This is a genomic window from Burkholderia sp. AU27893 (assembly GCF_002223205.1).
Lineage (GTDB): Bacteria > Pseudomonadota > Gammaproteobacteria > Burkholderiales > Burkholderiaceae > Burkholderia.
This window is the reverse complement of the sequence record NZ_NKFD01000004.1, coordinates 626,954-1,088,326: the sequence shown is the minus strand read 5'-3', so window position 1 is coordinate 1,088,326 and position 461,373 is coordinate 626,954. Positions and strand designations below refer to the sequence as shown.

Annotated in this window: 407 protein-coding genes, 2 pseudogenes and 1 riboswitch (2 of these 410 only partly in view); of the genes and pseudogenes, 194 read left to right on the top strand and 215 right to left on the bottom strand. The window is 67.1% G+C overall.

Annotation, left to right across the window (positions count from 1 at the left end):
- From CFB47_RS24835 to CFB47_RS24785, 11 genes are all read left to right on the top strand, one after another.
- Positions 1-1,529, top strand: partial view of a sensor domain-containing diguanylate cyclase gene (locus tag CFB47_RS24835; protein WP_089462604.1) — the 3' portion only. Its footprint begins 22 nt before the window's first position; only the last 1,529 of its 1,551 coding nucleotides appear in the window; its start codon lies beyond the left edge, outside the window; it ends in the stop codon at positions 1,527-1,529.
- A 251-nt stretch (positions 1,530-1,780) separates the two neighbouring features.
- A complete protein-coding gene (locus CFB47_RS24830) occupies positions 1,781-2,056 on the top strand; it encodes a hypothetical protein (RefSeq protein WP_089458264.1) in 276 nt (91 codons plus the stop codon).
- A 258-nt stretch (positions 2,057-2,314) separates the two neighbouring features.
- Positions 2,315-3,358: a succinylglutamate desuccinylase/aspartoacylase family protein gene (locus CFB47_RS24825; RefSeq protein WP_089462603.1), complete on the top strand. Its 1,044-nt coding sequence runs from the start codon at positions 2,315-2,317 to the stop codon at positions 3,356-3,358.
- Positions 3,359-3,461: 103 nt separating this feature from the next.
- Complete coding sequence (locus tag CFB47_RS24820; protein WP_373453156.1) at positions 3,462-3,704, top strand: type II toxin-antitoxin system MqsR family toxin; 243 nt, start codon at positions 3,462-3,464, stop codon at positions 3,702-3,704.
- 52 nt (positions 3,705-3,756) lie between these two features.
- Positions 3,757-4,158 (top strand): type II TA system antitoxin MqsA family protein, encoded by a 402-nt coding sequence (locus CFB47_RS24815; RefSeq protein ID WP_089442431.1) that lies wholly within the window; start codon positions 3,757-3,759, stop codon positions 4,156-4,158.
- Between the two features lie 319 nt (positions 4,159-4,477).
- The gene (locus CFB47_RS24810; RefSeq protein WP_089442430.1) at positions 4,478-5,038 is read left to right on the top strand and encodes a GNAT family N-acetyltransferase; all 561 of its coding nucleotides are present in this window, start codon (positions 4,478-4,480) and stop codon (positions 5,036-5,038) included.
- Between the two features lie 53 nt (positions 5,039-5,091).
- Positions 5,092-6,039, top strand: coding sequence for an ABC transporter substrate-binding protein (locus CFB47_RS24805; protein ID WP_071332567.1), 948 nt, complete (start codon positions 5,092-5,094; stop codon positions 6,037-6,039).
- 63 nt (positions 6,040-6,102) lie between these two features.
- Positions 6,103-7,152 carry an LLM class flavin-dependent oxidoreductase gene (locus CFB47_RS24800; RefSeq protein WP_089462602.1) on the top strand — a complete coding sequence of 350 codons (1,050 nt, stop codon included), beginning with the start codon at positions 6,103-6,105 and terminating at the stop codon, positions 7,150-7,152.
- 7 nt (positions 7,153-7,159) lie between these two features.
- Complete coding sequence (locus CFB47_RS24795; protein ID WP_089462601.1) at positions 7,160-8,512, top strand: LLM class flavin-dependent oxidoreductase; 1,353 nt, start codon at positions 7,160-7,162, stop codon at positions 8,510-8,512.
- A gap of 66 nt (positions 8,513-8,578) precedes the next feature.
- Positions 8,579-10,369 (top strand): amino acid ABC transporter permease/ATP-binding protein, encoded by a 1,791-nt coding sequence (locus CFB47_RS42070; RefSeq protein WP_089462600.1) that lies wholly within the window; start codon positions 8,579-8,581, stop codon positions 10,367-10,369.
- A 34-nt stretch (positions 10,370-10,403) separates the two neighbouring features.
- Positions 10,404-11,339: an ABC transporter substrate-binding protein gene (locus CFB47_RS24785; RefSeq protein ID WP_089462599.1), complete on the top strand. Its 936-nt coding sequence runs from the start codon at positions 10,404-10,406 to the stop codon at positions 11,337-11,339.
- 96 nt (positions 11,340-11,435) lie between these two features.
- Here the strand turns inward: CFB47_RS24785 and CFB47_RS24780 are convergent, their stop codons facing one another.
- Together CFB47_RS24780 and CFB47_RS24775 are read right to left on the bottom strand one after the other, a co-directional pair.
- Positions 11,436-12,530 carry an LLM class flavin-dependent oxidoreductase gene (locus tag CFB47_RS24780; protein WP_089462598.1) on the bottom strand — a complete coding sequence of 365 codons (1,095 nt, stop codon included), beginning with the start codon at positions 12,528-12,530 and terminating at the stop codon, positions 11,436-11,438.
- A gap of 53 nt (positions 12,531-12,583) precedes the next feature.
- Positions 12,584-13,549 (bottom strand): ABC transporter substrate-binding protein, encoded by a 966-nt coding sequence (locus tag CFB47_RS24775; RefSeq protein WP_179258978.1) that lies wholly within the window; start codon positions 13,547-13,549, stop codon positions 12,584-12,586.
- 301 nt (positions 13,550-13,850) lie between these two features.
- On the opposite strand from CFB47_RS24775, the gene CFB47_RS24770 reads away from it, so the two are divergent.
- Both CFB47_RS24770 and CFB47_RS24765 read left to right on the top strand, forming a co-directional pair.
- Complete coding sequence (locus tag CFB47_RS24770; protein ID WP_089462597.1) at positions 13,851-14,768, top strand: serine aminopeptidase domain-containing protein; 918 nt, start codon at positions 13,851-13,853, stop codon at positions 14,766-14,768.
- On the top strand, positions 14,765-15,196 hold the full coding sequence (locus CFB47_RS24765; protein ID WP_059240503.1) for a MarR family winged helix-turn-helix transcriptional regulator: 432 nt from the start codon (positions 14,765-14,767) through the stop codon (positions 15,194-15,196). Before CFB47_RS24770 ends, CFB47_RS24765 begins: the two co-directional genes overlap by 4 nt.
- A 51-nt stretch (positions 15,197-15,247) precedes the next feature.
- Here CFB47_RS24765 and adhP read toward each other — a convergent pair whose 3' ends face one another.
- Complete coding sequence (gene adhP, locus CFB47_RS24760) at positions 15,248-16,276, bottom strand: alcohol dehydrogenase AdhP (protein WP_047849938.1); 1,029 nt, start codon at positions 16,274-16,276, stop codon at positions 15,248-15,250.
- Between the two features lie 579 nt (positions 16,277-16,855).
- Here adhP and CFB47_RS24755 point away from each other — a divergent pair.
- The 3 genes from CFB47_RS24755 (at position 16,856) to otsA (ending at position 23,118) form a co-directional block, all read left to right on the top strand.
- Positions 16,856-18,934, top strand: coding sequence for a TonB-dependent receptor (locus CFB47_RS24755; protein ID WP_256946748.1), 2,079 nt, complete (start codon positions 16,856-16,858; stop codon positions 18,932-18,934).
- A gap of 465 nt (positions 18,935-19,399) precedes the next feature.
- Positions 19,400-21,019 (top strand): methyl-accepting chemotaxis protein, encoded by a 1,620-nt coding sequence (locus CFB47_RS24750; RefSeq protein ID WP_089462595.1) that lies wholly within the window; start codon positions 19,400-19,402, stop codon positions 21,017-21,019.
- 692 nt (positions 21,020-21,711) lie between these two features.
- Positions 21,712-23,118, top strand: a complete 1,407-nt coding sequence (otsA, locus tag CFB47_RS24745) for an alpha,alpha-trehalose-phosphate synthase (UDP-forming) (RefSeq protein ID WP_089462594.1) — start codon at positions 21,712-21,714, stop codon at positions 23,116-23,118.
- 16 nt (positions 23,119-23,134) lie between these two features.
- Here otsA and CFB47_RS24740 read toward each other — a convergent pair whose 3' ends face one another.
- Entirely contained in the window at positions 23,135-23,602 is a 468-nt protein-coding gene (locus tag CFB47_RS24740) for an OsmC family protein (RefSeq protein ID WP_089462593.1), read from the bottom strand.
- Positions 23,603-23,685: 83 nt separating this feature from the next.
- A complete protein-coding gene (gene ftsH / locus CFB47_RS24735) occupies positions 23,686-25,662 on the bottom strand; it encodes an ATP-dependent zinc metalloprotease FtsH (RefSeq protein ID WP_089462592.1) in 1,977 nt (658 codons plus the stop codon).
- 481 nt (positions 25,663-26,143) lie between these two features.
- Here ftsH and CFB47_RS24725 point away from each other — a divergent pair, with 481 nt between their 5' ends.
- On the top strand, positions 26,144-27,808 hold the full coding sequence (locus tag CFB47_RS24725) for an acid phosphatase (protein ID WP_089462591.1): 1,665 nt from the start codon (positions 26,144-26,146) through the stop codon (positions 27,806-27,808).
- 109 nt (positions 27,809-27,917) lie between these two features.
- Here the strand turns inward: CFB47_RS24725 and CFB47_RS24720 are convergent, their stop codons facing one another.
- Both CFB47_RS24720 and CFB47_RS24715 read right to left on the bottom strand, forming a co-directional pair.
- Complete coding sequence (locus CFB47_RS24720) at positions 27,918-29,414, bottom strand: FAD-dependent oxidoreductase (RefSeq protein WP_089462590.1); 1,497 nt, start codon at positions 29,412-29,414, stop codon at positions 27,918-27,920.
- Positions 29,415-29,678: 264 nt separating this feature from the next.
- Positions 29,679-29,888 (bottom strand): hypothetical protein, encoded by a 210-nt coding sequence (locus CFB47_RS24715; RefSeq protein ID WP_089427420.1) that lies wholly within the window; start codon positions 29,886-29,888, stop codon positions 29,679-29,681.
- Positions 29,889-30,349: 461 nt separating this feature from the next.
- On the opposite strand from CFB47_RS24715, the gene CFB47_RS24710 reads away from it, so the two are divergent.
- The 5 genes from CFB47_RS24710 to CFB47_RS24690 are packed head-to-tail and all read left to right on the top strand — an operon-like array spanning position 30,350 to position 34,265.
- The gene (locus tag CFB47_RS24710) at positions 30,350-30,766 is read left to right on the top strand and encodes a nuclear transport factor 2 family protein (protein WP_089463535.1); all 417 of its coding nucleotides are present in this window, start codon (positions 30,350-30,352) and stop codon (positions 30,764-30,766) included.
- Positions 30,767-30,769: 3 nt separating this feature from the next.
- Positions 30,770-31,627: an SDR family NAD(P)-dependent oxidoreductase gene (locus CFB47_RS24705; RefSeq protein ID WP_089462589.1), complete on the top strand. Its 858-nt coding sequence runs from the start codon at positions 30,770-30,772 to the stop codon at positions 31,625-31,627.
- A 38-nt stretch (positions 31,628-31,665) separates the two neighbouring features.
- Entirely contained in the window at positions 31,666-32,424 is a 759-nt protein-coding gene (locus CFB47_RS24700; protein ID WP_089462588.1) for an SDR family oxidoreductase, read from the top strand.
- A gap of 40 nt (positions 32,425-32,464) precedes the next feature.
- Complete coding sequence (locus tag CFB47_RS24695; protein WP_218829433.1) at positions 32,465-33,298, top strand: SDR family NAD(P)-dependent oxidoreductase; 834 nt, start codon at positions 32,465-32,467, stop codon at positions 33,296-33,298.
- A gap of 58 nt (positions 33,299-33,356) precedes the next feature.
- Positions 33,357-34,265 (top strand): NAD(P)-dependent oxidoreductase, encoded by a 909-nt coding sequence (locus CFB47_RS24690; protein ID WP_089462586.1) that lies wholly within the window; start codon positions 33,357-33,359, stop codon positions 34,263-34,265.
- A gap of 97 nt (positions 34,266-34,362) precedes the next feature.
- Here CFB47_RS24690 and CFB47_RS24685 read toward each other — a convergent pair whose 3' ends face one another.
- The 5 genes from CFB47_RS24685 to CFB47_RS24660 form a co-directional block, all read right to left on the bottom strand.
- On the bottom strand, positions 34,363-36,228 hold the full coding sequence (locus CFB47_RS24685) for a phosphoenolpyruvate carboxykinase (GTP) (RefSeq protein WP_089462585.1): 1,866 nt from the start codon (positions 36,226-36,228) through the stop codon (positions 34,363-34,365).
- 524 nt (positions 36,229-36,752) lie between these two features.
- Positions 36,753-37,529 carry a glucose 1-dehydrogenase gene (locus CFB47_RS24675; protein ID WP_089458285.1) on the bottom strand — a complete coding sequence of 259 codons (777 nt, stop codon included), beginning with the start codon at positions 37,527-37,529 and terminating at the stop codon, positions 36,753-36,755.
- Positions 37,530-37,641: 112 nt separating this feature from the next.
- Positions 37,642-38,397: an SDR family NAD(P)-dependent oxidoreductase gene (locus tag CFB47_RS24670; protein WP_089462584.1), complete on the bottom strand. Its 756-nt coding sequence runs from the start codon at positions 38,395-38,397 to the stop codon at positions 37,642-37,644.
- Positions 38,398-38,406: 9 nt separating this feature from the next.
- On the bottom strand, positions 38,407-39,273 hold the full coding sequence (locus tag CFB47_RS24665; RefSeq protein WP_089462583.1) for an SDR family NAD(P)-dependent oxidoreductase: 867 nt from the start codon (positions 39,271-39,273) through the stop codon (positions 38,407-38,409).
- 55 nt (positions 39,274-39,328) lie between these two features.
- Positions 39,329-39,829, bottom strand: a complete 501-nt coding sequence (locus CFB47_RS24660) for a nuclear transport factor 2 family protein (protein ID WP_089463534.1) — start codon at positions 39,827-39,829, stop codon at positions 39,329-39,331.
- On the opposite strand from CFB47_RS24660, the gene CFB47_RS41275 reads away from it, so the two are divergent.
- From CFB47_RS41275 to CFB47_RS24650, 3 genes are read left to right on the top strand one after another with little or no spacing between them, the layout of a single operon-like run.
- Positions 39,819-39,989 carry a hypothetical protein gene (locus CFB47_RS41275; protein WP_179258977.1) on the top strand — a complete coding sequence of 57 codons (171 nt, stop codon included), beginning with the start codon at positions 39,819-39,821 and terminating at the stop codon, positions 39,987-39,989. The genes CFB47_RS24660 and CFB47_RS41275 overlap by 11 nt on opposite strands.
- 51 nt (positions 39,990-40,040) lie before the next feature.
- Complete coding sequence (locus CFB47_RS24655; protein WP_089462582.1) at positions 40,041-40,553, top strand: nuclear transport factor 2 family protein; 513 nt, start codon at positions 40,041-40,043, stop codon at positions 40,551-40,553.
- 51 nt (positions 40,554-40,604) lie between these two features.
- Positions 40,605-41,321: an EthD domain-containing protein gene (locus tag CFB47_RS24650; protein WP_046547904.1), complete on the top strand. Its 717-nt coding sequence runs from the start codon at positions 40,605-40,607 to the stop codon at positions 41,319-41,321.
- Between the two features lie 210 nt (positions 41,322-41,531).
- On the opposite strand, the gene CFB47_RS24645 is transcribed toward CFB47_RS24650, so the two are convergent.
- On the bottom strand, positions 41,532-41,897 hold the full coding sequence (locus CFB47_RS24645) for a hypothetical protein (protein WP_089462581.1): 366 nt from the start codon (positions 41,895-41,897) through the stop codon (positions 41,532-41,534).
- Between the two features lie 233 nt (positions 41,898-42,130).
- Between CFB47_RS24645 and CFB47_RS24640 the strand changes: the two genes are divergently transcribed.
- The gene (locus CFB47_RS24640; protein WP_089462580.1) at positions 42,131-42,550 is read left to right on the top strand and encodes an NUDIX hydrolase; all 420 of its coding nucleotides are present in this window, start codon (positions 42,131-42,133) and stop codon (positions 42,548-42,550) included.
- A gap of 189 nt (positions 42,551-42,739) precedes the next feature.
- Here CFB47_RS24640 and CFB47_RS24635 read toward each other — a convergent pair whose 3' ends face one another.
- On the bottom strand, positions 42,740-43,657 hold the full coding sequence (locus tag CFB47_RS24635) for an alpha/beta hydrolase (protein ID WP_089462579.1): 918 nt from the start codon (positions 43,655-43,657) through the stop codon (positions 42,740-42,742).
- A 47-nt stretch (positions 43,658-43,704) separates the two neighbouring features.
- Entirely contained in the window at positions 43,705-44,418 is a 714-nt protein-coding gene (locus CFB47_RS24630) for a TetR/AcrR family transcriptional regulator (RefSeq protein ID WP_179258976.1), read from the bottom strand.
- A gap of 389 nt (positions 44,419-44,807) precedes the next feature.
- On the opposite strand from CFB47_RS24630, the gene CFB47_RS24625 reads away from it, so the two are divergent.
- From CFB47_RS24625 to CFB47_RS24610, 4 genes are all read left to right on the top strand, one after another.
- Positions 44,808-45,311: a YbaK/prolyl-tRNA synthetase associated domain-containing protein gene (locus CFB47_RS24625; protein WP_089442400.1), complete on the top strand. Its 504-nt coding sequence runs from the start codon at positions 44,808-44,810 to the stop codon at positions 45,309-45,311.
- A 63-nt stretch (positions 45,312-45,374) separates the two neighbouring features.
- Entirely contained in the window at positions 45,375-46,013 is a 639-nt protein-coding gene (locus CFB47_RS24620; protein WP_089458293.1) for a transcriptional regulator, read from the top strand.
- A gap of 61 nt (positions 46,014-46,074) precedes the next feature.
- Positions 46,075-47,049, top strand: coding sequence for a threo-3-hydroxy-L-aspartate ammonia-lyase (locus CFB47_RS24615; RefSeq protein ID WP_089462577.1), 975 nt, complete (start codon positions 46,075-46,077; stop codon positions 47,047-47,049).
- Between the two features lie 129 nt (positions 47,050-47,178).
- Positions 47,179-47,427 (top strand): hypothetical protein, encoded by a 249-nt coding sequence (locus CFB47_RS24610; RefSeq protein WP_089427404.1) that lies wholly within the window; start codon positions 47,179-47,181, stop codon positions 47,425-47,427.
- 34 nt (positions 47,428-47,461) lie between these two features.
- On the opposite strand, the gene CFB47_RS24605 is transcribed toward CFB47_RS24610, so the two are convergent.
- From CFB47_RS24605 to CFB47_RS24585, 5 genes are read right to left on the bottom strand one after another with little or no spacing between them, the layout of a single operon-like run.
- The gene (locus CFB47_RS24605) at positions 47,462-48,286 is read right to left on the bottom strand and encodes an SDR family NAD(P)-dependent oxidoreductase (RefSeq protein ID WP_089442396.1); all 825 of its coding nucleotides are present in this window, start codon (positions 48,284-48,286) and stop codon (positions 47,462-47,464) included.
- 5 nt (positions 48,287-48,291) lie between these two features.
- Positions 48,292-49,167, bottom strand: a complete 876-nt coding sequence (locus CFB47_RS24600; protein WP_089462576.1) for an SDR family NAD(P)-dependent oxidoreductase — start codon at positions 49,165-49,167, stop codon at positions 48,292-48,294.
- A 31-nt stretch (positions 49,168-49,198) separates the two neighbouring features.
- Positions 49,199-50,191: an NADP-dependent oxidoreductase gene (locus CFB47_RS24595; RefSeq protein WP_089462575.1), complete on the bottom strand. Its 993-nt coding sequence runs from the start codon at positions 50,189-50,191 to the stop codon at positions 49,199-49,201.
- A 49-nt stretch (positions 50,192-50,240) separates the two neighbouring features.
- A complete protein-coding gene (locus CFB47_RS24590) occupies positions 50,241-50,873 on the bottom strand; it encodes a Dabb family protein (RefSeq protein WP_089462574.1) in 633 nt (210 codons plus the stop codon).
- Positions 50,863-51,207 (bottom strand): hypothetical protein, encoded by a 345-nt coding sequence (locus CFB47_RS24585; RefSeq protein ID WP_089462573.1) that lies wholly within the window; start codon positions 51,205-51,207, stop codon positions 50,863-50,865. The genes CFB47_RS24590 and CFB47_RS24585 overlap by 11 nt, the downstream gene beginning before the upstream one ends.
- A 177-nt stretch (positions 51,208-51,384) precedes the next feature.
- Here CFB47_RS24585 and CFB47_RS24580 point away from each other — a divergent pair, with 177 nt between their 5' ends.
- From CFB47_RS24580 to CFB47_RS24555, 6 genes are all read left to right on the top strand, one after another.
- Entirely contained in the window at positions 51,385-52,443 is a 1,059-nt protein-coding gene (locus CFB47_RS24580) for an AraC family transcriptional regulator (RefSeq protein WP_089462572.1), read from the top strand.
- An 89-nt stretch (positions 52,444-52,532) separates the two neighbouring features.
- Positions 52,533-52,726, top strand: a riboswitch (cobalamin riboswitch).
- Between the two features lie 338 nt (positions 52,727-53,064).
- Positions 53,065-54,993 carry a TonB-dependent receptor domain-containing protein gene (locus CFB47_RS24575; protein ID WP_089462571.1) on the top strand — a complete coding sequence of 643 codons (1,929 nt, stop codon included), beginning with the start codon at positions 53,065-53,067 and terminating at the stop codon, positions 54,991-54,993.
- A gap of 237 nt (positions 54,994-55,230) precedes the next feature.
- Positions 55,231-55,800, top strand: a complete 570-nt coding sequence (locus CFB47_RS24570) for a YdeI family protein (protein ID WP_089463533.1) — start codon at positions 55,231-55,233, stop codon at positions 55,798-55,800.
- A 114-nt stretch (positions 55,801-55,914) separates the two neighbouring features.
- Entirely contained in the window at positions 55,915-56,760 is an 846-nt protein-coding gene (locus CFB47_RS24565) for a GNAT family N-acetyltransferase (RefSeq protein WP_089462570.1), read from the top strand.
- A gap of 95 nt (positions 56,761-56,855) precedes the next feature.
- A complete protein-coding gene (locus CFB47_RS24560; RefSeq protein ID WP_089462569.1) occupies positions 56,856-57,428 on the top strand; it encodes a TetR/AcrR family transcriptional regulator in 573 nt (190 codons plus the stop codon).
- 29 nt (positions 57,429-57,457) lie between these two features.
- The gene (locus tag CFB47_RS24555) at positions 57,458-58,483 is read left to right on the top strand and encodes an alpha/beta hydrolase (RefSeq protein WP_089462568.1); all 1,026 of its coding nucleotides are present in this window, start codon (positions 57,458-57,460) and stop codon (positions 58,481-58,483) included.
- 31 nt (positions 58,484-58,514) lie between these two features.
- Here CFB47_RS24555 and CFB47_RS24550 read toward each other — a convergent pair whose 3' ends face one another.
- Positions 58,515-59,147, bottom strand: coding sequence for a LysE family translocator (locus CFB47_RS24550; RefSeq protein WP_089462567.1), 633 nt, complete (start codon positions 59,145-59,147; stop codon positions 58,515-58,517).
- A gap of 116 nt (positions 59,148-59,263) precedes the next feature.
- Between CFB47_RS24550 and CFB47_RS24545 the strand changes: the two genes are divergently transcribed.
- Entirely contained in the window at positions 59,264-59,725 is a 462-nt protein-coding gene (locus CFB47_RS24545) for an Lrp/AsnC family transcriptional regulator (RefSeq protein WP_089442386.1), read from the top strand.
- Positions 59,726-59,847: 122 nt separating this feature from the next.
- On the opposite strand, the gene CFB47_RS24540 is transcribed toward CFB47_RS24545, so the two are convergent.
- Positions 59,848-61,203, bottom strand: a complete 1,356-nt coding sequence (locus CFB47_RS24540) for a collagen-like triple helix repeat-containing protein (RefSeq protein ID WP_089462566.1) — start codon at positions 61,201-61,203, stop codon at positions 59,848-59,850.
- 353 nt (positions 61,204-61,556) lie between these two features.
- On the opposite strand from CFB47_RS24540, the gene CFB47_RS24530 reads away from it, so the two are divergent.
- Positions 61,557-62,021 carry a cupin domain-containing protein gene (locus CFB47_RS24530; protein WP_089462564.1) on the top strand — a complete coding sequence of 155 codons (465 nt, stop codon included), beginning with the start codon at positions 61,557-61,559 and terminating at the stop codon, positions 62,019-62,021.
- 22 nt (positions 62,022-62,043) lie between these two features.
- On the opposite strand, the gene CFB47_RS24525 is transcribed toward CFB47_RS24530, so the two are convergent.
- From CFB47_RS24525 to CFB47_RS24495, 7 genes are all read right to left on the bottom strand, one after another.
- Positions 62,044-62,343 (bottom strand): hypothetical protein, encoded by a 300-nt coding sequence (locus CFB47_RS24525; RefSeq protein WP_039350755.1) that lies wholly within the window; start codon positions 62,341-62,343, stop codon positions 62,044-62,046.
- A 267-nt stretch (positions 62,344-62,610) separates the two neighbouring features.
- Positions 62,611-62,859, bottom strand: coding sequence for a hypothetical protein (locus tag CFB47_RS24520; protein ID WP_046547929.1), 249 nt, complete (start codon positions 62,857-62,859; stop codon positions 62,611-62,613).
- A gap of 98 nt (positions 62,860-62,957) precedes the next feature.
- Positions 62,958-63,485, bottom strand: a complete 528-nt coding sequence (locus CFB47_RS24515) for a transferase hexapeptide repeat family protein (protein WP_089462563.1) — start codon at positions 63,483-63,485, stop codon at positions 62,958-62,960.
- 3 nt (positions 63,486-63,488) lie between these two features.
- Positions 63,489-64,433 (bottom strand): electron transfer flavoprotein subunit alpha/FixB family protein, encoded by a 945-nt coding sequence (locus tag CFB47_RS24510; RefSeq protein WP_089462562.1) that lies wholly within the window; start codon positions 64,431-64,433, stop codon positions 63,489-63,491.
- Between the two features lie 16 nt (positions 64,434-64,449).
- Positions 64,450-65,199, bottom strand: coding sequence for an electron transfer flavoprotein subunit beta/FixA family protein (locus CFB47_RS24505; RefSeq protein WP_089462561.1), 750 nt, complete (start codon positions 65,197-65,199; stop codon positions 64,450-64,452).
- Between the two features lie 38 nt (positions 65,200-65,237).
- Positions 65,238-66,026 carry an SDR family NAD(P)-dependent oxidoreductase gene (locus tag CFB47_RS24500; RefSeq protein ID WP_089427384.1) on the bottom strand — a complete coding sequence of 263 codons (789 nt, stop codon included), beginning with the start codon at positions 66,024-66,026 and terminating at the stop codon, positions 65,238-65,240.
- A 66-nt stretch (positions 66,027-66,092) separates the two neighbouring features.
- Entirely contained in the window at positions 66,093-66,929 is an 837-nt protein-coding gene (locus tag CFB47_RS24495) for an alpha/beta fold hydrolase (protein ID WP_089462560.1), read from the bottom strand.
- Positions 66,930-67,066: 137 nt separating this feature from the next.
- Here CFB47_RS24495 and CFB47_RS24490 point away from each other — a divergent pair, with 137 nt between their 5' ends.
- From CFB47_RS24490 to CFB47_RS24455, 8 genes are all read left to right on the top strand, one after another.
- Positions 67,067-67,846, top strand: coding sequence for an SDR family oxidoreductase (locus CFB47_RS24490; RefSeq protein WP_089463532.1), 780 nt, complete (start codon positions 67,067-67,069; stop codon positions 67,844-67,846).
- A gap of 156 nt (positions 67,847-68,002) precedes the next feature.
- Positions 68,003-69,568 (top strand): DUF1302 domain-containing protein, encoded by a 1,566-nt coding sequence (locus CFB47_RS24485; RefSeq protein WP_089458313.1) that lies wholly within the window; start codon positions 68,003-68,005, stop codon positions 69,566-69,568.
- 40 nt (positions 69,569-69,608) lie between these two features.
- Positions 69,609-70,991, top strand: a complete 1,383-nt coding sequence (locus tag CFB47_RS24480; protein ID WP_089462559.1) for a DUF1329 domain-containing protein — start codon at positions 69,609-69,611, stop codon at positions 70,989-70,991.
- Between the two features lie 118 nt (positions 70,992-71,109).
- Positions 71,110-71,892 (top strand): 2-oxopent-4-enoate hydratase, encoded by a 783-nt coding sequence (gene dmpE / locus CFB47_RS24475; RefSeq protein ID WP_089462558.1) that lies wholly within the window; start codon positions 71,110-71,112, stop codon positions 71,890-71,892.
- A 13-nt stretch (positions 71,893-71,905) separates the two neighbouring features.
- Positions 71,906-72,805 (top strand): acetaldehyde dehydrogenase (acetylating), encoded by a 900-nt coding sequence (locus CFB47_RS24470; RefSeq protein WP_089462557.1) that lies wholly within the window; start codon positions 71,906-71,908, stop codon positions 72,803-72,805.
- Between the two features lie 16 nt (positions 72,806-72,821).
- Positions 72,822-73,853 carry a 4-hydroxy-2-oxovalerate aldolase gene (gene dmpG, locus CFB47_RS24465; protein ID WP_089462556.1) on the top strand — a complete coding sequence of 344 codons (1,032 nt, stop codon included), beginning with the start codon at positions 72,822-72,824 and terminating at the stop codon, positions 73,851-73,853.
- 179 nt (positions 73,854-74,032) lie between these two features.
- Positions 74,033-75,655 carry an AAA family ATPase gene (locus CFB47_RS24460; RefSeq protein WP_179258975.1) on the top strand — a complete coding sequence of 541 codons (1,623 nt, stop codon included), beginning with the start codon at positions 74,033-74,035 and terminating at the stop codon, positions 75,653-75,655.
- Positions 75,656-75,836: 181 nt separating this feature from the next.
- Complete coding sequence (locus CFB47_RS24455; protein WP_089462554.1) at positions 75,837-77,168, top strand: MFS transporter; 1,332 nt, start codon at positions 75,837-75,839, stop codon at positions 77,166-77,168.
- Positions 77,169-77,212: 44 nt separating this feature from the next.
- On the opposite strand, the gene CFB47_RS24450 is transcribed toward CFB47_RS24455, so the two are convergent.
- A complete protein-coding gene (locus CFB47_RS24450) occupies positions 77,213-77,461 on the bottom strand; it encodes a hypothetical protein (protein WP_089442371.1) in 249 nt (82 codons plus the stop codon).
- On the bottom strand, positions 77,458-78,705 hold the full coding sequence (locus CFB47_RS24445) for an alkaline phosphatase family protein (RefSeq protein ID WP_089462553.1): 1,248 nt from the start codon (positions 78,703-78,705) through the stop codon (positions 77,458-77,460). Before CFB47_RS24445 ends, CFB47_RS24450 begins: the two co-directional genes overlap by 4 nt.
- Positions 78,706-78,931: 226 nt before the next feature.
- Here CFB47_RS24445 and CFB47_RS24440 point away from each other — a divergent pair, with 226 nt between their 5' ends.
- Positions 78,932-79,261: an alpha/beta fold hydrolase gene (locus tag CFB47_RS24440; protein ID WP_256946747.1), complete on the top strand. Its 330-nt coding sequence runs from the start codon at positions 78,932-78,934 to the stop codon at positions 79,259-79,261.
- Between the two features lie 176 nt (positions 79,262-79,437).
- Here the strand turns inward: CFB47_RS24440 and infA are convergent, their stop codons facing one another.
- The 21 genes from infA to CFB47_RS24330 form a co-directional block, all read right to left on the bottom strand.
- On the bottom strand, positions 79,438-79,701 hold the full coding sequence (gene infA, locus CFB47_RS24435; RefSeq protein ID WP_011355053.1) for a translation initiation factor IF-1: 264 nt from the start codon (positions 79,699-79,701) through the stop codon (positions 79,438-79,440).
- 469 nt (positions 79,702-80,170) lie between these two features.
- Positions 80,171-80,374: a cold-shock protein gene (locus CFB47_RS24425; protein WP_006483056.1), complete on the bottom strand. Its 204-nt coding sequence runs from the start codon at positions 80,372-80,374 to the stop codon at positions 80,171-80,173.
- Positions 80,375-80,663: 289 nt separating this feature from the next.
- Positions 80,664-81,743 carry a Rieske 2Fe-2S domain-containing protein gene (locus CFB47_RS24420; protein WP_089462551.1) on the bottom strand — a complete coding sequence of 360 codons (1,080 nt, stop codon included), beginning with the start codon at positions 81,741-81,743 and terminating at the stop codon, positions 80,664-80,666.
- 67 nt (positions 81,744-81,810) lie between these two features.
- Positions 81,811-84,273 (bottom strand): RND family transporter, encoded by a 2,463-nt coding sequence (locus tag CFB47_RS24415; RefSeq protein ID WP_089462550.1) that lies wholly within the window; start codon positions 84,271-84,273, stop codon positions 81,811-81,813.
- A 55-nt stretch (positions 84,274-84,328) separates the two neighbouring features.
- Positions 84,329-85,300 carry a sialidase gene (locus CFB47_RS24410; RefSeq protein WP_089462549.1) on the bottom strand — a complete coding sequence of 324 codons (972 nt, stop codon included), beginning with the start codon at positions 85,298-85,300 and terminating at the stop codon, positions 84,329-84,331.
- A 150-nt stretch (positions 85,301-85,450) separates the two neighbouring features.
- Positions 85,451-86,656, bottom strand: a complete 1,206-nt coding sequence (locus tag CFB47_RS24405; protein WP_089462548.1) for an acetyl-CoA C-acyltransferase — start codon at positions 86,654-86,656, stop codon at positions 85,451-85,453.
- A 17-nt stretch (positions 86,657-86,673) separates the two neighbouring features.
- Positions 86,674-87,159 (bottom strand): MaoC family dehydratase, encoded by a 486-nt coding sequence (locus CFB47_RS24400; protein ID WP_089463531.1) that lies wholly within the window; start codon positions 87,157-87,159, stop codon positions 86,674-86,676.
- The gene (locus tag CFB47_RS24395) at positions 87,159-87,959 is read right to left on the bottom strand and encodes an SDR family oxidoreductase (RefSeq protein WP_089462547.1); all 801 of its coding nucleotides are present in this window, start codon (positions 87,957-87,959) and stop codon (positions 87,159-87,161) included. The genes CFB47_RS24400 and CFB47_RS24395 overlap by 1 nt, the downstream gene beginning before the upstream one ends.
- On the bottom strand, positions 87,956-89,152 hold the full coding sequence (locus tag CFB47_RS24390; RefSeq protein ID WP_089462546.1) for an acyl-CoA dehydrogenase family protein: 1,197 nt from the start codon (positions 89,150-89,152) through the stop codon (positions 87,956-87,958). The genes CFB47_RS24395 and CFB47_RS24390 overlap by 4 nt, the downstream gene beginning before the upstream one ends.
- Positions 89,149-90,387 (bottom strand): acyl-CoA dehydrogenase family protein, encoded by a 1,239-nt coding sequence (locus tag CFB47_RS24385; RefSeq protein ID WP_089462545.1) that lies wholly within the window; start codon positions 90,385-90,387, stop codon positions 89,149-89,151. Before CFB47_RS24385 ends, CFB47_RS24390 begins: the two co-directional genes overlap by 4 nt.
- Before the next feature lie 3 nt (positions 90,388-90,390).
- Complete coding sequence (locus tag CFB47_RS24380) at positions 90,391-91,281, bottom strand: SDR family oxidoreductase (RefSeq protein ID WP_089462544.1); 891 nt, start codon at positions 91,279-91,281, stop codon at positions 90,391-90,393.
- Positions 91,282-91,314: 33 nt separating this feature from the next.
- Positions 91,315-92,466 carry an acetyl-CoA C-acetyltransferase gene (locus CFB47_RS24375; protein ID WP_089462543.1) on the bottom strand — a complete coding sequence of 384 codons (1,152 nt, stop codon included), beginning with the start codon at positions 92,464-92,466 and terminating at the stop codon, positions 91,315-91,317.
- Positions 92,466-93,533 (bottom strand): acyl-CoA dehydrogenase family protein, encoded by a 1,068-nt coding sequence (locus CFB47_RS24370; RefSeq protein WP_089462542.1) that lies wholly within the window; start codon positions 93,531-93,533, stop codon positions 92,466-92,468. Before CFB47_RS24370 ends, CFB47_RS24375 begins: the two co-directional genes overlap by 1 nt.
- A 35-nt stretch (positions 93,534-93,568) precedes the next feature.
- Positions 93,569-94,738, bottom strand: coding sequence for an acyl-CoA dehydrogenase family protein (locus CFB47_RS24365; protein WP_089462541.1), 1,170 nt, complete (start codon positions 94,736-94,738; stop codon positions 93,569-93,571).
- Positions 94,735-95,544 (bottom strand): enoyl-CoA hydratase family protein, encoded by an 810-nt coding sequence (locus tag CFB47_RS24360; RefSeq protein WP_089462540.1) that lies wholly within the window; start codon positions 95,542-95,544, stop codon positions 94,735-94,737. Before CFB47_RS24360 ends, CFB47_RS24365 begins: the two co-directional genes overlap by 4 nt.
- A gap of 25 nt (positions 95,545-95,569) precedes the next feature.
- A complete protein-coding gene (locus tag CFB47_RS24355) occupies positions 95,570-96,658 on the bottom strand; it encodes a nitronate monooxygenase family protein (RefSeq protein WP_089462539.1) in 1,089 nt (362 codons plus the stop codon).
- On the bottom strand, positions 96,655-97,587 hold the full coding sequence (locus tag CFB47_RS24350; protein WP_089462538.1) for an enoyl-CoA hydratase: 933 nt from the start codon (positions 97,585-97,587) through the stop codon (positions 96,655-96,657). Before CFB47_RS24350 ends, CFB47_RS24355 begins: the two co-directional genes overlap by 4 nt.
- Before the next feature lie 8 nt (positions 97,588-97,595).
- Complete coding sequence (locus tag CFB47_RS24345) at positions 97,596-98,393, bottom strand: CoA-transferase subunit beta (protein ID WP_089462537.1); 798 nt, start codon at positions 98,391-98,393, stop codon at positions 97,596-97,598.
- Between the two features lie 10 nt (positions 98,394-98,403).
- Positions 98,404-99,297 carry a CoA transferase subunit A gene (locus CFB47_RS24340; protein WP_089462536.1) on the bottom strand — a complete coding sequence of 298 codons (894 nt, stop codon included), beginning with the start codon at positions 99,295-99,297 and terminating at the stop codon, positions 98,404-98,406.
- A gap of 9 nt (positions 99,298-99,306) precedes the next feature.
- Complete coding sequence (locus CFB47_RS24335) at positions 99,307-100,203, bottom strand: VOC family protein (RefSeq protein WP_089462535.1); 897 nt, start codon at positions 100,201-100,203, stop codon at positions 99,307-99,309.
- Positions 100,204-100,402: 199 nt separating this feature from the next.
- The gene (locus CFB47_RS24330) at positions 100,403-100,864 is read right to left on the bottom strand and encodes a type II toxin-antitoxin system VapC family toxin (protein ID WP_179259022.1); all 462 of its coding nucleotides are present in this window, start codon (positions 100,862-100,864) and stop codon (positions 100,403-100,405) included.
- A 329-nt stretch (positions 100,865-101,193) separates the two neighbouring features.
- Between CFB47_RS24330 and CFB47_RS24325 the strand changes: the two genes are divergently transcribed.
- Positions 101,194-101,412 carry a DUF2188 domain-containing protein gene (locus CFB47_RS24325; RefSeq protein ID WP_089462534.1) on the top strand — a complete coding sequence of 73 codons (219 nt, stop codon included), beginning with the start codon at positions 101,194-101,196 and terminating at the stop codon, positions 101,410-101,412.
- A 240-nt stretch (positions 101,413-101,652) separates the two neighbouring features.
- Here the strand turns inward: CFB47_RS24325 and CFB47_RS40655 are convergent, their stop codons facing one another.
- Entirely contained in the window at positions 101,653-102,633 is a 981-nt protein-coding gene (locus CFB47_RS40655) for a hypothetical protein (protein WP_143330862.1), read from the bottom strand.
- Between the two features lie 11 nt (positions 102,634-102,644).
- On the bottom strand, positions 102,645-103,247 hold the full coding sequence (locus tag CFB47_RS24315) for a hypothetical protein (protein ID WP_218829430.1): 603 nt from the start codon (positions 103,245-103,247) through the stop codon (positions 102,645-102,647).
- A gap of 893 nt (positions 103,248-104,140) precedes the next feature.
- Here CFB47_RS24315 and CFB47_RS24300 point away from each other — a divergent pair.
- The 3 genes and pseudogenes from CFB47_RS24300 to CFB47_RS24295 form a co-directional block, all read left to right on the top strand.
- Positions 104,141-104,431, top strand: coding sequence for a hypothetical protein (locus tag CFB47_RS24300; protein WP_256946746.1), 291 nt, complete (start codon positions 104,141-104,143; stop codon positions 104,429-104,431).
- Positions 104,432-104,613: 182 nt separating this feature from the next.
- Positions 104,614-105,945: a HEPN domain-containing protein gene (locus CFB47_RS40650; protein ID WP_143330861.1), complete on the top strand. Its 1,332-nt coding sequence runs from the start codon at positions 104,614-104,616 to the stop codon at positions 105,943-105,945.
- Between the two features lie 266 nt (positions 105,946-106,211).
- Positions 106,212-106,541: pseudogene (locus CFB47_RS24295) on the top strand (hypothetical protein); the annotation flags it as partial.
- Positions 106,542-107,196: 655 nt separating this feature from the next.
- On the opposite strand, the gene CFB47_RS24290 reads toward CFB47_RS24295, so the two are convergent.
- On the bottom strand, positions 107,197-107,433 hold the full coding sequence (locus CFB47_RS24290; protein WP_039351245.1) for a DNA-binding protein: 237 nt from the start codon (positions 107,431-107,433) through the stop codon (positions 107,197-107,199).
- Between the two features lie 391 nt (positions 107,434-107,824).
- Between CFB47_RS24290 and CFB47_RS24285 the strand changes: the two genes are divergently transcribed.
- Entirely contained in the window at positions 107,825-109,051 is a 1,227-nt protein-coding gene (locus CFB47_RS24285; RefSeq protein WP_089462530.1) for an acyltransferase, read from the top strand.
- Positions 109,052-109,063: 12 nt separating this feature from the next.
- On the opposite strand, the gene CFB47_RS24280 is transcribed toward CFB47_RS24285, so the two are convergent.
- Complete coding sequence (locus CFB47_RS24280; RefSeq protein WP_089458339.1) at positions 109,064-109,747, bottom strand: hypothetical protein; 684 nt, start codon at positions 109,745-109,747, stop codon at positions 109,064-109,066.
- 82 nt (positions 109,748-109,829) lie between these two features.
- On the opposite strand from CFB47_RS24280, the gene CFB47_RS40645 reads away from it, so the two are divergent.
- The 3 genes from CFB47_RS40645 to CFB47_RS24270 all read left to right on the top strand — a co-directional run bounded on the left by CFB47_RS40645 (position 109,830) and on the right by CFB47_RS24270 (position 112,683).
- Positions 109,830-110,261: a hypothetical protein gene (locus CFB47_RS40645; protein WP_143330860.1), complete on the top strand. Its 432-nt coding sequence runs from the start codon at positions 109,830-109,832 to the stop codon at positions 110,259-110,261.
- A 219-nt stretch (positions 110,262-110,480) separates the two neighbouring features.
- On the top strand, positions 110,481-111,146 hold the full coding sequence (locus CFB47_RS24275) for a class I SAM-dependent methyltransferase (protein ID WP_179243736.1): 666 nt from the start codon (positions 110,481-110,483) through the stop codon (positions 111,144-111,146).
- 301 nt (positions 111,147-111,447) lie between these two features.
- Positions 111,448-112,683 carry an acyltransferase gene (locus CFB47_RS24270; RefSeq protein WP_089462529.1) on the top strand — a complete coding sequence of 412 codons (1,236 nt, stop codon included), beginning with the start codon at positions 111,448-111,450 and terminating at the stop codon, positions 112,681-112,683.
- 76 nt (positions 112,684-112,759) lie between these two features.
- Here CFB47_RS24270 and CFB47_RS24265 read toward each other — a convergent pair whose 3' ends face one another.
- From CFB47_RS24265 to CFB47_RS24230, 7 genes are all read right to left on the bottom strand, one after another.
- Positions 112,760-113,533, bottom strand: a complete 774-nt coding sequence (locus CFB47_RS24265; RefSeq protein ID WP_089462528.1) for an SDR family NAD(P)-dependent oxidoreductase — start codon at positions 113,531-113,533, stop codon at positions 112,760-112,762.
- A 32-nt stretch (positions 113,534-113,565) separates the two neighbouring features.
- Positions 113,566-115,152, bottom strand: a complete 1,587-nt coding sequence (locus CFB47_RS24260) for a FadD3 family acyl-CoA ligase (RefSeq protein ID WP_089462527.1) — start codon at positions 115,150-115,152, stop codon at positions 113,566-113,568.
- A gap of 39 nt (positions 115,153-115,191) precedes the next feature.
- A complete protein-coding gene (locus CFB47_RS24255; RefSeq protein WP_089462526.1) occupies positions 115,192-116,253 on the bottom strand; it encodes a ferredoxin--NADP reductase in 1,062 nt (353 codons plus the stop codon).
- 15 nt (positions 116,254-116,268) lie between these two features.
- Entirely contained in the window at positions 116,269-116,787 is a 519-nt protein-coding gene (locus CFB47_RS24250) for a flavin reductase family protein (RefSeq protein ID WP_081421049.1), read from the bottom strand.
- Entirely contained in the window at positions 116,787-118,544 is a 1,758-nt protein-coding gene (locus CFB47_RS24245) for an FAD-dependent oxidoreductase (protein ID WP_089462525.1), read from the bottom strand. The genes CFB47_RS24250 and CFB47_RS24245 overlap by 1 nt, the downstream gene beginning before the upstream one ends.
- Before the next feature lie 10 nt (positions 118,545-118,554).
- Positions 118,555-119,748, bottom strand: a complete 1,194-nt coding sequence (locus CFB47_RS24240) for an acyl-CoA dehydrogenase family protein (protein ID WP_089442342.1) — start codon at positions 119,746-119,748, stop codon at positions 118,555-118,557.
- A 163-nt stretch (positions 119,749-119,911) separates the two neighbouring features.
- Positions 119,912-121,051, bottom strand: coding sequence for an LLM class flavin-dependent oxidoreductase (locus tag CFB47_RS24230; RefSeq protein WP_089458988.1), 1,140 nt, complete (start codon positions 121,049-121,051; stop codon positions 119,912-119,914).
- 259 nt (positions 121,052-121,310) lie between these two features.
- Here CFB47_RS24230 and CFB47_RS24225 point away from each other — a divergent pair, with 259 nt between their 5' ends.
- Entirely contained in the window at positions 121,311-121,661 is a 351-nt protein-coding gene (locus CFB47_RS24225) for a VOC family protein (protein ID WP_011355015.1), read from the top strand.
- A gap of 51 nt (positions 121,662-121,712) precedes the next feature.
- Here the strand turns inward: CFB47_RS24225 and CFB47_RS24220 are convergent, their stop codons facing one another.
- Positions 121,713-122,573 (bottom strand): LysR family transcriptional regulator, encoded by an 861-nt coding sequence (locus tag CFB47_RS24220; protein ID WP_089462524.1) that lies wholly within the window; start codon positions 122,571-122,573, stop codon positions 121,713-121,715.
- A gap of 158 nt (positions 122,574-122,731) precedes the next feature.
- Between CFB47_RS24220 and CFB47_RS24215 the strand changes: the two genes are divergently transcribed.
- Positions 122,732-124,120: a DHA2 family efflux MFS transporter permease subunit gene (locus CFB47_RS24215; RefSeq protein ID WP_089462523.1), complete on the top strand. Its 1,389-nt coding sequence runs from the start codon at positions 122,732-122,734 to the stop codon at positions 124,118-124,120.
- A 9-nt stretch (positions 124,121-124,129) separates the two neighbouring features.
- Here the strand turns inward: CFB47_RS24215 and CFB47_RS24210 are convergent, their stop codons facing one another.
- Positions 124,130-124,510, bottom strand: coding sequence for a DUF4377 domain-containing protein (locus CFB47_RS24210; RefSeq protein WP_089458347.1), 381 nt, complete (start codon positions 124,508-124,510; stop codon positions 124,130-124,132).
- 357 nt (positions 124,511-124,867) lie between these two features.
- On the opposite strand from CFB47_RS24210, the gene CFB47_RS24205 reads away from it, so the two are divergent.
- Positions 124,868-126,061 (top strand): tyrosine-type recombinase/integrase, encoded by a 1,194-nt coding sequence (locus tag CFB47_RS24205; protein ID WP_089462522.1) that lies wholly within the window; start codon positions 124,868-124,870, stop codon positions 126,059-126,061.
- 46 nt (positions 126,062-126,107) lie between these two features.
- Here the strand turns inward: CFB47_RS24205 and CFB47_RS24200 are convergent, their stop codons facing one another.
- The 5 genes from CFB47_RS24200 to CFB47_RS40640 form a co-directional block, all read right to left on the bottom strand.
- Positions 126,108-126,506, bottom strand: a complete 399-nt coding sequence (locus CFB47_RS24200) for a lysozyme inhibitor LprI family protein (RefSeq protein ID WP_089462521.1) — start codon at positions 126,504-126,506, stop codon at positions 126,108-126,110.
- Positions 126,507-126,666: 160 nt separating this feature from the next.
- Positions 126,667-126,885 carry a YXWGXW repeat-containing protein gene (locus tag CFB47_RS24195; RefSeq protein WP_089462520.1) on the bottom strand — a complete coding sequence of 73 codons (219 nt, stop codon included), beginning with the start codon at positions 126,883-126,885 and terminating at the stop codon, positions 126,667-126,669.
- A 62-nt stretch (positions 126,886-126,947) separates the two neighbouring features.
- A complete protein-coding gene (locus CFB47_RS24190) occupies positions 126,948-128,105 on the bottom strand; it encodes a DUF1501 domain-containing protein (RefSeq protein WP_089458351.1) in 1,158 nt (385 codons plus the stop codon).
- A gap of 2 nt (positions 128,106-128,107) precedes the next feature.
- A complete protein-coding gene (locus tag CFB47_RS24185; protein WP_089462519.1) occupies positions 128,108-129,502 on the bottom strand; it encodes a DUF1800 family protein in 1,395 nt (464 codons plus the stop codon).
- A 146-nt stretch (positions 129,503-129,648) separates the two neighbouring features.
- Positions 129,649-130,443 carry a hypothetical protein gene (locus CFB47_RS40640; protein ID WP_143330858.1) on the bottom strand — a complete coding sequence of 265 codons (795 nt, stop codon included), beginning with the start codon at positions 130,441-130,443 and terminating at the stop codon, positions 129,649-129,651.
- A gap of 304 nt (positions 130,444-130,747) precedes the next feature.
- On the opposite strand from CFB47_RS40640, the gene CFB47_RS24175 reads away from it, so the two are divergent.
- Entirely contained in the window at positions 130,748-133,711 is a 2,964-nt protein-coding gene (locus CFB47_RS24175) for a M48 family metallopeptidase (RefSeq protein WP_179258973.1), read from the top strand.
- Between the two features lie 48 nt (positions 133,712-133,759).
- On the opposite strand, the gene CFB47_RS24170 is transcribed toward CFB47_RS24175, so the two are convergent.
- The 4 genes from CFB47_RS24170 to CFB47_RS24155 form a co-directional block, all read right to left on the bottom strand.
- Positions 133,760-134,263: a periplasmic heavy metal sensor gene (locus tag CFB47_RS24170; RefSeq protein ID WP_089462516.1), complete on the bottom strand. Its 504-nt coding sequence runs from the start codon at positions 134,261-134,263 to the stop codon at positions 133,760-133,762.
- On the bottom strand, positions 134,260-134,679 hold the full coding sequence (locus tag CFB47_RS24165) for a hypothetical protein (RefSeq protein ID WP_089462515.1): 420 nt from the start codon (positions 134,677-134,679) through the stop codon (positions 134,260-134,262). The genes CFB47_RS24170 and CFB47_RS24165 overlap by 4 nt, the downstream gene beginning before the upstream one ends.
- On the bottom strand, positions 134,676-135,440 hold the full coding sequence (locus CFB47_RS24160) for an RNA polymerase sigma factor (protein ID WP_089462514.1): 765 nt from the start codon (positions 135,438-135,440) through the stop codon (positions 134,676-134,678). Before CFB47_RS24160 ends, CFB47_RS24165 begins: the two co-directional genes overlap by 4 nt.
- A 241-nt stretch (positions 135,441-135,681) precedes the next feature.
- Positions 135,682-135,981, bottom strand: a complete 300-nt coding sequence (locus tag CFB47_RS24155) for a YXWGXW repeat-containing protein (RefSeq protein ID WP_089462513.1) — start codon at positions 135,979-135,981, stop codon at positions 135,682-135,684.
- 324 nt (positions 135,982-136,305) lie between these two features.
- Between CFB47_RS24155 and CFB47_RS24150 the strand changes: the two genes are divergently transcribed.
- The 3 genes from CFB47_RS24150 (at position 136,306) to yddG (ending at position 139,528) form a co-directional block, all read left to right on the top strand.
- On the top strand, positions 136,306-137,991 hold the full coding sequence (locus CFB47_RS24150) for a metallophosphoesterase family protein (protein ID WP_089462512.1): 1,686 nt from the start codon (positions 136,306-136,308) through the stop codon (positions 137,989-137,991).
- A gap of 97 nt (positions 137,992-138,088) precedes the next feature.
- Positions 138,089-138,376, top strand: coding sequence for a hypothetical protein (locus tag CFB47_RS24145; protein WP_089462511.1), 288 nt, complete (start codon positions 138,089-138,091; stop codon positions 138,374-138,376).
- A 207-nt stretch (positions 138,377-138,583) separates the two neighbouring features.
- The gene (yddG, locus tag CFB47_RS24140; RefSeq protein WP_143330857.1) at positions 138,584-139,528 is read left to right on the top strand and encodes an aromatic amino acid DMT transporter YddG; all 945 of its coding nucleotides are present in this window, start codon (positions 138,584-138,586) and stop codon (positions 139,526-139,528) included.
- A gap of 73 nt (positions 139,529-139,601) precedes the next feature.
- Here yddG and CFB47_RS24135 read toward each other — a convergent pair whose 3' ends face one another.
- Positions 139,602-140,231: a LysE family translocator gene (locus CFB47_RS24135; RefSeq protein ID WP_089458989.1), complete on the bottom strand. Its 630-nt coding sequence runs from the start codon at positions 140,229-140,231 to the stop codon at positions 139,602-139,604.
- A 123-nt stretch (positions 140,232-140,354) separates the two neighbouring features.
- The gene (locus CFB47_RS24130; protein WP_089462509.1) at positions 140,355-141,251 is read right to left on the bottom strand and encodes a LysR family transcriptional regulator; all 897 of its coding nucleotides are present in this window, start codon (positions 141,249-141,251) and stop codon (positions 140,355-140,357) included.
- Between the two features lie 320 nt (positions 141,252-141,571).
- Between CFB47_RS24130 and CFB47_RS24125 the strand changes: the two genes are divergently transcribed.
- Entirely contained in the window at positions 141,572-142,474 is a 903-nt protein-coding gene (locus tag CFB47_RS24125) for a sulfite exporter TauE/SafE family protein (RefSeq protein WP_089462508.1), read from the top strand.
- Positions 142,475-142,789: 315 nt separating this feature from the next.
- On the opposite strand, the gene CFB47_RS24120 is transcribed toward CFB47_RS24125, so the two are convergent.
- Positions 142,790-143,746, bottom strand: a complete 957-nt coding sequence (locus CFB47_RS24120; RefSeq protein WP_179259020.1) for a LysR substrate-binding domain-containing protein — start codon at positions 143,744-143,746, stop codon at positions 142,790-142,792.
- 70 nt (positions 143,747-143,816) lie between these two features.
- Here CFB47_RS24120 and CFB47_RS24115 point away from each other — a divergent pair, with 70 nt between their 5' ends.
- The 3 genes from CFB47_RS24115 (at position 143,817) to CFB47_RS24105 (ending at position 146,052) form a co-directional block, all read left to right on the top strand.
- Entirely contained in the window at positions 143,817-145,175 is a 1,359-nt protein-coding gene (locus tag CFB47_RS24115; protein WP_373453165.1) for a D-serine ammonia-lyase, read from the top strand.
- 53 nt (positions 145,176-145,228) lie between these two features.
- Positions 145,229-145,483, top strand: coding sequence for a hypothetical protein (locus CFB47_RS24110; protein ID WP_027791787.1), 255 nt, complete (start codon positions 145,229-145,231; stop codon positions 145,481-145,483).
- Between the two features lie 269 nt (positions 145,484-145,752).
- Positions 145,753-146,052, top strand: a complete 300-nt coding sequence (locus CFB47_RS24105; RefSeq protein ID WP_089458362.1) for a DUF4148 domain-containing protein — start codon at positions 145,753-145,755, stop codon at positions 146,050-146,052.
- A gap of 110 nt (positions 146,053-146,162) precedes the next feature.
- Here CFB47_RS24105 and CFB47_RS24100 read toward each other — a convergent pair whose 3' ends face one another.
- The 3 genes from CFB47_RS24100 to CFB47_RS24090 form a co-directional block, all read right to left on the bottom strand.
- Positions 146,163-147,953, bottom strand: a complete 1,791-nt coding sequence (locus CFB47_RS24100) for a GGDEF domain-containing protein (protein WP_089462505.1) — start codon at positions 147,951-147,953, stop codon at positions 146,163-146,165.
- On the bottom strand, positions 147,950-149,083 hold the full coding sequence (locus CFB47_RS24095) for a PotD/PotF family extracellular solute-binding protein (RefSeq protein ID WP_089462504.1): 1,134 nt from the start codon (positions 149,081-149,083) through the stop codon (positions 147,950-147,952). Before CFB47_RS24095 ends, CFB47_RS24100 begins: the two co-directional genes overlap by 4 nt.
- A gap of 161 nt (positions 149,084-149,244) precedes the next feature.
- A complete protein-coding gene (locus CFB47_RS24090) occupies positions 149,245-149,967 on the bottom strand; it encodes a FadR/GntR family transcriptional regulator (protein ID WP_089463529.1) in 723 nt (240 codons plus the stop codon).
- 270 nt (positions 149,968-150,237) lie between these two features.
- Between CFB47_RS24090 and uxuA the strand changes: the two genes are divergently transcribed.
- The 6 genes from uxuA to CFB47_RS24060 all read left to right on the top strand — a co-directional run bounded on the left by uxuA (position 150,238) and on the right by CFB47_RS24060 (position 157,168).
- Complete coding sequence (gene uxuA / locus CFB47_RS24085) at positions 150,238-151,302, top strand: mannonate dehydratase (protein WP_179258972.1); 1,065 nt, start codon at positions 150,238-150,240, stop codon at positions 151,300-151,302.
- A gap of 71 nt (positions 151,303-151,373) precedes the next feature.
- The gene (locus tag CFB47_RS24080) at positions 151,374-152,684 is read left to right on the top strand and encodes an MFS transporter (RefSeq protein ID WP_089442320.1); all 1,311 of its coding nucleotides are present in this window, start codon (positions 151,374-151,376) and stop codon (positions 152,682-152,684) included.
- A 141-nt stretch (positions 152,685-152,825) separates the two neighbouring features.
- Positions 152,826-154,259 (top strand): PLP-dependent aminotransferase family protein, encoded by a 1,434-nt coding sequence (locus tag CFB47_RS24075; RefSeq protein WP_089458366.1) that lies wholly within the window; start codon positions 152,826-152,828, stop codon positions 154,257-154,259.
- A 92-nt stretch (positions 154,260-154,351) separates the two neighbouring features.
- Entirely contained in the window at positions 154,352-154,747 is a 396-nt protein-coding gene (locus tag CFB47_RS24070) for a hypothetical protein (RefSeq protein ID WP_089462503.1), read from the top strand.
- Between the two features lie 205 nt (positions 154,748-154,952).
- Positions 154,953-156,737 (top strand): nitrite/sulfite reductase, encoded by a 1,785-nt coding sequence (locus tag CFB47_RS24065; protein WP_089462502.1) that lies wholly within the window; start codon positions 154,953-154,955, stop codon positions 156,735-156,737.
- A complete protein-coding gene (locus tag CFB47_RS24060) occupies positions 156,734-157,168 on the top strand; it encodes a DUF934 domain-containing protein (RefSeq protein WP_089462501.1) in 435 nt (144 codons plus the stop codon). Before CFB47_RS24065 ends, CFB47_RS24060 begins: the two co-directional genes overlap by 4 nt.
- Before the next feature lie 50 nt (positions 157,169-157,218).
- Here the strand turns inward: CFB47_RS24060 and CFB47_RS24055 are convergent, their stop codons facing one another.
- The 3 genes from CFB47_RS24055 to CFB47_RS24045 form a co-directional block, all read right to left on the bottom strand.
- Positions 157,219-158,499, bottom strand: a complete 1,281-nt coding sequence (locus CFB47_RS24055) for a virulence factor family protein (protein WP_089462500.1) — start codon at positions 158,497-158,499, stop codon at positions 157,219-157,221.
- Positions 158,496-161,090, bottom strand: coding sequence for a bifunctional lysylphosphatidylglycerol flippase/synthetase MprF (mprF, locus tag CFB47_RS24050; RefSeq protein ID WP_089458371.1), 2,595 nt, complete (start codon positions 161,088-161,090; stop codon positions 158,496-158,498). The genes CFB47_RS24055 and mprF overlap by 4 nt, the downstream gene beginning before the upstream one ends.
- A 403-nt stretch (positions 161,091-161,493) precedes the next feature.
- Complete coding sequence (locus CFB47_RS24045; RefSeq protein ID WP_256941279.1) at positions 161,494-161,874, bottom strand: hypothetical protein; 381 nt, start codon at positions 161,872-161,874, stop codon at positions 161,494-161,496.
- A 52-nt stretch (positions 161,875-161,926) separates the two neighbouring features.
- Between CFB47_RS24045 and CFB47_RS24040 the strand changes: the two genes are divergently transcribed.
- On the top strand, positions 161,927-162,550 hold the full coding sequence (locus CFB47_RS24040; RefSeq protein ID WP_143330856.1) for a hypothetical protein: 624 nt from the start codon (positions 161,927-161,929) through the stop codon (positions 162,548-162,550).
- A 25-nt stretch (positions 162,551-162,575) separates the two neighbouring features.
- Here the strand turns inward: CFB47_RS24040 and CFB47_RS24035 are convergent, their stop codons facing one another.
- Genes CFB47_RS24035 through CFB47_RS24020 form a run of 4 tightly spaced genes read right to left on the bottom strand, consistent with a single transcriptional unit; the run spans position 162,576 to position 171,116 of the window.
- On the bottom strand, positions 162,576-166,769 hold the full coding sequence (locus CFB47_RS24035; protein WP_089462499.1) for a bifunctional nitrate reductase/sulfite reductase flavoprotein subunit alpha: 4,194 nt from the start codon (positions 166,767-166,769) through the stop codon (positions 162,576-162,578).
- 16 nt (positions 166,770-166,785) lie between these two features.
- The gene (gene nirD / locus CFB47_RS24030; RefSeq protein ID WP_089432814.1) at positions 166,786-167,133 is read right to left on the bottom strand and encodes a nitrite reductase small subunit NirD; all 348 of its coding nucleotides are present in this window, start codon (positions 167,131-167,133) and stop codon (positions 166,786-166,788) included.
- Positions 167,134-167,171: 38 nt separating this feature from the next.
- The gene (gene nirB, locus CFB47_RS24025) at positions 167,172-169,769 is read right to left on the bottom strand and encodes a nitrite reductase large subunit NirB (protein WP_089462498.1); all 2,598 of its coding nucleotides are present in this window, start codon (positions 169,767-169,769) and stop codon (positions 167,172-167,174) included.
- Positions 169,770-169,790: 21 nt separating this feature from the next.
- Complete coding sequence (locus CFB47_RS24020) at positions 169,791-171,116, bottom strand: MFS transporter (protein WP_089462497.1); 1,326 nt, start codon at positions 171,114-171,116, stop codon at positions 169,791-169,793.
- 664 nt (positions 171,117-171,780) lie between these two features.
- Here CFB47_RS24020 and cobA point away from each other — a divergent pair.
- From cobA to CFB47_RS23965, 9 genes are all read left to right on the top strand, one after another.
- Positions 171,781-172,551 (top strand): uroporphyrinogen-III C-methyltransferase, encoded by a 771-nt coding sequence (gene cobA, locus CFB47_RS24010; protein ID WP_089462496.1) that lies wholly within the window; start codon positions 171,781-171,783, stop codon positions 172,549-172,551.
- 156 nt (positions 172,552-172,707) lie between these two features.
- On the top strand, positions 172,708-173,304 hold the full coding sequence (locus CFB47_RS24005; RefSeq protein WP_089462495.1) for an ANTAR domain-containing response regulator: 597 nt from the start codon (positions 172,708-172,710) through the stop codon (positions 173,302-173,304).
- 5 nt (positions 173,305-173,309) lie between these two features.
- Positions 173,310-174,362: a CmpA/NrtA family ABC transporter substrate-binding protein gene (locus CFB47_RS24000; protein WP_089462494.1), complete on the top strand. Its 1,053-nt coding sequence runs from the start codon at positions 173,310-173,312 to the stop codon at positions 174,360-174,362.
- Positions 174,363-174,483: 121 nt separating this feature from the next.
- Complete coding sequence (locus CFB47_RS23995) at positions 174,484-175,083, top strand: uracil-DNA glycosylase family protein (RefSeq protein WP_089462493.1); 600 nt, start codon at positions 174,484-174,486, stop codon at positions 175,081-175,083.
- Positions 175,084-175,142: 59 nt separating this feature from the next.
- Positions 175,143-175,928 (top strand): YkgJ family cysteine cluster protein, encoded by a 786-nt coding sequence (locus tag CFB47_RS23990; RefSeq protein WP_089462492.1) that lies wholly within the window; start codon positions 175,143-175,145, stop codon positions 175,926-175,928.
- Positions 175,929-176,444: 516 nt separating this feature from the next.
- Entirely contained in the window at positions 176,445-176,999 is a 555-nt protein-coding gene (locus CFB47_RS23985) for a PAAR domain-containing protein (protein WP_089462491.1), read from the top strand.
- A 3-nt stretch (positions 177,000-177,002) separates the two neighbouring features.
- On the top strand, positions 177,003-177,635 hold the full coding sequence (locus CFB47_RS23980) for a type VI secretion system amidase effector protein Tae4 (RefSeq protein WP_089462490.1): 633 nt from the start codon (positions 177,003-177,005) through the stop codon (positions 177,633-177,635).
- A 610-nt stretch (positions 177,636-178,245) separates the two neighbouring features.
- Positions 178,246-179,187 carry a helix-turn-helix transcriptional regulator gene (locus CFB47_RS23970; protein ID WP_089462488.1) on the top strand — a complete coding sequence of 314 codons (942 nt, stop codon included), beginning with the start codon at positions 178,246-178,248 and terminating at the stop codon, positions 179,185-179,187.
- A 125-nt stretch (positions 179,188-179,312) separates the two neighbouring features.
- Entirely contained in the window at positions 179,313-180,011 is a 699-nt protein-coding gene (locus CFB47_RS23965; RefSeq protein ID WP_089462487.1) for a fumarylacetoacetate hydrolase family protein, read from the top strand.
- 77 nt (positions 180,012-180,088) lie between these two features.
- On the opposite strand, the gene CFB47_RS23960 is transcribed toward CFB47_RS23965, so the two are convergent.
- The 5 genes from CFB47_RS23960 to CFB47_RS41795 form a co-directional block, all read right to left on the bottom strand.
- Positions 180,089-180,628: a DUF4303 domain-containing protein gene (locus CFB47_RS23960; protein ID WP_089462486.1), complete on the bottom strand. Its 540-nt coding sequence runs from the start codon at positions 180,626-180,628 to the stop codon at positions 180,089-180,091.
- Positions 180,629-180,776: 148 nt separating this feature from the next.
- Positions 180,777-181,988, bottom strand: a complete 1,212-nt coding sequence (locus CFB47_RS23955) for an MFS transporter (protein ID WP_089463527.1) — start codon at positions 181,986-181,988, stop codon at positions 180,777-180,779.
- Between the two features lie 227 nt (positions 181,989-182,215).
- Entirely contained in the window at positions 182,216-183,793 is a 1,578-nt protein-coding gene (locus tag CFB47_RS23950) for a trypsin-like peptidase domain-containing protein (protein WP_089462485.1), read from the bottom strand.
- A gap of 375 nt (positions 183,794-184,168) precedes the next feature.
- Positions 184,169-185,071, bottom strand: coding sequence for a hypothetical protein (locus CFB47_RS23945; protein WP_089458384.1), 903 nt, complete (start codon positions 185,069-185,071; stop codon positions 184,169-184,171).
- Positions 185,072-185,158: 87 nt separating this feature from the next.
- Positions 185,159-185,425 (bottom strand): hypothetical protein, encoded by a 267-nt coding sequence (locus CFB47_RS41795; protein WP_256946745.1) that lies wholly within the window; start codon positions 185,423-185,425, stop codon positions 185,159-185,161.
- Here CFB47_RS41795 and CFB47_RS41790 point away from each other — a divergent pair.
- Complete coding sequence (locus CFB47_RS41790; RefSeq protein WP_256941192.1) at positions 185,424-185,642, top strand: hypothetical protein; 219 nt, start codon at positions 185,424-185,426, stop codon at positions 185,640-185,642. The genes CFB47_RS41795 and CFB47_RS41790 overlap by 2 nt on opposite strands.
- Before the next feature lie 406 nt (positions 185,643-186,048).
- Here CFB47_RS41790 and CFB47_RS23935 read toward each other — a convergent pair whose 3' ends face one another.
- Positions 186,049-187,521 carry a PLP-dependent aminotransferase family protein gene (locus tag CFB47_RS23935; RefSeq protein WP_089458385.1) on the bottom strand — a complete coding sequence of 491 codons (1,473 nt, stop codon included), beginning with the start codon at positions 187,519-187,521 and terminating at the stop codon, positions 186,049-186,051.
- A 231-nt stretch (positions 187,522-187,752) separates the two neighbouring features.
- Between CFB47_RS23935 and CFB47_RS23930 the strand changes: the two genes are divergently transcribed.
- Entirely contained in the window at positions 187,753-188,955 is a 1,203-nt protein-coding gene (locus tag CFB47_RS23930; RefSeq protein WP_089458386.1) for a GNAT family N-acetyltransferase, read from the top strand.
- A gap of 24 nt (positions 188,956-188,979) precedes the next feature.
- Here the strand turns inward: CFB47_RS23930 and CFB47_RS23925 are convergent, their stop codons facing one another.
- Both CFB47_RS23925 and CFB47_RS23920 read right to left on the bottom strand, forming a co-directional pair.
- The gene (locus tag CFB47_RS23925) at positions 188,980-189,459 is read right to left on the bottom strand and encodes a DUF3331 domain-containing protein (protein ID WP_089462484.1); all 480 of its coding nucleotides are present in this window, start codon (positions 189,457-189,459) and stop codon (positions 188,980-188,982) included.
- 38 nt (positions 189,460-189,497) lie between these two features.
- Complete coding sequence (locus tag CFB47_RS23920) at positions 189,498-190,709, bottom strand: CynX/NimT family MFS transporter (protein WP_089462483.1); 1,212 nt, start codon at positions 190,707-190,709, stop codon at positions 189,498-189,500.
- A gap of 475 nt (positions 190,710-191,184) precedes the next feature.
- Here CFB47_RS23920 and CFB47_RS23915 point away from each other — a divergent pair, with 475 nt between their 5' ends.
- The 4 genes from CFB47_RS23915 to CFB47_RS23900 all read left to right on the top strand — a co-directional run bounded on the left by CFB47_RS23915 (position 191,185) and on the right by CFB47_RS23900 (position 196,380).
- Complete coding sequence (locus CFB47_RS23915; protein WP_069251765.1) at positions 191,185-192,249, top strand: 2,3-butanediol dehydrogenase; 1,065 nt, start codon at positions 191,185-191,187, stop codon at positions 192,247-192,249.
- 444 nt (positions 192,250-192,693) lie between these two features.
- A complete protein-coding gene (locus CFB47_RS23910; protein ID WP_089462482.1) occupies positions 192,694-194,631 on the top strand; it encodes a HAMP domain-containing sensor histidine kinase in 1,938 nt (645 codons plus the stop codon).
- Between the two features lie 151 nt (positions 194,632-194,782).
- The gene (locus CFB47_RS23905; RefSeq protein WP_089442451.1) at positions 194,783-195,439 is read left to right on the top strand and encodes a VC0807 family protein; all 657 of its coding nucleotides are present in this window, start codon (positions 194,783-194,785) and stop codon (positions 195,437-195,439) included.
- Between the two features lie 74 nt (positions 195,440-195,513).
- The gene (locus tag CFB47_RS23900) at positions 195,514-196,380 is read left to right on the top strand and encodes a CPBP family intramembrane glutamic endopeptidase (RefSeq protein ID WP_089458390.1); all 867 of its coding nucleotides are present in this window, start codon (positions 195,514-195,516) and stop codon (positions 196,378-196,380) included.
- Positions 196,381-196,400: 20 nt separating this feature from the next.
- On the opposite strand, the gene CFB47_RS23895 is transcribed toward CFB47_RS23900, so the two are convergent.
- The 5 genes from CFB47_RS23895 to CFB47_RS23875 all read right to left on the bottom strand — a co-directional run bounded on the left by CFB47_RS23895 (position 196,401) and on the right by CFB47_RS23875 (position 202,141).
- Positions 196,401-197,381 (bottom strand): aldo/keto reductase, encoded by a 981-nt coding sequence (locus CFB47_RS23895; RefSeq protein WP_089442292.1) that lies wholly within the window; start codon positions 197,379-197,381, stop codon positions 196,401-196,403.
- Between the two features lie 161 nt (positions 197,382-197,542).
- Positions 197,543-198,214: a MarC family protein gene (locus tag CFB47_RS23890; protein ID WP_069251769.1), complete on the bottom strand. Its 672-nt coding sequence runs from the start codon at positions 198,212-198,214 to the stop codon at positions 197,543-197,545.
- Between the two features lie 149 nt (positions 198,215-198,363).
- A complete protein-coding gene (locus tag CFB47_RS23885; RefSeq protein ID WP_089462481.1) occupies positions 198,364-199,164 on the bottom strand; it encodes an enoyl-CoA hydratase-related protein in 801 nt (266 codons plus the stop codon).
- A 38-nt stretch (positions 199,165-199,202) separates the two neighbouring features.
- Positions 199,203-200,525 carry a phenylacetate--CoA ligase PaaK gene (paaK, locus tag CFB47_RS23880; RefSeq protein ID WP_089462480.1) on the bottom strand — a complete coding sequence of 441 codons (1,323 nt, stop codon included), beginning with the start codon at positions 200,523-200,525 and terminating at the stop codon, positions 199,203-199,205.
- Positions 200,526-200,584: 59 nt separating this feature from the next.
- The gene (locus tag CFB47_RS23875) at positions 200,585-202,141 is read right to left on the bottom strand and encodes a 3-hydroxyacyl-CoA dehydrogenase (protein WP_089458394.1); all 1,557 of its coding nucleotides are present in this window, start codon (positions 202,139-202,141) and stop codon (positions 200,585-200,587) included.
- Positions 202,142-202,690: 549 nt separating this feature from the next.
- Between CFB47_RS23875 and CFB47_RS23870 the strand changes: the two genes are divergently transcribed.
- A complete protein-coding gene (locus tag CFB47_RS23870; RefSeq protein WP_089458395.1) occupies positions 202,691-203,779 on the top strand; it encodes a calcium:proton antiporter in 1,089 nt (362 codons plus the stop codon).
- A 94-nt stretch (positions 203,780-203,873) separates the two neighbouring features.
- Here CFB47_RS23870 and CFB47_RS23865 read toward each other — a convergent pair whose 3' ends face one another.
- The 8 genes from CFB47_RS23865 to CFB47_RS23830 all read right to left on the bottom strand — a co-directional run bounded on the left by CFB47_RS23865 (position 203,874) and on the right by CFB47_RS23830 (position 213,513).
- Positions 203,874-205,007: a transporter substrate-binding domain-containing protein gene (locus CFB47_RS23865; RefSeq protein WP_089462479.1), complete on the bottom strand. Its 1,134-nt coding sequence runs from the start codon at positions 205,005-205,007 to the stop codon at positions 203,874-203,876.
- Positions 205,008-205,027: 20 nt separating this feature from the next.
- The gene (locus tag CFB47_RS23860; protein WP_046548017.1) at positions 205,028-205,801 is read right to left on the bottom strand and encodes a hypothetical protein; all 774 of its coding nucleotides are present in this window, start codon (positions 205,799-205,801) and stop codon (positions 205,028-205,030) included.
- Positions 205,802-206,467: 666 nt separating this feature from the next.
- Complete coding sequence (locus CFB47_RS23855) at positions 206,468-207,292, bottom strand: amidohydrolase family protein (protein ID WP_089462478.1); 825 nt, start codon at positions 207,290-207,292, stop codon at positions 206,468-206,470.
- Positions 207,289-208,311: a hydroxyacid dehydrogenase gene (locus CFB47_RS23850; protein ID WP_089462477.1), complete on the bottom strand. Its 1,023-nt coding sequence runs from the start codon at positions 208,309-208,311 to the stop codon at positions 207,289-207,291. Before CFB47_RS23850 ends, CFB47_RS23855 begins: the two co-directional genes overlap by 4 nt.
- Positions 208,308-209,378, bottom strand: a complete 1,071-nt coding sequence (locus CFB47_RS23845; protein ID WP_089458399.1) for a LacI family DNA-binding transcriptional regulator — start codon at positions 209,376-209,378, stop codon at positions 208,308-208,310. Before CFB47_RS23845 ends, CFB47_RS23850 begins: the two co-directional genes overlap by 4 nt.
- A gap of 22 nt (positions 209,379-209,400) precedes the next feature.
- Complete coding sequence (locus tag CFB47_RS23840) at positions 209,401-211,287, bottom strand: TRAP transporter large permease subunit (protein WP_089462476.1); 1,887 nt, start codon at positions 211,285-211,287, stop codon at positions 209,401-209,403.
- A gap of 3 nt (positions 211,288-211,290) precedes the next feature.
- Positions 211,291-212,319 (bottom strand): TRAP transporter substrate-binding protein, encoded by a 1,029-nt coding sequence (locus tag CFB47_RS23835; protein WP_089462475.1) that lies wholly within the window; start codon positions 212,317-212,319, stop codon positions 211,291-211,293.
- Positions 212,320-212,604: 285 nt separating this feature from the next.
- The gene (locus CFB47_RS23830; protein WP_089427287.1) at positions 212,605-213,513 is read right to left on the bottom strand and encodes a LysR substrate-binding domain-containing protein; all 909 of its coding nucleotides are present in this window, start codon (positions 213,511-213,513) and stop codon (positions 212,605-212,607) included.
- A 119-nt stretch (positions 213,514-213,632) separates the two neighbouring features.
- Between CFB47_RS23830 and CFB47_RS23825 the strand changes: the two genes are divergently transcribed.
- Positions 213,633-214,571, top strand: coding sequence for a 2-hydroxyacid dehydrogenase (locus tag CFB47_RS23825; protein WP_089463526.1), 939 nt, complete (start codon positions 213,633-213,635; stop codon positions 214,569-214,571).
- Positions 214,572-214,644: 73 nt separating this feature from the next.
- A complete protein-coding gene (locus CFB47_RS23820; protein ID WP_089462474.1) occupies positions 214,645-216,009 on the top strand; it encodes an MFS transporter in 1,365 nt (454 codons plus the stop codon).
- 49 nt (positions 216,010-216,058) lie between these two features.
- Here CFB47_RS23820 and CFB47_RS23815 read toward each other — a convergent pair whose 3' ends face one another.
- Entirely contained in the window at positions 216,059-217,027 is a 969-nt protein-coding gene (locus CFB47_RS23815; RefSeq protein WP_089427284.1) for a LysR family transcriptional regulator, read from the bottom strand.
- A 362-nt stretch (positions 217,028-217,389) separates the two neighbouring features.
- On the opposite strand from CFB47_RS23815, the gene CFB47_RS23810 reads away from it, so the two are divergent.
- The 4 genes from CFB47_RS23810 (at position 217,390) to CFB47_RS23795 (ending at position 221,729) form a co-directional block, all read left to right on the top strand.
- The gene (locus CFB47_RS23810; RefSeq protein WP_089462473.1) at positions 217,390-218,565 is read left to right on the top strand and encodes an HPP family protein; all 1,176 of its coding nucleotides are present in this window, start codon (positions 217,390-217,392) and stop codon (positions 218,563-218,565) included.
- 122 nt (positions 218,566-218,687) lie between these two features.
- Positions 218,688-219,101 carry a MarR family winged helix-turn-helix transcriptional regulator gene (locus CFB47_RS23805; protein ID WP_089458406.1) on the top strand — a complete coding sequence of 138 codons (414 nt, stop codon included), beginning with the start codon at positions 218,688-218,690 and terminating at the stop codon, positions 219,099-219,101.
- A gap of 20 nt (positions 219,102-219,121) precedes the next feature.
- Entirely contained in the window at positions 219,122-220,909 is a 1,788-nt protein-coding gene (locus CFB47_RS23800) for a chloride channel protein (protein WP_089458407.1), read from the top strand.
- A gap of 484 nt (positions 220,910-221,393) precedes the next feature.
- Positions 221,394-221,729, top strand: a complete 336-nt coding sequence (locus tag CFB47_RS23795; RefSeq protein WP_046196524.1) for a hypothetical protein — start codon at positions 221,394-221,396, stop codon at positions 221,727-221,729.
- A 90-nt stretch (positions 221,730-221,819) separates the two neighbouring features.
- Here CFB47_RS23795 and CFB47_RS23790 read toward each other — a convergent pair whose 3' ends face one another.
- Entirely contained in the window at positions 221,820-222,140 is a 321-nt protein-coding gene (locus CFB47_RS23790) for a pyrimidine/purine nucleoside phosphorylase (protein ID WP_089462472.1), read from the bottom strand.
- A 209-nt stretch (positions 222,141-222,349) separates the two neighbouring features.
- Entirely contained in the window at positions 222,350-223,252 is a 903-nt protein-coding gene (locus tag CFB47_RS23785) for a LysR substrate-binding domain-containing protein (protein WP_046548027.1), read from the bottom strand.
- 182 nt (positions 223,253-223,434) lie between these two features.
- Between CFB47_RS23785 and CFB47_RS23780 the strand changes: the two genes are divergently transcribed.
- The 3 genes from CFB47_RS23780 to CFB47_RS23770 all read left to right on the top strand — a co-directional run bounded on the left by CFB47_RS23780 (position 223,435) and on the right by CFB47_RS23770 (position 226,747).
- On the top strand, positions 223,435-224,619 hold the full coding sequence (locus tag CFB47_RS23780; RefSeq protein ID WP_089462471.1) for a M20 aminoacylase family protein: 1,185 nt from the start codon (positions 223,435-223,437) through the stop codon (positions 224,617-224,619).
- 43 nt (positions 224,620-224,662) lie between these two features.
- Positions 224,663-225,982 (top strand): MFS transporter, encoded by a 1,320-nt coding sequence (locus CFB47_RS23775; RefSeq protein WP_089462470.1) that lies wholly within the window; start codon positions 224,663-224,665, stop codon positions 225,980-225,982.
- A gap of 222 nt (positions 225,983-226,204) precedes the next feature.
- On the top strand, positions 226,205-226,747 hold the full coding sequence (locus CFB47_RS23770; protein WP_089462469.1) for a cysteine hydrolase family protein: 543 nt from the start codon (positions 226,205-226,207) through the stop codon (positions 226,745-226,747).
- A gap of 84 nt (positions 226,748-226,831) precedes the next feature.
- Here the strand turns inward: CFB47_RS23770 and CFB47_RS23765 are convergent, their stop codons facing one another.
- From CFB47_RS23765 to CFB47_RS23745, 5 genes are all read right to left on the bottom strand, one after another.
- Positions 226,832-227,938: a porin gene (locus tag CFB47_RS23765; protein WP_089462468.1), complete on the bottom strand. Its 1,107-nt coding sequence runs from the start codon at positions 227,936-227,938 to the stop codon at positions 226,832-226,834.
- 63 nt (positions 227,939-228,001) lie between these two features.
- Positions 228,002-228,421, bottom strand: coding sequence for a DoxX family protein (locus CFB47_RS23760; protein ID WP_089463525.1), 420 nt, complete (start codon positions 228,419-228,421; stop codon positions 228,002-228,004).
- Positions 228,422-228,606: 185 nt separating this feature from the next.
- The gene (locus tag CFB47_RS23755; RefSeq protein ID WP_089462467.1) at positions 228,607-229,884 is read right to left on the bottom strand and encodes a cytochrome c; all 1,278 of its coding nucleotides are present in this window, start codon (positions 229,882-229,884) and stop codon (positions 228,607-228,609) included.
- 2 nt (positions 229,885-229,886) lie between these two features.
- The gene (locus tag CFB47_RS23750; RefSeq protein WP_089442268.1) at positions 229,887-231,506 is read right to left on the bottom strand and encodes a GMC family oxidoreductase; all 1,620 of its coding nucleotides are present in this window, start codon (positions 231,504-231,506) and stop codon (positions 229,887-229,889) included.
- The gene (locus CFB47_RS23745) at positions 231,506-232,012 is read right to left on the bottom strand and encodes a sugar dehydrogenase complex small subunit (protein ID WP_089462466.1); all 507 of its coding nucleotides are present in this window, start codon (positions 232,010-232,012) and stop codon (positions 231,506-231,508) included. Before CFB47_RS23745 ends, CFB47_RS23750 begins: the two co-directional genes overlap by 1 nt.
- Positions 232,013-232,316: 304 nt before the next feature.
- Between CFB47_RS23745 and CFB47_RS23740 the strand changes: the two genes are divergently transcribed.
- Positions 232,317-238,370: an alpha-2-macroglobulin gene (locus tag CFB47_RS23740; RefSeq protein WP_089462465.1), complete on the top strand. Its 6,054-nt coding sequence runs from the start codon at positions 232,317-232,319 to the stop codon at positions 238,368-238,370.
- Between the two features lie 10 nt (positions 238,371-238,380).
- The gene (gene pbpC, locus CFB47_RS23735; protein WP_089462464.1) at positions 238,381-240,636 is read left to right on the top strand and encodes a penicillin-binding protein 1C; all 2,256 of its coding nucleotides are present in this window, start codon (positions 238,381-238,383) and stop codon (positions 240,634-240,636) included.
- Positions 240,637-240,667: 31 nt separating this feature from the next.
- Here the strand turns inward: pbpC and CFB47_RS23730 are convergent, their stop codons facing one another.
- On the bottom strand, positions 240,668-241,300 hold the full coding sequence (locus CFB47_RS23730) for a LemA family protein (protein WP_089458415.1): 633 nt from the start codon (positions 241,298-241,300) through the stop codon (positions 240,668-240,670).
- Positions 241,301-241,379: 79 nt separating this feature from the next.
- Positions 241,380-242,744, bottom strand: a complete 1,365-nt coding sequence (locus CFB47_RS23725; RefSeq protein ID WP_179258971.1) for a YgcG family protein — start codon at positions 242,742-242,744, stop codon at positions 241,380-241,382.
- A 214-nt stretch (positions 242,745-242,958) separates the two neighbouring features.
- On the opposite strand from CFB47_RS23725, the gene CFB47_RS23720 reads away from it, so the two are divergent.
- On the top strand, positions 242,959-243,648 hold the full coding sequence (locus tag CFB47_RS23720) for a hypothetical protein (RefSeq protein ID WP_089458417.1): 690 nt from the start codon (positions 242,959-242,961) through the stop codon (positions 243,646-243,648).
- 46 nt (positions 243,649-243,694) lie between these two features.
- Here CFB47_RS23720 and CFB47_RS23715 read toward each other — a convergent pair whose 3' ends face one another.
- Both CFB47_RS23715 and CFB47_RS23710 read right to left on the bottom strand, forming a co-directional pair.
- The gene (locus CFB47_RS23715) at positions 243,695-244,216 is read right to left on the bottom strand and encodes a GNAT family N-acetyltransferase (RefSeq protein WP_089462462.1); all 522 of its coding nucleotides are present in this window, start codon (positions 244,214-244,216) and stop codon (positions 243,695-243,697) included.
- 21 nt (positions 244,217-244,237) lie between these two features.
- Entirely contained in the window at positions 244,238-245,491 is a 1,254-nt protein-coding gene (locus CFB47_RS23710; RefSeq protein ID WP_089442260.1) for a multidrug effflux MFS transporter, read from the bottom strand.
- Between the two features lie 297 nt (positions 245,492-245,788).
- Here CFB47_RS23710 and CFB47_RS23705 point away from each other — a divergent pair, with 297 nt between their 5' ends.
- Positions 245,789-246,319, top strand: coding sequence for a hypothetical protein (locus CFB47_RS23705; RefSeq protein ID WP_089462461.1), 531 nt, complete (start codon positions 245,789-245,791; stop codon positions 246,317-246,319).
- Between the two features lie 75 nt (positions 246,320-246,394).
- Here CFB47_RS23705 and CFB47_RS23700 read toward each other — a convergent pair whose 3' ends face one another.
- Positions 246,395-247,291, bottom strand: coding sequence for a glutamate/aspartate ABC transporter substrate-binding protein (locus CFB47_RS23700; protein ID WP_089458420.1), 897 nt, complete (start codon positions 247,289-247,291; stop codon positions 246,395-246,397).
- A gap of 422 nt (positions 247,292-247,713) precedes the next feature.
- Between CFB47_RS23700 and CFB47_RS23695 the strand changes: the two genes are divergently transcribed.
- From CFB47_RS23695 to CFB47_RS23675, 3 genes are all read left to right on the top strand, one after another.
- The gene (locus CFB47_RS23695) at positions 247,714-249,366 is read left to right on the top strand and encodes a S8 family peptidase (RefSeq protein ID WP_089462460.1); all 1,653 of its coding nucleotides are present in this window, start codon (positions 247,714-247,716) and stop codon (positions 249,364-249,366) included.
- A gap of 720 nt (positions 249,367-250,086) precedes the next feature.
- A complete protein-coding gene (mgtA, locus tag CFB47_RS23680; RefSeq protein WP_089463524.1) occupies positions 250,087-252,852 on the top strand; it encodes a magnesium-translocating P-type ATPase in 2,766 nt (921 codons plus the stop codon).
- Positions 252,853-252,932: 80 nt separating this feature from the next.
- Positions 252,933-253,676, top strand: coding sequence for a transporter (locus tag CFB47_RS23675; RefSeq protein WP_089462458.1), 744 nt, complete (start codon positions 252,933-252,935; stop codon positions 253,674-253,676).
- Between the two features lie 58 nt (positions 253,677-253,734).
- Here the strand turns inward: CFB47_RS23675 and CFB47_RS23670 are convergent, their stop codons facing one another.
- A complete protein-coding gene (locus tag CFB47_RS23670; RefSeq protein ID WP_069251804.1) occupies positions 253,735-254,019 on the bottom strand; it encodes a transcriptional regulator in 285 nt (94 codons plus the stop codon).
- A gap of 79 nt (positions 254,020-254,098) precedes the next feature.
- Entirely contained in the window at positions 254,099-254,974 is an 876-nt protein-coding gene (locus tag CFB47_RS23665) for a LysR family transcriptional regulator (RefSeq protein WP_089442252.1), read from the bottom strand.
- 51 nt (positions 254,975-255,025) lie between these two features.
- On the opposite strand from CFB47_RS23665, the gene CFB47_RS23660 reads away from it, so the two are divergent.
- The 6 genes from CFB47_RS23660 (at position 255,026) to CFB47_RS23635 (ending at position 259,557) form a co-directional block, all read left to right on the top strand.
- Positions 255,026-255,325 (top strand): hypothetical protein, encoded by a 300-nt coding sequence (locus CFB47_RS23660; protein WP_089462457.1) that lies wholly within the window; start codon positions 255,026-255,028, stop codon positions 255,323-255,325.
- Between the two features lie 242 nt (positions 255,326-255,567).
- Positions 255,568-256,668: a serine hydrolase gene (locus CFB47_RS23655; RefSeq protein WP_089462456.1), complete on the top strand. Its 1,101-nt coding sequence runs from the start codon at positions 255,568-255,570 to the stop codon at positions 256,666-256,668.
- A gap of 44 nt (positions 256,669-256,712) precedes the next feature.
- Positions 256,713-256,946: a hypothetical protein gene (locus CFB47_RS23650; protein WP_089462455.1), complete on the top strand. Its 234-nt coding sequence runs from the start codon at positions 256,713-256,715 to the stop codon at positions 256,944-256,946.
- A gap of 73 nt (positions 256,947-257,019) precedes the next feature.
- Positions 257,020-257,475: a MarR family winged helix-turn-helix transcriptional regulator gene (locus tag CFB47_RS23645; RefSeq protein WP_089442248.1), complete on the top strand. Its 456-nt coding sequence runs from the start codon at positions 257,020-257,022 to the stop codon at positions 257,473-257,475.
- Positions 257,476-257,542: 67 nt separating this feature from the next.
- Positions 257,543-258,106 (top strand): isochorismatase family protein, encoded by a 564-nt coding sequence (locus CFB47_RS23640; protein ID WP_089458429.1) that lies wholly within the window; start codon positions 257,543-257,545, stop codon positions 258,104-258,106.
- A complete protein-coding gene (locus tag CFB47_RS23635; RefSeq protein ID WP_089462454.1) occupies positions 258,103-259,557 on the top strand; it encodes a DHA2 family efflux MFS transporter permease subunit in 1,455 nt (484 codons plus the stop codon). The genes CFB47_RS23640 and CFB47_RS23635 overlap by 4 nt, the downstream gene beginning before the upstream one ends.
- A gap of 130 nt (positions 259,558-259,687) precedes the next feature.
- On the opposite strand, the gene CFB47_RS23630 is transcribed toward CFB47_RS23635, so the two are convergent.
- Positions 259,688-261,406, bottom strand: coding sequence for a SulP family inorganic anion transporter (locus CFB47_RS23630; protein ID WP_089462453.1), 1,719 nt, complete (start codon positions 261,404-261,406; stop codon positions 259,688-259,690).
- Positions 261,407-261,899: 493 nt separating this feature from the next.
- Here CFB47_RS23630 and CFB47_RS23625 point away from each other — a divergent pair, with 493 nt between their 5' ends.
- A complete protein-coding gene (locus CFB47_RS23625) occupies positions 261,900-263,150 on the top strand; it encodes a mechanosensitive ion channel family protein (protein ID WP_089462452.1) in 1,251 nt (416 codons plus the stop codon).
- 54 nt (positions 263,151-263,204) lie between these two features.
- Here CFB47_RS23625 and CFB47_RS23620 read toward each other — a convergent pair whose 3' ends face one another.
- A complete protein-coding gene (locus tag CFB47_RS23620; RefSeq protein WP_089462451.1) occupies positions 263,205-264,626 on the bottom strand; it encodes a PLP-dependent aminotransferase family protein in 1,422 nt (473 codons plus the stop codon).
- Between the two features lie 155 nt (positions 264,627-264,781).
- Between CFB47_RS23620 and CFB47_RS23610 the strand changes: the two genes are divergently transcribed.
- Together CFB47_RS23610 and CFB47_RS23605 are read left to right on the top strand one after the other, a co-directional pair.
- Positions 264,782-267,106, top strand: a complete 2,325-nt coding sequence (locus tag CFB47_RS23610) for an FdhF/YdeP family oxidoreductase (RefSeq protein ID WP_089462449.1) — start codon at positions 264,782-264,784, stop codon at positions 267,104-267,106.
- Positions 267,107-267,118: 12 nt separating this feature from the next.
- On the top strand, positions 267,119-268,039 hold the full coding sequence (locus CFB47_RS23605; protein WP_089462448.1) for a bestrophin family protein: 921 nt from the start codon (positions 267,119-267,121) through the stop codon (positions 268,037-268,039).
- A 220-nt stretch (positions 268,040-268,259) separates the two neighbouring features.
- On the opposite strand, the gene CFB47_RS23600 is transcribed toward CFB47_RS23605, so the two are convergent.
- Both CFB47_RS23600 and CFB47_RS23595 read right to left on the bottom strand, forming a co-directional pair.
- Positions 268,260-269,111 carry a hypothetical protein gene (locus CFB47_RS23600; protein ID WP_089458436.1) on the bottom strand — a complete coding sequence of 284 codons (852 nt, stop codon included), beginning with the start codon at positions 269,109-269,111 and terminating at the stop codon, positions 268,260-268,262.
- 312 nt (positions 269,112-269,423) lie between these two features.
- Positions 269,424-271,454 (bottom strand): FUSC family protein, encoded by a 2,031-nt coding sequence (locus CFB47_RS23595; protein WP_089462447.1) that lies wholly within the window; start codon positions 271,452-271,454, stop codon positions 269,424-269,426.
- Positions 271,455-271,599: 145 nt separating this feature from the next.
- On the opposite strand from CFB47_RS23595, the gene CFB47_RS23590 reads away from it, so the two are divergent.
- The 6 genes from CFB47_RS23590 to CFB47_RS23565 all read left to right on the top strand — a co-directional run bounded on the left by CFB47_RS23590 (position 271,600) and on the right by CFB47_RS23565 (position 278,826).
- Positions 271,600-272,502, top strand: a complete 903-nt coding sequence (locus CFB47_RS23590) for a LysR family transcriptional regulator (RefSeq protein WP_089427243.1) — start codon at positions 271,600-271,602, stop codon at positions 272,500-272,502.
- A gap of 412 nt (positions 272,503-272,914) precedes the next feature.
- Entirely contained in the window at positions 272,915-274,474 is a 1,560-nt protein-coding gene (locus tag CFB47_RS23585; RefSeq protein ID WP_089458438.1) for a DHA2 family efflux MFS transporter permease subunit, read from the top strand.
- A 175-nt stretch (positions 274,475-274,649) separates the two neighbouring features.
- Positions 274,650-274,979 carry a hypothetical protein gene (locus tag CFB47_RS23580; RefSeq protein ID WP_089462446.1) on the top strand — a complete coding sequence of 110 codons (330 nt, stop codon included), beginning with the start codon at positions 274,650-274,652 and terminating at the stop codon, positions 274,977-274,979.
- A gap of 257 nt (positions 274,980-275,236) precedes the next feature.
- Positions 275,237-275,578, top strand: a complete 342-nt coding sequence (locus CFB47_RS23575; RefSeq protein ID WP_089442212.1) for a sugar ABC transporter ATPase — start codon at positions 275,237-275,239, stop codon at positions 275,576-275,578.
- A 136-nt stretch (positions 275,579-275,714) separates the two neighbouring features.
- Complete coding sequence (locus tag CFB47_RS23570; protein WP_089462445.1) at positions 275,715-277,304, top strand: ABC transporter substrate-binding protein; 1,590 nt, start codon at positions 275,715-275,717, stop codon at positions 277,302-277,304.
- A gap of 268 nt (positions 277,305-277,572) precedes the next feature.
- The gene (locus tag CFB47_RS23565; RefSeq protein ID WP_089462444.1) at positions 277,573-278,826 is read left to right on the top strand and encodes a hypothetical protein; all 1,254 of its coding nucleotides are present in this window, start codon (positions 277,573-277,575) and stop codon (positions 278,824-278,826) included.
- Positions 278,827-278,845: 19 nt separating this feature from the next.
- Here CFB47_RS23565 and CFB47_RS23560 read toward each other — a convergent pair whose 3' ends face one another.
- Both CFB47_RS23560 and CFB47_RS23555 read right to left on the bottom strand, forming a co-directional pair.
- The gene (locus tag CFB47_RS23560; protein WP_089462443.1) at positions 278,846-280,153 is read right to left on the bottom strand and encodes an Nramp family divalent metal transporter; all 1,308 of its coding nucleotides are present in this window, start codon (positions 280,151-280,153) and stop codon (positions 278,846-278,848) included.
- Positions 280,154-280,237: 84 nt separating this feature from the next.
- Entirely contained in the window at positions 280,238-281,494 is a 1,257-nt protein-coding gene (locus CFB47_RS23555) for an oxalate decarboxylase family bicupin (protein WP_089462442.1), read from the bottom strand.
- Between the two features lie 453 nt (positions 281,495-281,947).
- Here CFB47_RS23555 and sapR point away from each other — a divergent pair, with 453 nt between their 5' ends.
- The 9 genes from sapR (at position 281,948) to CFB47_RS23510 (ending at position 289,920) form a co-directional block, all read left to right on the top strand.
- Complete coding sequence (gene sapR, locus CFB47_RS23550) at positions 281,948-282,829, top strand: sap1 transcriptional regulator SapR (RefSeq protein ID WP_089462441.1); 882 nt, start codon at positions 281,948-281,950, stop codon at positions 282,827-282,829.
- A 24-nt stretch (positions 282,830-282,853) separates the two neighbouring features.
- Positions 282,854-283,417, top strand: coding sequence for a D-alanyl-D-alanine dipeptidase (gene ddpX, locus CFB47_RS23545; RefSeq protein WP_089462440.1), 564 nt, complete (start codon positions 282,854-282,856; stop codon positions 283,415-283,417).
- A 46-nt stretch (positions 283,418-283,463) separates the two neighbouring features.
- Positions 283,464-285,065, top strand: coding sequence for an ABC transporter substrate-binding protein (locus tag CFB47_RS23540; RefSeq protein WP_089462439.1), 1,602 nt, complete (start codon positions 283,464-283,466; stop codon positions 285,063-285,065).
- Positions 285,066-285,075: 10 nt separating this feature from the next.
- Positions 285,076-286,146: an ABC transporter permease gene (locus CFB47_RS23535; RefSeq protein WP_089432870.1), complete on the top strand. Its 1,071-nt coding sequence runs from the start codon at positions 285,076-285,078 to the stop codon at positions 286,144-286,146.
- 66 nt (positions 286,147-286,212) lie between these two features.
- On the top strand, positions 286,213-287,127 hold the full coding sequence (nikC, locus tag CFB47_RS23530; RefSeq protein ID WP_089462438.1) for a nickel transporter permease: 915 nt from the start codon (positions 286,213-286,215) through the stop codon (positions 287,125-287,127).
- Positions 287,117-288,049, top strand: coding sequence for an ABC transporter ATP-binding protein (locus tag CFB47_RS23525; RefSeq protein ID WP_373453155.1), 933 nt, complete (start codon positions 287,117-287,119; stop codon positions 288,047-288,049). The genes nikC and CFB47_RS23525 overlap by 11 nt, the downstream gene beginning before the upstream one ends.
- Complete coding sequence (locus CFB47_RS23520; RefSeq protein ID WP_089442201.1) at positions 288,046-288,822, top strand: ABC transporter ATP-binding protein; 777 nt, start codon at positions 288,046-288,048, stop codon at positions 288,820-288,822. The genes CFB47_RS23525 and CFB47_RS23520 overlap by 4 nt, the downstream gene beginning before the upstream one ends.
- 128 nt (positions 288,823-288,950) lie before the next feature.
- Positions 288,951-289,205, top strand: coding sequence for a GlsB/YeaQ/YmgE family stress response membrane protein (locus CFB47_RS23515; protein WP_089442200.1), 255 nt, complete (start codon positions 288,951-288,953; stop codon positions 289,203-289,205).
- Positions 289,206-289,584: 379 nt separating this feature from the next.
- Positions 289,585-289,920, top strand: a complete 336-nt coding sequence (locus tag CFB47_RS23510) for a type 1 fimbrial protein (RefSeq protein WP_089458446.1) — start codon at positions 289,585-289,587, stop codon at positions 289,918-289,920.
- Positions 289,921-289,987: 67 nt separating this feature from the next.
- On the opposite strand, the gene CFB47_RS23505 is transcribed toward CFB47_RS23510, so the two are convergent.
- From CFB47_RS23505 to CFB47_RS23495, 3 genes are all read right to left on the bottom strand, one after another.
- Positions 289,988-290,860 carry a LysR substrate-binding domain-containing protein gene (locus CFB47_RS23505; RefSeq protein WP_089463522.1) on the bottom strand — a complete coding sequence of 291 codons (873 nt, stop codon included), beginning with the start codon at positions 290,858-290,860 and terminating at the stop codon, positions 289,988-289,990.
- Positions 290,861-290,966: 106 nt separating this feature from the next.
- The gene (bla, locus tag CFB47_RS23500; protein ID WP_089462437.1) at positions 290,967-291,866 is read right to left on the bottom strand and encodes a class A beta-lactamase; all 900 of its coding nucleotides are present in this window, start codon (positions 291,864-291,866) and stop codon (positions 290,967-290,969) included.
- A 210-nt stretch (positions 291,867-292,076) separates the two neighbouring features.
- Entirely contained in the window at positions 292,077-292,937 is an 861-nt protein-coding gene (locus CFB47_RS23495; protein ID WP_089462436.1) for a peptidoglycan DD-metalloendopeptidase family protein, read from the bottom strand.
- A 511-nt stretch (positions 292,938-293,448) separates the two neighbouring features.
- Here CFB47_RS23495 and CFB47_RS23490 point away from each other — a divergent pair.
- From CFB47_RS23490 to CFB47_RS23480, 3 genes are all read left to right on the top strand, one after another.
- On the top strand, positions 293,449-294,345 hold the full coding sequence (locus CFB47_RS23490) for a LysR substrate-binding domain-containing protein (protein ID WP_089462435.1): 897 nt from the start codon (positions 293,449-293,451) through the stop codon (positions 294,343-294,345).
- Positions 294,346-294,391: 46 nt separating this feature from the next.
- Positions 294,392-294,778: an ester cyclase gene (locus tag CFB47_RS23485; protein ID WP_089462434.1), complete on the top strand. Its 387-nt coding sequence runs from the start codon at positions 294,392-294,394 to the stop codon at positions 294,776-294,778.
- 495 nt (positions 294,779-295,273) lie between these two features.
- Entirely contained in the window at positions 295,274-297,448 is a 2,175-nt protein-coding gene (locus CFB47_RS23480) for a hypothetical protein (RefSeq protein WP_089462433.1), read from the top strand.
- Between the two features lie 112 nt (positions 297,449-297,560).
- Here the strand turns inward: CFB47_RS23480 and CFB47_RS23475 are convergent, their stop codons facing one another.
- Entirely contained in the window at positions 297,561-298,301 is a 741-nt protein-coding gene (locus CFB47_RS23475) for a sulfite exporter TauE/SafE family protein (protein WP_179258970.1), read from the bottom strand.
- A 167-nt stretch (positions 298,302-298,468) separates the two neighbouring features.
- On the bottom strand, positions 298,469-299,485 hold the full coding sequence (locus tag CFB47_RS23470; RefSeq protein ID WP_089458453.1) for an aldo/keto reductase: 1,017 nt from the start codon (positions 299,483-299,485) through the stop codon (positions 298,469-298,471).
- Positions 299,486-299,622: 137 nt separating this feature from the next.
- Between CFB47_RS23470 and CFB47_RS23465 the strand changes: the two genes are divergently transcribed.
- Positions 299,623-300,534, top strand: a complete 912-nt coding sequence (locus CFB47_RS23465; protein ID WP_089462431.1) for a LysR family transcriptional regulator — start codon at positions 299,623-299,625, stop codon at positions 300,532-300,534.
- Positions 300,535-300,583: 49 nt separating this feature from the next.
- Here CFB47_RS23465 and CFB47_RS23460 read toward each other — a convergent pair whose 3' ends face one another.
- The gene (locus CFB47_RS23460; protein ID WP_089458455.1) at positions 300,584-301,738 is read right to left on the bottom strand and encodes a porin; all 1,155 of its coding nucleotides are present in this window, start codon (positions 301,736-301,738) and stop codon (positions 300,584-300,586) included.
- A gap of 382 nt (positions 301,739-302,120) precedes the next feature.
- Between CFB47_RS23460 and CFB47_RS23455 the strand changes: the two genes are divergently transcribed.
- Entirely contained in the window at positions 302,121-303,218 is a 1,098-nt protein-coding gene (locus CFB47_RS23455; RefSeq protein WP_046548090.1) for an OpgC domain-containing protein, read from the top strand.
- Positions 303,219-303,279: 61 nt separating this feature from the next.
- Complete coding sequence (locus CFB47_RS23450) at positions 303,280-304,215, top strand: esterase family protein (protein WP_089462430.1); 936 nt, start codon at positions 303,280-303,282, stop codon at positions 304,213-304,215.
- Positions 304,216-304,382: 167 nt separating this feature from the next.
- Here the strand turns inward: CFB47_RS23450 and CFB47_RS23445 are convergent, their stop codons facing one another.
- Positions 304,383-305,597 carry an FAD-dependent monooxygenase gene (locus CFB47_RS23445; protein ID WP_089463521.1) on the bottom strand — a complete coding sequence of 405 codons (1,215 nt, stop codon included), beginning with the start codon at positions 305,595-305,597 and terminating at the stop codon, positions 304,383-304,385.
- Between the two features lie 166 nt (positions 305,598-305,763).
- Between CFB47_RS23445 and CFB47_RS23440 the strand changes: the two genes are divergently transcribed.
- Positions 305,764-306,708: a LysR family transcriptional regulator gene (locus tag CFB47_RS23440; protein ID WP_089462429.1), complete on the top strand. Its 945-nt coding sequence runs from the start codon at positions 305,764-305,766 to the stop codon at positions 306,706-306,708.
- Positions 306,709-306,848: 140 nt separating this feature from the next.
- On the top strand, positions 306,849-307,607 hold the full coding sequence (locus tag CFB47_RS23435) for an SDR family oxidoreductase (protein WP_089462428.1): 759 nt from the start codon (positions 306,849-306,851) through the stop codon (positions 307,605-307,607).
- 75 nt (positions 307,608-307,682) lie between these two features.
- On the opposite strand, the gene CFB47_RS41270 is transcribed toward CFB47_RS23435, so the two are convergent.
- The 4 genes from CFB47_RS41270 to CFB47_RS23420 all read right to left on the bottom strand — a co-directional run bounded on the left by CFB47_RS41270 (position 307,683) and on the right by CFB47_RS23420 (position 311,687).
- Complete coding sequence (locus CFB47_RS41270) at positions 307,683-307,853, bottom strand: hypothetical protein (RefSeq protein WP_179258969.1); 171 nt, start codon at positions 307,851-307,853, stop codon at positions 307,683-307,685.
- A gap of 16 nt (positions 307,854-307,869) precedes the next feature.
- Entirely contained in the window at positions 307,870-308,958 is a 1,089-nt protein-coding gene (locus CFB47_RS23430; protein WP_179258968.1) for a retropepsin-like aspartic protease, read from the bottom strand.
- A gap of 217 nt (positions 308,959-309,175) precedes the next feature.
- The gene (locus CFB47_RS23425) at positions 309,176-310,270 is read right to left on the bottom strand and encodes a TrkA family potassium uptake protein (RefSeq protein WP_089442183.1); all 1,095 of its coding nucleotides are present in this window, start codon (positions 310,268-310,270) and stop codon (positions 309,176-309,178) included.
- Positions 310,271-310,352: 82 nt separating this feature from the next.
- Complete coding sequence (locus tag CFB47_RS23420) at positions 310,353-311,687, bottom strand: FAD-binding oxidoreductase (RefSeq protein WP_089458463.1); 1,335 nt, start codon at positions 311,685-311,687, stop codon at positions 310,353-310,355.
- 224 nt (positions 311,688-311,911) lie between these two features.
- Between CFB47_RS23420 and CFB47_RS23415 the strand changes: the two genes are divergently transcribed.
- Both CFB47_RS23415 and CFB47_RS23410 read left to right on the top strand, forming a co-directional pair.
- Positions 311,912-312,766: a helix-turn-helix domain-containing protein gene (locus CFB47_RS23415; RefSeq protein ID WP_006485970.1), complete on the top strand. Its 855-nt coding sequence runs from the start codon at positions 311,912-311,914 to the stop codon at positions 312,764-312,766.
- Positions 312,767-312,892: 126 nt separating this feature from the next.
- The gene (locus tag CFB47_RS23410; protein ID WP_089462426.1) at positions 312,893-314,560 is read left to right on the top strand and encodes an ATP-dependent helicase; all 1,668 of its coding nucleotides are present in this window, start codon (positions 312,893-312,895) and stop codon (positions 314,558-314,560) included.
- Between the two features lie 55 nt (positions 314,561-314,615).
- Here the strand turns inward: CFB47_RS23410 and CFB47_RS23405 are convergent, their stop codons facing one another.
- On the bottom strand, positions 314,616-316,175 hold the full coding sequence (locus CFB47_RS23405; RefSeq protein ID WP_089427209.1) for a methyl-accepting chemotaxis protein: 1,560 nt from the start codon (positions 316,173-316,175) through the stop codon (positions 314,616-314,618).
- A 230-nt stretch (positions 316,176-316,405) separates the two neighbouring features.
- Here CFB47_RS23405 and CFB47_RS23400 point away from each other — a divergent pair, with 230 nt between their 5' ends.
- Positions 316,406-317,920, top strand: a complete 1,515-nt coding sequence (locus tag CFB47_RS23400; protein ID WP_089462425.1) for an MDR family MFS transporter — start codon at positions 316,406-316,408, stop codon at positions 317,918-317,920.
- A 58-nt stretch (positions 317,921-317,978) separates the two neighbouring features.
- Here the strand turns inward: CFB47_RS23400 and CFB47_RS23395 are convergent, their stop codons facing one another.
- Positions 317,979-318,977, bottom strand: coding sequence for a quinone oxidoreductase (locus tag CFB47_RS23395; protein ID WP_089462424.1), 999 nt, complete (start codon positions 318,975-318,977; stop codon positions 317,979-317,981).
- A 131-nt stretch (positions 318,978-319,108) separates the two neighbouring features.
- Between CFB47_RS23395 and CFB47_RS23390 the strand changes: the two genes are divergently transcribed.
- The 6 genes from CFB47_RS23390 to CFB47_RS23365 all read left to right on the top strand — a co-directional run bounded on the left by CFB47_RS23390 (position 319,109) and on the right by CFB47_RS23365 (position 323,696).
- On the top strand, positions 319,109-319,981 hold the full coding sequence (locus CFB47_RS23390) for a LysR family transcriptional regulator (RefSeq protein ID WP_089463520.1): 873 nt from the start codon (positions 319,109-319,111) through the stop codon (positions 319,979-319,981).
- Positions 319,982-320,060: 79 nt separating this feature from the next.
- A complete protein-coding gene (locus tag CFB47_RS23385; protein ID WP_089458469.1) occupies positions 320,061-320,621 on the top strand; it encodes a GNAT family N-acetyltransferase in 561 nt (186 codons plus the stop codon).
- Positions 320,622-320,630: 9 nt separating this feature from the next.
- Complete coding sequence (locus CFB47_RS23380) at positions 320,631-321,470, top strand: MerR family transcriptional regulator (RefSeq protein ID WP_089442177.1); 840 nt, start codon at positions 320,631-320,633, stop codon at positions 321,468-321,470.
- A 123-nt stretch (positions 321,471-321,593) separates the two neighbouring features.
- Positions 321,594-322,577 carry a sulfonate ABC transporter substrate-binding protein gene (locus tag CFB47_RS23375; RefSeq protein ID WP_089462423.1) on the top strand — a complete coding sequence of 328 codons (984 nt, stop codon included), beginning with the start codon at positions 321,594-321,596 and terminating at the stop codon, positions 322,575-322,577.
- A gap of 414 nt (positions 322,578-322,991) precedes the next feature.
- Complete coding sequence (locus CFB47_RS23370) at positions 322,992-323,195, top strand: cold-shock protein (protein ID WP_006485974.1); 204 nt, start codon at positions 322,992-322,994, stop codon at positions 323,193-323,195.
- Between the two features lie 276 nt (positions 323,196-323,471).
- Positions 323,472-323,696 (top strand): hypothetical protein, encoded by a 225-nt coding sequence (locus tag CFB47_RS23365; RefSeq protein WP_089427204.1) that lies wholly within the window; start codon positions 323,472-323,474, stop codon positions 323,694-323,696.
- A 311-nt stretch (positions 323,697-324,007) separates the two neighbouring features.
- On the opposite strand, the gene CFB47_RS23360 is transcribed toward CFB47_RS23365, so the two are convergent.
- Complete coding sequence (locus tag CFB47_RS23360; protein WP_089462422.1) at positions 324,008-325,441, bottom strand: CoA transferase; 1,434 nt, start codon at positions 325,439-325,441, stop codon at positions 324,008-324,010.
- 103 nt (positions 325,442-325,544) lie between these two features.
- Between CFB47_RS23360 and CFB47_RS23355 the strand changes: the two genes are divergently transcribed.
- On the top strand, positions 325,545-326,840 hold the full coding sequence (locus CFB47_RS23355) for a citrate synthase family protein (RefSeq protein WP_089463519.1): 1,296 nt from the start codon (positions 325,545-325,547) through the stop codon (positions 326,838-326,840).
- A 227-nt stretch (positions 326,841-327,067) separates the two neighbouring features.
- Here CFB47_RS23355 and speB read toward each other — a convergent pair whose 3' ends face one another.
- Entirely contained in the window at positions 327,068-328,036 is a 969-nt protein-coding gene (speB, locus tag CFB47_RS23350; protein ID WP_089462421.1) for an agmatinase, read from the bottom strand.
- A 435-nt stretch (positions 328,037-328,471) separates the two neighbouring features.
- Between speB and CFB47_RS23340 the strand changes: the two genes are divergently transcribed.
- From CFB47_RS23340 to CFB47_RS23320, 5 genes are all read left to right on the top strand, one after another.
- On the top strand, positions 328,472-329,143 hold the full coding sequence (locus CFB47_RS23340; RefSeq protein WP_089462419.1) for a lysoplasmalogenase: 672 nt from the start codon (positions 328,472-328,474) through the stop codon (positions 329,141-329,143).
- A 246-nt stretch (positions 329,144-329,389) separates the two neighbouring features.
- Positions 329,390-330,979, top strand: a complete 1,590-nt coding sequence (locus CFB47_RS23335) for an NAD(P)/FAD-dependent oxidoreductase (RefSeq protein ID WP_089462418.1) — start codon at positions 329,390-329,392, stop codon at positions 330,977-330,979.
- A gap of 21 nt (positions 330,980-331,000) precedes the next feature.
- Positions 331,001-331,933 carry an SDR family oxidoreductase gene (locus tag CFB47_RS23330; RefSeq protein ID WP_089462417.1) on the top strand — a complete coding sequence of 311 codons (933 nt, stop codon included), beginning with the start codon at positions 331,001-331,003 and terminating at the stop codon, positions 331,931-331,933.
- Positions 331,930-332,835, top strand: coding sequence for a metal-dependent hydrolase (locus tag CFB47_RS23325; RefSeq protein WP_039344147.1), 906 nt, complete (start codon positions 331,930-331,932; stop codon positions 332,833-332,835). The genes CFB47_RS23330 and CFB47_RS23325 overlap by 4 nt, the downstream gene beginning before the upstream one ends.
- Positions 332,836-332,839: 4 nt before the next feature.
- The gene (locus tag CFB47_RS23320; RefSeq protein WP_089462416.1) at positions 332,840-333,763 is read left to right on the top strand and encodes an alpha/beta fold hydrolase; all 924 of its coding nucleotides are present in this window, start codon (positions 332,840-332,842) and stop codon (positions 333,761-333,763) included.
- Here the strand turns inward: CFB47_RS23320 and CFB47_RS23315 are convergent.
- Positions 333,712-334,278, bottom strand: a complete 567-nt coding sequence (locus tag CFB47_RS23315; protein WP_089458479.1) for a putative glycolipid-binding domain-containing protein — start codon at positions 334,276-334,278, stop codon at positions 333,712-333,714. The two genes, CFB47_RS23320 and CFB47_RS23315, sit on opposite strands and share 52 nt — an antisense overlap.
- 255 nt (positions 334,279-334,533) lie before the next feature.
- Between CFB47_RS23315 and CFB47_RS23310 the strand changes: the two genes are divergently transcribed.
- From CFB47_RS23310 to CFB47_RS23295, 4 genes are all read left to right on the top strand, one after another.
- The gene (locus CFB47_RS23310; protein WP_089462415.1) at positions 334,534-335,427 is read left to right on the top strand and encodes an urea transporter; all 894 of its coding nucleotides are present in this window, start codon (positions 334,534-334,536) and stop codon (positions 335,425-335,427) included.
- Positions 335,402-336,178, top strand: coding sequence for a class II aldolase/adducin family protein (locus CFB47_RS23305; RefSeq protein WP_089462414.1), 777 nt, complete (start codon positions 335,402-335,404; stop codon positions 336,176-336,178). The genes CFB47_RS23310 and CFB47_RS23305 overlap by 26 nt, the downstream gene beginning before the upstream one ends.
- Positions 336,179-336,230: 52 nt before the next feature.
- Complete coding sequence (locus CFB47_RS23300) at positions 336,231-336,419, top strand: 4-oxalocrotonate tautomerase (RefSeq protein WP_039344138.1); 189 nt, start codon at positions 336,231-336,233, stop codon at positions 336,417-336,419.
- A gap of 192 nt (positions 336,420-336,611) precedes the next feature.
- Complete coding sequence (locus CFB47_RS23295; RefSeq protein WP_089462413.1) at positions 336,612-341,453, top strand: NAD-glutamate dehydrogenase; 4,842 nt, start codon at positions 336,612-336,614, stop codon at positions 341,451-341,453.
- Between the two features lie 49 nt (positions 341,454-341,502).
- Here the strand turns inward: CFB47_RS23295 and CFB47_RS23290 are convergent, their stop codons facing one another.
- The 6 genes from CFB47_RS23290 to CFB47_RS23265 form a co-directional block, all read right to left on the bottom strand.
- Complete coding sequence (locus tag CFB47_RS23290) at positions 341,503-342,363, bottom strand: class I SAM-dependent methyltransferase (RefSeq protein WP_089462412.1); 861 nt, start codon at positions 342,361-342,363, stop codon at positions 341,503-341,505.
- A 7-nt stretch (positions 342,364-342,370) separates the two neighbouring features.
- Positions 342,371-342,721: a glyoxalase/bleomycin resistance/extradiol dioxygenase family protein gene (locus tag CFB47_RS23285; RefSeq protein ID WP_089458485.1), complete on the bottom strand. Its 351-nt coding sequence runs from the start codon at positions 342,719-342,721 to the stop codon at positions 342,371-342,373.
- A 1-nt stretch (position 342,722) separates the two neighbouring features.
- Positions 342,723-342,899 carry a ribbon-helix-helix domain-containing protein gene (locus CFB47_RS23280; RefSeq protein ID WP_089458486.1) on the bottom strand — a complete coding sequence of 59 codons (177 nt, stop codon included), beginning with the start codon at positions 342,897-342,899 and terminating at the stop codon, positions 342,723-342,725.
- 90 nt (positions 342,900-342,989) lie between these two features.
- Positions 342,990-343,820 (bottom strand): arylamine N-acetyltransferase, encoded by an 831-nt coding sequence (locus tag CFB47_RS23275; RefSeq protein WP_089462411.1) that lies wholly within the window; start codon positions 343,818-343,820, stop codon positions 342,990-342,992.
- Between the two features lie 130 nt (positions 343,821-343,950).
- Positions 343,951-344,637, bottom strand: a complete 687-nt coding sequence (locus CFB47_RS23270) for a hypothetical protein (protein WP_089442160.1) — start codon at positions 344,635-344,637, stop codon at positions 343,951-343,953.
- A 287-nt stretch (positions 344,638-344,924) separates the two neighbouring features.
- Positions 344,925-346,409 (bottom strand): amidase, encoded by a 1,485-nt coding sequence (locus tag CFB47_RS23265; RefSeq protein ID WP_089462410.1) that lies wholly within the window; start codon positions 346,407-346,409, stop codon positions 344,925-344,927.
- A gap of 367 nt (positions 346,410-346,776) precedes the next feature.
- Between CFB47_RS23265 and CFB47_RS23260 the strand changes: the two genes are divergently transcribed.
- Positions 346,777-347,211, top strand: coding sequence for a universal stress protein (locus CFB47_RS23260; protein ID WP_089442158.1), 435 nt, complete (start codon positions 346,777-346,779; stop codon positions 347,209-347,211).
- Positions 347,212-347,849: 638 nt separating this feature from the next.
- Positions 347,850-348,098, top strand: a complete 249-nt coding sequence (locus CFB47_RS23255; protein WP_039344123.1) for a hypothetical protein — start codon at positions 347,850-347,852, stop codon at positions 348,096-348,098.
- Positions 348,099-348,166: 68 nt separating this feature from the next.
- Here CFB47_RS23255 and CFB47_RS23250 read toward each other — a convergent pair whose 3' ends face one another.
- Positions 348,167-349,549 carry a lysozyme inhibitor LprI family protein gene (locus CFB47_RS23250; RefSeq protein ID WP_089462409.1) on the bottom strand — a complete coding sequence of 461 codons (1,383 nt, stop codon included), beginning with the start codon at positions 349,547-349,549 and terminating at the stop codon, positions 348,167-348,169.
- 224 nt (positions 349,550-349,773) lie between these two features.
- On the opposite strand from CFB47_RS23250, the gene CFB47_RS23245 reads away from it, so the two are divergent.
- Positions 349,774-350,247 (top strand): nuclear transport factor 2 family protein, encoded by a 474-nt coding sequence (locus CFB47_RS23245; RefSeq protein ID WP_089462408.1) that lies wholly within the window; start codon positions 349,774-349,776, stop codon positions 350,245-350,247.
- Between the two features lie 545 nt (positions 350,248-350,792).
- On the top strand, positions 350,793-353,378 hold the full coding sequence (gene acnB / locus CFB47_RS23240; protein ID WP_069251885.1) for a bifunctional aconitate hydratase 2/2-methylisocitrate dehydratase: 2,586 nt from the start codon (positions 350,793-350,795) through the stop codon (positions 353,376-353,378).
- A gap of 167 nt (positions 353,379-353,545) precedes the next feature.
- On the opposite strand, the gene CFB47_RS23235 is transcribed toward acnB, so the two are convergent.
- The 16 genes from CFB47_RS23235 to CFB47_RS23160 all read right to left on the bottom strand — a co-directional run bounded on the left by CFB47_RS23235 (position 353,546) and on the right by CFB47_RS23160 (position 368,102).
- On the bottom strand, positions 353,546-353,959 hold the full coding sequence (locus tag CFB47_RS23235; protein WP_089462407.1) for a PPC domain-containing DNA-binding protein: 414 nt from the start codon (positions 353,957-353,959) through the stop codon (positions 353,546-353,548).
- 66 nt (positions 353,960-354,025) lie between these two features.
- On the bottom strand, positions 354,026-354,577 hold the full coding sequence (locus CFB47_RS23230) for a GNAT family N-acetyltransferase (protein WP_089462406.1): 552 nt from the start codon (positions 354,575-354,577) through the stop codon (positions 354,026-354,028).
- Between the two features lie 179 nt (positions 354,578-354,756).
- Positions 354,757-356,157, bottom strand: coding sequence for an MFS transporter (locus CFB47_RS23225; RefSeq protein ID WP_089442151.1), 1,401 nt, complete (start codon positions 356,155-356,157; stop codon positions 354,757-354,759).
- Positions 356,158-356,186: 29 nt separating this feature from the next.
- Entirely contained in the window at positions 356,187-357,431 is a 1,245-nt protein-coding gene (locus tag CFB47_RS23220) for an NAD(P)/FAD-dependent oxidoreductase (protein WP_089462405.1), read from the bottom strand.
- Positions 357,428-358,390 (bottom strand): VOC family protein, encoded by a 963-nt coding sequence (locus tag CFB47_RS23215; RefSeq protein ID WP_089458496.1) that lies wholly within the window; start codon positions 358,388-358,390, stop codon positions 357,428-357,430. Before CFB47_RS23215 ends, CFB47_RS23220 begins: the two co-directional genes overlap by 4 nt.
- Positions 358,391-358,408: 18 nt before the next feature.
- Positions 358,409-359,899 (bottom strand): aldehyde dehydrogenase, encoded by a 1,491-nt coding sequence (locus CFB47_RS23210; RefSeq protein WP_089458497.1) that lies wholly within the window; start codon positions 359,897-359,899, stop codon positions 358,409-358,411.
- Between the two features lie 72 nt (positions 359,900-359,971).
- On the bottom strand, positions 359,972-360,799 hold the full coding sequence (locus tag CFB47_RS23205; protein WP_089462404.1) for an aspartate dehydrogenase: 828 nt from the start codon (positions 360,797-360,799) through the stop codon (positions 359,972-359,974).
- Positions 360,792-362,459 carry a thiamine pyrophosphate-binding protein gene (locus CFB47_RS23200; protein WP_089462403.1) on the bottom strand — a complete coding sequence of 556 codons (1,668 nt, stop codon included), beginning with the start codon at positions 362,457-362,459 and terminating at the stop codon, positions 360,792-360,794. The genes CFB47_RS23205 and CFB47_RS23200 overlap by 8 nt, the downstream gene beginning before the upstream one ends.
- Positions 362,452-363,249, bottom strand: coding sequence for an SDR family oxidoreductase (locus tag CFB47_RS23195; protein WP_089462402.1), 798 nt, complete (start codon positions 363,247-363,249; stop codon positions 362,452-362,454). The genes CFB47_RS23200 and CFB47_RS23195 overlap by 8 nt, the downstream gene beginning before the upstream one ends.
- Positions 363,246-364,103, bottom strand: a complete 858-nt coding sequence (locus tag CFB47_RS23190) for an IclR family transcriptional regulator (protein WP_089458501.1) — start codon at positions 364,101-364,103, stop codon at positions 363,246-363,248. The genes CFB47_RS23195 and CFB47_RS23190 overlap by 4 nt, the downstream gene beginning before the upstream one ends.
- Positions 364,100-364,996: an alpha/beta fold hydrolase gene (locus CFB47_RS23185; protein ID WP_089462401.1), complete on the bottom strand. Its 897-nt coding sequence runs from the start codon at positions 364,994-364,996 to the stop codon at positions 364,100-364,102. Before CFB47_RS23185 ends, CFB47_RS23190 begins: the two co-directional genes overlap by 4 nt.
- An 18-nt stretch (positions 364,997-365,014) precedes the next feature.
- Positions 365,015-365,542, bottom strand: a complete 528-nt coding sequence (locus CFB47_RS23180) for a cupin domain-containing protein (RefSeq protein ID WP_069260265.1) — start codon at positions 365,540-365,542, stop codon at positions 365,015-365,017.
- A 37-nt stretch (positions 365,543-365,579) separates the two neighbouring features.
- Positions 365,580-366,350 (bottom strand): SDR family oxidoreductase, encoded by a 771-nt coding sequence (locus tag CFB47_RS23175; RefSeq protein WP_089458503.1) that lies wholly within the window; start codon positions 366,348-366,350, stop codon positions 365,580-365,582.
- The gene (locus CFB47_RS23170; protein ID WP_089458504.1) at positions 366,343-367,419 is read right to left on the bottom strand and encodes an aromatic ring-hydroxylating dioxygenase subunit alpha; all 1,077 of its coding nucleotides are present in this window, start codon (positions 367,417-367,419) and stop codon (positions 366,343-366,345) included. Before CFB47_RS23170 ends, CFB47_RS23175 begins: the two co-directional genes overlap by 8 nt.
- Before the next feature lie 52 nt (positions 367,420-367,471).
- On the bottom strand, positions 367,472-367,783 hold the full coding sequence (locus tag CFB47_RS23165) for a recombinase-like helix-turn-helix domain-containing protein (protein WP_089427169.1): 312 nt from the start codon (positions 367,781-367,783) through the stop codon (positions 367,472-367,474).
- A gap of 1 nt (position 367,784) precedes the next feature.
- On the bottom strand, positions 367,785-368,102 hold the full coding sequence (locus tag CFB47_RS23160; RefSeq protein WP_011354710.1) for a non-heme iron oxygenase ferredoxin subunit: 318 nt from the start codon (positions 368,100-368,102) through the stop codon (positions 367,785-367,787).
- A gap of 444 nt (positions 368,103-368,546) precedes the next feature.
- Here CFB47_RS23160 and CFB47_RS23155 point away from each other — a divergent pair, with 444 nt between their 5' ends.
- Positions 368,547-369,626: a porin gene (locus tag CFB47_RS23155; RefSeq protein WP_089427168.1), complete on the top strand. Its 1,080-nt coding sequence runs from the start codon at positions 368,547-368,549 to the stop codon at positions 369,624-369,626.
- 105 nt (positions 369,627-369,731) lie between these two features.
- Here the strand turns inward: CFB47_RS23155 and CFB47_RS23150 are convergent, their stop codons facing one another.
- The 5 genes from CFB47_RS23150 to CFB47_RS23130 form a co-directional block, all read right to left on the bottom strand.
- On the bottom strand, positions 369,732-370,625 hold the full coding sequence (locus tag CFB47_RS23150; protein ID WP_089442139.1) for an IclR family transcriptional regulator: 894 nt from the start codon (positions 370,623-370,625) through the stop codon (positions 369,732-369,734).
- Between the two features lie 277 nt (positions 370,626-370,902).
- On the bottom strand, positions 370,903-371,439 hold the full coding sequence (gene tecA, locus CFB47_RS23145) for a type 6 secretion system effector deamidase TecA (RefSeq protein WP_256941199.1): 537 nt from the start codon (positions 371,437-371,439) through the stop codon (positions 370,903-370,905).
- Positions 371,440-371,445: 6 nt separating this feature from the next.
- On the bottom strand, positions 371,446-371,781 hold the full coding sequence (locus CFB47_RS42145; protein WP_373453164.1) for a type II secretion system protein: 336 nt from the start codon (positions 371,779-371,781) through the stop codon (positions 371,446-371,448).
- A 305-nt stretch (positions 371,782-372,086) separates the two neighbouring features.
- The gene (locus CFB47_RS23135; protein WP_089429068.1) at positions 372,087-372,293 is read right to left on the bottom strand and encodes a hypothetical protein; all 207 of its coding nucleotides are present in this window, start codon (positions 372,291-372,293) and stop codon (positions 372,087-372,089) included.
- A gap of 339 nt (positions 372,294-372,632) precedes the next feature.
- Positions 372,633-373,238, bottom strand: coding sequence for an alpha-ketoglutarate-dependent dioxygenase AlkB (locus tag CFB47_RS23130; RefSeq protein ID WP_256946744.1), 606 nt, complete (start codon positions 373,236-373,238; stop codon positions 372,633-372,635).
- Between the two features lie 105 nt (positions 373,239-373,343).
- Here CFB47_RS23130 and CFB47_RS23125 point away from each other — a divergent pair.
- Positions 373,344-373,526 (top strand): annotated as a pseudogene (locus CFB47_RS23125) (nitroreductase family protein); the annotation flags it as partial.
- A gap of 72 nt (positions 373,527-373,598) precedes the next feature.
- On the opposite strand, the gene CFB47_RS23120 reads toward CFB47_RS23125, so the two are convergent.
- Positions 373,599-374,747: a metallophosphoesterase gene (locus tag CFB47_RS23120; RefSeq protein WP_089462399.1), complete on the bottom strand. Its 1,149-nt coding sequence runs from the start codon at positions 374,745-374,747 to the stop codon at positions 373,599-373,601.
- 841 nt (positions 374,748-375,588) lie between these two features.
- Here CFB47_RS23120 and CFB47_RS23115 point away from each other — a divergent pair.
- The 5 genes from CFB47_RS23115 (at position 375,589) to CFB47_RS23090 (ending at position 381,555) form a co-directional block, all read left to right on the top strand.
- A complete protein-coding gene (locus tag CFB47_RS23115) occupies positions 375,589-375,882 on the top strand; it encodes a hypothetical protein (protein WP_011354664.1) in 294 nt (97 codons plus the stop codon).
- Positions 375,879-376,928, top strand: a complete 1,050-nt coding sequence (gene mdtN / locus CFB47_RS23110) for a multidrug transporter subunit MdtN (protein WP_089462398.1) — start codon at positions 375,879-375,881, stop codon at positions 376,926-376,928. The genes CFB47_RS23115 and mdtN overlap by 4 nt, the downstream gene beginning before the upstream one ends.
- Positions 376,909-379,011: an FUSC family protein gene (locus CFB47_RS23105; RefSeq protein WP_089462397.1), complete on the top strand. Its 2,103-nt coding sequence runs from the start codon at positions 376,909-376,911 to the stop codon at positions 379,009-379,011. Before mdtN ends, CFB47_RS23105 begins: the two co-directional genes overlap by 20 nt.
- Positions 378,998-380,542 (top strand): TolC family protein, encoded by a 1,545-nt coding sequence (locus CFB47_RS23100; protein WP_089458508.1) that lies wholly within the window; start codon positions 378,998-379,000, stop codon positions 380,540-380,542. Before CFB47_RS23105 ends, CFB47_RS23100 begins: the two co-directional genes overlap by 14 nt.
- A 305-nt stretch (positions 380,543-380,847) precedes the next feature.
- Positions 380,848-381,555, top strand: coding sequence for an MgtC/SapB family protein (locus CFB47_RS23090; protein ID WP_011354660.1), 708 nt, complete (start codon positions 380,848-380,850; stop codon positions 381,553-381,555).
- Positions 381,556-381,601: 46 nt separating this feature from the next.
- Here CFB47_RS23090 and CFB47_RS23085 read toward each other — a convergent pair whose 3' ends face one another.
- Positions 381,602-382,321, bottom strand: coding sequence for an autoinducer binding domain-containing protein (locus tag CFB47_RS23085; RefSeq protein WP_089442103.1), 720 nt, complete (start codon positions 382,319-382,321; stop codon positions 381,602-381,604).
- 72 nt (positions 382,322-382,393) lie between these two features.
- Here CFB47_RS23085 and CFB47_RS23080 point away from each other — a divergent pair, with 72 nt between their 5' ends.
- The 3 genes from CFB47_RS23080 (at position 382,394) to CFB47_RS23070 (ending at position 384,476) form a co-directional block, all read left to right on the top strand.
- Entirely contained in the window at positions 382,394-382,837 is a 444-nt protein-coding gene (locus CFB47_RS23080) for a DUF4902 domain-containing protein (RefSeq protein ID WP_089462396.1), read from the top strand.
- A gap of 214 nt (positions 382,838-383,051) precedes the next feature.
- On the top strand, positions 383,052-383,660 hold the full coding sequence (locus CFB47_RS23075; RefSeq protein WP_089462395.1) for an acyl-homoserine-lactone synthase: 609 nt from the start codon (positions 383,052-383,054) through the stop codon (positions 383,658-383,660).
- A 51-nt stretch (positions 383,661-383,711) separates the two neighbouring features.
- On the top strand, positions 383,712-384,476 hold the full coding sequence (locus tag CFB47_RS23070) for a hypothetical protein (protein WP_089458510.1): 765 nt from the start codon (positions 383,712-383,714) through the stop codon (positions 384,474-384,476).
- Positions 384,477-384,648: 172 nt separating this feature from the next.
- On the opposite strand, the gene CFB47_RS23065 is transcribed toward CFB47_RS23070, so the two are convergent.
- Entirely contained in the window at positions 384,649-384,939 is a 291-nt protein-coding gene (locus tag CFB47_RS23065; protein WP_089462394.1) for a hypothetical protein, read from the bottom strand.
- 296 nt (positions 384,940-385,235) lie between these two features.
- Here CFB47_RS23065 and CFB47_RS23060 point away from each other — a divergent pair, with 296 nt between their 5' ends.
- The gene (locus CFB47_RS23060; protein WP_089427154.1) at positions 385,236-385,622 is read left to right on the top strand and encodes a VOC family protein; all 387 of its coding nucleotides are present in this window, start codon (positions 385,236-385,238) and stop codon (positions 385,620-385,622) included.
- Between the two features lie 21 nt (positions 385,623-385,643).
- Here the strand turns inward: CFB47_RS23060 and CFB47_RS23055 are convergent, their stop codons facing one another.
- Complete coding sequence (locus CFB47_RS23055; RefSeq protein WP_089462393.1) at positions 385,644-386,210, bottom strand: GNAT family N-acetyltransferase; 567 nt, start codon at positions 386,208-386,210, stop codon at positions 385,644-385,646.
- Between the two features lie 161 nt (positions 386,211-386,371).
- Complete coding sequence (ribA, locus tag CFB47_RS23050; protein WP_071332315.1) at positions 386,372-387,022, bottom strand: GTP cyclohydrolase II; 651 nt, start codon at positions 387,020-387,022, stop codon at positions 386,372-386,374.
- 177 nt (positions 387,023-387,199) lie between these two features.
- Between ribA and CFB47_RS23045 the strand changes: the two genes are divergently transcribed.
- The gene (locus tag CFB47_RS23045; RefSeq protein ID WP_069252006.1) at positions 387,200-387,661 is read left to right on the top strand and encodes a CBS domain-containing protein; all 462 of its coding nucleotides are present in this window, start codon (positions 387,200-387,202) and stop codon (positions 387,659-387,661) included.
- A 153-nt stretch (positions 387,662-387,814) separates the two neighbouring features.
- Here CFB47_RS23045 and CFB47_RS23040 read toward each other — a convergent pair whose 3' ends face one another.
- Entirely contained in the window at positions 387,815-388,144 is a 330-nt protein-coding gene (locus tag CFB47_RS23040; protein ID WP_089442096.1) for a DUF4148 domain-containing protein, read from the bottom strand.
- Between the two features lie 512 nt (positions 388,145-388,656).
- On the opposite strand from CFB47_RS23040, the gene CFB47_RS23035 reads away from it, so the two are divergent.
- Positions 388,657-389,055 carry a GreA/GreB family elongation factor gene (locus tag CFB47_RS23035; RefSeq protein ID WP_069252008.1) on the top strand — a complete coding sequence of 133 codons (399 nt, stop codon included), beginning with the start codon at positions 388,657-388,659 and terminating at the stop codon, positions 389,053-389,055.
- A 174-nt stretch (positions 389,056-389,229) separates the two neighbouring features.
- Here the strand turns inward: CFB47_RS23035 and CFB47_RS23030 are convergent, their stop codons facing one another.
- Positions 389,230-390,348, bottom strand: a complete 1,119-nt coding sequence (locus CFB47_RS23030) for a porin (protein ID WP_089442094.1) — start codon at positions 390,346-390,348, stop codon at positions 389,230-389,232.
- 608 nt (positions 390,349-390,956) lie between these two features.
- On the opposite strand from CFB47_RS23030, the gene CFB47_RS23025 reads away from it, so the two are divergent.
- Positions 390,957-391,331 (top strand): YXWGXW repeat-containing protein, encoded by a 375-nt coding sequence (locus CFB47_RS23025; protein ID WP_089442093.1) that lies wholly within the window; start codon positions 390,957-390,959, stop codon positions 391,329-391,331.
- Positions 391,332-391,793: 462 nt separating this feature from the next.
- Here CFB47_RS23025 and CFB47_RS23020 read toward each other — a convergent pair whose 3' ends face one another.
- Positions 391,794-392,180 (bottom strand): helix-turn-helix domain-containing protein, encoded by a 387-nt coding sequence (locus tag CFB47_RS23020; protein WP_089458514.1) that lies wholly within the window; start codon positions 392,178-392,180, stop codon positions 391,794-391,796.
- A 329-nt stretch (positions 392,181-392,509) separates the two neighbouring features.
- Between CFB47_RS23020 and CFB47_RS23015 the strand changes: the two genes are divergently transcribed.
- The 3 genes from CFB47_RS23015 to CFB47_RS23005 all read left to right on the top strand — a co-directional run bounded on the left by CFB47_RS23015 (position 392,510) and on the right by CFB47_RS23005 (position 396,080).
- A complete protein-coding gene (locus CFB47_RS23015) occupies positions 392,510-392,986 on the top strand; it encodes a nuclear transport factor 2 family protein (RefSeq protein ID WP_089462392.1) in 477 nt (158 codons plus the stop codon).
- A 233-nt stretch (positions 392,987-393,219) separates the two neighbouring features.
- The gene (locus CFB47_RS23010; protein WP_089462391.1) at positions 393,220-394,035 is read left to right on the top strand and encodes a helix-turn-helix transcriptional regulator; all 816 of its coding nucleotides are present in this window, start codon (positions 393,220-393,222) and stop codon (positions 394,033-394,035) included.
- Positions 394,036-394,454: 419 nt separating this feature from the next.
- The gene (locus CFB47_RS23005) at positions 394,455-396,080 is read left to right on the top strand and encodes an amidohydrolase (RefSeq protein WP_089462390.1); all 1,626 of its coding nucleotides are present in this window, start codon (positions 394,455-394,457) and stop codon (positions 396,078-396,080) included.
- A gap of 24 nt (positions 396,081-396,104) precedes the next feature.
- On the opposite strand, the gene CFB47_RS23000 is transcribed toward CFB47_RS23005, so the two are convergent.
- The 4 genes from CFB47_RS23000 to CFB47_RS22985 all read right to left on the bottom strand — a co-directional run bounded on the left by CFB47_RS23000 (position 396,105) and on the right by CFB47_RS22985 (position 400,661).
- Positions 396,105-396,716 carry a cysteine hydrolase family protein gene (locus CFB47_RS23000; protein ID WP_089462389.1) on the bottom strand — a complete coding sequence of 204 codons (612 nt, stop codon included), beginning with the start codon at positions 396,714-396,716 and terminating at the stop codon, positions 396,105-396,107.
- 173 nt (positions 396,717-396,889) lie between these two features.
- The gene (locus tag CFB47_RS22995; RefSeq protein WP_089458519.1) at positions 396,890-398,140 is read right to left on the bottom strand and encodes an MFS transporter; all 1,251 of its coding nucleotides are present in this window, start codon (positions 398,138-398,140) and stop codon (positions 396,890-396,892) included.
- Positions 398,141-398,357: 217 nt separating this feature from the next.
- Positions 398,358-399,182 (bottom strand): hypothetical protein, encoded by an 825-nt coding sequence (locus CFB47_RS22990; RefSeq protein WP_218829429.1) that lies wholly within the window; start codon positions 399,180-399,182, stop codon positions 398,358-398,360.
- 162 nt (positions 399,183-399,344) lie between these two features.
- Positions 399,345-400,661, bottom strand: coding sequence for an MFS transporter (locus CFB47_RS22985; protein ID WP_089462388.1), 1,317 nt, complete (start codon positions 400,659-400,661; stop codon positions 399,345-399,347).
- Between the two features lie 331 nt (positions 400,662-400,992).
- Here CFB47_RS22985 and CFB47_RS22980 point away from each other — a divergent pair, with 331 nt between their 5' ends.
- From CFB47_RS22980 to CFB47_RS22970, 3 genes are all read left to right on the top strand, one after another.
- Positions 400,993-401,910 carry a LysR family transcriptional regulator gene (locus CFB47_RS22980; RefSeq protein WP_089462387.1) on the top strand — a complete coding sequence of 306 codons (918 nt, stop codon included), beginning with the start codon at positions 400,993-400,995 and terminating at the stop codon, positions 401,908-401,910.
- Positions 401,911-402,116: 206 nt separating this feature from the next.
- Positions 402,117-402,653 (top strand): VOC family protein, encoded by a 537-nt coding sequence (locus tag CFB47_RS22975; protein ID WP_089462386.1) that lies wholly within the window; start codon positions 402,117-402,119, stop codon positions 402,651-402,653.
- Positions 402,654-402,693: 40 nt separating this feature from the next.
- A complete protein-coding gene (locus CFB47_RS22970) occupies positions 402,694-403,449 on the top strand; it encodes a glucose 1-dehydrogenase (RefSeq protein ID WP_089462385.1) in 756 nt (251 codons plus the stop codon).
- A 177-nt stretch (positions 403,450-403,626) separates the two neighbouring features.
- Here the strand turns inward: CFB47_RS22970 and CFB47_RS22965 are convergent, their stop codons facing one another.
- Positions 403,627-405,144, bottom strand: a complete 1,518-nt coding sequence (locus CFB47_RS22965; RefSeq protein ID WP_089458524.1) for a cytosine permease — start codon at positions 405,142-405,144, stop codon at positions 403,627-403,629.
- Positions 405,145-405,342: 198 nt separating this feature from the next.
- Positions 405,343-405,990, bottom strand: coding sequence for a glutathione S-transferase family protein (locus tag CFB47_RS22960; RefSeq protein WP_089458525.1), 648 nt, complete (start codon positions 405,988-405,990; stop codon positions 405,343-405,345).
- A 105-nt stretch (positions 405,991-406,095) separates the two neighbouring features.
- On the opposite strand from CFB47_RS22960, the gene CFB47_RS22955 reads away from it, so the two are divergent.
- Positions 406,096-407,214, top strand: coding sequence for a pyruvate dehydrogenase (locus CFB47_RS22955; RefSeq protein WP_089462384.1), 1,119 nt, complete (start codon positions 406,096-406,098; stop codon positions 407,212-407,214).
- 2 nt (positions 407,215-407,216) lie between these two features.
- Here CFB47_RS22955 and CFB47_RS22950 read toward each other — a convergent pair whose 3' ends face one another.
- Complete coding sequence (locus CFB47_RS22950) at positions 407,217-407,672, bottom strand: MarR family winged helix-turn-helix transcriptional regulator (protein WP_089458527.1); 456 nt, start codon at positions 407,670-407,672, stop codon at positions 407,217-407,219.
- A 173-nt stretch (positions 407,673-407,845) separates the two neighbouring features.
- Between CFB47_RS22950 and aceE the strand changes: the two genes are divergently transcribed.
- Positions 407,846-410,530 (top strand): pyruvate dehydrogenase (acetyl-transferring), homodimeric type, encoded by a 2,685-nt coding sequence (gene aceE, locus CFB47_RS22945; protein ID WP_089462383.1) that lies wholly within the window; start codon positions 407,846-407,848, stop codon positions 410,528-410,530.
- A gap of 57 nt (positions 410,531-410,587) precedes the next feature.
- Here aceE and CFB47_RS22940 read toward each other — a convergent pair whose 3' ends face one another.
- Genes CFB47_RS22940 through CFB47_RS22930 form a run of 3 tightly spaced genes read right to left on the bottom strand, consistent with a single transcriptional unit; the run spans position 410,588 to position 416,512 of the window.
- The gene (locus CFB47_RS22940) at positions 410,588-412,102 is read right to left on the bottom strand and encodes an efflux transporter outer membrane subunit (RefSeq protein WP_089462382.1); all 1,515 of its coding nucleotides are present in this window, start codon (positions 412,100-412,102) and stop codon (positions 410,588-410,590) included.
- Complete coding sequence (locus CFB47_RS22935; protein ID WP_089462381.1) at positions 412,099-415,272, bottom strand: efflux RND transporter permease subunit; 3,174 nt, start codon at positions 415,270-415,272, stop codon at positions 412,099-412,101. The genes CFB47_RS22940 and CFB47_RS22935 overlap by 4 nt, the downstream gene beginning before the upstream one ends.
- Positions 415,273-415,285: 13 nt before the next feature.
- Complete coding sequence (locus CFB47_RS22930; RefSeq protein ID WP_089462380.1) at positions 415,286-416,512, bottom strand: efflux RND transporter periplasmic adaptor subunit; 1,227 nt, start codon at positions 416,510-416,512, stop codon at positions 415,286-415,288.
- 80 nt (positions 416,513-416,592) lie between these two features.
- Here CFB47_RS22930 and soxR point away from each other — a divergent pair, with 80 nt between their 5' ends.
- Complete coding sequence (gene soxR, locus CFB47_RS22925; protein WP_089442076.1) at positions 416,593-417,072, top strand: redox-sensitive transcriptional activator SoxR; 480 nt, start codon at positions 416,593-416,595, stop codon at positions 417,070-417,072.
- Positions 417,073-417,130: 58 nt separating this feature from the next.
- Here soxR and CFB47_RS22920 read toward each other — a convergent pair whose 3' ends face one another.
- Positions 417,131-417,892, bottom strand: a complete 762-nt coding sequence (locus CFB47_RS22920; RefSeq protein ID WP_089458532.1) for an SDR family NAD(P)-dependent oxidoreductase — start codon at positions 417,890-417,892, stop codon at positions 417,131-417,133.
- A 108-nt stretch (positions 417,893-418,000) separates the two neighbouring features.
- Between CFB47_RS22920 and CFB47_RS22915 the strand changes: the two genes are divergently transcribed.
- The gene (locus tag CFB47_RS22915; RefSeq protein WP_089462379.1) at positions 418,001-418,912 is read left to right on the top strand and encodes a LysR family transcriptional regulator; all 912 of its coding nucleotides are present in this window, start codon (positions 418,001-418,003) and stop codon (positions 418,910-418,912) included.
- 22 nt (positions 418,913-418,934) lie between these two features.
- On the opposite strand, the gene CFB47_RS22910 is transcribed toward CFB47_RS22915, so the two are convergent.
- A complete protein-coding gene (locus tag CFB47_RS22910; protein WP_089442075.1) occupies positions 418,935-419,588 on the bottom strand; it encodes a TetR/AcrR family transcriptional regulator in 654 nt (217 codons plus the stop codon).
- 149 nt (positions 419,589-419,737) lie between these two features.
- Here CFB47_RS22910 and CFB47_RS22905 point away from each other — a divergent pair, with 149 nt between their 5' ends.
- Entirely contained in the window at positions 419,738-421,030 is a 1,293-nt protein-coding gene (locus CFB47_RS22905) for an NAD(P)/FAD-dependent oxidoreductase (protein ID WP_089462378.1), read from the top strand.
- A 44-nt stretch (positions 421,031-421,074) separates the two neighbouring features.
- Entirely contained in the window at positions 421,075-421,473 is a 399-nt protein-coding gene (locus CFB47_RS22900; protein WP_089442073.1) for a DUF3331 domain-containing protein, read from the top strand.
- Between the two features lie 29 nt (positions 421,474-421,502).
- Here CFB47_RS22900 and CFB47_RS22895 read toward each other — a convergent pair whose 3' ends face one another.
- Both CFB47_RS22895 and ggt read right to left on the bottom strand, forming a co-directional pair.
- A complete protein-coding gene (locus CFB47_RS22895; RefSeq protein ID WP_089462377.1) occupies positions 421,503-422,831 on the bottom strand; it encodes a dicarboxylate/amino acid:cation symporter in 1,329 nt (442 codons plus the stop codon).
- Between the two features lie 234 nt (positions 422,832-423,065).
- The gene (gene ggt / locus CFB47_RS22890) at positions 423,066-424,817 is read right to left on the bottom strand and encodes a gamma-glutamyltransferase (RefSeq protein WP_089462376.1); all 1,752 of its coding nucleotides are present in this window, start codon (positions 424,815-424,817) and stop codon (positions 423,066-423,068) included.
- A 363-nt stretch (positions 424,818-425,180) separates the two neighbouring features.
- On the opposite strand from ggt, the gene CFB47_RS22885 reads away from it, so the two are divergent.
- Positions 425,181-426,059 carry a MurR/RpiR family transcriptional regulator gene (locus CFB47_RS22885; RefSeq protein ID WP_089462375.1) on the top strand — a complete coding sequence of 293 codons (879 nt, stop codon included), beginning with the start codon at positions 425,181-425,183 and terminating at the stop codon, positions 426,057-426,059.
- A gap of 27 nt (positions 426,060-426,086) precedes the next feature.
- On the opposite strand, the gene CFB47_RS22880 is transcribed toward CFB47_RS22885, so the two are convergent.
- From CFB47_RS22880 to CFB47_RS40615, 17 genes are all read right to left on the bottom strand, one after another.
- Positions 426,087-426,968 carry a DUF6708 domain-containing protein gene (locus tag CFB47_RS22880; RefSeq protein ID WP_089462374.1) on the bottom strand — a complete coding sequence of 294 codons (882 nt, stop codon included), beginning with the start codon at positions 426,966-426,968 and terminating at the stop codon, positions 426,087-426,089.
- A gap of 49 nt (positions 426,969-427,017) precedes the next feature.
- The gene (gene icmH, locus CFB47_RS22875; RefSeq protein ID WP_089462373.1) at positions 427,018-428,232 is read right to left on the bottom strand and encodes a type IVB secretion system protein IcmH/DotU; all 1,215 of its coding nucleotides are present in this window, start codon (positions 428,230-428,232) and stop codon (positions 427,018-427,020) included.
- Positions 428,233-428,251: 19 nt separating this feature from the next.
- On the bottom strand, positions 428,252-432,349 hold the full coding sequence (gene tssM, locus CFB47_RS22870) for a type VI secretion system membrane subunit TssM (protein ID WP_089462372.1): 4,098 nt from the start codon (positions 432,347-432,349) through the stop codon (positions 428,252-428,254).
- Between the two features lie 25 nt (positions 432,350-432,374).
- The gene (gene tssL, locus CFB47_RS22865; RefSeq protein WP_373453154.1) at positions 432,375-433,700 is read right to left on the bottom strand and encodes a type VI secretion system protein TssL, long form; all 1,326 of its coding nucleotides are present in this window, start codon (positions 433,698-433,700) and stop codon (positions 432,375-432,377) included.
- A gap of 3 nt (positions 433,701-433,703) precedes the next feature.
- On the bottom strand, positions 433,704-433,985 hold the full coding sequence (locus CFB47_RS22860; protein ID WP_089462371.1) for a PAAR domain-containing protein: 282 nt from the start codon (positions 433,983-433,985) through the stop codon (positions 433,704-433,706).
- Positions 433,986-433,996: 11 nt separating this feature from the next.
- The gene (locus tag CFB47_RS22855; protein ID WP_089462370.1) at positions 433,997-434,881 is read right to left on the bottom strand and encodes a DUF4123 domain-containing protein; all 885 of its coding nucleotides are present in this window, start codon (positions 434,879-434,881) and stop codon (positions 433,997-433,999) included.
- 66 nt (positions 434,882-434,947) lie between these two features.
- Positions 434,948-437,188 carry a DUF2235 domain-containing protein gene (locus tag CFB47_RS22850; protein WP_089462369.1) on the bottom strand — a complete coding sequence of 747 codons (2,241 nt, stop codon included), beginning with the start codon at positions 437,186-437,188 and terminating at the stop codon, positions 434,948-434,950.
- Positions 437,189-437,203: 15 nt separating this feature from the next.
- On the bottom strand, positions 437,204-437,773 hold the full coding sequence (locus CFB47_RS22845) for a DUF3304 domain-containing protein (RefSeq protein WP_256946742.1): 570 nt from the start codon (positions 437,771-437,773) through the stop codon (positions 437,204-437,206).
- A gap of 181 nt (positions 437,774-437,954) precedes the next feature.
- Positions 437,955-438,410: a DUF3304 domain-containing protein gene (locus CFB47_RS22840; protein ID WP_256946794.1), complete on the bottom strand. Its 456-nt coding sequence runs from the start codon at positions 438,408-438,410 to the stop codon at positions 437,955-437,957.
- Positions 438,411-438,662: 252 nt separating this feature from the next.
- Positions 438,663-441,185, bottom strand: coding sequence for a type VI secretion system Vgr family protein (locus CFB47_RS22835; RefSeq protein ID WP_089462366.1), 2,523 nt, complete (start codon positions 441,183-441,185; stop codon positions 438,663-438,665).
- A 181-nt stretch (positions 441,186-441,366) separates the two neighbouring features.
- Positions 441,367-442,713, bottom strand: a complete 1,347-nt coding sequence (gene tssK, locus CFB47_RS22830) for a type VI secretion system baseplate subunit TssK (protein ID WP_089442062.1) — start codon at positions 442,711-442,713, stop codon at positions 441,367-441,369.
- A gap of 31 nt (positions 442,714-442,744) precedes the next feature.
- Positions 442,745-443,248, bottom strand: a complete 504-nt coding sequence (gene tssJ, locus CFB47_RS22825; RefSeq protein ID WP_089462365.1) for a type VI secretion system lipoprotein TssJ — start codon at positions 443,246-443,248, stop codon at positions 442,745-442,747.
- Between the two features lie 79 nt (positions 443,249-443,327).
- A complete protein-coding gene (locus CFB47_RS22820; protein ID WP_089442060.1) occupies positions 443,328-443,813 on the bottom strand; it encodes an Hcp family type VI secretion system effector in 486 nt (161 codons plus the stop codon).
- Positions 443,814-443,906: 93 nt separating this feature from the next.
- A complete protein-coding gene (gene tssC / locus CFB47_RS22815) occupies positions 443,907-445,400 on the bottom strand; it encodes a type VI secretion system contractile sheath large subunit (protein ID WP_089442059.1) in 1,494 nt (497 codons plus the stop codon).
- A gap of 27 nt (positions 445,401-445,427) precedes the next feature.
- A complete protein-coding gene (gene tssB, locus CFB47_RS22810; protein WP_089442058.1) occupies positions 445,428-445,967 on the bottom strand; it encodes a type VI secretion system contractile sheath small subunit in 540 nt (179 codons plus the stop codon).
- A gap of 36 nt (positions 445,968-446,003) precedes the next feature.
- Positions 446,004-448,685, bottom strand: a complete 2,682-nt coding sequence (tssH, locus tag CFB47_RS22805; protein WP_089462364.1) for a type VI secretion system ATPase TssH — start codon at positions 448,683-448,685, stop codon at positions 446,004-446,006.
- A 174-nt stretch (positions 448,686-448,859) separates the two neighbouring features.
- Positions 448,860-449,141: a hypothetical protein gene (locus tag CFB47_RS40615; RefSeq protein ID WP_143330853.1), complete on the bottom strand. Its 282-nt coding sequence runs from the start codon at positions 449,139-449,141 to the stop codon at positions 448,860-448,862.
- Positions 449,142-449,224: 83 nt separating this feature from the next.
- Between CFB47_RS40615 and CFB47_RS22800 the strand changes: the two genes are divergently transcribed.
- Genes CFB47_RS22800 through CFB47_RS22775 form a run of 6 tightly spaced genes read left to right on the top strand, consistent with a single transcriptional unit; the run spans position 449,225 to position 455,382 of the window.
- Positions 449,225-449,875, top strand: coding sequence for a TagK domain-containing protein (locus tag CFB47_RS22800; RefSeq protein ID WP_089462363.1), 651 nt, complete (start codon positions 449,225-449,227; stop codon positions 449,873-449,875).
- The gene (locus tag CFB47_RS22795; RefSeq protein WP_089462362.1) at positions 449,872-450,726 is read left to right on the top strand and encodes a type VI secretion system accessory protein TagJ; all 855 of its coding nucleotides are present in this window, start codon (positions 449,872-449,874) and stop codon (positions 450,724-450,726) included. The genes CFB47_RS22800 and CFB47_RS22795 overlap by 4 nt, the downstream gene beginning before the upstream one ends.
- Positions 450,719-451,285, top strand: a complete 567-nt coding sequence (tssE, locus tag CFB47_RS22790; protein ID WP_089462361.1) for a type VI secretion system baseplate subunit TssE — start codon at positions 450,719-450,721, stop codon at positions 451,283-451,285. Before CFB47_RS22795 ends, tssE begins: the two co-directional genes overlap by 8 nt.
- A 37-nt stretch (positions 451,286-451,322) precedes the next feature.
- Positions 451,323-453,212 (top strand): type VI secretion system baseplate subunit TssF, encoded by a 1,890-nt coding sequence (gene tssF / locus CFB47_RS22785; RefSeq protein ID WP_089442053.1) that lies wholly within the window; start codon positions 451,323-451,325, stop codon positions 453,210-453,212.
- Complete coding sequence (gene tssG, locus CFB47_RS22780) at positions 453,212-454,267, top strand: type VI secretion system baseplate subunit TssG (RefSeq protein ID WP_089463516.1); 1,056 nt, start codon at positions 453,212-453,214, stop codon at positions 454,265-454,267. The genes tssF and tssG overlap by 1 nt, the downstream gene beginning before the upstream one ends.
- Complete coding sequence (locus CFB47_RS22775) at positions 454,264-455,382, top strand: ImpA family type VI secretion system protein (RefSeq protein WP_089462360.1); 1,119 nt, start codon at positions 454,264-454,266, stop codon at positions 455,380-455,382. The genes tssG and CFB47_RS22775 overlap by 4 nt, the downstream gene beginning before the upstream one ends.
- A gap of 47 nt (positions 455,383-455,429) precedes the next feature.
- Here CFB47_RS22775 and CFB47_RS22770 read toward each other — a convergent pair whose 3' ends face one another.
- From CFB47_RS22770 to CFB47_RS22760, 3 genes are all read right to left on the bottom strand, one after another.
- A complete protein-coding gene (locus CFB47_RS22770) occupies positions 455,430-456,776 on the bottom strand; it encodes an AAA-associated domain-containing protein (protein ID WP_089462359.1) in 1,347 nt (448 codons plus the stop codon).
- Positions 456,777-456,787: 11 nt separating this feature from the next.
- Positions 456,788-458,542, bottom strand: a complete 1,755-nt coding sequence (locus CFB47_RS22765; protein ID WP_089462358.1) for an ABC transporter permease subunit — start codon at positions 458,540-458,542, stop codon at positions 456,788-456,790.
- An 81-nt stretch (positions 458,543-458,623) separates the two neighbouring features.
- Entirely contained in the window at positions 458,624-460,213 is a 1,590-nt protein-coding gene (locus CFB47_RS22760) for an inorganic phosphate transporter (protein WP_089462357.1), read from the bottom strand.
- A 255-nt stretch (positions 460,214-460,468) separates the two neighbouring features.
- Here CFB47_RS22760 and CFB47_RS22755 point away from each other — a divergent pair, with 255 nt between their 5' ends.
- On the top strand, positions 460,469-461,373 hold the 5' portion of the coding sequence (locus tag CFB47_RS22755) for a metallophosphoesterase (protein ID WP_089462356.1). It continues 40 nt past the right edge of the window; only the first 905 of its 945 coding nucleotides appear in the window; it begins with the start codon at positions 460,469-460,471; its stop codon lies beyond the right edge, outside the window.

Genomic DNA, 461,373 nt, shown 5'->3' with positions numbered 1-461,373 from the left:
TGCACTCCGTTCTCGCCACTCCCCCCTCCGGCAACCACCGTGTGACGGCCGCGCTGCGCCCGTCGATGCTCGTTACGCTGTTCGAAGACGTCCGACCGATGGCGCTCTCCGGGCTCGCGAGCGGCTTCGTCGCGGCCGTCGCGCTGATCCGGCTGCAGCAGCTGTGGTGCCTCGCGTGGCTGATCGCCGACGTCGGCCTCCTCATCGCGCGGCTCTCGATCGCGCGCGCGTACACCGTTCAACGCAACGCCGGCGCCGACCGCGCCGAATACTGGGCGTTGCGCTATGCACCCGTGTCGCTCGTCGCGTGCTTCGTGCTCGGCCTCGGCGTGATGGGCTGCGTGCAGGCCGTCGACGTCGAGCTCGGCACGCTGTCGGTGATGGTCGCGGGCGGCGTGTTCGGCGGAATCGCGTCGCGCAATTCGGCGCTGCCGCGGCTCGCGATGATGCAGGTCACGCTCGGCGTGCTGCCGATCGGCGTCGGTGCGCTGCTGGCCCACCGGTCGGGCGCGTGGCTGCTGCTGCCGCCGCTCGCGATCTATCTCGCCGCGATGCGCACGGTCGTCCAGCGTCACTATCGCGTGCTCGTCGCGCTGATCGCCGCGCGCCAGCGCAACGCCGAACTCGTCGCGCGCTTCGACGCCGCGCTCACCTACATGCCGCACGGCCTGTGCATGATCGACGGCGAGCGCCGCGTGATCGTCGCGAACCGACGCACCGCGCAACTGTTCGGCTCGCCGCGCGAGATCATGCTCGATACGCCGTTGCCCGCCGTCGTCGCGGCGCTCGGCGCGAACGACGCGACCGATCCCGGCGGCGCCGGTCTCGCCGCGCAGTGCGAACTCTGGCTGGGCTGCGACGAACCCGCGCCGCTCGACGTCGTGCTCGCCGACGGACGCCAGCTCGAACTGACGCGCCACCGCGTGCCCGACGGCAACGCGGTGATCATCGTCGAGGATGTGACCGCGCGCCGCCGGACGGAGCAGCACATCCGGCATCTCGCGCGGCACGATGCGCTGACGGGCTTGCCGAACCGTCATGAACTGCATGCCGAGCTCAAGCGGATGCTCGCGCGCCGGCCGCGCGCGCCAGGGCCCGTGCTCGCCGTCATGTATCTCGACCTCGACGGCTTCAAGGCGATCAACGACCGGTTCGGCCACCAGGCCGGCGACGACGTGCTCACGCAGGTCGCCGTGCGGCTCGGCAAGACGCTGTCGTCCGGCGAACTGGCGGCCCGCATCGGCGGCGACGAATTCGTCGTCGCGATCGACGACACGACGATGCACACGTGCTCGCTCCTCGCCGCGCGCATCATCCGGCAGATCTCGGCGCCGTACACGCTGTCGATCGGCGAGACGGTGAGCCTCGGGATCAGCATCGGCATCGCGCTCGACGACGGGCACGGCTCCCCCGACGAGCTGATCCGGCAGGCCGACAGCGCGCTGTACGAAGCGAAGTCCGCCGGCAAGGGCATCTACCGCTTCTATTCGAGCGGCAGCAGCCGGGTCACGCCGGTGACCGCGAGTTGACCCGGCGGCACACACCCGCCTTCCCCCGCCTCCGTCTCCGTCTCCTTCCGACGATTCAATTCCGAAACGCTTTGCGTGGCCGCACGTGACGTCGCGCGTTCGCGTGTCACGTGACGTGTTCCGTAACATCGCCGCCCGCCACCCGTCACGTTGGCTGCAGAAGCCGGCACGATCGAGGCAAAGCCAGGCTTTTCGAACCTGGCACTCTTATTGCTCCCTGTCAGGGAAACAGGTTGTCAGGGAGACCCAACATGAATACCGTCGAAGTCCTCAGCCGCAGCGAAACCGTCGACGCACTGGACGTGATCGACGGCGAATCGCTGATCCGCCGGCTCGTGTCCGAACGCCGCATGCCGGCCGCACGCGAGGCCCGATGCGTCGACAATCCGCCGCTGACGCTGTACGGCGCATTTCGCCAGGGCATCGCCGATCACGGCGCACGCCGCGGGAATCCGTATCGCGCCGGCAGCCGTTTCTGGGCGCTGTGGGAAGAAGGCCGTCTCGAAGCCGAAACATCGGGCCGGTAAGGCGGCCGCACGCGCCGGCCCTGTCGCGGCAAGGGGCGGCGCGAAACATCCCGCCGAATGCAGCCGGCCGACCGGCCGGCATGCGTTCATCGCTGCAACATCGCACGGGGTCTCGCGTATCGGCTGCCGTGCAACTGGCCGTACCCAAGATCCATGCGTGTGCCGATTGATGGCGTTCGGCGTTGCGCGCATCGGGCACGGCGCGCGGCAGTCGTTTCCCGATAAGATGGCGAATTCCGTTCATCGAACGATGCCGCCATGACCGCCTCTTCTTCCTCGCACCGCAATCCCATCCACTGCGAAATCGATCTCGACGCACCCGGCAAGCACGCGGGCTACCTGCGGCTGCCGCATTCCGTCCACCGCTCGGCGTACGGCTGGCTGCCGATCCCGATCGTGTCGATCCGCAACGGCGACGGCCCGGTCGCGCTCGTGATGGCCGGCAATCACGGCGATGAGTACGAAGGCCAGATCATCGTGTCGCAACTGATGCGCGAGATCGAGCCCGAGATGGTCAGCGGCCAGCTGATCCTGCTGCCGATGGCGAATTTCCCGGCGGCGGATGCCGGCCTGCGCGTGTCGCCGCTCGACGGAGGCAACCTGAACCGCAGCTTTCCCGGCGATCCGACCGGCACGCCGACGCAGATGATCGCCCACTACATCGAGCACGCGCTGCTGTCGCGCGCGCAGTATCTGGTCGACCTGCACTCGGGCGGCAGCTCGCTGCTGTACCAGGGCGGCAACATGCTCGCGATCGATCCGCTCGACGCCGACGAAGCCGCGAAGCTCAACGGGCTGCTGGTCGCGTTCGGGCTGCACAATGCGTTGCTGCACGCGCCGAATCCCGTGCATTCGGCGTCGGCCGCGCGCCGCCAGGGCGCGATCTCGATCGTGACCGAACTGGGTGGCGCGGGCATGGCCGATCCGTCGCTGATCCGCATGGGCCGCCACGGGCTGCTGCACTACCTCGGCCATATCGGGCTGCTGCACGGCGCGCTCGTGCCCGATGCGCCGCCCACCGTCACGCGCTTCATGCGGGTCGACGGCGAGCGCCACTTCGTCTACGCGTACGAGCGCGGGCTGGTCGAGCCGCTCGTCGAACTCGGCGACCAGGTGAAGGCCGGGCAGCCGGCCGCGTGGGTGCATTTCCCCGATACGCCGCTGCGCGAGCCGGTGCTGCACCGCTTCAAGGGTGACGGCGAAGTGGTGTGCAAGCGCGTGCCCGCGCAGGTGCAGCGCGGCGATTGCCTGTTCCAGCTGGCGGAGTTGTCGGCGCCGCCGAGCATCGGCCAGACGGCCTAAATCCGGACCTCTCTCCTTTCCTTGCTGTCTGCCAGTCATGGCGGACGGCATGCGTTCGTCATTAACCAACTTGACAAATTAACTTACTTGGTTATGATCGCAGATGGAAAAGAGAACGCCTCATTGCAAGCTGCTGCGCGTGAAAGCGCTCGTCGAAACCGGCCAGGTCCGGCTAACGGCGAGCGCGGTACTCGGCGCCCGGCTATTGGGTTTCACGGAACGGGAGGCGCTCGGTGTCGTGCTGTCGCTGACCGATCTCGACTTCCACAAGAGCATGACGACGTACGCCGACCACACGATCCGGCAGGACACCGATCTTTCACGGTGCGCGGCGACGTGTACCTGAAACTGACGGTGATCGACGATGTGCTGATCGTGTCTTTCAAGGAGCGTTGAACATGAAGTGCCCTGCCTGCGGTGCCGCCAAGCTGGTCCGCGACACGCGAGACATCCCCTATACCTACAAGGGCCGGTCGACTGTCGTTCGCGATATCACCGGCGATTTCTGCCCGGCCTGCGGGGAGTCGGTGCTGGATCTCGACGAGGCCACCCGTCTCGGCGAAGCGATCACCGAATTCAACAAGCAGGTGAACGCCACCCTCGTCGACCCGAAGTACATCGCGAAGGTGCGCAAGAAGCTGAAGCTGGATCAGCGCGAGGCGGCCGAACTCTTCGGCGGCGGCGTCAACGCCTTCTCCCGTTACGAAACGGGCAAGACGAATCCGCCGCTTGCCCTCGTGAAATTGCTGAAGCTGCTGGATCGTCACCCCGATCTGCTCGCCGAAGTGCGAGCGGCATAAGCGCTCGCCTGTCGTCACCGCGCATGCGTCAAGCACCGGCTTCGACGCATGCGCACTCCCCCCGCCACACCCCACCCCATTCCCGCTGCAAGCCTTCTGACGTCCGTCGCGAAATCCTTATCGAAATTGCTTCGTTCGCCTTTGCCGGCCGCGCCGCTAACGTGTTCAAAACGGCGGCGGCCCGCCATCCGCATCCCGGCAGGATACGCACCGGCCGCCGCCATCACGACAACCGCGCCGCGATAACGGAACAGACCGGACGGGCCGCGTGCCCGCACCCCGCCAGGAACGTCCGCATCGCGCGCCCTTCGCGATGCCCATGGCCACAACCGACCGCATCATCGACACGACGCCGCTCGACGTCCGCGCGCAACCGCTGATCGACGCGTTGATCGACGAGTATTCGACCCGTTACCACGCGTATCGGCCCGACAGCCAAGCGTCCGCCCGCGAAGAACTCGCACGCTACCCGGCCGAAGTGTTCGCGCCGCCCGAAGGCGCGTTCGTGCTGCTGCTGCGCGACGGCGAAACGATCGGCGGCGGCGCGTTCAAGCGCTACGACGCGCAGACCGCCGAGCTCAAACGGATCTGGACCCGCTCGGACCTGCGCCGCCAGGGCCTCGCCCGCGTCATCGTCGAGGCGCTCGAACTGCGTGCCGCGCAGCAAGGCTATCGCCGCATCTACCTGACCACCGGTTTCCGCCAGCCCGAAGCATGGGCGCTGTACGACCGCACCGGCTACACGCGGCTGTTCGATTCGTCGATCGACCCCGAAGCGTATTTCCACCTGCGGTTCGGCAAGGATCTCGCCGATCCGTCGCGCACGTCGACGCTGGCCGACCTGTGGGCGCCCGTGCCCGAACCGGTGCTGTCGCGCTGACCGCGACGGTCCCGCTTCCCTCCGATTTCCGCTTGCCACTTCAGGACGCTTTCATGCAACGAGCCGTACCGCTTTCCTCCCGTGCCGCGCGCACGCTGGCCGCCGCGCTGATCGGCCTGACCGCATTCGCCGCAGCCGCAGCCGCCGCCACGTTCGACCTGAGCCCCGAGCAGCGCGGCCGCCCGCGCGGCGTGGCCGATGCAGCCGTCGAGCGCGCGGTGCCCGCGTCGTTCAAGTTCGCCGAACCCGGCACGCTGACGATCGGCGTTGCGCCGAGCCTGCCGCCGATCAGCTCGTATGCGACCGACGCGCGCACGGTGATCGGCTTCGACGCCGACGTCGGCCAGCTCGTGTCCGACAGCCTCGGCCGCAAGCTGAAGATCGTCGCGCTCGCGTGGGCCGACTGGCCGCTCGCGCTCGAATCCGGGAAAGTCGACGCGGTGATCTCCAACGTCACCGTCACCGAGGAGCGCAAGCAGAAGTTCGATTTCTCGACCTATCGCAAGGACCAGGTCGGCTTCTACGTGCGCAACGACAGCAAGATCCAGGCGATCCGCGAGCCGAAGGACGTCGCGGGGCTGCGCATCGTGACCGACGCCGGCACCAACCAGGAAAAAATCCTGCTCGCGTGGGATCGCGAGAACGTCGCGCACGGGCTGAAACCCGTGCAGATCCAGTATTACGACGACCAGGCGATGCGCATCGTCGCCGTGCAGTCGGGCCGCGCCGATGCGGTGTTCAGCGTGAACTCGGTGCTCGCGTACCAGAGCGCGCAGCAAGGCAAGACGCGCCTCGTCGGCGCGATCAGCGGCGGTTGGCCGCGTACCGCCGACATCGCGATCGCGACACGTCGCGGCAGCGGGCTCGCCGATCCGCTCACCGTCGCGCTGAACGGGCTGATCAAGAACGGCCGCTACCAGCAGGTGCTCGACCGCTGGAACCTCGCATCGGAAGCGATCGACCAGTCGCGCACGAATCCGCCGGGGCTGCCGAAGAGCTGAACGCCGCGCACGCTCGCCGTCCCTTCACGCCCACGCCACGCTCACGCAGGAACGCCGCTCACCATGTCTTATTCGCTTTCGTTGCTGGACAAGAGTCCGATCGCCGACGGCGCGAACGCCGCCGACGCGCTGCGCTTCACCACGACGCTCGCGCAACGCGCCGAACAGCTCGGCTACGAGCGCTTCTGGGTGGCCGAACATCACGGCACGCCGGCCTTCGCGAGCTCGGCGCCGGAGATCGTCGTCGCGCACCTGCTCGCGCACACGTCGCGCATCCGCGTCGGTTCGGGCGGCGTGATGCTGCAGCACTACAGCCCGTTCAAGGTCGCCGAAACCTTCAAGGTGCTGGCCGCGCTCGCGCCGGGCCGCGTCGATCTCGGCATCGGCAAGGCGCCCGGCGGGTTGCCGCTGACCACGCGCGCGCTGCAGTGGTTTCACGACAAGGCGCGCAAGCCGGACTTCGCGGGCCAGCTCGCGGAGCTCGACGCGTTTCTCGGCTGGGGCGTCGCCGAGGATCATGCGCTCGCCGGTGCCGTCGCGCTGCCCGTGCCGCCGCAGGCGCCCGAACGCATCCTGCTCGGCGGCTCGCCGGACAGCGGCGCGCTCGCCGCGCGCAACGGCTGGCGCTTCTGCTACGCGGGGCATTTCAACGGCGACGACGCGAACCTCGAACGCTCGCTGGACGCGTACCGCAGCGCGGGCGGCACCCGGCCGCTGGTCGCGCTGTACGCGGTGGCCGCGCCGACGCGCGACGCGGCCGAGCAGCTGATCGGGCCGCTGAAGATCTTCAAGCTGCAGTTCGCGGGCGGCCAGAGCTTCAATCTCGCCAGTGCGCAGGCGGCCGCCGAATTCGCGCGGCAGAGCGGCGCGTCCGACTACCGGATCGACGAGTTGCGCCCGACGGTGCTGGCCGATACGCCCGAGCGCATCCACCGCGCGCTCGATGCACTGAGCCGGCGGCTCGACGTCGATGCGTTCGTGATCGATTCGCCGGTGACCGACTACGCGGCGCGGCTCGCATCGGTCGAATGGCTCGGCGGCGCGCTGTCGGCCACGCCGGTGCAGACGGCCCTCGCGGCCGACCGCTCCCTCTCCCCTGACCAGAACATGTGACGCTCCCATGACGACCCGACGATCGATTCCCTTCGGCCTGATGCTGCAAGGCGCAGGCAGCCACATGAATGCATGGCGGCACCCGAGCAACCCGCCGGACGCGAGCATCAACCTCGATTTCGCGATCGGCATCGCGCGCAAGGCGGAAGCCGCCGGCATCGCGTTCGCGTTCGTCGCGGACGGCCTCTACATCAACGAGAAGTCGATCCCGCACTTCCTGAACCGCTTCGAGCCGCTGACCGTGCTGTCGGCGCTCGCGGTCGCGACGAACAAGATCGGGCTCGCGGGCACGATCTCGACGTCGTACAGCGAGCCGTTCACGGTCGCGCGCCAGCTCGCGTCGCTCGATGCGATCAGCGGCGGGCGCGCGGGCTGGAACGTCGTGACGACACCGCTCGAAGGCACCGCGAAGAATTTCGGCAAGGCGCATCCCGATCATGAACTGCGCTACGAGATCGCCGACGAATACCTCGACGTCGTGCAGGGCTTGTGGGACAGCTGGGACGACGACGCCTTCGTGCGCGACCGCGCGACCGGCCGCTTCTTCGACCGCGACAAGCTCCACACGCTCGACCACCACGGCCGCTTCTTCCAGGTCGCGGGGCCGCTCAACATCCAGCGCTCGCCGCAGGGGCAGCCGGTGATCTTCCAGGCCGGTTCGTCGGACACCGGCGTCGCGCTCGCGGGCAAGTATGCGGATGCGGTGTTCACGCATTCGCCGTCGCTCGACGAAACGGCCGCGTTCACGCGGCGCGTGAAGCAGAGCGCGATCGAGCACGGCCGGCAAGGCAGCGACGTGAAGATCTTCCCCGGCATCGGGCCGATCGTCGGCCGCACGGCGGCCGAGGCCGAGGACAAATACCAGGCGATCCGCAACCTGCTGACGATCGACGAGGCCCTCGCGTATCTCGGCCGCTATTTCGATCACCACGATTTCACGCAGTACGCGCTCGATGCGCCGTTCCCGGAACTCGGCGAGCTCGGCCGCAACAGCTTCCGATCAACCACCGACCGGATCAAGGCCGAAGCGAAACAGAAAGGCCTGTCGCTGCGCGAGACGGCGCTCGCGGTCGCCACGCCGCGCCCGAACTTCATCGGCACGGCCGAGCACGTCGCCGACGAGCTGATCCGCTGGCACGACGCCGGCGCCGGCGACGGTTTCATCCTCGGCTTCGCGGTGCAGGCGCAGGGCGTCGAGGATTTCATCGAGCTCGTGATTCCGGTGCTCGAGGCGCGCGGGCGCTACAGCCGCGACCTGCCCGGTGCGACGCTGCGCGACCACCTCGGGCTGCCGCGCAAGGCCAGCCGCTACGCGGCGCCTGGCGCGCCGCACGAAACGGCCGCCGAAGCGCACGCCTGACACCCGCCGCCGCGCCGCCCGTGCGCGGCGCCCGCCCGACCGACCGATTCGAGGATTTCCACCGACATGAGCGACACGACCCACCTCGGCGGCGCGCTGCCGCCGCTCTCTCCCCCTGGCGCGCGCGACGCCGGCACGCGTTTCCGGATCGTGCCCGCGCGCCACCGGTCGCGCACGGCCGGCACCGTGCTCGCCATCGCGCTGATCGCGATCGTCCTGCACTCGATTCTCGGCAACCCGCAATGGGGCTGGCCGGTGTTCGCCGAATGGTTCCTGTCGCCGCCGGTGCTGTCGGGGCTCGCGCGCACGCTGGTGCTGACGCTGCTCGGCGCGGTGTTCGGCCTCGTGCTCGGCGCGTTCGTCGCGCTGGCCCGGCTGTCGCGTTCGCGGCTGCTGTCGGCGAGCGCGTGGGCCTTCGTGTGGCTGTTCCGCTCGATTCCGCTGATCGTGCTGCTGCTGATCCTGAACAACCTCGGCTACCTGTACGAGCACGTGCGGCTCGGCGTGCCCTTCACGGACATCGTCTGGTTCGACACGCCGACGACCGACCTGATCAGCCCGTTCCTCGCGGCCGTGCTCGGCCTCACGCTGAACCACGCGGCGTTTTCCGCGGAGGTGATTCGCGGCGGTATTCTCGCGGTCGACCAGGGCCAGCTCGAAGCAGCCGCCGCACTCGGGCTGCCGCGCGGCCGCCAGACCACGCGAATCGTGCTGCCGCAGGCGATGCGCGCGATCCTGCCCACCGCGTTCAACGACCTGATCTCGCTCGCAAAAGGCACGTCGATGGTGTACGTGCTCGCGATGCCCGAGCTGTTCTATACGGTGCAGGTGATCTATCGCCGCAATCTCGAAGTGATTCCGCTGCTGATGGTCGCCACCGTCTGGTACCTGATCATCCTGACCGTGCTGTCGGCCATCCAGGTGCAGGTCGAGCGGCACTATGCGCGCGGGGCGCTGCGCAATCCGCCGCCGTCCGTCATCACGTTCGCGCTTGCGCGTATCGGCGGGCTGTGGCGGCGTGTCACGTCCCGTCGCGCGGCCTCGGTCGCGCAGGCTCACGGCGATGGCGACGCGGCGACCGCCGTCGCACCGCGCGCCGGCGGCGAAGTGGCCGTGCATGGCGTGTCGAAGCAGTTCGGCATGCAGCGCGTGCTCGACAACGTGTCGTTCGTCGCGCCGCGCGGCAGCGTGACCGCGATCGTCGGGCCGTCGGGCTCGGGCAAGTCGACGCTGCTGCGCACGATCAACCATCTCGAACGCGTCGACGACGGCTACATCGACATCGACGGCGAACTGATCGGCTATCGCCGCGACGGCGACGTGCTCTACGAGCTGAAGGAGCGCGACGTGCTGACGCGGCGCACGGCCGTCGGGATGGTGTTCCAGAACTTCAACCTGTTCCCGCACCTGACCGTGCTCGAGAACCTCGTCGAAGCGCCGGTCGTCGTCGGCGGCATCACGCGCGACGCCGCCGAACGCATCGCCCGCACGCTGCTCGCGCGCGTCGGCCTCGCGGACAAGGCCGATGCGTATCCGCGCCAGTTGTCCGGCGGCCAGCAGCAGCGCGTCGCGATCGCGCGGGCGCTCGCACTGCGCCCGAAGGTGCTGCTGTTCGACGAGCCGACGTCGGCGCTCGATCCCGAGCTCGTCAACGAGGTGCTCGACGTGATCAAGGAACTCGCGCGCTCGGGCACGACGCTCGTGATCGTCACGCACGAGATCGGCTTCGCGCGCGAAGTCGCGGACAACGTGCTGTTCATGGAGCGCGGACGCATCGTCGAAGCCGGGCCGCCGGCCGTCGTGCTCGACGCGCCATCGCATCCGCGCACGCGTGCGTTCCTGTCGCGGGTGCTGTGATGCGCACGGCTACCAACCTGCGAGAGGCCGCACGATGACCGACCGACGCCAGTTCATGACCGCCGCGCTGATCGCGGCAGCGGGCAGCCTTCCATGGCATGCGGTGCACGCAGCCACCGCGACCGCCGACCTCGATCCGCGCCAGGCCGGCCGCCCGCGCGCGCAACCCGACGACGCGGCGATCCGTGCGGCAGCCGGCTACCGCTGGGTACGCGACGGTGCGTTCACGGTCGCGATTTCACCGCACGCGCCGCCCGTATCGACCTACGCGACCGACGCGCGCACCGTGGTCGGCGCCGATCCCGACTATGCGCAGCTCGTCGCCGACGCACTCGGCCGCACGCTCGTGCTGCTGCCGATCGCGTGGGCCGACTGGCCGCTCGGGCTCACGTCCGGCAAGTACGACGCGGTGATCTCGAACGTCGGCGTGACCGAGAAGCGCAAGGAGAAATACGATTTCACGACCTACCGGCTCGGGCTGCACGGCTTCTACGTGCGCACCGGCAGCCCGATCGCGAAGCTCGCCGAGCCGCGGGATATCGCCGGCCTGCGCATCATCACCGGCGCGGGGACGAGCCAGGAGCGCATCCTGCTCGAGTGGAACAAGCGCAACGTGGCGCAGGGGCTGAAGCCGGCCGAGCTGCTCTATTTCGACGACGATGCGGCGGCGCGCGTCGCGCTGCTGTCGGGTCGCGCCGATGCGGAGCTGAACCCGAACGCGTCGCTCGCGTACGAGGCCGCGCGCACGGGCAAGATCCGCCGCGTCGGCGTCGTCAATGCGGGCTGGCCGGCCAACGCCGACGTGGCGATCGCGACGCGACGCGGCAGCGGGCTCGCGCCCGCGCTGACGCTCGCGACGAACGCGCTGATCGGCAACGGCCGTTACGGGCAGGCGCTCGCGCGCTGGGGTTTGCAGAGTGAAGCGATTGCACGTGCGGAGACCAATCCGCCGGGGTTGCCGTCGTTTTGACAACGTCGATCGGGCGATGCCCGACCTGACATCGCCCCGGCATTGCACGATGGCCATGCCGGGGCGCGTCGAAGCAACATCGTGGGCTGCAGGAGCCTACGCCGTCACCGCCGCGTGATGCCGGTCGAGTTCCGCGACGTGCGCATGAATCGCCGGAATCAGCTCGCGCCCGTAATCGAGCGCATCGTCCAGCGGATCGAACCCGCGAATCAGGAACGTCGACACGCCCAGCCGGTAATACGCACCGAGCGCCCGCGCGACCTGTTCCGGCGTGCCGACCAGCGCGGTCGAATTCCAGCGCGCGCCGGTCAGGTTCGCGACGCCCATCCACAGCCGCTCGTCGAGCACGTCGCCCTGCGCGGCCGCCGCCATCAGCCGTTGCGAACCCGCATTCTGCGGCGCATGGCCGGCGATCGGCTGGCCGTTCGCGAGCCGCGCCGCGCGCACGCGCTCGCGGATCGCCTCGGCCTTTTCCCACGCCGCCGCCTCGGTATCGGCGACGATCGGCCGGAACGACACGCTGATGCGCGGCGCCCGCCCGAACGGCGCGGCGGCTTCACGCACGCGCGCGATCTGCTCGCGCACCGATGCGAGCGGCTCACCCCACGTCATGTAGACGTCGGCATGCTCGCCCGCGACCGCCAGCGCGGCCGGCGACGAGCCGCCGAAATAGATCGGCACGTGCGGCCGCTGGGCGCTCTTGACGACCGGCGACGCGCCGCGCAGCCGATAGAACGCACCGTCATGGTCGACCGGCGCGTCGGCCTGCCAGATCCGTTTCAGCACGTCGAGATATTCGCCGGTACGGCGGTAGCGCGCATCGTGCGGCACGAAATCGCCGTCGCGCTGCAGGTCGGCATCGTCGCCGCCCGACACGACGTTCAGCGCCAGCCGGCCGCCGCTGAATACGTCGAGCGTCGCGATCTGCCGCGCGGCGGCCGACGGCACGATCACGCCCGGCCGGTGCGCGAGCAGGAGGCGGATGCGTGCGGTCGCGGCGGCCGCGAACGACGCGACGATGAAGCCGTCCGCCGCGTTGCTGAAATGGCCGACCAGGATCTGGTCGAAGCCGGCGGCCTCGTGCGCCTGCGCGAAGCGGCGCACGTAGTCGGGCTGGACGGCCGCGCCGCCCGGTACGTCGACCTCCGCGCCGGGTGTCGCGGTGATCATGCCGATGATGTCGACTGGCATGTCGGAATGTCCTTGGGGTACTTGATCGAAAATCGCGACGGAGGCGGCGCGCGTTACTGCGCGGCAGCCGTCTTCTGCGCGGGCGCCGTGAACGCGCCCGCATAGGAGCGGTCGAGCAGCTTCGACGTGTCGTACGCGACCGGAATCACGCCGGCCTTGTGCAGGAAATCGGCCGTGTTCTGCGCGTCCTTCGCGGCCGTCTCGTCGACTGGGCCGACGCGCTGCTTCGCATTGTTGAGCCAGCGGTACGCGACGTCGGGTTCGAGCTTCGCGCGCTTCGCCCACAGGTCCGCATACTCGCGCGGATGGTTGTCGACCCACTGGCGCGCGGCAACGACGCGCCGCAGGAAATCGGTGATCTCGGCGCGCTTGCCGGAGACGGCCTGCTCGTTCGCGGCGACGAAGCTCAGCGCCGGCATCAGCCCCTGCGCGGTCGTCACGGGCCGCGCGCCTTGCCGCAGCGCAAGCGTGCTGACGAACGGCTCCCACAGCGACACGGCGTCGACCGAGCCATTCGCGAGCGCGTTGGTCGCATCGATCGGCATCAGGTACGCGTACTTGACCGAATCGGCGCGCAAGCCCGCGTGTTCGAGCGCGCGCAGCACGAGCTGCTGGCTCCACGCGCCGCGCCAGACGGCGATGGTCTTGCCCTGCAGGTCGGCCACGGTGCGCACCGGCGAATCCTTCGGCACGAGAATCGCGACGCCGTCGAGGCTCTGCCGCGACACCGCGACGACCTTCACCGGCGCGCCGCGCGCGGCCAGCGTGAGCAGCGCGGAATCGCCGAGAAAGCCGACGTCGATCGCATTGCCGTTCAGCGATTCGGCGACGGGCGCCGCGGCCTGGAAATGCTTCCACTCGATCGTGTAAGGCAGGTCCTTCAGCACGCCGGACGCCTCCATCGACGCCTGGATGTTGAAGTAGTTCTGTTCACCGACGCGCAGCGTGACGGTGTCCTTGGCCATGCCGGGCTGCGCGGCAAGCGCCAGCAAGAGTGCCGTGACGATTCGACTCAACAACGTGATCTCCCGGAGGGTTGGCGGGCGGCCGCGCGCGGGCGGCGCCCGGTGGTCCGCCGTGCACGGTGGCCGGCGGAACGGATGGAACCGCTGAAGATACGTCGATCTTCATCATGAAACAAACGCAATATTCTTCTATGGAAAGATGCAAATGTTTTATGACATGGCAGACGTCGCCGGATGCCGCCGGCCGCGCACGCGGGAACCCGGTTCGAGTGAATCCTCGACAGATATTTCGTGCGCGAAATAAATCACGGACTATATTTCGCATACGAAATAACTACCCGTCACGAGGACAGCCATGACCTCCGAGCCCATCGAGTTTTCCGCCGCCGACGGCTACGCGCTGCACGGCACGCTGTGGTCGCCGGACGCGCCGCCGCGCGCGCTGGTGCTGATCCATCCGGCAACGGCCGTGCCGGAGCGGCTGTATGCGGGCTTCGCGCGCTTCCTGACCGAACGCGGCTTTGCGGCGCTCACCTACAACTATCGCGGCATCGGCGCGTCTCGCCCCGCGCGCCTGGGTGCGTTGCAGGCCCGCATGCGCGACTGGATGGAACTCGACGTGGGCGCCGCGACCGCGTGGGCGCGGCAGGCGTATGAAGGCTTGCCGCTGCTGGCGGTCGGGCATAGCGTCGGCGGGCACGCGATCGGGCTGTCCGCCGCGACGCCGCACCTGCGCGCGGCCGTGCTGGTCGCCGCGCATGCGGGCAGCACGCGGCTGATCACGCAGGCGGCCGAACGCCTGAAGGTGCGGCTGATCCTGCGCGTGCTCGGCCCGCTGATGTCGGCGCTGCTCGGCTACGTGCCCGGCAAGCGGCTCGGGCTCGGCGAGGACATGCCGGCCGGCGTGTTCCGCGAATGGAGCCGCTGGACCACGCTGCCGCACTATTTCTTCGACGATCCGACGCTCGGCGCGGCCGAGCGTTACGCGAAACAGCAGTTGCCGATCCTCGCGCTCGGCTTCGACGACGACCCGTGGGCGAACCCGCCTGCGATCGGGCTGCTGGTAAGCTATCTGACCCGCGCGACGGTCGAACGCCGCCAGATCGATCCGCACGCGGCGGGCAGCGGCCCGGTCGGGCACATGGGCTTCTTCCGCAGCCGCCCCGGCACCGTGCTGTGGCCCGACGTGGCCGACTGGCTCGCGCAGGCGCTCGACACGACGCGAACCGCGGGCCGCCCCTCCCTTTCCATTGCAGCCGGGAACCCAGCTTGAGCGAAGACCGACGACTGTTTTTCATGTTGAACATCGGCCAGCGGCGCGTGCAGCGCTGGATCGACCGCAAGGCGGAGACCGAGACGCGTGCGAGCGCCGCGCAGGCCGGCGCATTGTTCTGTCTCGCGAAACAGGATGGCGCGCTGATCGGTGAAGTCGGCGCCGCGCTGCAGCTTGCGCCGTCCGCGATGACGGGGCTCGCCGACCGGATGGCGAAAGCCGGCCTCATTACGCGTCACGCCGATTCGGACGACGGCCGCGCGACGCGCCTGTACCTCACCGATGAAGGCCACGCCGCGCTCAAGCGCGCGCGCGTGCTGCTGCGCGAACTCAACGGCAAGCTGTGCGACGGGTTTTCCGACGACGAACTCGATGTCGTCGCGCGCTGGCTGCATGCATTGCAGGAGCGGTTTCCGGCAGAGCGTTGAGCAGCGTGGTGCCGTCGCTCCATTGACGGCACGTGCGCGGCGCGCATCACGTCAATGCATGTCCGTCAGCACGATGCGTCCATCGACCTTGCCTTCGCGCAGCTTTGCGAACACGTCGTTGATGTTGCCGAGCCGGTCGCGATGGATATGCGCGCGCACCAGGCCGTCGGCCGCGAAGTCGAGCGATTCCTGCAGGTCGCGCCGCGTACCGACGATCGACCCGCGCACGGTGATGCCGTTCAGCACGGTCGAGAAGATCGGCAACGGGAAATCGCCGGGCGGCAAGCCGTTGAGTGCCACCGTGCCGCCGCGCCGCACCATCCCGAGCGCCTGCGCGAATGCACTGCGCGACACGGCCGTGACGAGCACGCCATGCGCACCGCCGATCTCCTTCTGGATCACCTTGGCCGGATCGTCGATCGACGCGTCGATCGTCAGTTCCGCGCCGAGCTGCCGCGCCAGCGCGAGCTTGTCGGGTGAAATGTCGATGGCCGCGACGTGCAGGCCCATCGCCCGCGCATACTGCACGGCCACGTGGCCGAGGCCGCCGATGCCGGAGATCGCGAGCCACTGGCCCGGGCGCGTATCGGTGACGCGAATGCCCTTGTAGACGGTGACACCCGCGCACAGGATCGGCGCGATCTCGTCGAACGCAACCTGCGCGGGCAAATGACCGACGTAGTCGGGATCGGCCAGCACGTATTCCGCGTAGCTGCCGTTCACCGAATAACCGGTGTTCTGCTGGCCGTGGCACAGCGTTTCCCAGCCCGTGTGGCAGTACTCGCAATGGCCGCAGGCCGTGTAGAGCCACGGCACGCCCACGCGATCCCCCTCGCGCACGTGCGTGACGCCCGCACCGACCGCCGCGACGATGCCCACGCCTTCATGCCCCGGAATGAACGGCAACGTCGGCTTGACCGGCCAGTCGCCATCGGCCGCGTGCAGGTCGGTATGGCACACACCCGACGCCTTGATGTTGACGAGGATCTGGCCGGGCCCCGGCGTCGGCACGGGCACTTCCTCGATGCGCAGCGGTTCGCCGAATGCGTGCACGACGGCCGCTTTCATGGTTTGGGTCATGGGTCGCTCCTGCCTGGTCAATGAGCGATCCAGTATCCGGTTTCGGAATCGAACGACGTTGATACGCATCAACACGCGGGCAATGCACGGCGATGGCCACCGCTACAAGACGTCGCACCGTCGCGCGACGCAGCATCGCGCTGGCTCCCGACCCAGGAGCGGAGGGCCGCGCCCGCTGCATCGATCAGCGCAGGGCTGCTTCCGGCGGGCCGCTTCGACGGACACCAAACGCAGGCAACACGCACCTGGCCCGCGTATCGGCAACGCGTCGGCGTGCGCATCGCGTCGTCGGGTTCAGGCGGGCGTTCCGAACACCGCGCAGACGATTTCCACTCCCGCCGCCATTTCACCCATCCGACAGAAACCCGACAGGATCCCGCCATCCGGCTTGGATTTTGACATGATATAACATATCATTTCGCGTGCTCGTCCGCCTGACGCCGTTCCACTGTGGGTGGCCGAGCCTCGCCGAGCCATGTTCCAACGGGTCACTGCGCGCCACTGACGCAACAATATATCGTATCCAGCCGTGACCTGCATCGCTCGTTATCCGATCCGATTCCAACCGATTCACCGACCATGCGCGACCTCCCTCGTCTACCGCTTCGCCCGCTCTCGTCCCTTTCGCTGATGCTGTTCGCCGCCGTCGCGCACGCGCAGACCGAACCGCCCGCCGTGTCCGGCACGCCGCCGACCACCACGCTCGCCCCGATCTTCGTGACCGCGAACCCGCTCGGCGACAACGAACTGATCGCGCCGACCGCCCAGCTTTCCGGCGATGCGCTGACGCGCCGCCAGGCCGATTCGCTCGGCGAAACGCTGAACGGGCTGCCCGGCGTGTCGACCACCACCTACGGGCCGATGGTCGGCCGCCCGATCATCCGCGGGATGGATGGCGACCGGATCCGGCTGCTGCAGAACGGCGTCGCGGCGTACGACGCGTCGTCGCTGTCGTACGACCATGCGGTGCCGCAGGACCCGCTGTCGATCGAACGCGTCGAGATCGTGCGCGGCCCGGCCGCGCTGCTGTACGGCGGCAATGCGGTGGGCGGCGTCGTCAACACGATCGACAACCGGATTCCGCGCGAAGCGATCGAGGGCGTGACGGGCGCGCTCGACGCGCGCTACGGCGGCGCGAACTCGGTGCGCGCGGGCGCCGCGCAGGTCGAAGGCGGCAACGGCCGCTTCGCGTTCCACGTCGATGCGTTCGACCGCGAGACGAGCAAGCTGCGGATTCCCGGCTACGCGCGCAGCAGCGCGCAACGCGCGATCGACGGCCCCGATGCGCCGCAGCCGTACGGCAACGTGCCGAACAGCGACGGCCGCGTGCACGGCGGCGCGGTGGGCGCGTCGTACACGTGGGCGGACGGTTTCGCGGGCCTGTCCTACAGCGGCTACGAATCGAACTACGGCTCCGTCGCGGAAAGCGACGTGCGGCTGCGGATGCGCCAGGAGCGCCTCGCGCTCGCGTCCGAGGTGCGCAACCTGAGCGGGCCGTTCACGAAGCTGAAATTCGACTTCGCGTACACCGACTACCGTCACAAGGAAGTCAACAACGGCGAAACCGCGACCACCTTCCGCAATCGCGGCTACGAGGCCCGCATCGAGGCAACGCATCGCAAGATCGGCCCGTTCGAAGGCGCGATCGGCGTGCAGTTCGGCCAGAACACGTTCTCCGCGCTCGGCGACGAATTGCTCGTGCCGTCCACGCGCACCAACAGCGTCGCGCTGTTCGGCCTCGAGGAATGGCAGGTCGTCCCCGCGCTGAAGCTGAGCCTCGGCGGCCGCTTCGAACACGTGAAGGTCGATCCCGATCCGGCCGGCGTCGAGAAATTCGCGGGGGCGCAGCCGCGCGAATTCAACGCGGGCAGCCTGTCGGCCGGCGCACTGTTCTCGCTGACGCCCGTCTGGTCGGTGGCGGCCAACGTCGCGTACACCGAACGCGCGCCGACCTTCTACGAGCTGTATTCGAACGGCCCGCACGATGCGACCGGGCAGTTCCTGATCGGCAACCCGAACGCGTCGAAGGAAAAGGCGGTGTCGACCGACCTGTCGCTGCGCTACGCGAGCGGCCCGAATCGCGGCAGCGTCGGCCTGTTCTACAACCGCTTCTCGAACTACCTGACCGAGTACAACACCGGCCGCGTCGTGGACGGCGACGACGAGCCCGTCGCGCCCGGCACCGACGGCGCGCTGAACGAAGCGATCTATCGCGGCGTGCGCGCCGAGTTCTACGGCATCGAGCTGGACGGCAAGTGGCGCGCGTTCGCGCGGCGCGGCCACACGGTCGATCTGGAACTGACGGCCGACTACACGCATGCGCGCAACGTCGACACGGGCCAGCCGCTGCCGCGCATCGCGCCGCTGCGCGCGACGCTCGCGGCCGACTACGGTTACGGCCCGTTCGGTGCGCGGGCGCAGGTCACGCATGCGTGGTCGCAGCATCGCGTGCCCGACAACGATTTCTCGACGGACGGCTACACGTCGCTCGGCGTGATGCTGACGTACAAGTTCCGCGTCGGCCCGACGCACTGGCTCGCGTACCTCCGCGGCGACAACCTGACGAACCAGGAAATCCGCTATTCGACCTCGGTCGTGCGCGGCTTCGCGCCGCAAGGCGGCCGCAGCGTGATGGCCGGGCTGCGCACCACGTTCTGACCGTTTCATGGTCCGCGGCGCCCGCCGCGGGCCTCGCTCCGGCGCCCCTTGCGCCGCGAGTTTCCGTTGATCCGCGATAACCGCCAATCGTGCGGCATTCGCCAGCGACGCTCACCGGTTCCCTCCCCAATTAAATCGAAACCCAATCCCGGTATTCATCCATAAATCGAAACCGATTCATCAGACAATTATTAGCAAAACGAGTGCTTTTGTTTCACCCACGAAAACCGGTTTCAAATTCCACGTATAAACCTTTTAATCACGGGCACTCCGCCGATTTTTGATCAAAATCAGGAGAGCCCTACTGGCAACGATTCCAGCGCGAAAAAAACTAATATCAGGGTTTTCGAAGGGTAAAGAATCATCCCGGATACCCGTTAATGCCGACACGAGCCCGTATCTGGTCGAACAATAAATTCAATTCGTCAACCACACGCACAGAGGCACACTGTGAAAATCGCCAGAATGAGCATCAAAACAAAACTCCTTGGCGGCTTCGGCCTGCTCGCCGCGGTCGTCGTGATCGTGTCGGGCATGGCACTCAAGGCGCTATCCGATACGAACGCCGAATTTTCCCGCTACATGAACGGCATCAATGCGCGGGCGAGCGTTTCCGCGCAAATCCGCACCGCGGTCGACCGGCGCGCGATCGCCGCGCGCAACCTCGTGCTCACGACCAAACCGTCAGACCTCGAGCTTGAACTGGCCGAGGTGAACCAGGCGCACAAGGACGTGCAGGATCGCCTCGCGAAGCTCAAGGACCTGATGGCGAACGCCACGGACACCTCCGATCGCGCGCGCGAACTGGTCGCCGACATCGTGCGCATCGAAGCCAGCTACGGGCCCGTCGCCCTGCGCATCGTCGGGCTCGCGCAGGCCGGCAAGAAGGACGAGGCGATCGCCGACATCGACGACAACTGCCGGCCGTTGCTCGCGCAACTGGTGCGCGCAACCGATGCATACGCAACCTATACGCATGAACGCGAGCTCGCGATCGCGCAGCAGTTCGCGGATCGCTATGCGATGGAACGCAACCTGCTGGCCGGCATCTGCCTGATCGCGGTCGTGGTCGCGGCATCCGGCGGCCTGTGGCTGACGCGCAAGATCACGGTGCCGATCGGCTCGGCCGTGGACGTCGCGCGCACGGTCGCGAACGGCGACCTCGGCAGCCGCATCGACGTGAGCGGCAACGACGAGACGCGCGATCTGCTCGACGCGCTGCGAACGATGAACGAGCGGCTGATCGGCATCGTCGGCCGCGTGCGCGATTCGTCGAACAGCATCGCGCATGCGGTGAGCGAGATCGCATCGGGCAACCTCGACCTGAGCCAGCGCACCGAGGAACAGGCCGCGTCGCTGCAGGAAACCGCCGCGACGATGGAAGAATTCACGTCGACGGTGCGCCTGAACGCGGAGAACGCGCAACAGGCCAGTTCGCTCGCCGCGAACGCATCGGACGTCGCGCAGCGCGGCAGCGCGGTGGTCGGCCGCGTGGTCGACACGATGACGGAGATCGGCCAAAGCTCGTCGAAGATCGCGGACATCACGGGCATCATCGAAGGCATCGCGTTCCAGACCAACATCCTGGCGCTGAACGCGGCCGTCGAAGCCGCGCGTGCGGGCGAACAGGGGCGCGGCTTCGCGGTGGTCGCAAGCGAGGTGCGCAGCCTCGCGCAACGTTCGTCGACGGCGGCAAAGGAGATCAAGGAACTGATCTCCGCGTCGGTGCAGACGATCCGCGACGGTTCCGAACTCGCGGGCGAAGCCGGCAAGACGATGTCGGACGTCACGCAGGCCGTCGCGCGCGTGACGGACATCATGGGCGAGATCGCGGCCGCGTCGGCCGAGCAGAGCCGCGGCATCGACCAGGTGAACCTGACGATCACGCAGATGGACGAGACGACCCAGCAGAACGCGGCGCTCGTCGAGCAGGCCGCGGCCGCATCGAAGTCGCTCGAGGCGCAAGGCCGTGAGCTGTCCGAAACGGTGGCCGCGTTCCGGATGCCGTCCGGCACGCACGGGGCGTCGCCGGGCGCGTACGCGCAAGCGCCCGCCGCGCATCACTGGCAACCGGCCACGGCGTAACCGCGGAACTGCGGAACTGCGGAACTGCGGAACTGCGGAACTGCATAATCGATACCGCACCGGGACGACGATGCGCCCGCTGTTCCGCCGATCCGCCTGCGTCACGCTTGCGCGCACTGCGCGATGCGCGGCCGCACGCGGCACGCGGTGCAGTTGCGTATCGTCACCGTCCGACGCGGCCGGTTCTCATGCGCGACGTCGCGCTGCGCCGATTCGCATCACGCGTGCGCAGCACGCATAAGTGTCGCTCGGTGCCGCTCCCACGTCGGCACCGCCACGGCATCGCCGGTCGCTTCCACTGACCGGCGCGGGCCGCGTGCGCACGTCATGAAACGCACATCGTCACGCTCGATTGCGCGTGACGTGCCCGCCTCCTCATCACACGATGCACGCTGAATGGGCAGCGCTGCGCAAGATTCGGTCCCGCCCATGTTTCTCACGTCGCCACACCGGCGTCATGGAGATCGCGCTGGATTCCCACGCGCGTCGCGCGCCGATGCAGACTTTTAAAACAGCCGAATGACGAGTATGCTTAAAAAAGCACTCCGCAATCGGACGGCGAGTCGCGTGCCCTGACTCCCGTCCGATCGCATTGCGGCCCTGTCGCTGCGCGCACCGCGCATCGATGGCGGCGTCTGCTTCTCGCGCCACGGCCGCACGAACCTTTCCCTCAACAATCGTCAGGAGAGCTGGTGAGCCGACTCGTCGTCGTATCCAATCGCATTGCAGATCCCCGTAAAGCCGCGGCCGGCGGGCTCGCCGTCGCCGTGAAGGACAGCCTGCAGGAATCCGGCGGCGTCTGGTTCGGCTGGAGCGGGAGGTTACGCGGTGGCGACGACCAGCCTGCGCACGGCGACGAGGTGCAGATCCAGAACGTCGGCGGCATCCAGCTCGCGACGATCGATCTCGATCCGCAGGATTACGACGCGTACTACCTCGGCTATTCGAACAACGTGCTGTGGCCGGTGTTTCACTACCGCCTCGATCTCGCGCAGTTCGACCGCCGCTTCGCCGACGGCTACCGGCGCGTGAACCAGCTGTTCGCGCGCAAGCTGCGCACGCTGCTGCGCCCCGACGACACCATCTGGGTCCACGACTACCAGCTGATTCCGCTCGCCGCCGAGTTGCGTGCGATGGGCTGCACGAACCCGATCGGCTTCTTCCTGCACATTCCGATGCCGCCGCCGCCGATCATGGCCGCGATCCCGGAGCACGAATGGCTGATGCGGTCGCTGTTCGCCTACGATCTCGTCGGCTTCCAGACCGAGTCGGACCTGCTTCACTTCGAGCATTACGTCGAAGCGGAAGCCGGCGCCGCGCGGCTGCCCGACGGCCGCCTGCGCGCGTTCGGCCGCACGCTGTCGGCCGGCGCATTCCCGATCGGCATCAACGTCGACGAGTTCGAATCGCTCGCCCGCGATCGCGACGGCCTCGACATGTTCGAGCGGATGCGCGATGAATACTCGCGCCGCCAGTTGCTGGTCGGCGTCGACCGCCTCGACTACACGAAGGGGCTGCCGCAGCGCGTGAATGCATTCCGCCAGTTGCTCGAGCAATATCCGGAGAACCGCAACCGCGCGACGCTGATCCAGATCGCCGCGCCGAGCCGCGAGGATCTCGGCGCGTACGACGACCTGCGGCGCGAGATGGACAGCCTGTGCGGCGCGATCAACGGCGACTACGGCGAACTCGAATGGATGCCGATGCGCTACATTCACCGCACCGTCGCGCGCAAGCGCTTGCCGGGCCTGTACCGCGCGAGCCGCGTCGCGCTCGTCACGCCGCTGCGCGACGGGATGAACCTCGTCGCGAAGGAATTTCTCGCCGCGCAGGATGCCGCCGATCCGGGCGTGCTCGTGCTGTCGCGTTTCGCCGGCGCGGCCGAGCAGTTGAAGTCGGCACTGCTCGTCAATCCGTACGACACGCAAGGCACCGCGCAGGCGATCCAGCGCGCGCTCACGATGCCGCTCGAAGAGCGCTGCCAGCGTCACGCGGCGCTGATGGCGATCGTGCGCAAGACCGACGTGCACTGGTGGCGCACGCGCTTTCTCAACGCGCTCGCCGAGGCAGCCGAAGTCGCGGCCGCGGCCGAATCCTGACCCGCCTGACGCGCGCTCACGCGTGCGTCGCCGCGTGTTCGAGCGCCGCGCCGTTCACGTCACAGAGGTCGACCGACACCGGAATGCCTTCGCGCAGGCTCTCCGTCAGTACGCAGTACGCATCGAACTGATCGAGCACGCGCTGCGCGGCTGCGAGATCGGCCCACGTCTTGCCGATCGACAGCCGTACCGACATCGCGCCCACGCGCACCCGGCCCGCTTCGTTCTGCACCATGTCGACGTCGATATGCGCGGCAATCGGCTGCGGATCGACCTGCTGCTTTTCCAGCGCGAACTGCAGGCTCGCTGCGAGACAGGTCGCGACGGCCGCGGCCAATAACCGGATCGGGTTCGGCCCGCGTCCGTCGCCGTGCGGCGGCGGTTCGTCGGTGAGCACCGGCGCCAGCGTCGTGCCGGCGAATACCACTTCGAAACAGAAACGCGCCTGCTGCGCGACATCGACCGATACGTGCGCCTCGCTCATGGCGACTCCGTGGAGATCAACGGGGAAAGGAATGACGGCACGCAGTCGCTTCGACGCGCGCCGCTCGCAGGTTCATGGGATCTTCAGCGCTCGGGTTCGCGTGGCGGCCCGTACGCGACGAAATCGCGCTCGACCGCGGACGCCTGCTCCGTGTCAACTGCGCCGCCGCGTGCGCCGGCTGCGTCGTCCGGCGCCGGCGTCGTGGCGGACGGCGGTTCGACGCGCCCGTCGATCAGCGCCTGCAGCGCGTCGCGTTCGAGCACCTCGCATTGCAGCAGCCGGCGCGCGATGCGTTCGAGCGCATCGCGGCGTTCGCCGAGCGTCGTCGCGACGCGCGCGTGCGCGTCGGCCAGCAGCGTGCGCACCTCGTCGTCGATCATCCGTGCGGTGTGCTCGCTGCAGCGCCCGTCGCCCGCATGCCACGCGCCCGGTATGCCCTGGCGCGCATCGCCGTCGTCGAACGTCGCGAGCCCGATCTTCTCGCTCATCCCGTACTGCATGACCATGTGGCGCGCCATCGCGGTCGCGCGCTCGAGATCGTTCTGCGCGCCCGTCGACACGTCGCCGAACACGAGCTCTTCGGCCACGCGGCCGCCAAGCAGCGCATCGATCCGGTCGAGCAGCTCGCTTCGGCGCAACACATAGCGATCCTCGGTCGGCACCTGCTGCGTATAGCCGAGCGCCGCGACACCGCGCGGAATGATCGACACCTTCTTCACCGGATCGCAATGCGTGCGGCTTTCCGCGACGAGCGCGTGGCCGGCCTCGTGATACGCGATGGTCAGCTTCTCCTGCGCGTTCATCACGCGGCTCTTGCGCTCGAGGCCCGTCAACGCGCGGTCGATCGCCTCGTCGAAATCGGCCATGCCGATCGCCGGCTTGCCGAGTTCGGCCGCATGCAGCGCGGCCTCGTTGACGACGTTCGCGAGATCCGCGCCGACGAAGCCCGGCGTGCGCGACGCGAGTTCGCCGAGATCGACGTCGGCCGCGAGCTTCACGCGCTTCACGTGCACGCCGAGGATCTGCCTTCGGCCATTCACGTCGGGCCGGTCGATCGCGATGTGGCGATCGAAGCGGCCCGGCCGCAGCAGCGCGGGATCGAGGATCTCCGGCCGGTTCGTCGCGGCCATGATGATCACGCCGGAGCCGGCCTGGAAGCCGTCCATCTCGACGAGCAACTGATTGAGCGTCTGCTCGCGTTCGTCGTTGCCCGACATCGGGCCGACGCCGCGCACCTTGCCGAGCGCATCGAGCTCGTCGACGAACACGATGCACGGCGCCTTCTGCTGCGCCTGCTCGAACAGGTCGCGCACGCGCGCCGCGCCCACGCCGACGAACATCTCGACGAACGCCGAGCCGCTGATCGAGAAGAACGGCACGGCCGCCTCGCCGGCCACCGCGCGCGCAAGCAGCGTCTTGCCGGTGCCCGGCGCGCCGACCACGAGCACGCCCTTCGGAATCTTGCCGCCGAGCCGCTGGTAACGGTCGGGGTTGCGCAGGAATGCGACGAGCTGCTGCAGCTCGGCCTTCGCTTCGTCGATGCCCGCAATATCGTCGAACGTGATGCCGGTTTCCTGCTGCACGTACACCCGCGCCCGGCTCTTGCCCATCCCGGTGAAATCCTGCAGCCCGCCGCGCCGGCGCACCATCATGTTCCAGATGAACACGAACAGCACGAGCGGCAGCAGCCACGACGCCAGCGATGCGATCCAGCTCGTGTCGGACGCACCGTGATAGCGGATGCCGGCGGTGGTCAGCGTGTCGGTCAGGTGCTCGTCGGTCACGCGGTTGGTCGTGAAGCGCCACGGCGCGCCGGCCTGCCGCACGGCCGCGGCTTCGGACGCCGGCAGCAGCGTGCCGGCCTGCGGCATCTTCAGCGTGCCGGAGATCGATACGGGGCCGACTTCGAGATCGTCGACGAGCCGGGCAGCGACGAGCTGGTGGAAATCGCTGTACGCGATCGGCGCCGACGTCGGGCGCAGCATCAACAACTGCGCGGCGAACAGCACGAAGAAGCCCGCCGCGATCAGCAATCCCGGGTAGTCGAATTTCCTGTCCATGGCAGCGGGCCGGACGTGCGCGCTACGCTTGCGTTGCGCGGCACGGCGGACGGGTGCGGGCACGCGCGCAGCCGGCGCGCGCCATCGGCGGCCATGCGGAAGCGGCATTCATGCGCGCCATCGTCGCCTCGCTTCATCGCCTCGTTCGTCGCATCAATGGCTCCGCGGCGACGCCGTGAGCCGGCGCCGCCGGGCAACCCTCGCCCGGGCGGCACGCTGCGACGCGCCGCCCCTGAATCCAGTCTAGTTCTCGCGCGGGCGTCGCGCATGACGCGAGGCGCACGTCGAATCGTCCGACAAACACCTTTCACCCGCCCCCGTTGCCGCGTTATAGTCGCGTTCGTGACATTTTTGTGACAGATGGATCGCGCCGGTCCAGCCGTAACCGGGGCCGTTGCTTTCCATCCCGCCGCGCGGCAGCCTGTGCGACGCCGCCGCGCATCACGCCCCCGTCCACCCGCCCATTCGAGGAACCCACGACGTGAACGACACCCCCGATCGCCCCGACGCCCTTCCCGCCGATCCCGACCGCCGCCGCGTGCTCGGCGGCCTCGCCGCGCTCGGTGCGGGTGTCGCGCTCAGCGGCTGTGAAACCACGGCGGGCAGCGCGCCGCGTTCGGCCGCCGACCTGCGCATCGACGAAGCGTTGCGCCAGCGCGTGCGGCACATCGTCGTGATCTATGCGGAAAACCGCAGCTTCGCGAACCTGTACGGCGATTTCCCGGGCGTGCGCCATCCGCTGAGCGAGGTGCGGTCCGAACACGCGCAGCAGCTCGATCGCGACGGCAAGACGCCGCTGCCCGTGCTGCCGAAGATCTGGGGCGGGCTCGTGCCGCAGGCACAGGAAGTGGACGGCAAGCGCTACGCGATCGCCGAGCGCGACATCGACAAGCTGCCGAACGCACCGTTCCTGATCAAGGACGCACAGGGCAACGCGCTGCCGAACGGCGTGATCACGCGCGACCTGTGGCACCGCTTCTACCAGAACCAGATGCAGATCGCCGGTGGCCGCAACAACCAGTTCGCCGCGTGGGCCGATTCGGGCGGCCTCGTGATGGGCCACTACCGCAATTCGGCCGACACGCTGCGGCTGTGGAATCTCGCGCGGCAATACACGCTGTGCGACAACTTCTTCATGGCGGCCTTCGGCGGGTCGTGGATGAACCACATGTTCCTGATCTCCGCGCAGCCGCCGCTGTATCCGGACGCGCACAAGCATCCGCATGCGGCGAAACTGCTGTCGAAGGTCGAAGGCGACGATCCAGCCGGTACGCGCCTGAAGCTCGCCGACAATTCGCCCGCGTCCGCGCTCGACGGCCCGCCGAAGTTCGTGGCCGACGGCCCGCTGACGCCGGACGGCTACGGCGTGAACACGATGGCGCCGCCGTACCAGCCGAGCTACGTGCCGCCGCCCGATCCGGGCAACGCCGCGTATGCGGATCCCGCCGACCATCGCGTGATGCCGCCGCAGGGCTATGCGACGATCGGCGATCGCCTGTCGGAAAAGAACGTCGACTGGGCGTGGTACAGCGGCGCCTGGCAATACGCACTCGAGCATCGCGACACGGGCACCGTGCCCGATTTCCAGTACCACCACCAGCCGTTCAACTATTTCGCGAACTACGCGCCGGGCACCGACGCGCGCCGCAAGCACCTGCGCGACGCGGGGCTCGGCGACGAGCCGTCGACCAACCACTTCATCGCCGACATCGACGCGGGCCGCCTGCCGGCCGTCACGTTCTACAAGCCGCAGGGCAACCTGAACATGCATGCAGGCTACGCGGACATCGAATCGGGCGACCGTCACATCGCGACCGTGATCGACCATATCCGGCGCGGGCCGCAATGGGACCACACCGTGATCGTGATGACGCACGACGAGAACGGCGGCTGGTGGGATCACGTCGCGCCGCCGGAAGGCGACCGCTGGGGGCCGGGTTCGCGGATTCCGGCGCTTGTGATCTCGCCGTTCGCGAAGAAGGGCTTCGTCGATCACACGCTTTACGACACGAACTCGATCCTGCGCTTCATCAGCCGCGTGCACGGGCTCGCGCCGCTCGACGGCGTGGTCGCGCGCGACAAGGCGTTCGCCGCGCGCGGCGCGACGCCGCCGGGTGATCTGACGAATGCGCTCGATCTCGGCTAAGGGCCGCCCAATCTGAGAGGTTGGCTGCCTGGCCGCCTGGCTGCTTGAAACGACGGCGCCCCGGGCAATGCGATGGCCTGGGGCGTCGTTCATTTCCGGCCTGAAAACGCTAAGCGGCGCGGCGCACCGCGTCGCACTCCACCTGCGCGGCGTGGCGCCCGGCCTGCCGGCCGAAGAACGTCGCGTCGGCCAGCGACAGCCCCGAGCTGTACCCGGCGCCCCAGCGCGGCAGCCCGCAGGTCGTGCGGCCCGCCGCATAGAGCCCCGGCACCGGCGCGCGTGTTGCATCGACCACCTGCCCGGTCGGCAGCGTATCGAGCCCGCCGAGCGTGAAGTGCGGATAGAACGCATAGTCGATCCGGCAATCGAGCGCGACGAACGGCGGCTCGATCAGCGGCTGCAGCCACTTCTTCGCCTTGTGGAACAGCGGATCGGTGCCGTCGGCCGCATGGCGGTTGTAGACGTCGACGGTCGCCGTCAGCGTGCCGGCCGGCATCTGCAGGTCGCGTTCGACTTCCTCCCACGTTTCGCCGGCCGCCGCGATGCCGATTCGCGCGATCGCGGGCGGCTCCTGGTAGGTGGCCTGATCGACGAGCAGGTAGATCCGGTCGTCGGCCTGATGGAACGCGTGATGGCCCGTGCGACCGTGATAGCCATCCTCGTTGATGAAACGCTGGCCGCGCGCGTTCACGAAGATCCCCTTGATCAGCGATTCGGGCGCGTAGAACGGCAGGCTGACGAAGCCTTGATCCATGTGAATCGCCGCGCCGCCCGCGCTCTGGCCGAGCAGGATGCCCGAGCCGTCGTCGCCGGGGCTGCCGATCGGTTCGTCCGAGCGCAGGAACTGCGGCGCATGCCGGCGCACCATGTCGCGGTTCATCGCGAAGCCGCCCGCGCACAGGATCACCGCGCGACGCGCCCGGACGAATGCCGTCTCGCCATAGGCGCGCAGCACGACGCCGCGCACCGCGCCGCCGTCGTCGACGATCAACGCGAGCGCGCGCGTGTCGTAGCGCGTCGCGACGCCGAGCGCCGCCACACGTTCGGCCAGCACGCGCATCAGCATCTGTCCGCCGCCCCAGCCCGGCCATTGCGGCGTGTGCCCGCGCGGGCACGGCTTTGCGGCCTCGCTGAACGGCCAGGCTTCCTCGCTGCCCGACCAGATCAGGCAATCGTCGGTTTCCGGTTCGACGATCCGCTCGGCGATGAACGTGTTCTTGTAGGTCAGGCCCTGCGCGACGAGCCAGTCGTGGTGCGCCAGGCTGTCGTTCGCGTAGAGGCGCACCTTCGCCTCGTCGGCGTCGCGGCCGCCGGCCAGCATCAGGTAGCGGTACAGATCCTCGGTGTCGTCGGTAAAGCCGGCCTGCCGCTGCGCGGGCGTGCCGCCGCTGCCGCCGAGGTAGATCTCGCCGCCCGACAGCGCGCTCGTGCCGCCGTAGCTCGACGCACGTTCGACGATCAGCGTGTCGGCGCCGGCGCTCGCGGCTTCGATCGCCGCGCACGCGCCGGCCGCGCCGAAGCCGACGATCACGACGTCGTGTTCGGCATCCCAGCGAGGCACGTCGCGGATATTCAGGGGGTGAGTCAGGGAATAGTCGGATGACATGACGAATGGGTCAGCGTTTGGAAATGTGCGGAAAACGACGGAAGTGGCGAAGGTCTGACGCGGACGTCACCGCGTTGCCTCGTTGCCGAGACGGACGTGCAACGGGGCGCGTGCAAGACGCCCACCGTCTCACGCCCGGTTGAAGTCGAATCACGTGAAGCGCGATCGGCGCGCGGTGATTCCACCGTGGTCGTAGCGAAAGGCATCCGTACGCCATCGCGCCGCCATGCCTTCCGCGCTGCGCGGCGCGCGGCCGCGCCGGTGTCACATGCCGCGCATCGCGGCGAAACCGAAGTGCGACGGATCGATCGGCACGCACCCGGTCGGCAAACCGTTCGCGTCGACCGAGCGGCATTGCAGGATGCCGGCCGCATACGGCGGCGACGGGACCTGATCGGCGCCGTATCGCGCCATCGCCATGGCAGCGAACGTGCCTATCGCCAATACGCACAGCTTGCGAGTCGTCAGTCTCATGATCGTCGTCCCCTCCGGTTGTCCGCTGGTGCGGTTCGTGTCCGGCGTGCATCACATGCGGCGCCAGATGACTGCACGGTAACCAGCGCCCGGCCGCCGGCCATCGTCCATTTCGACTAGGGGCAAACGCTGAGCGGACGATGCGCGGCCTGACGCATCGCAACATCACGCGCCACGGCTTCGCCCACGCGGAGCAAACTCGGCACGTCGCGCGCCTGCCGCAGCCGGCCGCACGAATCGTCAGACGCATCTCGCGCATGGGTCGCTGCGCCGCACCATCCCTGCGCCCTCACGTGATGCGTAGCGGCCTGCCCCGGTGTTTTCCCCGACCCGCGCCCTGCTCCGTATGGACGATGAATCCCGGCCTGCGCGATGCGAACCTGCGCGTCGACGTCGCACTGCCGTCGCGTCGGCCCGCCTTGCGCGGCCCACGCGTTCCGTTCTTCCACGGGAGCCCACGCATGACCGATTCCAATCCCCGCCACGCGCTGTACGAACTGGCGTGCCGCTACGCGCAAGCCGTCGACCGGCGCGACTGGCCACGCCTCACCACGCTCTTCACTCCCGATGCCACGCTGGCCGGCCCCGGCTTCCGCTTCGACGACCGCGACGCGATCGTCTCCGGCATGCGCGTGATCGAGCGCTACGAAGCGACCCAGCATCACGTGCACAACCAGCTCGTCACGCTCGACGGCGACGAGGCCGATGTCGAAACCTACGGCGTCGCCTGCCACGTCTACGTGCGCGATGGCGTGAAGCGCAAGCTCGACTGGGGGCTGCGCTATCGCGACCGCTGTGTGCTCGACGGCGGCACGTGGCGCTTCGCCGCGCGCACGCTGCACGTCGACTGGGCGCAAGACCTGCCGCTGGAGGGCTGAACGATGCGCACCTCCGCTCCCCTCGACGGCCGCACCGCGCTCGTGACGGGCGGCGCCGGCGGCATCGGCGCGGCCTGCGCGCACGCGCTCGTCGCCGACGGCGCGGCCGTCGTGCTGATGGGCCGCCGCCGCGACGCGCTCGCACGCACGCGCCGGCACCTGACCGACGCCGTGCCCGGCAGCCGCGTCGCGATCCATGCGGGCGACGCCTGCGACGAAGGCGACCTGCAGGCCGCGCTCGACTGCGCGTGGGCGCTCGACCAGCGCCTCGACATCGTCGTGCCGACGGTCGGCGGCGCGGGCTTCCGGCCGCTGCTGCTGCACGACGCCGACACTTTCCGCGCCGAAATCGACCTGAACCTGCACAGCGCGTTCGCCGCGATCCGTCATGCCGCGCCGCGGCTCGCCGACAGCGGCGGCGGCGCGATCGTCTGCATTTCGTCGACGGCCGCGCGGATCAATTTCCGCTGGCTGTCCGCGTACTGCACCGCGAAGGCCGCGCTCGAAGCGCTCGTGCGCGGCGCGGCCGAGGAACTGGCCGGCGCGAAGATCCGCGTGAACGCGGTGCGCCCCGGTCTCACGCGCTCGGAAGCCACCGCGCCGATGTTCGACGACCGCGCGCTCGTCGACAGTTTTCTCGAACAGATCCCGCTCGGCACGCTCGGCGAACCCGAAGCGATCGCGCACGCGGTGCGCTATCTCGCCGGCCCCGAGTCGGGCTGGGTGACCGGCCAGAGCTTCGCGGTCGACGGCGGCCACGAGCTGCGCACCAACCCGCGCGTGGACGACACGATCGCGCAGATCTACGGCACGGCCGCGCTCGACGCGATCAAGGCCGGTCGCGTACCGGGCGCCGCATGAGCGCGCCTTCTTTCAACATCAAGGGAATCCGACCGACCATGAATCGAGTCGCAAACAAGATCGCGCTGATCACCGGCGCGGCAAGCGGCGTCGGCCGCGCGGATGCGCTGCGGCTCGCCGCCGAAGGTGCGCGTGTCGTGCTGACCGACATCGACGAGGACGCGGGCCGTGCGCTCGCCCGCGAGATCGGCGATGCGGCGCTGTTCGTCCGCCACGACATCGCCGACGAAGCCGGTTGGCAGCAGGCGATCGCATCGACGCTCGAGCGCTTCGGCCGCCTCGACGTGCTCGTCAACAACGCGGCGATCTGCCCGGTCGGTTCGATCGAGGACACGAGCCTCGACACGTGGCGGCGCGTGATGCGGACCAACGCCGATGGCTATTTCCTCGGCTGCAAGTACGCGATCGGCGCGATGAAGGGCAACGACACGCCGGGCTCGATCGTGATGATGTCGTCGGTCGCCGCGCTCGGCGGGTTGCCGATGATGTGCGCGTACACCGGGTCGAAAGGCGCGGTGACGGCGCTCGCGCGCAGCGTCGCCGTGCACTGCAAGCGCAGCGGCTACCGGATCCGCTGCAACTCGATCCATCCGGACGGCATCTGGACGCCGATGACGCAGGCGCTGATGCCCGATCTCGACCCCGCCGCGCTCGGCATCGGCAGCGATCCGATGGCGCGCATGTGCGACCCGCAGGACGTCGCGAATCTCGTGCTGTTCCTCGCGTCCGACGAATCGCGTTTCGTGAACGGTGCGGAGCTGCGGATCGACAACGCGCAACTGGTGTCGTCGCTGTGACGCGGCCCACTGCCTTCCCGTTCAAAGGAGTCCATCGATGATTTCATTCACCGGCAAGACCGTGCTGGTCACCGGCGGCGGCGCGGGAATCGGTCGCGCATGCGCGGAAGCGTTCGGCGCGGCCGGTGCGCGCGTCGCGGTAGCCGAGATCGACCCGGCCCGCGCGCAGGACGTGCGCCACGCACTCGAAGCGGCAGGCGTCGACGCGCTCGTCGGCACCGTGGACGTCACGCGCCGCGACGAGGTCGAAGCATTCGCGCGAAGCGTCGACGCACGCTTCGGCGGCCTCGACGTGCTCGTCAACAACGTGGGCGATTTCCTGCGGATCGCGAAACCGTTCGACGACTGCACCGACGACGACATCGCACGGCTGTTCGACGTGAACCTGCGCCAGGTCTTCCTCGTCACGCGCGCGATGCTGCCGCTGCTGCGCAAGCGCGGCGCGGGCAGCAGCATCGTCGGCGTGTCGTCGATCGAAGGCTTTCGCGCGATTCCGAACTGCACCGTGTACGCGTCGTTCAAGGCCGCATTGACCGGCTTCACGAAGAGCCTTTCGCTCGAACTCGGGCCGGCCGGCATTCGCGTGAACCAGATCGCCCCCGAAACCACCGAGACGCCGCAGGTGCCCGTCAGTGCGATGGTCGCGGCCGAGCATCACGGGCACATCCCGCGCTGGATCCCGCTCGGGCGCTTCGGCGCGGCCGGCGATATCGCGGGCGCCGCGCTGTTCCTCGCGAGCCCGCTCGCCGCGTGGGTCACCGGCACGACGCTGCATGTCGACGGCGGCGCGCTCGCGGCGGCCGGCTGGTATCGCGACCCGAACGGCTTCTGGACCAACCTGCCCGTCGTCACGGGCAACGGTTTCAATTTCTGAGCGGCACCGCTTGCCTGTTCATTTCACGCGGCGACATTGCGCCGCTTTCGGAGACATCATGAAGATCCTGATCGTCGGCGGCACCGGCCTCATCGGCGGCCATGCCGCGCTGCACCTGCATGCGCAGGGCAACCTCGTCACGCTCGCCGCGCGCAAGCCGCCCGCACCCGGCAGCGCGCTCGCGCAGTTCGACGTGCTGCTGCGCGACTACGTGGCCGGCAACTTCACACGCGACGACCTCGCACCGTTCGACGCCGTGGTGTTCGCGGCCGGCAACGACATCCGCCACCTGCCGCCCGGCACCGACGAAGCCGCGCACTGGGAACGCGCGAACGTCGACGCGGTGCCGCGCTTCTTCGCGCTGGCGCGCGAGGCAGGCGTGAAGCGTGCGGTGCTGGTCGGCAGCTTCTATCCGCAGGTCGCGCCGGCGCTGGTCGACACGGTGCCGTACGTGCGCTCGCGCCATCTCGCCGACGAACGCGTACGCGCGCTCGCGACGCCGTCGTTCGCCGTGTGCAGCGTCAACGCGCCGTTCGTCGTCGGGTCGGTGCCGGGGCTGCGCAACGAGATGTTCGCGGCGTACACGGGCTACGCGCAGGGCCAGCTCGCGGGGTTGCCCGTGTTCGGGCCGGCCGGCGGCAGCAACTTCATCTCGACGCAATCGCTGTCGGAAGCGATCTGGGGGGCGCTGCAGCGTGGCGAAGCGGGCAAGGCCTACCTCGTCGGCGACGAGAATCTCAGCTTCGCCGATTACTTCGCGGCGTTCTTCCGCGCGGCCGGCAATCCGCAGGACGTGCCGTCGCTCGACCGGGAGCATCCGCTGTTGCCCGACATCGCGATCTACACGGGGCGCGGCAACGTCGTGTCGTACGAGCCCGATCCGGCCGACAGCGCGCTGCTGCGCTACCGGCGCGGCGACGTGCAGCGCGCGGTGGACGAAGTCGTCGCGCATTGCCGCGCGCAGTAGGCGAACGGCGCGTGTGGAGCGCCGATGCAAAAACGTCCCGCCGCCGGCGATGCAGGCCGGCGGCGGGACGTCGGGTACGACGTGTCGATGCGGGCCGTCAGGCGCCGATGCGCTGCTCGATCTTCTTCATCGTGTCGGTCATTTCGGCCGGCAGGCGCAGCTTCAGCATATCGAACAGCGCCGCGTGCAGCTTCAGCTCCTCGCGCCATTCATCCGCGTTCATCGACGTCACCGCATCGAACTGATCGCGCGTGAAATCGAGGCCGTCCCAGTGCAGGTCCTCATACGCGGGCGATACGCCGAACGCATGCTCGCCGCCGCCACCGGTGCCTTCGAGACGATCGAGCATCCACTTCAGCACGCGCATGTTCTCGCCGAAGCCCGGCCACACGAACTTGCCGTTCGCATCCTTGCGGAACCAGTTCACGCAGTAGATTTTCGGCAGTTTCGCGCCCGCGCCTTCGAGCTGCTTGCCGAGCTTGAGCCAGTGCGCGAAATAATCGCTGACGTTGTAGCCGCAGAACGGCAGCATCGCGAACGGATCGCGGCGCACGATGCCCTGCTGGCCGACCGCGGCGGCGGTCGTCTCCGAGCCCATCGTCGCGGCCATGTACACGCCTTCGACCCAGTCGCGCGCCTCGGTCACGAGCGGCACGGTCGTCGAACGGCGGCCGCCGAAGATGAACGCATCGATCGGCACGCCGGCCGGATTCTCCCAGTCGTCGTCGATCGAAGGACACTGCGCGGCCGGCGCCGTGAAGCGCGAATTCGGATGCGCGGCCTTGCGACCGGTTTCCTTGGCCGTTTCCGGCGTCCACGGGTTGCCCTGCCAATCCGTCAGCTTCGCGGGCGGCGTGTCGGTCAGCCCTTCCCACCACACGTCGCCGTCTTCCGTCAGCGCGACGTTCGTGAAGATCACGTTCTCGGTGAGCGTCGAGATCGCGTTCGGGTTGGTCTTCACGCCGGTGCCCGGCGCGACGCCGAAGAAGCCGGCTTCCGGGTTGATCGCATACAACCGGCCGTCGCGACCCGGCTTCAGCCACGCGATGTCGTCGCCGATCGTCGTGACCTTCCAGCCTTTGAAGCCCTGCGGCGGAATCAGCATCGCGAAGTTGGTCTTGCCGCACGCGGACGGGAACGCCGCCGCGACGTGATACTTCTTGCCGGCCGGCGACGTCACGCCGAGGATCAGCATGTGTTCGGCGAGCCAGCCCTGGTCGCGGCCCATCGTCGACGCGATACGCAGCGCGAAACACTTCTTGCCAAGCAGCGCGTTGCCGCCGTAGCCCGAACCGAAGCTCCAGATCTCGCGCGTTTCGGGGAAATGCACGATGTACTTGAGCGGGTTGCACGGCCACGGCACATCCTGCTGCCCGGCTTCGAGCGGATGGCCGACGCTGTGCACGCACGGCACGAACTCGCCGTCCTCGCCCAGTACGTCGTACACCTCACGACCCATGCGGGTCATGATCCGCATGTTCACGACGACATACGGGCTGTCGGACAGTTCGACGCCGACGTGCGCGATCGGCGAGCCGAGCGGGCCCATCGAAAACGGCACGACGTACAGCGTGCGGCCGCGCATCGAGCCGCGGAACAGGCCGTTGAGCGTCTCGCGCATTTCGGCGGGTTCGATCCAGTTGTTGGTCGGGCCGACGTCGTCGCGCGAGGCCGCGCAGATGAACGTGCGATCCTCGACGCGCGCAACGTCGGACGGATCGGATTGCGCGAGATACGAGTTCGGGCGCTTCGCCGGGTTCAGGCGCGTGAGTGTGCCCTGATCGACCATCGCCTGGCACAGCGCGTCGTTTTCTTCCTGCGAACCGTCACACCACACGACGCGCTCGGGCTCCGTCAGCGCCGCGATGCGCGACACCCAGTCGATCAGCTTGCGATGTTTGACGAAAGCCGGCGGAGCGATCAGCGGGCCGTGTGTTGCTTCGGCCAGATTGTTGTGCGACATGAAGTGTCTCCAGATTATTGGGCGAGGATGGGGGTTGCGGGGCGAGCCCGCGAGATGGGGGATGCGATTGGAGCGCAGGGTGCGGCGGCGCGCAGGACGGGACGCGCGAGCGGAGCGCGCGTCGATGCCGCGATGCGTGCGAGAGAAGGTGATGTCTCTTTAGTAATTGCGAACGCGAGTTTCGCCATACAAGCAACCTGCCGTACAACTCCATGACGGCCAGCATACCATCGCCGTTATTCGGCAAACGTTGCGTTGCAACAAGAAACAACTATGTCGGCGCGCCGGCACGCCGGTTGCATGTGCGTGCTTTTTACCGCGCCATGGCGCGCGCTTTGGGGACGAAACGGCCAGGACGGCCGTCCGGCAAGGGTTTCGCGGAAGCGGCAAATTTGGCGCGGCGCTCCCGCGCGAGGCCCACGCGAGCGCGGGCCGGGCGAATTCAGGTTTTCGCTACTCAGGCAAACCCTGAATTAGGTTGCGTACACAAACATCTGACGTGAGCGTGTCGCAGGCGCCCCTGCTCAAAACGGCGCGCCGGGCAATCCGGGGTAATACGCGCCTGCGGCCATCCCGCCGTCGACGGCCAGTTCGGCGCCGTTGCAGTACGACGCTTCGTCGCTCGCGAGGAACAGCGTCGCGCGCGCGATTTCCTCGGGCAGGCCGACGCGTTGCAGCGGCACGTTCGCATAGTGCTGGTTGATTTCCTCGAGCGGCGCGCCGGTCGGGTTCGACATCACGGTGTTCACGCCGCCCGGATGAATCGAATTCACGCGCACGCCCTGATGGCCGAGTTCGAGCGCCGCGACCTTCGTCAGCCCGCGCACGCCCCACTTGCTCGACACGTACGCGGCCAGCGCGTTCACGCCGCGCAGCCCGTCCACCGACGAGATGTTGACGATCGACCCGCTCTTCTGCGCGATCATGCACGGCGCGATGGTCCGGATGCCGACGAACGTTCCGACGAGGTTGATCGACACCGCACGCTCGAAATCGCGTTTCGACAACTCGGTGATGCCGCCGAACGTCAGCACGGCGGCATTGTTGACCAGTACGTCGATCCGGCCGAACTGCGCCATCGTCGCTTCGGTCACGCGCACCCAGCTCGCTTCGTCGGCGACGTCGAGCCGCATGAAGCGCGCCGCGTCGCCGAGCGCGCGCGCGAGCGCTTCGCCCTCCGCCTCGAGCACGTCGCCGATCACGACGCGCGCGCCTTCCTCGACGAACAGCCTGCACGTTGCCGCGCCCATGCCACGCGCACCGCCCGTGACGATCGCTACCTTTCCTTCCAGTCGACCCATGTCGTCCTCGCTTCGATTCCGGTTTGCCGGCTGCCGCGCTACGCCCATGCGCGGATTTGCCGTCCCATGATTCGCGCGCGGCTCCCGTGCCGCGCGCCTTCGATTCCCGCCTTCAACCCCAGTAAGCCTGGCCACCGTCGAGCGGCAGCGTCGCGCCCGTCAGGTATGCCGCGTCGCGGCTCGCCAGAAACACGATCGCGCGCCCGATGTCCTGCTCGCAGTCGCCGACGCGGCCGAGTGGAATCGTGCGGAAAAACGCCTCAGCTTCCTGCGGATTCGCGTCGACCCAGCCTTTCAGGCCCGGCGACAACGCGTGCGGCGCGACCGCGTTCACGCGGATGCCGTCCACGCCCCATTCGCAAGCCGCCGCGCGCGTCAGCGCACGAATCGCCTCCTTGGTCGCCGCATACGCGCCGTAGCCGGACGCATCCCAGCGCACCGCGGCCGACGACGCGAAATTGACGATCACGCCGTCACCCTTCAGATGCGGATGGCACGCGCGCATCATGCGCAGCGTCGCGATCGGCCCCGATTCGAGCCCCGCCAGGAAGCTCGCGTCGGTCACGTCGAGCAAACGGCCGAGCGGCACGACCTGCGCGTTGTTGATCAGGATCTGCACGCCACCGAACCGCGCGACGATGCTGTCGACGCATTGCGCGATCTGCTCCGCGTCCATCACGTCGCACACGAACGGCTCGGCCACGCCGCCGCGCGCGCGGATCGTCTCGCAGGTCGCGAGCAGTTTGTCGAGGGTGCGGCCGACCACCGCGACGTGCGCCCCTTCCGCCGCGAGCGCCTGCGCGACGCCCTGGCCGACGCCCTGCCCCGCGCCCGTCACGAGCGCGACCTTGCCTGTCAGGATGCCCATGCGTGCTCCTCAGGCGACGATCGCCGGATGCGCCTGCACGGGGCCGCCGAGCAGTTCGCGGTAGGAAGGCGGCTGCTTGCCGTCGAGATCGGCGATGCCGTAGCGCAGCGCGGCTTCCGCGCCGACGAGCACCTGCCCCGACAACGCCATGCGCTGCGGATCGCCGTGAATCGCGTGAATCACGCGGCCCGTGAATTCGGGGCTTTCCGCGACGAGCGAGAATTCCTTGTAGAGATCCGGGTGTTCCTCCCACACGCGCGTCGTGCGCTCGGTGCGCAGCGGGCCCATCCAGATCGACACGGCCGCGACGTCGAACGGCTTCAGGTCGACGGCCATGTCCTTCGCGAACTTGTCGACGCCGGACTTCTGCGCGCCGTACGCCGCGCCGTGCATGTAGCAGCTCGCGCCGAACGACGACGTGAACGCGATCAGCCCGCTGCGACGCTGCGCCATCAGCCGCGCCGCGTGCCAGCTCGCGACATAGGCCGAGCGCAGCCCGACGTCGAGGATGTTGACGAGATCGAGCGACTTCTCCCAGAACGGGCCCGGCAGGATCAACTGATCGTGCAGGTAGGTCGCGTTGTTGACGAGGATGTCGAGCCGCCCGCTTTCGCGTTCGACACGCTCGAACAGCGCCTGCACCTGTGCGTCGTCCGCGTGGTCGCAGGCCACCGCGATCCCGCGCCCGCCGAGCGCATCGATCTCGCGTGCGGTCTCGTGGATCGTGCCGGGCAGCGGCGCATCGCCTTCGTTCTGCGAGCGGCCCGTCACATACACGGTCATGCCGGCCGCGCCGAGCGCGCGCGCGATGCCCTTGCCCGCGCCGCGCGAGGCGCCCGTCACGACGGCGACCGGCGCCTCGTGGTTCTGTGTCATGTTCGATGTCTCCTGTGGAATGGGCTGAGCGCCACGTGGATGGCGTTCGCGTGCGTCACGCGCCCGGCGGCTGCGTGCCGGCGAACAGCACGCCCGGCGCATCGCCTTCGTAGCGGGCCGACAGCGTCGACGTGACGACGCAGCGCGTGCCCACGATCTTCCATTCGCCGTCGACCTTCCGGTATGCGTCGTCGTAGTACGCGCCGAGCTGCGTGAGCGTGCGCGCATTCGTGTCGATCATCTGGTAGTGCAAGCCCCACGTGCCGCGGGCATGCGTCGCGTCGAGCACGTCGATCTCGGGATTCACGCCGTGGTGCATCTCGACGATGTGCGGATGGCAGCCGAGTTGCGCGAAGACGTCGACGAGCGCGTCGCGTGTATCGAACCTGCCGATCCGGCCGTAGTCGATCTGCACGGGGCCGGGCGCGAAGCAGTCACGCATCCCTTCCGGATCCTTGCGGTCGCAGCAGGTGAAGTAGCGCGCCTTCAGCCGGCGGATCGCGTCGGCGTCCTCGAGCCGGCGCACGCGCGCTTCCAGCGATTCGATGAGGGTCATCCTGTCTCCTTGTTCGGTACCGGCGCGGTTCGAACGCCGCGTCGATGCCACGTTACCGCCGCGCGATGCGTCGGCCATCACCCGTTCGGATGAAACCGCGAATCGTTTCGGCACCGGTGTTGACGAGTGTCTGCCGCGTTCGTCCGAACAGACGATGTGATGCAGGCGGCTTCGTTCCTACCATCGAACGACACCACCACGAGACCCGGCGATGGACGACACGACCCGCACGCTCCACGAGTACGAGCAGATCCGACAGCTGAAGTACCGGTATTTCCGCGCGGTCGACACGCACGACTGGGCGCTGCTCGCCGAGTGCCTGACGGAAGACTGCGAAGCGCGGCTGTATGGCGGCCGCTATGCGTACGACGGCCGCGACGCGTTCGTGTCGAGCCTGCGCGCGCTGATCGGCAAGCCGACCTTCCTGACGATGCATCACGGCCATCACCCGGAGCTCACGCTGGTGTCGGCCGATCACGCGTGCGGTGTGTGGTTTCTCGAGGATCACGCGATCAATCTTGAGGATAACTACCTGCTGCACGGCACCGCGTTCTACGACGACCAGTACGTGAAACGCGATGGCGTGTGGCGCATTCACGCGACGCGCCACGAGCGGCTGTTCGAAACCGTCACGTCGCCGATTCCGCCGTCGTTCACGCTGACCGCGAACCGGTTCGCGCCGGATGCGCATCAGACGGCCGGATCGACTGAAGCCGCTTCCTGAATCCCGGCGGCAATGCCGCCGATCCTGTCATACCCCTCTGGAGCCGGAGCAATGGAGAAAGTCATTTATGTGTTGTGGCGCGATACGCAGGCCGCGCCCGATCAGTGGAGCCGCACGGTGCGCGCGCAGCTCGCCGACAAGCTGCTGTCGCTCGGTGCGCACGGCGTGCAGGTGAACGTCGCCGATGCGGATGTCGCGCCGGCCGCCGGCCTGAAGCAGACCAACACGCATCCTGGCATCGACGGGATCGTCGCGGTGTGGGTCGATAGCGCGAATGCGATGTTCCGTCAGCCGTTCGACGACGCGGTGCGCGCCGTGGTCCCGCACATGGCGGCGTATCTCGTTACCGAGTCGCAGCCGATTCCGAATACGCGCTTTCCGGCGCGGCCGGGCGAGCGCACTACCGGATTTTCTCAGCTCGCATTTTTGAAGCGGCCGCCGAGGCTGACGCACGAAGCGTGGCTCGATGTGTGGCACGGGCATCACACGCGCGTCGCGATCGATACGCAGGATAACTTCCTGTATGTGCAGAACGTCGTCGTGCGGGCGCTCACGCATGCGGCGCCGGGGTACGACGCGATCGTCGAGGAATGCTTCCCCGCTGCCGCGATGACCGATCCGCATGCGTTCTTCGATGCAGTCGGCGATGACGAGAAATTCCAGCGGAATGTAGCCGAGATGATGGACAGCTGCGGGCGCTTCATCGATTTCGACAAGATCGATGTGGTGCCGACGAGTCAGTATGTGGTGAAGGCTGTGCGGGGGTGAGGTCGGGCGATCGCCTTGTGCGGTCGCCTACGTCTGGATTGATTGCGGTTTTACGTTGCGGGCCGGTGGAGCGCTTGTGCGCATCGCCGGCTTGATTTTTGCTGCTTTCCGAATTTCCGCGCTTGGCGCTGATCGACCTGGAACGTTCCCTGTTGGCCACGGGGAGCCGCCGTTCGTCGTGGTTACACGAGTTTTAGCGGCCTCTTCAACTCACTCGAACCTGCTGAAATCCACGTCTTCCTTGACGAACTTTCGCGTCGACAGGAGTGCGCTTTCGACGTCCGCGACGACGCGCGCGTTGTCGAACGTCGCCGTGACGAACAATCCCCAGATATCGTCGTCTATTTCGTAGTGGCCGCGGGCATATGTCCAGTAGCTGAAGTAACGGTCCTGAGACAAGGCGACCTCGGGTTCATCAAGGCCATCCGGATGCGGAACCTGGACCGAATGCAGCGCGTCTTGCAGGATCGCGGCGACGTCTGGAAAATCCGCCGTGCGATGGTCGTCGAGTACCTCGACCAGCAGATCGCTGCCGTGAAATACCGGTCGAACGCGGAATCGAATCAGGTTTGTCATGGTTCATTTTTCTGTTGCCGTCCACCGATCGACACCCATTGGCCGCTTTTTATAGAAAGAGTCTTCATAACAGGCGGATCCATCGCTGGATGGTTTCAAGCTGACGAGCGGTAGCAGCCGTTGCGCGCTCTGTCATCGTTGTCGTGCCAGACGGATGCTTATATTAAATCGAGCGAACGCGTGGATGCCGAGAATCTACAATGACAACACCGCTTCCACGATATGGATCATGCATGGGATCGCTCGCCCCCTTCAGTGGTTCGAAAATCGCACTCTTCAAGGACCGGGAAATCCTCGTCTATCGACGCGACGACAAACCCGACATACCGTTTCCCGGTTTGTGGGACCTGCCGGGCGGAGGCCGGGAAGGGAACGAGACGCCCGAAGCTTGCGTGCTGCGTGAACTCCATGAGGAATTCGGCGTGACGATACCGGGCAGCCGGATCAGTTGGTCGCGGGTCTATCCGTCGAGTCGACCGGATCGCCTGCCACACTGGTTCTTCGCCAGTTGGTTGAGCGGAGCGGAAATCGCCGCGATCCGTTTCGGCAACGAAGGCCAGGAATGGACACTGATGGATGTCGATGCGTATCTGCGGCTCACCGACGCAATCCCGCACCTGCAGGCGCGGGTAACAGATTATCTGAGTCGCTGACGCGGCACGATTTCCGGCGATTTCGTTTGCCCGTCGAATCTCCCCTGCCGCCGACTCCCGCTCAATGCGTTCGGCCCGGGCCGGTTGATGCGGTCCCGCCCGCTTGCGGACGGCCGACGCTCGACGTCATCCAGCGCTTACTCGCCGTCGCACGAGCCGCCACGAAAGACGAACCGGATTCGGCCGGGACTAGGCCCGATTCAATGCCGATGCGTGCACGAACGCTGAAATAGCCTCCACGACACCGTCCGCGAGTGGCAGATCCGGGTTCGAATAAGCAGCGAGGTTTTCTTGCAGATCCGCCGTGCGGACGGCCTTGAGAACGTGATTGGCGTCGGCGATCAGCGCCATTTCGGCCTGCGGATTTGCTCGCTGTAACAGTTCCGCGTCCTGCACGGCAACCTGGATATCCCGCGCGCCCTGCACGATGAGCACGGGTTTCGTGTAACCGGCCAGCAGCGCTGCCGGGTCGATGGTCAATTCGCTCATCAGGAAGCGCTGGACTTGCGGCCTGAACGCCGGCATGAGCGCCGGATCGATGCCGGTCGCGTCTACCCCGTTCCCCGCTTCCAGGGCGTCGAGGATCGACATCGCATTTTCCAGGATCGGCGCATTGGCAGGGTTCGACCGCAGTTGCTGCCTCAATACGGGCCCGAGCGGACGCCCCGCCGCGGCAACCAGGATCAGGCCGGCAATGTCGGTCGATTGCCGCGCCGCCAGCAACGCCACCAAACCGCCCTCGCTGTGCCCCAACACCCATACGCTGGAAGCACCTGTCCGCGCGCGGATGGCGGCCACCCACGAATGGACGTCCGCCGCGTAGTCGTCGATCACGACATCATTGGCATCCGGTATCGCCGACGCGCTGCCATACATGCCGCGCTTGTCGATTCGAACCGACGCGATACCTTCTTCGCACAATCGTTCCGCGAGCAACCGGTACGTCGACGCCTGAAGCCAGCTCGGCGCGTTGCCATTTCTGTCGGTCGCGCCCGAGCCCGGCACGATCAGCACCACCGGCATGTCGCTGGTGTTCGGGGACAAGAGCGTGCCCTTCAACGGGCCGGCAGGGCCCGGCGCTTCGATTTCCGTCTGCGTGGTGTGCAAAAGCCCCCCTGGTAATGAGCTACCGACAATCGCTCCAACCCTGCCGCTCACGGCGCCTTGGCCAACGCCAGAATGGCCATCACCGCATCGTTCTCGATTCCCTTGATATCCGACGGGAACCGATTCCTTTGCGGTATCAGCACGATGAGCCCCTCGATCTGTGCCGTAACAAGCGCCGCGCGCCGGATGCGTACCGCTTGTGGCAGCGCCGGGTTCACGGCTTCGATGAGGCCGGCGATCACGCCGCGTTGAAATTCATACCCCTCTTCGAGCATTTTCCGCGCGAACTCTTGCGTTTGGGCCAGTGCCCAGAAGTTCACGAACAGGCTTTGGGTCCTGGGCTGCTTGCTGTCTTCGAGCAACAGTCGGACCACTTTCTCCAGACGGCCCTCGGGTGTCAGCGACGTGTCCGCACGCACGCTGTCGTACGTGTTGGCGTACGTCTCCCTCGTCACGGTCAGGATGGCCGCGAAGATGTCCTCGCGCGTCGGAAAGTAGTGCTGCAGGTTCGACAGCGCCAATCCCGCCTTGGCCGCGACCTTTCGCATGGTCAGCCCGCCGTAGCCTTCGTCCACGAAGATCTCGATCGCACTGGCCATAATCTTGTTCACAGCGTGCTTGCCGCGTTCGGTCAAGACGCGTCCGTTATCGAGAGCCGCCCTCTTCAAGAAATCCTCCTGCTGCCCCGCGAGCGCATGCTTGGGGCGATGGTGCTGATGTCGCGCCAGCGCCGCTGATGCCCGGTCGCAGACCACATGCACCGTATCCGCCTCATGCACAGGGAGTGGCGATATAGGTTGGTCGACCGGATTTTGAAAAACTTCGATACCTGACTCAGGGTCGTGTCGGTTCCACTGCAGAGACCGAAAGGCCGAACCTGACGGCGACATTCTACGCAGGATTGGAAATCCGGGGAGAGGCACCGATGTCGATTGACGAGCATACGCATGACTTGTTCGATACCCGTCACAAAATCGGTCGATCGACACATTCTCGTCGATGCGTCCGAACGCCCTTGACTCCCCACTCCCCGCCCCTTTGCCACGCCCATGACAAAACGTCTATACTTGGACAATCCATCGACCGGCACGCCGAAGCATACGAACCCGAGCGCGCCCTCGATTCCCCGGCCCAATTTGCCCGGAGCGACATGAGCGACTACCCCGTTTTCGACACGCTTTGCGATCTGCTGAACACGTCCGGCGCGCGGTTCCGTGTGCTGGAGCATCCGGCCGAAGGGAAATCCGACGCCATCGCCGCGCTGCGCGGCACGCGCCCCGAACAGGGCGCGAAGGCGATGCTCTGCACGTTCAAGGATGGCGGCGACACCACCGCGCTCGCGGTGATTCCCGGCCACCTGAAGATCGATTTCCGCAAGGTCGCCGATGCGCTCGGCCGCCGCAAGGCCACCCTTGCGTCGCCCGACCTCGCGGCCACCGTCACGCGCTGCGTGATGGGCGCCGTGCCGCCGTTCGTGTTCGACGCCAGCGTGACGCTCGTCGTCGATCCCGCCCTGGTCGAACGCAACACCGAAATCGCTTTCAATGCGGGCCGCCTCGACCGCTCCGTTGTGCTCGACGCGGCCGACTACGTACGGATCGCGCAGCCGCTGCTCGCCGACATCACGCGGCCGGAAGCCGCGGACGGCGAGTAATACGCCGGTTGCCCCCCTCCCCGCAGCCGTCGCATCGATCCGAAACCTGACCGCGAAACCATCATGACCTTCACCCGGAAACCCGTGCTGTCCGAACAGGCGTCGCTGATCGAACAGGTGCAGCGCATCGCCGAAGGGCTCGGCGCGATGTTCGCGCCGTTCACCGAGGTCGTGGTTCACGACCTGCGCACGCCGAAGCACGCGATCCTCGCGATCCACAACAACCTGTCGGGGCGAGCAGTCGGCGATCCCGCGACCGAGCTCGGCCTCGCCCGCATCGCGGACGACGATTTCCCGCCCGTGCTCGCGAACTACCCGAATCGTTTCGCCGACGGCCGCACCGCGAAAAGCACGTCGATCGGCATCAAAGATTCGACCGGCCGCTATGTGGCCGCGCTGTGCCTGAATGCCGACGTCACGCTGTTCCGCGGCTTCCAGGGCATGCTGAACCAGTTCTGCAGCACGGACGGCGACGCCGTCGCGGAAACGCTCGATCCGGCCGGCGCGGACGCGATCCGCCAGCGCATCGACGCATTCGCGATGCGCCTCGCGACGACGCCGCGCGAACTGAAGACCGACCAGCGCCGCGAGTTGATGCAGCAGCTGAAGGCCGACGGTTTCCTCGAGGTGCGCCGCGCGATGGAAATCGTGTCGCAACATCTCGGCGTCTCGCGCGCGACCGTCTACAACGATGCGAAATGACGCAGGCGCGCTACCCGCGCCGCTTTCCCGCTGACCGATTCCTACGACCACCGGATAACCCATGAACGCTCCGACTCTCCCCACCTACGACGACGTGGCCGCCGCCGCGGCCCGGCTCGAAGGCCATGCGCACCGCACACCGGTGATGACCTCGCGGACGATCGACGAAGCGCTCGGCGCGCACGTGTTCTTCAAGTGCGAGAACCTGCAGCGCATGGGCGCATTCAAGTTCCGCGGCGCGTTCAACGCGCTGTCGCGCTTCGACGCGACGCAGCGCCGCAACGGCGTCGTCGCGTTCTCGTCCGGCAACCATGCGCAGGCGATCGCGCTGTCGGCGCGCATGCTCGGCATTCCCGCGACGATCGTGATGCCGCAGGACGCGCCGGCCGCGAAGATGGCCGCGACGCGCGGCTACGGCGGCAAGGTCGTGACCTACGACCGCTACACCGAGGATCGCGAGCAGATCGGGCGCGATCTCGCCGCGCAGCACGGCCTCACGCTGATCCCGCCCTACGACCACCCGGACGTGATCGCCGGCCAGGGCACGGCGGCCAAGGAACTGTTCGACGAGGTCGGCCCGCTCGATGCGGTATTCACGCCGCTCGGCGGCGGCGGGCTGCTGTCGGGCACCGCGCTCGCCACGCGCGCGCTGTCGCCGCACGCGACGCTGTACGGCGTCGAGCCGGAAGCCGGCAACGACGGCCAGCAATCGTTCCGCTCCGGCGCGATCGTGCATATCGACACGCCGCGCACGATCGCCGACGGTGCGCAGACGCAGCACCTCGGCAACCTGACGTTCCCGATCATCCGCCGCGACGTCGACGACATCCTGACCGCGACGGACGCGGAACTGATCGACTGCATGCGCTTCTTCGCCACGCGTATGAAGATGGTGGTCGAGCCGACCGGCTGCCTGTCGTTCGCCGCGGTGCGACGGATGAAGGACGCGCTGCAGGGCAAGCGCGTGGGGGTGGTGATCAGCGGCGGCAACGTCGATCTCGAGAACTTCTGCGCACTGGTGTCGGCGCCGGCATGAACGTCGCGGCGCGCATGAACATTCCGTCATCCGCGCCGCATCGCTCCTTCACGTCGCGTTAAGTTTCGCGCCCTAGACTGATGACGTTGTCCCGCAGTCAGTCGCGCAGTCAGTCGTGAAGGAGCCACCATGAAATCGCACGCGATCGTCGCCGCCGCCCTGGCGGCCGCTTCCCTTTCGGCGTTCGCTCAACCGGGCGTGACGTCATCCGGTTTTCCCGCCGCGTCGCCGCACGACGCCGTCGCGCAAGCGACGCACCGCTCGCCCGGCGCGTTGCCGCACGCCGGCTTCGTGCTCGCGAAGATCGATCAGAACAATACGCCGCCCGATCGCGGCGGCGACCCGAGCGGCCGTTCGCACTCCGGCATGCGCATGTGACGGCGCACGCCGGGCGCCGTGCCGCGCCCGGCCGTCAGAACGCAGGCAGCGACGGATCGCGTGAAGCGAGGATGTCGTCGGTGCGCCGCTGCAGCGCGCCGTCGATCGTCTCCGGTTGCGGAATCAGCCAGTAGCGCCCTGCCCGGATGCCGTCGAACACTCGCGCGGCGAACGCGTCGGGCGTCAGCCCGTGCGCGTTCAGCATCGCGCGCATCGTGTCGACGAAGCCGCGCACCTCGGGCCGGTCGTGCACCGCGCCGAACGGGTCGTTGAAGATGCCCGACTGCACAGGGCCCGGCGCAAGCAACGACACGCCGACCGGTGCGCCCAGCATCTTCAGTTCTCCGTACAGCGATTCCGTCAGCGCGACCACCGCGAATTTGGTTGCCGAGTAAGGCGACATCAGCGGGCTCGGCAGGAACCCGCCGACCGACGCGGTATTCACGACGCGCGCCGGCACGTTGCGTTCGAGCATCCGCGGCACGAAGCTGCGGATGCCGTTCAGCACACCGTGCACGTTGATCGCGAAGCTGCGCTCGAAGCGTTCCGGCGTGATTTCCCAGCTGAAGCCGGTCGCCATCACGCCCGCGTTGTTGAACAGCAGGTCGACGCCGCCGAAGCGCTGCCATGCGGCTTCCGCCAGCGCGTCGACGGCTTCCGGCCGGCTGACGTCGGTCGGCACGCACAGGACGTCGGTGTCGAGCGTCGCGGCGAATGCGTCGAGCTTTGCCGGGTCGAGATCGGCCAGCACGACGCGCATGCCGAGCCCGGCGGCGTGGCGTGCGAGCCCGCTGCCGATGCCACTGGCCGCGCCGGTGATCACGGCGGTGCCGCCGTCGAAGCGAATCGAGTTCGTCATGTCAATCAAAGTCCTGTCGGGTCGATGTGGGGATGCGCATACGCGGGAATCACCGGCGGCGGCAGCACCGTGCGGCCGTCGAGCGAGCGCACCGCGAGTTGCTGCGCGAGCGGAAAATGCAGGCTGTGCGTGACGAGGCCCGTGCGTTCGCGCGCCGGCAGGCGGCACAGCGCGAGCGCGGTCTCGGCGAGATACGCGACGTCCTCGGTCGGATAGCCTTCGGGGATGTAGCGCGCGGCGCCCGGCGTGCGGATCGCCGTGCTCGGCGCGACGAGATTCACCGCGATGCCGTCGGCTTCGAGTTCGGCCGCGAGCCCCTGCGTGAAGCGCGACAGCGCCGCCTTCGCCGCCGCATAGACGGTCGCGCCGCCCACACGCGAGAAATCGTCGAACGGCCGCAGCGGCGGCAGCGCCGTCACCGAGCCGACGTTGACGATCCAGCCGGCGCCGCGGGCGCGCATCAGCGGGATCGCGGCCTGCGCCAGCGCGAACGGAATCCGCAGATAGTGTTCGATCGTCGTGTCGAACATCGTCATCGGCATGGCGTCGACGCACGCGTAGTCGGCCACGCCCGCGTTGTTGACGAGGATGTCGAGGCCGCCGGCGGCTTGCGCCGCGCGCCCGACGAGCGCATCGCGCTCGGTTGCGTTCGACAGGTCGGCCGCGAGCGCAATGGCGCGGCCGCCGGCGGCCTCGATCAGCGCAACCGTTTCGGCGAGCGTGCCGGCGGTCGTCGCCGATGGCGTGAGGCTGCGCGCCGTCACGACGACGGTCGCGCCTTCGGATGCGAGGCGCTGCGCGATCGCACGGCCAATGCCGCGGCTGGCGCCCGTCACGAGCGCGCACTTGCCGGCCAGTACGCCGGTTCGGGTATCGGTCATCGTTGTCTCCTGTAATGGGCGTGCGGACCGCTCAGCGGGCGATATCCGCAACATGAAGCACCAGCTTCGTTTTCGCCTCGCCCGTTTGAACGAGATCGAGCGCGCGGGCCGCCTGTTCAAGCGGGAAACGGTCGAAACGCGGCACGCGCAGCGCGCGCGTGTCCAGTTGCGCGGCGATCCGGCCGAGCGTGCCGCCGCTCGGCATCCGGCTGTAGGTCATCGCGGTGCGCAGGCCGCGTCGTGCGGCAATGGCTGCCGTCGCGGCGAGCCGCTCCGCATCGCCGGCCGCGAGCGTCATGATGTTCACCAGCGTGCCGCCCGGCGCCAGCAGGTCGAGCGCATTGGGCAGCGTGGCGCCGCCGACCGTGTCGAGCACGAGGTCGACGCCGCCAGGCGCCCAGGCGCGCAGCGACGCGGCGATGTCCTGCGCGCGATAGTCGATGCTGGCCGCCGCGCCCAGCGATTCGACCGTCTCGCGATTGCGCGCCGAACACGTCGCCACGACGCGCGCGCCGGCCTGCACGGCCAGCTGGATCGCGAACGCGCCGACCGCGCCCGCGCCGCCGTGCACCAGCACGGTCTGGCCCGCCTTCAGCCCGCCGTCGTCGAACAGGCCGGCCCATGCCGCGAGCGCGGGCGTCGGCACCGTGGCGGCTTCCGCCAGGCTCACCGCGTCCGGCACGCGCACGACCGAGTCGTGACGCACCGCGACGTATTCCGCAAACGCACCCCAGCGCCCCGCGCCGACGTCGGTCTGCGCGAACACGCGCATGCCGGGCGCGAACCCGTCGACGCCGTCGCCGACCGCTTCGACCACACCCGCCGCGTCGAAGCCGATCACGAACGGAAACGTGTATTGCATGAACGCGCCGAGGTAGCCTTCGCGGCATTTCCAGTCGGCAGGATTGATGCCCGCGTAGGCCACGCGGATCAGCACGTCGCCGGGGCCCGGTGCCGGGGTCGGCACGTCGGCCATGCGCAAGGTGTCGGAATGACCGACGCGGTCGATCAACAGGGCTCGCATCTTCGTGTCTCCAGGGTTTGTTTAATGTCGGCTTGAGGTGGGCCGCGCGTCACGCCGCCATGTCGGCCAGCAGGCTCGACGCGAGCGGACAGAACGCATGCGAGATCGCATCGACCGTCCAGTCGGGGCTTTCGGCGTCGAACCGGCGGTCGACCCAGCCCCAGTGATACGGATGCATCAGGTATTCGCCGACGAGATCGCCGACGTGCGCGAATTCCTGCTGCCACACGTGCGTCCACGCGCCGGGCGTCTCGATCCGGCTCAGCCGCCAGTTGCGGATGCCGGGCATGAACGCGGGCATCCGCAGCAGTTCGCGTTCGAGCGCGGCGATCTGCGCCGTGCTGGCCTGCGGCCGCACGCGCAGCATCAGCGTGCGCCACACGCCGTCGTGCAGCGTCGGTTCGCGCAGGCCGCCGCCGATCGCACGGCATTCGGCGCCGTCGATGCGCTCGATGCCCGGCAATCGAGCCAGCGCCGCAAACTCCGCCGTGCCGTCGGCCGCCGAATCGTCACGCAGCACGTCGAGCGTGTAGTCGCCCGCACCCCAGCTGCCGTCCAGATTGCGTGCCAATGCCACGCGTGTCGCGCCGGCCAGCGTGTGCGCGGCTTCATGCAACGCACGCTCGATCGCGCCCGCATCGCAATCCGTGGATACGAATACCTGCGCCGTGTCATGCCGCATGATCGGCCTCCGTCAGCGCAGCCAGCGGCGCATCGGCGTCCGTCATCACATGGCGGCGGCGCATGTCGCACAGCTCGTCGACCGCCATCCAGAATCCGACCACGTCGGCATCCGTCAGCGCCCGCATCCGGTAATAGGCCGGCGCGTCGGCCACGTGCCAGGTCAGCCACAGCGTGCTCGGCTGCCCCGGCACCGCGACGGGCGGCGATACCCAGCGGCCGGCCGCCGCCAGCCCGCGCGCCGCGTGGCCCGGCAGGTAACGGTCGCGCAGCAGTGCAAGCACGTCGGGAATGCGCTCGGGCGCGAGCGTGATTTCGTCTACGATCTGGATCATTCGCGTGTCGTCCGGGGTCGGTCGTGGTCGTTCGTGTCGGGGATGCGCAGCCGGCCTACGCCGTTCCGGCGAGGCCGAAGGCGGTCGGCGTGGATAGCATTCTTGCGTGGTGACGATTCGCAGACCCCTACCGGCCCGCTCACCGCCCCCTGTCGCAACGATCAGATCGGGAAACTCATGAAACAGCGCGCCATCCCGGCCCGCGGCCGCGTTCTGCCGGGCCTCGGCGCGCGCCTGCTGAGCGAACTCACGCGCAGCGGCGCGCCGCCGGCCGACCGCGATGCGCAGCCGCCGCCACCGGCAGCGACGCCGGGCGATTTCGTCGCGCTGTACCGCGACGCGATCGAACGCCTCGAGGCGCAGGTCGCGCGCGGCGACGGCCACCCGCCGATGCGCAAGCGCGAGGTCGACCTGATGTGCCGCTGCCTGCTGAGCTGCGCGACGCTGGCCGACGCGATCCGCTGTGCGCGCGAATTCGGCGAGATGCTGACGCCGCGCGCCGGCGCGTTGTCGCTCACCGTGCGCGACGGGCGCGCGACGTTCCGGATGGATTCGCTGCGCCGCACCCGCAGCCCGGCCGCGTGCCTCGTCGACCTGACGGGCTTGTTCTGCTATCTGCAACTGTTCGGCTGGCTGATCGGGCTGCCGCTGCGGCCGACCGCCGTGTGGCTCGGCCATCCGCGCCGCGACGACGCGATGCCGCTGCTCGGCTTGTTCAATGCGCCGGTCGAGGTAGGCCGCAAGACTTACGGCTTCGCATTCGATGCGGCGCGGCTCGCGTGCCGCGTGGTGCGGCAGCCGGCGGAGCTCGACGCGTTTCTCGTCGATTTTCCGTTTCGCCTGATCGATGCGGCGCCGGCCGTCGTGTCGTGGGCGCAGCAGGTGCGCGGTTTTCTCGACGCGGCGCTCGCGCACGAGCAGGCGTTGCCGGCACTCGCCGAACTGGCCGCGTGGCTCGGCGTCAGCGAGGCGACGTTGCGGCGGCGGCTGGTGGCCGAAGGCAGCGGTTATCACGTGCTGCGGGAGCAGTGTCTCGCCGAGGCCGCCCAACGCTGCCTGCGCGAGTCGGACTGGCCGGTCGCGCGGATCGCCGCGCATCTCGGGTTCGGCGGCGAGGAAGCCTTCCGCCGCGCGTTCGTCAGGTGGACGGGCGTCGCCCCGAGCCGGTTTCGGCGCGATTGCATGGCAGCACACCACGCCATTTCGTCAGACATGAAACGCGCCGTCGACGCATGAAAGACAGGATTTCGAAAGTTTTGGCGCGTCGATGACGTTTTTTCGCATCCGGGCGCTGCCCGACAATTGACGCGCCGGCGCGCACGCCATTACCCTTGCGCGCTGATGGTTCCCGGAGACGGGATCAAAAGGGAACGCAGGCGAGGCAGTGCCTCGAATCTGCGGCTGCCCCCGCAACTGTGAGCGGCGAATCCGTGCCACTGCATGCCACTGGGAAACCGGGAAGGCCGGCACGAATCAGGACCCGCGAGCCAGGAGACCTGCCATCGACCCGAGGTCCAAGCAGCCGCACCGGGCGGGGTGTCCCGATGCGCCAGCACCGCCTTTGGCGGTGCCCGTTGCATGGACGGCCCGACCTCAGGATCCGCCCGATGTCCACTGTTACCGCACCCGCTTCCTCACCGGAAGCGTCGCGCCGGCACACCGCCGGCATGCACGGCCCGCCTGCTCGCGCGCGCCGTTCCCTGTCGATCGCGTCCGCCGGCATGTGCCGCGCCGATGCCCGGGTCTGCAGCCCGCTCGGCCCGGTCGCGCGATAACCCAATCACCGATAACAAAACCGGCGCTGCCCGCCGCGCTCCCCGATCGACGCATGCGCAGCCCGACCACAACGACAGCCTCATGAAGATTCGACACCTCCTTGCCACGTCCGCCGCGACTGCGCTCCTCTCGCCGCTCGCCCACGCCGCCGGCGACCCCGCGGTGACGCAACCGGCCCCGGCCGCCGAAGGCGCCGACCTGCCGACGATCAACGTGACCGACACACGCCGGCTGCCCGAGTCGTTCGACCAGCGCTATGCGACGACCCAGGTGCTCACGCGTACCGATCTCGACCGGCTGTCGCCGAGCGACCCGAGCATCACGCAGGCGCTCGCGACGCTGCCCGGCGTGACCGTCTCGCAGAACGGCGGTCCGGGCTCGTCCGCGTCGGTCAGCATCCGCGGCTCGTCGGCCAGCCAGGTCGCCGTGTTCATCGACGGCATCCGGATCGGCTCGCCGACCACCGGCATCGCGCCGTGGGCGGACCTGCCGACCGAATCGTTCAAACGGGTCGAAGTGATCTCGGGGCCGGCCGCCGCGTCGTTCGGCGCCAATGCGATGGGTGGCGTCGTGCAGCTCTTCACGCGCCGCGCGGCCAACCAGCCGAACCAGACCACCGTGTCGTTCGGCGGCGGCTCGAACAAGACGTTCGACACGCAGTTGCGCACGTCGGGCACGGTGCCGTCGACCGGGCCGCTCGCCGCGCTCGGCGGGCTCACCTACTCGCTCGGCCTGCATTCGTACAACACGGCCGGCATCGACGCGACGCGGCCCTTCGCGTATGGGCACGAGGCGGGCCGCAACCCGTACCACGCGCAGGATCTCGATGCGCGCCTCGGCTACGCGCGCGACAACTGGTCGATCTCGACGTTCGCGCTGTATCACCGGTCCGATCTGTCGTACGACAACCGCGGCTATGCGAATCGCCAGCTCGATCATCAGCTGACGACCGGTATCGCGTTCCACCTCGATATCACGCCGGACACGCAGTTCGACCAGTCGTTCGGTTATGCGAACGATCGCGGGTTCATCTACGCGAGCGATCCGACCATCCCGACCGACCAGATCAATTCGCAGCGCATCAGCACGTCGACGTCGTTGACGCACCAGGCGCGCGGATTCCATCTGTTCGGGCTGCCGCTGTCGGGCGAAACCAAGCTCGCCTACGACTTCACGCGAGAGCAGGCATTCCTGCCGGTCGACATTCCGAACGGCGTGCCGACGCGCAACGATTCCGCGTTCTCGCTGCATCAATCGGCGACGCTCGGCAGCGTGACGATGTTCCTCGCGGGGCGTCATGAAATCATCGCCGGGCAGTCGGTGAATACGGGTAACGCGGCGCTGTCGTGGGCGATCACGCCGGTGTACACGGCGCGCGTGTCGTACGGCAATGCGTTCAAGCTGCCGTCGTTCAACGACCTGTACTACCCCGGCTACGGCAATCCGAACCTCAACCCGGAACGCAACACGTCGGTCGAGGCCGCGGTCGATGCGAACACGTCGTACGGTACGTTCACGGCTGCGATCTACGATACGCGCGTCAGCAACCTGATCGCGTACAACCCGGCGACGTTCTCGCCGATGAACATCGGCCGCGCGCATATTCGCGGCATCGACCTGTCGTACAAGGGGACGATCGGCCGCTCGACGCCGGTGAGCGTCGCGGTCGGGATCCTGAATCCGCAGGACGAGACCAATGACTCGTGGCTGAACCGCCGGCCGCGCCAGACGGTCAGCCTCAACATCGATCACACGTGGGATGAACTGCACCTGCATGCGTTGAGCACGGGGGCGTCGCTGCTTTATGGCGGCACGACGTTCGACGATCCGGCGAATTCGATCTATCTGCCTTCGTATCTGACGGTGGGGCTGCGTGCTTCGTACCGGATCAATTCGCATCTGACGGTGTCGGCGACGGTGTCGAACCTGTTCGATCGCCAGTACATGACCGCATATGGGTACAACACGCTCGGGCGGACGGCGTTCGGGAAGGTCAGCTACACGTTCTGACGGGGATGGGGAGGCTTCGGCCGGATCGCTGGCGAAGCCTCCCATTTGAAATCGTGCGTCCGATGCCTGCGCCACCGGATGCTTGAAACGGGTGATGCCGCCCTCAAACCAAGCGACAGACTGACGGCTGACGAGCCGCCGGCCTTTCGTCGCACTGCGCACATTGCTGTCCGTATCAACACTGTTAGACTGCGGACGCCCTCCCCGCACGTGTACCCCACCATTCAGGACAGTGACATGACCGAATGCGCGCTAACCTTTACCAGTCAGGTCGAATGGGAAAACTGGTTAGAGCAAAACGGCACCACTTCGACCGGAGCATGGCTGCGTCTCGCGAAAAAAGGCGCCGGCCCGCGCACCGTCACCTACGAACAGGCGCTGGAAAGCGCCCTCTGCCATGGCTGGATCGATGGTCAAAAGCGGGCCGAGAGCGAGCAATACTGGTTGCAACGCTTCACGCCGCGCTCCGCAAAAAGCATCTGGTCCAAACTCAACACGGACCGGGCTGAAGCGCTGATCGCCGCTGGCAGAATGCGCCCGCCCGGCTTGTGCGAAATCGAGAAGGCAAGAAAGGACGGCCGCTGGCAGGCTGCCTATACGTCGGCAAGCAATTCGACCGTACCGGACGACCTGCAGGCGGCTTTGGACGCCAATCCGGAAGCCCGCACGTTTTTCGCAACACTGAACAGCCGTAACCGTTATGCCATCCTGTATCGGATACAGCATGCCAAGAAGCCGGAAACCCGGGCGCGCAAAATCGGGGAATTCATCGACATGCTGAATCGCGGCGAAACCATCCATCCATAGATTTTTCGCTGACGGGAATAGCGCGAAACGGGGCAACTCGTCCTTCACTGCGGCTTCGGCTCGGCAGCCGGTAACGCAACGCGCAATCGTGAACGCGGCGACTGGGGGTGAACCATGGACCAAGGCGGAGACTTCATCGTGCGCACCATGTCGGCCGACGAGGTCGCCATGGCGGTCGAATGGGCGGCGGCAGAAGGCTGGAACCCCGGCCTGCACGATCCTTCCTGTTTCAGGGCAGCGGACCCCGCCGGGTTCTTCGTCGGCATCTGGCGCGGCGAGCCGGTCGCGTGCATTTCTGCGGTCGCCTACGACGAACGTTTCGGCTTCATCGGCCTCTACATCGTGAAACCCGGGTTTCGCGGCAAAGGCTTCGGTATCCGAACCTGGCAGCACGGCATGCGTTACCTCGGAGACCGCAACATCGGGCTCGATGGTGTCGTGGCCCAGCAGGCGAACTACAGGAAGTCCGGATTCGAGCTTGCTTACCGCAATATCCGCTATGAGGGGCGCGTGGGCGGCATCGGGTGCACGCACGTGGTGGCAGCGGCCGACGTGCCCTTCGAGCAGTTGCTTGCCTACGACCGCGCGTGCTTTCCGTCGGCGCGCGAGCGTTTCGTCTCCACCTGGATCGCGCAGCCGGATGCCGTTGCGCTCGCGACGATCGACGCCGGCCGTGTCGCCGGCTACGGTGTCGTGCGCCGTTGCAGGACGGGCTGCAAGATCGGCCCGCTGTTCGCCGACGACACGGGCGTCGCCACCGGGCTGTTTCGCGCGCTGGCGGCGCGCATGCCTGGCGAGGTCATCGTGCTCGACGTGCCGGAAACGAACCCGGCAGCCGTCGCGCTGGCCGAGCGGCACGGCATGACGAGCGTGTTCGAAACCGCACGGATGTACACGAAAGACCCACCGGCGATAGCGATCGATCGCGTGTTCGGGGTGACGTCGTTCGAGCTGGGGTGATCGTCACGCACATGGCGGTGGGCGAATTCGGGAAATTGACATCGCCACCAAAACTAATAGAATTAGGTTTTTGACTAATTCGAGTAGCATCCACCATGGCACGCGCCGGCATCACCCTGGACAAACTCGTCGAAGCCGGCGCGCAACTCGCCGACGAAACCGGCTTCGAGCACCTGACCGGCGCGGCGCTCGCGCGTCACTTCGACGTCAAACTGGCCAGCCTGTACTCCCACATCCCGAGCTTCGACGACCTCAAGAGCCGCATCGCACTCTTCGCGCTGAAGGAGCTCGCCGATCGCGCGACCGACGCCTTGGCCGGCCGCACCGCCAAGGACGCGCTCACCGCGCTCGCCAACGTCTATCGCGACTACGCCCGCGAGCACCCCGGTCGCTTCGCTGCCGCGCGCCACCCGGTCAGCGCCGAACGCGCCGCCGAAAGCGCGGGTGGCCAGCTCGTCAGGATGACCTCGGCCGTGCTGCGCAGCTATGCCACTCCGGAAGCCGAGCAGGCGCATGCGATCCGTCTGCTCGGCGGCTTTTTCATGGGCTATGTCACGCTCGAAAGCGCGGGCGGTTTCGCGCACAGCGCACCGGCTTCCGACCTGTCGTGGTCGCGCAGTCTCGATGCGCTGGACGTGATGCTGCGCCACTGGCCTGCCGCCACATGACTCGCCCAACATCCAACGGTGCCGAATCGATGAAAGACAAACCCGACGGCGTCGCCGTGCCGAGCCGCGTGGTCCCCTTCCCGACGTCGATCAGCGACGAAGCGCGAACCGCGTTGGAACGACTGGTCGGCAGCGACGGCGTGCCGCTGAACGCGCTGCACGTGATGCCGCCGCCGGACGATTTCGATGCATGGATGCGCGTAAAGGCAGCCGCCGACGCGCACTACGCGGCGGCCATCGAGCAGCTCGGCGGCTATCTGCGTTCGAGCGTGGAGACGATCCGGGCCGGCGCGGCGGACGTGCATGTCGCCACGCCCGAAGCTGCGGCGTCCGACGAATGCGCGTACATCGAGCTGCACGGCGGCGCGCTGGTGCTCGGTGGCGGCGCCGCGTGCCGCGCCGGCGCGCGGATGCAGGCCGACCGGCTCGGCATTCGGTGCTACGGCGTCGACTATCGCATGCCGCCCGAGCATCCGTATCCGGCCGCGCTAGACGATTGCATCGCGACGTATGCGTACGTGCTGGAGCGCTACGCGCCGGAAAACATCGTCATCGGCGGACGCTCGGCGGGCGGCAACCTCGCCGCGGCGATGGTGCTGCGCGCCCGCGACGAAGGCTTGCCGCTGCCGGCCGCGCTGGTGCTGCTGTCGCCGGAAGTCGACCTGACCGAATCCGGCGACAGCTTCGAAACCAATCGCCTCGTCGATGTCGTGCTGCCGGCGTCGCTGATGCCGAACAACCTGCTCTACGCGAACGGCGCGGATCTCGCGCATCCGTATCTGTCGCCGCTGTTCGGCGATTTCTCCGCCGGTTTCCCGCCGACCTTCATCCAGAGCGGCACGCGCGACCTGTTCCTGTCGAACGCGGTGCGCCTGCATCGCGCGTTGCGGCGCGCGCAGGTGCCGACCGAGCTTCACGTATTCGAAGGGATGCCGCATGGCGGCTTCATGGGCGCGCCCGAAGACAGGGAGCTGAGCGAGGAGATCGCGCGTTTCGTGCATGCGCATTTGCCGGCATCGGACGTCGAATTGAATCCGTCGAGCGTCGACCGATGAACGGGCAACGCGAGCCGCACGACGCATCGGCCTAGAGGACCCCGCGCACGCCCGCGACCACCTGAATCACGCCGAATACCGCGATCACCGCGGCCGACACGCGCGACAGCCCGTGCATGAACGCGAACGACATCTTCGTGCGCAGTGCGGCGGTCGTGCCGCTCAGGCATAGCCACCACGTCGCGGAACCGATGAACACACCGGCGACCATCAGCGCCACGGCCGGCCACACCGCCCCTTCCCGCGCCCCCGACAGCGGGCCGAGCGCCGCGAAAATCCCGACGAACGACAGGATCGTCATCGGGTTCGACAGCGTCAGGCCGAACGTCGTCACGAAATCGCGCAGGACGGTCGTGCGCGGCAGGTCGCGCTGCGCCGTCGACGCGGCCGGCGCCTGGCGCGCGATGGTCCACGCCAGCCACACGAGAAACGCGCCGCCGCCGATTTTCAGGCCGACGGTCAGCATCGGGAACGCCGTGACGATACCGGCGATGCCGAGCGCACCGAGCAGGCCGTAGATCGCATCGGCGCACGCGGCGCCGATGCCCGTCGCGAATCCCGCCTGAAAACCGCGACTCAGGCTGCGCTGGATGCACAGCATGCCGATCGGCCCGACCGGCACCGCGATCGATAGCCCCATCACGACGGACTTGATGAACAGCATCGCCTGCTCCTTGCGACATGTAACGTGTTGAACAGGCATCGTAGGGAAAGTCCCGTCATTGCTGAATGCGGTTTTTAAGGAAAAATGGCCGCTCCGCCTTAAAAAATCTCGCCGCAATGGACGATCTGGACTGGAAGGTAGTGACGCTGCTGCAGGCCAACGGCCGCATCAGCTACACGGAGCTGGCGCGCCAGGTGCACCTGTCGGTGCCGGCGGTAACGGAGCGCGTGAAGCGCCTTGAAGCGGCCGGCGTCGTCGAGGGCTACACGGCCCGGATCAATCCTGCCGCGGCCGGCTATCCGGTCAGCGCACTGATCGGCATCACGGTGCCGCAACCGGCAAAAGCAAAATTCCTCCGGTTGCTGGAAACCATTCCCGAAGTCGTCGAATGCCATCACGTGACGGGCGCGGACTCGTACATGATGCGGCTCGCCGCGATCAGCATGACCCATCTCGAACAACTGATCGAACGCATCAACCTGTACGGCGAAACCCGCACGTCGATCGTGATGTCGACGCCGCTGCCCGCACGCGGGCTGGCGCGGCCGCCGTCGCAGCGCGACGTCGTTCGCGATTGACACATCGAGTGGCCCCGTCCGATCCGCTTCCCGCAGGGGATCATCAAGCCATTCTGGTTGGCGGTAACCGGCGGCCGATTGTCGGTTCGCCGGTTACCGCCGTGACGATCTCAATCGATCGGCTACTTGCCCAGGCCACCCAAGCCGCCCAGCAGGCCGCCCACCAGCCCCGTGACGGGTGCGAGCGGGTTGGAGAGACCGCCCAACGGTGAGCCGCCGCCCGTGCCGCCCGTGCCCGTCGTGGAACCGTTGTGGACGATCGCCGTATTACCGCCGACCACGCTCGTCACCAGGCCCGCGACCGGCACCGCGCCGTTCGCACCGCCCGGGTTCACGAGGCCGCCCGCATTGGTCACGGTGTTGCCGACCGCGCGCACGACGTCGCCGACGCCGCCGACCAGCGGCTGGGGCGACGTGGACGTCACCTTCCATCCCGCCGACGTGATCGCGCCGCCGATCTGTCCGAGCAGGCCCGCGACGGGCTGCCCGAGGCCGGTCGCCGTGCCGACCTGTTGCGTGACCTGGCCGACGGTCGTGACGAGCGGCGTGATCGCCGTGCTGATCGCTTGCGTCGTCTGCTGGACCGGGCCCGACGACAGCGCCGCGCCGAGCATGGTGCCGCCCGTCTTGAGGCCACCGGCGACGGTGTCGAGCAGGCCGCCGACCGGTGTCGTGAGCGGCGCCAACGGCGACAGCGGGCCGGTGCCGAGCGCCTTCACCGTGTCGCTGAGGCCAGTGACCGGGTTGCCGGTCGAGCCGACGATGGAGCCCAGCCCGGCGACCGTCGTGCCGACCGGGTTCGTCGTGAAGCCGATCTGACCGATGCCGTTGCTCACGGCGTTCGACGTGTCGCGGATGATCGTGCCCGCGCCCGCGACCGTGTTGCCGAGGCCGGTGGTCACGCCCTTGGTCGGTCCCGGCGGGCTCTCGCCGGAAATCGTGGCGCCGGCGTCGATGACGACCGCGCCGACGGCGCTGACGATGCCGTTCGTGCCCGGGGTGCCGCTTGTGCCGCTTGTGCCACCGATTCCGCTGGTTCCGCTGGTTCCGCTGGTTCCGCTGGTTCCGCTGGTTCCGCTGGTTCCGCTGGTTCCGCTGGTTCCGCTCGTGCCGCTGGTTCCACTCGTCCCGCTGGTTCCACTCGTGCCGCTGGTTCCACTCGTACCGCTGGTGCCGCTCGTGCCGCTGGTTCCACTCGTACCGCTGGTTCCGCTCGTCCCGCTCGTCCCGCTGGTTCCGCTCGTCCCGCTGGTCCCGCTCGTCCCGCTGGTCCCGCTGGTCCCGCTGGTCCCGCTGGTCCCGCTGGTCCCGCTCGTGCCGCTCGTACCGCTGGTTCCGCTCGTCCCACTCGTACTCGTCCCGATGGTGTTACCACCCGGCTTCGGCGCCGTAACATCGCTGCCGCCGCACGCAGCCAGCGCACAAGCCGCGGCAATGGCGGCGAGCGCAACGTTCGCCTTGATGAAATGATTTTGCATGGAAGCCCCCGTTCGCTTTTCAGCTCGATCATCCAGACAAGCACCTATCGTGCCATTGCGATCGGCATCAACGACGACTTCACACACACGCCGGACGGCCGCATCCAGACGGCCTTCCCGGGCGCGATGCAGGGCATCCGGGCCCGACCTCACGGCCGTGACCACGCCTTGCGTCCTGGGTAACGCGTGCGTAACACGAGGCCCGGCGTTACGTAGCATCGCGCGGCGACAGACATCGCCCTGCCCTGTATCGCCATCATCCAGGCACGCGAAACTGCGCTGCCGCCGACACCCGCCCCCATAATTCACACTCGCCGCACGAGTGGCGCCCCGATTCCCGGAGAAGACAAACGATGAACACCCCGCGTGAAGTGCTGAAAGCCGCCGACATCGCGGCAATGGAACCGGAGCATTCCGTCCATCCGTTGAACGAGAATGCCGTCCGCCTGAAGCGCGCGCTTGGGGACGCAACCGGACTGACGCAACTCGGCGTCCATCTGATGACCTTGATGCCCGGACACGAATCCACCGAATACCACCGGCATCTCTACGCGGAGGAATGCGTCTACGTGCTTTCAGGATCGGGCGAAGCAATCGTCGATGGCCGGACCCATGCGATCGGCCCGGGCGACTTCATGGGATTTCCACGCGGCGGCGCCGCACACACGATGCTGAACACCGGCGATCTGCCGCTGGTCTATCTCGTGGCAGGCGACCGGCCCGAACACGACGTGTGCGACTATCCGAAGCTCGGCAAGCGGCTGTACAAGGCGGGCACCCACAAGGTCTTCGTGGATCTCGGCACCACCCCCGAGTGATGCCCGCATCGCCCGACGAAGCTCACACGACCAGCGACGCGACGATCGCACACCACAACGCACTCGCGCCGCACAGAAACACGCGCCGCGCGACGAGCATCCTCGATTCGTCGTCGGGGGTCTTCATCGGCGACGTGGCGAGAAACGGCACGCTGACGAGGCACGCGAACCCGGCCAGCGCCGGCAGGATCACGACGTAGTCGCCGAACCGCCAAGGCAGCGGCTCGTGCCAGCCCCAGTAGCCGAGAAACAGCATGCCCATCGAAAACATCGTCGCGGCAGCCGAGCTGAGCGCGACCACCGATCCCGTCGGAAATTGCATGGCAGCCTCCCCTCGCGCGGCGTGCGCGACGCCGGGTCATTATCCGGGCACGACAGCAAAAAGCACAACGACGGCCGACGGATGGCAACGCTCATCCCGACGTCGACGCCAACCAGCACGTCGAACGAGCGCAGCCCGATCCCGGTGGCCGCTTGCGCCTGCGGCGCGGGGATGCGGAAGAGGCACGGACGATTGCGGCGATGCCGCATGAATGATCGTTGTCACGGATTGACGGCGATCGGCTTCAGGTGAAGGAAGCGCCCGCCTTCAACCCGGCTTCTTCGCGGCCTGCATGACGGAGATCCAGCCCACCACCGCCGCGGCGACCCAGCAGCACGCGATCATCAGGTCGAGATCCATCCAGCCTTCGAAGTTCGTGCTGTTTTCGAAACTGCAGCGCTGATGGCCCCTGACCCACACGCAGCCATTGATGAACTGCTGGATGTGCATATAAACGCTGTAGACGGCAAAGGCCGACGCAATGACTGTGAGCCGCAAACGGACGTGCTTTTTCATGTGACGCGGGTGCCGGTGGGAAAGCCTGTGCCGATCTTACGGCAACGGCAAGCCACCCGGCAATCCGTCACACCCTGGAGCGCCCGGATGCCCGCTGCTCACCCGTCGATCGGCCTGATCGTCCTCAGGCAGTCCGCCGCCAGTTGCTGATAGATGCGCGTGCCGTTCGCCTTCGCGTCGATCTCCGCGTCGCTCAGCCGCCGCACGACGCGCCCCGGCACGCCCGCGAGCAGCACGCCGCGCGGCACGTCGTAGCCGGCCTTCACGAACGCGCACGCGGCGACGATCGTCGTCGCACCGATCGTCGCGCCGTCCATCACGACCGCATTCATGCCGATCATCGTGTCGGGTTCGAGCGTCGCGCCATGCACGATCGCGCCATGGCCGACGTGGCTGTTGACGCCGAGCCGGCACGTCTCGCCGATCCCGACGTGCAGCACGCAGCCGTCCTGCACGTTGCTGCCGTCTGCGACGACGATCGCGCCGAAGTCGCCGCGCAGGCTCGCCTGCGGGCCGATGTAGCAGCGCGCGCCGATCGTCACGTCGCCGATCACGACCGCGCTCGGGTCGACATACGCGGACGGGTCGACGCGCGGGCGCATCCCGTTGAATTCGAACAGCGGCATCGGTCAGAGTGCCGCGGCCGCTTCCGGCACGAGCGTGAACAGGTCGCCGACCACGCCGTAGTCGGCCACGCTGAAGATCGGCGCGTCCGGGTCCTTGTTGATCGCGACGATCACCTTCGAATCCTTCATGCCGGCCAGGTGCTGGATCGCACCCGAGATGCCGACCGCGATGTACAGCTGCGGCGCGACGATCTTGCCGGTCTGGCCGACCTGGTAGTCATTCGGTACGTAGCCCGCGTCGACTGCGGCGCGCGAGGCGCCCAGTGCTGCCGATAGCTTGTCGGCCAGCGGCTCCAGCACCTTCGTGTAGTTCTCGCCGCTGCCCAGACCGCGGCCGCCCGACACGATGATGCTCGCCGACGTGAGTTCCGGCCGGTCCAGCTTCGTCACTTCACGGCTCACGAACTGCGACTTGCCCGCATCGGCTGCTGCTTCGATCTTCTCGACCGTGGCGCTGCCGCCTTCCGTTGCCACCGGATCAAACCCGGTCGCACGCACCGTGATGACCTTGACCGGATCGCCCGACTGCACCGTCGCGATCGCGTTGCCTGCGTAGATCGGGCGCTCGAACGTATCGGCCGACACCACCGCCGTGATCTCGGAGATCTGTGCGACATCCAGCTTCGCGGCAATGCGCGGCGCGATGTTCTTGCCGTAGGCCGTTGCCGGCGCAACGATGTGCGAGTAGCCGTTCGCGACGGTCATCGCCGTCGCTTCGACGTTCTCGGCGAGACCGTCAGCCAGCTGCAGCGCATCGGCCAGCAGCACCTTCGACACACCCGGGATCTTCGCGGCTGCGTCCGCTGCCGCTTGCGCATGGTGTCCGGCAACGAGCACATGAACGTCGCCACCGCCCGCCGCATCGAGCGCCTGTGCGGCCGCGACGGCATTCAGCGTCGCGGCCTTGATCGACGCGTTGTCGTGTTCCGCAATCACCAGAATCGTCATTTCTTTCCGCTCCCTCTTACAGCACCTTGGCTTCGGTCTTCAGCTTCGCGACCAGCGTCTGCACGTCCGGCACCTTCACGCCGGCTGCGCGCTTCGGCGGCTCGTTCACCTCGAGCACTTTCAGGCGTGGCGTCACGTCCACGCCGAGGTCGCCGGGCTTCATGGTGTCGAGCGGCTTCTTCTTCGCCTTCATGATGTTCGGCAGCGTCACGTAGCGCGGCTCGTTCAGGCGCAGATCCGTGGTGATGACGGCGGGCAGTTGAAGCGACAGCGTTTCCGCACCGCCGTCCACTTCGCGTGCGACTGTCGCACGGCCGTCAGCCACCACGACCTTCGATGCAAACGTCGCCTGCGGGAACCCCGCCAGCGCGGCCAGCATCTGGCCGGTCTGGTTCGAATCGTCGTCGATTGCCTGCTTGCCGAGGATCACCAACTGCGGCTGCTCCTTGTCGACCAGCGCCTTCAGCACCTTCGCGACAGCGAGCGGCTCGACGCCTTCATTCGATTCGACGAGGATCGCGCGATCCGCGCCGATCGCGAGCGCCGTGCGCAGCGTTTCCTGCGCCTGCGCCACGCCAACCGATACGGCGACCACCTCGGTCACGACGCCAGCCTCCTTCAACCGCACGGCCTCTTCCACCGCGATCTCGTCGAACGGGTTCATCGACATCTTCACGTTCGCGATGTCGACGCCCGTCCGGTCGGATTTCACGCCGACCTTCACGTTCGCGTCGACCACGCGTTTTACTGCCACGAGCGCTTTCAACTGCCTGTCTCCTGTTCCGTTGCGTACGCCGCGCCGCGTCAGCGCGCGGTAAAGCCGCCGTCGATCACGAGCTCCGCGCCCGTCACGTAACGGCCTGCCGGCGACACGAGATACAGGATGCCGGCCGCGATGTCGCGCGGGCTGCCGATCTTCGCCATCGGCACGTTGGTCTGCATGTACTCGAAAGCGCGATCGGGGTCCTGCCCCATCTGGCGGAACGCGTCCTCGAGCATCGGCGTGCGGATATAGCCCGGATGCACCGAGTTCGCGCGGATGTTCTTCGCCGCGTACAGCATCGCATCGACCTTCGCCATCATCCGCACCGCGGCCTTCGACGCGTGATACGCGGGCACGTCGGGCCCGCCGACGATCCCGTACATCGACGACAGGTTCACGATCGAGCCGCCGCCGGCCGCGTCGATATGCGGAATCGCCGCACGCGTGCACAGGAACACGCCGTTCACGTTGACGTCCTGCACGCGCTGCCACTGCGCGAGCGTGAGCTCGTGCGTCGGCACGTTGTGACCTTCGATGCCCGCGTTGTTCACGAGCACGTCGAGCCGCCCGAAGCGCGCGACGATCTCGCCGAATACGCGCGCCACGTCGGCTTCGTGCGTGACGTCGAGTGACCAGAACGCGGCCTGGCCGCCCTGCGCGCGGATTTCCTCGACCAGCGCTTCCGCCGGTTGCGACAGCACGTCGAGAATCGCGACGCTCGCGCCGGCGGCCGCCAGCGTGCGCGCGGTCTCCGCGCCGATGCCGCGCGCGCCGCCGGTGATCGCGGCCACCTTGCCGCGCAGGTCGAACAGGTCTTCGATGAGCTTCATGTCGTCTCCAGGGTTTTGTTCAGACAGGCCGCCCGCATCGAGGCCGGCCATCAGGTGCATCCGGCGTTATCGCGTATTCCGCGTCGCAAGGAAATCGAGGCATTCCCGATTGAAATAGTCGGCGTGTTCCACCATCACCCAGTGGCCGCACCGGTTCATCAGCACGAAACGCGCATCGCGGCAGCGTTCGAGGAATTTCAGCGCGCCGCCGACCGGATTGAAGCGGTCGTCCGTGCCCCAGAAACCGAGCACCGGGGTACGCAGGTCGCCGAGTGTGTCGGTCAGGTTCGGCACGCTCATCGTCGACAGCACTTCGGTCGGCTGTTCGACGCACACCTTCATCCGCTCGGCGACGAGCGCGTCGGTGACGATCGCCGGATCGTGCACGAGCAGCGTCAGCAGCTCGCGCATCGTGTCGTCATTCATCTGGCGGTGGGTGAACAGCTGCACCATCCGCTGGATGCCTTCCATCCGGAAATAGGTGTCGCGATCCTCGACGCCGCCCGGCGCCATCATGATCAACCCGTCGACTTCGTCCGGGTAGTCGAGCGCGTACTTCAGCGCGATCGCGCCGCCGAGCGAGTTGCCGAGCAGCACGGCCGGGCCGATGCCGAGCGCGGTCAGCTGCGCATGCAGCGCGCCGACGAAGAAATCGAGCGTATAGGCGACGTCGGCGGGCTTCGACGACTGCCCGTAGCCGGGCAGGTCGATGACGATCGCGCGATAGCCGGCCGCCGCGAACGCGGGCACGTTGTGCTTGAAGTTGCTGAAACCGCTGGCGCCCGGGCCGCTGCCGTGGATGAACACCACCGGCCGGCCTTCGCCCGCCTCGTAGTGGTGCAGGCGCAGGCCGCCCGGCACGTCGGTGAAGATGCCGGCCGGCGGCGTCGTGGGGATCGTCATCGCGGGTTGTCTCCTTCGTCGTTCGATGGCTGTCTGCCACGATGATTGCGCCGCCGGCGCCGGCCGGCATCATCCTTTCAGACTACGAAGCCGCGCGCGCTTCTTCCTATCATCGGCCCACCGAAACGGAGGCAACGATGAACGGATTCGACTACAGCGGCAAGACGGTGCTCGTGACGGGCGGCACCAAGGGCATCGGGCGGCGCATCGCCGAACGGTTTCTCGCGGCAGGCGCGCGCGTATTCGTCTGCGGACGCAGCGCGCCCGACACGCCGCCGTCGGCCGGCGGCCGCACGGCGACCTTCGTCGCGGCCGACCTGCGCGACATCGAACAGGTCGACTCGATGCTCGCGACGATCCGCGCGGCGGCCGGCCGCCTCGACGTGCTCGTCAACAACGCGGGCGGCTCACCGTTCGCGCTCGCGGCCGATGCGTCGCCGCGCTTCACCGAATCGATCGTGCGGCTGAACCTGATCGCGCCGCTGCAGCTCGCGCAGCGCGTGAACGCGCTCATGCAGCCGCAGCCCGAAGGCGGCGTGATGCTGTTCATCGCGAGCGTCAGCGCGTCGCGGCCGTCGCCGGGCACGGCCGCGTACGGCGCCGCGAAAGCGGGCCTCGTCAACGCGGTCACGTCGCTCGCGGTCGAGTGGGCGCCGCGCGTGCGCGTGTGCGCGATCAGCCCGAGCCTCGTGCAGACGGAATCGGCCACCGAAGGCCACTACGGCGACGGCGATGCGCTCGACGCCATTCGCGCGACGATTCCCGCCGGCCGGCTCGCGAGCCCCGACGACGTCGCCGCCGCGTGCCTGTTCCTCGCGTCGCCCGAAGCGTCGTACACGTCGGGTGCCAACCTGCGGCTCGACGGCGGCGGCGAGCGGCCCGCGTTCCTGTCGGCCGCGCAGGCGGCCACACGTTGATGCACGCATGGCCAGCCGTCCGGTGCGAATCGTTGCCAGTCCTAGGGAAGTTATCTAGTTCATTTTGACGATTCCCTGCTACCGCGATCTCCCTACTCTGCCTCTCACGACAACACACACAGTCGACCGTCGTCGATACCCCCAAGAGGAGACACCATGCATCAACGGATTTCGCGCCGTACCGACAAGCGGGCAACCGCCACGCTGTCGACGCTGGCCGCCGCGCTGCTCGCGTGTGCCGCTCCCGGCGCACACGCAGGCAGCACGATCGAGCTGGGCGCCGACACGACGCTGGACTACACGTTCACGCTCAGTTACGGCCTCGGCATGCGCACCCGCGCACCGAGCGGCAATCTCCTCACGCCGGCGAACATCAACGGCGACGACGGCGACCGCAACTTCGCGAAGAACAAGCTGATCGAGAACCAGGTCAGCCTGCTCGGCGAAGTGAACCTGAAGCACGACGACTGGGGCGTGTTCGTGCGCGCCGACACGTTCTACGACCAGGCGTATCGCCGCCCGAACTACAACGACGCGCCGGGCACCGTGAACCAGTCGGGCCAGTACAACAACTTCACGAGCGACGCGCGCTACTGGTCGGGCGGCCACACCACGCTGCTGGCCGCGTACGCGTACAACACGTTCAGGATCGGCTCGACGAGCCTGAACGTGAAGGTCGGCGACCAGGTCGTCGCGTGGGGCGAGAGCCTGTTCTTCCCGAACATCGCCGGCGCACAGGGGCCGTCCGACGCGACCAAGTCGTACATGGCCGGCGCCGAAGTGAAGGACATCCTGCTGCCGGTGCCGCAGATCTCGACGCAGTGGCAGATCACGCCGAACTTCAGCCTGCTCGGCTACTACCAGTTCTCGTACCAGCAGAACCGGCTGACCGCACCCGGCACGTACTGGAGCTATTCGGACGTCACGGGCCCCGGCGCGCAGTTCATCATCGGCCCGGGCGGGATGATCATTCCGCGCGGCCCCGACGACAAGCCGAGCGCGCGCAACCAGTGGGGGATCGGCGCGCGCTTTCGCGTGCTCGGCGACACCGAGCTCGGCCTGTACCACCTGCACTACAACGACATGAACCCGAGTGTCGTCACGACCTACTTCCCGACGCTCCAGTACCAGCAGACCTACTTCAGCAACATCAAGCTGACCGGCGCGAGCTTCTCGACGCAGGTCGGCCCGGTGAACGTCGCCGGCGAAGTGTCGTACCGCCAGGGCGCGGCCGTGCTCGTCAACACGCCGACCGGCCCGCAGTCGACCCGCGCGAACGTGCTGCAGACCAACCTGTCCGGCATCTACTCGATCGGGCCGAGCTTCCTCGCGAATTCGCAGTCGTTGATCGGCGAACTCACGTACGTGCATGCCGGCAGCATCTCCGAGCTCGACGGCTCGACCACGCTCGCGAATTCGCGCAATGCGCTCGCGATGGAGATCGCGTGGACGCTCAGCTACAAGAACGTGTTCAACGGCTGGGATCTCGACGTGCCGCTGACCTACACGCACGACCTGACGGGTACGTCGCCGCTCGCCGGTGCGCTCGGCTCGCTGACCGGCCAGGGCGACCACCGCGTGACGGCCGGCGTGACCTTCACGCGCCTGAGCAACCTGCAGCTGTCGCTCGTCTACGCGAAGTTCCTCGGCTCGCCGAACCCGGTCACGCGCCCGCTTGCCGATCGCGACTACGTGCTGGCCACGGCGACCTACCACTTCTGAGCGGCCCGGCCGCTCGTCATTCAGCACTATGAGGATCGATATGAAACGCATTCATTTCCCCCTCCTGCGCGCGTCGGTGATGGCCGCGTGCGCGGTCGTCGCGACGGCGTCGTACCCGAAGGTCACGCCGGACGACCTGAAGGCGCTCGACGGCCCGCTGACGCCGATGGGCGCGGTGCGCGCCGCGAGCAAGGACAGCGGCGTGCCCGAATGGTCGGGCAAATGGCTCGGCACGCCGCCGGACGTGCAGTACAAGCGCGGCAGCCGCTACCCCGATCCGTTCGCGAGCGAGAAGCCGGTCGCGACGATCACCGCGGAAAACATGGCGCAGTATGCGGAGCACCTGACCGACGGCCAGAAGGCGATGTTCAAGCGCTACCCTGCGACGTTCAAGATCAACGTCTATCCGAGCCATCGCGACTTCCGCTACGCGGATGCCGTGTACAAGGACATCCGCACGTACGCACCGGATTCGACGATGACCTCCGACGCGAACGGCCTCACGAACGCGCCGCCGACCGTGCCCTACCCGATCCCGAAAACGGCCGCCGAGCTGCTGTGGAACCAGCGCTTCTCGTCGGCGATCGGTGCCGAGCAGGCGACCTACGACCAGGCGGTCGTGTACTCCGACGGCAACATCGCATGGGGCAAGGTGCGCTACGACATCTACTCGCCGCGCAACGCCGGCAAGTACGACGTGAAGAGCGACCTGAACAACCGCACGTACTACCGCAACGCGACGGAGCTTCCGCTGTCCGACCGCGGCTCGCTGATCGTCGGCTTCACGAACTGGGACAAGGCCGGCGCGGACAACTCGTCGCGCACCTGGATGTACAACCCCGGCACGCGGCGCGTGCGCCAGGCGCCCGAGTACGGCTACGACCAGCCGCAGGGCCCGGGCGGCTTCCGCACCGTCGACGACGACCGCCTGTACAACGGCCCCGGCGACCGCTACGACTGGAAGATCGTCGGCAAGCGCGAGATCTACGTGCCGTACGACAACTACAAGGCGATGGACAGCTCGGTGAAGTACGCGGACCTGCTGACCAAGGGCCACGAGAACCCGTCGTATATCCGCTACGAGCTGCATCGCGTGTGGGTGCTGCAGGCGACGCTGAAGAGCAACTACCGTCACCAGTACGCGAAGCGCGTGCTGTACATCGACGAGGATTCGTGGATGACGCTGCTCGCCGACAACTACGACGCGCGCGGCCAGCTGTGGCGCACCAACGTCGCGACGACGCTGTACGCGTATGACGCGAAGGTGTTCTACCCGGGCGTCGTGTTCTTTCACGACCTGATCTCCGGCGCGTACATGGCCGACCGCCTGACCAACGAAGGCCCGATGCCGAAGCTCGACAACAGCCCGCAGTTCAACGAGGCGTACTTCTCGCCGGACGCGATCCGCAGTTCGGGTAACTAAGCAACCCGCCGACGCGGCACGCCCGCGCCCCACGCGCCGGAGCCTCGCTCCGGCGCCCGGCGCCGCCCGCGACGGCGGCCTGTTCCATTCGATTCATTCGAGATTCGAGGGCTCTTTCATGTCTTCCCGCCTGCATACGACGCTCGGCGACGAGCTGTACGCCGCATGGCACGCGCGTGCGCCGGTCGCGCCGCTGTCGAGCCGCCCGCGCCGCCTGTCGCTCGACGACGCGTACCGCATCCAGCAGCGTTTCATCGAACGCCGCATCGAACACGGCGAGGCCGTGGTCGGCAAGAAGATCGGCGTGACGAGCCAGGCCGTGCAGGACATGCTGAACGTGCGCCAGCCCGATTTCGGCATCCTGCTGTCGGGCATGCACTACGCGGCCGGCGAAGCGATCGCCGCCGATTCGCTGATCGCGCCGCGCGCCGAAGGCGAGATCGCGTTCATTCTCGCGCGCGACCTGCGCGGCCCCGGCATCGACCGCACCGACGTGATCGCCGCGACGGCCGCCGTCGCGCCCTGCTTCGAGATCGTCGATTCGCGCATCCGCGACTGGGCGATCCGCATCGAGGACACCGTCGCCGACAACGCGTCGTGCGGCGTGTACGTGCTCGGCGATGCACGCGTCGATCCGCGCACGCTCGATCTCGCCGCGTGCGAGATGACGATCGAGAAGAACGGCGAGCAAGTCGCGCACGGTCGCGGCGACGCGGCACTCGGCCACCCCGCCGACGCGGTGGCGTGGCTCGCGAACACGCTCGCCGCGTACGACGTGCCGCTGCTCGCCGGCGAGATCGTGCTGTCCGGCTCGCTCGCGAAACTGATTCCGGTCACGGCCGGCGACGCGCTGTCGATGCACATCTCCGGCATCGGCAGCTGCGACGTCCGCTTTATCTAAAGGAACAATCCTGATGAAGAAAATCAAATGCGCACTGATCGGGCCCGGCAACATCGGCACCGACCTGCTCTACAAGCTGCGCCGCTCGCCGGTGCTCGAACCCGTGTGGATGGTCGGTGTCGATCCGGCGTCCGACGGCCTCGCGCGGGCGCGCGAGTTCGGCCTCAAGACCACCGACCAGGGCGTCGATGGGCTGCTGCCGCACGTGGCCGCCGACGACATCCGCATCGCGTTCGACGCGACCTCGGCCTACGTGCACCGCGACAACTCCGACAAGCTCGCCGCGCTCGGCGTGAAGATGATCGACCTGACGCCCGCCGCAATCGGGCCGTACTGTGTGCCGCCGGTGAACCTCGACGCGCATCTCGACAGCGCGCAGGCGAACGTGAACATGGTCACGTGCGGCGGCCAGGCGACGATCCCGATGGTGTACGCGGTATCGCGCGTGCAGCCGGTCGCGTACGGCGAGATCGTCGCGACGGTGTCGTCGCGCTCGGTCGGCCCCGGCACGCGCAAGAACATCGACGAATTCACGCGCACGACCTCCGGTGCGATCGAACAGGTCGGCGGCGCACGCAAGGGCAAGGCGATCATCGTGATCAACCCGGCCGAGCCGCCGCTGATCATGCGCGACACGATCCACTGCCTGACCGACGGCCCGCCCGACGTCGAAGCTATCACCGCGTCCGTGCATGCGATGGTCAAGGAAGTGCAACGCTACGTGCCCGGCTATACGCTGAAGAACGGGCCGGTGTTCGACGGCAATCGCGTGTCCGTCTTCATGGAAGTCGAAGGGCTCGGCGATTACCTGCCGAAATACGCAGGCAACCTCGACATCATGACCGCCGCCGCGGCCGCCACGGCCGAGCGTTTCGCCGAACAGATGCTGGCCGCGACGGCCGCCACCGCTTGAGTCGAGGAGTCACACGATGTCACTTGCAGGCAAGAAGATCACCGTCCACGACATGTCGCTGCGCGACGGGATGCACCCGAAGCGCCACCAGATCACGCTCGACCAGATGCGCAACATCGCGCGCGGGCTCGACGCGGCCGGCGTGCCGCTGATCGAGGTCACGCACGGCGACGGGCTCGGCGGCGCGTCGGTCAACTACGGGTTCCCCGCGCACACCGACGAGGCGTACCTGAGCGCCGTGATTCCGGAGCTGAAACAGGCGAAGGTGTCGGCGCTGCTGCTGCCCGGTATCGGCACCGTCGAGCATCTGCGCATGGCGCACGCACTCGGCGTCGGCACGATCCGCGTCGCGACGCACTGCACCGAGGCGGACGTGTCGGAGCAGCACATCGGCCTCGCGCGCACGCTTGGGCTCGATACGGTCGGCTTTTTGATGATGGCGCACATGTCGTCGCCGGCGCAGCTCGTCGTGCAGGCGAAGCTGATGGAATCGTACGGCGCGAACTGCATCTACATCACCGATTCGGCCGGCCACATGCTGCCCGACGACGTGACCGCGCGCATCGGTCAGGTGCGCGACGCGCTGAAGCCGGAGACCGAACTCGGCTTCCACGGCCACCACAACCTCGCGATGGGCGTCGCGAACTCGGTCGCGGCGGTGGCCGCCGGCGCGAACCGGATCGATGCGGCCGCGGCCGGCCTCGGCGCCGGTGCGGGCAACACGCCGATGGAAGTGTTCGTGGCGGTGTGCGACCGGATAGGGATCGAGACGGGTGTCGACGTGTTCGCGATCTCGGACGTCGCCGAGGATCTCGTCGTGCCGATCATGGACGCGCCGATCCGCCTCGACCGCGATGCGCTGACGCTCGGCTATGCGGGCGTCTACTCGTCGTTCCTGCTGTTCGCGAAGCGCGCGGAAGCGAAGTACGGGATTCCCGCACGCGACATCCTCGTCGAGCTGGGGCGGCAGCGGCTCGTCGGCGGGCAGGAGGACATGATCGAAGATGCGGCGCTGACGATGGTGCGGGCGCGGGAGGTGGCGGCCTGAGCAGACGACACCGCGGGAGGACGCATGGCGAAACGGGGAGCGAGCCCCGTTTCGCATTTCGGGATACCGTCACACCGACGACAATCGTCATACAATTTCGCATCACACGTGGCCGCCGCCTGATGCGGATCTCCAGTGTGGCGCTTTCCCCTGCTCCGTCTTCGATCGATTTCCCTCCCATGGCACATATCACTCGTATCGCGTTTTGCGGCCTGCGCCGGCTCAATGCGTTTCGCGGCTCCGGCAGCGATCCGTTTCTGGACTGGATTCGATCGCGGAAACCCTGCTGCTTTGCCAGCGTCAACATCCTGATCGGCGGCAATGGTGGCGGAAAATCGACACTGATCGATCTCATCGATTCGATCCGCGATCCCGATCGGCTGGTGAGCCTGCCCAGGGAAAACATGTGGGCCAACTCGGTATCTGCGTTCGAGATCGTGTTCGACGACGATGGCGCGTATTACGGCCGCGCCATTTCCAATCGGGTGGCCAACGCGCCGGATGCCGACAATGTTCTCGTCGATGGCCATGAGGGGCTCGATATCCAGCACCTGGAATTGCTTCATTGCGCACCAGACGGGCAGCGCACCCTCTTCCAAAAGAACATCAGTAAGCTCGGTCTGGATGATGCATCACGGAGTCAGATTCGCGCGCTCACGTCGACGATCCCGTGCCACCTCCTCTACTGGCAGGAATCCGTCGAACCCGATCTTGAGTCGGTATGCCGGATCCTCAATCGGGCCGCCGAACATTTGCCCGGCATCCTGTCCGCATCCACCCTCCTCGGCGACGACGACAGGCGTATGTTCGCGTCGACGCTGCCGTACAAGCGTGCCCATCCCTTCGGCCTCCATAGCAAGAACAGGCTGGACATCTGGTTATCGGACGATGTCAGGCAAAGCAACCATGTCCATTTCCATTCGCTTCCGGCTGGTTGGAAACGGCTCGTGTCGATAGTCGACTGGCTGGAACAGGCGGCAGACGGGTCGATCTGCCTGATCGAAGAACCCGAAACGCACCTGCACCCAACGCTCCAGCGACACCTCGCGCATGAGATCGATCGCATCGTGCACGACAGGAACCTGCAACTCTTCATCGCAACTCACTCCCCGGTCTTCCAGCAGGTCAACGTCTGGAAAAATACGGCCAAGGTATTCGCTGCGGTTTCCAACGAGATCGTCGAATACACCGATGCCACCGGCATGCTCGACCAGCTCGGCATCAAGGCGTCGGACATCTCGCAAAGCAACGGCATCGTCTGGGTCGAAGGCCCCTCAGACCGGATCTACATCAAACACTGGCTGGCGCTATGGTGCAAAGCCAACGGCAAGCCGGTGCCGATCGAGAATGTCGACTATTCGTTCTCGCTGTATGGCGGCGCATCGCTCGCTCATTTCAGCGCGCAGGATACGGACGAATTCATCGCCATGCTCGGGATGAACCGTCATTGCGCGATCGTCATCGATCGCGATCGCGATTTCGACGCCGACGCGCAAGGCCGGCTCTGTCGCACCCGCGCCGGCAGCGCGAAAGGTCGCGTGATCGACGAACTCCGCGATCGCCCTGACACCGCCGTATGGATCACCGAAAAGTACACGATCGAAGGCTATCTCCCTCCGCCGTTCTTCAATAGGTGCTTTTCGATCGACGAGCAAGGCGTGATCTCGACCACCCGGCAAAAGGTATCGATCGCACAGCAATACGTTCGAAGCGCCGACACGCTCGACGATTGCGCGTCCGGCACAGACCTGCTGCAGCAACTGGAATGTCTGCATACCGCCATTCACGCCTGGTCGTATTAGGCCTCGGGCCTCCGGATTACTCGCGGTCGAGGGTGTCGTCGCATCGCCCCCTCGTCTGCTGACACGACGCTGTCAGCAGACCGCGCCTAACCTCGACCGATCGCTCGAAACGAGGATCCCACCCGTGGCCCATCCCGGACAACGCGCCGAAGCGGCCTCCCGCATCACCGAACGGCGCGGGATGACCCTCCTGACCCTCTGCCTCGCCGTGCTCGTCGCGCAGGTCGACACGGCCGTCGTCAATCTCGCGACGCGTGCGATCGGCGACTATTTCCATGCGGGCGTCGGCGCATTGCAATGGGTCGTCGACAGTTACAACCTCACTTACGCGGTGCTGCTGCTGACCGGCGGGCTGCTCGCCGACTTGCACGGCCGGCGCCGCGTCTTCATCGCGGGCACGGCCCTCTTCACCGTCGCGTCGCTGCTGTGCGCGCTCGCGCCTTCGGTCGCGGTACTGATCGCCGCCCGTGCACTGGCCGGTGTCGGCGCGGCGCTACTGCTGCCGGCGTCGCTCGCGATCGTGCGCGTGGTGTGGCGCGACCCGGTCGAGCGCGGCCGCGCGCTCGGCATCTGGGCCGCGTGCAACGGCGTGGCGATGGCGATCGGCCCGACGCTCGGTGGCGTGCTGATCCGGCATTTCGGCTGGCGCAGCATCTTTTTCGTGGTCGTGCCGTTGAGCGTCGCCGCGATGCTGCTCGCGGTCCCTGCCGTCCCCGAATCCTCCGACCCGCGCGGGCGGCACTTCGACGGCGCAGCACAACTCGCGGGCGCCCTCTCGCTCGGCGCGCTCGCCTATGCGGCGATCGTGTTCCGCGATTCGCCCGTTGCATGCGCGCTCGCCGGAGGTGTCGCGATCCTGTCGTTCGTCGCCTTTATCGCGATCGAGCGGCGCCACGGTGCAGCGGCGCTGGTGCCGCTCGACCTCTTCCGGGTCGGTGCGTTTCGCGGCGCGATCGCCGCAACCACCGGCATGACGTTCGGGATGTACGGCGTGCTGTTCCTGCTGCCGCTGACATGGCAGAGCATCGGTCGGCTCGATTCGACCGGCGCGGGCCTCGCGCTGCTGCCGATGGCGCTCGTGTTCGTCGTCGTGTCGCCATGCTCGGGGCCGCTGTCGGAACGCGTCGGCACGCGCACGACGACAGCCGGCGGGGTCGCCGTGATCGCGAGCGGGCTCGCCGTCATCGGCGCGTCAGCCGGTTCACCGGGCCTGATCGGCGCCGAAATCGGGCTGGCGTTGACCGGGCTCGGGATGGGTATCGCGACCGGCCCGTTGATGACCGTCGCCGTCGGCGCCGTCGACACCGCGCGTTCGGGTACCGCGAGCGCACTCGTGAACGTCGCGCGGATGACCGGCGCGACGCTCGGCATCGCGGTGCTCGGCACGCTGTTCGCAGCCGCGCACGGCGGCACGGCCGGCTTGCGCACGGCGATGTTCGCCGGCGCAGCGGTTCAGTTGATGGGCGCGACCGCGTCGGCGATCAGCGTGCACCGCGCGCGGCAGGCCGCATGACACGTTGCGTCGCATGCCCCGTACCGGGCACCGCCCGGGATTCGTCAATGATGCTTCCCGCCATGCCGCTTGCGCCGATGCGCTTCACGCGCCTGCAACAGCGACGGCATCAGTTCCTCGATGTATTGCCGCGCCTGCCCGCGCGTCACGATCTCGCTGAAGCGCTGATGGGCCTTGTCATGGCCGACCAGCGCCGCATGCGCTTTCTTCAGGATGTGCAGAAACGCGATCAGGCTCGTGCCGTCGCGCACGGGCAGCGCGTCGCGCGGGTCGAAGGCCGGTGTCGTACTCATGATCCGATCCTTTGCGGGCAGTCGGTGCGGCACGTCGGGGAGACAAGCGCCAGCAGGTCGTTCGCGAGGCGGTCGCGATCCGTCAGCGGCGCGAGGCCGAACAGCCGCTCGAGCGTCGCGGCAACCGATGCGTGATCGTACGGCGTGTGATCGACCTGCCCGGCCGCGACCCACGGCGAGATCACGATCGCCGGCACCCGCACGCCGTACACGTCGAACCCGAAGCCGCTCGCGTTCAACGTCGCCGCCGCGCCATCGTTCGGCGGCGGCGCGGCGCCCGGCCTGACCGAATCGTAGAAGCCGCCGTGCTCGTCGTAGCAGATCACGAGCAGGCTGCTGTTCCACACCGGCGAATTGCGGATCGCGTTGTACACACGCGCGGCGAGCTGGTCGCCACCGGCGAGGCCGTCCATCGGGTGTTGCGAGCTGCCGTTCTGGTAAGTGCCGTGCACGATGTCGCCGTAACCGGGCTCGATGAACGTGTAGCGCGCCGTATAGCCGGCCGCGAGATCGGCCTCGAAATGCGCGAGGTCGTCGATGTCGAAGAAGCTGATGCCCTTCAGCGACGCGACCTGCGGCACGTGGCCGAGCGGGTCGCCGGTCTGGTCCTGGTAGATGCGCCAGTTGCCGTCGCCGAGCGCGGCGAAGATCGAACCCTTCGGATACGGAAAGCCGTCGAACGCGTCCCATCCGGCCATTTCTTCCTTGGTCGGCGAATGGTCGAGCCCGGCCGACGACGCGCCGTGCAGGAAAAAGCGGTTCGGCCAGGTCGGCCCGGGCATCGACGCATGCCACGCGTCGCACAGCACGAACGCGTTCGCGAGCGCGTGCAGCGAAGGCGCCTGCGTCGCGATATCGACGCCCTGCATGATCTTGCCCGCGTCGGCCGGCTGCGGCGGCGTGCCTTCGGAATGCGAGGTCGCGTAGTTCGACACGAACCCGGTGTTGACGACCGGCGGATAAGGCTGCCCTTTCACGAACGGCACGCCCGCGCCGCACAGCTGCTCGAGCACGTCGGTGAATTCGTGGCACGGATCGGTCGGCATCCGGTCGGGCGCGCCGCCGCCGAACGGATAGACCGCATCGCCATACGCGTTGCTGTTGCCGGGCGACGCGGCGACGATGTCGGGATAGCCCGACAGTGCGAACAGGTGATCAAAGGAACGGTTCTCGAGCATTAGCACGAACACGTGCTGGATGCGGTCCTGAACCGACGGGGATGCGGGGGCTGCGTCTGCACTCATGGCGCCTCCTGGCGTCGCGCGACGAAAGTCCTGCTGGCACGGTCGTCGGCCCGCTGAAAGCGGCTGAAGGGATTGAAAGCCGTGGCGCGGGCCGCGAATTGCCGATGAGTGTACGACCGCGCCGGCCCGCGCGTAAAGTCGCACGCGAACCGTGTTGTGACAACGCGCGCGCCTTGTTGCAAGTACGACCGTCAACGACGATGCGTTTCGCCGGCTCGCGCGATTCGTGACGGGGGGATTGTCGGCGCGCTGGGCCGACGTGAAGCTGCGGCAGAACCGCGCGCGCGTGGCGCCGGATTGCCGGCTCGCGTATCTCGACATGCTGACCGGCACGGATTTCGTCGACGACATCCGCGGGCTCGACACGCGCTTCCTGGTGATCGTCGGCGACAAGGATCCGGGGCTCGACGCAGCAGCGATGCTGGCGACCTTCCTCGCGTGGCATCCGAACGCGCGGCTCGTGACGATACCGAATTGCGGGCATGACCCGATGCAGGAATGTCCGCCGTATTTCGCGATGATCGTCGAGGATTTCCTGCGGGACGCGGCCGCCTGAGCGTTGCGCACGCGCGGCGGCCGGTGAAGGCGGGATTGGCCGCCGCGGCATGACGATGCCGCCGGCGACCGGTGAACGGCACGCGATGTGTCGTCCACCCGGTTCGTCCGGCTTCGTCGGCCGGACGGGATTCGATCGGCGAGGCGGTACTGCATGCCCGCGCCGATCGTTGCCGCTTAACGGCGCGGTTGGCCGGTGCGCGGCGGACGCGGGGAGTTCGCGTCCTTGTGACGGAAGTTGATGCGGCCCTTGGTGAGGTCATAGACCGACAGTTCCAGCGTCACGCGATCGCCCGCAAGAATGCGGATGTGGTTCTTGCGCATGCGGCCCGACGCGTACGCGCCGACCACGACGCCGTTTTCCAGCGTGACACGGTATTTGCTGTCCGGCAGCACTTCGTCGACGATTCCGTCCAGTTCCAGCAGTTCTTCTTTTGCCAAACCAATTCCTCCAGACAAGGTAATTGACCGCGGCCGCGGCGATCTGCCCGGCGCCGTGCCCCACAACGGGACGGCGGCCGGCAGGCTGCCGGGGATCGGTTCGTTCAGACGGGCCCAAGGCCTGTCTTGCGATCGGAGCCCGGCGCGTTGCGGCGTTCAGGCGGTCGGTGGCGGCGGCGCATGGAGCGCCGCGCAAGTCGGGACCGCGCCTGCAACGGCATGGCGGCGGTCTGCTCGGGTTGATGCGTTGAAGCGGTGATGCGCTCGCAAAGCGACGGGCGCTTCACGAAGGCGTTGCGTCGCACGCGGGTCGCGCATGCGATGAGGGAGGCGTCACGACCGATGCATCGTGGATGTCGCGATGCATCGGTCGTGCGCATCGGAAACGCGCCGGCTGCCGCCCAAGCGGCGCCCTGCGCGCCAATCCATCCGGCAGCGGCCACCGCATGGCGGCCGTTGCCGATGCGACTTACTGCGGCGTGATGTTCGACGCTTGCAGACCCTTCGGGCCGCGCTTCACTTCGAAGCTGACCTTCTGGCCTTCGGCCAGGGTCTTGAAACCCGTGCCGCGAATTTCCGAGAAATGGGCGAACAGATCGTCGCCGCCGTTGTCCGGGGAAATGAAACCAAAGCCCTTGGTTTCGTTGAACCACTTGACGGTACCGGTATCCACAAATACTTCCTTAATACAAATGACGAATAATTGAACATGCGCCCGCGACGGGCACATAAAGAATCAAAAGAGGGAGAGACCAACGACCGCCGCACGGAGTGCGGCCAATGATGAGCAATCGAACTTCTTGGACACTTCGACCACGGACACTACGCGCGAGTGGCCGTTTCGTCAAGTCTTTTTGATGCGGCGCACAAGCCCCCCGCCGGGTGCGCCTTACGCAGCGGGGGTTGCCGGCCGACGGCAGGTATTTCGATGCGCCCCCTTTTTCGGCCGGCCCGCCGGGTTTTTACTGCGGTTCGAACACGTGATGCAGCGCCGGCGGCGCGTCGCCTTCGCGAATCCGCATTTCGAACGCCTTGCGCGCGACGCTCGTCGGCCGCACGTCCGCCACGTCCAGATAGAACTGCGAATACCAGTCGCGCATCTGGTACAGCGGCCCGTCGCCTTCGCACAGCAGCGGGTTGTCGATCCGCGTCTTGCTGTGCCAGATGTCGACGTCCTCGTAGAACGCGCGCTGCGCTTCCTTCACGTATGCGTTCGCGATCTCCATGTTCTGCGCGTCGGTCAGCCCGGCCACCTTCTTCACGATCACGCCGTAACGCAGCTCGAAGCTGTTCATGTCGATCGGCACGTGGCAGTTCAGCAGCACCGAGTGGATCGGCTGCCCGCCGCTCTGCCCCGTCATCTGCGTGATGTGCACGGCCGGCCCGAAATACGTCGACAGCGCGGTCAGCGCATCGCCGCCGAGCTTCTCGCTGCGGCCGACCATCAGCTGCGTCGCCTTGTGATCCTCGAACAGGTTCGCGAAATAGTCGATCGGCGCGCGGTGCACGGTCGCGAAGTGCGCGACGTCCGAGATGTTGTCGACCAGCTCGCGGCAATTGGCCTGGATCACCATCGTGTCGACGACCCAGTCCGACCATTCGTCGGAGAAGCACACGTCGAGGCGCGGAATCGCGACTTCCGGCGGCGGCGTGTTGCCTTCCGGGTCGTTCCACACGAACAGCAGGTGGTTTTCCTCGCAGGTCGGCCAGGCGCCGATGCGCGCCTTCGGCGGGATCCGCTTGCAGTACGGGATCGATGCGCACTGCCCTTCGCCGCTCCACGCCCAGCCGTGGAACGGGCACACGAGGTGGTCGCCCTGCACCGTGCCGAGGCTCAGGTCGGCGCCCATGTGCGGGCAGTACGCGTCGACGACGTTGACCTTGCCGGTCGAATCGGCGAACACGGCGAGCTTGCGGCCGAACGCGTTCAGCGTGTGCGGCTTGCCGTCCTTGAAATCGCGGGCGAGCCCGAGGCAGTGCCAGCCGCGCGCATAGCGCTGTGCGAGCGGCTGGGCTTCGATCTTGTAGGGGCGTGCGGACATGTGGGTTGACTCCTCTTGTGGAGAGCGCGCGGCGGCCGGCCGCGCGTGGGGGAAATGGGGGCGCCGGTCAGCGCATCGGGTTGCCGGATTCGAGCGCGGGCGACGGCTTCAGCGATGCCGGGGCCGCCGGCGACGGCGGCTGCCGGTGCGCCACGCGGCGCTCGGCCCGCTCGACGCCGAGCCACGCGGCGAGCGCGGGCAGCAGGAACACCGCGCCGAACAGGTTTACGAGGAACATGAACGCGAGCAGCACGCCCATGTCGACCTGGAACTTCAGCGCGGAGAACGCCCACGTGCCGACGCCGATGAACATCGTGACGGCCGTGAACAGCGCCGCCGTGCCGCGCTGGCGCATCGCGTCCGCGAACGCGTCCGGCAGCGTCGCGCCGTGGCGGATGTCGTGCTGCAGGCGCTCGTACAGGTAGATCCCGTAGTCGACGCCCACGCCCACGCCGAGCGTGATCACCGGCAGCGTCGCGACCTTCAGCCCGATGCCGAGGCGCGCCATCACCGCGTTGCACAGGATCGACACGAGCGTGAGCGGCACGATGATGCACAGCACCGCGCGCCACGAGCGGAACGTGACCGCGCAGAGCAGCGCGATCGCGCCGAAGATCGACAGCAGCATCGCGATCTCCGCGTCACCGACGGCCTCGTTGGTCGCGGCCATCACGCCGACGTTGCCGCCCGCGAGCCGGAACGCAACGTTCGGCGTCGGGTTCTCGGCCGCGAAGCGCTTGATCTCGTCGACGATGTGCGCGATGGTCGTGCCTTCGTGGTTCCTGGTGTAGATCAGCACCTGGATCGCCTTGCAGTTCGCGGTGTTCATCCCGTTGTCGGGGTCGAACGCGTTGGAACCCTGCGTGAGCCCGTCGCTGGAGCGCGGCAGCGCGGCCCAGCGCGGATTGCCCTCGTTGAACGCGGCGATGAACACCTTGCCCTGCGACGACACGCTCGTCACCGACTGCACGCCGGCCACGCCGCGCATGTTCATCTCGAACTTCTCGATCGCGCTCATCACCGGGTAATGCAGGCACGCGTCGTCGAAGCCGGTCGTCTCGACGATCACCGACAGCACGTCCACGCCGATGTTGTACTGGTGGGTGATCGCCGCGTTGTCGAGGTTGTAGCGCGAGTTCGCGCGCAGCTCCGGCGCGCCGGTGCCGATGTCGCCGATCTCCAGCTTGCGCGATTCGAGCGTGCCGCAGGCGAGCAGCGCGAGCGCCACCGCGAACACGCCGAGCGCCGGTGCCGGCCGGGCGAACACCGCGAAGCGCGACCACATCCGGCTGCCGCCGGCCGCCGCCGTGCGCTGCGCACGCGCCAGCGTGCCGCGTTCGAGGCGCGTGTACGACAGCAGGATCGGCAGGAACACCTTGTTCGTCACGATCATCAGCAGCACGCCGAGGCACGCGGTGATGCCGAGTTCGCGCACGATGTCGATCCTGATCCGCATGATCACCATGAAGCCGAGCGCGTTGGTCAGCAGCGCGACCGTGCCCGGCACGAACAGCTTGCGGAACGCGTCGCGCGCGGCATCGGCCGACGACGCGCCGCGCACCAGCGCCTGCTTCCACGCGTTCGTCATCTGCACCGCGTGCGACACGCCGATCGAGAAGATCAGGAACGGCACGAGGATCGACATCGGATCGATGCCGAGGCCGAGCAGCGGCAGCGCGCCGAGCAGCCACACGACCGGCAGCAGCGCGACGACGAGCGCCAGCACGGTGGTCTTCAACGAGCGCGTATAGGCGAACAGCAGCGCGGCCGTCACGAGGAACGCGAGCGCGAAGAACGCCATCACGCCCGCGATGCCGTTCTCGACGTCGCCCACCAGCTTCGCGAAGCCGATGATGTTCACGTCGATGCCCTGCTTCGCGTACTTCGCGCGGATCTCCTCCAGCTGGCGCGCGACCGCGCTGTAGTCGAGCCGCTTGCCGGTGGCCGGATCGGTCTCGCGCAGCTCCGCGCGGATCAGCGCCGACTTCAGGTCGTTGCCGACGAGGCGGCCGATCTGCCCGGAACGCGCGACGTTGCGGCGCACCTTCGCGAGATCGTCCGGGCTCGCGCTCGAAAACTGGCCCGGCACGACCACGTCGCCACGAAAGCCCGCCTCGGTCACCTCCGTGTAGTGGACGTTCGGCGTGAACAGCGAGAACACGCGCGAGCGGTTCACGCCGGGGATGAAGAACACGTCGTCGGTCGCGTGGCGCAGCCCGTCCATGAACGTCTGGTTGTAGATGTCGCCGTCGCCCTTCCAGCGCAGGCTCACGAGGATCGTGTTGGCGCCGGGGAACGCGCCCGCATAGCGCTCGAACACCTGCATGTACGGGTGCTGCATCGGGATCATCTTGTTGAAGCCCGGATCGAGCTTCAGCCGCGTCGCGGACAGCCCGAGCGCGAGCGTCACCGCAACGCACAGCAGCATCAGCAGCTTGCGCCGGCGGATGATCGTGTCGGCGCAGCGCTCGACGAACGCGGCGAGGCGCGACGCGGGGACGGCTTCAGGGGGGCGTGACAGGTCGTTCATGGAATTCTCTTGTCGATGCGAAACGAACGGGAGCAGGCAGCACGAGGGCCGCGCGTCAGGACGGCGTTGACGCAACCGCGCCGGCGAGCGGCGCGACACCGGCTTCGCCGCCGAGCAGCAGCGCGCCGTGGCCCATGTCGAGCACGGCCGCGAGGCTCTGCACGCCGCCGAGCTTGCGCACGTCGAAGGTCAACCCGCCGTCGCGCGACGCGACGATCGCGCCGCCCTGGCCCACCAGCACGAGTTCGCCGTCGGCGAGCTGGGTCGCGCCGAAGTACGACACCGGCACGTGGCTGTCGACGTGCGTCCAGGTCGCGCCGCGATCGGTGCTGCGCACCACGTTGCCGCGCATTCCGTATGCAACCCAGTCGCCGTTCGCGAGCATCAGCGCGCCGAACAGCGAACCGGCGTACGGCGACGGCAGCTTGTCCCACGTCGCGCCGTTGTCGGTCGAGCGTAGCAGCGTGCCGCTCTCGCCCGCGACCAGCAGGTTGCCGTGGCCGTCGCCGACGATCGCGTTCAGGTGACGGTCGCCGGCCGGCGTCTTCACGGTCTGCCAGGTGACGCCCGTGTCGTCCGAGCGCAGCAACTGGCCGAAGCTGCCGGCCGCGAACAGCGGGCCGTCGGCCGTGCCCCATACGGACAGCAGCGGATCGGAATGCGCGTGGTCAATGTGTACGTCGCGCCAGTGCAGGCCGGCGTCGTCGCTGCGCACGATCCGGCCGTCGTGGCCGACCGCGATGCCGAGCGTCGGCGTGATGAAGCGCACCTGCGTGAGTGTCGATGCCTGGTCGGGTGTGGTCGAAGCCGGCCGCCAGTGGGCGCCCGCGTCGTCGCTCAGCAGGATCACGCCGCGTTCGCCGACCGCAACGATGCGCGTGCCGGCCCGGGCGAGCCCGTTGATCTGCAGGCGGTCCGCATGGATCGCGGTGACCGGGAACGCCGGCAGCGGGCGCGGCGAAAACGCGAACAGCGCGGCGCCGAGCACCAGCGCCGACATCGCGAGTCCGGGCAAAGTTCGTTTCATCGCTTGTCTCCTGTGTCTGCGTGCGACGACGGTTCGCGCCCTCGCGGCCACCGCCGTCGCCTGCATGTCTCCGGGCCGTCGGTCGTTGCCGCGGCCTCGAATGGTCCTGAATGGCGGGCCGCTCGTACCGCGCGGCCCGTCCGCGCGCCGCTACGCGCCGACTTCGAACAGCGCGGCGGCACCCATCCCGCCGCCGATGCACATCGTCACCACCGCGTGCCGCACGCCGCGCCGCGCGCCTTCGAGCAGCGCGTGCATCGTCATCCGCGTACCCGACATCCCGAACGGATGGCCGAGCGCGATCGCGCCGCCATCGACGTTCAGCCGGTCGTCGGGAATGCCGAGCGTGTCGCGGCAGTACAGCGCCTGGCACGCGAACGCCTCGTTCAGCTCCCACAGCCCGATGTCGCCGACGGTCATCCCGAAGCGCGCCAGCAGCTTAGGAATCGCGAACACCGGGCCGATGCCCATCTCGTCGGGCTCGCAGCCGGCCACCGCGAGGCCGCGGAACGCGCCGAGCGGCGTCAGGCCACGGCGCACCGCCTCGCTGCGCGACATCACGACCACGGCGGCCGCGCCGTCCGACAGTTGCGACGCATTGCCGGCCGTCACGAACTCGCCCTGCTCTACGACCTTGCCGCCGCTCCACGACGGCTTCAGCCCCGCGAGCCGCTCGGCCGTCGTGTCGGCGCGCACGCCTTCGTCGCGCGCGGCGTTTACGTCCTCGAAGCCGGCCGGGTTGCCTTCCTTGTCGAACAGCGCACGCCGCACGTCGAGCGGCGCGATTTCCGCGTCGAAGCGGCCGGCCGCCTGGGCTTCAGCGGTGCGCTGGTGGCTCTGCAGCGCGAATTCATCCTGTGCGGCACGCGAGATCCCGTAGCGGCGCGACACGATCTCGGCCGTCTCCATCATCGCCATGTACGCAGCAGGCTGATGGTCGAGCACGGCCTGCGAGCGCGCGCGATACGCGTTCTTGTGCTTGTTCTGCGTGAGCGAGATCGACTCGACGCCGCCCGCGACGACGATCCGCGCGTCACCCGCGCCGATGCTGCGCGCGGCGCTCGCGATCGACATCAGCCCCGACGAGCACATGCGGTCGATCGCCATGCCGGGCACCGACGCCGGCAGCCCCGCCGCCGCGGCCGACAGGCGGCCGATGTTGTAGCCCTGCGTGCCCTGCTGCGCGGCGCAGCCGATCAGCACGTCGTCGACGTCGGCCGGCGCGACGCCGGCGCGTTCGAGCGCGGCGCGCACGACGTGGCCGCCCAATGCGGGCGCCTCGGTGTCGTTGAACATGCCGCGAAACGCCTTGCCGATCGGCGTGCGTGCGACGGAAACGATGACTGCGTCTTCCATGTCTCTGCTCTCTGAATCTAGAAGTAGTAACGGCTGATCGTGTCGGCCACGCAGCCGGGCTTCGCTTCGCCTTCGATCTCGACGGTCACGCGAATCCAGGCCTGCATACCGCCGTCGAGCGGCTCGACGCGCAGCAGCTCGCCGACGCCGCGCACGCGCGCACCGACCTTCACCGGCGCCGGGAAACGGATCCTGTCGCAGCCGTAGTTGACGCCGAGCCGCGCGCCGTCGATCCGCACGATCTGCGGCAGGAAGTGGTTGACGAGCGACAACGTCAGGTACCCGTGCGCGATGCACACGCCGAACGGGCCGTCCTTCGCGCGCACCGGGTCGACGTGCACCCACTGGTGGTCGCCCGTCGCATCGGCGAAACCGTCGATGCGGAGTTGATCGATCGCGAGCCATGCGCTCGCGCCGAGCGCGTCGCCGACGGCCGCCGCCAGTTCGCCGGGATGCGCGAACACGCGGGGCGCTGCGCGCACGGGGTCGAGGGTCGTGCTCATCATGCGTGCTGGCTGCTGACCGACAGCACTTCGCCGGTCATGTACGACGCGTAATCGCTTGCAAGGAACACCATCACGTTCGCGACCTCCCAGACTTCCGCGGCGCGCCCGAAGGCTTCGCGCGACGCCAGTTGATTCAACAAATCGGCCGGGGCCGACTTCTTCAGAAAATCGTGCATCGCGATGCTCGGCGCGACCGCGTTGATGCGCACGCCGTACGGCGACGCCTCGAGCGCCGCGCAGCGCGTGAGCGCCATCACGCCCGCCTTCGCCGCCGCGTAGTGCGCCTGTTCCGCCTGCGCGCGCCAGCCGAGCACCGATGCGTTGTTGACGATCGCGCCGCGGCCTCGGGCCTGCATGTGCGGCAGCATCGCGCGCGTCATCCGGAACGTCCCGGTCAGGCTAATGTCGATCACGCGCGACCATTCGGCATCGTCCATATCGACGATGCGGGTCGAGCCGCCAAGCCCCGCGTTGTTGATCAGCACGTCGACGCCGTCGAGCTTGTCCTGCGCTTGCGCGACCAGCGCCTGCACGTCGGCCTCGACCGAGACATTGCACAGGCGGCCGTAGACCTGTTGCAGCCCCGTTTCGGCGCGCAGCGTCTCGACCGCCTGTTCGAGGCGCTTTTCGTGGATGTCGGAGATGAACAGCGCGCGGCAGCCTTCTTCCGCGCAGCGGCGCGCGGCCGCGAAGCCGATGCCGGCGCCGGCGGCGGCCGTGATCAGCACCGATTTGCCGGCGAGCAGCTGGTGGCCCGGCACGTAGGCCGGCGCTTTCTGGATCTGGGGTTCGGTCATGCTGTTCCTCTTGCTTCCCTTGGCATGCCGAGCCCGCGCTCGGCCATGATGTTGAGCTGGATTTCGTTGGTGCCGGCGTAGATCGTGTCCGCGCGGGAGAACAGGAATACGCGCTGCAGATGGGTGAGCTTTTCGTCGGCCGGGTCGATCACGTTCGCGCGCGGGCCGAGGGCATCCATCGCGAGCTGGCCGAGGTCGCGGTGCCAGTTCGACCAGAAGTACTTGTAGATCAGCGCCTCGCGACGCAGCGGCGCGCCGGCATCGGTGTCGTCCGCGCCGGACAGCATCCGCAGCGCGTTGTAGCGCATCACGCGCAGCCCGGCCCACGCGCGGCCGATCCGCTGGCGCAGCACGGGATCGCGGTCCGCGCCCGATTCGCGCGCGGCGTCGATCACCCATTCGAGTTCGCGGACGAACTGCATCTGCTGGCCGAGCGTCGACATCCCGCGCTCGAAGCCGAGCAGCGTCATCGCGATCCGCCAGCCGTCGCCGGGTGCGCCGACGAGGTCGCGGGCTTGAGCGCGTGCGCCGTCGAAAAATACTTCGTTGAATTCGGCACCGCCGTTGAGCTGTTTGATCGGCCGGATCTCGATACCCGGCTGGTCGAGCGGCATCAACAGGAACGACAACCCCTTGTTGCCCTTCGACGCGGGATCGGTGCGCGCCAGCACGAAGATCCAGTCGGAATCGTGTGCGAGCGACGTCCAGACTTTCTGGCCATAGACGCGCCACGTGCCGTCCGCATCCTGTTCGGCGCGCGTGCGTACGTTGGCCAGGTCGGAACCCGCGCCAGGCTCCGAATAGCCCTGGCACCAGAACTGTGTGCCAGCGAGGATGCCGGGCAGGAAGCGCGCACGCTGGTCATCGGTGCCGCACGCAACGAGCGTCGGCCCGAGCAGCCCTTCGCCGATATGGCCCATCCGCCCGGGGCCGCCCGCGCGTGCGTATTCCTCGTGGAAAATCACCTGCTCGGCGACCGAGAAGCCGCGCCCGCCGGCATCCGTTGGCCAGCCGAGGCCGGTCCAGCCGCCCTTCGCCAGTTCCTGCTCCCACGCCTTGCGCAGCTCGGGCCACGCTTCCTCGTCGCCGGGGCCACCGCGGTATTTCAGGCATGCGAAGTCACCGGTCAGGTGCGACTGCACCCAGTCGGCCACTTCGTGCCGCAATTGCTGTTCGCGCGTTTCGCTGTTCATTGCAGGGCTCCTGCGCGTGCGGCCGATGGACGCGATGCCATCGCACTGGCGGGTGCGAATGCGGCGTCGCGATGCGATGCGCCGCCGTCGATCGCATGGGACGCGATCCATTCGAGCAGTTGCGGCGTGCTGCCGAACTGCGCACCCGACGCCTGTGCGCGCTTGAAATAGAGATGCGGGTCGTATTCCCACGTGAAGCCGACGCCGCCGTGCAGCTGGATCGCTTCCTGTGCGCAGAACGCATACGCGTCGTTCGCGGCGGATTTCGCGGCGGCGATATCGGCGCGCAATGCGTCGCTCGGCTGCGTGTTACCGGCTTCGGCATCCCACGCATGTGCAGCCCCGAGCACGGCCGAGCGCGCCGATTCGATCAGCACCATCATCTGCGCGCAGCGGTGCTTGACCGCCTGGAACGATGCGATCGCACGGCCGAACTGCACGCGCTGGCTCGTGTAGTCGAGCGTCAGGTCGAGGCATTGCTGGGCGCCGCCGAGCTGTTCGGCGGCCAGCGCGAGTGCCGCGAACCAAAAGGTGCGCTCCAGCACCTGCACCGCCGCCGTGCCGCACGCCAGCAACGCGTCGCGGCTCATGCGGGCTTCGTCGAACACCACGCGCGCAATCGGCCGTGTTGTGTCGAGCGTATCGAGCGGCGTGACTTTGAGCCCGGATGCCGTTGCGACGTCGATTGCGAACAGGCCGATCGACTGCCCTTCGTTCGCGATCCGCGCGGGCACCAGCAGCAGGTCGGCACGCGCGCCGTCGATCACCTGTTCGATCGTGCCGGACAGCGCGTAGCCGCCCGCCGTCTCTTCCGCGACGACCGGCAACGACCGCACAACGGTCGGGAGATCGAACGGCAGCGCCAGCGTCGCGCTGCACGCGCCTTCTCCGACCCTTGCCAACCAGTCTTTCGCCAGCGGCGTCTCGGCACAGCCCGCGAGCGCGGTCGCCGCGAGGCACGCCGTCGAAAAATACGGCACGCACGCAATGCGCCGGCCGAGCTGTTCCATCAGTACCGTCTGCTCGACTGCACCCAGCCCCAGCCCGCCGGCTACCTCGGGCAATGCGAGCGCATTCCAGCCGAGTTCGCCGGACAGCGCGGCCCACAACGCATCGTCGCGGCCGGCCGACTGCTCGAGCGCGCGGCGCACGTCGGCGGACGCGCTGCGCTCGGCAAGCACGTCGGCCGCCGCGTCGCGGATCATCGCCTGTTCGTCGGTGAGCGCCAGATCCATTTCTCAGCTCCCGTACACGCGCTGCGCGGGGCGCGCGGCGGCGAGCAGCTGTGCCACCGCCGGGCCGACCTCGGCCGCCGCCCAGCGCGCGCCGCGATCGACGCTCGGGCCGGTGCGCCAGCCTTCCGCGACCGCGATCATCCCGCCAGCGACCTCGAACACCTGGCCCGTCACGTCGGCCGACAGCGCGCTGCCGAGCCACACGACCAGCGGCGCGACGTTGGCCGGATCGAAATAGTCGAAGCCGCCGTCCTCGGGCTTCTTCATCATGTCGGCGAACACGCCTTCGGTCATCGACGTGCGCGCGGCCGGCGCCAGCGCATTCACGCGCACGCCGTAACGCTGTAGCTCGGCTGCCTGCATCAGCGTGAGCGCGGCGATGCCAGCCTTTGCCGCGCCGTAGTTCGACTGGCCGATCGAGCCTTGCAGGCCGGCGCCCGAACTCGTGTTGACGATCCGCGCGTCGACCGGGTTGCCGGCCTTCGCCGCGTCGCGCCACACGCGCGCCAGCACGCTCGACAGGCAGAAGTGGCCGCGCAAGTGCACGCGCATCACGTCGTCCCAGTCGGTTTCCGTCATGCTCGTGAACATCTTGTCGCGGCAGATGCCCGCGTTGTTGACGAGCACGTGCACGTCGCCGAATGCTTCGCGTGCCGCGTCGACGATCCGCTGTGCGGTGTCGACCTGCGTGATGTCGTCCGCATTCGCGAGCGCGCGGCCGCCGCCGCTTTTACCTCGACTGGCGATCTCGTCGACGACCGCTTGCGCGGCGTCGTGCCGGATGTCGTTGACGACGACCGCCGCGCCTTCGGCCGCGAACGCCAGCGCGTATTCGCGCCCGAGCCCGCCGCCCGCGCCGGTGATGATGACGGTGCGTCCGTTACAGATTCCCATGCTGGTGCCTCGTGGATCGTGAAGGTGACGCGCTCACAGGCGCTCGATGATCGTGACGTTCGCGAGGCCGCCGCCTTCGCACATCGTCTGCAGCCCGTAGCGGCCGCCCGTGCGTTCCAGTTCGTGCAGCAGCGTCGTCATCAGCCGTGCGCCGGTCGCGCCGAGCGGATGGCCGAGCGCGATGCCGCCGCCGTTCGGGTTGGTCTTTTCGTGCGGGAACCGCGTGTCGGCAAGCCAGGCCTGCGCGACCGATGCGAATGCCTCGTTCATCTCGACGACGTCGATCCGAGACCAGTCAAGGCCGCTCTCCTTCAACGCAGCCTTCGTCGCCGGAATCGGCGCGGTGAGCATCCACAGCGGATCGTCGCCGAGCACGCTCAGGTGATGGATGCGTGCGCGCGGCGTGAGGTTGTAGCGCTTCAACGCCTCCTCCGACACGATCAGCAGCGCGGCGGCCGCGTCGCACGTCTGGCTCGCGACGGCAGCCGTCAGCGAGCCACCCGGCGTCAGCGGTTCGAGCGTCGCCATCTTCTCCAGCGACGTGTCGGGGCGTGGCGTTTCGTCATGCAGCACGCCTTCGAGCGGCACGATTTCCCGCTTGAAATGCCCAGCCTCGATCGCCGCCACCGCGCGGCGGTGGCTTTCGAGCGCATAGCGCTCCATTGCGTCGCGCGACAGGTTCCAGTGATCGGCGATCCGCTGCGCGGCGATGAACTGCGACACCGGCGCGTCGCCGAAGCGCGCGCGCCAGCCGGTGCTGCCCGAGAACGGATTGTTGAAGCCGAGCGGCGCCGCGCAGGTCATCGCGGACGAAATCGGGATCTGCGTCATCGTCTGCACGCCGCCGGCCACCACCACGTCCTGCACGCCGCTCATCACGGCCTGCGCGGCGAAGTGCACGGCCTGCTGCGACGAGCCGCACTGGCGATCGACCGTCACGCCCGGCACCTGCAGCGGCAGCCCGGCCGCGAGCCAGCAGGTGCGCGCGATGTTGCCCGCGAGCGGGCCGATCGTGTCGACGCAGCCGAACACCACGTCGTCGTATTCGTCGGCGGGAATCGCGTTGCGCTCGACCAGCGTCTTCAGCACGAAGCCGCCGAGGTCCGCAGCATGCACGTGCGCGAGCCCGCCCTTGCGACGGCCGGTCGGCGTGCGCAGCGCGTCGACGATATAGGCTTGTCTCATCAGTTCAATTCCTCGAGGTCGAAGGTCTGTGCGGGGCCGATCGGCAATGCGTCGCCGAGGATCGCGTCGGCCACGCGGGCCTTGTGGAACGCGCTGTCGCCCCAGCTGCCGGACAGCGCCCAGATGCGTTTCATGAAGATCTGCAGGTCGAGCTCCCACGTGTAGCCGATCGCGCCGTGCACCTGCATCGAGTGGCGGGCGGCCAGTTGCGCGGCCGACGTCGCCGCGAGCTTCGCGTGCGACACGAACACCGCGCGCTGCGGGTGATCGTCGGCGATCGCCTGCGCGGCGCGTGCGACCACCGGCCGCGCGAACTCGTAGCGGATCGCGACATCGGCGAGCAGGTGCTTGAGCGCCTGGTACGAGCCGATCGCCTTGCCGAACTGCTTGCGCTGCGCGCTGTAGTCGATCGCGACGTCGAGCACGCGCTGCGTGAGGCCGAGCAGTTGCGCGGCCACCGCGAACGCGCCGTGGTCGAGCGCGCGGTTCAGCAGCGGCGCGGCTTCGTCGGCGCTCGCGATGCGCGTGGCCGCCGACGGTTCCCAGTCGAGCGTGAACAGCCGCCGCGACGGGTCGACGCTGTCGACCGCACGCCACGCGCACTGCGCGGGGTCGACGCGGTGCAGCTCGCCGCGGTGCTCGCACAGCAGCGTCTGGGCGACATGCACGTCGGCCGCATACGGGTTCACCGGATGCACGAGCGCGACGCGCGCACGTCCTTCGGCGATGTCGCGCAGCAGCGCATCGCGCCAGTCGATTGCCGGCAGCCGCGCGAGCACGCCGGCCGACACGAGCGCCGTGTCGAGCAGCGGCTCGGGGCTGCCGAAATAGCCGTAGGCCTGCGCGAGGAGCGCCCATTCCGCTTCGGTCAGGCCGAGGCCGCCGTGCGCCTCGGGCACCGACACGGCCGTCAGCCCCTGCGACGCGAACAGCGCCCACAGGTCGTCCGAGCGCCCGGTCGGCGTGGCCCACAGCTCGCGGATCAGCTCGGGCGTCATCTCGGTCATCAGCAGGCGCTTCACGCTGTCCGCGAGCGCTTCCTGGTCTTCATCGAATACGAAATCCATACGATGTCCGTTCTGTAAGAGTGGCGCCGGCGCGCTTACGCGCGCGGCATGCCGAGCATCCGTTCGGCGACGATGTTGCGCTGGATCTCGTTGGTGCCCGCGTAGATCGTGCCGGCCTGCGCGAACAGGAAGCCGTCGAGCCAGTGGCCGAGCGTCGCGTGCTGCGCGGCCGTCTGCGGGACGACCTCGCCGTGCGCGCCGAGGATGTCGAGCGCGGTCTGGTGCATGCGCAGATCGAGTTCCGACCAGAACACCTTGTTGGTACTCGACTCCGCGCCGATATGACCGCCCTTCAGCAGCCGGCTCGCGGTCGCGTAGGTCGACAGCGCATAGGCCTGCGCATCCATCCATGCCTGCACCACGCGTTCGCGCAGCGTCGGATCGCGATCGGCACTGTCACGGTGCGCGAGATACAGGTCGCGCAGCGCCTGCGCGGTGCGCTGGAAGCGTGCCGGCGAACGCAGCATCAGCCCGCGCTCGAACCCGGCCGTCGCCATCGCGACCTGCCAGCCCGCGCCTTCGGCCGCGAGCCGGTTCTCGACTGGCACGCGCACGTCGTCGAAGAAGATTTCCGCGAAGCCGGTCTGCCCGTTCAGTTGGCGGATCGGCCGCACCGTGATGCCCGGCGCGGACAGCGGCACCATCAGGAACGTGAGCCCGTGGTGACGCGACGATTCGGGATCGCTGCGGAACAGGCCAAACAACCAGTCGGCCCACACCGCGCGCGTCGACCAGATTTTCTGGCCGTTCAGCACGTAGTCGTCGCCGATGCGGGCGGCCGTCGTGCGGATCGCGGCCATGTCGGAACCCGCGTTCGGCTCCGACCAGCCCTGCGCCCACACGTGCTCGCCGGCCGCCATCGCGGGCAGGAAGCGCGCCTTTTGCTCCGCCGTGCCGAAATCCATCAGCGTCGGGCCGAGCAGGAAGATGCCGTTCTGGTTCACGCGCATCGGCGCGTCGGCACGCCAGTACTCTTCCTCGAAGATCAGCCACTCGATCAGGTCGCAGCCGCGCCCGCCCAGCTCGCGCGGCCACGTGACCATGCTCCAGCGGCCGGAGTGCAGCGTGCGCTCCCATTCGCGGTGCGCGGCGAAGCCTGCCTCGGTGTCGAAGCTCGGCAAGCGCTCACGCGGCACGTGCGCCGCGAGCCATGCGCGGATCTCCGCGCGAAACGCCTGTTGTTGCGGCGTATAGGTCAGGTTCATGCGCGTGCCTCCCCGGCGGTTGCCTGCGCATCGAAACGCGCATCGCGCTTCTCGACGAACGCGGCGCGCGCTTCCGTCGAGTCGTTCGTCATGTACGCCTGCAGCGTAAAGCCCTGCTCCCAGCGGTACTTGTCCTCGAGATCGCCGTCCTCGACGCCGTTCAGCGCCTCCTTCGCGAGCCGCACCATCGCCGGGCTCTTCTCCGCGATCTTGCGGGCGATCGCGAGCGCGGCGTCGCGCAGCGTGTCGCGCGTCACGACCTGCTCGACCGCGCCGAGCCGGTACGCTTCGGCCGCGTCGATCATGTCGCCGGTGAAGTACATCGCGCGCACCTTCTGCACGCCGAACAGCCGCTGCAGGTGCGCGCCGCCGCCCATCGCGCCGCGGTCGATCTCGGGCACGCCGAAACGCACGCAGTCGGCCGCGACGACGATGTCCGCCGCGCCGCAGATGCCGATCCCGCCGCCGAGCACGAAGCCGTGCACGGCCGCGATCACCGGCTTCGGGTTGCGGTGCACCGCACGGAACGTCTCGTAGTTGCCCGCGTTGACCGCGACGATCCGCTCGGGATGCGCGGCCAGTTCCTTGATGTCGACGCCCGCGCAGAAGCCGCGCCCTTCGCCGCGCACGACGATCACGCGCACGTCGTCGTCCTCGCCGAGCGTGTCGAGCGCGCGCGAGAGCGCATGCCAGCCCTGCGCGTCGAGCGCGTTCACGGGCGGATGGGCGATCACCAGTTCGGCGATGCCGTCGGCGCGATCGATCCGGAACGGCGTTGCGCCGGCCGGTTGGTTGGAAGTTGTCATCTCGTCTGCCTCCCTGTGATGGTGTTCACGCGGCCTGTGCGGCCGGCGCGCCGCGCAGCGCGGCCAGTGCGTCGAGCCGCTCGCCCGCTTCCGCGACGATCCGTGCGATCAACACGTCGCACGATTCGATCGCGCCGATCATCGCGGCCGCCTGGCCGCTCGGCAGCACGCCTTCATCCGGGCGGCCCTCGACGATCGCGCGCTGGATCAGGAACGGCGCGTTCGCGGCCATCAGCATCTGGCTGGCCGTGTAGTCGTGCGAGCGCAACGCCTTGAGCGCGAGGCCGAGCATGTCGCCGGTGCTCAGGCCGTTCTGGCGCCGCCAGGCCTCCGCCGTCTTCAACGCGAACCACGTGCGGCGCAGCGGCCCGAAGCGTTCGAGCTTCAGCAGGTACGGGTTGTCGATCATCCGTTGCGGCAGCCCGTCGAGCGCGTCCGATACGCGGATGCGCGCCGGGTCGCCCACCGCGACGTAGCTTTCGAGCGTCTCGCGCGGCACCGGCGATTCGGCGCTCATCAGGAAGCGCGTGCCCATCGCGATGCCGGCCGCGCCATACGCGAGCGCGGCCGCCAGCCCGCGCCCGTCGAAGAACCCGCCGGCCGCGACCACCGGCACGCGCACCGCGTCGAGCACCTTCGGCAGCAGCAGCGTGGTCGGCACCGAGCCGGTGTGGCCGCCGCCTTCAGCGCCCTGCACGGTGACGATGTCCGCACCGAGTTCGACCGCCTTCGCCGCATGCTTCGGCGCGCCGACGGTCGGCATGCAGACGATGCCGGCCTCCTTGAAGCGGCGGATCGTCTTCGCATCGGGCCCGCGGCCGTAGCTCACCGCGCGCAGCCGGTGCTTGATCGCCAGTTCGACGACCTGCTGCGCGTTCTTCTGGAACATGTGGAAATTGATGCCGAACGGCTGGTCCGTCAGCGACTTCACTTTCAGGATCTCGGCCTCGACCTGGTCGGGTTCGAGCGTCGCTCCAGCGAGGAAGCCGAAGCCGCCGGCGTTGCCGGTGGCCGCGACGAGCCGGGCATCGGCCACCCAGCCCATCGCGGTCTGCACGATCGGATAGCGGCAGCCGAGCAGGTCGCACAAGGGCGTATGCAGCGTCGTGCTCATGCGGCGGCTCCGTTGACGGCAACCGGTGCCTGCGCCTGAGCCTGTGTATCGCCGCGGTCCGCGCCGTTCGGCTGGCGCTGCGAGCTGGCCATGCTGCGCGCGTCGTAGCCGCCGAGGCGATCGCCGCTCACCAGTTCGTTGTGCGCATGTGCGAAGTGATGCCACGCGAACGCCGCGTCCATCGCCGCGCGCTTGCCCTGCAGCTCCTCGACGTGGTTCAGCGCCTGCTTGGTCAGCGTGAGCCCGAGGCGCGGCATCGTCGCGATCTTCGCGGCGATCGCGTAGGTCGCGTCGCGCAGCCGCTCGCGCGGCACCACGCGGTTGACCATCCCCATCTGGTACGCGCGCTCGGCCGGCATCCGCTCGCCGAGGAACAGGAATTCCTTCGCGATGCGCGGGTTCAGCTCGTACGCATGCGCGAAATACTCGACGCCCGGAATCCCCATCCGCACGACCGGATCCGCGAAAAATGCATCCTCGGACGCGACGATCAGGTCGCACACCCACGCGAGCATCAGGCCGCCCGCGATGCACGCGCCCTGCACCATCGCGATCGTCGGCTTCGGCAGGTCGCGCCAGCGCCGGCACATCCCGAGGTACACCTCCTGCTCGCGGGCATAGAGGAATTCGCCGCCCTCCTTGTCGACGTGGTCGTACCACAGCGACGCGCGATCGAACGACTCGTGGATGTCGCGGCCCGGCGTGCCGATGTCGTGGCCCGCCGAGAAATGCTTGCCGGCGCCCGCGAGCACGATCGCCTTCACCGCGTCGTCGTGCGCCGCGCGCCGGAACGCCGCGTCGAGCGCATACGTCATCTTCGAGTTCTGCGCGTTGTGATACTCGGGGCGGTTCATCGTGATCGTCGCGATGCCATCCTCGACCGCGTAGTCGACGACACCGTCGCCGAAGGTCACCTGGGTCGCTTCCATGTCGTGCCTCATCCCCGGCGCGGCGCCGGATTGTTGCGCACGATCGTCGCGCGCAGGTTGTGCGGATCGAGCGCGCGGACGATGCGCAGGTCTTCCGCGTTCGGCGGGACCGTCGTGCCGAGGTCGGGTGCGGCGAGCAGCGGGAAGCCCGTCGCGTCCTGCACCTCGTCGAAGCTCACGCCCGGATGCAGCGAACGCACGCGGATCGCATGGTCGGGCCCGCCGAAATCCATCACGCACAGGTCGGTGACGATGCTGCGCAGGTCGACGAAGGTCTTCATCCCTGGCAGCCGGCGCGCCGGGTTGTAGCCGACCGTGCACACCATGTCGACTTCGTGTTCGACGAACGTGCGCTTGCCGTGGCCGCTGACGAAGAACGAGTTCGCATGGTTCGTCGTGTTGCCGGGGAAGCCGCGCGCGCCGAGCAGCTGGGTTTTCGGGCGCGCGTAGTCGTCGCCGAGCCACGAGATGTTGGCCTGGCCGAAACGGTCGATCTGCGTCGGCATCACGAGTGCGTGGCGGCGGCCGTGCCACAGGCAGTCGAACACGCGCTCGTAGGTCATCCAGCCGCTCGCCTTCACGCGATAGCCGTCCGGACGGGGCCCAAGCGGCACCGGCTCCTCGACGAGATACGCTTCGCCGTCGGTCAGCATCAGCCCGTTGTTGTATGCGAGCCGTGCGAGGCCGGCCGCGAGCCGCGGGCCCGTGCCGATGCCGGTCGCCAGCACTTCGCCGTCGTCGCGCCAGAGTCGCGCGGACGCGACGATCATCAGTTCCGCGAGGGAATGGTCGAGAGATTCGCTCACAGGCGCTCCTTTACAGAATCGGCAACGGCAGCGTCGTCACGTGCGACAGGCCGCCGACGCCTTCGAGGTACTGGCGTTCGTCCTGGCCGACCACGTCGCGCAGGTACGCCGTCGTTTTCGCGTCGTCTTCCGCACTCGCGCAGTACGCACGCAGGTGCGGCAGGTCCCAGCCGTAGGCCGGCCCACACGACGTCGGGTGGGCGCCGCCCGGTGCAGGCACGACGCCGGTGACGAGCGAGCGCTCGAAGGGGTTGCGTTTGGCCGCATCGAGGTCTTCGCTCGCGAGCGATGCGTCGACCGTTTCCGCCGACACGTAGCAGCGCCGTGCGGCCCGCGCCATCCACGCATCGAAGAACGGATCAGGGCCGTCGATGCGCGTGTTGCCCATCCGGTCGGCCGCGTTCACGTGCAGCAGCGCGACGTCGAGTTCGATCGCGGGCATCGCGAGCAGCGTCTCGCCGTCGTCATACGGCGATTGCACGGTGCGCAGTTGCGGCGCGTGATCGAGCAGCGCGGTGCCGAGCCCGGCGCGGGTCGGCAGGAACGGCAGGCGTGCGGCAGCCGCGCGCAGGCCGAGCTGCAGCATCCCTTCGTCGAGTTCGAGCACGTCGACGCGGCCCTGCTCGCGGGCCCGGCGGAAATGCGGTTCGAGCGGAATCACGTCGAGCGACACGAAGCCGAACACCACTTTGCGCACCTTCCCGGCCGCGCACAGCAGGCCGACATCGGCGCCGCCGTACGCGACGATCGTCAGGTCCTTCAGGTTCGAGCGCGCGATCTCGCGCACCAGTGCCATCGGCTTGCGCCGCGGCCCCCATCCGCCGATGCCGATCGTCATGCCGTCGGCGAGTTGCGCGACCACGTCGCGCGCGGACATCGTCTTGTCGAGAGGTTTCATCGTCATCGTGCTGGCTTACCGGTATCCGATGCTGAAATCGTGGCCCCACTGGCTCACCTTCGTGGCCTCGAACACCGCGTGCTTCGACCAGTCGACCGTGAGGCCGCCGAAGCCGTATTCGAGATCGAAGCCGCCGGGGGTCTTCATGTAGAAAGAGATCATCTGGTCGTTGCAGTGACGGCCGAGCGTCGCGGACAGCTTCACGTCGTGCGCGGCCACGCGATCGAGCGCGCGGCCGACTTCGTCCATCGAGTCGACTTCCGCCATCACGTGCACGCAGCCCGACGGCACGGCCATCTCGAACAGCGCGAGGCTGTGATGGCGCGCGTTGCGGCAGTGCATGAAGTGGATGCGCTTCTCCGGTTCCGCCGGATCGGGCGTGAACTTCACGCGAAAGATGTCGGACAGCTCGAAGCCGAGCACGCCGCGCACGAACGCGTCGGTCGCGTCGAACTGCGGCGCGGGCAGCACCGCGTGGCCGAGCCCCATGTCGCCGGTGACGAAGTGCGGGACACCCAGCGGCGACACGAAGCGGCGGAAGTCGCAGCGCGCGCCCCAGTACAGCTCGTGGCGGTTGCCGGACGGGTCGGTGCACCACGCCATCGCCTGCACGCGGCGCAGCGCGGCTTCGTCGCGGGTGGCGCGCACCGGCTCGACGCCCGCGCGCTGCAGGGCCGCCAGCGCGGCGTCGAACGCGGCGCCGTCGGGCAGTTCCCAGCCCGACGCGAAATAGCGGTCGGTCGCGCCGGGCACGATCACGTAGCGGAAATCGCGTTCGTCCATCTTCAGGTACAACGCGCCGTCGGGCGCGTCGAGCGCCTGCATGCCCAGCACGTCTTCGGCGTAGCGGCGCCACGCATCGACGCGCGTCGCCTCGACGACGACATAGCCAAGCGCACGGACATCGATCATGTCGGCCTCCTCCTCGTTCAGAATCCGTTGTTCGTGAAAGGATTCTGGCCGGTCGGGGGTGGTGTTACATCGTCTGTTGGGACGAGAGGCGGCGGGGAACTGGCGTGGCGCAGGTGTGCGCGGAAACCCGGTGGGACGGGCTATGCATGCGGCAGGAGACGGGGAGCGGGTGCGGATTGCCGCGGCGCGGCAATCCGGTTCAGTCGAACGGGTTCAGCAGCCGGACGCCGGTGCGGGCGAAATCCGCGACGTTGCGCGTGACCACCGTGAGATCGTTGATCAGCGCGGTAGCCGCGATCAGCTTGTCGAGTTCGTGCGTCGGATCGGGCACGCGCAAATGCCCCCACATCTGGCTGATCTCGATGTCGACCGGCAGGATGTTCGGCGCATAGCCGGACAGGATGGTCGCCATCCAGGCCTCGAGCGCCGACGCCTGAGGATGATCGCCGCGATGACGAATCAGATCGACGCCGCGGCGAAGTTCAGCAACCGTCACGACGGACAGGTAAAGCGGGCTTGAGTCCGCCGCGGCCTGCCTGAAGAACGCCCGCACGCCTCGGTTGGTTCGCTTGCCCTTCCTGATTTCGCTGATGACGGGCGTGTCAATCAGATAGGCAGGGTGATTCGACGTCTTTTCTTTTGGTTTCAATTGGTTAGGCATGCATTCGGGCGGAAAATCACGTGCCAGAGTGTGCATCTTGCTGCCATAAGAATCAAGCACTTACCTACGTGTTCTGAACAGCCTCTGGCGCGATGCGGCGTTTAGCACTCGCCCCTACTGAAAATACATACGCTGACAGAAAAGCCAAAACCGGTCTCGAATGCAGTCCGATACGGCTCGACTACACGTGAAAGTTTCCTGCCGGCTTCATGCCGCCAGCCAAGACACTACATTTGGCATTTGAATTTCGCATTGGCACCATATATAGTGGTCATGCGCGGGGTTAGATCGCACCGAAAGCGCAATTGAGTTTTTAATAGGAGCTTCAAATGAGCACGAAGAAAGATAGCGACAATCTTTATATCGAGCGCCGCGAGCAAGGCGACTATGCGGTTCGGAAGCCCGGGTCCGAGAGAGCCAGCGCAGTTGAACCAACTCAGGAACGTGCAATCGAGCGCGCTAGGGAACTGAACCGAGATGCAGCGATTCACGTCGAGCGCGTGCGAAATACCACCGGCGGACAGCGCGATAAATGGCGTAAGCCGTAATCCGTGAATCAAAACAGGCGCTCCAGGCGCCCGCTGTTTTTGATGCTTCAGCGCAAGGCGGCTGATGGGACTCGAACCCAATTTGGCGGGGAGTAATGGGGAATGTCGGGGGTATATGTGATTGATTTTAAAATATTTCGCTGAATCCCGATCCGATTGATACCCCGTTACTCCCCATGATTGTCCCCGGAAACAGCAGGGCGCCCACCTCGCGCCTGAAGGCCCCCGCCCGCTACGGGACTAGCCCTCTTCGCCCGGCGGCGCAATTGCTTCGATCAACCGAGCAAGCGAATACGCAGTTCTCGGCGCGCGGCCACGCTCGCGAATCGTCCGGACCTTAAGAAGTACCCGCCATGGCTGACGCGGGATGTCGCGAGGATCAATTGGCGATGTGCCCAACTCCGGCTGCCCTTCCAGTTGGCGCATAACATCTCTAGATACCGGGCCGCTAACTGCAACAGCATGCCCGTCGATCGACGTGTGCATATCGAACCGTCTGGAGTCCGGGAGCAGGAACAAATCCCCTTCGAACTGTTGCCCAGACTCTTCGATTTCCATCGCATCGGTACGCGAGCGCGCGCGACTAATCGAGGCGCGATCCAATAAGAAGTCACGGTCAGACTCGACAATACGAACGGTCGCATCCCCCTCGTCTAATCGACGGAAAAACTTTCGAAGCGAAACAAGAACTCGGCTGTCCAACGCTTCGCTGGCCGCCTCAAAGTCACGCTCATCGACTGACCCGATTTGCCCCAGCAGCTCTGCAACCTCGTCCACTACGTCCTTGAGTACAGTGTCGATAAGTGGAGTTTCGCCACCCGCTTCTTCGAGAACAAAACCAAATGACCCGCGAGCTACGTCAGTAACCAGCATTTGCGCGTTTCCGCGCAGAGGAATTCGACCGCGATCCCGAAGCTGGCCGAGTTCACGGGTAGCAAGACACCTCTTGATCAACTCTTGAACTTCTTCGAGAGCACCTCCGGCAAAATCGGCATCGATTCCGTATGAGCCATGTACCGGACCACCGCCAAAAAATACAGCAAGCGACGCATGTGTATCAGGCACGTCAGATAGACGGGCGAGTTCGTCCTCAATGCCTTGGCGCCGCGACTCGTACTGCAAGAATCCAGTCGGATCCTCATCCAAACTGCGCGCGCCGAGCAGCCCCTGCACCGACGTTAGATCGGCGACTAATGCATCGCGTTTCAGCTTCTTAAGCATGCCTCTCCCTCCTACCCCAATATTCCGGCGACCACGGCATCGTTGTCGTCAGAGTCGAGTGGCACGTTAACCATCCCCTTCCAGAGAAAGGTCTCTCGCTGGTGGGAAAACAGCCCGCTCCAATATCGCACATCGTCCACCAACAGATGCGGCGGCTTGTGAAGATCGATGAAAAATGCTTCGCAGTGAAGCCTCTGCTTCAGGGCATGTGTATCGAACAGTCCCCGATTTTGCATGCACCATTGGCCGAACATCTGCGTATCAAGTAAGTGCGACGGACGGTACGCATACGTGACCACATCGATGTCGCCTGGGGGACGGCCACGGGTCGCCTCAACATTCTCAGAAAAGCTGCCATCGAGCCATTGATAGCCAGCAACAAATCCGTTCGCACGAAGCTCAGCTCGATACGTCCTCAGGCCGCGGAGTATCTCGCGGCGTTCGTCGGAGTGCCCGAAACGCAAAACATATTCGGAAAACGTCGCAACATATGGAGAACATGCGGCGCGCTTTGTCGGCGTTTCGCCCACAAACGGCGGCAACACCATAGACGCGTTGAATGCTGGTATCACAGAACTGTCACCCCGGTATTGGTCTTTATTTTTCGCGCGCACTCTCAGCCTTTCCGCGCGCTGTTTGAGCGTCCGGCGCTCAGGGTACTCTCGCGGCGGATTGTAGCCCATAGAGACCAACATTAGTCATGACAGCAGTACACAGTCACCGCTTCAAACCAATATTACTGTATAAAAACACAGTTGTCATCTCATGGAGACGCCTCTCCCTCCCCAAATTACGACGTCGATGCAAGCGTTGCTGACATATCGTCGGCCGGATATAGCTGCAGCATCGGGCGCCGCATTGACGTTCGATGTCGTCAGCCACTCCTCCCTGTCGTCCGGATGCAGGATCACAACGGCTCGCTTCCGGTCATCCAGCTTGTGCATCCGGAAAAAATTGGGTTTCCCTCTCCGCTCACAGTGATCATCGACATCGTGTGATGCTCGACGCCATCCTGACCGTCAAGCGCCAGTTGATCAACGGTCCGGGTCGATGCGTTCATTCCCGAGAACGCATCGGGCGCGAATGCCGAAGACCGATCCTCGGTGGGTTGAGACGGGCGTGTTCCGGACGTAGGCATACGGCTACCGCAACCAGAAATCGCCCGTGCTGGGGCGTTTCCTTGCGAGCGGCGCACACGTACTAGATTTGAGGGACGACGAATGAGCGCACACGCATCCATTCCCTATTGCGCCGTGCCAGAGCGGCTGGTCATATCTGCGATCCGCGATCGCAACGGGATGACTCGAGCGGATCTCATCGCGTTCGACGAATGCCCGTCTTCTGGGGAGATCACGGAGACGGAGCACGGCACGCAGATCTCGTTCCCGTGGCCGCGCAATCGGACAATGCGCCACGCTGTAGGCGACTGGCTCACACACTCCGGCATCAATTTCACGGTCGTCGTATAACGACGAATGCCCCGTCTATCAAGCAAATCGAAAACAGGATGAACATGACGATCGACGAAAGCAACCAGATCGAAGAACTGCTTTGCGAATGGTACGAATGGCAGAAGACCTATGTGCCACGGCTGGGCCTTCGGGGAACTGATTCGACGTGTCGCGAGTTCAACTCGTCTGATCGTCACGCCCTCGTTGAGGAACGCGAGATTGCGGCAGCACATCGTGCCATGAAACGACGCGTTCAGTTGACCGATGTCTGTGTTGACGATTTTTTTGGGGGGAAGCCCGAGCAGCAATTCAACGCCATTTCAGCGGAGTCCGGGTCAAATCTATGAACGATGAATGCAGTGCTGCCGTCTGGTGTACACCACGACATCGACCAACCGCAGACGCACACGCGCTTTATCAGGCCGCGAAGTCTGAGCTATGCCCATCATTGTAACGTCGAGGGTTGCTACCTGCGACAAAGCGCGGCTAGTCGTTGTATGCTTCGGTTCTCGGGGACTGAGACGTAAAAATGACCACAATTCGAGTTGAGATCGTTAGCATACACGATGCACACAAGTCTCTATGCGCACGTGCAAATACGTTAATTAAGGCGGTGAATGCTGATCCTGAGTTTGTGATTGGCGACGGAAAATTGAAATATAAGGGTGATTTTTCGTGCACTTACAAGGCATCGGATTGGTTTAATAATGAAAATAGAGTTGGGGTGCGGCATCTATTCGAATTTGAATCAGGCAATGATGTATCCCAGGATGATTGTGATCGATTTTCTGAAGCGTTACGGGCGTTTCGAGCTAACCTTCACACACTAGGTGGGGTTAGTGTTGAAACATTGTGGGACGACGTAAGGTTTAGATACGCAAAGCTTGCCTATCCAATTATTTTGGATGTTGAAAATGAAATGCGCAGGCTGATTACGCTCTTTATGTTGAAGACATTAGGTGCGCGATGGGTTGATCAGTCGGCGCCTACTGAAGTTAAGAGTGAAATAACCCGAACGGGGAGGAGTGAGGACGGCGTTGATCCGCTACATAATGTTGATTTTATCACACTGATTGAGTATTTGACGAAATCCTATTCGAGAGATGCTCAGGAGGCAATGCATAAGACTATTCGCGAAATTCCAGCGGATGCAAAACTGGATGACCTTAAGGGGCGAATAGGCAACCTCAAGTCAATGGTTCCGGCATCTAATTGGTCTAGATATTTTTCCGATATCGTTGACTGCCAGGACACGTTTCTGAAAAAACGCTGGTCAGAATTGTACGATCTGCGGTGCAAGGTTGCGCACAATACTTACCTCAGCAAAGAGGAGCACAGTAGCGTGTTAAGTCTCGCGACCGAATTAAAGAAGATCATTTTGGCTGCGATTGGAAAGCTTGAGGAAGTTCGCGTTCCGGATGACGCGGCCGCTGATCTAGAGAGCATGGCAACGGCATTGACATCAGATTCGGACGTGGAGGCACGTGGCGCGGCTGAGGCTTTGATGAGGGCGCATCGAATTTTTCGCAAGCCGCATCGAGCAATGTTGCGTGATACGATTATGCGACTAATGAATCGACTCGATCACTTGTCAATAAGACTCGAAAAGCCCGTAAATCCGGCTGAGATTATTCCAATTCGAGTTAATAATTTCGTTGACAATGGAATTATCAATGCGAGTCAGGCCGGGCAAATTATTGAGGCTTATCGATTTATCGCCAGTGGAGGTGGTGACGACTCCCCAGAATTGCGACATCTGCTTCAAGCCGTTCGAAAAATTAGTTTCATGACAACGGCGAGGATCCGTCAACACGCCGCCGAACATGACGTCGTCGAACTTGGCGTTGCCAAGGGGGCTTGATTTCTGCCCGAGCTGTCGTTAGTCATTTTTGAGCCGATCTTGCGCACTAAAAAAGCCCGCATGGCGCGTTGCCAAGCGGGCTTTTTTGCGTTTGGACCATGAAACGAAAGTTATCAATGCTCGAATCACGTGTATCCGCCATGAATACACTAGTCTCGATAGTGTCGCAGTCTTCACGGCGAACTGGAATATCGAGCATCTCGGCAAGCATCCATATTGCGTCTATTGTTTGCGTGAGATTGGTATGGACGAGGGACCGACGGCGACAAGAGCTGATGCGCGACCAGGCCGCAATTCGTGCGGCATACGATCGTGCCGTGCAGTTGGAAAAGGAGGTGCGCTATCACGAAGCGATCAACAAGCTGAAGGAGCGTAGCGCGCAGATCGATGCGGAGCTGGCCGACTACGCGTCGGAGCGTCAGCGCGAGGTCGAGCGCGAACTGGCGGCGATGCCGATGGGCGACAATGCCCGCGAGCTGAACCAGGCGACGAGTCGCGTCGGTGATGAATTCCGGCGCCGGCGCGACGATTTTACGAAGGGCGCGCGGAAAGACTGCACGCTCGGCTCGCCGGAGTACCTGCCAGAAATCCGGCAGCGCTCACTGAAGGCGTGAAGTTCACGACTAAGCGCAGCCGCCTGACGCTGGAAACCTTCCAGAAGATTTTCGAGCGAGCGCCGAAGATCACGAACTGGTTGGAGAACGCGATGCTCTTGATACTTGTATCTGCTCAAGATCGATCGACCTGCGTTCGCCGGGAGCGATCATGGGGCAAGCAAGGACACGCGCGACACGAGGCAGAAGACTGGGGTCGTCGTCGTGATCCCGACAACGCTCCGGCTCGACGCGATGGGAATGACGCTCGCCGACGTGGTCGCGCGCTGCAAGAAGACCGGCGTCATCAGCCAGTACCTGATTCACTACATGGGGACGAAAAAAAACGGGACGGTGGCGGGTGCGCCTGTTGGGGTGATTTCGGTGGCGTTCGCGCGAGCTCGCAGGCAAGCTGGCATCCCGGATGCGAATGCACCTTCGTTCCATGAGATCCGGAGCCTTTCTAAGCAACTGTATGACAAGCACGGGAAACGTCGATACGAAGGCTTTGCTCGGCCACATGTCGGACACGTCAGCCGAAACCCACGCAGATGCGCGAGGAATCGAACCCATTCGAGTGAAGGTGAGTTCTTAACGAATTCTGAACAGATTCTGAACACGTCCCTGTGCGACAAGGGTTGCCGGCCGATCGAATGCTTCAATCAAATACACGCCTGGCCTCGCCGGAATCCTGAACACGTTGAAAATCCGCGTCGTCGCCAACATCGGGCATGCTCATCAGCACTTGCGCAAATGTCTTTCGCTTCGGCCGGCCGAGCGCATCGGCCAGGATGGCCCGATGTTCGGCCTCGGCACTCCTGCCATTTGCCGCAGCCTGCTCGCGCAGGCTCTGAACGATACTGTCATCCACGTTACGCACCAGTAGATTTGCCATGAATTCCTCTATCCGGATTTGCTATCAATGATAGCGCCAACAGGATGAAGTGCAAGCATTGCTATCATCTTGATCACGGACGGACGACGATGTCGGCGCTGGCCCTCGGCACCGGACGCAATGGATCCGCCCACCGCCCGCCGCTGGCCCGACGCCTCGAACTGCTGTCGCCCAAGGTAAACCGGGACGGAGCGAGGTGAAAGACAGCCGAATGGCCAGTTTCCGACGCGTAGCCGGCCGCCACTCGCCGGCTCTGCGGCCATCGGCGTCGTTTGATACCATCGAAACCATGAGACTGGCGATAGAACGCCGAGCAAAGCGCGCAGAAGACCTTGCATCGACGCGGATCATCCGTGCCTGAAATCCCGATCAAGACACGAGACGCCTTTCAGTGGACTTTGTTACGCCTTCTTTCGACACCCTCCTTTCCCCGACTCCCGACAAACTCTACTTCCCGGCCTGCCTTGCGGCCGTGGCGGTCATCGCGTGGTTCGTCGCGCGACACACGCCGTTCTACCGGTTCGCCGTCGACCAGTCGCTGTCGATGCGCTATCGCAACCTGGACGGATTCCGCGGCATCCTCGCCACCTCCGTCGTCTTTCATCACTTCGCGTGCAACCAGCGTCTGCTCACGACCGGAAGCTGGGGCACGAGCCCCGGCTTCCTGCGCAATCTCGGGACGATTCCCGTCGCGATGTTCTTCATGGTCACCGGGTTCCTGTTCTGGGAACGCGCGTGCAAGGGCACGCTCGACGTGCGGACCTTCTTCGTCGGGCGCGTGCGGCGCGTCGCCCCGCTCTATCTCGCTTGCGCGATCGTCATCGTCGTCTGCACGCTGGTCTGGTTTCCCCGCCACGTCGTGGACGCGCCGACGCAGTTGCTGGCCGACGTGCTCAAGACCGTGTCGCTCGGCTGGTTCGGCGCGTTCCCGATCAACGGCGCCCAACACACCAGCTATCTGAGCGGCGTCTGGTGGACGCTCGGATATGAATGGCGGTTCTATGCCGTCGTTCCGTTTCTCGCGTGGTTCGTCGCGACGCATGCGTGGCGCAAGCTGTTCGCGCTCGCGGTCGTCACGATCTGCGCGACGCTGTTCGGGCAGCCTGGCAGCCTGGCCCTGCTGTTTGCGCTCGGTGCCGTGGCATTCGAGCTGTCGCGGCACCCCGCCATCCGCGCGCGGCTCGACACGAAATCGGCCGCCACTGTCGCGTTGCTGATCCTTGCCGTCGCCCCGAGCCCGGGTGAACGCTATTCGATCGAGGGCGTGTTGCCGCTGCTGCCCGTGTTCGTCTGCGTCGCGTGCGGGAACACGTTCTACGGCCTGCTCAAGACCCGGCCGCTCGCGTTGCTCGGCACGGTCAGCTTCAGCATCTACATGATCCACATGGTGATCGTGTACATGCTGATCCACGCGTTCGACCGGTTCGTTTTCCAGATCGGTTCCGCGGACGACCTGCAACGCTGGATGCTCTCGCTTGGATGCGCGCTGGTCGCGGTACTTTGTGCGTTGCTGACCTATCGCTACATCGAGCATCCATTCATCGCGAAACGCAGCAGCGCGCGTCCGGCACACCGATCGGTACCGCCCGAGCGCGAGCGTCACACGGCCACGCTGTGACCTGCCCACCGCTCAGAACCGATACGAAATCCCGATCTGCAACACCGGGTACCACCGATAGCGCGACATCACCTGCCGCAGCGAATCCAGCCCGCTCGAGGCCAGGATCTGGCTCTTCGCCGGCCCGGCCGCGGCCGCCAGTTCCGGCGACAGCGTGTACGAACATTTCGGTATCCCGTACGCCACGCCGAGGTCCGCAACGAAGCCCAGCCCCTTCGACGCCGGCCGGTGCCCGTAGCCGATCCCGAAGTACGGCATCACGGTCGGATAGCGCGCTTCCGCCACCGCGTTCATCCCCGGCATCGCCGGATAGTGCTTGCCGCCGAACACGTACGTGCCGTTGGTCGGCACCGATACGCCGCGCAGATCGTCGTCGTTGAAGCGCAGACCGAGCGTCGCGCGGAAGCCGCTACCTCGCCACGGAAAGATGTCCGCGTACAGGCCGCCCTGGCGCAGCTTCAGGTCGTCCTGATAGCGATTGCCCGCCACCGTGAAGTCATGCGAAAGATCGATCGCGTTGAAGTCCGCGTGCGCGCCCAGCATCGAATTGAAACTCAAGGCCGCGCCGATGCCGACGCCCTGCGTGCCGCCCTGCAGGTAGATCTCCTGCGCAACGACATGCATGCTCGCAGCGCACGTCACCACGACCGCTGCCCATTGGTTCACCGTCATTTTCACGGGCGCCTCCCCCGACATGTGCCGGGCGCGCCTCGCCAACGCATGCGGCCTGTGCCGCCACGCGTGACGCGAACCCCGGCACGACACCTCGCAAGCACGCTTGCTGTTCGACGAATCGGGAACGCGTTGCCTCTTGCGCACGGCCGATACGACATGCGCGGCGTCCGCGACCCGATCCGATTCCCCGTTTGTTTCGATGTCGTTACATGCCGCCGATGCCCTGATCGTTCTGGCGAGATTCGTCTGCACTGACGGCACCGGGTCCACCGCAAGGCACGTGCCATGCCACGCCAATCGACGCGCAGCAAGCGTCGCAGCCAAACGCTCGCCGTCGTGCAGGGCGGAATCGGGAGAAATGTTTCAGGAACGCATCGATATTCGGCACGAGACACCGCAGCGCGCGATTGTGTGCGCACGCATCGATATCGCGATGCACGCCGAACAAGGCCTGCCGGGCGTCAGCGCACATCCGCCTCCGCTACCGTCGATCGGGTGTGGCCGCATGCTTCGAAGAAACGTTGCAAAGGTGTGACCTCGCACAGGGCGCGTGCGAGGCCGATACACAAGCGTGACCGGCAAGTCAGGGGGAATACGGATGCCGGTTCACGCATGCTGCGCGAAAGGGTCGTCGTGTGAGCAGCGGCCGGTCAGTACACCGCACCGATCCCCGCATCGCCCGAAGTTTCGTCGACCGATGACAGCCTGCCGGCGGATGATAGAATCGACCGTCCATACCCTCTGGACGGACACAATGCAAAAACTGCAGTGGTCTAGCGGAATCGATAACGAAATCGAATTCTGGTCGAAGTGGTTGGATACGAAGGGCGGTCCGTGGCCGGAAGATTTTCAGTTCCGCATCAACCCCGATACCGAAGTACATCCGTGGATAGCCGAGCTGCTGAATGGCATTCCGAATCCGAAGATCCTCGACGTGGGCGCCGGCCCGATGACGGTGCTGGGCAAGAAGATGAACGGCATGCCGCTGGACATCACCGCCGTCGATGCGCTGGGCGATCTGTACAGCCGCCTGGATTTTCCCTCGGGGCTTCCCCTCATCAAAACCCGGCAGTGCGAAAGCGAATGCCTGACCACGATGTTTCCGGCAAACACGTTCGACCTGACCTATGCGAAAAACACGCTTGACCACAGCTACAATCCGGTCGAAGCGTTTCGGCAAATGGTCGCCGTGACGAAACGCGGTGGCTTCATTGCGACCGAGCATGCGGCGAACGAGGCGCTGAACGAGAACTGGGAAGGCTTCCACCAATGGAACTTCCACGTCGACGGGCGCGATTTCCTGATCTCGAATCGAAGCGAGACGTTCAGTATCTGCCGTGAAATCGAGGGCCTGGCGACGATCGAAACGCTCTCCCCTGATCGCGCTGACCATATTGGTTGCGTGATGCGCAAACTCTGATCGGCGACGCGGGTGCGGCTATTCAATTCAGTCGCACCCATCGGAACGATTCACCACTCGCGCATTCCTGCCCCCTGAATTCGACAGTCCGAACCGGTCGGTCGGAATCGCCGCATGGTGACCGCAATCGGACATTGCTACCGCCTCCCGTGCAGATCCGGCAACGTTTTCCGGATGCAGCCATGCGTTCGATCCAGGTGCGAACCCGCATCGTCATGGCATCGCAGTTCCTTCTGGGGACCCAGCGTTTCTGACCGCCAGGTTGATTTACACTTCGGCGTCCAACCCACCTACGTTACCGATGACGAAGTCCGCTCCGCCCCCCAATAGTCAGCGCGTATTCGGGCTAGATATACTGCGCGCGCTCGCGGTCCTCCTCGTTCTGGCCAGCCATACCGTGGCGCACGGGGCGCCGCCGGCGTGGCTGCGATGGTACTTCTCGGCACAGGGAACGATCGGCGTAGAGATCTTTTACGTTCTGAGCGGGTTCCTGATCGGCAGCGTACTGATCCGGTCCCGGAAAGCGGGCAAGCTCAAGGCCCCTGGCGATGTGCTTGATTTCTGGAAGCGCCGCTGGGCACGCACGCTCCCGCTCTATGCCTTCTTCCTGCTCGTCTATCTACGATTCGACTACCACGGCCCGGCATCGCTCGACGTCGCCTGGCCGTTCTTCCTCTTTCTCCAGAATCTGGCGTGGCCGATAGGACCATTCTTCGAGCACTCGTGGAGCCTGGCCGTCGAGGAATGGTTCTACCTGTTGCTCCCGTGCGTATTTCTCGCCGCCGCAGGCATGCTGAAGTCGAACGGACGTGCGATGCTCGCAACGTGCGCCGTGTTCATCGTTGGCCCGCTTGTCGCAAGGATCGTTTTTGGTTGGCATGCCCAGTCGCTATCGGATGTCGATCGTCATGTTCGATCCATCGTCTTGTGCCGGCTGGATTCCCTGTTCATTGGGGTAATCGTTGCGTATATCCGCGTCGAACGACCGAAACAGTTTGCGCGTCTTGCATCGCACTGGAAATTTGCGTTGCCGATTTTTGCCGCCCTGACGCTCTACTTCGCGTGCGGTGCGCCTTATCTCGTCACCAACGCCATCGTCCGCACCATGGCATACCCGATGCTGTCCGTCGTCATCGCAGCGTTGCTTCCCGCAGCGATGACCATTCGCACGTCGGGCAGTCGTCTGCTGGATCGTTTCATCGACTGGACCAGCCGGATTTCGTACTCCCTCTACCTGGGACACATCTGTATGCTGACACTGGTGCTCGGCATGTTTGCAAAATACGGATGGTCAATCGAAAGTCATCGCACGACACTCATCCTGTATGTCACCCTCGCCGGCTTCTATTTCGCATTCGCACATCTGACATACAGGTTCGTCGAACAGCCCTACATCCGGCTTCGCGACAAGGTCATGGGGAACAGCGATGAGCGGAGCGGGTGCAATGCTGTGAGCGCTCCCTCAGTCCGGCCGGAAACCCCGGCAATGCGTTATCCGGAAGTGCTTGCGAAGGTGCAACACATCGAGCATCGGTAGCAGGGCCGTCAGGCGAATCGGAAATGCAAAGGCCGCTCGCAACGAGCGGCCAGCCCGTCACGTTCGGTCGGCCGAATTACAACCCATACCCTCCTGACACATTCAACTGCTGCCCGGTGATGTAATTGGCCCGATCCGACGCCAGAAACACCGCCGCCCGTCCGACATCGTGCGCCTTCCCCCAGCGCTTGAGCGCGAGCATCTTCTGCGTCTCGTCGATCCACGCCTGGTCGAACTGCCCCTGTTCGAGCAGCACCGGAAACATCCCGGCCTCGATCACGCCGACCAGGATCGAATTCGCGCGAATGTCGTAACGCCCTTCCTCGCGCGCCAGCCCTTTCACCAGCGCCTCGTTCGCCGCCTTCGGCGCGACCGACAGCCCGTCGCGATCCGGCCAGCGCAGGTGCCCGGCCGAGCCTAGCGTCACGAACGAGCCGCCGCCCGATGCACGGAAGTGCGGCAACGCAGCTTTCGCCGCCACGAAGAAGCCGACCGTCTCGACGTCGATCGCGCGGCGCCAGTCGTCGTGCGTCATGTCGCCGATGTGACGCTGGTTCACGAACGGCCCGGCCGCCCAGACGACCGTGTGCACGCGGCCATGCGCGCCGATCGCCGCCGCGAGCGCGGCCTCGACCTGGGCGGGATCGGTCACGTCCACGCCGTGCGTGGTGGCCGCGACGCCTTCGCCGCGAATATCGCGCGCGACGCGCTCGGCCACGTCGGCCTTGCTCCGATAGCCCAGCGCGACCGGCACGCCGGCACGCGCAAACTCGAGCGCGACACCCTGCCCGATCCCGCCGCTGCCGCCGAACACCAGCACCGCGCCCTGCGGAAACCCGTTGTCGTTCATGCGTTCATCCCGTTCGTGTGATGCATCGGCACTCAGGCCGCCGCGTCGATCCCTGCCCGCAGGCGGTACTTCAGCACCTTCCCGGCCGCGCTCGTCGGCAGTTGCTCGACGAACGTGAAATGCCGCGGCACCTTGTAGTTCGCCATGTTGCGGCGCGCCCAGTCGTTCAGTTCGTCGGCGTCGGCATGCGCGCCCGGCCGCAGCACGACATACGCATGCCCGACTTCGCCGAGCCGCGTATCGGGCATGCCGACCAGCGCGACCTGCGCGATCGCCGGATGCGCGGCGAGCAAGCGCTCGATCTCGGCCGGATAGCAGTTGAACCCGCCGACGATGAACATGTCCTTGATACGGTCGGTGATCTTCAGGTTGCCGTTCGCATCGACGCAGCCGAGATCGCCCGTATGCAGCCAGCCGTCCGCGTCGACGGTCTCGCGCGTCGCGTCCGGCTGGTTGAAGTAGCCGCGCATCACGTTGTAGCCGCGCACCCATATTTCGCCGGTTTCCTCCGGGCCAAGTGCGTCGCCGCCTGGCCCCGCGATGCGCAGCTCGACATCCGGCATTGGACGCCCCGACGTATAGGCAACCGTCTCCGCATCGTCTCCTTGGCGGCACAGCGTCGCGAAGCCGCACGATTCGGTCAGCCCGTAGCCGGTCAGCACCGTCTCGAAGCCGAGCTCCGCGCGCATCCGCTCGATCAGGCTCGGCGCGATCGCCGCGGCGCCCGTGACCGCGATCCGCAGCGACGACAGGTCGCGCGTCACGCGATCGGGTGCGTCGAGCAGCGCGTAGTACAGCGTCGGCGGGCCGGGCAGCACCGACACGCGATCGTCGGCGACGCGCCGCAGCACGTCGGCCGGCTGGAACACGAGATGCGGCAGCACGGTCGCGCCGCTCGACAGCGCGGCGAGCCAGCCGGCCTTGTAGCCGAACGTGTGGAAGAACGGATTGACGATCAGGTAGCGGTCGTCGGCGCGTACGCCGGCGATCGTCGCCCATGCCTGCGCGGCGCGCAGGTTCTGGCCATGCGCCGTCATCACGCCCTTCGGGCGGCCCGTCGTGCCGGACGTGAACATCAGGTCCATCACGGTGTCGGGCGTGACCTGCGCCTCGCGTTCGCGCACCGCGCCCAGCGGCACCTCGGCACCGCGCGCGAGGAACGCGCTCCAGGTCTCGTCGCGCGCGCCTGAAGGCGGCTCGCCGTCGAACACGACGACGCGCTCGAGCGTCGCGGGCCGGTGCGGCGCGAGCATCGCCGGATAGGATTCGCCGAGGAAGGTGCCGCAGCAGAACAGCAGCCGTGCGCCGCCGTCGTGCAGGATGCCGCCCACCTCCATCCCCTTCATCCGCGTATTGACCGGCACGAGGATCGCGCCGACGGTGTGGATCGCCAGCGCGGCGACGATCCATTCCGGCAGGTTCGGCGCCCACACCGCGACGCGGTCGCCTGTCTCGATACCGCTCGCGAGCAGCGCGCGGGCCGCGGCGACGCGCGCCGCGTCGAGTTCCGCGTAGGTCAGCCGGCCATGCTCCGACTCGATCGCCGGATGCGCGCCGTGGCGCGCGGCTGCCCGGGCGATCAGCGCGGGCGTGGTCAGGATTTCGTTGTCCATCGTCATAGATCAGGGTGGCCGTGCGCGCCGCCGGCGCGCGACAGCTCAGTCGGGAAACACGACGCGCAGCGCGTCGCTCGCGGGCCGTGCGCAACAGGCGAGCGTCCAGCCGGCCGCGATCTCGTCGTCATCGAGCACGTGGTTGCTGTCGAGCGCGACCTCGCCGCGCTCGATCCGGCACATGCACGCGCCGCATTGCCCCATTCGGCAGGAATTCGGCGCCGGCACGCCCGCGCGCAGCATCGCGTCGAGCAGCGTTTCTCCAGGGGCGCTGTCGAACGCGAACGCATCGCCATCGAGCACCGTTTCGATCGACGCGCCATCGCCGGATGCCGAGACCGCCGCTGCGACAGTTGACGCCGTCGTATCAGCCGACGCCGACGCCTGCGCCGGCGCATCGGGCAGCGATGCAAAACGCTCGACATGGACCCGCGAACGCGGCAACCCGAGGCCGAGCATCGCGGCCAGCGCGTTCTCCATGAACAGCGCGGGCCCGCAGATGAACGTCTCCTGCTGGCTGAACGGCCGCGCGAGTTCCTCGAGATGGCGCTGCTGCGGGATGCCCTGCACGCTGTCGAGCCAATGAATCACGCGCACGCGGCCCGGATGACGCTGCGCGAGCTGCTGCAGCTCGGCGCGGAAAATCACCGAGCGTTCGTCGCGGTTCGCGTAGATCAGCGTCAGCATCCCGCGGCCGTGCACGAGCGCCGATTTCAGGATCGACAGCACCGGCGTGATGCCGCTGCCGCCCGCGAACAGCAGCAGGTCGCCATCGAGCGAGCGCGGAGTGAACACGCCGGCCGGCGGCAGCACGTCGAGCGCATCGCCCGCCTTCACGCGGTCGCACAGCCAGTTCGACGCGCGGCCGTCGCGCACGCGCTTGACGGTGATCTTCGGCGCGGCATCGATGCCGGGCGCGCTCGACAGCGAATAACAGCGCGTGACGGTGGCGTCCGCGCACGGCACGTTCAGCGTCAGAAACTGGCCGGGCCGGTACGCGAAGGCGTCGCGCAACGCGGCCGGCACGTCGAACACGAACGAGCACGCGTCGTCGCTTTCGGCAATCACGTCGGCCACGGTCAGCCGATGGAAGCGCGGATCGCTCATGTCCGGCTCCCCACGTCACGCGGCCGCACGGGCCACCGGCGCGCCGGGCGTCGTGTAGGCGCCGTCGAGGTAGACGAGCGGATCGACGTCGCCGCTCATCAGCACCTCGCGAATGCGCCCGATGAACACCGTGTGCGTGCCGTATTCAAAGCGGCCGTCCTGCTCGCACACGAGGCTCGCCTGCGCGTCGCGCAAATACGGCACGCCGAGCGCCGACGTGTGCCAGTCGCCGGTGGTGAAGCGTGCCTCGCCCTTCAGGCGACCGCTGCAGTCGATCGCGATGCCTTCGTGCGCCGCCGACAACACGTTCACGCAGAACCCGGCGCCCGCGTCGAGCGGCGGATACAGCGACGCACTGCGGTTGATGCAGATCAGCAGCGAAGGCGGATCGGTCGACAACGAATCGACCGCCGTCGCGGACATCGAGTAGCGCCGGCCGTCGTGCGCGCTGCTGATGACCGTGACGGAGCGCGCGAGGCGGCGCATCGCGAGCAGCATGTCGGTGCGCAGCGGATGGGGGGTGAGATCGCTCATCATTGGACTCCGTCAAGTTCAGTCGTGGAGGGCCGGGCGGATTGGCCGCCGGCGTCGGCCGCGCGCGCAGCCAGGTGGTCGGCGGCGAGATACCCGAAGGTCATCGCCGGACCGAGCGTCGAGCCCGCGCCGGGGTAGCTCGCGCCCATCATCGAGGCGCTGGTGTTGCCGATCGCGTACAGGCCGTCGATCGGCTCGCCGTCGGCGCGCAGCACGCGGGCATGCACGTCGGTGACGAGCCCGCCCTTCGTGCCGATGTCGCCCGCGTCGATCCGCACCGCGTAGAACGGCGCCTGGTCGACCGGCCCCAGGCACGGGTTCGGTTGGTTCCGCGGATCGCCGTAGTACGTGTCGAACAGGTTGTCGCCCTTGCCGAACGCTTCGTCGATCCCGGTGGCCGCATAGCGCGCCATGTCGCGCAGCGTGTCGTGCAGGCCGGCCGCGTCGACGCCGATGCGCACAGCCAGCGCGTCGATCGTGTCGGCCTTCACGATCACGTCGCGGAATGCGGCCGGAATCCGTGAATCGGGCATCATCGACACCGGCATGATCGGCCCGCACGGATATTTGCGGCGAAACCGCGCGTCGAACACCATCCACGCGGGCACGTTCGCGCCGGTGCGCGCATGGTCGCGATACATCGCCGGCACGAATTCCGAATACGGTGCGGCTTCGTTGACGAAGCGCTTGCCGAGGCGGTTCACGATCACGCAGCCCGGCAGGTTGCGTTCGACGAACAGCGCGCGCTGTTTCTCCTCGCCGGCGACACCGACCGTCGGCGCGCCCCACACGTGCGCCATCAGCGCCAGCGCGCCGCCGAGCCGGTGGCCTTCGGCGATCGCGTCGCCGGTGTTGGCCGGCGGCGTCGCGCTCCACTGCGCCTGCGTCGGCTGCGGCAGGTAGCGCTCGCGCATCGGCTGGTTGCGCTCGAAGCCGCCCGCGCCGAGGATCACGCCATGCCGCGCGACGATCGTCATGAGCTGCCCGAAGCGCTGCGCGCGCACGCCGGTCACGCGGCCGTCGACGTCGAGCAGGTCGCGCATCGGCGTGTCGAGCCACACGGGTACGTTGCGGTCGAGCAGCGCACGGCGCAGGCCGCCGATCAGCGCGTTGCCGAGCGTCAGGCGCCGGTCGCGCCGCGTGCGGCGGCGCATCCCGAGATCGAGCCAGTAACGGCCGAACTGCGCGATCGCGAGCTTCATGAAGCCGGGTCCGCGCGAGAACAGCGTATGTGCCTCCTTCGACGTCACCGCCACGCGCCCGCCGATCAGCGTGCCGGGCGACGCCGGCCGCAGCCGGTCGAGTTCGTCGCCGAGCAGCCCGCCGTCGAACGGCATCGGATCGAGCGCGCGGTAGCCCGGCATCGCGCCCGGCACCTTCTGGAAATAGTCCGCGTATTTCGGCAGCGACTGGTAACGCACCGGCGTTTTCGTTTCCAGGTAGCGCAGCATCTCCGGCGCGCGGTCGAGATAGGTGTCGATCTTCTCGGGCGTCGATTCGCCGGCCACGCAGGCTTCGATGTAGCCGCGCGCGGCCTCGCGCGAATCGGTCACGCCGAGCTCGGCGATGTGGTGGTTGCACGGCACCCAGATGCCGCCGCCGGAGACGGCCGACGTGCCGCCGTACAGCGCCGTCTTCTCGATCACGACGACGGACAGGCCGCGGTCGGCCGCGCGGCACGCCGCGAGCAGCGCGCCCGCGCCCGAACCGACGACCACCACGTCGAACACGTATTGCGGTGCTTGCGGGTCGTTCATCGCGGCCTCGTCAGATGAAGAAGTCGGTGTTCTCGCGGCCGAGCATCACGGCGCCGAGGTTCTGGCCGAAACGGTCCACGTTGTTCGCGTAGTGCGCGCGGGCCGCATGCAGGTCGAGGAAGCGGCGCACCAGCGGATTGCGGTGATAGATGCCGTTGCCGCCCGCGTAGCGCAGCAACGCGTTCGCGGCCTGCGCGCAGCGCTCGGCGACCTGCGCGGACTGGTAGCGGAAATGCACGCGGCGCTCGATCGACACAGCCGGGCCGCCGGTGACGGACGCCATCAGTTCCGCGAAATTGCGCTTGAGCAGCACCTGCATCTCGTCGATCGCGACGGCCGCGTTCGCGCAGGCGTTCTGCGCACCCGGATCGTCGGTCGTCTTCGCGCCGCTGTTGGCCGACACGCGCGTGGCCGCATAGCCGGTGAAATCGTCGAGCGCGCCCTGCAGCGCGCCGATGCACGACGTGCACACCGCACGCACGAAGATCTGCGCGAACGGCAGCTTGAACAGCGGCGCGTCGTTGACGGTGAGGCCCGGGCTCGTGCCCATCATCCCGTCGATCGCCTTGTGCGTGCGGTACGCGGGCACGAACACGTCGTCGACGACGATGTCATGGCTGCCGGTCGCGCGCAGGCCGAGCACGTCCCAGTCCTGCTGGATCCGGTAGTCGGCTTTCGGCAGCAGGAAGGTGCGGTATTCGGGCGGCTGGCCGGCAACGGCTGGCGGCACCAGCGCACCGAGGAACACCCATTCGCACAGTTCGCTGCCGCTCGAGAACTTCCAGTGCCCCGACAGGCGGAAGCCGCCGTCGACCGGCGTCACGCGGCCCACCGGCATGTAGGTCGACGCGATCAGCGTGGACGGATCGTTACCCCACACGTCCTGCTGCGCGCGTTCGTCGAACAGCGCGAGCTGCCAGTTGTGCACGCCGACGACGCCGTACACCCACGCGGTCGACATGCAGCCGCGCGCGAGCGCCATCTGGATGTCGAAGAACGCCTGCGGATCGAGCTCGTAGCCGCCGTAGCGCTTCGGCTGCAGCACCTTGAAGAAGCCGGCGGCCTGCATGTCGGCGATCGTCTCGGCCGGGATGCGGCCCTGCGCGTCCGCCTGCGCGGCGCGGCCGGCCAGCGTCGGCGCCAGTGCCTCGGCCCGGGCGATCAGCGTGGCGGCCAGTGCGTTCGAATCGTTGTCGCGATGCACGAATGTCTCCTGTGAAGCGGGTGATGCGCCGCGGCGCGGGCCCCGCTCTCGTTCAAAGTTGTCCGGCGCGGCCTGGCCGCGGGCGATGCTCGCCACCACCGATGGTCGGCTTCGCGCGAGCGCGCCGCATCGTCCGACCGGACGACGGGCGCGGCCCGGTGCATCACGCGCAGGCGCGCGCCTTCTCGCGGTTGAAGAACGGGATCACGTGCTCGCCGATGTTGCGAATCGTCTCCATCTGCGCGTCGTGCGGCACCGTGCCCATCTGGCACAGGAACAGCACTTCGTCGACGCCGGCTTCCTGCAGGCGGCCGACATAGCCGATGCAGTCGTCCACCGTGCCGTACGCGTGGTTCGGGTTCATCATCGCGAGCGCCGGGTCGGCGAAGTTCACGACGACTTCCTCCGACGCGAAGCGCGAGCGGATCACCATCTCGCCGGTGTCGGCCTGCACGAGGTCGTCGCCCCACTTCGCCGGATCCGGACGCTCGCCGCCCGTGTACCAGTACGCGAGCGATTCCATGAAGTAGCGCTGGCCGCGGATGCCGATCTTGCGGGCGGCCTGGCCGTCGGCCATCACGACCGTCGGGCACAGCGCGGCAAGGTGCTGGGTCGGGCGGAAGCCGACCTGGTCTTCCGGCTTGCGGTTCGCCCACGCTTCGCGATACACGGCGTTCTTCTTCGCGACTTCGTCGGGGCCGCCGAAGCCGAGCACCAGCGCGCCCATCCCGCGCTGGCCGGCGCGCAGCAGCGCGTCGGTGTTGGTACACGCGAGGTACATCGGCGGATGCGGATCCTGGAACGGCTTCGGATGGATCGGACGCTTCGGAATCTTGATGTACTTGCCGTCGTGCTCGATCTCGTCCTGCACGAACATCTTCGGCACGAGGTACATCGATTCGTCGATCATCGGCTGCAGTTCGTCGAGGTCGTAGCCGAACGCGCCGGCTTCCTGCTGGCTGCCGCCCTTGCCGACGCCGAAGTGCACGCGGCCGCCGGACAGGATGTCGAGCAGCGCGACGCGCTCCGCGACCTTGATCGGGTGGTTCATCGCCGGCGGCAGGCACACGACGCCGTGGCCGAGGCCGATGCGCGTCGTGCGGCCAGCCAGGTACGCAAGGAAGGTTTCCGGCGCGCTCATGTGCGCATAGTTGGTCAGCGACGTGTGCTCGACGCACCAGATCGTGTCGAAGCCGACCTGCTCGGCGAGCAGCGCCTGTTCGACCGTCTCCTTGAATACGCGGTGGTCGCCCTCGCGCGATGCGTCGGTGGTCTGGGCTTCGTAGATGAGGGAAAACTTCATTGCGTGCGTCTCCATGGTTGTTGGACGAGTCGGGGTCGTGCAGGCCGCCCGCACGATACGGACGAAGCGCGACGGTCCACGAATGGAAGTGTCGGCGCGCGCACGGACGCGGGCATCGTCTGTTCGGAGTACCGGCGCGCCCGCGGGGACAGAGGGGTTTCACCGTCATCCGATCGGACTGCGTGAGCGCGCGGACGGCGCGCTAGCATCGAACGGCGGGCGCGTGGCGCGCACCGACCAACGACAACGGAGAGAGGGAATGAAGGTATCGATGCTGCTGTATCCGGTCGACGACATCGACACGGCGCTGCCGCTGTTCGTCGACGGACTCGGCCTGAACGTGAAGTTTCGCGACGGCGACCGTTATTGCGCGCTCGACGGCGGCCCGCTGACGATCGCGCTGGTCGCGGGTGACGAGCAGATCGTCGAGCGCGCGGCGCTCACACTGCGCGTCGACGAGGACGACGACCTGTATGCGGCGATGGCGCGGGTCGTGAAGGCCGGCGCGTCGGTGCGCGTGCCCGTGCAGGCCGGGCCGCACGAATACCGCGCGGTGCTGGAGGACAAGAACGGCGCGCTGCTCGTAATTTCGCAGAAACGGGCCGCGTGACCGCACGTCGCACGGGCGCCGGATGCGGGCGCCGCGTGCGCGGCGAGTTGGCTAGGCGTGCGCGCCCGGCGTGCTCAGGTCGCTCGCTTCGAGCAATTCGAGCAGCGTGCGCGCCGGCTGGCTGAGCCGCTTCGCGGCCAGCGCGATGAATTCGATGTCGGGCAGCACCGGTAGCGCGTCGCCGTTGACCAGCGGCGCGAGCCCGCGCGTCGACAGATAGTGCGACGTCGCGGTCAGGCCGAGCCCCGCGCGCGCCGCCGCGATGCAGCCCGGCTGGCTGCTGCTCGAACACACGACTTCCCAGCCGATCCCCTTCTCCGCGAGCGCGTTCAGGACGATCGCGCGCGTCACGCTCGGCTCGGCGACCAGCACGAGCGGCAGCGGCCGTTCCGGATCGACGACGGTGCCGAGCCGCGCGACCCATTCGAGCCGCGTGCGCAAGAGCGGCGTGCCGCGCCGTTCGCCGAGCCGCCGCTTGCCGATCATCAGGTCGAGCGCGCCCGCGTCCAGCCCTTCATAGAGCCGGCTCGTCATGCCGGTGGTGATTTCCAGCGCGACGTCCGGGTGCGCGGCGCGAAACCCGGCGAGCACGTCCGGCAACGCGACGAGCGCGAGGTCGTCCGGCGCGCCCAGCCGCACCCGCCCTTTGAGCCTCGGCTTGCGAAACTGCGATTCCGCGCGGTTCAGCGCCTGCAGGATCACGTTCGCATGCACGAGCAGCGCCTCGCCGTCGGCCGTCATCGCGATCGAATGCGTGTCGCGCACGAACAGCCGCCGGCCGACGCTCTCCTCGAGACGACGGATGTGTTCGCTGACGCTCGACTGGTTGAGCCCGAGCTGCCGGCCCGCTTCGGTGAAGCTGCGGCAGTTCGTGACGGTCGCGAACGTGTTGAGCCAGACGGGATTGAGCATGGCGCATTGTCATCGGCAATACCGATGACAGTCAACGTCTTCAGGCAGCTTCCCGATGACCATCGGAATCGGTACCATCGTGCGCTTGGAGACCGGCAGGTGCCGCGCAACCGCGCACAGGCGCCTCCCGCGCCGGCCTTTGCCCCACCGATTTCGCCATGTCCCGGGAACCCACACACTCCGCGCTGCTCTGGATCGTCGCCGCTGCCTTCTTCATGCAGTCGCTCGACACGACGATCGTCAACACCGCCCTGCCTTCGATCGCCCAAAGCCTGCATGCGTCGCCGCTCGCGATGCAGCCCGTCGTGGTCGTCTATACGCTGACGATGGCGATGCTCACGCCGGCGTCCGGCTGGCTGGCCGACCGGTTCGGCACGCGCCGCGTGTTCTCGCTCGCGATTCTCGTGTTCGTGCTCGCCTCGATCGGCTGCGCGGCGTCGCATACGCTCGGCCAGCTCGTCGCCGCGCGTGCGCTGCAGGGCATCGGCGGCTCGATGCTGCTGCCGATCGGCCGGCTCGCCGTGCTGCGCCGCGTGCCGGGCGAACAGTACGTCGCGGCGATCGCGTTCGTGTCGATCGCCGGCCAGCTCGGCCCGATCGTCGGGCCGACGCTCGGCGGCTGGCTCACGCAGGCGATCTCGTGGCACTGGGTGTTCATCGTCAACGTGCCAGTCGGCGTGGTCGGCTTCGTCGCCGTGCAGCGCTACCTGCCGCACGACCAGGCGCACCAGCCGCCGCCGTTCGACTTCGTCGGCTGTGCGCTGCTGTCGGTCGCGATGATCGCGCTGTCGCTCGCGATCGACCCGCCGATGCCCGCGCATCGAGCCGCCTGGGCGGCCGGGCTCGCCGTGGTCGGGCTGGCGAGCGCGCTTGCGTATCTGCCGCACGCGCGGCGCCGCGCGCAGCCGCTGTTCCGGCTCGGGCTGTTCCGTGAGCCGAACTTCGGCTCGGGGCTGCTCGGCAACCTGCTGTGCCGGATCGGCACGAGCGCCGTGCCGTTCATGCTGCCGCTGCTGATGCAGGTGCAGCTCGGCTATACGCCGCTGCAGTCGGGGCTGATGATGCTGCCGGCTGCGATCGCGGGCGTCATCGCAAAACGCTGGATCGCGCCGCTCGTGAAGCGGTTCGGCTATGCGGCATTTCTGGTCGTGAATACGGGGATCGTCGGGTGCGCGATCGCGGGGTTCGCGCTGGTGTCGGCGCGGCCCGCGCCGCTGCTGGAAGGCGCGCTGCTGATCGTGTTCGGAGCGGCGAATTCGATGCAGTTCGCGGCGATGAACGGCGTGACGTTGAAGGGGCTGTCGCATGCCGACGCCGGCAGCGGCAACAGCCTGTTCACGATGATGCAGATGCTGGCGATGGGGCTCGGCGTGTCGATCGGCGGCGGCCTCGTCAACCTGTTTGCCGCCTATTGGGGCTCGATGGCGCACGGGTTCATGCTGTCGTTCACGTGCATGGGCGTGGTGACGCTGCTGTCGTCCGTCGTGTTCCGGCGGATCGATACGGCCGCGTCGCCGGCCCACGCGGCCGCGCGCCCGTCCGCGTGAGCGCGGCCGTCAGTTCGCCTGGCGGCGCTCGACGACGCGCTTGAGCACCCAGCGGATCGACGAACCGTCGGCCGGCGGCTGCGCGACGCGGTATTCGTCGATTTCGAGGGTGTACAGGTAGCCGGGCTGGTACGCGAAGCCTTCGATACCGGCGTACCACAGGCTCCACGGCTCGTTGGGGCTGTTGCGCACCTGCAGGCACTCCATCGGCGCGACGCCCGTGCAGCGCGCGGATTGCGGCGCGACATACACGGTCCTGGTCACCGGCTTGCTGTCCGCCGGGCGCACCGCGTTCGGCTGCGTGGCGACCGCATCGGTCTGGCATCCGGCGAGGAGCGTGCTGCCGGCAATGACGGCCGCGCCGAGCAGTGTTCTGGATGGGCGAATCATCGGATGTTCCTCTGGAAGCGTTGAAGGGCCGATTAGAGGCCCCCACGACAAGAAAGTTCACAAATAGCTTACAGAAAGCAATCCGCCACGTTCCTTCGACGGATATCGCGCGCAAGTCGACACGTTACCGTGTTCCGGTTCGGCCGCACGTGTCGTCGCCGGCGGGTCGCCCATGCAGCGGTTCTTGCGCTGATCGGCATCACATGACAGGCGATGCTCGTCGGGACGTTGCCGAACGACATCCCGCCGGCTGAGCGAAGCGATCGTGTACCATCGGCGCTTCCCGACATGCCTGATCGCGTTGTGTCCGTCCGCCCTTTCACGTGCGTACGATCCGCGCAGCGCCCCCCGCTTCGCATGACCTCACCCGTTCCGTCCGACACCGCGTTGCGCCCGCTGCCCATCGATGCGCTGACCGTGCCGGCCGCGCTCGACGGACGCTCGGGCACCAACCGCTCGAGCAGCGCGCATCCGCAGATTGCCGCGACCAACGACCTGGACGCGGTGCGCGCGTGGCTCGCCCGCTTCGTCGATACGCCGACCACCTTCCAGAACTACCGCAAGGAAGCCGAACGCCTGCTGCTGTGGGCCGTGATCGCTTGCGGCAAGCCGCTGTCGTCGCTCACGCACGAAGATCTGGTCGTCTACCGCCAGTTCCTGCTCGCACCCGCGCCGGCCGAGCTGTGGTGTGCGAACGGCGGGCGCAAGCATCCGCGCGACGATCCGCGCTGGCGGCCGTTCTACGGGCCGCTGTCGGCGGCCAGCCAGCGGCAGGCGCTGGTGATCCTGAACGTGATGTTTTCGTGGCTCGTGCAGGCCGGCTATCTCGCCGGCAATCCGCTCGCGTTGTCGCGCCAACGGCAGCGCCGGCCCGCGCCGCGCGTCACGCGCCATCTCGGGCAGCCGCTGTGGCAGTCGGTCAAGGACGCGATCGCCGCGATGCCGCGCGACGATGCGCGGGCACGCTTCCATGCCGATCGCGCGCGCTGGCTGTTCACGCTGCTGTATCTCGGCGGGCTGCGCATCACCGAAGCGGCCGACACGACGATGGGCCAGTTCTTCTGCCGACGCGACGCGGACGGGCGCGACCGCTGGTGGCTCGACGTGACGGGCAAAGGCGGCCGGCAGCGGCTCGTGCCGGCCACCGACGAGATGATGGCCGAGCTGTCGCGCTACCGGCGTGCGCACGGCCTGCCCGCGTGGCCGTCCGACGGCGAGGCCACGCCGCTCGTGCTGCCGGTGGGCCGTGCGCGCAAGCCGCTCACGCGCGCCGCGCTGCACCGGATCGTGAAGCAGGTGTTCCGGCACGCGGCCGACCGGCTGCGCGCGAACGGCGAAGCTGGCGAGCAGCAGGCGCGCGTGCTCGAACAGGCATCCGCGCACTGGCTGCGCCACAGCGCGGGCTCGCACATGGCCGACGGCCGCGTCGACCTGCGGCTCGTGCGCGACAACCTCGGCCACGTGTCGCTCACGACCACGAGCCAGTACCTGCACGCGGACGACGACTGGCGGCATCGCGAGACGGAGGAGAAGCACCGGATCGGGTGGTAGGTGTGCGCCGATCCGACGGGGCGCGGCTCGTGCGACGCGTCCGCGTTCAGCGAGCGAGTTCGAGCCCGCCGAGACCGCCGTTGCTACGGCATTTCGCACGATCGCTTTCGGCCGGCACGTCGATCTGCCCGCACAGCACGTCGATGCGCCTGCGGTAGCTGTCGATCAGGCACTGCGTCGTCGTGCAACGGTTGCGCGCCTTCAGCCACGCCTTCTGGCTGGCGATGAACCGGTGATATTCGGGCGGATCCTCGACCGGGTAGTTGGCGAAGTCATCCACGACGTGCTGGTAATCCGCGTTGAGCGCATCGTCGAGACGCGACAACGCCGGATGGGCGCAGATTTCGCGCTCCACGAACGTGGAGGCTTTCGCGCAGTTGAACGACGCGGCGTACGCGCCGGTCATGCCGGCCGCAACCGCCAGCGCAACGAGCCATGCTTTCATGGGGGTGCCGTAACGAGGAAAACGGTGGCCGCGGATCGGCTCGCCGTGACGGGCAAACGGACATGCCCGTGGCCGCGATCCCGAAGCTTAGGTCAACGCATGTCGCATTTCAATACGCTGCCCGGCACCTGCGCCACGCGGCACGTCACACCGCGCGCGATCAGTACACGCCCACCCAGTGCCCGGGCACCCATGCCCAGTGATTGCCGGCCCACCGGTAATGCCCCCTCGTCCAGCGATAGCCCGGCGCCGGCATCGGCGGCGGCACCTCGACGACGGGCGCCGGCTGCGGCGGCCGCACGGGTTCGACCACGCATGCGGACATCAGCGCCGCACTGGCCGCGACCAGCATGGCGAGCGAAACGGATCGGATCTTCATCGTCTTGCATTCTCCCTTTTGTGTAGTGGATGGATTCATTGCCGAAGCGGCAACGTCGCGCGTCACGCGGTTCCGCGAATCAGCCCGCTCATCGGCCGCGTTGCACCGCTTTCCGCAAACAGCGCGGACGCGGTACGGTGCGGATCGAGCCGCAGGCTGTCGGCGGCGGCGCCCGAAATCAGCGCGTCGAGCGACGCGGTCGGTTTCAGGTCGCGCCCTTCGTACAGGTCGCCCGGCCGCAACCCCGGCCAGTCGGCAATCACGCGGCCGCCTGCGACCGCGCCGCCCGCCAGCATCGCAACCGACGCCTGCCCGTGATCGGTGCCGCCCGTGCCGTTCGCGGCCGCCGTGCGACCGAACTCGGTTGCGACCAGCACCGTGGTTTGCTGCCATGCGGGCCCGAGGCCATCGCGCAGCGCGGCGAGCATCGTGTCGAGCGCCTTCAGCTGATTCGCGAGCCGTGCGTTCTGCGCACTGTGCGTGTCCCAGCCGCCCGTCTCGATCATCGCGATGCGCGGGCCGTCGTCGCGCGCGAGGAACGTCGCGGCGAGCTTGCCGACGCCCGCCGGATCCTGCCGCGCATGCGCATCGCCGGCGAGGCCGCGCGCGTCCATCGCCGACTGCCACAACGGGCCGAGCTGCGCGTCGGCTTCGTAGAGCGCCGACACGCGTGCGAGCAGGTCGTCCGGCGCGGCCGGCAAACCGGACGGCGCGTACGACGCGGCCTGCACGGTGCCGCGCAACGCGAGCGGCACGGTCGGCGCGAACGCGATCGCGCTTTCGCGCGTGGCCGGCAGCAGCGCGGCGAGCCGGTTCAGCCAGCCGTCCTTCACCTGGTACGGCGCGCGGCCACCCGTCTCGAGCACGTTCTGCCCGTCGAAATGCGAGCGGTCGCGATACGGCGACGCAATCGCATGAACGAACAGCGCCTGCCCGTCGCGGTACAACTGCGCGGTCTGCACGAGCGACGGATGCAGTGCGAACGTGCCGTCGAGCCGCGTCGCGGCCGACGTGTCGATCGCGAGCGGGCCGCGCAGCGACGCATACGCGGGCTCGGCATAGGGCACGACAATGTTCAGGCCGTCGGCCGCGCCGCGCTGGATCACGAACACGAAGCGGCGATCGGTCTCAACGTTCGCGAACACGATCCGCGGCGCGACGAGGATCGCGCCTGCGCCGGCGGCGGCCACGCTCAGGAATTGTCGGCGGGACAGTGCCATGGTCATCTCCGTTGGAAATCGGGTGAGACGAGCAGCAGCGCGAGCGACGTGGTCGCGCTTTCGGCGCGCGACAGCGCGGCCGCCGTCGGCGCGCTCAAAGAACCGGCGAGCAGCGTGTTGCCGAGCGTGCGCGGGTCGAGCCGGTCGCCCGTGCGGGCGGCCAGCCGCTGCGCAAGCTCGACGCGGCGCACGAGCGCGTCGGGCGCTGCCCAGCTCGCGGCCACGTCGTCGTAACCGGCCGGCGAGCCGGGCCGCCACACCGGCTGGCCGAGCTGCGCGAGCAGCGGCGCGGCCTTCAGGTCGCCCGTGTCGCGCCAGCCGAGCCCGCGCAGCGACGACACGGCCCACTCCCACGGCGTCTTGAACTTGCGGTTGACCGGCGACCACGCTTCGGGTGCATCGACGAGCGCGCGATAGACGGTCGGCAGATCGCCGCCGCTTGCGTCGAACGCGCGCGCCAGCCGGTCGGTCAGCGCCGGCGGCGGATTGTCGGCAACGAAATGACGGGCCAGCTGGAACGCGATGTGCCGGCCGGTCGCCTCCGAGTGCGCGAGGTCGTGCAGGATCGCGCGCGCCTGCGCTTCGCCCGGCTGGTCGTAGCTGCGCCCCATCACGGTCCGCACGCCGGGCTCGTGCAGATTCGGGCGAAACACGAACGCACCGGGCGCCGCATCGCCGGGCTGCGGGCCGCGCCCGCCGGCGATGCTCCAGCCGGTCAGCGCTCGCGCGAATTCCGTCACGTCGGCCTGCGTGTATCCCGTGCGTACGCCGAGCGTGTGCAGCTCCATGATTTCGCGCGCGAGATTCTCGTTGAGCCCGCGTTTGGCCGACGGATTGCGTGCTTCGGCACGCAGCGCGGCCGGGCTGTCGGGGCCGACCGAGCGCGCCTGGTCGAGAAAAAGCTGCATCGCGGGATGCTGTTCGACGGCGACCAGCATGTCCTCGAAACGGCCGAGCACGTGCGGGCGGATCGCGTCGCGTTCGAACGCGCCCGCGTAGGCCGCCACCGGCCCCTTGTCCACCGATACCGCGAAATGGTTCGCCCAGAAATGCACGAGGCGCTCGACGAACGGCGCGGGGGTATTCAGCGCACTGTTCATCCGCGCGACGACGGCGCTGCGATACGTATCGTTGCCGTCGCGCCGGATAGACTGCTCGGTCGCGCGCTTCGTCGCCGGATCGTTGGCCGTCAGCGCATTGCGTGCATCGGCAAAGCGCGTGGCGAGTGTGATTGCATCCGGTTCGCCGGCCCATGCGGCAGGTCGTGCGTCGTAACGGTCGAACTGCGCGACGAGCGCCGCCTTCGGGTCCGCCGGCGGCGCTTCGTCGGCCCGCGCGCCGAGACCGAAACGGTTCAGCGCGATGGCGGCCGGGGTGATGTCGTTCGGGTGGTCCATGACGGGGCTCTCGCGATGCGTACCCACGTTGAACGCGGGAGCACCGGGAAATCCGTCGCGGGACTGCGAAATATTTATGCTTCGCGGCCGAAGAACCAGATGACTTGCTGTTTGCTTTCAATCGCCGTCAGGCGCGTACGGTTACCTCAGCGTGCAGTCCCCGCATCGCCGAGCCCCGCAGCATGCTTGCCGGACAGGCTCGACAGCAACGCCTCGATCGGCAACTTGCGCGCCATCCGCGGCTGCGAAAGACCCAGTTCGCGAAACGCTGAATCGATTTCCTCCCGGGTCGGTTCCAATGGTGCGAGCGCAGACGCGAGGGGCGGGACAATCTGCTTGACCATGTAACGACGCCCCGTCGCCTTGATTTGCCTGACGACGATCAATATGCCGAGCGCGATGAAGAAATAGATGCCGTAGTTCGTCGCGTCCGGTGCGACCATGCCCACCGTCACGGACCCGACGATCGCGACGGCGAACGCGATGAAGATCGCGAGTATGTCTCGCCAATTGATGCGGCTCGATGCGAAATAACGCTCGGCCTTCGTCGATAGCACCACGAACGGATCGCGAATCAGAGCCTGTCGCTCGTCGGGCTGCAGCGACGGGAGAGCGGTGCGCACCCGCTCCTCGAGGACGAGCCGGTCTCTCCAAGCCGATTCCAGATTGGGAAAGGTACGCGCGGTAAGCTCCGGCAGCGGCGCGGGCTTCGGCGACACGCTTGCATAGGTGGACAGCTCGCTCTTGACCGGCGTTCGGCAAGTCTGGCAAGTCCGCTGATATCCGACCAGCCGCCCTTCGCCAACCGAGATGTTGTAGACATGACCGGCAGAGCCGACCCGCTGCAATTCGAATGTACGCGGCGTTCTGCAAATCGGACAGAAGTCCGCTACATAGCCCTGCTTGCGATAGACTAACTTCCGCCCCCAGAAAACGAACATGGCATTCCCCCGAATTCCGGGGATACGCCCCGGCATGTGCATTTCATTGATTATTTGTTTCCCAGTCCGAAACGACACGGCGGCTTATTCTGCCTGAATATTTTTTCCGGCGGGTGGCGTTTTTTCCCGTCGGGGCGGTTCGAATACGCAACGCGACGCAAATGCTTTCACCCGGTTTTCATTTCACCTTCGATGGCATCGCGATGCCGGGATGCGATATGCCGGCACGATCGATCGGCTGTCACATTACGATGTCCTAATCGCGCGACAGACGCGCTGCTTACGCTCATGGGTCGACAACACGATGGTCACCATTTACCCTGCCGGGCCGCGCGAAGTACCGGCCGGACTCGCGCGTGCGAGCACCGCGTATCGCCGCAACGTGTGGCTGGCGGTTGCGAGCCTCGTGCTGTTCATCCTGCTGTATCTCGCGCTGACCGCGTGGTTCGCGTTCTCGGCAATCACCGGTGCATTGCGGCTCGCGCTGGACGGCGGGTCGGCCGGGTTGCCCGAATGGCTCGCGTGCGGCGGCAGCCTGTTCCTGGCGGTATTCCTGGCCAAGGCGCTCTTCTTCGTCCGGAAGGACGAGAGTACGGACCGCGTTGAATTGACGCGCGCGCAGCAGCCGCGGCTGTTCGCGTTCCTCGAACGTATCGCCGAAGACGCCGGCGCGCCGCGCCCGAACAAGGTGTTCGTCAGTGCGCGGGTCAATGCGGCCGTGTTCTACGACCTGTCCCTGCTGAACCTGGTTCGGCCCTCGCTCAAGCATCTCGAGATCGGGCTCGCGCTCGTCAACATGCTCAATCTCACCGAATTCAAGGCGGTGTGCGCGCACGAGTTCGGCCATTTCGGACAGCGGTCGATGGCGGTGGGCCGATGGGTCTACACGGCTCAGCAGATCGCCGTCCATATCGTCGCTCAGCGCGACCTGCTCGACCGCGTCCTGCACCGTCTGTCGAACCTGGACGTGCGCATCTCGTGGATCGGCTGGCTGCTCGGCCTCGCCGTCTGGGCATTGCGATCGATCATCGACATGGCGTTCCGCCTGGTTGTCGTCGCGCAACGAGCGCTGTCGCGTGAAATGGAAATGCAAGCCGACCTGGTCGCCGTCTCGTTGACCGGCAGCGATGCCATCGTGCATGCGTTGCACCGGTTGCAGATTGCAGACGACGCATGGGACCGCACACTGGGCCTGCTGCGCAGCGAAGTCGCCAACGGCCGGCCGCCGCGCGATGCATTCGTCGTGCAGCACGCTTTTGCCGATCGCCTCGGTCGCATCTACAACGATCCGGCTTACGGCCGGCGCCCGCAGGTGCCGGCGGACGCAGCCGACGCGTTCCGCGTGTTCGACCGGGAAATCGCGCAGCCGCCGCGCATGTGGGCCACGCACCCGCAGAATCACGAACGGGAGGAAAACGCGAAGCGCACGTATCTGGCCGCGCCCGTGGACGAACGTAGCGCGTGGGTGTTGTTCGACGACGCGCACAGCCTGCGCGAGCACATGACGGCCGCGCTGACCGGCGACACCGGACACGCGCCGGTGGACTCCGACGTGTCGCTGCGGCAAATGGACGAACATTTCGCGCAGGAACATCTCGGGCCGCAATATCGCGGCATCTACATGGGTTTTCCGGCCACCCGGCACGCGCGGTCCGCGCAGTCATTGACGGAGCCCGTCACGCGCGCCGGTCCGCTCGATACCGACACGCTGTACCCCGCCACCATCGGCCACGACCTCGAGCGGCTGCGCAAGCTCGATCGCGAGCATGCACTGCTTTGCTCGCTGCGCGACGGGCGCTATCAAGCGATCGACGGGGTCATCCGCCACCGCGGCCGGGTACTTCGCCGCACCGAGTTGCCCGGCGCGATCGACGCGGTCGATGCCGAGCGTTCCGCCGCCCGCGGCCACCTCCAAGCGGTGCTGAAGGCGGTACGCAGCGCCCACCTGGCCGCCGCCGACACCCTGTCGCCGGCATGGCGCGCATATCTCGAAGGCTTGCTGCGCTTGCTTCACTATGCGGAGCATGCCGAAGCGAATGTGCGCGACGCTCACGCGCATCTGTCGCTGTGGCGGCAGCGGGCCACGGCTGGCGGAACAATCGCCGAGCACGGCATCGGCCATATCGTCCGTGCGGCCGAGCAGTTGCAGCGTGCATTGGCACAAGTCTTCCACCACGCGGCGGATGTACACCCGAGCGCGCCCGTGCTGGCCGCGCTCGGCATCGGCACCTGGCCCGACGCGCTGGGGCGTTTCGCGCTCGGCGGGCCGGTGCGAAGCAACATACACGACTGGCTGCGTGCTGTCGGCGGTTGGGTCCAGCATGCCGCCGGTCAACTTTCCGCGTTGCGCCGCGCTACGCTCGACGAACTCCTGCGCGCCGAGGCGATCGTCGCCGCCGCCCATGCGGGTTCCGGTGCACCGGCGACGGACGCACCACCGCCGGCGCCGTCCGTTCCAACCGCGTACGACACGCTGGTCGTCGGCACCGAGCGCGTGCTGCACGTCGACCCGCCGACCTTTCGCGAGCGCTTCGGCACGGCCAGCGGCGTGCTTCCCGGTATGGCTCGCGCGGCCGTGGCACTCGGAATCGTGGGGTCCGTGCTCGTATTCGGCTGGATGCAAGGCCGCGTCACCGTCTCGGTGTACAACGGCCTCGCACGCACCGTATCGGCGACGATCGACGGACGGCGCGTCGAACTGCAACCGGGTGCGTCAGCCGACGTGACCGTTCACGGCGGCCGCGATATCCGTATCGTCAGCACGACTTCCGATGGCGAGCCGATCGAATCGTTCGATGCACCGCTCGGTTTTCTGCATGCGCGGTTCGTCTACACCGTCGCCGCCGCCGCGCCGCTGCGCCTGTGGACGGCCGCCTACGGCAGCGCAGCCGCACCGCCGCCACACTGGCTCGCGCCGCTGCGATGGCAGCCCGCTTCGGCCGAGTATGTCTTTTCCCGACCGCCGGCCAGCATTCGCACGAAGGACGGCGGCACGACGCGCACCGTGCTGGACGCAGGCAATGTCGTCACACCCGAGACCCTGGTGCGCGCCGCCGGCGACAACGCGGCGGCGATGGTGCTATCGCACGTGCGATACGATGCGCCGGACTCTCCCTATCTGCGCAATTGGCTGGATCTCGCTAGAACGATACCCGGCTTCGATCGGGCGCTGGCGGCACGACTCACGCATGTTCCCGACGACGCGTCCGCGGTGCGAATCGGCCAGGCGGCAACAGCGAGCCGCCACGATAATAGCGTCGGCAAGTAGGGCCGCGCATTCGGTGACACCCGCCGCCATGCCGATTCGCGACGACGATTACTGACTCTCCGGTACGCCCTGCTTCTTCTGCCACTTCGGCGGCAGCCGCCAGTTCCCGCTACGCCGCAACCCGTCGACGAACTTCGCGCGCTCGTCCGGCGTCAGCGTCGCCGCGAAATCGACGACGCTGCGCTCGACCTGCGCACGCAGCGCCGTATCGGCCGCACGCGTGCGCTCGAGCGCCGCGTCGATCGCCGTGCGATCGAGTTGCGGCGCGGCGAGCAGATCCAGCACGGTGATCCGGTCGTCGCGCCCTTCCCGCGCGAAATCGCGGCCGTCCTTGCGCGCCGCCTTCAGCGCCGCATCGAATTCCTGCTGGCGCGCGTCCGGCAATTCGTCCGCGGCGAAACGCAATGCGGTGTGCGACGCCGGTGCGCCCGCCGCCCGCAGGTCGCGATGCGTCGAAAACCACTGATACGCACCGCCGCCGATCGCGCCGAGCATGAATACGTTCAGCACGACCGAGCCGACGAGGATGAATTTCCAGCCACGTTCAGTCATTCATCACTCCAGTCCACGCTCGGCCCACCGAACGTCGTCGTCAGATAGCCCGGTTCATGCTGCGACGTCGGCACGCCGCCGAGCATCAGCATCGACACGGCCACCGCACCCGCGAGCGCGCCGGCCAGGCCCACGCCCGCGAATGCCGCGCCCGACCACCACACGGCGCCCCGCCGCCGCGCGCGCCGCGAGGCGGGCGCCGTCGCGACGATGCGCTCGACGAGCGCCGGCGCGGGCGGTGCGACCGTATCGTTGGCGAGCCACGCATCGAGTTCGGCGGCATCGTCCAGCGCGGCCAGTGCGTCGCCCGGATGCGCGCGCGCCCATGCCTCGGCGGCCGCGCGCTCGCCGTCCGGCCAGCGCCGCGCATCCGAGCCGTACGCGGCGACGATGGTGCGAAATCGTTCGGGTGTCATCGGATGTCCTCGCTAGGTGAGTCGCCCGCCAGTTGCGCGCGCAAGTTTCGCCGCGCACGTGCAAGCAGGCTTTCCAGCGCGTCGACGGTAATGCCCATCAGGTTGGCCGCCTCCACGTTCGACATTTCCTGATAGTACTGGAGCACGAGCGCTTCGCGCTGCCGCGCCGGCAACGCCGCGAGCGCCTGCCGCACGCGCGCGTCGCGCGAGCGGGTCTCCGCGCGCGTGGCCGGCTCCGGTTGCGGATCGGGCACGTCGGGCAACACGTCGACCGGTTCCTCGCGGCGGCCGCGCAAGCGGTCGTAGCACAGATTCAGCACGACGCGATGCAGCCACGTGTCGAACCGTGCCTCGCCCTCGCGCCAGCCCGGCGCCTGTTTCCAGATCCGCAAGAACGTCTCCTGTGCGACGTCCTCGGCTTCCGTGCGGTCGCCGAGCATGCGCGTCGCGAGTGCGAGCAGCCGCGGCAACTTGCGCGCGACGAGCATGCGCACGGCCGACGCGTCGCGCGCGCCGACCCGTGCGACCAGCGCCGCGTCCGGATCGCCGTCGCTCAACGCGGGGCGCTCCAGCGCATCGCGCGTCTGGGCCGCGGCGCGATCGTTGACGCGCCCGCCTGCAGACTGATGCTCATCGTCGTGCTCTCCTTGCATGCGCTGCGCCATTACCCGGCCCCGCCCCAGTGGCGGTTCAAGATCGCCGCGCGCATCGCGCACGGCCTCGGCAAGGTCCGTTTCATCGGCATCCGTTTCAGGCTGCATGGCGATCGGGTCGATCGGGTGCCGGCCGCCCGTTTGCGCGAGCGGCGGCCGGCGTGCTCAATATACGACGACCGGCGCGGGCCGGTAATAGGCCGGACGCGCCGGCACCACGACACAGCCGGCCAGCACGACAACTGCGGCCGCGAGTATCACCACGGTTCGAACAGGCATGGCTGCGCCTCATGACGTTGCGGGAAAGCGCCACCGCGCCGGCACCGCGTGCCGTGCGGCGGCATGCGCATCAGGCCCAGTGACCCGGCACCCAGCGCCAGGCCGGGCCGCGCGCGACCCAGTGGCCCGGCACCCAGTGATAGCCGACGCGCACCACTTGCCAGTGGCCCGGAATCCACACGTAGCGGCCCTGCTGCCAGTGCCAGTGGCCCTGGTCCCACACGTAGCCCGCGCGCGGCGCCGGCATCACTTCGACGCGAGGCGCCGGCGGCGCGTAAGGCGCGACGATGACGGCCTGCGCGAAGGCGGCGGATGCAGCCAGCGCGGCCACGCATGCCGCTGCGAACCGCAATGGGATGGAAAGCTTCATGTAAGACTCCGAAGTAGCGGATATCGACCGGAAGCGGCCGTTCATGCGTTAAACGGCGCGGGCGGACGGAATCCGTCGCGGTGTCTGCAAATAAATTTCGGCCGAACCTGACGCGCGTCGGCGCTGGCCGGATGCCGCGATCCACGAGTTCGTGGCCTGAGCCCACGCTTACGCGGGGTTGCCCTGCTGTCACAACCCGGCAAAACTGCCCTTCGACAATGTCTCGCACCGGGATCCCGCTCGTTTCCGGCTCACGCACTGGCCGCGCTCGCGCACGGCCAGGCGGTTCCACATCTCGCGTCTCCACCCACGAAAACACCGACCATGTCGAACCAGGACAACTCCCCGATCCAGCCGAACGAGCCGGCCGCGTCCGTCTCGCGTCGCGGCTTCCTCAAACTCGCCGGCGTATCCGGCCTCGCCACCGCCGCCGGTGGCCTCGCGGCAGCCAGGGCCGCCGCGTCGAACCCGGACGGCACGCCCGAACAGGTGCACCTCACGTGGGGCAACGACCCGACGTCGGAAGTCGTGATCTCGTGGGCCTCGCTCGCGTCGGCCGTCAATCCGCGCGCGCGCATCGTCGCCGACGGCGAGCCGGCGCGCACCGTGCACGGCGTCCAGCGCGTGTACACCGACGGCCTGAACGGCGAGACGGTATTCGCATACCACGCACGCGTGCACGGGCTGAAGCCGAATACGCGCTACCGCTACGAGATCACGGCCGACAACGACAGCAACGCCGCGCAGCCGTTCTCCGCGCATTTCTCGACCGCGCCGCGCGGCCGCGCACCGTTCCGCTTCACGAGCTACGGCGATCTCGCGACGCCGAACGGCGCGTGGGTGCTGTCGTCGCCGCAGAGCCGCTTCGCGGTGCAGGCTGTCGAGCAGTTCCAGCCGCTGTTCCACCTGCTGAACGGCGACCTCTGCTACGCGAACCTGAACCCCGCGCACCAGCCCGAGGTGTGGCGCGATTTCGGCAACAACAACCAGACGTCGGCCGCGAATCGTCCGTGGATGCCGTGCCCGGGCAACCACGAGATCGAGTTCAACAACGGCCCACAGGGGCTCGACTCGTATCTCGCGCGCTATACGCTGCCGGAAAACGGCACGCGCTTCCCGGGCCGCTGGTACAGCTTCCGCGTGAGCTCGGTGCTGTTCGTCTCGCTCGATGCGGACGATGTCGTGTACCAGGACGCCGCCGCATTCGTCGGCGGCCCCGCGCCGCTCGTGCCGGCCGCGAGCACCGGCCACCCGCCGATCGAACCGGGCACGTCGTTCTACGTGCGCGGCTACAGCAACGGCGAGCAGACGCGCTGGCTCGAACACACGCTGCGGCATGCCGCGCATGACGGCGACATCGACTGGATCGTCGTGCAGATGCACCAGGACGCGCTCAGCTCGTCGAAGACGGGCAATGGTTCCGACAAGGGCATTCGCGAAGCGTGGCTGCCGCTGTTCGACCGTTACGGCGTCGACCTCGTGCTGTGCGGCCACGATCACGACTACGAGCGCAGCTACCCGGTGCGCGGCTGCAATCACCGCGCGGGGGTCGATGCGACGACCGGCGAAGTCGTCGAGACGCTGCAGCCGCGTCCGGTCGGCTCGAACGACCCGGACCGCACGACGTTCGACACGAGCCACGGCACGATCCACCTGATCCTCGGCGGCGGCGGCACCAGCGCGCCGCTCGACGTGTACGGCGAAAACCCGGCTACCGGCTTTGCGCGGGCGAAGGTGTTCACGAAGCCGAACCGGCCGGTGCCGGGCACGGCGCCGAATACGTTCGTGCGCGCGCCGGCCGATGCGCTCGAGGATGCGATCTGGTCCGCGCGCCGCGATACGGGCACCGGTTACGGGATCGCGGTATTCGACCACGACCCGGGCAAGCCGGGCGGGCACACGACGATCACGATGCGCTACTACCACGCGCCAGGCGCCGACCAGCACCCGACCGCCGATTACGAACTGTTCGAGACGATCGAGCTGAGCAAGAAGCGGCGCGAGCGGTGAGCGGGCGGGCGCCCGTTGCGGCGGGCGCCTGATGCGCTGCCGTCAGGGCGGGTGGCGGCTTGGCACGCGCCAGACTGCCCGCCTCGCCCACCGGCCCATGAAGATGTGTTTCGAATACCGCATCCACACGACGCCGTCGGCCGACGCATTCGATGCCATCGCGAATGCGTTGCGGCAAGCGCATCACGCCATCGACATCGATTCCAACCGACGACACCTTGAAGTCCGCGGCGACGCCGGCGGCTGGCCGCTGATCGCCCTGTCGACCGACGAAGACGGTTTCTTCCCGGTCACGACGCTCGGGCCGACGCGGGACGCGATGCTCGACTCGATTGGCCGCGCGTTGTCGGCAAGCGGCGCGGCCTGGCGCATCGACGACGCGTGACCGGTAGCCGCGTGACGCCCATGCGCCCGGATCAGCCTCAAGCGCCGGGCGAATCACCGCCGACGCCGCTGCCCGTTCTCCGTCTCCCCGTTAAACTACGCGTTTTCGCCGGCAATGGCCGTCCCGCATGCCGAATGCGCGCGCGGTGCATGCAGGCGGAACCGAATCATCCGAATTTGCATTGGCATGTTGAAACAGGCAGGAAGCATGAAGCGCAAGAACAAGGCCACGCTCGCCGGGCTCGGCGCGGTGTTGTTGTGGGCCTCCGTGGTCGCCCTCGTTCGTGGCGTGAGCGAAAGCCTCGGCGCGACCGGCGGCGCCGCGATGATCTATACGGTGGCATCCGCGCTGCTGCTGTTCACGATCGGCTTCCCCGATCTCAGCAAGTTCCCGAAAAAGTATCTACTCTGGGGCGGGCTGCTGTTCGTCGCGTACGAGCTGTGCCTGGCGCTGTCGATCGGCTATGCCAGCAACGGCCAGCAGGCGATCGAAGTCGCGATGGTCAACTATCTGTGGCCGAGCTTCACGCTGGTCGCGGCGATCGTGTTCAACAAGCAGCGCGCCAACCTGCTGGTCGTGCCCGGCGTCCTGCTGTCGATGCTCGGGATCTGCCGGGTGCTCGGCGGCGACCGGGGCCTCGATCCGGCCGGCATGCTGCACAACGTCACGGACAATCCGCTGAGCTACGGCCTCGCGTTCGTCGGCGCGCTGATCTGGGCCGGCTATTGCACGGTGACGGCGCGCCTCGCCGACGGCAAGAACGGCGTCACGCCGTTCTTCATGCTGGTGGCGCTGGCGCTCTGGATCAAGTTCGCGATCGAAGGCGGCGGCGGCATGACGTTCAGCCTGCATGCGGTCGTCTACATCGTGCTGGCGGCATCCGCGCTGGGGTTCGGCTATGCGGCCTGGAACACCGGCATCATGCACGGCAACGTGACCGTCATCGTCGGTGCGTCGTACTTCACGCCGGTGCTCGCCGCCCTGCTCGCCGCGACGCTGCTGCACGCGCCGCTGTCGATCGAATTCTGGCAAGGCGCATCGATGGTGTGCGGCGGGTCGATCCTGTGCTGGCTCGCGACGCGCAGCCGGCGTCGTGAACAAGCCGTGCCCGTCCGGGTCGGCAACGAAGCGCAGGGCAACTGCCAGGGCTGACGATGCCGGGCGCTTGCGTTGCGATGCCGCTGGAAAACCCTCCGGCGGCCCTGCATACCGCCAACCAAGCGCGCTAGCGCGACTCCAGTGCGATACGCACGGCCAGCCCGGCCAGCACCGTACCCATCAACCAGCGCTGGGCCGACGCCCAGACCGGCCGCCCCGCCAGAAAGCCCGCGATGCCGCCTGCCATGCAGGCAATCAGCGCATTCACGCTGACACTCACGGCGATCTGCACGCAGCCGAGCGCCAGCGATTGCGCGAGCACGCTGCCGTGTCCCGGCGAGATGAACTGCGGCAGGAGCGACAGATACATCACCGCGATCTTCGGATTCGCGAGGTTCGTGACGAAGCCCATCGTGAACAGCCTGGCCCGGCTGTCGTGCGGCAACTGCCTGACCTGGAACGCCGAGCGGCCGCCCGGCTTCAGCGCCTGCCACGCCAGGTACGCCAGATAAAGCGCACCGGCGATACGCAGCGCGTCGTACGCATACGGCACGGCCATCACCAGCGCGGTGATGCCGAGCGCTGCGCACACCATGTAGAACACGAACCCCAGCGCGACGCCGCCGAGCGACACCAGCCCGGCACGGCGGCCCTGACAGATCGAGCGCGACACCAGGTAGATCATGTTCGGCCCGGGCGTCAGCACCATGCCGAGCGACACGAGTCCGAAAGCAAGCAAGGTGGGCAAGGCCGGCACGGCAATCTCCTTCGGGACGAAGCGGTCAGGGGCGAGTTCGAACACTGTATTGCATCTCGACTGCCATCGGCTTGAATAAACTTCAAGTCGCCCATGAGCGCTGTTCATCGCTGAAGCAGCTCGTTACCTGGCCTTTCTCGCGCGCGTGTTGACCGCCTTCGCCGCCTTCGCGCGTTGCGCGTCGACGAGCCGCACGAACTCGTCTGCGATCGCGTTGCCGGCCGTATTCCACGACAACCGCACCGAGCGATGCAGCCTCGGCGACAACTCCAGTACGCGGCCGCCGAACGGCGTGTACGTGAGCGTGATGCGCGGCACGATCGACACGCCCATGCCGGCCTCGGCCATCGACAGAATGGTGCGCATCTCGACCACGTTGAACGCGGCCTGCAGCGGCACCCCGCCGCGCGCGAAGTAATCCGCGATCACCGGCCCGCACCCTGCCTTCGAGAAGATGAACGGCGCCGTGGACAACTGCTTCGCCGACACGCGCTTGCGGCCGGCGAACATGCCGTCGGCCGCCACCGCGACAAAATCCTCGTCGAGCAACGGCAGATTGTGTGCAAACGTCTTCGTGCCGGCCACCACGCCGATATCGGCCGTACCGTCGTCGATCCACCCTTCGACTTCGCTGTCCGTGCCTTCGAGCAGCACCGCCGACACGCCCTGGTGCATGTCCTTCAACGCCTCGAGCGCAGGCACGACGAACGCCAGCGACACGCTCGGCAACGACGCGACCACCAGCTTCCCTTCGAGCTTGCCGCGCGACAGGCTGAACTGCTGGCGCAGCAGCTGAGCTTCCCGCACCACGTTCTGCACGTACGGCCACAGGCGTTCGCCCGCCGCCGTCAGGACGACCGGCTGCCGGTCGCGCCACAGCAGCTTGACCTCCGTGAGGTCTTCCAGCTCGGTCAATGCATGACTGATCGCGGACTGGCTGCGGCTCAACCGGTCGGCCGCAGCCGTGAGCGAGCCGAGTTCGACCACGGCCGCCAGGGCCTGCAACTGGGCCAGCGTCATCGACGCCTCCTCGATGAAAGGTATGAAAACTGCACATGAAAGACTAAACCATCATGAATTATATTGAACCGCGAAAATGATCACGTCGACGCGCCCCATGGCGCGCCACGGCCAGTGCCGACTGTCCTTCAACGCTCGGGTAAGATGCACCGTCGAACCGCCTGTCGATTGCCTGCGGCCCCCGGCCGCATAACGGCGCGGCGCCAGGCGATCGACTTCCGGTTCGAGCCAATCCAGAACACATGCGTGCCAGACACACGCGACCGCCACGTGCGCCATCGACAGCGCTCGCTGCCGGATATGCCGCGACATGCCAATCCATGATGCATTTCAATCTGACTGAAGGGGTGCTGGTCTCCAGCCTGCAGACGCTCAGCGCGTTCGAGCTGGCCGGCATCGCCATCGCGCTATTGCTGGGCGGCATGGCCAAGGGGATCACGGGCATCGGCGTGCCGCTGATCGCGATGCCGATACTCAGCCAGTTCCTGCCGATCCGGCATGCGGTGCTGCTGTTGTCGATGCCGATCATCCTCGGCAACATCCCGCAGGCGCTGGAAGGCGGCCAGTTGCTGGCGACGGCACGCAAGATCGCCGCGCCGATCGCGGGCACCGTGATCGGCAATATCGTCGGCGTGGCGATCCTGCTGTCGCTCAATCCGGGGCATGCGCAGGCGGCGTCCGGCGCGCTGTTGATCGTCGCCGCGGCGCTGATGCTCGCCGCGCCGACACTCAACCTGCCGGCAGCATGGCAGAAGCCCGTCGGCTTCGTGCTCGGCTTCGGTGCGGCGCTGATGGAGAGCATCGCGTCGGTTCCCGGCCCGCTGCTCGCCACCTACCTGATTTCGTCCGGCGCGACCGGGCGCGTCTTCACGAAGCAGATCGCGATCATCCTCGTGGTGTCGATCGTCACGCTGATCACGACGTTCAGCGGCGCCGCGCACGCAAGCGGCGCCGACCTCGCGATCTCGGCGGCGGCGAGCCTGCCGGCGATTGCCGGCATGTGGCTCGTTCGCCCGCTGCGGGACAAGATGTCGCCGAAGCGCTTCCGGATGGTCGTGCTGCTGTTCGTGCTCGTCGCGGCATCGCAGATGATCTGGAAATCGGGCGTGTTCCGGCACGGTGCCTCGCACGTTATCCCGACGAACCACGCACACACGGGCGAGAACCAGGAGACGGCGCAAAGCCGTCGATCGCGCATGCGTTCTGAAAGCTGCGAAGCGTAGTATTCGCGGACCCGGCGTATCGCCCCGCCCGACGGGCCGAACGATACGTCACCGACCTGGCTGCTCGCTCGCGGATGCCCGCGTCGGCGCGGCCACGCTTTCAGAGGCATGACATGGAAACCTACGTATTGCTCGGCTGCGGACTCGGCCTTGGCCTGTTGATCGCCGTCTGGGGCATCTGGCAACTCAAGTAACGCTTGCCGGCCCCGTCCACGCGCAAGCCATCCGTATGGAGACGGACGGGAAAATGTAGTTTGCGTTTGTAGTCGTCACCCAACTCCTTCGCACTCCAATTCAACCATCCGACAGCATCGGCTACCCGCGTCCGCTTCCGTTCGAAAGCAAGCGTGAACGCGCCGCATCGAAGCGCGTGCACTCGGCCTTGAGCCAGTCCGAAAACGCCCCGGTACGCGGATCGTCGGGATGGCGTGACAACAGCACGTAGCGCGCCGGCGCACGCACGTGCCTGCCAAAGACATCCACGAGCCGCCCGTTCGCGATCTCGTCATGCACGAGCGCGCCGCGCCCCATCGCGACACCCTGATGGTTCAGCGCGGCCGTGATCGCCAGGCTGGAGAAATTGAACTGCGGGCCGTCAAGATCGGCCGTCCACGCCGGACGGACTTCGTCGAGCCACGTGCGCCACTCCACGAACTCGGGCGCGCCGCCCCACGGCGCGGCGTCGTGCAGCAGGACGACGCCATCCAGCGATTCGCCGCGGGCAAAAGCCGGATGCTGCGCCAGATACGCCGGCGTGGCGACCGGAAACAGGATTTCGTCGAGGATGGCCTCCGCGTGCAGCCGATCGTATTGCACGGGGTCGTAGCGCACCGCGACATCGATGTCGTCGGTCTCCATGGTCTGGCGATCCAGCACCTGAAACTCGGCCTTCACGCGAACCGGCACGTTCGGCCGTTGCCGGTGAAATTCGGACAGGCGCGGCATCAGCCACTGCAGCGCGAGCGACGGCAGGCAGCTGACCTGCAGCGGGGCATCCGACATGCCGAGCGTCTGAAGCGTGCGATTGATGTCGACGAACGCGCTCGACATCGTCCCGAGCAGGATTCCGCCCTTCTCGGTCAGCTTCAGTCCGCGCGCCTGGCGCACGAACAGCGGATAGCCGAGCCGGTCCTCCAGGTTCCGGATCTGCTGGCTCACGGCGCTTTGCGTCAGGTTGAACGCCTGGGCCGTCTTCGTGAAGCTCAGCAACCGGCCGGCCGTTTCAAAGCAGAGCAACGCACCCAGGATCGAACCGTCGAGTCGCATAGATATCAGTCAGGCTAATGGATTCATTAGAAATCGGCGCTTTCGCGCAGGCGTCCCGGATCGTAGCATTCCGGCCATACCTGTCGTTTATCCAGCGCAAGACCGATCCATGACCATCACGCTCCAGCCCGCCGATCTATTAGCTCAACTGCAATCCCACCATCCTCTGCTGTGGCTGAACCCCCACGCGGGCAGCCCGTTACCGCACGACGCGCCGGGGCTCGGCGCCATTGCGATAGCCGAGGCGCGGCTGGCGCGCTGCGAACCGCTGATGGCCGCCTTGTTTCCCGAACTCGCGGCAAGCGCGGGCAAAATCGAATCGCCGCTGATGCCGGCCGACGACCTGCAGCGCATGCTGACGCTCCCGGCAGACACACACGGCGCCTGGTTCATCAAGCGCGACGACGCATTGCCGATCGCCGGTTCGATCAAGGCGCGCGGCGGCTTTCATGAAGTGCTCGCGCTCGCGGAGTCGATCGCGATCGAACACGGATTGCTCGACCCCGCGGGCGACCGGCGGATCCTCGCATCGGCTGCCGCACGCGAACGGTTTGCCGCGCACACGGTCATCGTCGGCAGCACCGGCAATCTCGGCCTGAGCATCGGCGTGATGGCCGCCGCGCTGGGGTTCGAATCGGTCGTGCACATGTCGACCGACGCGAAGCCGTGGAAGAAGGCGCGCCTGAGAAAGCGCGGCGTTCGCGTGATCGAACATGACGGCGACTATGCGCAGGCCGTCGCGGCCGGACGCGCGCAGGCACGCGATCAGCCGCGCAGCCACTTCGTCGACGACGAAGGTTCGCTGATGCTGTTCCTCGGCTACGCGGCCAGCGCCCGGCATCTCGCCGCGCAGCTCGCCGACGCGGGCCGCCGCGTGGACGCGACGCATCCGCTCTTCGTCCATATCCCGTGCGGGGTCGGCGGCGCACCGGGCGGCATCGCGTATGGCCTCAAGGCGCTGTTCGGCGAGCATGTGCATTGCTTCTTTGCCGAACCCGTCGCGTCGCCGTGCATGCTGGTCCAGCTGGCCGCCGGCCCCGGCAAGCCCGTGTCCGTCTACGACGTGGGCCTCGACAACCGGACCGAGGCCGACGGCCTGGCCGTCGCACAGGCATCGCACCTCGTCAGCCCGCTGATGGCTTCGCTGCTGTCGGGCGTGTTCACCGTCAGCGATGCGCAGCTCTACGCGCAGTTGCTCGCAGTTCAGCGCGCGACGGGCGTGGAACTCGAACCGTCGGCCGCTGCTGCCGTCAGTGGCCCCGGCTGGCTGACGGCGTCCCCGGCCGGCCGCGACTACGTGCATCGCCACGCGATCGACCTGCGCCGGTCGACGCACGTCATCTGGGCGACGGGCGGCTCGCTCGTGCCGCCGGAAGAGCACCGACGCTTCCAGTCGCATGCGCAAGCGCTCGCCGGTGCCGCAGCCAACCCGTGACGCAGCGGGGCAAGCGTTCAGCCCCGCTCGCGAAGACGCGTTAGACTGTCTCGATGGAACAATGCCGTTATTGCCAGAGAATCCGCGATGAATGGGATTGCCACGGTGACGAATGCCGCCGGGCAATCGCCAAGGCGCTGCGCCGGCAGCGCGCGGGCCTGCCCATGGTGCCCGATCGCATCCGCAACGAACTGCCGTCCGGCGCGCCGACCCAGCAGGTGATCGCCGTGCTGTCGCGCCAGCGCCTGCGCGCGCGCCGCGGCAACGAGGAACGCCGCGAACGCAAGGAAATCGACGACGACGTCTGATCCGGCAGCGTCGCAGTTCGCCCCACTCTCCGCCCGCGCCTGCGCCGCGCGCGCCCGTCCGTGCATGCGCGCGCGTCCGCCTCCCTTTCCCTTGCAAATCCGACAACGTCGATTAGGGACGGAAGGCATTTATCTCGAAATTATTGTCCCGACTGCAACGATCTTTCGCCAAAACTCACGTTTACCCTAGGTCGACCGGCGCCTACGATGTAATCAACCGCTTACGACATGGTGTCGAACGCGGAAAGCCAAAAACATCGGAGGTCATCATGAAATCGCTCGTTTCCGCAGTCGTTGCCGCTGTCGCCCTGTCCGCCTCGTTCGGCGCCTTCGCCCAAAGCACCGTGACCCGCGCTCAAGTGCGCAATGAACTGGTCCAACTCGAAAGCGCCGGCTACAAGCCGAGCCAGTCGAGCCCGTACTACCCGGCCGACATCCAGGCCGCGCAAGCCCGCGTGCAAGGTGCCGACAACAGCGGCTACGGCGCGCAACCGGCCGCGACCGTCGAAGGTGGCGCACCGGCCGTGAAGATGCAAAATCCGCGCGACTCGGTCTACTTCGGCCACTAAGCAAGCCTGAAGCTGCGCGCCTTCGCTCGCAGTCCGCACCCGCGACGAGCCCGTCTTGCGACGGGCTCGTGGCGTTTGCAACGCGCGGACGGGCGACCGGCCATCACCGGTCACCGGCCGCCGCCCGACGCAACCCGGCCGGCCGCCTCGTCCGTCCCGCTGCCGGCGCCGCTCCCGTTGCCGAGCAGTTCCTGATAGCGCACGAACGCGCGCTGGGCGGACGCCTTCGCCGCGTACATCGCCGCATCGGCCTTGACGAGCAGTTCCTCGGCCGACGCGCCGTCAGCCGGAAACTCGCTAACGCCGATACTCGCGCCGACCGCCACGCGCCGGTCGCCGAACTCCAGTTCCTCGTCCATCACGAGCTGGATGCGCGACGCGACTTCGCCGATCGCCGCCGGTGAGCGCACGTCCGTAATCAGCACGATGAATTCGTCGCCACCGAGCCGCGCGACCATGTCGCCGCGACGCAGCACGAGGCTCAGCCGCTTGGCGACCGCGACGAGTGCGCGGTCGCCGGCCGAGTGTCCGTGCTGGTCGTTGATCTGCTTGAAGCGGTCGAGATCGACGAACATCACGGCCAGCCCTTCGTGCATCGCGGCCGCACGCCGGATCGCGGTATCGAGATGCTCCATGAACAGCAGGCGATTCGGCAGTTCGGTCAGCGCATCGTGTCCGGCGAGGTGCATGAGCTCCAGTTGCTTCGCTCGCAACATCGCGACCTGCGTGCGGATCTCGACGCGCATGCTGTCGAAACAGCGCGCGAGCACGCCGATCTCGTCGGCACGCCCGACCGGCAACTGCTCGGCGGCCGGATCGTCGAACACGTGCGTCGCGGCGCGCGCGAGCGTCTGCAGCGGCCGCGTGATCGCTCGCGCGAACAGGATCGCGAGGATCACCGCCATCAAGCTCGACACCAGCACCATCCGGACGATCCGCTCGCCAAGCATGCCGGCCGGCGACAACACGTCCGCCAGCGGGCGCCCCATCCCGAGCACGACGAAGCGGTTGCCCTCGTCGTGCCCGAACGGCGTGCGCACGAACGCGAACATCTGCCCCGGCGCCGCGGCGGGGTCGGCCAGGCCATCGAGGGTCACGTTCGTGCGCGCGCTGTCGAACAGCGCACGCGTGACGGCGAAGCGGTCCTGCATCAGCACGCGCCGGCCGCGATCGAAGCCGAACGTCTGCGCCGGATCGGGATGCACGAGAAAATCGCCCCACTCGTTCGCGAGGTACACCGCGTAGTCGTCCGGCAGATCGCGTTCGAGCCGGTCGAACACGCGCGACAGCTCGACGTCGACGACGAGCGCCCCCACCGTCTGGCCCGACGCGTCGACGACCGGCGTGCCCACGCGCAGGATCGGCAGCCCTTCGGCCGCGTGCGCTCCCGTCTCGTGGTTGATCACGATCGGCGACAGATAGATATGACCGGGCGCCGTGGCCAGCGTATCGAATACGTAGGAAAACTGTCCTTTTTCCTGCAACGCGCTGTCCGGCAGGACGACGATGCCATGCGCATCGCGATCGACGCGGATGCGTTCGAGGCCGAATTCGCCGCGTGCGATCAGGCGGATCTGCAGGTACTCCGGGTGATTTCTCATGAAGCTGTAGAACACCTGCTCGAGCCGCGCGCGTGGCGCGCCATCCCGGTTGTCGCCGGCCGCGACCCGCGCACACGACGGCAACTGCGCGAGCACGAGCGCATCGTCCGAGACGTCGGACAGCGCCGTGGTGAAGCGCTGCCCGAGCAGTTGCGTCGACATCAGCAGGCTGTGCTGCGCTTCCTGCACGAGCATCGTGCGGTTCGCACGATACGCGTAATAGCCGGTCGTGCCGGAAGCGATCACGCCGATGCAGGCGAACAGCACCGACAGTTTCGACGTAAGCCCGAGCCGGATCATTTTCCGAACCGCTCCGGCCGGTCGCCCGACACGATGCGGCTCCACAGCGATTCGCGCCGCGCGATGTCCTCGACGGGCTGGAGCCAGACGAGATGCGGGTGCCCGGCGTCGAGCCCCGGCGGCGACGCGAGCGTGTTCGCGAGGCCCTGGCGTTCGGTCAGCAGCGCGCCGATCGCCGGTTCGAGCATGTAATTGATCCACGCGAACGCGAGCGCCGGGTGTTGCGCGCCGCGCGTGACGGCCCAGCAGTCGAGCCACGCGAGCGCGCCTTCGTCCGGGATCACGTAGCCGACGTCCGCGCCGGCCCGTCGCAGCAGTTCGACCTGTTGCGTGCCGTAGTTGCCGAACATCAGCGCCGCACGATGCTGGACGAACAACGCGGTCGCCTCTTCAGGGAGCGTGTAGTACGTCAGCAGGTTGCGGCGCAGGTCGATCAGCTTGCGCGCGACGGCGAGCGTCTGCGCGGGCGACAGGCGAAACGGATCGGGATAGCCGAGCGCCAGCGCCGCGAACGAAAAATTGTGCTGCGCGCTGTTGAAGTCGAGCACCTTGCCGCGAAAGCGCGGATTCCACATCTCCCGCATCGAGCGCGGCGCGGCCGGCACCTGCTTGCGGTCGTAGATCAGCCCCATCGACGAATACGTGAACGGAATCGCATACGTGGCGCCCGCTTCAACGAGCCCGTCGATCGCCGCGAGTTGCTGGAAGTTCGGCAACTGCCGCCGCCGGTTCGGGATGCGCGACAGGTCGATCGGCGCGAGCAGGCGTTCGTGCGCATAGCGCTGGATCTCGGCCGTATTCGCGGCCAGTACGTCGTACGGCGGTGGCGCCGCGCTGTGCATGCGCGTCCACAGTGCTTCGTCGGAATCGACGAACGTCACTTCGACGCGCGCGTGAAATTGCGCCTCGAACGCACTGACGACATCGTCGTCCGCATAACCGGGCCATGCGAGCACACGCAGCACGGTGTCGTTGACGGTTTCGGGAGAAGCGGCGAACGCCGGGGGAAGCACGGAGGCAAGTAAGCCCGCCGTCAAAATGACAAGCAGCCGGCGCACGGCGAACCGTACGCGCGTACGTCCGCCGATTCCCCTGATCAATTGGACCCCGTGTGAATCGCCCGGCTGCATTCGACTGTCCTTTTTCGAGTCGATGCGATATCCCGCAACGAGACCATAAAACCTACGGTCGCGCAATCGGAAGAAGCCGTACAACGGGAGCGCGGGCGCCGTTGCTCACCGCCGTATGACGGTAACGTGACGCCGGCCTGTCTGCTCCGACGGAACGCGCGTCAGCGCCACGCCTGCGTGAATTCCGCGATCACGCGCGACAGGTGCGCACGCATCGCGTCGCGTGCCGCAGTGGCGTCGCGCGCCATGATCGCCGCGAAGATCCGCTGGTGATCTTCCTGCGATGCCTCGCGCAGCGCGGTCGAGTGAAAATGCTCCTCGATCTTGTCCCACAGCGGATCGCTGCGCGCGCAGTCCCACATCGCCGTGACCATGTGCAGCAGCACCGTGTTGCCGGTCGATTCCGCGATACGCAGGTGGAACTGGCGATCCGCCGCGTCGTACGCGACCTTGTCGTCCATCTGCTCGCGCATCGTCGTCAGCGAGAAAAACAGCCGGTCGAGATCCGCATCCTTGCGTTCAGTCGCCGCGAGCGCCGCGACTTCCGCCTCGATCAGCCCGCGTGCGCGCAGCGTCTCGATCGGCCCCGGGCCGCGCGGCACCTCGAACGTCACCGGCCGCGCGGCGTCGGCTGCCGATACGTAGATGCCCGAACCGATTCGCACCTCGACGATCCCCTGCACCTCGAGCGCGATGATCGCCTCGCGCACCTGCGTTCGGCTCACGCCGAACTGGTCGGCCAGGCTGCGCTCGGACGGCAGCCGCGCGCCGGCCTCGAACGCACCGGCGGCCACCATCGCGTGAATCTGCCGCGCAAGACCGATATAGGAGCGGTCCGCGACATCGGTATCGCGGCTGGCGGGCAGGCTGGAAAGATCGGTCATCGAAAGGCTCGCAACAGGCTGGCCGGCGCCGTCGCGGCGCCGGATCGCCAAAATGGTACACCAATTCCGGGCCGCCTCCGATTCGGCGTGGCGGCTGGCGTGACGCATGTCTTTCCTGTGACGCGCTCACGCCCCGGTTCCACCTCAATAACTGGTAAACCACTATCCAGCGCAACTGGTATACCAATCATAATCCGCACACCGGAGACGCGGCCGCCACGCTGCCGCCCGTCCGTCCGATGCCTCAACCGCCCGCCAGGAGCCGCTCCAGTGAAGATGTCTTTCCGTTGGTACGGCGAGTCCGATCCGGTCTCGCTGCAATACATCCGCCAGATCCCCGGCGTCACGCATATCGTGTCCGCGATCTACGACGAACCGGTGGGCGCAGTCTGGCCCGCGCACAAGATCGACGCGCTGAAGGCGACGATCGAGCGCGCCGGCCTGCAGTTCGAAGTCGTCGAGTCGGTACCGGTGCACGAGGACATCAAGCTCGGCAAGCCGGGCCGCGACCGCCTGATCGACCACTACCGTCAGACGATTCGCCATCTCGGCGCGGCCGGTGTGCGCGTGATCTGCTACAACTTCATGCCCGTGTTCGACTGGACGCGCACCGAGCTGTCGAAGAAGCTCGACGACGGCTCGACCTGCCTCGCGTTCAGCACCGACGCGGTCGAGCGGATCGATCCGGACGACGGCATCGCGCTGCCGGGCTGGGATTCGAGCTACCGGCCCGAACAGTTGAAGGCGCTGCTCGCCGAGTATCGCGACGTCGACGAAGCCGCGCTGTGGGCGAACCTCGAATACTTCCTGAAGGCGATCATCCCCGTCGCCGAGGAAGCCGGCGTGAAGATGGCGATCCACCCCGACGATCCGCCGCGCCCGATCTTCGGGCTGCCGCGCATCGTGAAGAACCGCGACGATCTCGCGCGGATCGTGCGCATCGTCGACACGCCCGCGAACGGGTTGACGCTGTGCTCGGGCTCGCTCGGCGCGGGCCCGCAGAACGATGTCGAGGCGCTCGTGCGCGAATTCGGCGCGATGGGTCGCATCCACTTCGCGCACATCCGCAACGTGAAGGTCGACGCGAACGGCGATTTCGAGGAAACCGCCCACCTGTCGAGCTGCGGTTCGCTCGACATCGCCGCGATCGTAAAGGCGTACCACGACACCGGCTTCACCGGCTACGTGCGCCCCGACCACGGCCGCATGATCTGGGGCGAGACGGGCAAGCCCGGCTACGGCCTCTACGACCGCGCGCTCGGCGCGGTCTATCTGAACGGCCTGTGGGAAGCGCTCGCGAAGTTCGACCGCACGCCGTCGCACGCCACGCGCTAACCCGCCCATCGAGGCCGCCGGCGCTGCGGATCGCCGGCGGCCCGTCACGACATTCCGCGCGGAGACACCACATGCCACGCATCCGATGGGCCATGATCCTCATGTGCTTCCTCGCCAACGTCATCAACTTCATCGACCGCGCGAACCTCGCGATCGCGGCGCCCAGCATCCGTGCCGACCTCGGCCTCGACGCGGTCGGCATGGGGCTCGTGCTGAGCGCATTCTTCTGGACCTACGCGTTCCTGCAACTGCCGGCCGGCTGGTTCATCGACAAGGTCGGCGTGCGCGTGAGCCTCGCGCTCGCGGTCGGCTGGTGGTCCGTGTTCACCGTCGCGACGGGCGCCGCGCGCGGCCTCGCGCAGCTCGTCGGCGTGCGGCTGATGCTCGGCGTCGGAGAAGCGGCCGCGATCCCGTCGTTCGCGAAGGTCGCGTTCAACTGGTTCCCGCGCAGCGAACGCGGACTCGCGAGCAGCATCTTCGACAGCGGCTCGCGCGTCGGCTCCGCGCTGTCGCTGCCGCTCGTCGCGTGGCTGATCTCGATCGTCGGCTGGCGCGGGTCGTTCGTGATCACGGGCGGCATCGGCATCGTGTGGGCGCTGGCGTGGTGGTTCGTCTATCGCGACCCGGAACGCTATCGCGCGATCGCGCCCGACGCCGTCGATGCCCTCCTCGCGCAGCGCGGCGCCCCAACCGTTGCGGCCGCAACCGATGGCCCGAAGGTGTCGTGGCTCGACCTGTTCCGCTACCGGACCGTGTGGGGCATGATGATCGGGCTGTTCTGCCTGAACTTCGCGATCTACTTCTTCATCACGTGGTTCCCGAGCTATCTGCTGCAGTCGCGCGGCTTCTCGCTCGCGTCGCTCGGCACGTGGGGCATGCTGCCCGCGCTGCTCGCGATTCCCGGCGGCTGGCTCGGCGGCTATGTGTCGGACAGCCTGTTTCGCCGCGGCTGGAGCGCGACTGCCGCGCGCAAGACCTGCCTCGTGCTCGGCATGCTGCTGTCTTCGTCGATCGCGCTGTCGGCCTTCGTCGAGAACGTGTGGGCCTGCCTCGGCTTGTTCGCTCTCGCGTATGCGAGCCTGTCGTTTGCAGGCGCCAACGTGTGGACGCTCGTCGGCGAAGTCGCGCCGACGCCCGCGCATGTCGCATCGCTCGGCGGCATCCAGAACTTCGCCGGCAATCTCGCGGGGATCTTCATCACGACGTTCACGGGCGTGATGCTGTCGATCACGAAGGGCTCGTTCGTCGTGCCGCTCGCGGTGGCCGGTGCGTTGTGCGTGGTCGGCGCGCTGTCGTACCTGTTCATCGTCGGCAAGGTCGAGCCGTTGCCGCCGCTGCGCGGCGCCGCGAACCGGCAGAACGTCGAGCCGAACGCGGCCTGACGCGGCAGGAAAGCGCGGCCCGCCTTGAACTGACCTCGCCTGCGCTTTCCTTTTCGGGCCGCGCATCGGACAATGAGCCGCGCCCGCCGGCGCGGCGCCACTCCGGCCCGCGCGTGGCGGCGGTGCGCTCCGCCCTCGCCGATGAAACGCTACGAAACCCTCGCCCACACGATCGCCGACGACATCCGCAACGGCAACCTCGCCGTCGGCACGCGCCTGCCGTCGCTGCGGCAGATCATCGCGCAGCACGGCGTGAGCCAGTCGACGGTGTTTCGCGCGTATTACCTGCTCGAACAGTGGGGGCTGATCCGCGCGCGCGAACGCTCGGGCTACTACGTCGCGCCGGGCGCCACGCCGCAGGCAAGCCCGGCCGCCAAGCGCCAGGCAAACCGCGCCGGCGTCACGCGCAAGGTCGACATCAGCAGCCTCGTGTTCTCCGTCCTCGACGCGGCCACGCAACCCGGCATCGTGCCGCTCGGCTCCGCGTTCCCGTCGCCGCAACTGTTTCCGCTGCCGCGTCTCGCGAAATCGCTCGCGCAGGCCACGCGGCTCGTCAGCCCGTGGAGCACGGTGGTCGACCTGCCGCCCGGCAACGAGGCGCTGCGCCAGCAGATCGCGCGGCGCTATCTCGCCACCGGCATCTCGCAGCCGATCGACGAGATCGTCGTCACGAACGGCGCGCTCGAAGCGCTGAACCTGTGCCTGATGGCCGTCACGCGGCCCGGCGACGTCGTGGCCGTCGAAGCGCCCGGTTTCTATGCGGCGCTGCAGGCGATCGAGCGGCTCGACCTGCGCGCGGTCGAGATTCCCGTCGATCCGCGCACGGGCCTCGATCTCGATGCGCTCGCGAACGCGCTCGACCGGCACGACATCCGCGCGTGCTGGTTCATGACCAACTTCCAGAATCCGACCGGCGTCACGCTGTCCGTCGAAAAAAAGCGCGCGCTCGTCGAGTTGCTCGCCGCGCGCGACGTGCCGCTGATCGAGGACGACGTGTACGGCGAGCTGCACTTCGGCCCCGACTACCCGCTGCCCGCGCGTGCGTTCGATCGACACGGCCTCGTGATGCATTGCAGCTCGTTCTCGAAGACGCTCGCGCCCGGCTACCGGATCGGCTGGGCCGCCGCCGGCCGATTCGCGGAGAAGGTGCAGCGGCTCAAGCTGATGACGACGCTGTCGGCCAGCATTCCCGCGCAGGTCGGCATCGCGAACTATCTCGAGCACGGCGGCTACGACCGGCACCTGCGCAAGCTGCGCGGTGCGCTGCACACGCAGCTCGACCGGATGGACGACGCGCTGCGGCGCTGGCTGCCGGCCGGCGTCGAATGGGTGCGACCCGAAGGCGGCTATTTTCTGTGGCTCGCGTTTCCCGACGCGATCGACGCGATGGAGCTGCATCGCCAGGCCATCGCACGCGGGATCAGCTTCGCGCCGGGGCCGCTGTTTTCGGCCGCGCACGGCTTCGAGCGTTGCGTACGTGTGAACTTCGGCCATCCGTGGAGCCGCGACATCGAGCGCGCGATCCGCGTGCTCGGCGAGCTCGTCGCGCAGCCTTCCGTCCGCAAGGGCGGTTGAATCTCACCCGGTGCGCACCGCCGGCGTCACGGTGATGCGCGCAAGCCGCACGCGGGTTACAGTGCTGATCCCGCCGCCCTTCACGATTGCCCATGAGTCAACTGCCCTACCTCGATCACGACGCGCTGTTGAAACTGACCGCTGAAGCCGCGCACATCACGCAGTCGTGCATCTGCACGAAAACGCCGCTCGCCGGATGGACGACCCTGCCGCTGTCGCTGCAGGACGCGCAACTGATCGAAGTCGCCACGCTCGCGCCGCCCGGCGACGCGGAGCCGACCTACGCCGAATATCACCCGGCCCGCACACGCTACGCGTCGGACGACGCACCGATCGCACTGCGTCATTTCCCGTACAACCGCTGCACCGTCAACCGCTGCCGCTCGTGCGGCCGCCTGTTCCTGCGCTACCAGGAAGGCGGCGGCTACTTCATCGATCAGCGCATCCGCGCGCTCGATCCGGCGCTCGTCGTCGACGCCGCCGCATAAACGAAACGCCCGCCCCGGGCATGCACGCACGCATGCCCAGCCCCGCCGGGCTCACGCCGGCGATCTGCTGCGCCGTTTTCGTCCCCATCTGCTGCTTGTCCCGCCGCACCGCGTTCCCTACGCTGTCTCCGGTTGCCTGACACCCGTCGCAACGTCTGTCCCGAGCCGCGCGCTTCGCGCCACGGCTCCTCTCGCGTATCACGTCATGTATCGATATACCGCTTTCGACCGGGCGCTCGTGCACAGCCGCGCCGCCCAGTTTCGCGACCAGCTCGAGCGCTGGCAACACGGCACGCTGAGCGAAGACGCGTTCCGGCCGCTGCGCCTGCAAAACGGCTGGTACGTGCAGCGCCACGCGCCGATGCTGCGCGTGGCCGTCCCGTACGGCGAACTGTCGAGCGCGCAGCTGCGCGTGCTCGCGCGGATCGCCCGCGACTACGACGTGCCAGACGACGCCACCTACCGCACCGCATCCGACGCGCAGGCCCTGCTCGGCACGCTGCGCCTGCCGACCCGCAGCGCGCACTTCACGACGCGCACCAACGTGCAGTTCAACTGGATTCCGCTCGACAAGGCCGCCGACGTGATGGACCTGCTCGCGACCGTCGACATGCACGGCATCCAGACGAGCGGCAACTGCATCCGCAATATCTCGTGCGACGAGCGCGCGGGTGTCGCGCCGGACGAGATTGTCGATCCGCGCCCGTTCGCCGAAGTGATGCGCCAGTGGACCACGCTGCACCCCGAGTTCGCATTCCTGCCGCGCAAGTTCAAGATCGCGATCACCGGCGCGACCGAAGACCGCGCGGCCACCGACTGGCACGACGTCGGTCTCAAGCTCGTGCGCAACGATGCAGGCGAGCTCGGCTTTCGTGTGAGCGTCGGCGGCGGAATGGGCCGCACGCCGATGATCGCAACGCTGCTGCGCGCGTTCCTGCCGTGGCAGCACGTGATGAACTACATCGAGGCGATCGTCCGCGTGTACAACCGCTACGGACGGCGCGACAACAAGTACAAGGCGCGCATCAAGATCCTCGTGAAGACCGAGGGGCAGCGCTACATCGACGACGTCGAGGAAGAGTTCCGCCAGATCGTCGATCACGACGGCGGGCTGCACACGATTGCCCAGGTCGAGTTCGACCGCGTCGCCGCATCGTTCGTCCCGCCGCGGCTCAAGCCGCGCACGGTCAGCCTGCGCGACGCGAACCTGCGCGTGTCCGCCCAGGCGGCACGCCATCCGGCCTTCGCGCGCTGGCTCGCACGCAATGTGGCCGACCACCGCGATCCGGCGCTGCGCATCGTCACGCTGTCGTTCAAGCGCCGCCTGCAGGCACCGGGCGACGCGTCGCCGGACCAGCTCGACGCGCTCGCCGATCTCGCCGACCAGTTCTCGGCCGGCGAGGCGCGCGTCACGCACACGCAGAACGTCGTGCTGCCGTGGGTGCATGTCGACGACCTGTTCCTGCTGTGGGAACACGCGCGTGCGGTCGGGCTCGCGAGCGCGAACGTCGGACTCCTGACGGACATGATCGCGTGCCCGGGCGGCGACTTCTGCGCGCTCGCGAATGCACGCTCGATCCCGATCGCCGATGCGATCGCCGAGCGCTTCCAGGATCTCGACATGCTGCACGACGTCGGCGACATCGACCTGCACATCAGCGGCTGCATCAACTCGTGTGGCCATCATCACAGCGGCCACCTCGGCATCCTCGGCGTCGACAAGGACGGCGCCGAGTGGTATCAGGTCACGCTCGGCGGCTCGGACGGCTCGGCCGCGAGCGGCCCCGCGCGGCCGGGCAAGGTGATCGGCCCGTCGTTTTCGGCGGACGAGATCGTCGATGTCGTCGACGCGATCGTCAACGCGTATCTCGACGCGCGCATCGACGACGACGGCCGCAGCGAACGATTCATCGACACCGTCCGCCGCATCGGCACGGAACCCTTCAAGGCGGCCGCGAACGACGCGCGCCATCAGGTGGAGCACGCATGACGCACGACGAGCATCCGACCCCGCGCATCCGGCTGCTGACGCCGGCCGAACACGCCGGCGACACGCAGCAGCACGGCACGGCGACGCTGACGATCGGCAACGACGAGGAACTGCCGCCGCTCGCCGAACGCATCGCGCGGGCCGCGCGCATCGACCTCGCGTTTCCGTCGTTCACCGATGGGCGCGCGTACAGCCAGGCGTACCTGCTGCGCAAGCGCTACGGCTTCGCCGGCGACCTGCGCGCGACCGGCGAGGTGCTGGTCGACCAGTTGCTGTTGATGGAGCGCACGGGGTTTTCGAGCGCGGTGCTTGGCGACGGCACGGACATCGCGGCCGCGCGGCGCCAGCTCGACCGGTTTCCCGGTTTCTACCAGCACGATGCGCGAACGGCGATGCCACAGCCGAACGTGGCAACGCCCGCCGGAAAATGAAACGGGCGGCCCGCAGGCCGCCCGTACGATGAACCGGAAGCTCCCGGCGTTCAGCGCGCCGCGACCGGCTTGCCGAACGCGCCGAGGATCTTCTTCTCGAGCGCGATGTAGTCGCGGCCGAAGTGGTGATCGCCCTGCGTCTTGATCACGTCGACGCCCGTGTTCACGAGTGCCGGACACATCGTGTCCTTCTCTTCCGCGCCATAGAAGCACTGCACGAGCTGCGGCGGCACCTTCGCGATTTCCGGCGCGACCTTCAGCGCCTTGTCGCTTGCGGGCATGCCGAGCCAGCCCGTCACGCGGATCTGGAAATCGGCGGCCGGCGCGAAGCCGAGCAGCGACATCACGGCGACCTTGTCGCGCAGGTCGGCCGGCAGCCGGTTGTACGCGAACGGCATCACGTCGGCGCCGAACGAATAGCCGACCAGCGCCACGCGGTTCGCATGCCAGCGCGCCATGTAGGTGCGCATCACGCGCGCAAGATCGCGGCTCACCTGCGCCGGCGGCTTCTCGCTCCAGAAATAGCGCAGGCTGTCGATGCCGACCACCGACACGCCGTCGCGCTGCAGCGCCTCGGCGATCGTCTTGTCGAGATCGCGCCAGCCGCCGTCACCCGAGATCACGATCGCGAGCTGGCCGTTGCCGCCCTTGGCCGGCAGCTCGATGAGCGGCAGGTCCGACACGTCGAGTTCGTCGCCGCTGGTGGTGTCCCGCAGATGCGACGTGACGAGCGACACGAGCTTCGCGGAATCGCCCGTGGCCGCCGTATCGACGAAGCCGGGCATCGCGCGGCGCACGATCGTCGGATCGGGCGGGCACGGCTTGAAGCGCGGATCGAGCTTGGCAGCGGGATCGACCGATACGACGCCGGCGATCGTGTTCTCCGGCGCCATCGACAGGATCTGCTTCGCGATCGCGCCGCCCTGGCCCACGCCCGCGACGATCGGCGTGAAATAGCGCGACGACTGTGCGAGGCGCTCGAGCTGGTGACTGACCGCTTCGGCATCGCCGTCGAGGTGATGGCAGGTCTCCTGCTTCGCGGCGAGATTCATCGCGTACCGCTCGGAATCGACGCCGACCGTCATCGCACCGGCCTTCGCGAGCGCATCGGCGGCCTGCTGGTCGGCCGCATTCCAGCCGGCCTCGCGCGAGAACAGCACGACGAAGCCGCGCAGCGGCCCGCTGGGTTTGGTCACGGTCACGGGCCCGTAGCGGCCGCCCGATACGGTTTCGGCCTTCATTGCGGCTGGCTGGGTGGCGCACGCGGCGCCGGCCAGCATCATTCCCGCGCAGGCGGCTGCCGCCCGCGCGATTCCCTTCTTCAACATCATGAACGCCGACCTCCAGCCAGCAATGACAGATCCGCCAGCGTGACGAACACGCCGACCGTGCCCGAGGCCGCGAGGTAGCGCGGCTCCCAGTGCGGTTCGAACTTGCTCTTGAATGCGCGCAAGCCGCGGAAGTTGTAGAAGCGGCCGCCGAAGCGCCAGACCATCAGGCCGATCCGGTGCAACGGCGACGGCATCTTCGCCGCCCCCATCCCCGAGAACGGCGCGATGCCCAGGCTCAGCTTGCGGAAACCCGCTTCCTTCAGATGCAGCGCGAGCTGCGTAAACAGATATTCCATCGCGTACGGCGACGCGTCCGGCAGATGGCGCATCACGCCGACCGTCGCCTCGGTGTTGAGGTCGGTCGTCATGAACGTGACGAACGCGATCGGCTTGTCGGCCTGCCGCACCAGCATCACCGACTGCGTCGCCAGATAGCCGTCGTGGAACGCGGCGACCGAGAAGCTCTTCTCGCGCGCGTCGCGGCTGTCGAGCCAACCGTCCGAGATGTCGCGCAGCGCCGGCAGCGCGGCCGGCACGTCGCTCGGCGCGATCACCTCGACCGTCAGCGCGTCCTTGTCGCCGCGGCGCAGCGCGTAGCGCAGGTGCGAGCGGTTCGAACCCTTCAGGTCGAACCGGTCGAGCGCAATATGCGCTTCCTCGCCGAGCTTCATCAGCGTGAGCCCCGCGTCGAGATACAGCGGCAGCGCGTTCGCGCGCACCTGGTAGAACGCCGCACGGCCGCTATGCGCGTGGGCGAGCGCGATGAACTTGCTGATCAGCGCCGGCCATTCCTCGCGCGGCCCGACCGGGTCGTGCAGCGCTGCCCACGTGCGGCCGTTCTTCGCGTACATCAGGAAGGCCCGGCGGGACTCCGAGAACAGGAACGACTTGTCGCCCATCAGCGCGAGGCCCGCATCGCTGCATTCCTGCGCGCGGATGATTCGTTCGGCATCCGACAGGTCCTGCTCCGCAGGCTTCACGAAACGGCCCGGCGCCGGGCGCAGCAGTTGCCACAGCGCGAACAGCGCGACGAATACGCCGGACGCGAGCGTCGCGCGCAGCGCCCGCGGCGCGCGCGCGTCGAACGAGAAATGCGACCACAGCTCGCGCGTGTACGGCACGTCGCGGAACGCGAAGAACAGCACCCACACGGCCAGCATCAGCACCATCGCCACCGACACGAACCAGCTCACCGTGAAGCGCTCGGCCAGCAGCGACGAATGGCGGTTGAAGCGGCGACGGCTGACGAGCAGCAGCACCAGCAGCGTGCCGAGCACGCCGGCCTCGACGAACGCGAGGCCCTTCGCCAGCGACAGCGCGAGGCTGGCGAGCGTCAGCGCGAAGGTCATCCACCAGGCACCGTCGAGGCGGCGCAACAGCCCGCGCGCGACGAACAGCAGCGCCACGCCGAGCACGCTGCAGATCACCTGCGAGCCTTCGAGCACCCACAGCGGCACGAGGTGGCGCAGGATCGCGATCCGGTGCCAGAACGCGGGCGTCGCGCTCGAGATCACCAGCATCCCGCCGACCGCGAACGTCACGAGGCTCAGGAACACCGGCGCGAGCTGCGACACGCGCACGGCCTGCCGCGTCACGAGCCGGCGGCGCAGCGCGCGGCCCTCGAAACCGGCCAGCAGGCCGGCCGACAGCACGAGCGGCACGCCGAAATAGATCGCGCGATACGCGATCAGCGCGGCGACCATCGCGTGCGGCGGCACTTCGCGGCCGAGCGTGAAGACCATCGCCGCTTCGAACACGCCGATCCCGCCCGGCGTATGGCCGATCATCCCGAGCAGCAACGCGGCGGCGTAAACCGTAATGAAGGTCGGGAAGCCGACCGGCGCGGCCGGCAGCAGCACCCACAGCGTCAGGCCCGCCGCGACGACGTCGAGCACCGCATAGACGACCTGCGCGACGAGATCGCGCCGCGCCGGCACGTCGAACGACAGCCACTTGAAGCGCGTGACGACCGGGCGCGCGGTGTTGCCGCACATCACGACCATCGCGGCCAGCACCACCAGCAGCGCAGCGCCGGTCCACGTCAGCACGCCGGGCGCGACGTGCAGCATCGCGGCGAGCGCCTCCGGCATGCAGACCATGCCGACTGCCGTCATCAACACCATCGCGAGCGCCAGCGTGCCGCTCGTGAACACCGTCATCCGGCCGATCTGCGCGGGCGTGACGCCCGACACGCCGTACACGCGTGCGCGCACCGCGCCGCCCGTCAGCGCGCCGAAGCCGGTCGCGTTACCGAGCGCGGACCCGGCGATCGCGCCGATCCACAGCGCGACGCGCGGCACCTTCGCGGCGACGTAGCGCAGGCCGACCGCATCGCGGGCGACGAGCGCGAGATAGCTGAGGGCCGTCGCGGCCAGCGACGCGCCCCACTCGCCGGCGGACATGTGACGCAGTTGGCGGATGACCGACCGGTAGTCGACGGATTCCGACAGGTGCTGGAAAACCACGATCAGCAGCAGGCCGATGCCGAGCGCAAGCAGCGGCGACAGCACGCGCTCGTTGCGGATCAGCGCCCGGGCACGGGCGATCACCGCCGCGGCACGACCAGGCGAACCAGAGTGGCGGGAAGACATAAGTTGTTCAGTGGTGGTGCATAGCGTGTCGCGGCGCGGGTTGGCCGGGCGGCGACGTATCTGTGGTTGTTCTGCGTGGGCGGCCGGCCGAAGACGGGCTCGGAGGCGCCTGGGTCAGAACTTACGAGTATACGGAATTTATATTACAGAATCTTTCACGTCGGCTTTGTGCGTATTTGTGGTATCTCGTCCATCAAAAACGCATAAAGAGACAAGGCGTCCTGCAACGCAAGGTGCGCATCATACCGGGAACCGGCATGGTTTTTTCATCTGATGAATGACTTCTGATGCATTTGGGAAAAAATCGCCGGGCGCGCCCGCGCGGCCGGGGACAAATACGCAATGCCGCGCGGCTTTTCGGGGACGGGACGCGCCGATCCTAGGCAAGCATCCCGCTTCCCCGTCACTTCGCCCGCTCATGCTCCCCCAACCCGATCGCCTTGTAGTCGTAAGTCGGATAGAACTCCGTCCGGTACGCGCCCCACGCCGTATCCTCGAGCACGCGATTGACCTCGCGCAGCCGCGACGCCGGCAGCCGCAACACGACGATCTGCCCGATCCCCATCGTCACGGTCCAGCTCACCACTTCGACACCCGGCGGCGGAAACGCCTTGTAGAACCCCTGCTTCGCGAGCTGCGCATTCAGCTCGGCCAGCGGGCGCGACTGATCGTGTTTCAGGAATACCGTGAGCAGTATTGCGTTATCGGGGGTCGCGGCGGCCGAACCGACGGGCGACGACGTGCCCTGCGCGGCAGCGGGCAGGTGCCATGCCGCTGCCGCCATCAGGATGCCGATGGTCGCGGCCCGGGCCGCCGCCCTGACGAATCTCGTCTTCATGTTTGCTCCGGTCGATCGTGAAGGAAGGTGTGCGCCGGCTGCGGAACGAACCGGCCGTTGCCGGCGCCGACGCCTGTGCTACGCTGCGACGATCGATTCCCGCCTGCGGCCGCGACGCCGCCAGCCGAGCGCAAGCGGCATGCCCGCCGCCGCGAAGGAACCCATCGGAATGAAAATGACTTCGCTGAAGAATATGCCGATTTTCGGCGGAGATACGCCGGAAACGGTCCGGGTGGCCGTCACGCTGCTGGCAGGCGCGTGGTGCATCTTCTCGTACCGCGTTGCCATTTTCGAGTCGGCCATCGTTCCGGCCCTGCTCGACCGCGTCTCGGGCGACGCGTTACGCGTCAGGATCGTCCAGATGCTCGCGGCGGCCTTCATCGCGATCGCCCTCGTCCTCGCGCTGCTCGTCGTGCAGATCGCGCGCCGGAAGAACTGGGCGCGCGTCACGATGATCGGGCTGGTCATCGCCATGCTCGCATTGATGGCCTTTACGGCCGCCCATCGGCCGGCCGATTTCCTGAGCGCCGTCTACTGCCTGTTCACGCTGGCGACCTTGCTGTTGCTGTCGCGCTCGAGCCGGCAGTGGTTCGGCCGGCCGCAACCGGACGATCACGCGTAACCCGCCGGGCCCGCGTCGCCGGCGTTCAGTACACGTCCCGCACGTAGCGCCGCGCCTTCGAAAGCCGCGCGACATAATCGTTCGCGGCTTCATCCGACATCCCGCCGTGCTCCGCGACCACCGCCTTCAGCGCCGTGTCGACATCCTTCGCCATCCGCGCGGCATCGCCGCACACGTAAAAGTGCGCGCCTTCCTCCAGCCACGCGAACAGCTCGGCGCCCTGCTCGCGCATCCGGTCCTGCACGTAGATCTTGTCGGCCTGGTCGCGCGAGAACGCGAGGTCGAGCCGCGTCAGGAAGCCGCTGTCGTGCATCGCACGCAGTTCGTCGCCGTAGTAGAAGTCGGTCTGCGCGTGCTGCTCGCCGAAGAAGAGCCAGTTGCGCCCGCGCGCGCCGCGTGCCTGCCGCTCGTGCAGGAAGCCGCGGAACGGCGCGACGCCGGTGCCGGGGCCGATCATCACGATCGGCACGTCGCCGTTCACCGGCGGCCGGAAATGCGCGGACTTCTGCACGAATATCGGCACGCGGCCGTCGTCCGCGCGGTCGGCGAGGAACGTCGACGCCACGCCTTTGCGCGCACGCCGGCCGTTGTGATAGCGCACGGCCGACACGGTCAGGTGGATCTCGCCCGGGTGCGCGCTCGGGCTCGACGCGATCGAATAGAGGCGCGGCTGCATGCGCTTGAGCATCCCGACCAGCTCCGTGCCAGACAGCTCGACCGGAAACTCGTGCAGCACATCTGCAAGCTGCTGCCCCCACAGCCATTGCTTCAGGTCGCCTTTGCGGTCGTCGGCGAGCAGCGACTTCAGTGCGCCGTTCGCGCTGCGCGATGCGATGAACGCAAGCGTGTCCGGATGCGGGCGCGTGATGTCGAAGTGGCGCGCGAGCGCGTCGCCGAGGCGCACGTCGCCGACGCCCGCCACCGACACCGGCGCATCGGCCTTCAGCGCGGTGACCGACAGCAGCTCGTCGACCAGCTCCGGGCAGTTGGTCGGCCACACGCCGAGCGCGTCGCCGGCTTCGTATTCGAGGTTCGCGCCTTCGGTCGACAGCGACACGTAGCGCGTGTCCTTCGCCGCGCCCGGACGGTTCAGCCGCAGGTTCGCGACGAGCTTCGACGGCGCCGGATGTGCCTTGGTCGGCAGCAGCCCCGACGGGCTGATCCCGCCGCTCGGCACCGCGTGCAGCGCGGCATCGGCGTCCTTGATCCGCGCGACGACGCGTTCGAGCCACTGGTCGGCGTCGCGCTGGAATTCGACGTCGCAATCGACGCGTGCGCAGAGGCGCGCCGCGCCGAGCTCCGCAAGCCGTGCGTCGAGCCGGCGGCCGTGGCCGCAGAACGGGTCGTAGTTGCGATCGCCGAACGCGAGCACCGCGAAGTGCACGCCGTCGAGGCGCGCGGCGCTGCCGGCCCGCAGCGCGTCCCAGAATTCGCTGCCGTTGTCGGGCGCATCGCCGTCGCCGAACGTGCTCGTCATCAGCAGCACGTATTGCGCGCCGGCCAGCGACGCCACCGGATAGTCGGACATGCATGCCGTGCGGATCTCGAAGCCCGCGTTCATCAGTTGCGTCGCGTAATCCTCCGTCAACGATTCGATGTTGCCGGTCTGCGATGCCCACAGCAGCACGACCTTCGGCCGCGTGCGCACGATCCGCACGCCGCCCGACGCAGCGGCATCGGCCGTCGGCGCAGGCGCCGCGGCACCCGGCACACTCGCCGGCAGCGAGCGGCTGAACAGGCCGGCCAGCATGCCGTCGAGCCAGAACCGCACCGGCGGCGTGAGCGGCGCGCCGGCCGGCAGCACGGGCACCCCGCCCTCGCGCCGGCCGGCGCTCGCCTTCAGCCCGCTGACGAGGCCGGCCACGTACAGCCGTTCGGTGTCCGTCAACGGCGGCGGCGCGAGGTCGGCCACGCCGAGCGCGGCCGCGAAAGTGTCGAGGTCTGCCATGTCGGATTCCTGTGAAGCAAGCGCCTGCGCCCTCGCCGACGCGGGCTGCGTGTCGTCGGCGCGTGCATCGGGTTGCGCGGTCGCTTCATCGGCGGACGCGAACGCATCGGTCTCGACGCGCCGCAGCGCGACCGCGCAGTATTTCAGTTCGGGTTGCTGCGATTCGGAATCGATCGCGTCGTTCGTCACCGCGTTGATGCACAGGTCGTCGCCGTACACGTCGTTCCAGTGCATCGGCGCGAAGCAGTTGCCGCGCCGCACGCGCTCGGTCACGACCGCCGGCAGCACCGCGCGGCCGCGTGCCGAACGGATCTCGACGCTGTCTTTCGCGGCGATGCCGAGCGCGCTCGCATCGTCCGGGTGCAGCTCGACGAACGGGCGCGGGTTGAGCTTGTTCAGCATCGCGACCTTGCCCGTCTTCGTCATCGTGTGCCATTGATGCTGCAGCCGCCCGGTGTTCAGCACGATCGGGAACGTGTCGTCGGGCCGCTCGGCCGGCGCGACGTGCGGCCGCGCGAAGAAGCGCGCCTTGCCCGACGGCGTCGGGAACGCGAGGCGCGGCGCGTCCGTCGCGTCACCGTCGCCCGCCGCGCGCAGCATCTGGCTCACGCCGTCGTTCAGGTAGCGGATCGGGTGCCGTTCGCGCGCGGTGCCCGGCGCGACCGGCCACTGCACGGGCCCGTCGCGCAGCACCGCATGGCTCGCGCCGCGCAGGTCGTAGCCGGTCGCCGGATTCGAGAAGCGCACGATCTCGTCGAACACGTCGGCCGCCGACGCATAGTCGAACGCATCGCCGAAGCCCATCGCACGCGCGACCTCCGCGACGATGCGCCAGTCGGGCAGCGCGTCGCCCGGCGGCGCGACCGCCGCGCGCATCAGCGTCATGTTGCGCTCGGAGTTGACCATCACGCCGTCGCCTTCCGCCCACAGCGCGCCGGGCAGCAGGATATCCGCATAGCGGTTGGTCTCGGTGTCGAGGAAGGCATCCTGCGCGATCACGAGCTCGGCGGCCTGCAACCCGGCGATCACGTTCTGCCGGTTCGGCACCGTGGCGACCGGGTTCGTGCAGATGATCCAGCAGGCCTTGATGTCGCCGGCCGCCATCCGCGAGAACATGTCGACCGTGCCTTGCCCCGCTTCCTTGCGCAGCGTGCCGGCCGGCACGCGCCACAGGTTCTCGACGAAACGGCGATCGTCGTCGGACGCCACCGAGCGCTGGCCCGGCAGCCCGGGGCCCATGTAGCCCATCTCGCGCCCGCCCATCGCGTTCGGCTGGCCGGTCAGCGAGAACGGGCCGCTGCCGGTGCGGCAGATCTTGCCCGTCGCGAGATGCAGGTTGCAGATCGCATTGGTGTTCCACACGCCGTGCGTGCTCTGGTTGAGCCCCATCGTCCAGCAGCTCATCCACTCCTGCGCGTCGCCGATCCACTGCGCGGCCGTGCGCAGATCGGCTTCCGCGAGCCCGGTGATGTCGGCGACACGCTCGGGCGTGTAGTCGGCGAGGAACGCGGGCATCGCGTCCCAGCCTTCGGTGTACGCGTCGATGAATGCGGCATCGGTGCGGCCGTTCGCATGCAGCAGATGCAGCAGCCCGTTGGTCAGCGCGAGATCGGTGCCCGGCCGGATCTGCAGGAACAGGTCGGCCTTGTCGGCCGTGCCGGTGCGGCGCGGATCGACGACGATCAGCTTCGCGCCGGCCTTCACGCGATCCATCATCCGCAGGAACAGGATCGGATGACAGTCGGCCATGTTCGCGCCGATCACGAAGAACAGGTTCGCGCGATCGAAATCCTGGTACGACCCGGGCGGGCCGTCCGCGCCGAGCGACTGCTTGTAGCCGGTGCCCGCGCTCGCCATGCACAGGCGCGAATTCGACTCGATGTTGCGGGTGCCGACGAAGCCCTTCGCGAGCTTGTTGACGAGGTATTGCGCCTCGATCGACATCTGCCCCGATACGTAGAACGACAGCGCGTCGGGCCCGTGCGTATCGAGCACCGCGCGCAGGCGGCGCGCGGTATCGGCGATCGCGTCGCGGGCCGGCAGCGGCACCAGGTCGTCCTCGCGCGCCCGCCGCACGAACGCGCGGTCGAGCCGCCCCGAGCGGCGCAGCGCGACGTGCGCCGACGCGCCCTTCGTGCACAGCCGCCCGAAGTTGGTCGGATGGTCGGCGTCGCCGGACACCTTGACGACTTCGCCTTCCTCGACGTGCAGCACCATCCCGCAGCCGACGCCGCAGTACGGGCACACGCTCTTGACGGGGGTGGCGGTCATGCGCGCTCCGGGGCGGTCAGGCCGCGATCCACACGAAACCGTCCTCGACCCGCGACGGATACGCGCTCACCGACTGCTCGGGCGCCTCGAGACATTCGCCGGTGCGCAGGTCGAAGTGCTGCTTGTACAGCGGCGACGCGACGACCACGCGCTCGCCGAGGCTGCCGATCAGCCCGCGCGACATCACGGCCGCCTGCGACACCGGATCGACGTTGTCGATCGCGAACACGCCGCCGGCTTCGGCATGCGCGACATGAAAAACCGCGACCTGCTCGCCGTTGACGAGCGCACACACGCCGGTGTTGGGCACGATGTCGTCGAGCGCGCACACGCGGGTCCAGGACAGCGGAAGACGATCGTTCATGATGGACTCCTTGGGAAAAACGCGGGTGTCGGTCAGGGTCAAACGGTAGCGGGTTCGGTGGCGGCTTGCGTCACGCCTTCAGCGACGACGGGAATCGACACCGGCTTGCCGCCCGCCCGTTCGCCGGGCGTCGCGGGCCGGATCTGGCCGCGCGTCTCGACGAATTCGATGGTCGTGTCGGGCGCGTCGCTGTTCACGAAATGACGGAAGCGCTTGCGCGTGTCGGGATCGGTCACGGCCTTCTTCCATTCGCACTCGTAGGTGTCGACCACATGCTGCATGTCGGCTTCGAGTTCGGCGCCGATCCCGAGCCGGTCGTGCACGACGACGTCGATCAGGTAGTCGAGGCCGCCTTCGAGGTTGTCGCGCCACACGCTGGTGCGCTGCAGCCGGTCGGCGGTGCGCACGTAGAACATCAGGAGACGGTCGATGTAGCGGATCAGCGTCGCGCGGTCGAGATCGGACGCGAGCAGTTCCGCATGACGCGGCTTCATCCCGCCGTTGCCGCACACGTACAGGTTCCAGCCCTTCTCGGTCGCGATGATGCCGACGTCCTTGCCCTGTGCCTCCGCGCACTCGCGCGTGCAGCCGGACACGCCGAACTTGATCTTGTGCGGCGCGCGCAGCCCCTTGTAGCGGTTCTCCAGGTCGATCGCGAGGCCGACCGAATCGCCGACGCCGTAGCGGCACCACGTCGACCCGACGCACGACTTCACGGTGCGCAGCGCCTTGCCGTACGCGTGGCCCGATTCGAAGCCGGCGGCGATCAGTTCTTCCCAGATCGACGGCAGTTGCTCGACGCGCGCGCCGAACAGGTCGACACGCTGGCCGCCGGTGATCTTCGTGTACAGGCCATACTTTTGCGCGACCTGGCCGACCGCAATCAGCCCTTCCGGCGTGACTTCGCCGCCCGGCATGCGCGGCACGACCGAGTACGTGCCGTCGCGCTGGATGTTCGCGAGATAGTAGTCGTTCGAATCCTGCAGCCCCGCGTGTTCCTTCTTCAGCACGAATTCGTTGAAGCACGACGCGAGGATGCCCGCCACCGCCGGCTTGCACACGTCGCAACCGAGGCCGTGGCCGTGCTTCGCGAGCAGTTCGTCGAAGGTCGTGATGCGCTCGACGCGGATCAGGTGGAACAGTTCCTGGCGCGAATGCGGGAAGTGCTCGCACAGATGGTTGTTGACCGCGAGGCCCTGCTTCTTCATCTCGGCCTTCATGATCTGCGTGACGAGCGGCACGCAGCCGCCGCACGACGTGCCGGCGCCCGTGCACGTCTTCAGCGCGCCGAGGCTCGTCGCGCCGTCGGCGACCGCCGCGCAGATCTGCGACTTCGACACGTTGTTGCACGAGCAGATCTGCGCGGCCGCCGGCAGCGCCTCGACACCGATCGCCGGCTTCGCGACACCGTCCGACGACGGCAGGATCAGGAATTCCGGCGATTCGGGCAGCTCGATGCGATTCAGCATCATCTGCAGCAGCGTGCCGTACTCGGCCGCATCGCCGACCATCACCGCGCCGTGCAGGAACTTGCCGCAGTCGGACACCACGAGCTTCTTGTAGACCTGGCGGCGCTCGTCCGCGTACTGGTAGGTGCGGCTGCCGGCGGTCGTGCCGTGCGCGTCGCCGATGCTCGCGACATCCACGCCCATCAGCTTCAGCTTCGTGCTCATGTCGGCGCCGGCGAAGGCGGCTTCCGCTGCCCTGTTCGCATCGCCGCCGAGCTGCTTCGCGACCACGCGCGCCATGTCGTAGCCGGGGGCGACGAGGCCGTACACCATGCCGTTCCAGGCCGCGCATTCGCCGATCGCGTAGATATCGGCATCGCTCGTGCGGCACGCGTCGTCGATCGCGACGCCGCCGCGCGGGCCGATGTCGAGACCGCACGCGCGGGCCAGTTCGTCGCGGGGGCGGATGCCGGCCGAGAACACGATCATGTCGGCGTCGAGGTGCGAGCCGTCGGCGAACGCCATCCGGTGCGTGCCTGCCTCGCCATCGACGATTTCCAGCGTGTTCTTGCCCGTATGCACGGTCACGCCGAGCGCCTCGATCTTCGCGCGCAGCATCCGGCCGCCGCCGTCGTCGACCTGCACGGCCATCAGCCGCGGCGCGAATTCGACGACGTGCGTGTCGAGCCCCATGTCGCGCAGCGCCTTCGCGCATTCGAGGCCGAGCAGCCCGCCGCCGACCACGACACCGCGCTTCGCGTGCGTGCCGCACGCCTGCATCGCTTCGAGATCCTCGATCGTCCGGTACACGAAGCAGCCGTCACGATCGTGCCCCGGCATCGGCGGCACGAACGGGCGCGAGCCCGTCGCGAGCACCAGCTTGTCGTACGCGAGCGTTTCGCCGGACGCGAGCGTGACCGTATGCGCGGCGCGGTCGATCGACGCAACCTGCGCGTTCAGGCGCAGGTCGAATTGCGGATGACGCGCGAAGAAGCCGGGTTCGACGAGCGACAGGTCGTCCGCCGACTTGCCCGCGAAGAATTCCGACAGGTGCACGCGATCGTACGCCGGACGCGGTTCCTCGCCGAGCACCGTGACCTGCAGCGCGCCCGCGGCGCCCGCTTCCGCCGCGACGCATTCGAGGAACTTGTGGCCGACCATGCCGTGGCCGATGACGATGAGTTTCATGGTGACGTTTCCTTCGGTCGATCAGTTCGCGACGCCGCTGGCAGCCAGCGCGCGGTCGCGCAGCTCGGCTTCGCGCGCCTTGTGTTCCGCGCTGAAGCGCACGGCCATCGCGCACAGCGCGGTCGCGGTGACGGCCAGCCCGAGCAGGCTCAGCGTGTGCTGCACATCGCCGACACCCTTCAGCAGGAAGCTCGCGGCCACCGCGCCGACGTTGCCGCCCGCGCCGACGATCCCCGCCACGCCGCCGAGTGCCTTGCGGTCGATGAACGGCACCAGCGCGTAGGTCGCGCCGCAGGCCATGTGCGTGAAGAGGCCGAACGTGAGCATCGCGACGAGGGCGATGCCGACGCTTTGCGCATGCGAGAACCAGATCAGCCCGAGCCCTTCGCCGATGATCAGTGCGCACAGCAGCGTCGCGCGCACGTCGAGGCTGCGGCGCGCGGCGATCTTGTCGGACAGCCAGCCGCCGAGCGCACGGGCAAACAGCGCGAGCAGCCCGAACAGGCCGACCGCGAACCCGGCGTCCTTCAGCGACAGGCTGAAGTGATCGACGTAGTACAGCGCGGCGATGTTGTGGATGAACACCTCGACGCCGAAGCACGCACCGTACGTGACGAACAGCATCCACACGCGATAGTTGCCGCAGGCCGCGAAGAAGCTCGCCCAGCCGCCCTTCTTGCCGCTGTCGACGGTCACGCCTGCCTGGCGCAGCGCGAGGATGTCGCCTTGCGGGCAGTCCTGCGTGAAGCGCCAGTACGCCCAGGCCATCACGAGCATCGCGACGCCCGGCACGACCAGCGCGATGCGCCACGACGAATCCTCGCCGAAGCCGAGCATCAGGCCGGCGGCGACGAGCAGCGGCATCAGCGCCTGCGTGGCGCCTGCGCCGGCGTTACCCCAGCCGGCCGTCGTCGCGTTCGCGGTGCCGACCACGTTCGGCGCGAACATCACCGACGTGTGGTACTGCGTGATCACGAAGCCCGCGCCGATCGCGCCGATGCCGAGCCGGCAGATCAGGAACGACAGGTAATCGTGCGTGAACGACACCGCGAACACGGGGATCGCGCCGAGCAGCAGCAGGCCGACGTACACGCGGCGCGGGCCGAAGCGGTCGCACAGCGGGCCGACCAGCAGCCGCACGGCGATCGTCGCGGCCACCGCCGCGATGTTGATGTTGGCGACCTGCGCGGCCGTCAGGTGGAATTCGCGTGCGATCAGCGGCATCAGCGGCGCGCACGCGAACCACGCGAAGAAACACACGAAGAACGCCATCCACGTCAGGTGGAACGCGCGCATCGGCGCGGTGCGGAAGCTGAAGAGATCGATACGGGTAGCTTTGTCGGTCATGTCATCCGCCAAACGAAAAACGGCGTCCTGCGCACCCGGTCTCGTCGAGACCCGATGCGTAGGACGCCGTTGCCCATGAAGCCCGTTGCCGGGCGCGTCGGTAATCGGTACTGCCGGACGAATCGCCATTGATCCGCCCGATCCTCCCAACGCAAGCGCCGTGCCATGTCGTCGCGAATCGGGCCCACAGCCGCGCCACGCAAGGCTCGTCGGGCGTTGCACGACGCGCGGCTTCGTGCGACCCAGGATGCGTCGTGAGGCAGCGAGGCACAGATGTGGTGCGATGCAGCACTGTCGCCGTGCGACATCGCGGTGCGCGCCGACGGGGCACGATGCACGCCGATGCGGCATGGCGGCTGCTTTGGCGCGACGGCTACATGGGCACGCGCGGCCATCGCGCGGCGCAACGCGCGCCGTTGCCGCCGCCCCGGCGCGATGCGTCATGCCGGTTGGCCCGGATATTGCTGAATCCGCTGATGACACCGGCAACGGCGCCGGTGGGCAGTCCCCGCAACCCATGCCCGTCATTCCGGCGGGCCGATCAGGACAACGGCGTCCCTCCGTGCGCGGCACGGCCGGATGCCGGTGCGTTTCGACCGCCCGCCGCCGCCGCGCAACACAACGCGCTATCGACCGCCGCCTGCCGGCGGCACTGGAACACGACATGACGACAGGCAAAGTCACGCTGCTGGGCGCCGGCCCCGGCGATCCCGATCTCCTCACGCTGAAGGCCGCGAAGGCGCTGGCCGCCGCCGACGTGCTGCTGCTCGACGATCTCGTCGCGCCCGGCATCGTCGAGCTCGCGCCGCAGGCACGCGTGATCCGCGTCGGCAAGCGCGGCGGCTGCCGCTCCACGCCGCAGGCATTCATCGAGAAGCTGATGCGCCGCTGCGCGCTGCGCGGCGCCCACGTGGTGCGCGTGAAAGGCGGCGATGCGCTGCTGTTCGGGCGCGCCGGCGAAGAACTCGCGACGCTGCGCGCCGCCGCGATCCCGGTCGAGATCGTCAACGGCATCTCGTCGGGCTTCGCGGCCGCCGCGAGCCTCGGCATCTCGCTCACGCACCGCGCGCATTGCCACGGCGTCACCTTCGTCACCGCGCACCGTCAGGACCACGGCGAACCCGACTGGGCGCGTCTCGCGTCGAGCGGCACCACGCTCGCGATCTACATGGGCATGAGCCGCGTCAACCGCATTGCCGCCGGCCTGCTCGCCCTGCTGCCGCCCGCGACGCCGGCCGCGGCCGTGCAATGGGCCGGCACGCCCGACGAACGCCGCTGGACCGGCACGCTCGGCGGTCTCGCGCGCGGCATCGACGCCGCGCGGCTCGGCAGCCCGGCCGTGATCCTCGTCGGCGGCGCAATCGGCGAAGCCGCCGTGCAGCACGTGCCGGACGCGGGCGCCGCGATCGAAACGGCCTTGTCCCGGGCCGCGTAGCATGCGCGACGCCACGCGGCACCAGCCGCCCACCTATCATGAAGACAGCGGCGCCGGCCGCCGGGCCATCGCGCGCGGCACCGACCCGATGTCCGCACGGGGCCGCCGCCCCCGATCCGCCCATCGCGCCACGATTTCGCCGCCGCCGTCCGCGTCATGAGTCCGTCTGCTTCTTCCCCCCGCCTGCGCGTGCTGCTCGTCACCGACACCGACAAGCCGATCGGCGAGCTCGGCGAGGCGCTCGCGCACCTCGGCTACGAGATGCTGAACGACGTCGCGACGCCCGCGCGCCTGCCGGCCGCCGTCGAGGAGCAGCATCCCGACGTCGTGATCATCGATACCGATTCCCCGTCGCGCGACACGCTCGAGCAGCTTGCCGTGATGCACGCCACCGCGCCGCGCCCCGTGCTGATGTTCAGTCACGACGCCAACCAGTCGCTGATCCGCGCGGCGGTCGGCGCGGGCGTCAGCGCGTATCTCGTCGAAGGGCTGTCGGCCGAGCGCCTCGCGCCGATTCTCGAAGTCGCGCTCGCCCGCTTCTCGCACGACGACGCGCTGCGCCGCCGGCTGGCCGACGTCGAGCGCGAGCTCGCGGAGCGCAAGCTGATCGACCGCGCGAAGCGCCTGCTGATGGACGAGCGCAAGGTGTCCGAACACGACGCCTACGCGACGCTGCGCAAGCGCGCGATGGATCAGGGCCTGCGCATCGTCGACGTCGCGCGGCAACTGCTCGACGCGTCACCCCAGTCATGAATGCCATGGATACCTCTTCTCCCGCCGCGCCGGAACGCGCACATCTTCGCCTCGGGTTCGTCGCGCTGAGCGACGCGGCCCCGCTGATCGTCGCGCAGCGCCTGAACCTCGGCGAACGGCACGGCCTCACGCTCGAGCTCAGCCGCCAGCCGTCGTGGGCCACCGTGCGCGACAAGCTGCTGAGCGGCGAGCTCGACGCCGCGCATGCGCTGTACGGGCTCGTCTGCGGATTGCAGCTCGGCATCGGCGGCCCGCAGGCCGACATGGCCGCGCTGATGGTGCTGAACCGCAACGGCCAGGCGATCTCGTTGTCGCGCGGCCTCGCCGACGCATATCGCGCCAGCGGCAGCGTGCGCGATGCGTTCGCGACGCTCGGCCGCAAGCCGCTCCTCGCGCAGACGTTCCCGACCGGCACGCACGCGATGTGGCTGAACCACTGGCTCGCGTCGCACGACGTCGATCCGCTGCGCGACGTGCGCAGCGTCGTGATCCCGCCGCCGGAGATGGTGGCCGCGCTCGCCGGCGGCGAACTCGACGGCTTCTGCGCCGGCGAGCCGTGGCATGCGGTGGCCGAGGCCTGCGGCGCGGGGCGGACCGTTGCCGTCACGAGCGAGATCTGGCCCGATCATCCGGAGAAGGTGCTCGCGGCCCGGCGCGATTTCGTCGCGCTGTATCCGGCCACGGCCCGCGCGCTGATCCGCACCCTCGTCGATGCGTGCGCCTGGCTCGACAGCGCCGCGCACCGTCGCGAAGCGGCCGACTGGCTCGCGTCGCCCGATGCGCTGGGTGTGCCCGCCCGGCTGATCGCGCCGCGCCTGCTCGGTGACTACGGCTCCGGCCCGTTCGCCGTGCCGCCGCTGCCGATCCGCTTCCACGACGGCGGCGCCGTGAACCGCCCCGATCCGCGCGAAGGCGAGTGGTTCCTGTCCCAATACCGGCGCTGGGGCATGCTCGACGGCGCGCACGACGACGCGGCGATCGCCCGGGCGATCGCGCAAACCGCGTTGTATGATGCTGCCGTCGCCGAAAGCGGCGCATCGGGCCTGTCGCCGGCGTGATGCGCACCGCGTGATGCAGGCGGCGCGCGCTCCCGCGCCTCGCCTGTCCGGGCCGCCTGCCGGCGTCCGGCACGCGGCCCCGGGTGACGCCGCATGACCCCTCCGTCCCCGATCCGATTCGATGCCGAAACCCACGCGCGCGCCGCTCGACGTGCTGCTCACCGAAATCCGCGCGTGCCGTGCCTGCGAAGCCGACCTGCCGCTCGGCCCGCGCCCCGTCGTGCGGGCCCATCGCGACGCGCGCATCCTGATCGTCGGGCAGGCGCCGGGGGCACGCGTGCATGCAAGCGGCATCCCGTGGGACGACGCGAGCGGCCAGCGGCTGCGCGGCTGGCTCGACGTCGACACCGACACGTTCTACGACGAGACGCGCTTCGCGATCGTGCCGATGGGCTTCTGCTACCCGGGCCGCGGCGCAAGCGGCGACAACCCGCCGCGCCCCGAATGCGCGCCGCTGTGGATCGACCGGTTGCTTGCCGAGCTGCCGTCGATCCGGCTCACGCTGCTGATCGGCCAGTACGCGCAGCGGCATTTCCTGCGCGAGTCGCGCAAGGCCTCGCTGACCGACACCGTGCACGCCTGGCGCGACTATGGCCCCGACGTGTTGCCGCTGCCGCATCCGTCGCCGCGCAACCAGGCGTGGTTCAAGCACCACCCGTGGTTCGACGCCGACGTCGTGCCCGAGCTGCGGCGCCGGGTCGCGCCTTTGCTCACTGGGTAAACGAAACCGCTGCCACTTCGCGACGCTTCACGCCCCCCGTTACCCGTACCGAATCAAGCATGAACGACACCCCCACCGACCTCGACTTTGCCTGCAACGGCTGCGGCGGATGCTGCCACGACCTGCGCATTCCGCTGACGATTGACGAGGCGACAGCATGGCTGCAGCGCGGCGGTCACGTGGAGCTGCTGTGCGATGCGATGCCGTGGCTCGTCGAGCCCGAGCCCGACAACGGGTTCGCCGCGTACAAGCGCGTGCGCTCGAGCGCCGCGCTCAGCGGCTCGCTGCCCGTGCGCATCACGGTCATGCTCACCGCGACCCATGCCGGGCCGTGCCCGAACCTCGGCGATGACATGCGGTGCGCGATCTACGACGCGCGTCCGCTCGTGTGCCGGATCTATCCGGCCGAAGTGAATCCGTTCGTGCCGCTGGTGCCGGACGGCAAGCAATGCACGCCCGATGCGTGGCAGCAGGCGCCGTTCGTCCGCGGCGGCACGATCGTCGACGCGGCCACCCGCGAGAACATCGCGCGCTCGCGTGCGGCGAGCGAAGCCGAGACGCCACTGCGGGCGCGGTTGTGCAAGGTACTGGGGATCGATACGGCGGCGGTGGCCAACGAAGGATTCGCGATCCATGCGCCGCCGGCCGCGACGCTGCTCGCCGCGCTGGCGGCGTTGCACGCGGCGGAGGTAACCGGCGACGTCGAAACCGTACAGTGGACACTGTTGACCAACCGCATCACGACGGTCGATGCGCTCGCATCGGTCAGCGCGTCACCCCAACTCGCGCCCCATAGTGGAGTCGACTCGGCCTATCGTTACCTCGGTTTCTATCCCGACGCATAAATGCAACTCATCGGTCCCGAAGTAACACGGCAGCGGCAACGCACCAAATCATTTCCAGTGTTGCCTGCCTCGGAACCGCCTTCATTACGATAGCGGGGTTGAGGCCGAAAGAAACTGCGGGCCCCTCCTTTCAAGTTCGACAGACACGGACCGCCCCCCGGTTCGGCCGAATTCGTTGCGGTCTTCGGTCCAGAAAAAGCGACAGCCCGCTCAGGCAATCTACCGGAGGTCCCTAATAGCGCTCACGGCGTGCGACATAGTTAGTGGAGACGATTGATAAACTCTCCGGCAGAAGCTGAGCAGCACCCGGGCAAGACAACGTGACGCAGTCCATGAAAAACATGGGACCAAATAACACCTTCCCCGAATAACCATCGGTACAGATCAAAATAATAAATTGATCGTGCTCCGAAACATACTTCCGGTGAAAATATCTATCTGAATCCCTCCGAATAATATCGAGATGGTCTCTTGTGAACCGCAGCTACGATTGGTGCCTTTCCAGAGGGCCAAACAGTGAATAGAAGAATTGCGGTTGTTGGTGACAAGCTTTCAAGCGGCGGGACCATTAGCCCATACGGAGGACCGCAGTTTCTGGTACGCGGCCACCAAGCAGCCCTGATCGGCGGCAGTGCGTTCTGCACCGCATGTCAACGCACCGGTCTCATTGCAAAGGCGGGCGGACCGTATCGCCTGAAGTTTCGGGGCGAGGTCGCGCTAGACGACGATATCGTTCTGTGCGGCTGTTCGATGCCGCCACGTATCACGGCATCGCTTGCCGGCGATGCATGGTGCAGCGACGGACTAAAGGGTCTAGGGGAAGTCGTTTCGAGTCGGACAGCGACAGGCGGCGTTGCCTCGATCACGAAAGGCGCATTCGACGAACAGGTAAGAGCAACCATGAATGCGACGCCAGGGCTGCCCTACTACATCGAGACAACCGACGGTCGTGTGCACTTTGGGCGTCTTGATGCAAGCGGCCAGTTACCGCGCATCCATACCGGCGACGAGGCAACTGACTACATCGTTCATTGGGGCGACGACGCTCTTGCGAAGCAAAACGGAGAATAGTTCATGCCGCACACGGAACCAACAAAAGTCCGCTCGACCAACACACAGGGTTCAGAGAAAGAAGTGCAGCTGGCCGGCATCACATTCAAAGAGCTCTGGGACAATTTTCCATCCGGCAACCCTTACAACGACCCTGCGTACACGAATCAATGCGCCATCCGCCTCAGCGTTACGCTACATCGCGTTGGCGTAGGAATGAAGTCGTTCAACGCAAAGAACGTCAAGCCGATGCCCGGCACGAAGACTATCGGTCGAATTTTTCTTGATGGCAAACCTACCGCAACGCGCGCCGACGAGCTCGGCGCGTGGTTGCAGCTACAACCGTTTGCCGGTCTCCCGAGAGCAGAGGACATCACCGGAGTGGATTGGGAATCGAAGGTCAAGGACCGTACCGGTATCATCCAGTTCTCAAGGTATTGGACGCGTAGCAACGAATCCGCGGAGAACGCAAGCGGCGGGCACATTGATCTATGGAACGGATCGCGCTTGACCGTCAATGGCTTTTGGGGTGGATTCGCAACATGGGGACGTTTTTTGGGAGCCAGATCCGTTCGCCAGGGAGCGACCATATTGCCCGACGCATCGTATTCCGATCTGGGCGGATCGAAGCAAATTCTATTTTGGGAAATCAAGTGAGACGACTTGCGATATCGCTATGCGGCTTGCTGTTTGGATTAGTCGTCACATGGTCATTCATTTATACATTTAGCCACATTCAATCGGTCAAGCCTAACCACATTGCGACAGGCTGCCACGAGCTCGGCAAATGTCCGAGCCCCTGGTGGGTGGCACCGGTAATGATTTCGTATTTCTTCGGCCCCGCGATCGCTTTCTGTATGCTCAACGCGATTGCGTGGAAACGGTGGCCGATTAGAAAGTGGGCACGATGGAGCATAGGTGTTCTCATCGTGACAGCGATCCTTTACCTTGGCGACTACATTCTGAAATAGGCCGTCAGCGTGTCGAAATCACGACGTGGCCCGCACTGCGTTGCCATGCGCGGCCAATCCCCATCACTTTGGGATATAGACGACGGGTATCCCCGTTGCCTTATCTCGCTGCGTGAATGGCCTGCTGAACCAAGTGACATCGTCAGTGCGGCGATGCCGTGTATTTGAACCCAATACGGGTCGGTTTGCCCCAATTGCGCGTTGGTTTGCTCCTCGATTTCCCCCCGCGCATTCCGGCCGCGCCCGGTTCGCTGTACCATCGCGGCTCAACCGCGTCACGAACAGCAGAATCCTTCATGCCCTCCATCGCCCCGCCGCGCCTGTACGGGATGCCCGAACGCAGCGACCGGCTCGACTTCTACATCCGCGACCAGGCGTCGCGCCAGGCGATCACCGAGCCGCACCGGCACGCGTATTTCCAGATCCAGTTCAATCTCGGCGGCGACACCGAGCAGCGGATCGGCGGCGTCACGCGACCGTTTCCGCGCGGCGCGCTCGCATTCGTGCTGCCGCATCGCGAGCACCTGATCCCGCATCCGGAAGGCGCGCACTTCATCGTCATCAACTTCAGCCAGGCGTTCCTGCGCGCCGATCTCGACGTCGACCCGCTCGATCTCGAGGACGTGCCCGCGCACCGCTTTCCCGAGCTGACGCCGTTCCGCTTCCAGGAACACCTCGACTTCATCCTGACCGGCGACACCTACGAAGAAGCGCGCGGCCTCGCGCTGTGCATGCTCGACACCGATCGCGTGCGCACGTTCGGCTCGACCACGCTGCTGCGCGGCTACCTGCTGCAGCTGATCGGGCTCGTCTGCACGCAGTACGCGGGTGCGCTCGACAAGCTCGCGCAGCGCGGCGCCCAGCGCGCGGGCCGGCGCGACGCGCTCGCGCGCGTGCTGCGCCACGTGCGCGCCAACCTGACCCGCGAGGACCTGACGCTCGCCGCGACCGCCGAGGCCGCGTTCCTGTCGCCCAACTACCTCGCGCACCTGGTCCGCAAGGAAACCGGCAGCACCTTCACCGATCTCGTGACCGAACGCCGGATCGCCCTCGCGCAGTCGCTGCTGGCCCATACCAGCCGGCGAATCGCGGATATCGCACGCTCGGTCGGCTTCCGCGACGAAGGGTATTTCGCGCGGCGCTTTCGTGCGCGGGTCGGCGTGTCGCCGAAGGCGTACCGCGACGCGAACGCCGCGCTGCCGGACGGCGACGACGCACCGGCGGCGGCCGACGCGTAGTTTTGTCCCGGTAAAACGCAATTGCGTCGCATCCGGCCACTCGGCTGTCGGGTATCGTTGCACGCATGCCGGCCCGTGCACTGCGCGGACGCGGCATCCGTCTTATCACCGAACGAGGCCATCCGATGTCCGCTTATGTCATCGACGCTGCCGAGCGTCCTTCCGTCGAAGTCGACCAGTCGTCCGCGCGCTTTCCGGTGCGCCGCGTCTTCTGCGTCGGCCGCAACTACGCCGACCACGCGCGCGAAATGGGCGCCGATCCCGACCGCGAACCGCCGTTCTTCTTCACGAAGCCAGCCGACGCGATCGTCCCGGCCAGCGGCACCGTCGCCTATCCGCCGCTGACGAACGACCTTCATCACGAAATCGAGCTGGTCGTCGCGATCGGCAAGGACGGCCGGTCGATCGACCCGGCCGACGCGCTGTCGCACGTGTGGGGCTACGGCGTCGGCGTCGACCTCACGCGCCGCGACCTGCAGGCCGAAGCGAAGAAGCTGAGCCGTCCGTGGGACTGGGCGAAAGGCTTCGACGCATCGGGCCCCGTAACCGCGCTGCGCGCGGCAACGGCCACCGGCCACCCGGCGACGGGCCGCATCTGGCTCGCGGTCAACGGCGAAACACGCCAGCAAGGCGACCTGGCCGACATGATCTGGGCCGTGCCCGACGTCATCGCGTATGTGTCGCGCTCGGTCGAGCTGAAGGCAGGCGATTTGATCTTCACCGGCACGCCGGCGGGTGTCGGCGCGCTGCAGCCTGGCGATCGCGTCACGGGTGGCGTCGACGGCGTCGCGACGTTCGAATTCGTCGTGGGCGCGAAGCCGTAAGCCGTAAGCCGTCACGCAACACGCAGCACGCATGGCGGTCGCCCGTCCGGGGCCGCCGTGCGATATCCCGATTTCGGTCAGCCGTAGCGGCGCAGGAATGCGTCGGCGACGGCCGGCGGATTCAGCGCCTTCGCCGATTCGTTTTCCAGCGTCTCGGCCGCATCGTCGTCGCTGATCGACACGAACAGCGTGATCGCCGCCCTTTCGTCGCCCGTGCCGAACAGGCCTTCGCGGTCGAGCAGGCGCAACGCCGCGATCATGTCGGCGTGCAGTTGCCGCACATGCTCCTGGAATCTCGAGCGGACGAACTGCGGGCTCAGCACGTCATCGGCGAGCTTGCCGCAGATCGCATTGAACGGCGACGCTTCCGCCGCCGCGTATGCCCATTCGGAGAAACCCCACACATACCACGGGTCGTCGTCCGGAACAGCCTGTTGCTCGCGGATCCGGCGCAGCCCTTCGACCGAATTGGCCGCCGGCACCACCGTCATCGCACCGCTGTCGGTATACAGCGCGAACGCATAGAAATGCTCGTCCGAGTGCAGCGCCCGCAGCGCCCTGAATGTCGCTCTCGCGGCGTCGGCAATGTCTCGCTGGAAATCAGAAAAGTCGCTCATCGCATCCTCGTCCAGTCGCCCTGCTCGCGTCGGCGCATGCCCGGCGCGCGGCGGGTTCGTTGTCTCCCGACAATCGATCGATTGTCCGCCAATCGTCCACGGCACGGTAGCCGTGCCAGCCCCCATGCCCGATGCCCCGCGTCCGCCTTCACCGCCCGACGTCGCGCGCATCGAACACCCGCACGCAGACGGCCGCCACCAGTGCGATCGCGGCCGACAGCAGCATCATCGCGAGCGGCGCATAGCCCGCGTTGCCGGCCGTCAGCACCGCCCCCGTCAGCGACGAAAGCGCGGCCCCGCCAGCGATCGTCATCGCGCCGGCCAGCCCCGACGCGCTGCCCGCCAGCGCCGGCCGCACCGACACCGCGCCGGCATGCGCGCCGGGATTGGTCAGCCCGTTGCCGATGCCGACCAGCACGCACGGCCCGAACCACGCGATCGCCTGCGTCACGCCGCCGAACCTCAGCGCGAGCCCGATCAACGGCCCCGCGCACGCGACCACCCGTCCGAACAGGATCGTCGTGGCCAGCGCGTAGCGGCGTGCGTATCGCGCGGCCAGGAAGCTGCCGAACACGAAACCGGCCGTGATGGTCCCCATGTAGAAACCGATCTCCGCCGGCGCGATGCCTAACACCGTTTGCGCGGCGAGCGGCGCGCCGGCCAGGAACGCGTAGAACGAGCCGGTCGAAAACGTCATGCAGAGCGCATAGGCCCAGAAACGGCGCGCGCGGAGTAGCGCCGGATACGCGCGAAGCTGCTGGCTGAGGCTCGACGACCGGTTCGCATGGGTTTCGACGAGATCGAATGCACACCAGACGAACAGCGCGATGCCCACCGCGCCGAGCAGCCAGAAGCTCGCGCGCCAGCCCAACGCCTGGTCGAGCACGCCGCCGAGCGTCGGGCCGAGCATCGGCGCAAACGCGGCCGCCATCGCCGCATAGCCTATCCGGCTCGCCGCGCGCGCACCGCCGCCGGTGTCCCGGATCGTCGCCATCGACACGGGATAGACCGACGTGATCGCCGCCTGCATCAGCCGGCATGCGAGAAACACGCGAATGTCGGTCGCCATCGCACAGCCGAGCGAACCGAGCGCGAACACACCGACGCTCGCCAGCACGACCGGCCGCCGCCCGAACCGGTCCGACAGCGGGCCCATCACGAACTCCAGCGACGCGGCCACCGCCGCGTAACCGCCGAGCGACAGCGTGACGAACGCATAGTCGGCACGCAGGTCGCGCGCGATGGCCGGCAGCGACGGCAGGAACAGGCTCAGCGGCAGTACCGAGCACGCACACAGCAGGATCAGCGTCGCGAGTCTCGGCGACGCTCGTTCGGAAGCGATCGGCAGGTTCGATTGCAAGCGGATGCCCTCCATGCACGTGCCGCACGGCCGTGCGCAATGCAAAAAAAAGCCCCCGAACGAGTCGGGGGCGCATGGGTGCCGGCGCGGTGCCGCTACCGGACCCTGCGCCTGTGGACTACTACGATGATGAATGCTGCTTTCATGCCGGATGGCTCCTGATTGCCTGGCTGACTGCGTGCGATGTCGGACGATGGTAGGCGGACGATACCGCCCGCGTCAACGCCCTAACGCGCACGCACCGACACGAATTTCCGGGCGTTGTTGCGCTGGATCAGCACCGCGATCACGCTGCCGTTCGCTTCGAGCGTCGGTATGTCATCGGGCGTCTCGAGCAGCGTGTCATTGAGCTCCAGCACGACGTCGCCCGGCTGGATGCCGGCCTTGGCTGCCGGGCCGTGCACCGCGTCCACCATCATCCCGACGGCGAGCCCCGTCGAGCGGCGCTCGTCGTCGCTGAGCGCATGCATCGTCAGCCCGAGGCGGTCGCCGCCGTCGGCAGCCGCTGCTCCCGCCGCCGGTCGTGCAGCCGCCTTCGGCGCAGCCATGCCGACGGTCGCGCCCGCGTTGCCGGCGGCCTCGTCGGCGCCCGTGATCGTCAGCATCACCGGCGCGCGGTTGCGGATCAGCCGCAGCGGCGTCTTCTGGCCCGGCGGCAGCGCGGCGGCCAGGTCGTTCAGCTCGGCCGAACGGCCGATCGTCTTGTCGCCCAGCTTCACGATCACGTCGCCGGGCTTCACGCCAGCCGCGGCGGCCGGCGAGCCGGGCGCGACCCCGTTGACGAGCGCGCCCGCCGGACGCGGCAGCCCGAACGCCGCGGCCAGCCCAATGCCGACATCCTGCACATCGACGCCGATCGCGTTGCCGGACGACGCATCCGGCGCCTGGGACTGCTGTGCCTGCGCCTGCATCTGCTTCTGCAGTTGCGCCCGCACCTTTGCGGCGAACGCGATCGGGATCGCGAACGTCGTGCTCGCGTAGCGGTCCGGGCCCGTATAGACCTGCACCGCGATGCCGATCACGTCGCCCGCGCGATTGAAGACGGGGCCGCCCGAGTTGTCGGGGTTCGGCGCGATGTCGGTTTCGAAGAACGGAAACGCGCTGCCGTCCGGCATCCGGTGGGACGTGGCGCTGACGATGCCGGCCGTGACCGTGTTGCCCGATCCGTCCGGCGCGCCGATCGTCATCACCGGCTCGCCCGCGCGCACCTTCGACGAATCGCCGATGCGCACGAACGGCAGCTTCTTCCCGTCGATCCGTAGCACCGCGACGTCGCTTTGCGGGTCGACGGCCAGCACCGTCGCCTTGAATTCGCGGCGGTCGATGAGCCGTACCGTCACGTCGGTCGCTTCGTCGACCACATGCGCCGACGTTAGGATCAGGCCGTCGGCGCTGACGATGAAACCCGAGCCGCTGCCCGATACCGCGCGCGGCAACATCTCGGGTGCCTGTGCTTGTGCGCCTTGTGCCGGTGCGCCTTGTGCCGACGCCGGTACGTCATGCCGGAAGAACGCGGCGAGCGGATCGTCGGGATCGAGGATCGCGAACGACGGGCCGCTCGCCTGCTGGTCGGGTGCGGCGGTCATGACGGTCACGACGGCCGGGCCGTAGCGGTCGACGATCGCCGGAAAATCGACCGGCATCGCGTAAGGCGCGGCAGCCGGCCGTTGCTTCATCAGGTGCGGCGTAACGGGCGGCGAGAGGGTTCCGGCAAGGACGGCCGGCGGGGCCGGCAAACAGCCGGCAAACACGCCCCCGATCAACGCGGTGCGAAGCACGGCGCGAGCAAGCGTCTGGCGAACCACGGTGCACCTCCCCCGGGAGTCACGGCGCCGACATGCGCGAGACGCGCAGACGCTCGACAAGGCCCGGTACACCCATCCATTTATAGTCCACGCGGCCTGTTCGACCATACGAATCGAAACCCGAATGCCGGGCGGCGCGGCAGGCGCGGAGCCGCGACGGTGGCCGTTTCGAACAAAGTGCGCGGTTCGTCAATCCGCACATCCACCACGCATCGACACGTGTACAGGTGGAAAATCGTTGCCGTCCGTGGCAAGTGTCATCATCGCGGTCTGCCGCGGATCGTCCGCCTGTCGCGCGTCACGGGCAGGTAGCACGTTCGCCTCGGCGTGTCCGTTATCGGCCGCCGTCCGTCTGCTCGCCTGCGCCGGCCTTGTTCAGTGGCACGAGAGGATCACCACCCCGCCCACCCCTTGCGTGTTCGGCAACGCAGCCGTGTAACCCACCGCCACCAGCGGTTGTGTTACGTCATGTCCGATGACGATGGACTGAATCGACGCGGGCCCGGTGGTCGTCAACACACCGTTCAACGGCACCTGTGTGTACGTCAGCCCGTATTGAGTAGTCGCCAGCTTGATCGACAGGTTCAGCGTGGTGAGCAGGCGCGTGGCCGGATCCAGCGTGGCCGAACTCGAAACGAGCGTACCGGCGGTGCTGCCGTCGTTGCTCGCCACCGTGTCGGCAATCACCTGGGTACACGCAAGCGGACCGCCCGTTGCGGGTAGCGACAGCGATGTACCAACCGCGTAGTGAACGCCTTGCGTATCGGTATAGGTATTGCCATCGGTATCCATCGCGCGATTCCAGCGGCCGATCGCAACATCGGTGCCGACGCTCTGGATGTCGGTAACGGCGCCGTGGTCGAGCCCAAGACAGTCGGTGGCCGACGACGACGATGCGAGCGTCGTAAACGCGCCGCTTGGCTGCTGAACCAGGCTCGCCGCGGGCACATTAGCCGCCGTCATGTTGCGGTTCTTCGCGTATTCGCTCGGCAGATTCGGTACCACGAGCACCGCCAGTTGGCCGTTGTTCGCCGTGACGGGCGGCGCCGAACCCGAATAGCTGAAGCTGCCGTTCGGGCGGCATGCCGCCTGAACCGACGGTTGCGTCGAAGATCCCGTCGGCGGAGCAGCCGGCGACGTGGCCGTCGGCGTCCCGGCCGTATTGTCGTTCGATGCGCTGCTTCCCGTATTGACGGTACCGTCATCGCCGCCGCCGCATGCCGTCAGCAGCAACGCCGTGCTTGCCACACTTGCCAACCAGACCTGCTTTCCCCACATGACTTACCTCGTTTTCTCGTTTTGGATAATTACCGCGCAACAACAGCATTCAGTGAACTCACCGGAATGCTTGCCAACACAACGTTCTCAATGCGGGCCATTGCTGCCTGACACGCTTGCTTGAGCTCGAAACAGCATTTCCTCAAGTAGCGGCGCAATGATGCGGGTCAACACGATCAGGCCAGGCCCGCCGTTCGTGTACACCTCGCGGGCGTCATATCCGCTTCCGCCCCAAGGGAAAAACTGCCCAACGCCGACTTCGATCACGCTGACAGTCACGATTAATCGCGGAGTCATCAGCAGATGGTGGGAAAAGTCGCCGGAGTGTCGATCGCCAGGAATCGACGCTGGCATGCAGCAGGCTACGGTAGGTCAATTTGCCGTGGTCAAGCAGCACTTTAAATACGAGCCCGTTCGCGAGAACACGGCCGATGCTGGCAATCGCCATAAGTTGAAGCCCCGCGCTTCGGCTGATCGACCGGACGATTGGATCCATCAGGTACTCGACCATAATCAGCGCGACGATAATGAAAAATTCATCCAGCAAATTCGGGAAGCAGTAGCGACTTGAATCGGATCTCATCGATATTGATATAGTTTTACGAACGGCATCCGTGATGACCGCGATCTCGGTTATCTGCCGCCGACCTCGCGACGACCGGTATTATTCATGCTCCGGGCACACCGCCAACCTGGCTCGTCACTACCGCTCAGATCATCGCCCCCCGGAATCCATTGAGTCGACGCGAGCGATCGCTCATTATTCTGCGAAAGTAACCGCTTGTTACAGTAAATTCATCGTCGCTCATCCCAATAGGACTTGCAAGCACCGTTGACCATTCTTGACGATCAAAATCGCCACACATTCAGCTCGGGAAGTGAGGCGGAGAATCGATGAATATCAACGCGATTTTTATAAATTTAATATTTAAAGGGTTCGCGCAATACACTCTAGCGATTGACCGACGAGTCGCCCGTCAATCCCCACCCACCCGCTCCGCGATCGCCGACAGCATCCGCAACATCGGCTCGAACGCGTCGGCCGACGTATTGCCGAACCCGAGCACGAGCCCGTTACCCGCCGATCCCGCATCGATCGAAAAACCCGACAGCGGAAACGGCCCGATGCCATGCGCACGCGCGGCGTCGACGATCGCGCGATCGCAGTAACGCGCCGGCAGCCGCAGCGCGAGATGCAGCCCGCACGGCCCGCCCTCGATCTGATGCGGCACGCTCAGGTTGCCGTCCAGCGCGGCCAGCAGCAACCGCCGCCGGTCGCGGTACAGCCGGCGCATGCGGCCGAGATGGCGGCCGTACTCGCCCGTCTCGATGAAATCGGCCAGCGCGAGCTGCACGTGGCGCGTCCCGCCGCGCAGCATCTCAGGCAGCACCGGCCGCACCGCGGCCAGCAGCGCGTCGGGCAGCACGAGAAAACCGATCCGCAGCGCCGGAAACATCGTCTTGCTGAACGAGCCGAGATAGACGACGGGCGAATCGGGCGCGAGCCCGTGCATCGCGCCGATCGGCTCGCCGGTGTGGCGGAATTCGCTGTCGTAGTCGTCCTCGATGATCCACGCGCGATGCCGGCGCGCGGCGTCGATCAGCGCGAGCCGGCGCGAGATCGACAGCACGGCACCGGTCGGAAACTGGTTCGACGGCGTCGTATAGACGAGGCGCGGCGTCCGCTCGCGCCAGTCATCCTCTTCGGCACGCAGCCCTTCCGCGTCGACCGGCATCGGCACGACGTCGAGGTCGGCGGCCTGCATCGCGGTGCGCGCGCCGCGATAACCGGGCTCCTCGACCCACACCGTATCGCCCGGGTTCGTCAGCAGCTGCGCGCACAGCGCGATCGCGCCCTGTGCGCCTTCCGTGATCACGATCTGCTCGGGATCGCAGCGCACGCCGCGCGTCACGGCCAGGTGGCGCGCGATCGATTCGCGCAACGCGGGCTCGCCGAGCGGGTCGCCATAGCCGAGCAGGTCGCGACCGGCGCGGCGCAGCGCGCGGTCGATCGCGTGGCGCCATGCGTCCGCAGGGAAATGCGTCAGCGCGGGCACGCCCGGCCGGAAGCCCTCCGATTCACCGGTGCCGATGCGGCTCGGTCGAATCCGGCCGAGCCGCTGCGCGACGGCCGGCGGCGCGGCACGCCGGCGCGGCGGCGCCGGCCGTGACAGCCCGACCACACGCGTACCGCGGCGGTCCGACTGCAGGAAGCCTTCGGCGACGAGCTGCTCGTAGACGGCCGCCGTCGTGTTGCGCGACACGCCGAGCGTCTCGGCCAGCGCGCGCGTGCCGGGCAGCCGCGTGCCGGCCGGCATCGCGCCGCCGAGGATCGCGTCGCGCACGCGGCGCAGCAACTGGCGCTGCAGCGAAGGCGCGCCCGGCGTGCGCGCCAGCGGCGCGTCGAGCGGCAGCAACGGCGCATCGCCGGAAGGAAGGACAGTCGTCATCGGAACATCGCAGCGTGAAAATGTCGGGGCGTGGCGCACTGCCAGTGGCGCACGGCTAGTGGCGGACGGCGCGAGGCACTCGGCAGGTGAACGACGGCTCGCCGGTTCAGCCCCTGAAATCCGTGGCACCATAAATTTGCCGATCGCTGGCGCTTCTCATGGTACCTCGTCGCGACTACGATCATCTGCATGCCGGCATGTCGCCGGCCGCCAACCGAAGCGAGATCGACCTTGTCCACGCTCACCAACGCTTTCCAGCAACCCATCGGCCACCCCGTTCCCGACTGGTCCGCGCGCCCGCGCCCGGAGCGCATCGTGCTCGAGGGCCGCTACTGCCGGCTCGAACCGCTCGACGCCGAGCGCCACGCGGCCGACCTGCACGCCGCGTACTCGCAGGCGCCGGACGGCAGCGACTGGACCTATCTCGCACACGGCCCGTACGCCGACGAAGCGAGCTACCGCGAGTACGCGCGTACCGCGCAGGCGAGCCCGGATCCCCTGCACTACACGGTGATCGACCGCGCCACCGGCCGCGCGGTCGGCACGCTCGCGCTGATGCGCATCGATCCGGCCAACGGTGTGATCGAGGTCGGCTCCGTCACGTTCTCGCCGCTGCTCAAGCGCACGCCCGTTTCGACCGAAGCGCAGTTCCTGCTGATGAAGTACGCATTCGACACGCTTGGCTACCGGCGTTACGAATGGAAGTGTGACGACCTGAACCTCCCGTCGCGCAAGGCCGCCGCACGGCTCGGCTTCCGCTACGAAGGCACGTTCCGGCAGGCGATCATCTACCGCGGCCGCAATCGCGACACCGCGTGGTTCTCGATCATCGACGGCGAATGGCCGGATGTGCGCGCCGCGTTCGACGCGTGGCTCGCGCCGGAGAACTTCGACGCTCGGGGCGAGCAGCGCCGGTCGCTCACCGCGATCCGCCACGCGCAGGCCAGCGCGCGCGATGCGGCCAGCCGCGCGAACGATGCCACCCGCGTCACGGTGCGCCCGCTCGTGGCCGCCGACGAAGCCGCGTGGCGCCCGCTGTGGCAGGGTTATCAGAAGTTCTACGACACCGCGCTGAGCGAGGCGGTGTTCGCGACGACGTGGGCCCGCCTGATGGATCCCGCCGAGCCGATGTTCGTGCTCGGCGCATTCGACGCATCGGGGGCGCTGGTCGGGATCGTGCATGCGATCTACCACCGCTCGTGCTGGACCGAAGGGCCGTACTGCTATCTGCAGGACCTGTACACCGCACCCGACGCACGCGGGCAAGGCGCAGGCGGCGCGCTGATCGAGGCCGTGTACGAACATGCGCGTGAAGCCGGTGCGAGCCGTGTGTACTGGCTCACGCACGAAACCAACACGACGGCACGCGCGCTGTACGACAAGCTCGCGAACAACGCCGGGTTCATCCAGTACCGGCACGACGTGAAGAAGTAACGCGGCATCGCAGCCGGCCGGCGTTCAACCGGAAACGTCGGCCGGCTCGCGCGCGTCGTCGCCCTCCGGGGCGGCGTCACGTGCCAGGCCGGCCGCACCCGGCACCGCCGCCGGGCAGATCATCTCGTCGCCGTTGGCCGGCACGGGCCGCCGCACCGGCCGGAACACCGGCTCGCCCGGCTCGATCGGCTGCCCCGAGATCGCGCAGCGGCCCGGCTGCAACGCGACGCGCAAGCGCCAGCGCTGCTCGCCGTAATGGCACCGGCCGCTCTCGACCCAGCGGATCAGCAACGCATGGTCGTCGGCCTCCAGCACCGTGACGAACAGTTGCGGGCGCAACGGCGAAACGGCCGCCGCCGCGTGCTCGGGAACCGACGCCCGGCCGATCGTCCCGAGCGGATGCGCGACGCCGCCACGTTGCGGCATCGCATCGTCTTCGACCCATGCCGGCGCATCGCACGGCGGGTCTGCTTCGCAAATCAGGCTTTCCATGGTGTTGAGCATGCTTGACGGATTTCCGTGCAGATTGAACGGCGCCGCGCTCAGCGCCGGCCCATCGGTTCGCGCAGCAGCGACAGGCCGATCGCCGCCCCGGTGACGGCAGCCGCGAGCATCAGCCCGATGCCGCCCGACCAGCCGAATGCGCCGACGATCGAGCCGATCGCGAGCGGCCCGATCACCTGCCCGAGATAGTTGCCCTGCACGACCCAGCCGATGCTGAGCGGCGCGAGAGACGGCGTCGGTGCGGAGCCCGGTGCGCACGCGAGGATCGTCGCGGGCAGCATCCCCGCGATCGCCGAGAACGCAAAACCCAGCGCGACCGCGAGCGGCGCTGGCGTGGCCGCGCTGAAGAGCCCCGCGCCGGCCGCGCCGATCGCGACCGACGTCGCGGCCATCACGATCCCGGGCCGGGCGCCGCGCGACAACAGCCAGCCGGCCGTCAGGTTGCCGATCACGCATGCGGCGACGATCGCCGCGCTGATCAACCCTGCGGCGTCGACCGCGACACCGAGGCGCTGCATCAGGAACACCGGCAGGAACGTCATCGCCGCGAAGAACTGCACGTTGTAGGTGGCGAACCCCAGCGCCAGCAGCGTGGTCGAGCGCGACGCGAGCACGTCGCGCAGCGCGGGCCCGATGCGCGGCGCGCCGGCCTGCCGCGACGGCGCATCGGCCGACGTCGTGACGGGCACCGCGGCCGCCGCGACGAGCGTCAGCGCCGCGGCCGCGAGCCAGCCGTTGCGCCAGCCGCCGAGCAGCGGCCCGACCAGCATCGACAACGCCATGCCGGCCGGCATGAACGTGCTCCACAGCCCGAATGCGAAATTGCGCCGCTCGGGTGGCGTCACGCGATTCAGCACGGCCGGCGCGGCAACCACCACGATCACGAAACCGAGCCCTTCGACGAAACGCGTGGCCAGCAGCAGCGCGAAGCTGCCGGCCCATGCGCCGGCGACACTCGACAGGCCGAGGACGACGAGGCCCGCGATCAGCAGCAACCGGTCGCCCCAGCGTCGCACCAGCAGGCCGGCTGCCATGCCGCCGAACACGCCGACGAACGGAAACACCGACATGATCCCGCTCAGCGACGCGAGCGAGCCGCCGAATTCGTGCTGGAGCGTCGGCAACGCGATCGTCGCCTTGCCGACGTGCAGCGCCGACACGATGCTCGCCAGCACGACGTTCGCGACGGCGGCCCGATAGCTGCGCGACGGCAGCGTGGCGGCATCGGCCGCGACAGGCGATTCGGTCATCTCCCCCTCCGTTGAAACCGCCGCGTGCAACGGGATGCGTCACGCGTCCGCGATCGGACTGGCGCACATGATACAAATTGAAGTTAACTTCAAGTAAAGGGGTAATGTGCGCAACGATCCGTTCCACCGATCGCGGCAATGGATCGGCGTGGCCGCGCGCGTCTCGCGATTCGTCTCATTGCGCTGAGACGAACGTCCCAGCGTCTCACCCCGCCGGAGCTTTTGCTTTTGCAGCAAATCTCACCCCCCTCCTCCATCAAATCGTTTCCCGTCAAAGAGCCGGCAAATGGTGCATCGCATCGCGCCCATCCCGTCCGATCGCCGTCCGGCGCCCCCACTCGAGCTGGCCCCGTTCCTGCATACCGGTCGTTCGCGCACTCGCGCGACGGGCGCACCGGCAGCCACGCCTCGCGCCCGACGACAACCTGATGGAGACAGCAACGTGAGTACACCGGCAACGACCTCAGCTCCCAGCATGAAAGCCGCCGTCTGGCACGGCCGCCACGACATCCGCGTCGAACAGGTTCCCGTTCCCGAGCGCCCGCCGGCAGGCTGGGTGACGATTCGCGTGCACTGGTGCGGGATCTGCGGCTCCGACCTGCACGAATACGTCGCGGGCCCCGTCTTCATCCCGGTCGATGCGCCGCATCCGCTGACGGGCCTGAAGGGCCAGTGCATCCTCGGCCACGAGTTCAGCGGCGAGATCGCCGAACTCGGCGCGGGCGTGACGGGCTACGCGGTCGGCGATCGCGTGACGGCCGACGCCTGCCAGCATTGCGGCACCTGCTGGTATTGCAAGCACGGGCTGTACAACATCTGCGAGAACCTCGCGTTCACCGGGCTGATGAACAACGGCGCATTCGCCGAATACGTGAACGTGCCGGCCGAGTTGCTGTACAAGCTGCCCGACGACTTCCCGACCGAGGCCGGCGCGCTGATCGAACCGCTCGCGGTCGGCCTGCATGCAGTGAAGAAGGCCGGCAACATCGTCGGGCAGACCGTCGTCGTAGTCGGCGCGGGCACGATCGGCCTGTGCACGATCATGTGCGCGAAGGCCGCGGGCGCCGGGCGCGTGATCGCGCTGGAAATGTCGGCCGCGCGCAAGCAGAAGGCGCTGGAGGTCGGCGCGAGCGTGGTCATCGATCCGAAGACGTCCGACGCGATCGCGGAAGTCAAGGCGCTGACCGGCGGCTACGGCGCCGACGTGTCGTTCGAGTGCATCGGCCACACCACCACCGCGAAGCTCGCGATCGACGTGATCCGCAAGGCCGGCAAGTCGGTGATGGTCGGGATCTTCGAGGAGCCGGCGCCGTTCAACTTCTTCGACATCGTGTCGACCGAGAAGGAAGTGATCGGCTCGCTCGCGTACAACGGCGAATTCGCGGACGTGATCCGCTTCATCGCGGACGGCCGCATCGACGTGCAGCCGCTCATCACCGGACGCATCGCGCTCGGCGACATCGTCTCGCACGGCTTCGAGGAGCTCGTCAACCACAAGGACCGGAACGTGAAGATCATCGTCCAGCCCGCCATCGCCTGACCGCACGCGCGTGCCGCGGCAGCGATTCGCGCCGTGGCACGTGTGCTGCAAGCGTCACCCTGGAGCATCGCCCGTGCACGGGCGGTGCACCTGCCTGTCGCTTCCTTCCAGCACGCCCTCCTTGCCGCCTTCGTCCGTCGCGACCGTCGTGCCTCGCACCGATCGGACACGACGACCAGAAACATTCGCAATCCGAACCATCCGTCGTAACGCGCCACCGGTCCGATGCACACTCAGGGTTTCTCCCGATCAATCGCGACTCGTCCGATGTCGACAGGACACTGACGCAAGGTGATCCTGTGCAAGGCACGATCCGGCCTCCCTGCGAGGATCGTTACCGCCCCCTAGAAGGCGGCCCCGCCCCCCACAAAACCTTACGGTGTCGCGGCGCCGACAGGCCGAGAATACGGGCCCACCCGGGATAGCTTGCAAACATGGTGTGTCATGAATCGTTCATTCTCGTTTAGCCGGGAACGCGCATATAACATTCGATCGCTGACGATCCAGCAGAAGACCCATATCGGCTTCGCACTCGTCACCACGCTGCTGGCCTTGCTGTGCGGCACGATCATCTGGGGGAGTGTCCGGCAATACCGGCAGGAGAACGCCGACCTGCAGAGTTTCGAATTCGTCCGCGGCGCGATAAGCGCCGCCAACGTGATCTCGGCCGAACGCGGCCCGACGAACGACCTGCTGGTGCGCCCGCAGGACGACGGCGCCGCCGAGGCCCGCAACCTGCTCGCCGCGCGCGTGCGTTCCGACCAGGCGCTCGAGCGTTTTCGCGGCGGCATCGCGCAGGCGACCGTGCTCGACGATCGCGAACGTAGCACCCTGCTGCATGCCCTCGACTCGGTCCGGATCACGCTCGCCGATGCGCGTACGGAAGTCGACGCACTCGGCAGGCGGCCGCTCGCGACACGCGGCGTTCACGATATCCAGCACGCGCAGGCGCGCCTGTTCCGGATCGTCGACACGCTGTCGCTGCTGATCGACGGCGCCATGACCGACACCGCGATGGGCGACCCGCGCACATCGGGGGCGATCCTGCTCGCGCGGCTCCTCGGCGAACTCCGCGAATACGCGGGCCGCACGGGCTCGCTGCTGATCGCGCCGATGTTCGCGCGGCAGGCGCTCGACCGCACGCAGTTCGCGGACATCATGCGGATGCGCGGCCGCATCGAGCAATTGCGCGCGCTGATCGACGGCTCGATCGGCGCGCAGCTCGACGACCCTGACGTGGCGCGCGAATACGCGCAGCTCAACGACGCCTTCGACGCCCATATCCTGCCGCTCGTCGACGCGGCCGTCGCCGGCGGCAAGAGCGGTGTCTATGCGATGAGTGCGGCCGACTTTTCCCGCGCGATCGTGCCGCATTTCCGGCCGAGCGAGCGGCTGCGCGACCACGTGATCGACCTGGCCCGGCGTCGCGCGATCGGCGACCGCAACACCGCCCGGCTCAAGGTCGCGTTGTCGGCGTTCGCCACGACACTGTGCATCGCGATCCTGGCCTCGCTCGCGCGCGGCGTGCAGCGACTGCTGTCGAAGCCGCTCGATGCGCTCGGCCGCCGGATCGTCGCGCTCAGCGATGGCGATACGTCGCACGTCGCGATGCCGCGCGGCATCGGGCCCGAGATCACGCAGATCCACCACGCGCTGGAAACCCTGCGCCACGCGACCGTCCGCCGCGACATGCTCGAGCGCCAGCGCAACGACATGCTGACGCTGTTCTCGCACGACATGCGCGCTCCGCTGACGTCGTTGATCATCCTGATCGACACGCAGGCGCGACGGGCGGGCGACGGGCAGATGAAGCAGCAGTTCGAGAGAATCGGCAAGCTGGCGCGGCACACGCTGGCGCTGGCCGACGGCTTCGCGCAGCTCTCGCGTGCGGAGGCCAGCGACTACGAACGCGTGCCGGTCAACCTCGCCGACCTGATGAACGAGGCACGCGACGCGGTGTGGCCGCTCGCGCACCGGAAATCCATGTCGATCGACGACGTGCCGCGGCGCGACGACACGATCGTGCAAGGCGACCCGGCGCTGCTGTCGCGCGCGCTGATCAACCTGCTCGACAACGCCATCAAGTACAGCGCATCGCTGACGAGCGTCGAATGCAGGGTCGAGCCAGGCGCCGACGGCAAGACCGTGCGCTGCACGATCCGCGACAGCGGGTGCGGCATCAGCAGCGCGGACCAGACGCGGCTGTTCGAACGTTACCGGCGCTTTCGCACCGCCGGCCAGCCGGAAACCAGCGGCGTCGGGCTCGGCATGGCGTTCGTCAAGGCCGTCGTCGAACGGCACGAAGGCGCGATCCACGTGCACAGCGTCATGCTGCAGGGCACCACGGTCACGATCACGCTGCCGGCCGCGGCACTTCCATGACGATGGCACCGGCGCCGCCGGCGGCAAGCGGCCGACACGGCACCGCAGCACCGCCCGATTCTTCGATATACTCAATCGAACCCTTTTCGGGGCAACCGCGGGCCACCACGCCCTTCGCAGGTTCGCCCCCACCTGCGTGGAATTGCTCACCGTGAAACCGCGAGCCGGACTGATCCTCGAACTCTTCGTCAACCTCGTGCTGCCCTGGGTTGCCTACCGGGCCGCGCAGCCGTCTTTCGGCGAAACCGGCGCGCTGTACGCGTCCGCGGTGCCGCCGATCATCTGGTCGATCGTCGAATTCATCCGCTCGCGCCGCGTCGATGCGGTGGCGGCCATCGTGCTGCTGGGCATCGCGCTGTCGATCCTCGGGATGGCGCTCGGCGGCAGCGCGCGCACGCTGCTGATGCGCGAATCGCTCGCGTCGGGCACGATCGGCGTCGTGTTCCTGCTGTCGTTGTTCCGCGAACGCCCGCTGATCTTCTATCTCGCACGCGCCACGGTGGCCCGCGAGATGGATGGCGGCGCCGCGCATTTCGAAGCCGTCTGGGAGGCGCAGCCGGGGCTGCGGCAGATGCTCCGGCGGATGACCTTCGTGTGGGGCGCGTTCATGACGCTGGAAATGCTGCTGCGCCTCTGGATGGTCGTGACCTGGCCGGTCGAACGCGTGCTGGTCGTGTCGCCGGTCATGGGCTATACCGTGTTCGGCTGTCTGCTGCTGTGGACGTTCTGGTACCGGCGGCGGATGCGCGAGCGCAACAGCGTCCACGTCCCGGGCCGCGACCGCGCCACCGAAACCGCCGGCCGCTGACCGCTCCCCACCGGCATCGCAAGACGGCTGCTGTATGATGCGCGGCGTCTGGTCCGACGAATGCCGCTCCTGTCATGTCCCTTTCGCTCCTTCCTTCCGCCACGATCTGGCTCGCGCTGTTCGCGGCCGCCGCGTTCGCATGGCATCGCCCGCAGCACGGCCTGAGCGTCGGCCTCGCCGCGCTCGGCTATGCGTGCGCGCTGGCATTCGGCAAGCTCGGGCCGCTCGCGCTGGCCCCGCTCGCATTGCTGGCCGCGGCCGCGTGGGGGGTGATGCCCGAGCGCCCGCGCGCGATGCGCATCGCCGCGCACGTCGTCTTTGCCGCCGTCGCGATCGCGCTCAGCCTGCACCTGATTCCCGGCTTCCACAATCCGCGCGTGATCGGCCCGACGCGCTTCACGCCGGATGCCGCGCCGTTCACGATGTACCTGAATCTCGACAAGCCGCTCGTCGGCTTGTGGCTGGTATGGGTGCTGCCGTGGGTCGCCCCCGACATCCCGCTGTCGCGCGCGCTGCGTACCGGCGCGGTGGCGGCAGTCGCAACGGCGGCCGCGTGCCTGGCCGGCGCGCTCGCGATCGGGATGGTCGGCTGGGCGCCCAAGTGGCCGCCGTCGGGCTGGCTGTGGCTCGCGAACAACCTGCTGCTCGTGACGCTCGCCGAGGAAGCGCTGTTCCGTGGCTACGTGCAGGGCGGACTGACGCGCGCGCTGCGCGCGTTCGCGTGGGGGCCGTGGGCCGCGCTTGCGATCGGCGCGGTGCTGTTCGGCGCCGCGCATGCGGCCGGCGGCTGGCAATGGATCGTGCTCGGCACGGTGGCGGGCATCGGCTACGGCCTCGCCTGGCGGCGCGGCGGGCTGCTCGCGTCCGCGCTCGCGCATGCGGGGCTGAACGTCGTCCACTTCGGCCTGTTCACCTACCCGATGCTCGACGCCGCGCGCTGACGGCCGCGCGGCGCCGCCGCTCAGTTGATCCCGGCGACCGCGTGCGGCACGTACGGGCGTTCGAGCGCGGCGATCTCGTCGTCGGTCAGTTTCAGTTCGAGCGCGGCCAGTGCGTCGTCCAGCTGCTGCGGCTTCGAAATGCCGACGATCGGCGCGGTGACTCCGCGCTTCTGCGCGACCCACGCGAGTGCGACCTGCGCACGCGGCACGTTGCGTGCCGCCGCGATCGTCGCCACGGCATCGACGACCGCTTTATCCGCCTCCGCCGTCGCATCGTAAAGCCGCTGGGCGACCGCGTCGCTCTGCTGCCGCTCGGTCGACTCGTCCCAGTTGCGCGTGAGGCGGCCGCGCGCGAGCGGGCTCCACGGAATCACCGCGATCCCTTCGTCTTCGCACAGCGGCAGCATTTCCCGCTCCTCTTCCCGATACAGCAGGTTCAGGTGGTTCTGCATGCTGACGAAGCGGGTCCAGCCGTGCTGCTTCGACGTGTGCAGCGCCTTCGCGAACTGCCACGCGAACATCGACGACGCGCCGATATAGCGCGCCTTGCCGGCCTTCACGACGTCGTGCAGCGCCTCGAGCGTCTCCTCGAGCGGCGTGCCGTTGTCCCAGCGGTGAATCTGGTAGAGATCGACATAGTCGGTGCCGAGCCGCTTCAGGCTCTGGTCGATGTCGGTCATGATCGCCTTGCGCGACAGCCCGGCGCCGTTCGGCCCAGGCCGCATCCGGTAGAACACCTTGGTCGCGATCACGATGTCGTCGCGTTTCGCGAAATCGCGCAGCGCGCGGCCGACGATCTCCTCCGACGTGCCGTCGGAATACATGTTCGCGGTATCGAAGAAGTTGATGCCGGCTTCGACCGCCCGCTGGATGATCGGACGGCTCTCCGCTTCCGGCAGCGTCCACGGATGCGAGCCGCGTAACGGTTCGCCGAACGTCATGCAACCCAGCACCAGCTTCGACACCTCCAGCCCTGTCGATCCGAATTTCACGTATTCCATTGCACGCCTCGCCATTGAAGTTGAGCTGACGGCCGGATGCGCGCCGCGCATCCGCCGGACCGTCGCATGGTATCCCGGGCGGCAAAAATGCGTGCGGCGTTGCCGCAAGGTGCGAAGGAAGTGCTCGCGAGCGGCGGTCGTGCGGAGCGCCGGCCGCTTGCTTACTTGACCTGGTCGGCGATCGGCTGCAGGAACGCGGAAAAGCCGGTCAGCATGATCTGCACGCCGATGCACAGCAGCAGGAACGCCGACACGCGCTTCGCGACCTTGGTGCCTTCGCTGCCGAGGTAGCGCGACAGCAGCGCGGAGCGGCTGTAGACCTGCCAGATCACGATCGCGACCAGTACCGAGACGGCGATCGACACGATGCTCGACAGTGCGAACTCCGACAGCTTGTGCGTGCGGTTCGCGTTCAGCGCGATCGCGGTCGCGATCGAGCCGGGGCCGACCGTCAGCGGCATGGTCAGCGGGAAGAATGCGCGCGTCATGATCGCGTTCGCGTCGATCGGCTTGACCGGCGTGTCGCCGCCGCCGGGGCCGTCGGGCTCGTTCAGCATCTGCCAGCCGGCCACCGCAACCGCGAAGCCGCCGCCGATCCGCAGCGCTTCCATCGAGATCCCGAAGAAATGCAGCACCGGCGTGCCGGCGAAGAACGCGACCATCAGCACGACGAACGCGTTGAACGCGACCTTCCTCGCAAGCAGATCGCGTTCTTGCTCGGTGAGCGCCTCGGTCCGTTCGAGAAACAGGAACGCGATGCCGATCGGGTTGATGATGCCGATCAGGCCGGTGAAGCCGAACAGGATCTCGGAGATAAGGCGGTTGACGATCATCGGATGAAGAATCGGTCGGGGCTGGGCCGGCAGCGCGCCGGAGGTCACGCATTGTAGAGCAAGCGCCCGCGCCCGAGCCGCAAAATTCGGCCGGGCCCGCCACACCGCCGCGCGCCGCCGTTTCGCCCTGGTTTCCCCTCGGTTTCCCGTTACTCGGCGCCCGCCTCCCAGGCCGGCGGCCGCTTCGCGAAGAACGCGGCGAAGCCTTCCTTCGCTTCCGGCGTCGCCCGCACGCGGGAGATCGTCTGCGCGGTGAACGCCGCGCGCGCGTCCGACGGCGGATACTCGCCGATCGCGTCGAAGAAGCGCTTGATCTCCATCAGCGCGTTCGGGCCGTTGCGGCCGAGTTCGGCGAGCGTCCTGTCGAGTGCTTCGTCGAGCGCATCGAGCGGCACGGCCTGGTGGATCAGGCCGATCGCGACCGCTTCGCCTGCGGCGAGCTGGGTCGCCGTCAGCGCGAGCCGGCGCGCCTGGCGCTGGCCGACCGCCTCGACCAGATACGGGCCGATCACGGCCGGCAGGATCCCGAAGCGCGCCTCGCTGACCGAGAAGCGCGCGTGATCGCTCGCGATCACGATGTCGCAGGCCGCACACAGGCCGACGCCGCCACCGAACGCATGGCCCTGCACGCGCGCCACCGTCGGCTTCGGGCATTGCCGGATCGCGCGCATCATCGCGGCGAACCGCTCCGCGTCGCGCAGGTTCGCGGCCGCGTCGTTCGCGCTCGCGCGCTGCATCCACTGCAGGTCGGCGCCCGCGCAGAACGCGCGGCCCTCCGAACGCAGCACGATCGCGCGCACGTCGTCACGCCGGCCGAGCGCCGTGAACGCGTCGGTGAGTTCGGCGATCATCGTCTCGTCAAATGCGTTGAGCACGTCGCCACGCTGCAGCGCGACGGTTGCGATGCCGCGCGCATCGACCGTGACGGCCAGGGTCTTCAATCCATCCATCGAACAGGTTTCCTCGGGTTGAACGGCAAACAGGAGAATCAGGCGGCCTGGCGGCGGTCGATCACGCGCCGCGCCTTGCCGGTCGCGGTGGCGGGAATGCCGCCCGCGGCCAGCACCGTCACGCCGGACGACACGCCGACCATCGTCTTGATCCGGTGCTGCAGCTCGCGCGCGAGCGCCGCGCGATCGCTTTCGCTGACGGACGCGGCCGCTTCCGAGCGCAGTTCGACCGCGAGGTCGAGGCGGTCCATGTGCCCGTCGCGCGACAGCGTGATCTGGAACTGGCCCGACAGCTGCGGCAGCGCGACGACGATCTCCTCGATCTGGCTCGGAAACACGTTCACGCCGCGCACGATCAGCATGTCGTCGGAGCGGCCCGTGATCTTCGCGAGCCGGCGCATCGCGCGCGCGGTCGGCGGCAGCAGCGCGGTGAGGTCGCGCGTGCGGTAGCGGATCACCGGCATCGCCTCCTTCGTCAGCGACGTGAACACCAGCTCGCCCTGGCTGCCGTCGGGCAGCACTTCGCCCGTGACCGGGTCGATGATTTCCGGGTAGAAATGGTCTTCCCAGATCACCGGGCCGTCCTTCGTCTCGACGCATTCGCACGCGACGCCCGGGCCCATCACCTCCGACAGCCCGTAGATGTCGAGCGCGTCGATGCCCACGCGCGTCTCGACCTCTTCACGCAGCGCCTGCGTCCACGGCTCGGCGCCGAAGATGCCGATCTTCAGCGACGATTCGGCCGGGTCCATCCCCTGCCGCACCATCTCGTCGATCAGGTTCAGCATGTACGACGGCGTGACGAGGATGATCTTCGGCTCGAAATCGCGGATCAGCTGCACCTGCTTCTCGGTCTGCCCGCCCGACATCGGCACGACCATGCAGCCGAGCCGTTCCGCGCCGTAGTGAATCACGAGACCGCCGGTGAAGAGCCCGTAGCCGAATGCGTTGTGCAGCGTGTCGCCCGGACGGCCGCCGGCCGCGCGGATCGAGCGCGCGGTCACGTTCGCCCACGTGTCGATGTCGCGCGCGGTGTAGCCGACCACCGTCGGCTTGCCCGTCGTGCCGCTCGACGCGTGCACGCGCACGACCTGCTCGCGCGGCACCGCGAACAGCCCGAACGGGTAGTTGTCGCGCAAGTCGCTCTTGGTCGAGAACGGGAATTTCGCAAGATCGGCGAGCGACTTCAGGTCGTCCGGATGCACGCCCGCCGCATCGAACGTGCGCCGATAGTGCGGGACGTTGTCGTACGCGTGGCGCAGCGACCACTTGAGGCGCTCGAGCTGCAGCGCCTGCAGTTCGTCGCGGCTGGCGGTCTCGATCGGTTCGAGAACGGCGGCGGGATGCGTCGGGTGAGTCATCGGGGTGCTCCTCCAATGGAGTGATGTCGTTATCGTGTTCGAAGTAACGGGGGCGACGGCTACGACCGGAACGTGCGGCCGGCCGCATGCAGCGCGGCGATGCGCGGCGACACGCGATAGCGGTCCTCGCCGTAGCTCGCCGCCAGGTTCGACAGCACGCGATGCACGCGGCCGATGCCGATCGCATCGGCCCACGCGAGCGGGCCGCACGGGTAGTTCACGCCCTTCTCCATTGCGAGATCGAGATCGGCGGGCGAGCACACGCCCTGATTCACCGTGTCGGCCGCCTCGTTCGCGAGCATCGCGACGGTGCGCATCGCGACCATGCCCGGCACGTCCGCGACACCGACGACGCGAAAACCCGCCTGCTGGAACAGGCCGACCGCATCCGCATAGGCCGCGTCGCTGCACTGGAGCGCGCGCGTCAGCGCAACGAGCCCGGCCTGCGCGTAATCGCGCGCAAGGTCGACCAGCACGAGATCGGCCGCGCCCGTCTGCGCGGCGCGCTCGGTCGCGGTACGGCCATCGGTCAACGCGATCGATGCGCGGCCGGCCGTCGCGAGCAGGTCGTCGGCATGCGCGCCGGCCTGCCGGGCGCCCGGAAGGCGTTCGGCGAAGCGCGCGTGCAGCGCGGCGGCCGGGCCGTCCTGCGCAAACAATGCAACGTCGGCGGGCGCATCGCGCGGGGCTTCGAGATCGGGTGCGGGCGGCGTCGCGCCGTCCGCATACGAATAGAAGCCGCGGCCCGACTTGCGCCCAAGGAAGCCCGCGTTCACGAGTTCCTGCTGGATTAGCGACGGCGTGTAGCGCGGATCGTTGAAATACGCGCGGAACACCGATTCGGTCACCGCGAAGTTCACGTCGTGGCCGATCAGGTCCATCAGCTCGAACGGCCCCATCCGGAAGCCGCCGGCCTCGCGCATCACCGCGTCGATCGATGCCGGCGCGCCGCCCTGCTCGTTCAGCACGCGCAGCGCCTCCGCGTAATACGGCCGCGCGACGCGGTTCACGATGAAGCCCGGCGTCGATTTCGCCATCACGGGCCGCTTGCCCCACGCGGCGGCGGTTGCATACAGCACCTGCGCGACCGCGGGCGCGGTCGCGAGCCCGCTGACCACCTCGACGAGCGCCATCAGCGGCGCCGGGTTGAAGAAATGCAGGCCGGCGACACGCTGCGGCACGCGCAGCCCGGCCGCGATCGACGTGATCGAGATCGATGACGTATTGGTGGCCAGCAGGCACGCGTCGTCGACATGGCGCTCGAGCGTCGCGAAGATCTCACGCTTCACGTCGAGCCGCTCGGCCGCCGCCTCGACGATCAGCGCGGCGCCCGCGAAGTCGGCCAGTTCACGCACCGCGCGAATCCGGGCGCCGGCCGCGTCGGCCTGCGCCGGTTCGAGCCGGCCTTTCTCCGCGAGCCGCGCGAACTGCGCACGGATGCCGGCCAGCGCCTTGTCGCAGGCGGCTTCGTTCAGGTCGTACAGCAGCACCGCATGGCCGGCCGCCGCCGCGACCTGCGCGATGCCCGCGCCCATCGCGCCGGCGCCGATCACGCCGACGACGGCCGACGGCGCCAGCGCGCCCGAGTTCACCGAATGTGCAGAAGAAACAGCCATCGCTTGCGATCCGTCATGAAGTGGAGGTGCGAGCGATTATAAACCGACCGGTCGGTAGATTTATGTCAGGGCGAGCCCGAATGTGTCGTGCAAGAGATCGTTACGGAAACGGCAAAGACAAAAAAATCGACAGGTCGGGCACTTTTTGTAAACCGAAAGGTCTATGAAAGCATTCGAATATGAGATAGTGCCCCCCGAACGCCTGATAAAATTCGACAAACCGCCGGATTTCAGGGGGAAACCGCGTGTCATGTCGCCACCGCCGTCCAATGCCGGCCGCCCTTTCAGGGTCGGAACCGAGCCTCCGGCCCGTGCGTCGTCACACGTGCTCGCCTCGTCGTTCGCGGCCGGCCGCATCGAATCGTTTCATCCCGCGACGGGCTCCGGCCCGCCCGCGCCCCTCGCTGCCTGATGGCGGCGAACCCCGGGCAGCACCGTTGCGTGCCGCCCCCTTCGGTTTCATCATCCTCGTTCGGCGGATAGTACGGCCGGGCTTCGTCAACCCGTGACGGCGCGTCGCGCGCCGCCGCTCGCATAAGGAAACCCTCCATGCCGCTCTCGTCCAACCAGCTCCCGCGCTGGACCCTCGTGGCCCCGCTTGCCGCCTGGCTGGTCCTCGCGCTGTCGCGCGTCGTACCGGCCGAAGGCCTCGTCATCGCGGTGTTCGCCGCCGCCCTCGCCGGCGCCGTGTTCGCCGCCGTCCACCATGCCGAAGTCGTCGCGCACCGCGTCGGCGAACCGTTCGGCACGCTCGTGCTCGCGGTCGCCGTGACCGTCATCGAAGTCGCGCTGATCGTGTCGGTGATGCTCGGCGCGGGCCCCGAGAAATCGGGCCTCGCGCGCGACACCGTGTTCGCCGCCGTGATGATCATCTGCAACGGCATCGTCGGTATCTGCCTGCTGGTCGGCGCGTGGAAGCACGGCGAACAGGACTTCCAGGGGCGTGGCGCCAGCAAGGCGCTCGCGGTGCTGGCGTCGCTGTCGGTGCTGTCGCTCGTGATGCCGAACTACCTGAACGCCGCGCCGGGCCCGTTCTTCTCGAAATCGCAGCTCGCGTTTGCCGGCGTGTCGTCGCTCGTGCTGTACGGCGCGTTCGTGTTCGTGCAGACCGTGCGCCACCGCGACTACTTCCTCGCCGAGCACGACAGCGCGAACGAGGCCGTCCACGCGGCAGCGCCGAGCAACCGCACCGCCGTGATCAGCATGCTGCTGCTGTTCGCGAGCCTCGTCGCGGTCGTGCTGCTCGCGAAGCTGCTGTCGCCGGCCGTCGAGCACGCGGTGATGAAGCTAGGCGCGCCCGAAGCCGCGGTCGGTATCGTGATCGCCGCGCTCGTGCTGCTGCCGGAAGGGCTCGCAGCCGTCACCGCCGCGCGCGCGAACCGCCTGCAGACCAGCATGAATCTCGCGCTCGGTTCGGCGCTCGCGAGTATCGGGTTGACGATCCCGACCGTCGCGGCCGTGTTCATCTGGGTCGGCCAGCCGCTCACGCTCGGCATCGGCCCGATGGAAACCGTGCTGCTGGCGCTCACGCTGCTGGTCAGCACGCTGACGCTCAGCCAGGGGCGTACGACGGTGCTGCACGGCGTCGTGCACCTGTCGCTGTTCGCCGCTTACCTGTTCCTGTCGATCACGCATTGACGCGGAAAAGCGCGCGGCCCGGCGGATCACCTCCGCCGGGCCGCGCGCCATCCTTCACGTCCCTTCAGCTTCCTTCGTTCACGTCACGCCGCCGTTACCGCACCGGAATCACCAGATGCTGGCCCGCCAGGATCAGGTTCGGGTTGGCGAGGTTGTTGCGGCGTTGAATCTCGCGATAGCGCTGGCCGCTGCCGAGCTTGCTCGCGGCGATCATGTTCAGCGTGTCGCCCGCCTTCACCACGTACGTATGCTCGCCCGACGCGGCCGCGGTCGTCACCGCCTGGTCGCTGACGAAGTACTTGCGCAGCAGGTCGAGATACTGCGGCGACTGCTTGAGCTTCGCGATCGCGGCGTTCAGGTAGATCAGCAGATCCTGGTCGTCGGCGCGCACGCCGATCTTGTACGCGATGTTCGAGCCGTCGAGCTTGGTCACCGCGAACTTCAGGTCGGTGTCCTTGATCGAGCTGACCGCGAACGGATAGTCGTAGATGAACGCGTCGACCGTATGGCCGTCGATGCTCTTCGCGATGAAGGCCGGATCGGAATCGTCGACTTCCACGAACTTCACGTTCGGGTACTGGCGTGTGACGAACGCACGCACGTCCGGGTCGCCCTTCAGGATGCCGACCGTCTTGCCCGCGAGATCGTCGGTCGAGCGGATCGCGGAGCCCTGCCGCACGATCAGCGAATAGCCGAAATCGTCGACGTACGGCACCGAATAGACGACGCCCGACGGCGTGTTGTCCGGGAACGTCAGCCCGTCCATCGCCACGTCGACCACGTGGTTCCCCTTCGCATCCGTATCGAGCAACTGCTTCGGCACGCCCGGATACGTGTCGACCTCGTGTCGCGTATCGACGACCACCGGCTTGCCGCCGTGCGAGAACGACGGATCCGCGAACAGCAGCCGCGCGAATTCGACGTTGAAGCCGTGCGGCGTGCCCTTGTCCTCGCCGAAGAACGGTTCGCTCGGGTTCTGCACGGAGATCCGCACGATGCCGTTTTCGGCAATCGATTTCAGCGTGCTGGCCTGCGGCGTGAAGCCGGCCGGCAGCACGTTGGACGACGGCGACGCCTGCGTGGACGGGCCGCTGTCGCCGCCTTGCGCGGACGTCGAGGCCGGGGCCGCGTCATGCGCGGGAATCAGCGTCGACAGGCCGCCCTGATGCACGATCCATACGCCGACGAGCACGACCAGAAATGCGATGGCGCCAAGAAGTTTTTTCATGGTTGCGAGCCTGCAGGAAGTTATTGTTGTTTCGACGGCAGTTGCGCGGGGGTCGTCGCGTCGAGCCCGGGCGCGTGCGGCGCGTTCATCACCGCCTGCTGCTGTGCCTGCTTGACCTCGGGGTTATCCATCAGCGACGTCTCCATTTCGGAGAACGCCTTGTTGACCGAGCGCATCACCGAATCGACGGCCACGTCGGTCTTGATCTGCTCGAACGTGTCGGACGCCTGCCGGCCCGCGAGCTTGTTCATCTGCTGCGCGGCCTGCGACATGTCCCACATCGCCTTCGCGCGGTCGATCGCCGACGCGAAATTCTTCAGTTCGGCCTGCACCTGCTTGTAACGCCCCTCGCGAAACGAGAGCAGCTGCTTCATCGTGTCGAGCTGCTGCCGGAAGCGTGGTGCGTCGTCCGGATACTGCTTCTCGAACAGCTCCGTCTTGTTCTCGAAATTCTTCACCTCGGTGCGGAACGCGGTGATGCTGTCCGCGAACTTCTGGGCCGCCTGGCGCTTCTCCGCGAGCTGGTTGATCAGCGTCTCGATCGGATTCGCCTGCGCCTCCTGGACGATCATCTTCACCTTCTGGTTCGCGAACTTCATCGCGACGACCGGCGCGAAATAGATCGCGCCGAGGCCGATCACGCCCGCCGTGACCAGCGCGATCACCCCCTTCAGGATGAACAACGCCGCCGGTGCCGCGATCGCGACGCCGGCGATGATGATCGCCCACTTGATCAGCTTGACCTTGCCACTCCCCGAACTGCCGTTTGCTTCTTCATTCGAAAGCTGCGACATGAGTTTTTCTCCTTGAACCTCGAACCGAACTGCTTGCGTTTGCTTTTTCAAGCTCAATCGAAATGCTTCGGACTCCGGTGCCGCCGGGCGGTCAGGCAGGCCGGCGGCGCAATACAAGGATGGGCGCGACGGACGTCACGAGACGCCGGTGTAGGCGCCGTTCAGGATGCGATGGTGAGGAGCGGCAGACGACGCTGCGATGCGGCGCGCCCAACGGGCGCCGTTCATCGTCGCGGCTCGCGCGCGGACGGGAAAGTGTACCGAGGCACGGTACGAAACGGGATGACGGATACGTGACGCGACGGGCGTCGGGAGAAGCATGGTTCCGGCGGGCCGACAAACGCGGGGCCGGTATTCCGGTACGAGTGCGTAAAGGCTCATCGTTGTTCTTTTGCGTATCGCGGGTGCAGGAACCGCGCGGCCGGCGCGTCCCGCTCCACATGCACGGACGTATCCTGCGCCGACCGGCATGCAGCGTCAAGCAGTTGTCGCAGTGCAGCGAAGCGCTGCGCGCCGCCGTTGGAACACCGGTAGCGAGATAGCTTTCAGCACGGTAAGGATCGACAGGACTGCGACCTGTCGGGCTCGGTCAGGATTGCTTGGCATCGCTTGCGCAAGCTTCCGGATTGAAAGCTTGTGACGCCCGGCCTCGTCCTGGCGGACGACTCAGAAGCCGTAGAGTACGGTCGGGTTGTCGACCAGAATCGCGCGACTGACCGCGTCGTCCGCCGTGCAGTCGTCCAGCCAGCCGAGCAAGCACAGGTCGTCGGGGACCGGCGACGCGTTCGGGTGCGGCCAATTGCTGCCCCATACGCATCGCGCCGAATGGTGGCGCGCCAGCACGGCGGCGAGACGCGCGACATCGTCATAGCCGGGCGCGCCCGAGCGCGACGTCTCGTACGGCGCGGACAGCTTCACCCAGGCGTGGCCGCGGTCGAGCAGGCGCCGCAGCGCGAGAAACGCAGGCGCGTCCGGTGCGACGGGCGTCAGGAACTTGCCCGTGTGATCGATCACGACCCGGGCCGGTAGCGAGGTCAGCAACGGCACGACCTCGGGCAGCGTCCGGCCGTCGAGCTGCAGGTCGACGTGCCAGCCAAGCGGCGCGATCCGCGCGGCCACGCTCTCCAGTTCGTCCCACCGCGCCAGGCCGCCCGCCAACGTCATGAACCGGACGCCGCGCACGCCTGCCGCGTGCAATCGCGCCAGTTCGGCATCCGGCACGTCGGCCGGCAACGTCGCGACGCCGCGCGCCTGCGGGCCGAATGCGGCCAGCGCGTCGAGCAGGCAACGGTTGTCGACACCATAGCCGGTCGGCTGCACGATCACGACGCGGGCCAGGCTGAGCGTCTGCTGCACCCGGCGATATGCCTCCACCGGCGCGTGCGGCGGACGGAAGGTCGCCGTCGGCGCGAGCGGATACGCGTCGTCATAGATGTGGATGTGGCAATCGCACGCGTCGGCCGGCCGCCCGGTGGGTGTGTCGGGTCTCATCGCGCGCCCGCCCCGGTATCGGCCCCTGCCGTGCGCCAGCGCGCCAGCCGCGACGCGTGCGCCGCGTTGACGGCACCGCGCGGCACGCTTCCGGCGAGCAGCGCGGCAAGCTGATCGACTGTCTCCAGCGCCTGGTGCTCGACCGCGGGCAGCGTCAGGCCGCCGACGTGCGGCGTCGCGATCACGCGTGGATGCGCGGCGAGCGCGGGTGTCGGCATCTGGTCCGGCGCGCGCCCGACGTCGAGTGCACAGCCCGCGAGCCGGCCGGTGTCGAGCACATCTAACAGCGCCTGCTCGTCGACCAGTTCGCCGCGCGACGCATTGATGAAGTACGCGCCCGGCTTCATGGCCGCGAACGCGCCCGCATCGATCAGGTTCGCGGTGGCCGGCGTCGCCGGCGCGAGGCACACGACGAAATCGGCCGCCTGCAACAGCGCCGCGAAGTCGACCTGTTGAAGCGTCGGCGCATCGACGCGCACGTACGGATCGCTGACGAGCACGCGCATCCCGAGCGCCGTCGCGATCGGCGCCAGGTGGCGTGCGATCTGTCCGTAACCGATCAGGCCGAGCGTGCTGCCGCGCAATTCGCGCCCCATCTGCGGCATGGGCGGCATCCGTTGGTGGTAGGCCGACGCATAACGGCCGATACCGCGCGCGAGATCGATCATCGCGCCGATCACCCACTCGGCGACCGCCGGCGCGAAGCCGGGGCTCGCCTGCGTGACCAGCACGCCGAACGTGCTCGCCGCGTCGACGTCGACGGTGCGGATATCGACTGCGCAGCGCAGGAACGCCGCCAGCGCGGGCAGCCCGGCGAACAGCGCACGCGGCGCGGGCGTCTGTCGGTACGCGATCATCGCATCGCAACCCTGCGCGGCCGCGATCAGTTCGTCCGTGCCCATCTCGCGATCGAGCGGATTGCACGTGACGTCCGCGATCGCCTGCAGCGCGCGCATGGCCTTCGCGCCGAAATAACGGTCGAGCATCCCCGACGGATGCGTGACGAAGACGCGCGTCATGCGGCGCCTCCGTGCGAGTGGTCCGCTTGCGGCGGCGGCGCGACCGAGGCGCGCTCGATGAGCGTCACGCCGGAGAATACGTGCGGCTCGCGCGCCAGCGGCATGTCGCCGTCCGCCCGCATCACGCGCCGCACCATGTCCTCGGCCATCGCGGTGACGGGCAATTGCACCGTGGTCAGCGCCGGATTGGAAATCGCCGACAGGAAATGACCGTCCATCCCGACGACCGACACGTCGTCCGGCACGCGCAGGCCGCCATCGCGCAACCCGGCCATCAGGCCGAGCGCGAACAGGTCGTTGACCGCGACGATGCCGGTCGGCCGCGCCGGATCGGCGGCAAGCGCGACACCCAGCGCGCGCCCCACGTCGACGATCACGGCGTCGCCGTATTCATTCGCCGGGCCGCCGTCGAACACCCGCGCGTGTGCGTCGACGCCCGCCTCGCGTGCCGTCTCGAGAAAGCCCCGGATCTTGTCGCTGCGGCTCACCGTCATGCCGGCGACCGTCGCGAACGCGAGCCGCCGGTGTCCCGCATCGACCAGGCAGCGCGTCGCGAGCCGCGCGGCGGCCTCGTTGTCGGCCGTGACGTGTTCGACCTTCGACCGTTCGCCGGGCGTCGCGCGCCGGTCGTAGCTCACCACCGTCATCCCGCGCTCGGCCGCGCGCTCGAGGTGGCTTTCGTCGGCCAGCGACGAAATCACGATCACGCGCCGCACGCCATGCGCGAACAGGTCGTCGAAGAACGATGCTTCCTTCTTCGCATCGCGATACGTATTGCCGATCAGCACGCGATGGCCGTACCGCTCCTGCGCGCAGGCCTCGACCTCGCGCGCGATGTAGCCGTACATCGGGTTCGCCATCGACGGCACCAGCAGCCCGACGAGCGGCGTCTGCCCGGTCTTGAGCTGGCGCGCGAGCGTGCTGGGCCGGTACTGCAGCGCTTCCATCGCGGCCTTCACGCGTTCGAGCGTTTCCTGCTTCATCTGGTCGGTGCGGCCGTTGAGCACGTTCGAAACCGTGCTGACCGAAACGGCCGCATGACGGGCCACGTCCTGAATCGTACTCATGTCGTCTTGCTGTAAAAGGCGGCTACAGGCCGAAATGGGCCGGCAGCCACAACGAAAACGCCGGCACGAGAATCAGCGCCACGAGGGCGGCGACCAGCACCAGCAGATATTTCACCATCGGCCGCGCGACGTGCCGGACTTCGGTGCCCGTGATCGCGCAGGTCGTGAACAGACCGAGTCCGACCGGCGGCGCGAACAGGCCGAGCCCCATCGCCACCACCACGACCGTGCCGAAATGCAACGGGTTGATGCCGAGCTGCAGCGCGATCGGCGCAAGCAGCGGCCCGAAGATGATCAGCGCCGGCGCCCCCTCGAGCACCGCGCCGAACACGATCATGACCAGCGCCGCGAGCAGCAGGAACATCGTCGCACCGTACTGGTGGGCGAACGCGGTCATTGTGCCCGAGACCAGCGCCGGGATTTGCTCGATCGACAGCGCGAACGACACACTCGACGCCGCGGCGACGATGAACAGGATGCCGCCGGCCATCGACGCCGCACGCACGAACACGCGCCCGACCGACCGCCACGTCAGCTCGCCAAACGCGAGCCAGCCCGCCACGAGCGCATAGACCACCGCGAACGCGGACACCTCGGTCGACGTCGCGATCCCCGACGTCACGCCCTTGCCGATCATCGCGACCATCACCAGCGCGACCAGCGCGCCGCCCGCGAGCGGCAGCCACGCGCGGCGTTCCGTGAACACCGCCGCGACGTCGATCCTGCGCCCGGCGATCACCGTGACCACCGCGAGCGACGCGGCCAGCACCGCGGCCGGCACGATGCCCGCGACGAACAGCCCGGCAATCGAGATGTTCGCGACGAAGCCCATGATGATCATGTTCACGCACGGCGGGATGGTCTCGGCCATCACCGCGCTGCACGCGAGCAGCGCGGCCGTTTCGTCGGGATCCTGGCGCGCACGGCGCACCGCCGGCATCACGACGCCGCCGACGGCCGCGACGTCGGCGAGCTTGGAGCCCGACACACCGGAAAAGCAGGCCGTCGCGAGAATCACGATCAGGCCGAGCCCGCCGCGCACGCGCCCGAAGATCCGCAGCAGCAGCTCGACGAGCCGCGCGGACATGCCGTTCGATTCCATCAGCAGCCCGGCCAGCACGAAGAACGGCACGGCGAGCAGCACGAAGTGATCGGCGCCGGCCATGACCTGCTGCGAATAGACGAGCAGCGGCAGGGTCGGGTCGGCGAGGAAATACAGCAGCGCCGAGAACGCGAGCACGAAGCCGATCGGCACGCCCAGCACGAGCCCGCCGACGAAACCAGCTGCCAGCAGCAGGCCCGGCGCGATCGCATGCGCCGGCGCCAGCGCATTCCATCCGTACAGCGCGGCCGCGAACCCCGCGCAGCACGCGAGCGTGCCGAATACCCGGCGGCGCGGCGCGTTAAGCGCGTTCGCCAGCGCGAACACGGTCATGAACAGCGCGCCGAACATCATCGGGTACACGTTGATCCAGCCCGGCAGCCCGCCCGGCGTCAACTGGTCGTACGAATCGGCCAGCAACTGGCACGACGACACCAGCAGGTTCAGCGAGACGGCCGCGACGATCCAGTGGCCGATCTGCACGAGCGCGCCCTGCCAGCGCGCGGGGAACGCGCCGCGAAACAGGTCGATGCCGACGTGCTGGCTGCGCCCGAGCACCGTCGCCGCACCGAAGAACACCAGCACGATCATCAGCGCACTCGCGACTTCTTCGGTCCAGTCGAGCGGGTCGTGCAGGAAATAACGACACACGACCGACACGAACACGACCAGCACATCGACGGCCAGCACGGCCGCGGACACGTATTCGATCGCGCGCAGCATCGCGTCCAGCACCCGCGCGCCGCGTCGTGCCGGGCGGCCGGCGTCAGGCGCCGTCGCGGCGCCCGAAACGGAACAGGTCTCCATCGTTCAGCCCCGCCCGGCGGCGATCGCCGGAAACAGCGGCGCGGTGGCCGGATACTGCGTGGCGAATGCCGTATAGAGCCGGTCGTGCATCGTCTGCCGCAACGCCGCGCGTTCGGCCGGCACCATCGGATGGAAGCGCATGCCGTGCTGCTTCAGCGCCTGTTCGGCCTGGTCGGCCTTCTGCGCGGCAATCGCGCGCTGCTGCGCGGTGGCGTCGGCTACCGCGCGATCGAACGCGGGACGCAGGTTCGCCGGAATCCGGTCGAGCGCACGCCGCCCCATCACGACGGTCATCGCCGCAAACACGTGCTGCGATTGCCAGCACGACTTCACCACTTCGTCGAACTTGCTCGCGAGCACCGTGGCCGGATCGTGCTCGAGCCCGTCGACGACGCCCGTCTGCACGGCCATGTACAGCTCGCCGAACGGAATCGGTGTCGGCACCGCGCCCATCGCCTTGAAGGTATCCATGAACGCGGGCGTCGGCAGCACACGCAGCTTCGTGCCCTTCAGCCCCTGCAGGGCCAGCACGGGCTGCTTCGTGAACACGCAGCGCCCGCCGAAATGCGAGCCCCAGGTCAGCACCGAGCAGCCCGCGCGCTTTTGCAGCAGCGCGTTCAGGCTGGCACCGACCGGGCCGTCGAGCACTTTCGCGACATGCGCATAGCTGTCGAACAGATAGCCGAGATCGAGCATGCCGAGCTCCGGCGCCACCGTCGCCCAGATCGACGAACCCGCGATCATCATGTCGATCGCGCCGATCTTGACCTGCTGCACGACATCGCTCTCCTTGCCGAGCTGGCTGTTCGGAAAGTAGTCGACCCGGATCGCGTCGCCGACACTCGCCTTCAGGTTCGCGGCAAGACGCTCGTACCACACGTAGTGCGCGGCGTTCTGGTCGGCCGGCATCGACGACGAGCAACGCAGCGTCACGACCGGCTGCGCGCGCACGGCTTCCGGCAAGCCGCCTGCGGCCGCGAGCGTCGCGGCGGACACCGTCTGCAGAAAGCGCCGCCGGGTGTAGGTATTCATGGGCCGTCTCCTTTGCGATGGCGTCTCGCGACGCACTGTATCGATTTAGTGTATCGATACAGTAATACGACGACCGATGAGATAAAAATGAGGGTTTTCCCGTGACAAGGGTGGAAATCAGGGATCTCCGGCGTCTATTTCCAATCGATTTCTTTGCAAATCAACGGAATTCACGCTGATTTCGAAATGACCCGGAAATGATTCGAGCGGGCACCTCGAATCGTCAGACGACAGACTTTAAACCCGGCAGACAGGCGAGACGCTCGCGCGAGTCGCCCCTCGCCTCTATGCGCCCGCTTCGTCGGCGCTCTCGGTCAAAAACCGCTCGACCATCGCGTTGAACACCGGCAGCGCCGGGTTGTCGTTGTCCGCGCGCCACGCGAGATACAACTCGGCCGCCACGTCGGCACCCGCCAGCGGCCGGAACACCACGCCGTCCACATGCAGTTCGCGCGCCGATGCCGGCACGAGCGCGGCGCCGAGCCCCGCGCGCACGAGGCCGAGGATCGTATGCGTCTGCCCGACGTAATGCAGGTAGTTCGGCAGCCGCCCCGCGTTCGCGAACAGGCCCGAGATCAGGTCGTGGAAGTATTTCCCCTCGTTCGGCGAATACGCGATGAACGGCTGCCGGTCGAGCTCGTCGGGGCCGATGCGCTCGCACGCGGCGAGCGGCGCGCCCTCCGCGACCGCGACCAGCATCGGCTCGCGCTGCACGAGCCGGTATTCGAGCGGCTGGCGCGCGGCGCGCTGACGCACGAAGCCCGCATCGAGCATCCGCGACGCCAGCGCATCGATCTGTACGGTCGACACCATCTCGCGCAATTCGATGTCGACGTCCGGCAGCGCGTGCGCGGCGTGCGCCAGCAGCATCGGGATCATCCGATACGCGCTGACCGCCGTGAAGCCGAGCGTGATGCGGCCCGCGCCGCCATGTGCGACGCGCTGCGCGGCCTGCTCGGCCCGTGCGGAGAATTCGAGGATGTGCCGCGCGTCGCGCAGAAAGCGCTCGCCGGCCGCGGTCAGGCTGACCTGCCGGCTGCTGCGTTCGAGCAGCGCGATGCCGAGCGCATGCTCGAGCAACTGGATCTGCCGGCTGAGCGGCGGCTGGGTCATGAAGAGCCGCCGCGCCGCGCGACCGAAATGCAGCTCCTCGGCGACCGCGACGAAACAGCGAAGCTGGTGCAGTTCAATCATCCAATTCTTGAATCAATCGATAGTCTTTTGATGTTAGACGCATATCGATGCGATTTCTATACTCGGTTGCACCTGATGCGCGGCACCGGCCCGCGCCGCGCACGACGACCGAGACCTTCATGACCATCGACATCCTCCTCACCCAGCCGCTTCCCGACGCCATCGACGCCGAACTGTCCGCCCGTTACGCCGTGCACCGGCTGTATGCGGCCGAGCAGCCGGACGCGTTGCTCGACCGCGTCGCCGCACGCATTCGCGGTGTCGTGACCGGCGGTGCGAACGGCCTCGCCGCCGCGCTGATGGACCGGCTGCCCGCGCTCGAGATCGTCGCGATCAGCGGCATCGGCACCGACGCCGTCGATCTCGACCGCGCGCGGGCACGCGGCATCCACGTGACGACAACGCCCGACGTGCTGACCGACGACGTCGCCGACATGGCGATGGGGCTGATCCTGATGACACTGCGCGACCTCGGCGCCGGCGAGCGCATCGTGCGCGCCGGCCGCTGGGGCAAGACGGCCCAGCCGCTCGCGACGCAGGTGACCGGCAAGCGGCTCGGCATCGTCGGGCTCGGCCGCGTCGGCCGCGCGATCGCACAGCGCGCGCAGGCGTTCCGGATGCCCGTCGGCTACTTCGGCCCGCACGAGCATCGCGACAGCGGCTATCGCTTCGTGCCCGACCTCGCCGCGCTCGCGCGCGACAGCGACGTGCTCGTGATCGCGGCATCGGCCGATCACGGCAACGTGCTCGTGACCGCCGACGTGCTCGCCGCGCTCGGCCCCAAAGGATTCCTGATCAATATCGCACGCGGCAAGCTGGTCGACGAAGCCGCGCTGATTCGCGCACTCGCCGACGGCACGATCGCCGGCGCCGGCCTCGACGTATTCGCGAACGAGCCGCACGTGCCGGCCGAATTGCTCGAGCTCGACCGCGTCGTCGTGCAACCGCACCGGGCGAGCGCGACCCGCGAAACCCGCGAAGAGATGGGCCGGATCGTGCTGGCCAACCTCGCCGCGTGCTTCGCGGGCCAGCGCCCGCCGACCAGCGTCACACGCTGATCGCAGCCCACCGCACGGCTGCCCCTCGTTACAACACCGGATGCCTCCGCACGACGGAGGCCAGGAGACACGCATGCCCAATCGATCCAGCGGCGCCGCCCTCGCCGCGTCACCCGCCGCCTCGCGCACGATCGGCCGCGTCCGCTATGCGGTCCTCGCGCTGATTTTCATGGTCACCGTCATCAACTATGCGGATCGCGCGACGATGTCGATCGCCGGCACCGGCGTCGCGCACGACCTCGGGCTGACGCCCGTGCAGCTCGGCATCGTCTTTTCCGCGTTCGCGTGGGCCTATGCGATCGGACAGATTCCCGGCGGCTGGCTGCTCGACCGCTTCGGCGCACGGCGCGTGTACGGCCTGAGCCTGCTGCTGTGGTCGGTGTTCACGATGCTGCAGGGCACGGTCGGCTGGCTCGCCGTGCAAGGCGCGTCCGCCACGCTCGCGCTGTTCGTCATGCGCTTCATGCTCGGCCTCGTCGAATCGCCGGCGTTCCCGGCCAATTCGAGAATCGTCGCGTGCTGGTTCCCGACCGCCGAACGCGGCACGGCGTCGGCCCTGTTCAATTCCGCGCAGTACATGGCCGTCGTGCTGTTCACGCCCGCGATGGCATGGCTCACGCATGCGCTCGGCTGGGAGCACGTGTTCCTGTGGATGGGAATGCTCGGCATCGCGCTCGCCGCGCTGTGGTTCGCGTGGTATCGCGAGCCGCACGGCCACCCGCGCGTGAGCGACGCGGAGCGCGACTACCTGCGCACCCACGGCGCGCTCGTCGATCTCGAAGCGAACCGCGTGCGTCATCGGCCGCGCGTGTCGTGGCACGACGTGTCGCAACTGTTCCGCCACCGGAACCTGTGGGCGATCTACATCGGCCAGTACTGCATCACGGCACTCACCTACTTCTTCATCACGTGGTTCCCGATCTACCTGATCAAGGGGCGCGGGATGACGATCATGGAGGCCGGCTGGGTCGCCGCGCTGCCGGCGATCTGCGGCTTCACGGGCGGCGTGCTCGGCGGCGTGCTGTCGGACTGGCTGATCCGGCGCGGCATGCACCCGTCGAAGGCGCGCAAGACGCCGTTCGTCGTGGGGATGGCGATGGCGACGCTGCTCGTGCTTGCGAACGGCGCATCGTCGAATGCGGTCGTGATCGCGCTGATGACGATCGCGTTCTTCGGCAAGGGCCTCGCGGCGGTCGGCTGGGCCGTGCTCGCCGACACCGCGCCGGAAGGTATGGTCGGGCTGAGCGGCGGCGTGTTCAATGGCCTCGGCAACATCGCCGGGATCGTCACGCCGCTCGTGATCGGCTATTTCGTCGCCAGCACCGGCTCGTTCGCCGGCGCATTGTGGTTCGTCGCCGCGCACGGGCTGCTCGGCATTGCCGCCTACGCGTGGCTCGCGGGCCGCTTCGAGCGGATTCGCATCGCGCCGCACGCATGAACCGCGCCGCGTTGCGAGCGGTGCGCGCGGCGCACGACCGTGCCGATCGTCACGCGCGCTTGCGACCGCCCGGCGTCAGTTCGGTCGTCAGCCGGTCGAGTTCGCGCAGGTCGTTCTCCAGCGCGGGCGTGAGCGTCGTGCGAAGGTGGTCGAGGAACGTGCGGATCTTCGCGTCGAGATAGCGGCGCGTCGCGTAGACGGCGTACACGCTCACCGTCTGCAGCCGATACTCGGGCAGCACGCGGATCAGCCGCCCCTCGCGTATGTCGTCGAGAACCGTATACAGCGCGACGCACGCGATCCCGCGCCCGGCGCGCACCGCGACGCACAGCGCGTCCGGCACGTTGACCTGGAACGGCGCGGGCTGCAGTTCGTAGACGGCCTCTTCGCCGTCGCTGCGCTCGAGCCGCCATTCGCCGGCCGGCGACGCAGGCGTGTCGAGCCGCAGGCACACGTGGTTCGGCAACTCGTCGGGCGACTGCGGCGTGCCGTGGCGCGCCAGGTATTCGCGCGACGCGACGAGCACGCTGCAGCTCGTGCCGCAGGTTTGCGCGACATAGCCCGAATCGGGTAGTTGCGACGCCGTCACGATCGATACGTCATAGCCCTCCTCGACGAGATTCGGCATCCGCTGCGCGAGCGTCAGTTCGACCGACACGTCGGGGTTGTCCTCCTGGTAGCGGACGATCGACGACACGACATGACTCTGCCCGAGCCCCGTCATCGCATGGATGCGCATCTTGCCGCTCGGCCGCAGCAGTGCATTGCGCGCCTCCGCGTTCGCGTAGTCGATCTCCGCGAGGATCGATTTCGCGCGCTCGAAATAGCGTTCGCCGCTTTCGGTGAGGCCGAGGTGGCGCGTCGTGCGATGCAGCAGCCGCGTCTGTACGTGCGCTTCGAGGTTCGATACCGCGCGCGACACCTGCGCGGTGGTCGCGTCGATTTCCTTCGCGACCGCAGTAAAACTGCCGGATTCGACAACGCGCACGAACAGGCGCATGTTTTCGAGCATGTCCATTGAATTGGCTTGGGGGAGTCAGTGGGGAGGCGTCGGCAGCGCTCGCGTCAGGTGGGGAACGGAACGCAGCCGCGAACCACGTCGAATCGATCACCGTGCCGGGAGAAAGGCGGGAGAGCGGGCATCGCGTACGGGGTTCTGGCATGACGGGGGATTCAGTGGCCCGAATTGTACGCCGCTGCAGACAAATTTGCGCGGATCTGCGGCCCGCAAACTCTCATCTGATGAAAGGTTCTTGCAAGCAACGCGCGTCGCGCACGTGCAACGGCCTGATGCAGCACGACAATTTGTATCACAACACGATATAATTCGCCGCTTGTCGCTGCGCGCCTCCGCGCCGTCACTCTTACCGCTTACCGTCCATGTCGTCAGGCTCCCCTTCGTCGCGCCGCACGTTGCGGCAATGGCTGCACAGCTTCATTCCCCATCCGATGTCGCTGGGCTGGCGCGAGCGCCTGCGTTCGTGCACGGGCGCGCTCGTCGGCATCGCGACGGTCGGCGTGACGATGCGGCTGCTGCCCGGCGTGCCGGGGCTCGTGCCGTTGCTCGTCGCGCCGATGGGCGCGTCGGCCGTGCTGCTGTTCGCGGTGCCGGCAAGCCCGCTCGCGCAACCGTGGTCGATCATCGGCGGCAATCTCGTCGCGGCGACGGTCGGTGTCGCGTGCGCCCAATGGATCGCCGATCCGATCACGGCCGCCGCGGTCGCGATCGCGTGCGCGATCGGCGGCATGTTCGTGCTGCGCTGCGTGCACCCGCCGTCGGGCGCCGTCGCGCTCACGGCCGTGGTCGGCGGCCCCGCGATCCATTCGCTCGGGTTCAGTTTCGTGCTCGAGCCGATCGCGCTGCAATCGGCCATCCTGCTGTCGGCCGCGCTCGCCTATCACGCGCTGACCGGGCACCGCTACCCGCACGGCGGCGTGCGCCCCGACGCGAAACCGCAGGCAGGCGGCGCCGCACCCGCGCGCGGCGGCTTCACGCGCGGCGACCTCGATGCGGTGCTGAAGCGCCGCGGCGAATGGCTCGACGTCGATCCGGACGACCTCGAAGCGCTGCTGCGCGAAACCGAGATGCAGGCCTATACGCGCACCTTCGGCCAACTCTCGTGCGCCGACCTGATGACGAAGCATGCGATCGAAGTCGCGCCGTCGACGTCGGTGACGGCCACGCTCACGCTGCTCGACCGCCACCGCGTGAAGGCGCTGCCGGTCGTCGACGGCGAAGGCCGCCTGACCGGCATCGTCACGCGCGCCGACCTCACGCGCCAGCTGCGCCGTCCGACCCCGCTGTGGCAGCGCCTGTCGGCACGGCTACCGCAATCGTTCGGCGGCCAGCCGGCGAGCGTCGCCACCGTGATGACGCGCGACGTCGCGTGCGTGCCGGAAACGATGCCGATCACCGCGCTTGTCCCGCTGTTTACGCATTCGGGCCACCACCACATTCCGGTCGTCGATGCATCGCGCCGGCTCGTCGGGATCATTACGCAGACGGATCTCGTCACGGGCCTCTATCGCCAGACGCAAATGCTCGAGGCCGCGTAGCGCATGCGACGCGCGTAACGCGCCGACACAACGCGGAGTGCATTTTATTCGCCCCCATTCGACCATTTATATCATGTTGTGATATATTCATCGCTACCGAAACTGACTGTCCGACCGCCCCGATGAACGATACCCGACGCGCGCTGACGAAAGGCGATTTCCAGCAACTGTCCGAGTTCCGCTACCAGATGCGCCGCTTCGAGCGCTTCTCCGAACGCGCCGCGCAAAGCGAAGGCGTGACGCCGCTGCAATACCTGCTGCTGCTGCACATCAAGGGCTATCCGCATCGCGAATGGGCGACCATCGGCGAACTCGCGGAACGCCTGCAGGCACAGCATCACGGCGTCGTCGCGCTGGTCACGCGCTGCGAAGCGCTCGGCCTCGTGAAGCGCAAGACGAGCGAAGCGGATCGCCGCCAGGTCGAGGTCCACCTCGAGCCAGCCGGCGAAACGCTGCTCGCGCGTCTCGCGGCCATGCATCGCGCCGAGCTGAAGTCGCTCAAGGACGCGTTCCAGGTTCCCCGGATCGATTACTGACCCCTGCTCTTTCCACACCGATGAACGCACCCCACAAACGCGATTTCGCGACCAACGACCGCCTGCCCAGGATCGCGTTGCTCGCCGCCGGGATCGGCCTGCTCAGCACGCTGGCCGCATTCGTGCTGTTGAGCCTGATCCACCTGTTCACGAACCTGTTCTTCTTCCAGCAGTTCTCGTTCGCCGATCGCTCGCCGGCGAACCACGCGCTGGGCGCGTGGGTGATCGTCGTGCCGGTGATCGGCGGGTTGATCGTGGGGTTGATGGCGCGTTTCGGTTCGGAAAAGATCCGCGGCCACGGCATTCCGGAAGCGATCGAGGCGATCCTGTTCGGCAAGAGCCGCATGTCGCCGAAGGTCGCGATCCTCAAGCCGCTGTCGTCGGGCGTCGTGATCGGCAGCGGCGGCCCGTTCGGCGCCGAAGGCCCGATCATCATGACGGGCGGCGCACTCGGCTCGCTGATCGCGCAGTGCGTGCACGTCACCGCCGCCGAGCGCAAGACGCTGCTCGTCGCCGGTGCGGCCGCCGGCATGACGGCCGTGTTCGGCACGCCGGTCGCCGCCGTGCTGCTCGCGGTCGAACTGCTGCTGTTCGAATGGCGCCCGCGCAGTTTCCTGCCGGTCGCGCTCGCCTGCGCAGTGGCCGGTTTCGCCCGCGCCGTGTTCTTCGGCGTCGATCCGCTGTTTCCGTTGACCACGGCCGCACCAACGCCCGTCGCGCTGCTGTCGTGCATCGTCGCGGGCCTGCTGTCGGGCATGCTCGCGTGCGGCCTGTCGGCGGCGCTGTATCGCGTCGAGGACACCTTCGCGAAGCTGCCGGTGCACTGGATGTGGTGGCCCGCGCTCGGCGCGATCGTGATCGGCATCGGCGGCTGGCTCGAGCCGCGCGCGCTCGGTGTCGGCTACGACGTGATCGGCGACCTGCTGCATCAGCACATCGCATTGAAGATCGCGCTCGCGCTGCTGATCGTGAAGGCCGTGATGTGGGTGATCGCGCTCGGCTCGGGCACGTCGGGCGGCGTGCTCGCCCCGCTGCTGATGCTCGGCGCCGGCCTCGGCACCGTGCTGTCGCCGATGCTGCCGGGCGGCGACCCGGCGCTATGGCCGCTGGTGTGCATGGCCGCGACGCTTGGCGCCACGCTCGGCGCCCCGCTGACCGCGATCGTGTTCGCGTTCGGCCTCACGCACGACGCGAATGCGTTGCTGCCGCTGCTCGCGGCGACGCTCGTCGCGCACGGCTTCGCGACCGTCGTGATGAAGCGCTCGATCATGACGGAAAAGATCGCACGTCGCGGTTACCATATCTATCGCGAATACGGCGTCGATCCGCTCGAGCGGCACGACATCGGCGAAGTGATGACGTCGGCCGACCGGCTCGTCGCGATCGACGGCGCAGCAACGCTCGAGGCCGTCGAGTCGCAGTACTTCGGCGCGAAGCAGACGCACCGTGCGTACCCGGTCGTGCAGAACGGCCGCCTGCTCGGTCTCGTCGATCGCGCGACGCTCGACGCGCAACGCGCCCAGGCCGCGGCCAACACGCCGATCGCGGCCGCATTCGCCGAGCGCGCGCCTGCGGTCGCGCAGGCACACGAAACATGCCGCGTCGTCGCGTCGCGACTCGCGATGCTCGGCCTCGAACGCCTGCCGGTCGTCGACGACGAGCAATCGATGCGCATCACGGGCATCGTGTCGCGCAGCGACCTGATCAAGCCCGCACTCCAGCACTTCGACGACGAACAGAAGCGTGAACGCTTCCGCCCGATCGTCCCGGCCAACCTCCGCGACATCGGCACGCGCAAGGCCGGTTGACTCACTGCATTGCGCGGCACTCTCGCCGCGCACGCCCTGCTCGCGTCACCGCTTGCGCTCGATGCGGCACGCCCCGCGCGTGCCGCATCGCATTCCGCCGCTTCCCGTGTTTAAAGTTGGTTAACAATTCGACGGGCGAAAGTTTGTCATCATGGTGTTCATGCGACGGGGCCATCCAACTAGCCATTCCACTTCGCGATCCAATAAAGAGTCGCGGCACGGCATGCACACACATGCCGTTCGCCGCGACCGTCACGTCACCACACGACCGGGCAGCGCGCCGACCATGCAGCGCATGACGTCGTGCCGCACACGATGTATGCCGCGCCGCAGCAACGTGCAGAGCATCGGAGCCGCCATTTGGCAAGCGCGTTAACAACTTGTTTCGGAATAGCCGGAACCGTGCTCCGCCGATGCAATCTCACTTGTACGCAGTCCTGTGCTGCGCATCCCACTCAATCAATCACGACTCGAGGGAGATAACGTGAACGCGAAATACTTACCGCTCATCGCATTGACCGTGGCATTTTCTGCTCATGCAGCCGATTCTGCCCTGCAGAACGTGGGACAAAGCCAGAAACCCGCCGACGAGGTCGCGCAGTGCATCGCGAAGACCTGGGCCGACAAGTCGCAGCAGCAAGTGACGTCGCAGTATGAACTCGCGAACGGCCTCGCCATGGCCGTGTATGCGCCGGGCCAGCAGCCGCCGAATGGCGCTGCCGCCGTCGTGCGCCCGGCCAACGCCGCGAATGCGAAAACCTGGGTGGGTTTCCGCGGCGGCGATGCATCGTCGGCCGGCGACATCAACGCCTGCCTGTAACGAGAACAGGCGCTTCAGATGGCCTGGGCGCCATCCGCTTGCGACACGCCCCGCTTCGGCGGGGCTTTTCTTTTGCAGCGCGGCTGCGTGTTACAGGTAGCTGCAGACGTAATCGAGCGTCTCGAGCACTTCGATGTCGAAGCGGCTCTTGCCCGGCACCGAGAACGATTCGCCCACGCCGTAGGTCTGCCATTCGCTGCTGCCGTCGAGCTTCACGCGGCACTTGCCAGCCTGCACTTCCATCAATTCGGGGGCGTCCGTGCCGAAGTTGAGCGCGCACGGCAGGATCACGCCGAGCGTCTTGCGCGTGCCGTCCGGGAAGAGCACGGTATGCGACACGCACTTGCCGTCGAAATAGACGTTCGCGCGCTTGACGACCGATACGTTGTCGAATTGGGTTGCACTGGTCATGAAATGCCTCTGATTGCTGGATGCCGGATGGCGATGTGGTTGGAGGCCGGCCGGAGCGGCGGGCCGGCCGCTATGATACCGGCTCGCGCGGCATGCGCCGGAATGGCGTGCCCGCTGCGCAAGCCGCGTGTCCGTCAAACGACGGCAACGCCGCACGGATAATCGTCAGGATGACGATGCATTGAAGAGCGCCACCCGCGGGCGCCGGTTCACCGCAGCCCCTTGCGCCGCGCGGAATCACGCAGGCAGTCGAGCAGCATCGCCGCTGCCGGCGTCAGCGGGCTGTCGCGACGCGTGATGACCTGCACCGAGACGCCCGGCAGGCGCTCGCGGATCGGCAGCACCGCGAGCTGGTCGCGCGCCCATTCGGCCTGCAACAATTGCTCGGGCATCGACGCGATCAGGTCGCACTCCATCATCAAACTGCGCGCGAGCCCGAAGCTCGGGCACTCGACGACGCGCGCCGGTACCGGCAGCCCGTAGGCGACGAACGAATTGAACAGTACCTGCGTCGAGCTTTCCGGCGACGGGTTCATCAGCCAGTCGGCTTCGACGAGATCGGCGAGCGACGTGGCCGACGCGAGCGGATGCCCCTTGCGGGCGACGATCAGCGACCGGCTCGCATAGAGTTCCGCGTGATCGAATTCGGCCGCCAGCAGTTCGGGCACGACGACGGCCACCGCGAAATCGAGTGACCCGTCGTGCAGGCGCGGCAGTGCGACGCCCGGAAACCCTTCGATCAGGTTGACGCGCGCCACCGGGAAGCGGCGCCGGAATGCGCGAAACGCGTCGGGCAGGATCGTCACCGCGGCGGCCGGCGTGATCGCCGCCGCGACGGAGCCCGTCATCGCGCCCTGCGCCTGCTCGATGTCGTCGCGGGCGCGCTGCATTTCGGCGACGATCAGCCGCGCGCGCACCTGCAACTGCTGGCCGAACGCGGTGAGCTGCACGCCGCGCGCGGTGCGCACGACGAGCGACACGCCGAGCGCGATCTCCAGTTCCTTGACCGCCTTCGTCAACGCCGCCGGCGACACGTTCAGGCGCCGCGCGGCCGCGCGAATGCTCCCCTCTTCCGCGACGGTGACGAACGCTTTCAGCTGATGGTATTTCATGGCGGCGACGCGTGATCCGTGGAAACCCTGTGCTGCGCGGCACACGCCCGCTCAGGGTATTCCCGAGCGGCAACCGGTGGTGAGCACCAAAGCAATTTATCAGCTTCTGGTACACAAAAGAAATTTATATGCTTGCTCGTCATCGGTGCGTCAACCGCCCCACGTGCCCCACAGGAGACACCATGCTGCAAGCCGTGAACCCCGTCATCCCCGGTATCGCCGCGATCGCACCCGAGCTGGTCGAAGTGCGCCGTCGCATCCACGCTCACCCGGAGCTCGCGTTCGAGGAGACGCTCACGAGCGATCTCGTCGCCGAGTTGCTCGCCGGCTGGGGGTATGAAGTGCATCGCGGCATCGGCAAGACGGGGGTGGTCGGCGTGCTGCGCGAAGGGCAAGGCACGCGCACGGTCGGGCTGCGCGCCGACATGGATGCACTGCCGCTCGCGGAAACCACGGGCCTGCCGTACGCGAGCCGCCATGCGAACAAGATGCATGCGTGCGGCCACGACGGCCACACCGCGATGCTGCTGTGCGCGGCGCGCCACCTCGCGGCCACGCGCCAGTTCTCCGGCACGCTGAACCTGATCTTCCAGCCGGCCGAGGAAAACTTCGGCGGCGCGAAGGCGATGATGGACGATGGCCTGTTCGACCGCTTCCCGTGCGACGCGATCTTCGCAATCCACAACATGCCGGGCCGCGCGGCCGGCGACATGGCCTTCCGCACCGGCGCCGCGATGGCGTCCGCCGATCGCGTGACGATCACGCTGCGCGGTGTCGGCGGCCACGGCGCGATGCCGCATTTCGCGCGCGATCCGATGTCGGCCGCGGGCAGCATCATGGTCGCGCTGCAAACGATCGTCGCACGCGAGGTCGATGCGCAGCATGCGGCCGTGATCACGGTCGGCAGCGTGCAGGCCGGCGAGACGTTCAACATCATTCCCGAAACCGTCACGATGAAGCTGTCGGTGCGCGCGCTGAACGCCGACGTGCGCGCGCTGCTCGCACGCCGCATCGAAGCACTCGCGAAAGGCCAGGCGGAAAGCTTCGGCGTCACGGCGGAAGTCGACTACGACTACGGCTACCCGGTGCTCGTCAATCACGCGGAGCCGACCGCGTTCGCGGCCGACATCGCGCGCCAGATGCTCGGCGCCGAACGCGTCGAAACCGACACCGCGCCTTTGATGGGCAGCGAGGATTTCGCGTTCATGCTCGAAGCGCGCCCCGGCTGCTACGCGTTCATCGGCAACGGGATCGGCAGCAAGGGCGGCTGCATGGTGCACAACCCCGGCTACGACTTCAACGACGACATCCTCGCGATCGGCGCGAGCTACTGGGTTCGCATCGCCGAAGCCTGGCTCGCGGCCTGACGGCCCTTTACCCCATCGTTTCGCGCCCAACGGGGAGCCCCACATGGAAACGTCCGCCCTTTCGTTCGCCGGCACGCCGGTCGATGCACGCGCCGCCGCGAAGAAGCGCCGGCTGATCGCGGCCGCCGCCGTCGGCAACGCGCTCGAGTTCTACGACTTCACGGTCTACAGCTTCTTCGCCATCCTGATCGGCAAGCTGTTCTTTCCCGTGCATTCGCCGTTCGGGCAATTGATGCTCGCGGTCGCAAGCTTCGGCGTCGGCTTCGTCACGCGCCCGCTCGGCGGGCTCGTGATCGGCATGTATGCCGACCGCGCCGGCCGCAAGCAGGCGATGATCCTCACGCTGCTGCTGATGGCGCTCGGCACCGCGACGATCGCGGTCGCGCCGACCTTCGCGCAGATCGGGCTCGCCGCGCCGCTGCTGCTCGTGCTCGCGCGCCTGCTGCAGGGGTTCGCGTCGGGCGGCGAAGTCGGCGCGTCGACGACGCTGCTGCTCGAACAGGCGCCGCAGCATCGTCGCGGCTTCTACGCATCGTTCCAGTTCTCGAGCCAGGGGCTCGCCGCACTCGCCGGCGCGCTGACCGGCGTCGCGCTGACGTCGACGCTGAATGCCGCGCAGCTCGAAAGCTGGGGCTGGCGCGTGCCGTTCATCATCGGCACGCTGTTCGTGCCTCTCGGCTACTGGCTGCGCCGCACCGTCGAGGAAGTGCCGGCCACCGCGCCTGCCGCCGCACACGACGAGCCGGTTGCATCGCTGCCGCTCGCCGACGTGCTGCGCCATCACGGCAAGGCCGTGTTCGCGGGCCTCGGCGTGACGATCGGCGGCACGTCGATCCACTACATCATCGTGTTCTACATGGCGATCTACGGCGTGCAGGTGCTGCACCTGCCGACGTGGTTGTCGATGACGGCCGGCTGCGTCGCGGGCGCGATCCTGATGCTCGTGACGCCGATCGGCGGCTACCTGTCCGACGTCTACGGGCGCAACCGGATCGTCTGGTGGACGCGCATCGTGCTGATGGCCGCGATCTACCCGGCGTTCATCGCACTGAACCGCTGGCCGGGCGCCGCATCGCTGCTGTCGATCATCGCCGCGCTGTCGATCGTGCATGCGATCAACATCGGCGCGACGGGCGCGATGCTCGGCGAACTGTTCCCGCGTGCGGTGCGCGCCACCGGCGGCGCGCTCGTGTACAGCGTCGGCGTCGCGATCTTCGGCGGCTTCGCGCAATTCTTCGTCACGTGGCTGATCGCGGCGACCGGGAATCCGAATGCGCCTGCGTGGTATGCGATCGGGTGCGGCGCGATGACGCTGCTTGCCGTGCGGTGCATGGATGAAAAGGCCGGGAAGGCACTCGACTGACTGGTGGCCGATGCGCGATTGACGTGGCGCACGCGCATCGGGCATGATCGATCCATGCGCCACATCACGACCACCCTCTCGACCACGACGCGCACGACCGCCTTCGGCGGGCTCGTGCGGCGAGTGCGCGCCAGGTCGTAGCGCCATCCCTCACAGGCCCCGCCGGTTCCGGACGGGGTCTTGTCGTTTCTCCGTCCGTATCGGTCACTCAGGAGAAACGCAATGCCAGAAGTCTGTTCCCCGAAACGCGCACTGCTCGTCATCGACATGCAGGTTGGCCTGTTTCACGGCCCCGAGCATCCATACGACGGCGAACGCGTGCTCGCGAACATCAACCGGTTGATCGGTCGCGCGCATGAAGCCGGTGCGCCGGTGTTCGCCGTGCGCCACACCGGGCCCGCCGGTTCGCCGATTGCACCCGGTTCCCCGCTGACCGCGCTGGTGCCGGAGCTCGAGATCGATATGAAGCGTGACATCGTGTTCGACAAGGCGCAGTCGAGCAGCTTCGCCGGTACGCGGCTCGCCGAATGGCTGCGCGAGGCCGGCATCGGCGTGATCGTCATCGCGGGAATGAAGACGCAGTACTGCGTCGACACGGCCTGCCGTGCGGCCGTTGATCACGGCTTTCGCGCGGTGCTCGTGACCGATGCGCACACCTGCATGGACACGCCGGAACTGCCTGCCGAGCGGATCGTCGCGCATCACAACGCGACGCTTGGGGGTCCGTTTGCGACGCTCGTCACGACCGATGTGTGCGCGTTCTGATCGACACCGTTCACACACCGTCAACACAACAACGCACGGGCAGCCATCGCCCGTGCGTTGCGTACCGGTCGCGTAACTGCCCGCTCAGAACGTATGCATCATCCCCACATACGCCCCCGTCTGCGACTCGCCCGTCATCGGGCTCGTCCCCGACGTCGCATCCCGCGGCGTCGCGAGCAGCGAGAAATTCGAATTCCCGCCGTTGCGCACATACGCAACCGTCCCATACAGGAACGTCCGCTTCGAAAGGTTGTACGTCGTGCCGAGCACATACATCATCGCGTGCCCCGACGGATCGTGCGACGCATCGCCGCCGCCGTCGCCCACCTTCACGTAGTAACCGCCGCCCGTCACGGCCCATTGCGGCGTCGCGGTGTAAGTCGCGCCGAGCCAGTAGTGATCGGCGCGGTCGGCCACGCCGGCCGGACTATCCGGCGCCTGGTAATGCGTATACGCGCCCTGGATCTTGAACTTCGACACCTTCACGTTCGCGCCGACGAAATACTCGCGCGACGCGGTGAAGATGTTGCTGAACTTGCCGTTGTTGTCGCGCAGTTCGTCGTAGATGCCGCGCACGTCGAGCAACGGCGAGTGGTACGAGATCATGATCCCGTCCGAGCGGCCAAAATCGTCGGCCGCACCGTAGTTGAAGCCGCGCGACTGGTTGCCGAACGCGTATTGCGCCTGCACGTCGAAGCCGCCGATCACCGGGCTGTGATATTCGATGTTGTTGCTGGTCTGCTGCCAGTTGCGGCCGCGCACGAGCGAGGCCGACGAAAACGCCTGCTGCACGAACGGGTCGAATTCCCACACGCCGTCGCTGTCGATGAACAGGTTGCGGCCGGCCTGCAGCTGGCCCCACGTGTCGCTCTTCAGCCCGACGTACGCGCGCCGCGACCACATGCGGCCGCCGCCCGTCTGGCCGTTCATCACCTGGAACGCGGTTTCGAGGTTGAAGACCGTCGACAGCCCGCCGCCGAGATCCTCGATGCCCTTCAGCCCGAACATGCTGGTGCCCCAGTCGCCGCTTTCGGCGCTCCAGCGCGTCCCGCTGCCGCCATTCGGCTTCGCGATGTGGTTCAGGTATTCGATGCCGCCGTCGACGCGGCCGTACAGCGTGACGCTCGTCTGTGCAAAAGCGGCCGCCGGTGTGGCAGCCGCGATCAGCCATGCGAAATGTTTGAGTCGCAAAATGATGCCCCCTCGGAGTCTCGACCTTCCAGCGCGTGCCCCATGCGCGCGCCCCGGGTCCGTTTATCCGCGATCGATCGAAAAACGACCGGGGCCCGCCGCGCAAAGCGCGAGCAGGCCGCCGGCGATCGCGATGTTCTTGTAGAAATGAATCATGTTGTTGACCTGCTCGCCGCCCGTCATCGTCCAGTAGTGGTGGCCGATGATGCCGGTGCCGATCGTATAGAGCGCCAGCAGCAGCGCGAGCGCCCGCGTCTGGAAACCGACCAGGATCGCGATCCCGACGAACAGCTCCATCACGACGGAAATCGCGGCGGAGATGATCGGCGCGGGCGCGCCTTCTGAACCCATGAACGCGATGGTCCCGGGGAAGTCGACGATCTTCTTCCAGCCGAACATGACGAACAGGATCACGAGCAGGATCCGGGCAAGCAGCAGCAGCACATCGCGCTGGGACGCGAGAAACGGTTGGTTCGGTGTCATGGTGTCGATCAACGAAAGCGATGCGCATGGCGAAAACACGCCCGGCGCACCGGATTGCGAATGAACCAGGACGGGCGGCCGCCTGCGCCGCCCGCCCCGCTCTGCAACAACCGGCATCGGGCAACGACCCGATGTGCTGTGCTCCTCCTCTTGTCAGTTATCGCCCTGCTTCGTCGCGCGCCGCATCAACGCAGCTTCGCGACGTCCTGCTCGGACACCTTCGCGGCCGGATTGCCGAACTGCCCGGTCAGGTAGTTCGTCAGCGCGGCGATCTGCGCATCCGACAGCTCGTGGCGGAACGCCGGCATCCCGACGTCCTCGCTGCCGGCCTTGCGCTGCACGCCGTTCAGGATCACCTGCACGAGGTTGGTCGGATTCGATGCGCCGACCGTCGAGTTGTGGAACAGCGGCGGGTAATAGCCGTCCGGCGTGCCCTTGCCCTGCATCTGGTGACAGGTTGCGCAGTTGCCGAGATAGAGCCGGGCCGGATCGATGCCCGACGACGCGAGCGCGACGCCGCGCAGCGTCAGGCCATCTTCGGCCGGCTTGCCCCACGACGCGCGCGACTGCTTCGCATCGCCGCTGGCGACGGCCGGCACCGTGCGAATGTACGTCGCGATCGCGCCGATGTCGGCTTCCGTCATCTTCGAGAAGCTGTGCTCGATCGCCTCGGCCATCGGGCCGGCCGCCTGCGCGAGGCCCGGCACGCTGCCGGTGCGCAGGTACTGGACGAGCTGCTGCTGGGTCCAGCCGCCGATCCCCGCGTTGGCGTCGGACGTGATGTTGTAGCCGTCCCAGCCCGCGAGCACCGAGCCCGACAGGAAGCTGCCGCCCGTCTCGTCGAGCGACTTCTCCTGCATCGCGATGCCGCGCGGCGTGTGGCACGTGCTGCAGTGCGCCAGCCCCTGGACCAGGTACGCGCCGCGGTTCCACTCGGCGCTCTGCGCCGGCTTCGGTGCGTACGCGCCCTCCTTCAGGAACAGCCAGTTCCAGATCTTCAGCGGCCAGCGCATGCTCAGCAACGCGGGGATCTCGTTCTTCGGCGGCGCCTGCTTGACCGGCTCGACGCCGTGCATGAAGTACGCGTACAGCGCCTGCACGTCGTCGTCGTTGATCTTCGCGTACGACACGTACGGCATCGCCGGATACAGGTTGTCGCCGTTCTTCGACACGCCGTGGCGCACCGCGCGCTCGAAGTCCTCGGCCGACCAGTTGCCGATGCCCGTCTCGGGATCGGGCGTGATGTTGCTCGTGTAGATCTTGCCGAGCATCGGGACCGGCATGCCGAGACCGCCCGCGAACGGCTTGCCGCCCTTCGCGGTGTGGCACGCCATGCAGTCGCCCGCGACCGCGAGATATTCGCCGCGCTTGACCAGCGCCGGATCGGCCGCATCGGCCGCGCGTACGAGACCCGGCAGCGCGAGGCAGCCGGCGAGGAGGAAGGTGAGAGTAGATTTCCGCACGGTCAGACTTCCTTCTTCAGCGTGTCCGACATCCGCAGCGCCAGCGCCGCGATCGTCAGCGTCACGTTCACCGTACCGACGGTCGGCATCGTCGAGCTGCTCGAGATGAACAGGTTCGGATGGTCGAACGTGCGGCAGTCCTTGTCGACGACCGAGTCGCGTGCATCCGCGCCCATGATCGTCGCGCCCGTGATGTGGTTGTTCGGCGCGAACTCGTCGTTGAAGACGACTTCGGTGCCGCCCAGCACCTTCGCGGCGGTCGCATAGACCTCGCGCGTGTGCACGGCGCCGCGCTTCACGTAGTCGTCGATCGCATACGTGATCTCGGGGCGCGGGATGCCGACCGCGTCGGTGGCCGTCTTGCTCGGCACGATGCGGTTCTCGGGTTGCGGCAGGATTTCGTGGAAGCAGTCGAACTGCACGTAGCGCGCTGAACGGTCGCGGATCTGCGCGTCGAGCTCCTCGGGCTTCATCAGCTTGCCGGCCTTGAAGATCTTCTGCGTTTCCTGGTTGATGCGCGACATGTTCGACAGGTGGATCTTCTTCGCGGCTTCGGTCGCGCGGAACGGGCCGTCGCGGAAACCGATCAGCGACGTCATCTCCTGCGGGCCGCGGCCCGGCCACAGCTTCTCGCTCGCGTAGAACGACACGCCGGTGCCCGGGTGGTCCATCAGGTTGCGACCGACCATGTCCGAGCTGTTCGCGACACCGTTCGGGAAATCGCGGTTCGCGGACATCAGCAGGATCTTCGGCGTCTCGATGCCGTTCGCGGCGATCACGAAGTACTTGCCTTCGACGCGATGGTCGGCGCCCGTCTTGTCCTTGTAGACCGCGGCGGTGATGCGCTTGTCCGGCCCCGTCTCGAGCTTGTAGACGACCGCGCTGTCGATCAGCTTCGCGCCGGCCTGCTCGGCCTTCTCGACGTGCACGATGCCGTTGTACATCGCGCCGATCGGGCAGATCGGCATGCAGTTGTTGTTCCCGCAACAAGTCGGCCGGCCGTCGTACGGGCGGCTGTTGCGCGCGACCGGCTCGGTCACCACGTGGAACTTCGGGTCATAGCCGTTGAGCGCGCTCTTGATCGTCTGCTCGTTGAACGACAACGGCAGCGGCGGCATCGGGTACGGCTCCTTGCGCGGCGAGTACAGGTCTTCCTCGGGGCCCGGGCCCCACACGCCGAGTTCCTCTTCGGCGCGCTGGTAGTAATGCTCGAGGTCGTCGTACTGGATCGGCCAGTCGCGGCCGACGCCGTACACCGTCTTCATCTTGAAGTCGTTCGGGATGAAGCGCCACGCCGACGCGGCCCAGTGCCACGTCGTGCCGCCCACCGCGCGGATGTACTGCGAGTTGAACTTGTGCTCGCCCTTCAGGATCAGGTAGTCGTTCGGCGGGCCGTATTCCGGATGCGGCGCCCACGCGCTCGACGGGTACGGCGCCATGAAATCGGTCTTGTCGACCTGGTTGCGGAAGCGCTCGACGATTTCCCAGCGCGGCATGCGCGGGCCGGCTTCCAGCAGGATCACGGACTTGCCCGCCATCGCGAGCTGGTGCGCAACGATCGCGCCTGCGACACCCGAGCCGACGACGACAACGTCGGCCTTTTGCGTATCGGTATCGGCCATCAGGCTTGCCTCTCGATCGGTTTTTCGGCCCAGAAGCCGGGTTTGTTGGGGCAATACGACGGGATCACGAGCGTATCGGATACGACGCTGAACATTAGTGCTTCTTCGTAGGTAATCACGACGTTGTCGACGATGCCGAGATACCACGCTTCAAGAATCTTCAGCGCGAGTGCTTCCTGGTCGGAATTCAGCGAACCGGACGCGAGTGCGCCGGCGAGTTGCGACAGGCTGTCGGCCGTCTTGAACGAACCCTTCTGCAGCGCCTGCAGGAAGCGCTGGCCGAGCACGCGGCTCAACCCCTTCTTGCCTGTCACTGCTTCGGAGAGCGTCATGAACGTATCGAGCGGCGCGGTGCCGGGATCGTCGGCCAGGGCCCGCAACGCCAGCGAGCCCGTGAGGCCCGCCGCCGTCAGCGCCAGTGCGCCCTGCAGCCATTGACGCCGTGTGATGCCTGTTACGGCTGCGTCGCCAGTGCGACGCGAGTGGGGAGTGTTGTCGTTGTGCATGTTTCCTTCTCTCGAACACCGGATTCGGGAAAACCACGCTTGATATTTCTCAAACATTGGCGCGGACCTGAAATGTACGCGCACAAATCGGATCGAACAATCTTTTTATAGTCCATTAAATGTTCCGCAATCCGAGACAATCGACATTTCGCTGCATTTTTGTGTCGTTGACGCGACAGATCTGCGGCACGCATACCAGTGTCGCACGCCGACGACACACTGTGCAGCGCGATGCGCGCGCAGGTCGGTCGGTTAGAATCGCGTGCAATCAAACAGAAAGCTTCCCTCCGAGGGCAATCGAGCGATGAAGCAGCACGACAAACAGAACAACGCAAAACGAACCGACCACACCACCCGGCTGCTCTGGCGCATCGGCGCCATCGCGGCGCTCGGCGGCGCCACGGCGCTGTCGCTGCATGCGGGCGCGGCGCGCACGGTGAGCGTGTCGCCGCAAGGCACCGTCACCGAAGTCCGGCAGACGGTCGTCAAGTTCGACGAACCGATGGTCGCGTTCGGCTCGGCCTCCGCGCCGAATCCGGCACGCGTGACCTGCAACGATTCCACCGCCGCGCGCGGCCAGGGGCACTGGCTCGACGACAAGACCTGGGTTTACGATTTCGAAAACGACCTGCCGCCCGGCGTGCGCTGCTCGGTCGCGCTCAACGACACGTTGCGCTCGGTCGCCGGCAACGCGGCCAGCGGCCCGCGCCGCTTCACGTTCCAGACGGGCGGCCCGTTCCCGGTGAACGTGCGCCCCGGCTCGCGCGAGATCGAGGAACGGCAGATGTTCGTGCTGAAGCTGAACGGCCCGGCCGAACCGCGTTCGGCGCTCGCGAACATCTGGTGCGAAGCCGCCGGCATCGGCAACCGCATTCCCGTCACGGCCGCCGACGACGATGCGCGCAACGCACTGCTCGATCATTTTGGGCTGAAGAAGGATGCCGCGCGCGTGCTGACGCTGTCGTGCGCGCAGGCGCTGCCGGCGAGCGCGAAGATGCAGCTCGTGTACGGCAAGGGCGTCACGAGCCCGAGCGGCATTCCGAACGAAACGGAGCGCCGCTTCGACTTCACCGTGCGGGCCCCGTTCGCCGCGAGCTTCTCGTGCGAACGCGAGAATGCGAAGGCGCCCTGCACGCCGCTGCGCCCGCTCACGCTGTCGTTCAACGCGCCGATCTCGCGCAAGAACGCCGAGGCGATCAAGCTGCGCGGCCCTGACGGAACGCTCGCGCCGACCTTCGCGGCCGACGACAAGAGCGAGGAAGTCACCACCGTCACGTTCAACCCGCCGCTGCCCGAACAGGCCGCCCTCACGATCGAACTGCCGTCGGGCCTGCGCGACGTGACCGACCGGCCGCTGTCGAACGCCGACCTGTTCCCGCTCGCGACGCGCACCGCGCCGATGCCGCCGCTCGCGAAATTCTCGTCGGGCACCTTCGGGATCGTCGAGCGCTTCGCCGAACCCGATTCGCCCGCGCTCGTGCCCGTCACGCTGCGCAACGTCGAGGCCGACCTGCATATCGACGGCCTCAACACCCAGGGCGCGCAGTTCTCGAACCTGAAGGTCGACGACGACACCGCGATCCGCCAGTGGATGCGCACGGTCGACCGCTTCGACAACTGGTCGATGACGGCCGGCTCGATCGACCGCCAGATTCCCGGCCTGCTCGAACGCAAGGGCCAGCATCCCGTGTACGTGCCGCGCGAAGCCGGCGAGAAGGCGCCCGCGCCGAAGGATCGCCGCATCGACGTGCGCTCGCTGACGCTGCTCAAGGGCCAGCCCGGCGTGCAGGCGCTGACGCTGCCGAAGGCGGACCCGAAGGCGCTGCGCCCGTTCGAAGTCGTCGGCGTGCCGATCGACAAGCCCGGCTTCTACGTGCTCGAACTCGCGTCGCCCGCGCTCGGCCGCTCGCTGCTCGCGAAGCCGTCGAGCATGTACGTGCGCACCACGGTGCTCGTCACCAACCTCGGCGTGCACCTGAAACAGGGCCGCGAAAACAACCTCGTGTGGGTCACGACGCTCGACAAGGGCAAGCCCGTGCCGAACGCGCAGATCCGCGTGTCGGACTGCAACGGCGACGAGATCGCGTCCGGCAAGACCGATGCGCAGGGCCTGCTGAAGATCGACGGCGCGTTCGAATCGAAGCGCGCCTGCAGCTCGTCCGACTCGGAACAACGCTTCGACGACTACTTCGTGTCGGCCCGCGTGAACGATCCGAAGACGGGCCCCGACATGGCGTTCGTCAGCTCGGGCTGGAACCGCGGGATCGAATCGTGGCGCTTCAACGTGCCGACCGACACGGACAGCGCACGCACCGTGCGCGCGCATACGGTCTTCGACCGCACGCTGCTGCGCGCCGGCGAAACCGTGTCGATGAAGCATTTCATCCGGGCCGAGACGCTGCAGAGCCTCGCGTTCCCGTCGCAATATCCGACGCGCGTGACGATCCGCCATCTCGGCACGGGTCAGACCTACAAGCTGCCGCTCACGTGGGCAACCGATCACAGCGCGGACACGCAGTTCACGCTGCCGGCCGCCGCGAAGCTCGGCGAATACAGCGTCGAGCTCGAAGGCGGCCCGGAAGACGCACCGACCGCCACCTATTACAGCGGCAGCTTCCGCGTCGAGGCGTTCCGCCTGCCCGTGCTGAAGGGCTCGATCGGCGCGCGCGACGCGCAGAAGAGCCCGCTCGTCGCCGTCAAGGAAGCACCGCTCGCGGTGCAGATCGACTACGTGTCGGGCGGCGGCGCATCGAACCTGCCGGTGCAGGTGTCGGCGCTGATGAAGTGGGCGTCGCCGCCGTTCGCGGATCGCTTCGAGGACTTCAGCTTCACGCCGTATCGCCCCGAAGCGAGCGACGGCAACGCCGACGACGATTCGCAGGACGGCGACAACGCATCGACGTCGAACAACGATCCCGACGCGACGAAGCTGATCGCCGACAAGCTGCCGCTGACGCTCGACCGCAACGGTGCGGGCTCGGTCACGCTCAAGGGTCTGCCCGACGTCGACGCGCCGAAGCGCATCGCGCTCGAAGCGACGTTCGCCGACCCGAACGGCGAAGTGCAGACGATTCGCGGCGACACGATCCTGTGGCCGGCTGCCGTCGTGGCCGGCATCAAGGCGGGCCGCTGGGTATCGGTCGGCCAGCGCGTGCCCGTGCAGGCCCTGGCGGTCGACCTGCAAGGCAAGCCACGTGCGTCCGTGCCGATCGAGATCAAGGGCATCGCGCGCATCACGACGTCGTCGCGCAAGCGGATGGTCGGCGGCTTCTATGCGTACGACAACAAGAGCGACACGCGCGACCTCGGCGTGCTGTGCTCGGGCAAGACCGACGACAAGGGCCGCATGGCCTGCGACGCGACGCTCGAACAGGCCGGCAACGTGCAGCTGATCGCGGTCGCCAAGGACGGCGACGGCCGCACGTCGAACGCGTCGACGTCGGTGTGGGTCACGCGCGAGGACGAACTCTGGTTCGGCGGCGACAACACCGACCGGATCGACGTGATCCCCGAGAAAACCGCGTACGAACCGGGCGAAACCGCCCGCTTCCAGGTACGCATGCCGTTCCGCTACGCGACTGCGCTGGTCGCGGTCGAACGCGGCGGCGTGATGGAAACGCACATCGTCGAGCTGAACGGCAAGAACCCGACGGTCGACCTGAAGGTCGGCGAATCGTGGGGGCCGAACGTCTACGTGTCGGTGCTCGCGCTGCGCGGCCGGATTCGCGAGGTGCCGTGGTACTCGTTTTTCACCTGGGGCTGGAAGGCGCCGGTCGAATGGGCGCGCGCGTTCTGGCGCGAGGGCCGTCACTATGAAGCGCCGACCGCGTTCGTCGACCTGTCGAAGCCGGCGTTCCGCTACGGTCTCGGCGAAATCAAGGTCGGCACCGGCGTGCACCGCCTCGGCGTGACCGTGACGACCGACGCGACGCGCTACACGGTGCGCAGCAAGGCGCAGGCGCACGTGAAGGTCACGCTGCCGAACGGCCAGCCCGCGCCGGCCGGCACGCAGATCGCGGTCGCGGCCGTCGATGAAGCGCTGCTCGAACTGATGCCGAACAACAGCTGGGACCTGCTCGATGCGATGCTGCGGCGACGCGCGTACGGCGTCGAGACATCCACGGCACAGATGGAAATCGTAGGCCGCCGCCACTTCGGCCGCAAGGCCGTGCCCGCGGGCGGCGGTGGCGGCAGCGCGCCGACGCGCGAGCTGTTCGACACGCTGCTGCTGTGGAATCCGCGCGTGACGCTGGATGCCAATGGCAGCGCAACCGTCGAGGTGCCGCTGAACGACGCGCTCACGCGCTTCCGGATCGTCGCGATCGCGGCGGTCGGCCCCGACCGCTTCGGCACCGGCAGCACGTCGATCCGCAGCACGCAGGATCTGCAGCTGATCTCCGGCCTGCCGCCGCTCGTGCGCGAAGGCGACGCGTTCCGCGCGCAGGTGACGCTGCGCAACACGACCGACCGCGCGATGCAGGTCGTCGTGACGCCGCGCGTGACGGGCCTCGACGTCGCGCCGCAAACCGTCTCGCTCGCGGCCAACACGGCCACCGAGGTCGCGTGGACGATCACCGTGCCCGAGCAGGCGCTCGACGCGGCCGGTGCGCTGAACTGGCGCATCGAAGCAGCCGAGCAAGGCGGCAAGCGCGCGTCCGACGCGCTGGCGGTCGCGCAGAAGGTCGTGCCCGCGCTGCCGGTCACGGTCCAGCAGGCGACGCTCGCGCAAGTCGACGGCACGCTGACGGTGCCGATCGCCTCCCCGGCCGGCGCCGCGAACAACGCGCAAGGCCTGCCGCGCGGCGGCATCGCCGTGTCGCTGCAGTCGAAGCTCGCCGACGGGCTGCCCGGCGTGAAACGCTGGTTCGAGCGCTATCCGTACCGCTGCCTCGAACAGCAGACGTCGCGCGCGATCGGCCTGCGCGACCCCGCGCAATGGCAGGCGCTGATCGCACGCATGCCCGTCTATCTCGACAGCGACGGGCTCGCGAGCTACTTCCCGCCGTCGTCCGACGATTCGCATGCCGGCAGCGCGACGCTGTCGTCGTACCTGCTCGTGGTGTCCGACGAGGCGAGCCGTCTCGACCCGCGCTTCGCGCTGCCGGAAGACCTGCGCTCGCAGCTCGAGGCCGGGCTCGCGCGCTTCGTCGACGGCCGCCTCGAGCGCAACCCGTGGGCGCCGCGCCAGGACCGCGACCTGCGCAAGCTGGCCGCGATCGAGGCGCTGTCGCGCTACGGCGCCGCGCAGGGCCGCATGCTCGGCTCGATCGAGATCGCGCCGAACCAGTGGCCGACTTCCGCGGTGATCGACTATCACGCGATCCTGACGCGCGTGAAGGACATCCCGCAACGCGACGAGAAGCGCGCGCAGGTCGAACAGATCCTGCGGGCACGCCTGACGTACCAGGGCACGCAGCTCGTGTTCTCGACCGCCCGCGACGACGACCTGTGGTGGCTGATGACCAGCAACGAGACCAACGCGGCACGGCTCGCGCTGGAATTCGCCGGCGACCCGGCGTGGAAGGACGAGATGCCGCGCGTGACGGCCGGCCTGCTCGCACTGCAGCGCCAGGGCGCATGGCAGACCACGACGTCGAACGCGCTCGGCCTGCTCGCGGTCGAGCGCTTCTCGCGCACCTACGAGAGCACGCCGGTGGCCGGCGCGACGAAGGTCGCGCTCGGCGGCGACGCGCGCACGATCTCGTGGTCGCAGGCGTCGGCCCCCGCGTCCACGCCGGCCGACACGCCGGCATCGGCCACCCCGGCCACCCGCGCCACCGCGGCCCGCAGCGTGATGCTGCCGTGGCCGCGCGCGTCGCAGGCGCCGGCCACGCTGTCGGTCACGCAGGACGGCACGGGCCGCCCGTGGGCCACGATCGAAAGCCTCGCGGCGGTGCCGCTGCGTGCGCCGTTCGCGGCCGGCTACCGGATCACGAAGACCGTCACGCCCGTGTCGCCCGCCGTCAAGGGCGTGCTGACGCGCGGCGACGTCGTGCGCGTGCATCTCGACATCGATGCGCAGAGCGACATGACGTGGGTCGTCGTCAACGATCCGGTGCCGGCCGGTTCGACGATCCTCGGTTCGGGCCTCGGCCGCGACTCCGAAGCCGCGACCCAGGGCGAGAAGACGCCGGACGGCGCGTGGCCGGCGTTCATCGAGCGCGACTTCGACGGCTACCGCGCGTACTACGACTATCTGCCGAAGGGCAAATTCTCGGTCGAGTACACGGTGCGGCTGAACAACGTCGGCACGTTCGGGCTGCCGCCGACGCGTGTCGAGGCGCTGTACGCGCCGTCCGTGTACGGCCTGTGGCCGAACCCGCCGATGACCGTGAAAGCGGCCGAAGCGGGCAAGTAACGAGCAAGCGATGATCGATCAGGGTTTGCCGCGGCCGGCGCGTTTCGCCGGCCGCGTATTCGTTGCCATCGTGCTGGCCGCCCCGCTCGTCGCGCATGCGCTGCCGAGCTACGACGAAGTGCGCCGCAACTGGCGCAGCTCCGACTGGGTGCTGCTCGCACGCGACGGCACGCCGCTGCAGCGTACGCGCGTCGACCTCACCGAACGGCGCGGCGACTGGGTGTCGCTCGCCGACGTGTCGCCCGCGTTTCGCGAAGCGATCGTCGTGTCCGAAGACAAGCGCTTTTATGAACACAGCGGCGTCGACTGGCGCGGCATCGCCGGCGCCGCGTGGGGCAACCTGTGGAACGAGCGCACGCGCGGCGCGTCGACCGTCACGATGCAGCTCGCCGGGCTGCTCAGCGATTCGCCGCGCCGCTCGGGCCAGCGCTCGCTGCCGCAGAAAGCGTCGCAGGCGGTCAACGCGCTGCTGCTCGAACGCGGCTGGCGCAAGGACCAGGTGCTCGAGGCATACCTGAACCTCGTGCCGTTCCGCGGCGAGACGATCGGCCTTGCCGCGCTGTCGCAGGTGCTCTTCGGCAAGGCGCCGTCGGGCCTCGATGCCCGCGAAGCCGCGATCGCCGCCGCGCTCGTGCGCGCCCCCAATGCAACCTCCGCGAAAGTCGCCGAGCGCGCGTGCCGGATCCTGCGCGACATGCATGCCGAGCAGGCCTGCGCGTCGCTCGACGGCTACGTGCAGCTCGTCATCGCGCGCCCGGCCAGCGCCGCGCGCGACGACGGCGCCGCCCTCGCCCCGCACTTCGCGCGACGCATCGCGGCCGAGGTCCGGCCAACGGCCGGCGCGCAGATACGCACGACACTTGACGCGCCGCTGCAGCGCTTCGCGCGCGACACGCTGGTGCGCGCGCTGACCGAACTCAACGCGCCCGCGCACCGGCGCAACGTGCAGGACGGCGCGGTCGTCGTGATCGACAACGCGACCGGCGAGATTCGCGCGTGGGTCGGATCGTCCGGCGCACTGTCGGGCGCACGCGACGTCGATGCCGTGCTCGCGCCGCGCCAGGCCGGCTCGACGCTCAAGCCGTTCCTGTATGCGCAGGCGATCGACGAGAAACGGCTGACGGCTGCGTCGCTGCTCGACGATGCGCCGATCAACCTCGCCGCCGGGGGCGGCCTCTACATTCCGCAGAACTACGACAAGGATTTCAAGGGCTGGGTGAGCGTGCGCAGCGCGCTCGGCGGCTCGCTGAACGTGCCGGCCGTGCGCACGCTCGTGCTCGTCACGCCGCACCGCTTCGCGCGCACGCTGACCGCGCTCGGCCTGCCGCTCGCGCAGGAAGGCGACTACTACGGCTTCAGTCTCGCGCTCGGCAGTGCGGACGTCACGCTGCTGTCGCTGACCAACGCGTATCGCGCGCTCGCGAACGGCGGCGTCGCGCGCAAGGTCATCGACGTGCCGGCGCCGGCATCCGGTGCATCCGGCGCAGCCGGCGCATCGGCCGCGCCACCCGCCCGCGCAGCCGACGGCACGCGCGTGTTCAGCGACGCGGCCAGCTTCGTCGTGACCGACATCCTCGCCGACAACAACGCGCGCGTGCGCACGTTCGGCTTCGACAATCCGCTCGCGACGCGCTTCTTCTCGGCGGTCAAGACCGGCACCAGCAAGGACATGCGCGACAACTGGACCGTCGGCTTCACGTCGCGTTATACGGTCGGCGTGTGGGTCGGCAATGCGGACGGCTCGCCGATGTGGGACGTATCGGGCGTCACGGGTGCGTCGCCGGTGTGGTCGGCCGTCGTCGGCTACCTGCACCGCGTCCAGCCGAGCCGTGCGCCGCGCGCGCCGGCCGGCGTCGAGACGCGCCGCATCACGTTCGAACGCGATATCGAACCGTCGCGCAACGAGTGGTTCGTCGCGGGAACGGCGGTCGACACGATCCGGCTCGCCGCTCCCGTCACGCCGGGCAAGGACGGTGCGCGTGCGCCGCTGACGATCGGCACGCCAACCGACGGCACGATCTTCGCGATCGATCCGGACATTCCGCCGAAGAACCAGCGGATCTGGTTCGAGCGCTCGGCCGGACGCGCGACGAAGTTCGCGTGGCGGCTCGACGACAAGGTGATCGGGCATGCCGATCGCGTCGCGTGGATGCCGTGGCCGGGCCGGCACCGGCTCGAGCTCGTCGATGCGCGCGGCAACGTGGCCGATACGATCAGCTTCGAGGTGCGCGGCGCATTCGCGAAGGCGGCTGCGCGCAAGCCCTGAACACGTGAACACGTGAATACGTGAGCCGGCCTTACTCGCCGGCCACCTTCGCCTTCGGCGACTGCGACTGCGGCTGCGCGGAGAAATCGAGCGCCGGCGCGGTCGAGATCGCCGCTTCGTTCGCGACGCCGAAATTCGGGCGCGGCTGGTAGCCGAAGATCTTCGCGATCACGACGCCCGGGAACTGACGGATCTGCACGTTGTAATGCTGCACGGTCTTGATGTAGCGGCCGCGCGCGACCGCGATGCGGTTTTCCGTACCTTCGAGCTGCGTCTGCAGATCACGAAACGCTTCGTTCGCCTTCAGTTCCGGGTAGCGTTCGGACACCACCATCAACCGGCTCAGCGCCCCCGACAGCTCGCCCTGCCGCTGGTCGAACGCCGCGAGCGCGGCCGGATCCTTCGCCATCTCCGGCGTCATCTGCATGCTACCCACGCGCGCACGGGCCGACGCCACCTCGGTCAGCACGCGCTCCTCGTGCGACGCGTAGCCCTTCACCGACGCGGCGAGGTTCGGCACGAGATCGGCCCGTCGCTGGTACTGGTTCAGCACTTCGGACCACGCGGCATTGATATCCTCGTCAGACGACTGGATCGCGTTGTAGCCGCACCCCGCGAGCGGAGCGAGCACGCAGCATACGAGCAGGATTCGAAACCATTTCATCGTCGGTTGTTTCCGGTTGAACGCTCCGGACGGAGCGAAGGGTAAAGAGAATCATTCGCGCGGATGGGTCGCGTGGCACCTACCAGCGGCCCGATGCGCCACCGCCACCGCTCGAACCGCCGCCGCCGCGGAACGAATCGGAGCTCGAGCTCGAGCGCGAGTTCGACGACGGCCACTTGAAGCCTGACGACGAAGACGAGGAAGACGAGCTGCTCCAGCCGAACAGCTTGTCCAGGATGATGCCGATCACCATCAGCACGCAGAAAACCGTCAGCAGTACTTCACCGGGCGAATAGCCCATCGCATGCCCGATCGCGATCAATACCGCCAACGTCCCGCCGATGATCGCCGTGTATTTGCGGATGCGCGCGGAACGAACGACGCCGATGCCGAGCAGGCACGCCCCTGCGCCGATGCTCGTCGGAACGAGCATCAACGCCCCAAGGATCGCTTCCAGGCTGCCCTCGAAGATCGCCCCTACGGGCAGCATCACGATCGGCACGATCGTCGCAACGAGATAGCTGACCGGGACCGTCACCTGCCAGCGCAGCTTGCGCCACTCGGCCGCGACGCCCAGCGCGAGGTTGGCGAGCGCGAGCAGGAGCCAGAACGTGAAGCTGCCGTGATCGATCGGCTCCTTCTCCAGCAGCCCGTTCGACTGCCGCCTTTCCGCACCGCTCGCGTCGAGGTTACCGGCCACGTCATTCTGCTGCGCGGGCGTCTCCGGCGGCGTCATCTCGCGCACCAGCGCGTCGAGCGCCTCGCTGACGCCGGCCTCGATGCGGTTCTCGCGGAAAGCCGGCACGATACGCTCGCGGATAATCCGCCCCGCCACGATGTCCGGCACCGCGCCTTCCAGGCCGTAGCCGACCTCGATCCGCACGGTGTGGTCGTTCAGCGCGGCGACGAGCAGCATGCCGTTGTCGATCTTGCTCTCGCCGAGACGCCATTTGTCGAACACGTCGGTCGCGAACTGCTCGATCGTCGACTGGCCCGTCGAGCCGACCAGCAGGACCGCCATCTGCACGCCGAGGCGGCGCTTGAGATCGGCGAGGCGGTCGGTCAGTTCCGCGGCGCATGCGGCGCTCAGCGCGCCGGCCGTGTCCGTCACGCGCCCTTGTAGCCGCGGTGGTGATTCGGGTTTGGCGGCAACGGGATAAGTCGTTACGGCGGCCACGTGCCCGCACGCCGACGATACTTCGGCTATCGGCACGCCGGCCGCGTTGGCGGCATCGTCGTCGGTCGGCGCCGCGAAAGCCGCGCCATGGACGAGCGCGATGCCCGCCAGCACGGCGACCACCGCACATTTCGCGTTGCTGCCAAGGCGGGCCGTACCGTGCGCACGTGCGGGCGGTGCATCGTTTCGGGTCGGGCCGGCCGACGATCCCGGATCGCCCTCGCCATCCGGCGGGCACGGCCGGCCCGTCTGTCGTTTCAGGTTCATGTCGGAAACGGCGCACCGGCTCCATCGGGAACGGCGCATTCTCTCGTCGTTTTCAATCGTCCCGCAGCATAACCAATTATGAAAGGAACTGAAAGGTTTCCGGCCGGACCGGCAAACCGGCAAGCAGCGCGCGGATCCGCAATCTAGAATGACGTGACAGCGCCGCTGCCCCGGGCGCGCACCGGCTGCCCCTTTCTTCCGGACACCCGTCACCATGAACGATCGCCTTCCGCGCTCCATCCGCCCCGCGCTCGGCACGCTCTGCCTCGCCACCCTCACGACGCTTCAGGCGTGCAACGGCGATGCGTGCTTCGGTGTGGATGCCTGCTTCAACAACAACACGCAGACGGTCGCGCTTTCCGGCACGGCCGCGACGGGCGGCGCGCTCGCCAGCGCGCAGGTAACGGTCAGTTGCGCGGCAGGGTCGGCAACAACGCTGACGGATGGCGGCGGCAACTACAACGTGACGGTCAATGCGGCGCTGCCGTGCGTGATCACGGTAACGTCGGGCGGCACGAGCCTGCATTCGCTCGCATACGCGGGCGGCACGTTCAACACGACGCCCGAGACCGAACTGCTGCTGGTCTATCTCGCCGCCCAGCTCGGCACGAACACGGCCACGTTGATCGGCAATTTCCAGGGGAATTCGCGCTACCAGCAGGCGATGAACAGCGCGAACACCGTCCAGGCCGCGCAATCGGCCGTGGTAACGAATCTGCAGCAGCGCTATTCGGTGGCGCTCACCGCGCCGGCGTTCCTGACGACATCGTTCACGGTCGGGCAACCGGGTGTCGACAGCGATCTCGCCGCACTCGCGAAAGCCGGCGCAATCGATTCGAACGGGATGCCGGACGCGGCGGCCGTTTCGCTGCTGACGCAGGCCGGCGCGGCGCATCCGCTATAAGCGACCGGTGGCGGGAAGAAGATCGCCCGGTATCGGGTATCGGCCGTCAGGTGCGCGCTTCGGGTTCGCCGTCGGCCAGCAGCGCCCACCGTTCGTGGTCGCGCCATTCGCCGCCGATGCGCAGATAGCGCGGCGAAAACCCCTCTTTCGTGAAACCGAGCCGCCGAACCAGTGCAATCGACGCGTGGTTGCCGGGCTGGATGTTCGCTTCGAGCCGATGCAGCCCGAGTTCGCCGAACGCGATGCCGATCGCCGCGCGCAGGGCTTCGGTCATCAGTCCCGTACGGCTGAATTCCACCATCCCGTAGTACCCGAGGTATGCGCTCTGGAACACGCCGCCGACGATCTCGTTGAGGTTCACCACGCCGACCACCGCCCCGGACGTGCGTTCGCGCGCGACGAGGCCGACGTTCGGCCCCGTCAGGCAGCGGCCGAACCACTGGTCGAAACCCGCCTGGTCGGTGAACGAATCGACCCACGGCAGATGGTGGCTCCGGCTCGCGCGATTGGCGGCGACCAGGTCGGCTGCGTCGGTTCGCGCGACGCGGTTCAGCAGGATCGGGCTCATGGCCCGGTCGACAGGCGGCACTTACGCGGCCTCCCCACGCCCGCACACGACGGGCGCGGCCTGGGCCTGCTGCTGCGACAGGTACCGCAACAGCTTGGTGACCATCCACACGACGATGCACGACAGCACGACGAAGAACACCGCGAGCGGCGTCAGCACGTGAATCGACACGAAGCCGGCCAGCCCCATCATCGCGGACGACACCAGCAGCAGCGCACATCCGAGGATCGCGCTCGTCAGGCCGGCGATATGCGGAAACAGCGAATTGCCCTTGGCCATCAGCGTCGGATACATCGCGCCCGCGCAGAAGCCCATCACGAGCACCGGCGTCGCGAGCGTCCAGACGCGCAGCCCGACGGTCAGCGCCAGCACCAGCATCGCGACCGACGCGCCGGCCATCACGCGCGCGCCGATGCGCAGCCGTTGCTCGGCGCTCGGCAATCCGTGCCCGTGAATCCGGTTCGACAGGCCGCCGAGGAAATACATCAGCCCGATCCCGAGCGCGAGATAGCCGAAGAAGGTCGGCGGCTTGTGCAGCGTGGTCTGCACCATGAACGGCCCGACGATGTTGAACACGAGCAGGATGCTGTAGCACAGCCCCTGTGCGAGGAAGCAGCTCTGGAACACCGGGCTCGCCAGCACCTTGCCCGCGTTCGCCATCAGCGTGCGCGGCTCGAGATGCACGGGCTTCGGCAAGGTTTCGCGGTAACGCCACAGCAGCGCCCACATCACCAGCGAGTACACGAGCAGGAACACGAGGCACGCGCGCCAGCCGAACCATTCCTGCAGGTGCGCGCCGATCACCGGTGCGACGATCGGCGCGAGCCCCCACGCGATCGACATGTATGTGAACGCGTGCATCAGCGCCTGGCCGGAGAACGAATCGGTGATGATCGCCTTCGCGAGCAGGTTGGTGGTCGCGATCCCGAAGCCCTGCAGGCAGCGCGCGAGCACGAACGTCTCCAGGTTCTGCGCGCCGAGCGACAGCAGGCAGCCGATCGTGTAGATCACGAGCCCGAACGCGAGCACGCGCTTGCGCCCGTAGGCATCGGCGACCGGCCCGAAAATCAGCTGGCCGAGCGCGTAGGCCGCCATATAGCCGGACACGCTCGACTGGATCGCCTGCGGCGTGGTGGCGAACGAACGTGCCATGTCGGGCAGCGCGGGCACGTAGATGTCGATTGCGAGCTGGCCGGCGGACGCGAACAGGCAGATCAGGAACAGCAGGAAACGCGGCGAGTTCGACTCGCGCGCCGGAGTGAGCGTGGCGTTCATGACGACGGGGAAGGAGGTCGGGCAGCAGCGGCGCAGCCGTGCGATGTTCGAATGACGAACACGCGTGCGCCGTGGCGAATCCCGTATTGTGCCCGTTGTCGCGCCACGCAGCCGGATTCCCCTGGCGAGGACGAGGTTGAATGCCGATTGCGCAGCGTCCCGACATGCGCTGACCGGGCCGGCCGGCGGCGGTTTTAATGTTGATTTAAGCCGACGGCGGCATTGTCCCGGATGGCTCACTCCGTGAGCCGCACGTCATTGTTGATTCGATCAGTCTCGTTTGATGGAGATACGAAGATGCGATTCCGTTCGTATATGGCGGCGGGCGCGCTGGCGCTGGCGCCCGTGTTCGCCCTGGCCGGGCAGGCCGGCGCGGCGGCCGCCCAACCGATGTTCGTCAACGTCGACGGGCAGGCCGTGCCCGTGAAAGCCGAAACGCGCGTCGTCCAGACGGCCGTCGGCCCGATGAAGGTCAGCACGTGGAGCTGGCACAGCCCGCAAGGCGGCGCGAGCTTCGAGATGCAGACGTCGTCGTCGGACGGCCTGCCGCCCGCCGCAGCGTTGCGGCACATGCAGGCCGTGCAGTACCGGATGCAGGCGGCCCAGGCGCAGATGGTCGCGATGCAGCAGCAGATGATGGCGCTCCAGCACATCGCGCTCGCCAATGCGTTCGCGATGCCGATGCCGCAGCCCGTCGGCTTCGCGATGGCGCCGTGGGCCATGCCCGAGCCGGTGCTCGTCATCGTGCCGGCGCAGCCGTCGGTGCGTTCGACGGCCCCGGCAACGCCGGCCGCCCCGGCCGCGCGCGGCCCGGAAATCAAGGCCTGACACGCTTCGCGCCGCTCGTCGCGGCGCGCTCGAACCGCCGGCATACGCCGGCGGTTTTTCATTGCGACGGCCGAATCAATACTGCGCCTGATCCGTCGGATTCCTGAACAGCTGCTTCATCTCCGCCGACAGCGGATAGTCGAGGCTCACGCCCTTGGGCGGAATCGGCTGCGTGAACCACTGGTTGTAGAGCTTCTCGGCCGCGCCCGACGTCTGCATCTTCGCGATCACGCCGTCGACCACGTGCTTGAACGCCGGATCGTCCCTGCGCATCATGCACGCGTAGTTCTCGTGGACGAGCGGCGTGCCCGTCACCGTGTACGCGCCCGGGTTGCGGTCTTTCGCGATCTCGCCGTACAGCAGCGGCTCGTCCATCACGAACGCCACCGCGCGCCCGGTCGTGACGTTCATGAACGCTTCGGCATGATCCTTCGCGCTGATGATCGTCATGTTCATCGCCTTCTCTTCGTTGAGCTTGCGCAGCAGGCGCTCGTCCGACGTGCCGGCCGTCGTCGCGACCGTCTTGCCGGCCAGGTCCGCGAAGTCCTTCACACCGGAATCCTTGCGCGTGCTGAAGCGGATGCCATACAGAAAGATGCTGTTCGAGAACGCGGCCTGCTTCTGCCGTTCGAGCGTGTTCGTCGTCGATCCGCATTCGAAATCGATCGTCCCGTTCTGCAACAGCGGAATCCGGTTCTGCGACGTGATCGGGATTTCCTTCACGACGAGGTTCGGCGCGTTCAGTTCCGTCTTCAACTGGTCGATGATGCGCGACGCGATGTCCCGCGAATAGCCGATGTTCTTCTGCTGGTTGTCCGAATACGAGAACGGCACCGACGATTCGCGAATGCCCAGCGACACCACGCCCGTGTCCTTGATCTTCTTCAGCGTGCCGGTGAGGGCCTGCGCGTGCGCGGCGCCCGCCAGCGCACAGGACAGCGTAACGGCCAGCCAGCGTAAGCGGCGATCCATGCCTTTCTCCTGACGAAACGTTGATCGAATCGCGATCGTACGCCCGACAAAATTCGCGTCGCATCAGGGAAAGCGTAATCAACCTTCCAGCGCGGCCGCGCCGTGAAAGATGTTTTCCGTACCGCGCAAACGAGCCCGCGCCGCATATGTCGCCCGACCGGCCGCGCACGGACTCGCGCGACCTTCTGTGCCACGCGTTCCAAACACGCGTTCATGCTGCAACGCAGCAACGTAATCGTTTGCGCCCGCCCCGGTTTTTCTCGTGAAACGCACTCAAGAAGCCGCCGCGCTGGCCGTTACCCAGTGCATGGCGCGTCGCAGCAACCTGGCTGCAACCGTCAGACAAAACAAGACAAGGTCCGGGTCAGCCGGACCAGCGCCACCGCCGGCACGACGGTTATCTACGAGGATCGAGTTTCAACATGAGAACCAAGCGTTTCAATCTTGCGCTGGCGCGCTCCGCACATGCGCGCATGCTCGCCGGCATGCTGTCCGCCGCCGCCCTCCTGCCCCTCGCCGGTTGCGGCGGTGGAGGCGGCGGCGACGGCAGCAACCCGTCTTCTTCCAACGCAGCGCCTGCCCCTGCCCCCGCACCCTCGCCCGCGCCCTCCAATCCCACGGCCCCGCCTGCGTCTTCCGGCAGCAATGCGTGCACGACGCAGCAGGCCGCCGTGCAGATGGCCGCGCAAACCGCGCCGACCGAACCGCCGATCGACCACCTGATCGTCAAGCTGAAGACGCTGACGGCCACGCGCGCGATGGCGGCCATCGACAACGGGACGCGGCTCGACGCGGTGATCCAGCGCTCGCTGACGCGCTGGACGGCACCGGTCGCCGGCAGCGCACGTGCGTATGCGAGCACGGTCGGGCAATCGCCGGTGAACGTGCAGGTCGAACGGACGATCTCGAACGGCGCGAGCGTGCTGTCGCTCGGCCAGCGCATGGCCGCCACCGACGCCGCCGCGCTCGCGCAGGCATTCGCAGCCGATTCGGACGTCGACTACGCGGAACCGGATCATCCGATGCAGATCCGCGACACGCCGAGCGACCCGCTCTACAGCCAGCAGTGGTACCTGTCCGACCCGACAGCCGGGATCAACCTGCCGCCCGCGTGGAGCGTGACCAAGGGTTCGCCGACTGTCGTCACGGCCGTGCTCGACACGGGCTACCGGCCACACGCCGACCTCGTCGGCAACCTGCTGTCCGGCTACAGCTTCATCAGCAACGTCAACACGAGCAACAACGGCCTGACCCGCAGCTCTGACGCAACCGACCCGGGTGACTGGGTCACGCAGCAGGAGCTCGACAACGTTAACGGTCCGTACTATCACTGCGCGAGCCAGCCGAGCGACAGCAGCTGGCACGGCACCCGCGTGATGGGCGTGATCGGCGCGACCGCCAACAACGGCACCGGCATCGCCGGCGTGTCGTGGCTCGGCCAGATCCTGCCGGTGCGCGTGCTCGGCAAGTGCGGCGGCACGACGAGCGACATCGCCGACGGGATGCGCTGGGCCGCCGGCATCGCGGTGAACGGCGTGCCGAACAACCCGCGCCCCGCGAAGGTCATCAACCTGAGCCTCGGTGGTATCGGCGCGTGCAGCACGACGTTCCAGCAGGCCATCGACGACGTGACCGCGAAGGGCGTGACCGTCGTCGTCGCGGCCGGCAACGACGGCCTGTCGACCGGGCTCGACCAGCCCGCGAACTGCCGCGGCGTGATCAGCGTCGGCGCCACCGACGCGACCGGCCGCCGCGCGTCGTTCAGCAACTTCGGCCCCGATGTCTCGCTGAGCGCACCGGGCGTCAACATCCTGTCGACGTCGAATACCGGCACGACGACCCCGGGCTCGGACACCTACGGCCTCGCGAACGGCACCAGCCTCGCCACGCCGCAAGTGACGGGGGTTGCCGCGCTGATGTTGTCGGTGAACGGCAACCTCACGCCCGCACAGATCCAGCAGAAGCTGCAGGGCGGCACGCGCACGGCCAAGCTCGCGGCCGGCACGTCGTGCACCGCGATGCCGGCGGGCTCGGGCATCCTCGATGCAGGGGCCGCGGTCGCATCGGCCCACTGATACGCCCCCTCTGCCTCGCCCCGGCCGCGCGCATGCCGATCGTGCATGCGCGCGGCCGTTTCATTGGCGTCGATCCGACGGCGCGCCGCGCACCCATCGCCCCGATTACATTTCTCGAAATAACGACTGACAAAAGGGTTGACGCTTCGCACAGCGACCCATTACCATCGCTCCCGTCTAATTACATGGAGTGTTCTGTGAACACCGATGCGAGTTGTAGTTGGTCCTCGACCAACTTGACTGCTGCCTGAGGAAAACGCGCAGAGCCTCGTCTTCTGCCGCATCCCGGGAAGCAGGATGCGGCGTCCTTCCGGCCTGACTTGACTGGCCAGATCTCCCGCCGAATTTTCATGGTTGTCGAATGCACGCGATGCGCCATCGCGCGCGTGCGTTCGTGTTGCGCGCAGCGTCAGCCGCGTGCGCATTCCGTTCGCGTGCCGTCCGGCCGCGCGCCTTCGCGCGTGCGTCGCCGTCGATCGCCCGTGCCGACTATCCGCAACCGACAGGAGTGCTGATGAACTCAGACGACAGTAGTCGATTACCGCTCGCCGGTGCGACGCTGCACACTGCCCCTCCGGCCGCACCGCCCGCGCCGGCGAGCGTTCCCGCCTTCACCGATCCACAGCCGATCGCGCCTGACGCGACGCGGCGGGGAGCGCTCGTGCGTCGATAACGTCACGGTCGCTCCCCGCCCGCCGCCTCGTGCGCAAGGAGCGACTCATGACGACACGACACAACACATCGCACAAGAAACAGCGCGGCTTCATCAAGGCCGGCGGCGCCCAGCAGAACGATCCGCGCATCATGCGCGCCGCGCAGGAAGCGGCCCGCCCACTCGAAGACACGCTGAAGTCGCTGAACACCAGCACGCGCGGCCTCACCTACGACCAGGCCGCCGACCGCCTGCAGCACTACGGCCCGAACGAAATCGCGCACGACAAGCCGCCGCACTGGACCCGCCAGTTGCTGCTCTCGTTCCACAACCCGTTCGTCTACGTGCTGCTGGTACTCGCCGCCATCAGCTTCTTCACCGACGTCTACTTCGCCGCGCCCGACGATCGCGACTACGTCGGCATGACGATCCTGCTGACGATGGTCACGATCAGCGCGCTGCTGCGCTTCGTGCAGGAATTCCGTTCGCTGCGCGCGGCCGAGAAGCTCAAGGCGATGGTCCGCACGACGGCCACCGTGCAGCGTGCCATGACCGACACGTCCGAGCCGACACGCCGCGAGGTGCCGATGCGCGAAGTCGTGGCCGGCGACATCGTGCACCTGTCGGCGGGCGACATGATCCCGGCGGACGTGCGCCTGCTCGCGTCGCGCGACCTGTTCATCAGCCAGGCCGTGCTGACCGGCGAGGCGCTGCCCGTCGAGAAGTACGACACGCTCGGCGCGGTCGCCGGCAAATCCGCCAGCACGCGCGCGGCCGACTCCGCGACCGATACGTCGGCATCGCTGCTCGATCTCGAGAACGTCTGCTTCATGGGCACCAACGTCGTCAGCGGCACGGCGACGGCCGTCGTCGTCGCGACCGGCGAGGACACCTACTTCGGCTCGCTCGCGCGCAACGTCGTGAGCCACAAGCGCATCGAGACGAGCTTCGACCGCGGCGTCGCGAGCGTGAGCTGGCTGCTGATCAAGTTCATGTTCGTGATGGTGCCGATCGTGTTCATGATCAACGGGCTGACCAAGGGCGACTGGCTGAGCGCGCTCACGTTCGCCCTCGCGGTGGCCGTGGGCCTCACGCCCGAGATGCTGCCGATGATCGTCAGCGCGAACCTCGCGCGCGGCGCGGTTGCGATGGCGCGCCGCAAGGTCGTCGTCAAGCGGCTGAACTCGGTGCAGAACTTCGGCGCGATGGACGTGCTGTGCACCGACAAGACCGGCACGCTCACGCAGGACAAGATCATCCTTGAACATCACCTCGACCTGTCGGGCTACAAGGACGAGGAAATCCTGCGGCTCGGCTGGCTGAACAGCTTCCACCAGAGCGGCCAGAAGAACCTGATCGACATCGCGGTCGTCGCGCGTGCCGACGAGATCGGCGAGCGCGTGAAGCCGCAGGGCTACAAGAAGATCGACGAACTGCCGTTCGACTTCGTGCGGCGCCGCCTGTCGGTCGTCGTCGAGGACACGCGCGGCACGCACCTGCTGATCTGCAAGGGCGCGGTCGAGGAAATGCTGGCCGTCTCCACGCACGTGCAGGATGAGGACGGCGTGCGCCCGCTCGACTTCGTCGCGCGCAAGCGGCTGCTCGAACAGGCCAGCGCCTACAACGAGGACGGCTTCCGCGTGCTCGTGCTCGCCACGCGTGCGATCCCGCGCGGCGACGAGCGCCAGCAGTACCGCACCGCCGACGAACGCGACCTCGTCGTGCGCGGCTTCCTGACCTTCCTCGATCCGCCGAAGGAATCGGCCGCGCCGGCGCTCGCCGCGCTGCGCGAAAACGGCGTCGCGGTGAAGGTGCTGACGGGCGACAACCCGATCGTCACGATGAAGGTGTGCCGCCAGGTCGGCCTCGAACCCGGCAAGCCGATGCTCGGCACGGAAATCGAAGCGCTCGACGATGCGACGCTCGCGGAAGTCGTTGAACGCACGACCGTGTTCGCGAAGCTCACGCCGCTGCAGAAGGCGCGCATCGTCAAGGCGCTGCAGGCGAACGGCCACACGGTCGGCTTCCTCGGCGACGGCATCAACGATGCGCCCGCGCTGCGCGATGCCGACGTCGGCATCTCGGTCGACAGCGGCGCCGACATCGCGAAGGAAACCGCCGACATCATCCTGCTCGAAAAGAGCCTGATGGTGCTCGAGGAAGGCGTGATCAAGGGCCGCGAGACGTTCGGCAACATCCTGAAGTACCTGAACATGACGGCCAGCTCGAACTTCGGCAACGTGTTCTCGGTGCTCGTCGCCAGCGCGTTCCTGCCGTGGGAGCCGATGCTCGCGACGCAGCTGCTCGTGCTGAACCTGATCTACGACACGTCGCAGATGCTGCTGCCGTGGGACAAGATGGATCCCGAGTTCCTGAAGAAGCCGCGCAAGTGGGAAGCCGGCAACATCAGCCGCTTCATGCTGTGGGTCGGGCCGACGTCGTCGGTATTCGACATCACGACGTACATCCTGATGTGGACCGTGTTCGGCGCGGGTGCGATGTATCACCTGAACGGCGGCACCGGCGGCCAGATCGTGATGAACTCGGGCTGGTTCATCGAGAGCCTCGTCTCGCAGACGCTCGTCGTGCACCTGCTGCGCACGCAGAAGATCCCGTTCCTGCAGAGCACGGCCGCGCTGCCGGTGCTGCTGTCGACGTTCACCGCGATCGCGATCGGCTGCTGGCTGCCGTTCTCGCCGTTCGCCGAATCGCTCGGCTTCATGCACCTGCCGGGCACCTTCTGGCTGTGGCTCGCCGCGACGATGGTCGGCTACATCCTGCTCGCGCAGATCGTCAAGACGACCTACGTGCGCCGCTACAAGCAGTGGTTCTGAGCGTCCCCGCTTGAAGGCGTCGTGCCGGCCCGCGCCATCCGCGCGGGCCGGCAGGCACGCCACGCACGACAGGTGATCCCATGAAAAGAATGCTTCCGCTCGCAGCCGCGAGCGCCTTCCTCGCGCCGTTCGACGCGTTCGCCACCCACCCGCTCGTCAGCGACGATACGGGCACGCAGGGCAACGCGAACTGGCAGTTCGAGTTCAACGCCGAGGAAACCTCGAAACAGGAAGAAAACGGCCGCCACCAGCTGTGGAACGCGACACTCACGCGCGGGTTCGGCGAGCACGTCGATCTCTACGTGAACGCGCCTTACACGCATCTGCAAACGCGCACCGACCAGAATGGCGCCGGAATCGGCGATGTCGAGATCGGCATGAAATGGCGGTTCGTCGAGCGCGGCCCGCTGTCGATCGCGCTGAAGCCGAAACTGACCGCGCCGACCGGCAACGACCGGCGCGGCCTCGGCACCGGCCGCGTGGGCGCCGGCGCAACGCTGCTCGCGCAGCTCGACGTCGCACGGTTTTCGTTCCTCGCGAATGCGGGCATGACGTACCAGCCGAATCGCCAGGGCGACCTGACGTCGATCTGGGCCGTGTCGGGCGCGGCGATCTACAAGGCGACCGACACGTTGCAGATCGTGGCCGACATCGGCACGTCGCGCCACACGGAAAGCAGCGCAAGCGCGAATCCCGCCTTCGTGATCGCGGGCGCGATCTATTCACCGAAGCCGTGGCTCGATCTCGACCTCGGCTACCGGCGCGGGCTGAACGACCAGACCTACGATCATTCGGTGATGGGCGGCGTGACGGTGCGGTGGTAGCGCATCGACGCCGCGTGTCGAACCGCAAGACGACGGGCCGCTTCCAGCGGCCCGTTTTTCATTGCGCGTCGTTCGCGCCGAACAGTTGCGCGCACACCGCGCGCCCTTCGTCGGTCAGCGCGGCGCTGCCGGTGCCGTCCTCGTTCAACGTCGTCGCGCTCAGGCCCGCGGCGTCGAGCTGCGTCAGCACGCGGCGCAGCGTGCTCATCGGCAGTTGCGCGCGTTTCGCGATCTTCGGCAACGACCAGGTCTTGCCGGCCGGATCGCTCGCGGCGTCGTTCAGCGTCGCAAGCGTCGCGACGAGTGCGGGATCGAGCGGGGCGTCGTCGGATTCTGAAGTCATGGGTGGCCGTTGTTGAGCGAGACTGGGGCTGGCGATCGGGCGACCGCTGCCGGCTGAGGACACTATACCGCTTCGTCCATCATGCATTCTTGATCGCGGCACGCATGAACGACACGAAGCGTGTGGTGACGGGATCGTCGCGATCCGACAGCCATGCGAGCCCGACACGCCACTTCGCATCCCGGCCGTCGAGCGGCAATACCGTCGCGTCGCGCAGCAGATATTGCGCACGCGACGGAATGAACGCGACGCCCGCGCCGGCCGCGACCGACGCGAGCACCGACTGCACGTCCTCGGCCTGCTGCGTCACGTGCGGCACGAAACGGCGCTCGACGCACCACCGGTCGACCTGCGCGGCCAACCCTTGGCCGCGTGCGCGCTGCAACGCGATGAAGCCGATCTCGTTGAGCGTACCGAGATCGGCCGGCACGCGCTTCAGGCCGAGATGCGGCGGCACCGCCAGCGCCAGCGCCTCGTCGATCACCTTGAACGACGACAGCCCTTCGTCCGACGGCAGACGCAGGAATCCCGCATCGAGCTTGCCCGCGCGGAGCCGACGCGTCTGCTCCGCGGACGACAGGTCGCTCAACGTCACGGCAATGCCGGGATTCCGGCTGCGAAACTCCGCGACGAGCTTCGGGACGAGCGTCAGCACCGACAGGCAGATGCCCAGCCGCAAATGGCCGCGCTGCCCGCTCGACAGTTCGCGCGCGCGGGTGAGAATCTCGTCCGCATCGCGCACCAGCGCCTGCGCATCGGGCAGGAAGCGCTCGCCGAACGCGGTGAGTTCCGCGCCGTGCCGGCCGCGCTCGAACAGCTTGCCGCCGAGGCTCGCCTCGAGCGCGCCGATCTGCTTGCTCAGTGCCGGCTGGCTCATGTGCAGCGCATCGGCCGCGCGGCTGAAATGGCTCAGCTCGGTGACCGTCAGGAAGGTTCGCAGCAGCTTCAATTCCATTCTTAAAAGGAATCGTAACAATCGAAACATTCATTTTACCGATCGAATGCGATGACGTTCAATACGGACATGCCCTTTCAGGAATCGACCGTCATGTCTGTAGATCTCGTCTGTGATTGTCCGCCCGACGACACGTCGTGCGCACCGGCCGCCTTCGATGAGCGCGCCGCAACGGCCGACCCGCGCGCGCCGAAGCGTCGTACCGAACGCGCCGACGGCCGCGGCCGACGTTTTCGTTTCGGTGATGCGGTGGACGCAATGAGCGCGACGAACGACGCACCGCCGCGCCCCGTGACCGGCTCGATCGCGATCAGCTTCGCGGTGGTGTCGCGGCGCAACTGGCCGCGTTGAGCATCGTCGCTATCGACCCACGATCGCGCCGCGTATCGGGTCATATATCGAGCAACCGCAAGCGCGCAGGCCGCTGCACCCTCCTTGAATCACCGATCAGCGTTTGCCAATTTCACCGAATCGCGCATCTTTTCCCGCCTTCAATCGTCATCGCCCCGCGATCGACCGTATAATTTTCCGCATCCCGCTGACCGCCCACGCATTTCACGCAACCTCACCGCGCGTGAAAAGGAGACTTTCGCTTGACCGGCCTCATCGCGCGCCTGCCTCTCGCCCGGACCATCCTGCTCGTCGCCCTGTCGATGCTGATGTTCGCCTTCTCGACGAACGCGTCGTCCGCACAACGTCACGCGCCGCAGCGCGTCGCGCATGGGCAGCCGCATGCGAAAAAGGTCGTCAAGAAAGCCGTCAAGAAAAAGCCCGCGCAGCGTAAGCAGAAGGCCGTCAAGCACCGCCGCCCGCGTGTGAAGCACCAGGCAGTCAAGCGCCAGGCGGCACCGGCCCCGCAGCAGCGCCGCGCCAAGCGCACGACCGCTGTGCGCCCGCGCCCGGCGGCCGCCAGGCCGCGCCTGATGGCAAGCTGCGGCTATAACCCGCGCGCAGTCAACTCGCTCCATTCACGCGCCGCCTACGTGCTCGACGTCGACTCCGGCACGCCGCTGCTGGCCCGCAACGCACGCACCGTGCGGCCGATCGCGTCGATCTCGAAGCTGATGACGGCCGTCGTCGCGCGCGACGCGGATCGCCCGCTGAACGGCGTGCTGCGCGTCACCGCGCACGACCGCGACACGATCAAGTTCACCGGATCGCGCCTGCAGGTCGGCTCGGAACTGTCGCGCCGCGAGATGTTCCATATCGCGCTGATGTCGTCGGAAAACCGCGCGGCCGCCGCGCTGAGCCGCGACTATCCGGGCGGACGTGCCGCGTTCGTCAAGGCAATGAACCGCGAAGCGCGCCGCCTCGGCATGCGCCACACGCACTTCCGCGAGCCCACCGGCCTGTCGCCGCACAACATATCGACGGCCGAGGATCTCGCGAAGCTCGTCGGCGCGGCAGCACAGGATCCGCTGATCCGCTATTTCTCGACGGATACGTCGACCACCGTGCGGCCGGGCGACGGCGAGCTGCTGTACGTGAATTCCGACCCGCTCGTCCGCTATCGCCGCCTGCCGATCCGGCTGCAGAAGACCGGCTTCATCAACGAGTCGGGGCACGGCGTCGTGATGCGCATGCGGGTGAAAGGCCGCCGCGAAACGGTCGTGCTGCTCGGCGCGCCGACGCGCGCGGGTGTCTCGAGCGATGCGATCAAGATCCACCGCTGGCTGTCCTGCTCGATCCAGTAAGCGCGCACGGGCGGCCGGCGCGTTCACCGTCACGGAGCGATGCCATGCAGGACGAATACCGCTTCAACGCATTTGGCCGGTTACTCGCCGTCGTCCGCAAGGACGACCGCTGGATCGTGTTTGCTCTCGGCGCCGAAGGCAAGCGGCGCCCGGCCGACCTGCACATTCCGTCCGCGCTTGCCGCCGACGAACTCGCGCAATACCTCGGCGACCTGCTGCACGAAAGCGCGACCCCGCGATACAGCGAAGTCGTACCGGTCCCGCTCCCCGGCGCGTAACCACCCGCCCGGCTGCACCGCGGTCCGGCGATCAATTCGACAGTTAAACTTGCAAGTTTAACTGTCGTGTCCTATGATCCGCCGCATGAACCCGCCACGCAAATCCGGCGTTTCCGCCGACATCGTCGCCGCCGATCTGACCCTCGCGGTCGGCCAGTTGATCCGCCGGCTCCGCTCCGAAATCGAATCCGGCGGCCTCGGCATGTCCCAGACGAGCGCGCTCGCGCGGCTCCAGCGACACGGGCCGATGACGACCGCCGACCTCGCGCGCGCCGAAGCGATGAAGCCGCAGTCGATGAAGGCGACGCTTGCCAGCCTCGAGGAAGACGGTCTCGTCGAACGCGAACCGCATCCGACCGACGGCCGCCAGATCCTGTTCCGGCTGACCGCGGCCGGCCTCGACGCACGGCTCAAGCGCAACGCCGCGAAACACAAATGGCTCGGCGCCGCGATCGCGCAGCTCGATCCCGAAGACATCGCCACCCTCGCCGCCGCGATCCCGCTGATCCGCCGCATCGGCGAGCAATGAATCCGGCCGGCGCGCCCGGCGGCATTCGCGCGCACGGCTTCCTTCGCCCCTTTCACGGAGTCCCATCATGAGCGCAACCCGTCTCGATACGAACACGGCCCTCGTCGTCATCGACCTGCAGAAAGGCATCGTCGCCCTCCCCACCGCGCACCCGGTCGAACCGGTGATCGCGCACACCCGCACGCTGCTCGACGCATTCCGCAGCCGCGGCCTGCCGGTCGTACTGGTCAACGTCGCGGGCGGCGCGCCGGGTCGCACCGAGCAACCGCCGCGCACGGCACAGCTCCCGGCCGACTGGGCCGAGCTCGTGCCCGAACTGAACCGGCAGCCGGGCGACCACCTCGTCACGAAAAAGACCTGGGGTGCCTTCACCGGCACCGACCTCGACGCGCACCTGAAGGCCGCCGGCGTCACGCAGATCGTGCTGACCGGCGTCGCGACGAGCATCGGCGTCGAATCGACCGCACGGCAGGCGCATGAACTCGGCTACAACGTCACGCTCGCCGTCGATGCGATGACCGACCTCAACGCGGATGCGCATGTGAACAGCATCGAGCGTCTGTTCCCGCGCCTCGGCGAGACGGGCACGACGCAGGACATCGTCGCGTTGCTCGACCGGCGCGGCGCGTGAGCGATCCACGCACTCGGCCGGCGCGGGACCGCGCGGCCGGCCGGCTCGATCCGTCGATCTGGAAGGTCAGCGCAGTCGCGGTGCTGGGCTCGTTGCTGTCGCAACTCGACGCGACGATCGTCAACGTGTCGCTGTCGAGTCTCGCGACCGACCTGCACGCGAATCTCGCGACGATCCAGTGGGTGACGAGCGGCTACCTGCTCGCGCTCACGCTGGTGCTGCCGCTGAACGGCTGGCTCGTCGACCGGATCGGCGCGAAGGCGCTGTACCTGTGGTGCTTCTCGGCGTTCACGCTCACGTCGGCACTGTGCGGGCTCGCGTGGTCCGCGCCCTCGCTGATCGCCTTCCGCGTGCTGCAAGGCATGAGCGGTGGGCTGCTCGCGCCGATGGCGCAGATGATGATCGCGCGTGTCGCCGGCCAGCAGATGGCGCGCGTGATCGGCTACGCGGCCGTGCCCGTGCTGATCGCGCCGATCCTCGGCCCGGTCGTTGCCGGCGCGATCCTGCAGCACACATCGTGGCGCTGGCTGTTTCTCGTGAACCTGCCCGTCGGCGTGCTGGCGCTTGCGCTGGCCGTGCGGTTCCTGCCCGGCGACCGCGACGACACGCAGCCGCGCGAGCTCGACTGGGTCGGCCTCGCGCTGCTGTCGCCGGGGCTCGTGCTGTTCCTCTACGGGATCGAGCGGATCAACGAAGCGCTCGGCATCGCGGCGATCGTCGCGGCGGCGCTGGTGCTCGCGGCGTTCCTGCGGATCGAAACGCGCAAGGGCGACCGCGCGTTGATCGACCTGGCGCTGTTTCGCCGGAAGGTGTTCGGCGCGGCCGCGTCGACGCAGTTCCTGTCGAACGGCGCGCTGTTCGCGGGCCAGATGCTGATCCCGGTGTTCCTGATCCAGGCGTGCGGCCGCACACCCGGCGAAATGGGCTGGCTGCTCGCGCCGATGGGGCTCGGCATGCTGGTCACCTACCCGTCGATGGGCGCGCTCACGAGCCGGTTCGGCGTACGCCGGCTGGCCGCCGCCGGCGCCCTGCTCGCGCTGTTCGCGACGCTGCCGTTCGTGTTGCTCGCGCTGACCGGCTACGATCCGTACTTGCTCGTGCCGGCGCTGTTTCTGCGCGGCATGGGCCAGAGCGCGATCGGCGCGCCGTCGATTTCCGCCGCGTATGCGTCGGTCGAGCGCCTCAACCTGCCGATGGCGACGACCTCGCTCAATATCGTGCAGCGTCTCGGTGGGCCGACGTTCACGACGATCTGCTCGCTGCTCCTCGCGTGGCGGCTGCAGGCCGAATCGGTAGCGAGCGGCGGCACTCAGGCAAACGCGTACGCGTGGGCGTTCGCGCTGCTTTGCGTGCTGCACGCGGCGAGCTTCGTCACGACGCTGCGGCTGCCGTTGTGGTCGGCCGGTGCGGGCGGGAAACCTGCCGGCACCGCGCGCGCCGGTTCGCGCTGACCGTGAGCGCTACGTCACGCGGCACCGTGCCCCGCGCGCGGCGTCGCTATGGCAACCACATCGGCACGATCGACGCCACCCGCACAACGGCTTCGCGCGCGTGCGGGCGGCGGCCTAGCGCCGGCTCCCGCTACACGATGCCCGGTTCCTGCGGCACCGGCGTCGTGCCTGCAGCCTCCAGGGCCTGGTGCAGTGTCGGGAAGATGCACGACGCGCCGACGATCTCCGTGATCCGGTGACGATCCATGTCCGCGCGCAGGTAACGGTTGACGCGCCCGAACAGCACACCGATCCCGCGGGCCTGCAGCATCCTGATGAGATCGGTCAGCGTCCGCGCGGCCGAGTAGTCGATATCGGTGATCGCGCCCGCATCGACGACGAACCAGCGCGTCGGCACCGGCGCCGCATCGACGAGTTCGGTCACTTCGGCGGTGAACAGATGATCGTTCGCGAAGAACAGGTCGGAGCCGAACCGGTAGACGATCAGCCCCGGCGCCGTCATCGCGCCTGGCCGCGTGGGCACCGGCTGCCACCGCCCGTTGCCTTCGACCGGTTCGAGCACCATCGTGTGCGGCTGGTAGCTGTGGCGCACGTGCCGCATCAGCGACAGCGCGACGGCCAGCAGGATGCCGTGCTCGACGCCGACCGTCACGACGGCCAGTGCCGTCACCAGCGCGAGCGTGAACTCGCCGGGGCTTTCCTTGCGGATCGCGGCGAGACTGCGCACGTTGATCAGCCCGAGCGCGATCGTGAACACGATGCCGGCCAGCACCGCATGCGGCAGGTACTGCAGAGTGGTGCTGAAGAACAGCAGGACCACGGCCACCACGGCCGCGAACGCGAGGTGCCCGATCTGGCTGCGCACGCCCGCGCCGTCGGCCATCGCCGTCTGCGTCGGGCTGCCGTTGACGACGAACGCGCCGCCCACCGCCGCCGCCGCGTTCGCGGCCGCGAGGCCGAGGATGTCGGCGTTGGTGTCGACCTCCTCGTCGTACTGCTGCGCGAATACGCGTGCGGCGGCCGCGCTCTGCGCGATGATCATCACGAAGCAGGAAGCGGCGACCGGCACGAGATCGAGGCACTGCTGCCACGTGACGGACGGCCAGCGCAGCGGCGGCAGCCCGCCGGCGACCGGCCCGAGCACCGCGATGCCGTGCGCGGCGAACCCGAACGCGTAACTTGCGGCGATGCTGCCCGCGACCACGATCATCGGCATCGGCACGCGCGGCAGAAACCGCTTGCACGCGAGAATCGCGACGACGACGAGCGCCGCGAGCGCGAACGTCGGCCGGTTCGCGTGGACGAGATGCGTGACGACGTAGTCGAGCTGCGCCAGGCTGCGCGACGCCGGGTACGGCACGGCCAGCCCGAGCATGTCGCCGAGCATCGCGATCGACACCTGCACGCCGACGCCGGCGAGAAAGCCGACCAGCACCGTGCGCGACAGGAAATCGGAGAGAAAGCCGAGCTTGAAGAGGCGCGCGAGCAGCAGCATCGCGGCGGTCAGCAGCGCAACCATGCCGGCCAGCGCCACGTACTCGGCGCTGCCGGCTGCCGCCATCGACGACAGCCGGCTCGCGAAGATCGTCGCGGTCGCGGAATCGGCGGCCACCACCAGATGCCGCGACGCGCCGAAGCACGCGAACGCGACGAGCGGCAGGAACACCGTGTAGAGGCCCGTGACGGCCGGCATGCCGGCGATGCGCGCATAGCCGAGCACCTGCGGGATGTCCATCGACGCGAGCGACAGGCCCGCGAACACGTCGCGGATGGCCCCGCCACGGCGGATCGGGAGGATGCCTTTCAGCAGCCGCACGCCTGACGGGCGGCTTTCGTTGGTATCTTGCATGCGTGATATGCGTGAATACGGGGTGACGGGGTTCGCGAAGTCGTTCGCGCATCGTGCCCCGGGCAGGCATCACATGGCAAGTGCGCGAAGGTGGCACGTGTCGCTCACCCTCGGTGATGTGCCACACGCGAAGGCGAGCGTTACGTGCGCCGACATGGGCGATGCCCGCATGATTGCATGGATCGCCGTTCACGCGCATCGAAGCGCAAAGGCCCGCTGGAGCGGGCCCCAGCCAATTCCCGCCAGTGCGCAACGCATCCGGCGACATGCGCGTGCGGCCGCCCGCGGTGATGCGCGTTCACCACCCGGCCTCACCCGATTACAGAGGAAACCTACGCAATGGTGAGGAGATTCGGGAGCCGCGCACCATGCACCCGCAGTAACGCGCCCGGAACCCGATGGCACAATCACGGTCCCTTTCATGTGCCCTTCACCGGGCGCGCGCCGCGCCGCGGCGCCGATTCAACGCACGAGAAGGCCCCTGTTTGCCCCTATGACCCTGAACGAATCCTGGTTTGCGCCGCTCGTCGGCACCCTCATCCTGCTTGCCGCCGCCGGTGCGATCACCGCCGTCGTCCATTTCCTGTTGTTCCGCGTGGTCGCGCGACTCGCGCGGCTGTCCGCCACGCGCGTCGACGACGCGCTGTTCGAGTTCGGCGCATTCAAATGGCTGAACCGCATCGTCCCGTTCGTCGTGATCAAGTTCGGGCTCGGCGCGGTGCCCGGCATCCCCGAAACGGCCGCGGAGATCGCCGACAAGGTGCTGTTCGCGCTGATCGTGTTCCTCGTGACGATGACCGTCAGCGCGACGCTGTCGGCGCTCGAGCACACGCATCGCACGTACCAGCGCGATCAGCGCGGCCAGCCGCACCTGTCGCTGAAAGGCGCGATGCAGCTCGTCAAGCTCGTGATGTTCATCACGGCCGCGCTGGTCGTGATCGGCGACGCGACCGGCAAGCAGATCGGCCTGCTGCTGTCGGGCATCGGCGCGATGTCCGCGGTGCTGATGCTGATCTTCAAGGACACGCTGCTCGGCCTGGTCGCGGGCGTGCAGCTGTCGTCGAACGACATGCTGCGGATCGGCGACTGGATCACGATGCCGTCGGCCGGCGCGGACGGCACCGTGATCGACATCACGCTGAACACCGTCAAGGTCGCGAACTTCGATCACACGATCATCACCGTGCCCACCTGGAAGCTGATCACCGAGAGCTACCAGAACTGGCGTGGGATGACCGAAGCGGGCGGGCGCCGCATCAAGCGCGCGCTGTTCGTCGACGCGACGAGCGTGCGCTTTCTGTCCAACGACGAGATCGAACGGCTCGAACGGCTGACGCTGCTGAAGGACTATCTCGAGGACAAGGTCGACGCGATCGAGCAATGGAACGGCACGCTCGGCGCGGCCGGCGACTGCCCGGCGAACCGCCGCCAGCTGACGAACCTCGGCACGTTCCGCGCGTATGTCGCGAACTACCTGAAGGGCCATCCGCGCATCCGCCGCGACATGACCTGCATGGCGCGGCAACTGCCGCTCACGGCCGAAGGCATTCCGCTCGAACTGTACTGCTTCACCGACACGACGACGTGGGTCGACTACGAGGCCATCCAGTCCGACCTGTTCGATCACCTGATCGCGGTGCTGCCGGAGTTCGGGCTGCGCGTGTACCAGCACCCGTCGGGCTTCGACATGCGGCAGATGGTCGGCGCCGCGCAAGCCGGGCTGCAGGCGCCGCACGCGGGGTGAGGCATGCGGTGGCGGCCGATCATCGGCCGCCGCCTGCCGCTTGGCCGCCTGCACTCAGCGCGCCGCGCACTCCGACGCGAGCCGCCCGAGCACCTTCAACGCATCCTCGATCTGCCGCGACCACGGATAGCTGTAGTTGAGCCGGATGAAATGCCGGTAATCGGTGCTCGCCGAGAACATGTGTCCGGGGCCGACCGTGATCCCTTGCGCGAGTGCGACCGCATACAGCTTCATCGCATCGACCGGCCGCGGCAGCTCGACCCACAGCACGTACCCGCCCTGCGGCTGCGACAGCCGCGTGCCTTCCGGGAAGAAACGCCGCACCATCGCGCTCATCAGGCTCGCCTGCTGCGCGTACTGCTTGCGCATGCGCCGCAGGTGGAAATCGTAGCCGTCGTATTTCAGGTACTCGGCAATCGCGAGCTGCTCGATCGCGGGCGTGGCCAGCGTGTTCAGGAATTTCAGCTTCTCGACCTGATCGCGGTAGCGGCCCGGCATCGCCCAGCCGATCCGGTAGCGCGGCGACAGGCTCTTCGTGAACGACGCGCAATGCAGCACGAGCCCGTCGCGGTCGAACGACTTCAGCGCGCTCGGCGTCGCGTCGCCGAAGTGCAGCTCGTGATAGACGTCGCTCTCGATCGCCGGCACGCCGTGCTTCGCCAGCAATTCGACGAGCGCACGCTTGCGCGTGTCGGGCATCTGGAAACCGAGCGGATTCTGGAAGTTCGGCATCACCATGCACGCGGCGATGCGTTCGCGTTCGAGGACGCGTTCGAGCGCATCGAGATCGATGCCGTCGACCGGGTGCGTCGCGACTTCCAGCGCGCGCATGCCCATCCGCTCGATCGCGTGCAGCATCGCGTAGAAGGTCGGCGACTCGACGGCGATCGTGTCGCCCGGCTTCGCGACTGCCTGCAGGCACAGGTTGATCGCCTCGGTCGCGCCGATCGTCACCACGATCTCGCCGGGTTCGACCACGATCCCGCGCTCCGCATAGCGCCGCGCGATCTGCCGGATCAGCTCCTGGTTGCCGGGCGGCAGATCGTCGATCACGCCCCAGCGCGTGCGGCGGCGGCCGATCGTCTGCGCATAGCGCGCGAGACGCTGCACCGGAAACTGCGACGCATCGGGATACGGCGAGCCGAGCGGGACCGCGTCGTCGCGCGCGATCGAGCGCAGCGTCGACAGCACGAGCCGGCTCACGTCCACGGCCGACGGCTCGGCGGCCGGCGCCGACATGTGCAGCTCGGCCTCGGCCGGCGCCGATGCGCGCGCACGGACGAAATAGCCCGATTGCGGCCGGCTCTCGATCAGGCCGCGGCTTTCCAGCACGAGGTACGCGCGCAGCACGGTCGTGACGCTGAGCTGCTGCTGCCGGCTCGCCTGCCGCACCGACGGAATCCGCTCGCCGGGCCGGTACACGCCACGCTCGATCTGCGCCTGGAGATCGTCGGCCAGTTGTTCGTAACGCTTCACGCGCCTCCCTTTCAACTTCCCTTCAACAATACAGTTGCGATCCGCACTGTCTGAATGGCCGAAACTGTACTCTTTTTTGGAGTGAACAGGTGTACACACAGCCGGATGGGGGCCGCGCGTACTCTGCACCCATCGACCCCGACACCCGCTGCATCATGAAAAAGAAATCCGCCACCGCGCGCATCGAACCGTACACCCACCCGGCCGCCGGCTGGGGCGCGCTGAAAGCCGTCACGATCAACCTGATCAAGGAAAAGGTCGCCGGCGGCAACTACCGTACGCTGCTGCGCCAGAACCAGCCGGACGGCTTCGACTGCCCGGGCTGCGCGTGGCCCGATCGGCAGCACGCATCGACGTTCGAATTCTGCGAAAACGGCGTGAAGGCCGTGGCCGCGGAAGCGACGAGCAAGCGCGTGACGCCCGAATTCTTCGCCGCGCACACGGTCACCGAGCTGCTCGAACAGTCGGATTTCGAACTCGAGCAGCACGGCCGGCTCACCGACCCGATGGTGTACGACGCGCAGACCGACCGCTACGTGCCGATCGCATGGGACGACGCGTTCGCGCTGATCGCACGCCACCTGCGGGCCCTGCCCGACCCGAACCAGGCCGCGTTCTACACGTCCGGCCGCGCCAGCAACGAAGCGGCGTTCCTGTACCAGCTGCTCGTGCGCCTGTACGGCACCAACAACTTCCCCGACTGCTCGAACATGTGCCACGAGGCGACGAGCCGCGGGCTGCCGGCGTCGGTCGGCGTCGGCAAGGGCACCGTCACGCTCGACGATTTCGAACACGCGGACACGCTGCTGATCTTCGGCCAGAACCCGGCCACCAACCACCCGCGGATGATGGGCGAGCTGCGCGAGTGCGCGAAGCGCGGCGCGACGATCGTGTCGATCAACCCGCTGAAGGAGCGCGGCCTCGAACGCTTCGCCGATCCGCAAAGCCCGATCGAGATGCTGACGATGTCGGGCACGAAGATCGCGTCGACGTTCATCCAGCCGACGATTGGCGGTGATTTCGCGCTGATCAAGGGGATGGCGAAGCGCGTGCTCGAACTCGACGACGCCGCGCGCGCCGCCGGTGCGCCGCGCGTGCTCGACACCGCGTTCATCGGCGAGCACACGGCCGGCTTCGACGCATTCGCCGACGATCTGCGCAACGAAAGCTGGTCGGCGCTGACGGCCGAAAGCGGCGTGCCGTACGAACAGATCGACAGCCTCGCGCGGCTCTATGCGCGCAGCGAGCGCGTGATCGCGACATGGGGCATGGGCATCACGCAACACAAGCATTCGGTCGCGACCGTGCAGATGCTGACGAACCTGATGCTGATGCGCGGCAACATCGGCCGCCCCGGCGCGGGCCTGTGCCCGGTGCGCGGCCACTCGAACGTGCAGGGCAACCGCACGGTCGGCATCGAGGAAAAACCGTCGCAGGCATTCCTCGACCGGCTCGGCCACGTGTTCGACTTCGAACCGCCACGCCACCATGGCTACGACGTCGTCGAGACGATCGAAGGGATGCTCGAGGGCCACGTGAAGGTGCTGATCGGCCTCGGCGGCAACTTCGCGATGGCGACGCCCGACACGCCGCGCACGTGGGAAGGCATGCGCCGCTGCGACCTCTCCGTGCACATCACGACGAAGCTGAACCGCAGCCACCTGATCCACGGCCGCGACGCGCTGATCCTGCCGACGCTCGGCCGCACCGAGATCGACCTTCAGGACAACGTCGCGCAAGGCGTGACGGTCGAGGATTCGATGAGCATGGTCCACGTGTCGTACGGGATGAACAAGCCGGCGTCGCCGAACCTGATGTCGGAGCCCGCGATCGTCGCGCACATGGGCCATGCGCTGTTCGGCAGCGGCAAGATCGACTGGCTTGCCTACAAGGACGACTACGCGAAGATCCGCGACGCGATCGAGGCGACGCTCGACGGCTTCTACGACTACAACACGCGCATCGCGCGGCCGGGCGGCTTCCATCTGCGCGTCGCGTCGCGCGACCGCGAATGGCTCACGCCGACGGGCAAGGCGAACTTCATCGCGCACGCGCTGCCGGCCGACACGCCGATCCAGCGTGCCCGCGCGCTGCACGGCGAGCGCCTGATGACGCTGATGACGACGCGCTCGCACGACCAGTACAACACGACCGTCTACGGGCTCGACGACCGCTATCGCGGCGTGTTCGGCCAGCGCCGCGTGGTGTTCGCCAATCGTGACGATCTCGCGATGCTCGGCCTGAAGGCCGGTGACTGGGTCGACATGGAAACCGTGTGGCACGACGGCATCGAGCGGCGCGCGGCGGGCTTCCTGCTCGTCGAGTACGACATCCCGCGCGGCTGCATCGGCGCGTACTACCCGGAAACCAACCCGCTCGTGCCGCTCGACAGCGTCGGCGACGTGTGCAACACGCCGACGTCGAAGTCGATTCCCGTGCTGCTGCATCGCGCGGCCGCGCCGGCGTCGATCGCCGCCTGACGGAGCGCCGCGATGATCGTTCGTCCGCGCGAGCACTGGCTGCGGATGCTGCTCGTCTGGAACGGCTCGGTGCTGCCGACCATCCTGCCGCAGCTCGTGCTGACGCTCGCGATCAGCGTCGTCGCGGTCTGGGGCGGCGGCCGCGTGCTCGGCGAGAAGGTGCCGCTGAACCCGACGCCGTTCACGCTGATCGGCCTCACGCTCGCGATCTTCGCGGGGTTTCGCAACAACGCGAGCTACGAACGCTATCGCGAAGGCCGGCAACTGTGGGGCGGCGTGCTGACCGCCTCGCGCACGCTGGTGTCGCAGGCGCTCTGCTACGGTGCGATCGACCGTGACGACGCATCGCGACGCGCGTTCGTGCGGACGGTCGTCGCGTACGTTTATGCGCTCAAGCATCAACTGCGCGGCACCGATCCGGCCGCCGACCTGCGCGGGCTGCTCGACGGCGCCGCTTACGATCGCGTTGCCGCTGCGCGCTTTCGCCCGGTCGTCATCGTGCACGCGCTGCGCGAAGCGTTCGCCGCGCGCGCCGATGCGGGCCATCTCTCCGACACGCGGCTGTGGATGCTCGATGCGCGCCTCGACGATCTCGTCGCGATGGTGAGCGGCTGCGAGCGGATTGCGTCCACGCCGATCCCCTTTTCATACGACGTGCTGCTGCACCGGACCATCTACGCGTACTGCGTGCTGCTGCCGTTCGGTCTCGTCGATTCGATCGGCGCGGCAACGCCGTTCGTCAGTGTGTTCGTCGCCTATACGCTGATCGCGCTCGACGCAATCGCGCATGCGATCGCCGAGCCGTTCGGCGACGGGCCGAATCATCTCGCACTCGATGCGATGACGCGGCAGATCGAGCGCACGCTGCTCGAGCTGAACCGCGAGCCGCTGCCACCGGAGGTGACGCCGGGCAAGGCCTGGCGGCTCAGTTGATCCGGCCGACTCAACTCGACAGTGGCGCCCGTGACGGCTTCCGCGCCTGCTGACCCACGGCGAAGTCCTGCATAGCGCACGCGGATGATGCGGCAGTACCTGCGTCAGGCCTGACAAGACTACAAAGAAAAAGCTGCGCTAAAGCCCACGCCGCCGAATTGACGGAGGCACCTTTCCCTCCCCATGCCTGCAAGGTGTCGGTGTGCCTTCGGTCACTGGATCAGAGCCGCTCGAGAAATTCGAGGAAGAGCAATACGACGATGAGGGCGCCGAGCCATCTCACCGTTACATTGAGGTTGGCAAGCTTGAGGCCCAGCGTGACCATGGAATCCGCGACGAGTTTCGTTGCACCATTGTCTTTCTGGTCTACGCCCTGCTCGGTGCCACGCAATGATGTTGTCGCAAAGTCGATCCGAAGGCCGGTGACATAACCCGTTGCAATAGTCGGCCATTCGATCGTGTCGTCGCTGTCGTTGGGTTTGAGAAAAAGTCGAGACTGCCGTACGAGGGCAGCGGTCGGGCGTTCGGCCACATACAAATGCCGCATGGTCAATCCCAACTCTACCGCGCCAAGCTGGCCATCCGAGCTTGCCTTCGCGAGCACCTGCAGGCAGGCGTCGGGAATATGGCAGGCGAGCCACCATTGATCGGGCTCGTCGACTTCGTCGTCGGCACGATTGAAGCCTAGCCGGGCACTGCCGAGCGCGACGTCGGACAACGAGGTCCCCAGTTCGTCTTCCAACGCACGCAGACCCAGCCGGTCGGCTGTGGTGACGTCGCGCGCCTCAAAAGACACCTGAAGCGTGCGCGTCGAACCTTGCGTGTCGCCCAAGATCGACAACTCCTGCCCCTCGATACTCGCCACGCCGTGTAGCGAGGTGGAAAGTGTCGGCTGCTTGCCCATGTCCAGCGGCTCGACGAGCTGTTGCACGATCTGAAGCTGCTCCAGCTTCAACCACATGGACGTCGCCGCGTAGTACGTCTGTTTCTGGTTGTCGGACCCGACATGTTCAACGATGTGAGCCCGCTGCCCAATGGGACTCACCGCAACCCCTTTTTCCAGAAAATCCATGACGTGCCCCCGCTGCCACCTATTACATCAAACCCCTCGCCGGCGAAAAAAGACGCGAGTGTTATCCGTCTGACCACGTGATTGGATCATCCGTGGTTTCATGGCGCTTCGCATTAGGGGAATACGTGGCGTTTTTCTCGCCCCCCGCCTTCGCCAACCGTGTACTGAATTGGCACGATTTTGAGGCTGGCCCAATTTCCGTCCCAGTCCTGGTTGGAAAATTCCGGCTCTTCGGGGCGGGCCGAATCGGCCCCATCGGTGCACTGGCGGGTGAAGCACGCCGGCCACGACAGCCGCACGTCGAACCCTCCGTCAATCCTCGCGGCCTCGCAGGAAGCCATCGTGCGCGGCTGCCGTCTCCGCGATCGTTCTCAGCAGCACCGCACCGCGCAGCAGCGCGCGACCGTCGTCGCTATCAACCTCCGTCACGCGCCGCAGCAGCATACGGGCCGCCGCGTTGCCGGCCCGCGCCAGCCGCGCGAAATCCGCGCGCCCGACCCGCCCCCGCACCAACACGACCGCACGCCGCGCCGCCGGCTCGCGCGCGGCCAGCTCGGCGAGCGCCAACAGGCTGTCGCCGATCGTCCAGGCCGCGAGCAGATCGCGCAGGTCGCGCTCGATGAGCGTGGGTGACAAACGGCCCGCGAAACCGAGTTCGCGCCCGAGACGGTCGGCCGTGCGGCTCAGCCACGCGCTCGCCCGCCACGCCCGTGGATTGCGTGCGATGCGCACCAGATCGTCGCGCACCGCGCGATGCAGGCGCCGTCGGCTCGTGCCGGGATCGCCGGGAAACACGAGCGCGAACACCAGCGCCCCGAACGCGATGCCGAGCAGCGTGGCGAGCGCCGAATTGAGAAACGCAGCATCGCCGATACGCGCCGTATTGTCCGGCGACGTGAAATTCCAGAAGAAGATCGAGAAGCCGCTGCCGATGCCGGCCGTGCGCGGATTGCGCATCGCGATGCCCGTGCCGATCATGAACACGCCGAGGATATACGCGAGCATCTCGAAGCCCGACACCGCCGGCAGCAGCACGAAATTGCAGAGCGCGCCCGCGACTGCTGCGCAGGCCGCCCCTTTCAGGAAGCCGACGGTGGCGCCAACCGAGTTCGGGCGCGTCGAGAACAGCGCGCAGACCACGCCCGTGATCGCGACGAACCCGGCGCCCGACGGCCACGCGGTGACGATCCAGAGCGCCGACGCGACCAGCACGGCGACGAACGCGCGAATGCCGTTGTGCCATGCGAGCACCGGATCGTGGTGGAACGCATAGCGCACGCGCGACGCCGGCGGATTCGGCCGGTCCATCTGCGCCTTGCCCGCAAAGGCGGCGTCGAACCCGGCCAGCAGCGCCGCCAGCCGGTCGAGCGTGAGCAGGCGCGACGGGTCCGAGCCGGCCGGCTCCGCGGCCTCGGCACGCACCGCGTCGTCCACGCGCGCACGCAACGCGGTCAACTCGGATCCGGCTTCGCCCGACACGGCCACGCCGTCGAGCACCCGCGCGGCATCGGCGACCAGCGGGTCCGGCGTGCCGCCGCTGCGTGCCGCGTGCTCGTGCAACGCCTGCCCAGCGGCTTGCGCGGACAGCACACCCAGCACCGCCGCACGCAGATGCCCGATCGCGTTGCGCATCGGCGGCGCGCCGGCCGCTGCATACTCTGCCGCCGTGTCGAGTTCGAGCGCATCCGCGAACAGCCGGTGCACGGCCGCACCGTTCGGCTCGCGGCGCAGCGCGCCCGCACCGACGGCCACCGCGCGGTCGAGATAGCGCGCGAGCCGGGTGCGGACGTCGGCCAGCGGTGAACCGGGCGCGAACACCGTCTCGAACGCCGCGCCGCACAGGATGCCGACCACCACGTACAGGAAGCGCGCGGTCGCGATATCGAATGCGTGCAGCGGCGCGGAAACGGCGTCCATCGCGATGATCGCCGCCGTATAGCCCGCGAGCACCGCCGCATACGCGCGGAAATTGCGCAGGAAGGTCGCGACGCCCGCGCACAGGCCGATCCACGCGGCGAGCGCCGGCAGGAACAGTTCGGGCGTCTGCGCGAAGGCGCCGGTCAGCACCAGCGCGACGGCCGCGCCGATCGCGGTGCCGAGAATCCGGTACTGGCTCTTCGACAAGCCCATCCCGCGGCTGCCCTGCGCGACGATCCACACCGTCGACGCGGCCCATTTCGGGTCGTCGAGATTCATCCGGAACGCGATGTAGAGCGCGAGGAGCGACGCGGCCGTGTTGCGCAACGCGAAGCCGAGGGCGCCTGGCGGCAGCGTGGGCCGGGCGTCGCGCAGCGCGGTGCGCACGGCCGCGAGCGGAGGTAGATGAGGCAAGGCGAATTTCATGCGGCGAGCATACGGGGGCGCGCCGCCGCCACTAAGAGGCGCGGACAGGATGCGTTATTGCACCGGGCAGGATAATCGCCGTCGCGCGAAGCAATTCGGCCGGCACAGGTAAGATGCGCGCAGGTCGAACACTGAAGCACCTCGTATGGACTTCGAAAGCATCCGGATATTCCTGCGCGTGGTCGAGCGCGGCAACTTCACCGCCGCCGCCACGCACCTCGACATGCCGCTCAGCCGCGTGAGCCGCAAGGTCAAGCAGCTCGAGGACGATCTCGGCGTCCAGCTGCTGTACCGCACCACGCGTCGTGTGTCCGTCACCGAAGCCGGACGCGACTACTACGAGCGCTGCCTGCGCGCCGAGGACATCCTGCTCGACGCCGACCGCCAGGCCCGCGCGCTGCGCACGGCGCCGGAGGGCATGCTGCGCGTGCTGGTGCCCTATTCGATCGGCCTGTTCGAACTGGAGCCGGCGCTCGCGGAGTTTCGGCGGCGCTATCCGCTGGTCCAGCTCGTGCTGATCTACGACAACAACCCGCTCGATCTGGTCGAGCACGGTTTCGACGTGGCGCTGCGCGCGGGCGTGCTGACCGACTCCAGCTACATCGCGCGCTCACTCGGCTGGTCGCAGGCGAAGCTCGCCGCGAGCCCCGCGTATCTCGACCGCGTCGGCCGGCCCGCCACGCCGCAGGATCTCGCGCAGCACGACCTGCTGCTCGTCGGCCGCGACGCGCCCGGCCTGACGCTGCGGCTCACCAATGCGGCCGGCGAAGTGGCCGACGTGCCGGTGCGGCCAGTGCTGATCACCAACGAATCGGTGACGGTGCTGCGCCAGGCCGCGAGCGGCGGCGGCATCGCGCTAGTCTCGACGCACTACACGGCCCGCCGGCTCGAGCGGAACGAGCTCGAAATCGTGCTGCCCGACTGGCACCGGACCGACGACGTCGAGCTGCACGTGCTGTATCCGCGGCGCGCGACGCTCGACAGCAAGGTGCGCGCATTCGTCGAATTCCTCGCGGAAGTGTTCGACGATTGGCGCACCGCGCCGTAACCGGCACGGTGCGCCCAGCGATTATTGCAGCAAGCGAAATCGATTAATGAGCCGGCCCGTGTTGATGGCGGCTCGCCACATCGTTAGCCTGTCGCGATGCAAAATCATTCCACACGCGACGGCAGCCACCTGACCGCTGCCCGCAGGCGCGTCACGCGCGTCCCGCCTTCCTGACCGGCAGCATTCCGCCTTCCGAAGCCCGCCACGGCTTCGTGCATTCGATCGAGCAGCACGTCGCACGCATCGGCCCCCGCTACCGGGCCGCGTCGCGCGCGCCGTGCTTCCTTCCGTTCAGCCGCCGCGCCGTCCGTGCGTCGCTTTCGCGCGCGCGTGCGCGGCCGCGCGTGCCCGCCGCAACGGGTCACATCCGTTCCGCACGTTACGCTCCTTACGTCCCTTACGCAGGAAACCCATGTCCTCTCCGTCCACTCCAGCGCCGCTATCCGGCGGCCGCCTCGCGATCGGCACGATCGCGGTATCGCTCGCGATGTTCATGAACGTGCTCGACTCGTCGATCGCGAACGTCGCCATTCCGACGATCTCGGGCGACCTCGGCGTGTCGGTCGACGAAGGCACGTGGGTGATCACGATCTTCGCGGCCGCGAACGCGGTGTCGATTCCGCTGACCGGCTGGCTCACGCAGCGCTTCGGCCAGGTGCGCCTGTTCGTCACGTCGATCCTGCTGTTCGTGTTCGCGTCGTGGCTGTGCGGGATCGCGCCGAACCTGCCGACGCTGCTCGCCGCGCGGATCCTGCAGGGCGCGGTCGCCGGGCCGCTCGCGCCGCTGTCGCAGGCGCTGCTGCTCGGCGCGTGGCCGCGACAGAAATCGTCGAGCGCGCTGGCGCTGTGGTCGATGACGGCGCTCGTCGGGCCGATCGCGGGGCCGTCGCTCGGCGGCTGGATCACGTACGACTACAACTGGTCGTGGATCTTCTACATCAACATCCCGGTCGGCTTCTTCGCGGCCGCCGTCACGTGGATCGTGTTCCGCGACCGTGAGTCGGCCACGAAGCGCATGCCGATCGATACGATCGGCCTGTTGCTGCTCGTGCTGTGGGTCGCCTCGCTGCAGATCATGCTCGACAAGGGCAAGGATCTCGACTGGTTCAACTCGCCCGTCGTGGTCGCGCTCGGCATCGTCGCGCTGATCGGCTTCGCGTTCTTCCTCGTGTGGGAGCTTCACGAGGCAAACCCGATCGTCGACCTGCGGCTGTTCACGCAGCGCAATTTCGCGGGCGGCACGATCGCGATCTCGGTCGCGTACGGGATGTTCTTCGGCACGCTGGTCTTGCTGCCGCAGTGGATGCAGGGCTATCTCGGCTACCGCGCGGTCGATTCCGGGCTCGCCACCGCGCCGCTCGGCGTGTTCGCGATCCTGCTTACGCCCGTCATGGGACGCCTGCTGCCGCGCACCGATCCGCGCTACATCGCGACGCTCGCGTTCGTCGGCTTCGCGGTCGTGTTCATGATGCGCACGACCTTCTACACCGACGTGTCGCGCTGGGATCTCGTGCTGCCGACGCTGCTGCAGGGCATCCCGATGGCGATGTTCTTCGTCCCGCTGACGTCGATCATCCTGTCCGGGCTGCCGCCGGAGAAGATCCCCGCCGCCGCCGGCCTGTCGAATTTCGGCCGCACGTTCTGCGGCGCGGTGGGCACGTCGCTGATCAGCAACGCATGGAACGACCGCACGATCCTGCATCACGTGCGGCTCACCGAACAGGCGAGCGTCACCAATCCGGTCTTCACGCAGCAGGTCGACGCGACGCGCTCACTGCTGCACCTCGGCCCCGATTCGGCGCTCGCGTTCTTCAACGCGTCGGTCGATTCGCAGGCGGCCGTGATGGGGTTGAACGACATCTTCTACGTGTCGGCGATCATCTTCATCGCGATCATTCCGCTGATCTGGATCACGAAACCGAAGCGCTCGGGCGGCGGCGATGCCGATGCGGCGGCGGCCGGCGCGCATTGATCCGCGTGCGCGACAGTCGAGCCCCGTCCTGCACGCGCCGGGGCTCACACCGCCACGCGCCGACGTAATAAAGACTTGCAATCGATACAGGCGGAAACGTCAACAGCCGGTGCCCGCTCCGCGTTTTTTTGGACAAGCGCCCACGATCCGGAGCGCAACGACAGGAGAACACACGATGCGAGCCCTTACCCGCCATCTCGCGATTGCCGCGACCCTGATGTCGGTGCTGACCGGTACCGCGTTCGCCGACACGCCGTGGCAACAGGCGCACCCGCGCCGCGAAGAAGTCAACCAGCGCCTCGCCAACCAGAATCGCCGGATCCATCACGAAGTGAAGGAAGGCGAAATGTCGCACGCCGAGGCCGCGCGCCTGCACCGTGACGACCGCAAGATCCACCGGGAAGAGCGGGACATGGCTGCGCAGGATCACAGCCACATCACGAAGAGCGAAAAGCACGTGCTGAACCAGCAGGAAAATGCGGTCAGCCACCAGATCGGCCAATAAAATCGACAACACCGGCAAGTGCCCATTCGCCATCACCTGAAACGCCCGCTGCCGCGATGCGGTAGCGGGTGCTTGTTGTGTATCGAATCGTTTCAACGCGCCGACGGCTTCAAACGCTGCGGGTATACTCCGTCGTCAGCCGCCTGTCGCATCGTCATCCGTCAAAAACGGCCCGATTCCGGGCGGTTTCGTCGCGAAGCTTCGCGTTTCGCCTACCCCGCGCCCCAGCCTCGATACGAGACCCACGACGACCCATCATGAAACGATTCCTGCTGCTCCTTCCCGCCGCCCTGCTCGCCGCCTGCGGTTCCGCGCCCTCGTCCGACCCGGGCTCCGCCTCCGCCTCCGGGGCAGCGCCGATGATCTACGTGTCGTCGCAACGTCCGGCCTACGCGGTCGCCAACTGCCTCGACAGCCGCCTGTCGGGCACCGAGCAATCGCAGCACAACGGCGTGACCGACATCGCGGTCGGCTCGAACTCCTACTTCGTCACGCTGACGCCATCGGGCAACGGTTCGGTCATCAAGGTCGTACGCGGCTCGGGCAACGAGCCGGCCGAGGAAGCGATGCGCTTCGCGGTCGCGCGCTGCGCGATCTGATTCGCATCCGCCGACGCCGGGCGCCCGCCCGGCTCGCGGCTGCGCGCCACCCTGCCGGCGCGCACGCCGAATATTTTCATCCGGGCGGCCGTCGATGAGAGAATCGCACCCACGATTCCCTTTCAACGGAGCCCGCATGAAGCACCTGCTGTCCCGCCTGTTCGTCAGCGCCGCGCTCGTCGCGCTTGTTCCGGCATGGCCGGCGCAGGCGGCCACGCCGCCCGGCATCTTCGTCGTCGCCACGCAGCTCGGCGAATTCACGACCCTCGACCCGAGCGGGATCTACGAGCTGGTGCCGTCCGAATACGTCGCGAACACCTACGAACGCCTGGTGCGCGTCGACCTGAAGGACCCGACGCGCTTCGACGGGCAGATCGCGCAATCGTGGACGGTCGGCGCCGACGGCGTGACCTACACGTTCAAGCTGCGCCCCGGCCTCACGTTCCACTCCGGCAACCCGGTGACCGCCGACGACGTCGCGTGGTCGCTGCAGCGCACCATCCTGCTCGACAAGGGGCCGGCCGGCGTGCTCGCCGATCTCGGCCTCACGAAGGCGAACGTGATGCAGAAGGTGCGCGTGGTCGATCCGCAGACCGTCGTGCTCGAAACCGACCGCAAGTACGCACCGAGCTTCGTGCTCAACGTGCTGAGCGCGTGCCCGGCCTCGGTCTTCGACAAGAAGCTGCTGCTGTCGCATCAGCAAGGCAACGATTTCGGCAGCGCCTGGCTGCGCACCAACGACGCGGGCTCGGGCCCGTACCAGCTCGTCAAGTGGACGCCCAACGAGACCATCGTGCTGCAGCGTTTCGAGAAATACCGCACGCCGTACCCGATGAAGCGCGTCGTGCTGCGTCATGTGCCCGAAGCCTCCGCGCAACGCCTGCTGCTGGAGAACGGCGACGCCGACGCCGCGCGCAACCTGAGCCCCGACAGCCTCGCCGCGCTGACGAAGGCCGGCAAGATCAAGGTCGCGTCGTGGCCGGTGTCCGCGCTGCTGTACCTGAGCCTGAACACGAAGAACCCGAACCTCGCGAAACCCGAGGTGCAGCAGGCAATGAAATGGCTCGTCGACTACGACGGCATCCAGCGCAACATCGTCAGCACGACCTACAAGGTGCACGAAACCTTCCTGCCCGAAGGCTTCCTCGGTGCGTCGAACGCGCGGCCGTACAAGCAGGACGTCGCGAAGGCGAAGGCGCTGCTCGCCAAGGCCGGTTTGCCGAACGGCTTCGACGTGACGATGGACATGCCGAACGACTACCCGTACCTCGAGATCGCGCAGGCGTTGCAGGCGAACTTCGCGCAGGGCGGCATCCGCGTGAAGCTGATTCCGGGCGATGCGAAGCAGGCGATCGGCAAGTATCGCGCGCGCCAGCACGACATCTTCATCGGTGAATGGTCGCCCGACTACATGGACCCGAACAGCAATGCGCGCGGCTTCGCGTGGAATCCGGACAACTCCGACCAGTCGCCGACCAAGATGCTCGCATGGCGCAACAGCTGGGACATCCCGCAACTGACGAAGGACACCGAGGCCGCGCTCATCGAGCCGTCGCCCGCGAAGCGCGCGCAGCGTTACGAAGCGCTGCAGAAGGCCGTGCTCGCGAACTCGCCGTTCATCATCATGTTCGAGAAGGTCGTGCAGGTCGCGACGCGCCCCGGCGTGACCGGGCCGGAAATCGGCCCGATCAACGACCTCGTGTCATACCGCACGCTCGCGAAGTAATCGGGGCTGCCCGCGCGGCCGGCCCTGCCGGTGCGCGGGTAATCGCCGCCACCGCCGCGCCGGCGCCTGGGCGTGGGGCGGCCGGCGATCTACAATGGCCGGCACCGCGGGGGCCGGCGGGTCCCGGCGATGGCACCAGGCCGAGTTCCGGTGGCGGTGGGACAACAAGCCGTTTCATATTGCGTATCACGACAGCCGCGGCTGCGGCGCGGTCGTCTGCGAACACCACGTCGGCGACTGAGTCGGGCGCGCACATCGGGGAAAGAACATGCATTCGAGCGAGCACGCGGTCTGCGTGGCGATCAACGACAACAACCGCGCGTGGTACGAAATGCTCGTACCGTTCCTGCTGTCGCTGCGGCACACCGGCTACGACGGCCGGATCGCGGTGATCGGCTACGGCCTCTCCGAACGCAAGCGGCAGATCCTCGCGAGCCAGGCGGTCGACGTGATCGAAGCATCGGGCGCGTATGCGCTGCCGGTCGGCCGCTTCATCGAGGCCGCCGAGTATTGCGCCCGCCACCCGCAGATCCGCAAGCTCGCGCTGTACGACGCCGACATCTGGTTCTGCGCGCCGGGGTTCGACCTGTTCTCGCAGATCGGCGACGACCGGATCCACGCATGCCCCGACCCGCTGTTCTGCACGTTCGTCATCACGCCGCTGATCGGCGAGCGGCGCGACCATCACTGGCGTCTCGTCGTCGACGAAGTGTCCGCACGCCACGGCGGCGCATTGCAGGCCGGGCTCGTGGCCGGGACCGCCGATGCCTGGACACGCTACGCCAGCCACCTGCGCGACTGCATGGCCCGCATCGGCACCGATTTCCAGGAATGCTTCGGAATCGATACGACCTTCCTGCACCTGTGGAGCGCTCAGGGTGAAACGGCGCTGCTCGATCCGGTCCAGAACTTCGTCAGCAAGTACGGCATTCACGAAGCGTTCGATGCGAGCACCGGCACGACGACGCTTCGGTATCACGGCGAGCCGATCCGCGCGCTGCACATGACCGGCGATATCCGCTTCCTCGACCGGTGGCGCTACTACGCGAACCACACCGACGCCGCGCTGCGCGACGGCATGCCGTTCGCGCTGTCGGACGGCACGCCGGTGCAATCCGATACGGTTGCCGCGCGCATCGCGGCGACCGGCTACGTGCAATCGGCCGGGCTGACCGTTGCGTCCGCCGCGATCGAGGAAAGCGCGGGCGCCTACCTGCAGGCGATCGACGAACCCGGCGGCACGATGCTGATCGGCAGCGGAAACCACGAAATCGTGCTCACCGCGACCCGCGACATCGCGCGGTTGAACGTCTACGTCACGCATCCATCCGGCTCGCCGTCGCCGCTGCTGTGCGAAGTGCTGGTCGACGGGCGGGCGCAGCGCAAGGGCACCGAGCTGATGGCGCATTTCTGGTATCAGGTCGTGGCCGGCACCGTCATCACGCTGCGCTCGACGAGCCTCGGCGGCCAGCAATGCAACGTGATCTGGCGGCTTCGCGAGGCGCCCGACATGCAGCAGTAGGCTGCCGGCCCATGGCCGTTCAATTGAAGGCCGCCCACACCAGGTACGCATTCAACCCGACGATCACGACCGTCGCCGCACCGGCGACGATCCGCAGCGGCGGCCGCATCGCGTAGGCACCCATCACGTCCGCACGCGCCGACAGCAACAGCAGCGCGATCATCGGCAGCGGCAGCACGAAACTCAGCACGACCTGGCTCGCGACCATCGCGCGCGTGACGTCGCAGCCGAGCGCGACCACCGCGAACGCCGGCACGACCGTCACAGCGCGCCGCACCCAGACCGGCACGCGGCGATGGATGAAACCCTGCATCACGACCTGCCCGGCCATCGTGCCGACCACCGAACTCGATACGCCCGACGTCAGCAGCGCGACGAGAAACAGCGCGCCGGCCGCCGGCCCGAGCACCGGGATCAGCGTGTGATACGCGTCGCCGATGTCGGTCATGCCCGGCGCGCTCGCGTGAAACGCCGACGACGCCATCATCACCATCGCGAGATTCACGAACCCGGCCAGCCCGAGCGCGACGACGACCTCGCGGTTCGAGAAGCGCACGAGCCGCCGCCGCTCCGTGTCGTCGCGCGGCGCGGCGCGATCCTGCGTGAGACCCGAATGCAGATACAGCGTGTGCGGCATGATCGTCGCGCCGATGATCCCGACCGCGATCGTCAACGCCGCGTGATCCGGAATCTGCGGGACGACCAGGTGGAACGCGGCTGCACGCCAATCCTGCGGCGCGATCAGCAGCTCGCCGAGATAACACGCGCCGATCACGCCGACCAGCGCCGCGATCGCGGCTTCCAGCGGCCGGAAGCCGCGCTTTTCGAGCGCGAGGATCGCGCCGGTCGCGAGCGCCGTCGCGATCATCCCCGCGAACAGCGACAGGTGGCACAACAGCCCGAATGCGAGCGCGCCGCCGAGGAATTCGGCGAGGTCGGTCGCCATCGCGGCGATCTCGGACGCGATCCACATGCCCCACACGAGCGGCGCGGGAAAGCAGTCGCGGCACAGCTCCGCGAGATTGCGGCCGGTCACGATGCCCAGCTTCGCGGACATCGCCTGGAACAGCATCGCGATCGCGTTCGCGGCCAGCACGACCCACAGCAGCCGGTAGCCGTACGCGGCGCCGGCCTGGATGTTGGTCGCGAAGTTGCCGGGATCCATGTAGCCGATCGACGCGATCACGGCCGGGCCGACGAACGGCAGCAGCGCGGCGACGCCGGTGCGGCGCCCTTCCAGCGCGGCGCGCGCCGCGCCGTGGGGGTGCGCGGTGGACAGCTCCGGCAGCGCGAAGCCGCCGGCACGTTTGCTCGTGACGGGAATCATGATGAGGTTCCGTTCGAATGAGGAAGGATTCCTGAATTTCTGGCACCGTGGCCGGCATGCCGCCTGCCGGCCGAGGCGGCGGCGTTACAGCGGCACGACGTCGGGACGGTTGCGCGGAAACTGCGCGATCACGTCCGGCGCGACGTTCAGGTGCGCTTCGACGAGCTGCGGCGGCGTATGCGCGAGCCAGTCGGACAGCGACACTTCCGCATAGCGGTCGGTCTTGAAGATCTCGAGGAACACCAGATCGGTGCTGCCGGTGTTCTGCACGTAGTGCCCCAGGCTCTTCTTCACGTAGCCGACGTCGCCCGCGCGGAAGTCGGCCGTCTGCGCCTTTGGCCCCGTGTCGAACGCGGTCATCCGTGCGTCGCCCTGCAGGTAGTACTGCCATTCGTCCGCGTTCGGGTGCCAGTGCAGCTCGCGCATGCCGCCCGGATGCACGGTGACGAGCGCCGCCGCGACCGTGGTCGACACAGTGAAGTTCGTGCTGTCCGCGATCCGCACTTCGCCGCCGCGGGTCTTCCTGACCGGCTTCATGTCGCCGAGCGAGAAGATGAACGGATGCGGCGGCGCCCCGGCCGACGACGCGGACGCGCGCTGCGCATCCGCGAGCGGGCCCGGTTCGTCGCCCTGGAAGATCCACAGGTTGTCGAGCGGAATGTTCCTGAACGCGTCGGCCGGCACGCCGAAGTTGAGCGCGAGCACGTCGGGCGGCGTGTGCGCGATCCAGTCGGTCAGCAGCAGCGTGTTGAATTCGGACGCGCGGCCGTTATCGAACGCGAGCAGGAATTCGGCGCCGTCGGTGCCGAGGCCCTGCAGCGAATGCGGCAGGCCGGGCGGGAAATACCAGAGATCGCCGGTCTTCACGTCCTGCACCGATGGCCTGCCGAGTTCGTCGAGTACCGTGATCCGGCAGCGGCCGTCGAGCATGATGGCCCACTCGGCCTGCTGGTGCCAGTGCATCTCGCGAATGCCGCCGCGTGTGAGGCGCATGTTGACGCCGGAAATGGTTTCGGAAATCGCAAAATCGTCCTGCGTGACTTCACGTGCCCATCCGCCATTTTGAATGCGTTTATGGGCGTTATTGAATGACGCCCAGAATAATGGCATCCCGTTGATATCGGTAGCCGGCGGGTCCTGAAAGGACGGGAATTGATTGGCGATTGCCGGGTTCTGGGGCCCCGGGTCGGTCAGGCTCTGGCGGTTGCGTGCATTCACCGCGCCTTCCGGCGGGCGGTCCGGATTACCGAACGAGGCCGCCTTGGCCGATACGGCGATACCCGCCGCGGCAATGGCGCCGGCCGTTCCAGCCAGCATCTTGCGTCGAGAAAGATTCGTCATGATTTCCTCTTCATGCCTGCGATTGAGCGAATTTCAATTGACGGAACACATGCCGTTTTTCGGATTATCGAAAATCGAACATCCCGTGACGCAAGTTAAATCCATATTCATCTAAAAATTAAATGAATTATTAACCTGAATTAATGAATAAATCTGATTCGCTTTAACTTTGTAATGATTGAGGATGCGGGACGCAGGCGAACCGGTCGGAGCAAATGAGGGGAGAAATTCAACCGTCGGTGTCGGGTAATCCCGTCAGGCATAAACGCAAATTATTCCTGACAGGCATAAACGCAAAATATGCCTGTCAGGAATAATCCACCGCCCCGCTCACGCCTCCTTCCGCCCCTATCGCCTATCCTCACACCATAGTTTTTATCCGCTGGCACGGATGATTTTGGCTTTGTTAGATGGATGACATTCGATCACCCGACGACAACGATCTAACAGCCGATGACCTGCGCGTTTGCCCGTACCGTCGAATCCCGCTATGCCGAGCTGACGCCGACCGCCAAGCGCATCGCGAGCTACATGCTCGCGAACCTCGACCGGCTCGGGCTCGAGACGGCCGACCAGATCGCGCAGCAGGCCGGCACCAGCGGGATCTCGGTCGGGCGATTCCTGCGCAGCGTCGGCTACCGCAACCTCGACGACCTGAAGCGCGAACTGCGCGGCGGCACTGACCGCCCGTGGATGATCACCGACCGGCTCGACGAATATCGTCGCATCGCTGGCACGCCACCGGCCGGAGCCGGCGGCAACGACAGTGAAGGCCCGCTCGCGTCGTCGCTCGAGCGCGAGCTCGATGCGATCCGCCACGTGTACCGGCTCGCCGAAGGCCCGGTGTTCGCGCAGGTGGCCGACCGGATCGCGCAGGCGGACGCCGTGTTCATCCTCGGCATCCAGTCGACGCGCGGGATCAGCAACGCGTTCAGCAGCTACCTCGAGTACCTGCGCCCGCGCGTGTTCTATTCGGACGGCCAGTCGGGCTCGTACGTCGATTCGCTGAACTCCGAATTCGAGCGGCCGTACTGCATCGTCACCGATACACGCGCGTATTCGCGCAGCGCGCGCCGCTATTGCCAGGCGGCCGCCGAGCGCGGGCAGCCGTTCGCGCTGGTCACCGATCTCTCGTGCCCGTGGGCGCGCGACTGGCCGGCCGACCTGCTGCAGGTGAAGACCGACGTCGGCCAGTTCTGGGATTCGCTCGCGCCGCTCACCTGCCTGTTCAACCTGCTGATCACGGCCGTGGTCGACCGCCTCGGCCCCGCGATCGACCGGCGCGTCGCGCGCAACCGCGAACTGCAGCGCACGTTCGATCAATTCGAATCCTGAATGCGAGTGCCTTCCGAACCGCCGATGAACGCTCACCGCCTCGTTGAAATCACGTCCGCCACGCATCGCGTCGACATCGATCTCGTCTACGCGACCGACCGCAACCTGACCGGCAAGCCGATCTACCGCCGCGCGCACTGCCTGCTGCTGGCGCCGGCCGAAGCCGCGCTGCGCCGCGCGGTGAACATCGCGGCGCAAGCCGGCTTCACGCTGCGCATCTACGACGCGTACCGGCCGCCGCAGGCGCAGCAGGTGCTGTGGGATTTCCTGCCCGATCCGAACTTCATCGCCGATCTCGGGCGCGGCTCGAATCACAGCCGCGGCACCGCGCTCGACCTGACGCTCGTCGGCGCGGACGGCGAGCCGCTCGACATGGGCACCGGCTTCGACGAGATGGTCGCCGCCTCCGGTCACTTCCACGCGGGGCTGCCCGAAGCGGTGCAACGCAACCGCCTGCTGCTGCTCGGCGTGATGCACGCGGCCGGCTTCGCGCACATCGACAGCGAGTGGTGGCACTACGAATTGCCGGGCTCGCGCGCGCTGCCGCAAATCGACAATGCGGACAGCGGCCCGTGGCACCTGATGTGATGCACGTCCCCCTTCCCGTTCACGTTCGACAACCGATGGAGCGCACATGAAATTGCTGACATCCCGGCGCGTCGCGGCGCTGGCCGCCGCGTCCGTTCTCGCCGCCGTTCCGCTTTCCGCCGCGCGTGCGGAAACGCCGAAAGACATGTTCGTGATGGCGACGCTGCTCGACGAATTCACGACGCTGGATCCGGGCGAGACCTACGAGCTGGTGCCGGAGGAATACGTCGCGAACACGTACGACCGCCTGGTGCGCGTCGACCTGCGCGACCCGTCGAAATTCAACGGCGACGTCGCCCAGTCATGGACGGTGAGCACCGACGGGCTGACCTACACGTTCAAGCTGCGCCCCGGCCTCAAGTTCCACTCGGGCAATCCGCTGACGGCCGACGACGTCGCGTGGTCGATCCAGCGCGCGGTGCTGCTCGACAAGGGCCCGGCCGCCGTGCTGACCGGCATCGGGCTCACGAAGGCGAACGTCGTCGCCAACGTGAAGAAGCTCGACGACCTGACGGTATCGGTCACGACCGACCAGAAGTACGCCCCGACCTTCGTGCTGAACGTGCTCGGCTCGTGGCCCGCCTCGGTGGTCGACAAGAAGCTGCTGCTGTCGCACCAGCAGGGCAATGACTTCGGCAACGCCTGGCTGAAGACCAACGAAGCCGGCTCCGGCGGCTACAAGCTCGTGAAATGGACGGCCGGCGACAGCGTCGTGCTGCAACGCTTCGAGGGCTACCGTCTGCCGCTCGCGATGAAGCGCATCGTGCTGCGCCACGTGCCTGAAGCGGCGAGCCAGCGCCTGCTGCTGGAAAACGGCGACGTCGACGCGGCGCGCGACCTGAGCCCCGACGATCTGGCGTCGGTCGTGAAATCCGGCAAGGCGAAGGTGTCGGCCTCGCCGCAGGCGACGCTGCTGTATCTCGGCCTGAACACGAAGAACCCGACGCTCGCGAAACCCGACGTGCAGGAAGCACTGAAGTGGCTGGTCGACTATGCGGGCATCCAGGCCAACGTGGTGAAGACGACCTACAAGGTGCACCAGACCTTCCTGCCCGAAGGCTTCCTCGGCACGCTGAACGCGAACCCGTACAAGCTCGACGTCGCGAAGGCGAAGGCGCTGCTCGCGAAGGCCGGCGTGCCGAACGGTTTTTCGGTGACGATGGACGTGCGCAACGACTATCCGTACACCGAAATCGCGCAGGCCATGCAGGCCAACTTCGCGCAGGCCGGCATCAAGGTGCAGCTGATTCCCGGCGACAACAAGCAGACGCTCGCGAAATACCGCGCGCGCCAGCATGACATCTACATCGGCGAATGGTCGGCCGACTACATCGACCCGCACAGCAACGCGCAGGGTTTTGCATGGAACCCGGACAATTCCGACAAGTCGAGCTATAAAATGCTGGCCTGGCGCAACAGCTGGGACATCCCGCAACTGACGAAGGAAACCGACGCCGCGCTCGCCGAACCGACCGCCGCGAAACGTGCGCAACGGTATCAGGCGATGCAGAAGGACATGCTCGCGCGCTCGCCGTTCGTGATCATGTTCGAGAAAGTCGCGCAGGTCGCGACGCGGCCCGGCGTGAGCGGGCTCGACGTCGGGCCGATCAACGATCTCGTGTCGTACCGCAACCTGAAGAAGCAATAAGATTCGCCGCATGTCGACACCCGCCTCCTCCCTCGAAGCACTGCGCACGCTGCCCGCGCGACGCCCGGCCGTGCGCTGGGCGCTGCGCGTGCTGCGCTGGGCGCTCACGCTCGCCGTCACGTTCGCGGGGCTGCTCGCGCTGACGTTCGTGATCGGCCGCAAGGTGCCGATCGACCCCGTGCTCGCGATCCTCGGCGATCGCGCGTCGGCCGACGCGTACGCGGCCGAACGCATCGCGCTCGGCCTCGACAAGCCGCTCGCCACGCAATTCCTGATCTATGCGCGCGACGTGCTGCACGGCAATCTCGGCATGTCGCTGCTGACCGCGAACCCCGTGCTCGACGACATCAGGCGCGTGTTCCCGGCCACGCTCGAACTGGCGACGATCGCGACGCTGATCGGCATCGCGATCGGCGTGCCGCTCGGCGTCGCGGCCGCCGTCAAGCACAACCGGCCGATCGACCACGTCGCGCGCTTCGTCGGGCTGATCGGCAATTCGGTGCCGGTGTTCTGGCTCGGGCTGATGGGGCTGCTGCTGTTCTACGCGCGGCTGCACTGGGTCGGCGGGCCCGGCCGGCTCGATCCCGTGTACGACGGGATGGTCGACACGCGCACGGGCAGCCTGCTGATCGACGCGGCGCTCGCGGGCGAGTGGGACGTGTTCCGCAACGCGGTGTCGCATATCGCGCTGCCGGCCGCGATCCTCGGCTACTACTCGGTCGCGTACCTGAGCCGGATGACGCGCTCGTTCATGCTCGACCAGTTGAGCCAGGAATACATCGTCACCGCACGCGCGAAGGGCTTGTCGGAACGGCGCGTGATCTGGCGGCATGCATTCGGCAACATCATGGTGCCGCTGCTCACCGTGATCGCGCTCACGTACAGCAACCTGCTCGAAGGCTCGGTGCTGACCGAGATCGTGTTCGCGTGGCCCGGGCTCGGCTCGTACCTGACCGGCGCGCTGCTGAACGCCGACATGAACGCGGTGCTCGGCGCGACGCTCGTGATCGGCGCGATGTTCATCACCGTCAACCTGCTGACCGACGCGCTGTACCGCGTGTTCGATCCGCGTGCGCGCTGAGGGTCGACCCGACATGACCGCTTCCACCCTGCTTCTTTCATCGCCCATGCCGAAGGTCGTCCAGTCATGAATGCCGAGCGTCTCACCCTGCGTACGTGGCTGCTCTCCGACGCGCCCGCATCGCGCCCGCAGGCCGCACTCGGCCTCGCGTACCGGCGCTGGCGTCGTTTCGCCGCGAATCCGCTCAACCTGTTCGGGCTCGCGATTCTCGTCGCGCTGATCGTCGTCGCGATCGTCGGCCCGCTGATCATGCCGCACGACCCGCTGCGCCAGGTGCTGTCCGACCGGCTGCTGCCGCCCGGCTCGCCGTCGCACTGGCTCGGCACCGACCAGCTCGGCCGCGACATCCTTTCGCGGCTGATCGCCGGTTCGCGCCTCACGCTCGGCATCGCCATCCTCGTCGTCGTGATCGTCGTGCCGATCGGCCTCCTGATCGGCACGACGGCCGGCTACTGCGGCGGCTTCGTCGACAGCGTGCTGATGCGCATCACCGACATCGCGCTCGCGTTCCCGAAGATCGTGCTCGCGCTCGCGTTCGCCGCCGCGCTCGGGCCGGGCGTGATCAACGCGGTCGTCGCGATCTCGATCACCGCGTGGCCCGCGTATGCGCGGCTCGCGCGCGCCGAGACGATCCGCATCGCGCAGGCCGACTTCATCCACGCCGCGCGCCTGCAGGGTGCGTCGGGCCCGCGCATCCTGCTGCGCTACATCATGCCGCTGTGCATGTCGTCGGTGATCGTGCGCGCGACGCTCGACATGGCCGGCATCATCCTGACCGTCGCGGGCCTCGGCTTCCTCGGCCTGGGCGCGCAGCCGCCGAGCCCCGAATGGGGCTTCATGGTCGCGTCGGGCCGCAACGTGCTGCTCGACGCGTGGTGGGTCGCGACGCTGCCCGGCTGCGCGATCCTGCTCGTGAGCCTTGCGTTCAACCTGCTCGGCGACGGGCTGCGCGACGTCTTCGATCCCCGCCATGGAGCGTGACATGCCGATGAATCCCGCCCCTGCCCCCGCGCCCGCGCCGCTCTGCGAGATCGACGGCCTGAAGATCGGCTTTCGCGGCCATGACGGCACCGTCACCGACGCCGTGCGCGAGCTGTCGCTGACGCTCGCGCCCGGCGAACGGCTCGGCATCGTCGGCGAATCGGGCTCCGGCAAGTCGCTGACGGGCCGCGCGCTGCTCGGCCTGCTGCCCGACGCCGCGCGCTGGTCGGCCCGCACGATGCGCTTCGCGGGCCACGACCTGCTCGCGATGTCGCCGGGCGAACGCCGGCGGCTGTGCGGCAGCCAGATGGGCATGATCCTGCAGGATCCGAAATATTCGCTGAACCCGGTGATGACGGTCGCGAAGCAGATGGGCGAGGCGTTCCGGCTGCACGAGCCGGGCCTGCGCGGCCGCGCGCTGCGCGAACGGATCGTCGACGCGCTCGCGGCCGTGCAGATCCGCGACCCCGCACGCGTCGCCGATGCGTATCCGCACGAGCTGTCGGGCGGCATGGGCCAGCGCGTGATGATCGCGATGATGGTGTCGACCGGCCCGCGCCTGCTGATCGCCGACGAGCCGACTTCCGCACTCGACGTCGCCGTGTCGATGCAGGTGCTCGCGGTGCTCGACGCGATGATCGCGCGACACGACACGGGCCTGATGTTCATCAGCCACGACCTGCCGCTCGTGATGTCGTTCTGCGATCGCGTCGCGGTGATGTACGCGGGCCGCGTGGTCGAAACCTGCGCCGCGCGCGACCTGCGCGACGCATCCCATCCCTATACGCGCGGGCTGCTCGCGGCGAACCCGCCGCTCGCGAACCCGCCGGACGAACTGCCCGTGCTGCGGCGCGATCCGGCGTGGCTCGAGCCCACGCCGCACGCCGGCACGCCCGCCGATCGACAGGAGGCCGCACGATGATCGACGTCGATCACGCATCGATCCGTTTCCCGACCCGCACGGGTCACGTCGACGCCGTGCGCGATGCGAGCTTCGCGGTGCGCGACGGCGAGGTGTTCGGGCTCGTCGGCGAATCGGGTTCCGGCAAGTCGACGCTGCTGCGCGCGCTGACGGGCCTCGTGCCGCTCGCGTCCGGCAGCCTGTCGATCGACGGACGGCCGGTGGGCGGCACGCCCGATCGCGCCTTTCGCCGTCACGTGCAGATGGTGTTCCAGGATCCGTACGCGTCGCTGCATCCGCGCTTCACGGTCGACCAGACGCTGCGCGAGCCACTGTCGATCCATGGCATCGGCGACACCGATGCGCGCATCGCCCGCGCGCTGTCCGAGGTCGGCCTCGGCCCCGCGTTCCGGTTCCGCTATCCGCACCAGCTGTCGGGCGGCCAGCGACAGCGCGTCGCGATCGCGCGGGCGCTGATCGTCGAGCCGCGCGTGCTGCTGCTCGACGAGCCGACGTCCGCGCTCGACGTGTCGGTGCAGGCGGAGATCCTGAACCTGCTGCGCCGCCTGCATCGCGAACGCAACCTGACGATGATCCTCGTCAGCCACAACCTCGCGGTGATCGGCTTCCTGTGCCAGCGCGTCGCGGTGATGCAGCATGGCGAGATCGTCGAACAGCTGCGGGTCGAGGACGTACGCGCCGGGCGGGTGGCGCGCGACTACACGCGCACGCTGCTGAACGCGACCGAAGGCTATCGCCGTCTCGACCCGGTGGCGGGCGCGCCGGCGGCCTGACATCTGCGCGCCGCGCCGGCGTGCGATACTCCGCACGCCACGCGCCGCCCTGCCGCGCATGGAACCCTTGTGCGCCGCACGGGTCAACTTCCTTTCGTCAACAGCTCAACCGCAATAGGGAGGCGTTCATGCTGCAATTCATCGAAACCCTGGTCGTCGGGCTCATCGTCGGCCTCCTCGCCCGCGCGCTCAAGCCCGGCGACGACAAGATGGGCATCCTGATGACCATCGTGCTCGGCATCGTCGGCTCGCTGCTCGCCGGCTACGTCGGCCGCGCGGCCGGCTGGTACGCACCGGGCCAGGGCGCGGGCTGGATCGCGTCGATCATCGGCGCGATCGTGCTGCTCGTGGTCGTCGGCGCGGTACGCAAGCGCACGGCCTGAACGGCGCACCTTCGGCTTCAACGCAAAACGGCCGCTCGGAAACGAGCGGCCGTTTTCTTTTGGATCGCCGATATTCACCTGCGCATCATTTCCACGATTCGTAAACTCGTTGACTTCGCAACGACCTGTCGTGACGACCCGCATCGGACGTCCGCTTTCCAGTCGAGCGTACAGCACCGGCATTACCCTGATTTGATATCTCGCAAATCAGGCATAGATTGAATTCAGCAATACGAAATCGTTTGTTGTTATCCCAAATTTGCAATTTTCCACTCAAGAGTTTCGATGATTTTGCCGTTTACGCATACAGCATCGCAGCGTTAGACGGACTGCCACCCGAGCGGCCCCGCTGCGACGCGCTTCCTCTCTGGAGCCTGTCATGAAGCATCGCCCTATCGCCGCCTCGTTCGTCCTGGCTGCTTCGCTTCTGGCCACTTCCTCGTCCTTCGCCGCCGGCGCGTCCGGCACCATCTATTTTTCCGGCATGATCGTCGAGCCGCCCTGCTCGTTCGCGGTCGATACGGCCGATGTCGCTCGCGGGCAGGTCCGTCCTGACTGTCCGCGCCCGGCCTCCGGCCAGATCGCGTTCGTCGACGCGGCGAGCCAGCAGGCCATCAAGACCACGACCTTTACCCAGGCCTCGCGCGCAATCGTTTTACCGAACCGTCCGGGCAACAACCACGCGCCGATGATCGCCGTCGTGACGTACCAGTAAAGCCGTCCGCCGGCGCGGGATCCAGCGGATTCCGCGCGCCGGTTCGGCGTAGCTGCGTGATCGCCGGTCAATCGCGATGGCGCGCGATCCAGTCGCTGAACGCGCGGATCTTCTGCTGGTTGCCGAGGTTCTCGGGATAGACGAAGAAATAGCGCGCGCCCGTCTCGAGCACGATGTCGAACGGACGCTCCAGCCGGCGCGCGCTGACGTCGTCGTCGACGAGCGTCACGTCGCCGATCGCGACGCCGAAGCCCTGCATCGCCGCGTTCGTCGCGAGATCGAGCGTGTCGAACGTCGGCCCGCGCGCGGGATCGACGCCGCGCTCGCCGGCGTGATCGAGCCACGCGCGCCAGTCGCGGTGGTCACGCGTCGGATGCAGCAACGTATGGCGCGCGAGATCGCCGACCGCGTCGAGCGGCGACGTCTGCCGCAATTCGGGCGCGCAGACGGGCGTCAGCCGCTCGTCGAACAGCGGCAGCGCGAACACGCCGGCGCCCGGCGACGTGCCGTAGACAACGGCCGCATCGAACGGCTCGGTCGAGAAATCGACGACGTGCTGCCACGCGGTCGTGATCTGCACATGGAAATCGGGATGCTCGCCCTGGAAGCGCATGATGCGCGGCAGCATCCAGCGCATCACGCAGGTCGGCACCTTCAGCGCGAGATCGGTGCGCTGCCGCGTGAGCCGCATCGAAATGTCCTCGATCCGCGCGAAGCTCTCGTTGACCACCGGCAGCAATTGCTCGCCCTCCGCCGTCAGCGTGAGGCCCTTCGCATGCCGCTTGAACAACGGGAAACCGTAATGCGCCTCGAGCGTCTGGATCTGCCGGCTTACCGCGCCCTGCGTGATGCACAGCTGCTCGGCCGCGCGCGTGAAGCTGCGGTGGCGGGCCACCGTCGAGAAGATCTGCAGCGCGTGCAGGGGCGGAAGTCGGCGCATGAAGAAGGCAAACGGAAAAACGGCGCGGAAGGACCGCGCGCCGACCCCGGCGCGCACTGTCCGACACGATAAGCCAAACGCCGGCTTTGCGCGAGGCGCGGGACGCTCAGGCCGTCGCGGTGAGCGCGCCCGCCACGATGCGCGCCGCCGACGCGACGACGTCCGCGCGGGCCGCCGCGGCGGCCTGCGGCTGCGTGAACGACACGGCCATCACGATCGGCGCACGCGACGGCGGCCACAGCACCGCGACGTCGGTCGTCGTGCCGTAGCCGCCCGTGCCGGCCTTGTCGGCGATGCGCCAGCCGGGCGGCACGCCCGCCGCGATGCCGGTCGCGCCGCGCGCGCCGCCGACCATCCATTCCGTCAGTCGCGCGCGCTGCGGCTCCTGCAGCGTGTTGCCGAGCAGCAGCCGCTGCAGCGTGTCGACCATCTCGACCGGCGTGGATGTATCGCGTTCGTCGCCGGGCGCGGCGTTGTTCAGTTCGGGTTCCCAGTGATCGAGGCGGAACGACATGTCACCGCTTGTGCGCGCGAACGCCGTGACGGCCTGCGGGCCGCCGAGCACGCCCATCAGCAGGTTGCCGGCGCCCTTGTCGCCCGACTGCAGCATCGCCGCGCACAGCTGCTCGATCGTCATGCCCGTGTCGACGTGGCTTTCCGTGATCGGCGAGCCCGCAACGATTTCATAGCGGCGGTACAGGATGCGGCGCGGCAGCAGCGACGCGTCGAGCGAGCCGCGCGCGAGCATCGCGGCCGCCGCGGCGACCGCATACGTGCCGCACAGCGGGAAGCGCTCGCGCGCATGGTGCGCGATGCGCACGCCGTTCGACGTATCGAGCGCGGCGACGCCGAGCCGGCCATTCGAGGCCTTCTCGAGCGCGGTCAATTCAGCCTGGGCGGTGTGGGCGCGCCCCTGGTCGGCGACCGGCGCGGACGTGCACGCGGCAACGAACGGCGCGGCAACGGCGGCAAGCAACAGCGAGCGGCGTGTCGGAGAGTGTTCCATGAATGTCGTGAGTTCTGTCGGTATCGGTGGCACGAAGCAGCTCGGGCACGCGTCGAAGCAGCGTGCCCGTTCACGCCGGCGGCCGGCCCGCGACGGCCTACGCCGCGCATCCCCGAAAGACGACCGCCGGCCCCGCGAAGCGCGGGACTTGCATGAACAGACCCTAGCGTAGCAGTGACCGCCGTGCCGTTCCAGCGAAACGGCCCGGCGTCACCCTTGCGACGAAGGCAGATACGGCATCGGATTGACCGGCTTGCCGTCGCGTCGCACTTCGAACAGCAGCGCGACACGCGAGTTGTCGAGGTCGCCCATCTCGGCGATCTCGTCGCCCTGGCGCACGATGTCGCCCGTCTTCACGAGCAGCTTGCGGTTGTGCGCATACGCGGTCAGGAAATCCGCGTTGTGCTGGACGATGATCAGGCTGCCGTAGTCGTTCAGGCCGGTGCCCGCGTACATCACGCGGCCGTCGGCCGCGGCGCGGACCGGGTCGCCCGGCCGGCCGGCGATCTGGATGCCGCGGTTCTGTCCCGGCCGGAAGCCGTCGACGATCTTGCCGCTCGCCGGCCACTTGAGCGCGACGCCGCCCGCATGCCGCTTCGTTTCCTTGACGACCTGACGGTCGCTCGCATTCGACGCGGTGGTCTGCGCGGCGGCCGGGTTGCTCGCCGCATCGTTGCCCGACGCCGACGATGCGGCCACCTGCGTGCCGGCCGCGCCCGGCGCCGGCAACGGCTGCTGCTTGACGATGCGCAGCACATGCCCCATGCGCAGCCTGCCGTTCGCGCCCAGCTTGTTCCAGGTGCGCAGGTCGGCCACGCTGCAGCCGTTCGCGGACGCGATGCCCGTCAGCGTGTCGCCGCGCTTCACGACGTACTTCTGCGCGACGAGAATCGGCGCCGGCGGCGGCGTACTGGCCGACGGCGCAGCGGCGGGCTGGCTCGACGGCGAAGGCTGTCCCGCCAGCGTGTCGCTCGGCGGAACGGACTGCGTGCTTGCACAACCGGCCATGACGAGCACGACTGCCAGGCCTGGCAGCCACGCCGCGTTGCGGTGAATCTCGCGCGTTTTCATGGACGATCCGACTCCGGTTTGACAATCTTTCAAGCATCTCAAAAACGGAACGGCCGACGTGTAACCGGATGCAAACAATGATGACAAACGATCACGAACCGGATGCCGGCCGGCATTCGCTACCGGTAATACGGTCCGATTCAGGAAAACTTGATGGTCTTTTGGCAGGAAGGCGGAAGAATTTTCGTCGCGGGAAACTATGACGATTGAATTTCAATAGGCACTAGGCAGCCATCGCCGCGACGTTCAACGCAACCACGCGGCGAATTCGGAACACGCCCACGCGATGCCGATGCACAGGAACAGCACGTGCAACGCGATCTTGAACGACACGCCCCACGACGGATCGATCTGCATGACAGGCTCCCCGGTTGATGTGCGGCCATGATCCGTCAACGATCGCGCCCCGAAAATGCGGAACCGGCGAATCGGGCCTCAAGCTGCGCCTGAGACCCCGGCCGCGGTTCCCTGCTAACTTATCGGCCATTCCAATACGATTGCCCCACCCATCATGCGCTTCGACCTGACCGACCTGCGGCTTTTCCTGAACATCTGCGAGGCCGGCACGATCACGAGCGGCGCCGAGCGGACTCACATCACGCTGCAGGCCGCGAGCGAGCGCATCCGCGGCATGGAGGACGAGCTCGGCGTGCCGCTGCTGCACCGGACCAAGTCGGGCGCGCAGGCCACCGATGCGGGCCGCGCGCTCGAACACCACGCGCGCACCGTGCTGCAGCAGATCGACCACATGCGCGGCGAACTGCAGCAATACGGCCAGGGGCTGCGCGGACATATCCGGCTGCTGTGCAACACGGCGTCGCTGAGCGAATACCTGCCCGACGCGCTGGCCGACTACCTGCCGCATCATCCGAAGCTGTCGATCAGCGTCGAGGAACGCTCGAGCCAGGAGATCGTGCATGCGATCCGCAACAAGACGGCCGAGGTCGGCATCGTCGCCGATTCGGTCGGGCTCGGCGGGCTCGAACAGAAGCCGTTCCGCGAGGACTGGCTGATCGTCGTCGTGCCGGCCGCGCATCCGCTCGCGTCGCAGGACAAGGTCGCATTCGACTCGATCGTCGATACCGACTTCATCGGCCTCACCGACGGCAGCGCACTGCAGGTGCATCTCGCCGACCAGGCGCGCGTGCTCGGCAAGCGGATCCGCTATCGTGTGCAGTTGAAGAGCTTCGATGCGATCTGCCGCGTGATCGCGAGCGGCGTAGGCATCGGCATCGTGTCGCGCCATGCGGCCGAGCGCGCGATGCAGACGATGGACGTGCGGCTCGTCGAGCTGTCCGATGCGTGGAGCCATCGTCGGCTGAAGCTGTGCGCGCGGTCGTTCGATGCGCTGCCGAAGTACACGCGCGAGTTTGTCGCGTTCCTGTCCGGCGAAACCACGCCGGGGTGACACGCGCCGCATCCGACTCATCTCGTCGATACAAGGAGGCACGGCCATGACCGACACCGATCTCGCAACCCGCTACCGCGCATACATCGACTGCCTGAACCGGCAGGACTGGCCGGCGCTCGGCGAATATGTCGCCGACCACGTGATCCACAACGACCGGCCGCTCGGCCTCGCCGGTTACCGCGCGATGCTGGAACAGGACTTCCGCGACATTCCCGATCTCCGTTTCGACATCCGGCTGCTCGTGTGCGAGCCGCCGCGCATCGCCTGCCGGCTGCGCTTTGCCTGCTCGCCGAGCGGGACGTTCATGGGGCTCGCCGTCGACGGCCGGAAGGTCACGTTCTGCGAGAACGTGTTCTACGAGTTTCACGACGGCAAGATCCGCCAGGTCTGGTCGGTGATCGACAAGGCGGCGATCGAGGCACAGCTTTAGGCTCGACGGAACGGCGTGGCAGCCGGTCGCCATCGCGCCCGATGTCCGTCGAATTTATCCCGATCCTTGTGGATAACGTTTTCTTTCGAAATTCAGCGAACCCGCATCGGCGCACATTCCTTCTAGCCATCGCTTCCGAATCGGCGTCCTTCGCCGCACCCTGCCTCACCAAGAAGAAATACCGGTAAATCCTGCAATATTTCGTTCTCCCCCTTCACTCCCGCCTTCCCACCATCCGGGTTTTTCCCGCCCCGCCAGACGTGAAAGTTCATTGACATCACGCCGATCGCTGCATAAATTAGGAAAACGTTTTCCACCAACGCAGCGCGACGCTCATCACGGCCCGTGCAGGGAGAACGCTTGCCCGCTCGATAAGTGATTCAGGCCGTCCGTCTTCAGGGATCAGGGTTGCAAGACGGCGGCCGGGTACGGGCATCGAGCGCGGCAACGGCGACACCCGCCCGTCCTTCATCACTATTCAAAACTGGAGACACAATGCATCCGCGCAGCAGATTCGCGCTCGGCGCCGCGCTCAGCGCCCTTTCCGTCCTGTTCGTCAGCGCCTGCGGCGGCAACGACGTGACCGACACGCCGCCACCGTCGTCATCTTCGCCGCCCCCGTCCACGACACCGACGCTCGCGCCGAACTCGCTGCAGGCGCTCGTCTACGGCGCACCCGACACCAGCGTGCCGGCCGGCGCGAACATTCCGGTCACGATGATGGGCCAGATGCGCGCACTGTTCGACCTGATCCGGAAATCGCCCGACTTCACGCAGGTCGTGATGGATCTCGGCGACGGCACGCCGGTCCACGTGCTCGACACGAACACCGGCGACAAATTCCTGCCGGGCAAGCTCGCGCTCGGCCTGTCGTACATCCTGATCGACATGAAGTCGAAGAACGATCCGCAGTACGCCAGCTACCTCGCGACGTACCAGACGATCACGACCGCGATGATGGCGCAGTCGGGCAGCAACTACACGTACGCGAATACGTCCTGGGGCGAGTACTACTACCTCGTCGCGCTGAACAACCTGAAAGCGCACGGGATGCTCAACGAAATCTTCAGCGACGCGATGCTCGCGACGCTGCAGCAACGCCTCACCTTCTGCGACATGTTCGGCCCCGATGCGAGCGGCAAGACCGATACGTGCCCCGCCGCCGGCACGCCGATCGACATCGCCTCCCTCAACACCGCGCAGAATTACTATGCGGTGTCCTACGGAATTGCCGGGCTGCGCCAGAAGCTCGGCTGGAGCAGCCCGTCGTTTGCATCGAAGACCGATCCGTCGGTCGCGACGATGGGTGCGCGCGACGCGCTGCTGTACACGCTCACGAACCATATCCGCAACGACTCGTCGGGCGGGTTCTCGGACGAAGCGTCGAACACGCACACGACCTACTACGACCAGGCGCGCTTCGACCGCTACAGCACGCTGCTGATCGGTGAAGTGACCGAGCGCACGTTCGAGATGGGTAACGAGGCGAACCTCACGCCCGAGCTGAAGGGCTACCTGCGCAAGTCGGTCGACCTGATCCTGCCGCAGCTGAACGCGAACGGCCAGGGCTTCAACTACGGCCGCTCGATCGGCCCGTACGGCGATTCGGCGTTCATGGAAGTGCTGACGGCCGCGGCCAATGCCGGCGTGCTGACCGACCAGGAAAAGCAGGTTGCATACAAGTTCATCTACCAGGCCGCGCAGCGTTTCGACACATACTGGTACGACCCGTCGCTGCCGACGCCGTCGGTGAACATGTGGGTCAAGGGCCGCGGCACGGACGCGTATCGCGGCAAGCCGCGCGTGATGGGCGAGAACTTCAGCCTGCTGCACCAGTACCTGTACGTGAACGCGTGGTGGAACAAGCTCGGCTTCGGCGGCAAGGCGCCGATGGCCGATACGGACTACAACGCGTGGCTCGACGCGCTGCCGCACTACACGCTCACCTGGTACAACCAGCCGGGCGACACCGCGCATCCGTACAGCGCTGCGCTCGTCACCGTGCGCGACGGCCGGCGCGTGATCAACCTGAACCTCAGCCAGGCGCCCGACTACAACTCGTACACGCCGTACTACCCGGTGCCGTTCTCCGACAAGCTGATCTACGGCACGACCGATCTCGGCTACGCGCTGCTGGTGCCGCAGGTGTCGTACAACGGGAAGACCTACATTCCCGTCACGTACTACAAGAACCTGAACGTCCAGCAAGGCAACGGGCAGGTGATCGTGTCGTTCGATACCGCGAAGTTCCGGCTCGCGTCGAAGAATGCGGCATACACGACGGATCTCGACCTGCAGGTGCATACGGTGCTGACGTTCGCGCACGGTTCGGTCGCCCGCAGCGATACGCTGAGTACGGGCTCGCTCACCGGCAACCTGTCGGTCGAGACGGACTTCACGTCGTTCGCGGATTTCGCGTCGACGCAGGCGAACGGCGACGGCGTGTCGGTGACCTACGCGAACAGTGCCGCGACCGGCTATGCGGCGTCCGGGTTCGACACCTGCGCGCTGTCCGCCTTCGACACGGCGAACGGCACGACGAATCCGCTGTCGACGACGCCGATCGGCCAGCTGCATTCGAACTTCGCGTGTACGACGAAGCCGTTTGCCCTCGGCGCGGGCGCGACCCGCACGTTCGGTTGGACGCTGAAGTACGCCGACCCGGCCTGAGCGAGGTGACCTGCGTCCGGTGAACGCGCCTGAAGCCCGCGGTTGTCGAAACCGGCTTCGGGCGCGTCACGGACAGCGGACCGCGGGCATCGCGCTCGTCAGCGAGGCCCACTTACAGCCACCCCGAAGCCGCCATGTATGCGCCGAGCGCGATCAGCCCGACGAAGAAGCAGCGCTTGAACGCCTTCTCGCTCATCACACGCCGTGCATATTGCCCGCCGGCCATGCCCGCCAGCGCCGGCACGAGTGCGAGCGCCGACACGCCGAGATCGACCGTCTCCAGTGTGCCCGTCACACGCAACTGCAGGCCGAGCACGATCGTCGATGCGGTAAACGACAGCCCGAGCGCCTGGATCAGGTCGTCCTTCGACAGCCGCAGCGCCTGCAGGTACGGCACGGCCGGCACGACGAACACGCCGGTCGCGGCCGTCACGACACCCGTCAGGTAGCCGACCACGGCCGACAGCCATGTTTCATGGCGACCCGGCGCGGGCAGCCGCGCGGCGGCCAGCCCCCACAGCCCGTAGAGGATCAGCACCATGCCGAGCGCCGCATGCGTCCAGGTGCTGCCGGCCGCGAGCGCAGGCAGCCCGCCTGTCAGCGTGCCGATCGTCAGGCCGGCGAGCAGCGGCCACAGCCGGCGCAGCAACGGCCCGAACGACGGGCCGAGCCACAACTGCCACACGTTGGTGACGAACGACGGCACGAGCAGCAGGCTCGCGGCGGCCGACGGCGGCATCGCGAGCGTCAGCAGCCCCATCGCGATCGTCGGCAGCCCGAGCCCGATCATCCCCTTGACCGCGCCGGCCAGCAGGAAGACCACCGCGATGATCGTCAGCGTATGAACTTGCATGAAAGGCATTCCGTCCGGTTGAGTACGGCGCCGATGGTGAACCCCGATCGCGCCGCTCGCCATCTGGTTTTGCCTGAGGCTGGCTAGGGCTTGCCGGATGGGGCGGCGGCGCGGTTATGGCGATGGGCCCAGCCCCAGCCCCAGCCCCCAGATTCGAGCCGCGCCGATCAGTCCCCGTGAGAGGCCCCCTGTCCCTGCTCGCTGTCGAGGTGCGCCATCTGTGCGGCCGGATAACGCTCGCCGGCAGCCGCCCCGGCGGGAACCGCCGCTTCAATGCGAGCGATGTCATTGACCGTTAGTTGCATTTCAGACGCCTGCAACGCATCCTGAAGCTGCGTGCGCTTGCGCGCGCCGATCAGCGGCACGATATCGCCGCCGCGCGACAGCACCCACGCGATCGCGACCTGCGCCGGATTGCTGCCCTTCTCGTCGGCGACTGCACGCAGCGCGTCGACGAGCGCGAGGTTGTGCGCGAGGTTCTCGCCCTGGAAGCGCGGGCTCGCCGCGCGGAAATCGCGCTCGCCTTCCCGCGCGGTGCTCCAGCGCCCGCCCAGCAGCCCGCGCGACAACACGCCGTAGGCCGTCACGCCGATCCCGAGTGCGCGGCACGCGGGCAGGATCCCGGCCTCGATGCCGCGCGACAGCAGCGAATACTCGATCTGCAGGTCGGAGATCGGCGCGACGGCGGCCGCGCGGCGGATCGTGTCGACGCCGGCTTCCGACAGGCCGATGTGGCGCACGTACCCGGCCTTCACGAGATCGGCGATCGCACCGATCGTCTCCTCGATCGGCACGGCCGGATCGACGCGCGCCGGCCGATAGATGTCGATGTAGTCGGTGCCGAGCCGTTTCAGCGAGTACGCGACGAAGTTGCGGATCGCCACCGGCCGCGCGTCGTAGCCGGCAAACCCGCCGGCCGGATCGCGCAGCGCACCGAACTTCACGCTGATCAGCACCTGGTCGCGTGCCCGGCCGCGCAGCGCGTCGCGGATCAGCATCTCGTTGTCGCCCATCCCGTAGAAATCGCCGGTGTCGAGCATCGTGATGCCGTGGTCGAGCGCCGCGTGCAGCGTCGCGATGCTTTCGTCGCGGTCGGCCGGGCCGTAGAAGTCCGACATCCCCATGCAGCCGAGCGCAATTGCCGACACCCGCGGGCCGGTCCGGCCCAGTTCACGCGTTTCCATATCCGTTTCCTCGAGTGATGAATGAACAGGCCGGATTCTGGGCGCATCGCGGCGCGCGATAAACGCGAAACACTCAACCAAACCATTCGACGCTGATTAACAATGGAGCCTGCTCTCCACCCACGCACCCGCTCCGCATGGATCATCTGCAAGCAATGCGCATCTTCGCGCGCGTCGCCCATCTCGGCAGCTTCACGAACGCGGCCGAACAGCTGCACCTGCCGCGCCCGACGGTCAGCAACGCCGTCCAGTATCTGGAAAAGCACCTGAAGGTCCGCCTGCTGCAGCGCACGACGCGGCGCGTCGCGCTGACGGCCGAAGGCGCGACCTACTACGAGCGCTGCATGCGGCTGCTGGCCGATCTGGACGACGCGGAAACGCTGTTCGAGGACGCCGGCACGACGCCGCGCGGCGCGATCCGCGTCGACCTGCCCGAACGTTTCGCGCTGAACCAGGTGATTCCGGCGCTGCCGGGTTTCCACGCGCGCTACCCCGACCTGCGCGTCGTGATCGGCACGACCGACCGCTTCGTCGATCTCGTCGCCGACGGCATCGACTGCGCGGTACGGGTCGGCGCGATGTCCGATACGTCGCTCGTCGCACGGCGCATCGGCGAACTGGCGCAGATCAACTGCGCGGCGCCCGCGTATCTCGAGCGGCACGGCATGCCGCGCTCGCCGGACGAGCTGCCGGACCACGTCGCGGTCGGCTATTTCTCGAGCCGCACGGGCCGCGAGCTGGACTGGGAATATGCGGATATGGATTCGGGCGAGCTGCACGCGGTCAAGATGCGCAGCGTCGTGTCGGTCAACAGCTCGCAGGCGTATCTCGCGTGCTGTCTCGCGGGCCTCGGGCTGATCCAGGCGCCGCGCGAAGGGCTCGGGCCGCTGCTCGCCGACGGCTCGCTGGTGGAGGTACTGCCGGAATGGAATGCCAGGCCGCTGCCCGTGTCGGTGGTGTTTCCGACCGGCCGGCATCTCGCGCCGCGCGTGCGGATCTTCGTCGACTGGCTCGCGGATACGCTCGGGAGCAACCCGCGGGCAGACTGACGGCAGCGGGCGCCGAGGCGCTCGGCCTCGGCACTGCCCGCCCACCCGATCAGAACTTGTGGCGGATCGCAGCGCGCACCGCGAACTGGTTCGACGACGCCGACGGGCCGTCCGTGCCGACCACGTAGCCGCCGTCGGCCGCCGTGCCGGTCTTGTCGCCGCCCACCTTCTGCCATGCGCCCTGCAGGTACACATCGGTGCGCTTCGACAGGCTGTAGTCGGCCATCAGGCCGACCGTGTGGTATTTCGGCTTGAATGTTCCGGCCGCGGCATCGTACTTGCCGTCCGTATACACGTACTGCGCACCGAGATAGAAATCGGGCGTGAGCTGGTACTTGCCGTTGATCTCGAAGTTCTGGAACTTCGTCGCGGTCAGCCCGAGGCCGGCGAACGTCGACGCCGGCAGGTAGACGGTCGACACCGGGTTCTTCACGTCCGTCTTCGTGTAGACGAAGCCGAGCGTGGCCGGGCCGAACGTGTAGTTGACGCCGCCGCCGAAGATCCGCAGGCGGTCGGCGACGAAGTTGGCGTCATCCGCCGAGATCGCGCCCGCGCTGCCGATACCCGGGTTGTTCGCCTGCAGGTACGCCGCCGCCACCTGCAGCCCGGCCAGCGAATACTGCGCGCCGAGGCTGTACTGACGGTTGTTCGAGAAGCCGGTGCTGTTGCTGAAGCTGTACGTGCCGCCGAACGTCAGGCCGTTCCAGTCGGCGCTCGCATACTTGACCGTGTTGTTGACGCGGAACGAATTGTCCGTGTTGTCGTTGTCGAACGGGTGCGAGAACAGCGTGCCGCCCCAGTTGCCGTTCGCCGTGAGCGGCGCGAGATAGTCGACGACAGAATCGTACTGACGGCCGAAGGTCAGCGTGCCGAAGCGCGGCGCGCTCAGCCCGACGAACGCCTGGCGGCCGAACATGCGGCCGCCCTGGCCGAGCCGGCCGTTGTTCACGTCAAAGCCGTTTTCCAGCGTGAAGATCGCCTTCAGCCCGCCGCCGAGATCCTCGCTGCCCTTCAGGCCCCAGCGGCTGCCCTGCGCATAGCCGCTCGCCAGCTGGTAATTCGTTTTTCCGACCCCATTGACGTTGACGTTGTTCGTGTAATTGAAGCCTTCATCGATCACACCGTACAGCGTCACACTGTTCTGGGCGAAGACCGGCGCGGCGAAAGCGGCTAGCGCGGCGGTAAAAATGATGTGCTTCTTCATGACGGTTCTCCGGAGCCGGGGGCCGGGCAGGGTCGAGTGCCCGGCGAATGTTTGGTCTGTTTTAGGTGTGGCCCGCAGGGCGGACGACGCGGTGTGCGGCCGCGTGAGGTCAAAATGGTGTCACGTCGCAAACCGTCCGTCCATCGGGGTAGATGAACCCTGCGCAAACCGTTGCGCTCGTCCAACTGCCCCGTTGCGTGGACTGCCTGACCCGGCTTATCGGCAGCAGCACGACGGCCGACCATTCGCGTAAACCCGATGTGCACCGCATCGGTGGCACAATGCGCATCCGTTCGTCATTTCTTCACGAAGTCATGCTTCCCCCCGATTCATGCGCGGCGCGTGCCGGCCGCGCCCGCGGCCCGCGCCGGGAGGCGGTCCGATGACCGCACCGGCCCGGGCCGGCCGCTACGCCGAGCTCGATTTCTTCCGCGGCCTCGTGCTGCTCGTCATCGTCGTCGACCACATCGGCGGCAGCATCCTGTCGCGCGTGACGCTGCACGCGTACGCGCTGTGCGACGCGGCCGAGGTCTTCGTGTTCCTCGGCGGCTTCGCCACCGCGATCGCGTACAACTCGCTCGCCGAACGGCACGACGAGGCCGCCGCACGCCAGCGCTTCATCCGGCGCGCATTCGAGATCTACCGTGCGTTCCTCGTGACGGCCGGCCTGATGCTGCTGATCACGGCCGCGCTGAACGCGTTCGCGATCGACGGCCCGAACATGCCGACCAACGACCTCGACGGCCTGCTCCACAAGCCGCTCGCCGCGCTGCGCGACATCCTGCTGTTCCGCCGCCAGCCGTACCTCGCGTCGGTGCTGCCGATGTACGCGTTCTTCGCGCTGCTCGTCCCGCTCACGCTGCCGCTCGCGCGCACGCAGCCGTGGCTGCTGCTCGCGTTCAGCGGGTCGCTGTGGTATGCCGCGCCGCACGTCGCGCGCTTCTTGCCGACCGTCGAAGGCGCGCCGTGGGACTTCAATCCGTTCGCATGGCAGTTCCTGTTCGTGCTCGGCGTGATCGCGCGCTGCCAGCCCGTCTACCAGACGCTCGCGCCGAAGCCGCAGGGCTGGCTGCTGACGGCCGCGGCGCTCGCGATCGTCGCGGCCGGCGCGTACTACCGGCTGCGCATCGAGCCGTTCCCGACCGATCCGTCGATCAAGCAGAACCTCGGCGCACTGCGGCTCGCGAACTTCCTCGCGATCGCGTGGCTCGCGGCCAAGCTCGTGCACCTCGGCTGGATGAAGAAGGTCGCGCACGCGATGCCGTGGATCGGCACGATCGGCCGGCAGGGGCTGCTGTGCTTCGTCGCGGGCACCGCCATCTCGCTCGCGGTCGATTCGGTGCTCTACCAGGCGACCGAAGGCTATCTCGACGTGAAGCTCGGCCTGATTGCCGACGTCGTTGCAATGGGCCTGCTGTATCTCGTCGCCAAACTCTACGGGCCGCTCGTCGCGCGGCTGCCGTTCCGTTCGCGGCGATGATGCGCCGCGCCGTCATGCGCCGCTGCTACGATAGCCGGCGCCTCTCCTGAAACGATTCGACATGCGCCGACTCGCCCTTCCGTTCGCCCTCGCCCTGATCGCCGGCTCCATCGCCACGGCCCGCGCCACGCCGCCCGCGCCGGCGGCCTTGCCCGCCGCGCCGCCGCCGGCCGTCCAGACCGCGACGACCCCGTCGGCCGCCCAGGAGAGCGCGCTCAATCCGGGCAGCAGCGTCGTGCTGCGCACGTTCCGGTCGGCGTCGCTGAAGCGCGACTGGTCGTACACGGTCTACCTGCCGCCCGGCTACAACCCGGAAGGCGCGCGCTACCCCGTGATGTACCTGCTGCACGGCAACGCTGGCAACGCGAACGACTGGGTCACGCAGGGCCGGCTACAGGCCACCGCCGACACGCTGATCGAGCGCCGCGAGATCCCGCCGGTCGTGATCGTGATGCCGCAGGGCGGCACCGACTGGTACGTCGACCGCAAGGAGAAGATGCAGAGCGCGTTCCTCAACGACCTGCTGCCCGAGGTCGAAGCGCACTTCGCGGTGTCGAACCAGCGCGCGGGCCGCGCGATCGGCGGCGTGTCGATGGGCGGCTTCGGCGCGCTGCGTTTCTCGCTGCTCGAACCCGGCCTGTTCTGCGGCGCGATGCTGCTGAGCCCCGCGATCTACGCGAACGAGCCGCCGCTCAATTCCGCCGCGCGCTACGTCGGCGTGTTCGGCGACCGCGTGTTCGACCCGCGCGTATGGCACGAGCTCAACTACCCGGCGCTGATGCGCGGCTACTTCGCGCGCAGCTGGCGGATCCCGATGTTCATCGCGGCCGGCGACGACGACCTGACCATCCAGGCCGAATCGAGCGTGCTGTATACGCAGCTGCGCCGTGCGCAAAACCCGGCCGAGTTGCGCATCGTCGACGGCGGGCATACGTGGGACGTATGGCGCGGGCTGCTCGGGCAGGGGTTGAAGTACGCGCTCGAATGCGTGAAGTGACGGCGGGCGGGCGTTGCGCCGCCCGTTTTCGTCAGGCTGGCCGGTGACCGGCGGCCCGCAGGCCGTCGCCCCCTGTCATGCCCGGCGCATGCAATCCCGGCGAGCCTGTCGCGCCTGAGGGCGCACGCGTGACGCGGGCCACCGCGCCCCTGATCCAGACGGCAGGCTCAAAGCCACGTGCCGCCCTGCCGCTCGCTCGGCTCCTGCGCCAGCGCATCGAAATCGTGAATCCAGTCCAGGTGATGCAGCACGCTGTCGCGCTCGGCCAGACGCGCATTGCGCGCCTGCGCGGCCGGCCCGTCCGGCAGATGCAGTACATCGGCCACGGAGATCGACGCGTACTGCACCTTGCGCGTGCGGCCGCGACGCAGCCGCTCATACGCTTCCTGCGCTTCGCGCCAGTTGCCCGGCCCGGCCTGCGCCAGTTGCGCGGCCAGCACCACCGCATCCTCGATCGACTGGTTCGCGCCCTGCCCGTGGTGCGGCACCAGCGCATGCGCGGCGTCGCCGATCAGCGTCACGCGCCCGCGGCTCCAGCGGCCGAGCGGCGGCCGGTGGAACAGCCCCCAGCGCTGGCTGATCGGCACGGCGGTGATCATCTGCACCACCGCCGGATGCCAGTCCCTGAACACGCGCAGCTGCTCGCCCTCTTCCGACGGCATCACCCAGTCGCGCGACGGCCACGGTGACGGATGACGCTCGACCAGCAGGAAATTCTGGTCGCCGTCGTCGCCGATCGGATAGTGCAGCAGGTGCCCGTGCGGCCCGATCCAGTACTGCAGCGTTTCGGGATCGGGCAACAGACTCAGCCGCGCAGCCGGCACCACGCCGCGAAACCCCGAACACCCCGAATACAGCGCATCGTCGTAGCCGAGCATCCAGCGCCGCGTGATCGAGCGCGCACCGTCCGCGCCGATCACGAGATCGGCGTCGACGCGCACACCGTTGTCGAACGACAGCGTGACGCGATCGGGATGCTGCGCGAGATCGGTCAGCCGATGGCCGAGATGGATGGACTCGAGGCCGACCGCCTGCGACAGCACGGCCTGAAGATCCGCGCGATGCACGCCCCAGTACGCGCCGCCGAATTGCCGGTGATAGTCGGGGTCGCCGCGATGATGGCCGATCACCGCGCCGCTGCGGCCGTCGCGATAGACGAGCCCCGGGATGTCCGCGCACACCGCATCGAAGGCCGCCCGCAATCCCATCCGTTCGTAGAAGCGCGTCGCATTGGCCGACAGCGCGACGGCCGCGCCGACTTCGCGCAACACCTCCGTCTGTTCGTAGAGCTGCGCGTCGATGCCGTGCTCGCGCAGCGCAAGCGCGAGCGTCAGGCCGCCGATCCCGGCGCCGACGATCGCAATCTTCAGGTTCGTCTGCATGATGAAGGTGTCTCCGATGTTCCGATGTGGGGTCTGCGGCATGCGCAGCGGTCATGTCGAATGCATGGGCCGTATCGGTATTCTCGGGAGCGGACTTTCATCCCGCAATAAAATGACCGGAATCTGCTTCATCACTGGATGCAATGAACCCGGCGAGGCCACACCCATGGAACTGAGCGATATCGACCTCAACCTGCTGCTGCTTTTCCAGCGGCTGATGCAGGAACGGCGCGTGTCGAGCGTCGCCGAGCAGATGAACATGAGCCAGCCGGGCGTGAGCAATGCGCTCGCGAAGCTGCGCCGCCGGCTCGGCGATCCGCTGTTCGTGCGCGGGCCCGGCGGCGTGGTGCCGACGCCGTTCGCACTGCGCCTCGCGGAACCCGTGTCGCACGCGCTCGCGACGCTGCACGCCGCGCTCAACCCCGAGACCGGTTTCGATCCGCAGCGCGCCACGCGCACGCTGACGATCGGCATGACCGATATCGGCGAGGTCGTGTTCCTGCCCGCGCTGCTCGAACACCTGTCGCAAACGGCGCCGGGCCTCGCGCTCAATACCGTGCGCGACACGAGCGTCAACCTCGGCGACGCAATGGCCGACGGCCGCGTCGATCTCGCGATCGGCCTGCTGCCGCAGCTCAAGGGCGGCTTCTATCAGCGCCGGCTGTTCGATCAGCGCTATGTGTGCCTGTTCCGGCGCGGGCATCCGCTCGAGGACGCGCCGCTGACGGTCGACGCATGGCGCAATGCCGAGCACCTGGTCGTGGTGTCGGCCGGCACCGGTCACGGGCAGGTGGACGAATGGCTGAAGCGCCGCCGCGTGGCGCGCCAGGTGCGGCTCACGGTGCCGCACTTCATGAGCGTCGGCTACATCCTGCAGCGCACCGACCTGATCGCGACGGTGCCCGAGCATCTCGCGCAGCAGCTTGCCGCACCGTTCTCGCTCGGCTGGCGCGCGTTGCCCGTCACGCTGCCGGGCGCGCCGATTCACATGCTCTGGCATACGCGGGTCAATCAGGACGAAGGGAACACGTGGCTGCGCGACGTGGTGGTCGATCTGTTCGCGGAGACGGGCACGCGGGCGCGGAAGGCCATACCTGGGCGCAAGAAGTAGCCGAGGTCATCACGCCATCGCGCGTGCCTGACGATGTCGTTTGAACATGTGCGCCGCGCATTTCGACTACATTGCCGAGATGGCGATGATCGCGATCGTCGGCCACCTCGCCCCTCTTTCAACCCGCAGGAAATCAAGCCATGTCTGTCTCGAAGAAATTCGCAGCCGTCACCGGCGCCGGCTCCGGCATCGGTCGCGCGGCGGCCATCGCGCTCGCCCAGGCCGGTTTCACCGTCGCGCTGCTCGGACGCACCGAGGAATCGTTGCGCGACACCCAGGACGCGATCCGCACCGCCGGTGGCGACGCGCACGTGTTTCCTGCGGACGTCACCGACGAAGCGGCGGTCGACCACGCGTTCGCCCGGATCGCGCAGCAGTTCGGCCGGCTCGACGTGCTGTTCAACAATGCCGGCCGCAACGCGCCGCCGGTTTCCCTCGACGAATACGAACTCGACGTGTGGAACAGCGTCGTCGCGACCAACCTGACCGGCGTCTTCCTGTGTGCACGGGCCGCGTGGCGCCTGATGAAAGCGCAAACGCCGCAGGGCGGCCGGATCATCAACAACGGCTCGATCTCGGCCCATGCGCCGCGCCCCGACACGATCGCGTACACGGCCACCAAGCATGCGGTGACCGGGATCACCAAGTCGCTGGCGCTCGACGGCCGCCGGTACAACATCGCGTGCAGCCAGATCGACATCGGCAACGCCGCGACGTCGCTCACGGAACGGATGACACAAGGCGTCCCGCAGGCCAACGGCAGCCTCGCGCCCGAGGCGCGCATGGACGTCACGCATGTCGCGAACGCGATCGTCCAGATGGCGAACCTGCCGCTGGACACGAACATCCTGAACATGACGATCATGGCGACGGCCATGCCGTTCGTCGGCCGGGGATAAACGAAACGCACGTGACGCCCGATTTCGTCCGGCACGCATCGCGAGACGTCACCCGCGCCATGATTGCGGACGATGTCACGTGCTGTCGGGCGAACGCGAGTTGCACGATGGCTCGAGCGCCACCGGACGCACCGGTCGATTCAGCGCGCGCACAAAGATCGCAGCGATGTCGACGGATGCACACGTAACCGGCCCTTCCAGGCCGATCTTGCGGATGCCCGCCCAGTCTTCACGCAGGAGGTTCACTCACGCCACGCTCCGGTCAGGAGCGCTGGCTGATCGACCAACGCGTCGGCGTGAACGACACCTCGAAACGGGACAGGAAAGACTGGCCGAGCAAGTCGTCGATGCCGTCACCGTATGGCGACTTGCCGCCCGCATCGACCGATACCGGCACGTCCGACGCTTCGACCGCACCGACCTTGACCGCGTGGGCCTGGGCCAGCAGTCCGTCACGGGCACCATTGGCTGTCTGCAGACGAATCCGCTTGGCTTGCTCCGTCGGAACCTGCGCGCGCCGGGCAAACGCTTCGCTTAGCGAAACATAGCTCGCGCCCGTGTCGACGATGAACACACCCTCGATGCCGTTGACCTTCGCCTTCACGCGAATCGTATTGCCCGATTGCCTGGCAAAACTCTCCTGTCCGGCCGCATACGTCGACGGGCAACTCGCATGCGACGCGTACTGCGCGATCATCCCCTTCGCCTGCATGTTGTTCGCACGCTCCGGATCGGCCGACACCCACATCCGGATCGCACTGACCGAATCGCAGTAGCGGCCGGCCTTCGCATGCAGGTCGGCGATCCGGATGAACAGGTTGCTGGTGACTGTCGCCAGGTTCGTCGACAACGCCAGCGCCTGCATGTAGTCCGACAACGCCGCATCGTCGCGCTGCCAGCCTTCGTTTGCGCGCCCGCGATCGAAGTAATACTGCGGCTCCGACGGGTTGTTCGCGATCAGCCGGTCGGAAACCGCCACGGCGCCCTTGAAATCGCTCACGGCCATCAGGTCGTTCGCGGCGGCACTCAGGAAACCGTCCGCGCGCCCGCATCGATCGACGAACCCGATCAGCGCGGTCGCGCTTTCGCGACGGTAGCCGAGCGCGTCGATCTGCGCGGCCATTCGGCCCATCGCGTCCCGATTGCAAGCCTCCCGGCTGAGTTGAACCAGCGCCCGCCGGATGTCGGTCTTCGTCAGGTCGGAAACGGACATGCCGGAAAGCTTGTACGTGTCGACAGCCGGCTTGATGTCGTCGGGCACCGTGATGCCGACCTGGTCGCAGGCGGCCATGGCGACCAGCACCGCCAGCCCTATACCCGCCTTGACGGCGCGTCGAGCCGACCGGCTCATGCGCCCCTTCGAAAACGCGTGCAGCCCATCGGCGTCATGCGGGTTCCTTGTCGCCCCGCTTTCTCTCTCGATCATTCTTTTCATTACCCCGTTTTATTCTGGTTTTGCATCCCGCTTCACACGAGCCGATCCCTCGCGTGCGCCGGACCGGCGCCGCCTCATTGCATCAGCGGCAACCGGTCGGCCGTGTTGCCACACGAACCGTCCCACCCCGCCATCAAACATCCGGATCCGGAATCCGCGCAGACTGGATCACGACCAGCGTGTCCCCTTTCTCGATCCGGCACGGCGGGTCTTCATAGAACGAAAAAATCTTCCCGCACCGATCGAGCCCGACGACGATCGCGCCCGGCACCACGTTCGTCATGCAGCCGACCTCCTGCGGCATCGCCTCGCGCTCCAGCAGCGTCGCGCGGCCGCGCGTCGACAGCATGTCGTTCACGAACGGCACGATATAGCGGCTATGCACGGCGTCCGCGAGCAGCAGCGCGCCGATCTTCGTCGACGACACGATCACGTCCGCGCCCGCCTGCCGCAGTTGCCGCTGGTACAGGTTCTCCTGGATCCGCACGACGATCTTCGTATCGGGCGCGATGCTGCGCACCGACAACGTGAGCAGGATCGCGGTCGGATCATCGGTCACCGAAATGATCACGGCCTTCGCTTCGCGCACCTGTGCCTGCTGCAGCAGATCCTCGTGCGCGGGATCGCCGAGCAATCCCGCCACGCCGAGCGACGTCGCGGCCTCGATCGCCTGCTGCTGCGAATCGATCACGATGAGCGTCGCCGGATCGACGCCGCTCTCGAGCAGTTCGCGCACGGCGATCGAGCCGGACAGGCCATAACCGCAGACGACGATGTGATCGGACAACTGCTTCTGCAGGCGTTTCATGCGGAATTCCTCGATGACGCGCTGGATCACGAACTGATACGCCGTGCCCAGGAAAATGAACCAGATGACGATGCGGATCGGCACGATGAAGAACGCATCGATCAGGCGCGCCCGCGCGGTGACCGGCACGATATCGCCATAGCCGACCGTCGCGACCGTGACCATCGTGAAGTACACCAGATCGGCGACGGTCATCGGCGTGCTCTTGGTCGAATCGCGCAACCCGTCGCGATCGAGATACAGCACGAGGAACGCGAGCATGCACAGCAGCACGACCGCGCCGACACGGAACAGCAGCGTGCGCCGCGGCGACGTCGCGGGACGCGTGAACAGCGTGCGCGCACGCGGCGCCTGCCACGGATTGCGGGCGCGACGCAGGCGTGAGCGCAACGAGCGGCGCTGGGCGGAGGGCGAAGCCAACGGGGGATCTCCTGAAGGATGCGGGCTCGATTCTACGATGGGTCGGCCGCGGCCGGCCGACGTCATCGCATCGATGCGTCGGTTACAGCATGCTGCGCGGCCGCACCATCGTGCCGTCGACGAAGCGCTGCGCACGAAACGCCGACAGGTCGAGCGACGGCGCCCCCGTGTCGATCCATTCGGCCAGCAGCCGCCCGACGATCGGCCCCATCGCGAAACCGTGTCCGCAGAACCCCGTCGCGATCGCGAGCCCGGACGGCGTGCCCGGCGCATCGATCACCGGAATGCCGTCGGGCAGCACGTCGATCAGGCCGGCCCAGGCCTCGACGATCTGCGCGTCCTTCAGCGCGGGAAAGATCGCCTTGAGTTTCGCAAGCGCCCGCGGCGCATGCGCACGATTCGGCTGCGGCTGCGGATCGCGCGGCTCGATCGGTCCGGTCGCCCCGTTGATACGTGCCAGCGCATCGCGCCACGCGGCCCCGTTCACGTGCAGCCGGAATTTGTCGCGCTGCGACCAGAACTCCGGCCAGAACAGGCTCAACCCGCGCAGGTGGCCGAGCGTCAGGTCGACGTCGACCTGCATGTCGTCGGCAAGATTGATCGCACCGTTCTTGCGCTGCCGGATACCGAGGCCGTGGCCCCACACCGTCGACGCCGATACCGGCGGCACCACATTGGTGCGCATGCAGGTGCCGCGCACGGCCTGTTGCGGGAGCCGGATGCCGACGCCATCGAGCAGCCGGAAGCTGGTCGCGCCGGCGGCGCAGATCACGCGCCGCGTGCGGATCGTGCCGCGCTCGGTCACGACGCCGACCACCGCACCGCCGGCCGTCTCGATCGCGGTCACGCCGCAGCCTTCGAAGAAGCGCGCGCCCGCCTCGGCGGCACGCGCGGCGAACGCGGCGGCCACGCGACGCGGCTCGGCCTGCCCGTCGGTCGCGGTGTACAGCCCGCCGAGCGTGCGTGCGTCCGGCGAAAGGCCGCTGACGCGCTCGTCGATCTGCGCGCGCGTCAGCGTGCGTGTATCGAGCCCGTGCTCGCGCGCGACGGCGAGCCACGCGTTGAACGATGCCCAGTCCGTTTCGTTGTCCGCAATATAAAGACAGCCGCCCTGCCGCCATTCGAGATCGAAACCGAGGGTTTCCTCTAACCCCTCCCAGATCTTGATGCCGGCCATCATCAGCGGCACCTCGGCCGCTTCGCGCCCCTGCTGCCGCACGAAGCCCCACGCACGGGTCGACTGCTGTCCGGCGATGCGCGACTTGTCGAGCACGACGGCCTTCAGGCCGCGCAGGCCCAGGTAATACGCGGCTGCGCAGCCCATGATGCCGGCGCCGGCGATCACGACGTCGGCGTCGGGCGGGAATGGCGTGTCGGCGAGGGTCAGGGAATCATGCAGCGGATAGGTTGTCGTCATTGTTTCCTGTCAGGCGTTAATGCATTCGAATGTGGGCGGCGGTGGTAACGTCGTGACACACCTTTCACACAAACGCACCTTTCGCCACGCTGAATAACGACCATTTTGCGGTAAAGTTATCTTTTCCGCGCGTGGCCGGTCGGCTCGCCCCTGGACGTCATGAAGACTGTCCGTCGAGACTGCCGCAAGGCGTCGTTCTGAACGTCACGATCCGTTCCCGTAGCATGACCACTGAAGCAATCACCACGGATTCCCTCGCGGTTGCCGAGCGCGTGCGCGAGCTGATGACCCGCAACGGCATCGGCAAGCGCCAGCAGACCACCGAGCTGTGCCGCATCCTCGACCTGAGTTTCTCGCAAGGCCACCGCAAGCTGCGCGGCAGCAGCCCCTGGACGCTCGCGCAGATCAAGAAAGTCGCCGAAGCGTACGGCGAACCCGCCGCGCAGCTGTTCGGCGCGCAAACGCTCGACCCCGGCATGGTCGGCGCCTATTCGCAGGAGGCCGTCCTTTACGCGGGCGTCGCCGAGATTCCATGCACCGCCTGGATCGGCGCGCCGCTCGAAGCCGGCGCGCGCCCCGAATTCGTCGCGTACGAACAAAACGGCCGCTGGCGCGTGCTGCGCCACACCGGCGTGCTGTACCAGAACGCGTACGACGTGCACAAGATCGAGATCTATCCGCGCCGCGCGGAGAGCGACAAGCTCGTCGTCGCGGTGATCGACCCCGATCGCGTCAGCGCGACCGAGCTGTGCCGCTATCTCGAACGCCAGGGTTTCGCGACCGCCGCATTCGACGGCCTCGCGCCGTTCGTCGACGCGCTGCAGGGCCAGGCGTTCGACGCGGTCCTGACCGAATGGCTGTTCGACGACAGCACGGCCGCCACCGCGATCAAGGCCGTGCGCACGTCCGACAACCCGGGCGCACCGATCTTCGTGCTGACCGGCGACCTGCTCACCGGCCGCGCGAGCGAGGCCGACATCAGCGAAGTGATCCGCGCGTTCGACGTCGTCTGCTACGAAAAGCCCGCGCGCATGGCGATCCTCAGCGCCGATCTCGCGAAACGGCTCGCCCGCGGGTAACGTCCGCGGGCCGTTCTTCCTCCTGACGGCCAACGTGCGCGCGGCACGGCGGTCGTGAACCGGTGCATAGCTCAGTACAATAGCCGCACCCGTTCACGCCCACGCCGGCTTCCGCCGCCCGACGCCATGGCCCGCCTCATCCCCGACGACTGGAAAAGCCTCGCCGCGACCGGCGCGGCCGAACGCGAGCGCGAAACGCTCGCCGCGCTCGAACACGCGCTGCCCGACAGCTACACCGTATATCACGGCGTGCACTGGACCCGCGCCGACCAGGCGTTCTCGGTGTTCGGCGAGGCCGCGTTCGTCGTCGTGAGCCCGGCCGGCCGGGTGCTGCTGATCGAGCAGAAGGCCGGCTTCCTGCGCGAAACGCCGAAGGGGCTCGTGAAGGTCTATCTGCAGAAGGAACGCAATGTCCCGATCCAGCTCGCACGCACGCAGGAAACGCTGCATCGGCGCCTGACGGCCGCGCTCGGCGCGGGTGTCTACGGCGTCGAGGCGCTCCTGTACTGCCCCGACTACTCGATCCGCGACGCGTCGATCGCCGGCGTCGCGGCCGACCGCATCGTCGATGCGTCGCGCAAGGCGCAGCTCGCGCAGGTGATCCTGCAGATCCTGCCGGAAGACGACGAACCCTTCCCGAACGCGCCGAAACTGCACCACTTCCTTGCGGACGAGCTCGCGCTCACGCCCGACACGAGCGCGCTCGTCGGGCAGGCCGGCACGCTCGTCACGCGGCTGTCGGGCGGGCTCGCCGCGTGGGCGCGCCAGCTCGAATTCGCGCCGTTCCGGCTGCGCGTCACCGGCACGGCCGGCTCGGGCAAGACGCAGCTCGCCGTGCAGGCGATGCGCGATGCGGTCGCCGCCGGCAAGCGCGTGCTCTACGTGTGCTTCAACCGGCCGCTCGCCGACTACATCGCACGCATCGCGCCGCCCGGCGCGAAGATCGCGAACTACCACCAGCTGTGCGACTGGGTCGCGCGCGACGGCGGCTACACGCCCGACTTCCAGGTACCCGGCGAATTCGAACGGCTCGAGGCACGCTTCGCGGCAACGCCGATTCCCGAGCGCTGGCGCTTCGACGTGCTGGTCGTCGACGAAGGACAGGATTTCCACGCGCCGTGGGCGGCCGCCCTGGCACGCTTGCTGGCGCCGGAAGGCGCGTGGTGGTGGCTGGAAGATCCGCTGCAGAACCTGTACATGCGCGAGCCCGTCGCGCTGCCGGGCTGGGTCACGCTGAAGGCGCTCACGAACTACCGCAGCCCGCGCGATCTGCTCGAATTCGTGCGCGACATCGTCGGTCGGGTCGAGCCGCTGGCGGCCGAGCTGCGCTCGGGCAGCCCGTTCGACGGTTCGGATCCGTCGGTGTCGTCGTACGGGGAAGAAGGCGCGTCGGCAGACGCGCTGGCCGACGCCTGCATCGACGCGACCAAGCGGGCGATCACGCACGCGCTGTCGCTCGGCTTCCGCAAGCAGGACATCGCGGTGCTGTCGTATCGCGGCCGCGAAGGCTCGGTGCTCGCGCCGCTCGACCAGCTCGGCCCGCACCGGCTCAAGAGCTTTACCGGCAAGTACGACCTGTTCGGCAACCCGGAGTATCGCGAAGGCGACGTGCTGCTCGATTCGATCTACCGCTTCAAGGGCCAGTCGGCGCCGTGCGTGATCCTCACCGAGGTCGACTTCGACACGCTCGACGCGCGTGCCGCGCGCAAGCTGTTCGTCGGTGCGACGCGGGCGACGATGAAGCTGCTGATCGTCGCGTCGTCGCGCGCGGCCGCGCAACTCTCGGCCGTGTGATGTAACGGGCGGACGGCCGGCGGGCCAGCGCCCGCCCGTCGCCGGCCGCCGTCGATCAGGCGACGCGGAACGCGCCGACCGCGCGGCGCAGCCCGTCGGCCTGCTCTTCCAGCGACGCGGCCGCGGCCGCGGCCTGCTCGACGAGCGCCGCGTTCTGCTGCGACACCTGGTCCATCTGCGACACCGCGCGGTTCACCTGCTCGATCCCGTCGCGCTGCTCGTTCGACGCAGCCGCGATCTCGGTCATGATGCCCGTCACGCGGCCGATCGCCTGCTGGATGTCCTGCATCGTCGCGCCGGCCGTGCCGACGAGCCGCGAGCCGGTCGCGACGCGTTCCACCGATTCGCCGATCAGCGTGCGGATTTCCTTCGCTGCCGACGCCGAGCGTTGCGCAAGCGTGCGCACCTCGCCCGCGACCACGGCGAAACCGCGGCCCTGCTCGCCGGCGCGCGCGGCTTCGACCGCCGCATTCAGCGCGAGGATGTTGGTCTGGAACGCGATGCCCTCGATCGTCCCGATGATGTCGGCGACCTTCTGCGAGCTCTGGTCGATCTCGTTCATCGTGCCGATCACTTCGCCGACCACCGTCGCGCCGCGCGTGGCGATCTCGCTCGCGGTATCCGCGCAGGCCTGCGCCTGCATCGCATTGTCCGCGTTCTGCTTCACGGTCGCGGTGAGCTGTTCCATGCTCGCGGCCGTTTCCTGCAGCGCGGACGCCTGTTCCTCGGTGCGCTGCGACAGGTCGGTGTTGCCGGCCGCGATCTGGTGCGTCGCCGTCGAGATCGCTTCGGAACCCTGGCTGACCTGGCGGACCGTATCCGCGAGGCTGCGCTGCATGCCGGTCACGCCCTTGACCAGTTCGGCCATCTCGTCACGCGACGACCAGCGTACTTCCGACGTCAGGTCGCCTTCCGACAGGCGGCGGAAATGCGACAGCAGCCGGTTCACCGGCTGGGTGATCGCGTAATGCAGGCCGATCGCGCAGCCGAGGCACGCGGCCAGGCCGAACGCGATACCGGCGATCGCGCCCGCGCGCATCCAGCCGTAATAAGTCTGCGCGGTGTCGTACACGTCCTTGCCGCGTGCGACCTGGTACGCATCGAGCGCATCGGTCGCCTGCGTGAGCGCGACCGACAGCGGCGGCGCAACCGACATCAGCAGCCGGTCGGCCTCGTCGCGACGGCCGTCGCGGACCGCGTCGATCATCGGCTTCAGCGCCTGCCCGATCAGCGCCTGGCGTGCGGCGTCGAGGCGGCTCGCGAGCGGGCCTTCGTCGCCGTCGTGCGGCATCGACGCATAGCCGCGCCAGGCGGTGTCGGCCTTCGCGAGATAGCTCTCGGCCTTCTTGACGAGATCGGGCACTTCCGGCGCTTCCGGATGCAGCATCGCGCGGTCGAGCGTCGTGCGCACGATCGTCAGGTTCAGGCTGGCCGCCGATAGCGCGGTCTTCGCAGCCAGTTGCTGCGTATAAGCCTCGTCGAGCGCGCGGTTCGAGCTCTGCATGCCGGCGAGGCCGATCAGCCCCGATACGACGAGCAGCGCGGCAACGAGGCCGAGCGTGGAGAAAATCCGCGTACGGATCGAGAAACGGGAAAACAGGGCGTTCAGGTTCATGACGGGACGTGAGCGGTGAAAAGTGCCGCGGCAATCGGTCCGCAGCACGCTGTATTACGGTTTGCCTGCAAAAAACTTGAGTCCGTCCCCGCTTTCCCGTGATCCTGGTCAATTTTCCGGGCCGGCAATCTCCTGTTACGGTTGCAACACATCGAGGCTGGGCAGAAATTGACCAGTCAACTATCAGTCGCTATAGTTCGACACAATTCCCTGCCCTGGCAGATATCTCGATGACAACCCACACCCTCCTCACTCCGCCGGCCGCCGAAACGGCCCGCCGCGACGCGCCGACCGGGCTGATCGTCGCCGCGCTGCTGCTCGTCATGCTGCTGTCCGCACTCGACCAGACGATCGTGTCGACCGCGCTGCCGACGATCGTCGGCGAGCTCGGCGGGCTCGACCAGTTGTCGTGGGTCGTCACCGCGTACCTGCTCTCCTCCACCGTCGTGCTGCCGCTGTACGGCAAGCTCGGCGACCTGTACGGCCGCAAGATCGTGCTGCAGGCCGCGATCGTGCTGTTCCTCGCGGGCTCCGCGCTGTGCGGCGTCGCGCAGGACATGACGCAGCTGATCGTGCTGCGCGCGCTGCAGGGGCTGGGGGGCGGCGGCCTGATGGTCGTCACGATGGCCGCGATCGGCGACCTGGTGCCGCCCGATCGCCGCGCGCGCTACCAGGGGATGTTCGGCGGCGTGTACGGCCTCGCGACGATCATCGGCCCGCTGCTCGGCGGCTTCCTGGTCGAGCACCTGTCGTGGCGGTGGATCTTCACGATCAACCTGCCGCTCGGCTTTCTCGCGCTCGCGGTGATCGGCGTCGCGTTCCGGCCGCACACCGCGCACGTGAAGCACCGGATCGACTACATGGGCGCCGCGTTCCTCGCCACCGCCCTCACCTGCGTGATCCTGTTCACGAGCGAAGGCGGCTCGCTGCTGCCGTGGACGTCGCCGCAACTGTGGATGACGCTCGTGCTCGGCGTCGTCGCGATCGGCGGCTTCATCTATGAAGAGCGGCTCGCGGCCGAGCCGATCATGCCGCTCGAGCTGTTCCGCCATCGCACCTTCGTGCTGGTCAGCCTGATCGGCTTCGTCGTCGGCATCGCGCTGTTCGGCTCGGTCACGTTCATCCCGCTCTACCTGCAGGTCGTGAAGGGCTCGACGCCGTCGCAGGCCGGGATGCAGCTGCTGCCGATGATGGGCGGGATGCTCGTGACGTCGATCGTCAGCGGCCGGCTGATCTCACGGCTCGGCTCGTACCGGATGTTCCCGATCCTGGGCACGCTGACCGGCGCCATCGCGATGGCGCTGCTGTCGACGCTGACGCTCGATACGCCGCTGCACACGATGTACGCGTACATGGCGCTGCTCGGGACCGGCCTCGGCATGGTGATGCCCGTGCTGACGCTCGCCGTGCAGAACACGGTCGAATTCCGGCACATGGGCGTCGCGACGTCGGGCGCGACGCTATTCCGCTCGATCGGCGGTTCGCTCGGGGTCGCGGCGTTCGGCGCGCTGTTCTCGCACGGGCTGCAGTCGCGGGTGATGGCTGCGCTGCCGGCCGGCACGGAGCTGCCGCCCGCGCTCGGCCCGGCCGCCGTCCACCAGTTGCCGGATGCCGTGCGCGACGCGTACCTGCACGCGTTCGCCGGTTCGCTGCATGTCGTGTACCTGGCCGCGGCGACGGTCATCGCGATCGCCTTCGTGCTTGCGTGGTTCGTCGAGGATGCGCCGCTGCGCAAGCACCACTGAGCCTCCCGTGGATCGCGACGCAAGCGCTGAGCCGCCTCGCGATCCCCATCCCCCGCCATCACGGCACCAGCACGCCCCCACCCGTCGTCGCACGCGACTCCAGCAACCGGTGCGCATCGGCCGCCTGTTCCAGCGGCAGCCGTGCGCCGATCTCCACATGCATACCGCCCGCGAGCCGTTCGAGCGTCGCGCGCGCAGCCGCCCGATATCCGTCGACGTCACGCGCGATGAAGCCCAGCACGCTCGGCCGTGCCAGCGCGATCGACCGCGCCGGCCCCAGTTCGTCGAGATCGAACGTCTGCCGCGCACCGATCGCGGCCACTTGCCCGATGCTCGCGACCATCCCGAACGGACGAACCGCGCCGAGCGTGCGCGTCAGCACGTCGCCGCCGATCCCGTCGATCGCGTAATCGACCCCGGCACCGCCGCCGAACGCGCGGGCCGCCGCGACGAAATCCTCCTCCCGGTAATCGACGACCGCGTCGGCACCGTGCGTGCGAACAAGCGCGGCTTTCGAGGCCGACCCGACCGTGCCGATCACCCGCGCGCCGAGCGCACGCGCCCATTGCGTCGCCAGCAAGCCAACGCCGCCGGCCGCCGCATGCACGAGCACCGTGTCGCCGGCGCCGACCTGGCGCACGCGATGCAGCAGCATGTAAACGGTGATCCCCTTCAGCAGCCCGGCCGCGACGGCTTCGTCGCTCAAGCCGTCGGGAATCGGCAGCACACGCCCGGCCGGCATCGTACGCAGGCTCGCATAGCTGCCGGTCGGCATGCCCGCATACGCGACGCGCTGGCCGGGAACGAGATCCGTCACGCCCGGCCCGACCGCATCGATCACGCCGGCCGCTTCGACACCGAGCGCATCCGGCAGCGCCGGCAACGCGTGCGCGCCCGACCTGAAATAGATGTCGACGAAATTCACACCGATCGCGGTCTGGCGAATCCGTACTTCGCCGGCACCGGGCGGCGCGACGGGTGCATCAACGCGGCGCAGTACGCCGGCGTCGCCGTAACGGTCGATCCCGATCCGGATGGCGGTGGCAGTCTGGGTCATGACGTTCCTCGTAATCGAATGAAGTGTCACGATCATCCCATCGTGCATAATCGAACGGAATTCCCGTCATTCGCTCATCTACTGTGCAAAATTCGACCGATCAGGATCCCGTTTCCGCATCCGCATTGCCGATGAGCTGGGACGACATCCGTTATTTCCTCGCGGTGATGCGGGGCGGCAGCCTGTCGGCCGCCGCGCGGGCGCTGCAGGTTCAGCACTCGACGGTCGCGCGGCGCATCGACGCGCTGGAATCCGCGCTCGGCATCCGGCTGTTCGACCGGCTACCGCGCGGCTGGCCGCCGACCGACGAAGGGCTGCACCTCGCCGAGCACGCGGCACGCATCGAAACCGACGCACACGCGTTCGCGCGCGCCGCCCAGGGCGCGGCGGCGCTCGACGGCGTGGTGCGCGTATCGGCGTCGCCGGTGTTCGCCAGCCACTTCCTCGCGCCGCGGCTCGCCCGCGCGCAGCGCGCATGGCCGGCGCTGCGGATCGACCTGCTGGGCGAGATGCACGCGGCGAACCTGTACGCGCGCGAAGCCGATCTCGCGGTGCGGCTGTCGCGGCCGACGGAGCCGGGGCTCGCCGCGCGCAGGCTCGGCACGATGCGCTTCGCGCTGTGCGCGTCGCCGGAGTGGGCCGATGCACCGCCCGACACCTGGCCGTTCGTCGGCTACGACGACGCGCTCGCGCAAACGCCGCAGCATCAGTGGCTCGCCCGCTTCGCGGCCGGTCGCCGTTTCGCGTTCGTCACCAACGACCTGGCCGCGCAGCATCGCGCGTGCGCGGCCGGCGCCGGCGTCGCGCTGCTGCCGCGGTTTCTCGTCGACGATCCGGCCGCGCGTGCGGGCGCGCCGCTCGTCGAGCTGACGGCTGCGCCACGCTGCGACATCGAGCGCGAGATCTGGCTCGTGGTCCACCCGGACGTGCGCCGGTCGCCGCGCGTGCAGCGCGTCGCCGACGCGATCGCCGAAGCCGTTCACGCGGCGGATGGACGGCTGTAGGCGGCCGCCGCCGAACAAGGCTTTGCCATGCGCGCCAGCGACCGGCATAGTGGCGCTTTGCATTCACCGGACTGCCGCCATGCCTACCACCCCCGCCTGTGTCGTTCGCGACGCAACCGACGCCGACCTCGATGCGATCCGCGCGATCTATGCGCACCACGTGCACCACAGCGTCGCGTCGTTCGAGGAAACGCCGCCCGATGTCGCCGAACTGCGCGCGCGCCGTGACGCGGTGCTACGCGACGGGCTGCCGTATCTCGTCGCCGAATGCGACGGCCGCGTGGCCGGCTACGCGTACGCGACGCCGTATCGCACCCGCCGTGCGTACCGCTTCACGATCGAGGACTCGATCTACATCGACGAGGCGCAGCGCGGGCGCGGAATCGGCCGCGCACTGCTCGCCGCGCTGATCGAACGCTGCGAGGCCGGCCCGTGGCGGCAGATGATCGCGGTGATCGCCGACGGCGGTACCGGCGGCTCGACGTCGCTGCATCGCGCGTTCGGTTTCGAGCCGGCCGGCGTGCTGAAGGCGGTCGGTTTCAAGCACGGCCGCTGGATCGATACGGCGCTGCTGCAGCGCCCGCTCGGCGACGGCGCGCGCACGCTCCCCGCCTCGCCGGAGCCTCCCACGTCGCGCTAGAATGGCCGCATGTCAAAACAGACTCATTCCACTCCCGACGAGGCGGCGCCGGACGCCCGCAACGAGTACACGGTCGACGAACTTGCACGCGTGTCCGACACGACCGTGCGCAACGTCCGCGCGTACCAGGATCGCGGTTTGCTCGCGCCGCCGGAAAAGCGCGGCCGCGTCGGCATCTACGACGACACGCACGTCGCACGCCTGAAGCTGATCAACCATCTGCTCGCGCGCGGCTACACGCTGTCGAACATCCAGGACCTGATCAAGGCGATCGACGAAGGCCACGACCTGCGCTCGATCCTCGGTCTCGAAAACGCGATCGGCGGCCGCTGGTCGCACGAACTGCCGAAGACCTATTCGCTTGCCGCGCTCGCGCAGATGTTCGGCCCGCAGGCCACCACGCAGCTGTCGCGCGTGACCGAACTCGGCCTGCTCGAACGGCGCGGCCTGTCGTTCGTCGCCAAGAGCCCCGCGCTGCTCGAAGCGGCCGCCGCGATGACGAAGGAAGGCATTCCGCCGCGCGAGCTGCTCGACGTGATCAGCCTCGCACGGCCGCATTTCGACGCGATCGCGCGACTGCTCGTCGATCTCGTCGTGAAGCGGCTCGACCGCTACGACGCGGGCACGCTGCCGCCCGCCACCGACGTGCCCGAACTGGTCGACGCGATCTGGCGCCTGCGCCCGCTCGCGGCCGTGTTCGTCGAAGGCGAGACGAACCGCGCACTGGAGACCGCGGCAAGCGCGTATCTCGGCGGCCGCGTCGCGACGATCCTCGACAAGAAGCTCAGCGACGAGGCCGCGCGGCAGTCCGGCACACCTTCACCGGAACACGGCAGCGACGAAGCATAGGCGCGCCGCCGTCATATTGATATCGACAATGCTTCGTTTGCGGGCGTGATCGCCCATGCGACGATTCTTCCAACTGAGCGGCACCGCCGCTCGCCCGAAGACGTTCTGCATGGAGTCCGTTCGATGATTCGTTTCACCCGCTGGATCGCCCGCACCGCCGCCGTCACCACGCTCGTCGCGCTGTCCGCCGCGTCGGCGTTCGCGCAAGGCAGCGCCGACAAGGTCGTGCGCATCGGCTACCAGAAGGCCGGCCTGCTGTCGGTCATCAAGGCGCAAGGTTCGCTCGAAGCACGGCTCAAGCCGCTCGGCTATGGCGTGCAGTGGTTCGAATTCCCGGCCGGCCCGCAACTGCTCGAAGCGCTGAACGCGAACAGCATCGACTTCGGCTACACGGGCGCGCCGCCGCCCGTGTTCGCCCAGGCGGCCGGCGTGCACTTCGTCTATGTCGGCGCGGAACCGCCGGCGCCGCACAACGAAGCCGTGCTCGTGAAGGCCGATTCGCCGATCCGTTCGGTCGCCGGCCTGCGCGGCAAGAAGATCGCACTGCAGAAGGGCTCCAGCGCGAACTACCTGCTGCTCGAAGCGTTGAAGCAGGCCGGCGTGCGCTACGACGAAATCCGCCCCGTGTATCTTCCGCCCGCCGACGCGCGCGCCGCATTCGAGAGCGGTAACGTCGATGCGTGGGTCGTCTGGGATCCGTACTATGCAGCCGCGCAAAACACGCTGAAGGTGCGTACGCTGTCCGACTACACGGGCCTCACTGCAACCAACAACTTCTACGAAGCCACGCGGGACTTCGCGCAGCAGCATCCCGACGTGGTCGGCGCGATCCTGAAGCAGGCACGCGAGACGGGCCAGTGGGTCAACACGCATCCGGCCGACACGGCCGCGCTGATCGCACCGAAGGTCGGCCTGCCGCAACCGCTCGTCGAGACGTGGCTCAAGCGTGTCCCGTTCGGCGCGGTGCCGATCGACGAAAAGATCGTCGCGACCCAGCAAGGCGTCGCCGATGCGTTTTATGCGGCGAAGCTGATTCCGCAGAAGCTGAACGTGGCCGACAACGCATGGGTCGACCAAAGCGCGCAGCGTGCGCTCGCGGCGAAGTAGCGGGAACGTCGCGCGCAACTTGTCGAAGGCCGCCGGGCATACGGCTCGGCGGCCTTTCTTGTTCTTGTCGAATGTTCGGGGAAACGCGGGACGCACTGTCGGCGTTCGCGCCAGCGCGCGAGTCTCGCGTGTGCGTTTATCTTGGACGCCCCTGCAGGCCAAGCCGCGCCGCACGCTCAGCCAGACAGGGCCACATCGCTTCATCCGCAATACGGGCCGCGAAGTGAAACAGTTACAAGTTAATGATTGACGCCACCGCTGCCCAGCGGTTAATGTCTCGGTCGAAGTTCAAGAAGTCCGATTGCTGTTCATCAATTGATCGCTCCTCAGCGGTATTCGTTGTCCTCTCCCTCCTTGACGCTTCCAGCGCTCTATTCAGAGCAAATCTTCATATTTTTTTCTCAAGGAATCTTCATGGATACCGGTATCGTCAAGTGGTTCAACGACAGCAAAGGCTTTGGCTTCATCACGCCCGACAACGGCGGCGACGACCTCTTCGCTCACTTCTCCGAAATTCGCGCCGACGGCTTCAAGACGCTGGCTGAAAACCAGAAAGTGAGCTTCGAAACGAAGCAAGGCCCGAAGGGTCTGCAAGCGGCCAACATCAAGCCGCTGTAAAGTTTGAAGGACCCGGCGCCCCCTATCGGGCGCCGGGTTGCAGCGACATCCTCGCGGAGCCTGGTCTCCCAAAGTTGGCGCGATTGCTCTTGGCTGCATCGGTTCATTGAGCAGCTTGCCGCGCGCCACACGCCTCGTTGCACTTCATTCCCCCCCTGGCTGCCAAGCCCTTTTTCGCTTTACGACTGCGTCAGATTCGGCTCGCAATGGCTTTGAATCGGCATATCCGTGCACATCCGCACGGCACGCGCGCACTCGAACATGATTAAAATTAAAATGCATAACGAACAAATTCATCAATACAACGGCTATGCCGTCCAACCCTCGGCGCATCGTTTGCCCGACGGTAGTTTTTCGTCCAACCTGCTGCTTGAACGCGCCGGCAGCCCTCGCACCGAAGGCCGCTACCAGTTCTATTCGCTCGATTACTTCACGAGCGAGGAGCAGGCGTTGCAGCATTCGGCCCGCTGGGCACGCAACTGGGTCGACACGCGCGGTTAAACACAACGCCCGGCCCTCGATTCAGCGACGCGCAACGCGCCGGCGGTCTTCGCCGGCCGACTGGTTTCACTAGCCTGCCCCCTCTCCGCCGAACGCGTTCCGTCCATCAGGCACATCCTGATCGGCGGCCAGGGCGCGGCGGGGGCGCATCGGGAAACATGCCGCCGATCACTTCGGCCACGTGTTCCATCACGTTCGCGCTGTCCGATGATGACGACGCGCGCATTGCGCTGAGCAAAGTGCATCGCCGTGGCCAGTTCGATTCCCGCCCCGTCGCCACTCACCGACACCAGCCGACTCATCGCATCGCGTCACAGATCGTCGTTCGACGGCAACCATTCGGGCTCGTACGCACCCAGCGCGCGCGCCGGATAAAGCCATCGGAGCGGCGCATCGTCGATCCGCACGGGCGGAACGAGCCGGGATGCCGGCCCCCACGACGTCGATTCGACGGGTTCCGCACGATCACGCTGATCGTCGGCAACCAGTTCGACCACCTCGCTCATCGGCTCCGAGCGCAACTTCAACTCGGCCGCCGTGCGCGCCAGCGAAGCGCGCACCTCGCTACCGACACCCTCTTTCATTCGCATCGTCAGCCCGCGTATCGCGGCGGTCGCCATCAGGTAACCCGTCGCATGGTCGATCGCCTGAACGGGCAAGTTCACCGGCTCATCACGGCCCATCACGCGCATGCCCGCCTCGGCGATTCCCGTGCTCATTTGAATGAGGCTGTCGAAGCCGCGCCGGAAACGCCATTCACCACTCCAGCCATAAGCGTCGAGCGACACGTCGATGAGCGCGGGATTCAGTTCGCGCCGATGCGCGGCATCGAGCCCGAGGCGCGCGAGTGCATCGGCCCGGTAACCGTGCACGACGATATCCGCGCTGCCGAGCAACCGCTTGAGCGTATCGAGATCCGCGGCATCCTTCAGGTTCAGCCGCGCACACCGCTTGCCGAGGACGACTTCGGGCACCGTGCCCGGCTCTTCCCAGCCGTACGGATCGATGCGCAGCACGTCGGCGCCCAGGCCCGCAAGAAACCGTGTCGCCACGGGGCCGGCGAGAATGCGCGTCAGGTCGAGCACGCGAATGCCGCGCAACGGCCGGTTTTTCGAAGGCCGCCAGTCGTGCGCGACGGCATCAGTCGCGGCACGGGCATGCAGCAACGGCTCGGTTGCGACTGCGTTGCCCTGCGGATGCCCGGCCCACTCCTGCGCCGAGTACATTGCCGCGGCACAACCGCCGCGCTCGACGATCGCCGCTTCGAGCGCGGCGGCATCCCAGCGATTCACCGCTTGCGCGACCGACTGCGCATCGGCGGCGCAGCCGAGCACCGACAACGCGGCCAGCCGATGATGCGGCGCGTTCGTGTGCAACCGGATCCAGCGATCGCGTGCCCGATAGTTGCCGGCCACCGGATCCCATTGCGGCGGCATCGACCAGCCTTGCGGACGCAGCGACGTGCCGAACCATAGCGACGCCATGCGCCGGTCGACCCGAACCGCCGGCAACGTCCCGGTCGACGCATGCAGCAATTCGGCAACGGACGTTCCTGCCGCACCGATCGCCGCCGTGGCCAGGTCGGTTACGCGAAATGCCGAAACCAGTTCGCCCGACCCGCTGAAGCTGCACGACTCGAGAAAAGCCTGAGACCCACCCGCTGCGCGCCAGAACGCCTGTAGATGACGCGACACCCGCTCGTCATCGGCCGCGGCCCGTTCCCTCGACATTTGATCGACACCCATGTTCGCCTCGCATGAATTCGGTGAGGCAAAGATCGTCCCGCTCGCATTTGCTGTCAACGTTGATTATCCTGATCAACCTGTCGAACGATTCCCCCTGCGCACGATGTCGAACTACCTGAATTCGACCGCAGCCGCGGCAAGGCTCGGTGTCTCGCGGCAAACCCTCTACGCGTACGTCAGCCGCGGCCTGCTTCGCGCGGAACCGGGCAACAACCACCGTGAAAGCCGCTACCTCGCGGCCGATGTCGAGCGCCTCGCGGATCAACGCGCACGCGGCCGCAAGCCGAAGGAAGTGGCGAAGGCCGCGTTGAACTGGGGGTTGCCCGTGCTCGAATCGAGCATCACGTTGATCGATGGCGGCCGGCTTTTCTATCGCGGCGTGGATGCACTCGATCTCGCTGCCCGCGCGAGTCTCGAGGAAGTCGCGGCGCTGCTGTGGCGATGCGACGAGCAGACCGCTTTCGGCCGTCACGTCCCCACGACGCCATCAGTACTGCGAACGCTCTTCAGGCACTACGCCGGTCAACGCACCGAGCAAGCACTGCTGCCGCTCTTCACCGTTGCAAGCGAGGACGCGCCCACGGCGATCTGGCATCAGTCGGCCGATCGTCAGGCGCAGGGCTGCGGCGATCTCGTGCGGATTCTGGCGGCGTGCCTGCTGCGCACCCGGATCGATACCGCCCCGATCCACGCGCAATGCGCGCGAGCATGGGGCGTCGGGCCGGCGGGCGCCGAGCTGATCAGGATGGCGCTCGTGCTGTGCGCGGATCACGAACTGAACGCGTCGAGCTTCACGGGGCGGTGCATCGCGTCGACGAACGCGAGCTTGCGCGCCGTCGTGGTCGGCGGCCTGGCCGGCTTGTCGGGCGAGCGGCACGGCGCCACCACCGCGCGTGGCGAAGCACTGTGGGACGAACTGGGCAAAAGGGAGGTCGAGCAAAAAATGGGCGCGCGTCTCGCCCGGGGCGACGGCTTGCCGGGCTTCGGACATGCGCTCTATCCCGATGGCGACGTGCGCGCGACGTATCTGTTGTCGCGGATCCTGCCGCGACATCCTCAGTGGAAAAGGATGATCGATACCGGGAGCGCGCTCGTCGGCCAGAAGCCCTCGCTGGATCTCGCGCTGGTGGCGTTACGCAGACATTTGCGGCTTCCCGTCGGCGCGGCATTCGGCCTGTTCGCGCTCGGCCGCTCGATCGGCTGGATCGCGCACGGGCTGGAGCAGCGCGAGCAATCCGATCTCATCCGGCCGCGTGCGGTTTATACGGGGGCCTGGCCAGATGACGCCGGCGCCGGGGCGGATCACGCTCGTTCTCGCGGACGGTCGGGAAAACAGCAAACAACGCAACCGGCAGCGCCGAAAGACGACATGCTTGCGGCTTTTTTCAGGCGCAAATAGGTTTTTGCTTGATGAAATCGCGGCACGTCATCGGGAATACGCTAACGCCTCGTTGGTGAACGGAAGCAGCTACCCGCCAACCTTTCGCGGATGTCGCCGACGGGTCGGCAAGGCCCTTCCACGAGAATCCGCGAGGCCTTTTTTCGCCGGCTACGTAACTGGAAAACTGCCCACGGCACCTCGATCCGGCAATGCGCGCACCGCCCCTGCGGCACGCGCATGCCGACTTACTTCAGCGCCCCCGCCACCTTCTTCTGCCGCCACAGACACAGCAAGTCACACGCGACATGCGCGGCCGCAATCGCCGTGATGTCCGCGTGGTCGTACGCGGGCGCGACCTCGACCACATCCGCGCCGATCAGGTTCACCGCGCCGAGCGCACGCACGATCGCGAGCGCCTGCGCCGATGACAACCCGCCCGCGACCGGCGTGCCGGTGCCGGGCGCGAACGCCGGATCGAGGCAATCGATATCGAACGTCAGGTACGCCGGCCGCGCGCCGACGATATCGACGATCCGCTCGACCGCCGCCCGCGCGCCATGGTCATGCACCCACGCCGCATCGAGCCGCTCGATCCCGAGAAAGTCGTCGTTCCACGTGCGAATCCCGACCTGCACCGACGTCGCCGGATCGATCAGCCCTTCCTTCACGGCCTTGTAGAACATCGTCCCGTGATTGAGGCTGTCCGGATCGTCGTCGGCCCACGTATCGCAGTGCGCGTCGAAATGGATCAGCGACAGCGGCTTGCCGTAGCGCTCCGCATGAGCAACCAGCAGCGGGTACGTGATGTAGTGGTCGCCGCCGAGCGTCAGCATCTTCGCGCCGGAACCGAGGATCGTGCGCGCATGCTCAACGATCGCGGGCTTGATCGACAGCGGGTTGTGCGCGTCGAACCAGCAGTCGCCGTAGTCGACGGCCGCGAGATCGTCGAACGGGTTGAAGCCCCACGGATACGGATGAAGCTCCGCGAGCTGCACGCTCGCCGCGCGAATCGCCGCCGGGCCGAGCCGCGCGCCGGAGCGGTAGGTCGTCGCGAGATCGAGCGGCACGCCGGAGATCGCGACGTCGACGCCGTCGAGTTCGCGCGAATAGTTGCGGCGCATGAACGACAGCACGCCCGCGTAGGTGTTTTCGATCGACGAGCCGTACGGCGTCGTGCGACGGATCGCGCCGTCGCCGTGGAGAAGTTCGGTCATGGTCGGACCTGTTTTCGTGGGGAAGGCCAGCCCGCCCCGCTTCGCCTGAGCGCACGGGCCGGGCACGGCCGGGATTCATCGGGCCCGCTCCGGCTTGCGCATCCAGTTGCGCGGCCGGGCGGAAACAACGACAACGACGGCAACAACCACATCGACAACAGCAATACCGCGGCGATCATAGCAAGCCGAATTGCAGTCGTTGCCCCGGTTCGACCCGGGCAACGCGCGGAGAAATCCGGCGGCCGCGCCCACGCACCGGAGCCCGGCATCGCCGGATTGCTGCGCCGACGGGCAATCCTCGTGCATCGCGATCCCGGTCGTTTCCTAGAAGGATTCGCCGGTTTTGGCACGCCCTTTCTTCCGGATAATGGCCGACAGCCGCGCCTCGACCGCGCGCCGTCCACCGCAGACAACAACAAACCGGAGACACCCGCCTTGATCGCCACGCTTCCCGCCCCCTACCGCCGGCTCTGGCCGCTCGCCGTCGTCGCCGCGCTGCTATATGGACTGTCGCTCGCCGCCGCGCCCTATCCCGGCCAGGCCGCCGCGAAAGCCGCGATGGGCCTCCTGTTGCTCGCGGCGGGCAGCACCTGCGCCGCACCGCGCGAACGCGCGTGGCTGTGCGCGGCGCTCGTGACGGCCGTGCTCGGCGACGTACTGCTCGCGCTGCCCGACTGGCCGCTGTCGTTCGTCCTCGGCCTCGGCGCGTTCCTGCTCACGCACCTGTGCTACTGCGCGATCTTCATGCGCTGGCGCGCGCGGCCGCACGGATGGCGCATCGTCGCGCTCGTCGGGCTGTGGATCGCCGCGCCGGCGTTCTACGCGGCGTTCTTCCCGCACCTCGGCGAGCTGATGGCGCCGGTCGCCGTCTACATGCTCGTGCTGTGCGCGATGGCGAGCTTCGCGCTCGCCGCCCGCACGCGTGGCCCGCTGGTGGCCGTCGGCAGCCTGATTTTCGTCGGCTCCGATACGCTGATCGGCGTCGGCCGCTTCCTCGGCGGTTTTCCGGGCATCGATTACCTGATCTGGGGCCTCTACGCGCTCGCGCAGGTCACGATCGTGGCCGGGGTTTTCCATGAGACAGCCGCTCGGCCGATCCGTCCCTGATACCGTTTCAAACAGGCCGCCGCGCGCCGGCGGTCTCGCCAACTTCCGCTCTCGCCCTGTCGACGGCCCTTTCCGCGTATCCCGCATTGCGGAAACCGGCCCGTTCCAAACTCCGCTCAGCCTTTTCCCGTCTGGCTTCCGGCCCTTAGAGCGCCGCTTCTAGCCTCTTGCGGTTTCCGGGTTCACCCACTATCGTTACATCAAACAATGTAACATTCGAAAATGAGCCAAATCGGAGACACCCGGATGAATGCTCGCACGTTGCCTTTCGGTCCGCCCGGCCACGACGGCCTGGACGAAACCATCGACATCGCCATCATCGGCACCGGCTTCGCCGGCCTCGGGATGGCGATCCGCCTGCGTCAGACAGGCGTGACCGACTTCGTCGTCCTCGAGAAGGCCGCGTCGGTCGGCGGCACGTGGCGCGACAATCATTACCCCGGGTGTGCCTGCGACGTCCAATCGCACGTCTATTCGTTCTCGTTCGCGCCGAACCCGCGCTGGACGCGCATGTTCGCGCCGCAGCCGGAAATCCGCGCCTATCTGGAAGACTGCGTGCAGCGCTTCGGCGTCGGCCCGCACCTGCGCCTGAACCACGAACTGCAGCGCGCCGAGTACGACGAGGCCGCGCAACGCTGGCGCCTCACGTTCGCGAACGGCAAGCGGCTGTCCGCACGCGTGCTGGTGTCGGGGATGGGCGGCCTGTCGCGCGCCGCGCTGCCGTCGATTCCCGGCGTCGAGACCTTCAAGGGCCGCGCGTTCCACTCGCAGCAGTGGGATCACGACTATCCGCTCGAAGGCAAGCGCGTCGCGGTGATCGGCACCGGTGCGAGCGCGATCCAGTTCGTGCCGCAGATCGCGCCGCGCGTGAAGGCGCTCGCGCTGTTCCAGCGCACGCCGCCGTGGATCATGCCGAAGCCCGATCGCAACCTGACCGGGTTCGAGAAGTGGCTGTTCCGCACGCTGCCGTTCACGCAGAAGGCCGTGCGCAGCGGCATCTACTGGATGCTCGAATCGCGCGTGCTCGGCTTCGCGATCCATCCGTCGCTGATGAAGAACGTGCAGAAGCTCGCGCTGCGCCACATCCGCAAGCAGATTCCCGATCCGGAGCTGCGCAAGACCGTCACGCCGAACTACACGCTCGGCTGCAAGCGCGTGCTGATCTCGAACGACTACTACCCGGCGCTGTCGCGCAAGAACGTCGACGTGATCACGACCGGCATCGACCACATCGAAGCCGACGCGGTCGTGACGACCGACGGCAAGCGTCATGAAGTCGACTGCCTGATCTACGGCACCGGCTTCCAGGTGGCCGATCCGTATCCGCGCGGCGCGATCATCGGCCGCGGCGGGCTCGACATCGTCGACGCCTGGCGCGACGGCGCGCACGCGTATCTCGGCTCGACGCTGCCCGGCTACCCGAACTTCTTCATGATCGTCGGCCCGAACACGGGCCTCGGCCACAACTCGATGGTGTTCATGATCGAGTCGCAGATCGAATACATCCTCGGTGCACTGCAGGCGATGCGTCGCGAACGGGCGGACGCGATCGAGGTGCGCCCGCTCGTCGAGGCGCAGTTCAACAGCGACCTGCAAGGCAAGCTCAAGAAGGCGATCTGGTCGACGGGCGGCTGCAAGAGCTGGTACCTCGATCCGCGCACCGGCAAGAACACGACGCTGTGGCCGGGTTTCACGTGGCGTTTCCGCCAGGCGACCGCGCACTTCTCGATCGCCGACTACCACGCGTATCGCGCGCCGCAACACGACACGACCGCGCGGCCCGCCGCCGCGCCCGCCGCTTCCGCTTCGACTTCCCCGTCCGCCGAAGCGGCTTGAGCCAGACAAGGAGCCACCGACATGAGAGATTTCGCCAACAAGGTCGCTGCGATCACGGGCGCCGGCTCCGGCATGGGCCGCGCGCTCGCGATCCAGCTCGCGCAGGCCGGCTGCCACGTATCGCTCGCCGACAAGAACGGCGTGGGCCTCGCCGAAACCGAACGGATCGTCCGCGCGATCGCGCCGAACGTGCGCGTGTCGACGCGCGTGCTGGACGTCGGCGAGCGCGACGCGATGTTCGCGTGGGCCGACGACACCGCGAAGGAACACGGCAAGGTCAACCTGATCTTCAACAACGCGGGCGTCGCGCTGTCGAGCACGATCGAAGGAATGGAATACAGCGATCTCGAGTGGATCGTGAACATCAACTTCTGGGGCGTCGTGCACGGCACGAAGGCGTTCCTGCCGCACCTGAAAGCATCGGGCGACGGCCACGTGATCAACACGTCGAGCATCTTCGGGATCTTCGCGCAGCCGGGCATGAGCGGCTACAACGCGACCAAGTTCGCGGTGCGCGGCTTCACCGAATCGCTGCGCCAGGAACTCGAAATGATGAAGTGCGGCGTGTCGGCGACCTGCGTGCATCCGGGCGGCATCCGCACGAACATCGCGCAATCGAGCCGCGTCGCGAAGAACATGGTCGGCTTCATCGTCGAGAGCGAACAGCAAGGCAAGGACAGCTTCGAGAAGTTCTTCATCACGACCGCCGACGAGGCCGCGCGCACGATCCTCGCCGGCGTGCGCAAGAACAAGCGCCGCGTCCTGATCGGCCGCGACGCGAAGGGCGCGGACTGGATGGCGCGCATCCTGCCCGCCGCGTACCAGGCGCTCGTCGTGCTGGCGACGCGCCGCGAGGCCGCGAAGGCCCGGCGCGCCGCGCGCGGCACGCCGGCGGCCGCGCCGCTGCACGCCACCTACAACAATGCAGGCAACCAGGGAGGAGAACAATCATGACCACCCCGAACATGATGCCCGTGCGGCGCGACATCCGTTTCGCGCTGCCCCCCGAACGCGCACGCGACTGGCACGTGCAGGGCGTACCGGTCACGCACTTCATGAACGCGCTGTCGCTGCTGTTCCCGGCCGGCGAACGCTTCTTCATGGATTCGGTGCGCAACTATCGCGACCAGATCGAGGATCCGGAACTGAAGAAGCAGGTGCTCGGCTTCATCGGCCAGGAAGCGATGCACACGCGCGAGCACATCGAATACAACGACCTGCTGCAGGCGTCGGGCCTGCCCGCGCACAAGCTCGACAAGCGCCTGTGGACGATCCTCGGCTGGTTCAAGAAAGTGCTGCCGCATTCGATGCAGCTCGCGATCACGATCGCGCTCGAGCACTACACGGCGATCCTCGCGAACCAGCTGCTGTCGGGCCACGAGCACCGCATCGACGGCTCGGTCGAAGGCTACCAGCAGATGTGGATGTGGCACGCGATGGAGGAAACCGAGCACAAGGCGGTGTCCTACGACGTGTGGCGCACCGTGATGAAGCCGGGCCTCGGCAGCTACCTGCTGCGCACCGGCACGATGCTGACGACCACCGTGTTCTTCTGGGCCATCGTGTTCGACTTCCACGTGCGCCTGATGCGCGCGCACCGTCGCGAACACGGCAAGTTCGGCGGCATGTGGCGCCTCGTGAAGTACCTGTACAGCCCGAAACACGGCGTGTTCCCGAGCATCGCACGCGAATGGCTCGACTACTTCCGCCCGGGCTTCCACCCGTGGGACCACGACAACCATCAGTACCTGCAGGAGCTCGACACGCTGCTCGAGAACATCGACGCGACCAACGCGCGCTACGCCGCGCAAGCCGCCCCGCGCCGCGTGCCGCTGCACTCGGTGGCGCAGGCATGACGCCATGGCGCGCGCCCACGAGATGCTGACCGTCCAGTCCGGCGACGTGAAACTCGCCGTCTACGTGAGCGGGTCGCGTCGCGCCCCGCCGCTGATCCTCGTACACGGCTACCCGGATTCGGCGGCCGTGTGGGCGCCGATCCGCGCGCGGCTCGCGAAGCGCTACCGCGTGATCGCGTACGACGTGCGCGGCGCCGGGGCGTCCGATGCGCCGCGCCGCCGCGCCGACTACACGCTCGAGCGGCTCGCCGCCGACCTGAGGGCGGTGGCCGACGCAACCTGCGGCGACCGGCCGTTCCATCTCGTGGGCCACGACTGGGGGTCGATCCAGTGCTGGGAGGCCGTGACCGACCCCGCGTTCCGCGGCCGGATCGCGTCGTACACGTCGATCTCGGGCCCGTGCCTCGATCACGTGTTCCGCGCGAAGATGCGGCTCAAGCAGAGCCTGAAGTCGTGGTACATCGCGTTCTTCCACCTGCCGCTCGTGCCGTCGCTGGTATGGCGGCTCGGCGGCGCCGCGCTGTGGCCGCGCTGGCTGCAGCTCACCGAGCGCGTGCGGGCGGAGCGCGATCCCGTGCAACTGAAGAACGCGCTGAACGGGCTGCAGCTGTACCGCGCGAACTTCATCGCACGGGCCCGCAAGCCGCGCGAGCGATACGCGCAGGCGCCCGTGCAGATCCTGGTGCCGGTGCGCGACCGCTACGTGACGCCCGAGATGTCGGTCGACCTCGACCGCTGGCTCGGCGACCACGTGCGCGAGGAAATCGACGGCACGCACTGGATCGTGCTGCGCCACCCCGACCTGATCGCGTCGCGGATCGACCGCTTCGCGTCCGCGCAGGAGCGGCCGGCGCTCGCCCCGGTCGCGGCCCGGGTTCAGCGCGCCGCGGGCGCCAGCGCCGGCAGGCGTCTGAACAGCGTCTCGTAATCGACGACGAGCCCGTCGTCGTCGATCTCCATCTCGGCCGTGAAGTCGCGGAAAATCCCTTCGTAGCGATAGCGCCGGCCCGGCTCGAGACACGCATAGGCCTGCTTGACCGGCGTGACCTTCAGGTCCGGCGTCGAGATGTACGCGACGTCGATCGGCCGCCGCTCGCCGCGCGCGAGGCCCAGGCGGCCGATCGGCAGCGAATTCGTGAACGGTGTCGCCGCGATGTCGATGTCGATGCAACCATCGAGTTCCGGCAGTGCGCGGCCCGAGCCGTCGCGCCAGTGGCCCGCGCCGTCGCCGCGCAATTCGAGCGTGCCGCCGCCCATTACCTTGAGCACCGCATAGGTCACGCGCCAGTGCGCATCGCACTCGACGCGATACGCGAGCCCGTACGCCCGGCCGTACCGCTGGCCGACCACCGCGCTTTCGACGACGATCCCGCCGCCGCTCCGGTCGAACGTCAGATGTTCGACTCCGTCGCCTTCGAGCGACGCCCAACGCACTTCGCGCATCTTTCCGTCTCCCGGTAATCCCGATGCGAGGCATCGTCGCACGAATCGCTCGGCGAAAGTGCCGGCCAGCGCACGGATTCGAGTTCCGAACGGGCCACCCGCCGAAAGCGCCCGCGGCGCGGCGTTCGGGCACGAATCGACCGCCGGATTCACCGTTTCGGGGCATCGACCACAAATGCTGACTATCCAGAATTCCCTATTCCGGTGCATCGGATTGTGTCCTATGCTCGCGGCTCGTCCTGTTCCGCCGCCATCATGCCTACCGCCCGCCCCGTTTCGCCGTCGATCGACCTGCATATCCTGCTGCGCGGCATCGGGCAGATCGTGCTGCAGGCGAATGCGCTCACCGGCGCGCTGCTGCTCGCCGCACTGGCGCTGACCGACCTGCGGCTCGCGAGCGCGGCGCTGGTCGGCTCGGCCGCCGCCAGCATGACGGCGGTGCTGACGGGCGCCGAGCGCCGCGACGTCGAACAGGGGCTGCACGGCTTCAACGGCGCGCTCGCCGCGCTGATCGCCGTGCTGTTCGCGCCCCATCAACTTGCCGCCATCGTGCTGGTGCCGCTGGCCTCGATCGGCGCGGCGCTCGTGCAGCGCGCGATGCGCGTGCCGCTCGCACGCTGGCGGCAGTGCCCGTATTCGAGCCCGTGCCTCGCCGTCACCGCGCTGTGGTTTCCGTTTGTCGCATTGCAGCAGGCAGGCGGCGCGACGGCCGGCCCGGCGCTGACGTTTTCATCCGCGGCCGATGCGCTGCTCTCGGGCGTCGCGCAGGCCACTTTCGCGCAAGGCGCATGGGCCGGCGCGCTGATCGTCGTCGGCCTCGCCGCGGCATCGCGCCGTGCGGCCGCATTCGCGCTCGGCGGCGCGCTGGTATCGACCGTGCTGCTGGTCGCGCTCGGCGCGAGCGGCGCATCGTTCGCCGACGGCCTGCTAGGCTTCAACGGCGCGCTCGCCGCACTCGCGCTGATGCCGCGCGGCCCGCGCGCGGCGCTCGCGGCCGCCGCACTCGCCGCGCTGATCCAGTGGCTCGCGACGCACGCCGGCATTCCCGCGTTCACGGCCCCGTTCGCGCTCGCGTCGTGGGTCATGGTGATCGTCGCGCGCCGCTTCACCTTCGGAGAACCCGATGTCGTCATTCGCACACCGTCCTGATGCCGTGCAACCCGGCGGCCCGATCTCGGACGCCGAACGCCGGATACGCGTCGACCTCGCCGCCGCGTACCGGTTCGTCGCGCTGAACGGCTGGGACGACCTGATCTACACGCACCTGTCCGCGACCGTGCCCGGCGAGCCCGGCCACTTCCTGATCAACCCGTTCGGCCTCACGTTCGACGAAGTCCGCGCGTCGAATCTCGTGAAGATCGACCTGGCCGGCAACCGGATCGGCGACAGCGAGCATGCGGTCAACGTGACGGGCTTCGCGCTGCACGCGGCCGTGCATGCCGCCCGCGCCGACGCGGTATGCGTGATGCATCTGCACAATACGGCCGGCATCGCCGTGTCGATCCAGCGCGACGGGCTGCTGCCCGCTTCGCAGCACGCGCTGCGGTTTCACGGCGACCTCGCGTACCACGACTACGAGGCGCTCGCGTTCTCGCCGGCCGAAGGCGTGCGGCTGACCGCGAGCCTCGGCGCGAAATCCGCGATGCTGCTGCGCAACCACGGCACGCTGACGGTCGGCCGCACCGTGGCCGAAGCCTATGTGCTGATGGATACGCTGATCAAGGCGTGCGATATCCAGGTGCGCGCGCAGGCCGGCGGCGGGCCGCTCGTGCTGCCCGACCCGGCCGTCGCCGACCGAACCGCCGAACAGCTGCGCGACGGCGGCGCGATCGAGGGCGAACTGGAGTGGCCGGCGCTGCTGCGACGGCTCGACCGGATCGATCCGACGTATCGCGACTGACGCCGCCGGCGCCCAACGCCTCACTCATCCCAACCAATCGGAGCACTCCGTCATGCCGACTTTCAATATCCAGCTCTTCGAAGGCCGCACCGTCGACCAGAAGCGCGCATTCGTCGAAGCCATCACGCGCGTCACGTGCGAGACGCTCGGCTGCGAACCGGGCTCGGTCGACATCATCCTGACCGACGTGAAGAAAGAGAACTGGGCGACGGCCGGCAAGCTGTGGAGCGACGAGCGCTGAGCATCTACAGCGGCGGCGCTGCGGCGCTGCCCGCCCTGCCCTGACTCACACGCTGCAGCGCCCGCCAAAGGCGCTGCACGCGGCCTCCTCCAGCCGCCGCTCGTTGTGCGCCCGCACATCGCTTTGTCACGCAATCGGCGCATAATGCCGGACAGACGCAGCAGCCGATGGCCACCCGACGAGGAGACCGCCATGGAAGCGAAGAACGAGGAAGTCGTCGCACACCTGCTCTCGGACGTCGTCGAATTCGCGCGCGGGCGCCTGCCAGAAGCCACCTTCCGGATCGTCGAACCGTTCCTGCGTCATTACTACGATTTCGTCGATGCCGACGATCTGCAAAGCCGCAGCATCGCCGATCTCTACGGCGCCGCGATGGCGCACTGGCAGACCGCCCAGAAATTCGTGCCCGGCAGCGAGCGGCTGCGCGTGTACAACCCGATCCTCGAACAGCACGGCTGGCATTCCGATCACACGGTCATCGAGATCGTCAACGACGACATGCCGTTCCTCGTCGATTCGGTGACGATGGCCGTCAACCGTCTCGGGCTCGCGCTGCATTCGGCGCTGCACCCGGTATTCCGCATCTGGCGCGGCCGCGACGGCGGCATCGAGCGCGTCGACGCGGGCGGCGCGACACCCGGCGACGGCCAGTCGCAGCTCGCGTCGTTCATCCATTTCGAAGTCGACCGCTGCGGCGATGCCGCGCTGCTCAACACGTTGCGCAACGACATCGCGCACGTGCTCGGCGACGTGCGCGCGTCGGTGGAAGACTGGCCGAAGATCGTCGACATCGCCCGCGCGACGATCAAGGAAATGAAGGCGCGCGAATCGACCGCGGAAGACATCGAGGCGCGCGCCTTCCTCGAATGGATGGCCGCCGATCATTTCACGTTCCTCGGCCAGCGCGACTACGCGCTGGTATCGGACGGCACGGGCTTCGGGCTGCGCGGCATCGAAGGCACCGGCTTCGGCATCCTGCGCGAATCGCTGCGCACGTCGGACGCGCCCGACGTCACGCCGCTGCCGCCCGCCGCGGCCGACATCATCACCGGCGCGTGGCCGATCTTCCTGACCAAGGCGAATTCGCGCGCAACCGTGCACCGGCCCGGCTATCTCGACTATATCGGTGTGAAACTCGTCGGCCCCGACGGCAAGGTCGCGGGCGAGCGCCGCTTCATCGGGCTCTATACGTCGACGGCCTATTTCGGCTCGTATGCGGATATCCCGATCGTGCGCCGCAAGTGCGCGAACATCGTGCGACGCGCGGGCTTCCTGCCGAAGGGGCACCTCGGCAAGTCGCTCGTGACGGTGCTCGAAACCTATCCGCGCGACGAGTTGTTCCAGGCCGACGAAGACCAGCTCTACGACATCGCACTCGGCATCCTGCGGCTGCAGGAACACCAGCGCACGCGCCTGTTCGTGCGTCGCGACCGCTTCGACCGCTTCGTGTCGTGCCTCGTGTTCGTGCCGCGCGACAAGTACAACACCGACCTGCGACGGCGCATCGCGAAGCTGCTCATCGACGCGTACAACGGCGTGAACGTCGAGTTCACGCCGCTGCTGTCGGAATCGGCGATCGCGCGGATTCATTTCGTCGTGCACGCGGAACCGGGCACGATGCCCGACGTCGACACGCGCGAGCTCGAAACGCGGCTCGTGCAGGTCACGCGCCGCTGGCAGGACGACCTCGCCGACGCACTGCTCGATGCGTTCGGCGAAGAGCAAGGCAACCGCCTGCTGCAGCGCTATGCCGATTCGTTCCCGGCCGGCTATCGCGACGACTACCCGGCGCGCACGGCCGTGCGCGACATCGAGCTGATCGAGCGCGTGAAGGATTCGGGGCAGCTCGCGATGAACCTGTACCGGCCGATCGAAGCCGAGGCGCGCGCGTTCCGCTTCAAGGTCTATCGCGCGGGCGACCCGATCGCGCTGTCGCGCAGCCTGCCGATGCTCGAGCATCTCGGCGTGCGCGTCGACGAGGAACGGCCGTACCGGATCCAGACGCAGGACGCCGCGCATGCGTGGGTACACGACTTCGGCCTCGAACTCGCCGACGACACCGAATTCGACATCGAGCGCGTGAAGGGCCTGTTCGAGGATGCGTTCGACCAGATCTGGAGCGGCCGGATCGAGAACGACGACTTCAACCGCCTCGTGCTGCGCGCCCATCTGAGCGCACGCGAAGTGACGATCCTGCGCGCGTATGCGAAGTACCTGCGGCAAGTCGGCTCGACCTTCAGCGACGCGTATATCGAGCGCGCGCTGACCGGCAACCCGGCGATCGCGCGGCAGCTCGTCGAGCTGTTCCTGCTGCGGTTCGACCCGGCCACCGGCGACACGCGCGACGTGCAGGCCGAGCGGCTACTGAAGGCGATCGAAGGCGCGCTCGACCAGGTGCCGAACCTCGACGAGGACCGCATCCTGCGCCAGTTCCTCGGCGTGATCAACGCGACCGAGCGCACGAACTACTTCCTCGCCGATGCGAACGGCGAACCGAAGCCGTACCTGTCGTTCAAGTTCAATCCGGCGAAAGTGCCGGGCCTGCCCGAACCGAAGCCGATGTTCGAGATCTGGGTGTACTCGCCGCGTGTCGAGGGCGTGCACCTGCGCGGCGGGCGCGTCGCGCGCGGCGGCCTGCGCTGGTCGGATCGCCGCGAGGATTTCCGCACCGAAGTGCTCGGGCTGATGAAGGCGCAGATGGTGAAGAACGTCGTGATCGTGCCGGTCGGCTCGAAAGGCGGCTTCGTCGTGAAGAACCCGCCGCCGCCGAGCGATCGCGAAGCGTGGATGCGCGAAGGCATCGCGTGCTACCAGACCTTCCTGCGCGGCCTGCTCGACCTGACCGACAACCTCGTGAGCAACGCGATCGTGCCGCCGCCCGACGTCGTGCGTCACGATCCGGATGACCCGTACCTGGTCGTCGCCGCCGACAAGGGCACGGCCACCTTCTCCGACTACGCGAACGCGATCTCGCACGAATACGGCTTCTGGCTCGACGACGCATTCGCGTCCGGCGGCTCGGTCGGCTACGACCACAAGAAGATGGCGATCACCGCGCGCGGCGCGTGGGAATCGGTGAAGCGGCACTTCCGCGAGATGGGCATCGATACGCAGACGACCGACTTCACGGTGGTCGGCGTCGGCGACATGTCGGGCGACGTGTTCGGCAACGGGATGCTGCTGTCGCCGCATATCCGGCTGGTCGCCGCGTTCGATCACCGGCACGTGTTCCTCGACCCGAACCCCGATCCCGCGACGAGCTTCGCCGAGCGCGCGCGCCTGTTCGCGCTCGAACGCTCGAGCTGGGCCGACTACGATCCGGCCGCGATTTCGGCGGGCGGCGGCGTCTACCCGCGCACCGCGAAGACGATCCCGCTGTCGCCGGCCGTGCAGGCCGCGCTCGGCATCGACGCGCACGCGCTGCCGCCGGCCGAGCTGATCCGCGCGATCCTTCAGGCGCCGGTCGACCTGCTGTACAACGGCGGGATCGGCACCTACGTGAAGGCCGCGCGCGAAACCCACCTGCAGGTGGGCGACCGCGCGAACGACGCGGTGCGCGTGAACGGCGCGGACCTGCGCTGCAAGGTGGTCGGCGAAGGCGGCAACCTCGGCTGCACGCAGTTCGGCCGGATCGAGTTCGCGCAACGCGGCGGCCGCATCAACACCGATGCGATCGACAACTCGGCCGGCGTCGATTGTTCGGATCACGAAGTCAACATCAAGATCCTGCTCGGGCTCGTCGTGTCCGACGGCGAGATGACCGAGAAGCAGCGCAATGCGCTGCTCGCGGAGATGACCGACGAAGTCGGGTTGCTCGTGCTGCGCGACAACTACTACCAGACGCAGGCGCTGTCTATCGCCGGCCGCTACGCGGTCGAGCTGCTCGATGCCGAGGCGCGCCTGATGCGCTGGCTCGAACGCGCGGGCCGCCTGAACCGCGTGATCGAATTCCTGCCGACCGACGACGAAGTCGCCGAACGGCAGGCCGCGAAGCTCGGCCTCACGTCGCCGGAACGCGCGGTGCTGCTCGCGTACAGCAAGATGTGGCTGTACGACGCGCTGCTCGAATCCGACGTGCCCGAGGATCCGCTGGTGGCCGCGATGCTCGTCGACTACTTCCCGAAGCCGCTGCAGCAGCGCTTCAGCGAACCGATGCGCCGCCATCCGCTGCGCCGCGAGATCCTCGCGACGCACCTGACCAACGCGCTCGTGAACCGCGTCGGCTGCGCGTTCGTGCACCGGCTGATGGAGGAGACCGACGCGAAGCCCGGCGACATCGTGCGCGCCTGCATCATGGCGCGCGACGTGTTCGACCTCGATGCGGTGTGGCGCGACATCGACGCGCTCGACAACCGCGTCGCCGACGACGTGCAGGCGCGCATGTTCGTCGACGTCGCCAGGTTGCTGGAGCGCGCGGCGCTGTGGTTCCTGCGGCACCTGCAATCCGGCGCGGTGGCCGATGGTGGTGTGACCGAGCTGATCGCGCGCTGCCGCGACGCGGCGGAGCGGCTCGCGCCGCAACTGCCGTCGCTGCTGCCGGCCGACGATCTCGAAGCATTGTCCGAACGGCAGCGCGTGCTGGTCGAAGCCGGTGTCGACAGCGCGCTTGCGGTACGCGTCGCGAGCGGCGACATCTCGGCCGCGCTGCTCGACATCGCCGAAGTGGCGGCGACCAGCCACCGCAGCCTCGAACTCGTCGCGGGCGTCTATTTCTCGCTCGGCACGCTGCTCAATTACAGCTGGATCGGCGAGCGCGCGGCGACGCTGCCGACGCCGACGCACTGGGACATGCTGGCGCGCGCGGCCGCGCTCGCGGAAGTCGCGCGTCTCAAGCGCACGCTGGCGACGAGCGCACTCGCGGAATCGCCGGATTCGACCACGCCCGAGACGATCGTCGGCGCATGGCGGGCGCGCCGCGAGGCCGCGCTCGTGCGCTACGAGCACCTGCTCGCGGACCTGCGCGCATCGGGCGGCGCGAGCCTCGCGGTGCTGCTGGTGGTCGTGCGGGAAATGGCCGTGCTCGAACGCGCGTGAGGGTCGCTGGGGTCCCGGTGATCGCTATGGTCGCTATGGTCGCGACAGCTCAGACCGTCGCGACCAGCAGCTCTTCCGCGTTGTTCGGCGGCCGCAGGCCGTCGGTGCGATCGGCGAAGTAACGGCGCGTCAGTTCGGCGGCCGATACGTGCGCGGCTTGCGCGAAACCGGCTTCCCGCGCGAGCGCCTGGATCTGCGCCGGCATGAAGAAGCTGATGAACGGCGTGCCGCTGGCGCGCGCGCCCTTCGCGGCCATTTCCAGCCCGGGGCGCACATCCGGATCCGCCTGCTCCAGCGGCAGCAGGAACGTCATCGCGAGCGTCGAGCCCGGCGCGAGCGACGCGACTTCGCGCAACGCGGCCGCATTCGCTTCGTGCGTCAGGTACATGCTGACGCCGGTCGACACCACGACCGCCGGCTTGCCGGCATCGAAGCCCGCGCCGACCAGCGCGGCACGCCACGACTGCTTCGCCTCGAAATCGACCGGCACGAAACGCAGCCAGTCGGGCACGCCGAAACCGAGCTCGACCAGGCGGCGCTGCTTCCAAGCCTGCGGCGCGGGCGGATCGACTTCGAAGACGGTCACGCGCGACGCCATGTCGGGCCGGCGCTGCACGAAGCTGTCGAGACCCGCGCCGAGGATCACGTACTGGCTCAGCCCGCGCGCGGCCTGTTCGACGACGAGATCCTCGATGAAGCGCGCCCGCGCGACGATCGACGCACGGAACGGCCGCGTGAACTGCGGATCCATGTCGCCGCGCTGCTGCCAGCCGGGTTCCGGTGCGAGCAATTGCAGCCCGACTTCATCGGCGAGCACGTGCGGCGGCGCGTCGAGTTCGACGTGCAGGGCGCGCCACAGCGCGACGCGCGCGGCCGTGCTGTCGGGGGCGCTTTCTCGGGGTTCGGTCATGATCGCCTCACGCGCCCTGCTTGCCCGGCGCCTGCAGGCGCCATACGCGGCCGTCCGGGTCGCGCACGGTCATGTCGCGCGTGCCCCAGTGGGTATCTTCGAACGGCGTGACGACGTCGACGATCGGCTGCGGCTGAACCGCCTGCTCATCCGCCACCTTGAGCACCACCTGCATGGCCGGCGTCTCGCCCGGCGGCACTTCGGCGATGAACAGAAAGGGGCCGTCGCCGCTGCGCAGCTGGCCCGAGTGGTGATCGGTTTCGAACTCCAGCTTGAAGCCCAGCGCCTGGAAGAACTTCGCCGACTTGCCCCAGTTGTGCGTCGTCAGGTACACGGCTTCGATTCGCTCGGATGACATGTCACTCCTCCTTGGTGGACGGCTCCGCACCCGGCGGCGGCGCGGCCAGGTACGCGCGCAATGCGTCGGCCACCAGCGCGGACAGCGACTGCTCCGTTTCGATGGCGCGATGCTTGACCTGCCGGATCAGGCTGAGCGGCAGGTACACGTTGAACTGCTTCACTTCTTCATCGGTCATGGTTACTAGTATGCTAGCAATCTAGCAGAAGTCAACCGTAAGAGCGGCCCGTGGATGCGGGCCGCCGTTGGCTATCGATCGTGATCCGGGTTATGCGGCGGCGGGCGCCGCCAGTCGCGCAAACAGCGCGTCGAGATCGAATCCCGTCGTGTCGATGCCGATCGTGTCGCGCAGGCACGCGCCCCAGGCGGCCGCATCGTCGAACGTGACGGTGCGCCCGACGCCCGCCGCGTCCCGGATCGTCAGCGTGGTGTTGCGCAGCGCCGCACGGCCTTCCGGCAGCACGCGGCAGGCGATCAGGTTATGCAGAAAGATCGATTCGGGATACGTCGACGTGAACCAGTTCGCGGCGTCGTAATCGATCCATTCGACCCGCTTCGGCTGGAAGCGATAGGTGGTCTGCCAGCCGTCGGGCGTCTCGATCTGCATGTCGAACTCACCGTCGACCGGCGCGGCGACGACACGAAACGCGCCATGCGGCGTCAGTTGCCGCTCGTCCGGCACGAAACGCAGCGGCGCGGTGAGCGTCGCGCTGCCGAAGCCGATGTCCGCGAGCCAGGCCGCGCCGTCGAGATCGATGCGCAGCAGCATGTGCGTATGCGCGGTGGCGACTTCCGGCGGCAGCATCCAGCGCACGCGCGCGATCATCGGCGTCACGCGAAAGCCGATCGCCGTGAGCGCGGTATAGAACAGCTTGTTGAGTTCGAAGCAGTAGCCGCCGCGGCGATGCGTGAGCACCTTGTCGACGATCGACGGCAGGTCGAGCGCGACGGGCGCACCGGTCAGCGGATTGAGGTTTTCGAACGGAATCGCCTGCGGGTGCAGCAGATGCAGCTGGCGCAGCACGTCGAGCGTCGGCTCGACCGGGCCGTCGTAGCCGATGCGGGAGAAATAGCGCGAGAGGTCAAACGAGTCTGTCATGAACCTGCACCGAAAAAAGGGACGCGCCACGATAGCATCGTGCGCCATCCCCATGTTGGGCGGGGCCATCTTCGTGTCACTCGTGTCGCGCGCGATGCCGGCACCGCATCGCGCACGGCTCCGCGCAACGTTACGGCAGCAGCTTCAGCGCGGACGAGGCGACCGACGGCACCGAAATGCCCTGGCGCGTCGCGAACTGCACCGCCTGGCTGAGCGTCGTCGCGAGCGACTGCAACTGGCCCGGCGCGTTTTGCGCGATATACGACGCAGCCTGCATGTTCTGCGGATTCAGGCCCGACTGCAACAGCGACGCCGCGCTCGTCGAACCGAGATTGCCGAGCCCCGACTGCAGTTGCGAATACTGCGTGAGCCCCTGCCCGAGCGACGCGAGGCCGTTGCTGAATGCCTGCTTGTCGATCGGGCCGTGCGTCGCACCGCCGCTCGCGAAGGCCTGGCCGAGCGCCTGCGATACCGATTGCTGCGCGCCGCCCATCTGCGACAGCGCGGCCGGCGTCAGCGTATCGCCGCCAGCGAGCTGGCTCGCGGCCTGCTGCGCCTGCCCGGCCGCGCCGGTCAGCCCCATCGCCGACGCGAGCGACGACTGGCCGGTCAGCACCTGCTGGTTCGCACCGACATAGGCCTGCAGCAACTGCGCGACGCCGCCCTGCGCGGGCGCCGCCTGCTGCTGCCCGCCGCCGAGCAGCGATGCGCCGAGCGACTGCAGGTCGAGCTGCGCGTGCGCGGCGCCGCTTGCCAGGATGCCGAACGCAATGCCTGCCGAGGCCAGGTGACGGCCCGTCGCGCGAATCTGCTTCATGTGTTGTCCTCGTGCCCGAATGGTTGAGCCCGATATTGTCGAAGCGCGCCGCGCGTGGCCGCAACGACTGAAACACATCGAAACGAAATCACGCCGCGCGGCCACTTGCAATTGCGCGCGTCACGTCCGTGCTCGACGGGATTCGTCCGCGATTGCGTGCGATTTCGGGCGGGGGCCGGAATTCGTTCGCGAGCCGCATGAATGGCAGTGGCGGCGGAGGTTGGCAAAGTGAGGCGGCCGGTGGTCGGCCACCCGCTATCGGCTATCGGCTTTCGGCCGGCGCCGCGTTACGCAGCCATCCACGCCGGCAACCGCCCGCCGACCCGGTCAGCCGCCTGCTCGTAGCCGCGCGCAAGCTGCAACACGGCGAGATCGGCGCGCGGACGCCCGATCAGCTGCATCCCCATCGGCAGCCCCGCGTCGTTGAAGCCGACCGGCACGCTGATCACCGGGCAGCCGGCCAGCGTCCACGGCACGACCGTTTCCATCCAGCGGTGGTACGTATCCATCGCACGGCCCGCGATCTCCTTCGGCCAGCGCTGGTCGACGTCGAACGGGAACACCTGCGCGGTCGGCGCCGCGATGAAGTCGTAGCGGTCGAAGAAGCTCAGCACGGCCTGATACCACGCGGTGCGCTCGACGCTCGCGTCGAACACCGCTGCGCCCTGCATCGCGAGCAGCCCTTCGACCTCGTAGATCGCCTCGGGCTTCAGCAGCGCGCGCCGCGCCGGGTCGCGATAGTGCGCAAGCAGCCCGCCGCCGGACAGCAGGTGCCGGTGCGTGAGCCACAGGCGCCAGATCCGCTCGGGCGCGAACGCCGGCAGCGCGGCATCGACGTCGCAGCCGATCTCGCGCAGCGTCGCCAGCCCCTGTTCGCACAGCGTGAGCACGCCCGCCTCGGTCGCGAGATAACCGTTCCAGTCGCCGACCCACGCGATGCGCTTGCCGCGCAGGTCGGCATCGAGCGGCTGCGCGAACACGGCCGGATCGTCCGCGAGCGACAGCGGATCGTTGCGGTCGTAGCCGGCCTGGATCGCGAGCAGTTGCGCGACGTCGCCGACGGTACGGCCCATCGGGCCTTCGATGCCGAGCTGCTGCACGAACACGTCGACGCCCGGCCAGCGCGGCACGCGGCCCTGCGACGGGCGGAAGCCGTAGATGTTGCAGAACGCCGCCGGGTTGCGCAGCGAGCCGCCGAAATCGCTGCCGTCCGCCACCGGCAGCATCCGCGACGCAAGCGCCGCCGCCGTGCCGCCGCTGCTGCCGCCCGCGCTCTTCGTCAGGTCGTACGGGTTGCGCGTCGCGCCGTAGACCTCGTTGAACGTATGCGAGCCGAGCCCGAATTCGGGCGTATTGGTCTTGCCGATGAAGATCGCGCCGGCCGCGCGCATCCGCGCCACGCCCACGGAATCCGCCTGCGGCACGTTCTCGCGGAAGATCGGCGAGCCGTAGGTCGTCCGCAGCCCCTTCGTCATCGCGAGATCCTTCGGCGCCTGCGGCATCCCGTGCATCCAGCCGTGGTACTCGCCGCGCGCCAGCGCGGCATCCTTTTCCGCGGCTTCGGCGAGCAGTATGTCGCGATCGCGCAGCGCGACGATCGCGTTGACCGCGCCGTTCACGCGCTCGACGTGATCGAGGTACGCGCGCATCGTCTCGACGCACGACACGGCCTTGCCGCGGATCGCCGACGCGAGCTCGCCCGCCGACAGGCGCACGATCGGGTCGACGGGGATGGAAGCGGGAGCGAGAAGCTGCGGGGCGCCGTGCGGCATGCGGAGTCTCCTGGAATCGGAATGGAATGACGGGCCGCATGGCGGCAGTCGCGCCCGAACCGGCCGGGAGCGGCCGGGAGCGGCCGATGCACTACTCTACGCGACGACCGATCAGCGACCTCCGATATTTTCCGCCGCGATTCATTGCGGTTCCGACTGAATCGGAGCGGCCGGCGCCCATTTCGCACGCGCCGCCCCGGCCGATGAAATCGTTTATGCGCATAAACTTAAATTTCTTATATTTCTATTAGGCGCGGCACGAGGCAGCGCGCGTTAACGACATTTTTACGCGATCGTCCGCTCTCTTTAGATTGTTCGGCCCGGCGGCGCGCTACGCTGGAATCATCTCGTTTCCTGGACAACATTCATGCTCAAGCTGCTGGTTCCGGTCGGCCACTCTCCCCGCTCGCTTCAGGCGGTTCGTCACGCGACCTTCCTGTACCGCGAACGGTGTGCGTCGGAAATCGTGCTGATCAACGTCCAGGCGCCGCTCGAATCGACGCGGCTCGAGGCCTACCATCCGCTGTCGCGGCTGCGTTCGATCGAGGAGAAGTTCGCGTCCGACGATCTGGCCATGGCCGAGCGGATCCTGCAGGAAGCCGGCGTCAAGTACAGCGTCGTGATGAAAGTGGGCCCGGTGGCCGATACGATCGCGTCCGTGGCGGCAGAGACAGGCTGCGACGAGATCGTGGTCGTCGCGCCGCGGCACGACCCGTTGCATGCGCTGCTGTCGGTGTTCCGTCGCAGCGTGATGAGCCGGCTGGTGCGGATTTCGAATGTGCCGGTCACGGCCGTGCAATGACGGCGATGACGCGCGACGATGTGCGACGCTGCGGCAGCGGCCCGTTCGTCGACGGGCCGCGGGTTTGCGACGCGCGGTGCGACACGTGTGCGCGTTGCCGCTCACCCGTGTTGCATCGGCGTTCCCGCAGCGCTTAGTCGATGACCTTGCGCACGAACACGAAATAGGCGGCGGCCGAAGACGCCACGAGCAGGATGGCCCACATCGGGGCGAGGCTGATCAGGACGGAAGAGACGTTAAGCATTTGGATTCCTCACTAATTCGATAGCGATGTTCAACTCGCACCTGCTTGCCGGAACCGATGCATGCCTCCGCGATCGCGTTCCGTCAAATCATGGATTCATGCTATCGCTTTGAACCGCTGCGCGACCGCCCCCTCCCGCCCGTAACCTGACATTCGTCAAACTCCCGTGAATCGCGCGCCTGTCGCGCAAAAAACTGCCGTACCCATGTGTCGCCGTCCGTCCGGCTGCGCCTGCCACGCGCGTTGACGTTGCGCTCTTCTCCCGCAGGCCAGCCTCGGAAAACAGGACAGGATCACCCGGCACGCCCTCATTTCAGCAGACGTTTACCGGGGGAACCCCCAAGTGCTTCGTCGAACGGGTCCGCGTTACGCTTGAGCCACGAGGAGACGAACCATGAGACGAGCCGTACATATCGCTGTTTTCGCGCTGCTGGCGTATCTCATTGGTGATCGCGCGATCCTGCATGCGCAGGGCCGCGACACCAGCCCGCTCGCGTGCGAGCAAGGTGCCGCGCAGGTGAAGGTCGACGCGCTCGGCCGCGGCTTCGGCGAAGCAGCCGCCAGCAGCCAGAGCGAAGCCTTCATGTCGGGCTGTCTGGTGACGGGCCGCGGCAACCAGGACGTCGCACTGGCGAACCGCTAAAGGGTGCCCGTTGACGCTCCGGTCGCGCTCCGGTCACGACGGCTGAACCGGAGCCGCGCACGCCTGTCTCAATTCCCGCTGTTGACGGTCATTTTCTCGATCGAAGTCGCAACGGATGTCACGGTCCGGATGCCGCTCACGCTGAACGTCTGCTCGCGGCCCGACTCGTCGCCGGGAAGACGCATCGACAACTGCGCGACCAGGCCATCCTTCCGGTAATCGCCGAACCAGTCGATCAACCGGCCGATATAGCACTTGTCGCCGACCTGAACCCCCATGTCACCGACAATCTCGTACGCATAGTGGCCGGGCCCGTAGTTCGCGTATTCGCTGCGATCGTCGCCCTGCACCGAAGGCGGGATCGGGCACAGCGGCGTGTCGGAGCCCGCATCGCGCGCGGTGTTGTCGTTCACGTCGTGCAGCGCTTTTTCGAGCGCCGCATGCAGCTTGCCGTCGAGCACCGTCGAACCACGCTGGCCTTCATTGTGTTGCTCGATCGGTACCGACAGGCGGTAACGGTAATGCACCGTCAGTTTCGGCACCTCGCCGACGACGGTAAACGGCCGCAGCAGGTAAAACTCGTCCATGCCGTAGTGACTGTCGCGATACAACGCATAGACGCGCCCGCGCAAGCGAATCCATTCACCGGCCTGATTCGCGCCGCGGCCATTCGTCGTGTACAAGCTGCGGCCGAGTGCCTCGTTCGAGTCGCCCGATACCTCGAACTTGCCGCCCTTGCGGCGCAACACATCGACCGACGACCACAAGCCGGTTCCGTTCGCCGCCGATTCGACGACCAGATCGCGCTGCCCGTCGCCGTCGAGATCGATCAACGTGTACGACGCCCCCGTCGCGGTGTCGTCCGCACCGCTCGGCGACGCCTTCAACGCCCGCCACTCGTCGGCCGTCACGCCACCCGGCCGCGCTGTCGGCCAAACCGGGCCCTGCCCTTCGCCGGCGTCGCTCGAAAAGCGCGTCACGCCGTTCGTGATCCGCAACCGGTCGATCACTTTCTCGACCGGCGAACTGGAATCCGTGCGGCGCGCCTGGTCGACGAGCGTGCGCAAGTCGTCGAGCGCCGCCTTGTCTTCGGCGTCCGGGCGATAGGCGAGCACTGTGGCGAGCTGCGATTGCAGGTCGCCGATCCGCGTCAGGTAGCGCTGTTCGAGGCAACCGTGATCGGCGCCGCATTGATCGCGGGCCTTCAGCCAGCCGAGCTGCGCGGTGCGCAACGCGGCACGCTGCCCCTGCGGCAATGCATCGGACAGTCTCCGGTAGAAGGCCGACAGCCGGCCGTCGTCCAGATGCAGGTCGTTCGATGCGCAGATGGCTTTTTCCGTCGGGCTGGATGCCTGTACGCAGCCGAGCCCTGCCGCGAAAGCCTGGGGCGAGTGAGCAAGCAGCACGAGCAGGAACGCGCGCCGCAGCGGGATTTCAAGGCGGAATGTCATGAGTGGGTTCCTGGCAGTCGATGCGCGCGCTCGGGTCGAGGCGCGATCGGCCTTCAGCGCCGGATTGTCCGTCAATTGCCCGGCCGGCGGAACAGCCGCAAGGACCGACGCGCGCACCCGCTGCCATGGGCGACAGCCGGTTTGATTTCCGCTACAGTGGCGTGCCCGGCATCCGGCCGCCGCGTCGAGACCCCGCTTCATCGCCAACGACAACACGCCCACAGATGAGCCACCCGCACACCGAATTGATCCAGCGCTTCTATACGGCGTTCCAGCAGCGCGACATCGACGCGATGCTCGCCTGCTATGCCGATGACGTCGTGTTCAGCGATCCCGCATTCGGCGAGTTGCGCGGCGACCTCGCACGCGACATGTGGCGCATGCTGGTGGCGCGTGCACAGGATTTTTCATTGACGTTCGGCGAAGTCGCCGCGGATCAACAAACCGGGCGCGCCGAGTGGATCGCCCAGTACCGCTTCACCGCGACCGGCCGGATGGTGGTCAACCGGATCGATGCACGATTCCGGTTCCGCGACGGACGCATCGTCGAGCATCGCGACAGCTTCGACCTGTGGCGCTGGGCGCGTCAGGCGCTGGGGCTGAAAGGCGCCCTGCTCGGCTGGACGCCTTTCGTGCAACGCGCGATCCGCACGCAGGCGCGCAAGAACCTCGACGCGTATCGCGCCAAGCGGAAATAGCGCACACCGTCATGGCTTCATCGGCCTGTGCTCGATCGACTGGATTCAGGGGCTCGCGGTGTTCACGCTATTCCATGACAGGCGAGCGGCACGCAACGATGCCCGCGCCGTCTTTTGAAATCAAATTGAAAGTCGCGTGAACTAGCGCGCAGGCACGCGGACGCGGCCTGTGTGTAACGGTTCTTGCATGCTTGCGCAGAGCCATGCTCCGCCGGCATCCAGGCTCCCGCGGCTTCGTTACCGGTAGCGCACCGCGCCGCCCGCCGCACCTCCCGCACCGCCCCTCCCGCAGCCCTGGCCAGAACCACCCGGAACACCTTGCTCGCATCCGCCCCCCCAGCCGAGCCTCCGGAACACGCCCCCCAAACACCGCCGCCCCGTGCCACCGACCTTCTCCGCATCTCGTTCGCCAACTCTTATATAAGACATAAGACATTTGACGTTAAAGATCATTGAGATTAGAATCCCGCTCAAAGCAGTGTCTGGAACAGCCCCGGAGTGCCGGCAAGGCCTTCCCCTCAAACGCAATATCAGCAGGTCTCCCCATGCTTGAAAACTTTCGTGCTCACGTGGCCGCCCGCGCCGCGCTCGGTATTCCTCCCCTGCCGCTGACGGCTCAGCAGACCGCCGAACTGGTGGAACTGCTGACCAACCCGCCCGCCGGCGAAGAGCAGACGCTGCTCGACCTGATCACCCATCGCGTGCCTGCCGGCGTCGACGAAGCCGCCCGCGTGAAGGCCGGCTTCCTGGCCGCCGTGGCCAAGGGCGAGACCGCCTGCCCGCTGATCTCGCGCGAACGCGCGACCGAACTGCTCGGCACGATGCTCGGCGGCTACAACATCCAGCCGCTGATCGAGCTGCTGTCCGATGAAGCCGTCGCAGCCGTGGCCGCCGACGCACTGAAGAAAACCCTGCTGATGTTCGACCAGTTCCATGACGTCAAGGAACTCGCCGACAAGGGCAACGCGCACGCGAAGGCCGTGCTGCAGAGCTGGGCCGACGCCGAATGGTTCACGAGCCGTCCGGAAGTGCCGCAAAGCCTGACCATCACCGTGTTCAAGGTGACGGGCGAAACCAACACCGACGACCTGTCGCCGGCCCCGGACGCCACCACCCGCCCGGACATCCCGATGCACGCACTGGCGATGCTGAAGAACGCACGCCCGGGCATCACGCCGGAAGAAGACGGCAAGCGCGGCCCGGTCAAGTTCATCGAATCGCTGAAGGAAAAGGGTCACCTGGTCGCCTACGTGGGCGACGTGGTCGGCACCGGCTCCTCGCGCAAGTCGGCCACCAACTCGGTGCTGTGGTTCACCGGCGAAGACATCCCGTTCGTCCCGAACAAGCGCTTCGGCGGCGTGTGCCTCGGCGGCAAGATCGCCCCGATCTTCTACAACACGATGGAAGACGCCGGCGCGCTGCCGATCGAGCTCGACGTGTCGCAGATGGAAATGGGCGACGTGGTCGAGCTGCGTCCGTACGAAGGCAAGGCGCTGAAGGACGGCAAGGTCATCGCCGAATTCCAGGTCAAGTCCGACGTGCTGTTCGACGAAGTGCGCGCCGGCGGCCGCATTCCGCTGATCATCGGCCGCGGCCTGACCGCGAAGGCGCGTGAAGCGCTCGGCCTCGCGCCGTCGACGCTGTTCCGCCTGCCGCACCAGCCGGCCGACAGCGGCAAGGGCTTCTCGCTCGCGCAGAAGATGGTCGGCCGCGCCTGCGGTTTGCCGGAAGGCCAGGGCGTGCGCCCGGGCACGTACTGCGAACCGAAGATGACCTCGGTCGGCTCGCAGGACACCACGGGCCCGATGACCCGCGACGAACTGAAGGATCTCGCGTGCCTCGGCTTCTCGGCCGACCTCGTGATGCAATCGTTCTGCCACACCGCCGCTTATCCGAAGCCGGTCGACGTGAAGACGCACCAGACGCTGCCGAACTTCATCAGCACGCGCGGCGGTATCGCGCTGCGCCCGGGCGACGGCGTGATCCACTCGTGGCTGAACCGCATGCTGCTGCCCGATACCGTCGGCACCGGCGGCGATTCGCACACGCGCTTCCCGATCGGCATCAGCTTCCCGGCAGGTTCGGGCCTGGTCGCGTTCGCGGCCGCCACCGGCACGATGCCGCTGGACATGCCGGAATCGGTGCTGGTCCGCTTCAAGGGCAAGATGCAGCCGGGCGTCACGCTGCGTGACCTCGTCAACGCGATTCCGCTGTACGCGATCAAGCAAGGCATGCTGACGGTCGCCAAGCAAGGCAAGAAGAACATCTTCTCGGGCCGCATCCTCGAAATCGAAGGCCTGCCGGACCTGAAGGTCGAGCAAGCGTTCGAGCTGTCGGATGCCTCGGCCGAGCGTTCGGCTGCCGGTTGCTCGGTCCGCCTGAACAAGGAACCGATCATCGAGTACCTGAACAGCAACATCACGCTGCTGAAGTGGATGATCGCGCAGGGCTACCAGGATCCGCGCAGCCTGCAGCGCCGTATCCAGGCGATGGAGCAGTGGCTGGCCGACCCGCAACTGCTGTCGCCGGATGCCGACGCCGAGTACGCGGCCGTCATCGAGATCGACCTCGCCGACATCCACGAGCCGATCGTCGCGTGCCCGAACGACCCGGACGACGTGAAGACGCTGTCCGACGTCGCGGGTGCGAAGATCGACGAAGTGTTCATCGGCTCGTGCATGACCAACATCGGTCACTTCCGTGCCGCGTCGAAGCTGCTCGAAGGCAAGCGCGACATCCCGGTCAAGCTGTGGGTCGCGCCGCCGACCAAGATGGACCAGAAGCAACTGACCGAAGAAGGCCACTACGGCGTGTTCGGCACGGCCGGCGCGCGTACCGAAATGCCGGGCTGCTCGCTGTGCATGGGTAACCAGGCTCAGGTGCGCGAAGGCGCGACGGTCATGTCGACGTCGACCCGCAACTTCCCGAACCGTCTCGGCAAGAACACGAACGTGTATCTCGGCTCGGCGGAACTGGCGGCGATCTGCTCGCGTCTGGGCAAGATCCCGACCAAGGAAGAGTACATGGCCGACATGGGCGTGCTGAACGCGAACGGCGACCAGATCTACAAGTACATGAACTTCGACCAGATCGAAGACTTCAAGGAAGTGGCCGACACCGTGCAGATGTAAGCACGCAGTCGGGCTGCGACGGGTGGTCGACGTCGCAGCTCGCCGCGCAATGGCGTCGCAGGCTGAATGCCCGCGGCGCCATTTTTTTATGCGGTTTCGAAACAAGCCTCTCCGGAGATAGCGGGAAAGCCGCCATGACTGGCGTTTTTACCGCTGCGTCGCGACATTCACGCGGCATCGCCACCCGGGTCGCGGCGGATCACCAGTTCGTTGAATCCGGTGTGCGGATCGGGTTCACGCGCAAAGCGATGCCCGGGCAGCACGGCCAGCAGGATCTCGGCGGTCGTGCGCACCACGCAGCCGCTCGCGACATGGCCGCCGGACACGCGGCCGGCCGCATCCGAGATCGACATATGCAGGTGCGCGCCGTCCGGCGATACCGAGCCGGCCAGCGTCAGGATTTCGAGGTCACCGCGCAGTTCGGTCGGCTGGTCCGCGCCGGCGAAACGCAACTGCGCGACGCTCAGGCTGCCGATGCCCTGGATCACGAAGGCCGCGTGCGATGCGTGCTGACGCAATGCATGCTCGATCGATGCACGCAGGTCGACGCCGGGGGAAAGACGCAGAGGGTGGACTTGCATGGTCGAGTACCTGCCGATGGAAGATGGTGTCGGCCAAGGGTACGTTTGCGCTGTGAATCCGGCAAGTCACGCGCGCCGATCGCTCGCGAGCAACCCGTACAGCGCGCTGTCCGACACTTCGTCGCCGACGATCCAGCGTTCGCGCAGCAGCCCTTCCCGTGCGAAGCCCAGCCGTTCGAGCAGCCCCGCGGACGCGACGTTGCGCGGATCGATATCGGCCTCGAGCCGGTTCAGCCGCAGCGCGCCGAACGCGTGATCGATCATGGCCGATGCCGCCTCGCGCATGTATCCGCCACGCCAGTACTTCCGCCGCAGGCTGAAGCCGATCTCGGCGCGCCGGCATTGCTCGTTCGCATGGAACAGCGCGCATTCGCCGAGCGCTTCGCCGGTTTCCCGCAATTCGAGCACGCAGGCCAGACTCTCCCCGCTCGCGGACGTCTGCACGTTGCGCGCGACGCGCTCGATCGCCTGCTCGATATGCGTCATCGGCGAGAACGAGAAATAGCGCATCGCTTCCGCATCCGACCAGATCTCGAAGAAGACATGCGCATCGGCTTCGCGTAGCGGCCGCAAGACGAGGCGGGAAGTATGCAGCGTGACGGGTTCGAACAGGGGCATGGCGACGGTCGGTTGAAAAACGGGATCGTGAATTAGAACATGCACGCCGCAAGTCGGCTATGTCATGCATTCGAACGATCCGTCGCGCCCCTGCGCAGCAACCGGATCGCCGCCAAACAACAAGGCCCGGACATCGCCCGGGCCTCTCCACCTCATCCGATACCGCTGGCCCGCCGCACTTACGCTTCGAGCGCTTCGAGCACCTTCCCTTTCGTCTCGATCCCGACGAAGTGCACGGTCACCGCCGCGATCAACGGCACGATGCCGATCAGGTAGAACGCCGGCGCGAGGTTGCCGCCGATGATCGCGTGCGGCACCACCATCGGCGCGACGAACGACGCGATCTTCAGCCATGCGCTGCCGAGCCCGCAGCCCGACGCGCGGATGCTCGTCGGATACTGCTCCGGCGTATAGACGTACGCGGTAATGAACCCCGACGCCATCAACCCGAGCGACAGCGAGCAGAAGATCGACACGACGTACACCGACGACGCGTGATAGAAGCCCGCGAACGCCAGCGACAGCGCGCACAGCACGAACGACCACACGATCACCGGCTTGCGGCCGAGCTTGTCGACGAGCAGCGCCGACGCCAGCGACCCGAGCACGCCCATCACCGAGCCGATCACCGCGAGGTTCAGCGCGAGCTGCAACGGCGCGTGATAGAAGTTCTTGTAGATCGTCGGCAGCCACGTCGACAGCCCGTACTGGATGAACCCGCAGGTCGCCCACAACGTCGCCACCGCGAGCGTGCGCTTGCGATACGCGGCGCTGAACAGGTCGCTCATCTTGCGCTTCGGATGCTGGCGCACCATCTCGTCGAACGCCGCTGCCTGCGTGACCGGCGGCAACTCGCCGCGCACCGACGCTTCAAACGCACCGACCGCTCGCCCTGCTTCGGCCAGCCGCCCGCGCGACGCGAGCCAGCGCGGCGATTCCGGTACGAGACGCGTGAGCACCAGCGACAGGATCAGCGGCAGCCCGCCGACGAAGTACATGATTTCCCAGCCGAAGCGCGGCACGAGCCACGCACCGAGCGCCATCGACACGAGCAGGCCGATCGGGAACACGATCTCGTACAGCAGCACGAAACGGCCGCGGCCATGAGCGCGCGTGATCTCGTTGATGTACGTCGCGGCGACCGGCAGCTCGCCGCCCAGCCCCAGGCCCTGCAAAATCCGCAGCAGTACGAATATCTCGAAGGTCGGCGCGAAGCCGCACGCGATGCTCGTGATGCCGATCACGGCCGAACTCCACGCGATCGCCTTCACGCGGCCATGCTTCTCCGCCAGCGCGGGAAACAGGAAGGCGCCGATCAGCTGGCCGATCGCGCCGGACGCGATCAGCATGCCGATCTGCGTCGGCGACAGCCCCCATTTGTGAATCAGCAGCGGCAGCGTCGCCGCGATCGTGATCACGTCGAAGCCGTCGAAGAACGTCGCGGTGCCGATCAGCACGCGGGCGCGGATCTGCATCGCGTTGGCCGGAAGCCGTTCGAGCCGCGCGATGATCGCGCCGGGCGTGGAGGCGGCAGCTTCCATCGTGGCGCGTCCGGCCACGACGTTGTCGAAAGTGCTCATGCGGGGTGTCTCCTGTGTCTCGTCGCCGGTCAGGCCAGTGTCTTGGTCGTGTCTGCCAGGGCTTCCGTATCCACTGCCCGGCCCTGGTTCATCCACTTGCGCGCGAGCTTCAGCTCACGTGCGTTGTTGACGGCGATGACACCTCTCACATGTCCTTCGCCTACGAAAAACAGCGTCGCGCGTCGCGCGGCAAGCTCGCCGCGCACGACGAGCTGCGCATCGGCCGGCAGATCACCGAGGATCTGCAGGTTCACGTCGTACTGATCGGACCAGAACCACGGAATCTCCGCGTACGGGGCACGCACGCCGAGCACGGCCTTCGCCGCCGCGATCGCCTGGTTCTGCGCGTTGGCCCACGACTCGAGCCGCACGCGCCGCTTCAGCCAGCCGTTGTGATGGTTCGCGACGTCGCCGCACGCGAAGATCGCCGGGTCGCTCGTCGCGCCGAATTCGTCGACGACGATGCCGTCGTCGATCGCCAGCCCCGCGTCGCTCGCGAGCGACGCGTTCAGCGCGAGGCCGATGCCGGCCACCGCGAAATCGGCGTCGATCGTCGTGCCGTCGGCGAGCGTTGCACGCACCTTCGACGCGTCGTCCGGCTGCGCGTCGAGCGACGCGAGCGCCGCGCCGAGGCGGACGTCGACACCGTTCGCGCGGTGCAGGTCGAGCAGGAAATCCGACACGATCTGCGGCACCGAGCGGCCGCACAGCCGCGGCGCGCCTTCGACGACCACGGCTTCGACGCCAAGCTTGCGCGCGGTCGCCGCGACTTCGAGGCCGATCCAGCCGCCGCCGATCACGAGCACGCGCTGGCTTGCGCGCAGCTTCTCGCCGAGCGCCGCCGCTTCGTCGAGCGTGCGCAGGTAATGCAGGTTCGGGGTCCTCACGAGTGCGTCCGGCAGGCGGCGCGACGTGCCGCCGGTCGCGATCACGAGACGGTCGTATTCGATCTCGCGGCCGCTTTCGGTCGTCACGACGCGGCGCGCACGGTCGATCGATGCGGCACGCTCCGGCTGCCAAGCTTCCACGTTCAGCGCGTCGAATTCGTCCGGACGCACGACGCGCACGGTTTCGATGTCGGCGTCCCCGGCCAGCACGGCCTTCGACAGCGGCGGGCGCTCGTACGGCAGATGCGGTTCGTCCGCGATCATCACGAGGCGGCCCGCAAAGCCTTCCGCGCGCAGCGTCTTCAACACCCAGCCGGCGGCCTGGCCGCCGCCGATCACGACGACCGTGCCGGGCGCGGCGTGCGCCTGTGCGTTCCCTTCGCTCATGATTTGCGCTCCGTCATGAACTTGCCTTCCGGCGCCTTCGCGTTCTTCTGCCGGCGCGTGTTGCCGTCGAGGCCGCCGTCGACGGCCCATTCGGCGAACACGGTCGGGCCCGGTTCGAACTCGCGCGGCTGCCATTCGGGCGTCAGCACGTCTTCATCCGCGTAGTACTCGATCAGCGCGCCGGCCGGGTTCTGGAAGTACCAGAAGTACGCGGACGACACCGGATGACGGCCCGGGCCGAGTTGCGTTTCCCAGCCGCAGCGGTCGATGTGCATGCCGCCGCCGAACACCTCGTGGATGTCGCGCACGGTGAACGCGACGTGGTTCAGGCCGCGTTTGCCGTTCGGCAGCGCGAGCAGGAACAGGTCGTGGTGGCCGCCGTGCGGTGCGCAACGCATGAACGCGCCGCGCCCCGGGTAACGGTCGGACGTCTCGAAGCCCAGCAGCTCGTGATAGAACTTTTCCTGCGCGTCGAGGCAGTTCGTGAAGAACACCACGTGCCCGACCTCGACCGGCTCCGCGCGCGCATAGATCGGGCTCGGCTGGTCGACGCGCAGCGTCTGGCCCCACACGTTCGATGGCGAGCCCGTGATGTCGAGTGCGCGCTTGCGCGTGACTTCGATGCGGATCGCCATCCCGTTCGGGTCGATGCAGCCGACCGCATCGTCCTGCGCGTAGTAGCCGGGCTGGCCGGCAAGCTTCGTGCGCAGCGCGTCGAGTTCCTGCCGCGTCGCGACGCCCCACGTGACTTCCCGCAGCGTCGGCCCCGCCTCGAACGCGGGCGGCAGCGACGGATCGTCGGCCTTGACGGCCAGCACGGTGCAGCCGTTCAGCGTCTCGAAGCGTGCGCGCGTGTCGTCGTGCGAGACTTCCTTCATCCCCCAGTCGGCGAAAAAGCGCCGGCAGGTCGCGAGGTCGTCGACGCCGTACGTGATCTGCTCGATTCCCAAAATGCTCATTGCGTCATTCCCCTTCGCTCAGTTCGCCCACGGCAGCGGCGCGTCGTTCAAGCCCCAGTAGAGGCTCTTCTGCTGCATGTACTCGCGGATGCCGAGACGCCCCTTCTCGCGCCCCATCCCGCTCTCCTTCCAGCCCGAGAACGGCGTGGAGATCGAGAACAGCTTGTACGTGTTGATCCACACGGTGCCCGTCTCCAGCGCACGCGCGAGGCGCCACGCACGCTTGTAGTCGCGCGTCCAGATGCCGGCCGCCAGGCCGAACACGCTGTCGTTCGCCTGCGCGATCAGCGACGCTTCGTCGTCGAACGGCATCGCGACGAGCACGGGCCCGAAGATCTCTTCCTGGCAGATGCGCGCGCTGTTCGGCAGCCCTTCGAGAATCGTCGGCTGATAGAAGAAGCCGTTCTCGCGCCCGTCGCCCGACGGCCGCTCGCCGCCGCACAGCAGGCGGCCGCCTTCCTCGAGGCCGAGCGCCACGTAGCGCTCCACCGATTCGCGATGCTTCGCGGTGATCAACGGCCCCATCTGCGTGTCGGGGCGCGTCGGATCGCCCACGCGCAGCTTGCGTGCACCCGCGACCAGGCGCTTCATGAATTCGTCGTACACCGAACGTTGCACGAACAACCGCGAGCCCGCGATGCACGCTTCGCCCGACGAGCTGAAGATGCCGTACAGCACGCCGTTGACCGCGTGGTCGAGATCGGCGTCGTCGCATACGATGGTCGGCGACTTGCCGCCGAGTTCGAGGGACACGGGCATCAGCTTCTCGGCCGCGATGCGCGCAATGCCGCGGCCCACTTCGGTGCCGCCGGTGAACGACACCTTCTTCACCAGCGGATGGCGCACGAGCACGTCGCCGATCACCGAGCCCTTGCCCGGCAGCACGCTCAGCACGCCCTTCGGCACGCCCGCTTCCTCGCAGATGCGCGCCAGCGCGAGCGACACGAGCGGCGTGACTTCGGCCGGCTTCAGCACCACCGCGTTGCCGCCCGCCAGCGCCGGCGCGAGCTTCTGCGCATCGGACGCGATCGGCGAATTCCACGGCGTGATCGCCGCGATCACGCCGATCGGCTCGTACACGCTCATCGTCAGGTAGTCGCCGCGCGACGGCGTCAGCTCCTCGTCGAGCGTTTCGAGGCACGCCGCGAAATAGCGAAACGTGTTCGCGGCGCTCGCCACCAGCACGCGCGTCTCGCCGATCGGCTTGCCGTTGTCGCGGCGCTGCAGGTTCGCGAGCGCCTCGTGGCGCTGCATGATCAGGTCGGCGATGCGGTACAGCACCTGCGCGCGCAGGTGCGGCTTCAGCCCGGCCCAGTCGGCGCGGCGCCATGCGGCGTCCGCCGCCACGACGGCTTCGGCCGCGTCGTCCGCATTCGCGGTCGACACTTCCATGTTCAGCGACTGGTCGGCCGGATAGATGCTCGCGTAAGGCGCGCCACGGCCGCGCCGCCATTCGCCGCCGATCAGGATGTTGCCGTCGGGTACGAGGCTCGTATCGAAAGGAGTCATGTCACAAGTCCCACAAATCTGTCTCTGCACGCCCGCCCTCGCCGTGGCGCGGGCAGGCATTCAATGGCCCGGTCAGATCACGCAGCGGGCCGCGCGGTTGCGCAGCGCGCGGATCGCGCTGTACGCCGTCAGCGCGGACGTCTTCGGGTTGTCGGGCAGCGGCTTGCCGCTCATTTCCAGCGACATCTCGCCGAATGCACCGCGCGCGGTGATGCGGTGCACGTTGCGCTCGACCGCCGGATCGGCGATCAGGCGCACGTGCGTCGCGTCGAGGCCGAGGCCCGCGAGCGCGACGGTGGCCGCGACGTTCGCGTTCTTCGGATACAGGCGCGCGGCGTCGCGCGCGCTGCCTTCGAAGATCACCTTTTCCCCAGTCATCGCACGCAAGTCGCAAAGTTCCTCGGCGGGCGTGCCGAGCCAGCCGAGCGGCGGCTTGCGGCCCACGTACAGCACTTCGTCGAGGCCACCCTGCTTCGCGGACGCCAGCGCGTCGATCCCGCCGATCGCGCCGGACAGCAGCGTGACCCTCGCGTCGCCCTCGTCGGCCGCCTGTGCGAGCACGTCGAGCAGCGCGAGATCGGACAGCGCGCCGATCGACGCGACCGCGCAATCGGTGCCGGCCTTCAGCAGCGGCACGACGTGATCGACGAGTGCGCTGTGGCCCGCGCATTCGAGCGCGAACTCGGGGCGGCGGGCCAGTGCGTCGACCGACGACACGACCTCCACCGCACCGCCCAGCACGCCCTGCACCGCCGCGCGCTGGTGTTCCGGCACGATCACGTGCGCGACGCGCAGCGACGCATCGTGCTCGACCGCGTGGTACACGGCCGCGCCGATCGCACCGAAGCCGATCATCGCGACGTCGACGGGTGCATGGGCCCGCTTTTGCCCGTTAAGCATATTGGCGCTCCGACGGCTCTTCCTTCTTCACCGGCGGGCCCGCGAAGTTCGATGCGAACGCGCCGACCGACAGCATGTCGACCTCGACCATCACCGGGCCAGCCTTCGCCATCCCTTCGCGCACGATCGCTTCCGCCTGGTCGAGCGACGTGATCCGGTAGTGCGTGAGGCCGAAGCTCGCGCAGAACTGCGCGAAGTCGGGCTGGTGCAGCTGCACGAAGCAGCGGCGGCCACCGTAGTGCGCGTCCTGGATGTTGCGGATCACGCCGTAGCACTGGTCGTTCATCAGCACGATCATCACGTTCGCGTTTTCCTGCACGGCCGTGACGAGCTCGCCGACGTTGACCATCAGCCCGCCGTCGCCGACGAGGCACACCGTCTTCGCCGCCGCACCCGCCAGCGCCGCGCCGATGCCCATCTGGATGCCCTGGCCGATGCCGCCGCCGAGCGCATGCACGCCGGAGCGCGGCTCGAAGATCTTCAGCAGGCGGTTGCCCCACGTGCTGTTCGAGATCGTCACGTCGCGCACCCAGTTGTAGTCGCGGCCGACCGCGCCCTGCAGCGTATCGACGAGCTGCTTGTACGGCCCGAGGCCCTTCGACACGTCGGCCACCGCCTGCTCGCGGGCGGCCGCGAGATCGGACGCGAACTGCGGATCGACCGACAGGCGGCCCTCGAGACGGTCGGCCAGCTCGGCCAGCACGCGCTTCGAATCGCCATGCACGAACAGTTCGTTGCGATAGCCGCGGTTGTCGGCGAGCGCGTCGGCGTCGATGCGGAACAGCGGCTGCGGCAGCGCGAGCTTGTACTTCAGCGTTTCGTTGCCGCGCAGGCGCGAGCCGACGACGACGAGCGCATCGCAGGTCTTGTAGAACGCTTCGACGGACGCGTGCACGTTGAACGCGCCGAGCGTCGCCGGGTGATCTTCGGGCAGCACGCCGCGGCCCTGCACGCTCGTCACGACGCCGAAGCCGAGCTTCACGAGGCGCTCGACTTCCTCGCGTGCATGGCGCGCGCCGCCGCCGAGCCACAGCAGCGGACGGCGCTTGGCCGCGAGGGCATCGGCGAGCTTCGCGACGCGGGCGGTGTCGTGCTCGCGCACCGCGACGTGTGCCGGCGCGAGGTCTTCCGGCCATTCGATTTCAGCGGCCTGGATGTCGATCGGAATTTCGACCGACACGGGGCCCGTCGGCGCGGTCTGCGCGATGCGCACGGCTTCGCGGATTGTCGGCAGCACGGTTTCGACGGTACGCACGCGGAACGCTGCCTTCGAGATCGAATGCAGCATCGACAGCTGGTCCGGCGCTTCGTGGATGTACGCGAGATCCTGGTCGAGGTACGGCGTCTCGATCTGCCCGGTGACGTGCAGCAGCGCGGTGCCGGCCGTCAGCGCCTCGACCATCGCGCCGGCCGCGTTGCCCGCCGCCGTGCCCGTGCTGGTAAACGCGACGCCGAGGCCGCCCGACACGCGGGCCAGGCCGTCGGCCATGTTCAGCGCGCCGGCTTCGCCGCGTGCACCGACATACCGGATGTTGCCGCGCGAATTGATCGCGTCGAGGATCGGCATGTTGTGGATCGAGATGACACCGAATGCGGTCTTCACGCCGCACTGCTCGAGAAAGGCGGCAATCAGCTCGCCAACCGTGGTTTTTTTAGACATGGCGTGCAAAGCCTCCAGAAACGTCGATATGGCTGCCCGTCGTGTACGACGACAGATGCGTTGCGAGATAAAAGAGTGCCCAGGCGGCCTCGTCAGGCTTGCCGAAGCGGTTCAGCGGAATGTTCTTCGTGCGGGCGATCGCGCCCGTCCAGTCCTCCCAGCTTTCACCGGACTGCGCCTGCGTTTCGTAACGGCGGCGCCACTGGCCCGACTCGACGATGCCGATCAGGATCGAGTTCACGCGGATGCGCTGCGGCGCGAGTTCGGTCGCGAGCGACTTCACGAGGCTCAGCACGCCCGCGCGCGCCGACGACGTCGCGACCATGTGCGGCTCCGGCTGCAGCGCGAGCAGCGAGTTCACGCAGGTGATCGTCGCCGCCTGCGCGTCGCGCAGCAGCGGCAGGAACGCGCGCGTCGGGCGGATGATGCTGAAATACTTCAGTTCGAGTTCTTCGCGCCATGCGTCGTCGGTCGTGTCGGCGAAGGTCGACACGCGGCCCTGGCCGGCGTTGTTGACCAGCATGTCGGCCCGGCCGAAGCGCGCCGATACGGCTTGCGCAAACGCGGCCACATCGGCTTCGTCGAGCACGTTGCAGCGCGCGGCGAGCAGTTGCACGCCCGGATACTTTTCAACGAGCATCGCTTCGGCGCGTGCGAGGCGCTCGCTGTCGCGGCCGCAAATCGCGACCGACGCGCCCGCCTGCAGGAACCGTTCGGCGGTCGCGAGGCCGATGCCGGACGAACCGCCCGTCACCACCGCCACCTGCCCGGTCAGATCGATCTGAATCATCGGAGTCCTAATGCCTTGAGAAACGTGTGCTCGTCATCCGAGCGGTAATTGAGCCGCCGCGACAGTTCCGCCGCCGCGCGCTGGACCTTGTCAATCAGGCCGTCCGCGATCAGCGCCGCGTCGATCTCCGGCCTCGGCACCGTCACGGTGATGCACGCGACGATCTTCTGCGTCTCGTTGCGCACCGGCGCGGTGACCACCGAGATGCCGCGCTCGAACGACGAATTGCTGACGCCGTAGCCGCGCAGCGCATCCTCGCGGATCACTTCGTACAACGCGTCGACCGTTTCCGGCGTCGCGTTCGTCATCCGGTTCAGCGCGCCTTCCGGATACAGCGCATGCAGCTCCTTCAGCGACAGGTCGCCCATCAGCACGTGGCCGTGCGTCGTCGCATGCGCGGGCAAGCGCGTGCCGACGTTCACGCGGATCGAGCTGAACACCGGCGCCTGGCTCTGCGCCTTCGCGACGAACACGACGTCGCGGCCGTCGCGGATCACGATGTGCGTCGTGAAGCCGGTTGCATCGCGCAGGCTCTCGATCACGGGCAGGCCGAGATCGGTCAGCTCCAGCGAGCTCAGGTATTCGAAGCCGAGCCGCAGCACGGCGATGCCGAGCTTGTAGTTGCGATCCTTGTCCGCGCGCTCGAGGAAGCCGAGCGATTCGAGCGTCTGCAGCAGACGGAACACCGTCGTGCGCGGAATGCCGAGCCGCTTCGACAATTCGGGCGCGCCGAGCACGGGCTCGCGCGGCGAGAATTCGGCGAGAATCCGCAGCCCGCGTTCGAGGCCGGGGACCACGTAGCTGGCTTCGGCCTTGCCGTTTTCGGTATCGGGTTGTTGCAGCGGTTCGGTCATGCCAGTCCCCGCTGTGGGTCGCACTGACGGCAGAACGTGTCGATCAGCGCGGAATAGACGGCCGGTGCTTCCACGTAGCCGGCATGGCCTGCTTGCGGAATCACCTGCAGCCCGACGTGCACGGCCGCGGCGATCCGCTCGCATGCGGCGGGCGGCGTGATCGCGTCGTTCGCGCCGACGGCCACGGCCGTGCGGCCGCGAAAGCCGGCGAGATCGGTGGCGAGATCGGCATTCGCGAGCAGATGCGTGGCCTGCGCGTAGCCGGCCGGCACGATGCGCGCCATGTTCCAGCGCACCCAGGCACGCGCATCCTCGTTCGCGAAACCGGACAGCATGTTGCCGCTGCGCTGCTCGGCGAGCCCGGTCGGGCCGAGTTCGGCGAGCATCGCGAGCCGCGCGTCGCGGCGCGATTCGCGCGTTTCAGCCGGTGCGCTGCCGTAGCCGCCCGCGGGCGACACCAGCAGCAGGCCGGCGATCCGCGCGGGCATCACACGGACGAGACCGCCCGCGATGATCGCGCCGAGCGAATGACCGACCAGCACGCAGCGTTCGATGCCGAGTGCCTCGAGCCACGCGTTCAGCGATGCCGCGTAGTCGGCGGCTGCGGGCGACGCGCCGTGCACCGGCGTCGACACGCCGTAACCGGGCGCATCCCACGCGAGCACGCGCCGCGATGCGCCGAGCGAGTCGAGCTGGCGGACCCACGATGCGGCGCCCGAGCCGATGCCGTGCAGCAGCACGACGGGCAGCGCACGGCCCGCATGCTGCGCGCCGGCCTCGCGATAACCGATCGTGCCCGCCGCGCCGGCCGCGCAACGCTGTTCGGGAAACTGCCCGAGCAGCGCGGCGAACGCCGCGGTGCGGTCGCGTTCACGTTTGTCGATGACACTCATTGCTTCACCTGCTCCGTCTCAACGCTTGATCTTCGCGAGCGGCGAATCGGGCGGATAGGTCGGCGTGACCGGCTTCGGCGAACCGAGCATCACGCACATCAGCGCATCTTCCTCGCCGATGTTGATTTCCGTGCGATACACGCCCGGCGGCACCGAGATCAGGTCGCGCTCGCCGAGGACCGCTTCCCACGTCTCGCCGTCACGCTCGCAGATCACCTTCATCTTTCCGCGCAGCACGAAGAAGATTTCCTCGACGTCCATGTGGATGTGGCTCGGGCCGATGTTGCCGGCCGGGATGACCATCGTCGAGAACGTGAAGCCGCCGGCCGGCACCGTGTTGACGTCCTTCGCGACGCCCGTGCCGCCCGTGCCGACGTAGCGCATCTGCGCACGGCGGTACTTCGGGTCGTAGTCGGCCTGGAACTTCAGTGCATCCCAGTCGTAGCGACGGGTTGCGTAGCGCGCCACGCGCCCTTCCATCCAGTCGTTGAAGCTTGCGCCTTCCGGCTGGTCCCACGACTTGCGTTCGAGATCGGCGTCCGCCATCGTCCTCTCCTTCATCAGAGTGAAAACTTCAATTCAATCAATTCATCACGAAGCCGCCGTTCACCGGCAGCAGTTGACCCGTCACGAAGCGCGCGCCATCCGACAGCAGGAACAGCACGGGGCCCGTCACGTCGTCGGGCACCTGCGCGCGCGTGAGCGCGCGGCCCTGCAGGTAGAACGCGTGACGCTCGGCCGGCACGTAGGCGGTCGCCTCGACCTCGGTCAGCCCCGGCGCGATCGCATTGACCGTCACGCCGTGCGCGCCGAACTCGCGTGCCTGCGCATGCGTCATCGCGATCACCGCGCCCTTGCTCGCGACGTACGCGAGCAGCTTCGGCGCGCCCCACAGCGCGGTGTCCGACGCGAGGTTCACGATCGCGCCGCGGCCCGACTGCGCGAGATACGGCAGCGCTGCATTGCTGACGAGCCACACGCCGCGCACGTTCACGTTCATCACGGCGTCCCACGTCGACACGTCGAGCTCGGTCGACAGCTTGCCGCCCGAGTTCGTGATCGCCGCGTTGTTGATCAGCGCGTCGATGCCGCCGAGCGCCGCCGAGCCCTGTGCGACGAACGCGGTGACGCTCGCCGGATCGGCGAGATCGAGTGCGAAGCAATGCGCGACGTGGCCGGCTTCGGCAAGTTGCGCGGCCAGCGCGCGGCCTTCGTCGAGCAGCACGTCGCCGAACGCGACCTGCGCGCCCGCTTCGACGAGCGCCTTCACGAACGCCGCGCCGAGCCCGCGCGCGCCACCCGTGACGAGCACGCGGCGCCCCGCGAGCGACACGACCGGAGCGCGCTCAGCCATTTGCCGGCTCCGCTGCGGCCTGCGCCTGCGCCGCGCGATGCGCGTCGAGCGCCGCAAGATGCTCCTGCGCACGGGTGCGCAGCATCCGGCGCACGCGCGTCATGCCGACGTCGTGCTGGTACAGGTATTCGTGATCGCGCGCATTCGGCGCGAGGCTTTCGAGGACGTAGCGGTCCTGCTCGAGCACGTCCCAGTGCAGGCCCTCGAGGCGGTTGCGGTACATGAAGCGCCACACGTCGCGCTGCCAGCCGCTGACCTTGCGGGTGCGCCAGAAGTAGACCTGGCAGTTGTCGCCGTCGACCGGCGTCGCGAAGCCGATGATCCCGAAGTTGCCGCCCGGGCCGAACTTCTGCTTGTACGGGATCGCGAGGCGCATCCACAGGCAGCCCGTTTCACCGAGCTCGACCCAGTCGAAGTTCACGTCGCGCTGGCCGATCTTCTCGAACATCAGGCCCGTTTCCGTCTTGCGCACGCGCATCTCGGCCTGCTTGTCGCCTTCGGCCATCGAGTGCGAGGTGGCATGCAGGTACGCGCCGTGCATCGGGTCCATCACGTTGTCGATCGCATACTGGTAATTGCACTTCCAGTTCGACACGCACAGGAAGTGGCCGTACGCGTCGTCGACCAGTTCCTCGGGCAGGTTCAGCGGCGCCGGCTCGCCGTGCGCTTCGTCACCGAACCACAGGAAGATCGCGCCCGCCTTCTCCTCGACCGGGTACGACTTCACGCACTTCGTGCCTTCGAGCGGACAGTTCGATACGGCCGGCACGCGGTTGACCGTGCCGCCGCCGTCGACTTCGATGCCGTGATACCAGCAGGCGATGTTGCCGCCGAGGTTCCAGCCGAGCGACAGGCGTGCGCCGCGGTGCGGGCAGCGATCCTCGAGCGCGTGGACCTTGCCGTCGTGATCGCGCCACAGCACGATCTGCTCGGACAGGCGCGTGAGGCCGACCGGCGCATTCGACACCTGCCAGCTCGGCGCGACGGGATACCAGTAGTTCTTGATGCCGCGGTCGAGATAGGCACGGACCGGGTCGTGTTGTGCTGCGTGTTGTTCGGGGGACGTCATCAGTGTGCTCCGGATGCGGTTGTCGTCGGATCGGCGGTCGGCGCTTACGCGGTCATTCCGCGAGCGAGGCCATTTCGGCGCGGAAGCGCTCAGGTGTCCAGACCGTGCCGTCCGGCGCGCGGAAGCCGATGCGGTTCAGGCCCGCGACGACCTCGTCCAGCTCGATCGCGCCGGCTTCGAACACGCGTTCGAGCGCATCGCCGAGGTCGTTTTCGTACTGGGTCGGCGCGGCCTTGCGGTTCTGCCAGACCTGGTTCTCGACCTGGCCGGGGATCTCGATCTGCCCCTTGCCCGCGACGTTGTTCGGCTGCGGCGCCACCCACGGCTTCAGGAAGGGGTTGAAATTCACGGTCGCTTCTTTCATGTCACTCCACCTTGATCTGGATTTCCTCGCCGGCGAGCCGCACCGCGTACTGCTTCAGTGCGCGTCCGCCCGGACCCTTCAGGCATTCGCCCGTCTTGATGTCGAACACGGCCTCGTGCAGCGGGCATTCGACCGTGCCTTCGTCGACGAACCCCTGCGTCAGCAGCGCGTACGCATGCGGGCACACGTTCTCGAGCGCATACACGTCGTCGCCGACGCGGTAGATCCCGATTTCGACGCCGTCGGTCCGCTTGAACTCGATCGGCGTGTCTTCCGACAGCGCGCCGGCGTGCCCGGCGCAAACCCATTGTTCAGACATCTCACACCCTTCCTTCTGATCGACTCTCGGTTTGTTCCGATTTGTTCCATATCCGGAACAGCAGTTTATGGATGGTGATTATAGGAGTGACTTTCCACGAGTAAAACAAAAAGCTGCTCGCCCTAGGGAAAACACTGACCGCCGGGTCGGCAATCGCGTGCATCCACCCCATCAAATGAAATTTTTTGTTATGTGACGGGGCTTTACCGGGTTTACGCGAGTTTTGTGCAGCGACGCCGGGTGCCGGCCGGAAACCCATCCGTCCCGAAAAAATTATTTTTGATACGGTGCGAGACGCCCCTATACTCCATTCCATCAGAGGTACACTGTTCCTTATATGGAACATACGAATGCCCACTCGATGGCGAAAGTGCGCGACGGCCGGCCGTTCCCGCGCATGCCGCCACGGCACGTTTTCATCAGGTTGGAGATTCAGGAGATCAAATGGTCAAGCATGCGGTAGCAGCAGCAGTGATCGGAGTGGGCGCCGTGTCGGGCGCGTGGGCGCAGAGCAGCGTGACGCTGTACGGCAGCATGGATGCGGGCGTCGCGTACGTGAACAACGTCGGCGGCCATGCGAAGTGGGCGATGATCCAGGGCAATACGCAGCCCGACCGGTGGGGCCTGAAGGGCAAGGAAGACCTCGGCGACGGCCTGTCGGCGATCTTCCAGCTCGAAAACGGCTTCTATACGAACAACGGCCAGTTCGCGACCGCGAACACGATCTGGAACCGCGCGGCCTTCGTCGGCCTCGGCTCGGAACGCTACGGCACGCTGACGCTCGGCCGCCAGACGCCGCTGTCGTTCGATTATCTCGATCCGCTCAGCACGGCCTACCTCGCGATGAGCTGGTACGCGTTCCACCCCGGCAACATCGACGGGCTCGCCGCGACCGGCAACGTGCCGTACAACAACTCGGTCAAGTACCGCTCACCGACCTTCGCGGGCTTCTCGGCCGCGGCGACGATGGCGCTCGGCAACACGACGAACTTCTCGACCGGCAAGTCGGTCGGCGTCGCGCTGAACTATGCGAACGGGCCGTTCAAGGCGTCGGCCGTGTACTCGAACGAGCACGACCGCGCGATCCTGATCAGCACGACAGGCATCACGTCGTTCCAGGGGCAGAACACCGCGAACGGCTACACCGCGAGCAAGGTCGAGAACATCGGAGCGGGCGCGTCCTACCAGTTCGGCGACTTCCTCGTGCACGGCCTGTACACGCGCACGAAGATGCAGTCGAACGGCTTTTCGGACACGTTCCAGAGCTACGACGCGGGCGTGAACTACCGCAGCAGCGCGTTCAACACGATCGCGGGCGGCGCGGCGACCACGACACTGGCCGGCCGCCGCTGGACGCAGGTCGAACTCGGCGACATCTATGCGCTGTCGAAGCGCACGCAGCTTTATGCGAACGTGTTGTACGAGCACGGTTCGGGCGGTGCGAAGGCCGCGTTCTTCACGGCGGGTGTATCGAGCACGGCGAACCAGGTGATCGTGCTCACCGGGATCCACCACTCGTTCTGAACGACGTCGGGCGTGCGTCGCCTGAAACGACAAGAGCGGCCCGCGGGCCGCTCTCTTTCTTTCGCACATGGCATTTGCACGACCGCCGGCCGCGCATCGGCGCACTCAGAACATCGCGACCTTGTGGCGCGCGTGCGCGAACGTCGGATCGCTTTCGAGCGGACGATAGTTCAGCCGCTGTGACAGGTCGACCGCCGCGCCGCACACGGCTTCGACGAGCCGCTCCTTCTCGCGGGCCTCGCCGATTTCCGAGCGCGGCACGGTCGCGGTGATCGCCGCGACGATCGAGCCCGAATGATCGCGTACGGGCGCGGTCACGGCCGAAATGCCGCTCTCGAACGCCGCCTCGCTCACCGCGTAGCCGAGCCGCGCGTAGTGGCGCACGCGTTCGTACAGTTCGTCGACGGTGCCCGGCGTGCGCTCGGTGAACTGCTCGAGCCGCTTTTCTGGATACAGCTGGCGCAGTGCGTCGCGCGTCAGGTCGCCCATCAGCACGTGGCCGTGCACGGTCGCATGCGCGGGCAGGCGCGTGCCGACGTGCACCTTTACCGAACCGAACATCGACGCGTTGCTCTGCGCCTTCGCGACGAACACGACGTCGCGCTGGTCTCGGATCAGCAGATGCGTCGACAGGCCGGTCGCATCGCGAAGCCGTTCGAGCACGGGCGTGCCGAGATCGGTCAGTTCGAGCGAATTCAGGTATTCGAAGCCGAGCCGCAGCACGCCGACGCCGAGCCGGAAATAACGGTCGCCGTTCACGCGCTCGAGGAAACCGAGCGCTTCCAGCGTCTGCAGCAGACGGAACGTGGTCGTGCGCGGAATGCCGATGCGCTTCGACAGCTCGGGCGCGCCGAGCACCGGCTCGCGCGCGGAGAATTCGGCGAGGATCCGCAGCCCGCGTTCGAGCCCCGGCACCAGATAGGACGACGCGCCGCCGGACGATTCGTCGTCGCCGGGCGCCGCGGTTTCAGGTGCGTCGCTCATCGTTGTCTTGACCATGTGGACATGGACGGTAGGAAATCAGTCACGAAACAGGTCACGGATCGTCGTGGATATTCAGTCATGCTACCTCAGCGCGCACGGGGTTCACACCGCGTGCATCGCCGCACCGCAGCATGCGGATCGCGACGCCGTGGAGAGTCAATCACGGTCGAGAGGATAGCAGCGATGGACCGCGCCACGCCATGCCGGAGTGGCCGGCAGCGCGGGACGGCAGCCGCGTACGTGGTGCCCGGCCGACGCGTGGCGGCTGGCGTGGCAGGCAAGGCCGGGCGGCCTACAGGCGCGACAGATGTACCCGGATGTTCGCGCGATCGTATGTGAAGCCGCCGGCCGCATCCGGCTCGAGCACGCGCGCCAGGTCGACCGCATACATCCATCCGCTGCCCAGGCGGCCCCCGTTGATCGCCCGGATCCGGCTGCCGCCGACGGCGATCGCCGCATGAAAGACCGTGCCGCCGCGCGAGAAGCCGACCGCGGTTCCCGCCGGAATGCTCGCGCGCCCGTCCCATTCACCGCCAGTCTCGAAGTTGAAACGGGTTCGCCAGTGCTGGCCGATCGTGTCGAGCAGCGCGCCGGGCGCGATCATCGCATCGCTGCGCAGCAGGTACCGGACATAAGCCGCGGCGTCGTAGCAGACGCCGCCGGAAACATACTCGTTGATGTCGGCCATGCCGAACATCAGCGCCTGGGCGTGCTTCTGCCGTTCGGCGAAACCGGACTGGGCGACATGCCCGCCTAGCTGGGAGAGTTGCATGGGTGGCTCCTGGTGAAGAAGCAGGACATCATCGTCCCGCCTACGCAATAACGTCATATGTTATTACGATATCGTGCCACTTCCGGACACGGCCCCGTGCGTCACGGCATGCGGGCCGCCGACGCCGGCACGCGGCGGCCGCATCAGGATTCGGCGCGAGCCGCAGGCGCACGCGCAACGGCTGCAGCATGTCGGGCGGCGGCTCGCCGACGATCGCACCCGAGATCCGACAGCGCGTGCACGTCCGGCGCCAATCGCGCGCATCACGGCGCCCAGCGCCACGGCGACGATCGCCAGCGCGATCAGCACCTCGATCAGCGTGAATCCCCGTTCCGGCGCCCGCGCCGTGCGCGATCCGCCGCGCGCATGGCGGTTGTAGTCGGTTCTGTCGTCGCACATGACCTGCGTTCGTGTCGATGGGTCGGCGTGCGGCGTCCGGCATTCCAATCGCGGCGCGAAGCCGCATCGCCGGCGCGACCGACGCCGTGCACGGACGTTAAGCGCGGCGTATGGCACACGCGTGTCGAATGGTACGGACCATTTGGCGCGGCGAACCCGGGCGGACGGGCGCGCAAGCGCGCGGCACGCGCCATCGCGCAGAGCGCGACAGGCGACGGAAAACGGAAAACGATCGGGAAGAGCCACCCGGCGCGGGCGGCAAGCGATGAAGACGATCCTCGGGCGGCGGGATCGACGCGACGGCGTCAGGCCGTCACGGCGGCGTCATACGCGGCGCGGGCAAGCTGGCCGGCGGCGTAGGCCTCGGCCTCGCCGCGAAAGCCGTCCCGGCTGAACGCAACGACTTTCACGCCAACGCCGGTCGCCCGCTTCACCGTCAGCGCCCATTGCCATCCGCCGTCTTGTTCAAAGACGTGCAGCGAGGGTTCGAAGGAAGGGTCGAATACGGTCACGCGTTTTGCTCCTGCCCCCTTGCGCACCGCATCGGCAACGCTTGGGGCATGTCGAAAGGATCGCGCCGGGATGCGACGCGCTTCTGCCATTCGACAGTCTAGTCAAGGTTTGTTGCGACGCACCATCAGAGGTTTCACTCATCTATCGGAACCGGGCGGTCGATCAAATTTCCTGAAACCCCATATGGCACGGGCCTCAGCAGCCTTTCAACGCACGTGGCCCGGCAGTCGTGCGGCAACGTGCCGCACACGCGACCGCTTGCCTGTATCGATCGCCCATGAATCGCAAAACGGGGCGCGCATCGCCCGACGATCCACGCACGTCGGCGATGGGCGGGGTTACCGGCCCGTCCCCGCCGGCATCACGCGCCGAAACGTCAGGTTCACGCGCTCGCCCTGCACGCCCGGCGCCTTCGGCACGCGATGCTGCCATTCGGCCTGAGTGCGCCCGCGCATCACGAGCAGTCTGCCATGCCCGAGGCGATACGCATGGGTGACACCGGTCTTGCGATGGCGAAGGTCGAACACGCGCATCGCCCCGAGGCTCACCGATGCGATCACCGGCGCATCGCCCAGCTCGGGCTCGTTGTCCGCATGCCAGCCGAGGCTGTCCTGCCCGTTGCGGTAGCGGTTGAGCAGCACGCTGTTGAAGCGCACGCCGCACGTCGCCTCGACCGCATGTTTCAGGTCGAGCACGGCCGGCGTCCACGGCGCCGGCACGTTGCGGATCCCCGAATACACGTAGACGGCCTCCGGCTCGCCTTGCCATGCGGTCAGCCGCGGCAACGGAATGCGCCCGCGCGGCGTGCGGATCGTGTCCTGCTGCCACGCGACTTCCCCGACCAACGCGGCCAGCGCGCGATCGGCATCGGACGGCGCCAGCCACTCCGGGTACCAGTCCACGTCGGGTGCGGGTGTATCAGCGAAGAAATCGGGTGTCGACATGTCGGGAGAAACGGGCGAAGAACGGAGCGAACGAGGCATGCCTGCATACTAGCCAACGGCGTCGCGCACTGCCATGCGGTGTCATTCGCGGATAAGAGGTAGCCGCGCGCACCCGGCCTCGACGCGGGCCCGATGTTCGGCTTCGACGGCGCGAAAGTCGATGCCGCGTTCTTCGCGGGCACCGCGATCAAACGCAACTTCCTCGTGAATCTCGGCTATGGCGACTCAGCCGGCCTGTTCCCGCGCAGCCCGCGCTTCGATTGCGACGATATTGCCCGCATCGAGTGATGGCCGCGGGCCAGGGCCGGTGCCGCCAATGACGGCCCGGCGCCGGTCTGTTCCAAACAGGGGGAACGTGCGCTACCCGCCCCGCGTCAGCCGGATCAGCGTGATCTCGGACGGCACGCCGAAACGGTTCGGCGGCCCCCAGTATCCGGTGCCGCGGCTCGTGTAGAGCCACAGATTGCCGATGCGGCTCAGCCCGCCGATCACCGGCTGCTGCAGCCGCACGAACGGCGGCCAGGGCAGAAACTGGCCGCCGTGCGTATGCCCCGACAACTGCACGGTAAAGCCGGCGCGGTTCGCCGCTTCCGCGCTGCGCGGCTGGTGGGCGAGCAGGATCTTCGTGCCGACGTCATGCGGCGCACCCGCCAGCGCCTGCACGGGATCGCTGCGATGAGCGGGATCGAACCCGCCCGCCGTGAAATCGGTGACGCCCGCGAGCACCGCGTGGGCACCGTCATGTTCGATGAGCACATGCTCGTTGAGCAGCACCGTGAGCCCGATGCGCCGGAACTCGTCGATCCACGCATGCGCGCCGGCGTAATACTCGTGGTTGCCCGTCACCAGGAAGCTGCCGTGCCGCGACTGCATGCGGCCGAGCGGCGCCGTGTGGTCGCGCAGGCGCTTGACCGAGCCGTCGACCACATCGCCCGTCACGACGACGAGGTCGGCATCGAGCGCGTTGACCGCGCGCACGATCCGTTCGACGTAGGGCCGCTTGATCGTCGGCCCGACGTGGATGTCGGACAGCTGCACGATCGTCAGCCCGTCGAGCCCGGCCGGCAACCCCGCGACCGGGATCGACACGCGCTTGACCGCCGCCGTGCGGCGCGCACCGACGAACCCGATCACGGTGACGAACACCGCACCGGCCAGCACGCCGATCGCCGTGTCGGTCGCCGCGCCGGGCCATGCGCCGTCGTGCCCGAGATGCCGCCATCCGGACACGCCGAGCAGCACGAATTCGCGGAGGAGCGTCAGCAGGAGCAGCGACGAGAAGAAGCCCATCACGAGCGAGCCGGCCCAGCCGGCCAGCGTCGCGGCCCAGCCTTCGTCGAAGCGGCGCGAGAACATGCCGACCGGGATCAGCACGACGAAGCTCGCCAGCACGAGCGCCGCGATCGTGCGCGCGACCGGCGACGTGAATGCATCGGGAATGATTCGAATCCCGACGTACAGATGGAACAGCACGCCGATTGCAATGAACCGGACAAAGAAACTTCGCATGGAACGTTCACCTTCGTTGCGAGACCGATACTGCTTCCGCGTTGCGTGTTGCACGCGGCCGTGAGGCTCCGTGCCGCGCGTCGCGCCATACGTACGATGGTACACAGATCGCGGCCGTGACGACCGGTCGCCGGCCAGTCTTCGAGGCCGCTCGGCGCACCGCTCGACCGCGCCTTCATCGGGCCGCCCGACGCGAGCGACGTCGACGCTTTCCCGAAGCCCGTCATTACCGACATGCAGCGCACGCTGCGCTTGCACATCCCGATCAGCCACGTCGAGAACGGCGGCCGGATGATCGATGCGAACGTCCGCGTCTTGCCCGAAGGCACTGCGTGTCGCCGCTCTCGCAGGCGAGCAAAAAAGCAGACAGCTCAGGCCAAACGCCCGCCGCAGATCTGTGGCCCGATCACCACGCGCTGCCGCGCCTCACACGCAATCCAGTCGACCCACTCGTCAACATTGCCCTTCATCCGTCGAATCGCCCCTATTCCCCTGCCTTCGAACGGCAATCGGCCTTTTCCGTCCCGATTCGGCGCTGTCGACACGACAAATCGGCCGCCCTTCGTTCGTCTGACGATTCTTTACAGTCCGTTAGCAACCCTACACGAGTGCGCGCTGGCAGAATCGCGACAGTCCGGTTTCGGTGGCCGAAACGCGATGCCGGACGTGTCGACGCGCCCCGCCGACCGGCGCCCTCCACCCCGCGATGTACGGGGCGGGTGGCTGGCGGTCCGCATCGCGCTGATTTATTATCGGCTCCGTATCCCGGAATCGTCGTCGCGGCGACGATTCGCATTGCGCCGCGCCCGGCATCCACCCCCAACGTCGAGCTCGTCACACCATGAGAAAAACAACGCCGCGCGCGCCCTTGCGCGTCGCCGCCGTCCTGGCGCCAGCCCTGCCGCTCGCGGGCTGCGCATCGCGCGGCGCACCGTCGTACGTCCTGTTCGGCGCGTATTTCCCGCTTTGGCTCGTCAGCGCGATCGTCGGCGTCATCGGCGCGATCGTCGCGCACCGCGTCTTCGTCGCGACCGGCTGGGCAGCCACGGTGCCCTACCAGCTGGCCGTCTGCACCGCGATCGGGCTCGTGGTCGCGGTGATCGTGTGGCTCACCGGCACGGGGCCGTTCGCATGAAGGCCGCCGGTATCGCCCGCCCCTCCGTCAAAGGCCGCGTGATCGCCCTGGCGATCGTCGCGCTCGGCATCGCGGCACTCGTGTACGCGTACCACCGCACGACGGCCTACCCGTCCACCGACGATGCGTCGATCGACGCGGACGTCGTGCACGTCGCGTCGCCGGTCGGCGGCCGCATCGTGCAACTCGCGGTACATGAAAACCAGCGCGTCGCGAAAGGCGACCTGCTGTACGTCATCGATCCGGTGCCGTACCGGCTGACGGTGGCGCAGGCGCAGGCCGATCTCGAACTCGCGCGCGCATCGCTCGACACGCGCCGCCGTTCGCTGATCGGCGAGCGCTCGAATGCCGCCGTGGCCGCCGAGCAGGTCAAGCGCGCGACGCAAAACGCCGACCTCGCGACCCGCGACGTGAACCGCCTCGCGCCGCTCGCCGCGCAGGGCTACGTCAGCGCGCAGCAGTTCGACCAGGCGAAGGTCCGCCAGCGCGACGCGGCCGTGTCGCTCGCGCAGGCACAGGAACAGCAGCGCGCGTCCGCGCAAACGATCGGCGACGAAGCCGACGCGATCGCGACGCTGCATGCGCGCGAGGCCGCGCTGGCCCGCGCGCAGCATGCGCTCGAAGACACCGTCGTGCGTGCGCCGCACGATGGGCTCGTCACGGGCCTGAGCGTGCTCGCCGGCGAAACCCTTGCGCCGAACCAGTCGATCTTCACGCTGATCGACGCGAGCGAATGGTTCGCCGTCGGCAACTTCCGCGAGACGTCGCTGAGCCGCATCGAGGTCGGCGACTGCGCGACCGTCTATTCGATGATCGACCGCAGCCGTCCGCTGACGGGCAAGGTCGTCGGCGTCGGCGCAGGCATTGCCGACAGCGCCCGCATCAACCTGCCGCGCACGCTGCCGATCGTGCAGAACTCGGTGAACTGGGTGCACGTCGCGCAGCGCTTCCCGGTGCGCGTGAAGCTCGACGAACCCGACGGCAAGCTCGTGCGCGTCGGCGCCAGCGCGATCGTCGAGGTCCGGCATGGCACTGCCTGCCGCTGAGGTTCGCTCGCCGGGCCCGCGCGAAGTCCTGCGACTGCTCGCGCCGTTTCCGGGGCGCACGTCGATTGCCGTGCGGGTTGCGCTGATCTGCGCGCTGACCGCGCTCGTGACGGCCGCCTACGGCACGCCCGAAGCCGCGCTGTCCGCGTACGTCGTGTTCTTCATGATCCGGGCCGACCGCGTGACGAGCGTCGTGCTCGCGGCCGCGCTGCTGGTGATCGTCACGATCGTGATCGGGCTCGTGCTCGGCATCGCGATCTTCAGCATCGACTATTCGATCTTGCGGGTCGCGTGCATGGCCGTGCTGTCGGTCGGCCTCCTCTATCTGACGTCGGCCAGCAAGCTGCGCCCGGTTGGCGCGATCCTCGCGATGATCGTCGGCTTCGGGCTCGACCAGCTCGGCCTCGCGCCGTTCGGCGAAGCTGCCACGCGCGCACTGCTGTACATCTGGCTGACGATCGCGATTCCGGTCGGGGTCGCGATCGTCGTCAACCTGCTGATCGCGCCGTCGCCGCGCAAGCTCGCGCACGCGCAACTCGCGAAGCGCTTGCGGCTCGCCGCGCAGCGGCTGCGCGGTGACGATGCCGCGCGCGACGCATTCAATGCCAGCCTGCACGAAGGCGACAAGCAGCTGCTCACGTGGCTCAAGCTGTCGAAACTCGAGGGCTCGTCGTCCGCCGCCGACTTCGCGGCGTTGCGGCAGGCCGTGGCTTCCAGCACCGCACTGCTCGTCGGCGTCGCGCTGGCCGATCGCGAACCAGATGCACGGCTGCCCGACGCATTTGCCATCCCGATTGCCGCGACGCTCGACGAGATGGCCGACATCCTCGACCAGGGCGGCTACCCGGTCGACGTGACGCTCGCGCTCCCGCCGACCGACACGCTGCCGCCGCTCGCGCGGGTTGCTGCGACGGATCTCCAGGCGGCGATCACGCATTTCGCGGAACCGGCTGCGACGACCGACGTCGCTTCGTCGGCTTCGTCGGCTTCGTCGGCTTCGTCGGCTTCGTCGGCTTCGTCGGCTTCGTCGGCTTCGTCGGCTTCGACAACTGCCCCCGATGCCCCCGAATCCGTCTCGCCCCCCGCCCCGCGCGGCGGCTTCTTCCTGCCCGACGCGCGCACCAATCCCGACCACATCCGCTACGCGCTGAAGACGACGGCCGCGGCGATCTTCTGCTACCTGCTGTACTCACAGCTCGACTGGTCGGGCATCCACACCTGCGTCGTCACCTGCTACATCGTGTCGCTCGGCTCGACGGCCGAGACGGTCGAGAAGCTCACGCTGCGGATCTTCGGCTGCATCGTCGGCGCGCTGCTCGGCACGGCGGCACTGGTCTTCGTCGTGCCGTCGCTATCGTCGGTCGGCCACCTGATGGCGCTGGTGTTCGCCGGCGGGTGGCTCGCCGCGTGGGTCGCGTTCGGCTCGCCGCGCATCGCGTATGCCGGCTTCCAGATCGCGTTCGCGTTTTTCCTGTGCGTGATTCAAGGCGCCGGCCCCGGCTTCGACCTGACGATCGCGCGCGATCGCACGATCGGCATCCTGCTCGGCAACGTCGTCGTGTATCTCGTGTTCACGCGCATCTGGCCCGTCAGCATCGGCAAGCAGATCGACGCCGGGCTCGCCGCGCTGATCGACCAGTGGCGGCGCCTCGTGCAGGTCGCGCAGCCGGCCGAGCGGCGCGCGCTCGCGGCTGAGGCGTTTGCCCGCCACGGCGCGATCACGCAGGAGCTCGGGCTGGTCCACTACGAACCGTCGTGGGTGCGGCCGGCCGCGTCGTGGCTCGCCACGCGGCGGCGCGCGCTCGCGGAACTCGGCGCGCTCGAAGGGCCGCTGTTCCTGCTCGCCGAACGCAAGCCCGGCGACGCGGCGATCGACGCGCAGCTCGCCCGCGTGACCGAACCGCGCGACGACACCGCGCCCCGTCGAGAACCCTCCGCGCCGCCGGCTACCCCGCCGCGCGCAGCCCCCACCGACCCCGCACGCGACGCGCTGCTGAACCTGATCGACACGCGGCTCGCGCACATCGCCGATGCCGCCCGTCAAGCCACACCGAAGGAGCCTGCCCCCCATGCGCCTACCTGAACCGCCGGCCGCCTCGATCGCCGCCGCCGCCCTCGCGACCGTCGTCGCGCTGGCCGGCTGCGCGACGTCGTCGATCGATCTGGCGCCGGAGGCGTCCGACCGCCCGTGGCAGCCGCAAACGTCCGCCGCAGGCGATATCGTGCCGGGCCCGCCGCGCGCGTCCGCGCAAGGTTCGCACGACTACACGCTGCCCGCGTCGCCGGCGCTCGCGTCGGTCTCGCCGCCGGCCGCGCTCGATGCCGCGCACGCGTACACGCTGCCCGAGCTGATCGATCTCGCCGAATCGGCGAACCCGTTGACCCGTATCGCGTGGAACGACGCGCGCAACGCCGCGCTCGCCGTCGGCCTGGCCAAGACGGCCTACCTGCCGAAGCTGTCCGCGACGGCCATGGGCGGCTACCAGGCAAACCACGGGTCGACGTCGTCGTTCCTCGGCGACTCGTCGAGCAACTCCACCGTGCACGGCACCATCTCGGCGCTGTCGCTGCAATGGCTGCTGTTCGATTTCGGCGGCCGCGCGGCGCGCGTCGAAGCGGCCGAACAGGCGTCGATCGCGTCGAATGTCGCGTTTACGGCCGTCCACCAGCAGGTGATCCACGACGTGACCGTCGCGTACTACCGCTACGAAGCCGCACGCTCGCGCGCGCTCAGCGCCCAGCAGGGCCTCGCGAACGCGGACGCGATCCTCGCGGCCTCCCGCGCGCGGCTCAAGCACGGCGTCGGCACGGTCGTCGAACTCGCCCAGGCGACGCAGAACCGCGCGCAGGCCAACCTCGCGCTCGTGCAGGCGAACGGTACGGAGAGCGACGGCTATCTCGCCCTCGTCTCCGCGCTCGGCATCTCGCCGCTGTCGAAGCCGACCGTCGCCGCGCTGCCGAAGCGGCCACTGCCGCCCTCGCTCGGCTCGTCGGTCGACGCGATCGTGTCGGACGCGATCGCGCGCCGGCCCGACCTGCAGGGCGCGTTCGCGCTCGAAAAGGCCAATCGCGCGAAGATCAAGGCTGCGGAAGCCGCGTTCATGCCGAAGATTTTCCTGTCCGCGTCGACGTCGTACGCGAGCGGCGGCACGTCCATCTCCGCGCTGCCCGCGATCGGCGACCAGGCGCCGACCGTCAACCTGAACGGCAGCCGCTACGGCGGCGGCGTGTTCCTCGGCGTGACGATTCCGTTGTACGACGGCGGCCTGCGCTCGGCAGTGCTGATGCAGGCGCGCAACGACGCGGAAAGCGCCTCCGCGCGCCTCACGCGAACCAAGGAGGAAGCGGTCCGCCAGGTCGTCGCCGCGCAGAACGCGGTACAGACGAGCCTGGCGTCGCACGACGCCGCACAGGCGCTCGTCGACGCCGCGCAGACGAGTTACGACGCGGCGCTGACCGCGTACCGGAACGGCGTCGGTTCGGTCACCGACGCGACGATCGCGCAAAGCCAGTTGCTCGCCGCCCGCAACGCGGAGGTCGACAGCTATGCCGGTGCACTGTCGGCCGCGGCCGCGCTCGCGCTTGCGACGGGAACGATCGGCTCGGCGCAGTAGCGCGGCCGCCGCGAGGCGGTTGACGCATGCGCTCGCCGCCTACTAGAATGCCGCCCATTCTTCCTTCAGGAACCATCGTGGACAGTTGCAGCACTCCGTTGCGTGCGCCGCTTGCCGCCTGAACGCCTGTCCGACGCAGTTCTCCTGCCCGGCTCGCGTTCCGCGAGCCGCACGCCACCCGTTTCACACTGAATGACGCATTCGCGCGGTACAGTACCGCGCGATGACGGCTATCTTCGTGTCGCCTTCGGCCTTGCGCCGCCGCGACGCGAAACGGCACGCGCTCCTTGCACGGCAGGACAACCATGACTTTCGATTTCGCACTCCGTCTTTTCACCGCGTTCGCCTGCGGCGTCGCCATCGGCATCGAACGCCAGATGCGCCAGCGCACGGCCGGCCTGCGCACCATCACGCTCGTCGCGAGCGGCGCGTGCCTGTTCGTCACGCTCGGCGTGCTGACCGGCAACGGCGTCGCGGGCGTCACGCAGATCGCCGCCTACGTCGTGTCGGGCGTCGGCTTCCTCGGCGGCGGCGTGATCATGCGCGACAAGGGCTCGATCCAGGGCATCAACACCGCCGCGACCCTGTGGTGCTCGGCCGCCGTCGGCGTGCTGTCCGGTTCCGGTCATTACGTGCCGGCGCTCGCCGGCACCGGCGTCGTGCTGCTCACCAATACGCTGTTGCGCAGCGTCAGCCAAGCGATCAACGCGACGCCGGTATCGAACGCCGATCTCGTGCGCGAATACCAGATCACCGTGATCTGCCTGGCCTCGGACGAAGTGCACATCCGCACGCTGCTGTCGAACTCGATGTATGCGAAGCCGCTGTCGTTCCAGAGCCTCACGAGCGAGGACGTGCCCGACCAGCCGGACCGGCTGAAGGTGACCGCGACACTGAAGCTGCATCCGAAGGATCAGCAGAAGCTCGAGCAGATCGCGAGCCGGATGAGCATGGAGAAGAGCATTTCCAGCGTGAGCTGGACCGCGAAGGAAGCGGAGCCGATGATGGAGTGAGCGTGCGGGCGGCAGCCGCAGGTCGCGCTGCCGCCTTCACGCCCTGTCAGGGCGTCTCGATCAGCCCGGCCGAGATGGCCTTGACGACCGCCTGGACCTTGTTCGTCGCGCCCAGCTTCTCGAGGATGTTGTTGACGTGGAAGTTGACCGTGCGCTCCGAGATGCTGAGGATCTGGCCGATTTCGCAGGCGGTCTTGCCCTCGGCCGTCCAGCACAGCACCTCGCGCTCGCGCGCGGTCAGCGTGACGCCCGCCGCCGGCGCCAGCTTCGGCACCATGAAGCGGCTCATCAGCGAATGCGACAGGTTCGCGAGCCAGTTGGTCTGCAACGTCAGCATGTTGATCTCGGCCGGCGTCAGCCGGTCGGCATGGCGGGCGATGCTCAGCAGCCCGAACGCGCCGCGGGGCGCCCAGCTCGACTGCGCGACGCCCACCGACAACCCGCAATCACGTGCGTCCTGCCACAGCGGGCACGGTTCGATCTGGTCGACGTCCGGCCAGACGATCATGTTGGTGCTGAGCGCGCCGTCGCGAACCGTCGAGTCGATCTCGATGTAGTTCTGCGCCTGGTAGTGCGCCATCCAGCCGTCCGGATAGGTATCGAAGATCGCGACCGCGGGCTTCGAAACGGGCAGCGGGACGCGAATGCCGTAACAGCAGTATTCGAATCCCAGCCGCTTGGAATAGGCGGCGATCCGCTGGAAGAGCTGCTGCTCGTCTTCCGCGGCGCTGAATTGTTGATAGGCATCCTGCCAGCGCAGTTCCATTCATTCTCCGACAACGTCACGCTGTCATACTTGTCAGGTTCCAGACCCGTTCGAGGCTGATACATTCCGCGCATGACTTCACCTTTGCTGCACTCGGTCCCCGGCCCGTCCCCGGACGGCTACGTACGCCTGTCAGAAAGCGCACTGGCCGTGCTTGCGCTCGACCATGTCGCAAGCGGCCTCGACGCATCGCTGCTCGAGGAATTGCGCGACAGCGCCATCGACGCACGCCTCGCCGGCTACACCGAATGGCATCGACCGGCCAGTGCCGGCGTCGCTTACGTGACGATCGGCTGGGACTGGTACCTCGAACGCGCGACGGGCGCGTTCGTGATCGCGGGCAGCGACGTCCGCAGCAACGTGATGGTCACCGACGCCACGGGCGCCGACATCGGCATGTTCCGCACGGCCGCCGCGCTCGCCGCACGGCTCGCGTGCATCGACTGGTCCGCCGCGGTCGCGTCGGCCCTGCTCGGGCACAACGACGCCTATCATGCCGGTCCGACGCTCCAGTGACAACTGGCTGCGCCTCTATTCCTCTGACTATTTCCGCCAGGCTGGCGCTCTTTATAAGCAAAAGCGCCACGGTTTTCAATCCCGTTGATCAAGAAACCGTTACCACGTCCTAAATGACGTCTTTCCGACGTCATCCTGTAAGAGTTACCAGTTACCGCCCCCTCGTGCTGCGCGATGTAATGCACGCATACAAAAGCACAGATCCGAGGACACCATGCGGACCTTCGTTCACGAGGAAGGGCGGTTGCCACACGAACTTGCGGCGGATCTCGGGCGCTATCGGCGCCGTGTGTTCGTCGAGCAGCTCGGCTGGGCACTCCCGTCGGCGAACGAAAGCTTCGAGCGCGACCAGTTCGATCGCGACGATACCGTGTACGTGTTCGCGCGGAACGCCGGCGGCGACATGTGCGGATGTGCGCGCCTGCTGCCGACGACGCGTCCGTATCTGCTGAAGTCGCTGTTCGCCGACCTGATCGCCGAAGACATGCCATTGCCGCATTCGGCTGCCGTCTGGGAGTTGTCCCGGTTTGCGGCAACCGACGACGAAGGCGGGCCGGGCAATGCCGAATGGGCCGTGCGCCCGATGCTCGCAGCCGTCGTCGAATGCGCGGCGCAGCTTGGCGCGCGGCAGTTGATCGGCGTGACGTTCGCGAGCATGGAGCGGCTGTTCCGCCGGATCGGCATACACGCGCACCGCGCAGGCCCGCCGAAGCAGGTTGACGGACGTCTGGTGGTCGCGTGTTGGATCGACATCGATTCGCAAACGTTTGCCGCACTAGGAATCGAGCCGGGGCAGGCCGCCCGGCAAGCCATCGCCGCCTGAACCGGAACGCACGTTTCTGTCCGGGCGGTATCGTAACGAAGGAGAATCAACGTGGACCAGTCTCAGGTCTTTCGCGCGATGATGCCCGGGTTGACAAGCGCCAACGGCGCCCGCATCGCGGTCGCCTACCCGTCGTTTCCCCGGCCGCTGCCGCTCGTGCGGCTCGACCGCCGCGGGCTCGTGTTCCGTGCGGCCGGCGCCGCGCCGCTGGTCTGCGGGCTGCCGCGCGCGGCGACGCTGCTGGTCGCGGACGAGCCGCTCTGCTCGCTGCGCCTCGTGATCCGCGACATCGCGCCGGCCGGCGAAGGCCGGCATGACCTGACGATGCAGCCGTCCGGCGCCGCCGGCGACGAATTGCTGTGGCATGCGTTGCGTGATCGCGAGCCGTACCGCCAGATTCAGCAGCCGCTTGCGCCCGTCGACGCGTCCATCGCCACCGACGGCGACCCGCACGCGTCGGCCGGCGAAGCCGGGCCGCGCCCGTCGCGCAGCGCGGCCTTCCGGCTGCCGTGCCACAGCGACGCGCTGTTCTTTGCCGACTGGCTCGAATATCACTTCGACGAACTGCGTGCGCTGTCGCAACAGCATGGGCCGCAACTGCAGCTCAACCAGCTCGAGCGGCAGGTGGCCGACGACGAGGTCGGCGTGCGCTTCGTCTACGACATCGATGGCCATGCGACGCGGCACGCGCTGACCGACTGCGCGCGCGAGGCCTGTGCATGGATCGAGACGGAGATGCGCGACAAGTACGCGTTACCGGTTGCGCAGGAGCGTTTCAGCGCGTTTGCGGCGCACGCGCGGGCAGGCGGCATGTGAGTGCGATGCAACACGAAGTTGTATCGATACAACTAGGGCTTGCCATGCCTCGGGTTTTCCCTTAAATTTACGTCTGTCTCCTCCATGTCTCCAAACATGGATTCAGCCCGCTCAATGTAGCGGGCTTTTTCTTGCCTGCGTGAATTACGGGGACAGACCATCTTCCGCTCGCTCAACCTCCCCGGCGCACACCAGACGGCCACGGCCAGAAGTGGTGCAGCGCAAATATCAGCGCCACCACCCCGATCACGACCAGCAGCAGGTACAACCAGCCCTTTTTGGTCGTTGGCAGATCCGCCAGCGCACTCACGTCGCCCGTCAGGGCCGCCAGCGCGACCATGCCGAGTCCGACCAGCACCATCGTTCCCTTGGCCACCCATCCAAAGGCTGTCTCCAACGCCCCCGCCCATCGCGACTGGCGATAAGGGCCGGTAACAGGCCGACGGAGATCGGGCTTACTCATTTGCGCCCTCTCGTCCGGGATATGCGCATACGCTCATCGCTCGACAGACTGAGGCGAAAACAGCACGTCGAAGGTTGTCCTGACAAGCACCGGATGCAAAGGGGTGCGCGCATTTGATCGGGAGCGGCATGTTTTTTCTTTCACGAGACGAGGGTCGACGGTTCGATTCGTTTGGCCGGAAGGAGCCCATATCGTTCGATACGATGGACCACGCCGAAACGCGCCTCGTTCGTCACACGCAATCCGGATCGGCCGGCTTATCATTGACCGGCCCGCCACTCGCCCCCGAGGCCATCTTGCACGCCCATCTGCGCATTGCCCGCCCGGTCAGCAACCTCGCCCGCACCGAGCGCATGTATCGCGACGCTCTCGAACTCTCCGTTCTTGCGCGCTTTGAAGATCACGACGGGTTTTCCGGCGTGATGCTCGGGCGCGACGGCCTCGACTATCACTTCGAATTCACGCACTGCCCCGACCACCCGATCGCGCCGTCACCGACGCCCGAAGACCTGATCGTGTTCTACCTGCCCGATCGGCCGGAATGGGAAGCTGCATGCGCGCGCGCCACGGAGCATGGCTTCATGCCGGTGACGTCGTTCAATCCGTACTGGGAAATATCCGGCCAGACTTTCGAGGATGCCGACGGCTACCGGATCGTGCTGCAGAACGGCACGTGGCGCTGACAGGCGAACACGCGTGAATCGTTACGCGCCGGCCACGCCGGCGGTGCGGGCGGCATACACGACGTGCCGACGCAGCGCATGCCCTTCCGGCAACGCAGGATGGTCGAAATCGTGCGCGGGCTGACGCTGCATGCCGAGCCGCTGCATCACGTGCCGTGATCGCAGGTTGGTGTCGGCCGTCCACGCGAAGATCTCGCCGAGCCCGATCCGGTCGAACCCGTCGGCCAATGCGGCGGCGGCCGCTTCGGCAACGTAGCCGTGCCCCCAGGCGTAACGCGCCTGCCGCCACACGATCTCGATGCACGGTGCCAACGGATGCGTTGCACGCGCTTCGTGCGACAGGCCGCACACCCCGATCAGCATCGCGTCGGCGCGGCGCTCGATGGCCCACGGGCCGAAACCGTGTGCATCGAAATGCGCGTCGAAGCGCGCGATGACGTCGCTCGCCTCGTCAACGGACATCGGGCCGCGCGCGAGCCATGCGGTCACGTCTGGATCCTCATGCATCGCCGATAGCGCACCCGCATCCGTCGGCCGCCAGCGACGCAGCGTCAAACGCTCGGTTTCGATTTTCGACGGTGTGGGCATAGGGGCGATGGATCGTTCTGGCGGCGTAACGCGAGCGCCGTCACGCACTCGAAAGCGGAACGGACGGAAGAGAGACGGAGGGTAAATGGAAATCGTCGCCATTGCCGGCGACGATCCAGGGAACAGATGACGAAAAACGGGCGCTGGCGCGCTCGCTGCGATTACTCGTTTTCCTCGAAGTAATGCCCAAACTTCGTCTGCTTCGTGCGGATATAACGCTCGTTTTCCTCGCGCACGGGCACTGCAAGCGCCACGCGTTCGCAAACCGGAATACCGTGCTTCGCGAGCGTATCGAACTTCGCCGGGTTGTTGCTCATCAGCCGCACCGACGTCACACCGAGGATCCGGAGAATCGCGGCAGCCGAGTCATATTCGCGGGCGTCGTCGGGCAGGCCGAGGTCGAGGTTTGCCTCGACGGTGTCGCGCCCCTGCTCCTGCAGCGCATACGCGCGGATCTTGTTGCTCAGGCCGATCCCGCGCCCTTCATGGCCGCGCAGATACAGCAGCACGCCGCGGTCTTCCGCCGCGATGTAACGCAACGCGAGATCGAGCTGCTCGCCGCAGTCGCAGCGGTACGAGCCGAATACATCGCCGGTCAGGCACTCGGAATGAAGGCGCGTCAGCACGGACTGCTCGCCGGCCACGTCGCCCATCACGAGCGCGAGATGTTCGGCATCGCTGCCCGATACGCGAAACGCGTATGACTTGAACGTACCGTAGCGCGTAGGCAGCGACGCGGTGGCGACGAGTGTCACGCATTCGTCGGCCTGGTCGTTGCCCGGCGTGGGCGATTGGGGACGCGAAGACATCATGAATTCAATCGAAACGTTCAGGAATGTAGGAGTTGTGTGGATAGTGCGTGACCGGAGTTTACCGCTAATCTGGAATCGTCACGCGACTGCCGCCACCTGCGCGGCTATACTGGGCTCATCGGGTGACAAGCATCACACCCTGCCTGCCCAGCATCGACCTGCACACGGAGAAAGCGAATGAGTACGACTGTCGCGCAACTTCTCAAGGCCAAGCCGGATTCGGGCCGCACCATCTACACCGTCACGAAGAGCGACCTCGTCTACGACGCCATCAAGCTGATGGCCGAAAAAGGCATCGGCGCACTACTGGTCGTGGACGGCGACGACATCGCGGGCATCGTCACCGAGCGTGACTACGCGCGCAAGGTGGTCCTGCAGGACCGCTCGTCGAAAGCCACCCGCGTCGAGGAAATCATGACGGCGAAGGTGCGCTACGTCGAACCGTCGCAATCCACCGACGAGTGCATGGCGCTGATGACCGAGCACCGGATGCGCCACCTGCCCGTCCTCGACGGCGGCAAGCTGGTCGGCCTCATCTCGATCGGCGACCTCGTCAAGAGCGTGATTGCCGATCAGCAGTTCACGATCAGCCAGCTCGAACACTATATCCACGGCACGCCCGCGGTCACGTCCGCCTGACCCGCCCAGCAAAAAAGGCCCAAACGCGCGAGCGTCTGGGCGGAAAGCCGCCGGAATGCGGCGACGGAGGTTCTGCTCCTGCGGGCGAATGACGCGCACAACGGATGCGCGTCTCGTCGATTAAGCGGTGCGCTCGGGCAGACCCGGGGACGTTCAGTTGCCGAAATAGACCGAGTTCACGGGATTCGGTGCTTCACGCGTCATGCGGCGGCCGGCTTGGCCTGCACCCGTCGCCACGGCACCGTAGCCGCTCGTATCGGCTTGCGCGAGCGTCGGCTGGTTCGGTTGAATGCGTTGTTCAGCGGCCTGGATGTTGTCCGGATATTGCGAATCGCTCGCGAGCGGCTTGTAGCCGTTCTGTTCGAGTTGCACGAGCTCGGCCTTGACCTGGTCGCGCGTCAGCCCCTGCTCGGACTGTGCAAACGACGCGATCGGGGCGGCAAGGACGGATGCGGCGATAGCTGCGTAGATGACCGACTTCATGATTTACCTCCGGTATATGTTCTCGTTTGGCGTCGCCTCGGCAGGACTGTCTGAAGCGATTGAATTCAGTGTAGTTCTCGCCAATCCAAGGGGAAACCCTTAGTTTGAATATACAGCGTTGCGATTTTGACAAAAATCACTCGCACATCCCGGACGATATCGCGGCGACTTGCTTCACTCGCACAACAATCCCTGACAAAATGCCGACAACCGAATCACATATCCCGAAGGTTGTGTTGTAGAATCGTAAGGTTATATTCGTCTGTCGATCTTCCATCCACCATGTACGCGCTCACGCCCCTTTCGGTTTCGCCGTCCGGCCCGGCCGGCGTGCGCGCGCGCGCCGGTCATCCGGCGCATCCCCTCGCTCGACGCACGGCCCAGGCGCCGCTCGCCCCTGCCCGGCGCCTGATCTGACGGCTCGGTCTCCTCCCGGAGCCAGGTCAGACAGGCTCCGGGCGATCCCCATAGGCACGCCACGCCTGCCCTTGCCGATCATTTGGAGAACTGCCATGAAACAACGCCTTTACCAGTTGACCGAACTCGACGTTGCTCGCCTCGAGAAGCACGCCGAACACAACCCGCGCTTTCAGACGATGCTCGATACGCTTCTTGAGCGCGCCGACATCGTCCAGCCCGACGCCATCAAGGCGAACGTCGTCACGATGAACTCTCAGATCACGCTGCTCGACGAAGCGACCCAGGAACAGGCCACCTGGACGATTGTTTATCCGGACGCCGCCAATCTCGAGCTCGGCCGCCTGAACGTCTTCTCGCCCGTCGGCATGGCATTGCTGGGCACCCAGCGCGGCCAGATGGTCAAGGTGATGCAGCCGAGCGGCGCCGAAAAGCAGATGAAGGTGGCCGCGATCGTGTTCCAGCCCGAAGCCAACGGCGAATACACGCGCTGAGCCCCCTGCCGTCGGCACCGCGCCGTAGCGGCGCACAGCAAAAAAGCGAGGCACAGGCCTCGCTTTTTTGCATCCGGACGACATGAATCGCCGACATCGCATTCCGCACACGAATAAAAGGCGCCCGAAGGCGCCTTTTTCGATGCTGCGTAGCGGGTTACCCCGCCGTCACGCTTAGAAGCGGTGACGCAGACCAACCGTTGCTGCGGTTTGGTTGATCGACGAGCTCGGCAGGTTGTCGCTGAAGTTGCTGCCGTTGTAGATCGATGCGCCGATGCCGTTCTTCGCTGCACGCTGGTACACAGCTTGTGCGTAGACGTCCGTGCGCTTCGACAGAGCGTAGTCAGCTTGCAGGCCGAACTGGTTCCAGTGCGTGCTGCCGTTGTTGATCTTCGCGTTCGTGTACGTGTAAGCAGCACCCAGGCCGAGAGCCGGCGTCAGGTTGTACTTTGCGTTGACTTCGTAGTTGTCGGTGCGCAGCGTGCCGACGCCGACTGCGTTGTTGTCGAGGCGAGCTTGCGTCCATGCAGCGCCGACTTGTGCCGGGCCGAATGCGTAGCCAGCAGCAGCACCGTACGTGCGGACGCGGCCTTGGCTAGCGATGCCACCGATTGCCGACGACGTTGCGCCGTTTGCGTTCGTACCGTCACCCAGGTTCGCTTGCGAGTATGCACCCGCCAGCTTCAGGCCTTGGAACTGGTATGCAACGCCTGCGCTGTACGCACGGTTGTTACCGAAGTTCGTGTTGTTCGAGAACGAGTACGTGCCGCCGAATTGCAGGCCAGCGTAGTTAGCGCTCGTGAACTTGATCGTGTTGTTCTGAGCGACATCACCGTTCGTGCTCAGACGATCCAGGTTCAGCGGGTGCGCGAAGTACGTGCCGCCCCACGAGCCCGTTGCCGTCAGCGGCGCCAGGTAGTCTTGCGTTGCGTCATACTGCTTACCCAGCGTGACCGTGCCGTACTGGCTCGACAGGCCGACGAAAGCTTGGCGGTTGAACATGCCGTTGCTGTTCGCGAACTTGCCGTTACCGATGTTGAAGCCGCTTTCCAACGTGAAGATTGCCTTCAGGCCGCCACCCAGGTCTTCCGAGCCACGCAGGCCGAAACGGCTCTGGTCAATGCCCGAACCCATCGCCCAACGCGACTTGCCAGCTTGGCCGAGTGCCGGCTGGACGTTGCTCGTGTAGGTGATGCCTGCGTCCAGCACGCCGTACAGCGTGACGCTGCTTTGTGCGTGAGCGACGGTAGCAAACGATGCTGCAGCTGCTGCAACGATCAGAGTCTTGTTCATTCGTGGAGCTCCCTTCTAAAAAGAGGCAGGTCTCGCGACCTTGTTCATAAACGGTCTGCAACCGCCCGGGAGCGCCATCGATCCTGCTGGCCGCGCCCGGATAGTTGCCCGTTTGGGAACCGTGAGTTTAGGGGTGTACCCTAGGGGAGCGATCCGCAAATAAAGAAATAAGCTTTTCCAGAACTAGAAATAATGAAAGTGGGGCCGAGTTATAAGTATTTGTTTTGACGTTTGTTTTTGACTTCTTGACGGAGGCTTTTTGGAGCCTTTCATCGCACCATTCTTACATGTCATCGTCTTGACGGTTGCATAGAAACAACAAACGAATTCGGCGCGACCCTCCGGAATCGGCAAATTTTACCCAATTTGATCTCGAATTTCTGCCCTCGGGCACCTAAAACGCATTCGTCGGCCAGTAAACAGGGCTCGACAGTCGTTCAGCGGGTCACGTCCAGCGGCAACATCCATATAGAAAGGCCGGCTTCCACCTGCCGACGGTTCACCCCACCTGCCGTGACACACGGTAACAGCGTTAACCGCTCGCGTAACCCGGCCGGCCGACTGGCAGGCTAATGTAAGGCAGCCTCGAATACAGAACAGGACACGCCATGAATCGACGCTCGTTGTTACGCGCCATCGGATTGACCGCCGCCTTCGTCGGCACCGGCGGCTGGCTCCGCGCCGCCTCGGCCCAGCCCGCGCCGCCCGTGTACCGGCCGTCCGGCCCGAATCGCGTGCCCGGCGGCCCGCCCTATCCGGACCGCCCGGGCTTCGCACCGCCGGCCGCCCGGCACGACCGCCGTCCGCCGCCGCCACGGCCGCATGGCTATATATGGACCGACGGCTACTGGCGCTGGCAGCGTGGCCGCTATATATGGATGCCGGGGCGCTGGGTCGCACGGCGCCCCGGGCGTCGGTGGGTGCCCGGCTACTGGCGCCGCCAGGGACGGGTATGGATCTACGTCGACGGTACGTGGCGATAGGCAGCCACCGGGCTGCCCGGCCGGTAGCACGCCCGGGGCGGGCAGCGCGAGCGAACCCGTGCCGTTCTGCCGCGACATCATCATCACGATGCCCGGCTGGCGCTCCCACGAATCCTGCCCGCCGCCCCAATGCCGACGGGCAAACCGGGGGATGCTTCCGGTCACGCAACCTCGACCTTCGACGTTACTCGCCGGTCTACCGCACACCATCCCGCCTCTACCGAACCCTGCCACGCCCTTCGCCGCCGTCTCGGTCGCCCCGTACCTGCCCTTGTTGAACGGAGCATCGCCAGCGCATTGCCATATACGGGACGAATGGAACGCACCGCCTCGTTCAATCCGACGAAATCATTCGGACAACGAAATCATGCAATGGCGATGCACCGGCAACTACGCCACGCCTCGTCGCATCGCACCGAACACAGCACAACGCCCAGCGACAAGGCGGCGCAAGCGCCCCGCTCAGCGCCCGCCGCCCTCGATTTCCCGCGCTCGGCGTCGCGCGACGCAGATCGCGCGATGATGTTCGTCGGCCCACCGGATCATCGCCTGCATCGGCGTCAGGAACGAACGCCCAAGGTCGGTCAGTGCATATTCGACACGCGGCGGCACTTCGGCGTACAGCGTGCGACTGACGAAGCCGTCCTGCTCGAGCCGCTTGAGCGTGCGCGACAGCATCTGGTTCGACACATCGCCGATCGTACGGCCGAGTTCGTTGAAACGCATCGTCCCGCCGGACAACGTTTCGAGCACGAGCAGGCTCCACTGATCACCGATGCGGTCGAGCACATCGCGAATCGGGCATGGCTGATCGAGTTCGACGGATTCATCGGCGGGCGGGAACGGCATGACTGGATTCTCTTTCAAGGGCAACGCATGGTCAGCGCGGTGTGACCTGTTCACACCGCGCTGACTTCTTGTGACGGGTTCGCGGCAACTGTACCATTCGATCGGCCCGACAGCCGCGCGGATTCGCCAGTTCAACGAAGTATGGCGAAGGCGCGCGGCTTCTACCGGCCCGTGTCGTCACGATACGGGCCGGGCGGAAAACCCCTCGCGGCGGCAACGCGCGTGTATCCGCAACCATGCACCGTCGCCCGCCGATCGCCGCGGCAGGCTCGACCCGCCGTCGCGCACCGCGCACCCACCCACGCTTCGTCAGACAAGGAACCCGCTACATGTCATCGCTCCGCTCCCCCGTTCGCGCCGTGGCCGCGCTCGTCCTGCTGGCCGCGTCGACGGCCGCGCTGGCCGCCGCCCCAGCCACGCGCGACCTGGCCGCCGAGGAAGCCAACCGCCAGCTCGTGCTGACGTTCTACGACCGCTTCTTCAACAAGCACGAAGCCGTCGAAGCCGCCGCCGTCGTCGCAGACGACTACAAGCAGCACAACCCGCACGTGCCGGACGGCAAGAAGCCGTTCGTGTCGTACTTCGTCGGCGCGTTCCAGAAGAACCCGGCATCGCGCGCGCGCATCGTGCGCAGCTCAACCGACGGCGACCTCGTCTACCTGCACGTGCATGCGACCGAGCGTCCGGGCGACCGCGGCGAAGCGGTCGTCGACATCTTCCGCGTCAAGGACGGCAAGATCGTCGAACACTGGGACGTGATCCAGCCGGTACCGGAACAGTCCGCGAACGCGAACACGATGTTCTGACGCGCAGGCCGACACGTGGTGCGCCACGATGTGCACCACCCGTCGACGGACGATCGGCCGCCCGCCGGCCAAGCGCGCGTGCCCCGCGGCGGCGAACTCCCCTACAATCGAGCTTCGCCGCCGCGCCGGCCTCCGTCCCGCATGACCGCACCGCCAGCCGCCGCGCCGCCGGCGCGCCGTCATCCGCGAAGCACGGCCGGCACGGGCGGCCGTTCGCGCAGACGGTGTCAACGATGAGCCCCGCCCATATTTCCCTCAGCAATGCCGGCGACCTGGTCGCCAGCCTCGGCAGTCCGCAGTTTCCCGCCCGGCTCTGGGCATGGCTGCGCGAAACCGTCGATCCGCAGTCCCATTACAGCGTCGCGACGCGCTACCGCCGCGATGCGCCGTCGCAGTCGGTCGACAGTGTCGACGTGCTGTTCTTCGCGGGCGGCGACGATCCCGACGGCACGCGCCACGCGCTCGATCTCTATACCCAGGGCGACTGGCGCACCGACACACTGCTCCCGCATATCGAGCGCGCCACCGATTCGCAGCTCGTGTTCTCGTGCAACGAGGACATCGATACGGCAACCGAATACGGCCGCCATTTCGCGCTCGGCGATCTCGGCGAAGACTGCACGCTGCTCGGCAGCGAGCGCGACTATGTCTATGCGTTCTCGTTGTTCCGCCGACGCGGCCAGCCGTCCTATACGCTGGCCGAGCTGGCGCTGCTGCGGCAGCTCGGCGATTTCGTGCTGCCGCTCCTGATCCAGCATGCACGGCTCGCCCGCCTGACGCCGCGTTCGGACGACGGCGCGTTGCTGCAGCGGTTCGAACAGCGCCTGTCGGCCAGCAGCGCGGTGCTGTCGCAGCGCGAACGGCTCGTGTGCCGCGCGGTGCTGCAAGGCCAGCCTGTCCCGCAGATCGCCGATACCCTCACACTCAAGCCCAGCAGCGTGCGCACCTATCTCGGGCGCGCGCTCGCGAAGCTCGGCGTGGCGAACCGGGCCGGACTGTTCGCGTGGTGCGTGACCGAAGAGGAACCGCCGGGGGACCGCGGTCAATAGATGACACCTCCGCATCGCGGCACGCCTACTCACCCCCGCGTTCTTTGTCGCGTCTTGTCCTCAAAACGATGACAGACAGCCGCCCGCCCCGCTCCTAGTATCTGACTCATCCGACGACCGGAACGCGTCGGATATCACGGAGACACGGCATGCCGAATACCGGATGGACGCCGGCCCGCACGGCCGCGCGCGCGTCGCCCATCGATCCGCCGATTCAGACCTGGCGGCGCGATCGGCATGACGCTCCGGCGACAGCCGGCCTTCACCACGACGCATCGCCGCGCCCGCCGCGCAACACCGGCACCTAGCCGCCCCGCATCTCATTCCAACCCGACCGGGTTCACGCGACCGGACGAGCCAGACGGCCCGCCCGCCGGACACGTGCGCCCGTCGAACCTTCCCCCATCCGGAGGAGACACATGCAACACGCCGATACCGTCTATCTGAACGGCCTGCTTTACACGGGCGATGCGCAACGCCGCTTCGCTCGGGCGCTCGCCGCCAAAGACGGCAAGATCGTCGCCGTCGGCCGCGACGACGACATCCGCCCGCTGGCCGGCCCCGCGACGCGCATCGTCGACCTGGCCGGCAGGCTGATGCTGCCGGGCCTCATCGATGGCCACGTGCACCCGCTCGAAGGCCACCAGATCCTCGGTGACTTCGACCTGTCCGGCATCAACGATCCCGACACGATCCTGCAGCGCATTCGCGCATGCGCCGATGCGACGCCGAACGAACCGTGGGTCTATCTCGGCGGCGCCAACCTGGCCGCATTCGGCGCGTATCCGACCCGCGAGCTGCTCGACCGGATCGTGCCCGACCGGCCGCTGCTCGTGGTCGGCTTCGACGTGCACAGCGGCTGCCTCAACACGAAAGGGCTCGAAGCGGCCGGCATTCACGCCGATACGCCGGACCCGGCCGGCGGCGTGTACGAGCGCGACGCGTCCGGCGCGCCGAATGGCGTCGTGCACGAAGCGGCGTTCTACCGCGTGTGCCCGATCATTCCGCAACTGAGCCCGGCCGGCTACCCGAAGTCGCTCGCGAAAGCGCATGCGATGGCGCACCGTTACGGCCTCACCGGCTGGTTCGACGCGCGCGTCGAGGAGGCCGAACTCAAGGCGTATGCCGACGCGCAGCGCGCGGGCACGCTGAAGGTGTACATGAGCGCCGGCCTCTATGCGAACCCGCGCCGCGATCCGCGCGAGCAGATCGAGCGCTTCGCCAGATGGCGTCGCGAATACGAATGCGACAACCTGCGCCTGCATACGGTGAAGATCTTCGTCGACGGCGTGCCCGAATCGAAGACGGCCGCGCTGCTCGAGCCGTACGCCGGCACCGACGATTGCGGCCTCGCGCTGTGGAGCCAGGACGCGCTGAACGAGATCTGCCTGCTCGCCGACACGGCCGGCTTCGACCTGCACTTCCACACGCTCGCCGACCGCGCGGTGCGCATGACGCTCGACGCGCTCGAATACGTCCAGATCCGCAACGGCATGCGCGACCGGCGCGCGCAGCTCGCGCACCTGCAGCTCGTCGATCCGGCCGACATGAGCCGCTTCAACCGGCTCGGCGCGATCGCCAGCGTGCAGACGCTATGGACGGCCGCCCGCGAGGAGCAGCAGCAGCTCTATCGCGACCTGCTCGGCGCCGAGCGCACCGCCCGCAACTATCCGTTCCGCAGCCTGCGCAACGCGGGCGCGATGCTCGCGGCCGGCTCCGACTGGTCGGTCAGCACGATGAACCCGATGCAGATCATCCAGACCGGCGTCACGCACTTGCTGATCGACCAGCCCGACAGCCCGCCGTGGAATCCGCACGAACGCCTCGACCTGCTCACGATGCTCGAGGCCTATACGGTGAACACCGCGTATGCGCTGCGCTTCGACGACTGTACGGGTTCGCTCGAAGCGGGCAAGGACGCGAGCTTCGCGATCCTCGACCGCAATCCGTTCGCACACCCGGTCGAGACGTTCGCGCAAACCCGTGTGATCGAGACGTGCTTCCGCGGCGAAGTCGTATACGCCGCGCCGGGCTGGGCGGACTGAAGCACGCATCCGGCGGCGGTGCCGTCAGGCGACGGCCAGCGCCAGCACCTGCTCGGTCGTCAGCACGTCGCCGAACGTGTCCGACAACGCGGCCAGCGTCGCGCGATGGAGGTCGCGGTGCGATACCGTGCCGCCGTCCGCGAGGTCGAGGTCGCGCGTCGCGCATGCGTCGTCGACGACGATCACCGCGTAGCCGAGCGGCACCGCATCGCGTGCCGCGCCGGCGACGCATGCATGCGTCATCAACCCCGTGACGATCAGCGTGTCGACACCGGCCGCCTTCAGGCGCGCGTCGATGTCCGTCGTCGGGAACACGCTCACCGACGTCTTCTTCACGACCGTGTGATGCGCCGCCGGCTGCAGGTCCGCGTGAAAGCGGAAGCTGTCGCTGCCGTCGGCGAAGATCGGGCCGTCGGCCACATCGACGTGCTGCACGTGAAACACCGGCATGCCCGCGCGGTCGGCGAACGCGATCACGCGCTGCGCGTTGCCCAGCGCGCGCGGCCCGTCCGGAATCGGCAGGCGGCCGCTGAAATATTCATTCTGGAAATCGATCACCAGCAGCGCGGTGCGGGCGGCGGCGATCGATGTCGGCGCGCTCGCGCCCGCCAGGGTACGGATGGTCGGATGTTGCATGGGTCGCTCTCTCGGTTGGCATGTCGAAGGAACGGCGCGCCGGGCCAGCCGGCGCCGCCGGACGCGGCCCGGATGCTCCCGGGACGCGAGGCGCCAGTGTCGGGCCGCGCGGCCTGACGCGACAGCGGTGCGCGGGACAACGTCCGACAGGATCGGGCCAACGTGCAAACCGCCTACGACAGCGCGGCTGTTCGCGCGCCTGGCTGCGTGCGGCCATACGCGACCATCATCGCGAAGCTGAGCAGGAAGCCCGCACCACCGATCAGTAGCAGGCCGATCTCGCCGAACACCGGCAGCAGGTTCGTGAGCGCGCCCGTCACGACCCACGCGACGGCCATCACCGAGCCCGCGACGCCGAGCGCCCAGCCTTGCCGGCCCTCGCTGACCGCGTCGGAGAACGCCGTATACATCGTCGTGTACGCAACCATGTCGAAGCAGCCGACGACCATCGCGAGCGACCACAGCACCGGCTCGTGCGGGAACAGCGCGGACAGGACCTGGCCGACGCCCGCGACGAGCAGACCCGTCTTCGCGATGTCGACCACGCGCCACACGCGCAGCAATCGCCGTACGACGAACAGCAGCCCGAACACGAAGCAAAGGCCGATCACGCCGCTGAACAGCCCGAGCCGCGCGCTCGTGTAGCCGAATCTCGCCTGCAGCAGCAGCATGATGGTCTGCAGGTAGAGCCCGTAGCCGACCTGCATCAGGAAGAACACCACCGACAGGAACGCGACGTTGCGCTGGCGCACGGCCTCCCCGATGATCCGCAGCGGCAGCAGCGGATCGATGCGCGTGTCGCCGCGCGGTGCGGCCGAATCGCGGTACGACGCCCAGGTCCAGCACGCGCAGGCCAGCGACAGCGCGGCGACCAGCACGAACGGCGTGCCGTAGTCGAACAGCGGCGAAATCGTGCGATCGGACGTCACGCCGCCGAGCACGGGGCCGACGATCACGCCCGCGCTGAACGCGAGCGACATGATGCTCATGTTGTGCGCCTTGTTCTCCGGCGTGCTCAGGTCGGTGATCGCTGCCTGCGCGATGCCCTGGCAGCCCGCCATCAGCCCGGTGAGCCCGCGGCCCGTCAGCAGCAGCGCGACGCTCGCATGCCAGGCACCGGCCGCCATCATCGCGTAGCCGGCCGCGAGGCCGAGCACACACAGCAGCAGGATCCTGCGGCGGCCGTAGCGATCGGACAGGTCGCCCATCAGCGACGAGCCGAAGAACATGCACAACGGGTAGATCCCGTAGCCGAGACCGAGGTAGAAATTGCGCGCATGCGCGCCGGCGTCGGCCGGCAGGATGCCCGCGTGCGGATCGCTGAAGATCGCGGACATCATCGGATAGACGAGCCCGAAGCCCATCGCGTCGATCGCGATCGCGAGCAGGCAGGGGCCGAGCAGCTTGTAGTCGAGCCGGGACATGGCGACCTTCCGGACAGAGTGGATGATCGCCCAAGCGTAACGATGGGGCGGCGGCCGCGGTAGGCCGCCGCCCGCGATGCTAAGCATCGGTTCGCCCGATACCCGAACCGACGCGGCAACCGATCGATCGCGTCGACGCCCGGCTCCGGGCGCCCGGGGCCGGGCCGATCAGCCCGTAGGGCGGCCTCGGAGCCGGCCCGGAGACCCGCGTCGTCCTTCACGTCGACAGCCGGACGATCCCGTACGGATTGAACTTGAAGTCATCCTCGTCGTGAGCTCCGTCGTCGACCAGCCACGCATCGCGCGCGTGCAACGTCGCATCGATCCCCTGTTGCACCATCTCGTCGGCCACAGCATCCATGACGGCCACGGAGTCGCGATCGGTTCCGCGCGAGCGCGGCACCTGCACGTCCGGCAGGCCGACCAGATGAAAGCCCACGCTGTCGAAGTAACCGTCCGATCCCAGCGGGCGCCGAGCGAACGCCAGCCGGCACACCCGGTTCTGCGCAAGCGTGTCGTCGCGACCAGTCGCGACCGCGGCCATCCGGATCAGCTCCCGCCAGCGGTGCAGCCCGTGCGCCACGCCCGCGCTCTCGCCCTTGACCGCCACGGCACCGGCATCGATCAGCCGATCGACCAGGAACAGCGCACCGATCGACGCACGCACGGCGTTGTCCCGCGTCATGCGCGGGCCGAGCACATACAGCACCGACTGATGCGCGCCGACGGCTTCGGCGTCCGCCCGCGTCCATGCATCCGGTTCGACGCGGTCGCGGCAGATCTCGAACGAACGGCCCATCCGCTCGTCCGGCGCGGCGGCGGAATACGCGTCGTCGACGCCGAACCCCGTTGCGAATTCGGCAATTGCCGCGTGCGTCGCGTCGCGCAGGCGCTGCAGTTCGCGTTCCGCGCCGAGAAAGCACAGCACGTGCCGCGGCTGCACCGGCGATTCGCCCGACCAGGCGGCCCGCCGGTCCGTTTGCTGCACGGCGGCCTCTCGCGCCGCCCCGCCGCCGAGCCGTTTCTTCAACCTTGAAAACATCCGCCATCTCCCATGCCGACCTTGCGTGCCGCCATGATAGCGACCTGCGAAGTCACGGGAGCGACGGCGTCGACGCGTTCGACCACGGCATCCGTATCGGGCGGTGCCTGCCTGCGTGCCGGAATCGAACGGCAGCCGCCCGCGGGACAGCCGCATCCGTCGCTACTTGGCGCTCAACGGCTCGCCCCGAAACTGCCGGCGCGCGAGCACGCACGGCGCGCCGTCGTGCATGAACACGCTCGCGAGCAGCCCGAACGACGCCGCGAACAACACGTACCATGCGGGCGCGACGGGCGACCCGCTCGCGTGCGTCAGCCACGTGACGATGAACGGCGCGAAGCCGCCGAACACCATCACCGCGACGTTGTACGCGAGTGCGATGCCCGTGGAGCGCGAACGCGTCGCGAACTGCTCGGCGAGCGTGGTCGGCGCGGGCCCGTAGCAGATGCCGATGATCGTGCAGATCACGAGCTGCATCACGAGCAGTCGCCCGATGCCCGGCGCCGCAGCCAGCCACGTGAACAGCGGATACGTGACCGTCAGCAGCGCCAGCGAACCGGCGATCAGCACCGGACGCCGGCCGATGCGGTCGGACACGAGCGCCGCGCACGGAATCGTCACCGTCAGCAGCGCAACCGCCGCCATCTGCACCTTGAAGACCTGGTCGAGCGGCAGTCCGAAGGTCTTGTGCACGAACGTCGGCATGTTGACGAGCATCACGTAGAACACGGCCGTGCCGGTGATCGTCTGCCCCATCGACACCAGCACGCCGCGCAGGTTGTCGCGCAGCACGCCCGACACGCTCGCCGGCGGCTCGATGGTCGACTTGCTCGCGGCGACGAACGCCTCGGTCTCCTCCATGTGCCGGCGGATCCACAGGCCGACCGGCCCGATCAGCAGCCCGAGCGCGAACGGCACGCGCCAGCCCCAGCTGTGCAGCGCGGCGTCCGACAGCGACTGCGTGGCCCACGCGCCCATCGCGGCGCCCGAGAACACCGCGAGACACTGGCCGATCAGTTGCCACGATCCGTACAGCCCGCGCCGGTTCTCCGGCGCGCTTTCCACGAGAAACGCGGTCGCGCTCGCGTATTCGCCGCCCGTCGCGAAACCCTGCAGCAGCCGTGCGACGACGATCAGGATCGGCGCCGCCGGACCGATCACGGCGTACGACGGCGCGAACGTGATCAGCGCGATCGACAGCGTCATCAGGAAGATGATGAGCTGCATCGCGGCCTTGCGGCCCTTGCGGTCCGCATAGAGCCCGAGCAGGATGCCGCCCACCGGGCGCATGAAAAAGCCGACGCCGAAGGTCGCGAGCGACATCAGCAGCGACGCGTACTGGCTCTCGGCGGGAAAGAACAGCCGCGCGATGATGCCGGAGAAGAAACCGTAAACGATGAAGTCGTACCACTCGAGGGTGTTGCCGACGACAGCGGCCACCACCTGCCGATGCCGCGAGTTCCGACGTGAGTCGCGCATGCTTGTCTCTCCTGCAGTCTCATGGCGCCGCGCCGCATGTGTGCCGTGTTGCTTGGCACGCATGGGCGAACCGGGTGTTCGTATCGCCGGCCGGCAAGGCGCGGGCACGGACCCGCACCATCGGAACCTCGCGGCCTGCCCGTACGACCGGCGTGAAACGATCATAGGGACGCCGAAAACCCGCATCAATTAACGCCCGCGGCGGATGATTAGCCGGAGATTAAATGTTGCCGCGCCCAGCACCGTCCTGCGGAAACCCCGGAAATCCGCGCATTGTTGCAGCCCCTGTTCTGCGGCAGAATCGACGGCCGCCCTTCCCGTCGCCCGGACCATGCGCAACCGCATCAACGAAGAGATCACGTTCCGCAAGCTCGAGGTGCTGCTCGCCTTCATGGAAGCCGGCAGCCTCGCGAAGGCCGCCGAGGCGCTGGGCGTGAGCACGGTCAGCGTGCACCGCGCGTTGCACACGCTCGAGGAAGGGATGCACTGCGCGCTGTTTCGCCACGAGGGGCGGAACCTGATTCCGACCGACGCCGCGCAGGTGCTCGCCGAAGTCGCGGGCGAAGTGCTCAAGACGATGACGGACGGGATCCGCTCGACACGCGAGGCGGCCGGCTACGGCGCCGGCCAGTTGAAGATCGGTTCGCTCTACTCGTTGACGATCCGCACCGTGCCCGAAGTCGTGATCGCGTTGAAGGAGCGCCGCCCCGAGCTGCAGGCCGAGCTCGTGCTCGGCTCGAATGCCGACCTGCTCGACAAGCTCCGGCAAGGCGCGATCGACGCAACGCTGATGGCGCTGCCCGAACCGGACGCCGAGATCGAATCGATCGCGCTGTTCGAGGACGAGATGTTCTTCGCCGCGCCGGTCGACTCGCCGTACGCGCGGCACGATGCCATCGATCTGTGCTCGTGCGGCGACGCGCCGTTCGTGTCGCTCGGCGAAGGCTTCGCGACGCATCATGGCTTCACGGAAGCGTTTCGTTCGGCCGGCGTGACACCGAACGTCGTGATGCGGGTGGGCGACATCTTCTCACTGATCAATCTCGTGTCGGGCGGCGTCGGCTGCTCGCTGCTGCCCGGGCGCGTGCGCGACCTGTTCGCGCACAAGATCGCGCTCGTGCCGCTCGCCGGGCCGACGATCCGCCAGACGATCGGGCTGAGCTTCCTGCACCGGCGCGAACGCGACCCGAACCTGCTTGCGCTGGCAACCGTGTGCCGGCTGACGGTCAAGGGGCCGAACACGCGGTAACGCGCGGATCGCCCAGCCGGAAACGCGCCTTCTCCGTTCCGCTTCGCATTCCGGCATCGTCGCGCCCCGGCCCACCCACTCGCCCGCCACGCCACGACGAAGCGCGCGAGGTCATCCGTTTGGACGGCACGCCGCGCGCGCTTTGTTGCGATCATGACCGTCAATCATCGCGCGGCACATCTACGTGTGTCCGCCACGGAGACGCCATGAACGATCCCATGCTCGGCCCCATCGACCAGATCGGCTACGTGGTCGCGGATCTCGACCGCAGCATCGCGCGCTGGCGCGAACGCCATGACGTCGGGCCGTGGACCGTATTCCGCAACGTGCGCCTCGACGGCTTCCATCTCGGCGAACCCGTCGCGGTCACGATGGACGTCGGGCTTGCGTATCGCGGCGATCTGCAGATCGAACTGATTCACGTGACGAACGAGGCGCGCTCGCCGTACCGCGATGCGCACGGGCAGCCGCTCGTCGGGCTGCATCACGTCGCGTGGGTCGTCGACGATCTCGATGCCGCGCTCGCGCAGCTCACGGCCCGCGGCCTGCGTGTCGTGTTCGACGCGCGCAACCCGGCCACGCGCGTCGCCTATCTCGACGATGCCGACGATCCCGGCGTACGCGTCGAAGTGATCGAAGGCGCCGGCATGCGCGACATGATCGCGCGCGGCATCGCCGAGGCCCGTGCATGGGACGGCGCCGATCCGGTTCGCATCATCGACGCGGCGGCCGCCTCCGCGTAAGCGGCCCCGAACGCCCCTCTCACTCACAGGAGCACGCAACATGAAACGACTAGAAGGCAAGGTGGCGCTGATCACGGGCGGTGCCCGCGGCCAGGGCGAAGCGGAAGCGCGCAGGTTCGTCGCCGAAGGCGCACGCGTGATGATCGCCGACGTGCTGGACGAAGCCGGCCAGCGCGTCGCCGCCGAACTCGGCGACGCCGCACGTTTCCAGCATCTCGACGTGACCTGCGAAGCCGACTGGCAGGCGGCCGTCGATGCGACGCTCGCGCAGTTCGGCCGCCTCGACATCCTCGTGAACAACGCGGCGGTCCTGAAGCTCGTGCCGATCGAAGCATGCTCGCTCGACGACTATCGCAAGGTGATCGACGTGAACCAGGTCGGCTGCTGGCTCGGCATGAAGTCGGCGCTGGGCGCGCTGAAGGCGGCGGGTGGCGGCTCGATCGTCAATGTATCGTCGACGGCCGGGATGGAAGGCGTCGCGGGCGGCAGCGCCTACGTATCGAGCAAGTTCGCGGTGCGCGGAATGACGAAGGCCGCTGCGCTCGAATTCGGCCGCTACGGCATTCGCGTGAACTCGGTACACCCAGGTGGCATCGATACGGTGATGGCGCGCCCGCCCGAGTTCGCGGATTTCGATCCGTCGTCGATCTACAGCGGCCTGCCGATCGCGCGCATCGGCAAGCCCGATGAAGTGGCCAATCTCGTGCTGTTCCTCGCGTCCGACGAATCCGCGTATTGCACCGGGTCGGAATTCATCGTCGACGGCGGGATGCTCGCCGGCAGTTCATTCCACTGAACCGCATCCACGTCGACGCGCGCCCGCCAATCCGGCGGGCGCTTTCGTTTGTGCAGCGCTGCGTGGAGCGTACAGCCGCCCCCTCTGGCAACCACACGCCCGAAAACGACAATGCCGCCGGCGGCTGTCCCGCGCAGCGGCATCGTCATGGGCGGCGCTACGCACCACGCGTCGCGCTCACCCCCTCGACTGGATCGCCGGCGCGCCATTGCCGCGCGCCGCCTGCCGGCCGCCGCCACGCACGAAGCGTCGCCCGTGAGGACCGTACACGCCATCCGGTTCCGGATACAACATCAGCAGCACGAAATACAGCACGCCGCCCACCACCAGCGACACCGGCACGCTCAGATCGAGCCCGCCCGCGAGGTTGCCGAGCGGCCCGACGAACTGCCCCGGCAGGTTCACGAACGACAACCCGACGAACGCGGCCGGCAGCCACGCGCCCATCGCGCGCACGTTCCAGCCGTGCGTGAACCAGTAGTGGCCGCCGCGCAGCCCGCGGTTGAACACCTGCAGGTCGTCCGCGAGATAGTAGCCACGCCGCGTCACGTAGCCGATCACCATGATCGCCATCCATGGGCAGCTGAACGTATCGATCAGCGTCGAGAACGTCGCGACGCTTTCGACGAGGTTGAACCAGAAGCGCCCGACGAAGATGAACGCGATCGCGATCGTGCCGATCAGCAGCGTCGCACGCACGCGGTTCAGCAGGCGCGGGAACATGCTCGACACGTCGAGGCCGGTGCCGTACAGCGCGGTCGTGCCGGTCGACATCCCGCCGATGATCGCGATCAGGCACATCGGCAGCAGGAACCAGCGCGGCGAGATCGCGAGCAGCCCGCCGACGTAGTCGTTCGACGCGATGAACGCGGGCGCCTTCGTCGCGATGATCGTCGCGGTCGCGAGGCCGAAGAAGAACGGTACGAAGGTCGCGATCTGCGCGGCGAACACGGCGCCCATCACGCGATGCTTCGGTGTGCGCTGCGGGATGTAACGCGCCCAGTCGCCGAGCGTCGACGCGAACGACACCGGGTTGCTGAGCGCCACCAGCACCGCGCCGACGAACGCGGCCCAGAAGCCCGCGCTGCCCTGCTGCACCGTGCCGGCATAGCTCACGTCGAACAGGCCGGCGAACGCGAACAGGCCCGCGACGAACAGCACGCTCGCGGCCCACACGGCGATCTTGTTGACCCACAGCATGAAGCGGAAGCCGTAGATACAGACGATCAGCACGAGCACCGCGAACACCATGTACGCCGCGCCGAGCGTGAAGCCGTTGACCGGTACGCCGACCATGTTGTGCGCGCCGCCGACGAGCGCGTCGCCCGAGCTCCACACCGCGAGCGAGAAGAACGCGATCGACGTGAGCAGCGCGAGGAACGAGCCGACGATCCGGCCGTGGATGCCGAAATGCGCGCCGGACGACACCGGGTCGCTCGTCCCGTTGCGCGGGCCGAACAGGCTCATCGGCGCGAGGATGCAGGTGCCGGCGAGCACGCCGAGCACGATCGCGCAGACCCCCGCCTTGAACGATAGCCCGACCAGCACGGGAAAACTGCCGAGCACCGAGGTGGAAAAGGTATTGCAGCCGCCAAACAACAACCTGAACAGATCGATCGGCCGCGCGTAGCGCGATGCATCGGGAATGCGCTCGAAACCGAACGACTCGACCTGCGTAATCCTGCCTTCACTCATTTGTCTCCTACTCCTCTGGTGCGTCTGTACCGCCCGGGACTGCGGCGATACGACACATCGTCATCGATTCGCGGCCACTCTAAACCGGATCGCGCGGCGCAAATATCACGCATTCGAGACGTTTACGACGAAGGAGAACAATGTTTCCCGGCAGGCAGGCGGCGCCCGCGCCATCCGTCCGGCCCGGGCGATGCGAGGTCAGTGCGCGCCCTCCTCCGCCGGCGCGCGGCAGGCGATCAGGCCCCGCTGAACGGCTTGCCGCGCCTCGATGCCGGCGAGCCAGCGCTCGACGTGCGGGTAGTCGGCCAGATCGAGATCGAGTTCAGGCGCCGCGCGCAGCCACGGAAACGCGGCGACGTCGGCGATCGAGTAGCGCGGCGACGCGAGATACGCCGATTCCGCCAAGCGGCCGTTCACGACGCCATAGAGACGCCGCGCCTCGTTCCGGTAGCGCTCGAGCGCTTGCGCATTGACCGTCTTCGATGCATGCAGGAACCACCAGAGCTGGCCGAGCATCGGCCCGATTCCGCCGATCTGGAAGTGCAGCCACTGCTGGACGGCCGTGCGCTCGGCCAGCGTGTCGGGATGCAGAACGCCCGTTTTCGCGGCGAGATAGCTGAGGATCGCGCCGGATTCGAACACGGTCAGCCCGGCGTCGTGGTCGACGATGGCCGGGATCTTGCCGTTCGGGTTGATCGCGAGGAACGCCGGGCTGCGCTGCTCGCCGGCGGAAAGATTCACGTGCACGCGGTCGTAGGCGAGCCCGGCCTCTTCCAGGTAAATGGCGACCTTGTGCCCGTTCGGCGTGTTGGCCGTATAAAACGTGAGGGGATGCGTCGAGATCATGGTGGTCCTTGTCTTCCGGTTATCGTTGCAACTACAATCGTTGCAATTGCAATCCTATGCCGGAACCGATAGACCCGGCGACATGCCAGTACTCGAAGGAGGGACATGCAGACTGCGCGATCCGGTCCGCCCGTGCGGACACCCGACACCCGCCGCGCCGCGGCGGCCTGCCTCGACAGGCTGATCACGCAGCGGCTCGCGCCGCGTGGCCGAGCGGTGTCGCCGCTCGCCGCGATGCGCGCGGCCGCCGATTGCCTCGAACGCGATGCGGCGACCGCGGAACGTGTCTGGATCGTGCGAGCCGATGCGCGGGAGCCGTCCGCGGACGTGGGGGCACATCGCCGCATCAGTGCGTGGCCGCTACGGTTTCTCGATGCGCGCAAGCGGTTCGAGAAGCCGCTGCTGTACCTGCTGCATGCGCGCGCGACCGACCGGTTGCGGCTGGCGTCGGTCGAAACCATCGATCGCGGGATCTTCGTCAACGATGCCGAAACGGTCGCATCGTGCTGGCCGAAAGGCGTGACACCCGACGTCCCGCACTGGCTCGCCGCGAACCCCGCGTGCACGCCGTACGACCCGGCGTCGGGCCATGAGGCGGTCGCGATCCTGCGCCACGCGCTGCGCGCGCTCTATGTCGCCGGCCAGCCGGGATTCTGTTACCTCGCGAGCCACGACGACCTCGTAGCCGATGCGAAACCGCTGTCGGCCACCGCGGCCCGCGATGCGTTCAGCGGCATGGTGCGGGCCGGCCGGCGCACGGCGGCCGGCGCGGCTGCACAGATCCGGCTGTGCGGCGCGGGCAGCACGCTCGCGCAAGTGCTGGAGGCTGCCGACCTGCTGCGCGACGAATGGCGCATCGATTCGACGATCTGGAGCTGCCCGAGCTACACGCAGCTCGCCCGCGACGGTCATGCAGCCGACCGGTGGAAACTGCTGCATCCGCACGACGAACCGCAGGTCGCGCATGTGCGCCGATGCGTCGGCGACAGCCGCACGCCGGTGCTCGCGGTGACAGGCTATGCGCGGCACGTCGCCGCGCAGATCGGCGCGTTCGTCCCGGCCCGCTTCGCGGCGCTCGGCGCGGACCTGGCCGGCCCGGGCCCCGGCACACGCGCGCCGAATGCCCGCTGGATCGTCGCGGTCGCGCTCCGGCTGCTGGCCGACGACGGCCGCGTGCCGGCCGACTGGGCCGCGCAGGCGATGCGCCGCTGTGCGAGCGGCTGACGCTACTTCGCGTCGGCGCCCGCGTCGCGCGCCGCGGCGGTCGCACGGTCGAGCGCGGCGGCCATCGCCGCCTGCTCCTTGCCGCCGAACTGGTCGAGGAAAAGCTCCGACACAGTCGACTGGTACACCTTCCACATCTTCTTGCGCAGCGCCCGCCCCTTGTCGGTGATGCTCGCATAGGCGGCGCGGCCGTCGTCCGCCGAACGGGCGCGCGTGACGAGCCCCTCCTGTTCGAGCCGGTCGACGAGCCGCGTGAGGTTGTAGCGCTCGATCGCGAGCACGTCGGCCAGCTCGTGCATGCGGCGCGTGCCGTCGGGCCCGCTTTCGAGCCCCCACAACGCGTCGTACCACGCATAGGCCGGCAGGCCGGCCGCCGCGAGGCGGCGCTCGATCTCGCGAATCATCGTCCGGTGCGCGCGGACGAACGAAAACCACAGATCGGGTTCGGGTGCGCTCATGTCAGGTCGTTCCTCTCGTTGAATTGCAGTTGCAATTAAATTCTACCTCGATAACAATTGCCCCCATACGATTGCAATTGCAACCATCTGCCCGCTGATCGGCGGGCGTTCCATCGCGCGTCGCGGCGCTACGACCGTCGCCCCGCGCAGCCTTATGCTTCTGGAGACATTGCATGACCGCACCGCTCGCGCTACCCGACATCGACCCGCAGGAAACCCGCGAATGGCTCGATGCGCTCGAATCCGTGATCGCGCTCGAAGGCCGCCCGCGCGCGCACTACCTGCTCGACCAGCTTTCCGATCTCGACGCGGCACGCCACGGCGACCTGCACGGCCGCGTGACGACCGCGTACGTGAACACGGTGCCGCGTGAACGGCAGCCGGCCTACCCGGGCGATCTTGCGCTCGAACGGCGCCTGAACGCGATGATCCGCTGGAACGCGATGGTGATGGTGCTGCGCGCCGGACGGCATTCGAACGTCGGCGGGCATATCGCGACTTACCAGTCGGCCGCGGTGCTGTACGACGTCGGCTTCGATCACTTCTTCCGCGGCCGCACCGACACTTTCGACGGCGACATGGTCTACATCCAGGGCCATTCGGCGCCGGGCATCTATGGCCGCGCGTACCTGGAAGGCCGCATCACGGACGCACAACTCGACAACTTCCGCCGCGAGACCGGCCGGGAGGCGGGACGCGACGGGCTGTCGTCGTATCCGCATCCACGGCTGATGCCGGATTTCTGGCAATTCCCCACCGTGTCGATGGGGCTCGGGCCGCTGACGGCCGCGTATCAGGCGCGCTTCATGCGCTACCTCGAATATCGCGGGCTGAAAGCGCATCAGGGCCGCAAGGTCTGGGCATTCCTCGGCGACGGCGAAATGGACCAGCCGGAATCGCTCGCCGCGATCTCGCTCGCCGGGCGCGAACGGCTCGACAACCTGATCTTCGTCGTCAACTGCAACCTGCAGCGCCTCGACGGCCCCGTGCGCGGCAACGGCAAGGTCATCCAGGAGCTCGAAGGCACGTTCCGCGCGGCGGGCTGGAACGTCATCAAGGTGATCTGGGGCGCCGGCTGGGATCGCCTGCTCGAACGCGACACGACGGGCCTGCTGCGTCAGCGGATGATGGAATGCGTCGACGGCGACTACCAGACCTTCAAGTCGCAGAGCGGCGCGTACGTGCGCGAGCATTTCTTCGGCAAGTATCCCGAGTTGCTCGACCTCGTCGCGGACCTGTCCGACGACGACATCTGGAAACTGGCACGCGGCGGCCACGATCCGGAAAAGGTGCATGCGGCCTATGCGCAGGCGATGCGCGCGGACGGACGGCCGAGCGTCGTGCTCGCGAAGACGGTCAAGGGCTTCGGGATGGGCGAAGCCGGCGAAGGCCAGAACGTGAACCACCAGTTGAAGAAGATGAGCGCGGATGCGGTACGCGCGTTTCGCGACCGCTTCGCGCTGCCGGTCAGCGATGCGCAGCTCGACGAACTGCCGTACCTGAAGCCGGAGCCGGGCAGCGCCGAGGCTCGCTACTTCGCCGAACGCCGTGCCGCCCTCGGCGGCCACGTGCCGGCCCGCTTCAGCACCGTGGCGCCGCTGCCGGTGCCGCCGCTCGCCGCATTCGACGGGCAGCTCAAGGACAGCGGCGAGCGCGGGCTGTCGACGACGATGGCATTCGTGCGCATCCTCGGCACGCTGCTGAAGGATCCGGCACTCGGCAAGCTCGTCGTGCCGATCGTGCCGGACGAATCGCGCACGTTCGGGATGGAGGGCCTGTTCCGCCAGATCGGCATCCACTCGCATCTCGGCCAGCTCTATACGCCGCAGGACGCCGGCCAGCTCAGCTACTACAAGGAAGCGAAGGACGGGCAGATCCTGCAGGAAGGCATCAACGAATCGGGCGCGATCGCGTCGTGGATCGCGGCCGGCACTGCATACAGCAACCACGGCCTGCCGACGATTCCGTTCTACATCTTCTATTCGATGTTCGGGCTGCAACGCGTCGGCGATCTCGCGTGGGCGGCCGGCGACGCGCGTACGCGCGGCTTCCTGCTCGGCGCGACGTCGGGCCGCACGACGCTGATGGGCGAAGGGTTGCAGCACGACGACGGGCACAGCCACGTGTTGTCGTCGGTGATCCCGAACTGCGTGTCGTACGACCCGACCTATGCGTACGAACTCGCGGTAATCGTGCGCGACGGGCTGCGGCGGATGTTCGCGGAACAGGAGGATGTCTACTACTACATCACGCTGCTCAACGAGAACTACCCGCATCCGGCGCTGCCGGACGGCGCCGAGGCCGGCATTCTCAAGGGGCTTTACCTGCTGCGCGAAGGTACGTCACACACGGCCGATGCGCCGCATCTGCAGTTGATGGGCAGCGGCGCGATCCTGCGCGAAGTGATCGCCGCGAGCGACCTGCTCGCGCAGGACTTCGGCGTATCGAGCGACGTGTGGAGCGCGACGAGCCTGAACGAGTTGCGCCGCGACGGGCTTGCCGCGGAACGCTGGAACCTGCTGCATCCCGAGCAGGCGCCGCGCGTGCCGTACGTGCAGCAATGCCTCGACGGCCGCACGGGGCCGGTGGTGGTGGCGACCGACTACATGAAGATCGTCGGCGACCAGATCCGCGGGTTCGTCGACGGCCGGCGCTTCGTGTCGCTCGGCACCGACGGTTTCGGCCGCTCGGATACGCGCGACGCGCTGCGCACGTTCTTCGAGGTCGACCGGCACTTCATCGTGATCGCGGCGCTGAAGGCGCTCGCCGACGACGGCGCGATTCCGCGTGCACGCGTCGGCGAAGCCATCCGGCGCTACGGCATCGACATCGACAAGGTCGATCCGGCCAGCGTGTAGTCGCGCGTGCGCGGCAGGCGGGATGGCCCGGCCTGCCGCGCCACCGTGCTGCCCGCGCTACTGCCCCGCCTGCGCGAGCGAGCCTTGCCGCGAGCCCTGCCCCGTTCCCGACGGCCAGCCGCCCGCCAGCGCCTTGTACAACGCCACCGTCGACGCCGCGCTGCGCATCTGCCCGTCGGCCGCCGCATCCTGCGCCTGCAGCAGCGTGCGTTGCGCGTCGAGCACCTCGTAATAGTCGATCGCACCCGCCGAAAACCGCGCCTGCGCCAGTTGCGCGGCACGCGCGCTATCGGTCGCGGCCTGCGCCAGATGGCCCGTCTCGTCACGCGTGCGGGCGGCGCGCAGCAGCGCGTTCTCCGTTTCCTCCAGCGCCCCGAGCACGGTCTGCCGGTACTGCGCGAGCTGGCCGGCCGCTTCCGCATCGCTCGCGGCGATCCGCGCCCGCACGCGGCCGACGTCGAGGAACGACCAGTCGATGCCGAGCGCGATCAGGTTCGTGTCGCTGCCCGCGCGGAAGAACCCGTAGCTGCTCGTCGCACTGCCGAGCAGCCCCGACAGCGTGAAACGCGGAAACAGGTCGGCCGTCGCGACGCCCACGCGCGCGGTCGCCGCGTGCAGCCGCGCCTCGGCCGCCGCGACGTCGGGCCGCCGCCGCAGCAGGTCGCCCGGCGTGCCGGGATCGATGTCGGCGGCCAGCGCCGGCAGCGGCACCGGCGTGCCCGCCGACGCGGCGGCCTTCGGGAGATCGAAGCGACCGATCAGCGCGTCCGGCGTCTGCCCGGTCAGCACCGCGAGCCGGTGCTCGTCGACGCCGATCGCCGCTTCGTACACGGCAATCCGCGACGTCGTCGATTCGTACTGCGCGCGCGCCCGCGCCGCATCGAGTTCGGAGCCGCGTCCCGCGCCGACGCGCGCATTGATCAGCGCGAGCGTCTGCTTCTGGTTGTCGGCGTTCTCGCGCGCGATCCGCAGCCGCTCCTGCGAGCCGCGCAGGTCGACGTACGTGCTCGCCACTTCGCCGGCGATCGCGACGCGCACCGCGCGCACATCCGCCGCGCTGGCGGCCGTTTCCGCACGCTGCGACTCGATCGAACGACGCACGCGGCCGAACAGGTCGAGCTCCCACGCGGCATTGATCCCGACGCTGGACGTCGGCGTATCGCGCTGGCTGCGCGGCGCACCGAACGCCTGGTCCTTGCTCGTCAGCTGATGGCCGATCTGCCCGCTCGCGGTGATCGTCGGGTAACGATCGAACGTGGCCTGCGACAGCAGCGCATTCGACGCGTCGTAGCGCGACACGGCAACCTGCAGGTCCTGGTTCGCCGCGAGCGCCGTGTCGATCAGCTGCGTCAGCACCGGATCGCCGAAGCCGCGCCAGAACGCGGCATCGGCCGTCGCGTCGGGCGGCATATCCGGCGTCTCCGGCGTCGTACCAGCCGACTCCGCCGGATGCGCATCGCGCGCGAACCGCGCGGCCGTGGCCGTGTCGGGCCGCTTGAAATCGGGGCCGACCGCGCACGCGGCAAGCGTCACCGACATCGCGAGCGCGGAAAGACGGAAAGCGGCGCTCATCGGTTTTCTCCTTCGAGGGTGCCGTGGTGTTCGCTCCACACGGCCGGCGTGCCGCCCGCGAGCTTGCGGATCGCCACATAGAACACGGGCGTCAGGAACAGCCCGAACAACGTGACGCCCAGCATCCCCGCGAACACGGTGATGCCGGTGGCCGCGCGCACTTCGCTGCCCGCGCCGCCGCCGATCAGCAGCGGCACCGAGCCCGCGATGAACGCGACCGACGTCATCACGATCGGGCGCAGCCGCAGCTTGCACGCTTCGAGCGAGGCGTCGATCACGCCCTTGCCCTGGATTTCGAGCTCGCGCGCGAACTCGACGATCAGGATCGCGTTCTTGCACGCCAATCCCATCAGCACGACGAGACCAACCTGCACGAACACGTTGTTGTCGCCGCCCGACAGCCACACGCCGAACAGCGCGGCGCAGATGCACACGGGCACGATCAGGATCACCGCAAGCGGCAGCGTCCAGCTCTCGTACAGCGACGCGAGCACCAGGAACACGAGCATCACCGCGAGCGGGAACACGACGATCGCCGCGTTGCTCTGCGTGACCTGCTGGTAGCTGAGATCGGTCCATTCGAGCGTGATGCCCGGCGGCAGCACGTCCTTCGCGATCTGCTGCAGCTTCTCGATCGCCTGCGACGACGACATCACCTTCGGATCGGCATCGCCGATCAGGTTCGCGGCCGGATAGCCGTTGTAGCGCACCACCGGGTCGGGCCCGTACGCCGGCGCCACCGTCACCATCGAGCCGATCGGCACCATCTCGCCCTTCGCGTTGCGCGTGCGCAGGTTCGCGATGTCGGCGGCCGTCTGCCGGTGGCCGGCATCGGCCTGCGCCATCACGCGGTACACGCGGCCGAACAGGTTGAAGTCGTTCACGTACATCGAGCCGAGATAGACCTGCAGCGTGCTGAACAGGTCGGTCAGCGCGACGCCCTGCGCCTTCGCCTTCAACCGGTCGACCTTCACCTCGAGCTGCGGGATGTTCGCCTGGTACGAGCTGACCGGGTAGCTCATCCCCGGCGTCTTCGCGACCGCGCCCTGGAACGCGGTGAGCGCATTCTGCAAGGCGCCGTAGCCGAGGCCGCCGCGATCCTCCAGGTACAGCGAATAGCCCGAGCCGTTGCCAAGGCCCTGGATCGGCGGCGGCATCAGCGCATAGGTGATGCCGCCGCCGATGGCCGAGAAGCGCGCGTTCAGGTCCGCGTTGATCTGCGCGGCGCTGCGGTGGCGCTGGTCGAACGGCTTCAGGATCACGTACGAGTTCGTGATATTCGGCGTGTTCACACCCTGCAGCGCGTTCAGCCCGGCAAACGCCGGCACCATCTCGACACCCTCGGTGCCGAGCGCGATCTTCGTCATCTGCTCGGTCACCTCGCTGGTGCGCGCGAGCGACGCGCCTTCCGGCAGCTTCACCCCCGCGAACAGGTACAGCTTGTCCTGCACGGGGATGAAGCCGCCCGGCACCGCGTTGAGCAGCAGCGCGGTGGCCGCGAGCAGCGCCGCATAGACCGCGAACACCACGCCGCGCCGCTTCAGCGTGCGGCCGACGAAGCCGTGATAGCGATCGGAACTGCGGTCGAAGAAGCGGTTGAACGGATGGAACAGCCAGCCGAACGCGCGATCGAGCCCGCGCGTGAGCGCATCCTTCGGCGCATCGTGCGGACGCAGCAGCTTCGCGGCAAGCGCGGGCGACAGCGTCAGCGAGTTGACCGCGGAGATCACCGTCGAGATCGCGATCGTCACCGCGAACTGCCGGTAGAACTGGCCCGTGACGCCGGACATGAACGCCATCGGCACGAACACCGCGCACAGCACGAGCGCGATCGCGACGATCGGCCCCGACACCTCGCGCATCGCCTGGTGCGCGGCGTCGCGCGGGCTCAGGCCCTGCGCGATGTTGCGCTCGACGTTCTCGACGACCACGATCGCATCGTCGACGACGATCCCGATCGCGAGCACGAGCCCGAACAGCGTCAGCGTGTTGATCGAATAGCCGAGCAGATAGAGCCACGCGAACGTGCCGACCACCGACACGGGCACCGCGACGAGCGGGATGATCGACGCGCGCCACGTCTGCAGGAACAGGATCACGACGAGCACGACCAGCACGACGGCCTCGATCAGCGTGTGCTGCACCGCGCGGATCGATTCGCGCACGAACACCGTCGGATCCCACACGGGCCGGTACGCGACGCCGGGCGGGAAGCGCTTCGACAGTTCGTCGAACTTCGCATACACGGCCTTCGCGACCTCGAGCGCGTTCGCGCCCGGCGACAGGAAGATGCCGATCACCGCCGACGGCTTGTCGTTGAAATACGAGCGCAGCGTGTAGTCGCCCGCGCCGAGCTCGATGCGCGCGACGTCGGACAGCTTCACGACCTGCCCGTCGTCGCCGGTGCGCAGCACGATGTCGCCGAACTCCTGCACCGTGCGCAGCCGGCCGCGCACGTTGATCGACAGCAGGAAGTCGTTCTTCTTCGGCGACGGCTCCGCGCCGAGCTGGCCGGCCGACACCTGCAGGTTCTGCTCGCGCACGGCGGCGATCACGTCGCTCGCGGTCAGCCCGCGCGACGCGAGCCGGTTCGGGTCGAGCCACAGCCGCATCGCATAGTCGCCGGCCCCATACACGCCGACATCGCCGATCCCGGTGAGCCGCGACAGCTCGTCCTTCACGTGCAGCGTCAGGTAGTTGCGCAGGTACAGCGAATCGCGGCTGTTGTCCGGCGAATAGAGGCTCACGTACATCAGCGGCGTGGGCGACTGCTTCTGCGTGGTCACGCCGTACTGGCGCACCTCGTCGGGCAGGCGCGACAGCGCCTGGCTCACGCGGTTCTGCACGCGCACGGCGGCCGTGTCGGGATCGACGCCCTGCAGGAACGTGACGACCACCTGCAGGCTGCCGTCGGAACCGGCGACCGACTTCATGTACATGATGCCTTCGACGCCGTTGATCGCCTCTTCCAGCGGTTCGGCGACCGATTCGGCGATTTCCTTCGGGTTCGCGCCCGGGTACGTCGCTCGCACGACGACGCTCGGCGGCACGACTTCCGGGTATTCGCCGGCGGGCAGCATCGGAATCGAAATCAGGCCGATCGCGAAGATGACGATCGACAGCACGACCGCGAAGATCGGCCGGTCGATGAAGAATCGGGAGAAATCCATTGGCTGTCTCCCGTCACTGCGCGGCCGGCGCGCCGGCGTCGGCGACGGCCTGCGTGCCGTTGCCCGCGCCGTTGCCTTCGCCATTGCCGGCACCGGCGTCCGCGCGCGCGGGCAGCGTCTTCGGCTTCACCTGCGCGCCCGGATAGTAGATCCGCTGCACGCCGTCGACGACCACGCGGTCACCCGCCTGGATCCCCTTCTCGATGATCCGCTCGCCCTCCACCCCGCGGCCGATCGTCACGTCGCGGCGCAGCGCCTTGTCGCCGGGCCCGATCACATACACGTACTTGCGGTCCTGGTCGGTGAGCACGGCCTTGTCGTCGACGAGCAGCGCATCCTGGTCGCGGCCGCTGACGAGCTGCACGCGCGCATACAGGCCCGGCGTAAACGTATGGTCCGCATTCGGCAGCCGCACGCGCGCGCGGATCGTGCCGGTTTGCGGATCGAGCCGGTTGTCGAGGAAATCGACGGTGCCCGCATGCGGGAAGCCCGTCTCGTTCGCGAGGCCCACGCGCACCGGATCGGCACCGATCGCGCGATGTTTCGGATCGGCGCGCCGCGCGTTGTAGCGCAGGTAGCTCTGTTCGTCGCAATCGAAATACACGTAGACGGGGTTCTGCGACACGACGGTCGTCAGCAGCGTGTCGTCCGCGCGCGCCAGGTTGCCGACGGTGGCGACCGCGCGGCCGACGCGGCCCGCGATCGGCGCGCGCACTTCGGTGAAGCCGAGATTGAGCTTCGCATCGGCGACGGCCGCGTCGGCCGCCTGCAGGTCCGCACGCGCCTGCTCGGCGGTGGCGCGCGCGTTATCGAGTTCTTCCTGCGACGTCGCATGCGCATCGATCAGCGTCTGCACGCGCTTGAGCTGCACGTTCGCGAGGCTCGCGGCCGCACGCGCCCGCTGCAGCTGCGCATTGGCGCGATCGAGCGCGATCCGGTACGGGCGCGGGTCGATCTCGAACAGCAGCGCGCCCTGCGCGACCAGGTCGCCCTCCTTGTAGGCGACGCGCTGCAGGTAGCCGCTCACGCGCGGCCGCAGTTCGACCGCGTCGACCGCTTCGACGCGTCCGTTGAATTCGTCCGCGAGGCGGATCGTGCGGGGCGCGATGGTGGCGACGCCGACTTCGGGAAGGGATTGAGCCGACGATGCGCCTTTGCCGTCGTGACAGCCCGACAACGCCAGCAGCAGTGCGCAGGCCGCGCCCAAAGGCGACGTCCTGCGTAGGGAAAAGGAGAGCATGATGCCTCGCGACGGGTTAAACTGCCGCGTAGCATAAAAGTTGAAGTTAACTTCAAGTCAAGCTTTCCCGGAGGGGCGACATGGGTATCCAGGAAACACCGCAATGGCCGCTGATGTCGATCCGCGAAGTGGCCGCGCGCAGCGGCGTGCCGGCATCGACACTGCGGTTCTACGAGACGCGCGGGCTCATCAAGTCGCACCGCAACGGCTCGAGCCATCGCCACTATTCGCGCGCGGTGCTGCGGCTGATCGCGTTCATCGTGTTCGCGCAGAAGATCGGCTATTCGCTCGACGAGATCGCCGAGCAGCTCGTCAGCCTCCCCGAGGACACCGCGCCGAGCAACAAGGACTGGCAGCGGCTGTCGCGCGGCTGGAAGCAGCGCGTCGCGAGCCGGATCGAGGAGTTGCAGCGCCTGTACATCAACCTCGACGAATGCATCGGCTGCGGCTGCCTGTCGCTGAAGCGCTGCAAGCTGACGAACCCGGAGGACCGCGCGGGCCGCAACGGGCCCGGCGCGCGCCGCTGGCTCGGCGACAAGCCGCCCGTGGATATCGAATGACCGGCGGACCGGATGTGGCGCGCGATGCCGCCGCATCCGGCCATCTGGGTCGATTGCGTCACCCGACCCGCCAGCCGCCGTTCACCGCGATCGTCGCACCGGTGACGAACGACGCACGCGGCCCGGCGAGCCACGCAACCGCGTCCGCGATATCGTCCGGATGCCCGGCGCGGCCGGCCGGCGTCTGTTCGCGAATCGTCGCCGCAATGGCCGGCGCGACGCCGCTTTCGCCGAAGAAGCGCGTGTCGGCGATATAACCGGGTGCGACCGTATTGACCGTGGCGCCGCGCGGCCCGAGTTCGCGCGCGAGCGCGACGGTGAACCCTTCGACGCCGGCCTTCGCCGCCGCGTACGCCAGGCCACCCGGCAGCAAGCTGCCGGCGCGCGCCGCGATCGAACCGATGTTGACGATCCGCGCCCCCTGCTCGGCCAGGTGCGGCAGCACGGCCAGGGTCGTCACGAACAGGCTCTTCAGGTTCGCGTCGAGCACGGCGTCCCACACGCGCTCGGCCTCGCCCGCCTCGGTATCCGCACCGACGCGGCCGGTCAGCCCCGCGTTGTTGACCAGCACATCGATGCAAGACCACTGCCCGATGATCGCGGCCACCGCCGCCTCCGCCTCCCGTCTCACGCTCAGGTCGGCGGCCTGCCCGATCGCCGCGCCGCCAAGCCGCGCGACGGCTGCTTCCAGCCGTGCCGCGTCGCGCCCGACGATCGCGACCCGATACCCGTCTTCCACCAGCCGGCGCGCGATCGCAAAGCCGATCCCGCTCGACCCGCCCGTGACGATTGCCGTTCGCTGCTGTTCGATCCCTGTCATGACCTGCCCTCCCGAATGTCGACCGTTGATGACAAGGCCATTCTGGGCAGCACAATGTGATAGGTAAAATACGAATTCGATGATCCACTGATACGCGAAAGGTATCGCATGATCGATCTACGCCAGTTCAGGCAATTCATCGCGGTCGCCGAGACGCTCAGTTTCCGGCGTGCGGCCGAGCGGCTGCACATGGCGCAACCGCCGCTCAGCGCGGCGATCCGCAAGCTCGAGGACGAGCTGGGCGTCGTGCTGCTCGAGCGCGACAACCGCGGCACGGCGCTCACGCCGGCCGGCGACGCGTTCCTGCTCGAAGCACGGCGCGCGCTCGAACAGGCCGAGCGCGCGGTGGCAGTGGCCCGCCGCACGGGCGCCGGCCTCGGCGGCACGCTACGGTTGCGTTTCGTCGACAGCACGGTCAACGCGCTGCTGCCGCTGATCCTCCGCGCGTTCCAGGAACGCCATCCGGACGTCGATTTCCAGCTTGAGGAAGGCACGACCGCCGAGCAGGTACTCGCGCTGCGCCAGGACCGCACGGACGTCGGCCTCGTCGTGCTGCCGGTGGCCGATGCGGGCGACGTGCGCGTCGAGCCGCTGCTGCGCGACCGGATGGTCGCCGCGCTGCCCGACGGTCACCGGCTCGCACACCGCCGGCGCATTGCGCTTGCCGAACTGGCGGACGAATCGTGGGTCATGTTTGCCGCGCACCACGGGCCCGGCCTGCACGCGCTGATCGTGACCGCATGCGCGCAGGCCGGCTTCGCGCCGCGCATCGTCCAGCAGCCGCGCCAGATGCAGACGACGGCCGGGCTCGTCGCGGGCGGCATCGGCGTCGCGCTGATGCCGCGCCTGTTCGTGCCGATGCAGCCGCAAGGCATTACGTTCTGCGAACTGAAGGATGCAGGCAGCCCGCTCGCGTACGAGCTGGCGATCGCGTACCGGACGCCCTCGCCGCTCGTCGATGCGTTGCGCGAGACCGCGCGAAGCGCGGTGCGCGAACTGGGGCTGGCGCTGGCGACGTGACCGCGCGCGTCACGCGCGGCGCTCAGCCGCCGACGACGTTGAACGCAATGTCCACCACGGCCTGCCGGAACGCGTCCTGCCGCGTGGGCAGCGACGTGTACTCCAGCATCATGTGACTGTATGACACAGTGGTGCCGATCGCGCTCGCGATCATGAAGAACAGCACCGTCGGCTCGACCGGGCGAATCACGCCGGCCTCAACCGCCTCCGACAGCAGCGGGAACATCACGTCGTAATACGGGCGCACGAGCCGCTCCTGCAACCGGTCGAGCCGCCCGCCCTCCTCGGTCGCCGCCGTCGAGAAAAACATGCCCAGGTCAGGCTCGTCGAACTCGTGCTCGACGCACAGCTCGATCGCGCGCCGCACACGCTCGCGATGTGGCAGCGACGACGTGCGCAGCGCGCGCATTGCGTCGAACATCGGCTCGGCCAGCTCGGCGATCTGCTCGACGACCGCCAGCCACAACGTTTCCTTCGTCCCGAAATGGTGCGCGATCAGCGCCGCGTCGACGCCCAGCTCGCGCGCGACTTCGCGCACGCTCGTGGCGTCGTAGCCGCGCTTCGCGAACGTGCGGCGCGCGGCCCGCAATATCACGTCCGGCCCCACGGACGCCCCGGCCAGCGGCCGCCCTCGCATACGCCGCTTGGCCGGCGCGCGCTCAGTGACTTCAGCCACGTCTTCCTGCTCTCCTTGAATGACTCGAATACCCCTGTTCCGGCCCCGCTCGAGCGACGCCGAACACCGGGTGACCTGCCCCGCTCCGTTGACACGCGAAGCCGGGAAGCGCTAGGATCATACATTATTCATCACGTGATGATTTATCCATGACAACCCCTACACGCATCGTCATCGTCGGTGGCGGGATCGCCGGCCTGCAGCTCGCCACCCGCCTGGGCGAGCGCCTCGGCCGGTCCGGGCGCGCCCAGGTGACCGTCGTCGACCGCAGCCCGACCCACATCTGGAAGCCGATGCTGCACACGATCGCGGCCGGGACGCGCGACGTGCAGCAGCAGCAGGTGATCTTCCTTGCCCATGCACGTGATCACGGTTACACGTACCAGCCCGGCGAACTGACGGGGCTTGATCGCGCGCGCCGCCGCGTGCAGCTCGGCGAGATCCGCTCGCAGGACGGCGAACTCGTGCTCGACGCGCGCGAACTCGAATACGACGTGCTGATCTTCGCGCTCGGCAGCCAGGCCAACGATTTCGGCGTGCCGGGCGTGCGCGAGCACTGCTATTTCATCGACAGCCAGAAGCAGGCCGAGACCTTCAACGAAGCGTTGCGGATGCGCGTATTTCGCAGCATCGCGCGCGATGAACCGTTCCGCGTCGCGATCGTCGGCGCGGGCGCGACCGGCGTGGAACTCGCGGCGGAGCTGAGCCGCTTGCTGGAAGTGGCGCAGGCGTACGGTGACGCGACGGTGCGCGAGCGGCTGCAGCTCACGCTGCTCGAGAGCGGCCCGCGCATCCTCGCCGCGTTTCCGCCGCGGATTTCCGCGTCGGCGCAGCGGCGGCTCGAACAGATCGGCTTTCATGTGCTGACGTCCACCCGCGTCACGTCGGCCGACGCAAACGGCTTTCACTACGGCGACGGTTCGTTCGCGGAAGCGGACCTGATGGTGTGGGCAGCCGGCGTGAAGGCGCCCGATTTCATGCAGGCGCTCGACGGGCTCGACACGAATCGCGCGAACCAGATCGTCGTCGGGCCGACGCTGCAGGCCACCGGCGACGAGCACGTGTTCGCGATCGGCGACTGCGCGAGCCTGCTGCCCGACGGCCACGAACGGCCGCTGCCGCCCACCGCGCAAGTCGCGACGCAGCAGGCCGAGCATCTCGCGAAGCATCTGCCCGCATGGCTCGACGGCCAGCCGATTCCGCCGTTCGCGTTCCACGATTTCGGTGCGCTCGTGTCGATCAGCGACTACGACGCGTTCGGCACGCTCGGGCAGTTCGGGTTCTTTCGCGGCGGCTTCATCCAGGGGCGTTTCGCGCAGTTCAGCCACCTGATGCTCTACCGGCGGCACCAGCAGGCGCTGCACGGCTTCTCCAAGGCGACCCTGCTGTGGATCGCCGAACGGATCAACGGCTGCGTGCAGCCGCGCATCCGCCTGTCGTGATACCGCACGTGGCGGTGTCGCATAACGTTTCGAGGAAAACCGACATGAACAACCGTTTAGCGCCCTGGCTCATGACCGTTGCCGCGATCAGCAGCTTCGACATGCCGTCCGTCTCGTGGGGCGCGCCGCGGCGGCGCAGCGTCACGCGCGACCGGCTGCCGTCGTGGGACATGACGAGCAAGCCGTCCATCAGCGTGCTCGAGCGGCCCACGGCCGACACCGTGATGATTTCATGGCGCGACGCCTGCACCGGGCACTACGGTTATCAGAAGTGGCGGCTGTTCACCACGCGCAAGCGCGGCGTGTGCGCGTTGTCGGGGCAGCCGATCGAGATCGGCGACAGCGTCTATGCGCCGCAATTGCTCGGCTCGACGCCGGGCAACGCCGCCGCGATGGTGCTGGCCGCGTGCATCGACGCGGCCCGCCCCGCCGAGGCGGCCTGACAGCCCGGGAGTCGACCCGGGGCTCCGCTTCAGCCAGAGGTGACGCGATCCGTATCGCGAACCGCCTCGTTCATGCGTGCTTCGGCTTCCGCATCCAGCCGTGCCGCATTCGCTTCGGCTTCTGCTTCCGGCATCAGCTCGCCTTCCCATTTCGCGACCACCGCGCTGGCGATCGAGTTGCCCACCGCGTTCGTGGCCGAACGGCCCATGTCGAGGAACGTATCGACGCCGAGAATCAGCAGCAGCCCGGCTTCCGGGATGTTGAACTGGTGCAGCGTCGCGGCGATCACGACGAGCGACGCGCGCGGCACGCCGGCCATGCCCTTCGACGTCAGCATCAGGATCAGCAGCATCGTGACCTGCGTGCCGAGCGACAGGTGAATGCCGTACGCCTGCGCGATGAACAGCGACGCGAACGTGCAGTACATCATCGAGCCGTCGAGGTTGAACGAATACCCCATCGGCATCACGAAGCTCGAGATCTTGCGACGCACGCCGAAACGGTCGAGCGCATCGAGGATCTTCGGATACGCGGCTTCCGAGCTCGCGGTCGCGAACGACAGCATGAACGCTTCCTTGATCAGCACCAGCAGCTTGAACACGCGGCGGCCGAGGAACAGCAGCCCGGCCGCGACGAGCGTGCCCCACAGCAGGAACAGGCTCAGGTAGAAGTCGCCCATGAACACCGCGAACTTCAGCAGGATCGACAGCCCGTTGATCGCGACGGTCGACGCCATCGCCGCCAGCACCGCGAGCGGCGCAAGTTTCATCACGTAGCCGGTGATCTTCAGCATCACGTGCGCGAGCTGGTCGATCGCCGCGACGAGGATCTTGCCGCGTTCGCCGAGCGACGCGAGCGCCACGCCGAAGAACATCGAGAACACGACGATCTGCAGGATCTCGTTGTTCGCCATCGCTTCGGCGATCGACTTCGGCACCATGTGGCCGACGAAATCCTTCAGCGTGAACTTGGACGTCGCCAGATGCGCGGACGCGCCGATATCCGGCAGCGGCAGCCCGAGGTTATCGCCCGGACGCAGCAGGTTCGCCATCAGCAGGCCGAGCAGCAGCGAGATCAGCGACGCGGTGATGAACCAGCCGAGCGCCTTCACGAACACGCGGCCCACCGACGACGCGTCGCCCATGTGCGCGATGCCGACGACCAGCGTCGAGAACACCAGCGGGCCGATCACCATCTTGATCAGCCGCAGGAACACGTCGGACACCAGCGAGATGTAGCCGGCGATTTCCGCCGCCGACTGTTTGTCCGGCAGCTGCGTGTAGATCATGTAGCCGATCAGGATGCCGGCCGCCATCGCGAGCAGGATCCAGCCTGCCGCGGACATTCGTTTGTTCATATCGGAATTGGATGCACGGGAAGAAGTTGACGGATGAAAGGCGCGCACGCCCGGGCCGTGCCAGGGTGCGCGCGTGGCGAACCGGTCGTGCCCGGTGTATCGGGCACGGTCGCCGGCGCCGGTCGGCTCGCGGATCTCCACGAACCGACGTGCTGCCGCCGCAACGGCATTCGCGCGAGGGCGAGCGCCGTTGCGGAGCAGCGATTCAGCATGATGCGATCAGGTCGGCTCGGGTCAGTAACCGATTGCCGAGCCGGCCGGACGGCGCGGGTCGTTGTAGCCGTAGATGAAGCCGACCCGCACGTTCCCGGACACCGACGAATCGTTCCCGGAGCTCTGGCGGCTCGCTGCTTCGGTGCCCGGCAGGCCGACCATGATCAGCTCGGCGGCGCCCCACGGCGTCTGTTCGACCATCTTGTAGCCCATGTTGCGCAGGATCGCGAGCGTGTCGGGCGACAGGCCGTAGGTTTCGTAATAGACCTCGTCGGGCAGCCACTGGTGGTGGATGCGCGGCGCGGTGACCGCGTCCTGCGGCGTCATCCCGTAGTCGATCACGTTCAGCACCGTCTGCAGCGTGATCGTGATGATGCGCGAGCCGCCCGGCGAACCGACGACCATGAACACCTTGCCGTCCTTCGTCACGATGGTCGGCGCCATCGACGACAGCGGACGCTTGCCCGGCGCGATCGAGTTGCGCGTGCCCTGCACGAGGCCGAACAGGTTCTGCGCGCCGACCTTCACGGTGAAGTCGTCCATCTCGTCGTTCAGGAAGAAGCCCGTGCCCGGCGCGATGACCACGGCGCCGAAGCGGCCGTTGACCGTGTACGTCGTCGACACCGCGTTGCCGTCGTGGTCGATGATCGAATAGTGGGTCGTCTCCGGCTTCTCGTGCACGCCGACGCCCGGCTGCACGTCGACCGACGGCGTCGCCGTATCCGAATGGATGCTCTTGCGGATCTGCGCCGCGTAGTCCTTGCTCGTCAGCTTCGCGACCGGGTTGTCGATGAAGTTCGGATCGCCGAGCAGCGTGTTGCGATCTTCGTATGCGTGGCGCATCGCTTCGGTCATGTAATGCACCGGCGCGGCCGAATGGTAGCCAAGCTTGCGCATGTCATACCCTTCGAGGATGTTCAGCGTCTCGCACATCGTCACGCCGCCCGAGCTCGGCGGCGGGGCCGACACGAACTCGTAGCCGCGATACGAACACGTCAGCGGCGCCATGTCCTGCGCACGGTACGACGCGAAATCGGCCGCCGTGATCAGGCCGCCGCCCTTTTTGGCCGCCGCCTCGACGATCTTCGGGATCTCGCCGTGATAGAACGCGTCGGGCCCCTGCTCCGCGATGCGCTCGAGCGTGCGGGCCAGATCCTTCTGCACCAGGCGGTCGCCCGGCTGCAGCGGCGTGCCGTCCGGCCGCAGGAAGATGCGGGCCGCTTCCGGATCCTTCTTGAAGCGGTCGATCGTCGTGTCGAGGATGTCCGTATCGGCACGCGTCAGCACGAAGCCGTCGCGCGCGAGCCGGATCGCCGGCTCCATCACCTGCTTGCGCGTGAGCTTGCCGTACTTGCGCTGCGCGAGATCGAGGCCGGCAACGGTGCCGGGCACGCCCACTGCGCGATAGCCGTACAGGCTGTCGTCAGGAATGACGTTGCCCTTCGCATCGAGATACATGTTCGCGGAAGCCGCGGCCGGCGCGGTTTCGCGGAAATTGATGAAGCGGTCGCGGCCGTCGGCCAGGTGGACGGTCATGAAACCGCCGCCGCCGATGTTGCCGCAGCACGGATTGGTCACGGCCTGCGCGTAGCCGACCGCCACCGCGGCGTCCACCGCGTTGCCGCCTGCCTTCAGGATGTCGACGCCGATTTGCGACGCGAAATGCTGCGACGAAACGACCATGCCGTTCTTCGCTTCGACCGCGGGGTCCGATGCCGCGAACGCGCACACGCTCATGGCCGACAACAGGGTGAGTACTACGAGCCGCCTCATGACGGGATCCTCCAGACAAATAAAACCGTGGCATGCCGGAACGCGACGCCGCATCGGGGTATGTCGACGCGCCAATCGATCATGTAATAAACAATACATTCCAGCGAGGCCGCGATCATAGCACTCACTTTTTTGCACCAAAACCTAGGGTTATCACTAGACCAAGAACGAATATCAGCCGAATGGATCGTTTCTCAATGTTTGTTTTATTACAATGGTGAATGAGCCGGTCCACCGAGCGATGCGTCCCTCTAATTTCGGAGCGTGCACGGCCCGCCTGACGTCGATCGGCTAACATGCGTGGAGTCGCCGGCAGACACCCGTCTGCCGTTTGTTATTCAGATACGAGAGTTGGAGTGCCCGATGGGGACGAGCATCAGGGCGTTGCTGTTATCCCAGATGGATAGCTTCACGCCGTCGGAACAGAAGGTCGCGCAGGCGTTGCTGGACCGCTACCCGAGCCTCGGGCTCGGGCCGATTGCGAGCTTGGCCAAACAGGCCGAGGTCAGCGATCCGACCGTGTTTCGCTTTGTCGTCCGGATCGGCTTTCCGAATTACTCGTCGTTCCAGCAGGCGCTGTACGGCGAAATCGACACCGCGATGAATTCGCCGCTCGCGCGGATGGATGCGTTCCATTCGCCCGCGGGCATGCGCGACAGTCATTCGGCAATCTTCCAGCGGCTGTCCGAGTCGCTGGCGACCACGATCGAAGGGCTCGATGCGGCGGCGTTCGACGCCGCGGTGGCGCTGCTGGCCAATCCGGATATGCGTGTCTTTTGCGGTGGCGGGCGTTACACCGCGCCGCTTGCATCGCTGTTTTCGTTCACCCTCGCATATGCGCGGCCACATGTTCAGTATGTCGAACCGAATGTGAACCTCGCGTCGGTCGCGCTGGCGGACATGGGGGCCGGTGACGTGCTCGTTATTTTCGATTTTCGACGTTATCAGCGGGACAGTATTCGGTTCGCGCAGGCCGCGCATCGGCTTGGCACGCGTGTGCTGCTGATCACGGACGAATGGCATTCGCCGATCGGCGAGTTCGCGGAGATCGTGCTGCGGATCCAGGGGCAGCCGTTCGCGATGCTGCAGACCAACGTGCCGGCGCTCGCGCTCGCCGAAGCGCTCGTGATCGGCGTGACGAACCAATTGCCGGAGATGGCAAGGCAGCGGATGGAGAAGATCGAGCATCTCAATTCCGGGGGGAGCGAACCGGATATCAGTCAGCGGGATTTGCCGGAGTGAGGGGTGGTCGAAGCAGCGCAACGCGCCTCAATCGTCTTCTACGACCGAACGGAACCAGGATGGCACGCCTGCTCCGTCTCTGACTGGCCCCCCATCCGGGGCCGTTCGCGATTCGACGTCCATCTTGGCAGGCCAAACCACTTTCGGCGCAAGACGCATGGCGAGATTCATACTGGATGCGTTTTTCCAACTCACATCGCCTTGGCCGACTGAAAACGCCCCGGTCTCCTTCAGAATATCGGCACCATAAGCCATGTAGGCTTCACATACATGCCAGAAATCCTCACTCACCCCACCAGCAAAAAGATCGATTTTGATCAATGCATCAGGAATGCTGCACGTGAAGATGGTTTTGTTCGTGGCTGGTTTGACCGCGATGATCTCGATACCCGAGTGACCGCGGGCCGTTGACCATGTCCTCATGCACAACTGCCCCCACGCATAACCTCGAGCAATGACCCTGCTCCGCCGCAGCGCGCATGGGCGATCCTTATAGTAGTAGAAGTAAACTTTCCCACGCGCCCGATTGAAACGAATCGGCTGATCTTGCGGCCTGTGAAAAATCCGATAGGCTTCCACACACAAAATGGCGCCCAAAAAAATAGACATTAGAAGCAAGAACAGGAAAAACTCCGCATCACCGGAAAAGATCCCGAACGCCGGCAGAGCCAAGATAAGCGGCGAAATCGCGACGTATCCACATAGCTCGATCATTCTCCGGATCGGTGTCGCGAACGACACCTCCATATAGACATCGTCCAGATGCGTGATGTTCAGGGATCGAACGGCGTCCCACTCATCCACCTCCAGCGACGGGATCGATGCGTTGTCATCCCGTGGCATGTCGAATTCAAGTCTTTCCATCTCAGTCAAATCACACCGTATATAAAAGCGGCCCAGCCACATCATCACCAGGTAGTCGGTAAGGTCGGCATCTTTTGTCTGTACGCTTTTCGCATCAATTCGAGACGATCACTTCAACGCGACGGTTCCTTGCCCGCCCCGAAGCGGTATCGTTGTCCGCCAACGAATCGGCATCTCCGCGCCCCTCCACGCTGATGCTCGGCACGGGCACACCAGCCGCAACAAGAATCTGGGCAACATGTCGGGCACGTGCTTCAGAAAGCGCCTGGTTGGAAACCTGACGCGCTGAACTGGTCGGCGCACTGTCCGCGTATCCCGCCACTCGAACAGTCGCACCGTCGGCCATCGTCGCGATTTCCCGACCAGCCGATGCCACGACGGAAGCCCCCCACGGGGCCACCGTGACACCACCGGGAACGAACATGCCGCCAAAGCGAAGCGTCAAGGTGTTACGCGCAGGATCTCGGATCAGTTCGACATTCCCTGCGACAACCTCGTCACGGAGTCGCTGATCCAGATCGCGCGCCAGCAAGTCGAACGACGACACGCGCTGGACCTCCTTCAGACGGACCCAATAGTCCACACCGGCATATCCGGCAGCCCCCGCCAGCAACGCAATAGCCAGGCCGACGACGGCCCCGACACGTGATCGGCGTATGACCACCGGGCGTACCCACGGATCGACCCTCCGTCGCATTGATCTGTCAGGCTCGCTTACATCACGCATGCCCAGGCCGCCGGTCACAACCACGTCGTGCACGCGCTCACGAATGACCTTCAGGCGCTTGCTGCCATCACGCTCGAATCGGTATCGACCGCGAAAACCGAGATCGAGTATGTTCTGATACAACTCGATCAGATCGAGATGCTCACGCGGGCCGCGCAACGCTTCGTCGATCAACTGGAAGACACGGTCACCGCCCTGTCGATCGTGACCCATCGCCGCAGCCAGCCCATTGACTTGCCATTCGACACCGGTTGCTTCACCTTTTCCCCAAGTCGTCTGCATCGCGGCCTCGTCGAGCGCGGAGCACAGGCAATAGCTTGCGCTGCGGACGTGCTCCGGGCGAAGGCCGAGTTCGCCACACATTCGCGTGAAGAGCCGGATTTCATGCTCCAGCCAACGTCGGCGGCGGATCACCGAATCTGCGTCGAGCATTTCAGGGCTGTCTGCCAGCGCGCTCAGCAGGATGCGCGCTCCTTCGAGCAGCGGGTTGATCGACTGCTCCGCCACCCTGAGCCTTGTTGCGATAGACGGCGACGCCAATGCCCCTGCGTGGCTCAGCGGATCGGCTGTTGAAAGACTCATCTTGAACGCCCCTCTCGATTCAACGGGAAACGCTTCCCGCGTTTATCGGCAACATGCCCTGAGGCAATCCCGGCGGCGGACCGCTATCCGGCAAATTGAACATCGCCATCGAGGTCGGGCACCGGAACGTCTTCAGCACATCGCTCGTCAACGGATTCGCGACACTGCCGGCGCTCGCGATGTCGAGCGCCGCGTCGCGCCCGTCAAAACTGAACGCGACTCGTGTGCGCCCCGGCGTAGCCGTTCCAATCACCTGACCCTTCTGAAGCAGCCGCATCAATGCCCACGGACCATCGGTTGAAATCGTCGACGTGTCGGGCCGAATGCGTGGGCTGGCCGTGATCTCCGCATGGACACCGCCGCGTGGTCCAGGCCAAGTGACCGTGAACGGCGCGACCGGACCGTGCTGGTAACGCGTCGTCTGTCCGTCGATGTCGAGCGCGAGACTCATGATGGTCGGTGCGAGCTCGGGAATCCTGATATCGGCCGTCCACGTCATCTGCTTGCGGCCAGGATCGTTGAAGAAAATGTCGCGAATCGCCTTCGCATGCTCGAACGGCTCAAGGCTCGGCCCCTGTATGGGCTCCGTCGCCCCCGGCAGGGTTCGGTAGCGCCACGGCTTTGCGGACGTATCGACAAACGGCGCCAGCGTTTTCACGAAGAAATCGTCAATCACGCCACCCTGCGCAAACACGCGCGTAAAGTCGTCAATGCCGACATCGCGCTTGCTGTCGGGCGAGAACGGGTAGTTTCCTTCGACCGTCAGCCGACAGGTGTCGCCAACCACCGCCTGCATCTGCCGCGACAGCAGTTGACCGATTCCCTGATTGACCTCGCGTGACCCATCGGCGGCGAGCTTGAGTAACGTCGCGCGGAACGGTGCAGGCATCGTGTCGGCGGCCATCTTGAGCTTCGCGGCCGCGTCGCTTGCCGGCGGCATGCTGTTGTTCGACAGCGCGTTATCTGCGACGGTAAGCGCCGTGTAGTAGTCGTTCAGCAGGTTGGCAACGCCGTCCAGCCCCGTCTTGTCCGACTGCACCGTAGCCGATTGCGGATCGAGCTGCGCATCCGCGTTTCCTGTAACGACCTCGCGGAGTGCCGCGAAACGATTGTCGACGAGTTCCCGTTCGACACGCTCCGATGCCCGAATGCCCAGCGCCTTGTCGGTCTTCTGGTTCAACTGGTCGGCGGCCTTCTGCAGCAGCGAACCATTCGACGCAGCCGACTGCTGCGTGAGCGTCGTCTCGCGCACTGCCGCGCGAGCAAGCCGTGCGAGCGGAGAATCGGGCGCCGCGAAGCTGCGCAGCACCTTCAGATTGAACGCCAGACTCGTGCCGCTAACGGTCCGAATGTCGTTGAGAAACGCATCCCACTGCTGCGCGTACTCCATCAGGTATTCGCGACGGACTGCGTCGGTCAACGCATCGTCCGTGCCGGCGGCGTTACTCACAATCTCAGCCGTTTTTTTTTGAGCCTCACCCAAGTACGATCGGCCCATCACCCACGCGTCATCATCGCGGGCAATCTGTATGAACTCGGGCAACCGCTTGTCGAACAGATTCCGATAGCCGTCGAACGTGAAAAGCCCCGACACGCCACGCGACAGGGGTGCGTCGCTCGCTCGCGTGAACACCGTGCCGGCTTGCGGGCCTACCGCGCGCAGCAACGTAAACTCATCGGGCGCCTCCTTGAGCATGGCCGCCTTCGCGCGCTGATAAAGACGGTCGGTCGCATTGCTGCCGTCGAGAAACGCGCGTGTTTGCTGCACCAGCGCGTCGTTGCGGATCAGCGGAGACTGCACAACACGCTCCCCGGAGAAGAGCTGCTGCACGTGGTCGATCATCGACGCTCTTCCACCGAAAGCAGCCGCGCTGTCGGTCTTCGCCCAGTCGTCGAGCACCCACGCCTTGACGTCACCTGCATTGAACTTCGCCTTGTCGTACAACATCAGGTATACGCGCAGTGCATCGTAGGCGGACTTTGGATCCTTGTTGGCAATCGCACCGGACATGACGTCTTCCAGACGATGCACGATCTGAGGCAACAGCAGGTTGTCCTCGAGTGCATCGTAGGTGTGGCGACTTTCGGCCGCAATTCCCGCCGGCGTGTAGAGGCCGTAGCGCCACGCGCTATCCGGATCGGACAAGTCGAGTCCAGGGTGGGTCGGCAGATTGCGCGCTTCCGTCAGCGTGTCGGGCACGGCTTGCAATTTAGGCGTCTTGTAGAACGACGTGACGCGCGCGGTAAGCGCCTGCACCTTGCGGCCAATTGTGTCGAGATAGTCGCTGTTGTTGCCGAAGCTCACGCGCAATCCAATTGCCAGCCACACGAACAACAACAGCGCCAATGTGTGGCCTACCAGGCGCAAAAGCCGGTATCGATATTCCCAACGCAGGTTGGGACTCACGAGATGCGCTTCCGGGAACACGACACGGGTCAGAAGATCGTGCAGGAAGTAGCCCTGATTGCCTTCGGCGCGAGCCGGCACGACTGGAGCACTATCCTGAGCCGACAGAAGACGTTGAACGACCGTATGGCGTTGCGCGACGATCTCGCCACGCTGTTGCCGGGCACTCGTGAAGTACACCCCGCGCAACGTCGAATGGAGTTGCGTATCGTCGTAGCGCGAATCGAGGAATACCCGGTCTATCAGGTCGAGCAACGGCCCGAGCAGTGCGGAAAATTCCTCGGGTAACGCAGCAAGCTTTCGTCGCTTGTCTAAATCGTATTCGTCTTGCAGATGCGTATCGATCGAACCCGTCAGACGTTCTACCAGTTGGGTGAGCTCGTGGTGACAACGCGCACGCAGCCCCTCCTTCGCGACCGTTTCCTTGCCGTACGGAAGCGTGAAACCCCATGCCTGAGCCCGCCCCTCGGACGTGAGCGCCCCAAAATACTCGGCAAAACCTGCGAGGCGATCCATCTTCGTGATCGTCACGTAAACAGGGAAGCGGATACCCAACTCCTGCCTCAATTCGGCCAGCCGGGCGCGCAATGCAGTGGCTTCGGTGATACGCGCCTGTTCATCAGCACTCGCCAGCGTCGCGAGATCGACGGTCAGCAACGCGCCGTTGATCGGTGCGCGAGTCCGGCTCCGGCGCAATATGCCGAGAAACCCGAGCCACTCCGCGCGATCGATCTCCTGTGGACTGTCACGTTCGCCCGAAGGACTCTGAACAGTATTGGCACTCGATTTCGATGCGGTGGCCACGTTCGGCTGCCGGGCGGCGTCCTGCTTCGTGCCCGTGCTTGAACGTTCCGTGCTCGCCTGGATGTTCGCCGCATCCTTATCGGAAGCATCGATTCCGGTCTCGTTCGATTCGGCCGCGAGTGCATCGGCACCGCCAGCCATCGATGTTCGATGGAGCGTGTAGTAACCGGTCGTATCGATCAGCACCGCATCGTTCGTCAACCACCAGTCCACCGCGGCTGCATCGCCGGCGGGCCTCCCGGCAGCGCGCTGCATCTGCTCGCCAACGGGAAACGCCAGACCGCCGTTCATCAGGACGCTGGTCTTGCCGGACCCTTGCGAACCGAGCGTGATGTACCAAGGCAACTCGTACAAATAGCGCTTGCCCTGGAACAACTTGCCAAGACCTCGTGCACCAGTACGCATCGATTTCAGGCGCGCGAGTGCGCTCGTCACGCCCCCTTCAACTTTCTGAAGACGGGCAGCAGCCGGCGAATCCTCCTTCTTGCGGTCCAGACGCAGCATCTTCTTCAGGAACGCGTCGTCTTCGCGCATTTTCTGCCACAGGCGGAACATCCCGAAAAGAACGAAGACGCCCACTACCAGCGCGATCGCGGTAAACCGGGCCGATGCCGGTTCAAGCGGTACCGTGTGGCCCAGCGAAAGCAGCGGCCCCGCATACCAGATCAGCAGACAAAGCAAAGCGGCGAACACGATGCTGATCGACCACCCCACGAGCCAGAACAACACACCGGCGAGCAACAACGCGATCAGCAGCACACGCATGCCCGCCCCGGCAAGCGGCTTGAGCCCGCCGAACGCGAAAAACGGGCCGACGAACCAGATCACCAGTGCAACGACAATCAGGGCGAGGAATGCGAAAAACTGGCGCGAGGCCAGAAACGACAGGAACTGGAACTTCTTCATGTGTTATTCCGGAAACGGATCTGGCTTATCGAGCGACGTCGATTTCGACGCGCCGGTTTTGCGCGCGCCCCTGCGTGGTACGGTTGTCGCCGATGGGATCGGCCTCACCCTTGCCGACGGCTTCGAGACGGTTTGCCGGCACCCCTGTGGCCTGCAGCATCTGCATGACCTGGATGGCCCGCTCTTCCGACAGCACCTGATTCGATGCGAAATGACGGCTTCGAATCGGCACGTTGTCCGTATAGCCGATAACCGTTACCTTGCCGGGCACTTTGGCGATCTCGGCCGCGATCTTCGAAATCAGCGGATTCATCGATGCCTGAACCGAAGCGCCACCGGGGCGGAACATCGCGTCACCGCGGAACGTGACGGCGCTGTGGCGAGCGTCCTCGTCGACACTGACGGTACCGGCGGCAATTTCGTCCTTGAGCAACTGCTTGAGTTGCAGTTGCTGCGGCGGCTGCACAGGTGGCGGTGTCATGCGGGCGATGTCGGAAATCTGCTTTTGAATGTTCCCACTGCGAGTGAACAATTCGTACTTGAACCAACCAAACAATCCGAGAAGAATCACTACCAGAACAGTGGCGGTAATCCATACCGGAAAATCGTAGAGCGACAGACGCTTGCCTCTTGCATTGGATTGCCAGTGGGGAGACAGGGCCATCGGCACAGGTTCGCGTTGGGACGTGATGACGTTGTAGAGTCTCTGGCGAATCGCGTCGTGCTTGCGCGTGCCATCGGCCCCGCCTCCGTAGCGCCCCTTGAAACCGAGACTGAGAATCCGGTAAATCACTTCGAGCAGATCGCGATGCTCGTGAGAGTCTTCCAGCAATCGTCCGATCAGCAGATAAACCTTGTCCCCGCCATCGAGGTCTCCGTGGAACGTGGTCGCCAAACCACCCTTTATCCACTCGATCCCCGACGACCCGGCCTTGCCCCAGGCGGTCTGCGTTACCGTCTCATCCAGCGCCGTGCACAGGCAATACCGGGCACCAATCATGTGATCTCGTCGGATATTGGCCTGCTCGCACAGCTTCTCGAACACTCGCACCTCCTGTTCGAGAAGCGCGCGCAACGACGCGATCGCATTTTTCGACGCAAATTTCTCCGGCATGTCAGCCTGCGCGCGAAGCAAAACTCGGGCGGCTTCGAGCAACGGATTCCTTGCCTGGTGCACTGCTGCGAGTCGTCCGGAGAATGGCTCCGGCGGGGGTCCTTCCCACGGCGCAGTCGAGCGCGCTGCAGAACTTTCGACCGCTTCTTTAACAGTCTCAGGTGATGCTGATTCAGGGGTCTTGCCCGGGTCCTCATCCAACACGAAGGACTCCACAGATCCGCTCATTCTTGCCATACCTTAGCCTCCAACGCTCGCGGTACCACTGCCGATCAGGGTGCAGCCGCATTCCGATCGGTGGCCGTGCAAAACCACTCGTCTTCCATCGACCGTGAAAGTCGGATGGGCCTCGACGATCTTGTTGAGACCGTGTGGGCGTCCGTCCGGATATTTTTCCGGGCAATCGACCCAATCGAAGAGACGAGCAATTCCTTTGTCCCCGACCTTGTGCTTTTCAGAGCCGGTCACGACGCGGCCGCCGTGTGACGTGGCGTCACCAACGACGATGATTTTCAATGCCATGTTGTTCGCTCTCACGACACAGTGTTGCCAGACGATCGGGAACGTGAACCACCATTGCGGGAAAGCGCACGCCACACGTGAGATGGCACGCCGTCCATCGCCGAATAGAACGTCGTATCAAGCGCCTTCCGCATGTTCAGCGCTCCCGCAACTTCCGGATGTCGGTCGAACTCCATCCCGTACAGGTACGTCTTCCGGCAAAAACCGAGCTTGTCGGACGGTTCGGTCAACCCCCAATGCAGCGCTTGTTCATAACGCGGCATGAAGTCGGCGAGCCGATCGAGATAGGGACGTGCGCTATCGACCAGCCCGCTGTCGGTCACCACTGCGAGCAGTTCGTCGGGTTCGGTGTGCGTAGTCAATGCATCGATATCTGCCTGATCGAGTTCGATCAGGATGGATCGGCAAATTTTTGCGCCGTGCAATGCGTCATTCTCGATATTCTGCCAGTCCCGATGCCTGCCTCGATACATCCATCGTTCGATCGGCCCCATGAAAACGTCGCGAATGGATTCGCCCCACACGTCGAATACGGCACCGGTGTTACGAGGGTCGAAGAACCTCACCATGGCCGTCACACCCTCTCCGATGTCCGCAAACAGAAAGGCGCGAAGATGAGCCGCCAGTTGATCGATTGGCACACGCCCCCAGACGAGCGACAGGCACGGCGAATGGCGATCAATACGATCGAGTTCAGTCACCCAGGCTGCGCCGGCGTCGGGCACGGGTATGAGAAAGAGCGATGCCAATCCCGACTCTGCCTCGGGCAGCCCCTCATAAACGTTCATGAAAGCAACGCCGGATTGCTCGCGCACAGCTTGGAGTGGTTCAGGCGCTGCTGCGCCATCGACCAGCGCGAATAACCGAACATGTCTCTCGTTGATATGGGATTGCATTTATCTTGCCGATATTGCTGTTTCGAATAACTTCGCTTCGGTCACGCAATGCGACGCAAAAACGCGTCAAGCAATCGCTGTCTCGACCCCATCGAACATGTGAAGCGCGACGGCAAGCGGATCCTTGCCGAGCCAAGGCAGGCGCTTCTTGCCGACAAACACCACTCGTGGCCATCCATATCCGCCAGGCGAGTACTCGTGGAAATACGGCACACGGAACCAGCACCGGCTGTCGTGAACGTAATCGTCGAACAGTTTGACCGCACCTTCGGGTAACGAGCTGAATGCCTGCTCGGACGTATGCTTCTTCAGAAACGGCACGACTTCCTCGACCGGTTTCGGCAATACGTCGTCAGCGACGTTGTACGCCTGCTTCAATGAAGTGCGAGTCGCGTGGAACTTGATCACGCTGACGTCTACCAACGACATTCGCGGCGAATCGACGTCCGGCGAAGCGGTGCCAGGCGCATCGCCGAGAGGGCGTGCGTGCCGTACCGAGAAAATCTGCTTCGGCTGTGCATTCACGTCGTGGCTCGTCGGTATAACCGTCGCGTCAGATACATCGACAGACAGATGAGTACGCTGCTCGGGGTGCAGGCGCGCCATCAACAAACGCATTTCCTCCGCACCCTGGAGCAAGTCGGTCTTATCGTTGACCGTGATATCGCCTTCCCCTTCTCCTGGGCGGCCAGACTGCGGGCGCTTGTCGGCAGCGACATCGGCGTAGGCGATCTCCGCGTATATCTCTTCCTTCCGGGTTCGAATCTCGAGATCAACTTCATCGATTTCCTTCTGTGCGGCAGCTACCGCAGGCATGTTCTCCGGGTAAGGTCGGCTTATTTTTGCACTCGACAACTTTGCCAATCCCTTGTTGCGCTTGGCGTTCAACTCCTGAAGGCGCCGATCGTCTGGCGCTGCCTTCTCGACCGCCTGTACCATCTTGCGAGGTGTCAGTCGATCTTCCCTCGCGCGCTTGTAAAAACTCTGGTTCGTCACATAAGAACCCTTCGCGAACTGCGCGCGCAACGCACGCCAGCTCAGCATCTGCGACATGCCGAAAGACATGGCTTCCTCGACGCTGCTGATAGGGCTGGTTGTCTTCAGCCATGCGTTGAAGGCCGCGATGGTGTCGGGGTGGAGTTTGAAATCCTTTGAAAGGTCCGCACTCTTGAGCAGCGCGTCAGCTTTCATCAACGGCACGCCGTACTGCAGTGCTGCGATGTACATGTCGTGCAGAGCAATCTGGCTGAGCTTTCGCTCATCCATGCCATTTCCACGCTCGTCGCAGCCCTTGCCCTGTTCGCCCGGCCCGTATCCACCTCCCACGTCCGAATGCACGCCTGGATACGCGATCTCTCGACGCACTTCACCGCCGACATAACTGTCGCCCTGACGAATCGAGTCAAGCGGAAAACTCATGCGCTGTTCGTGAATAGAGAACGCGTGCACGCAACTGCGAACGGAGTCGGGAATCGCCAGGCCATCGTTACTGGCAAAATGCGAGTGCCCATCGAGGACATCCAGATTCAACGCAGTACGAAATGAATCCGGCAAGCCTACGGATGCGACCGTGTCGAACAAACCCACGAAGTTGACCTGATATGGCAGCGTTCGACCACCCTCCGGCTTCCCGAGCATGCCGTTCGGCGCCCATTCGTTGACAAGCTTGTTCACGAACGCACGTGCCGAAGCGGAACCACGGGAAAAACCGATCGCATTGATCCATATCTTCTTGATCGTGTTTTCGGTGCTGGCATTGGAGTGAGCAACCTGGAGAAGTTTCAGGCGAGGATCGAAGTAATGATCGAACGTCGGCTTGTCGCAGAAGGCACCGAAGTTGCTCAGTTGCTTTGCATCATCGTCATTAATCAACTCCCATCGTGAGTCTTTCATAATCGCCCCATAGACTGCGTTGAGCACGCGCGTGTACGCCCATACGCATCGCTGGTTGAATCCAGTAGCGAGTGCCTTTCCGTCTTGTGAATACGTCTTCTCGCCGATTTTCACGAAGGGAGTTCCGACCCCCGGAATGTAGTACTTGTAAATGCCGTCCTCTGGCTCAAACAGCGCAGCGTTGTAGAGCCGTGCAACGTTCGTATGATTCTGTGAGATCGAGTCCCGCCACTTCGGATTGTTTTCGTCATCGTTGTTGTTCGTGCCATCAAAAAACAGCGAGATATGCACAGTTCGCTCACAAGACATCCGCGGATCCACCACGCTGCAATATCCGGTCACCCATGCGTCGTCCGCTTCTCGACTCATCAAACGCCCATCCGTTGCCATCAGCTCCGGCCATTTCACGTTCATTTCCCTCGATCCTCGTCAACGATACAAGCGGTTCCATTCTTCATCGAGCGCGCCTTGTGCTACGTAAGGATCGGTAGCCGACGGCGGTCCTGCGTCGGGAGCAAGATCGTGCGCGCTTGGGTTTCCAACCACGATCTTCACGCGATCCCCCGGCAAGAAGATCGCCCATACCCCTGCCGTCTGGCCGGTGATATACGGCTCAATGCGAACGTCTTCAGCCTTGTACCAATAGCCCAAGGTCTTTCCGTCCTGCTTCTTGTCGACCTTCCACCGCACCGTCACTTTCAAATCCGCCTGCCATTCCCTCGGGTAGCTCGTACAGCAAGTTCCCCCGGCTTGACCTGGCTTGCCATCCTTATCAATTGCTCGCATATTCCCACCTCCACCACCGATCCTCGACCCCTTCGGTCCCGAAATCGAAAACGTGTGGATGTACCAAGGCGTGTAATTCATCGAGCGCGAATCACCGCTATTCAGTTCGACCCGCTTCGGACTCTCGACCGTAGATGCCCCATCTGCACGCAAACCAGCACATCCAGCAAGAAGCAAGAGCGACACCGAAACAAGTCCAATCAATTGCTTCACGTTCACTCCTCCGTCGTATCGTTGTTTTCCGTACCACAAAAGAACCGCGAGATATGCAGCATCTGCTCGCACGACACTCGTGGATCGGCCGTGCTGCAACACTCCGTCCCCCAAGCATTGTCCGACTCGCGATTCGTCAAACGTCGGCTCTCTGACATCGGCTCCGGCCATTTCATGTTCATTACTGCAACCCTCGCTTCACACCCTTCGGATACTCGTAGTTCCATTCCTCATCCGCAGCACCCTGCACTACGTAAGGATCGCTGGCTGAAGGAGGTCCAGCATCGCGAGCTAGATCACGCGCATTCGGATTACCAATGACGATCTTCACGCGGTCCCCGGGCAAGAAAATCGCCCATACCCCCGCTGTCTGGCCAGTGATATACGGCTCAATTGGAACGTTATCAGCCTTGTACCAACCAGATGTATTCTCGTTCTTTTTATCGACCAGCCATCGCACCGTCACCTTCAAATCCGCCCGCCATTCCCTCGGATAGCTCGTACAGCAGGTTCCCCCGGCTTGACCTGGCTTGCCATCCTTATCAATTGCTCGCATATTCCCACCTCCACCACCGATCCTCGACCCCTTCGGTCCCCAAATCGAAAACGTGTGGATGTACCAGGGCGTGTAATTCATCGAGCGCGAATCACCGCTGTTCAGTTCGACCCTCTTCGGCATCTCGACCGTAGATGCGCCATCTGCGCGCAAACCGGTACATCCTGCGAGAAGCACAAGCAACACCACAACGGATCCAGTCAACCAATTCGCATTCATTCGTCGCCCATAGCCACGTCAATGAAAATCACCCCCTCCAACGCGAGGGATGTACTAACTGAGCACAAGAGATGCGACACATCAGCGGCAAATTTCACGTTCGAGATCTCCGATTCATCTCAATACAAGTGCAGTTCCACTCCGCGCCGCTTTCATCAGGCATTCGATACAAATCTTTTTAGGAGAGAGATCGACGGCTTGATTCAATGGCCCCGGAAGCTGATGAAACGATGCATGCGCAAGAAATTTCCCCGACGTGCCATGCACGATCCCCGACACATCCATATTCGTGAAGCTACCGTTGACTTCGAAGCGAATTTTTCGCTTTCCGCGCAAAACGATCTCATCGGCTTCGAGAAGGATCTGTTTCTGCGCCCGGGCAACGATCGACTGCGTCAAAGCGTGCAGCACGATGTCGCCTGCCGCCGAAACGAATTTCACGATCCCCTTCTGAGAAACAAAGCGGATGGTGTCGCGAATGCTCGCGAAGAAACTGCTACCGCTCGCGATCCCGACATGCCCGTCGCTGGTTACCGCAACCTGCTGCGCAGCCACGTGAGCCGTCGCAGGCGTCACGAGTTCAACACCCGCCTTGCCGGCAATCACGAGATGCGGTTCAGCCAATTCAGCAAACGGATTCGCATCGCTTGTCTTGCCGCGAATCTGTTCGTTCTGTCTGAGGATCGTTTCGGCCAGATCGGACTGGTGTCCGTCGGCGTCCTGCGCTTCCGCCTCCTGGGCCGCCTTGCTCATGAAAGCGTGAAGCCTATGGGCGTCGTCGAGCTGGGACAGTGTCTCGGACATGCTCTTCACTTGACCGCCCGACCCTGACCGCCCCTGCGTGGTAATCAGCATTCCCATCGCCGACCGCACTACGCCCCACAGACTCGTGACCAATTCGAAGCCACGACCACGCTCGTCCTGCCGCCCGGCGTTACCCGCAATACGCGTGATATAGCCCAGATTCAACTGCGAACTACCTTCGTCGCTCGACAGATGCGCCTGAATCTTCCCGTTCGTATCGTCGAAGGCGAGCGTGTTCGCGCGACGATCACCGATTTCCCTGCTGCGATAGCCCGCCAGCGCCTGGTTCTCCGGCAACGCAAACGGCGGCATGTTGAAAGCGTTGGTCGCACTACCCACGATGATCGGCAAATCCGGATCGCCGTTGACGAAAGCGACTTCGACCTCATGCCCTCGGCGCGGCAGAAAGATTCCACCGAACTGGTCGCCGCGCCACGCACCCGCCACGCGCACCCAGCAACTTGAACGCTCGTCGTTATTTCCCAGCCGATCCCATAGAAACTGCAGCTTCACCCGGCCATAGGCATCGGTCCAGATTTCCTGATTCTCGGGGCACGTCACAACGGCATACTCGACGCCGTTCATCCGCGGCTTCGCGATCGTACGCAACAGCCGGAATGGCTCGTTGGTCGGCTGCAGCGTGAAATCCGCTTCGCAGCGGTAACGCTGCCCGGAACCTGACGCTTCGCCGATATCCTCGATCACCAGCATGCTGCCAATGACGGCGTACTCGCGGTTGGCCGCGCCCTGCGGATAGTGCGACAACACGAACGTCTGACCTGCGACCATGCCGCGTAGGTTGCCTTTGCCGCGAGCCCTCAAGCCTTGGCAGCGCCACGCCTGCATCTGCACCAGCGTCAGATACTCCGCCTCCGTGCGCGGCTCGTTGTGGTCGCCTGAGAGGCCGACCGCGCCAGCTTGAGGCTGCGCGTAATCCCCCCACGAGTACTGCTCCTGATGGGCGAGCCCGGTGTCGCGCGGGTCTTCGCGCATCACTTTGAGGTTCGCGCGCGGCAACGTGTAGTCGTAGTCGACACTCGTCACTGCGCCTGTGGTCAACGCATGCGAAACCGATAACTCGTGAATGTGTTCCTCGTCGATCCGACGACTGGTCGGCGGTTCATAGCGCAGCGCGGCGTAAGCATCACTCAGCGGTTTGAGAGCCCCCATCGAGTCGCAAAGCACGAGCCGATGCTTACCTTCGTCATGCTCGAAGAAATAATAAATACCCCATTCTTCCCACAGGCGCTGCAGGAACGTCCAATCGCTTTCGAGGTGCTGGCGTTGAATATCCCGTTTCGGCCATACCTTGTTCGGCCGCGGAGTCGTGATTCGTTTTTCGACCGGAAACGGGTATACCGAGAGCACCGCATCGGTGATCTCTACGACGGACATATCCTGAAAGATGCGGCAATCGCAATTCTTGGTCGCATGCCACAGCCACGGTCGGAGCGTGAGCTCATAGACAATCGACCGTCCGTCTTCACGCACGATCGTCGCGTGGCTGACAACACCAGTGATCTCGCGCATGCCAGCACCGACGTTCGCCATTCCGGCGGCACCGGCTAGACCCGGAATGAAACGCCCTTTTCCCTCGAGCTGGATCGATACGGTCACTTCCGTGCCAATCAGCGCATCAAGATTGACGTTCGCAGCGATGCTCTGCGAAAACCCGAGCGAATCCGGCGTTTTCAGTTCGATCGTGTACTCGAACAATTCTCCGATGATTTCGCCGCCGGTCAGCTTCATCGGAGTGAGGATCGACTGTCCGCCGTACATCGGCAGCGCAGCGCCGGAAACCGACAACGTCCGTGGTACATCAAGCAAAGCCATTCCGGTATCTCCGTTGAATCGATCGGATCACTGATCGTCTTTCATGTATTCGAGATGTGACGGATGTCCTACCTTACTTCCAACCATTTACGCGAAAGCAACCCGACAATATCGCCAGGAAAATCAAATAGGTGATCGTTACCGCAGCCTTCTTGAACATATATCCTCACTTAAGTCGCGCTTATGCGCGTACGCCCCACAATTCGAGCTTGAGAGACGGAAACTCCCCCGCGACGTGCAGCGCAACACCGCCATGCCGCACCACCTCCTCCCACAGCGCCCCGCCCTGCATCAACTCGTAATAGATATATCCGGCGTTGAACGGAATCTGCCGCGGCGGCACCGGCAGGAGTTGCATGCCGATACCCGGCAAATGACTGCGCACCAGGCTCGGCAGTTTCTCCGACGGCCCCGCCTTCGCCTGCGCGAGAAACTGCTGACGCAGCGCATCGGGCGGCATCGCCGCATGCACGGCCAGCACCAGCGATGCAAAGCCCTGCATATCCACTGGATCAACCACCGCGTTGCGCATGCCATGCCCCTGATCCTCGAGCACGATGCTCTGCGCGCTTCGCACCAGTACGGCGTTGAGCAGCCGATGCGTGTCGTCGACCACCGGCTTCAGACAGAGATGCGGCGTCGTATGCTGATAAGGCGGATGTGTATCGAGCGGGCGACGCGTGTCTGTACGCAGATGGGTCGACAACTCGCCCGCCATCGCGATCAGCAACGTGTACACATCGGCAGGCGACGTGGTCGGCACGCGCAGCATGTGCTGCAGCAACGGCTCGTATCGATTCAGGATCTGCAACAACAGATAATCCGTGACCGTCGCCGCACTCGCGGTGGTGTCATCGGTACCCGCCAGCCGTTGCGACAACGCATTCGCGCGCAGGTGGGCGAGATCGTGGATTTTCGTGACCCAGCTCGTCAGCAGATTGCTCACCCCGTAGCCGGACACGGGCGGCACGATCGTGTCGTCCAGTTCGATGCTGCCGTCCGCGCGAATGGTCTTCACACACGTCAGCGCAAGGCCGATCCACGCGTCGCCCAGCTCCTTCTCGGGCACAAGGCGCAGCCGCAGGTTCGACAACTGCACGGATTCGGGCGCCAGCCCGACTGAATTCGAATCGCGCAGCTCGGTATCGAACACCTGATAGCGCGCCATCGAATCCGCCGTGTTGGCGAACGTCGTTTCCTCGCAGTTCGGCAAGCGCACCGGCACCGCCAGATAGATCACCTGGTCGAGGTGTTCGGGACGGATCGTCAACGGCGGCGGCAGCGGCGTATTGCCCGGCGCATCGAACGGCGTGCCGTCGGCGAACACGCCGGCGGCCGACTTGACAATCACCTTCCCGAGCGCGAGCGACTCCAGATCGAGCCCGTAATGCGCGAAGCCGAAGAAAAACGGCGACAGCGGCGCCGCACGCATGTGGGCGTACTTCTCGAAGTAGCGTTCCTGTTGCTGGAACAGTTGCGGTCTGAAGAACAACCCTTCCTGCCAGGCGACCTTGGCATACCAGCTCATACGTATCGTCCGTTGTGTTGCGCGACGTGTTTCATTTCTTCTTCGCTTCGTCGATCCTGACGGCCTTGGCCTCGAGATCGACAGTCAGTTTCAGCTTCGGTGTAAAGCGGTACCACGCCTTGTCGGGTGCGGTCGGCATCGTGTAGACGGACCGCCACACCGCGTTCGGCAAGTCGCGGTAGGCCGCAATCACACCGATGGCGGTCGTTTCCGGATCGGGTCGCCGGACGACTTTCCGTTGCTCGCCGGGCCGCAACTGGAACTCGTCGCGCTTGACGACGTCGTCGGCTAGCACCGTCTTCTCCTGTTTCTCCAGCGTGAAGAAATCCGCCGCCTCGAATGCGTTGTCGTTCTTCAGCTCGTAGATGCGCACCACGATCGGCGCTGCGCGCCCGCGATCGTCCGGATTGACGTCGGATGCCGCCTTGACGGCCAGTTCGAGCCGAACCGGCTCCTTCGGCTTCGGTTCACCGCTCGCGCAGGCCGAGAGCAGCACGACACCGGCGAGCGACGCGGCAGTCAGAATCGAACGCATGCAGAATTCACCTCGATGAAGCGCGAAACGCGCCGCGCGCGGCGAGCACGAATGCTCGGTCACGCGCGGCGCTTCGCACTTACGCTTCCTTGTTGCCCTTAATGTCGAAGCTCGCCGTGACGGCACCGCCGCTGCCGCCCTGTGCGTTCTGCACGACGTACTCCTGCTTGACCTTCGAAAACGACAGCGACACCGTCTCGCGGCTCTTCTCTTCACCGGCCTTGCTGCCGGACGGCTTCACGCGCGTGACGATCACGTCGCTCATCGTGAGCTTCAGGTACTCGAGCGGGTTGCCGCCGGCCTTGCGCATCACCAGCACGGCCTGGTCGATGTGCTTGCCCGTCAGCGCGTACTTCATCAGGTTCGGGCTCGCACGGTCGATGTTGTGTTCGAACGTGAGATCCTTGACCGTTGCCTTCCCGGCACCGCCGCCGCTGCCCGAGTGCATCGAGGATTCCTGCTGGATATCCCATTCCCAGTTCAGGATCTCGATTTCGTCCTTGTGCTTGTCGTCGAGCGATTCGCCGTTGATGCCGTCGATCTTCAGAAAAATATCCTGCGCCATGTGTAGTACTCCTTTTATTTAACGATTTGAAACTGGCCGGGCGTCGATCGCCAAAGCAAGCCGATGGCCGGCCCTGCGGAACCTACCGGGTGGTCAAGCGGCTTCCTTGATCGACGGCAGCTTCGTCACGAGCCGCAGCGAAACGGTCAGCCCTTCGAGCTGGAAGTGCGGGCGCAGGAAGAACTTCGCCTGGTAATAGCCGGGATTGCCTTCCACGTCCTCGACGAGCACTTCCGCCGCCGCGAGCGGCCGGCGCGCCTTCGTGTCCTGCGACGAGTTCGCCGGGTCGGCGTCGACGTAATGCATGATCCATTCGTTGAGCCAGCGCTGCATGTCCTCGCGCTCCTTGAACGCGCCGATCTTGTCGCGCACGATGCACTTCAGGTAATGCGCGAAGCGCGAGCACGCGAACAGATACGGCAGGCGCGCCGACAGGTTCGCGTTGGCCGTTGCGTCGGGATCGTGATACTCGGCCGGCTTCTGCAGCGACTGGGCGCCGATGAAGGTCGCGTGATCGGTGTTCTTGCGATGCACGAGCGGGATGAAGCCGTTCTTCGACAGCTCGGCCTCGCGACGATCCGAGATCGCGATCTCGGTCGGGCACTTCATGTCGATCCCGCCGTCGTCCGTCGGGAACGTGTGGCACGGCAGGTTCTCGACCGTGCCGCCGGATTCGACGCCGCGGATCAGCGAGCACCAGCCGTACTGCTTGAACGAGCGGTTGATGTTGACGCCCATCGCGTAGGCCGCGTTGGCCCAGCCGTAGCGGCTGTGGTTCGAGCCGTTGGTGTCTTCCTCGAAATCGAACTGGTCGACCGGATTGGTCTTCGCGCCATACGGCAGGCGCGCCAGGAAGCGCGGCATCGCGAGCCCGACGTAGCGCGCATCCTCGGTATTGCGCAGCGAATTCCACGCGGTGTATTCGAGGTTCTGCGTGAAGATCTTCGTCAGGTCGCGCGGGTTGGCCAGTTCCTGCCAGGACTCCATCTGCAGCACCGACGGAGCCGCACCGGTCACGAACGGCGTGTGCGACGCCGCCGCCACCTTCGCGATCGAGCCCAGCAGGTCGACGTCCGGCGGCGTATGGTCGAAGTAGTAGTCGGCCACGATGCAGCCGTACGGCTCGCCGCCGAGCTGGCCGTATTCCTGCTCGTAGATCTGCTTGAAGAGCGGGCTCTGGTCCCATGCCAGTCCCTTGTAGCGACGCATCGAGCGATGCAGCTCGGCTTTCGAGACGTCCATCACGCGGATCTTCAGGTGTTCGTCCGTCTCGGTGTTCGACACGAGGTGGTTCAGGCCGCGCCACGCGGATTCGAGCGCCTGGTAGTCGTCGTGATGCAGGATCAGGTTGATCTGCTCGGAAAGCTTGTGATCGATCTGCGCGATGATGGCCGCGATGCTCTTGTAGGCATCGTCGCTGATCGTGATCGATTGCGTGAGCGCCTGCTCCGCGAGCGTCTGCACCGCATGTTCGACCGCCGCGCGGGCCTGGTCCGTCTTCGGCCGGAACTCCCGCTCGAGCAACTGCGTAAAGTCGGACTGGGTGGTCGCCTGAGCCTCGACGGCCTGTGCTTGTTGTTTTGCCATGATGGTCATCCTCGATCGGTTGGTCGGTCAGCTCGCGTCGCCCGAATCGGCCGCGCCTGCTTCGTGCCGCTCGGGCCGCGGTGCCGCGGCCAGCGACTTCAGCAGGGCCGGATCCTGCAGCAACTGGGTGACGAGCGCCTCCGCCCCCGACTTGCCGTCCATGTACGTCTGCAGGTTCGCGAGTTGCGTACGCGCCTGAAGCAGACGGCGCAGCGGCTCGACCTTGTCGGCGATCGCGGCCGGCGAGAAGTCCTCCATGCTTTCGAAGGTCATGTCGACCATCATCTGGCCCTCGCCCGTCAGCGTATTCGGCACGGCGAACGCAACGCGCGGACGGATCGCCTTCATGCGCTCGTCGAAGTTGTCGATGTCGATTTCCAGGAACTGGCGATCCGACACCGCGGGCAGCGGTTCGACCGGGTGCTTGCCGGACAGGTCGGCGAGCACGCCCATCACGAACGGAAGCTCGATTTTCTTCTCCGAGCCATACACTTCGACGTCGTATTCGATCTGCACGCGCGGCGCACGATTGCGCGCGATGAACTTCTGCGAACTGCTAGCGGACATGAACAGTCTCCTGACAGTGGTTGACGGATGTCGAGCTCAACGGCACGGCCCGACAAGATGAGAAGGGGTCGCCTCGAACGTCAGCGCCTGGGCTGGCGGTGCGGAGGCATCGGTCACGCCGATCGCAATGTGTGTGAGCGGCGCGCGTGATGCGAACGCGTCGAGCCAGAGCGCGGAAAGGCGCGGCAGCACGTGTTGTTCGATGAAGCCGATGAGCACGCGCGCGCCGGTTTCCTGAACCAGGCAACGGCCGACGATGTAGTTCACGACCGTGTCGTCGTAGACAAGCGCGATGTCGTGGCCGTCCGCCATGCGTTTCACGACGCGATCCAGATGCAGGCGAACGATGCTGGCAAGCGCGTCGTCGGCAAGCGGCAGATACGGCACGACCGTCACGCGCCCCATGAACGCCGCCGGAAATGCCTTCAGCAATTCGGGGGCAAGCGCGGCCCGCAGGCCGTCGAGATCGGGTGACAGTGCCGGATCCGCGCAAAGGCTCGCGCTCAGGTCGGCGCCGACGTTGCTCGTCAGCAGGATGGTGGTATTACGGAAATCGATATGACGGCCGTCGCCGTCTTCCATGTATCCCTTGTCGAACACCTGGAAGAACATTTCGTGCACGTCGCGATGCGCCTTCTCGATCTCGTCGAGCAGCACGACCGCGTAGGGGCGACGGCGCACCGCTTCGGTCAGCACACCGCCCTCGCCGTAGCCGACATAACCGGGCGGCGCGCCTTTCAGGCCCGACACGGTGTGCGCTTCCTGATACTCGCTCATGTTGATCGTGATCAGGTTTTGTTCGCCCCCGTACAGCGCTTCGGCAAGCGCCAGCGCGGTTTCGGTCTTGCCGACACCGGACGGGCCGGCCAGCAGGAACACGCCCAGCGGCTTCTTCGGGTCGGTCAGGCCCGAGCGCGCGGTCTGCACGCGCTCGCCGATGAGGTGCAGCGCGTCGCGCTGCCCGATCACGCGGGTGCCCAGCGTTTCCGGCAAGCGGCGAACGGCGGCGATCTCGTCGGTGACCATGCGGCCGACCGGAATGCCCGTCCAGTCCGAGACGATTTCGGCGACGATGGATTCGTCAACCTCGGGGAAAACGAGCGGCACGTCGCCCTGCAGCGCGGCCAGCGTTCGTTCGAGTTCGCGCAGCCGGTCGACCGATACCGGCGAATCTTCTGCGTTCGCGATCGCGGCTTCCCGTCCGGCGAGCATCGCCTGAGCGGCCGACACCTGTTCGCGCCAGCGATCCGCGATCACCGCTTCCTCCGTCGCCAGCACGTCGATGCGCGTACGCACGCGATTCAACGCCTTGTCCGCGTCGAGACCGATACGGGCCTCCTGCACCAGCAGCTTTTCTTCGGCACGCGCGGCCGCCAGGCGTTGGCGCACGTCGTCGAGTTCGCGAGGGGTCGCGTGCTGCGACAGCGCGACGCGCGCACACGCAGTGTCGAGCAGGCTGATCGCCTTGTCGGGCAACTGACGGGACGGAATATAGCGATGCGACAGCGTCACTGCCGCACGGATCGCTTCGTCCCGTACGACGACGCCGTGATGCGACGAGAACGTCGGCACGAGCCCGCGCACCATGTCGGTCGCGGCCGCCTCGGACGGCTCCGCGACCTGCAATACCTGGAAGCGCCGGGTCAGCGCCGGATCCTTCTCGATATGCCGCTTGTATTCGGCCCAGGTCGTCGCACCGATCGTACGGATCGTGCCGCGCGCAAGGGCTGGCTTCAGGAGGTTGGCCGCGTCGCCGGTGCCGGCCTGCCCGCCCGCGCCGATCAGCGTATGGATCTCGTCGACGAACAGGATGACGGGGGCCGCCGATCGTGCCGCAGCCTCGAGCACGCCCTTCAGGCGAGCCTCGAATTCCCCCTTCATGCTCGCTCCGGCCAGCAACGCGCCGACATCGAGGCTCAGCAACCGTACGTCCGCAAGATTCGGCGGCACGTTGCCCGATGCGATCGCACGCGCCAGCCCCTCCACCACGGCCGTCTTGCCGACCCCGGCCTCGCCGGTGACCAGCGGATTGTTCTGTCGCCGACGCAGCAGCACGTCGATCATGGTACGAATTTCAAGCTCGCGACCGATGACGGGATCGATTTCGCCGGCGCGGGCCCGCGCGGTGAGGTCCAGGCAATACTGCTCGAGGGAGTTGCCCTTCGACGCGACCGAAAGCGCACCGGAGGTCTCACCCGGCAGCGCCGGCGCGAGTTCACTGTGATCGTACGGCCCGTCGGCGGCTTCCGGTGACCCGTCGATCCAGGCCGGAAGCACGTCGCCCAGACCTTCGACCGGAATCTTGCCGAACCCCGGGGAGATCGCGAGGAGCACGCGCCGCAGCTCGGGAGTGGAGACAAGCGCCGCAATCAGCCACGCACCGCGCACGCGGCGGTCACCATGACCGAGCGTTGCCAGCACCCAGCCGCGCTCGATGGCCGCTTCGATATGCCACGAAAAATCGCTGATCGAACTCGCGCCGGCCGGCAACGCAGCCAGCGCCCGCGCAAGATCACGCTCGAGCGCGTCGCGATCGATCTCCGCATGGCGCACGATCCGCTGCAGGTCGCCGTCCGGCTGCTGGAGCAGCTGGTGCAGCCAATGGACGAGCTCGACGAACGGGTTCCCACGCAGTTTGCAGAAACTCGTTGCCGACTCGATTCCCCGGTAAAGCTCGACCCCGAGCTTACCGAACAAGGTCTGGCGTGAAATGTTCATGGTGGTCTTGTTTTGATTGTTAGCGTGTCGCGAACGAATCCGTCAGCACAATAAGGAATCCTCTATTGATTCCATGCCAGACGAGACATCAAACGCTCGATACACACTTCTCTCTCCGGTTCGAAAAAGACGGCCACTCGAATCAGGAGCCGCATTATCGACACGAAACAACAATTACGTCAACGCATTAATTTCAGCATCTTTATCGAATAAATAATTAGGACAATTCTTATATTTCTTCACGTCGAAATTCGCGCAAACACGCCCGACACCCCGCACAAAAGCCGCGAACACCTCATCAAGCACCCACACGCAAGCCATTGTTATTTCGAGATAAATACAGGCATACCATGACCACCAATGCAAACAAACAACCCTATCTTTTTGATTGAAATGAGATTTCAATTTAACCGTTGCAATTTTTGACAATCCATTTCCAAACTCATCTCCCCACATTTATTGTTCGAGCGCTTTTTTGAGATGAAAGATTCATCGATACTCGCGTTTCATTTCCGGATCTTTCGCTATCGACCCTGTTCATGCGCCTCCTTCGTCTGCCCTGGCCTCGTCGGTCGGACACGTCGCTCGCCGTGCCCGCACCGACGATCGCACGCTCGCAGCCCGTTGCCGACACATCGCCGCTGCACAACGCTCTCGGTCCCGCTCGCATCGATGACGACTTGCTCGGCCTCCTCGGGATCGGCACCCGTGACGGTGCTGCAGCCTATCCGCATACCGCAGCGGACACGACGCGCGTCGACGCCGATCACACCGACGCACTGATCGATACGCTTCATGCGCAGTACTGGCGCGCGCTGACGGACCCAGGCGCGCCGATCGCGTCAGCATGGGCCCCGTCGGTAGACGACTCGCTCCAGCACGCGATCACGCCGGATCACCCGCACGACGCGCATGCCGACGAAGACGCCGGGCACCCGGATTCGATCGAGACGCTGCTGTCCGGCAATCGCACGATCGAGGATGCCTTCGGTCATCTGGACGGGCACATGGAACCGGTGACCGACGGCGAATCGGTTCCGGAGATCCTGCAACTGTTTGCGCCGCCCGAATTTCACACCGCGTCCGCGCGCCGCGCCCCCGTACCGCCTCCGCCGCTTACCCGGCGCGAGCACCATGCGCTGTCCGTGGACAGTCCGCTGACCGCGCCCTTGCGCAAGGATCAACCATGACCAGGCTCACCCCCACCGATACACCCTCCGCGCAGCGCGCGGACGACCTCCCGCTCGTCGACCAGATCGCTCGCATCGAAGCACGCATCCGCTCGCAACCGACGACCGCCCCCCATCGCTGGGCGCTGTTCCAGCTGCTGTGCATCGTCGGCGAGTGGTCACGCGCGATCCAGCAACTGCAGGTCTGGGCAAAGCTCGAGCCGAGTCAGGCCCGAACCGCGCAGATGTATCGCGACCTGATCCGTGCCGAACGGTGGCGGGCAAAGGTGGTCGCGGGCCGGGAACACCCGGGTTTCGTCCTTGCCTCACCGCCCTGGATCGATGCGCTGCTGGACGCGATCCGCCACGCGGCCGACGGGCAGGTCGAACAGGCCGACACCCTCCGCGATGCGGCCTTCCAGGCTGCGTCGGACGTTCCGCTCGTCGCAGCAGCGCAGGGCCATGCCGCATGGATCGCGGACAGCGACACCCGTTTCGGCCCGGTCTGTGAAGTCATCACGGCCGGACACTATCGCTGGGTGCCGTTCGCCGACCTGGCGGCATGGCGCGTGTCGCAGCCGGCGCAACCGGTCGATCTGATCTGGGCGCCCTGCACCCTCACCCTCGTCGACGGCAGCCTCGTCCACGGCTTCATGCCGGCCCGTTATCCCGGTTCGGAAACCGGCAGCGACGCCGTGCGCCTCGGACGCGAAACCTTCTGGCGCGACCTCGGCCGCACGGGTGTCGTCGCGCTCGGACAGAAAACCTGGACAACGGACCTGGGCGACTTCAGCCTGTTCGAGCTGGCTCACGCCGAGTTCGGCTCGCGCGCTGCGCCTGCCGCGATCGACGCGGATCAAGCCCATGACTGAGCGCCGGAAACCGCAGTCGGGTGCCAACGCGCCGACCACACGGACGCCGCGACGCGCCAGCTCGCATCTGCTGCCGACGCTGCTCGATCGCCTGCGCGACGATGCACCGCATCGGCAGACCGAGGCCCCGGAGGAATACACGGTCACGCGCAAACAGATGCGCGACATCGTGCAGCGCGATCTCGCCTATCTGCTCAACACGACGAGTATCGAAGACCGGATCGATCGCGATCGCCATCCGCGAGCGGCTGCGTCGACCGTGAATTTCGGCGTACCGCCGCTCGCCGGCACGTTTATCGCCTCGCGTCAGTGGAACGACGTCGAAAAGATGATCAGCCGGGCCATCGGCGATTTCGAGCCGCGCCTGATTCCGAATTCGCTGGTGGTCGCGCCCCGTACCCACGCCGATGCCGATTCCGCGGGCGAACATCACAATGTGCTCGCCTTCGAAGTGCGCGGCCTGATTCACATGGATCCGTATCCGCTCGAATTCATGGTGCAAAGCTCGCTGGATCTCGAAACGAGCGAAATCCGGATCACGGGCATGCGCGCCGGCTGAGCGCGGCGCACACAACGACCACAACGAGGCCTCTCCGATGGACCCGCGACTGCTCGACTACTACAACCAGGAACTCATCTACATGCGCGAGCTCGCCGCCGAGTTCGCCCATGCACATCCGAAGATCGCGCGCCGGCTCGGCATGCAGGCCGGCGAAGTGGCGGATCCTTACGTCGAGCGGCTGATCGAATCGTTCAGCTTCATGGCTGCGCGCACGCAGATCAAGCTCGACGCGGAGTTTCCGCGCTTCACGGAACGGTTGCTCGAGGTCATCTACCCGAACTACGTCGCGCCGACCCCGTCGATCTCGATCGCCCGCCTGTATCCCGGGAAGTCCGAAGGCAGTCTGGCCGGCGGCTATTGCCTTGAGCGCGGGACCGCGTTCACCGCGAAGGTTCCCGATGGAGAGCGCACGGCATGCCAGTTCACGAGCGGGCAGGACGTCACGCTGTGGCCGCTCACGATCACCGATGCGCGGCTGACCGGCATTCCACCGGACATCCCGGCGCTGGAGCGTTATGGCCCGCCCGACAGGCAAGTGCGCGGCGCGCTCCGGATCCGGCTCGCGACCACGGGGAACATGCGGATCGCCGACCTGAAAGGACTCGAGCGGCTTCCGGTGTATCTGGCAGGCGACGAGCAGGTCGCCTCGCACCTGTTCGAGTTGCTGCATGCGGGCGGCATGGCCTCCGTTATCGGCGCGCCCGGGGAATTCGGCACGCCGGGCCGCCCGCCCGCGGCCGTCATCGAAAACGCGGTCGAACACGAAGGATTGGGCATCGATCAAAGCCTGTTGCCGCTCAACTGGGCCAAATTCCACGGGCACAACCTGCTGCATGAATACTTCGCGTGCCCCGCGCGGTTCTGGTTTTTTGCGTTGAACGGCCTTGCCGAGGGCTTTTCGCGGGTCAATGGCAGAGAGGTCGAGATCGTCGTGCTGCTCGACCGGGCGCCCGGTCCACTTGCCAATCTTGTCGATGCATCGCGCTTCGCACTCTTCTGTACGCCCGTCATCAATCTGTTCGGCAAACATACCGACCGGGTCGAGATCTCGCCGCGCGACACCGAATTCCATCTGGTGCCGGCGAGACTCACACCGCTCGACTACGAGGTGTTCTCGGTCCGCACCGTCTACGGGCAAGTCGCCACGACGTCTTCCGAACTCGAGTTCCGGCCGCTCTATCAGACGCTGAACAATGACGAAGGCAATCACGGTCGTTACTTTTCGGTGCGGCGCGAGCGGCGCCTGCTGTCCGATTCGGCGCGCCGCTACGGCACGCGCACGCCTTACGTCGGGACGGAGGTGTTTCTCTCGCTCGTCGACCAGGCAGAGGCGCCGTACGGCGAAAACATTCGCTTCCTGTCGGTCGAGGCACTGTTGACGAACCGCGATCTCGCCTCGCTCGTGCCGCGCAACGGCGTGCATGACCTGGAAACGACGCAGTCCGCGCCGGTCGACAGCATCGGCCTGATTCGGCCGCCGAGCGCACCGCTGCCGCCCTATGCCGAGCGGGAAATGGCATGGCGCCTGATCCGCCAGCTGAACTTCAACTATCTGCCGCTCGAGGCACTCGATCACCGGGAGGGCGGTCAAGGCCTGCGCGACCTGCTACGCCTGTACCTCGTGGATGGCGACTCCGGGCAAGGCCGTCAGGTCGAGAGCCTCGTGGGTGCAAAAACGCGCCCCGTCACGCGCAAGCTGCCGGGAACCGGCCCGATGACCTTCGGTCGCGGCATCGAATGTGCGCTGACGGTCGACGAGACAGGCTTCTCGGGCGTCAGCCCCTATCTCTTCGGGGTAATCCTCGAGCATTGGCTCGCGCGACACGTCTCGATCAACAGCTTCACGCAGACGGAGTTGCACTCGATGCAACGCGGCCGGATCGCGCGATGGCCAGCTCGCACGGGCACGCGCGGAGCACTGTGATGAAGCGCGCCACACACCCCACGCTGTCACCCGAACTGCTCGAATCGCTGCAGGCCGAACCCTGGCGCTTCGGATTCCTGTCGTTGCTGCGGCGGATCGGTACAAACCCGTCAGTCGATCCGATCGGCACCGCTCGCCGGCCACGGGCCGAACCGTTCAGACTCGGCCAACAGCCGAGCCTGGCCTTCCCGCCGCGCGAAATCGCGAGCGCGCACGAGACGGCCGGGCAACTCAAGGTGCGTCTGTTCGGTCTCGGCATGCTGGGGCCCAACGGTCCATTGCCGATCCACGTGACCGAGATCGCGAAGGACCGGGAAAGCAGCCGCCGCGACACGACCACGGTCGACTTCTTCGACATCTTCCATCATCGGTTCTTCACCCTGTTCTATCGAGCGTGGGCTTCCGCGCAGGCGGCTGCGGGCCTCGACCGAAAACACGACGAGCACTTCTCGTTCTATATCGCAAGCCTCGCCGGGCAAGCGGTCGGCGAAATCGACCGATGCCCGCTTCCGTCGCATGCGCGCCTCGCCGCGTCGGCCCATCTCGTTCGCGAATCGCGCAATCCGGACGGGCTGCGCAGCACGCTCGAGCACTACTTCGGCGTTCCGGTCTCCGTCGAGGAAAACGTCTTTCACTGGATCGAAATCGATCCGGCCGACTGCGGGCGCATCGGGTACCCGGGCGCTGCCGCCACGATGGGCCGGGGCGCGGTGCTCGGGCGTGTCGCCCCGGATCGCCAGCACCGGTTCCGCATCGTGATCGGCCCCGTCGATCTCGACGCCTACCTGCGCTTCACGCCGCAAGGCGAAGACCTGCCGCGACTCGTCGAGTGGGTTCGGGCCTTCGTCGGCCACGAGCTCGAGTGGGAACTGGAGCTTCGCATCAAGCCCGAGAGCGCGCCGCCAGCCGTCATGGGCGGCCGGCAGCGCATGGGCTGGTCCGGATGGCTGGGTCGCCCTGCATCCGACAAGCCGATCACCGGCATGCGCTTCGAGCCAGAACGCCATTCACGCCATTTCAATCATCGCGCCCCTGCCTCCGAACCTCGACTATGAGCAAGCAATCCTCTCCCGCCTCGAACAAGCGCGGCCGTGCGCCCGTCGCCGATACGCCGCATGACGACTGGCTGGCGCCGTTGAACGGGTCGGAACCGTGCGGCCCGGATCTCGAATACGACCATGATTTCGTGGTGCTGTTTGCCGGCACCGCACCCAGACAGGATGTGCAGTACGGCACATTCGTCGGTTCGCCCGAACCGCTGAACTGGAGCGAAACCGAGCGAGACTGCCGGCGGCTGATGACGCGCACGAAGGACATACGCGTTGCCGTGCTGCATACGCGCTGCCGCACGCGCCTGGGCGGCGTGGCAGGCCTGTCGGAAGGCATGCGGTTACTGGCGGCGTGGTTGCAGGCGTTTCCGGAGCAGGTCCATCCGCAGGCCGATGCCGACAACGATCGCCATGCCGCGCTCGAGATGCGCATGAACGCGCTGCAGGCGCTGTCGGATCCGGAAGGCTTGCTGGCCGATGTGCGGGAAATCGTATTGACGCGATCGACCGCCACCCGGTTGCAGGTTCGTGACGTCGAGCGCGCGTTCGCGCATCCGCGTCCCGCCGATGCGCTCGCGCCCGATTCGGTCACCCTGCAATTGCAGAACCTGCGGGAACAGCAGCCGTCGACGATGAAGGCCTTCGACGATGCGATCTCGAGCCTCTCCGCTATCGATTCGTGGTGCTCGACGCACCTCGAGACGTATCTGCCGGATTTTTCCCCGCTGTTCCGCCTGCTCAAGCTCTTTCAGGCAAGCGAACCGCAGGTCGACAGCCGATCCGGCTCCTTGTGCGCGGTCGAACAGGAGGCACGCGATACGCCGGTGTCGGCGGCACTCGACGAAACGGCTACCACGCCGGCAGGTCCGGATGGCGAGGAAACTGCTGCGCCAACCCCGACGGCGGTTGCCGCACCCGCGCCTCTTGCGCCAACGGACCGGCAGGCCGCGTTGGCGCTGATCCGCACGGCACGCAAGTGGTTCGAAACCAACGAACCGAGCAGCCCCATCCCGGTGCTGCTCGGGCGCGCGGAACAATTCGTCGGCAAGCGCTATGTCGATGTCGTCAGGGCCATTCCGCCGGAGCTTCTCGCTCAGTGGGAAGAGGCAGACGGCTCATGACGGCATCCCGTCACGGTCGTGCGTGACGGGATGCCTTTGCTCGACGATCAGCTCTCGACATCCTCGAGACTGAACACCTCCGTCTTGTCGTTGTACGAGAACACTTCCCCGTAACGCCCCCAGTCGATCACCGCATCGAGCGTTTCCTCAGCCGCTTCGTCGGACAGGAAATCCTCCAGCTCCTGCTCGAAGCGCACGCGCGGCGCCCGATGGCCCGGGCGCTCGTTCAACACCTTCCGAATCCGCGCCGCGAGCGGCACGTGCTTCAGCAAATGATCCGCGAACATCAGCTTGCGCTCCTGCGTGCCGAATTCCGCGAACACGCGGGCAGGCGGCGTGAGGAACACGTCCCCTTCGCGCACGTCCGCGAAGCCGAGGTGCTGCAGCACTTCGGCGATCGGGAACAGTTCATCGACTTCCAGATGCAGCGTGCGCGCGATTTCCGGCATGTCCGCGCGGCCGTGGTACGGCGCCATCGCGAGCGTTTCGATCAGGCCGGCCATCAGGTTGGTCGACACGCGCGGCATCCAGCTGCCGAGCTCCAGCCCCTTCTTCGTCGCCTCGCCGGTCTGGCGGGCCGTCATCTTCGCGTAGATGTCGTCGACGAGCTTGCGGAAATCGGTGTCGAGCCGGTTGCGCGGATGCTTGAACGGCACCTTGATCTCGGCGATCACCCGGCCCGGGTTCGACGACAGCACGAGGATCCGGTCGCACATGAACACCGCTTCCTCGATGTTGTGCGTGACGATCAGCACCGACTTGATCGGCATGCGGCCTTGCGTCCACAGATCGAGCAGGTCGGTACGCAGCGTCTCGGCCGTCAGCACGTCGAGCGCGGAGAACGGCTCGTCCATCAGCAGGATCGTCGGATCGACGACGAGCGCGCGCGCAAAGCCCACGCGCTGGCGCATGCCGCCCGACAGCTCGCGCGGGTATGCGTTCTCGAAGCCGTCGAGACCGATCAGGTCGATCGCGGCCAGCGCACGCTCGCGTCGCTCGCGCGCGCCGACGCCGAGCGCCTCGAGGCCGGCTTCCACGTTCTGCAGCACGGTGAGCCACGGGAACAGCGCGAAGGTCTGGAACACCATCGCGACGCCTTCGGCCGGCCCGCGCAGCGGCTGGCCGAGATAGGTCACTTCACCGCCGGTCGGCTCGATCAGCCCGGCGATGATGCGCAGCAGCGTCGACTTGCCCGAGCCGGAACGGCCGAGCAGCCCGACGATCTCGCCTTCGCGCAGCGACAGGTTCGCATCGTCGAGCACGAGCAATTCGCCCTGCGACTTGTTGAAGCCGCGGTTCACATGCTCGACGCGCAGGATTTCGTCACCGAGGCGCGGCGGCTGCAGCGGCTGGGGCGTCTTGGCGGGGGCGTTGATAACGGTCGAATTTTGCATCGCGCTTACTCTCAATCGAGACGGAGCCGGGATTCCGCATAGGCGTACATCGGACGCCACAACAGACGGTTGAACAGGGTAACGAACAGGGACATCACGGCGATGCCCAGGATGATCTTCGGGAAATCGCCGGCGGCGGTGGTCTGCGCGATGTACGCGCCGAGGCCGTGCGCGACGACCTTCGTGTCGCCCCACTGCACGAACTCGGACACGATGCTCGCGTTCCACGCGCCGCCCGATGCGGTGATGGCACCCGTCACGTAGTACGGGAAGATGCCGGGCAGGATCGCCTGCCGCCACCACTGCCAACCGCGGATGCGGAAATTCTTCGTCGCTTCCTTGTAGTCGTTCGGATAGGACATCGCGCCGGCGATCACGTTGAAGAGGATGTACCACTGCGTGCCGAGCACGATCAGCGGCGACAGCCAGATGTCCGCGTTCAGGTGGAAGTGGACGATCACGATCACGAACACCGGGAACAGCAGGTTCGCCGGGAATGCCGCGAGGAACTGCGCGAGCGGCTGGATCTTCTCGGCCAGCGCGGGACGCAGCCCGATCAGCACGCCGAGCGGCACCCAGATCACCGACGCGATCGCGATCAGCACCAGCACGCGCAGCAGCGTGATGAGACCGAGCACGACCACGTGCCCGACTTCGCTCATCGTCACGCCGGTCGCGACGAACGTGACGACGCGCCACACGACGTACGCCGTCAGCAGGATCACGAACGCGCCCCACACGATGTCGCCGATGCGCGACGCGCCGCGCGACGATGCGCCGCGCGTACGCGCGCTTTTCAGCGCCGGAAAGCGCAGCGGAATCCGCGCGGCCTGCGACAGCAGCCAGCCGGCCGGCACGAGCAGCTGATGGATCAGGTGCGTGCGGCGCATCATGTCGAGCAGCCAGGATTGCGGCGCATCGCCCGACGCGGTGTTTTCCATCCGGAACTTGTCGGCCCACGCGACCAGCGGGCGGAACAGGAACTGGTCGTAGGCGAGGATCACGACCGACATCGCGACGATCACCCAGCCCACCGCGCCGAGATTCTTGTCGGAGATCGCCTGTGCGAGATAGGCGCCGATGCCCGGTAGCGTGATGGTCTGGTTGCCGACGGTGATCGCCTCCGATGCGACGACGAAGAACCAGCCGCCCGACATCGACATCATCATGTTCCAGATCAGCCCCGGCATCGAGAACGGCACCTCGAGCTTCCAGAAGCGTTGCCACGGCGTCAGGTGAAAGCCGCGCGACACTTCGCTCAGGTCGCGCGGCACCGTGCGCAGCGACTGGTAGAAGCTGAACGTCATGTTCCACGCCTGGCTCGTGAAGATCGCGAAGATCGCAGCCAGCTCCGCACCGAGCACGCGGCCCGGAAACAGCGCGAGGAAGAACGTGACGGTAAACGAGATGTAGCCGAGCACCGGCACCGACTGCAGGATGTCGAGGATCGGGATCAGCACCATGCCCGCGCGGCGGCTTTTCGCGGCGAGCGTGCCGTAGACGAGCGTGAACACGAGCGATGCGACCATCGCGGCAAGCATCCGCAGCGTGGTGCGCAACGCGTATTCGGGCAGGTTCGACGGGTCGAGCGAGATCTTCTGCGTCTGCAGCACGCCGATCGGCGCCATCGTCTGGTGGAAGCCGACGATCGCCATCGCGAGTATGCCGATGATCAGCGGAAACGCGACCACGTCCCAGCGGTTGGGCAGCACGCGCCACGCGGACGCGTTGGCGGTGCGATTCGGATCGAAGAAACTGATATCCATCGGTAGCGTCTTGTGTTGAATTGAAAATCGATGGGACCGGCCGCGCAACGCGCGGCCGGACGTCGCGCCCCCCGGCGCGGGTCAGAACAATCCGTGCAGCAGCCAGTAAAGGGCGGCAGACAGCGCGATCGAAGCGGGCAGCGTCAGCACCCACGCGAGCACGAGGTTGCGCACCGTATCCCAGCGCAGGCCCGCGCCGCTGGCCGTCATCGTGCCGGCCACGCCCGACGCGAGCACGTGCGTCGTCGATACCGGCAGCCCGTACGCGTCGGCCATCCCGATCGTCAGCATCGCGACGGCCTCGGCCGATGCGCCCTGCCCGTAGGTGAGATGCGACTTGCCGATCTTCTCGCCGACCGTCACGACGATCCGCTTCCACCCGACCATCGTGCCGAGGCCGAGCGCGATCGCGACCGCGACCTTCACCCACGTCGGGATGAATTTCGTCGCGCGGTCCATCTGCTTCTTGAACGCTTCGAGCGCGCTCGCGTCCTCGACCGAGAACGCCGGCGCCTTCGCCTTCTCCATCAACCGGATCGCCTCCGACGCGACATACATGTTGTTGCGCACGTTGTCGACGAGGTTCTGCGGCACGCTCGAGATGCCGCCGGCTTGCGCGACCTGGTCGGCAATGGTGTCGGTGAGCTTGCCCAGTGCGGGAATCGTCGCCGGCGTCAGCTTGTGCGTGCGCACGTAGGCCTCGACATCGGCGCGCGGGTCGGCCGTCCGGGCAGCCGGGTCCGCATATTTGACGAGCGTCGTCGACGCGTGGCGCGCCACCGCGACGAACGTGCTCGTCTGATCGGGCGTCACGGCCTTGTTCAGCGCATACGCGGTCGGCATCACGCCGATCAGGATCAGCATGATCAGCCCCATGCCCTTCTGCCCGTCGTTCGAGCCGTGCGCGAACGATACGCCCGTGCAGGTGAGAATCAGCAGCAGGCGGATCCAGAACGGCGGCGGCTTGTTGCCCTTCGGCTCCTGGTACAGCGCCGGCACGCGCACGAGCGCCTTCAGGAGCAGCAGCACGAGCGCGGACAGCACGAAGCCGATCAGCGGCGAGAACAGCAAAGCCTTGCCGACGCCGAGCGCCTGGTTCCAGTCGACGCCGCTCGTGCCCGACGGGCCGCTGACGATCTGGTTCATCAGGCCCACGCCGATGATCGAACCCACGAGCGTGTGCGAGCTCGACGACGGCAACCCGAAATGCCAGGTCGCGAGGTTCCACGTGACGGCCGCGATCAGCAGCGAGAACACCATCGCGAAGCCCGAGCCGCTGCCCACCTGCAGGATCAGCTCGACCGGCAGCAACTGCAGGATCCCGAACGCGACGGCGCCGCTCGACACGAGCACGCCGAACAGGTTCCAGAGGCCGGACCACACGACGGCCAGGTGCGGGTCGAGCGAGTGCGTATAGATGACGGTCGCGACCGCGTTCGCCGTGTCGTGGAAGCCGTTGACGAATTCGAAGCCGAGCGCGATCAGCAGCGCGACGATCAGCAGCAGGAACGGGAGAGCCGAGCTTTCCTTGACGGGACTGAGGTCCGCGCTCAGGTGGATACCGACGTAGACGATGCCGCAGGCAATGATCAGAAAAAACAGCGCGAGGCTGATGGTGCGCGTGCGACTGCTGACCGCACCGCTGGTTTCCGTTGCCGCGAGATTCGGCATGAAGGGGCTCCGGAGAGGTGACTCGGAGTGGCAGGCTATCGATCGGTCGTGACGCAAATGTGACGTGTCACTTACAGGACATTGACAAGCCATCTGTCAGGAATCGCGTCGCGCCGCGCAAGCCGCAAACACGGGCGGTCGACCTTGTAACCGGCGGGAATAAATTCGCCTCTGCGCCGGTATGGCACGCGAAGGCGCCGGCTTATTCCAGGACGATCCGGCCGTCCGGTTTCGTCACACGAATGCGAGGCTCACATGTCTTCATCGCCCCCCACCAACCCGTCGCGCCGCAAGGCGCTGCAATGCATGGCCTTCGGCGGCCTCGGCACGCTGTTTACGCTGTCGGGCGGCGTCCTGACGCCGTTCGACCTCGCGCTCGCGCAGACCGGCGACGCGCTCCCCGCCAACGCGGGCCGCCCGCTGTTCGTGCAGATCAGCGACACGCACATCGGCTTCAACAAGGACGCGAATCCCGACGTATCGGCCACGCTGAAGCAGACGATCGACCTCGTCAACGGCATGCCGGCGATGCCCGCGCTGGCGATCCATACCGGCGACATCACGCACCTGTCCAAGCCCGAGGAGTTCGACCACGCGTCGCAACTGCTCGCCGCGCTGCGCGTGCCGGAACTGCATACGGTGCCCGGCGAGCACGACGTCACCGACGGTTCGGGCGCCGAGTATTTCGGCCGGTTCGGCAAGGCGTCGGACAACCGCGGCTATTACAGCTTCGACCACGCGGGCGTGCACTTCATCGGCCTCGTCAACGTGATGCACTTCAAGCCGAACGGGCTCGGCAGCTTCGGCGACGACCAGCTCGCGTGGCTCGCGCAGGATCTCAAGGGCCGCTCGTCGAGCACGCCGATCGTCGTGTTCTCGCACATGCCGATGTGGACCATCTACGAGCCGTGGGGCTGGGGCACCGGCGACGCGCCGCAGACGATGGCGCTGCTGCGCCGCTTCGGTTCGGTCACCGTGTTGAACGGGCACATCCACCAGATCGTGTCGAAGGTCGAGGGCAACGTGACGTTCCACACCGCGCGCTCCACCGCGTTCCCGCAACCGACGGCCGGCAATGGCCCAGGGCCTGTGCCGCTCACCGTGCCGCGCGACCGGCTGCCGTCGATGCTCGGCGTGACGACCGTCGAATTCGCGGGCCA

Excerpts from the sequence above, each read along its gene's own strand:
- CFB47_RS24830 (WP_089458264.1), top strand. The coding sequence starts at position 1,781 with ATGAATACCGTCGAAGTCCTCAGCCGCAGCGAAACCGTCGACGCACTG.
- CFB47_RS24825 (WP_089462603.1), top strand. The coding sequence starts at position 2,315 with ATGACCGCCTCTTCTTCCTCGCACCGCAATCCCATCCACTGCGAAATC.
- CFB47_RS24820 (WP_373453156.1), top strand. The coding sequence starts at position 3,462 with ATGGAAAAGAGAACGCCTCATTGCAAGCTGCTGCGCGTGAAAGCGCTC.
- CFB47_RS24815 (WP_089442431.1), top strand. The coding sequence starts at position 3,757 with ATGAAGTGCCCTGCCTGCGGTGCCGCCAAGCTGGTCCGCGACACGCGA.
- CFB47_RS24810 (WP_089442430.1), top strand. The coding sequence starts at position 4,478 with ATGGCCACAACCGACCGCATCATCGACACGACGCCGCTCGACGTCCGC.
- CFB47_RS24805 (WP_071332567.1), top strand. The coding sequence starts at position 5,092 with ATGCAACGAGCCGTACCGCTTTCCTCCCGTGCCGCGCGCACGCTGGCC.
- CFB47_RS24800 (WP_089462602.1), top strand. The coding sequence starts at position 6,103 with ATGTCTTATTCGCTTTCGTTGCTGGACAAGAGTCCGATCGCCGACGGC.
- CFB47_RS24795 (WP_089462601.1), top strand. The coding sequence starts at position 7,160 with ATGACGACCCGACGATCGATTCCCTTCGGCCTGATGCTGCAAGGCGCA.
- CFB47_RS42070 (WP_089462600.1), top strand. The coding sequence starts at position 8,579 with ATGAGCGACACGACCCACCTCGGCGGCGCGCTGCCGCCGCTCTCTCCC.
- CFB47_RS24785 (WP_089462599.1), top strand. The coding sequence starts at position 10,404 with ATGACCGACCGACGCCAGTTCATGACCGCCGCGCTGATCGCGGCAGCG.
- CFB47_RS24780 (WP_089462598.1), bottom strand. The coding sequence starts at position 12,530 with ATGCCAGTCGACATCATCGGCATGATCACCGCGACACCCGGCGCGGAG.
- CFB47_RS24770 (WP_089462597.1), top strand. The coding sequence starts at position 13,851 with ATGACCTCCGAGCCCATCGAGTTTTCCGCCGCCGACGGCTACGCGCTG.
- adhP (WP_047849938.1), bottom strand. The coding sequence starts at position 16,276 with ATGACCCAAACCATGAAAGCGGCCGTCGTGCACGCATTCGGCGAACCG.
- CFB47_RS24755 (WP_256946748.1), top strand. The coding sequence starts at position 16,856 with ATGCGCGACCTCCCTCGTCTACCGCTTCGCCCGCTCTCGTCCCTTTCG.
- CFB47_RS24750 (WP_089462595.1), top strand. The coding sequence starts at position 19,400 with ATGAGCATCAAAACAAAACTCCTTGGCGGCTTCGGCCTGCTCGCCGCG.
- CFB47_RS24740 (WP_089462593.1), bottom strand. The coding sequence starts at position 23,602 with ATGAGCGAGGCGCACGTATCGGTCGATGTCGCGCAGCAGGCGCGTTTC.
- ftsH (WP_089462592.1), bottom strand. The coding sequence starts at position 25,662 with ATGGACAGGAAATTCGACTACCCGGGATTGCTGATCGCGGCGGGCTTC.
- CFB47_RS24720 (WP_089462590.1), bottom strand. The coding sequence starts at position 29,414 with ATGTCATCCGACTATTCCCTGACTCACCCCCTGAATATCCGCGACGTG.
- CFB47_RS24715 (WP_089427420.1), bottom strand. The coding sequence starts at position 29,888 with ATGAGACTGACGACTCGCAAGCTGTGCGTATTGGCGATAGGCACGTTC.
- CFB47_RS24710 (WP_089463535.1), top strand. The coding sequence starts at position 30,350 with ATGACCGATTCCAATCCCCGCCACGCGCTGTACGAACTGGCGTGCCGC.
- CFB47_RS24705 (WP_089462589.1), top strand. The coding sequence starts at position 30,770 with ATGCGCACCTCCGCTCCCCTCGACGGCCGCACCGCGCTCGTGACGGGC.
- CFB47_RS24700 (WP_089462588.1), top strand. The coding sequence starts at position 31,666 with ATGAATCGAGTCGCAAACAAGATCGCGCTGATCACCGGCGCGGCAAGC.
- CFB47_RS24690 (WP_089462586.1), top strand. The coding sequence starts at position 33,357 with ATGAAGATCCTGATCGTCGGCGGCACCGGCCTCATCGGCGGCCATGCC.
- CFB47_RS24685 (WP_089462585.1), bottom strand. The coding sequence starts at position 36,228 with ATGTCGCACAACAATCTGGCCGAAGCAACACACGGCCCGCTGATCGCT.
- CFB47_RS24675 (WP_089458285.1), bottom strand. The coding sequence starts at position 37,529 with ATGGGTCGACTGGAAGGAAAGGTAGCGATCGTCACGGGCGGTGCGCGT.
- CFB47_RS24670 (WP_089462584.1), bottom strand. The coding sequence starts at position 38,397 with ATGGGCATCCTGACAGGCAAGGTCGCGCTCGTGACGGGCGCGGGGCAG.
- CFB47_RS24665 (WP_089462583.1), bottom strand. The coding sequence starts at position 39,273 with ATGACACAGAACCACGAGGCGCCGGTCGCCGTCGTGACGGGCGCCTCG.
- CFB47_RS41275 (WP_179258977.1), top strand. The coding sequence starts at position 39,819 with ATGAGGGTCATCCTGTCTCCTTGTTCGGTACCGGCGCGGTTCGAACGC.
- CFB47_RS24660 (WP_089463534.1), bottom strand. The coding sequence starts at position 39,829 with ATGACCCTCATCGAATCGCTGGAAGCGCGCGTGCGCCGGCTCGAGGAC.
- CFB47_RS24655 (WP_089462582.1), top strand. The coding sequence starts at position 40,041 with ATGGACGACACGACCCGCACGCTCCACGAGTACGAGCAGATCCGACAG.
- CFB47_RS24650 (WP_046547904.1), top strand. The coding sequence starts at position 40,605 with ATGGAGAAAGTCATTTATGTGTTGTGGCGCGATACGCAGGCCGCGCCC.
- CFB47_RS24645 (WP_089462581.1), bottom strand. The coding sequence starts at position 41,897 with ATGACAAACCTGATTCGATTCCGCGTTCGACCGGTATTTCACGGCAGC.
- CFB47_RS24640 (WP_089462580.1), top strand. The coding sequence starts at position 42,131 with ATGGGATCGCTCGCCCCCTTCAGTGGTTCGAAAATCGCACTCTTCAAG.
- CFB47_RS24625 (WP_089442400.1), top strand. The coding sequence starts at position 44,808 with ATGAGCGACTACCCCGTTTTCGACACGCTTTGCGATCTGCTGAACACG.
- CFB47_RS24620 (WP_089458293.1), top strand. The coding sequence starts at position 45,375 with ATGACCTTCACCCGGAAACCCGTGCTGTCCGAACAGGCGTCGCTGATC.
- CFB47_RS24615 (WP_089462577.1), top strand. The coding sequence starts at position 46,075 with ATGAACGCTCCGACTCTCCCCACCTACGACGACGTGGCCGCCGCCGCG.
- CFB47_RS24610 (WP_089427404.1), top strand. The coding sequence starts at position 47,179 with ATGAAATCGCACGCGATCGTCGCCGCCGCCCTGGCGGCCGCTTCCCTT.
- CFB47_RS24605 (WP_089442396.1), bottom strand. The coding sequence starts at position 48,286 with ATGACGAACTCGATTCGCTTCGACGGCGGCACCGCCGTGATCACCGGC.
- CFB47_RS24600 (WP_089462576.1), bottom strand. The coding sequence starts at position 49,167 with ATGACCGATACCCGAACCGGCGTACTGGCCGGCAAGTGCGCGCTCGTG.
- CFB47_RS24595 (WP_089462575.1), bottom strand. The coding sequence starts at position 50,191 with ATGCGAGCCCTGTTGATCGACCGCGTCGGTCATTCCGACACCTTGCGC.
- CFB47_RS24590 (WP_089462574.1), bottom strand. The coding sequence starts at position 50,873 with ATGCGGCATGACACGGCGCAGGTATTCGTATCCACGGATTGCGATGCG.
- CFB47_RS24585 (WP_089462573.1), bottom strand. The coding sequence starts at position 51,207 with ATGATCCAGATCGTAGACGAAATCACGCTCGCGCCCGAGCGCATTCCC.
- CFB47_RS24580 (WP_089462572.1), top strand. The coding sequence starts at position 51,385 with ATGAAACAGCGCGCCATCCCGGCCCGCGGCCGCGTTCTGCCGGGCCTC.
- CFB47_RS24575 (WP_089462571.1), top strand. The coding sequence starts at position 53,065 with ATGAAGATTCGACACCTCCTTGCCACGTCCGCCGCGACTGCGCTCCTC.
- CFB47_RS24570 (WP_089463533.1), top strand. The coding sequence starts at position 55,231 with ATGACCGAATGCGCGCTAACCTTTACCAGTCAGGTCGAATGGGAAAAC.
- CFB47_RS24565 (WP_089462570.1), top strand. The coding sequence starts at position 55,915 with ATGGACCAAGGCGGAGACTTCATCGTGCGCACCATGTCGGCCGACGAG.
- CFB47_RS24560 (WP_089462569.1), top strand. The coding sequence starts at position 56,856 with ATGGCACGCGCCGGCATCACCCTGGACAAACTCGTCGAAGCCGGCGCG.
- CFB47_RS24555 (WP_089462568.1), top strand. The coding sequence starts at position 57,458 with ATGAAAGACAAACCCGACGGCGTCGCCGTGCCGAGCCGCGTGGTCCCC.
- CFB47_RS24550 (WP_089462567.1), bottom strand. The coding sequence starts at position 59,147 with ATGCTGTTCATCAAGTCCGTCGTGATGGGGCTATCGATCGCGGTGCCG.
- CFB47_RS24545 (WP_089442386.1), top strand. The coding sequence starts at position 59,264 with ATGGACGATCTGGACTGGAAGGTAGTGACGCTGCTGCAGGCCAACGGC.
- CFB47_RS24540 (WP_089462566.1), bottom strand. The coding sequence starts at position 61,203 with ATGCAAAATCATTTCATCAAGGCGAACGTTGCGCTCGCCGCCATTGCC.
- CFB47_RS24530 (WP_089462564.1), top strand. The coding sequence starts at position 61,557 with ATGAACACCCCGCGTGAAGTGCTGAAAGCCGCCGACATCGCGGCAATG.
- CFB47_RS24525 (WP_039350755.1), bottom strand. The coding sequence starts at position 62,343 with ATGCAATTTCCGACGGGATCGGTGGTCGCGCTCAGCTCGGCTGCCGCG.
- CFB47_RS24520 (WP_046547929.1), bottom strand. The coding sequence starts at position 62,859 with ATGAAAAAGCACGTCCGTTTGCGGCTCACAGTCATTGCGTCGGCCTTT.
- CFB47_RS24515 (WP_089462563.1), bottom strand. The coding sequence starts at position 63,485 with ATGCCGCTGTTCGAATTCAACGGGATGCGCCCGCGCGTCGACCCGTCC.
- CFB47_RS24510 (WP_089462562.1), bottom strand. The coding sequence starts at position 64,433 with ATGACGATTCTGGTGATTGCGGAACACGACAACGCGTCGATCAAGGCC.
- CFB47_RS24500 (WP_089427384.1), bottom strand. The coding sequence starts at position 66,026 with ATGAAGCTCATCGAAGACCTGTTCGACCTGCGCGGCAAGGTGGCCGCG.
- CFB47_RS24495 (WP_089462560.1), bottom strand. The coding sequence starts at position 66,929 with ATGACGATCCCCACGACGCCGCCGGCCGGCATCTTCACCGACGTGCCG.
- CFB47_RS24490 (WP_089463532.1), top strand. The coding sequence starts at position 67,067 with ATGAACGGATTCGACTACAGCGGCAAGACGGTGCTCGTGACGGGCGGC.
- CFB47_RS24485 (WP_089458313.1), top strand. The coding sequence starts at position 68,003 with ATGCATCAACGGATTTCGCGCCGTACCGACAAGCGGGCAACCGCCACG.
- CFB47_RS24480 (WP_089462559.1), top strand. The coding sequence starts at position 69,609 with ATGAAACGCATTCATTTCCCCCTCCTGCGCGCGTCGGTGATGGCCGCG.
- dmpE (WP_089462558.1), top strand. The coding sequence starts at position 71,110 with ATGTCTTCCCGCCTGCATACGACGCTCGGCGACGAGCTGTACGCCGCA.
- CFB47_RS24470 (WP_089462557.1), top strand. The coding sequence starts at position 71,906 with ATGAAGAAAATCAAATGCGCACTGATCGGGCCCGGCAACATCGGCACC.
- dmpG (WP_089462556.1), top strand. The coding sequence starts at position 72,822 with ATGTCACTTGCAGGCAAGAAGATCACCGTCCACGACATGTCGCTGCGC.
- CFB47_RS24460 (WP_179258975.1), top strand. The coding sequence starts at position 74,033 with ATGGCACATATCACTCGTATCGCGTTTTGCGGCCTGCGCCGGCTCAAT.
- CFB47_RS24455 (WP_089462554.1), top strand. The coding sequence starts at position 75,837 with ATGACCCTCCTGACCCTCTGCCTCGCCGTGCTCGTCGCGCAGGTCGAC.
- CFB47_RS24450 (WP_089442371.1), bottom strand. The coding sequence starts at position 77,461 with ATGAGTACGACACCGGCCTTCGACCCGCGCGACGCGCTGCCCGTGCGC.
- CFB47_RS24445 (WP_089462553.1), bottom strand. The coding sequence starts at position 78,705 with ATGAGTGCAGACGCAGCCCCCGCATCCCCGTCGGTTCAGGACCGCATC.
- CFB47_RS24420 (WP_089462551.1), bottom strand. The coding sequence starts at position 81,743 with ATGTCCGCACGCCCCTACAAGATCGAAGCCCAGCCGCTCGCACAGCGC.
- CFB47_RS24415 (WP_089462550.1), bottom strand. The coding sequence starts at position 84,273 with ATGAACGACCTGTCACGCCCCCCTGAAGCCGTCCCCGCGTCGCGCCTC.
- CFB47_RS24410 (WP_089462549.1), bottom strand. The coding sequence starts at position 85,300 with ATGAAACGAACTTTGCCCGGACTCGCGATGTCGGCGCTGGTGCTCGGC.
- CFB47_RS24405 (WP_089462548.1), bottom strand. The coding sequence starts at position 86,656 with ATGGAAGACGCAGTCATCGTTTCCGTCGCACGCACGCCGATCGGCAAG.
- CFB47_RS24400 (WP_089463531.1), bottom strand. The coding sequence starts at position 87,159 with ATGAGCACGACCCTCGACCCCGTGCGCGCAGCGCCCCGCGTGTTCGCG.
- CFB47_RS24395 (WP_089462547.1), bottom strand. The coding sequence starts at position 87,959 with ATGACCGAACCCCAGATCCAGAAAGCGCCGGCCTACGTGCCGGGCCAC.
- CFB47_RS24390 (WP_089462546.1), bottom strand. The coding sequence starts at position 89,152 with ATGAACAGCGAAACGCGCGAACAGCAATTGCGGCACGAAGTGGCCGAC.
- CFB47_RS24385 (WP_089462545.1), bottom strand. The coding sequence starts at position 90,387 with ATGGATCTGGCGCTCACCGACGAACAGGCGATGATCCGCGACGCGGCG.
- CFB47_RS24380 (WP_089462544.1), bottom strand. The coding sequence starts at position 91,281 with ATGGGAATCTGTAACGGACGCACCGTCATCATCACCGGCGCGGGCGGC.
- CFB47_RS24375 (WP_089462543.1), bottom strand. The coding sequence starts at position 92,466 with ATGAGACAAGCCTATATCGTCGACGCGCTGCGCACGCCGACCGGCCGT.
- CFB47_RS24370 (WP_089462542.1), bottom strand. The coding sequence starts at position 93,533 with ATGGATTTCGTATTCGATGAAGACCAGGAAGCGCTCGCGGACAGCGTG.
- CFB47_RS24365 (WP_089462541.1), bottom strand. The coding sequence starts at position 94,738 with ATGAACCTGACCTATACGCCGCAACAACAGGCGTTTCGCGCGGAGATC.
- CFB47_RS24360 (WP_089462540.1), bottom strand. The coding sequence starts at position 95,544 with ATGACAACTTCCAACCAACCGGCCGGCGCAACGCCGTTCCGGATCGAT.
- CFB47_RS24355 (WP_089462539.1), bottom strand. The coding sequence starts at position 96,658 with ATGAGCACGACGCTGCATACGCCCTTGTGCGACCTGCTCGGCTGCCGC.
- CFB47_RS24350 (WP_089462538.1), bottom strand. The coding sequence starts at position 97,587 with ATGGAAGCGACCCAGGTGACCTTCGGCGACGGTGTCGTCGACTACGCG.
- CFB47_RS24340 (WP_089462536.1), bottom strand. The coding sequence starts at position 99,297 with ATGACGATGAAACCTCTCGACAAGACGATGTCCGCGCGCGACGTGGTC.
- CFB47_RS24335 (WP_089462535.1), bottom strand. The coding sequence starts at position 100,203 with ATGATCGATGTCCGTGCGCTTGGCTATGTCGTCGTCGAGGCGACGCGC.
- CFB47_RS24330 (WP_179259022.1), bottom strand. The coding sequence starts at position 100,864 with ATGCCTAACCAATTGAAACCAAAAGAAAAGACGTCGAATCACCCTGCC.
- CFB47_RS24325 (WP_089462534.1), top strand. The coding sequence starts at position 101,194 with ATGAGCACGAAGAAAGATAGCGACAATCTTTATATCGAGCGCCGCGAG.
- CFB47_RS40655 (WP_143330862.1), bottom strand. The coding sequence starts at position 102,633 with ATGCTTAAGAAGCTGAAACGCGATGCATTAGTCGCCGATCTAACGTCG.
- CFB47_RS24300 (WP_256946746.1), top strand. The coding sequence starts at position 104,141 with ATGAACATGACGATCGACGAAAGCAACCAGATCGAAGAACTGCTTTGC.
- CFB47_RS40650 (WP_143330861.1), top strand. The coding sequence starts at position 104,614 with ATGACCACAATTCGAGTTGAGATCGTTAGCATACACGATGCACACAAG.
- CFB47_RS24290 (WP_039351245.1), bottom strand. The coding sequence starts at position 107,433 with ATGGCAAATCTACTGGTGCGTAACGTGGATGACAGTATCGTTCAGAGC.
- CFB47_RS24280 (WP_089458339.1), bottom strand. The coding sequence starts at position 109,747 with ATGTCGGGGGAGGCGCCCGTGAAAATGACGGTGAACCAATGGGCAGCG.
- CFB47_RS24275 (WP_179243736.1), top strand. The coding sequence starts at position 110,481 with ATGCAAAAACTGCAGTGGTCTAGCGGAATCGATAACGAAATCGAATTC.
- CFB47_RS24270 (WP_089462529.1), top strand. The coding sequence starts at position 111,448 with ATGACGAAGTCCGCTCCGCCCCCCAATAGTCAGCGCGTATTCGGGCTA.
- CFB47_RS24265 (WP_089462528.1), bottom strand. The coding sequence starts at position 113,533 with ATGAACGACAACGGGTTTCCGCAGGGCGCGGTGCTGGTGTTCGGCGGC.
- CFB47_RS24260 (WP_089462527.1), bottom strand. The coding sequence starts at position 115,152 with ATGACGATGGACAACGAAATCCTGACCACGCCCGCGCTGATCGCCCGG.
- CFB47_RS24255 (WP_089462526.1), bottom strand. The coding sequence starts at position 116,253 with ATGAGCGATCCGCGCTTCCATCGGCTGACCGTGGCCGACGTGATTGCC.
- CFB47_RS24250 (WP_081421049.1), bottom strand. The coding sequence starts at position 116,787 with ATGAGCGATCTCACCCCCCATCCGCTGCGCACCGACATGCTGCTCGCG.
- CFB47_RS24245 (WP_089462525.1), bottom strand. The coding sequence starts at position 118,544 with ATGAACGACCCGCAAGCACCGCAATACGTGTTCGACGTGGTGGTCGTC.
- CFB47_RS24230 (WP_089458988.1), bottom strand. The coding sequence starts at position 121,051 with ATGAAGTTTTCCCTCATCTACGAAGCCCAGACCACCGACGCATCGCGC.
- CFB47_RS24225 (WP_011355015.1), top strand. The coding sequence starts at position 121,311 with ATGAAGGTATCGATGCTGCTGTATCCGGTCGACGACATCGACACGGCG.
- CFB47_RS24220 (WP_089462524.1), bottom strand. The coding sequence starts at position 122,573 with ATGCTCAATCCCGTCTGGCTCAACACGTTCGCGACCGTCACGAACTGC.
- CFB47_RS24215 (WP_089462523.1), top strand. The coding sequence starts at position 122,732 with ATGTCCCGGGAACCCACACACTCCGCGCTGCTCTGGATCGTCGCCGCT.
- CFB47_RS24210 (WP_089458347.1), bottom strand. The coding sequence starts at position 124,510 with ATGATTCGCCCATCCAGAACACTGCTCGGCGCGGCCGTCATTGCCGGC.
- CFB47_RS24205 (WP_089462522.1), top strand. The coding sequence starts at position 124,868 with ATGACCTCACCCGTTCCGTCCGACACCGCGTTGCGCCCGCTGCCCATC.
- CFB47_RS24200 (WP_089462521.1), bottom strand. The coding sequence starts at position 126,506 with ATGAAAGCATGGCTCGTTGCGCTGGCGGTTGCGGCCGGCATGACCGGC.
- CFB47_RS24195 (WP_089462520.1), bottom strand. The coding sequence starts at position 126,885 with ATGAAGATCCGATCCGTTTCGCTCGCCATGCTGGTCGCGGCCAGTGCG.
- CFB47_RS24190 (WP_089458351.1), bottom strand. The coding sequence starts at position 128,105 with ATGGCACTGTCCCGCCGACAATTCCTGAGCGTGGCCGCCGCCGGCGCA.
- CFB47_RS24185 (WP_089462519.1), bottom strand. The coding sequence starts at position 129,502 with ATGGACCACCCGAACGACATCACCCCGGCCGCCATCGCGCTGAACCGT.
- CFB47_RS40640 (WP_143330858.1), bottom strand. The coding sequence starts at position 130,443 with ATGTTCGTTTTCTGGGGGCGGAAGTTAGTCTATCGCAAGCAGGGCTAT.
- CFB47_RS24175 (WP_179258973.1), top strand. The coding sequence starts at position 130,748 with ATGGTCACCATTTACCCTGCCGGGCCGCGCGAAGTACCGGCCGGACTC.
- CFB47_RS24170 (WP_089462516.1), bottom strand. The coding sequence starts at position 134,263 with ATGACTGAACGTGGCTGGAAATTCATCCTCGTCGGCTCGGTCGTGCTG.
- CFB47_RS24165 (WP_089462515.1), bottom strand. The coding sequence starts at position 134,679 with ATGACACCCGAACGATTTCGCACCATCGTCGCCGCGTACGGCTCGGAT.
- CFB47_RS24160 (WP_089462514.1), bottom strand. The coding sequence starts at position 135,440 with ATGCAGCCTGAAACGGATGCCGATGAAACGGACCTTGCCGAGGCCGTG.
- CFB47_RS24155 (WP_089462513.1), bottom strand. The coding sequence starts at position 135,981 with ATGAAGCTTTCCATCCCATTGCGGTTCGCAGCGGCATGCGTGGCCGCG.
- CFB47_RS24150 (WP_089462512.1), top strand. The coding sequence starts at position 136,306 with ATGTCGAACCAGGACAACTCCCCGATCCAGCCGAACGAGCCGGCCGCG.
- CFB47_RS24145 (WP_089462511.1), top strand. The coding sequence starts at position 138,089 with ATGAAGATGTGTTTCGAATACCGCATCCACACGACGCCGTCGGCCGAC.
- yddG (WP_143330857.1), top strand. The coding sequence starts at position 138,584 with ATGAAGCGCAAGAACAAGGCCACGCTCGCCGGGCTCGGCGCGGTGTTG.
- CFB47_RS24130 (WP_089462509.1), bottom strand. The coding sequence starts at position 141,251 with ATGACGCTGGCCCAGTTGCAGGCCCTGGCGGCCGTGGTCGAACTCGGC.
- CFB47_RS24125 (WP_089462508.1), top strand. The coding sequence starts at position 141,572 with ATGATGCATTTCAATCTGACTGAAGGGGTGCTGGTCTCCAGCCTGCAG.
- CFB47_RS24110 (WP_027791787.1), top strand. The coding sequence starts at position 145,229 with ATGGAACAATGCCGTTATTGCCAGAGAATCCGCGATGAATGGGATTGC.
- CFB47_RS24105 (WP_089458362.1), top strand. The coding sequence starts at position 145,753 with ATGAAATCGCTCGTTTCCGCAGTCGTTGCCGCTGTCGCCCTGTCCGCC.
- CFB47_RS24100 (WP_089462505.1), bottom strand. The coding sequence starts at position 147,953 with ATGATCCGGCTCGGGCTTACGTCGAAACTGTCGGTGCTGTTCGCCTGC.
- CFB47_RS24095 (WP_089462504.1), bottom strand. The coding sequence starts at position 149,083 with ATGCAGCCGGGCGATTCACACGGGGTCCAATTGATCAGGGGAATCGGC.
- CFB47_RS24090 (WP_089463529.1), bottom strand. The coding sequence starts at position 149,967 with ATGACCGATCTTTCCAGCCTGCCCGCCAGCCGCGATACCGATGTCGCG.
- CFB47_RS24080 (WP_089442320.1), top strand. The coding sequence starts at position 151,374 with ATGCCACGCATCCGATGGGCCATGATCCTCATGTGCTTCCTCGCCAAC.
- CFB47_RS24075 (WP_089458366.1), top strand. The coding sequence starts at position 152,826 with ATGAAACGCTACGAAACCCTCGCCCACACGATCGCCGACGACATCCGC.
- CFB47_RS24070 (WP_089462503.1), top strand. The coding sequence starts at position 154,352 with ATGAGTCAACTGCCCTACCTCGATCACGACGCGCTGTTGAAACTGACC.
- CFB47_RS24065 (WP_089462502.1), top strand. The coding sequence starts at position 154,953 with ATGTATCGATATACCGCTTTCGACCGGGCGCTCGTGCACAGCCGCGCC.
- CFB47_RS24060 (WP_089462501.1), top strand. The coding sequence starts at position 156,734 with ATGACGCACGACGAGCATCCGACCCCGCGCATCCGGCTGCTGACGCCG.
- CFB47_RS24055 (WP_089462500.1), bottom strand. The coding sequence starts at position 158,499 with ATGATGTTGAAGAAGGGAATCGCGCGGGCGGCAGCCGCCTGCGCGGGA.
- mprF (WP_089458371.1), bottom strand. The coding sequence starts at position 161,090 with ATGTCTTCCCGCCACTCTGGTTCGCCTGGTCGTGCCGCGGCGGTGATC.
- CFB47_RS24045 (WP_256941279.1), bottom strand. The coding sequence starts at position 161,874 with ATGGCGGCAGCGGCATGGCACCTGCCCGCTGCCGCGCAGGGCACGTCG.
- CFB47_RS24040 (WP_143330856.1), top strand. The coding sequence starts at position 161,927 with ATGTTTGCTCCGGTCGATCGTGAAGGAAGGTGTGCGCCGGCTGCGGAA.
- CFB47_RS24035 (WP_089462499.1), bottom strand. The coding sequence starts at position 166,769 with ATGACCGCCACCCCCGTCAAGAGCGTGTGCCCGTACTGCGGCGTCGGC.
- nirD (WP_089432814.1), bottom strand. The coding sequence starts at position 167,133 with ATGAACGATCGTCTTCCGCTGTCCTGGACCCGCGTGTGCGCGCTCGAC.
- nirB (WP_089462498.1), bottom strand. The coding sequence starts at position 169,769 with ATGAAACTCATCGTCATCGGCCACGGCATGGTCGGCCACAAGTTCCTC.
- CFB47_RS24020 (WP_089462497.1), bottom strand. The coding sequence starts at position 171,116 with ATGACCGACAAAGCTACCCGTATCGATCTCTTCAGCTTCCGCACCGCG.
- cobA (WP_089462496.1), top strand. The coding sequence starts at position 171,781 with ATGACGACAGGCAAAGTCACGCTGCTGGGCGCCGGCCCCGGCGATCCC.
- CFB47_RS24005 (WP_089462495.1), top strand. The coding sequence starts at position 172,708 with ATGAGTCCGTCTGCTTCTTCCCCCCGCCTGCGCGTGCTGCTCGTCACC.
- CFB47_RS24000 (WP_089462494.1), top strand. The coding sequence starts at position 173,310 with ATGGATACCTCTTCTCCCGCCGCGCCGGAACGCGCACATCTTCGCCTC.
- CFB47_RS23995 (WP_089462493.1), top strand. The coding sequence starts at position 174,484 with ATGCCGAAACCCACGCGCGCGCCGCTCGACGTGCTGCTCACCGAAATC.
- CFB47_RS23990 (WP_089462492.1), top strand. The coding sequence starts at position 175,143 with ATGAACGACACCCCCACCGACCTCGACTTTGCCTGCAACGGCTGCGGC.
- CFB47_RS23980 (WP_089462490.1), top strand. The coding sequence starts at position 177,003 with ATGCCGCACACGGAACCAACAAAAGTCCGCTCGACCAACACACAGGGT.
- CFB47_RS23970 (WP_089462488.1), top strand. The coding sequence starts at position 178,246 with ATGCCCTCCATCGCCCCGCCGCGCCTGTACGGGATGCCCGAACGCAGC.
- CFB47_RS23965 (WP_089462487.1), top strand. The coding sequence starts at position 179,313 with ATGTCCGCTTATGTCATCGACGCTGCCGAGCGTCCTTCCGTCGAAGTC.
- CFB47_RS23960 (WP_089462486.1), bottom strand. The coding sequence starts at position 180,628 with ATGAGCGACTTTTCTGATTTCCAGCGAGACATTGCCGACGCCGCGAGA.
- CFB47_RS23945 (WP_089458384.1), bottom strand. The coding sequence starts at position 185,071 with ATGTGGGGAAAGCAGGTCTGGTTGGCAAGTGTGGCAAGCACGGCGTTG.
- CFB47_RS41790 (WP_256941192.1), top strand. The coding sequence starts at position 185,424 with ATGCAGCAGGCTACGGTAGGTCAATTTGCCGTGGTCAAGCAGCACTTT.
- CFB47_RS41795 (WP_256946745.1), bottom strand. The coding sequence starts at position 185,425 with ATGCCAGCGTCGATTCCTGGCGATCGACACTCCGGCGACTTTTCCCAC.
- CFB47_RS23935 (WP_089458385.1), bottom strand. The coding sequence starts at position 187,521 with ATGACGACTGTCCTTCCTTCCGGCGATGCGCCGTTGCTGCCGCTCGAC.
- CFB47_RS23925 (WP_089462484.1), bottom strand. The coding sequence starts at position 189,459 with ATGCTCAACACCATGGAAAGCCTGATTTGCGAAGCAGACCCGCCGTGC.
- CFB47_RS23920 (WP_089462483.1), bottom strand. The coding sequence starts at position 190,709 with ATGACCGAATCGCCTGTCGCGGCCGATGCCGCCACGCTGCCGTCGCGC.
- CFB47_RS23915 (WP_069251765.1), top strand. The coding sequence starts at position 191,185 with ATGAAAGCCGCCGTCTGGCACGGCCGCCACGACATCCGCGTCGAACAG.
- CFB47_RS23910 (WP_089462482.1), top strand. The coding sequence starts at position 192,694 with ATGAATCGTTCATTCTCGTTTAGCCGGGAACGCGCATATAACATTCGA.
- CFB47_RS23900 (WP_089458390.1), top strand. The coding sequence starts at position 195,514 with ATGTCCCTTTCGCTCCTTCCTTCCGCCACGATCTGGCTCGCGCTGTTC.
- CFB47_RS23895 (WP_089442292.1), bottom strand. The coding sequence starts at position 197,381 with ATGGAATACGTGAAATTCGGATCGACAGGGCTGGAGGTGTCGAAGCTG.
- CFB47_RS23890 (WP_069251769.1), bottom strand. The coding sequence starts at position 198,214 with ATGATCGTCAACCGCCTTATCTCCGAGATCCTGTTCGGCTTCACCGGC.
- CFB47_RS23885 (WP_089462481.1), bottom strand. The coding sequence starts at position 199,164 with ATGGATGGATTGAAGACCCTGGCCGTCACGGTCGATGCGCGCGGCATC.
- paaK (WP_089462480.1), bottom strand. The coding sequence starts at position 200,525 with ATGACTCACCCGACGCATCCCGCCGCCGTTCTCGAACCGATCGAGACC.
- CFB47_RS23875 (WP_089458394.1), bottom strand. The coding sequence starts at position 202,141 with ATGGCTGTTTCTTCTGCACATTCGGTGAACTCGGGCGCGCTGGCGCCG.
- CFB47_RS23870 (WP_089458395.1), top strand. The coding sequence starts at position 202,691 with ATGCCGCTCTCGTCCAACCAGCTCCCGCGCTGGACCCTCGTGGCCCCG.
- CFB47_RS23865 (WP_089462479.1), bottom strand. The coding sequence starts at position 205,007 with ATGAAAAAACTTCTTGGCGCCATCGCATTTCTGGTCGTGCTCGTCGGC.
- CFB47_RS23860 (WP_046548017.1), bottom strand. The coding sequence starts at position 205,801 with ATGTCGCAGCTTTCGAATGAAGAAGCAAACGGCAGTTCGGGGAGTGGC.
- CFB47_RS23855 (WP_089462478.1), bottom strand. The coding sequence starts at position 207,292 with ATGAGACCCGACACACCCACCGGGCGGCCGGCCGACGCGTGCGATTGC.
- CFB47_RS23850 (WP_089462477.1), bottom strand. The coding sequence starts at position 208,311 with ATGACGCGCGTCTTCGTCACGCATCCGTCGGGGATGCTCGACCGTTAT.
- CFB47_RS23845 (WP_089458399.1), bottom strand. The coding sequence starts at position 209,378 with ATGAGTACGATTCAGGACGTGGCCCGTCATGCGGCCGTTTCGGTCAGC.
- CFB47_RS23840 (WP_089462476.1), bottom strand. The coding sequence starts at position 211,287 with ATGGAGACCTGTTCCGTTTCGGGCGCCGCGACGGCGCCTGACGCCGGC.
- CFB47_RS23835 (WP_089462475.1), bottom strand. The coding sequence starts at position 212,319 with ATGAATACCTACACCCGGCGGCGCTTTCTGCAGACGGTGTCCGCCGCG.
- CFB47_RS23830 (WP_089427287.1), bottom strand. The coding sequence starts at position 213,513 with ATGATTGAACTGCACCAGCTTCGCTGTTTCGTCGCGGTCGCCGAGGAG.
- CFB47_RS23825 (WP_089463526.1), top strand. The coding sequence starts at position 213,633 with ATGACCATCGACATCCTCCTCACCCAGCCGCTTCCCGACGCCATCGAC.
- CFB47_RS23820 (WP_089462474.1), top strand. The coding sequence starts at position 214,645 with ATGCCCAATCGATCCAGCGGCGCCGCCCTCGCCGCGTCACCCGCCGCC.
- CFB47_RS23815 (WP_089427284.1), bottom strand. The coding sequence starts at position 217,027 with ATGGACATGCTCGAAAACATGCGCCTGTTCGTGCGCGTTGTCGAATCC.
- CFB47_RS23810 (WP_089462473.1), top strand. The coding sequence starts at position 217,390 with ATGTCGTCAGGCTCCCCTTCGTCGCGCCGCACGTTGCGGCAATGGCTG.
- CFB47_RS23805 (WP_089458406.1), top strand. The coding sequence starts at position 218,688 with ATGAACGATACCCGACGCGCGCTGACGAAAGGCGATTTCCAGCAACTG.
- CFB47_RS23800 (WP_089458407.1), top strand. The coding sequence starts at position 219,122 with ATGAACGCACCCCACAAACGCGATTTCGCGACCAACGACCGCCTGCCC.
- CFB47_RS23790 (WP_089462472.1), bottom strand. The coding sequence starts at position 222,140 with ATGACCAGTGCAACCCAATTCGACAACGTATCGGTCGTCAAGCGCGCG.
- CFB47_RS23785 (WP_046548027.1), bottom strand. The coding sequence starts at position 223,252 with ATGAAATACCATCAGCTGAAAGCGTTCGTCACCGTCGCGGAAGAGGGG.
- CFB47_RS23780 (WP_089462471.1), top strand. The coding sequence starts at position 223,435 with ATGCTGCAAGCCGTGAACCCCGTCATCCCCGGTATCGCCGCGATCGCA.
- CFB47_RS23775 (WP_089462470.1), top strand. The coding sequence starts at position 224,663 with ATGGAAACGTCCGCCCTTTCGTTCGCCGGCACGCCGGTCGATGCACGC.
- CFB47_RS23770 (WP_089462469.1), top strand. The coding sequence starts at position 226,205 with ATGCCAGAAGTCTGTTCCCCGAAACGCGCACTGCTCGTCATCGACATG.
- CFB47_RS23760 (WP_089463525.1), bottom strand. The coding sequence starts at position 228,421 with ATGACACCGAACCAACCGTTTCTCGCGTCCCAGCGCGATGTGCTGCTG.
- CFB47_RS23750 (WP_089442268.1), bottom strand. The coding sequence starts at position 231,506 with ATGGCCGATACCGATACGCAAAAGGCCGACGTTGTCGTCGTCGGCTCG.
- CFB47_RS23745 (WP_089462466.1), bottom strand. The coding sequence starts at position 232,012 with ATGCACAACGACAACACTCCCCACTCGCGTCGCACTGGCGACGCAGCC.
- CFB47_RS23740 (WP_089462465.1), top strand. The coding sequence starts at position 232,317 with ATGAAGCAGCACGACAAACAGAACAACGCAAAACGAACCGACCACACC.
- pbpC (WP_089462464.1), top strand. The coding sequence starts at position 238,381 with ATGATCGATCAGGGTTTGCCGCGGCCGGCGCGTTTCGCCGGCCGCGTA.
- CFB47_RS23730 (WP_089458415.1), bottom strand. The coding sequence starts at position 241,300 with ATGAAATGGTTTCGAATCCTGCTCGTATGCTGCGTGCTCGCTCCGCTC.
- CFB47_RS23725 (WP_179258971.1), bottom strand. The coding sequence starts at position 242,744 with ATGAACCTGAAACGACAGACGGGCCGGCCGTGCCCGCCGGATGGCGAG.
- CFB47_RS23720 (WP_089458417.1), top strand. The coding sequence starts at position 242,959 with ATGAACGATCGCCTTCCGCGCTCCATCCGCCCCGCGCTCGGCACGCTC.
- CFB47_RS23715 (WP_089462462.1), bottom strand. The coding sequence starts at position 244,216 with ATGAGCCCGATCCTGCTGAACCGCGTCGCGCGAACCGACGCAGCCGAC.
- CFB47_RS23710 (WP_089442260.1), bottom strand. The coding sequence starts at position 245,491 with ATGAACGCCACGCTCACTCCGGCGCGCGAGTCGAACTCGCCGCGTTTC.
- CFB47_RS23705 (WP_089462461.1), top strand. The coding sequence starts at position 245,789 with ATGCGATTCCGTTCGTATATGGCGGCGGGCGCGCTGGCGCTGGCGCCC.
- CFB47_RS23700 (WP_089458420.1), bottom strand. The coding sequence starts at position 247,291 with ATGGATCGCCGCTTACGCTGGCTGGCCGTTACGCTGTCCTGTGCGCTG.
- CFB47_RS23695 (WP_089462460.1), top strand. The coding sequence starts at position 247,714 with ATGAGAACCAAGCGTTTCAATCTTGCGCTGGCGCGCTCCGCACATGCG.
- mgtA (WP_089463524.1), top strand. The coding sequence starts at position 250,087 with ATGACGACACGACACAACACATCGCACAAGAAACAGCGCGGCTTCATC.
- CFB47_RS23675 (WP_089462458.1), top strand. The coding sequence starts at position 252,933 with ATGAAAAGAATGCTTCCGCTCGCAGCCGCGAGCGCCTTCCTCGCGCCG.
- CFB47_RS23670 (WP_069251804.1), bottom strand. The coding sequence starts at position 254,019 with ATGACTTCAGAATCCGACGACGCCCCGCTCGATCCCGCACTCGTCGCG.
- CFB47_RS23665 (WP_089442252.1), bottom strand. The coding sequence starts at position 254,974 with ATGGAATTGAAGCTGCTGCGAACCTTCCTGACGGTCACCGAGCTGAGC.
- CFB47_RS23660 (WP_089462457.1), top strand. The coding sequence starts at position 255,026 with ATGACGTTCAATACGGACATGCCCTTTCAGGAATCGACCGTCATGTCT.
- CFB47_RS23650 (WP_089462455.1), top strand. The coding sequence starts at position 256,713 with ATGCAGGACGAATACCGCTTCAACGCATTTGGCCGGTTACTCGCCGTC.
- CFB47_RS23645 (WP_089442248.1), top strand. The coding sequence starts at position 257,020 with ATGATCCGCCGCATGAACCCGCCACGCAAATCCGGCGTTTCCGCCGAC.
- CFB47_RS23640 (WP_089458429.1), top strand. The coding sequence starts at position 257,543 with ATGAGCGCAACCCGTCTCGATACGAACACGGCCCTCGTCGTCATCGAC.
- CFB47_RS23630 (WP_089462453.1), bottom strand. The coding sequence starts at position 261,406 with ATGCAAGATACCAACGAAAGCCGCCCGTCAGGCGTGCGGCTGCTGAAA.
- CFB47_RS23625 (WP_089462452.1), top strand. The coding sequence starts at position 261,900 with ATGACCCTGAACGAATCCTGGTTTGCGCCGCTCGTCGGCACCCTCATC.
- CFB47_RS23610 (WP_089462449.1), top strand. The coding sequence starts at position 264,782 with ATGAAAAAGAAATCCGCCACCGCGCGCATCGAACCGTACACCCACCCG.
- CFB47_RS23605 (WP_089462448.1), top strand. The coding sequence starts at position 267,119 with ATGATCGTTCGTCCGCGCGAGCACTGGCTGCGGATGCTGCTCGTCTGG.
- CFB47_RS23600 (WP_089458436.1), bottom strand. The coding sequence starts at position 269,111 with ATGGATTTTCTGGAAAAAGGGGTTGCGGTGAGTCCCATTGGGCAGCGG.
- CFB47_RS23595 (WP_089462447.1), bottom strand. The coding sequence starts at position 271,454 with ATGAAATTCGCCTTGCCTCATCTACCTCCGCTCGCGGCCGTGCGCACC.
- CFB47_RS23590 (WP_089427243.1), top strand. The coding sequence starts at position 271,600 with ATGGACTTCGAAAGCATCCGGATATTCCTGCGCGTGGTCGAGCGCGGC.
- CFB47_RS23585 (WP_089458438.1), top strand. The coding sequence starts at position 272,915 with ATGTCCTCTCCGTCCACTCCAGCGCCGCTATCCGGCGGCCGCCTCGCG.
- CFB47_RS23580 (WP_089462446.1), top strand. The coding sequence starts at position 274,650 with ATGCGAGCCCTTACCCGCCATCTCGCGATTGCCGCGACCCTGATGTCG.
- CFB47_RS23575 (WP_089442212.1), top strand. The coding sequence starts at position 275,237 with ATGAAACGATTCCTGCTGCTCCTTCCCGCCGCCCTGCTCGCCGCCTGC.
- CFB47_RS23570 (WP_089462445.1), top strand. The coding sequence starts at position 275,715 with ATGAAGCACCTGCTGTCCCGCCTGTTCGTCAGCGCCGCGCTCGTCGCG.
- CFB47_RS23565 (WP_089462444.1), top strand. The coding sequence starts at position 277,573 with ATGCATTCGAGCGAGCACGCGGTCTGCGTGGCGATCAACGACAACAAC.
- CFB47_RS23560 (WP_089462443.1), bottom strand. The coding sequence starts at position 280,153 with ATGATTCCCGTCACGAGCAAACGTGCCGGCGGCTTCGCGCTGCCGGAG.
- CFB47_RS23555 (WP_089462442.1), bottom strand. The coding sequence starts at position 281,494 with ATGACGAATCTTTCTCGACGCAAGATGCTGGCTGGAACGGCCGGCGCC.
- sapR (WP_089462441.1), top strand. The coding sequence starts at position 281,948 with ATGACCTGCGCGTTTGCCCGTACCGTCGAATCCCGCTATGCCGAGCTG.
- ddpX (WP_089462440.1), top strand. The coding sequence starts at position 282,854 with ATGAACGCTCACCGCCTCGTTGAAATCACGTCCGCCACGCATCGCGTC.
- CFB47_RS23540 (WP_089462439.1), top strand. The coding sequence starts at position 283,464 with ATGAAATTGCTGACATCCCGGCGCGTCGCGGCGCTGGCCGCCGCGTCC.
- CFB47_RS23535 (WP_089432870.1), top strand. The coding sequence starts at position 285,076 with ATGTCGACACCCGCCTCCTCCCTCGAAGCACTGCGCACGCTGCCCGCG.
- nikC (WP_089462438.1), top strand. The coding sequence starts at position 286,213 with ATGAATGCCGAGCGTCTCACCCTGCGTACGTGGCTGCTCTCCGACGCG.
- CFB47_RS23525 (WP_373453155.1), top strand. The coding sequence starts at position 287,117 with ATGGAGCGTGACATGCCGATGAATCCCGCCCCTGCCCCCGCGCCCGCG.
- CFB47_RS23520 (WP_089442201.1), top strand. The coding sequence starts at position 288,046 with ATGATCGACGTCGATCACGCATCGATCCGTTTCCCGACCCGCACGGGT.
- CFB47_RS23515 (WP_089442200.1), top strand. The coding sequence starts at position 288,951 with ATGCTGCAATTCATCGAAACCCTGGTCGTCGGGCTCATCGTCGGCCTC.
- CFB47_RS23510 (WP_089458446.1), top strand. The coding sequence starts at position 289,585 with ATGAAGCATCGCCCTATCGCCGCCTCGTTCGTCCTGGCTGCTTCGCTT.
- CFB47_RS23505 (WP_089463522.1), bottom strand. The coding sequence starts at position 290,860 with ATGCGCCGACTTCCGCCCCTGCACGCGCTGCAGATCTTCTCGACGGTG.
- bla (WP_089462437.1), bottom strand. The coding sequence starts at position 291,866 with ATGGAACACTCTCCGACACGCCGCTCGCTGTTGCTTGCCGCCGTTGCC.
- CFB47_RS23495 (WP_089462436.1), bottom strand. The coding sequence starts at position 292,937 with ATGAAAACGCGCGAGATTCACCGCAACGCGGCGTGGCTGCCAGGCCTG.
- CFB47_RS23490 (WP_089462435.1), top strand. The coding sequence starts at position 293,449 with ATGCGCTTCGACCTGACCGACCTGCGGCTTTTCCTGAACATCTGCGAG.
- CFB47_RS23485 (WP_089462434.1), top strand. The coding sequence starts at position 294,392 with ATGACCGACACCGATCTCGCAACCCGCTACCGCGCATACATCGACTGC.
- CFB47_RS23480 (WP_089462433.1), top strand. The coding sequence starts at position 295,274 with ATGCATCCGCGCAGCAGATTCGCGCTCGGCGCCGCGCTCAGCGCCCTT.
- CFB47_RS23475 (WP_179258970.1), bottom strand. The coding sequence starts at position 298,301 with ATGCAAGTTCATACGCTGACGATCATCGCGGTGGTCTTCCTGCTGGCC.
- CFB47_RS23470 (WP_089458453.1), bottom strand. The coding sequence starts at position 299,485 with ATGGAAACGCGTGAACTGGGCCGGACCGGCCCGCGGGTGTCGGCAATT.
- CFB47_RS23465 (WP_089462431.1), top strand. The coding sequence starts at position 299,623 with ATGGATCATCTGCAAGCAATGCGCATCTTCGCGCGCGTCGCCCATCTC.
- CFB47_RS23460 (WP_089458455.1), bottom strand. The coding sequence starts at position 301,738 with ATGAAGAAGCACATCATTTTTACCGCCGCGCTAGCCGCTTTCGCCGCG.
- CFB47_RS23455 (WP_046548090.1), top strand. The coding sequence starts at position 302,121 with ATGACCGCACCGGCCCGGGCCGGCCGCTACGCCGAGCTCGATTTCTTC.
- CFB47_RS23450 (WP_089462430.1), top strand. The coding sequence starts at position 303,280 with ATGCGCCGACTCGCCCTTCCGTTCGCCCTCGCCCTGATCGCCGGCTCC.
- CFB47_RS23445 (WP_089463521.1), bottom strand. The coding sequence starts at position 305,597 with ATGCAGACGAACCTGAAGATTGCGATCGTCGGCGCCGGGATCGGCGGC.
- CFB47_RS23440 (WP_089462429.1), top strand. The coding sequence starts at position 305,764 with ATGGAACTGAGCGATATCGACCTCAACCTGCTGCTGCTTTTCCAGCGG.
- CFB47_RS23435 (WP_089462428.1), top strand. The coding sequence starts at position 306,849 with ATGTCTGTCTCGAAGAAATTCGCAGCCGTCACCGGCGCCGGCTCCGGC.
- CFB47_RS23430 (WP_179258968.1), bottom strand. The coding sequence starts at position 308,958 with ATGAGCCGGTCGGCTCGACGCGCCGTCAAGGCGGGTATAGGGCTGGCG.
- CFB47_RS23420 (WP_089458463.1), bottom strand. The coding sequence starts at position 311,687 with ATGACGACAACCTATCCGCTGCATGATTCCCTGACCCTCGCCGACACG.
- CFB47_RS23415 (WP_006485970.1), top strand. The coding sequence starts at position 311,912 with ATGACCACTGAAGCAATCACCACGGATTCCCTCGCGGTTGCCGAGCGC.
- CFB47_RS23410 (WP_089462426.1), top strand. The coding sequence starts at position 312,893 with ATGGCCCGCCTCATCCCCGACGACTGGAAAAGCCTCGCCGCGACCGGC.
- CFB47_RS23405 (WP_089427209.1), bottom strand. The coding sequence starts at position 316,175 with ATGAACCTGAACGCCCTGTTTTCCCGTTTCTCGATCCGTACGCGGATT.
- CFB47_RS23400 (WP_089462425.1), top strand. The coding sequence starts at position 316,406 with ATGACAACCCACACCCTCCTCACTCCGCCGGCCGCCGAAACGGCCCGC.
- CFB47_RS23395 (WP_089462424.1), bottom strand. The coding sequence starts at position 318,977 with ATGACCCAGACTGCCACCGCCATCCGGATCGGGATCGACCGTTACGGC.
- CFB47_RS23390 (WP_089463520.1), top strand. The coding sequence starts at position 319,109 with ATGAGCTGGGACGACATCCGTTATTTCCTCGCGGTGATGCGGGGCGGC.
- CFB47_RS23385 (WP_089458469.1), top strand. The coding sequence starts at position 320,061 with ATGCCTACCACCCCCGCCTGTGTCGTTCGCGACGCAACCGACGCCGAC.
- CFB47_RS23380 (WP_089442177.1), top strand. The coding sequence starts at position 320,631 with ATGTCAAAACAGACTCATTCCACTCCCGACGAGGCGGCGCCGGACGCC.
- CFB47_RS23375 (WP_089462423.1), top strand. The coding sequence starts at position 321,594 with ATGATTCGTTTCACCCGCTGGATCGCCCGCACCGCCGCCGTCACCACG.
- CFB47_RS23370 (WP_006485974.1), top strand. The coding sequence starts at position 322,992 with ATGGATACCGGTATCGTCAAGTGGTTCAACGACAGCAAAGGCTTTGGC.
- CFB47_RS23365 (WP_089427204.1), top strand. The coding sequence starts at position 323,472 with ATGCATAACGAACAAATTCATCAATACAACGGCTATGCCGTCCAACCC.
- CFB47_RS23360 (WP_089462422.1), bottom strand. The coding sequence starts at position 325,441 with ATGGGTGTCGATCAAATGTCGAGGGAACGGGCCGCGGCCGATGACGAG.
- CFB47_RS23355 (WP_089463519.1), top strand. The coding sequence starts at position 325,545 with ATGTCGAACTACCTGAATTCGACCGCAGCCGCGGCAAGGCTCGGTGTC.
- speB (WP_089462421.1), bottom strand. The coding sequence starts at position 328,036 with ATGACCGAACTTCTCCACGGCGACGGCGCGATCCGTCGCACGACGCCG.
- CFB47_RS23335 (WP_089462418.1), top strand. The coding sequence starts at position 329,390 with ATGAATGCTCGCACGTTGCCTTTCGGTCCGCCCGGCCACGACGGCCTG.
- CFB47_RS23330 (WP_089462417.1), top strand. The coding sequence starts at position 331,001 with ATGAGAGATTTCGCCAACAAGGTCGCTGCGATCACGGGCGCCGGCTCC.
- CFB47_RS23325 (WP_039344147.1), top strand. The coding sequence starts at position 331,930 with ATGACCACCCCGAACATGATGCCCGTGCGGCGCGACATCCGTTTCGCG.
- CFB47_RS23320 (WP_089462416.1), top strand. The coding sequence starts at position 332,840 with ATGGCGCGCGCCCACGAGATGCTGACCGTCCAGTCCGGCGACGTGAAA.
- CFB47_RS23315 (WP_089458479.1), bottom strand. The coding sequence starts at position 334,278 with ATGCGCGAAGTGCGTTGGGCGTCGCTCGAAGGCGACGGAGTCGAACAT.
- CFB47_RS23310 (WP_089462415.1), top strand. The coding sequence starts at position 334,534 with ATGCCTACCGCCCGCCCCGTTTCGCCGTCGATCGACCTGCATATCCTG.
- CFB47_RS23305 (WP_089462414.1), top strand. The coding sequence starts at position 335,402 with ATGTCGTCATTCGCACACCGTCCTGATGCCGTGCAACCCGGCGGCCCG.
- CFB47_RS23300 (WP_039344138.1), top strand. The coding sequence starts at position 336,231 with ATGCCGACTTTCAATATCCAGCTCTTCGAAGGCCGCACCGTCGACCAG.
- CFB47_RS23295 (WP_089462413.1), top strand. The coding sequence starts at position 336,612 with ATGGAAGCGAAGAACGAGGAAGTCGTCGCACACCTGCTCTCGGACGTC.
- CFB47_RS23290 (WP_089462412.1), bottom strand. The coding sequence starts at position 342,363 with ATGACCGAACCCCGAGAAAGCGCCCCCGACAGCACGGCCGCGCGCGTC.
- CFB47_RS23285 (WP_089458485.1), bottom strand. The coding sequence starts at position 342,721 with ATGTCATCCGAGCGAATCGAAGCCGTGTACCTGACGACGCACAACTGG.
- CFB47_RS23280 (WP_089458486.1), bottom strand. The coding sequence starts at position 342,899 with ATGACCGATGAAGAAGTGAAGCAGTTCAACGTGTACCTGCCGCTCAGC.
- CFB47_RS23275 (WP_089462411.1), bottom strand. The coding sequence starts at position 343,820 with ATGACAGACTCGTTTGACCTCTCGCGCTATTTCTCCCGCATCGGCTAC.
- CFB47_RS23270 (WP_089442160.1), bottom strand. The coding sequence starts at position 344,637 with ATGAAGCAGATTCGCGCGACGGGCCGTCACCTGGCCTCGGCAGGCATT.
- CFB47_RS23265 (WP_089462410.1), bottom strand. The coding sequence starts at position 346,409 with ATGCCGCACGGCGCCCCGCAGCTTCTCGCTCCCGCTTCCATCCCCGTC.
- CFB47_RS23260 (WP_089442158.1), top strand. The coding sequence starts at position 346,777 with ATGCTCAAGCTGCTGGTTCCGGTCGGCCACTCTCCCCGCTCGCTTCAG.
- CFB47_RS23255 (WP_039344123.1), top strand. The coding sequence starts at position 347,850 with ATGAGACGAGCCGTACATATCGCTGTTTTCGCGCTGCTGGCGTATCTC.
- CFB47_RS23250 (WP_089462409.1), bottom strand. The coding sequence starts at position 349,549 with ATGACATTCCGCCTTGAAATCCCGCTGCGGCGCGCGTTCCTGCTCGTG.
- CFB47_RS23245 (WP_089462408.1), top strand. The coding sequence starts at position 349,774 with ATGAGCCACCCGCACACCGAATTGATCCAGCGCTTCTATACGGCGTTC.
- acnB (WP_069251885.1), top strand. The coding sequence starts at position 350,793 with ATGCTTGAAAACTTTCGTGCTCACGTGGCCGCCCGCGCCGCGCTCGGT.
- CFB47_RS23235 (WP_089462407.1), bottom strand. The coding sequence starts at position 353,959 with ATGCAAGTCCACCCTCTGCGTCTTTCCCCCGGCGTCGACCTGCGTGCA.
- CFB47_RS23230 (WP_089462406.1), bottom strand. The coding sequence starts at position 354,577 with ATGCCCCTGTTCGAACCCGTCACGCTGCATACTTCCCGCCTCGTCTTG.
- CFB47_RS23225 (WP_089442151.1), bottom strand. The coding sequence starts at position 356,157 with ATGAGCACTTTCGACAACGTCGTGGCCGGACGCGCCACGATGGAAGCT.
- CFB47_RS23220 (WP_089462405.1), bottom strand. The coding sequence starts at position 357,431 with ATGAGCGAAGGGAACGCACAGGCGCACGCCGCGCCCGGCACGGTCGTC.
- CFB47_RS23215 (WP_089458496.1), bottom strand. The coding sequence starts at position 358,390 with ATGAGCATTTTGGGAATCGAGCAGATCACGTACGGCGTCGACGACCTC.
- CFB47_RS23210 (WP_089458497.1), bottom strand. The coding sequence starts at position 359,899 with ATGACTCCTTTCGATACGAGCCTCGTACCCGACGGCAACATCCTGATC.
- CFB47_RS23205 (WP_089462404.1), bottom strand. The coding sequence starts at position 360,799 with ATGCTTAACGGGCAAAAGCGGGCCCATGCACCCGTCGACGTCGCGATG.
- CFB47_RS23200 (WP_089462403.1), bottom strand. The coding sequence starts at position 362,459 with ATGTCTAAAAAAACCACGGTTGGCGAGCTGATTGCCGCCTTTCTCGAG.
- CFB47_RS23195 (WP_089462402.1), bottom strand. The coding sequence starts at position 363,249 with ATGATTCAGATCGATCTGACCGGGCAGGTGGCGGTGGTGACGGGCGGT.
- CFB47_RS23190 (WP_089458501.1), bottom strand. The coding sequence starts at position 364,103 with ATGACCGAACCGCTGCAACAACCCGATACCGAAAACGGCAAGGCCGAA.
- CFB47_RS23185 (WP_089462401.1), bottom strand. The coding sequence starts at position 364,996 with ATGAGTGTCATCGACAAACGTGAACGCGACCGCACCGCGGCGTTCGCC.
- CFB47_RS23180 (WP_069260265.1), bottom strand. The coding sequence starts at position 365,542 with ATGGCGGACGCCGATCTCGAACGCAAGTCGTGGGACCAGCCGGAAGGC.
- CFB47_RS23175 (WP_089458503.1), bottom strand. The coding sequence starts at position 366,350 with ATGGCTGAGCGCGCTCCGGTCGTGTCGCTCGCGGGGCGCCGCGTGCTC.
- CFB47_RS23170 (WP_089458504.1), bottom strand. The coding sequence starts at position 367,419 with ATGACGTCCCCCGAACAACACGCAGCACAACACGACCCGGTCCGTGCC.
- CFB47_RS23165 (WP_089427169.1), bottom strand. The coding sequence starts at position 367,783 with ATGAAAGAAGCGACCGTGAATTTCAACCCCTTCCTGAAGCCGTGGGTG.
- CFB47_RS23160 (WP_011354710.1), bottom strand. The coding sequence starts at position 368,102 with ATGTCTGAACAATGGGTTTGCGCCGGGCACGCCGGCGCGCTGTCGGAA.
- CFB47_RS23155 (WP_089427168.1), top strand. The coding sequence starts at position 368,547 with ATGGTCAAGCATGCGGTAGCAGCAGCAGTGATCGGAGTGGGCGCCGTG.
- CFB47_RS23150 (WP_089442139.1), bottom strand. The coding sequence starts at position 370,625 with ATGGTCAAGACAACGATGAGCGACGCACCTGAAACCGCGGCGCCCGGC.
- tecA (WP_256941199.1), bottom strand. The coding sequence starts at position 371,439 with ATGACGTTATTGCGTAGGCGGGACGATGATGTCCTGCTTCTTCACCAG.
- CFB47_RS42145 (WP_373453164.1), bottom strand. The coding sequence starts at position 371,781 with ATGTGCGACGACAGAACCGACTACAACCGCCATGCGCGCGGCGGATCG.
- CFB47_RS23130 (WP_256946744.1), bottom strand. The coding sequence starts at position 373,238 with ATGTCGACACCCGATTTCTTCGCTGATACACCCGCACCCGACGTGGAC.
- CFB47_RS23120 (WP_089462399.1), bottom strand. The coding sequence starts at position 374,747 with ATGCGAAGTTTCTTTGTCCGGTTCATTGCAATCGGCGTGCTGTTCCAT.
- CFB47_RS23115 (WP_011354664.1), top strand. The coding sequence starts at position 375,589 with ATGAGAAAAACAACGCCGCGCGCGCCCTTGCGCGTCGCCGCCGTCCTG.
- mdtN (WP_089462398.1), top strand. The coding sequence starts at position 375,879 with ATGAAGGCCGCCGGTATCGCCCGCCCCTCCGTCAAAGGCCGCGTGATC.
- CFB47_RS23105 (WP_089462397.1), top strand. The coding sequence starts at position 376,909 with ATGGCACTGCCTGCCGCTGAGGTTCGCTCGCCGGGCCCGCGCGAAGTC.
- CFB47_RS23100 (WP_089458508.1), top strand. The coding sequence starts at position 378,998 with ATGCGCCTACCTGAACCGCCGGCCGCCTCGATCGCCGCCGCCGCCCTC.
- CFB47_RS23090 (WP_011354660.1), top strand. The coding sequence starts at position 380,848 with ATGACTTTCGATTTCGCACTCCGTCTTTTCACCGCGTTCGCCTGCGGC.
- CFB47_RS23085 (WP_089442103.1), bottom strand. The coding sequence starts at position 382,321 with ATGGAACTGCGCTGGCAGGATGCCTATCAACAATTCAGCGCCGCGGAA.
- CFB47_RS23080 (WP_089462396.1), top strand. The coding sequence starts at position 382,394 with ATGACTTCACCTTTGCTGCACTCGGTCCCCGGCCCGTCCCCGGACGGC.
- CFB47_RS23075 (WP_089462395.1), top strand. The coding sequence starts at position 383,052 with ATGCGGACCTTCGTTCACGAGGAAGGGCGGTTGCCACACGAACTTGCG.
- CFB47_RS23065 (WP_089462394.1), bottom strand. The coding sequence starts at position 384,939 with ATGAGTAAGCCCGATCTCCGTCGGCCTGTTACCGGCCCTTATCGCCAG.
- CFB47_RS23055 (WP_089462393.1), bottom strand. The coding sequence starts at position 386,210 with ATGCCCACACCGTCGAAAATCGAAACCGAGCGTTTGACGCTGCGTCGC.
- ribA (WP_071332315.1), bottom strand. The coding sequence starts at position 387,022 with ATGATGTCTTCGCGTCCCCAATCGCCCACGCCGGGCAACGACCAGGCC.
- CFB47_RS23045 (WP_069252006.1), top strand. The coding sequence starts at position 387,200 with ATGAGTACGACTGTCGCGCAACTTCTCAAGGCCAAGCCGGATTCGGGC.
- CFB47_RS23040 (WP_089442096.1), bottom strand. The coding sequence starts at position 388,144 with ATGAAGTCGGTCATCTACGCAGCTATCGCCGCATCCGTCCTTGCCGCC.
- CFB47_RS23035 (WP_069252008.1), top strand. The coding sequence starts at position 388,657 with ATGAAACAACGCCTTTACCAGTTGACCGAACTCGACGTTGCTCGCCTC.
- CFB47_RS23030 (WP_089442094.1), bottom strand. The coding sequence starts at position 390,348 with ATGAACAAGACTCTGATCGTTGCAGCAGCTGCAGCATCGTTTGCTACC.
- CFB47_RS23025 (WP_089442093.1), top strand. The coding sequence starts at position 390,957 with ATGAATCGACGCTCGTTGTTACGCGCCATCGGATTGACCGCCGCCTTC.
- CFB47_RS23020 (WP_089458514.1), bottom strand. The coding sequence starts at position 392,180 with ATGCCGTTCCCGCCCGCCGATGAATCCGTCGAACTCGATCAGCCATGC.
- CFB47_RS23015 (WP_089462392.1), top strand. The coding sequence starts at position 392,510 with ATGTCATCGCTCCGCTCCCCCGTTCGCGCCGTGGCCGCGCTCGTCCTG.
- CFB47_RS23010 (WP_089462391.1), top strand. The coding sequence starts at position 393,220 with ATGAGCCCCGCCCATATTTCCCTCAGCAATGCCGGCGACCTGGTCGCC.
- CFB47_RS23005 (WP_089462390.1), top strand. The coding sequence starts at position 394,455 with ATGCAACACGCCGATACCGTCTATCTGAACGGCCTGCTTTACACGGGC.
- CFB47_RS23000 (WP_089462389.1), bottom strand. The coding sequence starts at position 396,716 with ATGCAACATCCGACCATCCGTACCCTGGCGGGCGCGAGCGCGCCGACA.
- CFB47_RS22995 (WP_089458519.1), bottom strand. The coding sequence starts at position 398,140 with ATGTCCCGGCTCGACTACAAGCTGCTCGGCCCCTGCCTGCTCGCGATC.
- CFB47_RS22990 (WP_218829429.1), bottom strand. The coding sequence starts at position 399,182 with ATGTTTTCAAGGTTGAAGAAACGGCTCGGCGGCGGGGCGGCGCGAGAG.
- CFB47_RS22985 (WP_089462388.1), bottom strand. The coding sequence starts at position 400,661 with ATGCGCGACTCACGTCGGAACTCGCGGCATCGGCAGGTGGTGGCCGCT.
- CFB47_RS22980 (WP_089462387.1), top strand. The coding sequence starts at position 400,993 with ATGCGCAACCGCATCAACGAAGAGATCACGTTCCGCAAGCTCGAGGTG.
- CFB47_RS22975 (WP_089462386.1), top strand. The coding sequence starts at position 402,117 with ATGAACGATCCCATGCTCGGCCCCATCGACCAGATCGGCTACGTGGTC.
- CFB47_RS22970 (WP_089462385.1), top strand. The coding sequence starts at position 402,694 with ATGAAACGACTAGAAGGCAAGGTGGCGCTGATCACGGGCGGTGCCCGC.
- CFB47_RS22965 (WP_089458524.1), bottom strand. The coding sequence starts at position 405,144 with ATGAGTGAAGGCAGGATTACGCAGGTCGAGTCGTTCGGTTTCGAGCGC.
- CFB47_RS22960 (WP_089458525.1), bottom strand. The coding sequence starts at position 405,990 with ATGATCTCGACGCATCCCCTCACGTTTTATACGGCCAACACGCCGAAC.
- CFB47_RS22955 (WP_089462384.1), top strand. The coding sequence starts at position 406,096 with ATGCAGACTGCGCGATCCGGTCCGCCCGTGCGGACACCCGACACCCGC.
- CFB47_RS22950 (WP_089458527.1), bottom strand. The coding sequence starts at position 407,672 with ATGAGCGCACCCGAACCCGATCTGTGGTTTTCGTTCGTCCGCGCGCAC.
- aceE (WP_089462383.1), top strand. The coding sequence starts at position 407,846 with ATGACCGCACCGCTCGCGCTACCCGACATCGACCCGCAGGAAACCCGC.
- CFB47_RS22940 (WP_089462382.1), bottom strand. The coding sequence starts at position 412,102 with ATGAGCGCCGCTTTCCGTCTTTCCGCGCTCGCGATGTCGGTGACGCTT.
- CFB47_RS22935 (WP_089462381.1), bottom strand. The coding sequence starts at position 415,272 with ATGGATTTCTCCCGATTCTTCATCGACCGGCCGATCTTCGCGGTCGTG.
- CFB47_RS22930 (WP_089462380.1), bottom strand. The coding sequence starts at position 416,512 with ATGCTCTCCTTTTCCCTACGCAGGACGTCGCCTTTGGGCGCGGCCTGC.
- soxR (WP_089442076.1), top strand. The coding sequence starts at position 416,593 with ATGGGTATCCAGGAAACACCGCAATGGCCGCTGATGTCGATCCGCGAA.
- CFB47_RS22920 (WP_089458532.1), bottom strand. The coding sequence starts at position 417,892 with ATGACAGGGATCGAACAGCAGCGAACGGCAATCGTCACGGGCGGGTCG.
- CFB47_RS22915 (WP_089462379.1), top strand. The coding sequence starts at position 418,001 with ATGATCGATCTACGCCAGTTCAGGCAATTCATCGCGGTCGCCGAGACG.
- CFB47_RS22905 (WP_089462378.1), top strand. The coding sequence starts at position 419,738 with ATGACAACCCCTACACGCATCGTCATCGTCGGTGGCGGGATCGCCGGC.
- CFB47_RS22900 (WP_089442073.1), top strand. The coding sequence starts at position 421,075 with ATGAACAACCGTTTAGCGCCCTGGCTCATGACCGTTGCCGCGATCAGC.
- CFB47_RS22895 (WP_089462377.1), bottom strand. The coding sequence starts at position 422,831 with ATGAACAAACGAATGTCCGCGGCAGGCTGGATCCTGCTCGCGATGGCG.
- ggt (WP_089462376.1), bottom strand. The coding sequence starts at position 424,817 with ATGAGGCGGCTCGTAGTACTCACCCTGTTGTCGGCCATGAGCGTGTGC.
- CFB47_RS22885 (WP_089462375.1), top strand. The coding sequence starts at position 425,181 with ATGGGGACGAGCATCAGGGCGTTGCTGTTATCCCAGATGGATAGCTTC.
- CFB47_RS22880 (WP_089462374.1), bottom strand. The coding sequence starts at position 426,968 with ATGATGTGGCTGGGCCGCTTTTATATACGGTGTGATTTGACTGAGATG.
- icmH (WP_089462373.1), bottom strand. The coding sequence starts at position 428,232 with ATGAGTCTTTCAACAGCCGATCCGCTGAGCCACGCAGGGGCATTGGCG.
- tssM (WP_089462372.1), bottom strand. The coding sequence starts at position 432,349 with ATGAAGAAGTTCCAGTTCCTGTCGTTTCTGGCCTCGCGCCAGTTTTTC.
- tssL (WP_373453154.1), bottom strand. The coding sequence starts at position 433,700 with ATGGCAAGAATGAGCGGATCTGTGGAGTCCTTCGTGTTGGATGAGGAC.
- CFB47_RS22860 (WP_089462371.1), bottom strand. The coding sequence starts at position 433,985 with ATGGCATTGAAAATCATCGTCGTTGGTGACGCCACGTCACACGGCGGC.
- CFB47_RS22855 (WP_089462370.1), bottom strand. The coding sequence starts at position 434,881 with ATGCAATCCCATATCAACGAGAGACATGTTCGGTTATTCGCGCTGGTC.
- CFB47_RS22850 (WP_089462369.1), bottom strand. The coding sequence starts at position 437,188 with ATGAACGTGAAATGGCCGGAGCTGATGGCAACGGATGGGCGTTTGATG.
- CFB47_RS22840 (WP_256946794.1), bottom strand. The coding sequence starts at position 438,410 with ATGAATTACACGCCCTGGTACATCCACACGTTTTCGATTTGGGGACCG.
- CFB47_RS22835 (WP_089462366.1), bottom strand. The coding sequence starts at position 441,185 with ATGGCTTTGCTTGATGTACCACGGACGTTGTCGGTTTCCGGCGCTGCG.
- tssK (WP_089442062.1), bottom strand. The coding sequence starts at position 442,713 with ATGAGCTGGTATGCCAAGGTCGCCTGGCAGGAAGGGTTGTTCTTCAGA.
- tssJ (WP_089462365.1), bottom strand. The coding sequence starts at position 443,248 with ATGCGTTCGATTCTGACTGCCGCGTCGCTCGCCGGTGTCGTGCTGCTC.
- CFB47_RS22820 (WP_089442060.1), bottom strand. The coding sequence starts at position 443,813 with ATGGCGCAGGATATTTTTCTGAAGATCGACGGCATCAACGGCGAATCG.
- tssC (WP_089442059.1), bottom strand. The coding sequence starts at position 445,400 with ATGGCAAAACAACAAGCACAGGCCGTCGAGGCTCAGGCGACCACCCAG.
- tssB (WP_089442058.1), bottom strand. The coding sequence starts at position 445,967 with ATGTCCGCTAGCAGTTCGCAGAAGTTCATCGCGCGCAATCGTGCGCCG.
- tssH (WP_089462364.1), bottom strand. The coding sequence starts at position 448,685 with ATGAACATTTCACGCCAGACCTTGTTCGGTAAGCTCGGGGTCGAGCTT.
- CFB47_RS40615 (WP_143330853.1), bottom strand. The coding sequence starts at position 449,141 with ATGTGGGGAGATGAGTTTGGAAATGGATTGTCAAAAATTGCAACGGTT.
- CFB47_RS22800 (WP_089462363.1), top strand. The coding sequence starts at position 449,225 with ATGCGCCTCCTTCGTCTGCCCTGGCCTCGTCGGTCGGACACGTCGCTC.
- CFB47_RS22795 (WP_089462362.1), top strand. The coding sequence starts at position 449,872 with ATGACCAGGCTCACCCCCACCGATACACCCTCCGCGCAGCGCGCGGAC.
- tssE (WP_089462361.1), top strand. The coding sequence starts at position 450,719 with ATGACTGAGCGCCGGAAACCGCAGTCGGGTGCCAACGCGCCGACCACA.
- tssF (WP_089442053.1), top strand. The coding sequence starts at position 451,323 with ATGGACCCGCGACTGCTCGACTACTACAACCAGGAACTCATCTACATG.
- tssG (WP_089463516.1), top strand. The coding sequence starts at position 453,212 with ATGAAGCGCGCCACACACCCCACGCTGTCACCCGAACTGCTCGAATCG.
- CFB47_RS22775 (WP_089462360.1), top strand. The coding sequence starts at position 454,264 with ATGAGCAAGCAATCCTCTCCCGCCTCGAACAAGCGCGGCCGTGCGCCC.
- CFB47_RS22770 (WP_089462359.1), bottom strand. The coding sequence starts at position 456,776 with ATGCAAAATTCGACCGTTATCAACGCCCCCGCCAAGACGCCCCAGCCG.
- CFB47_RS22765 (WP_089462358.1), bottom strand. The coding sequence starts at position 458,542 with ATGGATATCAGTTTCTTCGATCCGAATCGCACCGCCAACGCGTCCGCG.
- CFB47_RS22760 (WP_089462357.1), bottom strand. The coding sequence starts at position 460,213 with ATGCCGAATCTCGCGGCAACGGAAACCAGCGGTGCGGTCAGCAGTCGC.